The sequence below is a fragment of the Qipengyuania sp. Mu-71 genome, from assembly GCF_036867055.1.
GTDB classification, from domain to species: Bacteria; Pseudomonadota; Alphaproteobacteria; order Sphingomonadales; family Sphingomonadaceae; genus Qipengyuania; species Qipengyuania profunda.
The window spans coordinates 1784082-2245454 of sequence record NZ_JBAJHR010000001.1; the positions used below are offsets into that span (position 1 = coordinate 1784082).

The window sequence follows — 461373 nt, forward strand, 5'->3', positions numbered from 1 at the left end:
AGTCCTGCTTGAGCGCGCACATGGGGGGCGGGCATTTGGAGGGAAGCGGCACGATCGCCGTGCGCATCCGATAGCAGGTTGCGCGGGAAATTGGCGTGCGACGCTCAGGGTTGCGACAGATTGATTGCAAATGTTGCAATCGCGCTACAATCCGTCGCGCATATGCCGCCCTTGCAACCTTCCCCGCTGCGCATGCGCGCGGGCTTGAATGCGCGCGGGTGCTGCGCCATAGGCGCGCCAACACGAAAGGCCTGTCGATGAAGATCCGCGTCCATGTTTCGCTCAAGCCCGGCGTCCTCGATCCGCAGGGCCGCGCCGTCCACCATGCCCTCGAAGGGCTGGGTTTCGACGGCGTTGCCGATGTTCGCGTGGGCCGGCTGATCGAACTCGAAGTGGCCGATGGCACGAGCGACGCGGCGCTGACCGATATGTGCGAGAAGCTGCTCGCCAACACGGTGATCGAAAACTACCGCATCGAGAAGGTCGGCTGATGGCCCTGCGCGCCGCCGTCATCACCTTCCCCGGTTCCAATTGCGACCGCGACATGGCGGTGGCGATCGAGCGGGTTACGGGCACTGCCCCGCTGCGGGTCTGGCATGCCGATGCCGAACTGCCCGAGCGGCTCGATTTTATCGCGCTGCCCGGCGGCTTCTCCTACGGCGATTACCTGCGGTCGGGCGCGATGGCGGCGAACAGCCCGGTCATGCGCGGCGTCAAGCAACAGGCCGAACGCGGTGTGCCCGTGCTGGGCGTGTGCAACGGCTTCCAGGTACTCACCGAAGCCGGCCTCCTGCCCGGTGCGCTGATGCGCAATGCCAGCCAGAACTTCATCTGCCGGACCGTCCCGCTGACGGTCGAGAACAACCAGTCGCTGTTCACCGGCGGCTACGACCAGGGCCAGACGATCCATATCCCGGTCGCGCATCACGATGGCAATTACTTTGCCGACGAGGATACGCTCGACCGGATCGAGGGCGAAGGCCGCGTGGCGTTCCGCTATGTCGAGAATTGCAACGGTTCGCGCCGCGACATCGCCGGCGTGCTCAATGCCGCGGGCAATGTGCTCGGGATGATGCCGCACCCCGAACGCGCGGTCGATCCGGCGCATGGCGGGACCGACGGCCTGGCGCTGTTCGAAAATGCCCTGAAAGCGTTGGCCGAAGCCTGATCAGGCGCTTTTGAGCCGCTGCTCCGCTGCCCGGCGGGTAAAGACGCCCGCAACGTCGTCGCGCGGCATCGGGCGACCGAAGTGGAAGCCCTGGATCTTGGTGCAGCCCATGCTGCGGATCATCTCCGCTTCTTCCTCGTTCTCGACGCCTTCGGCGGTCGTGGTCATGCCGAGACTGTCGGCCATGGCAACGACAGCGCGAATGATGGCAATCGATTCGGGGCTCTGCTGCGCGGCACCCTGCACAAAGGTACGGTCAACCTTGATGGTCGAGAACTTAAGCTTGCGCAGGTAGCCGAGCGAGGAATAGCCGGTCCCGAAATCGTCGAGCGCGACCGAGCATCCCAGTGCCATGCACTCTTCGAGCGCGTTACGCGCCACGCTGGCATCGCGCAGGAAAATGCTTTCGGTAACCTCGATCTCGAGCCGCTTGGGATCGAGCCCGCTGTCCGACAGCGCGCGCACGACCGTGGCGGAGAAATCGGTTTCGAGCAGCTGTTCGGGCGAGACGTTGACGTTGACCTTGATATTGGTCGGCCAGTTCTCGGCTGCCTCCCGGCAGGCCTCTTGCATCACCCAGGTGCCGATCGGCACGATCAGGCGGGTATCTTCCGCCAGCGGGATGAACTTGCCCGGGCTGACGAAGCCGTGATCGGCGCTGTCCCAGCGGATCAGCGCTTCGAAGCTGACGATCTCTTCGGTCGTGGCGTCCACCACCGGCTGGTAGTGCAGCAGCATCTCGTCGCGTTCGAGCGCATTGCGCAGCGAATGTTCGAGCTGGCGTTTCTCTTCGGCATTGGCGTGGAGGGAGGGTTCGTATTCGCGGTGCATGCCGCCACCTTCGCCCTTCGCACGATACAGCGCGAGATCGGCGTTGCGGAGCAATTCCTCGACCGTGCGCCCGTCGCGCGGACCCAGCGCCGATCCGACGCTGGCACCGACATAGAGCACCTGGTTTTCGATGTGATAGGGTTCGGAAAGCCGCTGGATGATGTCACGCGCCAGCGTGTCCATGCGTTCGCGGTTGGCAATGTCGCGGATGACCACTGCGAATTCGTCGCCGCCCAGGCGGCCCACGACCTCGCCTTCGACGACCAGGCTTTTCAGCCGCGCGGCGACTTCGCCAAGCATCCGGTCGCCGACCAGGTGTCCAAGCGAATCGTTGATTGCCTTGAACCGGTCGAGGTCGATCATGAGAAACGCACAGCGCGAGCGCCATTCGGCGGCATATTTGAGCGCCTCGCCCAGTGCCTCGTTGAGCATGCGGCGGTTGGGCAGCTGGGTCAGCGTGTCGTAGCGCGCAAGGTATTCGATCTTCTCCGAGGATTCGCGCTGCTCGGTGACATCGGAGCCGACCCCGCGGAACCCCTGATAGGTTCCCAGTTCGTCGACGATCGGTGTGCCCGACAGCTCCCACCAGCGGTCCTGGCCGTCGATCGAGACCCTGACCACGAGGTTTGAGAAATTCTTCTTTCGCTTCAGCTTATCGGCCAGTTCGTGCAGGCTCGGCGGGAAGCGGCCGGTTTTCCAGCCGTCGCCCGAAATCAGCTGGAGGAAGGATTCCCCCTCGATCTCGCTGGGCTGCTTGCCCAGCGAAAAGGCGAAACGCGGCGAGACCGATTTGAGGCGGCGACGCGGATCGATCTGCCACAACCAATCGGCCTGGCCTTCCTCGAATTCGCGCAGCAGCATCGAGACGACTTCGCTCTTCTCCTGCATCGCCGATTCGGCGAGCCGCGCAGCCACGCGGATACGGGCGCTTTCGATAACGCCGAAGATCGCCAGCAGCGTGGTCATGAGCACGACGACGGCAAGTCCGTACTGGGCGGTGATCAGGCTGGCTGCGAGCCCGCCTACTCCCGCGCCAAGCGTGAAGGTGATCGAACTGAGCGGCGCGCCGAAGCGGCTCGCGCTGCTCGCCACCACGAGCATGGCAACGACGGCCCAGACGAGCACGACCGATGCCGGATTCGCAAGCCAGGCGCAGGCAAGCATGCCCGCCGACCACACCGCACCCTTGGTGCCCGTGGCCATCGCATGGGATTTCATCTCTGCGAGTTCGATAAAGCGATTGTCGGCATCGCCCAGCCCGAGGTCGGAGCGGGAGGCGAAGCCCACCGCAACAAGCAGCGCAAGCCCCCACAACCCGAGCACTACTGTCGGAAGCGAACCATAGAGCGTCACCGCAACGAGCAGGAAGCTTGTCAGATGCAGGCCGATACGGACCTTCACCCGTTCCTGCAGCAAGGCATATTGCTGGCCGTGAACCACGCCCCAATCGGAGCCCTCGGGCGCTTCAAGCCCGATGACCTGCCGAGTCGACAGCGCAGGTGCACTGGTTTGTTGGGGGTTTACCGGCTCGCTCACCCGGGGACGATTAACCGCAAAACCTTATCCTCTGGTAAAAGACGGACCAAACAGTTGAGGCAGGAAAAAACGGTCAAACCGGCCCTAAGTTACTCCACAGTAACGGATTTCGCCAGATTTCGCGGCTGATCGACATCGGTGCCTTTGACGCAAGCCACGTGATAAGCGAGCAATTGCACCGGTATCGCGTAAACCAAAGGTGCGATCAGCGGATGGACGCGCGGCATCTCGATCGTCGCGAGACAGCCCTCGCCCGCAGCTTCCAAACCCTCGGCATCGGAGATGAGCACGATCTGTCCGCCGCGCGCACGCACCTCTTCCATATTCGACACGGTCTTTTCGAACAGCGGACCTGAAGGCGCGAGCACGATCACGGGGACGTCATCGTCGATCAGCGCGATGGGGCCGTGCTTCATCTCCCCGCTGGCATAGCCCTCGGCGTGGATATAGCTGATCTCCTTCAGCTTCAGCGCCCCTTCGAGCGCGAGCGGATAATCAGGTCCCCGGCCCATATAAAGAACGTCGCGCGCCGGGGCGATCAGATGCGCCATGCTGGCGATATCATCATCATGGTCGAGCGCGGCGTTGAGCGCGGCGGGCGCTTCGAGGAGATGCGCGACCACCTCCTGCTCCTCGGCGCGGCTCATCAGCCCTTTCTTCACCGCCATATGCACGGCCAGCGCAGCGAGTACGGCAAGCTGGCAGCTGAAGGCCTTGGTCGAGGCGACGCCGATCTCGGGCCCGGCATGCGTCGGTAGCAGCAGGTCCGCCTCGCGCGCCATCGAGCTGGTCGGCACGTTGACGATCACGCCGATCGTCTGGCCGTTTTGCTTGCAATGACGCAGCGCGGCGAGCGTATCGGCGGTTTCGCCGCTCTGCGAAATGAACAGTGCCAGCCCGCCTTCCTCCAGCACCGGCTCGCGATAGCGAAACTCCGATGCCACATCGATATCGACCGGCACGCGCGCGAAGCGTTCGAACCAGTATTTCGCGACCATGCCGGCATAGAAGGAGGTGCCGCAGGCGACGATGGTGATGCGCCTGACGCTGGAAATGTCGAAATCGAACTGCGGCAATGCGACCGAATTGTCCGACTGGCGCAGATAGGAGCCGAGCGTCTGCGCGACCACGGTCGGCTGCTCGAAAATCTCCTTCTGCATGAAATGGCGATAATTGCCCTTCTCGACCGCCGCGGCCGAGGCACCCGAACTGCGCACCTCGCGCTCGACCGGCTGGTTCTCCGCGTCATAAATAGCGGCGCCATCGCGCGACACGACCACCCAGTCGCCTTCTTCGAGATAGCTGATCTGCTGCGTCAGCGGGGCCAGCGCCAGCGCGTCCGACCCGATATAGGTCTCGCCATCGCCGTAGCCGACGACCAGCGGCGAGCCGCGGCGAGCGCCGATCAGCAGATCGGGATGGTCGCGGAAGGCGATCGCGAGCGCGAAGGCACCGCGCAGGCGCGGCAACACCGTGGCGACGGCTTCCTGCGGGCTGCTGCCCGTTTCGACCAGCCGCGACACCAGATGTGCGACCACTTCGCTATCGGTATCGCTTTCGAGCGTGCGGCCATCGGCGCGCAATTCGGCGCGCAGTTCCTTGTAATTTTCGATGATCCCATTGTGCACCAGCGCCACCTGCCCGGTCGCATGCGGATGCGCATTCTGCGCAGTCGGCGCGCCGTGCGTGGCCCAGCGCGTATGCGCGATGCCGGTGTCACCGGGGGCGGGATTGCTCGCCAGTTCGACCACCAGATTGTTGAGCTTGCCCTCGGCGCGCCGGCGGATCAGTTCGCCCTGGTCGAGCGTGCAGATCCCGGCGCTGTCATAGCCGCGGTATTCCATCCGGCGCAGGCCATCGACCAGCCGTTCCGCAACGGGTTCTGCCCCGACGATACCGATAATTCCGCACATGCGCCGTATTCTCCGATTGGCTGTGTGGCGCGAGACTTAGCGGTTCCTGACGGGCAATCAATCGGTCCGGCAGATTGGGCGCGCGCGGCTCGCCTTCAACATAGTGGATCGCCGTGCGCGCGGGACGTGCTTACGCGTCACCCCCTATTAGGGAATAATCAAGGTTTCCAAATTATTCACCACGCTTCGAGAGGCGGACTTGGGCGCATAAGCGCAAGGTTCCGCTGGGCGAATCAAGAGTTTCTTCGGGGGTTACCGGAATGAGCGCATTCGGACGGAAAAACGGGCCGGCAGGTATGGGCGCCGGTGCCCGTCCGCAATTTGGTGTGGCCAAACCCATGCGGGGCGGCTCGCCAACCCCTTCGCCATCAAAGCCCGACCGGGACGATGGCGGAGACCAGTTCCCCCCGCTGCCTGAAAACGACGTACCTTCCGCCGGGTCCAACAGCACCGGCGACGCGATGTCGCGGCTCGAAGAGCGGATGAATTCGACGCATTCGGGCCAGAGCGAAGTCGGCGGGTTCGAAGCCAGCGTCCACAAGATCAAGGAACAGGTGCTGCCGCGCCTGCTCGAACGCGTCGATCCCGAAGCCGCGGCGACCTTGTCCAAGGATGAACTGTCGGAAGAATTCCGCCCGATCATCATGGAAGTGCTGGCCGAACTGAAGGTCACGCTGAACCGCCGCGAGCAATTCGCGCTCGAAAAGGTCCTTGTCGACGAACTGCTCGGCTTCGGTCCGCTCGAGGAATTGCTCAACGATCCCGACGTCTCGGACATCATGGTCAACGGCCCCGACCAGACCTATATCGAGAAAAAGGGCAAGCTGATCATCGCGCCGATCAAGTTCCGCGACGAGACGCACCTGTTCCAGATTGCCCAGCGCATCGTCAACCAGGTCGGCCGCCGCGTCGATCAGACCACGCCGCTGGCCGACGCCCGTCTCAAGGACGGCAGCCGTGTCAACGTCATCGTCCCGCCGCTGTCGCTGCGCGGGACCGCGATCTCGATTCGTAAATTCTCCGAAAAGCCGATCACGCTCGACATGCTCAAGGACTTCGGTTCGATGAGCGACAAGATGTGTACCGCGCTCAAGATCGCCGGTGCCTGCCGGATGAACGTGGTCATTTCGGGCGGTACCGGTTCGGGCAAGACGACCATGCTCAACGCGCTGTCGAAAATGATCGACCCGGGCGAGCGCGTGCTGACGATCGAGGATGCGGCCGAATTGCGCCTGCAGCAGCCGCACTGGCTGCCGCTCGAAACCCGTCCGCCCAACCTCGAAGGCCAGGGCGCCATCACCATCGGCGACCTCGTCAAGAACGCGCTGCGTATGCGCCCCGACCGGATCATCCTGGGCGAAATCCGCGGCGCGGAATGTTTCGACCTGCTCGCCGCGATGAATACGGGCCATGACGGTTCGATGTGTACGCTTCACGCCAACAGCCCGCGCGAATGCCTTGGCCGTATGGAAAACATGATCCTGATGGGCGACATCAAGATCCCCAAGGAAGCCATCAGCCGCCAGATCGCGGAAAGCGTCGATATCATCGTCCAGGTCAAGCGCCTGCGCGACGGTTCGCGCCGGACGACCAACATCACCGAAGTAATCGGGATGGAAGGCGACGTGATCGTGACGCAGGAACTGTTCAAGTTCGAATATCTCGACGAGGGCGATGACGGCAAGATCATGGGCGAATACCGCTCGTCGGGCCTGCGCCCCTACACGCTCGAAAAAGCGCGCCAGTTCGGCTTCGACCAGGCGTATCTGGAAGCCTGTCTCTGACGCGGCCCCTCTGGTGCAAGCGATCTAAACCCGCGGAATTGTAAGAACACGCCGCACAAAGGCGACTTCTTACAATCACGTACCGTCCGGCCGGCGTATACCCGCTTCAGGGTAGGAACACGCCATGTTGAACAAGCTTCTCTTTCTGGGCCACCGCAAGCCGAAGCGGGACACGCTGCGCGATCTCGCGCGCGAACGGCATTTCGAGGCGCTGTACATGCAGAGCTTCACCGAAATGCGCGCGCGCAGCCCCAAGGCTGAGCACGCTATCCCTGGATAATCGCGGGGATCGACGCTGCCAGCAGGCCGCCGGCAAACACCGCAAAGGTCAGGAACAGCCCCGTCCACGGCATCCAGCCGACGCGGTTGAGCACCGTCCGCTTCATTCTGCGCCGCTCCATCGCAAGACAGAATAGCGCCGCCACCAGGAAGGCCGCGGCCCAATAGGCGGCGAGTTCGGCATCGCTTGCGAACAGCAGGAAATCGGGTTCTTCCATTACGCGGCCATATGGGCAGACCATGCACCGCCTGCAATCTCCCGTTTGCACACCGCCATGGCTGGGCTAACCGCCCCGTGCGATGCAGCCCGAAAGCGATCATCCCCACCATCGGCCCCTGCTCGCGCTGGGACTGCGTCTTGCCGCCGCATTCGTGCTCGCCGCGCTGCTCGCCTGCGTCAAGCTGGCCAGCGACAAGGGCATCCATCTCGCCGAAATCATGTTCTGGCGGCAATTGCCGACGATCCCGATCCTGTTCGCCTGGTTCGCACTGCGCAGCCGACTCGATGTACTCGCCACGCGCCGTACCGGATCGCACCTGCGTCGCTCGGGCTTCGGCCTCGTCGGCATGGCGATGAATTTCGGCGCGGCGACACTGCTGCCGCTCGCGGTCGCGACCACGCTCAATTACAGCTCGGCGATCTTCGCGGTACTGCTGTCCGCGCTGATCCTGCGCGAGCCGACGGGCGTGTGGCGCTGGAGCGCGGTGGCGCTGGGCTTTGCCGGCGTCGTGCTGATCGCGCAGCCCTGGGGCGGCGAACTGCCGCTGCTGGGCGCGGCGATCGCGCTCGGGGCGGCGCTGATGATCGCGCTGATCTCGGTGCAGTTGCGCGATCTTGGGCGAACCGAGCATCCCTTCACCATCGTGTTCTATTTTTCGCTCTTCTCGGTCCCGGTCCTCGCGCTGGCAATGCCCTTCGTCGGCAAGGCGCATGCGCCCGAGGAGTGGCTGCTGCTGCTGGCCTGCGGGGTCATCGGACTGCTGGGGCAGGTGCTGCTGACCGCAGCGCTGCGCTACGGCGCGGTCGCGAATGTCATCGTGATGGATTATTCGGGGCTGATCTGGGCGACGCTGTTCGGCTGGCTGGTCTTCACCAGTCTCCCGCCCGCGTCCTTCTGGTTCGGCGCGCCGCTGGTGGTGGGGGCCGGACTGCTGATCGCCTGGCGTGAACACCGGCTCGGCCTGGCGCGCAGGGCATTGCTGGAACCGAAGGAAGCATGATCCGTTAAATCTTTCGCACCCCGCGATGGGAGCCCTTTGGGAAGGAAACGATGATGATCAAGAAAATCCTGCTCGCCCTCGGCATCACCACGATGACGCTGACCGCCGCCGCCTGCAACACCGTGCGCGGCGCCGGCGACGACCTGCAATCCGCCGCCAACACGGTCGACGACGCGACCTGAGCCGAGCCACAATTTGACAGCGAGACGCCCGCCCCCACCGGCGGGCGTTTTCGTATGCGGGCTATTTCCCCGTCAGGCGTTTCCACACCCAGCGCCAGAAGCGGGCCTCGAGCACCATCAGCCGCGCGATCACCGGCGGGATGCCTTGCCGTTCGAGGGCAGCGGCGCTCGGCGCTGCGCCAAAGACTATCCGCACCATGGCCATGATCGCGGCGGCTTCGAACACTACCAGTACGATGAGCCCGACCCAGCGCAGACCCGCGCCGAACCCCAGCAGACTGTGCGCATCGGGAGGGACGATCTGGCCCGCCAGCCAGATACCACCGCAGAACAGCGCAAGCATGCGCAACGCGAGCGCCCGGCGCGGCATGTCGCGATAACAGATCGCGAACAGCACCGGCATGAAGATGCACCAGTCGAACAGGACGATCGCTTCGCCCAGCCGCGGTTGCTGGTTCCACATAGACGCCCCGCGCAAGGACCATGACGCGGCAAGCCACACGGGCAGCAGCAGATAGAACCAGTGGCGGCTGGCGAGTTCACGAATGGATAGGGCGGTCATGAGGCGTCTCCCTCATGCGACACCCTATCGGCGAGGCGTGGCGGCGCAAGTGTGCTCGCGCTGAGCAGAAGACAATCGCGCCGCCTGCGACAAGCCCGCATCAGACGGTTCGCGGTAATGGGTGGCGGGTGGTTCGGCGCGGACCATGTTTCACGGTTCCCGCAGCGACCTGAACCGGGATCGAATGGCATGAGTTCTGCTTTGGGGTGGAAAGCGAACGTTAGATTGGTAAGTTCATCTTATGACCGTCACTATCGATTTTGTAGCGTTCGATGACGACCTAAATGCCTGTTTGTTGGTCTTGGTCGAGGAAGGGCCGTGGACTGGTCAGATTGATGGTCATCTCCGCGCACTTCAGGATCGGATTTACGGCTGCCTGGAGGCAGCGCTTGATGGGCAAGTGGCAGAAAAATTTCCGAAGGCCAAAGGCAAGAAGGTCATTGTCCGCATCGACTGCTACAACGTCCAACGCGAAGATGTCGACGACTTCGTAGAACGGTTTTCCGAGGGCGTTCAGGAGTTGCCTGAGTTTTCGCCAAGCTCATCTCAATGGGTCCAGTCGTTCGAAATTGAAGTCAAACACGATGCAGTCCACTGATGTCCGCAATCGGGTCGTTAGCCGGCATTTCCGCTCAGCCTCGTCGGTAGACAAGCACCAGATTGTTCGCAGGCATCGCGCGGCGCGCAGTTCGGCGTAGGCCGTGGTCTGCGGCCAATGTGTCGAGATCGGCGGTATTGCGCAGGCCCCATTCGGGATGGCGCTGTTTGAGCGACTGGTCGAACGCCAGGTTCGACGCTGCGGTCTCCTGATCCGGTTCGATGAAGGGGCCGTAGAGCACTAGGGGCGCGCCACTCGCCAATATCCGCCCCGCCCCCGCAAACAGCCCGACCGCCGCGTCCCACGGGCTGAGATGCACCATGTTGACGCACAACACCGCATCCGCCGCCGCGATCGGCCACTCGGCTCGCGCGGCATCGAGTGCGATTGCGGGGCGCAGGTTCGCGCAGCCGCCTTCGGCCGCCCAGGCATCGACAGAGGCCAGCGCCTCCGCATCGTGATCGCTCGGTTGCCAGTCCAGCGCGGGGAAGCGTCGCGCGAGGAACACCGCGTGTTCACCGCTCCCGCTGGCGATTTCGAGCACCAGCCCGCTCGCAGGCAATTCCTCCGCCAACACTTCGGCCAAGGGCTCCGAATTGCGCGCGGTGGCGGGTGCGTGGCGCTTCAATTGACCTGCCTGTCGCGCCCTTCCCAATAAGGGGCGCGCAATTCGCGGCGTAGGATCTTGCCGCTGGCATTGCGCGGCATTTCGGGAATGACATCGACCGTCTTGGGGACCTTGAAGCCCGCCAGTCGTTCGCGCGTGAAGGTGATGATATCCTCGGCATCCACTTCGCTGCCCGGCTTGGCCACGACGCACGCCTTCACCGCTTCGCCCCAAGTATCGTCGGGCACGCCGATCACCGCAACTTCGCCCACCGCCGGGTGGCCGTAGATCGCGCTTTCGACCTGCGCGGGATAGACGTTCTCGCCGCCCGAGATGATCATGTCCTTGATGCGGTCCTGGATATAGACGTAGCCGTCTTCGTCCATATAGGCGGCATCGCCAGTGTACATCCAGCCGTCCTTCAGCGCACCGCGGGTGGCATCGGGCAGGTTCCAATAGCCCTGCATATTCGACGGGCTCTTGCAGATCAATTCACCCACCTCGCCGCGCGGCAGTTCGGCACCGTCTTCGCCGACCACCTTGAGCTCAGCACCGGGTACGGCCTTGCCCGCGCTGCGCATGCGCTGGTTGCCGTCGAGCGCGTGATCCTCGGGCGGAAGCATGGCAATGGTGCCGGTCGTCTCGGTCATGCCGTAGCATTGCAGGAAGCCCGCACCGGGAATGGTCTGGACCGCCTCGCGCAGCAGGTCGAGCGGGATCGGCGCCGCCCCATACATGACGTATTTGACCGCCGACATATCGGTGTCCTTCGCGCGCGGATGCTGCACCACCATCTGCAGCGCGGCGGGCACGATGAACAGCCGCGTGATGCCCTGTTCGAAGCCGTCGAGCACGCCATCGGGCGTAAACTCGGACTGGACGATCCCGCGGATGCCCGCCGCGATCGCCATGATGCCAAGCCCGGTCCCGCCGATATGCGCGCAAGGCATGCAGATCAGGATCGCCTCGTCCTCGTCCCAGTTCGACCATGGCTGGGCCGCCGCTTCGGCGGGCTGGCGCAGCGAGAAGAGGTTGGCATTGGTCAGCACCGCACCCTTGGGATTGCCCGTGGTGCCCGAGGTGTAGAGCTGGAGGACCGGATCGTTCGCTCCCGCGCCGTCGAATGTATCGGCCGGTGCGGCGGCGATTTCGCGCTGGGCGGTCGGCGTGTCGATGATCTCGGGGGGCGTATCCAGTTCGCCGCAGGCCTTGGCGGCAAGTTCACCGAACCCCTCGTCGATAAACACCAGCTTCGCGCCGGTATCGCCGAGGATATAGGCGATTTCGGGCGCCGCTAGACGCCAGCCGATCGGCACCATGACCACGCCGATGCGCGCAGCGGAATAGAACAGTTCGAAATAGTGCCGCGCGTTCTTGCCGAGCCAGGCGATCCGGTCGCCCTTGCCGACCCCGTGCGCGGCGAGCATCGCCACGATCCGGCGCGAGCGGTCCTCCAGTTCGGCGAAGGTCAGCGCCGCGCCATCCTGTTCGAGCGCGACCTGATCGGGCTTTTCCTGCGCCCAATGCGTGATGAGCTCATCGAAAGTGAGCTTTTCGGTATCTGCCATATATCCTCTCCGCTGTTTTCAGCAGTTGGAGGCATCATGGCAGGTCGGTTGCGTTGCGCAACCCGATTCGGGCTGGCGTTACTGCCAGCGTCCCCCGGCCCGCGCGCGGCGTTCGCGAATGGCCAGCCAGAGGAACAGCCCAAGCGGTCCGGCAAAGAAGGTCGCGAGCAGGATCGGTGCCTGCAGCAGCCGCGAAAAGCCCTTGGCATCGGCATCGCGCGCAATCCACAGACCGGCGAAGAGATCGAAGGCAAGGTAATGGATCCAGCCGACGGTCACGCCGCCATCGCTGGCGAAGATCGCGCGAACGCCCTCGATCGTCGAAATGCTGGCGGCTTCACCCGAGCCGAGGGGAACGGGGTCGAAGGCGCTCGTCAGGATGCCGATCAGGCCGACGGTATAGGCGAGGCACAGCAGCCCCACCCCGGCATAGAGCACCGCCGCCAGCAGCGCGGGCCAGCGCGGCAGCAGGATCAATCCGGCCCACATTATCATGGCGAGCGCATTGGCTGTTCCGAAGGCCGTATCCCACATCAAAGCACCTCATGTTCGATTTGCGGCAGCGTATGCGCCGCGCGCTGGATGGCGTCGTTATCATGCACGAAGCGCCCGCGGGCGGCACGCTTTGCAAGCGCCAGCGCCGCGCGTGCAACGACATCGGCCTTGATACCACGATACTGGCGATATTTGCCATGGAGCAGCAGGTTCGCCACCGGCGCTGCGGCGATACCCAACCGCTCGGCAGGTCGGCGATCATTGTCGCGCGTGCCGCGCAGCAGGCCGGGGCGCAGGATATCGAGCCGGTTGAAGCGCAGCTTGGTCAGCTCGCGCTCGACCTCGCCCTTCACGCGCAGGTAGAACGGTTTCACCATCGGATCGGCGCCGACCGAGCTGATATGGACGAAGCGTTCGACCCCCAGTTCGCGCGCGGCGCGCGCGGTGTCGAGCACGAGGTCCTGATCGACCGCGCGAAACGCCGCCTCGTCCGCGCCCGCCTTCTTCCAGGTCGTGCCCAGCGCGCAGATGATCGCCTTGGGCCGGACCGCCTCGATCACCTCGCCCCATTTGGCGGGCTCGGCCACGAACAGCTCCATGCGGATACCGCGCGGCAGCGCCACCTCGCGCCGCGCGATACCGGTCAGGCGCAGGTCCTCGCGCCCGACGCATTGCCCGATCACGCTCGAACCGACGAGCCCGGTGGCGCCGATCAGGGCGATGCGAACCGCGTCAGACATTGCTCAGCCCTTCGGGCGTGCTGCCGTAGATGCGGTTGCACTGGGTGATCGCATAGCGATCGGTCATCCCGGCGATGAAGTCCGCGATATGGCGGCTGCGCTGCGGTTCCTGCGCGGGCAGCGTGGCGAGCCAGTCGTCGGGCATGGTGCGCGGGTCATCGTGATAGGCCGCGAACAGCCGCGCGATCACGTCGCGCGCGCGTTCGGCCGTGGCGAGCTGTTCCTCGTGATAATAGAGCCGGTCGTACATGAAGCGCTTGAGCACGCGTTCGCGTTCACCCATCGCGGGCGAGAACCCGGCCAGCTGGCGGCCCGCGCCGCGCACTTCGTCGACGCTGGCAATGCCCTGCACCTGTTCGCGCGTATGCGTGAGGACGTCGTTGACCATCAGCCCGATCTGCGTGCGGACCAGTTCGCGCAGCTGGCGATCGCGCGGGGCGAAGGGAAAGCGCTTCTCCACCGCGCGCCACTGATCGGCCAGCCAGTCGAGCGCGAGCAGATCGTCGAGTTCGAGGAAGCCGGCGCGCAGGCCGTCGTCGATGTCGTGATTGTCGTAGGCGATGTCGTCCGCGACCGCCGCGACCTGCGCCTCGAGCGAGGGCCAGGTAGCCAGGTCGAGCGGGAACGCGCGGTCGATTTCAGCCAAAGCCCAGCTCGGCGCGGCGACCGGGCCGTTGTGCTTGGCCAGCCCTTCGAGCGTCTCCCATGTGAGGTTGAGCCCGTCGTGGTCACAATAGGGGCTTTCGAGCCGCGCGAGCGTGCGCAGGCCTTGCGCATTGTGGTCATAGCCGCCGGCATGGACCATGGCCTCTTCAAGCGCCTTCTCGCCCGCATGGCCGAAGGGCGGGTGGCCGATGTCGTGACCCAGGCACAGCGCTTCGGTCAGGTCCTCGCCGAGCCCCAGCTCGCGCGCGAGCACGCGGCCGACCTGCGCGACCTCGAGACTGTGCGTCAGGCGGGTGCGGTAATGGTCGCCATCGGGCGAGACGAACACCTGCGTCTTGGAACGCAGGCGGCGGAAGGCGATCGAATGGACAATCCGGTCGCGGTCGCGCTGGAATTCGCTGCGCGGGCCGCGCGACCCCTCGCGTTCCTCGGTGAATTCGCGCCCGCGGCTGGCGGCGGGATCGGAAGCGTAGGGGGCTGTGTGCATGCCCGCCGAGGCTTAGGTCAGCGCCGGGTGGGCGACAACGTGAACGAAAGGCGAACCCGGCGGGTTTTCGGCAGAATGTGCGCGCGGACAGCCGGGTTCGCGGGTTTGCGGATTCAGCCCAGGATCCAGTCCGCCGCGGCGCGGCAGTGGATATCGGTGGAATCGTAGACCGGCAGCACGTTGGCGTCGGTGTCGACGACCAGCTCGAGCTCGGTACAGGCCAGCACGATCGCCTCGGCGCCGTCCTTTTCCTTCATCGTGATGATCGTCTTGAGCGCACGCTCTGCATCGCGGGTCACGCGGCCGAGCATCAGTTCCTTGTAGATGATCCCGTCGACCAGTTCGACATCACCCGGATCGGGCGGGAGCAGATCGACGCCGTGGCCGACCAACCGCTGGCGATAGAAGCTTTCGGTCATCACGAAGCGCGTGCCAAGCAGTGCGGCGCTCTTGCAGTCGGCATCTTCCATCGCCTGGCCGACGCTGTCGGCGATATGCAGTACGGGGATCGAGACCGCTTCGGTCAGCCGGTCATAGACCTTGTGCATGGCATTGGCCGCGATCACCAGGCCTTCGGCCCCGGCGCTTTCGAGCCGCCGCGCGGATTCGACCAGCGTGGCGGCGATCGCGTCCCAGTCGTCGGCATTCTTGGCCGCAGCGATGGGCGCGTAATCGAGGCTTTCGATCAGCAGCGGCGGGCTGGCCAAGGGGGCCGCCCGCTTCTGCACCGATTTGTTGATCCGTTCGTAATAGGCGCGGGTCGAGATCCAGCTCATCCCCCCGATAATGCCAAGCTTGCGCAACCGTTTGTCCCCTATTCCGCCCTGATGTTCGCACGATCGCGGTGTGCCCGCGTATCAGGGCCTTACAACGGGCGGGTCACGAGGCGGTTCCTTCGTCCGCGACATCTTGCGAGGCGAGCACTTCGGCCAGCCAGATCCGCAGGTCCGCAACGCTTTGTTCGGGCGCTTCTTCCATCGGGATATGGCCCACGCCGGGATAATTCGCGAGCGTCGCATTGGGCAGGTGTTCCATGTACCAACCGGCCGCCTCATAGGGGATCAGGCTGTCTTCCTCGCCCCACATCACCAGCGTGGGAACCGTCACCGCCGCGATCTGCGCAGCGTCGAAATTCCGGCGCGGGGTTGCAAAGCGCTGGCGCGTCGCATTGCGGTTGCCGGGATAGCGGGCCAGCTCCCAATAGCGGTCGACCGTGCCGGGGGTCACGACCGCCTGGTTGGAGACGCTTTGCGACAGGCTGCGCTCGACCAGCGAACGCGGCAGCAGCTGGCTCATCACATTGCCCACACCGGGCATGGCGGCCAGCCGGAAGGCGAGATTGCCACCACCGTCGCGCTCGACCGGCGCACCGGCGGCATCGACCAGCACCAGCCCGGCGAGCCGGTCCGGATTGGCGACAGCATAACCCATGGCGATGGCCCCGCCCATCGAATTGCCCGCCAGCGTGAACCGCTCGACATTGAGCGCGTCGGCGACCGCGTCGATATCTTTCACGAAGGCATCGAGCGCGTAATCGCCATCGGCCGCAGGACCGGTCAGCCCATGCCCGCGCTGGTCGAAACGGATCACGCGGTAGTCGCTTTTGAGCGCGTCGGCCCAGGCCTGCCAGGTGTGGAGATCGGCATTCGAGCCATGCAGCAGGATGACAACCGGTGCATCGCGCGGACCTTCGTCGCGGACATGTACGCGGCGGGTCCCGTCGATTCCCAGCATCTGCGATGGCGGGGTGCCGTATTTCGCATACATGGCGCCCGCATCGGTATCGGGTACGCGCAGGACCAGGAACGCGGCCAATAGGACGAGCGCCAGCCCGCCCAGAATCCGCCAGAACCATTTCACGGGGCCATCTCCTCGATCCAGCGGCGCACGATGGTGAGCCCGTCTTCATCGACCGTCGCCTTGCCCAGTTCGGGCATCGCCACACCGGGTTCGGGGCTGGCCATGCGGTAGGTTAGGATCGACGCGTCGGGCGATCCGGGCACGATATCGAACAGATGGCCACCCGCCCCGCGTCCGGCGGCGACGGGGCGCTTGCCGATCCCCAGCGCGTCGGGTGCCTGCTGCTCCCACCTCAGGTCGAGCCCGCTGTTCGAGGCGGTCGCGCCGGGCTGGTGGCAATGCGCGCAGTTCACGTCGAGATAGGCACGCGCGGCGGCGGTCAGCGGCGCGCTTTCACGCTCCTCCCACAGCGGCAACTGGTCGGCATCCTGCGGCATGGTATCGAGATGCCCGTCCGCGACCATCCGGCTCAGCCAGGCATGCGACAAATTGCGCGCCTTCGGGCCGATCGGGACCACCGCCCCGTCGAGCCCGTGACATTCCTTGCACTGGTTCTTGTTGGGAACGCGGTAACTGATCGCCTGCCCCGCCGGGGTGGTCAGGTCGATCCGCGCGCCGACCACCGCCAGCTGCGCATCGGTCTGCGCCTCGTTCCACAGATAGGGCAGCGCCAGCCAGCCGTCCGCGCGGTGCAGCAGCACGCGCGTTTCGATCAGTCGCCGTTCGCTGCCCTCGCCGAAGGCAAAGGTCTTGATCAGCGCCGTACCCACCGGCAGGTCGAGCAGGCCTTCGCCCTGTGCGCCGAACTGCGTCCCCGCTGCGCGGTAGACAAACCGCAGTTTCTCAGCGCCATCGGAATAGAGCGGCGTGTTCAGGCGATATGGATGGACCCCGGCCACGGGCAACTGCGCGCCCGGATCGTCGAAAAATCCGTAGTCCGACAGCAGGCGCGGCATCCCATCGCCCATGATCGCGGCGTCATTGACGTATTCGGGCGGCGGCGGGGTCGCACGCGCGACCATCGCGCCCGAAAGCGCGACAGCAGCACAGGCGAGCCATGCGGCTGACCTCATCCGCCAAGCCGTTGTTCGAGTTCGGCGGGTGCGCCGATCCCGCTACGATCGAATTTGCTGGCGGGGGTCCCGACTGCCAGCGGACCGGGCTGCGCCGCGCCGAGCCCCTTGCCCGCTTCGGTCAGGTTGAGATTCCAGCCTGCGGTCCCCTCGACTGCCGACAGCGACCCGAGGCCATCCCACAGCACCGGCGGCAGTTCGCCGCCGAAGGCTGCCAGCAGCATGTCCGAACCTTCGAGCTGCGGATCGTAGCCGCCGCCGTCATAGCGGTTTTCGCCCACCACCACGTCGCGCGGCAGCGGATTGTACCGCTCGTCCTCGAACTCCTGCGTGTAAGCGATGACCATGATCGGCGCGGTTGGATTGCGCGACAGGATGTTGTCTTCGATCAGCACCTTGTCATTGGCCATCACCATGATCCCGGTGCCGCGCCGCACGCCCGCGACGATATTGCCCGGCGGCGCGAAATTGGGGGTGTCGTTGGCGACCACCAGATTGTTGGCGACGATTACATTGCCCCCGCCCATCACGGGCAAATTGGGCAAGTCGAACACTAGGATCCCGCCGGTGTTGCGCGTGGCGAGGTTGTGTTCGACCAGCGCATTGCGGCTGTTCTCGATCTCGATCCCGGCGACATTGGCCTCGGCAATCGAATTGCGCACGGTAATGTTGTACGACTGGCCGACATAGATGCCCGCGTCCGATGCGCCGGTGACCTTGACGCCATCGACCAGCACCCCGTCGCTCTCGACCGGATAGACGCCATAGGCGCCGTTTTCGGGATGCGGACCGCGGGTCCAGGTCACCCGGATGCGGTAATAGACGATATTGTCCGCGCCCTTGGATTTCACCCCGTCGCCCTTCGGGTTCTCGAGCGCGAAATCGCGCAGCGTCACGCCGTCGCTGGTTACCAGCAACCCTTCGCCCGCGCCCTGCTGGGCGGTGAAGTCGAGCACGGTGCCATCCATGCCCGCGCCGCGCACGGTCACATCGTCGACATCGAGGCTAAGACCGTCGGTCAGCGTATAGCGGCCCGCAGCGAGCACGATCTCGTCACCCGGTTCGGCGAGGATCAGCGCTTCCTGCAAGGCTTCCTGCGCGCCTTCACCCGGCGCGACATTATGCGTGGCGGCAATGGCGGGCGCAGCGCTTGCGAGCAGCGCAGCGGCAATCGACAGTCTGATGATCATGAGTCTCTCCCTTGCAACCTATAGTGCCGCAAGGACGGACGATTGCAAGCGTATCAGACGGATCAACGTCCCGTGAAGGCACAGACGGCGGCGGAGCTGGCCGCGACCTCGAGCACCTCGCGGTCGCCCACGCGGCGAACGCGTTCGAGCAATTCGGCGATGCTCAGCGGAACGTCCGCTTCGCCGTCTTCGGCGCGCAGGTTCTCGAGCTTGCGCAATTGGGTAATCGAAAGCCGCTGCGCCATTCGTCCAGCCATGCATTCAGCCATTGGCTGCGGCAATCCGCGCGCGACGAACTCATCCTCGAGCCGGTCCTCGACCGTGGCCTGTAGCCTGCCGCCCACGGTCGCCCATAGGACCAGCCCGCCGACGACCAGCAGCGCGAGGACGATCAGCACGCGTTTCATCTCAGTCGAGCGCTTTCACGATTTCTTCGACCATCTTCTTCGCATCGGACAGCAGCATCATCGTCTGGTCCATGTAGAAGACGTCGTTATCGACCCCGGCATAGCCGACGCCGCCCATGCTGCGCTTGATGAAGAACACCTGTTTGGCCTTGTCGACGTCGAACACGGGCATGCCGTAGATGGGCGATGACTTGTCGGTCTTGGCCGCGGGATTGACCACGTCGTTGGCACCGATGATGAAGGCGACGTCGGCCTGCGCGAACTCGCTATTGATGTCCTCCAGCTCGAATACCTTGTCGTAATCGACGCTGGCTTCGGCGAGCAGCACGTTCATGTGCCCGGGCATGCGGCCCGCGACCGGGTGAATCGCGAACTTCACCTCGACGCCCTTCTCCTCGAGCAGGTCGGTCATCTCGCGCAGCGCGTGCTGCGCTTGCGCCACCGCCATGCCGTAGCCGGGGATGATGATGACCTTCTCGGCCTGTTCGAGCATGAAAGCCGCATCCGCCGCGCTGCCCTGCTTGTAGGGGCGCTGTTCGCGCGGTTCGCCGCCTGCCGCCCCGCCGTCCTCCGCGCCGAAGCCGCCCGCGATCACGCTGAGGAAGCTGCGGTTCATCGCGCGGCACATGATGTAGCTGAGGATCGCGCCCGAAGAGCCCACCAGCGCGCCGGTGATGATCATCGCGCTGTTGCCGAGCGTGAAGCCCATCGCCGCTGCGGCCCAGCCCGAATAGCTGTTCAGCATCGAGACCACGACCGGCATGTCCGCCCCGCCAATCGGGATGATCAGCAGGAAGCCGATCAGGAAGGCGAGCACGGTCAGCGCGATGATAAGCGGCAGGGTTTCGGTGTGTCCGGTCAGGGCGAAAAGACCGATGAGCACGATGATCGCGGTCAACGTACCGAGGTTGATGATGTGGCGCGCGGGCAGCAGGATCGGCGATCCGCTCATCCGCCCCGAAAGCTTGGCAAAGGCAATGACCGAGCCGGAGAAAGTGATCGCGCCGATGGCGATGCCGAGGCCCATCTCGACCTTCGAGACCGCGCCGATACCGCCGCCCACCAGCAGGCCGAATGCGCTCGGATTGAGATAGGCCGCCCAGCCCACCAGAACCGCTGCGAGGCCGACCAGCGAGTGGAAAGCTGCGACCAGTTCGGGCATCGCGGTCATGGCAATACGGCGGGCGATGACGAGGCCGATCACGCCGCCGACCGCGATAGCGATCAGAATCTCGACGATGTTGGCGATGTCGTGCGTCACCAGCGTCGTCACCACCGCGATCAGCATGCCGATCATGCCGAAGCGGTTGCCCGTCCGGCTCGTCGCGGGCGAGGACAGGCCGCGCAGCGCGAGGATGAAGAAGACGCCCGATACGAGATACGCGAGCGCTACCCATGGGTTCACCGGACCGTGTGCGACTGCCTCTGCAACAGGCGCAGCTGCAAGGAGAGAAAGCATCACTTCTTCTCCTTCTTCTTGTACATGGCGAGCATTCTCGCAGTCACCGCGAAGCCACCGAAGATGTTCACGCTGGCGAGCACGATGCCGAGCAGCCCCAGCCACTTCGCCCCCGGCACATCCGCCGCCGCCGCCGCAATCAGCGCGCCGACGATGATCACAGAAGAGATCGCATTGGTCACCGCCATCAGCGGCGTGTGCAGCGCGGGCGTGACCGACCAGACCACGTAATAGCCGACGAAACACGCCAGCACGAAGATCGACAGGATCGAAATGAAGTCCATGTGCGGCCCCTCCCCGGGCCCGGATTACGCGGTGGTCAGTCTCTCGTTCACGACCTTGCCGCCCCGCGTCAGCCGCACGGCATCGCCGATTTCCTCGTCGAGCACGGGCTTGCCGGCGTCCTTGTCCCAGAAGGCGGACAGGAAATTGTAGAGATTGCGCGCGAACAGCGCCGAGGCGTCCGCCGCCAGATGTCCGGCGGTGTTCGAATAGCCGACGATCTTGACGCCGTGTTTCTCGACCACCTCGTCGGGCTTCGAGCCTTCGACATTGCCGCCTTGCGCAACGGCTAGGTCGAAGATCACGCTGCCCGGCTTCATGCTGGCGATCTGCGCATCCGAGATCAGCCGCGGTGCGGGCCGTCCCGGGATCAGCGCGGTGGTGATGACAATGTCCTGCTTGGCAATGTGGCCCGATACCAGCTCGGCCTGCGCCTTCTGGTATTCTTCGGACATTTCGGTGGCATAACCGCCCGAGCCTTCGCCCTCGATGCCCGCGACATCCTTGACGAAGATCGGCTTGGCGCCGAGCGACTGGATCTGTTCCTTCGTGGCCGACCGGACATCGGTGGCCGAGACCTGCGCGCCAAGCCGCTTGGCCGTAGCGATTGCCTGCAGGCCCGCCACGCCCACGCCCATAACGAAGACCTTGGCTGCCTGGATGGTACCGGCAGCGGTCATCATCATCGGAAAGGCGCGGCCATAGACATTGGCCGCAGTCAGCACCGCCTTGTACCCGGCGAGGTTCGACTGGCTGGAGAGCACATCCATGCTCTGCGCGCGGGTGATGCGCGGCATGAATTCCATCGACAGCGCTTCGAAGCCGCCCTTGGCATAGGCTGCGACCAGATCGCCATTGCGGAACGGGTCGAAGGTCGCCGCGATCCATGCGCCGGGTTTGGCCCCCGCGAGCGCCATGACCTCGGGTGCCTGCACGCCGAGCACGATATCCGCCTCCGCGACCGCCTGCGGCCCGGTGAGCACTTCGGCCCCGGCGTCGCGATAGGCCTGGTCGGTGATGGCGGCGGCCAGACCGGCGCCTTCCTCCACTGCGACTACAGCCCCGAGAGCGGCGAATTTCTTCGCCGTTTCGGGAGTCAGCGCGACCCGGTTCTCGCCCGGTGCGCGCTCTTTCAGCGCCGCGATGCGTAGCGCCATGCGGCTAGTCGGCAATCAGGATGACGACGACCAGCGTGATGATGGCAATCAGCGGGACCGACCATTTGAGCGTGCCGATGAACGAGCCGTAGGTCTGGTTGTGCGCCTTGTGGTCGTTGGCGGATTCCATGTCGATAAGTCCTTGTGTGGCAGTGATGTGTGAACGGGTGTTGCGGCGGGGTCTATCGCGGCGGGGCCGGGTGCTCAAGCCCCGCAATCGCCGCCATCATCGAAACAGGCTTAATCCGGTCTTTACCCGTTTCGGTTAGGGCACTTTGCACAAGGGCGTGGTCAGCATGCCCCGGGTCCGAGGGAGTTTGGCGAGACAGATGGCGACACAGCAATCACGCGTGTTGATGCTGATCGACGACGAGCCGGCACAAAGCCGGCTGGTGTCCGCGCTTGCCGCGCGCGACGGCTGGCGCACGCTGACCGTTGCCGATGGCGAACAGGCGCTGGCGTTGCTCGCTTCGCCCGAGGGCCGTGACATCACGGCGATCCTGCTCGACCAATGGGTGCCGGGCGACCATGCCTGCGACCTGATCCGCGACTTGCGCGCCGCGCGGCCCGATGCGCCGCTGCTGATGCTCACCGCCAGCGCCTCGCCCCGGCTCGCCGTCGAGGCCATGCGCGCGGGCGCTACCGATTACGTCGTCAAGCCGGTCGAACCCGACCGCCTGCTGCAGGCCTTGGCAAGCGCCACGCGCGCCGGGCGGCCCACCGCCGAACTCCAGCCGCTGGCCGAGAAGCTTCCCCACCCGGTGGACTTCGACGGCATGGTCGGCACGGCCGCCCCGTTCCGCACCGCGCTCGCCAAGGCAGCAACCGCCGCGCGCGGGCATGCGCATGTGCTGGTCGAGGGCGAAAGCGGCTCGGGCAAGGACATGCTCACCAATGCGATGCATGCCTCCAGCACGCGCGCCAAGGCCGCGATGCGCAAGGTCCATTGCGCCGGAATGCCGCCCGCTTCGCTCGAATCGCTGTTGTTCGGCCATGAACAGGGCGCCTTCGCCGGGGCATTCGACCGCCAGCGCGGATTGATCGAGCATTGCGACGGCGGCACGCTGATCCTCGACGATGTCGACCGCATACCCGCCGACCAGCAGCAGCGCCTCGCCGAAGTCCTCGCCACCGGGATCGTCCGCCCGACCGGCGCCGCGCACGGCTTCCGCGTCGATTTGCGCATTTTCGCCACCAGCGATTTCGCGCTGGCCGAGCTCGCCGCGACGGGGGGCTTCTCGCAGGCCCTGTACGACCAGCTATCCGCCACCCGCATCCGGATGCCTGCGCTGCGCGAACGGCTGGGCGACATCCCCGGACTAACGCGCTATTTCCTCGCCAAGATCGGCGAACAGCCGGGGCTGCAGCATCATTCGATCGCCGACAGCGGGCTGAGCCTGCTCGAAGCCTATGACTGGCCGGGCAACGTCCGCCAGTTGCAGGCCGTATTGTTCCGCGCCTGCGTGTTCGAACAGCGCGAGGCGCTGACCGCGCACAGCTTCCCGCAGCTGGCCGAACTGCTCGGCGACCAGGCCGATCGCGGCGAGAGCCGCGCGCGCGGCCTGGGCGTGCTGCTCTACACCGATGACGGCAATGTCCGCCCGCTCGAAGAGATCGAGGCCGACATCATCCGCCTCGCCATCGGCCATTACCGCGGGCGGATGACCGAAGTCGCGCGCCGGCTCGGCATCGGCCGCTCGACGCTCTACCGCAAGCTCAGCGAACTCGGCATCGACAACGCCGCCTGAGCGTCCTAGCCCTTGGCCATGGGCAAGCTCGACGACATGCTGTGCGTGATCACCGGCGGCGCCCGCGGGATCGGCAAGGCGATATGTGCCGCATATATGGCCGAAGGCGCGCGCGTCGTGCTCACCGATATCGACGAAGACGAAGGTAGGAAAGCCGCCGCCGAGCTCGGCTGCAGCTTCCACCGCCTCGACGTCGCCAGCGAAGCCGAATGGGACGCGCTGGCTGCCGCCTTCCCCGCGATCGACGTGCTGGTCAACAACGCCGGGATCACCGGGTTCGAGGACGGCCCCGCGCCGCATGACCCCGAGAACGCCAGCCTTGCCGAATGGCACCGCGTGCACAGCGTCAATACCGACGGCTGCTTCCTCGGCTGCCGCTATGCCCTGCGCGCGATGAAGGCCAAGGGCACCGGCTCGATCATCAACATGTCCTCGCGCTCGGGCCTCGTCGGGATACCCGGCGCGGCGGCCTATGCCGCGAGCAAGGCGGCGATGCGCAACCACAGCAAGTCGGTCGCGCTCTACGCCGCGCAGCAAGGCTGGGCGATCCGCTGCAATTCGGTTCACCCCGCCGCGATCCTCACCGACATCTGGGAGCCGATGCTGGGCGACGGGCCCGACCGAGACGCGAAGATGGCCGCGCTGGTCGCCGATACGCCGCTGAAGCGCTTCGGCACGGCCCAAGAGGTCGCCGCGGCCTGCGTCTACCTCGCCAGCGCCGACAGCGCCTATATGACCGGCGCGGAACTCACGCTCGACGGCGGTCTGCTGGCGGGCAGCGCCGCTTCGCCCGGAAGCTAGGCAGGCAGCTAGGCGGGCAGGTCGGCGAAGTCGGTCAGCGCGGCATCGCGCAGGCCGCGCCAGACATTGCGCGCCTGCACCGTCTCCGCGACATCGTGGACCCGCACCATCTGCATGCCCGCGCGCATCCCCTCGAGCGCCAGCGCCACGCTGCCGCCCAGCCGCTGCTCGACCGGCGCTTCCTTCGACAGCGCGCCGATCACCCGCTTGCGGCTGGCCCCCAGCAGCAGCGGATGGCCCAGCGCATGGAACAGCGGCAGCGCGTTCATCAGCGCGAGGTTTTCCGCCAGGCTCTTGCCGAAGCCGATGCCCGGATCGAGCAGGATGTGCTGCGCCGCGATCCCCGCTTCGAGCGCCGCATCGCGCCGCACGCGCAGCGCATCGAACACGTCGAACACCACGCTGGCATAGTCCGCGCCCGCATGCAGGTCCTCGCCCGCCGCGCCGGGCGCATGCATCAGCACCACCGGACAACCGGCGCATGCGACCACTTCGGCGCTGCGCGGATCATGCGCGAGGCCCGAGACGTCGTTGACCAGATGCGCGCCCGCTTCCAGCGCGGCCTCCATCACCGCTGCCTTGCGCGTGTCCACGCTGACCGCCGCGCCCATGCCGGCGCAGGCCTCGATCGCGGGAACGACGCGCTTGATCTCGTCGCCTTCCCACAGCGGCTTGGCCCCCGGGCGCGTGCTTTCGCCGCCCACGTCGATGATCGCTGCCCCCGCTTCGACCATGGCGGCGGCATGGTCCCGCCCTGCCTCGGCATCGTCGAGGAAGCGCCCGCCGTCGCTGAAGCTGTCGGGCGTGACGTTGAGGATGCCCATCACCTGCGGCTGGTCGAGCGGCACGGTCCGCGCCCCCAGTTGTAATGGCGGATGCGCGAGCGTCAGATTGGCCCATTGCGCCTCGCCCTCGGCGCCAAGCTCGTCGGGCAGGCGGCCGAGCGCTTCGGCCATGGTGTCCGGCGCCGCAAGCCAGCGCTCGACCACCTCGCCATCTCGCCGCTGGATCACCGCAAATCGGCTTGCATAGACCATTGTGCCCGCCAGCCGGATGGCATCGCCGTGCTCGGACTGCGGACCGGGGACGAAGCCGATAGGGCGAATGTAGACCTGCCCGCTCATTGTTGGACTTCCCCTGGGCAAACACCGCGACATGGACCGGGTGTTACACGGTCCAATGCGAAAAAACCCGCGGAGGGGTTTTGCGGTGCGAGGCGGAACGGGGCGTGAGCTGTGAGGCGCTGGATCATGCGCGGAGTGTTAGCGCGCGAATGCACTGTAGGACAGTCACCCTATGGCGGTTTGCTACTCCCCTGCCCCGGTACGGAGCGCAGTTCCTGCATGAAGCGGGCGCTTCATTTGCGGGAAAGCAGGCAATATGAGGGTTGGCGCGACGACTTCCGTATCGTTTGTGAAGCCTCCCGAATACCTAAACCGACTTTCCGAACACGGCCAGCCACTGGATGCGCACTCGAACGCTTCCGTTTTCTGGCAGGCGTGTAGCCGTCGCGATCATACGGTAGGGATTGTCCCACCATCGATGACATACTCGGATCCAGTGATCGTCGCCGCTCGATCGGAAGCAAGAAAAGCAACCAGATTTGCGATCTCCCCGGGTTCGGATGGGCGACCGATCGGCACGCCCCCAAGCGAGTCCATGATCAGCTGCGAGGCGTGCTGCGAGAGCGATTGAGCTTTCTGTCGCGATCCAGCCGGGCGAGACGCGAACAACGCGAACGCCCTTGGGCGAAACCTCCTTCGAAAGCGCCTTGCTATAGGTCGATAGAGCGGCTTTGGCTGCAGCGTAGGCGGTTGTAGCCTCGGGCAATGGCAGCTCGTTCTGGATCGACGTGACGTGGATTACGACGCCGGATCCTCGCGTCGTCATCGAAGGAAGCAATGCCCGGTCGAGGCGAACTGCGGGCATCAAGTTGAGGTCGAGTTCTCGGTACCATTCTTCATCGGTGAGCGCTTGATACCCACCGACCGGTGCAGAAGAACCGCCGAGCATGTGCACAACGATATCAACCCCGCCAAGGCGATCGAATACGGCGCGCGCCACGCGAGCGCATCCATCCGGAGACGTGAGGTCGGCCGCCACGAAGTTCGCCGCCTTCATGTCCTCTGGCTTGCTCCTCGCTGTAGTCAGGACGCGGGCGCCGAGTTCGGTTAGAAGTGCGACGGTCGCGGCACCTGCTCCGCGGGTCCCCGACGTAACGAGCGCCCGCTTGCCGCAGAGCGAGAGGAAGTCGCTCATGGCACGATCTCAAGTCGGGCGATCTTGTCGTCTGCGAAGGCGAAAATGTAACGCAGATCGACCGGGCTACCGGGGAAATTGCCCGCCAGATGTCCTGTCACGACAATCCGACCGTGCTCGGGAGCGATGGCGATCGGCTTGACGGTGTAGGTATATTGAGTGGAGGCATTCGCCATCCACTGGCGGATGGCTTCGCGTCCCGTGTAGGTATTCCCTTCGTCGATCACGACCGCGTCTTCAGCGAAGCATTGGGCGATCGCATCGGGATTTGAAGACTTGTCGGCCTCGAAATACTCGCGGACCACGTCAGGCAAATGAATAGGCATTATCATTCTCCAGATTGGTTTGGTGTTCGGCGAAGAGCACCGGCCTGTTCGGCACCATCCGAATAGGCCTTTACCTACATCCCGATAATTGAGATAAATCTGGATGAGCCATCTGGATTTTGAGGACAATGAGCGGCTACAGCTTGAGCGATTTCGAAGCCGTCCTTGCGATTGGTCGCAAAGCATCGTTTCGCGCAGCAGCGGTCGATCTGGGTATCTCGACTAGCGCATTGAGCAGCGCAATCGCCAAGCTGGAGAGCCAGTTGGGTGTTCGCTTGTTCAATCGTACGACCCGTAGCGTTGCTTTGACCGAAGCAGGCCGCCGGTTTGTCGATCAGGTCACCCCCGCCTTACGGGACGTCCATCAAGCGCTCGACACCGTCCGATCGCAGCAGGACACACCTTCCGGGACATTGCGGATCAACACTTTCCCCACTGCCGCTCGCGAGATCATGGCACCACTCGTCTTGGAGTTCCTGAGACGCTTTCCCGAGGTCTATATCGATCTGGTCACGGAGGGCAATCTTACCGACATCGTCGCAGCCGGCTTCGACTTCGGTGTAAGGAGCCGGGACCTGGTTCCGTCAGACATGATCGCCATTCCGATCACTCCAGCCAGGCGGTACGTCGTGGTGGCTTCCCCAGCATATCTGGCTGGGCGAGAACGCCCGCAAGTACCGGCAGACCTACTCTCTCATGCATGTATCCGCATACGCCTTCCGAACGGAGCAATGTACCGCTGGCATTTCGAATCCCAGGGCCAGCCAACGCAAGTCGATGTCCGAGGTCCGATCATCCTCGATGAGGCAAGCGTGGCTCGCATGGCCGTCCTCGAGAATGTTGGCTTCGGGTTCTTTATGGAATCGGATGTCCGGTCCGACATCGATGCGGGGAAGATGGTGCAGGTTTTGGAAAACTGGACCCCCGCGCTTGCGCCCTTGTGCCTCTATTATCCTAGTCGTCGCAACCCACCCGCGGCGGTTAAGGTCTTTGTTGATCTCGCCCGCGAACTCGCACGCGCGGCAAAACAGAACTAAAAGCCAGAAACCCTGCTTCAAGGCCCGGATGCCCCCTCTTGCAGGCTAGCGGCCCCATGGCGTTCGGCCACCGGCATGGGCCTCTGCCGAGCGGGGACATGCAACTCGCGTTGGGCCTGCCATTTCACCACCGCAAGTTGAGCTGGCGCGCGCGGCGCCGATGGGTTTGATTACGACGTCCTGTGCGAAGTGCCAGAAGGCCCAGCCATATCCGTTTCACGCGCTGCTTGGTGCTGTGCATTCGTAATTACTGCGCACGCCGACAATTAGCCGCGGAAACGACACCCGACAGGCGTATCCTGCCCCCTGCGACTCGGGCCGAAAGCGGCCGGTCGCCACCCATGCTTGCCGTATTTCACCCTCCCACACGCAAAGGAGACCGGAAATGCCGTTTGTCACCACTCAGGACGATGTCGAAATCTTCTACAAGGATTGGGGCCCTGCAGAGGCGCAGCCGATCGTGTTCCATCATGGCTGGCCGCTCAGTTCCAACGACTGGGACGCGCAGATGCTGTTCTTCCTGTCGCATGGCTTCCGCGTCGTCGCGCATGACCGCCGCGGGCACGGCCGCTCGGCGCAGGTCGATCACGGTCACGACATGGACCATTATGCCGCGGATGCGGCAGCCGTGGCGGCCGCGCTCGACCTGCGCAATGCGGTGCATATCGGCCATTCGACCGGCGGCGGCGAAGTTGCGCGCTATGTCGCGCGCCATGGCGAGCCCGAGGGGCGCGTGGCGAAGGCGGTGCTCGTCGCCGCGGTCCCGCCGCTGATGCTGAGAACCGACGACAATCCGGAAGGCACGCCGCGCGAGGTGTTCGACGGTTTCCGCGCCGCGCTGGCGGGCAATCGCGCGCAATTCTTCCGCGACGTTCCCGCGGGCCCGTTCTACGGCTTCAACCGCGAGGATGCGGAAGCGATGGAAGGCGTCATCCAGAACTGGTGGCGCCAGGGCATGATGGGCGGCGCCAAGGCGCATTACGACGGGATCGAGGCGTTCTCCGAAACCGACCAGACCGGGGATCTGCAGGCGATCACCGTGCCCACGCTGGTGCTGCACGGCGAAGACGACCAGATCGTGCCGATCGCCGCCTCGGCCCACAAGGCAATCGACCTGCTCGCGAACGGCACGCTCAAGACCTACCCCGGCCTGTCGCACGGCATGCTGACGGTGAATGCCGACCGGCTCAACGCGGACATGCTGGAATTCATCACCGGCTAGAGGCGTCGCGCCCCCCGGCCTGCCAGGCGGCCCGGGGAGATGTGCGCGCTATCCGGCGAGGCCGCGAAAGAAGATCAGTCCTCCACCGCGAGCAAATACAGCTGCCGCGCGGCGTCGATCGACTTGGCTTCTCCTTCGACTTCGTAGTGCCAGAAGGTCCAGCCGTTGCAGCTGGGCGCGCCTTGCAAGTCCTTGCCGAGGCCGTGGATGCTGCCGGTCTGTTTCTCATGCGCGAGCGAGCCGTCGGCGCGGACGGTGGCGGTCCAGCGGCGTTTCTTGTCGAACACCTTGGTGCCGGGCTTGATGAAGCCGTTTTCGACCAGCGCACCGAAGGCCACCTTGGGCGCGCTGCGGCCCGCCTGCATCGTGGTGAGCGCGCTTTCGTCGAGCGGGAGCTCCTTCTCGATCCGCTTGATCGCGGCGTCACGGTAATTGCCTTCGCGTTCGCAGCCGATCCATTCGCGCCCCAGCCGCTTGGCCACCGCGCCGGTGGTACCGGTGCCGAAGAAGGGATCGAGCACCACGTCGCCGCGCTCGGTGGTGGAGAGCAGCACGCGGTAGAGCAGGCTTTCGGGCTTCTGCGTCGGGTGGACCTTGTGGCCGCCTTCCTTCAGCCGCTCCGCGCCGTTGCAGATCGGCAGCACCCAGTCGCTGCGCATCTGCAATTCGTCGTTCAGCGTCTTCATCGCGCGGTAGTTGAAGTGGTACTTGGCCTTCTCGCCCTGGCTGCACCACAGCAGCGTTTCATGCGCATTGGTGAAGCGCGTGCCGCGGAAATTGGGCATCGGGTTCGATTTGCGCCAGACGATGTCGTTGAGGATCCAGAAGCCCAGGTCCTGCAGGATCGCGCCGACGCGGTAGATGTTGTGATAGCTGCCGATCACCCACAGCCCGCCATCGGGCTTGAGCACGCGCTTGGCCTCGGTCAGCCATTCGCGGGTGAAATCGTCGTAGATCTTGAAACTGTCGAACTGGTCCCAGTGATCGGTCACCGCATCGACATGGCTGCCGTCGGGCCGGTTGAGATCGCCGCCGAGCTGGAGATTGTAGGGCGGGTCGGCGAAGACGAGGTCCACGCTCGCATCGGGAAGCCGGCGCATGGCGGCCACGCAATCGCCATCGAGGATCTGCCCCAGCGGGAGCAGTTCCTTCGGCGTTTGCGCCGGTTTTACAGCCGCTTTGACGCGACTCTTCGTGGTCTCGATGACCCCCATGATATGCTTCCCTGTCCTGACTTATCCACAGGGTGAGTCCAAACGGAGTCGCGGTCAAGCACCAATATTCCGCGCGCTAGGAGGTGCGGCGGAATGCGCAGAGAGAACAGAAGGTGTCCGCTACAACATGTTGAGTCCCCGGCGAATCTGCGGACTCAAGATGCTGCGGTGTGGCCGCGAGGACTCTATCGCGCGGCCTTCGCAGCATTCCTTAGGCGATCGGCCTGCGCTGTGGTACAAGCGCTGCTGCTACCGGTCGCGAACGACGGGTCTGGGGGTCCCCTGGCAATGGGCACCCGCCTCCTTTCCGCCTTCTAGCTACAGCCCCCGCCACTCGGGCCGGGTTGTTGTGCTATCCGAAAGGAGCCTGCCCATGAAACTCGCCGACCGCCTGTCGAACCTGTTCCGCGTCTCGCGTCGCAAACAGGACCCCGCCCCCGCCAACGATGCCTTGCCCTGGGTTGGCAGCGATCCGGAAATCGACCGCCAGATTGCCGAATGGCATGCGCTGATCGAACACGGTCAACCGACCGCCGGAGCCACCGGCAGCGACCAGCCGCGCAAATAAGCGTTTGGTATCGGCAGGCGCGCGTGCTAGTGCACAATTGCTGACGTCGAATTATGCGACGGACTTCGGGTTTTGACGACCGCCGCTTGCTTTCAGTAGCCCCGGCGCAAACCAGACGACGACTTCCTTTCATTGGACGATTTTAAGCACGACCGCTCCACATGTTGTGGCGCGGCAACCTCTCGCGTTCTCGAAAGGAACCATCATGAGCAAGACCGGAACCGTAAAATTCTTCAACACCGACAAGGGCTATGGCTTCATCCAGCCCGACGACGGTTCGGACGACAGCTTCGTCCACATCAGCGCAGTGCAGGCCGCCGGCATGCAGTCGCTCGATAAGGAGCAGCGCCTCAATTACGAAGTCGAAACCGGCCGTAATGGCAAGGCAAGCGCCGTGAACCTCTCGGCTGCCGATTGATCTCACGCGGCCGCGCGGCGTCGTCCCAGCGGATGACGCCGCGCAGCCCATTCCTTCTGCAGCAACGGAGATGATCGATGGCGAATCCGACCTACGAATTCTATTCAACCCGTGCTGCCGAATCCGCAGCGGAGGCGAAGGCGGCGACGCTGGATAATGTCCGCGATCGCGCGCTGCGGTCCGAAGCGACCTGGCAGGCGCTTGCCGATCAGGCCCGCGCGGTAGCGCGGCAGCGCAAAAAGATCGAAACCGCCAAGGCCGAAGCGCGCGAGGCCGAAGCCCGCGATCTCGCCGAGCGCGAAGTCGGCGTCCCTACGCCACCCTACTCGTAAACAGATCCGCCTGCGCCACGGGCGCAAAACTGCGTCTGTGCAAGGGCGTGGGCCCATGCACGCGCAGCGCCTCGACATGTTCGGCGGTGCCATAGCCGGCATTGCGTTCCCACCCGTAATGCGGGTGCCGCGCGGCCGCAGCGCGCATCAGCGCGTCGCGATGTTCCTTGGCGAGGATCGAGGCCGCGCCAATACACCTCTCCTTGCCGTCACCGCCGACGATCGGCCGGGCCTGCGCCCAGCGCCACTCGGGATGTCGCCCGTGCGGGGTCATGTTCCCGTCGATCAGCACCGCTTCGGGTTCGCACCCCAGCGCCGCGACCAGCCGCGACACCGCCACGGTCATCGCCAGCATGGTCGCGTGGAAGATATTGAGCCGGTCGATCTCCGCCGGCTCCACCACCGCCAGGCCCCACGCACAGCGCGCCATGATCTGCGGCTCGAGCGCCGCGCGTTTCTTGGGCGAAAGCCGCTTGGAATCGTCGAGCCCGCCGGGGCATGGCTTGCATAGCACCACCGCGGCTGCGACAACCGGACCGGCCAGGGGCCCGCGCCCCGCCTCGTCGACGCCGATCACCAATGGCGCGGCACCAAGCCCTCGTTCGGGAGTTGCACTGAACATGAAAAAGACCTCAATCCTTGCCGCCACTTTATCGCCCCTCCTGCTCGCTTCAAGCTGCGGCTCCACCGGATCGGGGGATAGCCCGCCGACGCAGGCATCGCCTACGGGCGAGACCGGCGGCGCATGGGACGGCGGCTTCGTAACCACCGAACACGGGAGTTTCGCCGAACCATGGGCGGCGGCCTTCGTCCCGGGTACCGCGATGCTGTTCGTCACCGAAAAGGCGGGCACGGCAAAGATCGTCGACACGGCAAACGACCGGGTCATCCCCGTCACCGGCCTGCCCGAGGTCGATTACGGCGGTCAGGGCGGGCTTGGCGATGTCGCCTTCCTGCCGTCGCAAAGCGCCTCCACCATCGGTCGCCGTGCGATCTATCTCAGCTGGGCGGAAGCCGGCGCAGGCGATACGCGCGGCGCGGCCGTGGGCCGCGGCGAACTGGTCTGCGCAGCATCGGACAGCTGCCGCATCGACGGCCTCGAGGTCATCTGGCGGCAGACCCCCAAGGTTTCCGGACGCGGCCATTATTCGCACCGCCTCGTGCTGAGCCCCGACGAACAGCACCTGTTCGTCGCCAGCGGCGAACGCCAGAAACAGACCCCCGCGCAGGACAAGCAGAGCCATCTGGGCAAGATCGTCCGGCTCACCCTCGATGGCAGCCCCGCAGGCGACGGGGCGATCGACGGGGCGCTGCCCGATATCTGGTCGATGGGCCATCGCAACATCCTCGGCATCGACTTCGATGCGCAGGGGCAATTGTGGGAAGTCGAGCACGGCCCCAAGGGCGGCGACGAGCTCAATCTCGTCCGGCGCGGCCAGAACTACGGCTGGCCGGTGCGATCGAACGGGGTGAATTACGACGGCTCGGACATTCCCGACCATTCGGCCGATGACGGCTTTGCCAAGCCCGCAGTAAGCTGGACGCCGGTCATCGCGCCCGGAAACATGATCTTCTACTCCGGCGACCTGTTCGACGGACTGGCGGGCGATCTGCTGATCGCGGGCCTCAAGACCGAAGCGATCGTGCGCGTGGCGACCGATGGCGACACGGCGCGCGAGACCGCCCGTTACGATATGGGCAACCGTATCCGGCAGATCGTCGAAGGACCCGATGGTGCGCTGTGGGTGCTCGAAGACGGCGACGGCGGACGGCTGCTGGAACTTCGCCCCCGATAAGGCGAAATTGATCGACACCGGCCATGGGCAGCCCTAATCGGCGCGGCCCATGGCTAGCCTCGTCCCCCTTTCCGCAATCGATCCGGCGCTGGTCGAGCAATTGCTCGACGCGGCGTTCGGCGAGGAGCGGCATGCGCGCACCGCCTATCGCATCCGCGCGGGGATGGACTGGCTCGAAGGCGCGAGTTTCGCTGCGCTCGACGACGAGGATTACCTCGCCGGCACCATCCAGCTGTGGCCGGTGGCGCTGACCGACCCCAAGGGGCGCGCACATCCGATGATCATGGTCGGCCCGGTCGCGGTCATGCCCGGGCGGCAGGGCGAAGGCTTCGGCAAGGCGCTGATGGCCGCCAGCCTCGGCGCGATCGACGCAGGCTTCGAAGAGGGCGCAGCCCCGCTGCCGCAGGTGATGATCGGCGATCCCGACTATTACGACCGCTGGGGCTTCCTGGCCGATCATACGGGCGGCTGGCACTGCCCCGGCCCCTATGACCGGGACCGGCTGCTGGCGCGCACGGGCAATCCGGCGGTGCTGCCAGCCGAGGGCATGCTGGGGCCGTGGAATTCCTGATGCGTGCGGTCAGGACATCCGTCCTGACCTTGCTGTTCCGTCCCGCTCCCCCTCCCGGCCACCCAATAGAGTACCGTGCCGTGGGTGGCCGGGAGGGGGAGCGGGAGCGAACAGGGCGCAGCGACTGACGCAGTCAGCCGCGAACAGACGCCATTACCGCGTCGTCATCTCTGCGCAGGCAGGGATCCAGATAACCTCGCCTCTGGAGCCTGACGTGGAGTCATCTGGGCCCCGGCCTGCGCAGGAGCGACGGGGTATTGAGTGAGCGGGAGTGTTCTGCCATCGCTCGCGTCGTGCCTTACACTCCGCCCCCCGAACTTGCCGGAATGTCGCTGGCCCAGATCGCGGAGGCGGTTGCCGCGCGCAAGCTGCCCCCGGTCGAGCAATGGTCGCCGGAAAATGTCGACGACAGCCATATGCGCATCGCCGCCGATGGCACCTGGTATCACGAAGGGTCACCGATCAAGCGGGGGGGCATGGTCCGCGCCTTTGCCGGCCTGCTCAATCGCGAGGACGATGGCAGCTACTGGCTGGTCGTGCCCTACCAGAAGCTGTCGATCGCGGTGGACGATGCCTGTTTCATCGCGACCGACGTGTCCGAAACCGAAGGCGACCTCGCCTTCCGGCTCAACACCGACGAACTGGTGGTGGCGGGTCCGGGCCATGCAATCCGCGCGGCAGGCGATCCCGACAGCCCCGCACTCTATCTGCACGTGAGGCGCGGGTGCGAAGCGCGGCTCAACCGTTCGACCTATGAACAGCTCGCGCGCATTGCGCTGGCGCGGGGCGACGACTGGACCGTGGCCAGCGGCGGCGAAACCTACTCGCTCCTGCCCGCATGAGCGCGATCTTCGATCGGCTGACCGCGCTGTTCCAGCAGGGCCATACGCGCGAATTCGATGATCTCTTGTCCGACAGCCGTTTTGCCGATGCCAGCCGCACCGCCGACGCGGCCGTACTGATCGCAGTGACCGAACAGCCCAATCCGACCGTTCTCCTGACCCAGCGCCCACGCACCATGCGCGACCATCCCGGCCAGGTCGCCTTTCCCGGGGGCAAGCTCGACCATGGCGAGGACGCAGTGCAGGCGGCGCTGCGCGAAGCATGGGAAGAACTGTCGATCGAGCCCGAGCACGTGCGCCTGATCGGGACCACCGACCGCTACCAGACCGGGACCGGTTTCGACATCACCCCGGTGCTCGCCACGGTGCCGCATGACCTGCCCATCCGCCCCGATCCGCGCGAGGTCGAAAGCTGGTTCGAATGCCCGCTCGACAAGCTGATGGATGCGTCGCAATGGAGCCGCAATTCGGTATTCTGGAAAGGCGCGATGCGCGAATATCTCGAAATGGACCATGACGGCTACCGGATCTGGGGCGTTACCGCGGCGATCTGCTGGAACCTGTCGCGCCGGGTCGAATGGCTGCGGGCGCAGGATGACTGAGCACCTTCCGCAGGCCGAATGGACACAGCGTGCCAGCCTCGCGCGGCTGGTCGAGGCGCTGGGCGCGGAGGATCTGCGCTGGGTCGGCGGCTGCGTGCGCGACACGCTGCTGGGCTATCCCGCCAACGATATCGATGCCGCCACGCGCCACCTGCCCGCAACCGTGATCGATCGCTGCCGGTCGGCGGGCATCCGCACCGTGCCCACCGGGATCGACCACGGCACGGTGACAGCCATCCTCGAGGATGGCCCGGTCGAGATCACCACTCTGCGCCGCGATGTGGCGACCGATGGCCGGCGCGCGACGATCGCCTTTTCCGAAGAATGGCGCGACGATGCCGCGCGGCGCGATTTCACCATCAATGCGCTCTATGCCCACCCCGAAACGCTGGCGATCGACGACTATTTCGGCGGGCTGGACGATCTGTCCGCGCATCGCGTGCGCTTCATCGGCGATGCAGCAACCCGGATCCGCGAAGATCATCTGCGCATCCTGCGCTATTTCCGCTTCGCCACGCGCTTTGGCGACGATTGGGATGCGGAAGCGAGCCGCGCCTGCAGCGAGCTGGCGCCCACGCTCAAGGGCCTCAGCCGCGAACGCGTGGGCTGGGAGTTGCAGAACCTGCTCGCGCTGCCCGATCCCGCGGCCACGGTGGACCGGATGCGCGAATTGGGCGTGCTGCAGGAAGTGCTCCCCGAAAGCGGTCGGCGCGAGGTCGCGCAGCTCGCCCGGCTCGTCGATGCCGAACGCAGCGCCGCAATCGCCCCCGCTGCCATGCGCCGGATGGCGGCGCTGCTGCCCGCCATCGTTCCGGTCGCGGAAACGGTGGCTGCACGCCTGCGCCTCTCGCGCAGCCAGCGCGGCCGGCTGACCTGTATCGCCCGGCGCGAGCCGCAGGACGCAGCGCATCCGCAGGGGCTTGCCTATATGGTCGGGCGCGAATGCGCGGTGGACCGCCTGCTGATCGGCGGGGCCGATCCGGCCCCGATCATCGACTGGGAGGCCCCCGCCTTCCCGCTCAAGGGCGGCGAGATCGTCGCCCGCGGCGTCGCCAGGGGTCCCGAGGTCGCGCGCATATTGCAGTGCATCGAAAAGCGCTGGGTCGCGGAGCGTTTCCCCTCCCGCGAACGGGTCGAGCAACTGCTCGACGAAGAGCTCGCCGCGCGCTAAACCCCGCCTTCGCACGGCTTCAGCGTGGCTTAAGGTGCAATGCACCATAAATGCCCCGCGGTTGCGAAATGATGCAATCCGTGAAATAGAGAAGCCGTTCTCCCTTGGGGGACTGCGGGGGGCGCAGATCACCATTCTCGTCCGCTCTTTCCAGTTTAGTCGGCTCGATCGCGCGTTTCGCGTGTGGGAGAGCCGCGAGTTCCGAATAACAAGCCTTGGAGTTGCATATGAAAATCGCGAAACTGGCGCTCGCCGCCGTTGCCCTCACCACCACCGCCGCTGTCGCCCCGGGCGTCGCCACCGCGCAGGAAGCTGCCGCCGGTGTGACCGCTGGCGCGACCGTCTATGGCAATGACGGCGTCGAAATCGGCACCGTCGAAAGCGTCGAAGGCGAAACCGCGGTCCTCGTGGTCGACGGCATGAAGGCCCCGGTCCCGGCGGCTGCTTTCGGCACCGGTGAACAGGGCGCTACGCTCAACGCCACCAAGGCGCAGATCGTCGGCATGCTGCAGGCCGCGCATCAGGAAGCGATGGCCAAGCGCGACGCCGCGCTGGTTGTCGGCGCCGAAGCCGTGACCGCCAAGAATGCGCCGCTCGGCACCGTGCTCGAGATCGAAGGCGACAATGTCATCATCGCCCGCGGCGGTGACGAAACCAACAAGATCACGCTGCTGCGCGAACATTTCGCCGCTGCGCCCGACGGCGCGCTGATGGCGCTGATGACCAATGCCCAGATCGATGCCGCGATGGCTGCATCGGCCCCGGCTGCCGAAAGCGCTGGCGAATAATACGACAGCCCTTCAAGGGTCGCATGAAGGCCGGGGACGAGCGATCGTCTCCGGCTTTTTCTTTGGGTGCGTCTCTTCTGCGTGCGCTAGCGGCATCCGCCGCCAGCTTGCAGCAAGGTCAGGACGGATGTCCTGACCGCACCCCACAAACCTCAACCAAACTTGTTATCCCGCGGGAAGCCCTGCGGCGGGAGGCGGCCAGCGCCGCCGCGGGCGACTTTCCATTGCCACATCTCGCCCTCGGTGCGGGTGCGGTCGCCCTTGCCGCCCATCTGCCATGACAGGCCGTCCTCGAGCCGGAAGGTGGTCGCATCGGCCAGCCCGCCATCACGATAGCGTTGCAGCGTCACCCCCTGCCCGCGCGCGAGCTCGGGCAGTTCCTCGAGGTTGAACGCCACCAGTTTGCGATTGTCGCCGACCACCGCGACATGATCGTGCCCCTCGGCGATCGCGCGCGCGACGACCAGCTTCGCCCCGTCCTTGAGATTGACCACCTGGCGTCCCTTGCGCGTTTCGGCGAGCAGATCGTCGGTGGTCGCGCCGAAGCCCTTGCCGGTATCGGCGGCGAGCAGCAACCGCTGGCCCGGCTTGTGCACGATCACCGTCATGATCTGCGCGCTGGCGTCGATATCGAGCGTGTTGCGCACCGGTTCGCCAAAGCCGCGCGCGCCGGGCAGCTTGTCCGCGCCCAGCGTGAAGAACCGGCCCTTGTCGGTCGCCAGCAGCAATTTGTCGGTCGTCTGCGCGTGGAAGACGAAGGCCGGCCCGTCGCCCTCCTTGTATTTGAATTCCTGGTCGAGCGGCAGATGGCCCTTGGCCCCGCGGACCCAGCCCTTCTGCGACAGGATCACCGTCACCGGTTCCTTCTCGATCATCGCATCCATGCTGAATTCGACCGCGGGCGCCGCTTCCTCGATCGCGGTGCGGCGGCGGCCGAGCGCGGTGCCGGGGCCGTATTCCTTGCGCAGCGCACCCAGATCGCGCTTCAGTCGCGTGCGCTGGCGGGCGGGGGAACCGAGCAGCTTCTCGAGTTCGTCCTGCTCCTTGAGCAGATCGTCCTTCTCGCCGCGCAGCTGCATCTCTTCCAGCTTGCGCAACGACCGCAGCCGCATGTTGAGGATCGCCTCGACCTGCCGGTCGGTCAGCTTGAATTCCTCCATCATCACCGTTTTGGGATCGTCCTCGGTGCGGATGATCTCGATCACGCGGTCGAGGTTGAGGAAGGCGATGATATAGCCTTCGACCAGCTCCAGCCGCCGCGCGATCTGGTCGAGCCGGTGCTGGCTGCGCCGCTGGAGGATATCGATCTGGCTGGCGATCCAGTGGTTGAGCAGCTCCTTGAGCCCCATCACCATCGGCGTCCGGCTCGCGTCGAGCACGTTGAGATTGAGCCCGAAGCGCGTTTCCATATCGGTCAGCTTGTAGAGGCTTTCCTTGAGCAGGTCGGGATCGACATTGCGGCTGCGCGGAACCAGCACGATGCGGATCTGCTCGTCGCTTTCATCGCGGACATCCTCGAGGATCGGCAGCTTGCGATCGCCGATCGCAGCGGCGATCTGCTCGATCAGCTTGCCCTTGGCGACCTGGTAGGGGATTTCGCTGATGACCAGCTGCCATTGCCCGCCGCCAAGCCGCTCGATCCCCGCTTCGCGGTCCTCCGCCTTCTCGGCTTCGGCAGCGTGGAAGCTGCCACGCACGCGGAACGACCCGCGCCCGGTTTCATAGGCATTGGCGACTGTCGCCGCGCTTTCGGCGACGATCCCGCCGGTGGCGAAATCGGGACCCTTGAACAGTTCCATCAGCCGCGCATGTTCGACATGCGGATTGTCGATCACCTCGAGCGTCGCATCGACGATCTCGGCGACGTTGTGGCTCGGGATATTGGTTGCCATGCCCACCGCGATGCCACTGGCACCATTCGCCAGCAGGTTGGGGAACAGGCCGGGCATGATCTCCGGCTCTTCTTCCTCGTTATTGTAGGTCGGGATGAAATCGACCGTGCCCGCGTCGAGGCCTTCCATCAGGCGCATCGCGGTCTTCGTCAGGCGGGCTTCGGTATAGCGGTAGGCAGCGGCGTTATCGCCGTCGATATTGCCGAAATTACCCTGCCCTTCGACCAGCGGATACCGCAGCGAGAAATCCTGCGCGAGGCGGACCATCGCGTCATAGGCCGCGGTGTCGCCATGCGGGTGGTACTTGCCGATCACCTCGCCCACCACGCGCGCCGATTTCTTGAAGCCGCTGGAGGGATCAAGCTTGAGCTGGCGCATGGTCCACAGCAGCCGGCGGTGGACCGGCTTGAGCCCGTCGCGCAGGTCGGGCAGCGAGCGCGCGGTAATCGTGCTCAGCGCATAGACGAGATAACGCTCGGACAGCGCCGAATCGAACGGGGCATCGACGATCGCGTCGAACGGGTCTTTTTCACTGTCGAGAGTGGTGTCGTTAGCGGCCATGCGATCCGCCCTATCACCGCCATGCCCTACCTAGAAGAACGGAACGGTGCGCTTTCCCCACGCGTTGCAAGGGCAACATCAAATCAAGGAGTTCCCCTATGACAAAGCGCGTAATGATCCTCGCCACCGATGGCTTCGAACAGTCCGAACTGATGAAGCCCAAGGCCAATCTCGAAAAGGCCGGCATCGAAACCGAAGTCGTCAGCCTCGAGGAAGGCTCGATCCGCGGCTGGGACCAGAAGGACTGGGGCGAGAGCGTCGCGGTCGACAAGACGGTCGATGCGATCGAGAATTGCGATGGCTACGATGCGCTGCTGCTGCCGGGTGGCCAGATGAACCCCGATATCCTGCGCATGAACGAACGCGCGGTCGCCATCGTCCGCGAATTCGCCCTGGCGGACAAGCCGATCGCGGCGATCTGCCATGCCCCGTGGCTGCTGGCCGAAGCCGGCCTGATCGACGCCAAGACCGTCACCAGCTGGCCCTCGATCCGCACCGACCTCAAGAATGCGGGCGCCAATGTGGTCGACCAGGAAGTCGCCACCGACGGCAAGTTCATCACCAGCCGCAACCCCGACGACATCCCCGCCTTCAGCAAGGCGTTGATCGATATGCTGGGCGAAACCGTAGCGGATAGCGAACTCGAAGCCGCCTAAATCACACCATAATCCGAAGCATGACCCCGCTGCGCTCGCGTAGCGGGGTTTTGTTTGTTCGGGACCGATCCCAGCTGCGGTGCATTCGAACCGCATGGGGAATCGTTACACCAGCTTCATCCGCGTGCTCATCGCACTGTTCTACGCGCTGTTCGCCTTCCAAGCGGTTGCCCAGTCCGATCGTACGGTCGCGGAGGATTCGAAGGCCTTCGTCTATGAGGTGGAGCGGCTTGAGAACGGCACGCCCGCGGGCCGGATACCGCTCGATCTCGATACCCCGATGGGGCTCATGGAAAGCTTCATGGCCGCAGGCGAGGAGGGGGACTGGTCGCGCGCCTCCGCGGCGCTCGACCTGGCGAATGTCGATGCGGCGGAGCGCGATCCGGACCGCTTCGCCGCCCGACTCTACGACCTCATGCACCGGTCGGTCGCGTTCGACTGGGCCTTGCTGCCCGACCGCCCCGACGCGGTCGACACCACCACCACCTCGAAGGATCCGATGGCGGGGGTTGCGCGCCGTTCGCTGACCATCGGCCATCTCGAACTGGCCAATCGCACGGTCCCGATCCGGCTTGCCCGCGTGCAGACGCCGGGGGGCGAACCGGTGTGGGTCTTCAGCCGCCAGACGGTCGAGAATGTCCCCGCGCTCTACGATATTTACGGGCCAACCCGGTTCGAGAAGAGCCTGCCCCCCGTACTCCGCCAGCAGGCCTTCTGGACGCTGGCGTGGTGGGAAGCGATTGCGCTGCCGCTGATCCTGTTCGTGGGGGCGCTGGCGGCAGCGCTGACCTATGTGGGCATCGCTCGCTTGCGGCGCAGGCAGGAAGAGGATTCGCGGCTCTATGGCGTGTGGCAGGCGATCCACGTTCCCGCCACGCTGCTGGCCTTTGCAGGCACCTTTGCGCTGGTGCGTCTGACGCTGTTCCGCCTGTCGGGCCCGGTCAAGGATTTGCTCGATCCGCTCCAGCTGGTGCTGATCATCGCGGCCATCGTCGGTATCGCGCTGTCGGTGATCGAGGCGCTGTTCGATTTCGCGACCTCGCAGCGCACCGATGAACTCGAATCCCCCGAGAACAATCCCGACCGCAATTTCTATACCAAGATGAGCGCGATCCGGCGGATCGTGACCGTCATGATCCTGCTGGCCGGCATCGGCTTCCTGCTGGTCGCCAGCAATCTGTCGAGCACGCTGGGGTTCTCGATCATGGCCTCGGCGGGCATCCTCGGCCTCGTGCTGGCCTTTGCCGCGCGCAAGGTGCTGGGCGACATCATGGCGAGTGTGCAGATCGCTTTCGCCCAGACCGCGCGGATCGGCGATGCGATCCGTTATGACGGGCAATGGTGCTATGTCGAAAAGATCGGCTTCACCCATCTGCGGCTGCGCACCTGGGACGAACGCCGCCTGATCGCGCCGGTCAGCGATTTCACCAGCGACAGTTTCGAGAACTGGACCAAGCAGGAATCGCGGCTGATGATGCATGTCGAGCTCGAATTCGACAATCGTGCCGATGTCGAGGCGCTGCGCCGGCCGTTCCGCGAATTCGTCGAGAATGACGAGGATGTCGTCGATCCCGAAGACGCGAAATGCCAGGTCATCGCGCAGAACGCGCAGGCGATGACAGTGCGCTTCATGGCCCGCTCGACCGATCCGAAATGCGGGTGGGACATGCATTGCCGGCTGCGCGAACACATGCTGCGCGCCGCTTCGGAAATGGATGCTGCGGCCGAGCGCGAACCGGTCCCTGCCTATCTTCCCCGCGAACGCGAAGTGCGGATGGATCTGACGGCGGCCGAAGAAGGCTGACCGCCGGCCTAGCGGCTCATGTCGTAGCTTTCGGCAGGAATGCGCACTTTCAACCCGTCGAGTTCGGGGGTGAGGTCGATCTGGCAGGACAGGCGGCTGGTGCGCGCGACGCCGGCGGCGAGATCGAGCATGTCCTCTTCCTCCTCGCTGGCTTCATGGAGCCGGTCGAACCAGTGGGGTTCGACGATCACATGGCAGGTCGAACAGGCCATCTGGCCTTCGCAGGTCCCCTCGAGCGGGAGCCCCGCCGCCTGTGCCACGCGCAGGAGGTTGTCGCCGGGTTCGGCCTCGGCGGTCACCACCTCGTCGGTCGCGGTAACGAATTCGATCTTCACAGCCCTTGCGCCTCCGCTGCAGCGTTGATCTTGCCCGCCGCTTCCTCGATCTCTTCCATGGTGGTGTAGCGCCCGAAGCCGAGCCGGATCGAGCTTTTCGCCCCCCTGTCGGACAGGCCGATGGCCTTCAGCACGTGGCTGGGACGGCCCGAGCCGCTGGCGCAGGCACTACCGGCGGAAAACATCACGTCGCGGACATCGCTCATCAGCCGGTTCACATCGAGCCCCTCGCGGCGGATGTTGAGATTGCCGGGCCAGCGCGCGTCCTCGCTGCCGTTGAGCGTCCAGTCTCCGAACAGGCTGCGCGCGCGCGTCCAGAGCGCATCGATATGGTCGCGGTCCTGCTCCATCCGGTCCTTGGCCTCGGCCGCTGCCGCGCCCATCCCGGCGATCAGCGCGGGGCTGAGCGTGCCCGAACGCAGGCCGAATTCCTGCCCGCCGCCGGTCTGCACCTCGTGCAGATCGACCCCGTCGCGCAGCCACAGCGCACCGACGCCCTTGGGACCGTGGAACTTGTGCGCCGAAATCGCGATCATGTCCGCACCGGTCACTTCGATCCGGCCATAGGCCTGCACGGCGTCACACAGGAACAGCGCATTGTGCTGCTTGGCCTTGCGATGCCATTCGATCGTCGGCTGGATCGTGCCGATCTCGTTATTGACCTGCATCACGCAGACCAGCCGCGTGTCGGCGGGCAGGTCCTGCTTCGTATTGCACTGGCCGTTGCTGGCGACATTGAGCACATGGCTCTTGCCCGCGGCTTGCGCGGTATCGCCGACCGCCGAATGCTCGATCGCGGAATAGGACACGGTGCCGCCCTCGCCCGACCCGCGGATCGCGAGGTTGAGCGCCTCGGTCGCGCCCGAAGTGAAGATCACGCGGCCACCCGCAGGCAACAGCGCGGCGACCTGGTCGCGCGCGAGCTCGATCGCCGCCCTGGCCTGGCGCCCCATCCGGTGCGCGCTGTGCGGATTGCCGAAGCCGGTCCCGCCGGGTCCGTCGAGCCAGCGCAGCATCGCATCGCGCGCTTCGGGCGCGAGCGGGGTGGTGGCCTGGTAGTCGAGATAGATCACGGACTTCTCATACAGTCATTGCGCGCAAAGCGAAGCCACCCGGTCCAGGCGGGACGGGATTGCCGCGGCGCCTGCGGCCACCCGCAAGGGCTGGTCGGCTATGCACCGGCCAGATCAAGCCAGACCTCGCAGAAGCGTTCCACCTCGGCGCGGGTCGTGTTCCAGCCCAACGACACGCGGATGGTATTGGCGGCGATCTCGGGTTCGACCTGCATCGCTTCGAGCACGCGGCTGGTCTTCATCGTCCCGCTGGAGCACGCGCTGCCTTGCGACACCGCGATGCCCGCCATGTCGAAGCGCATGACCTGCGCGGTGGCGCTCATCTTCGGCATGGCGATTGCGCGGATATAGGGGGTCGGGTCGGACAGGCGGTCCGCCAGCCATGTGCCGCCGATCCTGCGGCATTCCCCGGCCAGCGCATCCAGCGGTGCGAGTACCTGCGGATCGACATAGAGATCACCGCACGCCTCGAGCGCTGCCGCCATGCCCATCACGCCGGGCATGTTCTCGGTCCCGCGCCGATAGCCGCGCTCCTGCCCGCCGGAAGGGGCAATCATCGCATAGTCCTTCACCAGCAACGCACCGACGCCGATCGGCCCGCCGAACTTGTGCGCGGAGATGATCGCCATGTCACAGGACGGCAGCGCGAAACGGCCCGCACCTTGCGCGCAATCGGCGAGCAGCAGCCCCCCGGCCTGGTGGACGATACCACCGATGGCGGCGAGATCCTGGCGATTGCCGGTTTCCGAATTGACCTGCTGCACCGCCACGAGTGGGCGTTCGCGCTGGACTGCCTCGGTCAGCACCTCGAGATCGAGCGCGCCGTCGCTGCGCACCGGCAGGCGTTCCGCGGCAGGGACGGCCTGCAGCACGCAGTCATGTTCGACCGAGGCCACCAGGCGCGCACCAGCCTGCGCATGGCCCAGCGCCAGCGCCGCCGCCTCGCTTGCGCCCGAAGTGAAGATCACCTCGCCGTCCCAGCCAAGCGCGGCCTTCACCCGCTCGCGCGCGTCTTCGAGCAGGCTGCGCGCCTTGCGCCCGGCGGCGTGCGGGCTGCTCGGATTGGCCCAGAGCGCAAAGCCATCCTGCATCGCCTGCAGCGCTTCGGGGCGCAGCGGCGTGGTGGCAGCATGGTCGAGATAGATGGGCGTGGAAATGGCGGATGCTCGAAAATATTGCGAAATGGGTGTTAATCACTATATAGCGCGCCACTTCGCGCAAAGCTTCATCCGGTTCAAGCCGGGGGTGCCCGCGCCCCGACATTTTCCGACAGGGTATACCTCTCCATGCCGACCGTGATCTTTCCCGGCCCCGAAGGCCGCCTCGAAGGCCGTTTCTCCCCCGCCCCGCGCCCGCGCGCACCGGTGGCGATGATCCTCCACCCGCACCCGCAAGGCGGCGGGACGATGAACGAGCAGATCACGCAGCGCCTCTACAAGACTTTCGTCAATCGCGGTTTCGCCACGCTGCGGTTCAATTTCCGCGGCGTCGGGCGCAGCCAGGGCAGCTTCGACAATGGTGTCGGCGAATTGTCCGATGCCGCCAGCGCGCTCGACTGGATGCAGCAGGTCCACCCCGAAGCGCAGGTGACCTGGGTAGCCGGCGTCAGCTTCGGCGCGCTGATCGGCATGCAGCTGCTGATGCGCCGCCCCGAGATCCGCGGCTGGATCAGCATCGGTGCGCCCGCGAGCATGTACGACTTCTCTTTCCTTGCCCCCTGCCCCGCCAGCGGGATCTTCATCCACGGCGCGCAGGACACGGTCGTCCAGCCGCAGGCGGTGACCAAGCTGGTCGAGAAACTGCGGACGCAGAAGCACATTACCGTGCATCACGAAGAAATTCCGCGCGCGAACCACTTCTTCGAAAACGAGCAGGAAGAGCTGATGAAGTCGGTCGACAATTATCTCGACTTCCGCCTCGACCCGAGCTGTCCGATCAAGTGATCGGGCGGCCCGCGGCGCGGGCCACACCCGGCGTTCCAAACGGCTAAGGTTGCGGAATGCAACGCGAAATCGCTTCGCTCAAGGATGGTAATGTTGTAACATTCTCCATGTGAGGAGGCATCAAAGCCTTCCGCATGGAAGAGGAGCAACACCATGTCCTATACCGACCAGACCCGCGGGCCCTCGCCCGCCAGCATGGCGGCGGTGATCGGGGTTCACGCCGCCATCGGCGCGATCCTTGTCGCCGGGCTCACCGTAACCGGTACGGTGCCCGATATCATCACGCCGTTCGACGCGACCAATATTCCGATCGACCCGCACCCGCCCAAGCCGCCTGAGCAGACCCAGCCAAACCCCCGCGACACCGTCCAGCCGCGCCCGCAGACGCCGGTCCCCCCAATCGACGTAAAGACGACCGAGACCACCCCGCTCCCGCCGCTGCAATTGCCGACTTTCCCCCCGTTGGATTTCCCCTCCGGCAAGGAAGCCGCCAAACCCGAACCGATCAGCAACTTCACCCCGGTCGGGGCCAAGCCGAGAAACGATCCGGCGGCGTGGCTATCGACCGATGACTATCGCCCGAGCTGGGTCAGGCGCGAACTGACCGGCCTGGCGCGGTTCCGGCTCGAGATTGCGGCAAACGGGCGCGTTACCGATTGCACCGTCACCGGTTCGACCGGGCATGGCGTGCTCGATATTGCGACCTGTAAGCTGGTCACGCAGCGTGCGCGGTTCGAACCCGCGCGCGGCGGGACGGGCGAAGCGGTGGCAAGCAGCTACTCAGGCGCAGTGCTCTGGCAGCTGCCTGAATAGTCGCGCTTTTTACCCGGGGTCCTGCTCGAGCTTGTCGAGCGGGGCCTCGCCCCCTGCGTCGGGCAGCACCCAGATTGCCACATTGGCCAGCGCAACCGCGGCCAGCAGCACCATCAGCAGCACATTTTTTACGTTGCCGGTCCGCCGCCACAGAAAGAAGGCGCCCACCAGCAGGAGGATCGCGGCCAGGACAGTGATCGAAAGCACAGTGTCGAGCATGCCTTTCCCATAGCCCGCTGCCCCGCCGCCGCAAGTCATCAAACCGGAACGCGGCGACGCTCTACCCGTTCGAACAGATGAAGGAGACGGCAGCATGAGCATTTTCGGCAAGATCAAGGACGCGGTTTTCGGCAAGAAGGCCGAAGCGCAGGACACCCCCAAACCCGCGCCCAAGCCGACCGGAAATGCCTGGGCCGATGCCCCGGTGGTCGAACAGAAGGCCAGGCCGGTGGTCGATATCGAGAACAATCTCGACAACATGCCCGGCGCCGACACGCTCAACTGGCGTACCTCCATCGTCGATCTGATGAAGCTGATCGGGGTGGATTCCGATTATGAGAGCCGCAAGGCGCTGGCGGTCGAGATGGGCCGTGAGGATTATGCCGGCAGCGCCGAGGACAATATCTGGCTGCACCGCCGCGTCATGAACGAGCTGGCCGCCAATGGCGGCAAGGTCCCGCCCGAATTCCTCGATTGATTTGACAGGCTTGCACGCGGGACGCACACCCGCGGGCATGACCCAGACCACCACCGCCATCACCCGTCGCCAGGCCCTTGCCGGCCTTGGCGCAACCTCCGCCCTTGCCCTGTCGGGATGCGCCGCCACTGCGCGGCCCGAAGCCATCGCCCGCGCGCAGGCGATCGGTGCGCAGCGCCTGCTCGAAGTGGTCGGTTACAATCTGCTCGCGCACGAACCCGAACGGGCGACCGCGCTGGGGGTGGATACCGGCCGCTATTATTATTTGCGCGGCAAGCTCGAAGACCAGTCGCCCGCGGGCCAGGTCGCCTATGCCGCGACGCTCAGGCAGGATCTCGACCGCGTCCGCGCGCAGCCGCGCGACGGCCTCGACAGCGCGACGGTGACCAGCCTCGATGTCGTCGAGAGCGCTTATGAACTCGCGCTCGACGGCTTTGCCCTGCCCTATGGCGATACGCCGGTCGGCAATTGGCGCACTGCGCCCTATGTCGTGATCCAGAACGTCGGCGAATATCTCGCCCTGCCGCGTTTCATGCAATCGAACCACAAGGTCGAGCATGGCGACGATGCCGACGCCTATATCGAACGCATGGAAGCGATGCCCGCCACGTTCGATGGCGAACTGGCACGGATCCGCCAGGCGCGCGGGATGGGCGTGGTCCCGCCTGCCTTCCTGCTCGACAAGGCGCTGCGCCAGATGGAACAGACCATCGCCAGCGCGGGCAAGGGCGAACTGTTTGCCGACGATCTGCGCAGCAAGCTGCGGGCCGCGGGCATGCCCGAGAGCCACGCCAATCGCGCGCTGGCACTGGAAAGCGGACCGATCGCCGAAGCGCTGACCCGCCAGCTCGAGGAATTGCGCGCCGAACGCGCGGTCGCCAGCGATGCGCCGGGCGTGTCCGCGCGCCCACACGGCGAGGAATTCTATGCCTGGGCGCTGCGTTCGAGCACGACCACGCGGCTGTCCGCCGACGAGGTTCACCAGCAGGGCCTCGAGGAACTCGAAACGCTGCATGCGCGCATGGACCCGGTCCTGCGCGGCATCGGCTATACCAGCGGCTCGGTGGGCGAACGCATGCAGGCGCTGGCTGCCGACCCGCGCTACAAATTCGCCGAGGGCGATCCGGGCCGCGCCGAAATCATGGATTTCATCGCCGAGCGGGTCGAGTGGATCAAGGCGCAGATGCCCCGCGCCTTCAACACGCTGGTCGATCCGAACATGGAAGTGCGCCGCATCCCGCCCGCCGAGGAAGTCGGTGCGCCGGGCGCCTATGGCGGCGCAGGCAGCAAGGACGGCAGCATCCCCGGCCGGTTCTGGATCAACCTGCGCAGCACCGAACTGCACCGCAAATACGATCTTGCCGATCTCACCTATCACGAGACGATCCCGGGCCATGTGTGGGAGGGCGAATATTCAAACCGCCTGCCGCTGATCCGCTCGATCCTCGCCTTCAATCCGTTCAGCGAAGGCTGGGCGCTCTATGGCGAGCAGATCGCCGACGAACTGGGCGCCTATGACGGGTTCGAGGTCGGCCGGCTGGGCTATCTGCAGAGCCTCGCCTTTCGCGCCTGCCGCATGGTGGTGGATACCGGTCTGCACGCCAAGGGCTGGAGCCGCGCGAAGGCGGTCGATTTCTTCGTCACGCGCAATGGCAGCAAGCCTGCCGAGGTCGAAAGCGAGGTCGATCGCTATTGCAGCTGGCCGGGCCAGGCGACCGGCTACAAGCTGGGCCACAGCCGGATCGTCGACCAGCGCGCGCGGGCACAGGCGGCGCTGGGACCAGCCTATGACTTCAAGGCGTTCAACGACGCGGTGGTGCTGGGCGGCAATGTCCCGATGGATGTGCTGGAGAAGAACGTCGGCCGCTATATCGCCGCAGCGATGGAATGACGTTTCTGTCATAGAATTCTAACCTCCCCCCGCTAGGTTCGATGCCCAACACATCGACGGGGGTCGCATCCATGTTCAGGTTCTTAGCTGCCATCGCAGCCCTATCTCTCGCTGTCCCCGCGCAGGCCGACTGGCATCGCGCGGAAAGCGAGCATTTCGTCATCTATGCCGACGATAGCGCCAAGGATATCACGCGCTTCGCCACCATGCTCGAACGATACCATTCGGCGATGGCATTCGTCACCGGGCGCGAAGTCGAAACGCCAAGTCCATCGAACCGGGTAACGGTCTATGCCGTCGGCGGCTCGCGTACGATGCGTAAGCTGTCCGGTTCGCGTAACATCGCCGGATTCTATATTCCCCGCGCTGGCGGATCGATCGCTTTCGTCCAGAATGTCCGCGCCGGGCATGGCGAGCTCGACTGGTCGATGACCGTCCTGCTGCATGAATATGCCCACCATTTCCTGATCGCGAGCTCGCGATTTGCCATGCCGCGCTGGATGGACGAAGGCGGGGCCGAATTTTTCGCGTCGGCGCGTTTCCCGCGCAATGGCGAGGTTCACATCGGGCGACCAGCCTATCACCGTTCGGCCGAGTTGGCCTTCGCCCCCGAGGTCCCGCTGGACGAGTTGTTCGAACGGGGAAAATTCACGGCCGGCGGATCGGTTTCACGTGACGACTTCTACGGGCGTAGCTGGGCGCTGTACCATTATCTGACGTTCGACCCGGACCGCAAAGGCCAGCTGCTCGGCTATGCGCGCCGCATCGCCGCGGGGGAAGCATCGATCGACGCCGCGCACGCCGAATTCGGCGATTTGCGCGCCCTCGGCAAGGATCTCGACCGCTATCTGCTGCAGCGCAAGCTGAGTGGATTTGTGCTCCAGCCCGATATCCTGCCGATCAAACCCATTTCGGTCGAACGGCTGAGCGACGGCATGGATGCGATGCTCCCCGTGATGATCCGTTCGAAGCGCGGTGTGGACGAGGATACGGCCGCCGAAGTGCTCATCGACGCGCGCGAAGTGGCCGCGCTCTACCCGAATGACGCCGGGGTCCAGGCGGCCCTGGCAGAAGCCGAATACGATGCCGGCAACACCGCCGCAGCCATTACCGCCGCCGATGCCGCACTGGCGATCGATCCATCGGTGAAGAACGCCTATGTCCAGAAAGGCTATGCCCTGTTCCGCATGGCGCGCGAGGCGGATGACGAGGCGGCGGCCTATGGTGCAGCCATGCAGCCCTTCTCCGCGCTCAATCGGCTCGAAAACGATCACCCGCTGCCGCTGGTCTATTACTATCGCAGTTTCGCCGAACGCGGCGCGGAGCCGACCGAGACCGCCAGGCATGCGCTCGAACGTGCGTCGCAGCTGGCGCCCTTCGATCGCGATCTGGCAATGAATGTGGCGCTGATGCAGGCACGCGAAGGCAAGATCGAACTTGCGCGCAGCAACCTCGAACCGGTTGCCGCCAATCCGCATGGCGGGTCTGCGGCGGGCGCAGCGCAGCGGTATCTCGAGGCGCTCGAGCAAGTCGAGGAAGGCACGCAATGGCGCCCGGGCCGCGAGATCGATCCGACCGGGCTGCTGCAGGCGCTGGCCAGACAACTCGCCGACGACAGCGAGGACGAGGACGAGTAATCCGCGCTCGCGCAGACCGGCGCCCGCGACTATAGCTGGGCACGCCGGGTCGCTTCGGCACGATGGAGTCGGCGCGATGGAAGCATTGGGCGAAAACCTCGAGACCATGCCGCGCGTGCCGCTGGCCGACCATCATGTCGCCGCGTTGCACCGGCTGGGCCGGATCAGGACCTATGCCGAGGGCGAAGTGGTGGTCGAGGCCGGCGATCCGATGGACAGCTTCGTCTATGTCCTCGAAGGCGAAATCGAGGTGGTCGATCCGCGCTCGCGCAACCGGCTGATGGAAAGCTCGATCGGCCCGACCCAGTTCATGGGCGAGATTGCCTTCCTCAACGCGGGCGCAAACATCCTTCCGATGCGCGCGGCCAAACCGACCCGCACGCTCGAAGTTCCGCGTCAGGCGATGCTCGACCTGATGGCGCGTGTGCCCGAATTGTCGGACCATGTCATCGGCGTGTTTTCCGCCCGGCGGCGGCGGCAGTTCGAGCTGAAGAACAGCGCGGTCAAGCTGATCGGCGCAGACCGCGACGCGGCGGTGCAGAAGGTCGAACAGTTCCTCAGTCGCAATCGTATTCCGTTCGAAAGCCTCGATCTCGACGGAAGCGACAGCGAAACGCTGACTGCCTGCAACCTTACCGGTCACCGCCCCAGCGTCATCCTGGGCCAGGACCGCGTGCTCGACGACCCCACTCCGCGCAAGGTGGCGCAATATCTGCATCTCGATTTGGATGTCTGCCGCGAGACGCTTTACGACTTGCTGATCGTCGGCGGCGGCCCCGCGGGTGTGGCCGCATCGGTCAATGCGGGTAGCGAAGGGCTGTGCGCGCTGACAATCGAAGACACCGCGATCGGCGGGCAGGCGGGTACCAGCAGCCGGATCGAGAATTACATGGGCTTTCCCACCGGGATCAGCGGGGCCGACCTGGTCTATCGCGGGCAGATCCAGGCGATGAAATTCGGCACGCGCTTCGCCATGCCCCGCAGCGTCGAGAGGCTCACCCGGCGCAGCGACGGGACCTTTTGCGCGCAACTGGACGATGGCGACGAGGTTTGCGCCAAAGCGGTGCTGGTCGCCACCGGGGTGCAATACCGCCGCCTGCCGCTCGACCGGCTGGAGGCGTTCGAAGGCGCGGGGATTTTCTATGCCGCAACCGATATGGAGGCCCGTTTCTGCCACAACACCGAAGCGGTGGTGGTTGGCGGCGGCAATTCGGCGGGGCAGGCAGCGATGTATCTCAGCCGCACCGCGACCTGCGTCCATATCGTCGTCCGCGGCGACAGCCTGGCCGCGTCGATGTCGAATTATCTCACGCAGCGGCTGGAAGCCGATCCGGCGATCCAGATCCATTACGACACCGAGATCACCGATCTGCATGGCGAGGGCCATCTCGAAGGCGTGACCTTCACCACCCCCCAGGGCGACCGCGTGATCGACACGCGCGCGCTGTTCGTGATGATCGGTGCCGCGCCCAATACCGGCTGGCTGTCGGGCCTGGTGGAAACCGATGACCGCGGCTTCGTGAAGACCGGCGCGCAGGTAGGCCGCGAAACACCGTACGAAACCGCCACCGACGGCGTCTTCGCGGTCGGCGACGTGCGCTCAGGCTCGGTCAAGCGCGTCGCCAGCGCGGTCGGCGAAGGCTCGGTCGTGGTGAGCCGGATCTGGAGCTATCTCGACCGGCTGGCGGTGCCCGCCAGCACGGTCTGAGCCGCCGCTACTTCTTGCCGAACAGCCCGCTGGCCATACCGGCGATATCGTCGAGCGGATTGCCGTCGCCATCGAGGTCGAGCATGCTGGCAAACTTGGCCAGCGAGCCTTCGCCGCCGATCGCATCGCGGATCTGTTCGAGCATCTGCGTGTCCATCCCGGTCTTGGCCGAGGCGACCTCGATCGTGTCGCCTGGATCCTGATGCGCCTCGCCCAGCGCCGCGACGGCCTTCGCCGCCAGTTCGGGATCGATGCCGAATTTCTCCGCCATATTGGTCACGGTCGGATTGTCACCAACCTGGCTGAGGATGCTGTCGAAAAGGCCCATCGCGCGTATCTCCTGCGGTAAAGTGCGCGCACAATGGCAGGTGGACGGACAATGTTAAAGCCCCCGGTCCGCATTGCTGCGGCCGGGGGCCTCCTCTCCGACTGGTGCGCTCCCGAGCGGAGCGAAACGGGTCAGGCGGCGACCGACTTGCTCGGTGCCGCGTCGCGCACGCCCTGGTCGACATGCGCTGCAAAGGGTTCGAAATTGTCGACGAAAAGCTGCACCAGCTTGCTGGCGGTGCGGTCGTATTCGTCCTTGTCGGCCCAGGTCGAGCGCGGGTCGAGAATACCCGTATCGACGCCCGCAACCGCGACCGGCACTTCGAAACCGAAGTTGGGGTCCTTGCGGAATTCGGCGTGGTTGAGCGACCCGTCGAGCGCGGCGTTGAGCAATGCGCGGGTGGCCTTGATCGGCATCCGGCTGCCCACCCCGTACTTGCCGCCGGTCCAGCCGGTGTTGACCAGCCAGCAATGCACTTCGCCCTTGGCGATGCGCTCCTTGAGCAGATTGCCGTAGACGCTGGGATGGCGCGGCATGAAGGGCGCGCCGAAGCAGGTGCTGAAAGTGGCTTCGGGCTCGGTCACGCCGATTTCGGTGCCCGCGACCTTGGCGGTGTAGCCCGACAGGAAGTGATACATCGCCTGATCGGGCGTCAGCCGCGCGATCGGGGGCAGCACGCCGAAGGCATCGGCGGTCAACATGATGACGTTGGAGGGCGGCGGGCCCATGTTCTTTTCCGACGTGTTCGGGATCGACGACAGCGGATAGGCGCCGCGGGTGTTCTCCGCGAGGCTGTTGTCGTCGAGGTCGATTTCGCCCGCATCGTTCATCACGACGTTTTCGAGCACGGTGCCTTCCATCTTGGTGGTGGCGTAGATTTCCGGCTCGGCCTCGGGATTGAGGCGGATCATCTTGGCGTAGCAGCCGCCTTCGAAGTTGAAGACCGCCGTATCCGACCAGCCATGCTCGTCATCGCCGATCAGCGTGCGGCTGGCATCGGCCGACAGCGTGGTCTTGCCGGTGCCCGACAGGCCGAAGAACACCGCGGTCTTGCCGTCGGGGCCGATGTTGGCGCTGCAGTGCATCGGCATCACCCCCTTGGCGGGCAGCAGGTAGTTGAGAATGCCGAAGACGCTCTTCTTCATCTCGCCAGCATATTTGGTGCCGCCGATCAGGATCAGCTTCTCTTCGAGATTGACCGCGATCACGGTCTCGCTGCGCGTCCCGTGGCGTTCGGGGTCGGCCTGGAAGCTGGGCAGGTCGATGATGGTGTATTCGGGCACGAAACCGTCGAGCTCGGCTTCGGTCGGGCGCACCAGCAGCGTGCGGATGAACTGGTTGTGCCACGCGAGTTCGTTGATGACGCGCACGTTGACCCGGTATTCGGGCTGCGAGCCGCCGAACAGGTCGGCGACGAAAAGCTCGCCCTTGTCCGCCACCGCCCTGAGGAAATCTTCCTTGAGCGCGGCGAAATGCGCCGGCGTCATCGAGGCATTGTTGTCCCACCATACGGTGTCTTCGGTTTCGGCGTTGCGGACGATGAACTTGTCCTTCGCGCTGCGGCCCGTGTGCTTGCCCGTTTCGACCACCAGCGGACCGTCCTTGGCACGGCGCCCCTCGCTGCGCTCCAGCGCGGCGGCGGTCAGCTCTTCCGAAGTCAGGTTGGGATGGATGGTGGCGGAAGTCTCGATGCCCTGGTCGGCAAGCGAATGGGAAAGCGAAAAGGTCACTGAATTCTCCAGCGCGGAATGCGGGTTCGTCCGAAAGTGGCCTGCGCATACGAATGCGCGGCTGTCCTCAAAGCCAATAGTCCGGCTGCCACCCGCCGTCAAACCACTGGTTGCCGATAAGTGAGCGGCATGCGACCGCCCGCGTTGTTTTGCCGCGGCAATGCGGCTAGTCATCGGGGCATGGAGCACATGGGCGCAGAGGCGATGCCGCAGGGCGAGACGAACCGCACGGTCATCGCGCTGGTCGATGACGACCGCAATATCCTCACCACCGTCTCGATCGCTTTGCAGGCCGAAGGATTCGCCACGCGCGTCTATTCGGATGGCGAGGCGGCGCTGGGCGCGCTGCTGTCGAACCCGCCCGACCTGGCCATCTTCGATATCAAGATGCCCAAGATGGACGGGATGGAACTACTGCGCCGGCTGCGCGAACAATCGCCGCTGCCGGTGATCTTCCTGACCAGCAAGGACGATGAAACCGACGAGCAGGCCGGACTCGAAATGGGCGCGGACGATTATATCGCCAAGCCGTTCAGCCTGCGCCTGCTGCTGGCGCGTATCCGCGCGATCCTGCGGCGCAGCGGGGGCGACCATCCGCTGCTGTTGTCCGAGCAGTTCGACGACAAGCCGGGCGAACTGGTCGAACGCGGGCGCCTGTTCATGGACCCGGCGCGTCACCATGTGACCTGGGACGGGCAGGCGGTATCGCTGACCGTAACCGAATTCCTGCTGCTCGAGGCGCTGGCCGCGCGCCCCGGCGTGATCAAAAGCCGCAACCAGCTGATGGATGCCGCCTATCCCGACGACGTCTTCGTCGACGACCGCACGGTCGACAGCCATATCAAGCGCATGCGCCGCAAGTTCCGCAGCGTCGATGACACCTTCTCCGCCATCGAAACCCTGTACGGCGCAGGCTACAGCTTCAACGAAGGCTGAGGCGAGGCGCAATGTCCGAAACCGGCAGTGTCCTCAAAGGCGATCCGCGAATCGAGAAGCAGCGCTGGTCGCGGCGGCTCTCGCTCACCAGCCGCATCCTGTTCGTCAACGTTCTGCCGCTGGTGCTGCTGGGCGGCGGGGTCATCTATGTCGATGCCTATCGCAAGCAATTGCTCGACGAGCGTTTCAAGCTGGCGCTGGTGGAGGCGCAGATCACTGCCGAAGCGCTGGCTGGCGCGACGCCGCAGCGGCAGGAAGCGCTGCTGATCCAGATCGGCAAGGAGCAACGCCTGCGCCTGCGGGTCTACAGCCCCGACGGCACGCTCGAATCGGATAGCTTCAAGCTCGCCCCGCCCAGTTTCGTCCTGCCAAGCGCGAAGGAAGTCGACCAGAGCGCCTTCGCATTGCGGCTCGATCGCTGGTTCGACCGGGTGGTGGGCGCCCCCGCCCTGCCCGACTATGTCGAGCCCGAGACCGACGATGTCGGCGACTGGCCCGAACTGACGCGCGCGCGTGAGGACAGCCTGACGCAGATCGTCCTGCGCGATGCGCCCGACGGCACGCATGTGATCAACGCCGCTGCGCCGGTGGGGCTCGACGGCGATACGCTGCTGCTGACGCGCAATCCGGTCGACATTACCGAAAGCGTCCGCGAAGCCCGTTCGACCGTGGCGCTGGTCGTGCTGCTGGCGCTGGTGATCTCGACGCTGCTGTCGTTCTTCCTTGCGCAGACCATCGTGCGTCCTTTGCGCGAACTGGTCCATGCCGCGGTGCGCGTGCGGCAGGGCCGTGACCGGCAGGTCGAAGTGCCGCGCCTGCCGCAGCGCCGCGACGAGATCGGCATGCTCGCCCGCTCGATCTCGGACATGACCGCCGCGTTGCGGCAGCGGATCGATGCGGTCGAACATTTCGCCGCCGATGTCGCGCATGAGATCAAGAACCCGCTCGCCTCGCTGCGCAGTGCGACCGAATCGCTCAGCAAGGTCGAGGACCCGACCTTGCGCGCGCAATTGCTCGATATCGCCACGCATGACGTGCGCCGGATCGACCGGCTGGTCACCGAAATTTCGGACGCCAGCCGGATCGATGCCGAAATGTCGCGGACCGAATTCGAACCGGTCGACCTGGCGCAATTGCTCTGCACGATCGTCGAAAGCCGCGAGGCGCGCGACGAGAACGACGGTCGCACGCTCGAAATCACGGGCGCGGACCGCCCGGCGCGCGTCATGGGTGTGCCCGTGCGGCTCGAGCGCGTGATTCAGAACCTGCTCGACAATGCCGTGTCCTTTTCGCCGCCTGCGGGCCGTATCTGGGCCGATCTCAGCCGCCGCGACGACTGGATCACGCTGACGATCTGCGACGAGGGTCCCGGCATCCCCGAGGAAAAACGCGAAAAAGTCTTTCGCCGCTTCCATTCGGACCGTCCGGCGGAAGAGGATTTCGGCAATCATTCGGGGCTCGGCCTCGCGATCGCGCGGACCATTGCCGAAGCGCATGACGGGACGCTGGTCGCCACCTCGCGCATGGACGGCGAAAGCGGGGCCTGCCTCCATCTGGGCCTTCCGGCCAAGCGCTGAGCATGGCGGTGCTCGCCAATATCACCGCTGTGGCAGTCGCCGGGCGGGTGCTGCTGGTCGAGGGGCCGCCAGGGTCGGGCAAATCGGCGCTCGCGCTGGCGCTGATCGATCGCGGGGCCACGCTGGTGGGCGACGATGCCGTGTCGGTCGTCCGCATTCGCGACACACTGCATGCCGCGCCGCCGCCCAATACCTGCGGGCTGATCGAGATACGCAATGTCGGTATCGCGGAGCTGTCCGTGACCGAAGGTCCGGTTGCGCTGCTGCTTACGCTCGATCCCGCCGCACCGCGTTTCCCGATGGACATTCCCGTGCGCGATATCGACGGGGTCGCCATCCCGGCGTTGCCTTTCGCCCCCGGTGATGCGGTGCAGGCGCTGCGCGCCGAATATGCGTTGGAACTGCACGGACTTCCCCTCCCCAAAGGCGATGAAAAGGCATAGGCACCCCCGCCATGGCCAATGATTCGCCCCCTTCGCAGCGCATCCTGCTCGTCACCGGACTGTCCGGCGCGGGCAAGTCGACCGCGCTGCAAGTGCTCGAAGATCTCGGCTGGGAAACCATCGACAATTTCCCCATTCGCCTGCTGGGCGGACTGGTCGCGGGAAGCGATGCGAACACCCGCCTTGCGATCGGTTTCGATTCGCGCACCCGCGGCTTCGTGCCGCAGGAGATCATTGCATTGTGCAAGCAATTCGAAGCGCGCGACGATATCGAACTGACCACGCTGTTCATCGATTGCACCAGTGCCGAGCTCGAGCGCCGCTATAACGAGACCCGGCGGCCGCATCCGATGGCCCGCGGGCGCACCGCGCTCGACGGGATCAAGGCCGAGCGCGAATTGCTCGACCCGCTGCGCCGCTGGTCCGATACCGTCATCGACACATCGGATTATGCGGCCAACCAATTGCAGCAGGTGGTGCGCGAACGCTTTGCCGAGAATGCCGAACCGGGGATGAGCGTGACCGTGTCCAGCTTCGGCTTCGCGCGCGGCATGCCCCCACTCGCCGATTTGATGTTCGACATGCGCTTTCTCGACAATCCGCACTGGATCGAGGGCCTGCGCGAACAGACCGGGCTCGATGAAGCAGTCGGCACGCATATCTCCGCCGATCCCGCCTTCGACCCCGCGTTCGAAAAGATCACCGACCTGCTGCTCGAGGTCATGCCGCGCTACGCCGCGCAGGGCCGCAGCTACCTCAACATCGCCTTCGGCTGTACCGGAGGGAGACACCGCTCGGTCTATAGCGCGGAACGTGCCGCCGAGGTCTTGCGTGAGGCCGGATTTTCGCCCACGGTCATTCACCGTAACCTCGGTTCGCGTCCCGCCGATCCGCTCGAGCGCCGCTAGACCCGGGGGCAAGGAATGATTAAGCGCCACGCTGGCATATTCTTCGGGCATCGCAACGGAACTGAAGCTGCATGATCGGCATGATCCTCGTTACCCACGGCAAGCTGGCCGAACACTTCATCGATGCGATGGAGCACGTCGTCGGCAAGCAGGAAGCCGTGGCAACCATCTGCATTGGTCCCAATGACGACATGGAGCAGCGCCGCGCCGACATCGCCGACGCGATCAAGGCGGTCGACGATGGCCAGGGCGCAATCATTCTGACCGACCTGTTCGGCGGGACGCCCTCCAACCTCGCCATCTCGCTGCTCGATACGGGCCACATTGAAGTGATCGCCGGGATCAACCTGCCGATGCTGATCCGCCTCGCGGGCGCGCGCAAGAGCATGAACGTGGTCGATGCGGTCAACGCCGCGCAGACCGCCGGACGCAATTACATCACGGTCGCGAGTGAATTCCTCGGCCAGGATATCGCCGGCGCACGGAAAGCCTCTTGAACGAGCTGCGCAAGAGCCTCGTAGTGGTCAACCAGCGCGGGCTCCACGCCCGGGCGAGCGCGAAGTTCGTCAATGCGGTGGCCGAACTTCCCGAAGGCTGCAGCGTCCGCGTCGCCAAGGGCGATAACGAGGCTGCCGGCGGGTCGATCCTCGGCCTCATGATGCTCGGCGCCGCCAAAGGCGACACGATCGAGATCGTGGTTGCAGGCGAGGATGCGAACGCGGTGATGGCGCAGCTTGCGGCCATGGTCGAGGATGGCTTCGGGGAGCCCTGACGTGAGCCCGACACGCCGCGAAATCACCGGCTTTTCCAACCCCACCGTCAAGGCGCTGCGCGCGCTACGCGAAAAGAAGCACCGCAAGGCCGCGGGCCGCTTCCTGGCCGAGGGGCTGCGGCTGCTGACTGATGCGCGCGAATGCGGCTACCTGCCCGAGGTTCTGGTGCTGTCCGACAGGCGCGAGCCGCACCCGCTGCTGGCCGCGCTCGAAGAGGCGGTCGAAGCCGATGGCGGCGAGATTATCGAAACCACGCCCGACATCCTCTCCAAGATCACCGGCAAGGACAATCCGCAGGCAGTCGCGGGGGTCTTCGCCGAATTCGACACCTCGCTCGCCGCACTCAACCGCAGCAGCGCCGATATCTGGCTGGTCGCGCAGGCGCTGCGCGATCCGGGCAATCTGGGCACCATGCTGCGCACCGGCGATGCGATCGGTGCGGGCGGCGTGATCCTGCTCGACGATTGCGCCGATCCCTTCAGCGTCGAGGCCGTGCGCGCGAGCATGGGCGCAGTGTTCACGCAGCGCCTTGCGCAGGCGCGGTGGGAAGAATTCGAACCCTGGCTGCGCAGCGGCGCAGGGCAACTCGTCGCCGCCAGCCTGCGCGATGCGCAGCCCTATCGCGGCGCACCCTATAGCGCGCCCTGCTTCGTCATGGTCGGCAATGAAAGCCGCGGCCTGCCCGAGGCATACGAGATGGCCTGCGACCTGCGCGTGACCATGCCGATGAAAGGCCGTGCCGATAGTCTCAATGCCGCGGTCGCCGCGGCAGTGCTCGGCTATGAGGTGCTGGCCTCGCTCTGAGGGGCGTGCGGCGGCCCGCGTCCGGGCGAAGGGGATGTTAACCACAGTTCCCTAGTAATGGGCCGACGCCCATGACCTCACCCGATCGCTTTGTCTCCCTCGACGGATTGCGCGGCATTGCGGCGATCGCGGTCATGCTGTTTCATGTTTCGCTGGGGTACATGCCCGGCGGCTATCTGGCGGTCGATTTCTTCTTCTGCCTCAGCGGCTTCGTGATCGCGCTGGCGTTTGGCAAGCGATTCACAGACGGACTGTCATTTCGCGCTTTCGCCAAAGCCCGCTTTGCCCGGCTCTACCCGATGATGTTCATCGGCGGCCTGCTCGGCATTATCCTGCATGGCGGCAATCCCAATATCCTGCTGCTGATACCCGATTTTCTGGGACTGAGCCTGTTTCCGACCAACCCGCCGTTCTGGTCGCTGCTCGCCGAAGTGCTCGCCAATATTGCCTTCGCGCTGGTCCTCGTCGGACTATCGACCCGCAAGCTGGCGCTGGTCGCGCTCGTTTCCGGTTTGCTGCTCGCCTTTGCGATCCTGTCGGGGCCTTGGCCACGCGAGCTCGGCTCGCATTGGGACGGGGCCGGATGGGCGGTCCCGCGTACGCTCTACTCTTTCACTGCGGGCATGCTGATCTATCGCTGGCATGCGCAGGCAGCGCCGGTGCGGCGTATCACCCGGCTTGCGTTGCTGCTGCCTACCGCGCTGCTTGCCCTGACCTATTTCGGCGGCCCCGACCGCACGCTGTGGGACACCGCCGCGATCCTGTTCGGCCTGCCTGCAATCGTCTGGCTCGGCACGCGAATGGAGATGCCGTTCCAGCCGCTTTGGCGGCGGATGGGCGCGCTGTCCTACCCGCTCTATTGCATCCATGTGCCGCTCATCGCGCTGGCCGACGATCCCCTCGTCCGCCTGGGTATCGCGGCGGTGCTGGTACCCGCGGCGCTGGCGCTCGATGCGTGGTACGACAAGCCCGTCCGGACGCTGCTCGCCAGTCGGTTTTCGCAGGCCAAGCCCGCCGCCATGCCCGCCCCTTAGATACGGGGGTGCCCTACTCCGCTGCTTCGCGCCCGTCGGCGATCTGCGCGGCATCTTCGGCATTGTAGCGCGGGGTCGCCTCGACCTGGGGCACTTCGTCGATCTCGCGCTTGCCGATCTCGATGCCCTTGTCGTGCAAGCGGCGACCAGCGGAGAGCACATTGCGCTCGAAACTGCCGACGAACTTGTTGTAATTATTGACCGCGGTTTCGAGCCCACCGCCGACGCGCTTCATATGTTCGGCCGCGACCGCGAGGCGATCGTAAAGCTCCGCCCCGGCCTTGCCGATCTCGACCGCTTCCTGTGCAATCGTGTCCTGGCGCCAGACCTGCGCGACGGTGCGCGCGATCGCAACGAGATTGGTCGGCGTGGCCAGCAGCACCTTGTTGCGGAAGGCGAAGTCCCACAATTCGGGATCGTGTTCGAGCGCGGCGGCGACGAAATGCTCGCCGGGGACGAACATGACGACGTAATCGGGGGTGTCGTCGAACTGGCTCTGGTAGCTTTTCGAACCGAGCGTCTGGACATGCCCGCGCATCGACTTCGCGTGCAGGTCGAGATGCCGGATGCGTTCACCCTCGTCATCGGCCTCGAACGCGGCCTGATAGGCGTTCAGGGAAACCTTGGCGTCGATCACCAGCTTCTTCTGGCCCGGCACATGGACCACTGCGTCGGGACGCAGACGCCCCTCGTCGGTCTCGATCGATTGTTCGAGAATGAAATCGGTGTGTTCGGACAGGCCGCATTGTTCGAGCACGTTCTGCAGCGCGCGCTCGCCCCAGCGGCCGCGCGCCTTGGGCGCATTGGTCAGGCTGTTGCCGAGCCGCTGCGCCTCGCGCCGGACCTCTTCCTGGCCCAGCCGCATCTGTTCGATCTGCGCTGCGAGTGAGGAGAACGCATTGGTGCGCTTTTCCTCCAGCGCGGCGACCTGATCCTCGTATTTCTTGAGCCGGTCGCCCACCGGTTGCAGCAATTCGCGGATCTTGGCTTCGGAGGTCTTTTCCGAATGCCCCAGCCGCTCGGTCGCGCGTTCGAGAAACGCGTCCTGCGCCTTGGTCAGCACCGCCGAACCGGTGTTCTGGAATTCCTTGAGCATTTCCTCGCGCGCTTCGATCAGCAGGCGCTTCTGCTCGTCGAAATTGGCGGTCTTTTCCTTCAGCGTCGCAAGCTCGGCGCTCAGCGCCCCGTTGGTGCGGCGCATTTCCTCGAGCACCGCCTCGTGCTGGCGGCGCGTTTCGCGCAATTCGCCGTCGAGCGCGTCGGCCCGCTCGGCGCGGACCGTGGCATTTTCAAGATCGACGATCGCCTTGCGGAACTTCCCGTCGAGTTCCTTCGCCTCGGCATCGCGCTCGCCATGACGCGCCTGCCAGTCCTTGACCGGCGCGGAGCCGAAGCGGTGACCAAGGAAATATCCCAGCGCGAGGCCGAGGACGATGGTGATAAGGGCGAGAATCGTGGGATCCATCGTTTCATTCCTTAGGATCGCAGGAAGTGGCGGGGTACGCACCCCGCCACGCTGCGTCTGTTTGTCAGTTGGAGTTCCACCACCTGAAATCGGCCTCTGCTTCTTCTTCCGTTAGAAATCCTACAGAAGACTGGTGCGTACATGCCCTGCCATCACGTGACAGCAAGACCCAGTAGCAAAGACCATCAATCCAGCGCAGCACATGTGGCGGACAGAACATGCTGTCGCTCCCTATGTGTGCGTTCGGTTTTAGAGTGGAAGCTTGCAGGGAAGCTTTGGAACGAAGATCTACAATTTCAGACCAGCGAACTCCGCCTTCTATCGGGCGTTCGGCAGGCATGGCCCTACTGTCGTCGGTTCGTCCTCGCGTGTGCGTATTGCTTGCCAACTCTATTGGAAGTTTTCGCTCTTCAGCGTTTCAACGACTCGTAAGGCACCTCCCAATCCGTAGAACGAATTGGGAACGTGCCATAGAATCACCAACAAGCCAATCCGCTCGTATGGAAACGAATGTGGAAAGTGAGGCTTACGCCGCTTCGCGCAGCTTCTTCAGCTTCTTGAGCGCCATGTTGCGCTTGAGGCGGCTGAGGTGGTCAATGAACAGGATGCCTTCGAGATGGTCCATCTCGTGCTGAATGCAGGTGGCCATCAGGCCTTCCATGTCCTCTTCATGCGTTTCGCCTTCGAGGTCCTGGTAGCGCACGCGGCAGGTCGCCGGGCGGTCGACATCGGCGAAGATGTCGGGGACCGAGAGGCAGCCTTCCTGATAGCTGGCGAGGTCTTCCGCGGGATCGAGGATCACCGGGTTCACGAACACCCGCGGTTCCTTGATCGTGGGATAATGCACATGCTCGTGACCGTCGTGATTGCACGGTTCGGGTTCGGCGTCGGTATCCTCGGGCTGGAGGTCGATCACCAGCACGCGTTTGGGCACACCGACCTGGATCGCGGCGAGGCCGATGCCGGGCGCGGCATACATCGTTTCGAACATGTCGGAGACGAGTTCGTTCAGCTCGTCGCCGAATTCGGTGACGGGTTCGGACACGGTCTTGAGCCGGGGATCCGGCACTTCGAGGATTTCACGGATAGCCATGGCCGTGATTTAGTGATTGGCGCCACCGGTAGCAAGCACCGGTTCTAATGTTCGGACCGAAGCTGGCAAGCATGACGAAAATGGGGTATACTCTAGTCCCCGATCGGGGGTTTCTTAAATTTTTCTGCAAGGAAATTGATTGGAAAAACAGCATGCCCGGATTCGAACAATGGAACGATCTCATTCAAATGATCGTGAATTTGTTTATCATCGCGGACTTCGTTCGACGTAACCCGCTTTGACGGACTGCTTGGTTCGAGCAAATCGAACCTATCTTCTTCTTTTCTCTAGCACTTAAGAAACGGCGGAGTGACGAAAGTCGCTCCGCCAAATTATTTCTATCAGCCCAGCGGCCGCCGCGCGCGTAGCGCCTGGGCGAGCGTGCCTTCGTCGAGATAGTCGAGTTCGCCACCGACCGGCAGGCCGTGGGCGAGCTGCGTGATGCGCACCGGATGCTCCTCGAGCCGTTCGGCGAGGTAATGCGCGGTCGTCTGCCCTTCGAGCGTGGCGTTCATCGCCAGCACCACTTCGTCCACCCCGCCTGCCTCCACGCGCGCCAGCAATTGCGCGATATTGAGGTCTTCGGGCCGCACGCCGTCGAGCGCGGACAGCTTGCCGCCGAGCACGTGGTATTTCCCGGTGAACAGCTTCGCGCGGTCGAGCGCCCACAGGTCGGCGACATCCTCGACCACGCAGAGCGATTTCAGATCGCGCCGCGGATCACGGCAGATCCCGCACGGGTTGGTGGTGTCGACATTGCCGCAGGTGTCGCATTCGACCAGAGCTTCGCCCACAGTGGCGAGCGCTTCGAGCAGTGCGGGCAGCGCGCTTTCGCGGCGCTTGACCAGCCACAGCACCGCGCGCCGGGCGCTGCGCGGTCCGAGCCCGGGCAGGCGCGCCAGTGCGGCGGCGAGGGTTTCGATCTCTTGCGATGCCATGGGGCGACAGATAGGGGCCGCAGCCAAACAGAGAAAGGCCAACCGCCCAATCATGCGCATAATCTTCATGGGAACGCCCGATTTCGCAGTGCCGACGCTGCAGGCGCTGGTCGATGCGGCGCATGAGGTCGTCTGCGTCTACACCCAGCCGCCCCGCCCCGGTGGCCGCCGGGGGAAGGAACTGACCCCCACCCCGGTGCACCAGCGCGCCAGCGATCTGGGGATCGAGGTCCGCCATCCCAAATCATTGAAATCGGCCGAAGAGCAAGAGGCCTTCGCCGCACTCGGTGCCGATGTCGCGGTGGTTGCTGCCTATGGGCTGATCCTGCCGCAGCCGGTGCTCGATACGCCGGAACATGGCTGCCTCAACGTGCATGCCTCGATCCTGCCGCGCTGGCGCGGCGCAGCCCCGATCCACCGCGCGGTGATGGCGGGCGACAAGGTGACCGGCGTCACGATCATGCAGATGGAGGCCGGGCTCGATACCGGCCCGATGCTGGCGATGGCGCGCACCCCGATCGAGGACAAGACCACCGGCGAGCTTACCGAGGAACTGGCCGAACTCGGCGCGCAACTGATGGTCGGCACCTTGCGCGACCTCAAGATCCACGTGCCGGTCGCGCAGGACGATGCCGATGCTACCTATGCCGCCAAGATCGACAAGGCCGAGGCGCGGATCGACTGGGACCGTCCGGCGGTGGAGGTGGTTCGGCACGCCCATGGCCTGTCGCCCTTCCCCGGGGCGTGGTTCGAACTCGATGGCCAGCGGGTGAAGCTGCTGCGAGCCGAGGTGGTCGAGGGGGCGGGCGCGCCCGGCGAAGTGCTCGACGAGCGGCTGGCGATCGCATGCAGCGAGGGAGCGATCCGTCCGCTCGAACTGCAACGCGCGGGTAAGCCGAAGATGGATCTCGACACTTTCCTCCGCGGCAATGCGGTGGCCAAGGGAAGCACTCTCGAATGACCGCCGACCTTGTCCGTCACCCCCGCGAAGGCGGGGGTCCAGATACCCTCTCGCCAGTGCGAAAGGTCGGCTGGATTCCCGCCTCCGCGGGAATGACGGATGGGAGCGTAACGCCAGAATGACCCGCTTCGTGCTTACTCTCGAATTCGACGGTCCTGCACGGCAATGCGGTGGCGCCTGGTACGATCCTCGAATGACCGTAACCTCAGCACGTCACCCCCGCGAAGGCGGGGCCCCAGATACCCTCTCGCCAGTCCGCAAGGTCGGCTGGATACCCGCCTGCGCGGGAATGACGGGTGTGGGGAGCGTAAAGTCAGAATGACCCGCTTCGCGCTTACTCTCGAATTCGACGGGACGCCCTTCTTCGGCCTCCAGCGGCAGAAGGACGGGCCCAGCGTCCAGCAGGCGGTCGAGGAAGCGGCCTTTCGCGTGCTGGGCGAGGAGGTGCGGCTGCACAGCGCCGGCCGGACCGATGCGGGCGTGCACGCTATCGCGATGCGCAGCCATCTGGATGCCGAGAAGGACATCAAGCCTTACCGGCTGATGGAGGCGCTCAATGCGCACCTCCGCCCCGATCCCGTCGCGGTGACGCATTGCGCGATCGTTCCCGACGACTGGCACGCGCGCTTTTCCTGCACCGGCCGGTCCTATGTCTATCGCATCGCCAACCGCCGCGCGCCGCTGACGCTGGAACGCGGCCGGCTGTGGCAGGTGCCGCAGGAACTCGATGCGCAGACCATGCACCGCGCGGCACAGGTGCTAGTCGGGCTGCATGATTTCACCACTTTCCGCTCGGTCCATTGCCAGTCCGACAGCCCGGTGAAGACGCTCGACCGGCTCGATGTCGAGCAGGTGGCGACCCCGATGGGCGCGGAAGTCCGCGTTCACGCTGAAGCGCGCAGCTTCCTGCATCACCAGGTTCGTTCGATGGTCGGCTGCCTCGCGCTGGTCGGCATGGGGCGCTGGCCCGAGGAGCGCATGGCCGAAGCGCTGGCCGCGCGCGACCGGCAGGAATTGGGATTGAACGCGCCCCCGCACGGCCTGTATTTCGTATCGGCGAGCTACCCCGCGGATAGTTGACCCAACGTCACCCTAGCCAAGCGCTACGAGCGCGCCTAGCGATAGGCCGGTTAGGTCCAGAATTGAATTGGGAGAATGCAGATGACCACCACCGGAAAGCAGCTTTTCACCACTCTTGAAAGCGACGGTACGCTGACCGTCGAGATCGCGCAGAGCGAATTTCCCGATCCCACCGGCAATCAGGTGCTGGTCAAGATGGAAGCGGCGCCGATCAATCCGTCGGACCTCGCGATCCTGACCGGCGCGGCCGATTTCGAGAATGCCGACTATTCGCCCGGCAAGGTCGTCGCCAAGATGCCCGAGCCGTTCAACTCGGGTCAGAAAGCCCGCCATGGCCAGCGCCTGCCCGCAGGCAATGAAGGCGCAGGCACGGTCATCGCGACCGGCGACAGCGACATGGCCAAGGCGCTGATGGGCCAGCGGGTCGCCTGCGTGCCCGGCACCGCCTACAGCGAATACGCGATTGCCGATGCCGCCATGTGCCTGCCGCTGGGTGATCACAGCGCCGAAGCCGGCGCGTCGAGCTTCGTCAATCCGATGACCGCGCTCGGCTTCGTCGAGAACGCCCGGATGGATGGCCACAAGGCGATCCTGCACACCGTCGGCGCATCCAATCTCGGCCAGATGCTCAACCGCATCTGCCTCGAGGACGGCATGGGCCTGGTCAATATCGTGCGCAAGGACGAGCAGGCCAAGCTGCTCAAGGACCAGGGCGCGACGCATGTCGTGAATTCTTCCGACGACGATTTCCTCGACCAGCTCAAGGCGGCGATCGACGATACCGACGCCTTCTACGGCTTCGATCCGATCGGCGGCGGCAAGATGGTCGACACCTGCTTCAAGGCGATGGAACAGGTCGCGGTCGGCAAGATGACCGAATATTCGCGCTATGGCTCGAACCAGCAGAAGCGGATGTTCATCTATGGCCGCCTCGACTTCGGGCCGACCACGCTGACCCCCAGCTACGGCTTCGGCTGGACGCTCTCGGGCTGGCTACTGACGCCGTTCCTGCAAACCGCGGGAATGGAAACGGTGATGCGCATGCGCAAGCGCGTGCTCGACAACCTCACCACCACCTTCGCCAGCGGTTACAAGACCAAGGTCGATCTCGAGGGCATGCTGACCAAGGATGCGATCCTCGATTATCGCCAGATGAAGACCGGCGAGAAATATCTCGTGATGCCGCACGGCTGATCTAAGAACATGCCCCCTCCTCTTCAGAGGAGGGGGCAACGAGACTTGGCAAGCCGCAGGCGAGCCTAGTCGCAGTGGGGTGGTGATAGCGGCAAGCGCGACGCTGGCGCGTCGCCACCACCCCCAACCCCCTCCTCTCCCAACCCCCTCCTCTTAAGAAGAGGGGGCCTTAACGCCCGTCGAAGGCGCGCTGGATGGCGGCGGGATCGTTTTCGCCGCTGGCGATCAGTAATTGCAGCAGGATGCGCGCCTTTTGCGGGTTGAGCGCGCGCGCGGCAACGAAGCCATTGCCGGTATCCTCGGGCTCGCGGTCGACCAGCCCTTCGTCGGCCCGGCTCGCACGGACGACGCAGATGCCGCGCGCGGCCAGCCGTGCCAGTTCCTGCCGGACGCTGTCGGGCATGTTGCCCTCGCCCACCCCGGCAATCACGATACCGCGCGTGATTTCGGCAAACTGCCGCGATACCGCGGCGGCATCGAGCCCGGCGTGGGCATAGAGGATCACCACCTCGGGCAGGTCATCGGACCACGCGAAAGCCGCCTCGGTCCCGCTGCGCCAGGGCGCGCCGAACCATTCGAGCGAAGCCGGCGTGACCAGCCCGACCGATTCGCGCGGGAAGCCGCGAAACGCCTCGGTCCCGCGGGTGCGGACCTTGTAAACATCGCGCGCGCCGAACACGCGGTCGCCCATCACCACCAGCACCCCGCGCCCCGCGGCGTCGGGATCGCTCGCCACCCGCACCGCATTGGCGAAATTGCGCAGCCCGTCATAGCCGACCGCATCGGCGGGCCGCATCGCGCCGACCACCACCACGGGCTTGGTCCCCGGCAGCGTCAGGTCGAGCAGGAAGGCGGTTTCCTCCAGCGTATCGGTGCCATGGGTGACGATGATGCCGTCGCATTCCGGGTCCGAGAGCGTGGCCATCGCGGCGGCATGCAAGGCCTGCCACACCGCTGGCCCGATATCGGCCGAATCGATATTGGCGATTTGCGTGCCCGACAGTTCGGCCTCGAGCCCCAGCCCGCCGACCTTTTCAAGGTAATCCTCGATCCCGATCTCGCCCGACCGATAATCATGCGCGATGGCGGAACCGGCGATCCCGGCAATCGTGCCGCCGGTGGCGAGGACGGTAAGCTTGGTCATGGCGGGGCGAATAGCGGCCACGCGCCATTCTCGGCAATTGATTTTCAAGGAACAGCCGCTATGTGCGCATCCACCCCGATGGACAGGGGGGCGCTTAGCTCAGTTGGTAGAGCATCTCGTTTACACCGAGAGGGTCGGCGGTTCGAGCCCGTCAGCGCCCACCATCTTCATCCCGGAACTCGCGGCTGCTGGGGAATGGGCGATTATTCCGCGATCGCCGCGTCGATGGCGGCGCGGGCTGCTTCGTCCGACCAGTCGTACTCGCCCTGCACGCGCCAGACTTCCTCCCCCGCTGCATCGTAGAGCACGGTCGTCGGCATCACGCCCCCGCCGATCTCGAAGCCGAGTGCGTTTTTGGGGTCCATCCACGGCTCGAGCCACTCGAATGTATTGGCCGCAAAAAAGGGCTCGACCTTTTCAGCACCCTGCATGTCTTGGCTCACGGTGAGAACCTTCAACCGGCCCTCGTACTCGCCCGCCAGCGCGTCCAGTAGCGGCATTTCCTTCACGCAGGGCGCGCACCAGGTGGCCCACAGGTTGAGGAGGGTCGGCGTATTCAAAGCGCTGCGCTTTAGGACCCTGCCCTCGATATCCTCCAGCCGGAAGTCGGGAATATCGCTACCTGCCTGCGTGTAATCGATCTGGGCGGTTGGCGCGGATGAAGCGCTGCTTTCTTGCACCGCACCGGGTGCGCCCCTATCGCAGCCCGCGACAGCAAGACCGAGGACAAGTGCAAGCGTGAACGACAATCGGGACACGAAAAGCTCCAACAGCATGTGGGGCGGCAGGTTCGCCGAAGGGCCTAGCGCGATCATGCGCGAAATCAACGCCTCGATTCCGTTCGACAAGGCGCTGTGGCGCGAGGATATCGCGGGCAGCCGCGCGCATGTCGCGATGCTGGCCAAGCAGGGCATCGTCTCGCCTGAAGATGCCGCAACGATCGACAGCGGGCTGCAGCAGATCGCCGGGGAATACGAACGCGATGGCGTCCCCGAGGACTGGGATCTCGAAGACATCCACATGACCGTCGAAGCGCGGCTGACCGAGATCGTCGGCGCGGTCGCCGGGCGGCTGCACACCGCGCGCAGCCGCAACGACCAGGTGGCGACCGATTTTCGCATGTGGGTGCGCACCGCCAACCAGCGCGCCATCGCCGGGATCGAAGCGGTGCTGGGCGCACTGATCGCGCGCGCAGAGGAGCATGCCCACACCATCATGCCCGGCTTCACGCATCTGCAGACCGCGCAGCCGGTCACGCTGGGCCACCATTTGCTGGCCTATTTCGAAATGCTGATGCGCGACCGCTCGCGCTTTGCCGACGCGCTAGCGCGGATGGACGAATGCCCGCTGGGCTCGGCTGCACTGGCGGGGACCGGCTTCGATCTCGACCGTGACATGACCGCCGAGGCGCTCGGCTTCGCGCAGCCCACGCGCAACAGCCTCGATGCCGTGTCGGACCGGGATTTCGCGCTCGATTACCTCATGGCCGCGAGCCAGTGCGCGCTCCACCTCAGCCGGCTGGCGGAGGAGTTCATCATCTGGGCCAGCCAGCCCTTCGGCTTCGTCAAGCTGCCCGATACGCTGTCGACCGGCAGTTCGATCATGCCGCAAAAGCGCAATCCCGATGCCGCCGAACTGGTGCGCGGGCATGCCGGCCGCGTGATCGGCTGCGCCACCGCGCTGATGGTGACGATGAAAGGCCTGCCGCTCGCCTATTCGAAGGACATGCAGGACGACAAGCCGCCGGTGTTCGAGGCCGCGGGACTGATCGATCTGAGCCTCGCCGCGATGGCGGGCATGGTCGCCGATAGCGGGTTCGAGACCGCGCGCATGCGCAAGGCCGCCGAAGCCGGCCACGCCACCGCGACCGATCTGGCCGACTGGCTGGTGCGGCAGGCGGATATCCCCTTCCGCGAGGCGCACCATATCACCGGCGCCGCGGTCAAGCTGGCGGACGAGCAGGGCGTCGCGCTCGACGGCTTGTCGATTGGCGATCTGCAGAAAATCGACAGCCGTATCGATGCGCGCGTGTTCGATGCGCTGTCGGTCGATGCCTCGGTCGCTGCGCGCGCATCCTATGGCGGGACCGCGCCGGTTCGCGTAAGGCAGCAGGTAGCCGCGGCGAAACAGCGTCTCGGCATGGAGGTTTGATGCGCAAACGGATCGCCCTTGCCGCTTTCGTGATGCTCGGCGCCTGCGGGCAGAAATCCGCGCTGCAGCCGGTCGAGGGGGCCGCCCTGCCGCCTGCGCCCTATGGCGCGGCGGTGCAGCCGACGGCGGACGAATTGCTCGCGGTCGAACCCACCGCGGCACCCGACCGCAGCGTGGAACTGCGCACGCGTTCGGAAGAGCGCGAGGATGACCCCTTCGAGCTTCCGCCCGAGTAATTTCAACGCCGCAAGCAAGCCTTGCTCGACATGCTGCGGGCCTTTGGGCAGAGGCGGTGCCCATGGATCATTTTGAGCTGAGAGACGGCGTATTGCATGCCGAGGGCGTGCCACTGCCACACATTGCCGAAGAGGTCGGGACGCCGGTCTATATCTATTCGCGTGCCACGCTGGAACGGCATGCGCGCGTGTTCCGCGAGGCGCTGGGCGCGCTCAAGGACCCGCATATCGCCTTCGCAGTGAAATCCAATCCCAACCTCGCGGTGCTCAAGATACTCGCCAATGAAGGCTACGGCGCCGACGTGGTGTCGGGCGGCGAGCTGACCCGCGCGCTGGCCGCGGGGATGAAGCCCGAGGACATCGTCTTCTCGGGCGTGGGCAAGACCCATGCCGAGCTGCTGCAGGGGCTCGAGGCGGGCATCGGCCAGTTCAACATCGAGAGCGAGGAAGAGGGCTATGAGCTGGCGGCCATCGCCGCACGGCACGGCAAGCGCGCCGCCTGCGCGCTGCGCGTCAATCCCGATGTCGATGCGCGCACGCATGAGAAAATCTCGACCGGCAAGCGCGAGAACAAGTTCGGCGTACCGCTCGACCGGGCGGCGGAGATCTATGCCCGGCTGGCCGAGGAAGACGGCCTCGATATGCGCGGCGTGGCGGTGCATATCGGCAGCCAGCTGTCGACGCTCGAGCCGCTCGAGACCGCCTTCGGCAAGGTCGGGGCACTGATCGCCGAATTGCGCGCGCGCGGCTGCACCGTCACCCATGCCGATCTCGGCGGCGGGCTGGGTGTGCCATACAAGGCGGGCGAAGAACTGCCCTCCCCGGCCGAATATGGCGCCATGGTCGCGCGCGTCACGAAGGATTGGGACGTGCGCCTGATGTTCGAGCCGGGCCGCGTGATCGCGGGCAATGCGGGCGTACTGCTGACCCGCGTGATCCGCGCCAAGCGCAGCGGCAACGGCCCGCCCTTCGTGGTCGTCGATGCGGCGATGAACGATCTCGCGCGGCCTGCCATGTATGGCGCCTGGCACGATTTCGACGCGGTCGAGCCGAGCGGCGAGCGGATGACCGCGCATATCGTCGGGCCGATCTGCGAAACCGGCGATACATTTGCGATGGACCGCGATTGCGATGCGCTGGTGGCGGGCGATCTGGCGGTGTTCCGCACGGCCGGGGCCTATGGCGCGACGATGGCCTCGTCCTACAATTCGCGCGGCTTCGTGGCCGAAACGCTGGTCGATGGCGATCGCTATGCCGTGGTGGCCGACCGCATCGCCGCCAGCGCGATCATGGATGCCGAACGCGTGCCCGAATGGCTCGACTGATGCGATACCGCGATGCATAGCCTGCCGTTGTTCCACCGGATCGCCGGGCGGCGGGTCGTTGTGGTCGGCGATGGCGACATGGCGGGCGCCAAGGCGCGGCTGGTCGAACGCGCGGGCGGAATACCCTGCGCCGAAACCGAAGCGCATCACGCCGCGCTGGCTTTCGTGGCGCTGGACAACCCCCGCGCGGCCGAGGCCACAGCAATGCGGCTCAAGCGCGCGGGCCTATTGGTCAATGTCGCCGACCGGCCCGAATTGTGCGATTTCACCCTGCCCAGCCTGCTCGACCGCGATCCGGTGCTGGTGGCGGTGAGCACGGGCGGTGCCTCCGCCGGACTGGCGAAACATCTGCGGCTGCGGCTCGAAGCGATCCTGCCGCAATCGCTGGGTGCGCTGGCCAGCACGCTGAGCGCGGCGCGCGAGCGCATTCGCGGACGGTATCCCGATGGCGACACAAGGCGGCGCGCGATCGACGCGGCGCTGCAGGAAGGCGGCGCGCTCGATCCCTTCGCACCCGGCAGCGCGGACGCAGTCGAGACATGGCTTCAGGGCAAGACAGCCATCGAAGAGACCTGCGTGCTCGACTTCACGCTCACCAGCGACGACCCCGAAGATCTGACCATCCGGCAGGCTCGCGCGCTGGGCCAGGCGGATACGGTGCTGCACGATCCCGCGATTGCCGAAGCGGTACTGGTCCGTGCGCGCGCGGATGCCGTGCGCCAGCCGCTTCCCGCAGAGCCTCCCGCGAGCGGGCTGACAGTCCTGCTGCGGCGCGGCTAGACGACCGCGAGTTCGGTCGCGCCGACTGCCGCGAAATAGCGCGCCAGCGCATCGGCGGTGCTGTCCGCCAGCGCGATATAGGCGCGGCGGCGGTCATGCGGATCGGATACCCGCACCAGCAGATCGGCATCGACCATCTGCCCGATCCAGCGCAGGGCGGTGGTCGCAGGAACGCCCGCGGCGATACATAGCGAGGTGACGCAGACCTGCTGCCGCTCGGCCCGCGCGGCGGCGAGATCGAGCAGGATATCCCACGCCGGATCGGCAAACAGCTGAGCGTCTAGAAAGCGCATGCGCAGCTGGCGCGCCTTGATCAGCTTGCGCAGAACCGCCGCCTCGGGAAGACGCGGGCGATCGCTCCCGTCTCGCACGGCTTCATAGTCCTCCCCTTCACCGCGCCACGCAGGTGCGGGCGATTCGAAGCGGAACGCGCCGCCGCCTTCGCGCTGGCCGGGGGACAATTGCTCGAGCCGTTCGGCAATCTGCCCGACCTGCTCGGTCAGGCGGAGCAGCATCAGCCGGTCTTCCTCGCCCATTTCGCGCAAGCGCAGATTGGGCACCCGCGCGAGCACGCGTCCGATGGCGATGATGCGTTCGGCACGGCCCGGATCGACGAGGATCTGCGGTGCCGACATCGAGAAACAGCCGAACACGCTGTCGAGCGCGCCCATGGTGGTGGAGACCACAAGCTGCGCGCCCGCCTTGCCCCCACGCATGTCCAGCCGCGACAGCAGCGCCAGCACATCCGCGCTCGCTTCCGCGCAATCGACCAGCACGAGATCGCCCAGCGCACCGAGCGGCCCCTGCGCATATTCCTCAAGACTGTAGCATTCGCGTATCCGGAACCCCGCCGCGGCGGCATCCTCGCGCATTTCGGCGCGGATATGCGCGCGGTCGGCGAGCACGGTCACCGCCAGTTGGCACCCGGCGGCATCGCGCACCGGTTCATATTGGAAATCCGACTCCATCGACTCGCCCTCCCTTTGCTCGAATACAGGAACAGGATGAGAACAAAACTGGATCACGTCAAGAAGGCGGGCAAAATTCCCGTTCGCGATTGAACCATTCCCCACCCTGCTGCGACTATCGGGTCATGGCAGTTATCGAAGCCTCATCGCCCGCTGCCGGACGGCTGTATGACGAATTGCTCGTCACGCTGGTGCAGACGGGCGACCGGCGCGCGGGTGAACGGCTGGCGATCCGCTGGCAGCCGCGTCTGGCAAGAACCGCGCGCCGGTTGCTGGGCGATGACGAGGCGGCGCTGGTCGCGGTACAGGAGACATGGCTGTCGATCCTGCGCAATATCGCAGGCCTGCGCGACCCGTCACGCTTCGCGCCCTGGGCCTTTGGCATCCTGCGCCGGCGCTGCGCCGACCGGATCCGACAGGCGCAGGCGGACCGCACGCGACGGGGAGAAAGCGAGGACGAGCCCGCGCTTCCCGCTGCGGCGGGCGACGCGCTGGCCATTCGCCAGGCTTTCGCCGCGCTGCCGGGGGACCAGCGGCTCGCCGCGCAATTGTTCTTCGTCGAGGGGCTGACCCTCGCCGAAATCGCCGAGGTGCAGGAGGTGCCGCCGGGCACCGCCAAGACGCGCCTTTTTCATGCCCGCCGCAAATTGAAGGCGGCCCTGTCCGGAGACGAAACATGACCGATATCGACACCCGTATCCGCGGTGCGCTCGACGCGGATGACGAGGCTTTCCTCGCCACGCTCGATCCCGACCGCGGAATGTTCCAGCAGATCGGCGACAGCATGCGCGGTCCGCTCGGCGGCTGGGCCAAGCTCAGCTTTGCCATTGCGATCGTGATCGGCGTGGCACTCGCCTATTCCTTCTACCGCGCGCTGACCTTCGCCAGCATGGAGGAACTGGTCGGCTGGGGCCTCACCTGTATCGCGCTGCTGGTAATGCAGGGCTTCCTCAAGGAATGGATGTTCGCGCGGATGAACATGCTGACGCTGCTGGCGGAAGTGAAGCGGCTCCAGCTGCAGGTCGCGCTGCTCGCTGACAAGCGCGGCTAGGGGCGGATCTCGATCGGCGTGCCATCGGGGATCAGACTCCACAGCTCGGCGATCTCGGCATTCGACAGCGCGATGCAGCCGTCGGTCCAGTCCCCCGGTATCCGCGTTTCATAGGGCAGGCCGTTGGGCTGGCCGTGGAGGAAGATCAGCCCGCCCGGCGACCGCCCGCGCGATCGCGCATAGGCGCGGTCCTGCGCATTGGGATAATCGATGTGCAGGCTGAGGTAATAGCTCGACTGCTCATTGCCATAGGTGATCGTATACCGCCCCTCGGGCGTGCGTTCGTCGCCCTGGAAGCGTTTGTGGCCCTGCGGCGCATCGCCATATTGCAGGCCCGAATAGGTGCGGATCGCCCGCCCGCCCTGATAGACCCACAGCTTGCGCTCGGACTTGTCGATCAGGACGAAATCGGCCCGCTCACCCGGCCGCGCCTGCTGCGCCTGCACTGTCGGCACCGGCAGCACAGCGGCGCAAAACAGGGCGGCGAGGAAGACGGCGAGAACGCGCATGGTGCCGCCACCATAGCGCGGATTTCTCATCAATCCATAAACGGATCGCGCATCAGGATCGTATCGTCGCGCTCGGGGCTGGTCGATACCAGCGCCACCGGCGTTTCGATCAGCTCCTGCACGCGCTGGATATACTTCACCGCATTGGCGGGCAGATCGGCATAGCTGCGCGCGCCTGCGGTCGATTCGTGCCAGCCTTCCATGCTTTCGTAGATCGGCTCGACCGCGGCCTGGTCGGCGGCATGGCTGGGGAAGTAGTCATAGACATTGTTCCGCAACCGGTAGCCGGTGCAGATCTTCACTTCGTCGAGCCCGTCGAGCACGTCGATTTTGGTCAGCGCGATCCCGGTCACGCCGCTGATCGCGCAGGTCTGGCGCACCAGCACGGCATCGAACCAGCCGACGCGGCGCTGGCGCCCGGTGACGGTACCGAATTCATGGCCGCGCTCGCCAATGCCCTTGCCCACCTCGTCGTCGAGCTCGGTCGGGAACGGGCCGCTGCCGACGCGGGTGGTGTAGGCCTTGACGATGCCGAGCACGAAGCCGGTGGCATTGGGGCCCAGCCCGCTGCCCGCCGCAGCCGTGCCGCTGACCGTGTTCGAGCTGGTGACGAAGGGATAGGTGCCGTGGTCGATGTCGAGCAGGACGCCCTGCGCGCCTTCGAACAAGATCTTGGCGCCGGCCTTGCGAACCTTCTTCAGCCGTTTCCACACCGGCTGCGCATATTTGAGCACGAAGGGCGCGATCTCGCGCAGTTCGGCGAGCAATTGCTCGCGGTCGACCGGCTCCTGCTCGAACCCCGCGCGCAGCGCGTCGTGATGCGCGCACAGGCGGTCGAGCTGGGGTTCGAGATGGTCGAGATGCGCGAGGTCGCACACGCGGATTGCGCGGCGGCCGACCTTGTCCTCGTAAGCCGGACCGATACCGCGCCCGGTGGTGCCGATCTTGCCCGATCCGGCGGCCGCTTCGCGCAGCCCGTCGAGATCGCGGTGGATCGGCAGGATCAGCGGGCAATTGTCCGCCACGGCGAGGTTGTCGTCATTGATGGTAACGCCCTGCGCTTCGAGCTTCTCGATCTCGGCCTTGAGCGCCCAGGGGTCGAGCACCACGCCATTGCCGATCACGCTGAGCGTGCCCGATACGATGCCGCTGGGCAGCAGCGAGAGCTTGTAGGTGGTCCCGTCGATGACCAGCGTGTGGCCGGCATTGTGCCCGCCCTGGAAGCGCACCACGGCATCGGCGCGGCTGGCCAGCCAGTCGACGATCTTGCCCTTGCCCTCATCGCCCCATTGGGCGCCGATCACGGTGACGTTGGCCATTCGATAGTTCTCGCAAATGTAAGGAAATCAAACGCCGCGGGCGTTAGGCTGATCTAAGGCACGGGGCAAGGCGCTTTGCCGGAAACATGGCGGCGCAAATCCGTTGGTACGGCAAAGGAGATCTTATGACCGATTATCCCACTCTCGCGCTCAATGACGGCCGCCAACTCCCGCAACTGGGCTTCGGCACCTACAAGATCGACGAGGACGATGCACCCGAAGCGGTGAAGACCGCTATAGATGTCGGCTACTGGCTGGTCGACACAGCCGCCATCTACCAGAATGAACGCGGGGTCGGCAAAGGCGTCGGCGACTGGTCCGACATCTTCCTGCAGACCAAGATCTGGAACGAAAGCCAGGGCTTCGAGCGGACCAAGAAGGCTGCCGACAAATGCCTCGAACGACTCGGCCGCGACCATGTCGACATGCTGCTGATCCACTGGCCCTGCCCCGAAAAGGACCTGTTCGTGGAGACGTGGAAAGCGTTCATCGAACTGCGCGACGAAGGCAAGGCGAAGTCGATCGGCGTATCGAACTTCCGCGAGCAGGACCTGCGCCGCATCATCGACGAAACCGGCGTCACGCCCGCGCTCAACCAGATCGAACTGCACCCCACCTTCCAGCAGCGCGAACTGCGCAAGCTGCATGACGAACTGGGCATCATCACGCAGTGCTGGTCGCCGCTGGGCCAGGGCGCGGGGATCGAGAACGAGACCATCGCCGCGATCGCCGAGGAAGCCGGCCAGCCCCCCAGCGCCGTGATCCTGCGCTGGCACATGCAGCATGGCCTGTGCCCGATCCCCAAGGCATCGAGCCGCGACCACATCGAAGCCAATTTCGCTGCGCTCAAGTTCACCCTCACGGACGACCAGATGGCGCGCACCGACGCGCTTGACGATCCCGAAGGCCGGATCGGGCCCGATCCGGGCGATTTCGAAGGGTAATATCGGCGGGGTGCGCCATGGCGGCAAGGCTGCTAATGGCGCACCCGTGACCATGACCGACGACCCCATCCGCATTGCCGCGCTGTACCAGTTTGCGCGTTTCGACGATCCGCGCGCACTTCGCGCCCCGCTGCTTGCGGCATGCGAAGCGAATGCCGTGCGCGGAACTTTGCTGCTGGCGAAAGAAGGCATCAACGGTACGATTGCCGGAACCGATAAAGGTGTCGAAGCGGCGCTCGACCACATCCGCGCGCTGCCCGGCTGCGCCGAGATCGAGATCAAGGAATCGCGCGCTGCGATCATGCCCTTCCACCGCACCAAGGTGCGGCTGAAGAAAGAGATCGTGACCATGGGCCAGCCCGATCTCGATCCGCTGGCCGGGGTCGGCACTTATGTCGCGCCCGAGGACTGGAACGCGCTGATTTCGGATCCGGACACGATCGTGATCGACACGCGCAACGATTACGAGGTGCAGATCGGCACCTTTGCAGGCGCGATCGACCCGCAAACCACCAGCTTCGGCGAATTTCCCGAGTGGTTTCGCGCCAAGCGCGCCGAACTGGAGGCGGAGGGGCACAAACCCAGGATCGCGATGTTCTGCACCGGCGGGATCCGCTGCGAGAAATCGACCGCCTTCGCGCGCGCCGAGGGGGTGGACGAGGTCTATCACCTCAAGGGCGGCATCCTCAATTATCTCGAACAGGTGCCCGAGCAGGACAGCCTGTGGCGCGGCGAATGCTTCGTCTTCGACGAACGGGTCAGCGTGGGGCACGGGCTGGCGGCGGGCACCCACGGCCTGTGCCGCGCCTGTCGCAGGCCGCTGAGCGAAGCCGACATGGCGCACGCCCATTTCAGCGAAGGCGTGTCCTGCCCGCGCTGCCATGACGAGCGCAGCGACGAGCAGCGCGCCCGTTATGCCGAGCGCAACCGGCAGGCGCGGCTCGCACGCGAACGCGGCGAGGAACACATCGGGCGGCGCGGCGAAGCAGAGCGCGATGGCTGAACCGGTCCTCTACAGCTTCCGCCGCTGTCCCTATGCGATGCGTGCGCGCATGGCGCTGCGGATCGGCGGTGCGTCCTACGAACACCGCGAGGTCGTCCTGCGCGACAAGCCGGCGGAAATGCTCGAGGTGTCGCCCAAGGGCACGGTGCCGGTGCTGGTTGCCGGACCGGGCGAGGTGATCGAGGAAAGCCGCGACATCATGCGCTGGGCGCTGGGGCGCAGCGATCCCGAAGGCTGGCTCGAGCGCGACGATCCGGAGTTGGTCGAAACCAATGACGGGCCCTTCAAGCACCATCTCGACCGCTACAAATACGCCGCCCGGTACGACGATGTCGATCCGGCGCAGCATCGCGCCGCCGCGCTGGACATCCTGCGCAGGCTGGACGAGCGGCTTTCGCAGTCAGCCTATCTGCGGGGCGAGACGCGCGGCTTCGCCGACGTTGCGATCTTTCCGTTCATCCGCCAGTTCGCCAATGCGGATCGTGAATGGTTCGATGGTCAGGCGCTGCCGCACCTTCAGACCTGGCTCGCAGGCCTGATCGATTCCCACCTCTTCGCCGGGATCATGGCCAAGCACCCGCAATGGGTGGCGGCCTAGAGCGGTTTGGGCTCGGTCCCGTCGAGCACATGCGAGCAGCCGAGCGCGCGCGCATCATCGCTGTCCGACACCGCTGCCACGGTCCGCCAGCCGATCGCCCGCAGGCGTGCGCCGACATCGCGGTCGTGGCCCAGCGGCAGGAACAGGATCTCGCGCTCATCGGCCTCGGGTCCGCCCAAGGCATCGAGCAGCGGATCCATATAGAGCGAGAAACCGGTCGCGGGTTCGTCGCTGCCCTTGATCGTATAGGTCCCCCCACGCCCCAGTGCGCCGCGCGCGCCCTCGCCATAGAGTGTGAAGCCGAACCAGCTCTGGTATTCGAACCCGTGCCGCTCGGTCGGGTCGAGCGTGACCCGCGCACGGTCGCCGATGGTCGCGGCAATTTCGCGCAAGCCCGTGATCCGGCTGCCCAGCGCGCCGTCCACATCTATCTCCGCCAGCGTGTCGATCGCCTGGTCGAACGGGCCGGTGGCATAGAGCAGCGGGAGGTAGGCCTCGCCGCCTGCGTCGCGCAGACCGCCAGCATCCTTGGTATCGAGCTCGCGGCGAACCGCGGCGCGGCGTTCGGCATCGAGCGGCAGCGTGTCTTCGGCCAGCGTATCGACCAGGTCGGGCAGGGTGAAATCGACCGAGATGTTGGCCACCCCTGCCGCCTTGAGCGCCGCGATCGCGACCGAGACCATTTCGCTGGCAGCGGCAACACTGTCGGTGCCGATCAGTTCGGCCCCCACTTGCAGCCGCTGGCGTGCCGGGTCGAGCTGGTCCGCGCTCAGCAGCGCGATATCGCCCGCATAGCACAGGCGCAGCGGACGCGGCGCGGACGCCATGCCGGTGGCGGCAATGCGCCCGACCTGAACGGTCATGTCGCTGCGTAGCGCCAGCGTGCGCAGGCTTTCGGGGTCAGTGAAGCGCACCATGCGGCGCGTCGCGACACCATCCATCCGGCCTGCCAGCGAGTGTTCGAATTCGACCAACGGCGGACGCACGCGGTCGTAGCCATGGCTGTCCATCGCATCGAGCATCGCGCGCTTGGCAGTGGTGATCGCGCGGGCGCGCGCCGGCAGCGCGTCTTCGAGGCCGACGGGCAGGAGGTCGTCTTGGGTAGTCATGATGACGCGCCCCCTGCCCTATCGTTTGTCAGAATGCCAGTGGCATCACGACCTTGACGCCTTCGAGCGCGCAGGCCTGCTCGACCACTTCGGGCGGGATCGGCGCATCGACGCTGAGCAGCACGGTGGCTTCGCCCCCGGCCTGGCGGCGACCAAGGTGGAAGGTGCCGATATTGATACCTGCCTCGCCCAGCAACGAACCGATCCGGCCGATGAAACCGGGCGCGTCTTCGTTGACGATATAGAGCATGTGGCCGTCGAGTTCGGCCTCGATCCGCACGCCGAACAGCTCGACCAGCCGCGGGGCATCGGCCCCGAACAGCGTACCCGCCACCGACCGGTCGCCCTGGTCGGTACCCACCGTCACGCGAATCAGCGTGTTGTAGACGCCTTCCTTCTCGTGTCGGATCGAGCGGATGTCGAGCCCGCGTTCCTTCGCCAGATAGGGCGCGTTGACCATGTTCACCGTGTCCGAATACTGGCGCATCAGCCCGGCCAGCACCGCGCCTTCGATCGGCTTGCCCGACAGTTCGGCCGCCGCGCCTTCGCGCTCGATCGAGATCTTGGTCAGATTGCCATGCGCCAGCTGGCCCAAGAGGCTACCGAGGTCCTCGGCCAGACCCATATAGGGGCGCAGCTTGGGTGCCTCCTCGGCGCTGAGGCTGGGCATGTTGAGCGCATTGGTGACGCCGCCATTGACGAGATAGTCGGCCATCTGTTCGGCCACCTGCAGCGCGACATTGACCTGCGCTTCGGTAGTGCTGGCACCGAGGTGCGGCGTGCACACGAAGTTGGGCTTGCCGAACAGCGGGCTGTCCTTGGCCGGTTCACTCTGGAACACGTCGAGCGCGGCCCCGGCAACCTGCCCGCTGTCGAGCGCATCGGCCAGCGCCGCCTCGTCGATCAGGCCACCGCGCGCACAGTTGACGATCCGCACGCCCTTCTTGGCCTTGGCGAGGTTTTCCGCCGACAGGATATTGCGCGTCTCGTCGGTCAGCGGCGTGTGCAGCGTGATGAAATCGGCCTTGGCCAGCAGCGTGTCGAGATCGGCTTTCTCGACCCCGATTTCGACCGCGCGTTCCTCGGTCAGGAAGGGATCGTAGGCGACGACCTTCATGCGCAGGCCCAGCGCGCGGCTGGCGACGATGCTGCCGATATTGCCCGCGCCGATCAGACCGAGCGTCTTGCCGGTCACCTCGACACCCATGAAGTCGTTCTTGGGCCATTCGCCCGCCTGCGTGCGGACATTGGCGGCGGGGATCTGCCGTGCCAGCGCGAACATCATCGCGATGGCGTGTTCGGCGGTGGTGATCGAATTGCCGAAGGGGGTGTTCATCACCACCACGCCCTTGCCGCTGGCGTAGGGGATATCGACATTGTCGACGCCGATGCCCGCACGGCCGATCACCTTGAGATTGGTCGCAGCATCGAGAATCTCGGGCGTGACCTTGGTCGCGCTGCGGATGGCGAGACCATCGTACTGGCCGATCACCGCCTTGAGTTCATCGGGCGTCATGCCCGGCTTCACGTCGACATCGCAGCCGCGCTCTTCGAAAATGCGCGCGGCGTTCGGGTCCATCTTGTCGGAGATGAGGACTTTGGGTTTGGTCATGATTTTTCTCTCGTCATCCCAGCGAAATCTGGGATCGCTTTCGATTTGATCGGAGCGAGCGGATAGCGGTCCCAGCTTTCGCTGGGACGACGCCAATTATGCCGCTTTCACCTGCTCGTAGGCCCACTCGATCCACGGCAGGAGACGCTTGAGGTCTTCCTGCTCGACCGTGCCGCCGCACCAGATGCGCAGGCTCGGGGGGGCATCGCGATAGCCGTTGAAGTCGTAACCGACATCGCGTTCCTCGAGCAGCTTGACGATCTTCTTCGGCACCGCCGCCTTCTCGTCATCAGGCAGGCTGTCGTACCACTCGCCCTGGAAGACGAAGCACACGCCGGTATTGGTGCGCTTGGCCGGGTCGGCGACCATGTTGCGCAGCCAGGGGGTCGTCTCGATCCAGTCGAGCACGATCTTGGCATTGGCATCGGCGCGTTCGAACATCGCCTTGCGCCCGCCCATCGCCTGCGCCCATTCGAGCGCGTCGATATAGTCCTCGGTCGCCAGCAGCGACGGCGTGTTGATCGTCGCGCCTTCGAAAATGCCGGTGTTGATCTTGCCGCCCTTCTTGAGGCGGAAAAGCTTGGGCAGCGGCCATTCGGGGTCGTATTCCTCGATCCGCTGCACCGCCTTGGGGCTGAGGATGAGCATGCCGTGCTGCGCTTCGCTGCCCATCACCTTCTGCCAGCTGTAGGTCGTGGCATCGAGCTTGGCCCAGTCCATCTCCATCGCGAAGACGGCGCTGGTGGCATCGTTGATCGTCACGCCTTCGCGGCCCGGCGCCAGCCAGTCGGTGTCCGGGATCTTGGCGCCCGAAGTGGTGCCGTTCCAGGTGAAGACGACGTCATTGTCCTGCGGGATGCTCGCAAGATCGGGAATCTCGCCGTAATCGGCGTCCATCACTGTCAGCTGCGGCAGCTTGAGCTGCTTGACCGCATCCTGGATCCAGACATTGCCGAAGCTTTCCCATGCCGCGACGGTCGCCGGGCGATCGGGGCGTAGCATGGTCCACATCGCGCATTCGAGCGCGCCGGTGTCCGATGCCGGCATGATGCCGACGAGGTAATCCTCGGGTACGCCGAGCATTTCCTTCGACAGGTCGATGGCATGTTTCAGCCGCGACTTGCCGAGCGCGCTGCGATGCGAGCGGCCGAGCGATTCGGTTTTGAGATTGGCGGCAGACCAGCCCTTGTGCTTGGCGGTCGGTCCGGACGAAAAGAAGGGGCGCTCGGGTTTGAGCGTAGGTTCGGCAGTCATGTATTCTCTCCTTGCAGAGAGCTCGCGCGGCGTTGGGACCGCGTGGCCCGCCGCCCGCACTAATGTTGCGCCGCAGCAAGTCAATGCGAAATAGCTATGCATCGGTGAAGCGCCTTTGCGACACGACCGGCGCCCTCGCCCGACCGGCTAGCTCGGCGGCGCGTTTTGCGCGTCTTTCCAGTATCGTACGCCCGGCCCATGCGGCGGATGGACGGCATCGGACAACTTCCCTAAAGCCGCGCGCAATGGATGTGACCGATCTCCGCATCGCGCTTTTCAGCGGGAACTACAATTATACCCGCGACGGGGCCAACCAAGCGCTCAACCGGCTGGCGGACTATCTGCTGCGCCAGGGCGCTGCACTGCGGGTCTATGCCCCGGTGGTGGCCGAGCCCGACTTCCCGCCGACGGGCGATCTCGTCGATGTGCCCAATGCCCGCATGCCGGTGAAGGGCCGCGGCGAATATCGCCTGCCCCTGCGGATCGACGCCAAGGTGCGCGCGGACCTGGCGGAATTCGCGCCCAATATGCTGCATCTGTCCTCGCCCGATCCGGTGGCGCATGGCGCGCTCAAATGGGCGCGCGAGCGCGATCTGCCGGTGCTGGCATCGGTCCACACCCGGTTCGAGACCTACCCGCGCTATTATGGGCTCGGCTTCCTCGAGCCCGCGGTCGAGGGTATCCTGCGCCGCTTTTATCGTCGCTGCGATGCGCTGGTCGCGCCCTCGCAGAGCCAGATCACCGAATTGAAGGCGCAGGAGATGCATGACGACATCTCGATCTGGTCACGCGGGGTCGATCGGACAGTGTTCGATCCATCCAAGCGCGATCTCGAATGGCGCCGTGCGCACGGTCTTGCCGATGACGATGTGGCGATCGTCTTCCTCGGCCGGCTGGTGATGGAGAAGGGCCTCGACGTCTTCGCCGAGACCATCGTGCAATTGCGCAAGCGGCAGGTGCCGCACAAGGTGCTGGTCATCGGTGACGGCCCGGCGCGCGGCTGGTTCGAAAAGGCGCTGCCGGGCGGCATCTTCGCCGGGTTCAAGACCGGCAAGGAACTTGGCCGGGCGCTCGCCAGCGGCGACATCTTCTTCAACCCGTCGATCACCGAAACCTTCGGCAATGTCACGCTGGAGGCGATGGCCTGCGGGCTGCCGGTGGTGGCCGCGGGCGCGACCGGCGCCGCGAGCCTGGTCAAGGAAGGCGAGACCGGGCGGCTTGTCGCGCCGGGCCGGCCCGAAGTGTTCGCCCCGGCCTGCGCCGATGCGCTGGCGCCTTATTGTCTGGATGACGCGCTGCGGCTCGCCCACGGCGCTAATGGCGAGCGGGCGGCGCGCGCCTATTCCTGGGATGTCATCAACCAGGCCGTGGTCGATACCTATCTGCGCCTGCTCGAAGCGCGCACGGCCGCGCGCTAGGCCCTCAGCGCAGCACGCCAGCCGCGCCCATCCAGCGCGAATACCACAGCGAGAACAGCGTCGAGATCCAGATCGCCGCCATCAGCCCGGGGTTCTGGAGGCTGTCGGGGATTTGGGACACGACCAGTTCGAAATAGGTGGTGGCGATCAGCCCGATGGTCGCCACGACGAAGGCGGCCAAGGCCAATTTGCGGCGCAGCAGCAACAGGACCGAGCCGGTGAAGGCGCCCCATACTCCCAGCGCCCATGCCGCATCGGCCCAGACCGGGAAGCCATCGAAATAGGCGATCTGGTCGGGGGTCATGCCCAGATCGGCCAGACTTCCCGTTTGCGTCATCGTATAGCTGTAGCAGCCGATCGCATTGAACAGCAGCGTCGCGATGCCGACGACCCACAAATGCCACGGCGTTTTGATTGCCTGTTCCATCGAACTCTCTCCCCAAATGAGACCCGCGAGCGAAGCCTAACGCTTCTCCCGCGGATCACCAAATGGGTCGGGGTCAGAGCCGTTCGATCTTCTTCGCCAGATCGTCGACCAGATCGACGATTTCCTGCACCGTCTCCTCATCGAGCTTGCCCGAGCGGGCGCGGTTCTTGAGCACATTGGCGAGATTGCCGACCGCGCGGAACATTTCCGGCGTGGCATAGGCGCGGCGATGCTCGCCATGGCCCGACAGGCGTTCGAACAGCGCCGCGACCTCATCGGCGCGCTCCTCCAGCTCGGTCCGGCCGGCGGCGGTGGCTTCATAGGCCTTGCGCGTCTCGTCGCCCGCAGCCTGCGCGATCGCGCCTTCATCCTCGAGCAGCGCGAGCGTGGGATAGATCGTCCCGGGGCTCGGCGCATAGGAGCCTTCGGTCAGTTCCTCGATCGCCTTGATCAATTCGTAGCCATGGCGCGGCTCGTCGGCGAGCAGCTTGAGCAGGACGAGCCGCAGCTCGCCCGACCCGAACATACGGCGGCGGCGACGGCCACCCCCGCGTTGGCCGAAATCGAACGTCCAGCCGGGACCGCCGAATTTCGCGGAAGCGCCATAGCCGTCGCGGCAATCGGCGTCCGCCATCATCGCCGCCACGAAGGGCCAACCGCCCATTCGGCGCATCCTGCGCCATTTGTGTGCCTTATGCATAATTATATCCTTGCAGTGTCTTCGATAGCTCTAAGATATATCTTAACGGTAGTTCTGCAAGAGGGCACTGCAAATCCTCGGCGAACACCCTATGTCAGCCGACCAATGGCCGATCTGTTTCCCGACGACCTGCCCCAGGCAGCCGCCCCCGACACCCTGCGCGAAGATGCACCGCTGGCCGACCGCCTACGCCCTGCAACTCTCGACGAGGTGATCGGGCAGGACCATCTGACCGGGCCCGAAGGCGCGATCGGACGCATGGTCGCCGCCGGCCGCCTTTCCAGCATGATCCTGTGGGGACCGCCCGGCACCGGCAAGACCACCATCGCGCGGTTGCTCGCCGACAGCGTGGGCATGCGCTTCGAAAGCGTCAGTGCGGTGTTCAGCGGTGTCGCCGATCTCAAGAAAGCCTTCGCCGCTGCCGACAAGGCCGCGCAGGCGGGCCAGCGGACGCTGTTGTTCGTGGACGAGATCCACCGCTTCAACCGCGCGCAGCAGGATGGCTTCCTGCCCTTTGTCGAGCGCGGCACGGTGACGCTGGTCGGCGCGACGACCGAAAACCCCAGCTTCGCGCTCAATGCGGCATTGCTCAGCCGCGCGCAGGTACTGATCCTCCAGCGGCTCGATCACGAGGCGCTCGGCCAGTTGCTCGACCGCGGCGAGACGCTGGAAGGCCCCCTCCCCCTCACGCCCGAGGCACGCGATGCACTGGTCGCCAGCGCCGATGGCGATGGGCGGTTCCTGCTCAACCAGGCCGAAACGCTCTACAATGCGCAGATCGAAGATCCGCTCGACCCGGCGGCACTGGGCCGGTTTCTCCAGCGGCGCGTCGCGGTCTACGACAAGGACCGGGAAGGCCATTACAACCTCATCTCCGCGCTGCACAAGGCGGTACGCGGGAGCGACGTTCAGGCCAGCCTGTACTACTTCGCGCGCATGCTGACCGCGGGCGAGGAACCGCGCTTCCTCGCGCGGCGCCTAATCAGGATGGCGGTGGAAGACATCGGGATGGCCGACCCGCAGGCGCTGGTGCAATGCATGGCGGCGAAGGACGCGTTCGAATTCCTCGGCTCGCCCGAAGGCGAACTCGCGCTGGTACAGGCCTGCATCTACCTCGCCACCGCTCCCAAATCGAATGCCGTCTACAAGGCGCAGAAGGGCTCGTTCAAGAGCGCGCGCGAGACCGGCAGCCTGATGCCCCCGCAGAACATCCTCAATGCACCGACCAAGCTGATGAAGGACATCGGCTATGGTTCGGGCTACAGCTACGATCACGATGCCGAAGAAGGCTTTTCGGGCGACGATTACTGGCCCGAGGAGATGGAGCCGCAGAGCTATTACCAGCCGGTCGAACGCGGGTTCGAACGCGAGGTAAAGAAGCGGCTCGACTATTGGGACAAGCTGCGGCGCGAGCGTGGGCAGGTTTAACCATTTCCTCGCAATCGACTGGTCCGGCGCCAAGGGGCCGGTCCAGAAAGGCATAGCGCTGGCGCTGGCCGATGCGGCTGGCGGCCCGCCCGTGCTGGTCGAGCGGGGCCGCGGCTGGTCGCGCGCCGATGTGCTCGCGCTGCTGCGCGAAGATTTGCCCGACGATACGCTGGTCGGGATGGATCTGGGGATTGCGCTGCCCTTCGCCGATTGCGGCGCCTATTTTCCCAAGCGCAACGTGCTGCTGCTCGATGCCCCGTCGCTATGGGCGCTGATCGACGATATCTGCGCTGGCGATCCCAATCTGGGCGCGCAGAGCTTTGTCGATCATCCCGAGTTCGCGCCCTATTTTCGCAACGGCAGCGATACGGGCGCGCATTTCGGCTGCGATGGCGCCGCGCATGGACGCGGACGTTTCCGGGTCACCGAACGCGCGCAGGCGGAGATGGGCTGCAAACCCTATTCGAACTTCAACCTCGTCGGCGCGGCACAGGTGGGCAAGTCGAGCCTGACGGGGATGCGGGTGCTGCACCAGCTCCGCGGGCGATTGCCGGTGTGGCCGATCGACCCGCTGCCAGAACGCGGCTCGGCACTGGTCGAAATCTACACCAGCCTCGCCGCGCTGGAGGCGGGACGAAGCGCCTCGAAAGCCAAGATGCGCAGCCAAGAGGAACTCGACGCGGCGCTGGCCCGCCTGGACAGCCCGGGAGTGGGCGGTGAGGGGCCGATCGACGACCACTCCTCCGACGCACTCCTGACCGCGGCATGGCTGCGGCGTGTAGCGGACGAACCGGGTCGCTGGACGCCGTCGGCGCTGACCCCCGAACTTGCACGGACGGAAGGCTGGACCTTCGGCGCGCTCTAGATTTCGGGCAATTGCCCGCTGAAGACCGACCAGCCGGTCCTCCGCGCGATTTCTGCCAATGCCTTGGCACCGAGCAAGCTCGTCCCCGCACGATTGAGCCCGGGCGACCAGACCGCGATTGCAGCACGGCCCGGAACGCTGGCGAGGATTCCCCCGCCCACGCCCGATTTCCCCGGGAAGCCGACTTCGAAGGCGAACTGGCCCGAATTGTCATAGTGACCGCATAGCAGCATGAGTGCATTGATGCGCCGTGCGCGGCTGGCGGAGCACATTTTCTGCCCCGTCACCGGGTCGGTGCCGTCGAACGCCAGGAACAGCGCACTTTCGGCCAGCTGTCGACAGCTCATCGAAAGCGCGCATTGGCGAAAATAGACCGATAGCACCTCTTCTACCGGGTTCAGCAGCCGCCCGAAATCGGCGAGGAACCACGCCAGCGCGCGGTTGCGTTCGCCCGCCTCGCTTTCGCTGCGCGCGACATCCTGATCGAAATCGATCTGCGGATTGCGGCCCATCCGCCGCAGGCGATCGATCAGGTCACGCACCGCCTCGTCCAATCCGCGCCGGCCGATGAAACGATCGGTGGTGACGATGGCGCCCGAATTGATGAAGGGATTGCGGGGTATGCCCTTCTCCTTCTCGAGCTGCACGATCGAGTTGAAGGCATCGCCAGACGGTTCGCGGCCCACCGCGTCCCACAGCGCCGATCCCTCGCGTTCGAGCGCTAGCGCCAGTGCAAACACCTTGGAGATCGACTGGATCGAGAACTTCTCGTCCGCATCGCCGGCGCAGGCGACCTGGCCGTCATCGGTCGCCAGCGCGATCCCGAACTTGCATGGATCGACCGCCGCGAGGGCGGGAATGTAACGCGCGGGCGTGCCCCCGCCGCGCTCATCCGCAAGGGCATTCCACGTATCGGTGACGATTGCCTGCAAATCCATGCGCGCCGCGATAGGCGGGGCCGGTGTACAGGGCAAATGGTGAAAGCAACCTGGTGGAGCCGAGCGGGATCGAACCGCTGACCTCGTCATTGCGAACGACGCGCTCTCCCAACTGAGCTACGGCCCCGTTCCAGGTTTGCGGCGCACCGACAAGCGTGATGCGCGGCGCGCCACCAAGCGAATGGCGGCGCGCCTGAAAAGCACCAATCTGCCTAGTTCTGCGAGTTGTCGTCCCCGTCGCCGCTGTTGGGGATCGGCTGGACGACGGGCACCGAGGCGCGCGTTTCATCGACCGGCACGATCGGGATTTTCGCTCCGGTATCGGGGTCGATGACCTTGGTTTCCTGCAGGGGGGTCGCGCTCAGCGATGCGGGATCGGCACCCGGCTGCGGCGTCTGGAACGGACGTGCGTTCTGGACCGCGACATAGCCCGGCTGCGAATCTCCATAGCGATCGCCATAGCGGGCATCCCATGCGGAGGATTCGCGCTGGTACTGCTCATAGGCGACGAAGAACCGTTCGAACGGCCCTTCGAGAGCGGAGAAATTCGCCAGTGCGAAGCCGGCCGGATCGACTTTTTCGGAAGCCAGATATTGCTGCGAGATGCCCAGCGCGGTGCGGCAGAAGTCCGACCGTGCGGGCGGCAGCGCGAAGTAGTTGTAGACCATCGTCATCTGGCTCTCGCGCGCCATGATGGCGGGCCGGCCCCGGCCGTATTCCTGCCGGTACTCGGCATCGATGCGGTCATTCACCTGCTTCAGCGGACGGGCGTGATCCTTGATGTAGCTGCTGTAGGCATCGAGGATCGGCTGGTATTGCGGGTCGAGGCAATTGAGCGCGGCGACGTTCCAGGCCGAGCGGAAGTGCCAGACCTTCTCGTCGTCCGAAATGCCGAGGTTGACCGTTTCGCGCAGCCCCAGCGAATTCACCGGCGGGATGGCCATGGCATAGGATGCCTGGCCCGGCGGCAGGGGGCGATACGGCACCGCTTCGACCGCCGGGGGCGGCGGTGGCGGTGGCGGTGGTGGCGGCGCGGCGCAGGCCCCCAAGACGGCGAACCCGGCAGCCGCGGCTGCCATGCGAATGGTGATGTTTGAACCGCGACTCATAGCGCGTGGCACTCCTCGATAAATCTGGCATTCATCCTGCGCTGCCGTCCCTTGACGGAGGATGAAGACGCGCTTCCTAGCCCTCGCCGCATACAAAGAAAATGCCCGAGGCGTTGGTTACGCCCCGGGCACGTTCAAACGATTCCTGTGTGCGACGAGTGGTTTACTCGCGGCTGCCCATGAAGCGCAGCAGGAACAGGAACATGTTGATGAAGTCGAGATACAGGCTCAGCGCGCCCATGATCACGGCCTTGCCGGCGAATTCGGTACCGCGCAGGTACTGATATTCGCGCTTGAGCCGCTGCGTATCGTAGGCGGTGAGGCCTGCAAAGATCAGAACGCCGATGAAGCTGACGGCCAGCGCCAGCGTGCTCGACTGCAGGAACATGTTGATGACCATCGCGATCAGCAGGCCGATGACGCCCATCACCAGGAAGGTACCCATACCCGACAGGTCCTTCTTCGTGGTGTAGCCGAACAGGCTGAGACCGGCGAAGGCACCCGCGGTGGCGAAGAACGTCGCGGCGATGCTTTCACCCGTATAGACGAGGAAGATCGTCGAGAGCGACAAGCCCATGACGGTGGCGAATGCCCAGAACATCAGCTGCAGCGTCGCCTGGCTAAACTTGTTCACGCCGAAGCTCATCGCGAAAACGAAGGCGAGCGGCGCGAGCGCGACGATCCACATCAGTGGACCGCTGGCGAAAGTCAGCGCCAGCCCGCTGCGGGCAGTCAGCAGCGCGACCAGGCCGGTCAGCAACACGCCCGAAGCCATGTAGTTGTAAATCTTGAGCATGTGGGCGCGCAGGCCCGCATCGAAGGTTTCCTGCCTGGCAACGGCGTCGCCAGCGCGCGGCACCGAGCCGAAGCCCTGCCTCTGGTCGGTGTCGTTCCAATTGGCCATGTTTATGCAACTCCTTTTGACGGCGCGGTCATACGCGCCGCTCGTGAGGGGAATATCGGCACTTTACCGCTCGATTTCAAGCGAAACCGGAATTTGTAAGGCTAACGTGGTTTAACCCAATGCGGGGGGGTCTCAGGCCTCGCCGACGGCGTCCACCATCGCGGCCTCGAGCGCTTCGCTCGGGGTGCGCCCGCCCCACAGCACGAACTGGAACGCCGGGTAAAAGCGATCGCATTCGTCGACCGCGATTTCGACCAGCGCTTGCGCCTGGCCCAGGCTGAGCATCCCGTCGTCGCCCAGAATGGTGGCATTGCGATAGAGCAGGACGCCGCCATTCGACCAGATCTCGAAATGGCCAAGCCACATCTGTTCGTTGATCATGCTGACAAGCTCATACGCGGGGGGCCGCTTGTCCTTGGCAATACGGGTATCGGGCAGGCACAGGATCTGCAGCACCATGTCTTCCGGACGCCAGATGCCGCGCAACTGGTACTTGGTCCAGCTCCCCTGGATCTCGCCGCTCATTTCCGTAGCGGTCGATTCGCACGGCCAGCCACGCGCTTCGAACAGGGCTACCAGCAGGTCGAGCGGCGCAGCGTCCTCTTCGACCTCGTAGCGATCTTCTGATGGTCTCATCGGAGCTGTTCCATGCGCGTCATGACTTGCTGGATGCAGAAACGCGGGGCCGCTTGGCAATGCATGCACGCCTCGACGCTGGGGAGAACCGTTAAGGGTTGTGCAAAGCTTGTGAACAAAACCGCCGCGCGCGTTAACCTTTGCGCGGGTTTACAGCTTTTCGATCACTTCGCCCTCGGCGCTGGTGAAGGTGAAACAGTCCACGCCCAATTCCTTGAGTTCCTTGACCATTTCGCGCGCCTTGGCGGCGCTGTCATAGGGGCCGGACAGCAGCCGGTTGGCCTCGACCCAGGGGGTGACGAACGGCCCCTTGCCGTCGAGCTTGCCCTCCGCCTTGCGCGAAATCCGGCGCCAGTCGAACTTGAGCGCCGAAACGTCCTTGCCCGTCGCCACCTGCACCCAGTGCCGTGCCGGATGGGCCGGAGGCGGCGGCGGCTTGGGTTCTTCGCGCTCGCGCGGGATGGCGATGCGCGTGATATCCACCGCGCCGCTGGCCGAAGGCGTCGGCGTGCCGGGCGCCAGCGTGAAACCGTCGAAGGCATCCGCGACCGATGCGGGCTGCGGCTCGGGCTCCGGTTGGGTGGTCACGGGCGCCGGTGGCGGTGGCGGTGGCAGGACTGTCGTTCCCATCGGAACCGACGGCGGTGGGTCTGCGCGCGCTATGACCACCGGGGCAATGCCCGGCTGCGGCGCGGGTTCCGGTTCGGTAAGCGTTGTCGTGAGCGAAGGTGCAGGGCTCGGCGCAGAGATCGTTGAAGGGGCCGGAGAAGACGAGGGGACATCACCTGGTGCTGGAGCCGCAACCGATGCGCCGGCGCTCGCCCCTGCGCTCGTAGCCCTGCTGCCCGTCAGATCGGGACGACGCCGAGCCTGGCGAGAGCGCGGATCGGCGGCGGTGGGCGAAGGCGTGGAGGCCTGCCGGACAGGCGGCGGCCCGGCACGCGCGATCTGCACCGCATCGCCCGCATACCCGGCAATCCCGGCATCGTCCGTGCCGATGCTGGCGGTGCGCGGGAAGACGCCCAGATTGCCCGCTGCCGCCTGCTGCGCCTTGGTCAGCCGCGGCATATATTCGAAATAGGCCGCCATGCGCCCGCCGATCCCTGCTGGGAGCATGGTGTTGGCGATGTCCTTCGCCTCGCGCGCGTCACCCAGGATCGCCAGGCCGAAAGCCCGGGTACGGAAGGCGGCGACATCGCGCTGTTGCAGCAAGGGAAGCAAGGCACCTTCGAAGCCCTCCCGATCGCCCGAAATTGCCAGGCTCAAGGCGAGGCGGCGGGTCGCTTCGGGACCGGCCCCATTGGCCAGCGCGAGCCGGTACAATTGCTGCGCGCTGGCGGAATCGCCGACGAGGTCGAAAGCCAGCCCGCGATACTCGGCCATCCGCGCATTGGCGACACCCGCCTGTTCGGCTTCCGCGAACAAGCGCAGCGCCTCGACCGGACGGCGCGAGCGGGTATAGGCCTTGGCGAGCCCCATCTTGCTGCGCGAATTGCCCGGCGACAGCTCATTGGCGCGGCCGAAAAAGCCGATTGCCGCGTCGATATCACCCAGTTCCAGCGCCGCTTCACCCGCATCGAGCAGCGCGGTGACATCGAGCGAATTGCGCGCCAGCCGCGACAGCGCATCACCCAGCCGACGCTCGCCTTCGGCGGGCAATGGCTGCACGATCTCGCGCTGGGCCGAGACACGCTCGGCCTGCGCTGCCAGAGCCAGCAACGCCACGGCAGCAGCAAGTCGCCCGGTCGAAATCATGTCCTGTCCCTCGCCGCGCGGGCGTTAACCCGCGCTGACGCGGCCTTGTCTACTGGTTGTTCTGGCGTCCGAGGAAGCGCGGGATGTTGAGGCCGCCACTGCTGCCGCCATCATCGTCTTCGTCTTCGTCATCCGCGCCTTCGGGATTGCTGGCCCCGCGCGAGAGATTGGCCATCCGTTCGAACAGCGTATTCCCGGGCAGCGAGCCAGAGCCCGCCCCGCCGCCGGAACCCGAACCGCTGCGCGCCGGCTGTTCGTCGGCAGCGCCTTCGCCCGGGAACAGCGGTTGCTTGCGCCCCGGCTTGGTCGCGAGCGGGCTTCCCGCGTCACGCTGGTCGTCGCCGAGTTCGAATTCGTCCTGCGATCCGCCTTCGGTTTCGCGCATTTCGCCCGACAGGTCGAGCGGGGGGCGGTCTTCGTTCCAACCATCCTTCGCCGGCGTGCCGCCGAATTCGCGATCATCGGCAGGCGCGGGTACGCCCTCGTCATCGTCGCCTTCGAAGCGTTCGGTATGTTCGTTGCGCAGGCCTGCGAGCGGATCGACGATGCCGTCGACATCGTTATAGCCTTCCTCGTCATCCTCGTCGAACGATCCGGAAGTTGCCGGCGAGAGGCCGAAGCCCTGGCCGACATCCTCTTCTTCGGCTTCGTCGGCTTCGTCGGTGAGATCGAACGCATCCGCCTCTGCCGCGATCGGCTCCGGTTCGGGAGTGGACTGCGGCTGGTAGGACGGCTGTTCGGGCTCGGGATCGGCCGAAAGGCCTTCGTTGAGTTCGAACGGCTCTTCCTCGGCCACGTTGTCGCTCGGAAGGTCGAGCACCGGACGCCGCGGCGCGCTGCTTTCGCGCATCGAGAACGCCCGCGCGGGCGCTGCTGCGACCGAACCGTCGGGTTCGATCCCGGTGGCGACGACCGACACGCGGATCTTGCCGTCGAGGTCGGGATTGAAGGCCGAACCCCAGATGATGTTCGCGTCTTCGTCGACCAGCTCGCGGATATGGTTCGCCGCTTCGTCGACTTCGAGCAGCTTCATGTCTTCGCCGCCGATGATCGAGATGATGACGCCCTTGGCGCCGGCCATCGACACGCCGTCGAGCAGCGGGTTGGCGATGGCGCGTTCGGCGGCTTCGAGTGCGCGGTTGTCGCCTTCGCCCTCGCCGGTGCCCATCATCGCCTTGCCCATTTCGCTCATCACCGAGCGGACATCGGCAAAGTCGAGGTTGATCAGGCCGGGCATGACCATCAAGTCGGTGATCGAACGCACGCCCTGCTGGAGGACCTCGTCCGCCAGCATGAAGGCTTCCTTGAAGGTCGTTTCCGCCTTGGCGACCAGGAACAGGTTCTGGTTGGGGATGACGATCAGCGTATCGACATGCTTCTGCAGTTCGTCGATGCCCGCTTCGGCAGCGCGCATCCGGCGCGTGCCTTCGAACAGGAACGGCTTGGTGACCACGCCGACGGTCAGCACGCCGCGCTTGCGCGCCGCTTCGGCAATAACCGGGGCCGCACCGGTGCCGGTGCCGCCGCCCATGCCTGCCGCGATGAACACCATGTTCACCCCGTCGAGCGAATCCTCGATTTCCTCGACCGTTTCCTCGGCCGCGGCCTTGCCCACTTCGGGGCGCGCGCCTGCGCCAAGTCCGCCGGTAATGTCGGGGCCGAGCTGGATGCGTTTTTCGGAGGGCGACGTACTCAGCGCCTGGGCATCGGTATTGGCGACGATGAAGTCGACGCCCTCGATCTCTGCCTGCATCATGTTGGCGATGGCGTTGCCGCCCGCACCACCGACACCGACGACCATGATCTTGGGACGAAGATCGTCGTCTGATGCCGGTCCGATATTGATACTCATCAAGAGTCCCCTGGGTATTCGAAAAGTCGCTTGCTGGCTTTATGTCACAACTTTGGCACAAAGCGAATCGCACATCGAAGTCATGATTGCCTTATCCACAAGGCCTAAAGGCGTGTTTGCGCGGCGGTTCAACCCTCAGAAATACTCGCGCACCGCGAGTAAGACACGGTTGATCAGACCCATGCCGCGATAACGCTTGGTGGGCTGGTAGCGCGGACCCACCGAACGGATGTCGACCGGGTCGTCCGACGCATACAGACACAGGCCCGCGAGCGTGGCGAAGCCGGGCGTGGCATGCGCTTCGGGCAGGCCCTGCAACACGGGCGGTTTGCCGATCCGCACCGGGCGGCCGAGCGCGCCCTGCATGAATTCGGCGATCCCGTGCAGTTCCGCCCCGCCGCCGGTGAGCACGACTTGCCCGCCCTGCGCGCCGGAGAAGCCCATCGCCTTGAGCGCCTTGCCCACTTCGGCAGTGGTGATGCCCAGCCGATCGGTAACGATCGAAACGAGTTCGGCACGGGCGATGCGATTGTGCTCGTCCGCGCCGCGGGCCAGCCGTCCGCCGGGTTCTTCGCCGGGGCCATTGACGGGGATCATCTCGCGGTGGTCGGTCGGCGTCGCGATGGCCGACCCCGACACGCATTTGAGCCGTTCGGCCTGGCTGCGGCGAATGCCGAGCGAGGAGGCGATTGCATCGGTAATGTCGTTCGACCCGATCGGGATCGATTTCAGCCCCAGCAGCATACCCGCCGCATGGACCGAGACATTGGTCACCTGCGCGCCGATTTCGACCAGCGCGACACCCAGGTCGCGTTCCTCGGCAGTGAGGCAGGCATAGGCCGCAGCCAGCGGGCTGGCGACCACGCCTTCGACATCGAGATGCGCGGTCTGCACCGCTTCGATCAAATTGCGGACGGGCGGACCTTCGGCCAGCGTCACATGGACATCGACCCCCAGCGCCTCGGCATGGAGACCCTTGGGATTGGCAACGCCATGCGCCCCGTCGAGCGTGTAATGCGCCGGCTGTGCATGCAGCACCATGCGTCCGTCGGGGTGCAGGTGGTCGCGCGCGGCATAGAGCAGGTGCTCGATGTCGTCTTCCTCGATCCGGCGCCCACCAATGGCGATCTCCACACTGGAAATCTTGCTCGACAGCCCCGCCCCCGCGCAGCCGATCCACACGCTCTGGATCGAGGTATTGGCATTCGCCTCGGCCTTTTCGATCGCGGTGCGGATCGCATGGCTGGCCGCGCGCATATCGGTGACATAGCCGCGCTTGATCCCGTCGCTGGCGCGGTGGCTCGAACCGAGCACGACCATCTCGCCGCCTTCGGCCTGGCCCATGATCATGGCCGAGACGCGGAACGACCCGATGTTCACGGCGCCGAAGACACGGGTGATGCGTGGCTGCTCGGAGGCCATTATTCGGCCTTCCCGTTGAGCGCCATCTGCTTGGGACACGGCCCGTCCGCGCAGCGCAGATAGGCGCGGTCGGGCACCCGCATGTCGATTGCAATGGGCTTGCCCCCGATGAGCCGGTGCATCCCGTCGAGCTGGGCAAATTTCACCAGCGCGGGCGCACCCAGATCGCCTTCGGGCAGCGCGAGCAACTGGCCGGTCTTGAAAGTCAGGTTCCAGCGCCGGTTGCCGACCCATTCGGCAGACGCAATCTGCGGCTTGAGCGCAGGGGCGGCATCGAGCAGCCGCCCGAGTTCCTCGACCTGCCGCGCGGCGCCAGGCCCTTCGATCAGCAATTTGCCTTCTGCATTCTTGGAGCTGATCGGTTCGAGTTCGTTGCCCCGCGGGTCGATGAGCACCAGCCGGTCGGGCTTGCGCAGCACCGCATGCGGCACGCGCTCGACGATATCGATCTTGAGCGTATCGGGTAGCTGGCGCGACACCCGCGCATCGGCGACCCACGGCAGGTCGAGCAGGCGCGCGCGGACCGCATCGAGTTCGACCAGCGGCATCGGGCGATCCTGTTCGGCCAGCACCCGCTCGTAAACCTGCTGTTCGTTCATCCGCTCGACGCCCGAGACGCGCACGCGGCTGACCTCGAACCCCGAGCGCGAGGCCGACTTGGCCAGTTCCGCCTTCGCCATTTCGGGCACACCGGCATAGCTCGTGATGGTCCAGGCGATACCCAGCCCCGCCGCGATGATCACGAACAGGAAGAACCTGTGCCACTGCTCCTCGGTGAAGGGCAGCGCGGCCATGGCGCGGTCGAACAGCCCGCTCGTATGCTTGCGTGCGGCATGCGCCTTCTGGCTGCGATTGCGCGCCGCCGCAGACCGGCGCACGCCGGTGGGTGAGCGTTTGACCTTAGCCATCCTTGCCCCCGGAGCGGGCGGCGTGATCGCGCAGCGCCGCCGCCACGATCAGCTCGCACAGCGTCGCATATTCGATCCCGGCGTAACGGGCCTGTTCGGGCACGAGGCTGAGCGGGGTCATCCCCGGCTGGGTGTTGGTTTCGAGCACGAACAGCCCGTCCTCGCCCTGGTCCTCGTCCCAGCGGAAATCGGTCCGGCTGGTCCCGCGGCATCCGAGCACCTTATGCGCGGTCAGCGTATATTCGAGGCACAGTTCGGCGATCCGCGCCGGGATCTCCGCCGGGCAGATATGATCGGTCATGCCATCGGTATATTTGGCGTCGAAATCGTAGAACCCGCTCTTGGGCTTCAGTTCGGTGACCGCCAGCGCGCGCGGGCCCTCGGCGAAATCGACCACTGCCGCGGTCAGCTCGCGGCCCTTGATATAGGGTTCGGCAAGCAGTTCGGCGAAGTCCTGCCACGGCCCCTTGGCATCGGCCGCGATGGGATTGCCGTAATTGCCTTCGTCGGTGACGATGGCCACGCCGACCGAACTGCCTTCATTGACCGGCTTGAGCACATAGGGGCGCGGGATCGGATCGCGCTGGTAAAGGTCCGCGCTCTTGACGATCCGCCCGCCGGGCATGGGGATGCCGCGCGGCACCAGCGCCTGCTTGGTCAGCTGCTTGTCGATCGCGACGACCGAGGTGGCGAGGCCCGAATGCGTATAGGGCACGCCCATCAGGTCGAGCATGCCCTGCACGGTGCCGTCTTCGCCGGGCACGCCATGCAGCGCATTGAACACGACATCGGGCGCGGCCTCAGCGATACGCGCGGCGACCTGGCGGTCCATGTCGATCCGCGTCACGCGGTGCCCGCGCTCTTCCAGCGCGGTGGCAATGCCTTCGCCCGACATCAGCGACACCGGGCGCTCATTGGCCCAGCCGCCCATCAGGACGACGATATGCAATTTGGGGAGATCGGTCATTGTCGGTCCTTAGGGGCGCCCCACACGCTGGATTTCCCATTCGAGTTCGACACCCGAATGTTCGTAGACGCGGCGTTTCACTTCTTCGCCCAGCCCTTCGATATCGGCGCTGGTGGCATTATCGACATTGAGCAGGAAATTGGTGTGCTTCTCGCTCACCTGCGCGCCGCCCATGCGCAGGCCGCGGCAACCTGCGGCATCGACCAGTTCCCACGCCTTCCTGCCCGGCGGGTTCTTGAAGGTCGATCCGCCGGTCTTGGTGCGCAAGGGCTGCGAGTTTTCACGCGCTTCGCCGATGGCATCCATCTTCGCACCGATTGCGGCAGGATCGCCCGGCTTGCCCTGAAAGCGCGCCGAAATCACCACCGCGCCATCGGGCAGTGCCGAATGGCGATAGGTATATTGCAGGTCCGCGACGGGCAGCGTGAGGCACTGGCCACCGGGCATGACCACGGTGCAATCGATGAGTACGTCACTGACTTCGCGGTCGTAGGCGCCGCCGTTCATGCGCACGAAACCGCCGACCGTGCCGGGGATACCGCGCATGAATTCGAGCCCTGCCACGCCGGCATCGCGCGCCGCGCTGGCAACAAGGATGCCATGCGCACCCGCGCCGCAATCGACCACGCATGCGTCTTCGTCGATCGCCACATCGGCGAAGGGCTTGCCCAGCTTGACCACGACGCCCGGCACGCCGCCGTCGCGAACAATCAGGTTCGAGCCAAGTCCCAGCGCCATCACCGGCAGATTGCCCTCGAGCCGCTGGAGGAATTCCTTGAGGTCTTCTGCGTCGGCGGGCTCGAACAGCCAGTCGGCCTTGCCCCCGGCCTTGAACCAGACGAGCTTGGCGAGCGGCGCATCGGGAGTCAGCTTGCCGCGCAGGCCCTGCGTGTCGATCGGCGCTGCCACTCCGCCCTCGACTTCGCAATCGGGGGCCATGCCGCTGTCGCGGTTCCACACATCGTCCGGCTGTTCGCCCGCGCTCATGCGGTACTCGCTTTCGCAATGCCATTGGCGAGGCCCGCCGCCCATTGGGTGATATCGCCCGCGCCGAGACACACGACCAGATCGCCCGGTTGCAGATCGGCCGCCAGCTTTTCGGCCAGGTCTTCCTCGTCTGCGACCGTCTGCGCGGCGCGGTGGCCGCGTGCCTTGAGCCCGGCGACCAGCGCCTCGGCATCGACCCCCTCGATGGGATCCTCGCCCGCGGCATAGACCGGCGTCACATAGACCTCGTCGGCCTCGTTGAAGCAGCTCTGGAAGTCTTCCATCAGATCGCGCAGCCGGGTGTAGCGATGCGGCTGGACAACCGCGACGACCCGGCCCTTGCCCGCGCTTTCGCGCGCGGCGGACAGTACCGCCCTGATTTCGACCGGGTGATGGCCGTAATCGTCAATGATCGTCGCCACACCGTCGCCGCTGGGCACTTCGCCCACTCGTGTAAAGCGCCGCCGGACCCCGCCGAACGCGGAAAAACCGTTGCAGATAACATCGTCGGGGCAGCCCATCTCGATCGCCACCGCAATCGCTGCCAGCGCGTTCTGGACATTGTGGCGGCCCGGCATCGGCAGGCGCACGCCCTCGATCCGGCGATCCTCCTGTCCGCGGCGACGCACAATGACATCGAAGACATTGCCGCCCGCATCCGGCTGGATGTTCACGCCGCAGATGTCCGCCTGCAGGTTGAAGCCATAGGTCACGACATTGCGGTCGCGCACCTTGCCGATCACCGCCTGCACTTCGGGGTGATCGATGCACAGGATAGCCGCGCCATAGAAGGGCACGTTGTGGATGAACTCGACGAAGGCGTCCTTCACCCCGTCGAAATCGCCGTAATGGTCGAGATGCTCGGGATCGATATTGGTGACCACCGCGATGGTCCCGTCGAGCCGCAGGAAGCTACCGTCGCTCTCGTCCGCCTCGACCACCATCCATTCGCTGTCGCCGAGGCGCGCGTTCGAACTGTATTGCTCGATGATCCCGCCATTGATCACGGTGGGGTCGATATTGCCCGCATCCAGCAGCGCGGCGATCATGCTAGTGGTGGTGGTCTTGCCGTGCGTACCGGCCACGGCAACGGTGGATTTCAGCCGCATCAGTTCGGCGAGCATTTCCGCGCGGCGCACAACGGGAATGCGGTTTTCCAGCGCGTAGGCGACTTCGGGATTGGTCCGCTTCACCGCGGTCGAGGTGACGACGACCGCCGCGCTTTCGACATTTTCGGGGGCGTGGCCGATCGCCACTTCGATCCCGCGCTGGCGCAGCCGTTCGACGGTCGCGCTGTCCTTTACGTCGGAACCCTGAACCGCATATCCGAGATTGTTCATCACTTCGGCAATACCGGACATGCCGATGCCGCCGATGCCGACGAAATGCACGGTGCCGATATCGGTGGGGACGCCCCTCATTCCGCAGCCTCCCGCACCGCACCCTGGCCGGCGGGCACACCCTGCGAGGACCCGCGCGCATTGTTGCCGCCAACGCGGATGACATCCATCAGCTCCGCCCCGCCGAAGCTTTCGACGAGATCGGCCAGGTCCTCGACCGCGTTGGGCCGTCCGCAATTCCACGCGGCGTGCGCGGCCTTGGCGAGGCCCTGCGGATTTTCCGCCAGCACCTTGATCTGCTTGGCCAGTTCCTTGCCGGTGAAACGCTCCTGCCGGATCATCCGCGCGCCGCCCGATTTTGCCAGTTCGCGCGCATTGGCGGCCTGGTGGTCGTCGGTCGCGATCGGCAACGGGATCAGGATTGCAGGGCGACCGACCGCAGTCAGCTCGGCAATGGTAGATGCGCCCGCGCGCCCGATGAACAGATGCGCATCGGCAAGACGAGCGGCCATGTCCTCGAAATAGGTCGCCAGTTCGGCGGGAATGCCATGCGTGCGATAGCGTTCGCGGACCGCGTCGAGATCCTCGGGGCGGCACTGCTGCGTCACCTGCAGCTGCTGGCGCAGCGCAGGCGGGAGCATGGAAAGACCGTCGGGCACCACTTCGGACAGTACCCGCGCGCCCTGGCTGCCGCCGGTGACGAGCACCCGCAGCAGGCCGTCTTCGGTAAAGGGAGGGAACGGTTCGTCGCGCAGGCTGAGCACGCCCGCGCGCACCGGATTGCCGACAAGGTGGACCTTCGCGGCGTGTTTCGCATCGAGCCGCTCGACTTCGGGATAGGCGGTGGCGACGGCGTCCACCCGTCCGGCGAACAGGCGATTGACCCGGCCGAGCACGGCGTTCTGCTCGTGTACGACGGTGGGCACGCCGGCGCTGGTGGCAGCGAGGATCGCGGGCAGCGAGGGGTAGCCGCCAAAGCCAACCACCGCGCTGGGCTGGAAACTGTCGAACAGCCGCAGCGCCATGCGCCGCCCTTCCCATACCGCCTTGAGGCCCTTGAACCAGCTGAGCGGGTTCTTGCCGAACCGGCCTGCGGGAATGACATGCGCGGGCAGGAAATCGGGCTTGCCGGGGATTTCGGCACCGCGCTTGTCGGTGATCAGCGCGACATGATGACCGCGCCTGTGGAGCTCGGCCGCGAGCGCGAAGGCGGGCAGCAAATGCCCGCCGGTGCCCCCGGCAGCGAGGACGAAATGGCGGCTGGCGCCGGTCATGGGTGAATCTCCCGGCGTGCGGAACCCGTAGTGTCTTTCATCGGGGCCGTCTGCCCGAAGCCGAGCCTGTCGCCAAGTCCAATGGTCCGGCTTTTCAGGAACGGATTGCGCCGGGTGATCGCCAGCATCAGCCCGACATTGAGGCAAATGGCGATGGTCGAAGAGCCGCCATAGCTGACCAGCGGCAGCGTCATCCCCTTGGACGGAAACAGCTGCAGATTGACCAGGATATTGATGAACGCCTGCCCGCCGAGCAGGGCGATCAGCCCCGCGCCGGCCAGCAATGCGAACAGGTCTTCCTCGTCGATCAGGCGCATCAACACGCGCACGACGATGGCGAGATAGAGCAGCACAATCATGCCGCAGACGATCAGGCCGAATTCCTCGCCGATGACGCTGAAGATATAATCGGTATGCGCCTCGGGCAGGCTCATCTTGCGGATGCCGAGGCCATAGCCCGCGCCCGTCCACCCGCCCGCCAGCAGCGTGCGGCTGGCGAGGTCGACCTGGTCGAAAGCGGTCCCGCCGCCGAGGAAGGCGTCGATCCGGTGGCGCGCATTGTCATAGAGGAAATAGGTCGCGGTCAGGCCGATGATGCAGCCGCCGACCACGCCGCCCAGCCGCTTCACATTGACCCCCGAGAGCACCACCATCACGAACCACACGCCGCCGAACAGGATCGTGCTGCCCAGATTGGGCTGCATCATCATCAGCACCGCAATGAGCGCGAGATAGGCGGTGGCGATGCCTAGCACCGGCAGGTTGGGATCCCGCATACGCCACGAGAGGATCCACGCCATGGCAATGGCGAAACCGGGCTTGAGGAATTCCGACGGCTGGAACTGCATGCCCAGATTGATCCAGCGCCGCGCGCCGTTGATCTCGACCCCGATCAGCGGGACGAGGAACAACAGTCCGGTCATCACCGCCGCCAGCACGATGGCGAGCCGCCGCGCATTCTCGCGCGTGAGCATCGATATGCCGAGCAAAGTCCCAATGGCGAGCACCTGCCAGGCGAGATGGCGGTAGAAGAAATACAGCGGGTCGAGCGTCTCGCTCGCGGTCGACAGGCGATCCGCGCTGGCGGGCGAGGCGGCAGCGACGGCGATGGTGCCGAAGCTCATCAGCAGCAGCACGAGCAGCAGCAGCACGCGGTCGATCTCACGCCACCAGATCTTGATTTCGGACCAGCGCGACAGCTTGCCCTTGGGCATATGCGCAGGCTGGCGCTTGCCTGGGACATAGGGCTGCATCGTGTTCATGCCAGCCGCTCCACCAGCGCGCGGAAATGGTCGCCGCGCTTCTCGAAGTCGGCATATTGGTCGAAGCTGGCGCAGGCGGGCGAGAGGAGGACCGTGTCACCCGGCGCAGCGTTTTTCGCAGCGCTGGCGACCGCATGGTCGAGCGTTTCGCATTGTTCGACCGGCACGCGGCCGTCGAGCAGCGCCGCGAAGTCCGGCCCGGCCTTGCCGATGGTATAGGCGGCTTTCACATGGCCCAACTCGGCCTCGCATTCGCCAAGTCCGGGTTCCTTGGCGAGCCCGCCGACGATCCAATGGATATTCTCGAACGCGGCCAGCGCGGGGGCCGAGGCAGCGGTATTGGTGCCCTTGCTGTCGTTGACATAGGCGACGCCGGAAACCTCGGCGACACGCTCCATACGGTGTGCAAGGCCGGGGTAGCTCTTGAGCCCGGAGCGGACCTGCTCGAGCGCGATCCCCAGGATGTCGCAGACTTCGATGGCCGCTGCCGCGTTCTCGCGATTGTGCGGTCCTTGCAGCGAAGGCCAGTCGGCTTGCTCGCTTGGTGCGATGCCCCGGTTCTGGAGCACATCTTCGAGAATGCTCGCAATCGAGCCTTCGGCAAACTGGCCCAGCACCCGCGCATCGGTAAACCGGGCGATGGAATTGTGGCCCCGCGTCTGCATTCCCAGCAGGCGCGACTTGCTGGCGGCATACTTGCTGAAATCCCCATCATACCGATCCAGATGATCGGGCGTGATGTTCAGCAGCACCGCCACGTCGCAGTCGAGCGAATAGGTCAGGTCGATCTGGTAACTCGACAGTTCGAGCACATAGACCCCGACGCCTTTGTCATTGGGGGCTAGCGGTTCCTGCTCGAGGATCGGCAGGCCGATATTGCCGCCCATGGTGGTCGGCACGCCCGCCTCTTTCAGGATGTGGTGGACCAGCGCCGTCGTGGTCGATTTGCCATTGGTGCCGGTGATGCCGACAACCTTGTGCGGCGGCAGGTCGGCCCGCGCCTGCGCGAAAAGTTCGATATCGCCGATGACCGGCACGCCGAAACTGTCGGCATGCGGCTTGATCGGATGCGTGTTGAGCGGCACGCCGGGGCTGACGACTACGCCCCCATAACCGGTAAGGTCCGCCTCCAGCGGGTCGCCAATAGCGCACCGCCCGGCAAAGGGTTCGCGCGCTTCGGCGCGGTCGTCCCACACCAGCACATCGGCGCCGCTCGCCAGCAGCGCCTCGACCGTCGCCCGGCCGGACCGCGCGAGGCCAAGCACCGCGTATTTTGTGTCCTTCCAGGCAGGTGAAGTGATCATCTTAGCTTGAGCGTCGCGAGCCCCAGGAGTGCCAGCACGATGGCCACGATCCAGAACCGGATCACGACCTTGCTCTCCGACCAGCCCAGCTGTTCGAAATGGTGGTGGATCGGTGCCATGCGGAACACCCGCCGTCCGGTCCGCTTGAACCAGACCACCTGGATGATCACGCTCAGCGCCTCGAACACGAACAGCCCGCCGACGATCGCGAGGACGATCTCGTGATGCGTCGCCACGGCAATTGCGCCCAGCGCGCCGCCCAGCGCAAGGCTGCCGGTATCGCCCATGAAGACCGCCGCGGGCGGGGCGTTGAACCACAGGAAGGCGAGACCCGCGCCCATGATCGCCGCGCAAAAGATCGCCAGTTCGCCTGCGCCCTCGACATGGGGAATGCCGAGATAGGTCGAGAAGTCGACCCGCCCGACGAGATAGGCGATCAGCGCGAAGGTCCCCGCGGCGATGATGACCGGCATGGTCGCTAGCCCGTCGAGCCCATCGGTGAGGTTCACCGCATTGCCCGCACCGACGATGACGATCGCGGCGAAGGCGTAGTAGAAGACCCCCAGCTCAACCCCGAAGTCATTGACGAAGGGGACATAGACGAAGGTGTTGATCTGGCTGACGATGATATAGCTGGCGATACCCGCGACCGTGAATTCCATCAGCAGGCGGATGCGCGCCGAAACGCCCTTGTGGCTGGCCTTGGTGACCTTGTCGTAATCGTCGAGGAAACCGATCAGGCCAAAGCCCAGCGTCACGGCGAGACAGGCCCAGATGAACGGATTGCGCAAATCCATCCAGATCAGCACCGACAGCGTCAGGCTGATCAGGATCATCAGCCCGCCCATGGTCGGCGTGCCCCGCTTGGCGAGGTGGGTCTGCGGCCCGTCCTCGCGGATCGGCTGGCCCTTGCCCTGGCGGATTCGCAGCATGGCGATGAAACGCGGGCCAATGACGAGGCCGATGACCAGCGCGGTCATCAGTGTCGCTCCGGCACGGAACGTCTGGTAGCGCACGAGGTTGAAAAAGCCTTCGAAATTCAACCATTCGGCGAGGATGTATAGCAAATCGGCCTCTCGTCGCGCCTAGCCGGCGCGGGTGAAATGATCCACGAGCCGGCCAAGTCCGACCGAGTTGGAGCCCTTGACCAGCACGGCGTCGCCCGCGACTACGCCGAAGTCCTCGAGCAACCCGATCGCCTCGTCGGCGGTATGGCAATGCGCCCAGGCGATGGGCTTGCCAAGGACGGAGCTTTCCGGTTTCCCCAGTTCGCGCGCCAGGGCGAGCATCTCGTCGCCGACCAGCAACGCATAGTCGACATCGGCGGCGAGGATGGGTTCGGACAGCGCGGCATGGAACTGCGGACCGAAATCGCCCAGCTCCTTCATCGCGCCCAGAACGGCGATGCGGCGACCCGAGGGCGTCTGCCCGAGCTGCGCGAGGGTGGCGCGCATGCTGGCGGGATTGGCATTGTAGCTTTCGTCGATCAGCAGCGCCTTGCCGCCGGGAACGTCGATCCCGTGGCGCGCGCCGCGTCCCTTGAGCCCGCCCATTTCGGCCAGCGCGAGACCGGCAGCGGCCATATCGCCGCCCGCAGCCCGCACCGCTGCCATCACGGCGAGCGAGTTGACCACCCAGTGATCGCCGGGCTCGGCGACGGTGTAGCACAGTCGCCCTTCGGGAAATTCGCAAGTCACGAGGCTGCCGCCGTTGGCGCTGGGGATCGCATCGAGCAAGCGGACATCGGCGAAGCGTGCCCGGCCGAAGCTGACGACGTTCGCCCCTGCCCGCAGCGCGGCCAGCTTGAGCGGTTCGTAATGATCGCTGTCCGCGGGGATCACCGCGGTCCCGCCCGGTTCGAGACCAGCGAAAATTTCGGCCTTGGCGGCGGCGATCGCCGCCATGCTGCCGAGGTTCTCGATATGCGCCGGGGCGATGGTCGTGATGACCGCGACATGTGGGCGGACCTGCGTGGTCAGTTCCGCGATCTCGCCGGCATGGTTCATGCCCATTTCGAACACGCCGAACCGGCTGCGCGCAGGCATCCGCGCCAGGCTGAGCGGGACGCCGACATGGTTGTTGTAACTGCGCGTGGAGCGATGCGCCGCGCCGCGGCTGGCGCGTTCGAGACTGGCAAAGATCGCTTCCTTGACGCCCGTCTTGCCGACCGATCCGGTCACGCCGATGATGGTCGCCTCGACCCGGCTGCGCGCAGCACGCGCCAGCGCCTGCAGCGCCTTGGTGGTGTCGTCGACGAGGATATGCGGCCAGTCGACCGGCCGGTCGACGATCGCCCCCGCTGCGCCATTGGCGAAGGCGGTGCCGAGGAAGCGGTGGCCGTCCATCGCCTCGCCCTTGAGCGCGACGAACAGGTCGCCATTTACGACGTCGCGGCTGTCCATCTCGACGCCCGCGACCTGGAAATCATGACTGGCAGTGCCGCCCACGGCCTCGGCAATGCTGCGCGCGTCCCACAGCGTCAGCGGCAGGCGGTCGCGCGGGTCGGCGGGCCATTCGACATAGGCCGGATGGCGCAGGATTGCCGCGCTCATGCATCACCTCTGGCGATCTGCGCGGCGCATTCGCGCGCGACCTCTACGTCGTCGAAGGGTAACACCCGCATGTTCTCTCCCGATCCGATGATCTGACCCGTTTCATGTCCCTTGCCGGCGATCAGGACGATGTCCTGCGCACCCGCTTCGGCAATGGCTGCGAGAATGGCTTCGCGACGCCCGCCTATTTCGCGCGCCTGCGGCGCACCTGCAAGCACCTGGCGGCGGATTTCCGCAGGATCTTCGCCCCGCGGATTGTCGTCGGTAACCATGACGAGGTCGCTCGCCTTGGCCGCCGCCTCGCCCATCGGCGCACGCTTGCCATGGTCGCGGTCACCGCCCGCGCCGAAAACGGTGATAAGCCGCCCGCTGACATGCGGGCGCAGCGCCGCGATGGCCGCTTCAAGCGCGTCGGGTGTATGCGCATAATCGATGTAAACCGGCGCCCCCGAGGGCGCGATCACCGCCCGCTCGAGCCGCCCGCGGACCGGCTGGAGCCGCGCGACCGCATCCCAGACCAGTCCGGCGTCGCTGCCGGTGGCAAGCGCCAGCCCGGCGGCGGTCAGCGCATTGGAAACCTGGTAGGCGCCGATCAGCGGCAGGTTGATCGTCCGGCTTTGCCCCGCATGCTCGACCGTCAGCGACTGGCCCAGCTGGGTCGGTTCGCGGCGGGTCAGGCGAATGGCATCGCCCTGCTCGCCGACGGTCATCACCGCAAGACCGCGCCGTGCCGCATGGTCGACCACGCGCGCATTCCAGCCGCAATCGCCCGCGCCCATCCAGATCACTGCCGTCGCGCCGTCCGAAACGACTTCGTCGAACAGCCGCATCTTGGCGGCGAAATAGTCTTCCATGTCGGCATGGTAGTCGAGGTGGTCGCGGCTGAAATTGGTGAAGCCCGCAGCCTCGACGGGCACGCCTTCGTTGCGAAATTGCGAGAGGCCGTGGCTCGACGCTTCATAGGCGACATGCGTCACGCCTTCGCGCGCCAGCCCGGCGAGGTTCGACAGGAAGGTGACGATGTCGGGTGTGGTCAGCCCGGTGGAAACGCTTTCGTCGGGCGTGGTGACGCCCAGCGTGCCGATGCTCGCCGCGCGCTCGCCCGCCATGCGCCAGATCTGGCGCGTCATTTCGACGGTGGAGGTTTTCCCATTGGTGCCCGTGACCGCAACGATATGGTCGGGCACAGGGGTAAAGAACCGTGCTGCCAGCGCGGCGAAGGCCCGGCGCGGCGTATCGTCGGCGATGTGAATAGCGCCTTCCACCGTCGCTTCGGGCCGCGCGACCACCGCTACCGCACCGCTCTCGATCGCGGCGGGGATGAAATCCTCGCCATTGACCTGCGCACCCTGGAAAGCGCCGAACACGGTGCCCGGTGCAACCTTGCGATTATCGATGGCAAAGCCGGTCACCATAACGTCGGCATCGCAAGCGATCCCTGCCGCGGTGCAGAGCTTGGCCAGCTTCACTTGTTCGCCTCCGGGATCAGCGGCTTGATATCCGAAATGTCGACGTCGCGCGTATCGTCCGGGCGCACGCCGATCAACGGACCGATGCGCGGGACCAGCCGGCCGACGATCGGCGCCGCGTTCCATGCGGCAGTGCGCTGGTAGGAGCTGGCCAGCGTCCCGCGCGGCTCGTCGAGCATGGCGATCACGACATAGCGCGGGCGGTCCATCGGGAAGGCGGCGGCGAAGGTCGAAACCAGCGCGGTCTTGCGGTAACCGGCGCTGCCGCCCGGCTTTTCGGCCGAACCGGTCTTGCCGCCGACGCGGTAGCCCGGGGCATCGGCATTCTTGCCGGTGCCATAAACGGCGATCGCGCGCAGTAGCTGGCGCATCCGGCTCGAGGTCGACGCCTTGAACACGCGGCGGCCCTTGGGTGCTTCACCCGGGCCGAGCTTCTTGAGCGTCGCGGGGCGCCAGATGCCGCCATTGACCATCGCCGCATAGGCGCTGGCAAGGTGCAGCGGCGTGACCGCGATACCGTGGCCATAGCCGACCGTCATCGAGCGCAGCCGCGGCCATTTCTCGCCCGGCCAGATCGGGAAGCCCTTGGCGGGCAGTTCGATATAGGGCCGCTCGTTCATGCCGAGGTCCATCATCGTGCGGCGCATGCGGTCGGGGCCGAGTTCGTCGACCAGCCGCGCTGTGACCGTGTTGGACGAGTGGATCAGCGCCTCGACCGCGTTGAGATCGGCGCCCAGATCGTGGCTGTCCTTGATGCTGAACCGCCCGACCTTGACCGGGCTGGCGTCCCAGCGCTTGCCCAGATTGCGGACGACGCCGGCATCGATCGCGGCCGCAACCGACAGCGGCTTGAAAGTCGAACCCAGTTCATAGACCTGGTTGGTGACGCGGTTGAACATCAGCTTTTCGCCGCGCGCATCGATCTTGTTGGGATCGAATTCGGGGAGCGATGCCAGCGCCAGCACTTCGCCGGTGTCGACATCGAGTACGATGCCCGCGCCGCCCTGCGCCTGGACCAGCTTCATCCCGCGGCGCAGCTCGTCCTCGAGCGCGCCCTGCACGCGGGAATCGATCGACAGCGCAATCGGTGTGCCACGGGTCGAAGGGTTGGACAGGTGATCGTTGAGCACCTGCTCCATGCCGACCCGGCCATTGCCGTCTGCAGCGACATAGCCGAGCACATGCGCGGCCATCGAACCCTGCGGATAGTGGCGGTCGTTTTCCATCGGCATCTCGAGCGCGAGTTCGCCGATTTCCTGCACCCGGTTGGCTTCCTCGGGCAGCACGCGGCGGCGGATATAGCCCTGCTTGCCCGCGGCGAATTGCGCAGCAACGGCCTTTTCGTCGAGATCGGGGAAGATCGCTTTCAGCTTGCCGATGACCGTCGCGGGATCGCGCACCAGCGGCGCCCCGTCTTCGCCCAATGCTTCCGGGTTGAACCACAGCGCATAGGCGGGAAAGGCGCGCGCCAGCGGCACGCCATTGCGATCGGTAATCTCGCCGCGCGGCGGCAGCAGCGCTTCTTCAAGCGAGGTGCCGCGCAGGCCATCGTCGGACATGCCAAGATAGCCGATCCGGACAAGCGCGAGCAGCGCGACAAAGGCAAAGCTAAGCGCAATCCACAAGACCCGCCAACGGGCAAGCGTCAGCGATTGCTGGCGGATGGTGACGAGCTGGACGCGGCCCGAAGCCACCGCCATGCTCACCGCCCCCTGCCCGCTCCTGCTGCCCGCGGCGATGGCGGGGCCGAAGCCGGAAAAGGCGTTCACTGGCTCACCTCGGCAACCGCGGCCATGCCGACCGCGGGGCTCGCCAGCCGTTCGGCGAGGCCGCTGGCGGCGGCAAGCTCGCGGCGTTCGGGCCGGGCGGCGCTGTCCGTGCCCTCGTCATCCTCGATCCACTCGGCGAACAGGCTTTCGCTTTCGGGCGCGGGCCGGTTGAGCGCCACGCGCACCGGGTCCGGCGCGTCGATCCCGCGCGGCGTCCCGAGCACGGCGAGCTGGCGTTCGCTTTCGAGATATTGGTCGGCGCGCGGCGCGGCATAGCCAAATTCGACGGCATTCCAGTCGGACAGCTGCTGCTGGCTGGCGCGGGTCTCGAATTCGGTGTCGAGCATGAGCTTGGCCTGCTGCGCGGCAATGATCTGGCGTTCGGCGAGGCGCACGTCGCTTTTCACCGCGTTGACCTTAAAGGTCAGCGCGAGCAGCAGCGCAAAGCAGATGCCCAGCACCAGTGCCCAGCCGATCTGGCGGATGCGCGAGCCCCCGACCATCACGCGGCTTCCCGCGCCGGTGTGGCGGTACGCGTGGCATGGCGCAGCACGGACGAGCGCGAGCGCGGATTGCGCGCGATTTCGGCTTCGCCGGGCTTGATCGCCTTGCTGACACTGGAAAAGACCGGATCATCCTGCGCCGCCAAGGGGACATGACGCGAGGCACTCGGGGTTGAGGACGCCTCGCGCAGGAAGCGCTTGACGATCCGGTCTTCGAGGCTGTGGAAGCTGACCACCGCGAGGCGGCCCCCTTCGCGCAGCAAATGCTCGGCCGCCGACAGGCCATGGGCCAGTTCGTCGAGTTCGCCGTTCACATGAATCCTGACCGCCTGGAAGGTCCGCGTGGCGGGGTCCTTCTTGTCATGCGGCTTGTAGCCGAGCGCCTTGCGCACGACCCGCGCCAGCGCGCCGGTCGTTTCCAGCGGACGCGCAGCAACGATTGCCCGCGCGACGCGGCGCGACTGGCGCTCCTCGCCATAGAGATAGAGCACGTCGGCGATCGCTTTTTCGTCCGCCGAATTGAGGAAATCGGCCGCGCTTTCGCCGTCCTGGCTCATGCGCATGTCGAGCGGCCCATCGGCCGAAAAGGCAAAGCCGCGCTCCGCCTGGTCGAGTTGCATCGAGGAGACGCCGATATCCATCACCACCCCATCGACCCGCGCGACGCCTGCCGACGTCATCATGTCAAGCATTTCGGAGAAGCGATGCGGGTGGAGAACAAGGCGCGGCGGGCTCTCGCCCGTTTCGTCCCAGCTGCGACCCGAAGCGATGGCATCGGGATCGCGGTCGAAGGCATGCACGGTGGCGCCGCGCTCGAGCAGCGCGCGCGTATAGCCGCCCGCCCCGAAGGTCGCGTCGACGATCACGTCGCCCGGCTGCGGATCGAGCGCGTCGATCACCTCGTCGAGGAGCACGGGAATATGCGGCGCGGCGCTCATTTGCCCTTCGCCTTCGCATCGGCGAGGAAGCTTTCGCAGGCCGCCTTCGCGCCCGCCCAATCGTCGCCCATCTGGGCGAGTTCACCCGGGTTCCACAGCGTGAAGAACCGGCCACCGCCCTGGAAGTAGAGCCCGTCCTCGATCTTGCCGAGCATCCGCAGATGGTCGGGCATGACGAAGCGACCGCTGTCGTCGAACGGCATTTCCTGGAAGCCGAAAAGCTGGCTGGAGCGCGTATCGCGGTCGAATTCCTTGCCCAGGCGGACGGCGAGTTCTTCCTCGCGGTCGAGCTGGGCTTCGAGTTCGGGTTTGCGCGAGAGGCCGAAGCCGACGAGGCAGTTCCAGCTGGGGTGCTTCATCAGGCACAGCACGCGGCCATCGCTGCTGTCCTTCACCGCCTTGCGAAACAGGGGCGGAAGCACAAAGCGGCCCTTATCGCCTGCTGGCGAATAGGCCTGACCGCTGTACCCTCCGAACGACACTGTCTCCAAACCCCAATACCGGTTTAATTTGCCTCCTCACCGGGCAAAACCTTCCTCCCTCGCCCAAGCATGGGGGCGAGCCGCTTGGCCCACGGGCCGAGCGCGCAGAGACAGTCCTTGTCCGATGTGATTGCGGTTTATCGCGGGTCAGCCGGGGATGGAAGGGAAAATTGCGGGATTTCACGGGATAAGCCCGTAGAGCATTGTTTTACAGCCATATTTTTCCCGCACCCGGCCTCGAATTCGTTACCAGTTCCTTAACGAAGGGACTGGAAACGCGTGGCTTTGTGCGGAGTCGAGCGAGGAATCCCGCGATTTCCCCGGGCCTCACCCGTGAAATCCCCGGTCAGTCGGTATCGGCTGGTTGGTCGAAGATCACCGACCTGAGCACGGCCCACAAGGCGTCCTTGCGCTCCTGCGGAACCGGGCCGCTGCCGTCCCAGTCGAGCAGCGCCGCATCGGCGAACAGGACCGCCACCCCGCTGCCGCGCGCGCAGCGGGCGAGCAGTCCGTCGGCAAGGACCGCGCAAGAACTGCTTTCCTGACGCGCAAAACGGCCGCGCAGCGCCACCGGGACGGCTTGCCCCTGCACTTCGGCCATCCGCTCCCCGCCGGGCTGGCTGTCGTCGAACAGCAGTTCGACCCCCCAATGCGAGAAGATCGGCGATAAGAGGACGACATCCTGCGGCCGGCGCCGATCGCCGATCGGGTAGCGCGAGTGGCGCGTCAGCATGGGATCGGCGAGGATCACCGCCTGTCCGCCCTGGGTCACCCATTGGTCGAAAGAGACATTCTCCGATGGTGCCAGCGCGCGCGGCTGCGCCAGGATCACGCGGTCGAGCCCTGCCAGCGCCTCGGGCTCAAGCGTATCGAGCGGGACCAGTTCGAAACGCGTCTCGAGTTCCTCGCGGACCCAGTCCTTCTCGCCCCCGCCTTCCAGCATCGCGCCGAACTCGCCCTCGCCCCAATAGAGCGGCAGGCTCGAAAACAGCCCGACGCGCGGTTTGGAAACCACTTCATGCCGTGCCTCCCCCGGAGAGCAGGCCGCGGCGAGCAGCGCCATGAGCAAGGAAAGCGTGCTAGTTAGCAGCGGGAGACGGCGCATCGGTCGTGTTCTGCGGCCCGGAGGTCGGCGCGGCATTGGGCGTCGCGCTTGGTTCGGCCGGGAGATCGGGCACCACGCCCGCCTCGACCAGCGGGTCGTTCTGCGGCGCGGCCTGCGTCGGTTCGGTGGTCGGCGCGGCAGCGGGCACGGTCGTCGCATCGGTTTCCGCGGCACGGTTCTGGATGATGCTCGCCAGCCCGACGAGCAGGATCATCATGACGATCCCGGTGATCCCGATCTGCAGGCGCTGCACGGTGCGTTCGCGCCGGGCATCGCTACCCGGCACTTCGGGCAGCTCGCCCACCGGCGGCTTGCGGCTCATGTCGAAAAATTGGTGCACGCGCATAAGCGTAGGGACCCGTGGCGGGCAGTCAATCGCCGCTTTGCAACCAATCGAACACCGGCAGGCCCTTCGCCGCCAGCCATTCGGCGCTGTAGAGCGTGGAGAGGTAGCGGAAGCCGGTGTCGCACAGGATGGTGGCGACACGCGGGTTCTCGCGCCCTTCGGCCACCAATTGCTTGCCCAGCGCAATCGCGCCGGCGACATTGATGCCCGAGGACAGGCCGAGGCACAGACCCTCTTCGCGCAGCAGGCGGGCGACCCAGGTCAGGCCTTCCTCGTCCGAAATGCGGAACTGCGTATCGATCGGCGCGCCTTCGAGATTGCCGGTGATGCGCCCCTGCCCGATCCCTTCGGCAACCGAAGACCCTTCGGCCTTGAGCTCGCCATTGGCGAAGTAGTTATACAGCGCCGCGCCATGCGGGTCGGTCAGCGCGATGGTGACGGTTTCGTCCAGTTCCTTCAGCCCCATGCCGACGCCGGCGATCGTGCCGCCGGTGCCCGCCGCGCAGGTAAAGCCGTCGATCCGGCCCTCGAGCTGGTCCCACAGTTCCTTCGCCGTGGTTTCGATATGTGCCTTGCGATTGGCGGTATTGTCGAACTGGCCCGCCCAGACCGCGCCGTCGAGCTCTTCCGCCATGCGGCGCGAGACGTGCTGGAAATGGTTGCAGTCGGCATATTTGGTCGGCGGAACGGTGACCAGTTCCGCGCCCAGGGCGCGGAGCGTATCCATCTTTTCCTTCGACTGATTGTCGGGCATCACGATAATCGTGCGATACCCCAGCGCATTGGCCACCAGCGCGATGCCGATCCCGGTATTGCCCGCGGTCCCTTCGACCACCGTGCCACCGGGTTTGAGTTCGCCGCGCTCTTCTGCATCACGGATGATGTAGAGCGCCGCGCGATCCTTCACGCTGGCGCCGGGATTGGCGAATTCGCATTTACCAAAGATGTCGCAGCCGGCTTCCTCACTCGGTCCTTCGAGGCGGACCAGCGGAGTGTTGCCGATGAGGTCGAGCGTATGCTCGCGTACGGGAATTGCAGTCATGGGTCGGGAATTAGGCGCGCCGGCCCGAACCTGCAAACAACATCAGTCTTCAGGCGCGATAGTAACCTTCAACCCGTCGAGTTCCGCAGTGAAGGGGATCTGGCACGACAGACGCGAAGTCGGCTGGCGGTGATCGGTAGATTCGAGCAGGTCGTCCTCGTCCTCGCTCAGTTCGGGCAGCTTGTCGGCAAACGCCGGATCGACATGCACATGGCAGGTCGCGCAGGAACAGCAGCCGCCGCACAGCGCCAGCAGCTCGTCGAAGCCATTGTCGCGGATCGCTTCCATCACGGTCAGGCCGTCGGCGACGTCGATCTCGCTGGTTTCGCCTTCGCGGGTGGTCACGGTCAGTTTCGGCATTGCGTGTTTCCTCGGTTGCAAAGGGCTACTGGTCGACCCTATGCGTCGCGCTGCTATTCAATCGCGACGGGGAAGGCAAGCGCACTCGCCATGGGGCTGACCAACGCACAATTGCGCACGCACCTCGATACGGTCGCGGCAGCCGATCCCGTTGTGGCCGGGGCGCTGGAGCGCTGCGGCTATCCCGAAGAACGCATTCGCCCCACCGGTTATCGCACGCTGCTGCGGACGATCGTCGGCCAGCAGGTCAGCGTCGCATCGGCGGATGCTGTATGGACCAAGCTGGAAGCCGAGCTGGGCGAAGCCATGCCCGCGGACGAAGTGCTGGCGCGCGATTTCGACACGCTGCGCGCCTGCGGCCTGTCGCGCCAGAAACAGGGCTATGCGCGCAGCCTGTGCGAACTGGTGGCCAGCGGCGAACTCGACCTCGCGAGCCTTCCCTTGGACGATGAGGAAGCGATTGCCGAGCTGACCCGGATCAAGGGGATCGGGCGCTGGTCGGCGGAAATCTATCTGCTGTTTGCCGAAGGGCGGCCCGACATCTGGCCCGCGGGCGATCTGGCGGTCCAGGAAGCGGTTGGCCGCATGCTCGAACTGGCGGCGCGGCCGAGCGAGAAGGAAACCCGTACCATCGGCGAAGACTGGCGGCCCCATCGCGGCGCAATGGCCATCTTCACCTGGCACGCATACACCAATGCCGCGCTGTAGTGCGCACGAGGGAGAGAGACTGTGAGCGAGCGCAAGGCGATTTTCATCACCGGCGGCGGGTCGGGTATCGGGCGCGCGGTCGCGCTGTATTTCGGCCAGCGCGGCTGGTTCGTCGGCCTGGGCGATATCGACAAGGCGGGCATGCGCGAAACCGAGGACATGATCGGTAACGGCTTCGTCTATGGCCATGTCCTCGACGTGCGCGACCGCGCGGCATGGGACGAAGCGCTGGAAGCGTTCTCAGTGGCAGCGGGCGGCCGGATCGACGTGGTGTTCAACAATGCGGGCATCCCGCTTGGCGGGTCGCTGCTCGAAAACAGCGCCGAAGAAATCGAACGCTGCCTCGATATCAATCTCAAGGGCGTGCTGTTCGGCGCGCAGGCGGCGCATCCGCATCTGGCGAAGACTGCGCCGGGATCCTGCCTGCTCAACACTGCCAGCGCGGCAGGCATTTACGGCACACCGGGCGCGAGCGTCTATTCGGCGACCAAGTTCGGGGTGCGCGCGGTGACCGAGAGCCTCGATGGCGAATGGGCCGAAGACGGCATCAATGTCCGCTCGCTGATGCCCAGCTTCATCGACACGCCGCTGCTCGATCACAATCCCAACGCCCGGTCCAATGAAGGCATCCGCCAGCGCGTGACCGATTCCGGCCTTGAGATCACGCCGGTCGACGACGTGGCGGCGGCTGCTTGGGCCGCTGTGCATGGTGAAAGGCTGCACACCACCGTCGGCAAGACCGCCAAACGCATGGCCTTTGCCGCACGTTGGTTGCCGGGTCGGGTACGCAAGGGTACCCGCGCTGGCGGGCGTCCGATGGGCCGGTAGGTCCTAGCCGAGCAGCGCGTCGATCTTGCGCGCCATCTTGACGTCGCGCAGCGACAGCCCGCTGGCGTCATGCGTGGTCAGGGTGATCTCCACGCGGTTGTAGACATTCGACCACTCGGGATGGTGGTCGCGCGTCTCGGCGATCATCGCGACGCGGGTCATGAAGGCGAAGGCTTCGGAAAAGTCGGCGAATTCGAAGTTCCGCACGATTGCCTTGCCATCACGGGCGAGGCTCCAGCCGGTCAGCCCGCGCAGCCAGCTGCCACGCTCTTCCTCGGTCAGCTGTTCAACGGTCATGGCTGCGATTCTCCTCTACTTGTCGGTGGCGCGCCTTTTGCCTATCGCCACCGCCCATGCAACCTCGCCTCGTCGCAAAGGATATTGCCTGCCGCCGCGGCGAAAGGCTGCTGTTTCGCGGGTTTTCGCTCACCTGCGATGAAGGCGCTGCCGTGCATGTGACGGGCGCGAACGGGATCGGCAAATCGAGCCTGATCCGCATTCTGGCCGGATTGCTGCATCCGTTCACCGGCTCGGTGGACCATGCCGGGGCGATGGGACTGGTCGACGAACGGCTCGCGCTCGATGCCAATATGCCGCTGGGCAAGGCGCTGGCATTCTGGGAAGCGCTCGACGGATGCACCCAGCCGGGCCGCGCGCTCGAACTGCTCCAGCTCGATCCGCTGATGGACGTACCGGTGCGCTATCTCTCGACCGGGCAGAAGAAGCGCGCCGCGCTCGCGCGATTGCTCAACCGCACCTGCCCGATCTGGCTGCTCGACGAACCACTCAACGGTCTCGACAGCCACGCACAGGCGGCTTTCGAGGCACTGATCGCGCAGCATTGCGCAGGCGGCGGGATCGCGGTGGTTGCCTCGCACCAGCCGATCGCCCTGCCCGCGCCGCAAGTCATCCAGCTTGCCGAGTATGCCGCATGATCGGCACGCTGCTCAGGCGCGATCTCGGGCTGCTGCTGCCCGGCGGGCGCGGCGGCGGCGGGGTACTACCGCTGCTGTTCTTCCTCGCGGTGGCGATGCTCTATCCCTTCGCGGTCGGGCCCGACGCGCAATTGCTGGCGCGGACCGGCGGCGGCGTGATCTGGGTGGCGGCGCTGCTTGCCGCGATCCTGCCGCTGGACAAGCTGGTTTCTGCCGATCTCGATGCGGGGATGTTCGACCAGCTGCACTTGCGCGGGGTGAGCGAGGAAGCGGCAATGGCGGTGCGGCTGGTCGCGCACTGGTTGGCCTTCGCGCCGCTGCTGCTGCTCGCCACGCTGCCCGCGGCGGCATTGCTGGGCCTGTCCGGTGAGACGGTGCGCACCGTCCTGCTGGGCCTGCTGGCGGGCACTCCCGGCCTCGCCGCGGTCGGCCTTGCGGTGGCCGCGCTTACCGCGAGCCTGCGCGGCGGAGCGGCGCTGGCCGGGCTGATGGTCATTCCGCTGGCAGTGCCGATCCTGATCTTCGGTGCAGGCGCATTGTCGCGCCCCGATCCGGGCGCGTTGCTGCTTACCGGCGCAATCAGCCTGGGGCTGTGCGCGGTGACACCCTTTGCCGCCGGGGCGGCGATACGCGCCGCGCGCGAAGGCTAGTAAGGCGGCTTGTGCAGCCCCTTGGGGCTTTCGGTGAAGATCTCGACGCCGTCATCGGTAATGCCGATCGAATGTTCGAACTGCGCCGATAGCGACTTGTCGCGCGTTACCGCGGTCCAGCCGTCGCCCAGCACCTTGGCATGCGCGCGCCCGGCATTGATCATCGGTTCGATGGTGAAGAACATGCCCGGCTTCATTTCCGGCCCCGTCCCGGCACGCGCCGCATGGATCACCTCCGGCGCATCGTGGAACAGCCGGCCGAGACCATGGCCGCAAAATTCCTGCACCACGCCATATCGATACTGGCGCGCATGCGCCTCGATCGCCGCGCCAATGTCGCCCAGCCGGGCACCGGGCTTACGCACCGCATCGATACCCAGCATCAGGCATTCATAGGTCACCTCGACCAGTCGTTTGGCCTTGATCGACGGTTCGCCGGCGAAGAACATGCGGCTGGTATCGCCATGCCAGCCGTCGAGCAGCGGGGTCACGTCGATATTGACGATGTCGCCGTCTTTCAGCGCCTTGTCGGACGGAATGCCGTGGCAGATCACATGGTTGATCGAGGTGCAGCAGCTGTGTTCATAGCCGCGGTAGCCCATCGTCGCGGGCACCGATCCGGCATCGAGCATCATGGTGCGGACATAATCGTCGATCGCGCCGGTGGTTACGCCCGGCTGCACGAAAGTGGTCAGCTCGTCGAGGATTTCGGCGGCCAGCCGCCCCGCCTTGCGCATGCCCTCGAAACCTTCGGGGCCATGCAGCTTGATCGTGCCGTCGCGATAGACGGTCTCGTCCGCCTCGATTACCTGATATTCAGTCATGCCGCCCACATAGGCGCTTTGCGCGGCAATTGCGAGATGCCTAGCGGCTCACGCTGAAAGCGCTCGCATGCGCGGGCTTCACTGCATCGACGACCGAGGCGGTGACAGGGAAATCGAGCTCGTAATCGCCCTCGGCATAGGCGCCCGCGACATAGGGACCGAAATACACCGTGATCCGGTCGAAGGTCTTGCCGTTGGACGACCCGACCAGCACGCTGGCCTCGTCGAGCCCGGGGCATTTGTCGAACATGTCGTCGCTGCCCTCCTCGATCTCCATGCCGCGCCGTTCTTCACGCGCGGTGTTGAGCGTGTCGCACAGCCTATTGCCCAGCGCCTGTTCGAGCGCGACGGGCGAGTTGAACAGCTCGATCCCCTTCATCGCCGCGCCCGCTTCGCGGTCCCAGACCAGCGATTGCATGCCATACATGCCATGCGCCCCGCCCGAATAGGTCGCCAGATGCCCCGACAGGCTCAGGTAATCGGGCAGATCCGCCACCACTTGCCATTCCTCGCTGGCGCTGTGCTGGCGCGGCGTCCACTCGCTCCCCTGCGACGAGTTCCAGTCCTCGTCGGCGTCCTGCTCGAGTTCCGCGCGCATCGCGTCGGCCTTCTGCCCGAGGAACGCGGCCAGCGCCGGTTCGGCGGCGACTTGGGCTGGCCAGGAGTAGGCGAACTGGTAACGCTCGGTTTCCTCCTCGACCGCATAGGCTTCTGCCGCCGGCGCGGCGGTGGCCGCGGCACTTGCGGTCGCACGCTCGCTGACTCCCGCCTTGTCGGCATACTCGGCGCTGTCGGAACAGGCCGCACTCGACAGCGCGAGGGAAATCAGGAACAGGGGCGCACGCATCGCGGTTTCCTTTGCGAAAGACGAATTCATTAGAGGCACTTCCGATATGGCCGACAAACAGCCACTGATCCAGCCCGACCGCGGGCAGGATGCGATTTCCATTCACCTCGTCAACCGCGACGGCCTGGGCGACTGGCTCAAGCAGCTTTCGACCAGCCAGCGGGCCGCGCTCGAGGCGCAGAAATTCGACGGCGGCGGCTACCAGACCGCGATCGTGCCCGACGGTGATAGCTGGTTCGCTGTGGGCGGCGTGGCCGATCCCGAAAACCTCTCGAGCTGGTGCATGGCGAAGCTGGCAGAGAGCCTGCCTGCGGGCACCTATCGCCGCGCGAAGGGCGCACCCGGTCCCGCGGTACACGGCTGGCAGACCGCGCAATATGTCTTCGACCGCTACAAGCGGCCCGAACGCCCGGTCGGCCCGCGCGTGCTGCTGACGCAGGATGTCGGCGCGATCGACGGCGCAATCGCCGAGGCGCAGGCCGTGTGCCTCGTCCGCGATCTCGTTAATACGCCCGCCGAGGACATGGGCCCCGCCGCGCTGGAAGAGCAGTGCGAGACGCTCGCCAAGCAGCATTCGGCCACGCTCAAGGTCACCAAGGGCGATACGCTGGAGCAGGAATATCCGATGATCCACGCGGTCGGCCGCGCCGCCGCACGCCATCACGCCCCGCGGCTGCTGCACCTCACCTGGGGCAAGGAAGGCGACCCGGTCCTCGCCATCGTCGGCAAGGGCGTGTGCTTCGACAGCGGCGGGCTCGATGTGAAGAGCTCGACCGGAATGCTGTTGATGAAGAAGGACATGGGCGGCGCGGCGCATGCGATTGCGCTGGCGGGACTGGTCATGGGCAGCGGGCTGCCGGTACGTCTGCACCTGCTCGTCCCTGCGGTCGAGAACGCGATCAGCAGCAACAGCTTCCGCCCCGGCGACGTACTGCGCTCGCGCAAGGGCCTGAGCGTGGAAATCGGCAATACCGATGCCGAGGGCCGGCTCGTCTTGGGCGATGCGCTCCAGCGCGCCAGCGAGGAAGGGCCCGCGCTGATCCTCGACTTCGCCACGCTGACCGGTGCCGCCCGCGTCGCGCTCGGCCCCGATTACCCCGCGCTGATGGCCCGCGAGGATGCGACCGCGGCGGCACTGATCGACGCCGGCCGTGCGCATGACGACGAGCCGTGGCGCCTGCCGCTGCCCGATGCCTATCGCGAATGGCTCAATTCGGACATCGCCGATACCAACAATGCGCATGGCAATGCCTTTGCCGGGGCGAGTGTCGCAGGCCTGTTCCTCGACAAGTTCGTCGGCGACGGCATCGACTGGGCGCATTTCGATACCTTCGCCTGGCGCCCGCAGGCCAAGCCGGGCCGTCCCAAGGGCGGCGATGCCTATGGCCTGCGCGCTGCATGGCACATGTTGAAGGGCCGTTTCGGTGGAGCCTGAGGCCCGCCGTCTTGCGGGAAAGCGCGCGCGGGGTTAAGCGCCCGCAACGTTCACAACCGGATTTTGCACACAGCGTGACTGCTCCTGCCCGTTACTCCCTCCCCGAAGGTATCGTCGGACTGAAGGGCCCGGTCGACAAGCCCGCCCCCGGAACGCTGCCGCTCCGCGGCGATCTGGCGCATGTCGCATTGGCGAATCGGTATCTCGCCGCGCACTATGTGATCCCGCATGTGCGGACCATCGGCAGCGCGCCCGCGACGCTCAAGCTGACCATGCGCGACGATGCCGACGACGGCGCGACCCTCGGTGCCGGTGAGGAGATCGAGCTGCTCGACTGCGCGGGCGATTGGGCATGGATCGCCTGCGGCCCCGAGGGGCCGAGCGGCTATGTCCGGCTTGGCATGCTCGCGCCCGGCCAGTGACGCACACGGTCTTCATCGACGGTGCCGCGGGCACCACCGGGCTCGAAATCGCCGAGCGGCTCGAAGGACGCAGCGAGTTCACCCTCATCCGGCTCGACGATGCGCAGCGCAAGAATGCCGAAGCGCGGCGTGAAGCGCTCAACGAAGCCGATATCGCGATCCTGTGCCTGCCCGACGATGCCGCCCGCGAGGCGGTGGAACTGATGGATGCGGCCAATGGCACGCGCGTCATCGACGCTTCCAGCGCGCATCGCACCACCGAGGGCTGGTGCTATGGTTTTCCCGAACTGGTCGGCAGCGAGCGGGTCGCCGATGCGCGGCGGGTGAGCAATCCGGGGTGCTATCCCACAGGCTTTCTCGCGCTGGTCGCGCCGCTGGTACGCGCAGGTCTCCTCCCCGCGGACTGGCCCTATACCGTCAATGCGGTCAGCGGGTATTCGGGTGGCGGCAAGGCGCTGATCGAACGGTTCGAGAGCGAAGGTGCGCCGGCATTCCGCGCCTATGGCTATGATCTTGCCCATAAACACCTCCCCGAAATGAAAGCGCATGCCGAGCTTGCGCATCCGGTACTGTTCGCGCCCTCGGTCGCCGCGGCCTATCGCGGTATGATAGTGGAAGTCCCGCTACATCTCGGTGCAATGGACGAGGGTCCGCATGCCGACAGCCTGCGTGATGCGCTCGCCAGCTTCTACGAAAATTCGCCAGTGGTGGCGGTGCACGGCAACGTTCCGGTCGGGGAACTCCTGCTCGACAGGGATGCCGCACCTTCGGACGATATGGAGCTGTTCGTGTTCGGTAACGAAGGCGGCTGGAACGCGCGCCTCGTCGCGCGGCTCGACAATCTCGGCAAGGGGGCCAGTGGAGCCGCAGTGCAGAACCTCAATCTGATGTGCGGCCTGCCCGAAACCGCCGGCCTGCGCTTGCCCGTTGCCTAAAAAACAGGCATCGCCTGTCTGCGCTTCGGGCACGATTGCCCGGACGCGATGCTCGAACCTGCGCCCTTACGCCGTGCCGCCCAATTGGCACGGTTCTTGGAACACGGGCGAGCGCGACGCGTAAATTACGTGCATTACGGCTAGCAGAACTCTCGGGGGGACACCGTCAGGTGAAAAAGATCGAAGCGATCATCAAGCCATTCAAGCTCGACGAAGTGAAGGAAGCCCTGCACGAAATCGGCGTGTCGGGGATCACGGTCACCGAAGCCAAGGGCTTCGGGCGGCAGAAAGGCCATACCGAGCTTTATCGCGGCGCCGAATATGTCGTCGATTTCCTGCCCAAGGTGAAACTCGAAGTGGTCGTGCCCGAAGGCATTGCCGATCGCACCGTCGAAGCCATCGCCGCCGCCGCCCAGACCGGGCGCATCGGCGACGGCAAGATTTTCATTTCGTCGATCGAAGGCGCGCTGCGGATCCGCACGGGCGAGCGAGACGACGACGCCATCTGAATAATCGCGGGATCAACCCGCTCCAGCAGTTCCAGTTCAAACGGAGGCAATACCAATGGCAAGTGCAAGCGACGTCCTGAAACAGATCAAGGACGAAGGCATCGAGTGGGTCGACCTGCGGTTCACCGACCCCAAGGGCAAGTGGCAGCACCTGACCATGGTCGCGGGCGTGCTCGGCGAAGACGAACTGGAAGACGGGCTGATGTTCGACGGTTCGTCGATCGCCGGCTGGAAGGTCATCAATGAAAGCGACATGATCCTCAAGCCCGACCTCGAGCGGGTCTATGTCGATCCCTTCAGCGCCGAACCGATGCTGATCGTCTTCTGCGACATCGTCGAGCCCTCGACCGGCGAATGGTATGCGCGCGACCCGCGCTCGACCGCCAAGCGCGCCGAAGCCTATCTCAAGTCGACCGGCGTCGGCGACACGATCTATGTCGGCCCCGAAGCCGAATTCTTCATGTTCGACGATGTCCGTTTCGAAGACGGCTATGCCGGATCGGGCTTTACTCTCGACGATGTCGAACTGCCGACCAACAGCGGCCGCGAATATGAAAGCGGCAACTTGGCCCACCGGCCGCGCGCCAAGGGCGGCTATTTCCCCGTCGCCCCGGTCGACAGCGCCGTCGACATCCGCGGCGAAATGGTCTCGACCATGATCGAAATGGGCCTTCCCTGCGACAAGCACCACCATGAGGTGGCCGCCGCGCAGCACGAGCTCGGCCTGACCTTCGGCACGCTGGTCGAAACCGCCGACAACATGCAGATCTACAAATATGTCGTGCACCAGGTCGCGCATATCTACGGCAAGACCGCGACCTTCATGCCCAAGCCGATCAAGGACGACAACGGCTCGGGCATGCACACGCATATGTCGATCTGGGAAGAAGGCAAGCCGACCTTCGCCGGCAACCAGTATGGCGGGCTGAGCGAGAACTGCCTCTATTACATCGGCGGCGTCATCAAGCACGCCAAGGCACTCAACGCCTTCACCAACCCGACCACCAACAGCTACAAGCGTCTGGTGCCGGGCTTCGAGGCGCCCGTGCTGCTCGCCTATTCGGCGCGCAACCGCTCGGCCTCGTGCCGCATCCCCTACGGTGCGGGCGACAAGGCCAAGCGCGTCGAGTTCCGCTTCCCCGATGCGATGGCCAACCCCTATCTCGCCTATGCCGCGCTGCTGATGGCCGGTCTCGACGGGATCACCAACAAGATCCATCCGGGCGAAGCAATGGACAAGAACCTCTACGATCTGCCGCCCGCCGAACTGGCCGACGTGCCGACCGTCTGCGGCAGCCTGCGCGAAGCGCTCGAGGCGCTGATGGCCGACCACGAGTTCCTGCTCAAGGGCGACGTCTTCACCAAGGACCAGATCGAAGCCTATTGCGAGTTGAAATGGGAAGAAGTCCTGCGTGTCGAAACCACGCCCTGCGCGGCCGAATTCGACATGTACTATAGCTCGTGATCCGATTCCGCCGGTAACGGCAGAATGATTTTGACTGGGCGGCCGGAGCGATCCGGCCGCCCTTGTCTTTGAACTAAATCAAAAAGTGCGTCCCTTAAGCAACAATAAACCATAAAACATGGCGGGATGGGAGCGCAAAGCCCTTCCCTTTTCGTCCCCCCCGGTTCTAGAACATTCGCATTGCGCGGCTTGGGCGCGCCTTAACGAATATTTCCTGGAGGGACACTCGGAATGAAATCCACGTTCAATCGCACCGGAAGCCGCCTTTTGGCCGGCGCCGCAACCATCGCCTTGTCGACAGTCGCGCTGAGCACGCCGGCTCACGCCATCGTCCCCAACGACAATTATACGCCCGACGACATCGTCGATAAGGACGAAGACTTCAGCGGCGTCGGCATGTTCTTCCGCAACGACGGCTTCGTCTGCTCGGGTACGCTGATCAATCCGCGGACGGTGTTGTTCGCCGCGCACTGCGTTAACGATGTGGCCGAAACCGATTTTCGCGACGATGCGCTCCGTTCGGCCTGGTCGTTCAACGTCAATGCGCTGCCGGGCTTCCAGAACTGGATCGGCAACGCATTCACGAGCAATCCCGACCTCGCGGTCTTCGACGTCAACCGCATCTATTACGATCCTCGGTCGGTCGCGCGTCCCGACGGCCAAGGCTTCCTCGAGGGCGATATCGCCCTCGCCAGCCTCGACACGCCAGCGGCCAATCTGCCGACCTGGTCGCTGCTGTTCTCGCCTCTGCCGACACCGGAGGAAATCTCCGAAACAGATGGCACGGGCTATCACGTCAACATCACCGGCTACGGCAGCACCGGCTCAGGGACGGGGGGAGCCAATCTCGGCATCGACTGGCGCCGCAAATCGGCCGAAAACATGCTCGGCTCGCTGACCTCGTTCGACGACCGCAACACTTTCCTGTTCGGCGCGGCCTTCGGCGATCTGCCGCAGGTCCTCTACCGGCTCGACTTCGACGATCCGAACAAGACCAACCCGTTCGATTTCAACCTCTACAAGGATGAACCGCGCGAACGTGAAGGCACGACCGCAGGCGGCGACTCGGGTGGTCCGCTGATCCTCGATGCCGCGAACAACACGCTGAGCGACGAAGACCTCGTCATCGCGGTGCTGTCGGGTGGTTCGCGGTTCTTCGGCGCGCAGGTCTTCTCCAGCTACGGCACCGAAAGCTTCTACCAGCCGCTCTACCTGTTCTGGGATTATATCGTCGCCACCAACCCCTATCGCTATGTCTCGGCGGTTGAAGGGGACGGCAATTGGGAAGATGCCGATCACTGGGTCACCACCCTCGATCCCGTCTACCGTATTATCGACGAGAACGGCGATGTGGTGAACGGCCTGCCGACCACGCCGGGGAACGGCGTCACCGGCGATGCGCCGCAATTCGGCGAAGTCTGCTTCGATCCCGAAGGCGACAACCCGGGCGACGGCTGCGAAGACCTGTCCACCGGCGATCCCACCCCGCCGGCGCGCAACGCCGATGGCACAGTCAATTCGGGGATCGGTGAAGCCGATGGCGACATGTTGGATGCGCTGGGCGGCGGGGAAACCCAGGCCTCGCCCGAAGCTGCGGACGGCCGCGCCGCGCTGGCGCGCAACGGGCTGATCAATGCCAATGAAGCACAGAACGGCGCTCCCGAATTCGCCGAGGAAAACCCGCATGCAAGCGATGGCGGCAGCCCCGAATTCTCGGACGATCCGCTGCCCGATCCTACGCTCGACAACGGCCTGCCCGGGGCGACCGATTTCGTCCCCGACAACATCGATCCGGTCGTAAGCGCGGATGCTGCGGTCAATGTCGACCCGCGCTATTTCGATGTGACGCTGGCCAACGCAGGCACCACCACGCTGAGCAGCGACGTCACCATCGACCGGCTCACCGTACGGAGTACTGCGGGGCTCAACATTACCGCAGACGCCAGCCTGACCTCGCTGATCGACGTCACCCAGTTCGGCGGCACGATCACCGTCGACGGCGGCCTTACCTCGGTTGGCGACTACACCCTCTTCGGCGGCGCGCTGCAGGGCGGCGGGACGATTACCGCGCCCTTCGTGACGGCATTCATGGGCGCAATCTCTCCTGGGAGGATTGGGACCATCGATACGCTAACTATCGATGGATCGCTGATCATGACGACGGCGTCGACGCTGATGATCGACATCGGACCGAATGGCACTTCCGACCTCGTCGCAGTCACAGGAGAGGCGGCGTTTGGCGCCCCGGCTGACCCTGACGCGGAGGAAGACGAAGAACCGACCGGTCCCATCGTGGCTGTAGGTGCAGGGATACTCGGCCAAGTTAACGGTCTTGGCCAGGTCTATACGATCGTAACTGCTGAAGGGGGCGTGAGCGGGGAATTCGTACCCGACGATATTTCGCCGATCCTTCGCCAGTCGTTCACCTACACCGACAACGCCGTGCTGATGGAAATCCTCGCGGCCAGCTATCGTACGGCGGTCACAGCGAATCCGGTGCAGCGCAGCTATGCCCGGCTGTTCGACCAGAACCGTGGCAACGCCGCGCTGGCCGAGCTCTACCAGCTCGATTTCGCAGATGCGGCGACGATCCAGTCGACCTTCGACGGGCTGGCTCCGGTGGCGGAAACCGCGGTCCAGCAATTGGCGACGCAGTCCTTCCACAACCTCCAGTCGTTCAACGCTTCGCGCCTGCGCGAATCGGATCTCGCCAGTTCGGGCGGGACGATCGCCACGCTCGGCAGTCCGATCCAGACCGCCCAGATGTCGGTCTCGCGCGGAAGCCAGCCGATCACGGCGGGTGCGCTCGGGCTCGACCAGAGTGACGAGCCGACGCGGGTACAGGAAGGCGCCATCCGCGAGGATATGGCGATCTACATCGCCGGCGGCCTGCTCCGGGGCAGCGGGGCATCGATGCCCGGCTACACCCAGAGCGATACCGACGTCGATGGCTACTTCTTCGGCGGCGGGATCGAGTACTTCCCCAGCGAACGGTCGATGATCGGCCTGTCGGGCTTCTACTCGGACCTCGAGGCGGATGTGGCGCTCAACCAGCAGGCCGATGCGAAAGCGCTGGCGGTGTCGCTCTATGGCAGCGCCAAGACCGTCGACGGCTTCGTCGTCGATGGCCAGGTCAGCCTGATCGATCTCGATATCGATACTGAGCGGACCGTGTCGTTCCTCGGTGGTTCGCAGACGCTGACCAGCGAAAGCAGCAACAGCGGCTTTGCCGCCGCGCTGGGCCTGGCCTACGATTTCGAAGGCCCGCTGGGCACGATCTCGCCGGGTATCGAACTTCGCTACGTCGACCATTCCTTCGATCCGGTGAGCGAAACCGGTGGTTCGCTGGCCCTGACGATCAACCGCGAGAACGTGGAAAGCCTGCAGGGCCGTATCGGGCTCGATTACCAGAGCGCCGGTGGCCCGATCCAGATCGATGCCAATATCGACTTCGTGCATGAATATGAGGACGGACCCTCGGTCTTTACGGCGCAGTTCGCCAGCGGGACCGGACCGGCCGTTCCATTCCTTCTTGCCGACCAGGCCAAGGACTGGGGCGAAGCAGGCTTCTCGCTGCAATATGTCAGCGGGGGCGCACAGTTCGGCGTCGGCTTCGACACCACGATCGGACGCGACAACGCCGATGCGCAAACCTACCGCGCGATGGCGAGCTTCAAGTTCTAAGCCAAGCCGGACTTTCAGTACCGACAAGAAGGGCCGCCCGGGAAACCGGGCGGCCCTTCTCTTTGGATGAAAGCGTTTTCCTACTTCGTCCGCTTGTGCCTACTCGGTCGGCCTCATTCATCATGGAGGCCGTAGATGAACCGCAAACCGCTATTCGATGCCATCCGCAAGCTTCTGGGACGCGGGTTCCGGCAAGCCGAGGTAGAAGCGCTGGACAAGGCGATCGATACCGTCGCCGGACGCGCGCCAAACGGAGGGGCACGCAGCATTGGCCCCAAGGGGCTCGCGCTTATCCGGCAATTCGAAGGCTGCGCGCGCCTGCGCCGGGACGGGATGGTCGAAGCCTATCCCGATCCGGGCACTGGCGGCGAGCCATGGACCATCGGCTGGGGCGCGACGGGGCCCGGCATCGGTCCGGGCACCGTATGGACACAGCAGCGATGCGATGCGCGGCTCGAGAGCGACGTCGCACGGCATGCACGGGATGTCGCATTTGCGCTGGGCGATGCACCGACCACGCAGGCCCAATTCGATGCCCTGGTCAGCTTCCATTACAACACCGGCGCGATTGCGCGATCGACGCTGCTGCGCCGCCATTTGGCGGGCGATTACAGGGCGGCGGCGGAGGAATTTGCGCGGTGGAACCGGGCCGGCGGACGGGTGCTCAAGGGCCTCGTCCGTCGCCGTGCAGCCGAAGCGCGCCTCTATCGCTCACGCTGAAAGCCGCGGAGTTCTGCCATCCACGCCGAACGATTAGCCGGAACCCGAATGCTCCCGCCGCCGTTAGGCGAGCAAAGGAGTATCCCAAATGCGTATCTTGGTCGCAGGAGCGGCCGCCATCGCACTCGCGGCGGGCGGCGCTTACGCCGCGCCCGGCAAGGGGCAGGGAAACGACAAGCAAAATAACGACCGCGGGGCCGCCCAATTGGAACGGGTCCAGCCAGGCACCGGGCGAGCGAACAGCGTCCGCCAGCGCGCAAAGTCCGATACCGAGCGACGCGAAGACCGCATACCCGACGTGCCCATCGCACGCGATCGCGGCAATGGCGCGCGCGCCTTCCTCGATCGCGACCGCAACCGCACGCTGATCGCCGGATGCCCCCCAGGGCTTACGCGCAGGAACACCGATTGTGTCGCACCGGATCAGGCCGGCACTTCCCCGGTCCGCAACCAGCGGTGGAACGGCTACGCCTACGATCCGGGCCTGTTCGGGCTGAGCCATTACGATGCGGGTCGCTATCACTACGAAAGCGGTTACCTGTTGCGCCGCACCAATGAAGGCCGGGTGGCTGGCTATCTCCCGGTGCTTGGTGGGGCGCTGGCTATCGGTAATGTCTGGCCAGCGAGTTACGAGAGTTATGCGGTCCCCGACTATTTCGTCGACTATTACGACCTCGGCCCGGCATCGTCCTATCGCTATGCCGAGAACGTCCTCTACCGGGTCGATCCGGAGGATTCCGCGATCACTTCGGTGGCGGGGTTGCTGACCGGCGACACATTCGCCGTCGGACAGCCGCTACCGGCAGGCTACGATGTCTACAACGTGCCCTATTCCTACCGCGCGCGTTACGCCGATACGGCGGATGCCTGGTACCGCTATTCGGACGGGCATGTGTACCGGATCGATCCCGCAACACAGCTAGTCGCGGCTGTGATCGACCTGCTGGTCTGAAAGTGCGCCCATGATACCCTTGGTGAGAACAGGTTTTGCAGCGCTGGCGCTGGCGGCGCTGCCGCTCCTGGGCGGTTGCGGAGAGGCCGAGGACAAGCAGTCCGCGCCGCTCACGCAGGATGATGCAACGCTGACGCTGGCCGCGGCACTGGGCGCGAACAAGGCGCTCGGCACCTTGCAGAGCGCGATCGAGCAATCGGAGCTTTCGGGCGTCCTCGACGGGCGGGCGAGCTACACGGTACTTGCCCCCAAGGACCGGGCGTTTGCCGCGCTGGGCGAGGACGGCGCGGCGTTGCTGGAAGACGAGCAGCGCCCGGTACTGATTGCAATATTGCGCGACCACATGCTGCCCGGTCACCTGACACTCGAAGCGATCGGTGCGGCCATCGACCGGCGTGGCGGCCCGGTCACGATGACGACGCTCGGCCAGACCGAGGTCCAGTTCGCCAGATCGGGCGAAACGCTGACGGTTACCATGGACGGCGGCGCCAGCGCGCGGGTGTCCGGCACCGCCATTGCCGCCAATAACGGGGTGCTGATCCCGATCGATACCGTGCTGCTCCCGCCCCGCGGCTGAGCGGCGCCTAATAGTCGCGGCTGATTTCCGCGACCACGCTTTCCCGGCCCACCGTCGAAACCGCCGCCAGCAGCGATAGCCAGCTGGTCACGCGGAATTCCAGCTCGGTCGCGCTATATCCGCGTCCGTCGGTGATGATCTCCGCATAGAAACGCCGGCCGAAGTTCTTGCCCAGCGCCACGCCCGTGCCGCGGCCCAGCGCCGGGTCGGCGCTGACGATCCGCAGGCGATCGAGGCCGATGGCGCTGCGCAGCTGGTTGATCGGATCGAGCCCGCCGCCGCCGCGCAGGCTGGCAACCGCCGCCCCCAATTGCAGCGCATCGGTGGCCGAAAGGCTGGTGACCGATCCGCCGAACAGCAGGCGTGCCAGCAATTCCTCTTCGGGCAGCGAGGGGTTCGAGCTGAAGGCGATCTCGGGCTGGGTCGCGCTGCCCTGCACCGTGGCTTCGACGGTTAATCCGTCGCGTTCGGTCTCCGCCACGATATCGAGCCGCGGATCGACCGGCACATTGGCATCGAATTCGATCTCGCCGCGGGTCAGCTCGAATTGCGTTCCGGCAAAGGTGTAGTCGCCGCGCACCACTTCGGCGCTGCCGCCGATGCGGGGGTCGTCGGTGGTCCCGCGCAGGATGACATCGGCCGACCATTCGCTGTCGAGCCCCATGCCATCGACATTGATCCGGCTCGCCGCCGTGGCATCGATCAGATAGCGCCACGGACGCGACGGGGCGACCTGTGGGGCGCGGTTGGCTGGCGCATTGATCTCGCGCGTGGCAATCTGCGGCAGGCGCAGATCGTCGGACGCGGTGCCCAGCCGCCAGCTCGCCTCGTTGACGCGTACGCGGCCCGCAATGGTCCCGCCGAGCCCGTTGGAAACGATCCGCAGCGGCCCGGTGATGGTGGCGCTGAGCCCGCCGGTATCGAGCAGGCGGGCATTGCGCGCCGAGGCGCGCAGATCGATGATCGGCCCGCGGATTTCGAGCACCCGGCCCTCCACCGCTTCGCCCAGCGTGCGCAAATCGACGATCCCGCTGCCGCTCACGCTCCCACCGTTCACCGCAGTGCCGGCAAAGCGCGCGATTTGCAGGCGCGATCCGCGGAACCGCCCGCGCAGCGTGATGTCGCGAATATCGGTGCCCGACAGCGAACTGCGCAATTGCAGCGTCTCGCCCGAGATCGAGCCGCGCACGGTGGGGTCCTGCAAGGTCCCGCTGGCATCGGCAGCGATCGCGATCGGGCCGGTGATGTCGAAGGTGTCGAGCGCCGCCAGCCGCCACAGGCTTTCTGCCGCGCCGCGATAGCGCAATTGGGCCAGCAGGCTACCGGCACGCAGCCGGTCGATCAGCATCCCCTGCGCGGGCAATCCGGTAATCTGCGCCTGTACACGGCCGCGCTGGATATCCTCATTCTGCAGCAGTGCGCGGGCCTCGAGCTCGCTTTCGGTCAACCGCGCAACCAGCGCCACATTGACCGGACGCGAAGTCAGCACGAGTCCCGAACGGGTGAGCCCGTCGATCTTCACTTTGGCGTCGCTCACCGGGAGCCGATTGGCGCCGATGCGATAGTCCACCGTACCCGAGATCATCCCGCCCAGCCCGGTATCGGGCCGCACGATATCGATCAGCGACAGCGGCATGCGTGCAAGCTTGAAGTCGAAATCGAGATCGCCGCCGCCAAAGCTGCCCGAAGCGATCATCCCGCCATCGCCATAGGACAACTGCGTTGGCGCAAGACGCCAACCGCCATTGTCGAGGCTGGTAAGCACCGCGCGGCGCGGCATGGAAATGCGGCGTCCGGCAAACTCGCCCTGTGCGGCCAGCGCGATCTGGTCGGGGCGGATGCCCGCGTTCACATCGAGGACGAACCGGCCGCTGCGCCGCCCCGAAAGCGATGCATCGACGCTGCCTACGCCGTTCTCGATCTCGCCCTGCGCCGCAAGCCGTCCGATAAACAGCGTGCCATAGGAGAGCCCGACCGCAGTGCCCGTGCCGGAAAAGCTCGTATGGCCTTTACGGATCAGTCCCGAGGCGTCGATATCCGCGCGTGCAATCCGCAGCGGTGTCTCACCGCCAAAGCGCGCGTTGCGGGCCTTGAGCGCGATATCCAGGCCCTGACCACCGCCACGCGGTGCCAGCGCGACAGTGCCGTCGAGCCCGCCCCCATCGAAGGCGAGCGTTCCGTCGGCGCCGCCATCGACCAGCGTCAGCCCGCCGGTGACATTCGTTTCCGATACGCGCATGCTCTCGATCGCGATCCGGGTCGGTCCGCCCTCGGGCGCCAGCAGCGCCAGTTGTCCGGCGAAGGGCCCGAGGAGCGACTCGCCCTCGGTATCGATCGCAAAGCCTTCCTCGCTTGGCGCGATTGTCAGGCGAACATTCTCGAGCCCGGTCGCGGGGCTGGCGAAGACCAGCGCGGCGCTGGGTCCGGCATCGGTCACGCTGGCTTCGACGGTGAAGGGGCCGTAATCGACATGTGTGCCGCTGCCCGCCACCTGGGTGGTACCATCGCGAACGCTGCCGTCGAGCGCGAGGCTCAGCTTGCTGGCATCAACGAGCAAACGGTTGAAGTCGAGCGGCGCATTGCCGCCTACCGCGATACCGCCGCGCACGCGGATCGGTGTTCCGGCGAGATTGGCCAGCGTGGCATTGGTGACCGGCGCGATCCGCGCGTCGAGATCGGCTGCCAGCCGCCAGGGTGCCCCCGACGCCAGCACGAAGTCGATCACGGCGGTTCCGCCCAGCGTACCGACATTGTCGAGCGCAAGCCGCTCCGCGCGGACGGGACCGCGCAGCTCGTAACGGCCGCTCGCCAGATCGCCGCGCAGCGCAAGGTTGGCCGACGTGCCGGGGAAGGCTACGCTCAGATCGTCGGACAGCAGCGTCGAACCGCTGAGCACCAGAGTGCCGCGGCCCACGCCGTCGACCAATCGCGGATCGACCCAGGCGTTGCCGCTGGTGACCTTTGCTACCGCGACATCGAGCGGCAGCGTCCATCGCGTCCCGTCATACCGCGCGGTGCCCTGTTGCCGCAGCCCTGCCAGCACGGTGCCTTCGAGATCGAGTTCGCCGATGCGCAAATCGTGGACCACCGCCAGATCGCTGAATGCGCCGTCGAGTGTGGCGGAAAGCTGCGTGTCGCAGAGCGCCATGCCCTCGCCCAGCACATTCGGATCGCGCACACGGACGACCAGCTCCAGGTCCTCGGCGCGGTTGGCTGCGAGGTCGACCAGTCCATTTGCATCGAGGCTCAGCCCGCGCCCGATCAGGATCGTCCGGCCATCGAAGGCGCGGTCGTCGATAGCCAGATCGGCCTTCAGCGCGACATCATCGCCCAGCGCGCGCGCGGGGATACCGGAAAGGAAATCGGACGGATCGAACTTGCCCAGCAGGCCGAAGCGGCCCGCCTGGTTGGTAACGCGCATGGCCGCCACGCGCTCGTCCTCGCTGCGCACCAGCACCCCGCCGGTCCATTGCGACCAGGTTCCATCGCCGCGCAGCCGCGCGGTATAGGCACGGTCGAGGCCCGCCAATGCTGCCAGCGGGCCATCGGCGGCCGCGGCAAGATCGAAGGAGAGATCGAAATCGTCGCCATCGGGTTCGGCGTCGAGCAGCAGCGCCAGCCGGTCGCGCTCGCCCAGCGCTCCATCCACATCGAGCAGCAGGCGCCGGTCGGTGACCGTCGCGCTCCCGCTCAGATCGACCCGCTGCGCCTGATCCCCGGCAATGCCGGGTGCGAGCGTGAGCTGGTTGATCGTGAAGTCTTCCACCGCGATATCGAAGCCGGGCAGGATCGGCCCTTCTTCCTCGCTCGGCAGGAATTCGGGGATCCGCGCCAGCGTCGCGCGGCGCGCGGCGAAGGTGTCGATCTCCAGCCGGTTCGACAGCCACGCGCCGGGGTTCCAGTCGACCTCCGCGCGCGGGATCGTCAGGAACACGCCCTGCGGGTCCGACAGGCGCACATCGTGCAGCACCGCCGCGCCGTAGAGATTGCCCTCGATCCGCCTGATCTGGACGTTCAGTCCATTGGGGAAGGTCCGCTCGGCGATCCGGTCGGCAAGGAAACGTTCGCCCAGCGGGGTGTTGAGCACAGCCAGCGCGCCGACAATCACCAGCACCAGCGCGCCGACGATGCCCAGCAGCCTTTTGCCACCGCGCGGACGGCGGCGGGCGGCGGGCTCGGTTTCGCTCAACGCGTCCTCGCTCATCAGAAGGCCTGTCCGAGCGAGATATAGACCCCGACCGCCGAGTCTTCGGGTTCGGGATTGAGCGGGATGCCCACGTCGAAGCGGATCGGGCCGAAGCCGGTCGCGTACCGCAAGCCTATGCCCGCGCCCATCTTGATCTCGGCGAAATCGGGCGTGGTCGAGGTCGACACGCTGCCCAGATCGAAGAACGGCACGACCGACACCGCGCCATCGAAGAAGCCGGTCCCGATCCGCGCCTCGAGCGAGGCTTCGACCAGGCTGCGCCCGCCGGTCGGTTCCATGAATTCGTTCTTGGGTCCGATCGCCTGATAGCCATAGCCGCGCACCGAGCCCCCGCCGCCCGCATAGAGCCGCCGCGACGGCGCGATGCCGACCAGGTCGGCACCCTGGATGCTGGCGAAGGCCCCGCGCGCCGCGATCACCGTGCGCGCGCCGACCGACTGGTAGAACGCGCCGTCAACACGGTTACGCAGGTAATAGTACTGCTCGCCCTCGGTGCGCGAGGTTTCGGGGGCGAGGAACCCGGTCACCCGGAACCCGCGCGTCGGGTCGAGCAGCGAGTCGCTGGTATCGATCGTCGCGCGGCCGAACAGCGAGGCGACGAAATAGGTCTGGCGGGGCCGCGCCACGCCGTCGACGATGCGGTTACGTTCGTCGGTCGCAAGCACTTCGGCGCCGATGCCCCAGGCGAGGGGTTTCTGGAACAATAGCGTCGAGGTGCGTTCATACGTCCCGGTTAGCGCCACCGTGCGCGCGTCATAGGCGGTGGTATCGATGCTGGAGGCATAGGCATCGACGGTGAGCACCTTGTCGCGGCCACCGAAATTGTTCTTGCGGAAGGTCACCCCGGCCAGCTGCTCGCGCGTGCCGAGGATGCCGCGCAGCCGCAGCGCGCCTTCGGGCGGGAAGAAATTGCGATGCTCCCAGCTTGCCTGGATACGTACGCCCTCTTCGGAGCCATAGCCGATCGCGCCCGCGATCGTCCGCAGCTTGGCGCGTTCGAGCGTGACGTCCATTGCCACCACGCCGGGTTCGTCGCCCTGCGGCGGCGACACTTCGCGCGTTTCGACGCCGACGGTCGATACCAGCCCCGTGGCGGTCACCGCGCGGCGCAGGTCGAAGGCGAGGCTGCGCTGATAGACATCGCCCGCATCGAACCGTGCGATGCTCGCGAGATGGCGGCTGGAGAGGAACGCCTCGTCGCTGCTCACGACCTCGCCGAAGACATATTTGCCGTTCGGGCGAACCGGCATGGTCAGGTCACCCTCGACCCGCTCGTGATCGATCAGCAGTTCGGGATTGTCGATCTCGGCAAAGGCGTAACCGGTCTCGCCCAAAGCGCGATCGAGATCGAACCGTTCGGCAAGGATATCATCGGACTGGAGATAATCGCCCGGGCGGATTTCGAAAGCGTCGCGCAGAGCGCCGGCATCGGGCGCGGCGGCCAGATCGCCCAGCGCAATCGCGCCGTAGGTGTAGCGCGGCCCCGGGATGACATCGAAGCGTACGCGCGGGCGCTGGTCGGCCGCCTCCTCGCCCGCATCGCGCGTGGCGATGGTGCGGACGATCTCGCCGTCGTAATAGCCATAGACGCGCAGCAGCGTGCGCAGCAGTTCCTCGTCCTTGCGCGCGCGCGCGGCAAGCTGGGCGACATTCTCGTCGCCATCATCGAGCTCCTCGATGGTCGAGAGCGCCTCGAACCGGTCGATGAAATCTCCGCGCTCGCTGAACGGCGGTTCCTTCTGCGGGAAGCCCAGCACCAGCGTATCCGACAGTTCTTCCAGATCAGCCTCGTCGAAAGCGATCTGCGGCACATCGGCCAGCAGGTCGGCAAAGACGATATCGGTTTCGGGTTCGAGCGGCTCGAGCGGCTCGAAAACGACATCTTCAGGCCATGCCACCGACATGCCCGGAATTTCGGAGACCGCGGTCTCGGCCCGGAGGTCGCTCGCGCTGTCGTCCACGGCAATTTCGGTGGGTGCATCGGTGCCTTGCTGCGCCCAGGCCTCGGGATCGCTAACCGCGCTGTCGGGGATCAGGTCTTCGAGCGAAGGCGGAGCATCGGCATCCTGCGCCGCGAGCGGCTGGACGCCCGCGATTGCAATCGCGGCAAGACAGGTAGCCAGCGCGTGACGCGCCAGATCAGTCGGCAATCCGGTACTCGGCCGCGAGCCCGTCCTTGGCCGGCAGCGCTTCGTCGCGGCGGCTGGTGCGCGGGGCGGTAGCAGCGGCGATGAGGCGCTTCTGCTCGTCATCGGACATGCGCTCCCATCCGCCGCGGGTAAGTCGTTCGAGCGGACGATAGCGGACTTTGTATTGCATCCGCTCAGCCCCATCGACCCAATAGCCGAGATAGACATAGGGCAGGCCGCTGGCGGCCGCACGGCGAATGTGGTCGAGGATAATGTAGTTCCCAAGCCCGGCGCGATCCCCATGCTCAGAGTTGTAGAAGCTGTAGATCATCGACAGCCCGTCACCCTGATAATCTGTTAGGCACGCCCCCACGAGGCGGCCCGGTTCGGTGCCGATGCCCGGCTCCCGATATTCAATGACATAGCTGGTGACACTGGTGTGTTCCACCATGTCGGCAAAGTCACTTTCCTCCATCTGCGTCATCCCGCCACCGGGGTGGCGGGCTGCAAGGTAACTCTGCAACAGCTCGAATTGTTCCGCAGTTGCCCATGGACGGCATTCGGTGGCGATCAGATCGTCATTGGCCTTGAGCGTGCGCTTCTGCGACGAGGACGGCTTGAACTCGTCCGCTACCACCCGCACCGAGACGCAGGCCTGGCAATCGAGGCAGGACGGGCGGTAGGCGACAGTCTGGCTGCGGCGGAAGCCGATCCGGCCAAGCGCTTCGTTCAGTTCGTCGGCATTGTCGCCGCGCAGTTCGGTAAAGACCTTACGCTCGCTCTTGCCCGGCAGATACGGACACGGCGCAGGGCTGGTCACGAAGAAGCGGGGGAAGCGAATCGGTGCGGTCACTTTGGGTTGCATCCTCTCAGAGGTTAACAATTCCTTACCTGTCGCAGACATTAATGACAGAGCGGGTCTCTGGTTAAAACCCTCTTAACCATGAAAAGCGCAAACCGCCCGTCGAACGGTCCCTTCGAGACTGGGATATCGGGCCGCGCCGAGCGCTGGCCCGCGACCGGGGTCAGGCCAGTTCGGCCAGTTCCACGGTGTAGCCTTTTTCGCGCAGGTTGCGCACCAGCCGGTCGATCTGCTCGCCATCGCGCGCTTCGCATTCGATCTCGGCGGTCAGCCCCTTGGCCGGCAGCGTGGTGAAGATGCGCTGGTGATAGATTTCGATGATGTTGACGTTATGCGCGTTGAATTCGCGCATCACCTTGAACAGCGCGCCGGGGCGATCCTGCAAGACGACCTGGAGCCGCGCCAGGCGGCCCGACCGCGCGAGATCGCGCAGCAGCACATTGGCCAGCAAGCGGGTGTCGATATTGCCGCCGCACAGCACCAGGCCGATGGTCTTGCCGGCGAATTTCTCGGGGTTGGACAAGACCGCGGCAAGCCCGGCCGCACCTGCCCCTTCGACCACCGTCTTCTCAATCTGCAGCAGCAGCGACACCGAATGTTCGAGCGTGGATTCCTTGACCAGCAGAACCTCGTCGACCAGCTCGGCGATGATCTGGCGGGTGAATGCACCCGGCGCCTTGACCGCAATTCCTTCGGCCAGCGTATCGCCGCCGCAGGGGCGGTCATCGCCGGTGACAGCGGAATACATCGACGGATAAAGCTCGGCCTGCACCCCGACCATCTCGATCTCGGCCTTGAGCGCCTTGGCCACCGTCGCCATCCCACTCATCAACCCGCCGCCGCCGATCGGCACGACGAGGCAATCGAAATCGTCCTTCTCGGCCAGCATTTCGAGCGCCACCGTGCCCTGCCCCGCAGCGACCAGCGGATCGTCGAACGGGTGGACGAAGGTTAGCCCGCGTTCCTGCTCGAGCTCGAGCGCATGGGCATAGGCCTCGTCGAAGGTCTCGCCGAACAGCACCACGTCGCCGCCAACGCTCTGCGTCTGCATCACTTTCACGCTGGGCGTGGTTTCGGGCATCACGATGGTCACCGGCACGCCCAGGCGGCGGCCATGATAGCTCAGCCCCTGCGAGTGATTGCCGGCAGAGGCGGCGATGACGCCGCGTGCACGCTGCTCCTCGTCGAGATGCAGCAGCGCATTGAGCGCGCCGCGTTCCTTGTAGGCCGCGGTGAACTGGTGGTTCTCGAACTTGAGCCAGATGTCGGCCCCGGTAATTTCCGACAAGGTCTGCGAGCGCAGCATCGGGGTGCGTACCACCGCGCCTTCGATCCGCGCCGCGGCAGCGCGGACATCGTCGAGGGTGAGGAGGTCGGTGGCCTTGCTTGCGGCCCGCACGGGAGATGCCTTTGTCATCCTTCGCCCCTACGGCGCGCGGCCACGGGGCGCAATCGCCGAAAGGGTTTGCCTCAACCAAGCTTTGCCTTATCGCGAACCATCGAATTCGAGACGGGACCGCAGTGAAATGACACGCAAATTCCTCGCCGCCATGATCGCCCTGACGCTGGCCGCACCGGCGCAGGCCGATGTGCTGATCGACAATGTCGAAGGCATCACCATCGGCGAAGACGGCACGATCCAGCGCTTCACCGCACTGGTCATCGACGACGACGGCAAAGTCGCGCAGATCCTTTCCGCCAAGGACAAGAAGCCGCAGACCGATTACCGCGAAGACGGCGAAGGCGCGGTGATGATCCCGGGGCTGGTCGATGCGCATGCGCATGTCATGGGGATCGGGATCGGCGCGCTGACGCTCGACCTGTCGGACACCACTTCGCTGGAAGAGGCGCTCGACAAGATCCGCCGGTTCGCCGCCGAAAACGAGGCCCGCCCGTGGATCCTCGGGCGCGGCTGGAATCAGGAGAAATGGGGCCTTGGCCGGTTCCCGACCGCCGCCGAACTCGACCGCGCGGTATCCGACCGTCCGGTCTATCTCCAGCGGGTCGACGGCCATGCCGGCTGGGCCAACAGCCTCGCAATGCAGGCAGCAGGCATCGACGCGAACACCAAGAGCCTGGCGGGCGGGCGGGTCGAACGGCTTCCCGGTTCGCAAGCCCCCGCAGGCGTATTCGTCGATGCCGCCGAAGCACTGATGATGCGCGCGATCCCCGCACCGCGCCCCAACGAGCGCGACCTCGCCTTTGCCGAGGCGCAGAAGGTGCTGCACAGTTTCGGGATCACCGCCGTGGCCGACATGGGCACATCGATCGAGGATTGGCAGGCGTTCCGCCGCGCAGGGGATACGGGCGCGCTGACGCTGCGCATCATGGCCTATGCTGCGGGTCCCGACCAGATGGAGCTGATCGCGGGCGCACGCCCTTCGCCCTGGCTGTATGACGACAAGCTGCGGCTGAACGGGGTCAAGATCTACCTCGACGGCGCATTGGGTAGCCGCGGGGCGTGGCTCAAACGCCCCTATGCCGACGATCTGGGCAATACCGGCCTGCCGCTGACCGGTCCGGCCAAGCTGCGCAATATCCTTGTGCGCGCCGCACAGGGCAATTTCCAGCCCGCGATCCACGCGATCGGCACTGCCGCCAATGAAGATGCGCTCAACGCGATTGCCGAGCTGGCCGAAAGCTTCCCCGGTGATCGCCGCTGGCGGATCGAGCATGCGCAGATCGTCGATCCGGTCGACCTGCCCAAATTCGGGCAGCACGGCATCATCGCCTCGATGCAGCCGGTCCACCAGACCAGCGACCGCATGATGGCCGAAGCCCGGCTGGGCGCCGACCGCCTCGACGGCGCCTATGCCTGGAACACCATCCTCGGGCTGGGCGGACGGCTGGCCTTCGGGTCGGACGCTCCGGTGGAATCGCCCGATCCCTTTGCCGGTCTGGCCGCCGCGGTGACGCGGATGGATGCCGCTGGCGAGCCTTTCGGCGGCTGGCGCGCGCAGGACCGGGTCAATCGCGAACAGGCGCTGGCAGGGTTCACCAGCGAAGCCGCCTATGCCGGTTTCGCCGAAGGCCGCTTCGGGCGGCTTCTGCCCGGCGAACGCGCCGATTTCGTGCTGATCGACCGCGATCCGATGCTCGCTTCACCCGGCGAATTGCGCGCCACCAAGGTGCTCGAGACCTGGGTCGGCGGGCGCAAGGTTTACGACGCCGACTGAGTTTCCTCGGCCTGCTCGTCTTCCGCCTTGCGGCGCTTTTCGGTCAGCCGCATCAGCAGCAACGAACCTTCGAACAGCAGCAGCAGCGGAATGGCCAGCAGCAGCTGCGATCCCGGGTCGGGCGGCGTGATGATCGCCGCCACGGCAACGATCAGCACGATCACATACCGCCGCGCGGATACCAGTTGCGCGCGCGTGACGATCCCTGCGCGGTGCAGCAGCAACAGCAGCACGGGCAGCAGGAAGCTCATCCCGAAGGCGAGGATGAACTGCATCACCAGCCCGAGATATTCATTCGCGGTCGGCAACGCCTGGATCTCGAGCCCGCCAGCCGACCCCTCGAAGCCGAGGAACCACTCGAAAGCGGTTGGCATGACGACGTAATAGGCGAGTGAGGCGCCCATCAGGAACAGTACCGGCGTGGCGAGCAGGAAGGGCAGGAAGGCCTTCTTTTCCTTCGCATAAAGCCCCGGCGCGACGAACGCCCACAGCTGGTTGGCGATGACCGGGAAGCTCAGGCAGAAGCCGGCAAACAGCGCGACCTTCAGTTCGACGAAGAACACCTCGTAGAGCTTGGTGAAGATCAGCTGCCCCTCGCCTGCGGGAAAGGCGTTCTTGAGCGGCTGGATCAGGAAGCCGAGGATCGGATCGGCGAAATAGAGGCACCCGCCAAAGGCCAGCGCCAGCGCCAGCACGCAGCGGACCAGCCGCGCGCGCAGTTCGATCAGATGGTCGAGCAGCGGGGCCTGGCTCTCGTCGATATCCTTAATCACCGCCATCTCAGCCGTCCTTGCCCGGCGGGGGCGGATCGAGTGGCGACGAGCCCGGCGGCGGGGGCGACGCGTCGTCCGCATGTTCGGGTGCCTTCACCGGGGCGGCGCGCTTTATCGCGGCTTCGGCGGCGGCATCCGCATCGGGTACGTCATCGGCCGCGGCAAGTGGTTCCATTTCGCCCGGCAGCAGGTTCTCGGGCGCGCCGCCTTCGGGGGTCGAACCATCGGGATATTCGGCCATGATCTGCTTGTTACGCGCGGCCCACTTCTCTTCCATTTCCTCGATCTCGGCCTGGCGGACGACCTCGTCCAGCCCGGCGCGGAAATGGCTCGACATGCGGCGCAGCTTGCCGATCCAGCGACCGGCATGTTTCAGCGCTTTTGGCATGTCACTGGGACCGATCACGAGGATCGCCACAATGACGATCACCAGCAATTCGCTGGCGCCGATATCGAACATGGCCTGCCTCCGCCTGCTAGCGGATCACTTGGTGTCGGAGGTCTGCTTGACCTGGTCGGGGGTCAGCCCCTCGTCGGCCGGCTTGGCGTCATGTCCAAGCTGCTTCGCAGGGGCTTCTTCCTCGTTCATGCCCTGCTTGAAGCTTTTGATGCCCTTGCCGAAATCGCCCATCATTTCGGAGATGCGACCCCGGCCGAACAGGACAAGGACAACGACGGCGATGATGGCGAGCTGCCAGACACTGAGACCCATGGGACCTTCTCTTTCAGATTGCTTGAGACCGAATATAGGCGTTGCGGCGGGTTAGCGCCAGTCAGGCTTCGTCGGCAGGCTCATCAAGCTCTTCGGCGGCGCTCTGCCCCTCTTCGGGGCCCTCGTCGCCGATCAGCTCTTCATAGGCGTCATCGACCGGGTCGAGCAGTCCCGTAGCGCGCAATTCCGCGATTCCCGGCAAGTCGCGGCGGCTCGAAAGGCCGAAATGGTCGAGGAAATCGGGGGTCGTCGCGTAGATCGTCGGTCGTCCCGGAACTTCGCGCCGCCCGGCGATCTTCACCCATCCCGCTTCCATCAGCACGTCGAGCGTCCCGCCACTCGTCTGCACACCGCGGATCGATTCGATCTCTGCGCGGCTGACCGGCTCGTGATAGGCGATGATCGCGAGCACTTCGGTGGCGGCGCGGCTGAGGCGGCGGACCTGTTCCTTCTCGCGCCGCAGCAGATGCGCCAGATCGGGTGCGGTTTCGAAATGCCAGCGCTTCGCGCGTTCGACCAGATGCACGCCGCGCTTCTCGTAATCGGCCGCCACGCTGCGCAGCGCCTCGCGCACATCGCCCACAGCAGCGCCGCCGAGAAATCCCGCCAGCGCCTCGGCCGTCATCGGCTCCTCCGCCGCGAACAGCGCGGCTTCGACAGCGCGGGCGAGTTCGTCCATCAGGCGGGCACCCGCCGCAGGTGGAGCGGTCCGAAGGTATCCTCCTGCTGCAATTCGGCCCGGCCCAGCCGCGCCAGTTCGAGCGCGGCGACGAAGCTCGAGGCAAGCGCCGAACGCTTGAGCCGCGGCTCGGCATGCGGCGGGAGGAAATCGCGCAATTCCATCCAGTCCAGCGTCACCCCGAGCATGTTGGAGACCCGGTCGAGCGCCGATTCGAGCGTCATCACGGGGCGTTCGCGCACCATGTGGATGGCGGGTGCCGTGCGCGCCTTCACGCGCCCATAGGCCTCGATCAGCGCGAACTGGTCGCAGTGCCACAAGGTCTTGCGCGCAATTTCCAGCCCCTCGGGCGTGCCGCGCAGGAAAACGTCGCGCCCGATCCGGTCGCCGCCCATCAGCCGCGCCGCCGCATCGCGCATCGCGCCGAGCCGCTGGAGCCGCAATTGCAGCTTGAGCGCGAGTTCCTCCGGACTGGGATCTTCCTGCTCTTCCTTGGGCAGGAGCATGGCCGATTTGAGATAGGCCAGCCACGCGGCCATCACGAGATAGTCGGCGGCCAGTTCGAGCTTCAGCGCTTCGGCCTGGTCGATATAGCCGAGATACTGATCGACCAGCGAGAGGATCGAAATCGAGCGCAGGTCGACCTTTTGCCGCCGTGCGAGGTCGAGCAACAGGTCGAGCGGCCCTTCCCACCCGTCGAGTTCGAGATAGAGCGTGTTCTCGTCGACCGACGCCTCGGCGGCGATCCCGTCCCACTCTTCCTGAGCGTCGCCGGCCGGATCGGCGAAGAGCAGCCCGTCGCTGGTCACGCCGCCGCCTCCTCCGCCAGCGCGAGCAGCGCATCGCGCTTGGCCAGCAGTTCGGCAGTCTCGGGCCCGTCCTGCGGTGCCCTCATGGCCGCATGGACACGGTCGAGCCGCGCGGCGGATTTTTCCGCCAGCGTTCCGCCAAGTCCGGCGATGGCTTGCTGGTCGGCCATCTTCGCCCAGCAGTTGAGCACGATATCGCAGCCCGCCGCGAGGGCACGCTCGGCGCGTTCGGGGATCGTCCCGTCGAGCGCTTCCATATCGATATCGTCGGACAACAGCAGGCCATCGAAGCCGATCCTGCCGCGGATCACGTCGTTTATGACCTTGTGCGACAGCGTGGCGGGCGCTTCGGCATCCCACGCTTCGAACACGATATGCGCGCTCATCCCCAGCGGATGCGCGGCGAGCGTGCGGAAGGGTTCAATATCTATCTGGAGCTCTGCGTCGCTCGCGGTGACGAACGGCAATTCCTTATGCGTGTCGCAGGTGGCGCGGCCATGGCCCGGCATGTGCTTGAGGCAGCCGACCACGCCTGCGCGGCCCATCCCGTCGAGCACGGCGCGGCCCAGCGCCGCCACCTGCAAGGGATCGCTGCCCAGGGCGCGGTCGCCGATCACATCGTCGGTTTCGGGGCGGCGCACATCGAACGGGGCGTGATAATCGACCGTGATCCCCATCTCGGCCAATTCGCGCCCCATCGCTTCCGCATTCGCGCGCGCGGCCTCGATCGCCGAGGCGGGCGCGATATCCCACAGCCGCGCGAACGCCTCGCCCGCCGGATAGCGCTGCCATTCGGGCGGTTTCATCCGCGCGACACGCCCGCCTTCCTGGTCGATCGAAACGATCAGATGCTCGCGCCCATGGATCGCGCGCAGATCGTCGGTCAGCCTGCGCAGCTGCGTACGATCGGCGCAATTGCGCGCAAACAGGATGTAACCCGCAGGGTCCGCCTCGGTGAAGAAGGCGCGCTCGTCGGCCGTCAGTTCGAGACCGGAGATGCCGAATATGGCGGGTGTCATCGCCGGAAAGTGGAACCTTGGCCCGAGTCCCGCAAGCTAAGCCCCTGCGGGAGGTGTGGAAATCAGTTTGGAGACGCGCCTATTTGACGAAACAGGCGAGCCCGTCCGCCTTGAGCGCGGCGCATAACCGGCTTGCACTGGCGCGGTCGCCCGTGATCGCCTGCAGGCGATAGACCGTGCCGATATCGACCTGTGCCTCGACCACGCGGTGGCTGACGCCGTTGAGCGCTTCGGTCTGCCGCATCAGGTTCGACCACGCCGCTTCGGCATCGGCGCGGCGCGGATAGGCGCCGACCTGCACCGAAGTACCGGCGACCGGGGTCGCGCGGGTGCCTTCGTTGACCGTCGAGGCGATGGTCGGACCGGACGATGTGCCCGCATCGACCGGCGGTTTGGTGGTGCTTTCGGCCAGCTTGCCTTCGCGCGTCTGCCCCTCGCCCACCGCGAAACTGGTGTCGCCCGTGCCGGCAAACGTCTTGCCGCCCGGGTCCTCCGGCTTGGTCTTGTAGGGTTCTTCGGGGGCCGCGATCACGCTGCCATCGGGTTCGGGTTCGTCCGAAGCCTGGTTGGTGAGGAACCAGATACCGCCGACAACCGCGCCGAGCAGCACCAAAGCGAGCACGCCGAGCAGGATCAGGCGCGAGGTATCGAAACCCGCGGCGTGGTCATCGTCCTCGGCCGCTTCGAGCCAGGGCAGGCTGTCGTCTTCGGCAAGGTCGAGCTGGTCCTCGGCCCCGCGATCCCCGCCCATGTCATACGGTGTCGATCCCACCATGCTCACATCTCCTCGACCGCTTCGACCCCCAGGATGGCGAGGCCGTTGCGGATGACCTGCCCGACCTGCGCCGCCAGGAACAGGCGCACGGCGGTCAGTTCGGCGTCGCCTTCCTGGATGATCCGTTTTGCCGGATCGTCATTACCCGTATTCCAGAAGCTGTGGAAGGCAGCGGCCAGGTCACCGAGGAAAAACGCGATACGGTGCGGCTCGCGCGCCTTGGCTGCAGCTTCGACCACGCGCGGGAATTGCGCCGCTTCGCGCACCAGCGCCAGTTCGTCGTCGCCCAGCCGGTCGAGATGCTCGTCGCTCGGCGTCACTCCCGCCTTGCGCAGCGTCGAATGGATCCGCGCATTGGCATATTGGAGGTAGAAGACCGGATTGTCCTTCGACGCTTCGACCACCTTGGCGAAGTCGAACTCCATCTGCGCGTCGGGCTTGCGCGTGAGCATGGTGAAGCGCACGACATCCTTGCCCACTTCATCGACCACTTCGGCCAGCGTGACGAAGGTGCCCGAGCGCTTGGACATCTTCACCGGTTCGCCATCGCGCAGCAGTTTGACCATCTGCACCAGCTTCACGTCGAACGGCACATCGCGTCCCGCGCCCTTGGTCAGCGCCGCGACGGCCGCGCGGATCCGCTTGACCGTACCGGCATGGTCGGCGCCCCAGATGTCGATCAGCGCATCGGCCTTTTCCGCCTTCTGGAAATGATAGGCGAGATCAGCCCCGAAATAGGTCCAGGCGCCATTCGATTTCTTGATCGGGCGGTCCTGGTCGTCGCCAAACTCGGTCGAGCGGAACAGCGGCAGTTCGACCGGCTCCCAGTCCTCGGGCGGCGCCTTGCCCTTGGGCGCTTCGAGCACGCCGTCATAGACGAGGCCCTTCTCGCGCAGCCACGCCTCTGCCGCTTCGGGCTTCTTCGTCGCCTGCAATTCGGCTTCCGATGAAAACAGGTCGTGATGGATGCCGAGCAAGGCGAGATCGGCGCGGATCATTTCCATCATCGCGGCGACCGAACGCTCGCGGAACAGGCCGAGCCATTCGCTTTCGGCAGCATCCTTGTAGGCGGGGCCGAATTCCTGCGCGAGCCGCTCGCCCACCGGCTTGAGATAGTCGCCGGGATACAGCCCTTCGGGAATGGCACCGATATCGTCGCCCAGCGCCTCGCGGTAGCGCAGGTGCGCCGACCGGGCGAGGACATCGACCTGCCCCCCGGCATCGTTGACGTAATACTCGCGCACGACCCGGTAGCCCGCCCATTCGAGCAGGCCGCACAGCGCGTCCCCGACGACTGCGCCGCGGCAATGGCCCATATGCATCGGGCCGGTCGGATTGGCGGAGACATATTCGACATTGACCGTCCGCCCGTCGCCCAGCGCCGAGCGGCCGTAGTCGTCGCCCTGGGCGGCGATCGCCAGCAGTTCGCGGCGCCACGCATCGGGCGACAGGCGTAGATTGATAAAGCCGGGACCGGCGATTTCGCCGGCGTCGATATCGGGTTCACGCTGCAAATGCTCGACGATCTTCTCGGCCAGCGCGCGCGGATTGGTCTTGGCCTGCTTGGCCAGCACCATCGCGGCATTTGTCGCCAGATCGCCATGCGAGGGATCGCGCGGCGGCTCCACGGTCACATTGGCGCGCGGCGTATCGGCGGGCAGTACGCCCTCCATTTCGAGAGCGTTGAGAACGGCATCGATCCGGGCCGCGAAAGCCGCGTGAAGTGTCTGCATGTCAGCCATGCCGCGCGCCTAGCCTATCGGCGCAAAATGGCAAGACACGAGCGCTGCTAGCGCGTGGCGTTGTAGCGCAGCTGCGCTTCGGTCAGCTGGAAACCAACCAGCAGTTCGAAGGTCGCGCGCTGCACCGCGGCGCGCACCGCCGGATCGGCCAGCGGATCGAGCGCGGCATCGGGATCGCCGGGTTCGCGCTTGCGCGTGATCTGCTCGCGGATTTCGGCGGGCAGCGTGGCATCGGCGCGATTGACATAGGCGCCGGCGGCACCGCGTGCCTGCGCGCGTTCCTGCCCGTCGGCGAATTGCAGCGTTACATTGCCGACGCGCTTGGTGACGACCGATGAACCGCCGCGCAGCACGGTGGAGAAATAGGGCAGCGTGACCGTGCGGCTGCCGCGCGTATCGCTGCGGCGCGCAACGACGTCGAAGCTCGCTTCCGTATAGACCCGGTCGCCCGCTTCTTCATTGCAGGTGGAGCGCAAATTGGTGATTGCCGCGGTCACGTCGAGATCGGCCATGGTCGTCGCCCCGGCAGTCCGGAAAGTGGTGATATCGCCCGTGTAATCGGGGATGCCGACCGCCGGGCAAGTGCTGCGAACCGCGGAAATGCCGACGCCCTGGTCGACAATCAGGTCGCCTTCCCTGGCGCAACCGGCCAACGCCAGGCCAAGGGCAAGCGCGGGAAGAAGACGGTTACGGATGGTCATGCGGCTAAATTCCCTTTTGCGGTCATTCGAAATCGTAGCCCGGCGGGCTGCGGGATGCCCTAGCTTGGCCTGCACGAAAGCGCTAGAGGGCGGGACATGAACGCCCCCTTTCAATCCCCGCCCGGTTCGCCCGGCAGCGACCCGCGCCAGCCGCTCAAGCTCCTCATCGCTGCGCCGCGCGGCTTTTGCGCAGGCGTCGACCGCGCGATCGAGATCGTCGAGCGCGCGCTGCAGAAATACGGCGCGCCGGTCTACGTCCGGCACGAAATCGTGCACAATCGCTATGTGGTCGACAGCCTCAAGGCCAAGGGCGCGATCTTCGTCGAAGAACTGGACGAAGTGCCCGACGATGCGCCGGTTGTCTTCAGCGCCCATGGCGTGCCCAAGACCATCCCGGCAGAAGCCGAGCGGCGCAAGATGCTGTATGTCGATGCGACCTGCCCGCTGGTGAGCAAGGTCCACCGCCAGGCCGAACGCCAGATCGAAAAGGGCCAGCACATCCTGTTCATCGGCCATGCGGGCCATCCCGAGGTGATCGGGACGATGGGCCAGGTGCCGGAAGGCCGGATCACGCTGGTCGAAACGATCGACGACGTGGCGACACTCGATTTCGCGCCGACCGATGATCTTTCCTATCTTTCGCAGACGACATTGTCGGTCGACGACACGCGCGACATCATCAATGCGCTCGAAGCCCGCTTCCCGCAGATCATCGCGCCCAAGGCGGAAGACATCTGCTACGCCACCAGCAATCGCCAGGCCGCGGTCAAACAGATCGCCGCGAAGTGCGATCTGGTGCTGGTGATCGGGGCGCCGAACTCTTCCAACTCGCTGCGGCTCGTCGAGGTTGCCGAACGGCTCGGGACCAATGCCCGGCTGATCCAGCGCGCCGACGAGATCGATCCGGCATGGCTTGAGGGGGTTGGCACCATCGGACTCACGGCAGGCGCCTCGGCACCCGAAAAGCTGGTCCGCGAAGTGGTCGACCGGCTGTGCGACTGGCGGCTGGTCGACGAGGAGGTGATAACCGCCACCGAAGAGAACATGGTCTTCAAACTGCCGCGCCAGCTGACCGACTAGCGTGGCCGTCTATACCCATCTCGGGGCCGAGGAACTTGCGCGACTCATCGCGCATTACGATGTCGGCGAACTCGTCTCGTCCAAGGGCATCGCCGAAGGGGTCTCGAACTCCAACTGGCTGGTCGAAACCACGCGCGGGCGCTTCATCCTGACGATGTACGAACGGCGGATCGAGACCGCCGACCTGCCCTTCTTTCTCGGCCTGCTCGACCATCTTTCCGCGGCGCAATGCGCGGTGCCGCGCACGATCCATGACCGCGACGGCGCCGCCTGGCGCATGGTGGGCGACAAAGCGGTTGCGCTGATCGAATTCCTGCCGGGGGTCTCGCCGAGCAACCCGACACCGGCGCAGGCGCGCGCAGTGGGTGTTGCGCTGGCGCAGGCACACCTCGCCGCGCATGATTTCCCCATGGCGCGCGAAAACACGCTCGCCCCGTCCGATACGCTGGCGATTCTCGCGCAGTGCGGAGCGGCGGCACTCGCGACGATCGACCCGCATCTGCCCGCGATGCTGGACACCGGCGAGGCGATCGTGCGCGACTGGCCGGAAGATCTGCCGCGATCGATTATCCATTCGGACCTCTTCCCGGACAACGTGTTGATGCTGGACGACCGGGTCACCGGGATGATCGACTTCTATTTCGCCTGCACCGGCGCGATGGCCTATGACCTGGCGGTGACGCACGCCGCCTGGTGTTTCGACGATGCGGGCGAGACCTGCGATCACGCGCTGGGACGCGCGCTGATCGAGGGCTACGAAAGCGTGCGGGTGCTGAGCGAGCCGGAGCGCGCCGCGCTGCCGCTGCTGGCGGAGGGCGCCTGCCTGCGCTTCATTGCCAGCCGCGCGCAGGACTGGCTCGATACGCCCGAAGATGCGCTGGTCCGCCGCAAGGATCCGATGGATTTCACGCGGCGGCTGGAATTCTATCGCGCAAACGGCCAGAGGGCGTTCGCATGAAGAAGGTCGAAATGTTCACCGATGGCGCCTGCAAGGGCAACCCCGGCCCCGGAGGCTGGGGCGCGCTGCTGCGGATGGGCCAGCACGAGAAGGAACTGTCGGGCGGCGAACCCGATACGACCAACAACCGCATGGAAATGACGGCGGCGATCAAGGGGTTGAGCGCGTTGATCGAACCCTGCGAGGTCGATCTTCATACCGACAGCAAATACCTGATCGACGGGATCACCAAGTGGGTCCACGGCTGGAAGAAGCGCGGCTGGATCAATGCCAGCAAGAAGCCCGTGCGCAATGCCGAGCTATGGCATGAACTGATCGAACTGACCGCGCACCACCGGGTCCACTGGCACTGGGTTAAGGGCCATTCGGGTCACCCCGAAAACGACCGGGTCGACCAGCTTGCCAGCGATGCAGCGGAACAGTTCGCCCGCGCGGGATGATCAGCTGTTGTCGACGGTTTCCGCGCCGGGGCCGTTCTTCTTGATCGAGTCGATGGCGTTCTGCGCACTGGCCTTCGAGGCATATCCTTCGGTCGAGAACATCACTTCCGAATTGTATTTGAACCGGACGCGAAATTCGCCGGCCTTGTCCTTGTAGATCTCGAAGTGGTGGCTCATCGATTTGTCTCCGTCATAAGCTTGGATTGGGGGCGCACCCTAACAAATGATGCCGGCTTTGCTAGCCAAAGCGGGCCGCTGAATAGAGTTCGGGATCGAGACCCGCAGTCATCGCATCGGGTTTTTCGTCCAGCAACAGCTGGCGCCCGAGCCGCGCGGCGGCGGGCGAAGTCTGGATGCCGAAACCGCCCTGCCCCGCGAACCACGCGAAGCCTTCGACCTTGGGATCGCGGCCGTAGACCGGCCGGCGGTCAGGCGTGAAGCTGCGCAGGCCGGCCCATTTGTGCTCGACCGCTTCGACCCGCCAGTCGACGACTTCTTCAAGCCGCGCGATCGCTTCGGCCACCGCCAGTTCTTCGGGCGCGGCATCGCAGGGCTCGCTCGGTTCCTCGTCATGCGGGCTGACCCACAACCGTCCGGCTTCGGGTTTGAAATAGAACCGCCCGCGGATGTCGAGCACGAGCGGAAGGTCCTCGGGCACCGGCGGATCGACGCGCACCTGCACCACCGTACGGCGATAGGGACTGATTGCCGCTGGCTGCGCACCGGCCAGCCGCGCGATCTCGTCCGCCCAGGCCCCGGCCGCATTGACCAGCACTGCTGCGTGATGGGTCTCGCCGCGCTCGGTCGTCAGCGTCCATTGCCCGTCGGCGCGGGTGGCATTTACGAGCCGCGCGCGGCATTCCAGGCTGGCACCGCCGCCCTGCGCCTGGGCAAGGAAATGCGCATGGAGCCGGGCCACGTCGATATCGGCGCACATCGGCTCCCAGATCGCATCGGACCAGTCATGGCGGATACCGCCGATCCGCCGCTGCAATTCCGGGCGGCCGAGGTGCTGGATCGTCGCCCCGGTCGGGACGAAACGCTGCATGAACTGCGTCACCAGCTCCTCGTCGCCCTCGCGCCCGATATACAGCGCACCGCGCTGGTGGAGGAACCCGCCGTCGCGGAGATAGGCGCCCGATGCGAGCGTCAGCGGCACGATCTCCGGACCGCCGTAGCATTCTTCCCAGAAGGCGGCGGAACGGCCCGTGGCGTGATAGCCGGGCCGGTCCTCGGCCTCGAGCATCAGGACGCGTGCGCCGCCGTCGGTCAATTCGGCGGCGAGACTGGCCCCGGCGATTCCCGCGCCGATGATGGCAAAGTCGTAGCTGGTCACGGGTTCTCCTGCGGAGCCACGCGATCGAGGAAGTCGGTCATGCCCGCAAGGGCGCGCTCACGCACGGGATCGACTTCGCGCAGGATTTCGTGGCGTGCTTCGTCACCGAAGGCGATCAATTCGCCCTTGGGCAGGCGCTGCGCCGCGCGCACGGCGGATGCGTGGCTCACCAATCGATCCGCCGCTGTGCTCACCACCAGCACGGGCACATGCACCTTTTCTATCGCGCCGCGTTCCTCGAGCCGCCGGCTCGAGGCATAGGCGCGTTCCACCCAGCCCCAGCTTCCCGGCCCCATGACCAGTTCGGGGCGTTGCTCGCGCCACCACAGCTCGTCGGCATAGCGCGCGCCGTCATGGGTGAGCAGGTCGCTGCGATCGGCGGGCATTTCGCCGGGCTTCTCGCTCCATTTCCAGGCCGGACGCGTTGGCTTGCCGACCTTCGTCATCAGCCGCGCTGCCGCATGCAGCAGGCCGAGCGGCAATGGCGGACCCGCCATCCCGACCATCGGTGCGCTGAGGATTGCGGCATCGGGCGCGACCACGCCATCGACCAGCGCGCGCAAAACCAGATGCCCGCCCATCGAATGGCCGGCCAGGATATGGGGCCCCGGTGTGGCCGCCTTCCATGCGGTCCAGAAGTGCGCAAGATCCGCGGTCCAGTCGGAAAAATCGTCCACATGGCCGGTCACCGCGTCATTGCCGAGCCGCCCCGACCCCGCCTGTCCGCGCCAGTCGGCAGCGGTGACGCGCCAGCCTGCGCGATGCCATTGCTCCAGCGTCTCGAGATACTTCTCGTAGAAGTCGCCGCGACCGGGAAGGAACAGGATCGACCCGCGCCGGCCGCCGTCTGAGCCGGGCCAGTCGATCCGCCGAATCGCGTGGCCATCGGCCAGCGCGAAGGTGGATTCGCGCGCGGCCGGCGGGATCGCGCGGCGATCGATGGGTTCCTGCGGCGCTGGCATGTCGGCGATCACGACCTCCTCTATGGTTACTTTTTGGTAAGCACGTTCCTGTAGCACCACATCCCGAAGGGTTGCCCGGGGAGCGTCATGCAAAGCCAGATTTTCACCTACGTATTGCTTGCCGGATTGGCAATCGCACTCCTCTGGGTGATCGTGACCGACCTCAAGAGCCGGACGATCAGCAACCGGCTGACCATGACCGTCGCCCTCGGAGCACCGCTCTACTGGCTCTCGATCGGGCTGCCACTATGGCCCGGCGTCGCGTTCCAGATCGGTCTGGCGCTGCTGGTCTTCGCCGTGTGCTGTGTGCTGTTCGCGATCCGCCAGATGGGCGGCGGCGATGTCAAGCTGCTCACGGCGCTCGCGCTGTGGGTCCCGCCATCGCAATTCACGCTGTTGCTGGTCGCCATGGCGATGCTCGGCTGGGTGCTGACTATGGCCATCGGCGCATGGCGGGTGGCGCATTCGAAGACGATCAAGACCAAGCCCGCGCGCGATACCGTGCTGCTCGTCATCGGCACCGTCATTGCCGCGCTGTTCGCCAGCGCAGTGCTGGGCGGGCCCAAGCTGCCGATGCCGCCGGGCCTCGCCGGGATGGGCACGACCAGTCCGGCCGCCGCGATCGCGCTGATGCTCGCCCCCTTTACGATATTGCTCATCGTCACGCTCGGCTCGATCCGCATCATCCGCCGCCACGACCGCGATCTGTGGGTCCCCTACGGGCCGGCCATATCACTCGCCGGCATCTGGATCGTGGTCAGCGGGCAGTTGCTCGCAGGCCACGTAGCCGCGGCGGGCGGTTGAAAACGCGATCTTAACCAATTCGCCCTTAGAGCGTGAAACCATACTTGCCCGCGATAGGATTTGCCGGGCTGAACTAGGGGGCTAGATAGCCATGGATAGGAAGAAGCTGGTTCTGCTGATTGCCGCACTGGTCGTTGCGGTCGGAACGGCGCTTGTCGCGCGGAGCATGTTCGCCGGGGCGAGCGCACCGCAGGCCGAAGCCGCACAGGTCCAGGCGCAGGGACCCAAGGTCCTCGTCGCACAACGCGCGCTGCCGGTCGGCACGATCATCACGGCCGACGCAATCGGCTTCCAGATGTGGCCCGAAGAGCTGGTCCAGGACGCCTACTTCCTCGATGGCGAAGCCGATATGAGCAAGCTGCTCGGCACCGTCGTGCGCCATCCGATCACGGCCGGCGAACCGGTCACCCAGGGCTCGCTCGTCGCCCCCGGCGACCGCGGCTTCCTCGCTGCAGCGCTGGCTCCCGGCATGCGCGCCATCACCGTTCCCGTTAACGCCCAATCGGGCGTGGGCGGCTTTGTCTTCCCGGGCGACCGGGTGGACATGGTCCTGACCCAGCAGGTCGAAGGCAATGAAGGCACCAGCCTGAAAGCCTCGGAAACCATCCTTCGTAACCTTCGCGTGCTTGCCACCGACCAGTCGACCGTTTCGGAAAAGGCCGAAGACGGCTCGACCGTGGTCAAGGAATTCCGCACCGTGACGCTCGAAGTGACGCCGGTGATCGCGGAAAAGGTCGCCGTGGCGCAAACCATCGGCTCGCTGAGCCTGTCGCTGCGCTCGCTCGCCGACAACCAGACCGAGCTTGAACGCGCGATCGCTGCCGGTGACGTCACCATTCCCGACGATGCCACGCCCGAAGAGGAAGAGCGCCTGCTGCGCCAGGCAATGGCCCGCCCCGACGATGGCAAGAGCAGCTATGTGACCGGCGGCGATGTCTCGCGCTTCCAGCGCCGTACCATGCCCTCGCAAGGCACCGTCGCTCCGGCTGCACCGGGAGGTGCGCCTGTGGGCATCGGCGGACAGCCGGTCCGCCAGGGCCCGAGCGTGCGCGTCACCCGCGGTAAGGACACCGAAGAGGTCCCGGTCGGCAAGACCGGTGTGACTGCCTTCGTCGGCCAGCAGGCCGCCGGAACCGCGCAAGCCGCGAGGACGGTACCCGTCGCCCAGGCGGCCATGATCAAATGAGCCCGATACAAAATACGGAACGCCATTCAGGGGGCAATTCCATGAAACGTCGTCTTACTACCAAATTGCTGCTCGCCAGCCTGGCCATTGCGCCGCTGGCAGCCGCGCCGACGACCGTTGCGACGGCCCAGTCGGTCGTCAGCCCCGGTTCGGAGATCGTCCTTTCGATCGGTCGCGGCGAATTGGTCAATGTGCCCGGCACGATGGCCGACATCTTCGTCGCCGACGACAATGTCGCCGACGTGCAGGTCAAATCGCAGCGCCAGCTCTATGTGTTCGGCAAGGCCGGCGGCGAAACCACGATCTATGCCAGCAACCGCGCCGGCGATATCATCTGGTCCGCCAATGTCCGCGTCGGTTCGAATATCGGCAGCATCGACCAGCTGATGGCGCTCGCCATGCCCGATGCCAAGATCTCGGTCGCGACGATGGGCACCAACGTCATCCTCCTGACCGGCACGGTTGCCGCACCCGAGGATGCCGAAGAGGCGCAGCGCCTCGTCGAAGCCTATGTCGGCGAAGACGCGAATGTCATCAGCCGCCTGCGCATGGCGACGCCGTTGCAGGTCAATCTGCAGGTGCGCATCGTCGAGGTTAGCCGCAGCTTCGTTCGGGCAGTCGGTGTCAATCTGACCAGCGTCGACTCGACCGGCGGTTTCCAGTTCGGCGTGGGCCAGGGCCGCGAAGGCGCGGTGACGATCGGATCCGCAGGCGAAGGCAGCAATTTTACTGCCATCAGCCCGGGAACGACTCTCGCCGGGTTTGGCAAGTTCCTCGGTCTCGACCTCGGTGCCGCACTCGATCTGGCTGAAACCGAAGGCTTCGCAACCACGCTGTCGCAGCCCAATCTGACGGCTCTGTCGGGCGAAACCGCAGAATTCCTTGCCGGCGGCGAATTTCCGATCCCGCTCAGCCAGGGACTTGGCGCGACGAGCATCGAATATAAGAACTATGGCGTCAGCCTCGCCTACACCCCGACCGTCCTTGCCAATGGCCGCATCTCGATGCGCGTTCGCCCGGAAGTGTCGGAACTGACCAGTCAGGGCGCAATCACGCTCGAAGGTTTCCAGGTACCGGCGCTGACTACGCGCCGCGCGGAAACCACCGTCGAACTCGGTTCGGGCCAGAGCTTCATGATCGCCGGCCTGCTGTCGAACAATGCGACCAATTCGGTCGACAAGGCCCCGGGTCTCGGCGACGTGCCGATCCTCGGCAATCTGTTCCGCTCGACCACCTACCGCAAGGGCGAAACCGAGCTGGTGATCGTGGTCACGCCGTATCTGGTGAAGCCGGTCGATGCCAATGACATCAAGCTGCCGACCGACGGGTTCCGCAAGCCGACCGAATTCCAGCGCCTGCTGGGTTTTCAGCAGAGCGACGGCGTAACCGGCGGCGACCGCCCCAAGCCGCGCGCGGTCGAGACCGCTCCGGCAGCCCCGGGCATTTCCTACGGAACCCCGGGCGACAGTGATGAGCAGCAGGCGGCTGCCAAGCCCGACGCACGCCGTAACGAACGTACCGCGTCGGCGCAGCCCGGCTTCAGCTTCGAATAAGAGGGACGAGTACCATGGCAAAGGCAATCACTCGCAAGCTTACCGGTTCGCTGGCCGTCTCGCTCAGCCTCGTGCTCGGCGCCTGTGGCGGTTTCCCGACCGAGAACCGCTCGCTCTACAGCGCGCGTCAGCCGGTAGTGGAACGGACCAATTTCACGCTCGATGTGAACACTGTCGGCGATGGCCTGGCGGTTAGCGAGCAGCAGCGCGTGTCGGGCTGGTTCGAGGCCATGGGCCTCGGCTATGGCGACCGCGTCTCGCTCGACGATCCCACCGCCAATCCGGCGTTGAAAGACGACCTTGCGGCGCTTGCTGGTCGGCACGGGCTGCTGGTTACCGAGGGTTCGCCGGTCACCGCCGGCTATGTCGAACCGGGCCAGGCCCGGATCGTCGTGACCCGTTCGACCGCCAGCGTTCCGGGTTGCCCCGACTGGTCGGCCAATAACGAGGCCAACGAGTATAACGCGACCTATCCCGGCTACGGCTGTGCCGTGAACGGCAATCTCGCCGCCATGGTCGCCAATCCCGAAGACCTGATTTCCGGTCAGCAGGGCACCGGCCAGACCGTCGTCACGACTTCGACGAAAGCCATCCGGAGCTATCGCGAGAAGGCGCCGACCGGCGCGGGCGATCTGACTGAAGTCAGCACCAATGAAGGAGGCTAAGCAGCCATGAGCGCTTCACTTAAATCGAGCATGGCGGGCAACCGCGACGCCTTTGCCGCCTATATCTGCGACGAGACCGCCCTCGACGTGCTGCGTCCTGTGGTCATCGAACTCGGCTGGCAGCCCGAAAAATGCAACAAGGGCGGTCTGCGCAATGCGATCCAGTCCCTGTCGGTGGCGGCCAGCCCGAACATCCTCATGGTCGACCTGTCGGAAAGCGGCGACCCGCTGAACGACATCAACGCGCTGGCGGAAGTCTGCGAGCCGGGCACGGTGGTGATCGCCATCGGCCAGGTCAACGACGTCCGCCTTTACCGCGACCTGCTCGCGAGCGGCATCCACGACTACCTGCTCAAGCCGCTGTCGGCCAGCGCAGTGCGCGATTCGCTCAATCAGGCGCAAGCGGTGTTCCTGGCCCCGCGCAGCGGCGAGGACGAGGGCGTCAAGCGTCACATCTCGGCCGCCGTGATCGGTACGCGCGGCGGCGTGGGCGCATCGACTCTGGTGACTTCGCTGGCATGGATCTTCTCGGTCGACCAGCGCATGCCGACCGCCCTGCTCGACCTCGATGTCCATTTCGGAACCGGCGCGCTCGCGCTCGATCTCGAACCGGGCCGCGGCCTGACCGATGCGATCGACAACCCCGGCCGGATCGATGGCCTGTTCATCGAACGCGCCATGATCCGCGCCAACGAAAATCTCGCCATCCTGTCGGCGGAAGCGCCGATCAGCCAGCCGCTGATGACCGATGGCGCGGCCTTCCTGCAGTTGCAGGAGGAATTCAAACACCAGTTCGAAATGACCGTGGTCGACATGCCGCGCAACATGATGATCAATTTCCCGCACCTGCTCAACGACGTGAATGTCGTCGTGCTGGCCACGGAAATGTCGCTCGCTTCGGCGCGTGACACGATCCGCATCCTGTCGTGGCTCAAGACCCATGCGCCGCAAGCGCAGCCGCTGATCGTCGCCAACAAGGTGCAGCCGGGCGTCGCGGAAATCAGCAAGGCCGATTTCGAGGCCTCGATCGAACGCAAGATCGATGTGACGATCCCGTTCGACCAGAAGGCGGCGGCCAATGCCGCCAAGCTGGGCAAGACCTTCGTCGATGCCAATGCCGGTGCCAAGGCCACCTCGGCGATCAAGCAGCTCTCTTCGCGGATCATCGGCATGGGCGACGAGGAAGCCGAAAAGGCCGCGGAAGCAGGGGCCAAAAAGTCGCTGCTCGGCGGGCTCGATTTCAAAAACCTGCTGGCGAAGAAGAAAGACCCGCGGACCGCAGTGCCCGCGGAATAACGGCTTCCGGGGGCGACCCCGGATCCGCGATCGGATAAACGGAGAGTACGCATGAACATCTTCCAGCTGGTGCTGTTGGCCCTCGGGGTCCTGGCTTTGCTGGCGATCGGCTACGCTTTGTTTTCCGGTCCGAACACGGCCAAGGCGAGCCAACGCCGCCTCCAGCAGGTGCGTTTCCGCCATTCGGAAAGCACCGACACCAAGGTTGAATCGCAGCTCAAGAAGGCCATCGCGGCGCGTCGGCCGAAGATGCGCGGCGTTGCCGGATCGTCTTCGCGCGTGGAGGCCCTGGCCATCAGGCTCGACCGGACCGGCAAGGGCTGGACGCTGAGCCAGTATGCCTATGCCTCGCTCGGCCTCGGGGTCGCGGTCGCGCTGCTGATGTATCTGCGCAGCGGATCGCTGGCCTTTTCGCTGGGTCTCGGCGTGCTGGTCGGCGCAGGCCTGCCGCATTTCCTTGTCAGCCGCGCGATCAAGAAGCGCACCAATGCCTTCAACGCCAAGTTTCCCGACGCCATCGAACTGCTCGTTCGCGGCCTGCGTTCGGGTCTGCCGGTAACCGAAACCCTGTCGGTGGTATCGCAGGAAGTCCCCGGCCCTGTCGGGGCGGAATTCAAGGGCATCGTCGAGCGGATCAAGATCGGCCGGACCATGGAGGATTCGCTCCAGGAAGCCGCCAACCGGCTCGAGATTTCGGAATTCAACTTCTTCTGCATCACGCTCGCCATCCAGCGCGAAACCGGCGGCAACCTCGCCGAGACGCTGTCGAACCTGGCGGACGTGTTGCGCAAGCGCGCGCAGATGAAGCTCAAGATCAAGGCGATGAGCTCCGAATCCAAGGCTTCGGCCTATATCGTCGGTGCCCTCCCCTTCATCGTGTTCTTCATGATCTGGTGGATCAATCCCACCTATATCGGCGGTTTCTTCGAAGATGACCGCCTGATCGTCACCGGCCTCGGCGGCCTCGTCTGGATGAGCATCGGCGCCTTTATCATGGCCAAGATGGTCAGCTTCGAAATCTGAGCTGGGGAAGGACTAGCGTAATGGATCCCGCAACCGGCCCCACCCTCTTGGGCTTCGACATATTCGTGATCGGCTCGATCCTGTCCGGGGTCGCAGCACTCGCCGTGCTGTTCGCCATCTACACCGCGGTCACGATCAAGGACCCGATGAGCAAACGCGTGAAGGCCCTCGAAGGGCGCCGCGAAGAGCTCAAGATGGGCCTCGTCACCGCGAGCGCGAAGAAGCGCCAGAGCCTCGTCCGCAACAGCGACACGACCGACAAGATCAAGGACACGCTCGGCAGCATGAAAGTGCTGCAGCAGAGCCAGATCCTGACGGTCCAGCAGAAGCTCGCCCATGCCGGCATCCGCAACAAGGAGCTGGCGATCGTCGTTATCGGCCTGCGCGCCGTGCTGCCGATCCTCCTGGGCGGCTTCGCCTTCGTCATGCTGTATCTGGTCGAGGTCTATCCCGAATGGGAGATGAAGCGTGTGGCGGCGCTCGCCCTGGCCGTGTTCGTCGGCTACAAGGGTCCCGAAATCTACCTCGGCAATCTTGCCAAGAAACGCTCGGATGCGATCCGCAAGGGCCTGCCCGACGCGCTCGACCTGCTGGTGATCTGCGCCGAGGCCGGCCTGACCGTCGATGCCGCGTTCAACCGCGTCGCCAAGGAACTGGGCCGCGCCTATCCCGAGCTGGGCGACGAGTTCACCCTGACCGCGATCGAGCTGTCCTTCCTCAACGAACGGCGCCATGCGTTCAACAACCTCGCCTATCGCGTCAATCTCGACGCGGTAAAGGGCGTGGTCACCACCATGGTCCAGACCGAACGCTATGGTACGCCGCTGGCTTCCGCGCTGCGCGTGCTGTCGGCCGAGTTCCGTAACGAGCGCATGATGCGCGCCGAGGAAAAGGCCGCCCGACTGCCCGCGATCATGACCGTGCCGCTGATCATGTTCATCCTGCCGGTGCTGTTCATCGTCATTCTCGGCCCGGCAGCCTGTTCGATCGCCGACGCTTTCAGCGGCGGTATCGGTTAGCCCACAACTCCTGCGACCTGTCGCAAACCCGGGAGCCTGGCCGACAGCCTAGTCGGCCAGGCTTTCCGCGTCGAACTCCCCCGCCTGGTCGCGCACCCGCGCGAGCATGTCGAGCAGGCTGGCCCGCTCGTCCTCGCTCAGCACGGCGAACAGCTGCCGTTCGATCTTGAGCGCCAGCGGCATGATCCCCGCATGCACCGCCCGCCCTTCCGCCGTCAGTTCGAGCAAGTGCGAACGCCCGTCGCTCGCATTGGGCGAACGCTGCGCCAGCCCGCGCTCCTCCAGCCGCTTGCACGCGCGGTTGACCGGCACCTTGTCCATCAGCGTCTGCTGCGACAATTGCCGCTGGGTCAGCGCGCCGTGATCGCCCAGCACCGCCATGATCCGCCATTCGGTGGTCTTGAGCGCAAACCTTTTGCGATACTGCTCGGCAATCCGGGTCGAGACCGCATTCGAGGCAATCGACAGTTGATAGGGCAGGAATTCTGCAAGGCGTTGGGCGGGCTGGCGTCTGGACATGCGGTTACATTTAGATGACGGCCGCGACTTGGCAAGGCCGTTGCGATTGTAACCTTTTGCCGGGAGTCAGCTGTAGCCCGGTTCGTCCCACCAAGGGTAGAAATCGGGCATGTTGCCGCTCACCGTATCGGGATATTCGGGCGCGCGCTTTTCGAGGAAGCTGGCGATACCTTCCTTCGCATCCTCGCTGCGGCTGAGGCGGTAGATCGCGCGGCTGTCGATCCGGTGCGCGTCCATCGGATGGCCGCCCGCGCCAAGCCGCCAGAGCATTGCGCGGGTCATCGCCACCGATACCGCGGAAGTGTTGTCGGCAATCTCGCGCGCGATGCCGCGGGCCGCGTCCATCAGTTCACCCTGCGGATGGACCGACCGCACCAGCCCGCGATCGAGCGCTTCGCCGGCATCGAAGATCCGCCCCGTCATGCACCATTCGAGCGCGGTCTGCATGCCGACCAGTCGCGGCAGGAACCAGCTCGAGGCGGCTTCGGGCGTGATCCCGCGGCGTGCGAAGACGAAGCCGAAGCGGGCATTGTCGCTCGCCAGCCGGATATCGAACGGCAGCTGCATGGTCGCGCCTACACCCACGGCCACACCGTTGCATGCCCCGATTAGCGGTTTCTTCGAATTGAACAGGCGCAGCGTCAGCCGCCCACCGCCATCGCGCACGCGTTCGTCGGACAGGTCATCGACCGGATTGGGATCGGAGAACACATGTCCCCCGCCCTCGGGCGTGAGGTCGGCACCAGCGCAGAAAGCCCGGTCGCCATGCCCGGTCACGATCACCGCGCGGACGCTGTCATCCGCATCGGTGGTGTCGATCGCGTCGATGACTTCATCCATCATCACGCGGGTGAAGGCGTTCATCTTCTCGGGGCGATGTAGTGTGATGGTGGCAACGCTGTCGGCGATATCGAGCTTGATCTGCGTGTAGGACATTAATTGAGGCTCTCTCCTGTCAGTCTCCCACATGGACCGCATGTTACACGGTCCATGCAAGGAAAAGTTTGGGAGGGGTGGTTGGGCGGGAGGCTGCGCGCAGGTCGGGGTGGGGCGGACCGGGTGCATGTCGGCCCACTTGAACCGAACTTGGGAAGTACAAAAAGCCACGTGCTCAAACGCCAACGGCGGAACCAAGCATGCTCTCTCGACCCCAGGCTCGCTGCGCAAAACCCACAAGTTATCCCCGCCGAATCAGCGGCCTCGGGTTTCGATTCAGGGTTAACATGCCCTAAAAGACAAAGCCCCGCTGATCACGCGGATCAGACGGGACTTTGTTCAACCAAGGGCTGGCGGGCCCTCAGCTGCGGTTTCAACACCTCTTTAGACGATGGAGAGTAGCGGTCAAGAGTCCCCGCCAGCCTGTGCATAAGGCTGTAGATTATGGGTAATGAAGAAGGCGGTGCGCCAGCAATAGATATGGCGAAATTCCTTGCTCGCGTGAAGCGCCAGCGAGAGCAAGCCATTGAACTATGTGACCAAATTGAATTTGACCTGGTTCGGTTTGATGGTGAGAACGCGGCGATCGATTTCAATGTCGATTGGGAGCAGGAGACCGTCTGGGCAACACAGCGTCAGATGGCGGATCTTTTCGGTGTCGAAGTGCCCTCAATCTCCAAGCACATTTCCCGTATTTTCGAGGCGGGCGAGCTCCACGGCGGGGGAAGTGTTTCCAAAATGGAAGTAGTTCGCCTTGAAGGTGGAAGGCAGGTTCGGCGCCAAGTCGACCATTACAACCTCGACGTGATTTTGACGGTCGGGTATCGCGTTAATGGCGATAAAGCGTCCGCGTTCCGCAAGTGGGCCAACGGGATACTCAAGAGCTACCTCATCAAGGGGTATGCACTAAATGAGCCGCAGTTGCGCAATGATCGCAACGCTCTCCGGGACTTGGCCGCTCAGGTGCGTGCTTTACGTGCCGAAGAGATCACGATTTATCAGGCTGTTCGAGACTGCTTCAAAATGGCAGCGATCGACTACGATAGCTCATCCCCGACTGTCAGATCGTTTTATGCGAAGCTCCAAGACAAATTTCTGTTTGCGATAACCGGTAAAACAGCGTCGGAGCTAATCCTCTCCCGGGCAGACTGCGGTAAACCGAACATGGGGGTGACCAACCTGAAAGGCTCGTTTCCAACCCTCGCTGAAGCCAAGGTTGGCAAGAATTACCTCGCTAAGGACGAACTCTACGTCCTGCACATTCTATGCGAACAGTTCCTGCTTTATGCGGAAAGCAAGGCAATGCGTGGCAAGTCGATGACCATGCTGGACCTCGGCAGAAAGCTCGACCAACTTCTTTCAACGAATGATTACGCCATCTTTAAGGGATACGAAGGGCGCGATTACCTGAAAGACAGGGCCATGGAACATGCCCAGCGCGAATGGGCGCGCCTCAAAGAGCTGCTGAAATCCGGAGAGCACCTTCCGATTGTCAAAAAGGCTAGCTGAGGGAGCATACGATGAACGTTAGAGGAAAATGCCCGGGGTGCGGGCTAGCCGCGAGTGTCGCTTACAAGCCGGGAGATGCGAGACAGAAATTTGGCACCGGCCAGCTAATGATAGTCGCCTACGTTTGCTCATCATGTGACACCATACTCGGGGTGGAGACAGACCCGCTAGCAATGATTTCAGATATCAGCGAACGGGTCGCCAAGCGATTGGGCGCGCGCCCTCAACGGTAAAGGCCGCGACTAAAAGAAAACCCCCGCCGCAGCGAGGGTTTTCCGTGATCGCACTGTCGCGGCCGCTTAGCGCGGCGCCATGCGGATCGCACCGTCGAGACGGACGTCCTCGCCGTTGAAATAGCCGGTCTCGATCATGCACATTGCGAGCTTGGCATATTCGCCCGGCAGGCCGAGACGCTTGGGGAACGGCACCGATGCGGCGAGCGCTTCCTTCACCTGCGGCGGCGCGGCGTTCATCAGCGGGGTTTCGAAAATGCCCGGCAGGATGGTGTTCACGCGGATGCCTTCGCGCATCAGGTCGCGTGCGATCGGCAGGGTCATGCCGACAACGCCGCCCTTGGATGCGGAATAGGCGGCCTGGCCCATCTGGCCATCTTCGGCCGCGACCGAAGCGGTGTTGACGATCGCGCCGCGATCCCCGTCTTCGCTCAATGCATCGAGCGTCATCATGCCCGCCGCCGATTTGGCGATGCAGCGGAAGGTGCCGATCAGATTGACCTGGATGACGAAATCGAAGGCCGACAGCGGGAAATGCTTGATGTCGCCGCTCTGCTTGTCGCGGCTGGCGGTCTTGATCGCATTGCCGATGCCTGCGCAATTGACGAGGATGCGTTCCTGGCCATGCGCTTCGCGCGCCTTGGCGAAACCGGCATCGACGTCTTCGTCGCTGGTCACGTTCACCTTGCAGAAGATGCCGCCGATGTCCTTGGCGACCGCTTCGCCCTTTTCCTCGTTCATGTCGAAGATGGCGACCTTGGCGCCCTTGGCGGCCAGCGCGCGGGCAGTGGCTTCGCCGAGACCCGATGCACCGCCGGTGACGACGGCGGGAGTGTTGCTACTTACTTCCATGGATTGTCCTCTCAGATTTCAAGTGAATTAAAGCGCCTCGACGATGGTGACGTTGGCGACGCCGCCGCCTTCGCACATCGTCTGCAGGCCGTATTTCTTGCCGCGCGCCTTGAGCGCGTGGACCAGCGTGGCCATCAGCTTGGTGCCCGAAGCGCCGAGCGGGTGGCCCAGCGCGATCGCGCCGCCGTTGACATTGAGCTTGGCGGGATCGGCATCGAGGTGCTTGAGCCATGCCAGCGGCACCGGGGCGAAAGCCTCGTTCACCTCATACAGGTCGATATCGCCGATGTTCATGCCCGCGCGCTGGAGCGCACGTTCGGTGGCGAACAGCGGTTCTTCGAGCATGATCACCGGATCGCCCGCGGTCACCGTCAGATTGTGGATCCGCGCGAGCGGGGTGAGGCCGTAATCCTTCAGCGCCTGCTCGCTGACCACCAGCACCGCGCTCGACCCGTCGCAGATCTGGCTGCTGCTGGCAGCGGTGATCTTGCCTTCGGGGCTGAGCAGCTTGACGCCCGCGATGCTGTCCAGCGTCGCGTCGAAGCGAATGCCCTCGTCGACCGTGTGGCATTCCTCGCCTTCGGGGGTTTCGATCTCGACGCCGACGATTTCGTTTTCGAAGGCGCCCGACTTGGTCGCCTCGATCGCCTTCTGGTGGCTCGACAGCGCAAAGCGGTCGAGGTCATCCTTCGAGAAGCCGTGCTTCTGCGCGATCATTTCCGCGCCCATGAACTGGCTCCACTGGATGCCGGGATATTTCTCCTCGAGGCCGGGCGATTTGTAGTTACCCAGCCCTTCCTTCATGTGGAACATCGCGGTCGATCCCATCGGCACGCGGCTCATGCTCTCGACACCCGCGGCGATGACAACATCCTGCGTGCCGCTCATCACCGCCTGCGCGGCGAACTGAATCGCCTGCTGGCTGGAGCCGCACTGGCGGTCGATGGTGACGGCGGGAACGCCCTCGCCCAGATGCTTGCTGGCGAGCACCGCGTGGCGCCCGACCTGCATGGCCTGTTCGCCGCCCTGGCTGACGCAGCCCATCACCACATCGTCGACCGCCTTGGCCTCGAGACCGCTGCGCTCCATGATCGCATCGAGCGACCTGGCGGCGAGATCGACCGGGTGCACACCGGCCAGGCGGCCACCGCGCCGTCCACCGGCGGTCCGGACGGCTTCGACTATATAGGCTTCGGGCATCGGCATCCTCTTATCGGTTGTTATAGGTTTTGAAACGGGACCGTTTGCCTAGTCCCGCCTTACGTAAACGTCAAGCAAGCTGGAAATGGGGTCGTTTGCGACTATTGCCGAGTCGCCTGCCCAAGTTGGAATTTTCGCAAACCGCGGTGTGACATCGGCATCACACCCGTTACCCCAAACCCCCGAAGGTGTAACAAAAGCTTTGCATTGAGCGCGTCCCTAAAGGCACATGCCAGCTTCCACTGGAGGGACTGCACATACGTATGCCTATTTGGCCTACACGGATTCTCGGTCCCTCCCAGGGGTTCCTTGGAGATCCGACCTCAGGGGTCGGTCGATCAATAGAGGGATTATCAGAGTGAAACTTCAAACCTACTTCAAAGCCAGCGCGGCACCCGCCGCTCTCGGTCTTGCGCTTCTTGCGCAGCCGGCGATGGCACAGGTCGGCCCGGCCGACGAAAGCACGGTTGGCGACGTCGGTGAAACGGCGACTCCCACCGGCGCGATCGTCGTTACCGGTTCGCGTATCGCACGTCCCGACGTCGACAGCGCCAGCCCGGTTACCGTTATCGGTGCCGGTGAAGTCGCCGACACGGGTACGGTCCGGGTCGAAGACCTGGTCAACTCGCTGCCGCAGGTTGTCGGCGGCCAGAACGCCTTCATCACCAACGGTGCATCGGGTACCGCCACGGTCGACCTTCGCGGTCTCGGCACGGCGCGTACGCTCGTTCTCGTCAATGGCCGTCGCCTGCAGCCGGGTGACCCGGCAGTTCCCGCAGCCGACCTTAACCAGATCCCGGCCTCGCTCATCGAGCGTGTCGAAGTTCTGACCGGCGGTGCTTCGGCTACCTACGGTGCCGACGCTGTCGCCGGTGTTGTCAACTTCGTCATGGACACCGATTTCGAAGGCGTCCGTCTCGATGCGACCTATGGTTTCTACCAGCATGACAACGGCACTGGCCAGATCGTCAAGCAGGACGGTTCGTCGATCGACGACCTGAACGACCAGCGCGGCTTCAGCCCGCCCAAGGGCAATGACGTTGGTGGTTCGCAGTACAATGTCGAGCTCACCGTCGGTGCTTCGTTCGACGACGGCCGCGGCCACGTGACCGGCTATGTCGGCTATCGTGAAGTCGATGCGCTGTTCCTTGGCGACCGCGACTATTCGTTCTGCGCACTGACCACCAGCGCGTCGGGCAACATCTCGTGCGGCGGTTCGTCGACTGCACCGTATGCCACGGTCACCAACCCGGCATTTGCCGAGTTCGGCAGCCTGGTCGCCGACGGTTCGGACGACTTCAGCCGTCCGTACGAAGCGTACAACTACAACCCGATCAACTACTTCCAGCGTCCGGATACGCGTTACACCGCAGGTTTCTTCGGTGATTACGAAATCTCGCCGGCAGTAACGGCCTATGCCGAGTTCATGTTCATGGACGACCGCTCGCAGGCCCAGATCGCACAGTCGGGTACCTTCTTCGCCGACCAGTACAACATCGCATGTGACAGCCCGCTGTTCACCGCGGCACAGGGCAACTTCCTGTGCAGCAACTACGATGGCGTCGAAGCATATGGCGACTTCATCGACACCGACGGTGACGATGTGGCCGACACCGATCCGACCGGCGCAGGCGTTGTTCCGCTTTACCTCGGTAAGCGTAACATCGAAGGCGGTCCGCGTTTCGACGACCTCCGTCACACTGCATACCGCATGGTCGGTGGCCTTCGTGGTCCGATCACGGACACGATTCGCTACGACGCGTCGATCCAGTACGGTACGACCATCTTCAGCCAGGTCTACAACAACGACTTCTCGCGCTCGCGTCTGCGTAACGCCCTTCAGGCGACCGTTGACGGAGACGGCAACGTCGTATGTCAGTCGGTTGTCGACGGTTCGGATCCGACCTGTCAGGTGTACAACCCGTTCCAGGGTCCGGGCATCATTGCAGGCGACGATCCGCGTGACGGCATCACCCAGGCAGGGATCGACTACGTCAACATCCCGCTGCTTTCGAAGGGTGAAGTCGAAGAAGTCGTGGCCAACGCCTACATTTCGGGCGATCTGGTTTCGTTCGGCGATGCTTCGCCCATCGGCTTCGTGCTCGGCGCCGAATATCGTGAAGAGCTGCTCTCGACCCGTAACGACCTCGCGTTCCAGACGCAGGACGGTGCCGGCCAGGGTAGCCCGCAGCTCGATGTCGACGGTCGTTTCGATGTGAAGGAAGTCTTCGGCGAACTTCGCATCCCGATCATCGAAAACGGCTTCGTGGACCTTCTGGCTCTCGAACTCGGCTATCGCTACTCGGACTACAGCACCGGTAACTCCACCGATACGTACAAGATCATCGGTGAATTTGCTCCGGTCGACTGGATGCGTTTCCGCGGTGGTTACAACCGTGCGGTCCGCGCCCCGAACATCCTCAACCTGTTCGCACCGAACCGGGTTGCGCTGTTCCAGGGTAGCGATCCGTGCGCTGGCGCCACGCCGACGTTCACGATGGCTCAGTGTAACAACCTGGGTGTTCCCGATGCCCGCTACGGCTCGATTGCTGCCAGCCCTGCTGCGCAGTACAATCAGTTCATCGGCGGTAACGAAAACCTGACCCCGGAAAAGGCCGATACCTACACCGTCGGTGTGGTTATCGAACCGGATATGGTTATTCCGGGCTTGGTGATGGCTGTTGATTACTACAACATCCAGATCGAGAACGCGATCAGCACGATCGGTGCTCAGACCATCATCAACCAGTGCGGCCAGACCGGTGACGCGACCCTTTGCGGTTTCGTCAATCGTAACCCGGGAAGCCTGACGCTCTGGACGCCGGGTAGCTCGGTTACCAACACCACCCGCAACATCGGTGGCGTTGATACCAGCGGTGTCGATATCTCGGCATCGTACAACCGTACGATCGGCGCTGGTCGTCTGAACCTGTCGTTCAACGGTTCGTGGCTCGACTCGTACTTCTTCGATACGGGCGTTCCGACGCTCGATACCGATGGTGCGTTCGAATGCGCCGGCTATCACGGCAACAGCTGTGGCACGCCGCTGCCTGAATGGCGTCACCAGATGCGTCTGGGTTACACATTCGACTCGGGCTTCGGTGCCTCGATCCGCTGGCGTCACTTCGGCGCGGTTGATTGGGACCAGCGCAGCACGGATACCGACCTCGGTACGGGTGAAGATGCCTCGATCGGCGACATCGGCGATCAGAACTACTTCGATCTGACCTTGTCGTACGACCTCGATCCGGTGATGTTGCGCTTCGGCGTCAACAACATCTTCGACAAGGAACCGCCGATCATCGCTTCCGGCTTCGGTGGCTCGAACGGCAACACCTATGTCGAAACCTACGACCCGGTCGGTCGCCGCATCTTCATGAGCGCCACGCTTCAGTTCTAGAACTTAGCGCTCTGAGAAAACAGGAAAGGCGGGCTTCGGCCCGCCTTTCTTTTTGCCTGATCGCGATGTGTCCGGGCTGCGGGCACGGGCATATGGCTCCGGATCGAGCCGGAAGCGTGTCAGGCCGAATTCGGTATCAGCGCAGCGCGGCGTCGAAGGCGACGGTCAGTCGCTCGCCCGCCGGAAACGGCCGGGTCCCGTGCCATGTCCACGAGGGGAACAGCGCCAGCCGGCCCTTCGCCGGCTCGATCAGCCGCAGGGGTGCCCAGTCGAGCCCGAACTCGCGCGGCGGTTCGCCCAGCGCCAGCCAGCCATCCTGGCCCGCCTCGCCTGCCCCCAGCGTATCGGGCAAGGCGAGATAACACGCCGAACTGATATCCCCGAGATTGTGGAAGTGCGCGACGTGAAAGCCCGCATTCTGCAGCCGGACCGACCAGGCCCCGGTGAACCGGCGGACCTCGCGCGGCAGCGACAACCAGGGATGGGCCGCATCGCGCGGCGGCAGTGCCGCAAGATATTCGCTCACGGCATCGACCACCGCGGCCTTGAGTTCCGCAATTTCGGGCGCGGTCCGCGCAAACAGCATGCCATCGGTCTGCGTTCCGCCGCGCAAGGATTGTTCCAGCGGTTGGCGCTGCGACGTGTGGATGCTGCGCAAGTGATCCGCCAGCGCGTCGACGTCCTTGATCCGCGAAGCGATATCGGCCGTTCCGATCAGCTCGCCATCGCGTTCCAGCCAGTGCCAGCGGTCGGGGTCGCTCCCCCGCCATGCCAGCGAGAGATAGGGCAGCACGTCGCGGGCATAGCCGGCGCGCAGCAGGCGCTTGCCAAGTTTCGCCAATTCGTCCCAGCGATGCATCCGCGCCAGCCAGCGCGCGCGCAGCATGTCTGCGCGGGGATCTTGCCATGACGCCACAGCCGCGAGATCATCCTCGCGTTCGGCAAAATCCTCTGCCTCGCATGCAGCCTGCGCGGCCATGAATGCGACCTCGCGCGTGTCGCCCAGCGCAGTCCGCGCGCGATCGACGATCGCCAGCGCCGCCTGCGCGCCCGAGTGGCGCTCGGCCAGGCGCGCGTATTCCGCCCAGACTTGCGGCGGACAGCCGGGCCGGGCCACCGCCTGTTCGAACCCCTCCATCGGGTCCTCGCCCGTAGCCGCCTCCCAGCGCAGCTGCGCGCGGGTCCGCAGCGCATCGAGCTGGAAGGGCTGCGCGGCGATGACTTCGCCCAGCAGGCGATCCCCCTCCGCGCTGCGGCGTTCGGCATGCAGCGCGGCGGCGTGCTTGATCGCCAGCACGGCATTGCCCGGATCGGCAGCGCTGGCGCGCGCGAAATGCGCCGCGCTCGGCGCGCCCGTATCGAACTGCGCCAGCGCGCGTATCCGCAAGGCGGGAGGATCGCCCGGCGCCGCTGCCAGAACGTGCTCGCTGGCCGCAATCGCGCGGTCGGTTTCGAGCGCGTCGCGCTCGAGCATGGCAAGGTTGCGCCAGCCGCGCAGATGCGCGGGATTGTCGCGGGCAATCTGCCGCAGGTCCTCCAGCGCCGCCGCGCGGTCGAGCTTTTGCGCCTGCAGCACCGCCCGATCGACGGCGGCATCGACCAGCCGCGGTTCGAGCTGCAGCGCGCGATCATAGGCCTTTACCGCCTCGTCGGGGCGCCCCGCATCATCCAGCGTGCTGGCATATTCGGCCCATAGTGGCGCCTCACGCGGGGATAGCCGCAGCGCCTTCTCGAGCAATTTTGCGGCGCCGCGCGCATCGCCTTCGGCGCGTGCCAGCCGCGACGCCAGGTAAAGCACCGCCTTTTCGCGGGGCATCGCCTTGCGCACGGGGGCGAGGAACGCCTTGGCCTCGGCCAGCTGTCCCCGCTGCAGTGCCTGCTGCGCCGCCTGAAGCGCCCGCTGCGCGGCTGCCGCGTCCATCAGTCGATACGCTTGACGCCGCGCCAGCCGCGCTTGCCGGCAATCGACAGCCTGAGCGTGCCCAGAGCGCCCTTCTCGATCGTCACCTTCTCGCCCGGCTGGAAGAAACCGTAGCGCAGCGACCCCGAAGACTTGGCTTCCCACACGCTGCCATTGTCGAGCTGAAAACGCAGGATGTTGTAAGTCTGGTTGAAATCGACATGGGTGATCGTGCCGTCATAGCGGTCGGCCCGGTCCTGTTCGTCCGCAACGGGGTTGCCGAAATTGTCGCGGCGCAATTCTTCACGCTCGGATTCGGCGACCTCGTCGACCCCGAAGATGGTGTTCATCGCATCGTCGAAACAGTCGAGACGCTGCGAGTTCTTCTCCATCGCGCGGCATTCGAGCAGCAAAGCGTCGTTACCCGTTTCCTGCGCGCTGAGACCGACGGGTGTGGCTACGAGAATGGCCGCAAGGCCGAAGAGACGCAGCATCTGGGAGTTTCCTCTCGCGAATATGGTTCGTGACATCGCCCGCGAACCTAACAGATTGCCCTTCGGTCACAAGATGATGCGTAGCCGGGAGCGATCTTTACGCCGAACCCTGGTGTTGCAAAATGGCGACGACGGAAAACCGATGTCTCCAAATTGTCGCTTTTCGACGAACGACCGTTGCGGATGAACAGGAGTGGAGCTTCAATAGGGGCTGCAATAATGCACTGGTCGCAAGTCAGGATACAAAGATGACCGATACCTCCCCCCTTAACCGGGGCCGTCGTCTCGCGCTCTACACGAGCGCAGGGATCGCAGCCCTTGCCATTTCCACCCCCGTTTTCGCTCAGGACGCGGAAGACGACGCCGTCGAAGTGCAGGCTGACGCGCCTGCCCCTGAGGCGGAAAATGCCATCGTCGTTACGGGGTCGCGAATTCGCCGTCCCAACCGCGACACGCTCGAGCCCTCGATCGTCGTGAACGCGGACCAGATCGAAGAACGCGGTCTGACCAATGTCGGCGAAGTGCTCAACGAACAGCCTGCTTTCGGTCCGCCCGCCAGCAGCGCGGTCGGCGGCCAGTCCGGTTCCTTCGGTTCGGGCCAGAGCTTCATCAACTTCTTCGGTCTGGGCTCGCAGCGCACGCTGACGCTGGTCAACAGCCGACGCTACGTCAGCTCGAACACCGCTTCGATCTTCGGCCCCGTAGCTGCCGGTTCGCAGGTTGACCTCAACACGATCCCCACGCTGATGGTCGACCGGCTTGAAACCATCGCCGTCGGCGGCGCGCCGATCTACGGTGCCGACGCCATCGCCGGTACCGTGAACATCATCCTCAGGGACCGTTTCGAAGGCGTCCGTTTCGACGCGCAGATGGGCATTGCCGAAGAAGGCGACGCACAGGAATACCGTCTGGGCGCAATGGTCGGGACCAGCTTCGCAGATGGTCGCGGCAACGTGGTTGCAGCGTTCGAATACAACAAGACCGAAGGCCTGCTCTACACCGATCGTGAACGCACGGCGCAGGGGCTGTTCTACGCCGCTCCCAATGATCCGAACTCGCCGTTCGACAACGTCGTTATCAGCGATCGCCGCATTCCCATCCTGAGCGAATTCGGCGCTCCGACGACGATCGATGTCGTCCCCGGTTTCGGCTTCGACATCACCGACGGCAGCGGCAACACGCTGGTGTTTGATGCCAATGGCAACCTTACCCCGCTGGACTTCGGCGAACGCTACGGTGTGGTGAACTCCGCCGGCGGCAACGGCTTCAGCCTTCTTCCGGTCTCGAACCTGCTCTCACCGGTCGAACGCTATCTCGGCGCGCTTACCGCTACCTACGACGTAACGGATTCGATCACTGCATTCCTCGAAGGACAGTACGCCAATTCGAAGGGTACCGAACTGCGCTCGCAGCCAGTTTACAACACCTGGCTGTTCGATGATGCGGGCACCCCCGACGGCAATCTGATCGTCCCGTTGAGCAACCCGTTCCTCTCGGACGAAGCCCGTGCAACCATCGGCGCGCAGCTTCCCGCAGGGCAGGACTTCTTCTACCTCGGCCGCGCCAATACCGACCTGATCGCCGGTGAAGGTTCGTCGACCGTCGAAGTCTATCGCGTCGTCGCCGGTCTGCGTGGCGATTTCTATCTCGGTTCGCGCAATCTGAACTGGGAAGTCTCGGGCCTCTACGGTCGATCGCGTACCGAGGGTCGCAGCCGCGAACTGGTGCAGCAGAACTTCGAGAACGCACTGGCTGGCTGCCCGGCCGGAGCAGACAATTCGCCGATCGGGACGATCAGCGACATCTGCGCTCCGTTCAACCCGTTCGGCAACCAGAACTCGCAAGCCGTGGCGGACTACGTCACGACGATCGCCAACCCGACCGCGACCAACGAACAGTATGACTTCATCGCCACCGTCGGCGGCGATCTGTTCAACATCTGGAGCGGTCCGGTCGGTTTCTCGATCGGTTACGAACACCGCGACGAATCGGCTGATTTCGATCCGGGCGCTTTCTTCTTCGGCCAGCCCGATCCGGCCGATCCGGATGCACCGCGCACCCAGTTCGGTCGCTCGATCCCGATCGATCCGGTTTCGGGTTCCTACAACACCGACGAAGTGTTCGGCGAGCTTCAGATCCCGCTTGTTTCGCCGTCGATGGACGTTCCGTTCGTCAACCTGCTCGAAGCCAAGGGCGCCATTCGTTATGTCGATAACTCGCTCACCGGTGGGGATATCACTTGGACGGCCGGCGGTCGCTGGAAGCCGGTTGAAGATTTCGCGATCCGCGGCAACTTCACCCGTTCGATCCGCGCACCTGCGATCACCGAACTGTTCAACCCGAACAGCGCGATCTTCACCACTGCAGACGATCCGTGCGATGCCCGCTTCATCAACGCTGGACCGAACCCGGCGCAGCGTGCGGCGAACTGTGCTGCGGACGGACTGCCGGCCAATTTCACCTCGAACATCGTCGACTTCACGACGCGCGGTTCGCTTTCGGGCAATACCGAACTCGAGAATGAAACGGCCGACAGCTGGACCATTGGTGCAGTCTTCACGCCCACCTTCGCTCCGGGTCTCACCCTTTCAGTCGACTGGGTCGATATCGCACTCGAAGGCGCGATCCAGAGCGTCGACGCGGAAGGCACGCTGGAAGCCTGCTACGATGCCAACGACTTCCCCAACTCGGCTTGCGATCGCATCGATCGCGACGGGGCGGGCCAGGTCGAATTCATCCGCACCGGCTACCTCAATGTCGCATCCTACGACTACCAGGGTGTGATTGCGGACCTGCGCTGGACCGAGGCAACGCCGTTCCTCGGTGCCGACAGCCGCATCAGCCTGCGTGGTTCGTACCAGTACATCGACAAGCTCGAGCAGCAGGTCGGGACTGGCGATCTCTCGACGTTCCGTGGAAGCCCGGGCTATTCGAAGCACCAAGCTACCGTCGGCGTGACTTACGAGAACAACGGATTCGGCGCATTCACGCAGATCCAGTACATCGGCGAAAACGTCGTTGATCCGGATGCGGCGCCGACCTCGTACCAGTTCTTCGAGCGTGACGAGATCGTCTACATGGACGCTGGCATTAGCTTCCACACCGAAGACGACTTCACCTTCCGCTTCATCGTCGAGAACCTGTTCGACCGCAGCGCGCCGTATCCGGCGCCGACCGGTGGTGGTCTTACCACCTATTTCGACGGGATCATGGGCCGCTACTTCAAGGTAGCTGCAACCTTCGGCTTCTGATCCAGATCGGAAACCCAAATGAAAGGGCCCCGGGAAACCGGGGCCCTTTTTCGTTTCGGCACTAGGTCGGCGCGATCAGGTGATCGTCATCGCCAGTTCGCCGTCGCCCTCGTCGATCGCGACCTTGGAGCCGTCGGGGACCTTGCCCGACAGGATCATGTCGGCGAGCGGGTCCTGCACGTAGCGCTGCACCGCGCGTTTCAGTGGGCGCGCGCCATAGACGGGGTCGTAGCCCACGCGGCCGAGCCACTTCTTCGCCGCTTCGCTCAGTTCGAGCACGATCTTGCGATCTGCGAGCAGCTTCTGCACCCGCGCAACCTGGATCTCGACGATCGGCGCCATGTGTTCCTGCGCCAGGCGGTGGAACAGGATGATCTCGTCCAGCCGGTTGAGGAACTCGGGGCGGAAATGCCCGCGCACGACGTCCATCACCTGCGGTTCGACATCCGCGACCTTCTGGTCGTCGTCCATATTGGCGAGATACTGGCTGCCGAGATTGCTGGTCAGGATGATCAGCGTATTGCTGAAATCGACCACGCGGCCCTGCCCGTCGGTCAGCCGCCCGTCGTCGAGCACCTGCAGCAGCACGTTGAACACGTCGCTATGCGCCTTCTCGACCTCGTCGAACAGCACCACCTGGTAGGGGCGCCGGCGGACCGCTTCGGTCAGCACGCCGCCTTCCTCGTAGCCGACATAGCCCGGGGGCGCGCCGATCAGCCGGGCGACCGCGTGCTTCTCCATGAACTCGCTCATGTCGATGCGCACCATCGCGCTGTCGTCGTCGAACAGGAAGCCGGCAAGCGCCTTGGTCAATTCGGTCTTGCCCACGCCGGTCGGGCCGAGGAACAGGAAGCTGCCCAGCGGCCGGCCGGGATCCTGCAGGCCTGCGCGCGCACGGCGCACCGCCTTGGACACGGCATCGATCGCCTGGCTCTGGCCGATCACCCGCTTGGCAAGGATGTTCTCCATGTCGAGCAGCTTCTCGCGCTCGCCTTCCATCATCCGGTCGACGGGAATGCCCGTCCAGCGGCTGACCACACCGGCGATATCGTCTTCGGTGACCTCTTCCTTGAGCAGCGCATTGTCGGTGTGGCCCGACGCTTCGGCGAGCTTTTTCTCCAGCTCGGGGATTCGCCCGTATTGCAGCTCGCCCGCCTTCTGCAGGTCGCCGCCGCGCTGCGCCTGTTCGAGTTCGATCCGCGCCTGGTCGAGGTCTTCCTTGATCCGCGCCTCGGCGTGGATCTTGTCGCGCTCGTTCTGCCAGCGCGTGGTCAGTTCGCTCGACTGCTGTTCGAGTTCGGACAGTTCCTTGCGCAGGTTTTCCAGCCGGTCCTTCGACGCGCTGTCGGTTTCCTTCTGCAGCGCCTGTTCCTCGATCCGCAACTGGATGATGCGGCGGTCGAGGCTCTCGATTTCCTCGGGCTTGCTTTCCACTTCCATGCGGATGCGGCTGGCGGCCTCGTCCATCAGGTCGATCGCCTTGTCGGGCAGGAAGCGGTTCTGGATATAGCGGTTGGACAGCTGCGCCGCGGCAACGATCGCGCCATCGGTGATGCGCACACCGTGGTGCAGCTCGTATTTGTCCTTGATCCCGCGCAGGATGCTGATCGTGTCCTCGACGCTGGGCTCGTCGATGAAGACCGGCTGGAAGCGCCGCTGCAGCGCGGGGTCCTTCTCGACATATTTCTGGTATTCGTCGAGCGTGGTTGCGCCGATGCAGTGCAGCTCGCCGCGGCTGAGCGCAGGCTTGAGCAGATTGCTCGCATCCATGCTGCCCTCGCTCGCGCCCGCGCCGATCAGCGTGTGCATTTCGTCGATGAACAGGATGATCTGCCCTTCGGCTCCCTTCACCTCGTCGAGCACCGCCTTGAGCCGTTCCTCGAACTCGCCGCGGTACTTCGCGCCGGCGATGAGCGAGCCCATGTCGAGCGCCATCAGCGTGCGGCCCTTGAGGCTGTCGGGCACATCGCCATTGGCAATGCGCAGCGCGAGGCCTTCGGCAATCGCGGTCTTGCCGGTGCCGGGTTCGCCGATGAGCGCGGGATTGTTCTTGGTCCGGCGCGCGAGGATCTGCACGGTGCGGCGGATTTCCTCGTCGCGGCCAATCACCGGGTCGAGCTTGCCGTCGCGCGCTGCCTGCGTCAGGTCGCGGGCGTATTTCTTCATCGCGTCGTAGCTTTCTTCGGCGCCCGCGCTGTCGGCGGTGCGGCCACCGGTCACTTCCTGGATCGCGGCCTCGAGCGCCTTGGCATCGATCCCCGCGGCGGTCAGCGCCTTGCCTGCCGAATTGTCGGCCAGCGCGAGCGCCTGCAACAGGCGCTGGAGGGGGACGAAGCTGTCGCCCGCCTTCTCGGCGAGCTGTTCGGCCTGGTCGAGCGTGCGCACGGCGTCATTGTCGAGCCCCGGCGTCGCTTGCGCGCCCCCGCCGGAAACCGCCGGCACCTTGGCCAGCGCATTGTCGACTTCGGTGATCGCCACGCCGGGGTTGCCTCCGGCACGCTGGATCAGCTGCGCGGCCATGCCCTGCTCGTCGTCGAGCAGCGCCTTGAGCAGATGCGCGGGCGAAATCCGCTGGTGGTTCAAGCGGATCGCAACGGTCTGTGCAGCCTGCAGGAAGCCCTTGGCGCGGTCGGTGAATTTCTCGAGATTCATGCAAACACCCCAGTTATGAATTGTCGCCGGGATATGGTGTTGCGATTATGCAACACAACCCCTCCCCGCGAATTTTCACGAGGTGTGTTAGCTACATATAGGGGTCGCGGGAGGCTTGTGAAGCCAGCCCGGGCGCAATTTAGGCCAGCCGCGCACCATCCGCGACACCCGGTTCGGGACGGGCCAGCAGGATCTCGCCGTCGCTGTCGGGGAACCCGAGCACGAGGATTTCGGACATGAAGGGGCCGATCTGGCGCGGGGCGAAATTGACCACCGCCATAACGCGCTGCCCGACCAGGGCGTCGGGCGTGTAGTGCCCGGTGATCTGCGCCGAGCTTTTGCGCTCGCCGATCTCGGGTCCGCAATCGACCCACAGCTTGATCGCCGGGCGGCGTGCCTCGGGGAAGGGTTCGGCGCGGGTTACCGTGCCGGCGCGAATGTCGAGAGCGGCGAAATGCGCGAAATCTGCATAATCCATCGCCCCGGTCTATGCCGAGCGCCGGCGTGCATCAACCTTCGGCCAGCGGCTCCAGCCCGGGAACCATCACCGTGCGGTCGCCGCCGAAATCCTCGCGCACCACGACCAGTCCCTGCCGCTCGAGATGGTCGAGCAGCCGCCGGATCCGCCCGGGCGAACTGGTGCCATAGGCGCGTGCGAGCTCGGCCTCGTCGACCTGCGTCTCGCCCGCATGCGCGGCCTTGGCGATCACGAGGAACGGGCCGAGCAGGTCTTCTTCCACCGCACCGGCCAGCTGCATGATGCGCGCCTGCAGCGCTTCGTCGAGCTCTTCCAGACCGGCCCCGGCCACGGCGAACCGGCGGCGGAAGGCGCGCATGTCGGGCATCGGACCGATCAACCGTTCGCGGCGGCAGCGGGTGAGGAAGGTCTGGTATTGCGCGCTGGCGGACTGGAAGGCGATCCCCTCCTCCTGCGCCAGCTCGCTGATGATCTGCGCGATCCGCGTGGCGACCACCGTGGTATCCACCGGCTCCGCGCGGGGCTCGACCTGGCGCTCCTCCGCCCGGGCGATGCTGTCCTCGATCTCGTCGACCGGCGGCGCGGGCGGCGGGGCAGGCGGCGGCGGCGCCTTGGCCACATCGGCTGCGAGGTCGGTGGTGAGCAGCGCCGCCATATCGGCGGGCGCGGTATCGGGTAGCGCCATCAGCCCTTCGCTGCGCGCCTGGTGACCGGTCTTCACCGGGCCGATCTTCACCGCGAGCGGCAGCCGCGTGATTGCCGGGCCGAGCGCAAGGAAATGCCCCCGCTCGAGCTCGCGGATCCGCTCCGCCTGCCGCCGCTCCATCCCCAGCAGGTCAGCCGCGCGGATCATGTCGATATCGAGGAAGGTCCGCCCCATGAGGAAGTTCGACGCTTCGGCCGCAACGTTTTTCGCCAGCTTCGCCAGGCGCTGCGTGGCGACGACCCCCGCCAGCCCGCGCTTGCGCCCGCGGCACATGAGGTTGGTCATCGCCGCCAGAGTCATCCGGCGCGTGTCCTCGGCCATCTCGCCCGCGGCGGCGGGAGCGAACATCTGCGCTTCGTCGACCACCACCAGCGCCGGATACCAATGCTCGCGCGGGGCATCGAACAGCGCGGTCAGGAATTGCGCCGCGCAGCGGATCTGCTGTTCGACCTCGAGCCCGTCGAGATCGAGCACCACGCTGGCGCGGTGTTCGCGGATGCGGCGTGCCAGCGCCTCGATCTCGCCCGGCGAATAGGCGGCGCCGTCGATCACCACATGACCGAACTCGTCCGCCAGCGAGGGAAAATCACCTTCGGGGTCGATGACCACCTGCTGGACCATCCCCGCGCTTTCCTCGAGCAGCCGCCGCAGCAAATGCGACTTGCCGCTGCCCGAATTGCCCTGGACGAGCAGCCGGGTCGCGAGAAGCTCCTCGATATCAAACTCGACCGGCTTTCCGGACGATTCGTGGCCGATGGTGATCTGGGCTGTCACGCAACAGCGATTAGCCAGTCGAATCCACAAGGGGGAACAGCGCCGCGGCGGTTTTGCCCAATCGCATTGCGTCACCCCGCTGCGCTCGCTAATCGGGTTGCAAGAGAGGACGGAAATCTATGAGGAAATCGCTGGGGCGCATTGGTTTTGCGCTGCTTCTGCTCGTGCTGGTTGCATTCATCGCGCTGGCGACGTGGGAACCCTTCTGGGCCAAGCGCGGCGATGTCGCCCTGCCCGACCGGACCTACACCGCCGAAATCAGTCGCGACGAATTCGGTGTGCCGCATATCTACGCCGCCACCGATGCCGATGTCGCCTATGGCGTGGCCATCGCGCATTCGGAGGATGATTTCTCCACCCTGCAGGATGTGATCGCGATGAGCCGCGGGCGCTATGGCGCGATCGCGGGCGAGGAGGGCGCGGCATTCGACTATGCGTATCACCTGCTCGACGCGCGCGGCACGGCAGAGCGCGAATATCCGCTGCTCCCCGCAGACACACGCGCGCTGTTCGATGCCTATGCCGTCGGCCTCAACGATTTCGCCGAATCGCATCCCCGCGAAGTGAAGCTGGGCAACCTCTTCCCCGTCGACGGCGTCGATGTGGCTGCGGGTTTCGCGCTGCGCCAGCCGTTCTTCTTCGGCCTGGGCGGGATTATCGAGCCGCTGGTGTCGGGCGAGCCGCTGCTGCCCGAATACGGCCCCGCGATCCCGCGTGATACCGGCGGGGCAGCCCCGGCCATCGAACCTGCCGAAGTCATCCGCACGGAGGCCGCACCCGGCCCCGACCTGGCCCGCGCCGGGCCGCTCCCCAGGGGAGAAGAGGCCGCGCTGGCCGGGTCCAACGCATTTGCAGTCACGCCCGAGAAATCGGGCGGCCCGACGATCCTGGTGTCGAACAGCCACCAGCCCTGGCGCGGCGGCGTGGCGTGGTACGAACTGGTCGTCGAAAGCGAGGAAGGCTGGCATTATGCGGGGGCGAATTTCCCCGGCAGCCCGTTCCCCTTCCTCGGCCATAACGAACATCTCGGCTGGACCAATACGGTCAACACGCCCGACATGACCGATATCTACCGGCTCGAGATGAACGAGGACGAGACGCAATACCGCATCGGCGACCAGTGGCGCGAGCTCGAAGCGCGAACGGTCACCCTGCCCGTCAAGCTCGGCCCGGTCACCCTGCCGATCCGCCGCACGGTCTATCGCAGCGTCCATGGCCCGGTGATCAAGAACGACGAGGGCTTCTTCGCGGTGCGTTATGGCGGGATCGGCAATCTCGGCCAGCTCGATGCCTATTACCGGCTCAACAAGGCGACCAGCCTTGCGGAATTCGAGCGAATCCTCGCGCGGATGGACATCCCTTCGACCAATTTCATCTATGGCGACGAGGCAGGCAACATCGCCTATGTCTACAACGCCGCCATCCCCGACCGCGCGAAGGGATATGACTGGCGCACGGTGCTGCCGGGCGACGATCCGCGGGCCATCTGGTCCGGTCCGGTCGCCTATCAGGAACTGCCGCGTTATGTGAACCCGGCCAGTGGCTGGCTCTACAACGCCAACAACACGCCCTATACCGCCGCGGGCGCCGGGAGCGATCTTTCGCCTGACGACTTCGCTCCCGAACTCGGCATCGAACTCAAGCAAACCAACCGCTCGCGCCGTGCGTGGAAATTGCTGAGCGAGGCGGGGCAGCTCGACCGCGCCACGCTCGAGGCGATCAAATACGACACGGGCTACGACCGCAGTGGGTATGTCGCGAAGCTGTGGGACGAACTCGAAGCGCTCGACCTGTCGGACGATGGAGAATTGGCGCAGGCACGCGACATGCTGATGGGCTGGGACTTCACCGCCGACAGCATCGGCGAAGCCGATGCGCTGGCGCTGTTGATGATCCGCGAGTTCATGTCGTCCAGCTACCAGAACAAGCCGTGGCCCAATGCCCGGGCCGAGCTGGCCAAGCAGGTCGCGCATCTCAACACCCATTTCGGGCGCATCGACCCGCCGATGGGCGACTTGCTGCGCCTGCGGCAGGGCCAGGTCGATCTGCCGCTCGATGGCGGGTCGGACACGCTGCGCGCCTCGACGCTGTGGGATGTCGATGACGACGGCCGCCTGTCGGTGCGGCACGGTGACAGCTTCATCCAGTGGGTCGAATGGCTGCCCGGCGAGCGTGTTTCCTCGCGTTCGATCCAGCCGTTTGGCGCCGCCACCACGCGGCCCGATTCCCCGCATTACACCGATCAGGCTGCGCTGTTCGTCAAGCATCGCTTGAAGCCGGTGCATTTCTGGCGCGAAGATGTGCTGGCCAATGCGAAATCGCGCAAGACCGTGACCAATCGTCGCTGACGCGTTAGCATCACCCAAACCCGGATTTCGAACACACCATCGAGGTATCATGCGTATCAAGCCCCTCCTGACCGCCAGCGTGCTGGCCCTCACCCTCGGGGCCTGCGCGCCCGCCATGACCGCCAGCGCGCCGGAAACCGCGCCCGTCGTGGCAACGGCCGATGCCGCCCCGGCAGAACTCGCTGCGCTGGTCGAACAGGTCGACATCCCCTTCGAGAAATTCACGCTCGACAACGGGCTCGACGTGATCGTCCATACCGACCGCAAGGCCCCGATCGTCGCGGTGGCAGTGTGGTACAATGTCGGTTCGAAGGACGAGCCCAAGGGCAAGTCGGGCTTTGCGCATCTGTTCGAGCATTTGATGTTCAACGGCAGCGAGAACGCCCCGCAGGACTATTTCCAGTATCTGCAGGAAATGGGCGCGACCGATTACAACGGCACGACCAATTTCGACCGCACCAACTATTTCCAGACCGTGCCGCGCCCCGCGCTCGAACGCGCGCTGTGGCTGGAAAGCGACCGCATGGGCTATCTGCTCGGCGCGGTCACGCAGCAGAAGCTCGATAACCAGCGCGGCGTGGTGCAGAACGAAAAGCGCCAGGGCGACAACCAGCCCGGCGGGCTGGTGTTCTACGAGATCGTCAACACGCTGTTCCCCGCGCCGCATCCGTATGACCACACGCCGATCGGCTCGATGGCCGACCTCGACAGCGCGAGCATGGACGATGTGCGCGACTGGTTTCGCGACAAATATGGTCCCAACAACGCCACCGTGGTGCTGGCCGGCGACATCTCGCCCGCAGAAGCCCGCCCGCTGGTCGAAAAATACTTCGGTCCGATCGCGCGTGGCCCGGTCAACAACCCCGCCGAAGCCGCCGTCCCCGAGCTTGCCGAAGACGTCCGCACGGTAATGCGCGACCAGGTCGCTGCGGTCAGCATCGACAAATACTGGACCGCGCCGGGCATCACCGATCGCGAACTCACGGCACTGACCGTGGGCGCGCGGATCCTCGGCGGGTTGTCGTCGAGCCGCCTCGACAACGCGCTGGTGCGCGACGAGCAGCTGGCGGTGAGCGTTTCGGCCGGAAACTACGCCTGGCAGCGCGTCGGCATCCTGAATGTCGCCGCCACTGCCCGTCCCGGCGTTGACGAGGCCGAGGTCGAGCGCCGTCTCGACGCGCTGATTGCCGAGTTCATCGCCGAAGGCCCGACCGAAGACGAGGTCCGCCGCGCGGCGACCAGCTCGGTCGCCAGTACGATCCGCGGCCTCGAACAGGTCGGCGGGTTCGGCGGCAAGGCCGTGACCCTGGCATCGGGCGAAGTGCTGGCTGGCGATCCGGGTTTCTATGCCCGCGAGTTCGAAATCCTCGCCACGCTGACCCCGGGTGAAGTCCAGGCGGCGATGCAGCGCTGGATGACCCGCCCCTCGATGACATTGATCCTCGAACCCGGTGAACGCGGCGACGCTTATGAAGAAGCGGCCAGTGTCGCTGAAACCGACGCGCAGGCGGACGAGGGTGCGGCCCAAGAGCTGACCGTGACCAAGGACCGTCCCGCCCCGCCGATCGACTCGATCGCGCAGCTCGACTTCCCCGAGGTGCAGCACACCACGCTGGCGAACGGCATGACGCTGCATTACGCGCAGCGCGACGCGATCCCCGCGACCTATGTGACGCTCTCCTTCAACGCGGGCAGCAGTGCCGACCCTGCGGACAAGCGCGGGCTTGAAAGCCTCGCGCTCGGCCTGTTCGAGGAAGGCACCACCAGCATGAGCTCGCGCGAGATCGCCGAGACCAGCGAACGGCTGGGCGCAAATATCTCGCTGGGCGGTGGTGCCGACCGGTCGAGCTTCACGCTGTCCGCGCTATCGGCCAATCTCGTGCCTTCGCTCGAACTCCTGTCCGACATCGTCCGCAACCCGGCCTTCGCGCAGTCCGAGATCGACCGCGTCCGCGCGCAGCGGATCACCAGCGTTGAACAGGAACTGCGCACCCCGGCCTCGATCGCGCAGCGCACCGCCGCCCCGCTGATCTATGGCGCGGACAGCCCCTATGCCGGACCCGAAAGCGGCACGGTGGAATCGCTCTCGGCGATCACCCGCGGCGACATCACCGGCTTCAAGGACCGCTGGATCCGGCCCGACAATGGCGAAATCTTCGTCGTTTCGGACCGTCCGCTGGACGAGATCGTCACCTCGCTCGAGGCCGTACTGGGCGATTGGGAAGCACCCGCGATGGCGAAGGGCGCAAAGAGCTTTGGCTCGGCCCCCGCAGCGCCTTCCGAAAGCCGCATCGTGCTGGTCAACCGGCCCAATTCGCCGCAAAGCTACATCTATGGCGGCCAGCTGACCTCGGTCGATCCGCGCGGCGAGACCTATGTCGACTTCCTCAACGCCAACAATGCGCTGGGCGGCAATTTCCTCGCCCGACTCAACATGAACCTGCGCGAGACCAAGGGCTGGAGCTACGGTGTGCGCGGCGCCCCGCTGACCAATGAGAATGCGGTCGCCTATACCGTGCGTGCGCCCGTCCAGGCCGACCGCACCGGCGATGCGCTGGCCGAACTGATCCGCGAGACCGGCGAATTCCTCGACACGCGCGGCGTGACCGACGAGGAGCTGACCCGGATCGTCACCGCCGAGATCGGCGAACTGCCCGGCCAGTTCGAAACCTCGGGCGCCATCCTCGGCGCGATGCAGAGCAATGCGCTCTATGGACGGCCCGACGATTACTACGAGATCATCGCCGACCATTACCGCAAGCAGACCACCGCCAGCCTCGATGCCGCGGCGCGCGCAGCGATCGATACCGACCGGTTCGTCTGGGTCGTGGTGGGCGATGCGGCGGTGGTCGAACCGCAGCTCGAACAGCTCGGGCTCGCGGTCGAACGCATCGAAATGACGGGAACCGACTAATTGACATTCCTGTCAGCAGGCCCGATTGAAAAGGGACTTTGAACCTTCAAGCGAAGAGAGGAATACCCATGTCCGTAGCAGGTACCTATGACACCGTCGTAAAGAGCCCGATGGGCGACCAGAAGGGCACGCTGACCGTGGTGCCGGGCGACGATGGCAACAGCTTCACCGGCTCGATGGCCGGCGGCATGGGCTCGATGGACATCACCGACGGCACGATCGAAGGCGATACCCTCAAGTGGAAGATGGACATGACCGTCCCGATGCCCATGACCCTCAACTGCACCGCTACGGTGACCGGCGACCAGATGACCGGCACCGTCAATGCGGGCGCTTTCGGCGACATGCCGCTGACCGGCGAACGTCAGGGCTAAGCCTCGTAGCTACCCAACACAAAGGGCCGCCGGAGCGATCCGGCGGCCCTTTTTTATTGTCGCATTGGCCGGGGTTAGTCGGTGATGGAAAAATCGAAGATCCGCGAGGTCTGGGCGCCAACGCTGGCCATGCCTGCCCCGCCACCGGTTTGCGACGAATATAGAAATCCGTACTCACCGGGCTCCAGATCGATGTTCGGCTGCACTCTGAACACGCCCGGAGCCAACCGCTCGTAATCGAAGGGGATTTGATCTTTCGTCATGACCCCGGCTTTGGCCCCGCCGATGTTGAACTTGCCCACCTTCGCTTCGCGGCGGTTCTTCTTCACATCGAATTTGACGAGGCTGAACTCTGCGGGAGAAGTTACCGCACCGGCCATCCAGAAGTTCCCGCCACCGCGGTTGGATAGCGAGCTGTTGGCTTCATCGAAATAGAAGTAAAAGGTCGGTCGCAGCACGCTCGCGGCGGTTCGGGCCGATCTTTGTGGGATCACAGCCTTGAAGCTCATCGAAGCGATTCCGCCGGTCAGCGCATAACCCAGAAACCCCCCGGTTTTGGTTTGGTTGGTAGTCGTCGCATCGATGTACTGCATCTTGGGATCGGGCAGCCAATCCGCCATCAAATAGACGCCCGATGCATGCGGAACCATGGGATCGGGATCGTCCATCGAAACGGTCGCTGAGCTCGAAACGCTCGGAGCATTCGATTTCGCGATCATTGCCGCAATGACCGAAGACGGCACTCCGGCATTCTTCAGCCCGATAAGCTGATTGGTCGTCACGTCGAAGCGGGAGGCTGTCGCATCGATCTTTGCAATGATCGCTTCTTCGCCGAGCCCGATATCTACCAATTGCACGATCGCTTCATTGTCGAGCGTCTCGGCAGACAGCGGCGTTGCAGAAAGTGCGGCCGCAGCCAGAAAGGCGAAAATAGTTTTGGTTTTCATGGAGCCCCCAATTTATCAGCCCCATACTGTATTGGCAGGGACCCACGCGTCAATCTCAATACCACGGGGCAGACGCAGTTACTTTCTACGAAGTCATCGCGATTTCTTGTGTGGCGGGTGCGCCAGATACGAACAAGAAGGGCCGCCGGAGCGATCCGGCGGCCCTTTCTATTTGCGGCGAGGTGGACGGGGTCTAGCGGACCACGTCCATTTCCTCGATCAGGCCGTGGGCGCCGTCGACCTTGTCCATCACCCACAGCATGTAGCGCGTGTCCACATGGATCGTGCGCGTGGTGCGCGGGTCGAAGTCCCAGTCCGAATTGACGCTTTCGAAGGTCCCGTCGAACAGCAGGCCGACCAGTTCGGCGCGCGCGTTGAGCGTGGCCGAGCCGCTGTTGCCGCCGGTGCTGTCGAGGTCCGACAGGAAGTTCACGGGCACCGAACCGATGCTGTCCAGCGCATAGGGGCCGTAATCGCCCGCCCGGATGCTGGCGAGCTGGCCTTCGGGCGCGTTGAACGGCTCTTCGCCGGTATCCTTTTCGAGGATGCCTTCGAGCGTGGTGAACGGCAGATAGGCCATGCCGTCGCGCGGGCTGCCGCCCAGCACCTTGCCATAGGTCACGCGCAGCGTGCTGTTGGCATCAGGATAGGTCGCCGCGCCCTGGCTGCGCTGCCACTGCGTGATCGCGTCCATATAGGCGGGACGCAGCGCCAGCGCGCGGCCTTCGCGCTGCTCGCTCTCGGCCTCGAGCTTGCGCTCGTAATCGTAGAGCGCGACCGCCAGCTGCATGAAGGGATCATCGCTCGCCTCGAGCTCGGCGGCGCTCGCTTCCATCAGCGCAAGCCGTGTCTCGCTCTCGTCCAGCGTGGTGCCCGCGTAATAGCCATCCACGATCGCATCGAGCTGCTTGGCATCATCGACGCCCGTCAGGCCCAGCGCCTCGTCGAACACCGCCACGCGTTCGGCTTCCGGCTGCGCGAGATAGCCGTCGAGGAACAGCAACCATTCGGCCTTGTCGACCGCCGCGTCATAGCGCCGGTCGAGCGCCTGCAGGCCCTGGCGGAAGAACGCCATGTCGCGCTCCTGGTAGCCGCTTTCGCGCTGCGCATCGGGCAGCTCGCGTTCCTTGGCAAGGCGGTAGAGCCGCTGCGCAGCCGATAACAGCTGCGCGCGCGTGGCATTGCCATACCAGAAATTGGTCCGCGCCGCGGTGGCGCTTTCCCCGGTCAGCGTGTCGAGCGAAGCCAGCGCCTCGCCATAAGGGCTGCGCGCAGCATCGGCGGCGATCCACGCATCGAGCGCAGCCTCGCGCTGGCGCCGGCGATCGACGAGGCCCACCCGGCGCGCGCCATCGATCTGCCCGCGCAGGTTCTTCTCGTAATTGTTGAGCCCAGCGAGCCGCGATTCGTATTTCACGCGCGCGTCGGAGCCGACCGGCGCAGCCTCCTCGATCGTGTCGATCCAGTCGTTGAGCAGCGTGACGAAGGTCGGATAGGTCCATTCGAAGGTGTTCTCGACTTCGCCCAACCGCGCATAGCGCTGGGTGGACCCCGGATAGCCCGCGGCCATCACGAAATCGCCGTCATCGAGACCGGCTGCGCTTACCTTCAGATGGTGTTCGGGCCGGTAGGGGACATTGTCCTCGGCATATTCGGCCGACGATCCGTCGGGCGCGACATAGGCACGATAGAAGGCGAAATCGCCGGTATGGCGCGGCCACATCCAGTTATCGATATCGCCGCCATATTTACCGACCGCATCGGCGGGGGCGTAGACCAGCCGCACATCCTTGACCTCGAGCCGCTTGATCAGCGTGTACTCCTTGCCGCCGTAGAAGCCCGCGACGAGGCAGCGATAGCCCGCTTCCTGCTCGCATTCGGCGGTGATGTCCTTCACCCGCTGGTCGACCGTGTCATAGCGCTCGGTCGGCGAAAGCGTGTCGATCCCGTCGCGCACCCGCGCGGTGACATCGCTGATTTCGGTGGTGACATAGACGCGCGATCCGGGCGCGGCGGGCAGTTCGTCGCCCTTCGCCTGCGCGAGGAAGCCGTTCTCGAGATAATTGTTCTCGGCGGTCGAATTGTACTGCACCGATCCGCGCGCGCAGTGATGGTTGGTGACCACCAGCCCCTCGGGCGAAACGAAGCTCGCCGAACAGCCCTGCAACTGGACGATCGCGCCCATCGGGAAACCGGTGAGGTCGGACAGCTTCTCGGGCGAAACCTCGAGCCCCATGGCGCGCAGATCGTCAGCGATTTCGGGTAGCTGGCCGGGGGTGAACATCCCCTCCTTGGCAGCCAGCGGGGCGGATGCGACGCAGGCCATCAGCGCTGCGAACACGGCAGTGTTTCTCATCGGGATACAGTCCTCATTCCAGATGCGCGGGGACGCGCCAATGGCGCAGAGGCTAGGCCCCCCCCGACGGCGGAGCAAGCGCGTGCTCGGCGAGCTTCATCTGGGCTCGACCGGCGCCGCCGAAACGGCCCGGTCAGGCGTTCAGCCTAGCTTGTCCTTGAGGATCTGGTTGACCACCGCGGGATTGGCCTTGCCCTGCATCGCCTTCATCGTCTGGCCGACGAAGAAGCCGAACAGCTTGTCCTTGCCGCCGCGGTACTGTTCGACCTTGTCCTCGTTATTGGCGAGGATTTCGTCGATCGCGGTTTCGATCGCGCCGGTGTCGGAGACCTGCTTGAGGCCCTTCTCATCCGCGATCTTTTCGGGCGCGCCGCCTTCCTTGAGGACGATTTCGTAGATTTCCTTGGCCTGGCCGCCCGAAATCTCGCCCTTGTCCTGCATCGCAAGGATACTGGCCTGCGCTTCGGCGGTGGCATTGGCCATATTGGCCTCGTCGCCAAGCGACTTGACCACGCCTGGGGCGACCGAGAGCGCCCAATTGGCGACCTGCGTCGCGACCTTGGCCTCGCTCTTGCCGATCTTCTCCGCCGCCACCTTGAGCAGCGTTTCGAACCGCGCGAAGGTTTCCACCTCGGCGGTCAGCTCGCGCGCATTGTAGGGCGTCAGGCCCAGCTCGTTTTCGTAGCGCGTGCGCTTGGCGTCGGGCAGCTCGGGCAGCGACGCGCGGCATTCGTCGAGGAAACCGTCTTCGAGCTCGAGCGGGAGCAGGTCGGGATCGGGGAAGTACCGGTAATCATGCGCATCTTCCTTGCTGCGCATCGACCGGGTTTCGTTGCGGTCAGGGTCGTAAAGCCGCGTTTCCTGGACCACCGTACCGCCATCCTCGATCAGATCGACCTGGCGGCGTGCTTCCTGCTCGATCACCGCCATGACGAAGCGGACCGAATTGACGTTCTTGGTCTCGGTGCGGGTGCCGAGCTCGCTGTCACCGACCTTGCGGACCGAGACATTGACGTCGGCGCGCATCGAACCCTGCTCCATATTGCCGTCGCACGATCCGACATAGCGCAGGATGCTGCGCAGCTTGCGGACATAGGCGCCGGCCTCTGCGGGCGAGGTCATATGCGGCATGGACACGATTTCCATCAGTGCGACACCGCAGCGGTTGAGATCGACATAGGACATCGTCGGATGCTGGTCGTGCATCAGCTTGCCCGCATCCTGCTCGACATGGATGCGTTCGATGCCGATGACCTTGTCTTCGGGTATGCCGGCCTTCTCATCCGCTTCGATCAGCAGCTGCCCCTCGCCCACGATGGGGTGGTAAAGCTGGCTGATCTGATAGCCCTGCGGCAGATCGGCGTAGAAGTAGTTCTTGCGGTCGAACCGGCTGTATTTGTTGATCTGCGCCTCGATCGCCATGCCGGTGCGCACCGCCTGACGGATGCATTCGCGATTGGGCACGGGCAGCATGCCCGGCATCGCCGCATCGACAAGGCTGACCTGCGTGTTCGGCTCGGCCCCGAATTCCGTACTCGCGCCGCTGAACAGCTTGGCGTTGGAAGTGACCTGCGCGTGGACCTCGAGGCCGATCACGACCTCCCATTCGCCCGTGGCGCCCTGGATGCGGTAAGTGCTCATATCAACTCTCACGTCATCCCAGCGAAAGCTGGGATCTTTCTCGGTCACGTCCGACCTGGCGGACAGCGATCCCAGCTTTCGCTGGGATGACGAAAATTACCACCACTTCTCCGGCTGCGCGTCGAACCCGGCGCGCTGCTGGATCGCGAGGCCGGTGTTGAGCACGCCCTGCTCGTCGAACGGCTTGCCCACGATCTGCAGCCCGAGCGGCAGGCCGTCGTCATTGACCATGGCGGGTACGCTCATCGCGGGCAGGCCGGCCAGCGATGCCGGCACGGCGAAGACGTCGTTGAGATACATCGTCAGCGGGTCTTCATTGAGCGAGCCGAGCGGGAAGCTGGCCGTCGGCGTGGTCGGCGCGAGGATCGCGTCGCATTGCGCAAACGCCTGCTCGAAGTCCTGGCTCACCAGCGTGCGGATCTTCTGCGCCTGCGTGTAATAGGCGTCGTAGAAGCCGGCGCTCAGCACATAGGTGCCGATCAGGATACGGCGCTTGACCTCGTCGCCGAACCCGGCGGCGCGGGTGGCGGCATACATGTCCTGCAGGCCCGCCCCGTCAGGCAGGTCGCGCAACCCATAGCGCACGCCGTCATAGCGCGCGAGATTGCTCGAGGCCTCGGCGGGCGCGACGATGTAATAGGCGGGCAGCGCGTATTTGGTGTGCGGCAGCGAGATATCGACGATCTCGGCACCCGCATCGCGCAGCCATTCCTTGCCATGTTCCCAGCTCTTGAGAATGGCCTCGTCGGTGCCGTCCATCCGGTATTCCTTCGGGATACCGATCTTCTTGCCCTTGAGGTCTGCCGACAGGCCCGCTTCCCACTGCGGCACGTCCAGCTTGAGGCTGGTCGCGTCCTTGGGATCGAAGCCCGCCATGGCTTCGAGCATGATCGCGCAATCTTCGACGCTGCGTGCCATAGGGCCCGCCTGGTCGAGGCTGGAGGCGAAGGCGACCACGCCCCAGCGGCTGCAACGGCCATAGGTCGGCTTGATCCCGCAGATACCGGTGAAGGCGGCGGGCTGGCGGATCGAACCGCCGGTGTCGGTGCCGGTGGCAGCGGGCGCGATCCGCGCGGCGACCGCGCTGGACGAACCGCCCGACGAACCGCCCGGGCTCATCGCGGCATTGCTGCCTTCCTTGCGCCAGGGCGAATTGACGTTGCCGAAATAGCTGGTCTCGTTCGAGCTACCCATCGCGAACTGGTCGAGATTGAGCTTGCCCAGCATGCCCGCACCCGCATCCCACAGGTTCTGCGAGACAGTGCTCTCGTATTCCGGGGTAAAGCCTTCGAGGATATGGCTCGCGGCGGTGGTCTGCACGCCCTTGGTGGCGAACAAATCCTTCATGCCGATCGGCACGCCGCCCATGGCGCCCAGATCCTCGCCCTTGGCGCGCTTGGCATCGGCCGCATCGGCCGCCGCCAGCGCATGGTCGGGCGTGGTCACGATGAAAGCGTTGAGGTCGGCGGCGTCGGCCACGGCGGCGTTGAAGGCTTCCGCCACTTCGCGCGCGGTGAAACTGCCGCCCGCCACGCCATCGCGGATCTCCTTGACGCCGAGTTTGGTCAGTTCGGTCATGCTTCGTCACCCTGAACTTGTTTCAGGGTCCATTTCGCCACAATCACGGTGTCGTCCTCAAAAGAGCTGCGTTCCTGTTCCTGGATCCTGAAACACGCGCGGCTTCGCCGCTGTTCAGGATGATCGAATGAAAATGCGTGGCTTTTCATTCGATCACCTTGGGCACGCCGAAGAAGCCGTGTTCGGCGGCGGGGGCATTGGCGAGCACATCCTCGCGCCGCCCGCCGCCGGTCTTGGGTTCGGCATCGACCACATCGTCGCGCAGGCGCAGCGTGTTCGGGATGACCGCGGTCATCGGCTCGACGCCGCTGGTATCGACCTCGCCCAGCTGTTCGACCCAGTCGAGGATATTGTTGAGTTCGGGGACCATCGTATCGAGTTCGTCATCGCCCATCTTGATGCGGGCGAGCGAGGCGATCTTGGCCACTTCTTCGCGTGTGACTGACATGCTCGCGCACTAGCCGCGCGGGGGCCGCGCTTCAAGCGTGATGCTGCGGTGCAATGCTATTCGAAAGGATCGCCCGCGGGCTGGCCGTCGATATAGACCCGCCGCCCAGTCCACTCGCGGATTTCGACCTGTGATCCCGCGCGCTGTTCCGGCGCGTCGAACTCCGCCCTGATCGCGGCTTCGCGGACTGCCGTCACCGCTGCCTGATCGGCCGGCTGGGCTAGATCGAACTCTTCCCACGCGATGCGCCCATCCTCGACCAGGGCGACGCGGCGCCGCCCATTGTCGCCGGGCCCGGCATCCAGCGCCACACAGGGGTTGTCGCAGCGCCACGGCGAGGCGCGGACATGGCTTTCGACGTGGCGGCGCAGCGTCTCGTCCTCGAACTGCATCCGCAAATTCGCGAGCCGTTCGTTGCGCTCGGTGCCTCCCTCAACATCCCGATAGGTGCGAGCTTCCTGCGCGAGGGCACTGGCGGCAAGCTCTGCCGCCTTGGCATCGTCACTCTTCGCCAGCCGCTCCAGAGCATCACGCCCCGCATCGCCGAAATCCCAGCGCAGCGCGTCGAAATCGAATTCGTCGACCGAAACCTCTCCGCTTTCGAGCCGCGCGATCTGGTTGCGCGCGGAGATTGCGCCGAAATCGAACAGCGGCAGCGCGAGGATGAAGGCAAGCACGCAGGTCGCCACCGCGAGATGCATGTTCGCGCGGCGTACGCGCTCCATCCACCCTGCCATGCGCCCGCGGATCGGTGCGGCGAAATAGGCGACGCCGTAGGCCACCGCGACAGCCACCGCGACGATGCCCCACAGCCGTTCGGGGCTGAGCCCGTATTCGCCGATCCGCGTGCCGGTCGAGATCGCCGCGAGCAGCGCCAGCGGGAGGATCGCCAGCGCCAGCACCAGCGAAGCCCAGCGCAGCGCGCGGTTGCCGCTGACCTCGTGATCGGCGTTGCGAATCACCGCATTGACCAGCACGAAGGCGACCACCGCCACCGACAGCAGCAGCGGCGTGGGGCTTTCGGTCGCATTCCACAGCACCGCTATGCCGCTCGCCAGCACGGCCAGCAGGAAGATCGCCAGCGCGGCTGCCAGCGGCACCGCGATGATCGAGAACACCAGCATCACCACCGATTGCAGCGTGCCGATGATCTTCAACTGGTTGCGCAGCACGCCCAAGGCGGCGCCAAATGCCGCACCCGAGAAGGTCCAGCCGAACCATGGTTCGTCGACCACGTTCTCGACGATATCGATATCGATGGCCGAGAACAGCGCCGCCAGCAGCACCACCAGCAGCCAAGAAACACCGGTGAAGACAAGCGCCCCGGCGCCGCTGATGGCATCGGTCCAGACATGGAAGTGCGTCTGGTCATAGGCCGTCCGCCAGCGCAGCCGGTGGAACCCCGCCTGGAACAGCGGCAAGGCCAGCGTGATCGCGACCAGCCCCGCGGCAAGCCAGAAAGATTTGTCGGCATAGCGGTCACCCGCGACCGTGACGCGCCAGGCGATCCCCGCCATGACCAGCGCGACCAGTCCGGCAAAGACCAGCGGCTCCTTCCAGCGGAGGCGATCGACGGTGAAGGCAAGCGCCAGCGGACCAAAGGCAAATGCGGCAACCAGCGCGGCGCGCCACGGCGGCATGTTGTCCGCATTCCAGTCGGAGAACAGATGGACACAGAGCCCGGCGATGCCGAGCAGTGCCGCGAGAAGCCACGGGCGCAGCGGCCAGTCGGCATGGGTGACGGGCGCGTGGGCCTGGGTCATCTCACTCATGCGCCTCCCCTTTGTGGCTGGATTACTGGCTTTGTGGCTGGATTACTGGCCCGGTGGCGGCCCCGCCTGGCCTTCGGCGCCCTGTTCGCCCATCATCTGCTGCAGGGCAGCGGCGCGGGCCTGGAAATCGTCGCGGCTCATGAAATCGACCACTTCGACCTCGAACACCAGATCGGCATTGGCCGGGATCGGCGAGCCCGGGGGCGGTTCGGCGCCATAGGCCTGTTCGGCGGGAATCGTCAGCACGTAGCTGCCGCCCTTCTGCATCTGCTGCAGGCCCTCGATAAAGCCGTCGATGATCGCGCCTTCTTCGAGCAGCAGCGGATTGCCTTCGGGGAACAGGCCCGGCGGCACCGGCAGCGGCTGCGAGCGGTCGAATTCGGTCCCGTCGGCGAGCTTGCCGACATAATTGACGAACACCACGTCGCCGACCTGGGGCGAATCGCCCGCACCCGCGGTCACCGTCTCGACATCGAGCCCCTTGGGCATGGCGGCCCAGGCCAGACCGGCGCCGATGAGGACGGCGAGGATCACCCCGAGCCACAGCTTGGTCAACGAGCCCTTGGCGACGGGCTGGAGGGGAACGCGGGTAATCTCGGTCATGGGTAATTCTTCCGGATACGCAAAGGGCGCGGATTGCTCCGCGCCCTCATGGCTTAGCTTCGATATCGCATCAACGGCTTATTTGACGCCGTCACGCTCCATCCGCTTGCGCTCGAGCTTGCGCGCGCGGCGCACGGCAGCGGCCTTTTCGCGGGCGCGCTTCTCGCTCGGCTTCTCGTAGTGGCGGCGCAGCTTCATTTCGCGATACACACCTTCACGCTGCAGCTTCTTCTTGAGCGCGCGGAGGGCCTGGTCGACATTGTTATCGCGAACCATGATCTGCATAAACTTCAATACCTCGACTTTGCGGGCCAGAGCCCGCGCAAAAGCGGGGTATGCCTCCTTGAATAGGGTTTCGCTTGTTCAACGAAAAGCGCGCCGAATCCGTTCCGGACCGGCTCGAACGGAGGCGCACATACGGATTCTCGCGACTGAAAGCAAGTATTACTCGCTCGCTGCAGCATCGGGATGACGAACGCGCAATTGGCGGCTAAGGGCAGCGGCAATGTCCACCTTTACTCCATTTGTCGCCGCACTGCACGTCTTTGTCGGCGGCGGGTTCGGCGCAGTACTGCGCTGGCAGCTCGGCCGCGCGATGACCGGCTGGCTTGGCGTGCCCATCGTCACCGCCTTTCCTTTCGCCACGCTCGCGGTCAATGCCGCAGGTAGCCTCGCCATGGGCCTGCTCGCCGGATGGCTGGCGCGCCACGGCGGCGGGGGCGGCGAACAATTGCGCCTGTTGCTGGGGGTCGGCCTCCTCGGCGGCTTCACCACCTTCAGCGCGTTCAGCCTCGAAATGGTCATGCTGCTCGAACGCGGCAATTATCTCTTCGCCCTGCTCTACGCGATCCTGTCGCTCGCCATGGGCATCACCGGGTTGATGGTCGGGCTTGGCGTGATGAGGATGGCAGGATGAAAACCTCCGACGAAGTACGCAGCTTCACCGTGGACGCCGACGATGACGGGATTCGCGTCGATCGCTGGTTCAAGCGCCACCTGCCGCAGGTCGGCTTCGGCACGGTCAGCAAATGGGCGCGCACCGGGCAGGTCCGGGTCGACGGCAAGCGGGTGAAGCCCGACGACCGGCTGGCCGAAGGACAGCAGATCCGCGTGCCCCCGGGCGGCGATGCGCCGCACAAGCAGGCCAAGACCAAGCGCGAGCTCAAGCCCGCCGAGATCGAACAGGCCGAGGCCATGCTGATCGAGCAGACCAAGAGCGCGCTGGTGATCAACAAACCGCCAGGCCTTGCGACGCAGGGCGGGACCAACACGTTCAACCATGTCGACGGCCTGCTCGACGCCTATGTCGAAGGCGAAGACGATCCGCGCCCGCGGCTGGTCCACCGGCTCGACAAGGATACCAGCGGTGTTCTGCTGGTCGCGCGCACCCCGGGCAGCGCGGCCTATTTCTCGAAACGCTTCTCGGGCCGCAGCGCCAAGAAGATCTACTGGGCGCTGGTGATCGGCGTACCCGATGTGAAAGAGGGCGTGATCGAGGCGCCGCTTGCCAAGCAGCCCGGATCGGGCGGCGAGAAGATGCATGTCGACCACGAGGGCGGCCAGCCGGCCAAGACCAAGTACCGGGTCGTCGATGCAGTGGGCAAGAAAGCCGCCTGGCTCGAACTGCAGCCGCTGACCGGGCGCACGCACCAGCTCCGCGTGCATTGCGCGGCGATGGACCACCCGATCGTCGGCGACGGCAAATATGGCGGCAAGGAAGCCTTCCTGACCGGCTCGATCAGCCGCAAGATGCACCTCCACGCGCGGCGGCTGATCATCGACAGTCCCGATGGCGGCAAACTCGACGTGACTGCGGACCTGCCCGAACATTTCGCCGCTTCGATGGAGCAGCTCGGCTTCGATGTGAACCTGTCCGATGCCACCCCCATGCGCGACGATCCGCCGCCCAGGACACGCGAGGAAAAGAAGCAGCAGGCGCGCCAGCATGCGAAGAACTATCGCAAGTCGCAGCGCTCGCCGCGGCGTGCGCGCGGTGCAGCGCCGACCAAGCCGAAGAAGCCCCGGGGCAAGGCCTGATGCATCCCAACCCGCTCTACCACGGTAACGATCGGCCAGCCATCGAAGCGATGATTGCCCAAATCGGCGTGGGGACCGTGTTCCTGCAGACCCCCGCCGGTCCGCGCGCGGCGCGAACCCCGCTTGTCATGGGCGGGCAAAACCGCATTCACTTCCATCTGGCGAAAGCCAATGCGCTGTTCGATCATCTGGACGGGGCCAGCACGCTGGTCACCGTGGACGGACCCGGCGGCTATGTCTCACCGCGCTGGTACGCGAACCGCGATACGGTCCCGACATGGAACTATGTCGCGGTCGAGGCGGTCGGAACGGTACGCCGCATGGCCGACGACGAACTCGAAACCTTCCTCCATCGCCTGATCGCGTTGCAGGAAGACCGGCTGGGCGCGGACCGCTGGTCCGCCGACGAAGCCAGCGAAACCGTGTGGCAGCGCCTGTTCACCGGGATCGCGGGTTTCGAACTCGCGGTCGAGGAATACCGCCCTACGATCAAGCTGTCGCAGGACAAGCCCGCCCCCGTTCGCGCGGCCATCGCTGCGGGGCTCGAAAGCGCGGGCAATCGCGACCTCGCCGCGGCAATGCGCGAGCTGCCCGCATGAGCCGCTTCGTCGTATTCGATTGCGATGGCACGCTCGTCGACGGGCAGGCGGCGATTTGCGAGACGATGGAGCTCGCTTTCGCCAATGCGGGCCTGGTCGCCCCCGAACGCAACAAGGTGCGCCGGATCGTCGGGCTCAGCCTGCCCTATGCGCTGCGCGAACTGGCGCCCGAAGCCAGCGACGACCAGCGTCACGCGGTGGTCGAGGCCTATAAGCTGGGCTATCGCGACCTGCGCCTGTCGGGTGCGCTGCGCGAGCCCCTGTTCGACGGCATCGCCGCGCTGATCGACGAACTCGACGCCGAAGGGCGGCTGCTGGGCGTCGCCACGGGCAAGAGCGACCGCGGGCTGCACGCCTGTCTCGACACGCATGGCATCAAGCACCGGTTCGTATCCTTGCAGACCGCCGACCGCCATCCGTCCAAGCCGCATCCCGCCATGCTGGAAGCCGCACTGGACGATGCAGGCGTGTCCCCGGCCGATGCGGTAATGATCGGCGATACCAGTTTCGATATGGAAATGGCGGTCGCCGCCGGCGTGCGCGCGATCGGTGTGTCGTGGGGCTATCACGAACCGCAGGAACTGTTCGATACGGGCGCCAGCGCCGTCGCCGAAACCGCACAGCAATTGGGAGATTTGATCCGTGGACCAGCATGATCCGGCCAAGGCGCGCTTCCTGACGATCCAGGCCGTCCGCCTGTCGGGCGTGGCGCTGGCGGTGCTCGGCGCACTGGTGCTGGGGCAGATCCTGCCGCTGCCCGAATTCGTCGGCTACATCTTCCTCGCGCTGGGCGCGGTCGACGTGTTCATCCTGCCGATCTTCCTCGCCAAGCGCTGGAGAAGCGGCGAGTGAAGCGGTTCTACAAGAACGTCAGTGTCGAGCGGAGTGCAGCGGGCTATCACGTCGCGCTCGACGGTCGCCCGGTCAAGACGCAGCGCGGCGGGAGCCAGGTCGTGAGCTCCCAGGCGCTGGCGGAGGAACTGGCCGCCGAATGGGCGGGCCAGGGCGAGACGATCGATCCCGCGCGCTTCGCCTTTCGCGACATGGCGGATTATGCGCTCGATGTCGTGCCCACCGACCGCGCGGGGATAGCCGCCAAGCTGCTACGCTATGCGGAAACCGACACGCTCTGCTATCGCGCCGATCCGGACGAGCCGCTGTGGCACCGCCAGCGCGACGTGTGGGACCCGCTGGTCGATGCGCTGGAAGCGCGCGAGGGTGTGACGCTCGAACGCGTCAGCGGCGTCGTCGCCCGCCCGCATCCGGCGGCAACGATGGAGACCCTCAAGGCGCGCATCGAAACCCACGACGACTTCACACTCGCCGCGCTGGAGCAATTGACCGCGCTCGCCGCATCCTTGTGCATCGGCCTTGCCGCGCTGGATGACGATGCCGACGGAGAAGCGCTGTGGGCCGCCGCCAATCTCGAGGAAGACTGGCAGATCGAGCAATGGGGCGCGGATGAAGAAGCCGCCGCGCGCCGCGCGAAGCGGCTGGAGGCGTTTCTAAAGGCGATGGCCTTCGTACGGCTGGTGCGCGCCTGAACCGGCCTAGCCGACCCAGTCGGCGATTTCTCCGGCGACCTCGTTGGCCGCCCGGTTGAGCGCCGGGCCGACGAAGGCGGTTTCGGGCGCGGTAACGGGGACGCGCGCTTCGAAGCGGCGCGTCATCGGCTCCGCGTCATTGGTGTTGCGCACCGCGTCGAAGGTCACCACGGCTTCGCGTGTGCGCGCGTCATAGCCGAAGGCGCGCAGCGAGCCGTGAAGGCGATCGGTCGCGTTGACCCCCGGATCGGCGCCATCGATGACCACGCGGCCGGTGCGCGAACGGATCGTTTCGGCGACCAATTGCCCGAACAGGCGCGCGGGCCGATCGACCCAGACGGCGTCCTGCAGATAGGCGAGCTGCGTATCGGTAACCTGCACCGGCACGCGGGTGACATCGAGCGCGCGGGTCGCTTCGAATTCGACCATGGCCAACGCGGTGCCCTGCGCGGCTGCATCGCCGGCGCCCGCGGGTGCGGTCGCGGTGGGCGTCAGCGTCAGCAGGCTGTCGGGTGCTTCGCCGCCGAAGCTGAGGCAGCCACCGAGCAGCAGGACCGGGGCCAAGGCGGCAAGTGTGATGGTGCGTGTCATGCTCTGGCCCCTTACGGCTTGTAGTCGGGCAGCGGCTGGCTCGAAAGCAGCGCGCCCGCGCCCTTCTCGTCGATCGTCTCGGTCACATCGCGCAGCGCCTTGCTGGTCGCGCGCAGATCGCGCAGCGTGGCTTCGGCGGCGGGCAGTGTGCTTTCGGTCAGCTGCCGGGTGGCCGGGCGCGCTTCGTTGAGCGTGTCTTCGAGCGCCTTGGCCGCGCCGCTGGCGGATTCAAGCGTCGAGCGCAGGTCGCGCGCGATCGCTTCGCCCTCCTGGTTGAGGATGCGATCGGTCGAGGCGGTGACCTTCTCGAACTGGTCGAGCGCCTCGCTCGCTTCGCGCAAGGTCACCTGCAGTTCGGCCATCGTACGTTCGAGCTGCGGCGCTGCAGCGGCAAAGCCCGCGCTGGCGGCATTCGTGTTGGCGAGGATCTGCGAGATTTCTTCCTGGTTGCGGTCGCTCAGCAGGACGGTCAGCCGCTCGGTCAGCGTGGCCAGCCGCTCGAGCAGCAGCGGCGCGCTGGCGAGCACGGCGCCGAACCCGCCGCCGGTGGTGGGCGGAATGATCGGCACGCCTTCGGTGCAGGCGGTGGTCTCGCACGAAATCGGCGGCGCCCCGCTGCGCGCGCCATCGAGCGTGATGGTCGAAACGCCGGTGAAGCTGCCCTGGATCGTTGCGGTGGTGCCGACGAGGATGGGCACGCTTTCCTTCACCTTGATCCGTACGCGGACGAATTCGGGGTCCTTGTCCCACAGCACGATTTCATTGACCTGCCCCACGGGCACGCCGGCGAAATCGACCGAGCTGCCATTGGCGAGACCGGCGACCGACTGCTTGAAGAAGATGTCGTATTCGTTCTGCGCCCCGCCGCCGAGGCGCGCGAGCCAGACGATGAACAGCGCGAGCGCGCCGAGGATCAGCAGCGTTACCGCACCGACCCAAACGTGATTTGCCCGCGTTTCCATTGGTTTCGCCCTATGCCTTGCCCGCAGGCGGTTTGTCCAACGCTTTGACCGCATGCGCGGCGACCGGTTTGTCCATGTGCTGGCGCAATTCGTCGAGCGCCTGCGCGGTCAGCGCCGCACGTCCGCGGGGCCCGTTGAAATATTGCTGGATCCACGGATGGTCCAGCTCCATCAGATTGGGAACGGTGTCGACCGCGATCACCTGCTTGTCCGCCAGCACCGCCACGCGGTCGCAGATTTCGTGCAGCGTATCGAGGTCGTGGGTGATCAGGAACACGGTCAGCCCGAGCGTTTCCTTCAACTCCAGCGTCAGCCGGTCGAAGGCCGCCGCACCGACCGGGTCGAGCCCCGCGGTCGGCTCGTCGAGGAACAGGAGTTCGGGGTCGAGCGCGAGCGCGCGGGCGAGCCCGGCGCGTTTCTTCATCCCGCCCGACAGTTCGGAGGGAAACTTGGCCACCGCTTCTTCGGCAAGCCCCGACAGCACCACCTTGTAGCGCGCGATCTCGTGGCGCAAGTCGGGTTCGATATCGGGGTAGAACTGCTTGAGCGGGACTTCGACATTCTCGCCCACGGTCAGCGTCGAGAACAGCGCCCCGCCCTGGAACAACACGCCCCAACGGTTGCGGATGCCGATGTTCACATTGGGATCGGTGTCGATGATCGACTTGCCGAACACGCGAATATCGCCCGCAGTCGGCCTTTGCAGCCCGATGATCGAGCGCATCAGCACGCTCTTGCCGGTGCCCGACCCGCCGACCACGCCGAGGATTTCCCCGCGCCTGACCTTGAGATCGAGGTTCTCATGAACGACCTGCGGGCCGAAGGCATTGGTCAGCCCCTCGACCACGATCGGGTAATCGCCGCGATAGCGTTCATGGCGGCCCAGTTCGCGCCCGGTTTCGTCCTGCGCCATCAGCCCCACCCGATTTCGGTAAAGAACACGGCGAAGAAGGCGTCGATCACGATCACCGCGAAAATCCCCGTCACCACCGCCATGGTGGTGCGAAGGCCGACGTCTTCCGAATTCCCCTTGACCTGCATGCCGTGATAGCAGCCCGCCAGCGCGACGATCAGCCCGAACACCGGCGCTTTGACCAGCCCGACCCACAAATCGTAGATCGGGACCACGTCCTGGATCCGCGTGAGGAAGGTCCAGAACGGAATGCCCAGCATGAACTGCCCGACGAACGCGCCGCCGATAATCGCAACCCCGGAGGCATAGAAGCCGAGCAGCGGCATCATCAGCACCGCGGCAAGGATGCGCGGAACGACCAGCGCCTCCATCGGCGAGATACCGATGGTCTGCATCGCGTCGACTTCCTCGGTCAGCCGCATGGTGCCGATCTGCGCGGCAAAGGCGCTGCCCGACCGGCCCGCAACCATGATCGCGGTCATCAGCACGCCCAGTTCGCGCAAGGTTATGCGCCCGACGAGGTTAACCGTCAGCGTCTCGGCGCCGAATTGCTGCAATTGCACCGCGCCCTGCTGCGCGATGACGACGCCGATCAGGAAGCTCATCAAGCCGATGATCGGGAGCGCCGACACCCCCACCAGTTCAAGCTGGCGGACCAGCGCGAGCACGCGGAAGCGGCGCGGATGGCGGATCAGGCTGCCGATGGAGATCAGCAGCGCGCCCAGAAAGCCGATCACACCGTATGCACCGTGGCGGGCGTTGAACAGCTTGTCGCCCACCGCCTGCGGCACGCGCTCCCACACGGGCAGGCGCGGCGCGGTGATGTCTTCCTCGACGCTCATGCCCTCGAGTGCGCCGACCAGCCGCTTGGCGCGATCGCTCGCACCGACGATCTCGGCATCGTGCGTCTTCGACAGGCTGCAGGCCACCCATGCGCCGACCGTATCGATTTCGCTGATGGCAGACAGGTCGATGGTGCCGATGGGGCCATCGAGGACCCGCAAATCCTGGTCGATCGCACCAATGGTCGAGACCAGATAGGGCCCGGAGAGCACGAGGACCGTAGCCCCGTCATCATCCTCGATCAGTTCGTATTCGGCGAAACCACCCATTGCGGCGTCGTATGCGAGCAAATCCTCCACTTGCCAAGCGGCTATCGCGCGAGTTCACCTGCAGCGTTGCATCGCACCAAGGGCGCTGGCAAAGGCCAGTCGCATGAGCACCGAGCTACCCACGACCTTCGACCCCGCCGAAATCGAGCAGCGCTGGTACGCGCATTGGGAAGACCAGGGCCTGTTCCGGCCCGACCGTCCCGATGCGCAGCCCTATACGATCGTCAATCCGCCGCCCAACGTCACCGGCAGCCTGCATATCGGCCATGCGCTCGACAATACGCTGCAGGACATCATGATCCGTTACGAACGGCTGCGCGGCAAGGACGCGCTGTGGGTGGTGGGCACCGACCATGCGGGCATCGCCACGCAGATGGTCGTCGAACGCCAGTTGGAGGCGAAGCAGGACAAGCGCACCAATTACAGCCGCGAGGATTTCGTGGCCAAGGTGTGGGAGTGGAAAGAGGAAAGCGGCGGCACGATCACGCGCCAGCTGCGCCGCCTCGGCTGCTCGATGGACTGGTCACGCGAACAGTTCACCATGGACCCGCATTTCAGCGCGGCGGTGACCAAGACCTTCGTCGATCTTTATAACGACGGGCTGATCTACCGCGACAAGCGGCTGGTCAACTGGGACCCCAAGCTCAAGACCGCGATCAGCGATCTCGAGGTTGAAACGCAGGATGTGAAGGGCAGCTTCTGGCACTTCCGCTATCCGCTTGAAGACGGCGTCACGCTGGCCGACGGACGCGACTATATCGAGGTTGCGACCACGCGCCCCGAAACCATGCTGGCCGACATGGCGCTGGCGGTGCATCCCGATGACGAGCGCTACAAGAGCGTGGTCGGCAAGCATGTCGTCCTGCCGATCACCGGCCGCCGCGTGCCGATCGTGGCCGACGAACATGCCGATCCCGAACTGGGCAGCGGCGCGGTGAAGATCACCCCCGGGCACGATTTCAACGATTTCGAAGTCGGCAAGCGCGCCGGGTTCAAGCCCGCCGAGATGCTCAACATGCTCGATGGGGAAGCCAATGTCTGCCAGACCGCCGACGATCTGGTGCCCGAGGAATTCCTCGGCCTGCACCGGTTCAAGCGTGACGAGGTCGACGGCGCGCGCGAACTGGCCGTGCAGCGACTCAAGGACAGCGGCCACCTGATCCCGCATATCGCCAAGACAAAAAAGGGCGAGGAACAGGAACTCGATGCCGAACCGCGCACCATCGCGACGCCTTTCGGCGACCGCGGCGGCGTGGTGATCGAACCCTGGCTGACCGACCAATGGTATGTCGATGCCGAGAAGCTGGCGGTGAAGCCGATCGAGGCAGTGAAGAACGGCGAGGTCGAGATCGTCCCCAAGAGCTGGGAGAAGACCTTCTTCAACTGGATGGAAAACATCCAGCCATGGTGCGTCAGCCGCCAGCTGTGGTGGGGGCACCGGATCCCGGCGTGGTACGATGCTGAAGGCAAGGCCTATGTCGCACTGACCGAGGAGGAAGCGCAGGCGCAGGCAGGCGAAGGCGCCGCACTGACCCGCGACGAAGACGTGCTCGACACGTGGTTCTCCTCCGCGCTCTGGCCCTTCGCCACGCTTGGCTGGCCGGAGAATCCCTCTCCCCCTGCGGGAGAGGGAGGAGCGCCGACAGGCGCGGAGGGTGAGGGGGCGGCGACCCTGGTCGCCAAGCACTATCCCAACAATTTGCTCATCTCCGGCTTCGACATCCTGTTCTTCTGGGATGCCCGCATGATGATGATGGGGCAGTACTCCACCGGGCAGAACCCGTGGCCCAAGCTGTATCTGCACGGCCTCGTCCGCGCGGCGGATGGGCAGAAGATGTCCAAGTCGAAGGGCAATGTCGTCGACCCGCTGGGGCTGATCGACCAGTACGGCGCCGATGCGCTGCGCTTCTTCATGGCGGCGATGGAAAGCCAGGGCCGCGACATCAAGATGGATGACAAGCGGATCGAGGGATACCGCAACTTCGCCACCAAGCTGTGGAACGCGACGCGCTTCTGCCAGTCGAACGGCATCGGCGCGAGCACCAGCATTGCCGCGCCCGCAGCCACCCATGCGGTCAACCGCTGGATCATCGGCGAAGTCGTCCAGACCAGGCAGGCGCTCGATGCAGCGCTGGCCGATCTGCGTTTCGATGCGGCGGCAAACACGATCTATCACTTCGTGTGGGACCGATTCTGCGACTGGTATATCGAACTGGTCAAAGGCAATTTCGACGAGGAAACCAGGGCGGTCGCCGGCTGGGCGCTCGACCAGATCCTCGTGATGCTGCACCCCTTCATGCCCTTCATCACCGAAGAACTGTGGTCCAAGCAGGGCGACCGCGCCGATTATCCGCTGATCACTGCAAAGTGGGTCGATCCGCAGGCCGAGGTGGATGCCGAGGCCAAGGCCGAGATCGACTGGCTGATTGCGCTGACCAGCGCGATCCGCACCGCCAAGAACGAGCTGGGCATTGCCCCCGGCGCCAAGCTGGAAGCCTTCTGCCCCGCGCCCAGCGCGCTGGCGAAATCGGTGGTCGAGGCCAATGCCGGGGCCATCGAACGGCTCGCGCGCCTGACCGCGATCCACTTCGCCGAAGCGCCCGCTGGCGCGGCGATGCAGATTGCAGCGGGCGAGGATGCGCTTGTCATTCCGCTCGAAGGCGTGATCGACATCGAGGCGGAGAAGACCCGCCTGTCGAAGGCGCTGGAGGCCTCGGCCAAGGAAGCCAAATCGCTCGAAGGCCGGCTGTCGAACGCGAATTTCGTCGAACGCGCCAAGCCCGAAGCGGTCGAAAAGGCGCGCGCCGACCATGCGCACCACACCGCCGAAGTCGCGCGGCTCGAAGCCGCCCTGGCGCGGCTTGGCTGACAAAACACGCCTAACTCTCTCGTCACCCCGGACTTGATCCGGGGTCAGGCTTCTTCGCTCGGCCTCGTGCCCGCAACGAAGAACAGCCCGACCCCGGCTCGGAGGCCGGGGCGACGGATGGGGTGAACGAGGGCGACGATTTCCTACGCGCCCCGATTGTGTCATGAACGCGGCAATGGCCCACGACCCTACCCCCGCTTGCAAAGCGCATGTTCAATCGAGTGCATCGATCAAAACCCGCTTGACTGATCGGTTCGATTTTTGCGCCTGGACCGTGGTCCATGCGGTCCATGTGTTCGCCACGCACGACGAACCGAGTGAGCCTGCCCGATGCCGCTAGTCCTCGCCACGCAGGCTCCGGGTGAGCCGGAGATCTTCGCCAGCGTGCAGGGCGAAGGGCCCAGTGCGGGCATGCCCTGCACCTTCCTGCGGCTGTCGCGCTGCAATCTCGCCTGCGTGTGGTGCGACACCGCCTACACCTGGCACTTCGCGGGCGACGAGCGGCCGCACCGCGACGGGGTGGAGTTCGACCGCACGGCCAACCAGCTCACGCTGGGCGAGGAAGAGGTCGCCGCGCGTATCACCGCGCTGGGCCAGAAGCGCTTGGTCATCACCGGCGGCGAACCCTTGCTGCAGGCGCCCGCGCTGGCGCGGCTGCTGGGCCATTTGCCCGATGTCACGGTGGAGATCGAGACCAACGGCACGACCAGGGCAAGCCCCGCGCTCGACATCCGCATCGACCAGTTCAACGTCAGCCCCAAGCTCGCGCATAGCGGCAATCCTGCGGAACTGGCGCTCATCCCCGAGCGGCTCGACGCCTATGCCACCGACCCGCGCGCCTGGTTCAAATTCGTGATCGCTGCGCCGGCGGACCTCGACGAGGTGCTGGCGCTGCGCGATCGCTACCGGTTCAAGCCCGACCACGTCTTCCTGATGCCCGAAGGCACCGACAGCGAGACGCTGCGCGACCGCGAGCAATGGCTCGCGCCGCTATGCGTCGAGCACGGCTTCCGGATGAGCGACCGGCTGCATATCCATTTGTTCGGCGATACGCGGGGCACTTGAGACGTCAGTCATTGCAAGCGTAGCGAAGCAATCCAGTTCCAAGCGTTCGGGCCAGTGCCGAGTACTCTGGATTGCCGCGGCGCCTGCGGCTCCTCGCAATGACTCATATGGGCGGATTAGCCCTGCGAGCGCCAGCGCTGGACGGTGCGCTGGACCATGTCCTCTTCGCCGCCGGCATTGTTCCACAATTCGACGAAGCTGGGGTCTTCCGACGCGGGCCGTTTCGATTCCTCGAGATTGTCGAAGCTCATGCGGATCGGGACGGCGACACCCTCGCCGCAAATGATGCACTCGCGGTTGCGCAGTGCGGGGATCGCATCGAGGAAACCGCGCGCGCCTTCGGGCATCGCCGCGCGGACGAATTCCTGGTCGCGGTCGTTGTTGAGGCGCATCGAGAGGATCGTGCCGCATTGCGACAGCACGCCTTCGGCAAGGTCGGAGGGACGCTGCGTGATCAGGCCCAGGCTGATGCCGTACTTACGACCTTCCTTGGCGATCCGCGACAGGATGGTGCCAACCGAATTGCCATCGGCGTTCTTCTCGTTGGGGACGTAGCGGTGGGCTTCTTCGCAGACCAGCAGGATCGGCGAGGTCCGCTCGTCGCGGCCCCAGATGGCGAAATCGAACACCAGCCGGCTGAGCACCGCCACCACGGTCGAGGTGATGTCCGACGGGACGCCCGACACATCGATGATCGAAATCGGCTTGCCGTTCGACGGCATGCGGAAGATCTTGGCGATGAAATCGGCCATCGTGTCGGCCACCAGCATGCCCGAGAACATGAACTGGTAGCGCGGGTCGGCCTTGATCTCGTCGAGCTTGTTCTTGATCCGCATATAGGGCGCGGAATTGGTCGATTTGTCGAGCTTGCCCATCGCGTCCTGGATCTCGTTCGAGAGATCCGAGAGCAGGTAGGGGATCGGCGAATCCACGGTGATCTTGCCCATGTGCTCGGCCAGCCGGCTCTTCTGCCGCGCCTTGAGCAGGCATTTGGCGAGGATGTCGGCATCGACCTGATGGTCATTGCCGGTGCTGGTAATCAGCACTTCGCAATGCTCCTCGAAGTTCATGATCCAGTAGGGCATCTGCAGGTTCGAGACGTCGAGGATCACGCCCGTATTGCGAAACGCCGAGGCATATTCGCCATGCGGATCGATCATCACGATGTGGCCCTCGGGCGCGGCCTCGCAGATGCGGTGGAGGATCAGCGCGGCGCTGGTCGATTTACCCGTACCGGTCGACCCGAGCAGCGCGAAGTGCTTGCCGAGCATGGCATCGACATAGATGCCGGCGCGGATGTCCTTGGTCGGATAGACCTTGCCGATGGTGATCGCGCTGCGCCCATCGCTGGCATAGACCTGTTTCAGATCCGCGGTCGTCGCGGGATAGACCATCGCGCCGGGGACCGGATAGCGCGTCACGCCGCGGCGGAAGCGGTGGAGTTTGCCGGTGAGCTTCTCTTCGGTGCCTTCGCCGAGGAAGTCGATATTGGCGAGGATCGACCCCGCCTTGCGGTCCTGGCGCTGGTTGCGCACGCTGGCGAGCAGCCAGCTGTTGCCCACGCGGATCTTGATCTGCGAGCCGACCTGGCCGGCCATGGCAACCGACGGATCGGTATCCTCGGCACATTCGTTCAGCCGCTGGAGGTCGATCGCGATCTGCGAACTGGAGCCCGCGATTTCGAGCACGACGCCGATCGGCTTGCCGGCGTTCTCCCCGACTGCCTCGGGTTCCTTGGCTGGCTCGGGCACCTCGCCGGTGTCGGGCGCGGCGGCAGGTTCGGGCGGGCGCGGCGGTGCTTCACCGAGCGTGGCGGCAGCGGGCGGCGCGGGACGTTCCGCCGGGTCTTCGCTGCGGGGCACCTCGAGCGGCGCGGGCTGCGGCTGTGCCTTCGGTTCCGGCTGGCTGATCTCGGCAACAGGCTGCTGCGGCTGGTGGACATAGCCCGAAGGCGACACCGCCGGAGCGGAGGACTGTTCGGCGCTGCGGCGGATGCGGTCGCGCAGCGAATTGCTACGCGGCTGGGGCGGCTCCGCGCCGTCTTCCTGCGCGGGGTCGAAACTGCGGTAATCCGGATTGCCTGTGTCGTTCATCGATCTGGCTGTGCCCCAACGTCAAACGCGCCCATTGCGCTGGCAGCCTGCCTGACCGAAACTGCTTAAGATGTGGTCAACGATAGTGCCCGGGAAAGGTCAGATCAGCGCGAATAATCGCCCGGCCGCCCAGCCCATTCCGACCGACAGCACAACCGCCAGCAGGCCGTAGACCAGCGCCCATTCCTGCGAGTAAACCGCGACGATCCGTTCGAAGCCGACTTTCTTGACCTCGACCTCTGCCAGCGCCGAGGCAATCACCCGGCCATCGCGCACCGCGAAGGTCTCCGCCGTATAGGTGCCGGTCGAGACATTGGAGGGCAGCGAGATACGCGACTGGTAGAGCACCTGTTCGCTGATCTGGACCCCGCCGAAATCCTGCTTGTAGAGCTGCTGGCGGGTCTTGAGATCGACCAGCCCGGATTTGAACCGCGCCTGTTCCTCGGGGTCGATCACCCCGCTGGGCGACAGCTGGATGTAATCGGTCCCGAATTCGTAGATCGCGGCGGTTTTCTCGTCGACGATCGCGTCGATCGGCTGCGAGGATGCGACCGCGAAATAGGATGGGACCGAGCGGAAGTCGCTGGTCGCGGCATTGACCCACACGCCGACAAAGCGTTCCTTCTCGCGCAGCCGCACGGGTTCGGACGGCCCCTTGAGCACGACCACGATGTCGTAATCGCTGCCAGCTGCGCGGCCCTGCGGATCGAGCACTGCGCCGAACAGCAGCAGTTCGGTGCCGGTGAACCCCTGCCGCACCTGCACCTCGTGCTGGCTGACTTCGGGCACGAGGATCGGATCACGCTGGCCCATCAGCGCAAAGGCGAAGAGGAGGAGCAGCAGCGCCCTCACAGCGGATACAACGTGTAGATTTCCTCGGGCTGGTAGAACAGGCCGAGGAACATGCGGAAGGCGACCGCCAGGACGGTCGCGGCGAGGATCAGGCGCAGCACTTCGGGCTTCGCCTTGACCGCGATCTGCGAACCGATCTGCGCACCCGTGACCGAGCCGACCAGCAGCAGGAAGACCAGCACGATATCGACCGCCTTGGTGGTCAGCGAGTGCATGATCGTGGTCGCCATGGTCACGAACAGGATGTTGTAGAGCGAGGTGCCGACGACCACATTGGCGCTCATCCCGAGGATATAGAGCATCGCGGGCACGAGAATGAACCCGCCGCCCACGCCCATGAGCATGGTCAGCACGCCCACGACGACGCCCACCAACAGCGGGGCGATCGGGGAGATATAGAGACCCGAGCGGTAGAAGCGCCAACGCATCGGCAGGCTGGCGACAAGAGGGTGGTGCCGCCGCCGCGCGGCTTGCGAACCGCCCTTGCCCCAAATCGTCTGGACCGCTTCGCGCGCCATCAGCATCCCGATGGTACCGAGCAGGACGACGTAGAGCGCGCTGATGACCACGTCGATCTGGCCGATCGCGCGGAAGAACCGGAACAAGAGCGCGCCGAAGCCCGAACCGATCACGCCGCCCGCCACCATCACCGCACCCATGCGATAATCGACCCCGCCGCGCCCGCCATGCGCCAGCACGCCGGTCACGCTGGCCCCGGTGACCTGGGTCGACGCCGAAGCCGCGGCCACGGTCGGCGGGATGCCATAGAAGATCAGCAGCGGTGTGGTCAGGAAGCCGCCGCCCACGCCGAACAGACCCGAAAGGATCCCGGTCAGCCCCCCCAGCGCGACGATCCATAGTCCATTGACGGACAGGTTCGCGATGGGGAGGTAAACGTCCATGCCTGCGCCCTATCGCAGCCGGGTGACGGATAAAAGCTGAACTGTGTCAGAAACCGGTCGAAAGCGTCACGACCCCGGCACGGCGATGGGGAACTGCACCGTCGCAGATACCGCGCCATGATCGAAGCGGCAGAGGCGACAGCCTAAACTCCGCCCGCCTTTGATTCCACACGCAGGCTAATGGACTGCGCCTTGGCGAGCACGCTCAACGCGATCGCCAGACCCAACCAGTCTGCCGTGTCCAAATCACCCTGAGAAACCAGCTGCGTCAGCGTGATCGCATACACCACACCCGAGAATGCGCCTAGGGCAAGACGTCTTACCGCTCGCGGCATTTGCTGGTTGATCATTAGCGCGAAGGCTTTGACTGCGAGCAGGCACAGCAGCCCGAACCAGATGAACGAGGCCAGCAGCCCGATCATCCCCGCCGACATGTAATTAAACAGGAATAGATTGTGCGGATAGAGATATCTGATGTCGTGGAATGACAGCGGGATGCCCATGCCGCCGCCCAGCATCCCGAGCTCGCCCAGCTTCACCAGCACGCGGTCGAGGTCGGCAAACCTCGGGTTGTTCGTGACCCGGTAGATGTATTCCTCGAAGGTCCCCTGCGCTGAGGCGCTAACTGCGATATACATGATCGCGCTCAAGCTCACCCAGATACCGGCGAAAGTGAGCCATGCGCCGAGCTTCCAATTCCCGTGCATGAAACCGAAATAGGAAAGGTGCGCAATTATCAGAAGCGCACCGTAGATTTGCACGCGGTCGCTGAAGGCGATCATGATCACGAACACCGCGTTTATAAGGGCAAGCCACACCGCCCAGTCCCGCTTGACACTGCGGTATCTGGTGAGCGCCCGGTCCGCGGCGACGACATGAACGGCCGCAATCGCTGTGGTGACGAAAGCGCTTCCGAATGAATTGGTTGCTTTCGGCGCAACAGTGGAGAAGAAAGTGGAAACTCCCTCGACCCCGAGGCCCTTCATGCCTCCTACGAAATAAAGCAACTTGAAATTGCGCATTTCGCCGCTCAGCGCCACATCGATGAGGATCGCAAGAGCATTCTGTCCACTGAGCGCGTGCCCGACGAATAAGGCGAGGTGAAACGCCACTGCGCCAGCGAAAGCTCCATAGGCCAGAAGATCTGCCAGGCGCGTCAGGCTGAGCCGCGACGCCATCAAGCAGAATGCCAGCGCTATTACGCAGTTCGTGAAGCTGATCATGAGGGAAAGCGCACCCGTCGCGACCAGGGGCGACCACGCCAGCGAAATCAGCAGCACCGCGAGTTGGGTGAAGAACGCGAATGCCACCATCCTCACGATGCTCATGCCCTGGGTCGACCCCGGAAGCATCGTCGGTGTCAGCAACAGCAGCACAGCAGCGAAGATATGGATTGGCTTTAGGAAGGGTGTTCCGAGAAAGGCCAGCGGCAGAAACCCGAGGCCCACGAGCGCGATGCAAAAGAGTAGCACGAACCACAGAAGCTGGTCCTTGCTGCTCGGTTTACGAGCTGCCGTGCGTACCGGTACCGAAGGCGAGTGGGGCATCATGCCGCTGCAGCAAAGCCTGGCGCGATACTATGCGCACGCAACGTTGTAGCAGGAGGTAGGGTCATCGACGTTCAATTCGCTTCGTATATTCGCGGTACGGCAACCTGCTCAGTACCCATCACGGGTTGTGCATCCAAAAAATACAGGAAACGCGGCGCGACGATTGGACCTCAAAGGCACCTCCAACCCGTATCGCACGCATGGTATCTGCACAAGTGCATGTCGCTTCGGACTCAAGCCTCCCCGGGCGCCTGCGACGGAACTCGCGACGGATAATCTGTCAACCTGCCAGCATATGCCGTTCGCTGGCTAGCTAGTCGGTTGGTCTGCGAAGAAAAGGCTAGCGGCGCTTCCTCCAGCTCCTCGGCCGGTTCTTGCGGCGCTGATACGCTACGAATGCGCCGATTGCCGCACACATGAGAAGCGCAATGAGCGCGTATGCAAGGATAATTCGAAGTTCCATGACTAGGTCGTGATAATTGCTCTTCTACGGGATGGTTAATAGCAGAATAGCGCCGCCGAAGGCGAATTTTAAGACTGTGTCAGAAACCGGTCGAAAGCGTCACGACCCCGCCATTGCCGGGCTCGGCATTGCCCGCCACGCGCCAGCGATAATCGGCCTCGATCCGCGCGGGCGCCGCGCCGAGGTGCAGGTCGATGGTGAGGCTGGGGCCGATGTCGAGCCGCGCCGCACCCTGCTGGGCTCCGCTCCACGCACCGCCGCCCAGCGCCACGCGGCCAAGATCGAACCCCGCGACCTCGCGCTCGGCCACGAAAGCGCCATCGGCAAACGCAGTGGCGAATTCGCCGCCGACATAGCCGGCCTGGCCATATCCGCGCGCCACCAGCTGTGCGGGCAGGTCTATACGGTCGAAACCCCCGGCCACGAAGGCTGCGGGACGTATTTCGGGGCTGTCGCCGGGCCGGATGGTCAGACGGGCCTCCGCATGGAGGGCAAGCGGGATGCGTCCGAACGGTTTTGCGCGCAGGCCCAGCGCGCCTTCGGTTTCGCCGCCATCGACCAGCGCGCGGCTGGCGCGAAGATAGGCGGCGGGGGCGTGCGGCGTTCCGGGTGCGAGGCGGTAGGCCAGGACTGCGCCAAGCTGGCTTGCGCCATAGCTGGCTGGACGCGTGCCGCTCTCGGAAAGCTGGAGACCGTCCTCGCGCAGCACGACCCAGCCATCGAAGCGCCACGGGGATGATACCCGGCGCGGGATCGACCGGGTGGCAGGCTGCAGCATGCCCTCCTCGCGGTTGAGCAGGGCGGCAACGCTACGCGGTAGCGGCAGGCTTGCCATACCCGCGGCGAACAACAGATTGTGGCCCGCGGCGCGCCGGTGCGTGTCGAAATGCTCGAGGGGATCGGATCGCTCGAAAGGCGGCCGCTGGACAGTACTTGCCACCGGGCTGCGGAAAACAGGCAGCGGTGCGGAACGCCCTGCGGCTTCATCTGCGAGGCGGTCATTGCTCGCAAGGAGAGCGATGATGCCATCGTTCAGCCCGGCTGTGGTGCCTGGCTGGCGCAAGTCGGCGCTGGCGAAGTGGAGCGGCTCGGGCAGTCCCAGTGCCTGCGGCCACGGGCTTTCCCAGGTGAGCAGGCGCAGCAGGCACCAGCCCGCCAGTATAAGGCCGAGGAACAGCACAGGCTGACCCTGCCGCCGGGCGACCGTATGGGTCATGCAGTACCCCTACCCGGCAGGACGAGCGCCGGGTGATCGCGATGCTCGGTCTTGTCCCAGACGATCGGCGCACCGCGCAAAGTGCCGACATAAGCGGCGAGCGCACGCCGCCCGGCCATGATCGAGACGATGTTCGACACCAGTGTCCGGGGGATCGCGAGCAGGCCCTGTCGCCAGCCATACTCGCGCGCGGTGAAACAGGCCCGCGCCGCGAACCGTCCCGCCAGCCCGACGAAATTGATCCAGAACAGCACGCTTAACAGCGGCGTGGTCGGGGGCGGTTCGACCAGTCCCAACTGTTCTAGGATCAGGCCCACGGCGACGAGGCACACGAGCAAATAGGCCACGACCAGCAGGATCGCTGCCAGCGGGCCGCGCCGATCGCGCAACTGCATCCACAGTTCGACCGGCTCGCTGTCCCAGCCCAGCCGGTCCCACCCCTGCAAGGCAATGCCATGCATCCAGCGCGTCTTCTGCCGGATCGATTGGTCGAGCCGTGAGGGGAAGAAGGCACGGGTCGCGATCAGCCGTCCATCGGCCCCGCGCACACGCAGGAACCGGCCCTGCCCGCCCGCCTGCGCGATCTTCAGGCCAAGCTCGTAATCCTCGGTCAGCGATTCCTCGGCAAAGGGTTTGCCGCCCTGCCGATGCGCGAGTTGGCCGAGCGAGCCGCGCGCGATGGCACAACCCACGCCTGCCCCCGGGATCGCCGCGCCCAGCGCGTCGCGCACCACCAGCGTCTTGCCATGGGCTTCGGCAAATTCGTCCGAATAATGCGACCCGATCCACGGCGAATGACGCTGCGGCAGCGCGAGCACCGGAAGCTGGACGAAATGCGCGTGCCACAGCGCCTGGTCGAGCAGGTCGAGCGCGGCGGGATCGACCATGTCTTCCGCATCGTGCAGCACGACCATCCGTGCTCCCACGCCCGAGCGCTGCTCGTCTTCCGCCAAAGCGGCATAGAGCCGGTTCAGGCAATCGGCCTTGGACGTCGGTCCATCCTTGCCATGCACCACCAGCCGGACGCGCGGATCGCCGCGCACTGCAGCGACGACCGAGGCCATGGTCGAGACATCGTTGCGATAACAGCCGACATAGACCGTGAGTTCATCCTGCGGCCAGGCATCGAGCATGTGCACCAGCGTGGGTCCGATGACATCGGCTTCCTCCCACGCGGGAATGAACACGGCCGCGCGCCCCGCCAAGCCGTCGATTCCGGCCAATCCGGCTTCGTCGAGCCGCGGGGTGCGGATGCGTCCGGTCAACCGGCACCAGAAATAGGTACAGTCGAGCGCAAATTCATCGATTATGCCGAGCGTGAAAAAGGCTGCCGCGAACAGCAGCAGCTCGTGCTGTACGACCAAAAACCATTCAGCGACCGTGAATGCCCCAGATACCAAGCGTACCCCCTGCCTTTCTGGATAACCGCGTGCTTCAAGACTTGCAACGCGGGCCGCTTTGCGAAAGAGAGCGTGCCCAAGATGACCGAACGCCCTTCAGCATTTCGCCTCGTGTTTGCCCCCGTCCGCGCGCTCTTCGTCAGCGACGCCTCGGCGGGCATTCTGCTCATCCTCGTCGCGGCCGCTGCAATGCTCGCGGCCAATTCGCCGCTGGCCGGCGAATACGAGCAATTGTTCTACGGCGAATTGCCCTGGACCCCGATCCCCAAGCTCGACGATCTGCACCTGTGGATCAACGACGGGTTGATGGCGGTGTTCTTCTTCGTCGTCGGGCTCGAGGTGAAGCGCGAATGGATTGAAGGGCAGCTGTCCACCGCGCAATCGCGCCGCCTGCCGATCCTGGCGGCGGCGGCGGGCATGGCGATCCCGGCGCTGGTCTATGTCGGTGTCGTCGGCGGCGATGCCGAACTGCTGCGCGGCTGGGCGATCCCTGCCGCGACCGACATCGCCTTCGCGATGGGCGTGCTCGGCCTGCTGGGCAATCGCTGCCCCGCATCGCTGCGGCTGTTCCTGCTGACCGTGGCGATCGTCGACGATATCGGCGCGGTCATGGTGATCGCGCTGTTCTACACGGCGAATATCAAGCTCGGCTGGCTGGCTGCCTCGGCGGGCGTGGTGGTCGCGATGATGGTGCTCAACCGGATGCGCGTGGCGCGTTACTGGCCCTATATCCTGCTAGCCTTGGCGCTGTGGTACTTCGTGCTCAATTCGGGCATCCACGCGACGATCGCGGGCGTGGTTGCCGCGCTGTGCATCCCGATGGTCGGCCCTGACGACCAGACGATGGTCGAACGTATGGAGCATGGCCTCGCCCCGTGGAGCGCCTATCTGGTGGTGCCCGTTTTCGGTTTCGCCAATGCCGGCGTGCCGTTGGCCGGGATGGGGCTCGAGCACCTGCTCGCTCCCCTGCCGCTGGCGATTGCCGCGGGCCTCGTCATCGGCAAGCAGGTGGGCATCTTCGCCGCCATCGTGGCCGCCGACAAGCTCGGTTTCGCACCCCGCCCCGACCAGGCCACCTGGCCCGAGATCTGGGGCGTCTCGATCCTGTGCGGGATCGGCTTTACCATGTCGCTGTTCATCAGCGGGCTCGCCTTTGCCGGGCAGCAATTGCTGATCAACGAGGCGAAGATCGGCATCCTGCTCGGCTCGCTGATCTCCGCCATCGCTGGCTATGTCATCCTGCGACTGTCGGCGACGCATCCGGATGATGCGCGCTCGCCCTATATCGACTGACCTGGCCGATGAGGCACCGAGAGCTACCAGCTCCCGGTGTTCTCCATGCTGGCCCAGGGTTCCTGCGGGTCGAGATAGCCGTCCTGCAGCAGTTCGACCGAAATCCCGTCGGGCGTCTTGACGAAGGCCATATGCCCGTCGCGCGGCGGGCGGTGGACCGTATGTCCCGCATCGAGGATCGCCTGGCAGGTCTCGTAGATATTCTCGACCCGATAGGCGAGATGGCCGAAATTACGCCCGCCCTTGTATTCTTCGGGCGCGCTGCCGTCTTCGGCTGGCCAGTTATAGGTCAGTTCGACCTCGGCCACGCCTTCCTCCCCCGGCGCGGCGAGAAAGATAAGCGTGAAGCGCCCGGCTTCGACATCGAAGCGGCGCACTTCCTCAAGACCGATCAGCTTGAAGAACGCCACCGTCGCATCGGGGTCGCTCACGCGGATCATTGTGTGCAGATATTTGGTCAAGCAAAACTCCATTCATCGCTATTCAAACACGGTTCATCGCTCGAACCCTATCGCCAGTCTTGGGAGACACAGGTCAGAGAGGAAGGCGAACATGCCCGAAGAAACCGAAAGCGTGCACAATGGTGCCACACCGCGACATGGCGATGCAACGCTGAAGCGCTGGCTGGGAAGCGCGAGCATTGTCGCGCTGGGCCTGATCGTCGGCGGCTTCGTACTTGGCGACGGGTTGGTGCGCATGAAAGCGGCCGAGCGCAGCGTGACCGTGCGCGGCCTCGCGGAGCGCGAGGTTACTGCCGATCTGGCAACATGGACGGTGTCGTTCGCTTCTACCGCGACCAATCTGCAAACCGCACAAGCCAACACCGATCGCGACGCCGAGGCCGTGCGGACCTTCTTCGACGAGCTCGGCTTTCCCGAAGAGGAGCTGACCCCTGCCGGGATCAACGTTTCGAGCTACACCAATGACGGGACCGTGTTCTACACCGTGCGCCAGCGCACCGTCTTGCGCACGCGCGATATCGACCGCGCCCAGCGCGCGGTTCGCCGGCAGGCCGAACTGGTGCGCGATGGCGTGGTGCTCGAAGACGGATCGGGGATCAGCTACACCTTCACCGGGCTCAATGACATCAAGCCCGAAATGGTGGCCGAGGCGACCAAGGACGCGCGCGCTGCGGCGGAGCAGTTCGCGCAGGACAGCGGCGCTGCGGTTGGCGGCATCCACAAGGCGACGCAGGGCTATTTCTCGATCGACGCCCGCGATGGCGAAGCGGGCGGATGGGGTATTGGCGATACCCCGTTCAAGAAAGTCCGTGTGGTGACTACGGTCGATTTTGCGCTCGACTGACGCGAAAAGGGGGGCGCTGGCATGCGCCCCCCCTCCGGGGAATTCCCGCCAGTGAATTCTCAGAAACTGGCGGAAATCGTACCCACGATGGCATCGTCGGTGAAGTCGTTGATCGAAGGACCTTCGACGCCGATATAGGCGACGCCTACTTCGAAATTGCCCTGGGCAACGCTCGCTCCGATCGACCAGTCGAGACCGGTATCGTCGGTGTCACCGGCGAGCAGCGGCGGGGCCAGAGCACCGTCGGTGTAGCCGATGTGACCCGAAATGCTGAACGGGCTGTCGGCAATACCGAAGCCGACATCGGTATAGAGATAGAGGTTGTCGTCCCCGCCAAGCGAATCCTGCTCGGGCGCATAAGCGACCCCGAAGGTGGCTTCGGCCGGTCCGAAACTGGTGCTGATCGAGGCATAGGGTTCGATATAATCGGTATCGAGCCCCAGATCCTCGGTCGGATAGATATAATACAGCACGCCGATATCGACGCTCACCGCATCGCTCAGATTGCCGCCCCAGCCGGCGTAGACATCGAATTCGAGATCGCCATAGGACGGGCCACCCTTGATCGATGACGCCCAGGTGCCGACGTAGAACCCGCTTTCATGTCCGACGTCGAAGCCGCCCTGGATGGCGGGTTCGCCGCCCGAGAGCGAGACGCCGCGGAAGCGGTAGTCGGTGGTCAGGGCCACATTGGCGGAGGTGGTGAACCCGCTATCGTCTTCCGACTGAGCCATGGCGGGAGTTGCGAGAGAAAGGCCCGCGGTAGCGAGCGAAACGGCCATGAGGCCGCGAAAGGACGTGAGCATTACAAACTCCTGTACGAGTGTCGCTTCGTCCCACCTGCGAATCCGTCGGGGCCATTTTGTTAGGCTCCTCGTCCGGATACGGTCATAAACCTGCACACTTTGCCCGGTTGACGCAAGCTTCAGCCGCGAGGTTTTCGCATACGCAACAAAAGCTGTGCTTTTCTCGCAACTGCAACAGTAGCGGTGCAAGCGCATTTGTTGCTCCCGCCGCAGCTTGCGCCTATCTGGTCGGCTTCAAACCAGAACCAGGCTCGAAGTCGCACAATCCTGACATGCTGAAACTCGCAAAACTGTTCAACAAGGGCGCGTCGGCCAAGCCCCTTCCGAGAGTCCCGGAGGGCGAGCGCTTCTACGTCATCGGTGATATTCACGGCCGCTGCGACCTGTTCGACGAACTGATCCTCGCTATCGAAAACGACGATAGGAAGGCCGGCGATGCGCGCAGTACGGTCGTTATGCTGGGCGATCTGATCGATCGCGGTCCGGAAAGCGCGCGCGTGATCGAAACCGCACGCCAATGGCGCGACCACCGCGCGGTCCGCTATATCGCCGGCAATCACGAGGAAATGTTCCTCGAGAGCTTCGAAGACAAGGAAATGCTCCGGCATTTCCTCAAGCATGGCGGGCGCGAGACCGTGCTCAGCTACGGCATCAAGAAAAAGCGCTACAACGAGCTCTCCATGAAGGAACTGCAGGCCGAGCTCCACGAACTCGTGCCCGGGAAACATCGCAAGTTCCTCGCGGAGATGGAAGATATCATTGTGGCGGGCGACTATGTCTTCGTCCATGCCGGGATCAATCCGAAGCACAGCCTCGAAGACCAGAAGCAGTCCGACCTTCGCTGGATCCGCGAACGGTTTCTCAAGCATCGCGAGCCGTTCAGCCATGTCGTGGTGCATGGGCACACGATCTTCGAGGACATCGAGCATACCGATTACCGGATCGGGATCGATACCGGCGCCTTTCGTACCGGCAAGCTGACCGCCCTGGTCCTCGAAGGCGACCAGCGCCGGCTGATCCAGACGCAGGACATCGATGGTACGATCGCAGTCACGCACAAAGAATTCGCCTAGCAATTGGTTTCGACCATTGGCGCGGTGCAGTGCGTGCGCCATCCCCATTCCGAAAGCCGGCATCCTGCCTTGAAGGAGTTCCCCGCGTGCCGATCGATCATCCTGAAGGTCTGGAAAATCCCGTCGCCAAATGGACCGTCGTCGCGACGATGGTCGCGCTGGTCCTGCTGATCGGCATTTCGATCTGGGCGGCGTTCTCGATTCGGCTCGATACCTTTGCCCGCATCGACGAGGGTACCGACCGCATCCATATCCGCGGCACGGAAACCAAGTTCGTCGGCTATGCAACGGCCCGCTATGCCGGACGCGACGTGCTGATCGAAGGCCTGCCGACCATCGAGCAATTGCAGGAGCTCCCGCTCGCATGGCGCGCGCTCTGCGTGGTGCGCGACGATCCGCGGACCGATTGGACCAAGGCCGATCCGATGCTGAAAGTGCATTTGCATTCCGACGAGATGAACGAGGCGTGCCGCCCATTCGAAGGGCTCGAAGTCGATGGGCAGCTGGTCCCCGAAGAGACCCCAACGCCCTCGCTATTACCCGCAGTCGAAGATTTGCCAGGGGGCCTGTAAGCCGGGTTCTGTCCCGCACGCGGTATCCCGAGGGACCGGCCGTGCGGCGGCAGCCATTCGTCTAGGCTTCGGATTGCTCCGAAGCTCAAGCAGCCAACCCGGGCGGTCGATGCGAAACGCACCTGCCCGCTTGCGCGGACGCGCCGCCCCTATTCGGCCTTGCTCCGGGTGGGGTTTGCCGTGCGGGCCGCGTTGCCGAAGCCCCGGTGCGCTCTTACCGCACCCTTTCACCCTTGCCTGAGCCTACAAGCAGGCCATCGGCGGTTTGCTCTCTGTGGCACTTTCCCTCGGCCGATCTCCAAAGAAACCGGCCGGGCGGGCGTTACCCGCCACCCTCGTTTCGTGGAGCCCGGACTTTCCTCGTACCTTGCGGCACGCGGCTGCCCGGCCCCCTGGCACCGTGGCAGATAGGGCAAAGGGGGCATTTCGCCAAGCCCAAGCAGACGCTGGGTATCGAGAGCCCCCGCCCTCCTTCCCTTACGCATTAATGGCGACCATTAGCCTTAAGTCCCCGTCACTTCTAGCAATCGTTAACCTTTGCCGACTAGGCGGCCTTCGGCCTGCAATCCACGCGGGCGGTCGCGTGAGGTTTCATGCTGATAATCAGCTGCATAATTTACGATCACAATCTCTGGTTCGTGCTGATGGCGGCGTTGATGTGCATCGCCGGGGCGATGGTCTCGGCAACGCTGTTCCGCCGGACTTTGTCCGAGAAAGGGATCGCGCGGGTCCACTGGTGCTTCCTGTCCGCCGTGACCGCGGGCGCCGCCACCTGGGCGACGCATTTCATCGCCATGCTCGGCTATCAGCCGAATGCGCCGGTCACACTCGACGGGGTGCTGACCGTCATCTCCGCCCTGATCGCAGTCGGGGGCATCGGAACCGGCCTCGCGCTGGCTTCTGCTAAATTCACCCGCTCCGCAACGATCCTCGGCGGGTCGATCATCGGCCTGGCGATGGGGGCGATGCATTATGTCGGCATGTTCGCCTATCGCGTGGACGGGATCGTGCAGTGGGACTGGCGGTATGTGATCGCTTCGCTGCTTATCGCCATGACGTGCTCATCGCTGGCGATCCGCCGGCTGCGTGCCGAATCCGGAACCCATAGCGTATGGCATGCCGGCGCCCTGCTGGCGCTGGCGATCATCGGGCTCCATTTCGGCGGAATGGCCGCCTTCTCGGTCTCGGCCATGGCAGGCTATTCGCAAGGCGGGGATAGCGAAGCCTTTGCCGCGATGGCCGCCGCGATCGGCATGGTCGCGCTGCTCATCGTCGGGACGGGAATTTCGACCTATCTCGTCGAGCGCAAGACCAGTTCGGAGGGCGAGAGCAGGATTGCGCATATCGCCATGCACGATGCGCTGACCAATCTTGCCAATCGGCACCAGTTTACCGAAGCCCTGCGGCTGGAATGCGAAAAGATCGCACTGTTCGGGCGGCCCTTCGCGCTGATGATGGTCGATCTCGACCGCTTCAAGCCGATCAACGACACGCTTGGCCATCCAATCGGCGACGTGGTTCTCAAGCGTCTGGCACACCGGCTCACCCTGGCGGTGCGCGAGGGTGACATGGTCGCGCGCATCGGCGGCGACGAATTTGCCATCATCTGTTTCGGCATTGGCGAGCATCTCCGCGCCACGGCAATCGCCGAGCGAGTGGTAGAGGTCCTGTCGCGCCCCATGATCATCGACGGCAATGTCGTCGAACTCAGCGGCAGCGTCGGCGTGGCGCTGGCGCCCGACCACGGGATCGCCCCCGACGTGCTGGTCCAGCATGCCGATATCGCACTCTATTCGGCCAAGCATGACGGGAAGCAGACGCACCGGGTGTTCGAACCGACGCTGATGGAGATCATCCAGCGTCGCCGGTCCCTGGAAGCCGCACTGCGCCGGGCCTGCATGCGCGATGAGTTCACGATCGTTTACCAGCCGGTCTTTGCCTCGCGCAGCGGCGCAGTCACGGGCGCCGAAGCGCTGCTGCGGTGGACCTGCCCCGAACACGGCGAGATTTCGCCGGCCGAATTCATCCCGATTGCCGAGGAACTGGGGCTGGTATCGCGCATCGGTGCGGATGTGCTGCACCAGTCGTGCAAGGATGCCGCGTCCTGGCCCGCGCATATCGATCTGGCGGTCAATGTCTCGCCCGTGCAATTGCTCGATCCGCGCCTGCCGCAGACCGTGGCGCAGGCGCTGGCCGATTCCGGCCTTGCGCCGCACCGCCTCGAACTCGAGATTACCGAAACCGCGCTGCTCAACAACGATCAGGCGGCGCTGCGCACGCTCACGCGTATCCGCGACTTGGGGGTCCGTATCTCGCTAGACGATTTCGGGACCGGATATTCGTCGCTGAGCTATCTGCACCGCTTTCCGATCAGCCGGATCAAGATCGACAAGAGCTTCGTCCAGAAACTGCCCGACGATGTGGGCAGCGCATCGATCGTGCGGGCGATCGCGCAATTGGGCGCCAGCCTGAACATGAAGATCACCGCCGAGGGCATCGAAACCGATTCGCAACTGTCGTTCATTCGCGATCACGGCTGCGACGAAGTGCAAGGCTTCCTGACCGGGCGCCCGATACCGCCCGCGGCCTTCCTTGCCTTTGCCGGTACGCAAACCGATCTGGCCGAAGTCTAGGCCCGGGAGACGACCATGCCCATCAGCAGGCTTCTATACACCAGCCGCTCCTGCCTCGTGCCCGCCGAACTGACGGTCGAGCAGCAGGTCAGCAACATGGCCGCGCGTGCGGCCATGCGGAACAAGGAGCTCGGCATCACCGGGGTGCTCGTCTTCGTCGAGGACCAGTTTATCCAGCTGCTCGAAGGCGAAGGCCCGGCGGTCGAGCAGGTGTTCGAGCGGATCTGCTGCGATTTCGATCATGCGCAGGTGCGACTGGTCGATCTGGTGGGCGTCAAGGACCGCATGTTCGGCCGCTGGCACATGGCCGAATTGTCCGGCGGAGAGGATCCCGCCTCCCCGCTCGACGAGGAGCTACGGCACATCCGCTTCCTGATGGGCGTGAATGCGCGGGTCGCGGTCGAAAAGATGCACGAATGCCTGCTCGAATGCGAAGCCAACGGGCTGGTCTCGCCCGCCTGATCGGGCGGCGCGGTCGCCGGATTACCGGGCGTTCCCCCGGTCGCGATCGAGCAGGAGCTGGAACAGGATCGCGCGCACTTCGCCGTCGATTTCCCCGTCGATCTTCTCGGGGCGCCAACGACGCTGGAAGGCTTCGACCGCCTTGTGCCCATCGGTGATATCGTAGCCGAAGCGCTCGAGCGCGAGGTAGAACGAGGCGTCATTGTCGAACGGATCGCCCCGTTCGAGCTTCTTCGGGCGCGGCAGGCACAGCCCGTATTCGGCCAGTCGCTCCCACGGGAACAGCTCGCCCGGATCGATCTTGCGCGCCGGGGCGACATCCGAATGGCCGACCACATTGGTGCGCGGAATATCGTATTGCTTCACGATCCGCGCAACCAGCGGCACCAGCGCTTCGAACTGCGCATCGTTGAACTCGCGGTAGCCATATTTGTGGCCCGGATGGTCGAGCTCGATCCCGATGCTGGCCGAATTCACGTCCTTGTGCCCGCGCCAGTAGGACTGGCCGGCATGCCAGGCGCGCTTTTCCTCGGGGACCAGCCGGACAACCTCACCCCATTCGCCGATCAGGTAATGCGCCGAGACCTTGGCTTCGGGATCGCACAATCGCTCGATGGCGAAGCCCTTGTCCTCCATCTCGGTATAATGGATCACCAACATGTCGATCGGCATGGTGCGTTCGTCGTGGTTGGGCGAGAGCACTTCGCGGTCGACGAGTTCGTCCTTGCTGGCGGGGAGCCCCTGGCCCAGCTTGCCGAAATCGGAGCTCACCCGATCAGCCCTTCACCCGCAGGCAGGACCGCGCCGAGCACCAGCGCATCGGGGCCCTTGTGATATTGCAGCCCGCCCCCGCTTTCGGTGGCCAGCAGATTGATCATGTGCGCGGCCGCCGTACGGCTGGTCAGGTCGGCGCGGTCGAGCGACCCGTCGAGCGCCTTGCCGATGGTGTCGTCGAAAGCGATCTTGGGCCCGATTGCGCGAACCACGATCTCGCACGCGCCATCGCGCATTTCGGCCCCGATATCGAGCGTCCCGCCGCGCACCAGCGCATCGATCGCGATCTGCGCGAAATTGAGCAGCACCTTGACCGCGGGCTTGCCGAGAGTGGGTTCGGCCAGCGCCCATTCGATCGTGATATTGGGCTTGTCGGCGATCAGCGCCTCGATCAGCGCCTTCGGTTCGGCAATCTCGACGCGTTCGCCAAAACCGCCTGCGGCCCCGAAGGCGAGGCGGAAGAATTTGAGCTTGTTGGTGCTGATCAGCGCGCTCTGCTCGAGCAGCTGCATCACATTGGCACGCATTTCGGCATCGGATTCCATCGCCAGCAGCTCGAGCCCGTTGGACAGCGCCCCGACGGGGCTGAGCAGGTCATGGCACAAGCGCGAGCATAGCATCGCGGCAAGATCGATCGATTGGCGGTCGTCCATTGAGATTCCGAGTGGTGAATATTCGATTACGGTCTTAGCGAGGGGCAAGCTCATAGGGAAGCTTCGCGAACCCTGCATCCCCCGAACGCCACAAGGTGATTCGCCCTGCCGCGATTATCGCCCAGATCGCCCCGTCGCCCGCCGCGAGCGAGCGATCGGTGGCCGAGGGCTCGGCCACGCCATTGGGGTGCGAATGGTAATAGCCCAGCACCTGCGGACCGCCCTCGCGGGCCTCGCGATAGGCATCGACCAGAGCCTGGGGGTCGATCTCGAACCGGCGCGCGGGATCGGGGTGGACGTTGCGCGCGGGCCGAATTGCGGTGATCGCGTCGCCGCCGCCCAGCAGGATGCCGCAGCATTCCTGCGGATGCGCCAACCGCGCCTCGGTGACGAGGCGTTCGACGACATCGCTTGAGACTTGGGCCGGCATCGCGCATGGCCCTAGCATGGCCGATGCCGATATCATCACCGGAAAGCTGACCAGCAGCGGCCGCCTCGACAAGGCACTGGCCGAAGCGACCGAACTGTCGCGCGAACGGATCAAGGGCCTGATCGCCGAGGGCGCCGTGACCGTCGGCAAGACGCTGGCGCGCAGCGCATCGGCCAAGGTCCAGGGCGAGGAACGCTTCACCATCGCCATGCCCCCGCCCGAACCGCTGGCAGCCGAGCCGCAGGACATCCCGCTCGATGTGGTGTTCGAGGATGCGCATCTGGTGGTCGTGAACAAACCGGCGGGCATGGTGGTTCACCCGGCAGCGGGCAATCCGGACGGCACGCTGGTCAATGCGCTGCTGCATCATTGCGCGGGTCAGCTGTCGGGCATCAATGGCGTCGCGCGGCCGGGGATCGTCCACCGTATCGACAAGGACACCTCGGGCCTGCTGGTTGTTGCCAAATCGGATGCGGCGCATGAAGGACTGGCGCGCCAGTTCGCCGACCATTCGATCACCCGCCGCTATCTCGCGGTGTGCGCTGGCCACCCGAACCCGCCCGCGGGCACGATTGCCGGGCGGCTCGGCCGCTCGGACCGCGACCGCAAGAAGATGGCGGTGCTGCCCGACGACACGTCCCGCGGCAAGCACGCGGTCACACATTACGAGACCCTCCGGGCGCTGACCCACGCATCGTTGATAGAATGCCGTCTCGAAACCGGGCGCACGCACCAGGTCCGTGTTCACTGTGCGTCAATCGGCCATGCGCTATTGGGGGACCCTGTCTATGGACGCACCCCGAAGGCCCTCAGGCCCCTGCTCGAAGAGCTCGGTTTCGCGCACCAGGCATTGCACGCCGCACGGTTGGGATTCAGACATCCTATCAGCGGCGAAAGCTTGGATTTCTGCGCCGAACCGCCCTCCGATATGCGGGAACTGATCGACCAAACCGCACGTTGAAATCGACGAAAGGCGTGTGCAATCTGGGCTGCGTCCGCTATAGGTAACCTTAGTGGCCCGAAGGTCGGATGCCCATCAGGGGTCCGCCACGCGAGGTCGACGCTAGAAAGGTCAGGGTACAAGTGAGCAATACCAAAACTTTGAGCGTTCCGGCGCTCGGCGGTGAGCAGAGCCTCAACCGCTATCTCTCCGAAATCAAGAAATTCCCCGTGCTGACGCAAGAGCAGGAATACATGCTCGCGAAGCGCTACGAGGAACATGACGATACCGAAGCTGCTGCGCAGCTCGTCACCTCGCACCTGCGTTTGGTGTCCAAGATCGCCATGGGTTACCGCGGCTACGGCCTGCCGGTGTCCGACCTCATTTCCGAAGGCAATGTCGGCTTGATGCAGGGCGTCAAGAAGTTCGAGGCGGATCGCGGCTTCCGCCTGGCAACCTATGCGATGTGGTGGATCAAGGCGAGCATCCAGGAATATATCCTGCGTTCGTGGAGCCTGGTGAAGATGGGCACCACCGCTGCGCAGAAGAAGCTGTTCTTCAACCTGCGCCGGATGAAGAAGAACCTCGACGCTTACGAGGACACCGATCTTCATCCCGACGATGTGGCCAAGATCGCCACCGATCTCGGCGTGCCCGAGCAGGAGGTGGTCAATATGAACCGCCGCATGCTGATGGGCGGCGATGGTTCGCTCAACGTGCCGATGCGCAATGGCGAAGAAGGTTCGGGCGAATGGATGGACTGGCTCAAGGACGATGGTCCGTTGCAGGACGAGCTGGTCGCCGACGCGCAGGAATCCGAAGTGCGCCACGACATGCTGGTCGAGGCGATGGACAGCCTTAACGAGCGCGAAAAGCACATCCTTACCGAACGGCGCCTGACGGAAAACCCGCAGACGCTGGAGGAACTGAGCCAAGTCTACGACGTCAGCCGCGAACGCATCCGCCAGATTGAAGTGCGCGCGTTCGAAAAGGTGCAGAAGGCGATGAAGACCATCGCCGGTGACCGGCTGCTGGCCGGCGTGGCGTAAGCCAGAGGCAAACCGACACTGAAAAGGCCGCCGATACCCGTGGGTGTCGGCGGCCTTTTCGTGTCATGACCCCTAGCTGGCGGGCGCCAAGTCCAGCACCGCGGCGACCATTGCCTCGGTTCCCAGAGTCACGCTCTCGCGCGGGGCGATCTTGAACAGCGGCGAGTGATGCGACGGGACCGGCGGTCCGCCATTTGCTGCCGCGTCGAACGCAGCCTGAGGGGTACCGCCGACCGCGAAGTAATAGCCGGGAACGCCATATTCCTCGGCCACGAAATAGGCGAAATCCTCCGCTCCCATGCCGCGCTGCTGGAACGGGATGAAGACATCCTCGCCAAGATCACGCTGCATCACCGCGTTCAGCCGGCGCGCCAGCGCGGGATCGTTATTGGTGACTGGGGTCCCTTCCGAAACGCGGACCTGCACGGGCATATCGTCGGGCAGGCCATGCGCGGCGCCGATATTGACCGCGATCCGTTCGATCGCGGAAAGCAGCTGCGCCCGCGTGCCCTCGTCATTGGCACGCACGGTCAGTTGCAGATCGGCGCGGTCGGAAATGATGTTGTGCTTGGTGCCCGAGTGAAAGGCGCCGACCGTGATCACGGCGGGTGACAACGGCTCGACCTCGCGGCTGACGACCGATTGCATCGCGGTGACGATCTGCGAGGCGATATAGACCGGATCGCGGCCCATATGCGGGCTGGCCCCGTGCGCGCCCACGCCGGGCACCATGATGTCGACCGAATCCGCGCTCGAATACTGGATGCTTTCCGAGGCCGAAATCTTGCCCGCGGGCAGGATCGAGGCGACATGGAATGCCAAGGCGTAATCGGGCGTGCCGAAGCGGTCGTAAAGCCCGTCCTCCAGCATTGCCGCCGCGCCGCCGACGCGTTCCTCGGCCGGCTGTACGACGAACATCAGTGTGCCCGACCATTGGTCTTTCGTCGCCATCAGCCGCCGCGCGGTGCCGACCATCGAGGTGATATGCACATCGTGGCCGCAGGCATGCATGACCGGGTATTCCTGGCCATCCTGCCCGACCTGCGTCGCCGTGGACGCATAGTCGAGGCCGGTCTTCTCGGGCAGCGGCAGCCCGTCCATATCCGCGCGCAGCAGGATCAGCGGCCCGTCGCCATTGCGCACCATGCCGACCACGCCTGTTCCCCCGACGCCTTCGGTCACCTCGAGACCTGCGGCGCGCAATTCCGCGGCCATCCGCGCGGCGGTTGCAGTTTCGAGGAAGGACAGTTCGGGATTGGCGTGAAAATGGAGGAACAGGTCTTCGAGGTGATTGTCGTAATCCGCAGCCACGGCCTGCTTTACCGCTGCGGGATCTGCCGCTGCGGGCGTCGCGCCCCAGGTCAGTGCCACTGCCGAAGCGGCCAGTCCGAAAATTGCCTTGCGCATGAAAATGTTCCCTCCAGGCCCCCGTGGCCGCGCGGCAAAGTAAGCATGCGTGGCGGCGCGCGGCAAGCAGGCAGATTGCCTTGCCCTGTCCCCGCGGCTAGATGCGCTGGCATGCGCTGGCTGGTCCGTTTCCTGTTCAAGACATTGATCGGCTTCGTGGGCCTCAGCCTCGCGCTCGTCCTATTGTTCAAATTCGTGCCCGTGCCGGTGACCGCCACCATGCTGCTCGACGGCAATGGCATCACCAAGGACTGGACCGCGCTGTCCAATATCGACCGTAACATGGTGCGCGCGACGATCGCGGCGGAGGACGGCAAGTTCTGCACCCATGACGGGTTCGACCGCGAAGCGATCGAGAACGCCATCGCCAGCAATGCGCGCGGCGGACGGATCCGCGGCGGCTCGACGATCAGCCAGCAGACCGCCAAGAACGTCTTCCTGTGGCAGGGCGGTGGCTATGTCCGCAAAGGCTTCGAGGCGTGGTTCACCGTGCTGATCGAGCAGATCTGGGGCAAGCGGCGGATAATGGAAGTCTATCTCAACGTCGCCGAAACCGGCATTCTCACCTATGGCGTGGAGGCTGGCGCACGCCGCTATTTCGGCAAGTCCGCCGCCTCGCTCACCCCGCTCGAAGCCGCGCGGATGGCCGCCGCATTGCCGCTCCCCAAGGAACGCTCGGTCGTCAATCCCCGCGGCTGGCTGGCGCGCCACGGCAACACGATATCCGCACGGATCGGGTCGGTATCCCGTGACGGGCTCGATTCCTGCGTCTATCGGTAGGGTCGATGGGAGCGGGTCACAGCCATTCGCATGATCATGGGCATGGGCACAGCCATGCCCCCGCCGATTTCGGCAATGCCTTCCTGATCGGTATCGTGCTCAACACCGCATTCGTGGCGATCGAGGCGGTGTATGGCTGGATCTCCGGCTCGATGGCGCTGATCGCGGATGCCGGGCATAATCTCTCCGATGTCCTCGCGCTGCTGCTCGCATGGGGCGCCAGCGTCGCTGCCAGACGCCCCGCGTCGGAGCGATTCACTTATGGATACAAGAGCTCGACCATCCTCGCGGCACTGGCCAATGCCGGGCTGCTGCTGGTGGCTATCGGGGCGATCCTGTTCGAGACGCTCAACCGGATTGCCGAACCCGCCCCGGTCGCGGGGGAAACCATGGTGGTGGTCGCCGGGATCGGCATCGTCATCAATGCCGGCACCGCTGCGCTGTTCATGCGCGGGCAGCACGATATCAACATCCGCGGCGCGTTCCTGCATATGGCGGCCGATGCACTGGTCAGCCTCGGCGTGGTCATCGCGGGGGTGGCAATCATCATGACAGGGGAGCGCTGGATCGACCCGGCGGTCAGCCTGGCCATCGTGGCAGTGATCGCCTGGGGGACCTGGGGCTTGCTCAAGGACAGCGTCGCCATGAGCATGCTCGGCGTGCCCAAGGGCATTTCGGAAAACGAGGTGCGCGCCTATCTGTCCGGTCTGCCCGGGGTCGAAGCGGTGCACGATCTGCACATCTGGCCGATGAGCACCACCGAGACCGCGCTGACCGCGCATCTGGTGATGCCCGGCGGCCATCCGGGCGATCCGTTCCTGCTCGAACTGGCGCATGAACTGGAGCATCACCACCGCATCGGCCATCCGACGATCCAGATCGAAACGACCCGCGCCAATTGCGGGGCGGGCTGCTGATGCAACCCGCCAGCCAGGAAGCCCGCGATCGGCTCAAGGCTGCCATGAGCCGACTCGCCAGCGGCGACCGCGCGGCGCTGGAGGACATCTACCGCGCGACCTCGGCGAAACTATTGGGCATCTGCTACCGTATCTTGGGGGACGAAAAGGAAGCCGAGGACGCATTGCAGGACGTCTATCTCACCCTCTGGCGGCGCGCGGATCGTTACGATCCCGACCGCGCCAGCCCGATCGCCTGGCTGGCGACATTCGCGCGCAACCGCGCGATCGATCGCCTGCGCACGGGCAAGGTGCGCCGGGGTTCGGTATCCGAGGACGAGGCGGCACCGCTCGCCGACGAGACACCGCTTGCCGAAACCATGCTGATCGACGCCGAACGCGAAGCCCGCGTGCATGGCTGCCTCGACACGCTGGACGACACCCCGCGCAATGCCATCCGGACCGCATTCTTCGAAGGTCGTACCTATGCCGAGCTGGCAGACCGCATGGACGTGCCGCTGGGGACGATGAAAAGCTGGATCCGCCGCGGCCTCGCCAAGCTCAAGGCCTGTATGGAGGCGGGTGAATGACCGGCGACCAGACCCTCGCCGCCGAATATGCGCTCGGCCTGCTCGAAGGCGAAGAGCTGCTCGCGGCGCGTGCACGCGTTGGCAGTGACGCCAAGTTCGCTGCCGAGGTCGACCAATGGCACGAGCGGCTCGCCCCGCTGGCCGACCACATCCCCCCGCGCCTGCCGCGCGCGGAGGTGTGGCAACGGATCGAAGCCGAACTGTCCCGCGATACCGGCAGCGCCGAAGTGGTTTCGCTGCGCCGCAGCCTGCGCCGCTGGCAATGGGCGGGCGGGCTGAGCGCAGTCGCCGCCGTGGTGCTGGCCTTCCTCGCGCTGCCGCAATTGACCGGCCCCGGCGATACGCTGCCCGATATTGCACAGGGCCCGGTCGCCGCAGGGCCGCCGCTGGCCGCCAACATGCCCATCGCGGGAACGCCGCTGCGGCTCGACTTCACCTATCTCCCCGCAGAGGACAGCCTGCTCGTCGGGGCGATCGGGCTGACGGCAGACGGGGTCCACGATCACGAAATATGGTTCGTCCCGCCGGAGGGCGAGCTGGTGTCGCTGGGTATCGTGACGCCTGGCAAGGTGGTTGCACACGATGTGCCCGATGCGGTCGCGCAGGCCTTGCACGACGGTTCGCAGCTGGTGCTGACCCGCGAACCGCTCGGCGGCAAGCCCGCCGATGCCGGGGCGGGTCCGGTGGTCGCGGAGGCCCGTTTCACCGCGATCTGAAAATAAATAGAGCGGCGGCGTGCATCCGGCGCGCAGCTCCTTGCGTAACTCGGTGCACAGGCTGGACGGGGCCTGGCGCATAAGGAGAGTTACACATGCCGATTTCCAGCAAGCTCAAGGCCGCGGCCTTTGCATCGATCGCCGCCATGGGCGGTTTCGCCCTCATGACCGGTACCCCGGCTTTTGCCGACCACCACGCCAAGGCGGCGGAGACCAACCAGCCGAATATCGTCGAGACCGCGATGGGCACGGGCGTGCACGGCACGCTGGTCGCCGCGGTCAAGGCCGCCGATCTCGTCGAGACGCTGTCTGCCCCCGGCCCCTATACGGTCTTCGCTCCGACCGACGATGCCTTTGCCGCTTTGCCCGCAGGAACGGTGGACACGCTGCTCAAGCCCGAGAACAAGGGCCAGCTGACCTCCATCCTGACCTATCACGTAGTTGCGGGACGGGTTCCCGCCACGGCGCTGACGCAGGCGATCCGCGGCGCAGGCGGAAGCTATGAATTCACGACCGTCGCCGGTGACACGCTTAGCGCGCGCTTCGACGGGCACACCATCGTGGTCACCGACGGCGCGGGCCGCGAAACCAAGGTCGTGCAGGCCGATGTCGATACCGCCAACGGCGTGATCCACGTGACCGACGGCGTTTTCCTGCCCGGCTAAGCCATCCCCACGGGTGCCGATCGGGTCACTTCCATCTCCGCCCGGCACTCCACTGTCCCCGTCCGGCGCTCAGCAGAGGCCGGGCGGGGTTTTTTGTCGCGAGGACAAAACCTGCTCAGCCGGTAAACCGCGTCATCTTGCGCTCGAGCAGGTCGATAAGGTGGGGGTCCATGTACCGATAGCGATCGGGTATCCCGAGGCAGACGATCAGTGTCGAACCCAGCGACGATCTGAACTGCCGCCGGACGGCGGTCCGGTGTCTCTGTTCCATCACGAAAATGCGGTCCGCCCAGCACACCAGCTCGTCATCGAGCGGCGTGTCGGCTTCGGATGCAATTCCGGCAGAAAGGACATCAACGCCCTTCCTGCCGGAGAAATGTGCTCTGCTGTCGGACTTCGCCAGCGGTTCTTGCCGCAGACGAACAGGAAGCGCTGCCTGGTCAGGCCGCCTCTTCCTCGTCCTTCTTGCCGCCATGGACCTGGATCGGCTCTTTCTTGCCTTCGACCACGTCCTTGTCGATCACGATCTCGGTCACCCCGTCCATGTCGGGCAGGTCGAACATCGTGTCGAGCAGGATGCCTTCGACGATCGAACGCAATCCGCGGGCGCCGGTCTTGCGCTTGATCGCGCGTTCGGCGATCGCGCGCAGCGCTTCGTCGGTGAAGGTCAGCTCGACATCCTCGAGCTCGAACAGCTTGTGATACTGCTTGGCGATGGCGTTCTTCGGTTCCTGCAGGATCGTCACCAGCGCATCGACATCGAGATCGTGCAGCGTGGCGATGACCGGCAGGCGGCCGACGAATTCCGGGATCAGGCCAAACTTGAGCAGATCTTCCGGTTCGCTCTTCTCGAGCAGTTCGCCCACCCGCCGCTTGTCCGGGTCGGCGACATGCGCACCGAAGCCGATCGAACGCTTCTGCAGGCGGTCGCCGATGATCTTGTCGAGCCCGGCGAAGGCGCCGCCGCAGATAAACAGGATATTGGTCGTGTCCACCTGCAGGAATTCCTGCTGCGGGTGCTTGCGCCCGCCCTGCGGCGGGACCGAAGCGGTGGTCCCTTCCATCAGCTTGAGCAGCGCCTGCTGGACACCCTCGCCCGATACGTCGCGCGTGATCGAGGGGTTTTCCGCCTTGCGCGTGATCTTGTCGATCTCGTCGATATAGACGATGCCGTGCTGCGCCTTCTCGACATTGTAGTCGGACGACTGGAGCAGTTTGAGGATGATGTTTTCCACGTCCTCGCCCACGTAACCGGCTTCGGTCAGCGTGGTCGCATCGGCCATGGTGAAAGGCACGTCGAAAGTGCGCGCCAGCGTCTGCGCCAGCAACGTCTTGCCCGAACCGGTCGGACCGACGAGCAGGATGTTCGACTTGGCCAGTTCCACATCGCCCGCCTTCGCGCCGTGCTTCAACCGCTTGTAGTGGTTGTGCACCGCGACCGAGAGGACGCGCTTCGCGCGTTCCTGACCGATCACATAATCGGCGAGCGTGGCACAGATTTCGGCCGGCGTGGGAACATCGCCTTCCTTCTTGCCGGTCAGCCCCGCCTTGGTTTCTTCGCGAATGATGTCGTTACACAGTTCGACACATTCGTCGCAGATGAACACGGTCGGGCCCGCGATGAGCTTCCTCACCTCGTGCTGCGACTTGCCGCAAAAGCTGCAATACAGGGTCGATTTACTGTCGGTTCCGCTCAACTTGGTCATATCCTAACGTCTTTCCCGCGTCCCCATCAGAAGGCTCCAGACTGTAGGGGCCATAGGGTATGGGTCAATATCCCAGGTATCACACACCCCTTGCCACAGTCTGAAGCGGCAGGGTTGCCCAATTCCTACGACATTCTTGCAACAGTCCCGCGCGGGCACACTACCCGCGCCGGAACCTGAGTGCCGTCCTATTCGGGCGCGCCGCCCGAACCTTCGGCATCGCCGTTTTCGGATTCGGGACGGGTTTCGAATACCTTGTCGACGATACCGAACTTCATCGCCTCATCGGCTTCGAGGAAGGTATCGCGGTCCATCGCCTTCTCGATATCGTCGAGGCTCTGGCCGGTGTATTTCACATAGAGGTCGTTCATGCGCTTCTTGATGCGCAGGATCTCGCGGGCCTGGATCTCGATATCCGAGGCCATGCCGCGCGCGCCGCCCGAAGGCTGGTGGACCATGATCCGCGCATTGGGCAGCGCGATCCGCATCCCCGGCTCGCCCGCGGCAAGCAGGAACGAACCCATGCTCGCGGCCTGACCCATGCACACCGTCGACACGCGCGGCTTGATGTATTGCATCGTGTCATGGATCGCCATGCCGGCGGTCACCACGCCGCCCGGCGAATTGATGTACATGCTGATCGGCTTCGAAGGGTTCTCGCTTTCGAGGAACAGCAGCTGCGCGGTGATGAGCGAAGCCATGCCGTCTTCGACCTGGCCGGTCACGAACACGATGCGTTCGCGCAGCAGGCGGCTGAAGATGTCGAAGCTGCGTTCGCCGCGGCTGGTCTGTTCGACCACCACGGGCACGAGCGCACCGGTTACGGGATCGGTGGTGAACTGGCCCTGCGCGCCGTGGGCGTTGCTGCCGAACAGGTCGATCATGAATAGTCCTCTTGTCGGGTCAATTGGCCGCCTATGTCGCCATGCATCCCGGGATGTTCAAGGGCCTTAACCCTCGAAAGCCGCGGATATGTCGGATGCGGCCAAGATCGGGGCACTTTCTCGGCCTATATGGAGAGGCATACACTACAGGTGGCTGTCAGGAATCCGTTTGTCGGACGTGGAACGACATCGGTCGAGGCGCCATTGGCCCGCTCGCCTACACTCGTAGACGAACGCTCGACGAGATGGCGGGGAGGCTAATAAACCATGACTTTACATTCGTTGACGCTGGCAGCGTCTACCCTTGCGCTGATTGCCGCTGCGCATGCGCCGGCCCATGCCCAGGGCAGCGACGATGTGGCGGATACCGCCACCCCGGCAACTGCGCCAAGTGCCGGCGCGCAGGTGTTCGAGCCGGCCTATTTCGACCAGTTCGCACCGCGCAATGCGCTCGACATGGTCGATCGCATCCCCGGCTTCTCGATCAGCGGGGGCAATGACCAGGGCCAGCGCGGGCTTGGCCAGGCGACGCAGAACGTGATCGTCAATGGCGAGCGCTTGTCGAGCAAGTCCGAAAGCGTGCACGACCAGCTGCGCCGCATCCCCGCACCCGATGTAATTCGGATCGAGATTCTCGACGGCAACGCCACCAGCATCCCGGGCCTGACCGGGCAGGTCGCCAATGTCGTCTATACCACCACCGGCTCCTCCGGGCAGTTCGAATGGACGACCGGTTTTCGCCCGTACAATACCGCGGCGCAGCTCTTCGGCGGCGAAATCTCGGTGATCGGCAGCAGCGGCGCGCTCGATTACACGGTCTCGCTGTCGAACGAGAACAACCGCTTCGGCGCCGATGGGCCGGTCACCATCACCGATCGCGACGGGGCGCTGATCGAACTGCAGGACACCAAGTTTTCGGGCCGGTTCGACAACCCCAAGCTCTCGACCGCCTTCTCCTACGATTTCGGCGGCGGCGTATTGGCCAATCTCAACCTCAGCTACGGGGTAGACTACTATTCGCGCCAGGAACCCGAAACCGGGACGCGCGCATCGGGCGAAACTCGCACCCGCGAATCGCGGACCGATGAAGACGGTCCGTTCTACGAACTGGGCGGCGACATCCAGTTTCCCTTCGGCCCCGGCTCGCTCAAGCTGATCGGCCTCGAGCGGTTCGAGCGCGATAATTACGCCTCGACACTGATCGACAGGTTCTCCGACGGCAGCCCGTCGCGGGGCTCGCGCTTCCAGCAGACCAACGGCGAGGGCGAGCGTATCGGCCGCTTCGAATATGACTGGCGGTTGTGGAAGGCCGACTGGCAGCTGTCGGGCGAGGCCGCCTTCAACCGGCTCGACCGGCGTTCGAGGCTGTTCGAACTGGACCCCGGCGACGAATTCGTCGAGCGCGCCTTCCCGCAAGGCACCGGCGGGGTGACCGAAGATCGCTACGAAGCCAGCCTCAGCGTCTCGCGGTCCCTGTCACGCACCCTGTCGGTCCAGCTGATCGGAGCAATGGAATTCTCGACCATCGAGCAGACCGGCTTTGCCGCCAATTCGCGCAGCTTCAAGCGGCCCAAGGGATCGTTCGCCGCGACCTGGAAACCGCGCGACGATTTCGACGTCTCGGTTACCCTGGCGAAACGCGTCAGCCAGCTGTCCTTCGGAGATTTCCTCGCCTCGGTATCGCTCAACAACGATAATCAGAACGGCGGCAATAGCGAGCTCGTCCCCTACCAGAGCTACAATGTCGAGATCGAAGCCAACAAGACCTTCGGTCCGTGGGGCTCGATCAAGCTGGAAGCCCGCAAGGCGTGGTTCGAAGATTTCATCGACTGGTTCCCGCTGCCCAATGGCGGCGAGGCGCGCGGCAATATCGGCGATGCGGACCGCCTCCATCTGCAGGCCAATGCGACGCTCAACCTCGACCCCGTCGGGTTTCGCGGCGCACGGCTCGATGTCGAGGTGATCAAGCGGTTCATGAATGTCACCGATCCCTTCACCGGTCTGGAGCGCCCCTTCTCCTACGACCAGGAAGGCGCCTTCGAGATCGATTTCCGCCACGACATTCCCGGCAGCGCCTGGGCGTGGGGCGCAAGCCTCGATCACGATGACCCGGCGCCCTATGCGCGGCGATACGAGGAGGGCCGCGAATGGGAAGGCCCTGTGTGGGGCGGGCTGTTTATCGAGCACAAGGATGTGTTCGGCCTCACGGTTCAGGCCCGAGCGAGCAATCTGCTCGGCGCGCGCAATTACTTCCGCCGCACGGTCTATGACGGCGAGCGCCCCGATGGCGATATCCGCTTCGAGGAGTATCAGGATCGCCGCATCGGCCCGATCTTCCGCCTGACCGTCAGCGGGGATTTCTAGCGCCGCGCGGACCCCTCCCGCGTTCCACGCGTTAGGCGGAACAAGGGAGACCATCTTGGAATTCGATCCGCGTATTGTGATGTTCGTCGTTTTCGGCGCCGGGCTGACGCTGGCCGTCACGCTCGAGCGGTGGCTGGCGCGCTACTGGCTGTCGCTACCGATCCTCTATGTCGCGGTCGGGTTCGCGGTGTGGTCGTTGCCGCTGGGGCTGCCGCATTTCAACCCGACGGTCGACGGGTTCGATGCGATGACGCTGGAATATGCCACCGAGTTCATCGTCATCGCTTCGCTAATGGCCGCCGGGATCGCGATCGACCGGCCCGTCAGTTGGGTCAACTGGCGCCAGATCTGGCCGCTGCTCGTGATCGCCATGCCGCTGACGATCGGCGCGGTGGCGCTGCTCGGCTGGTGGGGCCTGGGACTGGCCCCCGCCAGTGCGATCCTGCTCGGCGCAGCCCTGGCCCCGACCGATCCGGTGTTGGCGCGCAGCGTCCAGGTCGGCCCGCCGGGCGAGGACCAGCGGCACGACGTCCGGTTCAGCCTGACGGTCGAAGCCGGGCTCAACGACGGCTTCGCCTTCCCCTTCACCTATCTGGCGATTGCCGCGGTCGGGATGACCACGCTGGGCGGCTGGACGCTCGAATGGGCCGCGCTCGACCTTGGCTGGCGGATCGTGATGGGCTGCGCGGTCGGCTGGGCCGTCGGCCGCATCGGCTCGTGGTATGTCTTCGAACGCGAAGCCGATTCTCCCATGGAAGAGATCGACGAGGCCAGCGAGAGCGCCGCCCAGCCCAGCTATTCGACCAGCGAGGGATTGATCGTGCTTGGCACGCTGCTGCTCGCCTATGGACTGGCCGAACTGGTTGAAGGCTACGGCTTCCTCGCTGTCTTCGTCGGCGCCGTGACCGCCCGCCAGCGCGAGAACCGCAGCCGCTATCACAAGATCAGCCACCACTTCATCGACCAGATCGAGCAGATCGTGCTGGTCGCGGTGCTGTTCGGCTTTGGAGCGATGCTGGCAAGCGGCGTGCTGTCCGCGCTGACCTGGCCCGCCGCGCTGGTCGGGATTGCGCTGATCTTCATCATCCGCCCGATTGCGGGTCTGCTCGCAGAACTGAACTGCGATCTGCCAATGGTCGGCAAGCTGGCGGTGGCGTTCCTCGGGGTACGCGGCATGGGCTCGATCTATTATCTCGCCTATGGCCAGAACCACGCCGACTTTGCCCAGATCGACCTGCTATGGGCCACGGTAAGCTTCACCATCCTGCTATCGATCGTGGTCCACGGCGTCGTTTCGGGCCCGCTTATCCGCCATGTCGAGAACCGCCGTGCGCATGTCCATGCCGGGCAGGATACCAGCATGGAAGCCCTATCGCCCGAGGCGGTAAAGCCGGAATAACATCGCCCAACGACAAGGGGCGGCGAACCGTAGTCCGCCGCCCCTCGCGTAACCCGTTGGTGCGGGATTATTTCTTTGCGGCGGCCTTCTTGGCAGGCGCTTTCTTGGCGGCCGGCTTCTTGGCAGCGGGCTTCTTCGCCGGAGCCTTGTCCTCGTCCTTGGCGGAAGCAGCCTTCTTCGGCGCGGCCTTCTTGGCGGGCGCCTTCTTGGCGGCGGGCTTGTCGTCCGCGTCCTTGGCAGCATCCTTCTTGGCCGGAGCCTTCTTCGCGGCGGCCTTCTTGGCCGGGGCCTTCTTCTTCGGCTTTTCCTCGGTGGTCTCTTCCGCTTCGATCGCGGCTTCGAGTTCCTCGCGGGTCACTTCCCGGTCGGTGATCTCGGCCTTGTCGAACAGGAAGTCGACGACCTTGTCCTCATAGAGCGGCGCGCGCAGCTGGGCGGCGGCCATCGGCTCGGACTGGACGTACTGGACGAACCGCTCGCGGTCTTCGGCGCGATATTGCTGCGCTGCCTGCTGGATGAGCATGTTCATCTCGTTGGCATTGACCTCGACGCCGTTCTTCTGGCCGATTTCCGACAGCAGCAGGCCAAGGCGGACACGGCGTTCGGCGATCTTGCGATAGTCGTCCTTCTCGTCTTCCATTTCCTTGAGCATGGCTTCGGCATCGTCCGACTGCGCGGCTTCCTGCTGGAGCTGGGCCCAGATCTGTTCGAATTCGGCTTCGACCATGCCCTGCGGCACGGCGAAATCGTGACCGGCGGCGAGCGTGTCGAGCAGCTGGCGCTTCATCTGCGTGCGGGTGAGGCCGGCAGTTTCCTGCTCGAGCTGGCCGCGCAGCAGTTCCTTGAGCTTGGCGAGATCCTCGAGGCCGAGGTTCTTGGCGAACTCGTCGTCGATCGCAGTGTCGGTCGGGACCTTGACCTGCTGGACGGTGATGTCGAATTCGGCATCCTTGCCCTTGAGGTTTTCCGCCGGGTAATCGTCGGGGAAGGTGACCGTGATGGTCTTGGTGTCGCCGGTCTTCACGCCCGTGAGCTGTTCTTCGAAGCCGGGGATGAACTGGCCCGAGCCGATCACCAGCGGGGTGTTCTCGGCCTTGCCGCCTTCGAATTCGGTGCCGTCGACACGGCCGACGAAATCGATGATCAGCTGGTCGCCATCGCCGGCCTTCTTGGTCTTGGCGGCGTCCTTATAGCTCTTGTTGTTCGACGCGATCCGCTCGACTGCTTCCATGACCTGCTCGTCGGTCACCGGAACGGTCAGGCGTTCGAGTTCGAGGCCATCCACTTCGGGAGCGTCGATTTCGGGAAGGATTTCGACTTCGACGCTGAGCGAGGCATCCTTGCCTTCTTCATAGCCCTCGTCGATTTCCACCTTCGGCTGCATCGCAGGGCGCAGCTTGTTGTCGGCCATCACCTTGTCGACCGATTCGCGGATCATGTCGTTGACCATCTGCGCGTGCAGCTGTTCGCCGTGCATCTTGCGGACCAGGTTCGCCGGCACCTTGCCCGGGCGGAAGCCGGGCATCTTCACCTGCGGGGCGATCTTCTTGACTTCGCTGTTGACGCGCTCGTCGATTTCCTTGGCAGGAATGGTGACGGTGTAGGCGCGCTTGAGGCCCTCGTTGGCGGTCTCTTTGATCTGCATGGGTTGAAACTCGTGACTTTCCAAAAGCGACTATGTGCAAGGGGATTCGCGCGGCGGCGGCACTGGTGCGGGCGAAGGGACTCGAACCCCCACATCTTTCGATACTGGTACCTAAAACCAGCGCGTCTACCAGTTCCGCCACGCCCGCTAACCCGAACGAAGCTGCGCGTTGGCGACATGCGCTACGCGTGTAGGCGCGTGCCTCTAGTAGGATGCGACCAAATGCGCAAGCGCGGCGACGGGTGAGGGAACGGCTTTGCGCGCGCACGCGTTTTGTAATCATGAACGACTACGATAAACCCAAGCCGCCGGCCAATACTCCGCCGGTCATCGATCCCGGGGCAAAGCAGGAAAGTCCGGCCAGAACGAAGGCCGATGGCGAGCTAGCTGCAGAAGACACCGAAGACGAAAAGATCGAAGTCGAGAAAGCGCTCGGCAACGCGCAAGAAGGCGGGCGCGACGGTGCGGGTGAAGCCGCGCTCGACAGTCCGCCACCCGATTGAGGATACCATCTATGGCGACGCAACCCGACCCCGATCCCGACACCATCAATCCCGGCGCACCCGACGAGATGCCGCCAGCGAGTCCGCCCGACGAGGCACCTATGCATGAACCGCCCGGTTTCGAGCCGCCGCAACCCGACTTCGACGAGCCCGACCGCGGTCCCGATGAAACACCCCCGCCGCCCGATTGATCTTGCCCGCGCGCGCGCGTCGCAGTATCGGCGCGCGCCATGAGCGAAGAAACCAAAAGCCAGACCCCGCCCGATCACCTTTCGGTCAATCCGGATAGCGAGCATTTCCAGATGAAAGCGCTCGAGCGCGGCGTCGGCATCCGCTTCAAGGGCAAGCAGCGCACCGATATCGAGGAATATTCGATTTCCGAAGGCTGGGTGCGCGTTCAGGCAGGCAAGACCGTGGATCGCCGCGGCAAGCCGCTGACGATCAAGCTGACGGGTCCGGTCGAAGCCTGGTTTGAAGATATGGGCGACGAACCGCCGGTGGCCAAGGCCGACTGATCAGTCTGCGAAATCGGCAAAGGCGCTGAGGAACCTCTTCGAGGTTTGCTTGCGCGCCGGGGCCATTGCGATCTGGCGGCGCGGCTGCGGCTGCCGATCGCTATAGATGAAGCCATCTACCGGCCATGCCGTCGTACCGACCTTGCCCAGCGGGGCGTACCAGACGCGCACCTCGCTCCAGTCATTGTTGGGCGAAACGTCGACCGCGAGCACATCCTTTTCGATCTGACCGCGGCGGCCGTTGATCGGCGACCAATTGGCGTGATCGAGCAGCACCCGCCGCGAATCGAGCACCCGGCTGACCGCGGCCACATGACCCAACTGCATATTGCGATGCGCACTGAAGGCCATCACCGCGCCGGGACGCGGCGTCGAGCCGGTGGCGTAGCGGCCTCGCGCCTGGTCCCACCAGGTATGCGCATCGCCGTAGATCTGGATACCTGAGACATCGCGCGCATAGGGTACGCACTGGAGGTACGCGTCCAGCTCTGCGCCTTGGGCGGCGAAGTTGTCGAAGTCCTCGGCAAGCGCAGGTGTAGCGCAGGCAAGTAAGGCGATCACGGCAAGATTCTTCCTCATACCGGCAGGATTATGCCGGTTAAGCTTATCGCGATCTTTCCACTTACGGTTAACGCGATTTAACCATGATCCCTGCTGCCGCTTGCAAAGCGGCGCGCAAAGCGCCACTTGCCGTGCCATCATGGTGCCCTCCTCCTCCAAGCCAACGGTGATCATCATCGGCCGGCCCAATGTCGGCAAATCGACGCTGTTCAATCGGCTCGTGGGCAAGCGCCTGGCGCTGGTCGACGACCAGCCCGGCGTCACGCGCGACCGGCGCTTCGGCGATGCGGAAATCGCCGGGCTCGAGTTTCGGGTGGTCGACACTGCCGGATGGGAGGACGAAGACCCCGCCAGCCTGCCCGGCCGGATGCGCATGCAGACCGAAGTCAGCCTCGAGGGCGCGGATGCCGCGATGTTCGTGTTCGACGCGCGCGTCGGCCTGACCCCGCTTGACGAGGAAATCGCCCGCTGGCTGCGCGGACAGTCGGTCCCCGTAGTGCTCGTCGCCAATAAGGCGGAAGGCACGCAGGGCGACGCCGGCATCTATGAAAGCTTCTCGCTCGGCTTTGGCGAACCGGCGGGCATCAGCGCCGAACATGGCGAAGGTATCGGCGACCTGTTCGAACGGCTCTGGCCGATCATCGGTGACAAGGCCGAGGCGGCTGCCGAAACGCTCGAATTGAGCGAAGAAGACGAAGAGGCGCTGCTTGCCGGACCGCTCAAGCTGGCCATCGTCGGCCGCCCCAATGCGGGCAAGTCGACGCTAATCAACCGCATGCTGGGCGAAGACCGCCTGCTGACCGGCCCCGAAGCCGGGATCACGCGCGATTCGATTGCGGTCGATTGGGAATGGCATGACCCGCGTAGCGGCGAAGACCGCGAAATCCGGCTGATCGACACCGCGGGCATGCGCAAGAAGGCGCAGGTCATCGACAAGCTGGAACGGCTTTCGGTCGCCGATGCCCGCCGCGCGGTCGACTTCGCCGAGGTCGTCGTGCTGCTGCTCGATGCCACCCGCGGTCTCGAATCGCAGGATCTCAAGATTGCCAGCATGGTGCTCGAGGAAGGGCGCGCGCTGATGATCGCGATCAACAAGTGGGATGTCGCCGAAGGCGCCAGCGCGCTGTTCAACGGCATCCGCGAAGCGCTCAACGAAGGTCTGGCGCAGGTTCGCGGAGTGCCGCTGTTCGCCGTGAGCGCGAAGACCGGCAAGGGCATCGACCAGATGCTCGGCGCGGCGTTCGACCTGCGCGAAGCATGGAGCCGCCGTGTACCGACCGCCGCGCTCAACCGGTGGTTCGACGATGCACTGGAAGCTAATCCGCCGCCCGCACCCAAGGGCAAGCGGATCAAGCTGCGCTATATCACGCAGGCCAGCATCCGCCCGCCACGCTTCGTGGTGTTCGGTACGCGGCTCGACATGCTCCCCAAAAGCTACGAGCGGTATCTGGTCAACGGCATCCGCGACAAGCTGGGCTTCGATGCCGTGCCGGTACGCGTGGTGCTCAAGAGCCCAAAGAACCCCTTCCAGAAGGATTGAGTTTGCCGCCGCTCGACATCCTGTCTGGCGTCGGCGCCTTCGAGCTGATCGAGCGCACCAGTTCGACCTTGCGCGTCCAGCAGGTCGTCCAGCTCAGCCTCGCGCCGGCCTTCCTGCTCGCTGGGATCGGCGCGGTGATGAACGTCATGACCAACCGGCTGATCTGGGTCGCCAACAAGATCGAGCGCATTCTCAACGCCAGCGAGGACGGCGATGTCGACGCGATGCGCGCCGAACTGCCCGCGCTGGAAATGCGCCGCAATTACGCCCAGCGCGCGGTCATGTTCAGCACCGCTTCCGCGCTGGCGATCAGCGTGGTCATCGTCTTATTGTTCGTGAGCGCCTTCGTCACCACACCGCTCGGCACGCTGGTCGCCGCGACGTGGGTGATGTGCATGGGACTGCTTGTTGCTGGGCTCGCGTCGTTCCTGATGGAAACCCGCACCGCAGCCCGCCGCAACCGTGAACGGATTCGCGAACGCCGGGCCGCCGCCAAGTCCTGACGCGGTTTGGGTCCCGCGCGCGACCGACCGAAGTCATTTGCGCGACGATTGGCGTAGAAACGTCGGCCACGGTTCATCTCCACCTGTCATAAAGCGCGGCGGGGCAAGGAGGTGAGATATGAGCAAACTCCGCGTTTCGATCCACGGGCATGCCAATCGCGTGGACGACCAGTTCGCGCTCGAAGCACTCGACATCGCCACCGCATTGACGATAGCCGATATCAACGTCGGCACAGGCGATGCGGAAATCTGGGATGGCGAGCAGCGGCTGGCCCGTCTGTCCAAGCACGGCGGCGTCCACGCGACCTTCTGGCGCGTCACCTGACCGGCGTTATCTCGGGACCGAACACAGGGGGACGAGGCGTGGCAAGGAGGGTGAGATAGCCTGGCTCCGAATGAGCCGGCTCTTGTTCAGCCCGCTTCGCCCTCGCCCACCGGCTTGCTGTTGAGCTGGACGTAGTTTTCCAGCCCCATCCGTGCGATCATGTCGAATTGCGTTTCGAGGAAGTCGACATGCTCTTCCTCGCTGGCGAGGATGTCTTCGAAAATCTGGCCCGTGGTAAAGTCGCGCACGTCCTGACAATAATCCGCCGCTTCCTTGAGCAGCGGGATCGCTTCCATTTCCATTGCCAGATCGGCCCTGAGGATTTCCTCGACCGTCTCGCCTACCTTGAGCTTGTGGATCGCCTGGAAGTTGGGGAGCCCGTTGAGGAACAGGATCCGCTCGGCGAGGATGTCGGCATGCTTCATCTCGTCGATCGATTCGTGGCGCTCGTATTCGGCGAGCTTGGTCACGCCCCAATCGGCCAGCACGCGGTAATGCAGCCAGTACTGATTGATCGCGGTCAATTCGTTGGTGAGCGCCTTGTTGAGGAACTCGATAACCTTGGAATCGCCTTTCATGGCCCTGTCTCCTGGCTGCTGGATGCGGCGCAGCTATGCGCTTCTCCACCAGCGCTTGGCAAGGTCGAAGGTCGAAAAATCGGCGTAATTCCGCCAGTTGCGAGCAATTCTTGTTAGCGGAAAGTCACGCCGCGGCAGAGACGAGACCGAACTCGCGTTCTTCCTGCAGGATGTCGTCGGCATCGTCGAGACAGGTTCCGCAGCACGGTGCCTTGCCCAGCGCAGCATAGCACGCTTCGGCATCACCCGAGACATGGCGCGCAGCACGGCGCAGTTCGCTTTCCCGGATCGCGTTACAGATGCAGACGTACACTCGACAACTCCTGCGATTGACTCGCATGAGCAGTTCTAGTGAGAGTCGTTCTCATTATCAAGCATCGTTTTCCACGGCGCGCTCAGCGCCGCAGCGGAAAAGCCTGCCAATAGGTCAGGCAGCGCCACAACCATTCGAGCGGGCCGAAACGGAAACGCCCCAGCCACGGTTTCGACCACAGCAGCATGAGCGCCCAGGTGGCGAGCATGACGAGATAGAGCTCGCTGCGCCCCAGCTCGCCATAAAGCCCGCCTGCCCAGCCGTGGAACACCAGCAGCATGACCAGCGACGTGCCGATGTAATTGGTGAACGCCGCACGTCCTGCCGCCGAAATCCGCTCCGCCAGCCAGCCCGATGTGCGCGTACCGACCACCGCGAGCACTGCGGCGAGGCCGAGAACGACGGGCAGGCGCGGGAGCATCGAAAAGCTCATGAAAGCGGCGAGCGTGCTCCAGTAGGAGAACCCGATCCCCTTGACCCACAGCGCGATCAGCAGGGTCACCGCGCTTCCGATCGCGATACCGGCCAGTCCCCAGCGCAATTGCCTGCCCGGGTTCATGCCGACGCTGAACAGGCCGAAGCGGTAAAGCGCCATGCCGATCAGCATCAGCGGTACGGATTCGAACGCGAAGAGGAACAGTCCGAACAGCGGGTCGCCGCCATGATCCGTGATGTTGTGGCGCACGTAGTCCGGGTAGGAGCCTTCGGCGATGACCTGCCGCTCGGCCAGTCCCTCTTCGAGCGTGGTTTGCTTGTCCGCGGCCAGTTGCTCGCGCAATTCGGCATAGGCGGGCTGTTCGCCGAGCCCCGTCTCGGCGATGAAATAGGGGGAAGCGGTGAAGCTGGCGACCATGGCGATCCCCGCAGCATATCCGAGCAAGCCGACGATCAACTGGGTCTTGGCTGCCCAGCGTATGCCGATCATCGTGACAAGGCCGAACACGGCATAATAGATCAGAATGTCGCCACGCCAGATCAGGTAGAAATGCACCAGCCCGAACAGCAGCAGCCAGAACAGGCGGCGGACCTGAAGCTCGCGTCCCTCGCCCTTGGCCCAGGCCTTCTCCATGAACAGATAGAGCCCCGCGCCGAACAGCAGCGTGAACAGGCCGCGCATCTTGCCGTCGATCAGGACGAATTGCGCCACCCACATCCAGTCTTCCGCGTCGCTGTGCGGGACGAGGAAGCCGTCGGGGTACATATAGGCGGAAAACGGCTGACCGAAGGCAACGATATTCGCCGCCAGGATACCCATGACGGCGATGCCGCGGATGAAATCGAGACTGACGATGCGGTTGCCCGCGAGCGCGCTCGGCAGCGGATCGTCCCCTGCAGTATCGGCGATCGCCGCCCGATCGTTCGCTTGGCTCACCTGATGCCCCCTTCGCCTGCGGGCCTTAGCCCCGACAAGCGGAAGAGCAACCCATGTGCTTGCGCGCTAGCGGGTAACGAGGCAGCCCTGTCCGCTACGCTTGAGCGAAGCACAGGCCGCCGCCGCCTGATCGCGCGTGGCATAGCCGCCTGCCAGCAGCTTGGTCAGGCGCCCTGATTTCTCGAGCAGGCGGGTGCGCCCGGCAATTTCGCTGCGACCGGCCAGCTGGCTCCATAGCCGTTCGGCATTGCCCGGCACGCCAAACGCGCCAAGCTGGACCTTCCACGGACCAGTGGCTGCTGCCACGCGTGTGACTGCGGCGGGGGCCGGCGCGGGAGATGAGGGAACCGGGCTGGACGCCACGACCACCGCTTCGCGCGAAAGAGCTTCCTCGTCCTGCCGCGCGACGACTGTCGGGCGCGAGGCGGGAAGCGTGTAATCCGCCCCCGCGGTTGCCGGTGCAGATGCCGCGGTACTGCCCGCGACACGCGGGGTCCCGGCGGGACGCGTCGTCGGCGCGGGAGCGGGAGCGGTGACCACCGGCCCGGTCGGCGCATCGGTGCCCAGTGCGAGGTCGACCGCGGCCAGTTCGCGCGCGCGCGCCGCTTCGGCCTCTGCCTTGAGCGATGCGGCGAGCGGCTGTGCGGCCTGTCGATCCTCGAGCGAGATATATTCGTCCATCTGCGCCAGCGCGCCGCGTGCCTGCGGCAAGCCCGCCGAATTGGCCAGCGTCAGCAGCGCATAGGCGCGGCGCCAGTCCTTCGCGACGAGATCGCCGTTGAAATGCGCGATGCCGAGAAGATATTGCGCGCGAGGATCGCCGCGTGAGGCAGCGGCCGAAACATAGGGCAGCGCTTCCTCGCGCGCGCCGCGCTGGAACAGCAGCAGCCCGTAATTGTCCGCCGCCTTCACATGTCCCTGCGCCGCGGCCAAAGCATAGAGCGCCTCGGCCTGCTGCGGATCGGCGTCGAGCCCGCGGCCTAGCCGATAGGCCTGCGCCATGTTGAACTGCGCATCGGGGTCGCCCTGCGCAGCGGGCCCGGCCCATTCGCGCACTGCGGTGGCGAAATCGCCCCGCGTCCAGGCATCGACACCGGTTTTGACGTCGGCCAGCGCCGGAACCGAAACCATCGTTGCCGCGGCCATTGCGCCGGCCAGCCATGCTGCTTTCGCCACTCGTAGCATCGTACCCTTCCCATGCAACGACGCGCGGGAACGCGCCGGTTCAGCGGCATCCTATAGTAAATCACTCGTTAGCAAAGTGTTGCGAGGCGTTTTGCTGCGTTCGGCCCTGACCAAAGTCGCATCCGGTTAACCCAAAATTAGGGGTAGTCTGCGATTTCCATGACAAGAGCGCTGCAAAGCAAAGCAGCACGAGTGAATTGAATACTGGCGCAAACCAGGGGGACCAAGTCTTGCGTGTACTGGCATTGGCATCGCAGAAGGGCGGATCGGGCAAGACCACGCTCTCGGGACATATGGCCGTTCAGGCCCAGCGCGCCGGCGCCGGTCCCGTCGTCCTGATCGATATCGATCCGCAGGGGTCGCTCGCCGATTGGTGGAACGAGCGCGAGGATGAATATCCCGCATTCGCCCAGACCACCGTCGCCCGCCTGGCAACCGATCTGGCCATTCTGCGCCAGCAAGGTTTCAAGCTGGCGGTGATCGACACCCCGCCGGCCATCACCATGGCCATCCAATCGGTTATCTCGGTCGCCGAACTGATCGTCGTCCCGACCCGTCCCAGCCCGCACGATCTGCGCGCCGTGGGCGCCACGGTCGATCTGTGCGAACGCGCCGGCAAGCCGCTGGTATTCGTGGTCAATGCCGCGACGCCCAAGGCCAAGATCACCTCGGAAGCCGCCGTCGCGCTGTCGCAGCACGGCACGGTCGCGCCGATTACCCTGCACCACCGCACCGATTTCGCCGCCTCGATGATCGATGGCCGCACGGTGATGGAGGTCGACCCCGAAAGCCGTTCGGCCGCCGAGGTCACTGCGCTGTGGAAATATATCGCCGACCGTCTGGAAAAGAACTTCCGCCGCACGGTCTTCGCCGCGCCCAATTCGCAATCCGCGATGCCCGGCGTCCATCGTCCTGCCGGTGGCTTTGGCCGCCGCGTAGCCCAGTAACAGGAAGGGCGGAGACTCCCGGATGTCTGACGCCAATTTCGCCTCTCTTTCCTCGACCCTGCTGGCACGCAAGGGCGGCGCGAAGCCTGCCATGCGCCCCCAATCGGGGATCCTCGGCCCGGTCGACGGCAAGGAAGCCGCCGCCAGCCTCGAGGATCTCGGCTGGAACGACATGGGCGAGAGCGAGCAGGCCCCGGCCGATCCTGCCGAGGAAAAGGTGGTCGCGATTACCTCGCGGGCCGCGAATGAAGCGGGCGCACCCAATCAGGTGCGGGAATCGCTGACCAAGATCCAGGCGCAGCTCGAACGCCCCGCCCAGCCCCGCCCGATGGTCCGCAAGGCCGCCGCCGCGCAGGGCAAGCGCGCAGCCTTCACGCTGCGACTCGACCAGGAACGCCATCTTATGCTGCGTCTCGCCTGCACCGTCCGCGGTCGCAGCGCACAGCAGCTGGTGACCGACGCGCTTGACGCGTTGCTCGCCGAAATGCCCGAAATCGCAAGCCTCGCTGCCCAGGTCCAGCGCGGCGAATAAGCACTTTAACGACGTGGGATCGCCTTCAAGGGGGTAATTATGAGCATCGAGACGAAAGCCAGGAACAAGCGGTTCGTCCAGCTCGCCGTCACCACGGCGCTGGCGACGACCGCGCTTACGGCGTGCACCGGCAAGGCTGCACCCAGCCATTCCTATTCGGCTGCGCATGCCGAACAGGCACTGAGCAAGGGCCGCACCTCCAAGGCCGTCCAGCACGCCGAAGCGGCGGTGCTCGCCAGTCCGCGCGACGCCTATTCGCGCACGCTGCTGGGCAATGCCTATCTCGAAGACGGGCGCTTCGCATCGGCCGCGACGACTTTCGCCGAGGCCGTCGAGCTGGGCGACACCGCCCCGCGCACCATTATCAGCTATACGCTGGCGCAGATCGCCATTGGTGATCAGGTCGGCGCGCTGGCCACGCTCGATCAGTTCGAAACCGCGCTCGACCCGGCCGATTTCGGCCTGGCCATCGCGCTCGCCGGTCGTCCCGACCACGGCGTTCATGTGCTGAGCAATGCGCTGCGCGCGGGCCAGAACACACCGAAGGTTCGCCAGAACCTCGCCTATGCCTATGCGCTGCAGGGCAATTGGCGCTCCGCGCGCATCATGGCGGCGGAAGACGTGCCCGCGGGCGAAGTGGGCGATCGGATGGCCCAGTGGGCCGCTGTCGTCCGCCCTGAAGCCTTTACCACCCGCGTTGCCAATCTGCTCGGCGTAGAGCCGCAGGCCGATCCGGGGCAGCCGCAGATGCTCGCCCTTGCCAATCATCCCAGCGTCAACATGCTGGCCGCGCAGGAAGTGGGCGAGCTGGAGGCCGTGGCCGAGCCGCAGGGCGATTTCGCCTTTGCCGAGGAACTTCCCGCAGTGGGCGCCGCGCCGTCCATCGACGATCGTGCCGACGCAGCGCTCGCCGACGGCGGCCTTGCGCCGAGCATCGGCGGTGTTCGCTATGTCTCGCGCGAAGTGGTCCAGCAAACGCCGGTCCAGTCGCGCAAACCCGTTGCCCCGCGCGTCGCGGGTGCCGCAGCGCCCGCCAGCACTACCCGCAGCGGCGACTACAACGTCCAGCTCGGCTCGTTCTTCTCGATGTCGGACGCCAATGAAGCCTGGAAGCAGTTCCAGAAGCGCTATCCCGAACTCGGCGATGCCGAGCGCGTGATCACCAAGGCGCGCGTCAATGGCAAGATCTACTACCGCGTCGCGGCTGCCGGTTTCGCCAAGGCATCGGCCGATTCGATGTGCCGCACGGTCAAGGGCAAGGGCGGCGGCTGCATCGCCTATGCCTCGAGCCGGCCGCTGCCCGGCGCAATCGACGTCGTTGCCGGTGACATGCGGGTCGCCGCACGCTAGTCGGCCCACCAAACCAGACCACCGAGCGACCCCGTCCGGAGCAATCCGGGCGGGGTTTTTCGTGGCGCCTAGTGGTGGATCCGGACGCCGCCCTTGAACAGTGTCTTCACGCGCCCCTGCGTCGGCTGGCCGTCGAACGGCGTATTGCCGGCGGTGGCTTCCATCCGGGCGCTCTGGATTACCCAGGGCTGGTCGGGATCGACGATTGCGATATCGGCTTCGAGCCCCACTGCGATCGCACCGGCATCGACCCCGAGGATATGCGCGGGCGCCGTCGCCACCAGCGCGAAGGCCCGCGTCATATCGATGACCTCGTCGCGCACCAGCGACAGCGTCATCGCCAGCAGCGTCTCGGCCCCTGCCATGCCCGGCTCGGCATCGGCAAACGGCAGCCGCTTGTCTTCCGGGCCGCGCGGATCGTGACCGCTGGCAATGACGTCGATCGTCCCGTCGACGATTGCCTCGCGCACCGCATGGCGGTCGTCCTCGCTGCGAAGCGGCGGCGAAAGCCGGGCGAAGGTCCGGAAATCGACCGTCGCCAGATCGGAGAGCATGAAATGCGCCGGGGTAACGCCGCAGGTGACGGGTAGTCCGCGCGCTTTCGCCTGGCGGACGATATCCAGCCCTGCCCGCGTGGTGACCTGGCGGAAATGGATCCGCGCGCGCGCCATCTCGGCCAGCGCAATATCGCGGGTGAGCGCGATGGCCTCGGCTTCGGCAAGTGCGCTTGGCAGGCCGCGCCGCGTGGCGATTTCGCCCGCCGTAGCGACCGCGCTGCCGACCAGCGCGGCATCCTCGGCATGGGCGACCACTACAAGGTCGAGCATGGCGGCATATTGCAGCAGTCGCAGCATCGCCCCCGAATCCGCGATCCACTGGCGTCCGGTGGCCACGCCGCGCGCACCGGCAGCGCGCATCAGGCCCAGTTCGGCAATCTCGCGCCCCTCGAGCCCGCGGGTCGCGGCGGCGAGCGGGTGGACCCAGAAATCGGGCTTGCCGCTCTTGGCAATGTAGGAGACCCGGCTGGGCAGATCCAAGGGTGGGGACTGGTCGGGCATCAGCGCCGCGCGGGTGATCCCGCCGAAATGAAAAGCCGGCTTGTCGATCGCGAACACGCCGAGATCGACCAGACCGGGGGCAACCAGACGGCCGCTGGCATCGACGATCTCATCGCCATCCTGCGCTTCGCTGCCGATCGCCTCGATGCGGCCGTCGACCAGCCGCAGCGCGCCTTCGCGCACGCCGTCGGGTGTCACCAGCCGGCCGCCGGTGATCGTCAGCGGAGTTTGCTGCTTCATGCCGCGTCTCCCCAGCCGGTCACGCCGCGGGCGCGGCGGGTGAGCACGTCGAGCGCGGCCATGCGGATCGCGACGCCCATCTCGACCTGCCGGGTGATGATCGACCGGTCGATCATATCCGCCACCTCGCTGTCGATCTCGACCCCGCGGTTCATCGGACCCGGATGCATCACCAGCGCGTCCTTCGAGGCTTTCTCAAGCCGCTTTGCAGTCAGTCCGTAGAGGTGATGATATTCGCGCGCCGAGGGGATGAACTGGCCGCTCATCCGTTCGGTCTGGAGGCGCAGCATCATTGCGACATCCGCGCCGTCGAGCGCGGCGTCGAAATCGTGAAACACTTCCGCCCCCATCGCCTCGATCCCTACCGGCATCAGCGCCGGCGGCGCACAAAGCCGCACAGTGGCACCGAGCGCCTGCAGGCAGAGCAGGTTGGAACGGGCAACGCGGCTGTGCAGGATATCGCCGCAGATGACGATCCTGAGCCCGGTGAAATCGTCCGCCGTCTCGCCGCGGTCGCGCAGAGCATGACGCAGCGCGAGCGCATCGAGCAAGGCCTGCGTCGGGTGTTCGTGCTGTCCGTCGCCCGCATTGAGCACCGGGCAGTCGACCTTGTCGGCAATCAGCTGCGTCGCCCCGCTCGACCCGTGGCGGATGACGATCGCATCGGCGCGCATGGCATTGAGCGTGATCGCGGTATCGATCAGCGTCTCGCCCTTCTTCACGCTCGATTGCGCAGCATGCATATTGACCACATCGGCGCCGAGCCGCTTGCCCGCGATTTCGAAGCTCAGCAGCGTACGGGTCGAGTTTTCGAAGAAGGCGTTGATGACCGTCAGGCCCGACAGCACGTTCTCGTGCTTGGTCGGCTGCCGGTTGAGCGCGACCCATTGTTCCGCCTCGTCGAGCAGGAAGAGGATTTCGTGCCGTTCGAGCTGGCCGATCCCAATCAGGTCGCGGTGCGGGAAAGCGAGCGCGCCCGCCGGATAGCGGGCCGCATGGGGCGAAGTTTCCGTCGATGTCATTGAGACCACGCCCTTAGTCGAGGGGTATCATGTGCTCAAGCGCTTTCCGGTGGCAAAGCGCCACGCCCTCCCCTAACTCTTCCGCAACAGGAGATTTTACGCATGCAGTTCGCCGGAAAAGTGTGGCGCCTTTTGGTCGGTATCAAGGACGGGCTCGTCCTTTTGTTCATGCTATTGTTCTTCTCCGCCCTGTTCGCGGTGCTGACCGCGCGCCCCAGCCCCGCTGCGGTGCGCGACGGGGCGCTGCTGCTCGATCTCAACGGCGTGGTGGTCGAGGAACGGACCCGCATAGATCCGCTCGAGGCGCTGCTGTCGGGCCAGACCCCGATGGGCGAATACCAGGCCCGCGACCTCGTCCATGCGCTCGACGAGGCGGCGGGGGACGAACGGATTTCGGCAGTAGTGCTCGATCTCGACCGCTTCATGGGCGGCGGGCAGGTCCATCTGCAGGAAATCGGCGAAGCGCTCGACCGGGTGCGCGCGGCGGAAAAGCCCGTGCTCGCCTACGCCACCGCCTATGGTGACGATGGCATGCTGCTCGCAGCGCATGCGAGCGAGGTGTGGGTCAACCCGCTGGGCGGCGCGATCGTCGCCGGGCCCGGGGGCGAACGGCTCTATTACGCAGGCCTGCTCGACCGGCTGAAGGTCAATGCGCGGGTCTATAAGGTCGGCGACTACAAGAGCGCGGTCGAACCCTACAGCCGTGCCGACATGTCCGATCCCGCGCGCGAAAACGCCCGCGCGCTCTACGAGACATTGTGGGAAGAATATCGCGCCAACCTCAAGAAGGCACGTCCGGCGGCGGATATCGAACGCATCACGACGCAGCCGGTCGCGTGGATCGACGCCGCCAATGGCGACCTCGCCACAGCCGCATTGCAGGCCGGGCTGGTCGACGAGATCGGCACCCGCGCCGACTTCGAGCAGCGCGTCGTGGAGCTGGTCGGCGAAGACGAATGGGGCGACGGCGCGAATTCCTATCCGCACACCAGGCTCGCGGTGTGGCTCGAGGACAATCCGCTGCCGACCCCCGGCCGCCCGATCGGTGTGATCACGGTGGCGGGCGAGATCGTCGATGGCGAGGCCGGACCCGGCGTGGCCGGCGGCGACCGGATCGCCGAACTCCTCGACGAAGCGCTCGAGGACGAGCTTGCCGGGCTGGTCGTCAGGGTCGATTCCCCCGGCGGATCGGTGCTCGCCAGCGAATTGATCCGCGACGCGGTCCTGCGCCACAAGGCGCAGGACATCCCGATCGCGGTCTCGATGGCCAATGTCGCGGCGAGCGGCGGCTATTGGGTCTCCACCCCCGCCGACCGCATCTTTGCCGAGCCCGAGACGATCACCGGTTCGATCGGCATCTTCGCGGTCATCCCGACCTTCGAGGAAACCGCAGCCGCCGCCGGGGTCACCAGCGACGGCGTGCGCACCACGCCGCTGTCGGGCCAGCCCGATCTGATCGGCGGCTTCACGCCCGAAACCGATGCGATCCTGCAGGCCTTTATCGAAAACGGATATGAGGACTTCCTCGACCGGGTCGGCGAAGCGCGCGGCATGACGCGCGACCAGGCCGACGCAATCGGCCAGGGCCGCGTCTGGGATGGCGGAACCGCGCGCCAGTTGCGGCTGGTCGATGAATATGGCGGCATGGAAGAGGCGCTGGCGTGGACCGCCGCGCAGGCCGACCTCGGCAGCGACTGGCATGTCGTCTACCTTGGCACCAACCCCTCGACCTATGACACGCTGCTGCGCCAATGGCTGATCGGCGACGGCGAGGAAGCCGGATCGGGCGGCGATGTCTTTGCCCGCATGGCGAGCGGGCAGGCGAGCGTGGTGACGCAGATTGCCGCCGATGCCGACCGCCTGCTGGGTGCCAAGGGCGCGCAGGCCTATTGCCTCGCCTGCCCTGCGTCGCAGGCCGGACAGTCGCAGGCCAAGGCGCCCGACGGCTGGCTCGCCCGGATCGTTGCGCTGCTGTTCGGCTAGGATGCTTGCCATGCGCCGATTCGCACAGTAAAGGCGCGCCCCTGCCCTGCCGCGGCCCCGCCCGCGCGAAGCATCGGGCGGGCGCGTAGCTCAGTGGTAGAGCACACCCTTCACACGGGTGGGGTCGCAAGTTCAATCCTTGCCGCGCCCACCATCTTTTCAGTGACTTGGAAGTGACGGCGCGCGTTTCCATGAAAAGAACATGAGAAACGTGGGTGGTCATCGGCGAACGTCGGCGGTTATCTCCCCGCACAACCCGTCAGCTGCTCTTGGTGGAAACTGCCGGTCAGCTAAGTGCCCCCCATGCCGGACGTTCACGGCTACTTTTCGATGCCCGTTTAGCTATCGCGCGCGACGAATTCGAAAAGCAGGCGCAGAGCCGCAAACTACCGGCGGTCCGCGGGCTGCTCGGCTAAAAGTGCCCTTCAGCAGTCAAGATCAGAACGCGGCTCTCCAACCAGCCACACGCCTGTTGCCGCCACCAGTTCCATCGAACAGATCGGCGCGCCATCTTTGTAGAGATCGGCTTGGCCGGCTTTGACCATGGCCTTGGCCTTATCCAGAGCGCCGGCAATCGAAAGACATTCGAAATCGATTTCTTCAATCACTGAATCGTGATCGTCGCGAGCGCGCAGCTTGTAACTGTGCATCACTTGCTTTCCGCCCCGTCTTCACTGGAACTCTTTTTGTCGCCTTGGCCGCCCCGGCCGGAGCCGGACTTGTTGCCGCCGCCGCTTTCCTTGTTGACGCTCGCCCAGGCGCGGCGTTCGGCCTCTTCCTGCGAGACGCCGCGGTCCTCGTAGCTCTCTTCGATGTGCTCGGCCTTGCGCTTCTGCTTGTCGGTGTATTTGTCCTTGTCTCCCTTCGCCATCACGTTTCTCCTCGTGTCGTGTCGAGAACCCGTCCGCGCTAAGAAAATATATGAGCAACCCCGTTTGGGGCAAGGGCCCCACGAAGAGATTGTCTCACCTTTGCAACGGGTTATCGTAGGGGCGCTGCCCGGCTGCCGAGATGAGAGAGCATGCCAGCCGACGATTGCAGCATTCGGGTCGGTTGTCCTATCAGCTTGCAACGAGCGCGAAGACCCCATCCCGGGACCCGGGCAGAAAGCGGAATAGCCAACCATGGAACTCAACCCTGTCACATCCCTCGAATGGCTCGATTGGGATATCATCAGCCGGCTTGGCGTGGCTGCGATTCTCGGTCTGGTGCTGGGGCTTGATCGCGAATGGCGCGGCCATGCCGCTGGCATGCGAACGCATGGCCTGATCTGTGTCTCGGCTGCGGCCATGGTCGTGTCGATCATGGCCCTGTACCATCAGCTCGACGGTCCGCGGATGGACCCTTTGCGACTGTTCGAGGCAGCCGGCGCGTTCATCGGGATAATCGGAGCCGGTCTGATCGTCTTCAGCAAGGGCCAGCTCCACAATCTGACGACGGCGGCCCATCTGTGGCTAGCGACCATGGTGGGCATCGCCTGCGGTGCTGCGCAATGGCCCCTGGTGGCAATTCTGACCGTAGTCAGCCTGATCATGATCACGGTCTTGCGGGTTGCCGAAGACAAGTTCGGCAAGGAGGATCGCAACATCGCGCGCTCGATCGGAAGGTCGCCAGACGAATAGGCGTCCGCGTCATATCCGCGTATTCGTCGGAGCAGCCCAAACTGGTCAGCAGCGCTGTGTCGTCCCCTTGCTCGGGCAAGCCGGGAGGTCACATCATCGGTTTTCCGCCGGTAACGGCGATTGTGGCTCCCGAGATATAGCTCGCTTCATCGCTCGCCAGCATGACGTATGGCGGCGCGAGTTCGGCGGGCTGCGCGGGGCGGCCAAGCGGATAATCCTTCCCGAATTCGGCGACGTCCTCTTCGGGCATCGTAGAGGGGATAAGCGGTGTCCAAACCGGACCGGGCGCGACGCAGTTCACCCGGATTTTCCGGTCTGCCAGCAGTTGCGCGAGGCCTGCCGTGTAATTCTGGATCGCCCCCTTCGTGGTCGCATAGGGCAGCAGGGTAGGATTGGGCTGGTCGGAATTGATCGATGCCGAATTGATGATCGAACTGCCCTCACCCATGTGGGGCAAGGCGGCTTTGGCGAGATAGAACATCGCGTGGATGTTGGTGGCGAAGGTCCGCTCCCACTCCTCGTCGGGAATGTCCTCCAATGTCTCGAAAGTCATCTGGTGGGCAGCGTTGTTCACCAGCACATCGATACCGCCGAAGGTGCGGACAGCCTGGTCGATTATCGCCCGGCAATGCGCCGCATCGCTGATATCGCCGCGCATCAGGACGCATTTTCGCCCCGCTTTTTCGACCCATTCCTTCGTTTCCTGCGCGTCGTGATCCTCGCACAAATAGGCTATCAGCACATCCGCGCCTTCGCGCGCGAAGGCGATTGCGACCGCGCGACCGATCCCGCTGTCACCGCCGGTGATGACGACCCTCTTCCCTTCGAGACGGCCGGAGCCCTCGTAGCTGTCTTCGCCGTGATCGGGCTTGGGGTGCATTGCCTCGGTCGCGCCCGGAACACGCTGTTGCTGCTCAGGCAGGGGCGGCTCGATCCGGTTGGTGGTTCCTTGTCCCATGATGGTCTCCCAAGAGATTACGGAATGTGAGCGTTCCGGGCCGTCAGGCCTTCGTCCCGGGGTAGGTGTCGCCTGCGAGAAGTCTGGCGAGATGCGCGGCATTGATCGCGCACATCTGCGCAGTCTCGGTCACCGCATCGGGGGTTTCGGCCAGCTCCTTGAAGTCGGTGCTGCCCATCGCCTCGCCGACCCAATAGCAGGCCGCGCCCGCCGGGATCGTCCAGCCGGTGTCGTTGAGCGACTGGAACAGCTGTGCCGAGCTCCAGTGCGCGCCATCTTCATTGCCGACGATCGCGGCAATCGCCACCTTGCCGAAGCTCGGCATCCGGCCCTGGTCATCGGTTTCGCTGGTGAAGGCATCCATGCGTTCGAGCACGCGTTTGGCGACCGACCCGATCTGGCCCATCCAGATCGGCCCGCCGAAAACGAGGATGTCGTGGTTCAGGATCTTTTCGCGGATACCCGGCCAGTCGTCACCCTCACCCTCGTCCGACGTTACGCCCGGGGGGACATTGTAATCGGCGATACGGATGGTTTCGGCCAGTTCGACATCCTGCTCGGCAAGATGCTCTTTCAGCACGGCGATCATGGCGTCGGTCGAGCTTGCTTCGCCCGAAGATTTCTTGAGCGAGCAGTTCAGGGCGATGGCGGTGAGAGGCATAGGTGTTCTCCTCGGTTTCTTGCAGATTGGCGAAGGCGCGCGGGCCTAGCGATCGTCGGGTTCGGCCATGCGCCGGTGCATCTGTGCCAGCACCGTGTCGGGGATCACGCCGGCGAACATATCCTGGATCTTGTTCATGAAGCCGCTGACGGTGTGCGCGTCGCCTTCGAGAAGGGCCTTGTAGCCCGCCTCGGCGACCATGGCGGGATCGTCCTTGCTGTCCGATTTGCCGACATCGGTGTTCTCGAGCCCGGCGCGGTCGAAGAACTGGGTATCCGTCGGACCCGGCATCAGGCACGAGACGACGACGTCGGTATCCTTGAGCTCGTTGCGCAGCCCGAAGCAGAAGTAATCGATGTAGCTCTTGGTGCTGTTGTAGACGAGCTGGAACGCGCCGGGGATGTGCCCCGCGATCGAACCGGTCACGAGGATGCGGCCGGCGTTTTTCGCCCGCATCTTCTGCCCGACATGGTGCAGCAGCCAGGTCGTGCCGGTGACATTGGTGTGGATCACATGGGCGATGTCCTTCCACTCCTGATCGAGGAACGCTTCGCCCAGCCCGTGGCCGGCATTGGCCAGCAGGACATCGGGCGTACGGTCGCCGAGCGCCGTCACGAGGGCCTGGAGGCCCTCGCGAGTGGCGAGATCGGCTTCGACCGTCTCGACACCTGCGGCACCGCACTGCCGCGCGGCGGCTTCGGCCGCGCCAAGATCGCGGTCGGCGGCGAGGATCAGGTCGCAGCCATCGCGGGCGGCCAGCTTCGTGAGCTCAAGTCCAATGCCGCTCGAAGCACCGGTGATCACGCACAGCCCGGACAGCTTGTCGATTTTCCCGGCCATGATCAGTTCTCCATCCCGGGTTTCAAAATGACCTTGGTCCACTCATTCTGCTGTTCCTTGAAATTCTTGTAGCCCTCGGCTGCCTGTTCGAGCGGCAAGCGGTGGCTGATCAGGAACGTGGTATCGAGCGTGCCATCCTCGATCTTCTCGAGCAGCTGCTTGGTATATTTCTGGACATGGGTCTGGCCGCCGCGGACCTGCAGGCCCTTCTCCATCATCGCCCCGAGCGGCCACTTGTCGGTCATCCCGCCATAGACGCCCGGGATCGAGACCTTGCCGCCGAACCGGACCGCGAGAATCGCCTGCTTCAGCGCGCTCGCGCGGTCGGCGCCCATGCCGACCTTCTGCTTCACGACGTCGAACATGTTGTCGATGGCGAAGCCGTGCGATTCCATGCCGACCGCGTCGATCACCGCATCCACGCCGATTCCGCCGGACATTTCCATCAGGGCCTCGCGCACATCGGTCTCGCGGAAGTCGATGATCTCCGCGCCCAGCTGCTTCGCCAGTGCGAGACGGTTCGGATAGTGGTCGATCGCGATTACCTTGGAGGCGCCCATCACGATGGCCGATTGGATCGCGAACAATCCGACCGGGCCGCAGCCCCACACCGCAACCGTATCGTCGGGCTGAATGTCGGCATTTTCCGCCGCCATCCAGCCGGTCGGGAGGATGTCCGAAAGGAACAGCACCTTGTCGTCTTCCAGATGGTCGGGAACGACGATCGGGCCAATATCGGAAAAGGGCACGCGGGCGTATTCGGCCTGTCCGCCCGAGTAGCCGCCGGTCAGGTGCGAATAGCCGAACAGCGCGGCCATCGGCTGGCCGTAGAGCGTCGCCGACATATCCTGCTTTTCAGCCGGGTTGGAATTGTCGCAGGCGGAATATTGCTGCTGCTTGCAATGGAAACAGCCGCCGCAGCTGATCGTGAACGGCACGACGACGCGCTGCCCTTTCTTCAGATCGCTCGCAGACCCCGTCTCGACGACTTCGCCCATGAATTCATGGCCCAGCACATCGCCCGGCGCTACGCCGGGAATGACGCCATCATACAGGTGAAGGTCGGACCCGCAGATGGCCGTGCTGGTGATCTTGATGATCGCATCGCGGGGATTGATGATTTCCGGATCGCTGACCGTGTCCACGCGAACGTCGTTGGTTCCATGCCAGGTAAGTGCTCGCATCATCCGTTCTCCTGCTTGGCTGCACGGGTTTCGTCCCGCGTTCGCGCCGAAGTCGCTATTTCCCCGGTTTCCATGAGCATCTTGAAACGCTTCAGATCATGCCGGGCCTGAACCTGCGGCTCGCGCAGGAACAGCTTCGCCACCGCTCGGCCGAGCGCGCCTGCGGGCGGGTCGTAGGCCATCACCAGACTGACCCTTGTTCCGCGCTCGCCCGGTGCATCCTCGAAGCGAACTTCGCCGCTGGTCTCGATCTCGGAATCCTCGACCGAGCGCCAGGCGATCGACTCGTCCTGCTTCTTGCTGGCGATTTCGGTTTTCACCGCGACCGTCTGGCCCGCGGGGGCCTTGATCCGCCAGGTCGATGCTCCGTCTGCGCCGGCTTCGATCGCTTCCACATTCTCCATGAATTGCGGCAGGTTGGAGAAGTCCGACCAGAATGCGAACAGTTCGGCTCGCGGCTTGCGGATGGTTACCGATCGGCCGACCTGCGCGTTGTCGCCTTCAGGCTGGCGTTTGGTATGGTTGGCGGCATCGTCATATCCGCGATTTTGGTGCCTGTTGGACAGGAACGCTCCGAATGCGATCGCTCCGGCAGTTAGAACGACGCCGCCCAATCCGGCGCCGATTTTGGAATTTTGAGACATAGATTTTCTCCGCGACATGATGACGCAGCGAATTCCCGCTCAAACAGTTCCGGACATTTTCGGCGAGGCGTTGGTGGGTTGGGGTCAATCCTACCGAGGCACTGTTCGGCGCCGCTGCGGGCCGCGTGCAGGCCTCAGCCGTGCTCGCCCAGCGCCTCGCGCAAGGGGGCGAGCCATGGTGCGTAGGGTTTCCACGCATCCTGTCCGCTACGGTTGATCGGCTGGCGGACCTGCTCGCTGCTCGCGGTGCGCACCGCGCGGCGGGTGGTGTGGAAGGCGAGGCATTGGTCGTCGAACGGCAGGCCGAGATAGTCGAGCATGCGGCGCGTCTGCCCTTCGAGATCATCGAGCACGTCTTCGTGCTGCACGCGCAGGATCTTGCCCGGCAGCACCGCGTCCCAATGGTCCATCAGCGCGACATAATCGGCATAGTAACGGCCGATCTCGGGCAGGCCGTAGGTGAACTCCTGCCCCTCGGCGAACAGCTGCTTGAAGCCCGAGAAACAGCAATCCATCGGTGCGCGGCGCGCGTCGATGATCTTCGCATTCGGCAGGATCAGGTGGATCAGGCCGATGTGGCGGAAGTTGTTGGGCATCTTGTCGATTAAAAATGGCGCGCCCTGCCGGTGCACGCGGGTATCCTCGATGAATTTCGCGCCGAAGGCGGAAAGCTGTTCGGCGGTCAGGTCGTGCAGCACTTCGGGATAGCGCGACTGGCCTGCCCGGCGCCCGCGCAGGCGGTGGGCCAGCGCGAGGATATTGGGCAGTTCCAGCGTCCCGTCGATCTGGCTGTGGCTGGCGAGCACCTGCTCGAGCAGCGTCGAACCCGCGCGCGGCAGGCCGAGAATGAAGATCGGATCGGGTGCCGGATCGCCCGCGCCGTCATGTCTGGCGAACAACTCGGGCGTGCAGATGTCGCGCTGCCGGGCCAGTTCGGCGCTCATCGCGTCGGCGCTGTAGCGGGTCTGCGCGCGCTTGAGCGTATTGCCGCGCTCGTAATGCACGAAGCTGTCCGCGTAGTCGCCGCGGTCCTCCAGCGCCTTGCCCAGCGCAAAGGACAGGTGGACCCGGTCCATGAAGGCGAGATCGGGACGCGCCGCCTGCTCGCGCATCCGCTCGATCTCGTCGTCGGTGAAGCGATAGGTCTTGAGATTGGCGAGCGCATACCAGGCATCGCCATGGTCGGGTTTGGCCGCAAGCGCCGACTGGTAGCTGGCGACCGCATCCTCCTGCGCGCCGGTGGTCTTGAGCGCATGGCCCTTGCTGGTCAGCGTCGCGGGATCGCGCGGCAGCGTGACAAGCACGGCATCGAACAGTTCGAAGGCGCGTTCGTAATCGCCGGTCTGCATGCTCTCGATCGCCAAATGCGACTGGAACAGCGGGTTATCGGGATCGCGTGCATGGAGCGCCTCGGCCTGTTCGCGCGCCTGCGCGAATTTCTGCCGCCGCCGCAGCGCATCGATATAGTCGAGCCGGATCTGGATGTTGTCGGGTTCGAATGCCTGCGCGCTGTCGAGCAGGAACTCAGCATCGTCGAGAATGCCCAGCTTGATGCCGATCTGAGCCAGCAGCCGCATGCCTTCGACATTGCGCGGATTGGCGCGCAGGAAATGGCGGCAGATTTCCTCTGCCCGCAACAGCCGGCCTTCGTGGAGATGGTGCGTGACCGCGACCAGTTCGCGCGGGAGCGCGGCGATACGTTCGGCCTGCGCGCGGGCCGCTTGCGCCTCGGCGGAGCGCCCCCGGCCCTGTTCGAGCTCGGCCAGCGCGCGCCAGCTCGCATCGAGCGCGGGATTGAACCGTGTGGCGCGGCCGAAAGCGGCGATGGCGGCGGGGATATCGCCCGTCGCGCGCGCAAGATGCCCGGCTTCCTGCCATGCGCGGCCGTATTCGGGCATGGCGGCATGGAGCGCCGCCAGATGCCGGTCGGCCTCGTCGAAATGTTCGAGATAACGCGCCGCGACCGCGGCCAGATACAGCGCTTCGCCATCCGCAGGATCATCGATGAGCAAAGGTTCGACCAGCGCCGACCCCTTGGCGAAATCGCCCGCCTGCAGCGCCTGCTGCGCCTGCGCCAGCCTGTCATCGCGTGTCGTCATTGCCTGTGACCCTTACAAAGGGAAACGGCGGAGGCGAACCCGTGTTCGCCTCCGCCGCCCGTTTTCCAAAGGCAGGGATCAGTAGTCGTAGCCGACCCTGATACCGACCGTCAGCGGACGGTTGGTGCTGATCCGTGCGCGATCATTGACGTAATTGCCCGAAATCTGCGCGCGTTCGTCGAACAGATTGTCGCCGAACAGCTCGAACTTCCAATTGTCCGAGGTGATCCCGGCGGCGAAATCGACCACGGTGTAGCTGTCGAGCTCGAGCTTGTTGATCTCGATCACATCGGTGAACTTCGACGCCGAATAGCTGACCTGCGGCTGGACATAGGCGCCCAGCGTCGCGGACAGGTCCCATTCGTAACGGACGCGCAGATTGCCCTGGAACGACGGCGCGAACGCGAGGTCCGAACCCTCGACGACATCGGACGTCGGGATCAGCACTTCGGTGATCTCGGTATCGAGCACCGAGACGGCACCCGCGACCGTCAGCCCCGGCGCCGAATAGGGCGCGAAGGTGAAGTCCGCCTCGACGCCCTTGATCCGCGCATCCGCGGCATTGGCCGAGAAGAACAGATTGGTGATCGAGGGATCGAAGATTGTCGTCTGCAGACGGCTGATGTCGACATAGAAGGCGCTACCGTTGAAGCGGAACTGGCCATCGGCAAGATCGAGCTTCCAGCCCAGTTCGTAGTTCTTGACTTCATCGGTTTCGAGTTCGAACGGCACGGTGAAGCCCGCGCCATTGGTCGCGCCGCCGGGCCGGTTGAGCAGGCCGGGACGGAACCCTTCCGAATAGGTCAGGTAGAACAGCAGGTCTTCGGTCGGGGTGACCGTTGCCGTCGCCTTGTAGATGAACCCGTCGGTCTTGGCCGTGTCGGGCGCGCGGACGGCGTTGAACACCTGCTGCGCCTGCGTTGCCGAAAGACCTGCTGCCTGGATATCGGCAAGGCTGTCATCGAGATCGAAGGTCTGCCGCAGCGAGGCATCGCACGAGCCGATGAAAGTGTATTCGCCGTCGCCATCGTACAGATCGTTCAGATCAGTGCCGAAGGCGTTGGCATCGCTCGCGGCGCCGCTGTTGCAGAAGCTGCCATTGGCGCTGCCTTCGAAATCGACTTCGATATCGTAATAGCGCGCGCCCAGCGTGACGGTGAGCAGGTCGGGTACGATGTCGAAGCTGGCTTCACCGAAGATGCCCCACTGCTCGTCCGTCCGGCGGATGTCGTTGCGGAAGATCGTTTCGGCGGGGAACGGGCCGGGATCGGTGGTGAACCCTTCCTGCGGGAAGTTCGGGGCAAACGGGCCGAAGGGCTGCGCAAGGACATTGCCCGGATAGGCGAAGTCATTGCGTTCCTTCAGCTCGAGGTCCGAATAGAACCCGCCGGCGGTCACGCGCCAGCGGTTTTCCGCCGGCGTGCTGAAACGCAGTTCCTGCGTGAACACGGTCGTCTTGCTGGCCGAGGTCACATAGAGATTGGGTGCCTGGCAGGTCCCGCTCGGATCGGCCGCGCCGGGATAGCTGACGCTGCCGTCGCAGATGTAATACGGCAGGTACTGGCCGACGAAGAGATAGTCGGAATAATCGACGCGCTGCTCGGTTTCGCGGTCGGTATAGGCGCCGGTATAGACGACATCGAGCATCGCCAGGCGGCCTTCGACCGTCCAGCTGGTGTTCGAGAAATCGTCTTCGAGCCGGTCTTCCTCGTAGCGCTGGATCTCGAGGTCATCGAGGCCGCCGAGCTCGGGATCGGCGAAGAATACGCCGTCGCTTTCGACGCTCTGGCGCGAATGCGCGACGGTCACGGTCCAGTCGGGGGTGATTTCCCACAACGCGGTCGCCCGGAAGCCGGCGTATTGCGTGTCGTTGAAATCGTCTTCGACCATGCCGGCGTTGTCGGCATCGATGAAGTTCACGTTCGACAGATCGGCATCGGCCTGGAAGCCGCCGCGCAGCGCGCTGACGGGCACGCCGTTCGAACGCACCGTTCCCGCGGGGCGGAAGCGCGCGCTTTCGCTGGCGTTGCGGGTGCCGGCAACATTGTCGATGTAACCGCCCTGGTCGTCGAGATAGACCACGCCGCGCAAAGCGAAGGTGTCGGTGACGGGCACATTGACCATCGCATCGACCTTGTAGCTCGACTCGCCGCCCTTGGTGAAGGACACGCCGGTGTTGAACCCGGCATCGAAGCCGCCAAGGTCGGGCTTGTTGGTGATCAGGCGAACGACGCCGGCCTGCGAACTGGCACCGAACAGCGTGCCCTGCGGACCCGAGAGCACTTCGATCCGCGCAAGGTCAGCGGCATAGACATCGAGGTTGCGACCCGGCTGCGCGAGCGGCTGCTCGTCGAGATACATGGCGACATTGGGCGCGAGGCCCGCAACGCCCGCGGTGGTGAGGTTGGGCGTGGTCGAGGCGAGGCCGCGAATATAGATCGTGCTCTGGCCCGGGCCGCTACCGCCCGCAGTGACGGTCGGCAGCTGCTCGAGGTAATCCTCGAAGGTGTCGATGGCGAGCTCTTCGAGCCCTTCTTCGCCGATCGCGGAAACCGAGACGGGCACGTCCTGCAAATCTTCGCTGCGCTTCTGCGCGGTCACGATGATGACGTTGACGCCGCCCTGGCGTTCCTGCGTGGCAGGAGTGGTGTCTTGCGCCGCAACAGGCGCGGCGGATGCAATAGCCAGCGCGCCCAACGACGCACCGCTTACAAGATATTTCATTTCGGGAAGCCCTCGCTCTCGATTATGTCTCAATTGCCTCGCGGACAGACCCCGGTCCGACCGGCAAAAACAGGGCGCGAATTCAGATTGAACTCTTCGCCCTCGAAAGCAGTAACAAGCTAAATCGAACGCGGCCACCGGAGACACCGGATAGGCGGGGGATTATGGTCACGCCTGTGACATCGAAACAACATTTAATTCAGCCAGACAGATTACTTTTTCAATTTGCCATGAAGATCGCAAATATTCAATTTGGTGACTTATAATTTGAAATTGCGCCTGTTATTTACTTATACAATGCGCAAATATCCACCAAGTGGCCGCAGATATCCATTTCGATCCGCCACCAATTGCCCAAAACTCTAGGAAAGCGGTTACTTGCCGGCAGCGATTTCGTTGCAGGCCTGCGCAGTAGTAGGCACCCCGTGATGCTTGCGCCGCAGGTCGTAGGCCACCGCCTTGAGGATCGCGACGCCCATGATCGCCACCACAAAGCTGAACGGCAGAGCGCCGATGATCATGGTGATACGGATCGCATCGATCCCGCCGAGGATCAGCATGCTGCCGACCACGAAGGCCAGTGCCGCACCCCAGAACAGGATGTGGTGACGCCGCTCGCCTTCGCTTTCCCAGCCCCGTTGATCGTGTTGACGATCAGGATGGCGCTGTCGGCGGAGGTGATGAGGTAGGTCATCAGCAGGAGCACCACGAGGCCCGAAACGACCGAGGCCATCGCGGGGTCGAGAAGCACCGCCAGCGTGGCGAACAATTGGTCCGAGATCCCCGCCTCGAGAATGCTGCCCTGCGCCGCGCCGCTCAGTTCGAGATCGATCGCGGTCCCGCCGACGATGGTCATCCACGCGAAGCACATCAGCGAGGGCACGAGGATCACGCCGAGAACATATTCGCGGATCGTCCGTCCGCGCGAGATGCGGGCGATGAACATGCCCACGAACGGCGCGAAGGCGATCCACCACGCCCAGTAGAACACCGACCAGTCGAGTTGCCATTGCACCAGTGCATCGCCGAATTCGCCGCCGCCCTGAAACAGCGTCAGCGAATTCGGAACGAGCGTACGGAAGTAATCCCACACGCCCACACCCAGCAGTTTCAGGCCGTAGAGGCCCGACCCGGCCACGAGGAAGAGCGCCAGCAGCGCGAAAGACAGACCCATGTTGAGATTGGAAAGCCATTTGATCCCCCGGCCCACGCCGGAGAGCGCGCTCAGCGTGGAGGCCCCGACCAACACGAAAAGCGCGACGATCACCGCGAGGGCGGAGGACGACCCGTCGGGATCGAGCAACCAGTCACCCATACCCAGGCGGGCGAGTCCGGCGACGAACTGCTCCACGCCAAGGCCCATTGTCACCGCCACGCCGAGGATCGTCGCAACGACCGCGACGATATCGACCACATGTCCCCACCCGCCCGAGAGACGCAGGCCGAACAGCGGTGCGAGCGCCGAGCGGATGGTCAGCGGCAGATCGCGGCGATAGGCGACATAGCCGATCGCCAGCCCGACCAGCGCATAGGTGCCCCAGGCGGCGAAGCCCCAATGGAGGAAGGTGTAGACATAGGCGGGACGGATCGCTTCGGCGGTCTGCGCCTCGATCGCGCCGCGGATAATGTCGGGATTGTTCGCGAAATGCGCCATCGGCTCGCCGGTCGAATAGGTCAGCATGCCGATCCCGATGCCCGCGCCGAACAGCATGGCGAACCACGAGAAGCGCCCGAATTCGGGCTTTTCGCCGGGGTTGCCGATGCGCAGGCTGCCCGACTGCGGGACGATCGCGAGCACGAAACACACCAGCATCAGGAACGCCACAAGATAGACGTACCAGCCGGAGAACGTGGCGATGATGCTCGAATTGGCAGCGGTGAGCGTTTCGCTCGCGCTGACCGGAAAGAAGATCGCCCACATGATCAGCAGCGAGACGATGATCTTCGAGGGGATCGTCACTTCACGGCTGAAGCCATCGTAAAATCCGCGGGAGGCGGTCTTGATCGGTAAATCTATCAGCGGAGGCTCGACTGGATAATCGGTCTCGGCTGTCATGCTATCTCCTGCCCTTGCACACCCTGGCGGGTGCGAAGTGGTCGTATGTTTCGGGGGGACCGTGTGGGGGAAGCATAGAAAGCGGGGCGCAAGATGCAAACGTCTTGTCCCCGGAACGCAGAAGGGCCGCCCATCGGGGCGGCCCTTCGCTAGTCCAAAACGGACGAGACGGTGTCAGGCAGCCTTGGCCTTGGCCGTGCCCGCGGGCGCCGTCGAAGTGTGCGGCGGGGTGGTGGTGTCGTCGCCCGCCTGCTTCTTGTCGATGACCTTCTTGACGACGTAGCCGCCAACGCCGAGCGCAACCATTGCAGGCAGGCTCATCCGGCGCAGGACGCTGGTTGCGACCACGCCGAGCGCGGCACCGCTGGCGCCGCCGATACTTCCGGTTTGCTTGGCGAGCCTGTCGCCGACAAATGCCCCGATTACCTTGCCGATCATATCGATTTCTCCTTTGGAAAACCAACGGCCCCGCCGCCCTCTGGTTCCGGAGAAGCGAGGCTAGCGCCCGATCCCCTGCGTCAGCAAGATATTGGCACGGCGCGCGATTTCCGCGAAATCGGGGTCGCCCTCGCGTCCCCAGATGACATAGCGCAGGCCGAGGAACACATTCATCCCCATCAGCGCCCAGGCTTCGGGCGTGCCCAGCCCTGGGGCGAATTCGCCGCTATCGCCACCCAGTCTGAGCCGCTCCTCGATGCGGGCGCCGATGGTCTCGTAATGCGTGCGGTAGCTGTCAGGATCGACGAATTCGGCTTCGTCGATAATGCGGTAGATTTCCTTGTGCTCGGCGGCGAATTCGAGAAACGCGCGCAGCGCGGCGCGTTCGATCTCGAGCGCACCCATCGACGGGTCGAGCGCCTCGCGCGCCGCCTTGCCGACGCCCGCGCTCATATCGGAAACCAGCGCGCGAAAGACCGCATCCTTGCTATCAAAATAGGTATAGAACGTGCCCAGCGCGACGCCCGCGCTGCGGGTGATCCCGCTGATCGAGGCTTCGTGAAACCCTTTGTCGGCAAATTCGGTCGCCGCTGCGTCGAGCAGTTTGCGCAGCGTCTTGCGCCCGCGCTCGGTGCGCGGCGTCTTGTCGCTTGGGCGGTGCGTTGCGGCCAATGTCGATCCCTTCGAATGCACGGCCAGCCTATCAAATCGCACCCCCTGCGCAACAACAAACTTGAAAGGTGGTTCAGGTTTCAGTATTGTGCCTCCAACAAGATAATCGGGAGGGAGATACCGAAATGCGTCCGACACAGATTCTAACCGCCAGCCTGCTTTGTGGTGCAGCGACTGCCGCGCTTGCCGCAGCCCCTGCACAGGCCCAATCCGCCAGTGACGAAATCGCCGAGGCCGCACCCGCTGCCGACGACAATGTCATCATCGTCACCGCGCGCCGGCGCGAGGAGCGGCTGATCGACGTGCCGGTGGCCGTTACCGCAATCAGCGGCGAAGAGCTTTCGCGGCGCGGTGCGCTGGACATTACGGATGTCGGCCAGAGCGTGCCCAACGTCACTCTCGAAGCCAGCCGTGCGACCAATTCGACGCTGTCGGCCTTTATCCGCGGGATCGGCCAGCAGGACCCCGTTTCGGGATTCGAACAGGGCGTCGGCATCTATCTCGACGATGTCTATCTCAACCGCCCGCAAGCCGCGGTGCTGGATATCTATGATGTCGAGCGCATCGAAGTCCTGCGCGGTCCGCAGGGCACGCTCTATGGTCGCAACACGATCGGCGGCGCGGTCAAATACGTCACGCGGCGCCTGCCGCTCGATCCCTCGATCGAAGTGCGCGCGACTTACGGCACCGACGACCAGGCCGAAGGCGTAATTACCGCCTCGGCGCCGATCAGTGATCTGGTTCGCGTCGGCGGATCGGTCGCGCGGCTGTCGCGCGGTGGGTTCGGCGACAACCTCACCACCGGCCTGGAAAACTACAATAAGGATATTTGGGGCGGCCGGATGAGCCTCGAGGTCGGCGGCTACGGCGAGCCCGGCTTCATCCGCATCCAGGGCGATTACACCAAGGATACGAGCGATCCGCGCGGCGGCCACCGGCTCATCCCCGGGCTGGTGTCGGGCGCGCCCGTGCTCGACAATGTCTTCGACACGCGCGGGGCGCTCAACGATCCCGAGCAAGAGGTCGAATCCTACGGTCTGGCGATGCATACCGAAATCGAGTTGGGCGACGCGCTGACACTGCGGTCGATTTCCGCTTGGCGCAAGGACGACAGCTATTCGCCGATCGATTTCGATGCGCTCCCCGCGGTCGATCTCGACGTGCCCGGCGCCTATCTCAACGAACAGATCAGCCAGGAATTCCAGCTTCTGTGGGATAATGACGGACCGTTCGCCGGGCTGCTCGGCTTCTACTACCTCGATGCCAAGGCGGATACGCTGTTCGATGTGCGCATCTTCACCACCTTCGCCGGCCTGACCGCTTTCACCCAGGCGAATGTCGACACCGAAACCTTCGCCATCTTCGGCGACTTCACCTATGATCTGACTGACCAGTTCAGCCTGTCGGTCGGCGGACGCTATACCTGGGACGAACGCAGCGCGGAAATCCTGCGGCAGAACTATCTCGGCGGCGGGTCGCCCGAGTTTGGCGGGGCGGGCGTACCCTTCGGGGCCGCAAGCACCGATTTCAACGGCAGCCGCGAGTTCAAGAAGTTCACGCCGCGTGCCTCGCTCAGCTTCATGCCGACGCCCGATCACAATATCTACGCCAGCTATTCGAAGGGCTTCAAGGGCGGCGGCTTCGACCCGCGCGGGGTCGGCACCAACGCGCCGGCAGCCACGCCGGGGGCGCCGACCGATTCCGAAGTGGCCGCGTTCCTCAGCTTCGCACCCGAAGAGGTCGACAGCTACGAAATCGGCTACAAGGGCAATATCGGCATCCTCAACATCGCCGCCGCAGCCTTCTATGCGGACTACACCGATGTGCAGATACCGGGTTCGGTCGCCTGTGAAGTGGGCGGATTGCCCAGCTTCTGCGGCGTGGTATCGAATGCCGGCAAGGCGACCTTCAAGGGAGTCGAACTGGAAGCCAATGCCCGCTTCGGCGGTGGTTTCGGCCTTGCTGGGTCGCTCGGCTATATCGACGCGCAATACGATGAATACATCACCAATATCGGCAACACGCCGACCGATGTGGCAGCGTTTCGCGTGGTCCAGAACACACCCGAGCTGACCGGCAGCATCACTGCCAGTTACGATACGCCGGTTGGCGCAGGCGATCTCTATCTGGGAACGACGCTGTCCTATCGCAGCAAGACCAGCCAGTTCGAGATACCCAACCCCTATCTCGACCAGGGCGGCTATGCGCTGCTCGACGCGAGCGTGGTCTATAGCGCGCCCGACGATCGCTGGAGCGTGGGGCTGTACGGGAAGAACCTGCTCGACAAGGAATACAAGACCAGCGGCTACACCTTCGTTGCCACCGATCCGGTCACCGGCGACATCGTCAATGGTGCCAATGGGTTCCCCGTCCCGACGCTCGGGCCCGAGGGTACGCTTACGGCGTTCTACGGCAACCCGCGGCAGGTCTTCGCCACGGTTACCTTCAGCTACTGATCGACTAAGACTGGCAAAGGGGCGGGAAGTTCGCTTCCCGCCCCTTTTGCATGCCTATTCGGCCAATCGCATGCGGGGTAACGCCGGAGCGTCGCCCACCGGAATGCCGTATGTTTCGGTATAGTCCGCAAACAGTGCATCCACCTCGCTCTCGCCCAATCCGAATTCCCCGAGGCTGTAGCGATGCGGGTGCCGCTTGAGCCGGGCCGAACGGTCGAGATAGTCTTCCATCCCCGCGACCGCAGGTTCCATCTCGAGATCGAGGAAGCGGTAGAGGCGCTCCATCGTGCCGCGCCAGTCGGTTTCCATGTCCTCGTACTGTACATCGATCATCCGTTCGCGCGGGATCGCGTCACGCGCGGCGCGCATCCGGGCGACCATGGTCGCGGTTTTTCCCAGCCAGTCGCGGCCGGTCTGCGCGGGATCGTTGTGATCCGAATAGATAATGGTCTGGTTCCAGGCGAGCGAGGCAGCGCTGCCGACCACCTGCTTGGGATCGCGGTGGGTGAAGATCAGCCGCGCGTCAGGGAAGACTTCGAGCAGCGCGGGCAGGTCGAGCATGTGCTGCGGCGTCTTGAGGATCCACGGGCGCAGCGAACTTTCCTGCTGCGACCAGCCGATCAGGCGCAGCAGGTTGGCCATGTGCCGGTAAGCGGGAATGGCGCTCTCCTCGTGGCACCATTCGGCATAGGACGGCACATTCCACTGCGCTTCCCACTTCATGCCATACATCGACGCGGCAACGAGGCCGAGTTCCTCCTCCGGCTCGTAGGCGCCGGTCGGATGGATCGACAGCGTGCGCGGGTTGGCGAGCCGCGCGACCTTCAGAATGCGCGCGGCCAGCTTGGGCCGGAAGTCCTCCGCCTCGCCGGCCAGCACCTGCTCGAACTCGGGCCGGGGCACCGGGCTGATGGTTTCGAAACTGCGCAGATGGGCAAAGCGCTGGTCGGCCGCGAGCAGGCGGTGGAGCCGCGTGGTACCCGATCGCATCGGGCCGACGATAACCACCGGGTTCTTGAGCGGGCGCGCGAGGATTTCCGGGTGCCGCTTGAACCACATCTGCGTGTAGAGCCGGTCGCGCAGCACGTGGTGAAACATCTTCATGGCGGAAAATTCGCCCGCCGCGTTGAGCTGGGCTTCGCGTCTCACGCTGTCGAGCAGGACTTCCAGGGGGCGTTCGAACCAGCCATCGCCGAAATCGTCGAGCCCGGTGGCCTGTACGGCCTCTTCCATAAGGAAGTCCTTTTCCAGCCGCGCCGGGCCCATAAGCCCGAGTTTGCGTCCGCCCCGGATCACCCCGTCCGCAATATCGATAAAGCGCGTGCGGCGCGGCGGCTGGATCGGCTGGTCGTTCAAGCTGGCAGCCCTTTCAAGCTTTTCGATGTCCCCCTGAACGTCCGGGGCCTAATGCGGTGCCCGCAAAAGGACAAGGTCGCCCGGCTCGAAGTGGCTGGCCAAGCGGGAAGCGAAACGGCATAGGCCGCGCCATGCACGACATCGCTTACATCCGCAGCAATCCGAAGGAATTCGACGCCGCCCTCGCCCGCCGCGGGGCCGAACCGGTGGCCGACCGCATCATCGCGCTCGACGCGCAGAAGCGCGAGGCGACGACCAGGGTCCAGCAGGCGCAGAGCCGCCGCAACGAGGCCTCGAAAGCAATCGGCCAGGCGATGGGCCAGGGCGATAAGGACAAGGCCGAAGCGCTCAAGGCCGAAGTCGCCGAGATCAAGGCCTCGATGCCCGAATGGGAAGAAGCCGAACGCGCTGCGGCGGCAGAGCTCGACCATCTGCTGGCCACCTTGCCCAACCTCCCCGCGGCCGATGTGCCCGACGGCGTGGACGAAAGCGACAATGTCGAAATGGCGCAATGGGGCGAGAAGCGCAGTTTCGATTTCGAACCCCGCGAACACGCCGATATCGGCCCCGCGCTGGGAATGGACTTCGAAACCGGCACCAAGCTGTCGGGCGCGCGCTTCACTTTCCTGCGCGGCGACATCGCGCGGCTGCATCGCGCGCTGGCGCAGTTCATGCTCGACAAGCAGACCCGCGAGAACGGCTATACCGAATGCAACCCGCCGGTGCTGGTGGGCGATGACGCGATGTACGGCACCGACAAGCTGCCCAAGTTCGCCGAGGATAGTTTCCAGACCGAACTAGCATTCGACGAAAAGCGGACAAAAGCTCAGTATCTAGAACAGTTTAAAGCATCGCCAGGAGTGCATGATGCCGAGAATCTGGCTGACGTCGCGGTCCAATTCCGCAAGCTTGATCGACAACAGTACAACTCAGACCGACGCTGGCTCGTCCCGACCTCCGAAGTCCCGCTGACCTATTCGGTCGCAGGCGATATCCTTTCCGACCTCGCGCAGCCGATCCGGCTGACCGCGCACACGCTGTGCTTTCGTTCCGAAGCCGGTTCGGCAGGCCGCGACACGCGCGGCTTTATTCGCCAGCACCAGTTCGAGAAGGTCGAGATGGTCAGCATCTGCCGTCCCGAGGACAGCGAGGCGGAGCACGAACGCATGACCAGATGCGCGGAAAGCATCCTCGAAGCGCTCGAGCTGCCCTATCGCCGCATGCTGCTGTGTACGGGCGACATGGGCTTCGGCGCGCACAAGACCTACGACCTCGAAGTCTGGCTGCCCGGGCAAGGCGCCTATCGCGAGATTTCCTCCTGCTCGAACACGGGCGATTTCCAGGCGCGCCGGATGAATGCGCGCTATCGCCCCGAAGGCGAGAAGAAGACCGCTTTCGTCTATACGCTCAACGGTTCGGGCCTCGCGGTGGGCCGGACGCTGGTGGCGGTGATGGAAAACTACCAGCAGGCCGACGGCAGCGTCGCCGTACCCGAAGCGCTGGCCGCCTATATGGGCGGTGTCACCAAACTGGAGCCTGCAGCCTGATGCGTATCCTTCTGACCAATGACGACGGCATCCACGCCCCGGGTCTCGCGGTGCTCGAGAAAATCGCGCGGCAGTTCTCCGACGACATCTGGATCTGCGCTCCCGACGAGGAGCAGTCGGGCATGGGCCATGCGCTTACCCTCACCCGGCCCGTGCGCCTGCGCAAGCATGGCGAACGCCGCTTCTCGGTGACCGGCACGCCCACCGACGCAGTAACCATGGGCCTGCGCAAGGTGATCGAGGCGCAGCCCGACGTAATCCTTTCAGGCGTCAACCGCGGCGCGAACCTCGCCGACGACATCACCTATTCGGGCACGGTCTCGGCGGCGATCGAAGGCGCGCTGGCGGGCGTGCGTTCGATTGCGATGAGCCAGGTCTATACCAAGGAGACCCGCAACAGCGATTCCGCCTTCGCCGCTGCGACCGAATGGGGCGCGCGGGTGCTCGGCCCGCTGCTCGACACGCCGCTGCCCAAGCGCACGCTGGTCAATGTGAACTTCCCCCCGATCGCGCCCGACGCGGTGAAGGGCGTTCGCGCGGTGCGGCAGGGCTTTCACGATTATTCGCGCGGCACGGTCGTCGAAGGCCGCGACCCGCGCGGCTTCCAGTATTACTGGTTCGGGCTCGAGGCGATCGAACACACGCTCGACCACGGCACCGATCTCGAAGCGATCGACGAGGGCTATATCTCGGTCACCCCGCTCCAGCTCGACCTGACGCACCATTCGTCGCTCGGCGCGCTGGCGGCACGCTACGAGGGTTGAGCGGACGCTATGCTATTGACCCTGCGGTCTTCCGCGCGCACCTAGGCGGCGCATGAGCAGCGAGAAAAAGGTCGACCGGATCGCCGCAAGCACGCGGGTGCGGACCTATCGAGGGCCCAGTTTCCAGCCCCTGCGCCGTGCGGTGAAATTGCCCGTCTGGGGCGATCTGGGCATCCGGCTTGGCGCGGCGCTGTTCCTGATTTTCGTCGTGGTGCTGGTCCATTGGTGGGACCGCGAGGGACTGGTCGACAATCTCGACGGCGAGGTCAGCTTCCTCGACGTCGTCTATTTCACCATGATCTCGATCACCACCACCGGATTCGGCGACATCGCACCGATTTCGGACCGTGCCAGGCTGGTCGAGGCAGTCATCGTTACCCCGATCCGCTTTGCGGTGTTCTTCATCTTCGTGGGCACCGCCTACAATTTCCTTATCAAGCGCAGCTGGGAGAAATGGCGCATGGCCCGCATCCAGGAACAGCTCTCGAACCATATCGTGGTGCTCGGCTACGGCATCTCCGGCTCCGAGGCGGTCGGTGAACTGATCGAACGCGGCACCGATCCCAGCTGCATCGTGGTCATCGACCCGAGCGAGGATCGGCTGCATGAGGCCGAAGCGCTCGGCTGCAATGTGATGGCGGCCGACGCCACGCGCGACCAGACGTTGAAGGCAGTGCGCATCGCCGAAGCGCAGAACGTGCTGGTTTCGGCCGGGCGCGACGACACGACCATCCTGATCACGCTGACCGTGCGCGCGTTGGCGCCGCACGTACCGATCAGCGCAGTGGTTCGCGCCGACGATAACGAATCGCTCGCGCGGCAGGCGGGCGCGAACAATGTCATCAACCCGGTTCGCTTCACCGGCCTGCTGCTGGCCGGCAGCGCCAAGGGCGAACATATTGCCGACTACCTTGCCGATCTCGCGAGCGTTTCAGGCCGGGTCCAGCTGGTCGAACGCGAAGTCACCGAAGAGGAATGCGGCAAGACCATCGGCGAGCTGACTACCGGCGGGCGCGGGCTGCGCGTCTATCGCAACGGCCAGGCGCTCGGCTTCTGGGAAGAAGAATGCCAGAGCCTGCTCGCGGGCGATATCGTGGTGGAAATCATCCCGACCCCCAATGGCGAAACCCGCGGCGACGGGCACGACCGCGACGATCTGGATAATAGCTAAGCGCTAGCGGAAGAGCAGGAAGACCCCGCCCATCGCCGCCATCCCGACGATGAAATGACCCGCATCGATCAGGAAATGCGCGAAAGTCTTGCGCAGGTAGAGATAATTGATCCCGATCGCGGGCACCATAATCGTGGCGCCGAAGCCGACCGCCATCATCATCACCGCCCGATCGCTTGCGCCGCTGCGCGCGATCCCGTGCCACAGCGTCAGCGAAATCACGAGTTCGGCCAGAAACGTCAGCCCGAAAATCAGCGCCATATTGCCGCTCTGGATTTTCTCGTCGCTCATTCCCGCAGCCTTCTGCCAGGCCTTCGAAAACAGCACGCCATACCAGATCGCGCCCACCAGAAAGAACGCCAGCGCGCCCAGCAACACCGCCAACCAGTTGATTTCGGCCATATCCCATCCTCCCCATGTCTCTCGATGCGCAGGAAGCTAGCCTAATTGGGCGCACGGGTGTAGGGGCGCGCGCAATCATGAGCACGACCACCACCGCAATCCCCGACCAGAAGAAGGTCGGCATGGTATCCCTCGGCTGTCCCAAGGCACTTGTCGACAGCGAGCGCATCCTCACGCGGCTGCGCGCCGATGGCTATGCGATGAGCCCCGATTACGCCGGGGCAGATGTGGTGCTGGTCAACACCTGCGGCTTCCTCGATTCCGCCAAGGAAGAGAGCCTGCAGGCGATCGGCGAGGCGATCGCGGAGAACGGGCGCGTCATCGTGACCGGCTGCATGGGCGAAGAAGCCGACGCCATCCGCGCCGCGCATCCGCAGGTGCTGGCGGTGACCGGCGCGCATCAGTACGAACAGGTCGTCGATGCAGTGCATACGCACGCCCCGCCCAGCCAGGGGCCCTATGTCGACCTGATCCCGCAGCCCGACATCAAGCTGACCCCGCGCCACTACAGCTATCTGAAGATATCGGAGGGCTGCAACCATTCCTGTGCCTTCTGCATCATTCCCGACCTGCGCGGGAAGCTAGCCAGCCGCCGGATCGACGCAGTGCTGCGCGAGGCGGAAAAGCTGGTTGCGGCGGGCACGAAGGAACTGCTGGTCATCAGCCAGGATACCAGCGCCTACGGTGTCGATACGCGGCACGAGGAACGGCTGTGGAAGGGCCATCCCGTCCGCGCGCATATGACCGACCTTGCGCGCGAACTGGGCCAGCTCGACATCGGCGGGGGTACACCGCCCTGGGTGCGGCTGCACTATGTCTATCCCTATCCGCATGTCGACGCGGTCATCCCGTTGATGGCCGAGGGTCTGCTGACGCCCTATCTCGACATTCCCTTCCAGCATGCGAGCCCCAAGGTGCTGCGCGCGATGCGGCGCCCCGCAAACGAAGCCAAGGTGCTCGAACGGCTCAAGGGCTGGCGCGAAATCTGCCCCGACATCGCGATCCGCTCCAGCTTCGTGGTCGGCTTCCCCGGCGAGACCGAGGACGATTTCAAATATCTGCTCGACTGGCTCGAAGAAGCCCAGCTCGATCGCGTGGGCGCGTTCCGCTTCGAACCGGTCGAAGGCGCGCGGGCCAACACCCTGCCCGATCCGGTACCCGAAGAGATCAAGGAAGAACGCTACGCCCGCGTGATGGAAGTCACCGAGCGGATCAGCGCCGCCAAGCTGGCGGCCAAGGTCGGCAGGAACATCCCGGTCATCATCGACGAAGTGGGCGAACCCGACGAGGATGGGGATGTCGGCGCGACCGGTCGCAGCGAGGCCGATGCCCCCGAAATCGACGGCGCGGTGTACCTGCGGAACGTGCCGCAAGGCCTAGCCCAGGGCGATATCGTAACTGTCTCAATTGAGGACAGTGATGCCCACGATCTGTTCGGGGTGGTAACCGAGTAAGCCCTCAATGGGCCGTTAACCTAGTGAAGTCACGCAGTAGGTATGGGCATAACACATTGTTATCCAACATTTAATCCGATGTGCGCGACAACGAGATCCGCGGCAAGCGTGAATTCTCTTCACCCCAGTTCCTAAACCGGAATTTACCTTCGCAACCCGCGGCCCGGTTGGGTTACGAGGGATTCGCGCCCGCACCATCAAAACTTTCTTAAACTTAAGAGCGCCATAAGGGCGTTCGATGGGTGACCAACGCATCTCGAACCTTGCCGGGCCAATTGTGACCCATGGCCGTCTGCTGTTCCGCGGAGGGCTGATCGAGCGCTTGCGCCACGTATTGTGGGCAGGGCTGATCAGTCTGGCGATGTATGCGGTTTTCCTGTTCCAACCGATCGATCAGTTCCTCTGGCTGGTACAATCGCGCGCCGCTGATCGCAGCCCGACGGGCGATGTGGTCTTCGTCGCCTCCGACGAGGCGCTGAACGATCCCGAGGCTCCCGAGAAGCGCTATGAAGTTGCCGCCGCATTGGACGAGCTCGACCGCCGGGGCGTGGGGAAAGTCTTCCTCGACGTTTCATTCGCGGAATCTGGGGATTCGGATGCCGATAAACGCCTCGCGCGCGCCATCGCCGACCTCGGGCCGCGTATCACACTGGTCAACCGGATCGTCGAAGGAACCGGCGTAGACGAGTTTCTCCGCACGACCTCACCGGCTATTGGTGGTACCGCACCCCATGTCGTGTCCGACCAGACCGACCGCAACTGGCTGGGTTTTGCGTGGGAGCTTCACTACGCCTACGAGGTCAATGGCAAACAGGTCCGGTCCTTCGGTGCAGCGATTGCCGGTGTAGAAGCCAAACCCAAAGCCACTTTCTCGGTCGATTATGGCTTCGCTCTCGATCGCATTCCCGTCTTGCCCCTCGCCACTTTGTCGAAGAGCAGCTCCGAAGGTGCCACCATTCCGGTCGAAATTACCGGGAAGACCATCGTGGTCGGCCACACCGGCCGGGTGCCCGGAAGCCAACAAGCCATGCCGCGCAAGATCGACGCAGCGGCGAGCTATGTCGATATCTATGCCGGGGAGTCGCTGAAAGCGGGCTACACCGGCAATCTTCGCGGACCTATGGTTCTATCGCTGTTCGCATCCTTGTTACTGATCGCCTTGTTGGTATGTCGCCCGAGGAAGCATCGCTGGATTGCGTATTCGGGGATTGCCCTCCTCGCGCCCGTCCTCCTGTTTGCCTCTGCAAAGATCGGCGTCCGGGTCGAGCTCTCCTATGCACTCGGGTTTCTGGTGGTTTATGCAGCCTTCCGCTCGCGCATGCGCTGGAAGCGTCGCGTCGAAATGGTCAATCCGGACACCGGACTGCCGAAATTGCGCGCGCTCGAGGCGCGGCTGGTGCGCGATTCGATTGGCAATGGTCACATTGTCATCGCCAAGATCCAGAATTACGAACGCGTTTTGAAAACGCTACGGGCGGACGACAAGGGCAGCTATGTTCTCAAGCTCGTCGACCGGCTGCGCGCCGCCGATCCAAACCTCGCGGTTTACAGCGAAGGCCATAGCCTCGGCTGGCATGTGGCGAGCGACGAAACCGATGCAGTCGTAGAGCATCTTGAAGGACTGCGCGCGATCTTTGCCGCCCCGGTCCAGGTCGGCGGATTCTCGGTCGATGTAGGCATTACCTTCGGGGTCGCATCGATCGAGGGCGATCCGCCCGCGCGCCTGGCTGCTGCCGTCGCGGCGGCAGAGGAAACGTCCGAAGCCCATAATCCGATCGCAATTGCCGAAACGGGGTCCGAGACCGACCTTCTGTGGGACATATCGCTCCGCGCGCGGATCGACGAGGCGATGGAAGCCGGTGAGATTTACTGCGTCTACCAGCCCAAGATCGACCTCGAGTCGAAATCCATGGTCGGGGTCGAAGCGTTGGTGCGCTGGCATGATCCGGCCCGCGGCTTCATTTCGCCGCTGCACTTTATCCAGCAGTGCGAAAAGGCCGGACGGATGGAGCACCTGACCCGCTACGTCCTGCAAAGCGCCTGCTCAGCTGGCCAGCTCCTGCATTTCCGCGGCCGGACCATCTCCATGTCGGTCAACATCTCGGCCACCCTACTGGGCGACATGCGCGTGGTTGGACTGGTGCGCAACGTGTTGCAGGCGACGCGGTTCGATCCCCAGTATCTGACGCTCGAGATCACCGAGACGGCGCGCATCTCCGATCACAACGTGGCTTCGAGCATCCTTCAGGAGCTGCGTTCGATCGGCGTGCGCATTGCCATGGACGATTTCGGCGTCGGTGCGGCCAGCTACGAAGCGTTCTACGAATTGCCGTTCGACGAGATCAAGATCGACCGGCTTTTCATTACCAATATCGCCAAGGATCCGAAGGCCCGAGCCATCGTGTCGAGCATCGCGGCAATGGGCCGCGAAGCGCGAATCACCGTGGTCGCAGAGGGCCTCGAGAACCCGCAGGACATCGCCTTGCTTGAGCATGTCGGGTGCCAGCAGGTGCAGGGTTTTGCGTTTTCTCGCCCTCTCTCATTATCCAATCTCTTGGAATATCAGGACTTTACGTCAGACAGGGCCATCGCAAACATGGTTTAGACTTTACAAACAGACATGGTTAATGAAATATAACTCTTGAGCAATCAGGAGGTACGACCATGTGGAATATTTGGGAATGGCTGTTCGACGGCTGAATTTCATAACTTAAGTGATTCAAAGGGCCCCGTTTACGGGGCCCTTTTTCGTTTCGCAGGTGCGAAACGAACCTGCGGCTGCGGCGTTGACCCCTTATATGCCGATCTCCATCGAAACCCGCTTCGCCTTCCACCTGCCCGCACCCACCGATGTGCTGCTGCAGTTCGAGGTGGCTGCCATCCCCGAACAGACGATCCTGTCGAGCGAGACACGGCTGGGGGACAGCGAACATTGTGCCCGCGTCCCCGCGCGCGACCATATAGGCGAACGGATCTGGATCCGTGCCGAGGGCGATTTCGAAGTCGACTATCGCGCACGCGTCGAACTCAACCGGCAACTCGATACGCTGGAGGATATGGCCGCCCTCGCCCCGCACGAGCTGCCCGGCGAAGCGGTCGAATACCTCTTCGACAGCCGCTATTGCCCGGCCGACGATTTCCAGTCCTTTGTCGAAGCGCAGTTTGCCGGCACCACCGGCGGTGCGCGGGTGGCCGCGATCCGCGACTGGATCGCCGAACATTTCACTTACACGCCCGGCAGTTCGACCACCGAAACCGGGGCCGCGGAAACCTTCATCTCGCGCAAGGGCATCTGCCGCGACTATGCGCATGTTCTGGTGACGCTCGCGCGCGCCAGCACGATCCCTGCGCGCTATGTCGCCTGCTATGCCCCCGGCGTGCAGCCCCCCGATTTCCATGCGATAGCAGAGGTCTTCCTGGCCGATCCGAACCGTGCCGACGGGGGGACCTGGCAGCTGGTCGATGCGACCGACATGGCCGACCCGGCCGAAACCGTGAAAATCGGCGTCGGCCGCGACGCCGCCGATGTCAGCTTTCTCACCAGTTTCGGCCCCAACGACTTCCGCTCCAGCTCGGTCAGCGTGAAGAAAGAATAGGAATGCAGGCGGCTGGTGTGCATGAGTTGGCGCTGGTAACCGCATCGACCAGGAGTGACCGACCGATGATTGCCTTCCCCCGCGCATGAGTGTGAACGCCGACCGCCTGCTGCTCTTCGGCGCGACCGGAGACCTGGCGCAGCGCATGCTGCTGCCCTCGCTCTGCGCGCTGGATGCCGACGGCCTGCTCGAGCCGGACCTCAAAATCGTCGGCACCGCCCGCTCGGAAATGACCACGCGCGAATATCGCGACTGGGCGCGCGCCGCGCTGGAGAAAAATCTCCCCGACCACCGCCGCAGCGGTGTCGCCACCTTCCTCAACCGCCTCAGCTACGTACCCGTCGATGCCACGACGCTCGACGGCTATGACGAGCTCGCCAAGGAAGTCGGCACCTATGACAAAGGTCTGGCGATCTTTCTGTCGACCGCGCCCAGCCTGTTCGAACCGACCATCGACGGGCTCGTCCATGCCGGGCTGACCGAAGGCAATGTCCGTATCGGGCTGGAAAAACCGCTCGGCACCGATCTCGCGAGCAGCGAAGAAATCAACAATGCGGTCGCCAAGGCGTTCACTGAGGACCGCATTTTCCGCATCGACCACTACCTCGGCAAGGAGACGGTGCAGAACCTGCTCGCGCTGCGCTTTGCCAATCTGCTGTTCGAGCCGGTGTGGAACGCGACCTATATCGACCACGTCCAGATCACCGTCGCCGAAACGATCGGGCTGGAATCGCGGGTCGCCTATTATGACGACAGCGGCGCCTTGCGCGACATGGTGCAGAACCACATGCTGCAATTGCTCGCGCTGGTAGCGATGGAGCCGCCGACGAGCTTCGATTCCACCGCCGTGCGCGACGAGAAGGTCAAGGTTCTGCGCGCTCTGCGACCGATCGCGAAGGGCGAAACCGTGACCGGCCAGTACCGCGCGGGCGCGGTCGATGGGGCCGCCGTCCCCGGCTATGACGAGGAACTGGGTAAGCCCAGCGACACCGAGACTTTCGTCGCATTGAAGGCGCATGTCGACAATTGGCGCTGGAAGGGCGTACCCTTCTACCTGCGCACCGGCAAACGCCTGCCCGAACGCGTGACCGAAATCGTGATCCAGTTCCGCTGCATCCCGCATTCGATCTTCGAAGGCCGCGGTGCGAGTACCAAGCCCAACCGCTTGGTCATTGGCATCCAGCCCGAGGAAAACGTCCAGCTGTCGATGATGGCCAAGGTGCCGGGGCTCGACCGCGAGGGCATCCGCCTGCGGCAGGTCCCGCTCGATATCGCCATGCCCGATGCCTTTTCCGGCACGGTCCGCCGGATCGCCTACGAGCGTCTGTTGCTCGACCTGATCGAAGGGGACCAGACGCTGTTCGTCCGCCGTGACGAGGTCGAGGCGCAATGGGAGTGGATCGATGCGATCCGCGCATTGTGGGAGCATGAGGAAATCACGCCCAAGCCCTATGGCGCGGGCAGCTGGGGGCCCAGCGCGGCCATCGCGCTGGCCGAACGCGACGGAGTGACCTGGCATGACGAATAAACCGCTCAACGACACGATCCACCGCGTCACCCAGCGGGTGATCGACAATTCGCGCGAGAGCCGTAGCGACTATCTCGACCTGATGGACCGCGAAGGCGACCGGCAGGTCAACCGCGGTTCGTTGTCCTGCTCGAACCTGGCGCACGCCTTTGCCGGGGCGGAGGAAGACCAGGCCGCGATCATGGCTGCGCGGGGGCCGAACCTCGGCATCGTCACCGCCTATAACGACATGCTTTCCGCGCATCAGCCTTACCACCGCTACCCCGAGCGGATGAAGATCTGGGCGCGCGAGGTGGGCGCTACCGTTCAGGTCGCGGGCGGCACCCCCGCCATGTGCGACGGGGTGACGCAGGGCGAAGCGGGAATGGAACTGTCGCTGTTCAGCCGCGACACGATCGCGCTGTCGACCGTCGTCGCGCTGAGCCATGCGATGTACGATGGCGTCGCCCTGCTGGGCATTTGCGACAAGATCGTGCCGGGCCTGCTGATGGGAGCGCTGCGCTTTGGCCATCTCCCCGCGATCTTCGTGCCCTCCGGCCCGATGGGGACCGGCATTTCCAACAAGGAAAAGCAGCGCGTCCGCCAGCTCTATGCCGAGGGCAAGGCGACCCGCGAGGAATTGCTGGCGAGCGAGATGGGCAGCTACCATTCCGCGGGCACCTGCACCTTTTACGGCACTGCCAATTCCAACCAGATGATGATGGAGATGATGGGCCTGCACGTGCCCGGTGCGGCCTTCGTTCAGCCGGGCGCCAAGCTGCGGCAGGAACTGAGCCGCGCGGCCACGCATCGGCTCGCGGCGATCGGCAAGTCGGGCGACGATTACCGCCCCCTCGCCCGCGTGGTCGACGAAAAGTCGATAGTCAATGCGGCGATCGGCCTGCTGGCCACGGGCGGATCGACCAACCACGCAATCCATATCCCCGCGATGGCGCGCTCGGCGGGCATCCGCTTCGACTGGGCCGATCTGGCGGAATTGTCCTCTGTCGTTCCGCTCGTCGCACGCGTCTATCCCAATGGCTCGGGCGATGTGAACCATTTCCACGAGGCGGGCGGGATCGGCTATGTGATCGGCACGCTGCTGGATGAGGGCCTCGCCCATTCCGATATCATGACCATCTGGGATGGCGGGTTCGAAAGCTATTCGCGCGAACCCGGCATGGACGGCGATGCGCTGACCTGGCGCGACCCGGGCCCCTCGGGCGACAGCGAGATGCTGCGCCCGGCCTCCGCGCCGTTCGAACCCGACGGCGGCATGCGTCTGGTCGAGGGCAATCTTGGCCGGGCCTGTTTCAAATCCTCCGCCGTCGAACGCGAGCGCTGGACCGTCGAGGCACCATGCCGCGTGTTCGAGACCCAGCATGAGGTGAACGAGGCGTTCAAGCTGGGCGAGCTCGACCGCGACGTTGTCGTCGTGGTCCGTTTCCAGGGGCCGCGGGCCAATGGCATGCCCGAACTGCACAAGCTCACTCCCGCGCTCGGTGTGCTGCAGGATCGCGGATACCGCGTCGCGCTGGTCACCGATGGCCGCATGTCGGGCGCATCGGGCAAGGTCCCCGCGGCGATCCACTGCACACCCGAAGCGCGCGGCGGCGGCCCGCTGTCGCGGCTGCGCGATGGCGATATCGTGCGGGTCTGCGCCGCCACGGGGACGCTATCCACCGAGGCCGATCTCGACAATCGCGATCCCGCCACGGCGCCCCCGCCCGAGACCGGCATGGGCCGCGAGTTTTTCGCGATGTTCCGCGCAAATGCCGATGGCGCCGAACAGGGTGCCTCCTCGATGCTGGCGCTGGCCGGGCTGTGAGCGTGGACCTCGTCAGCGTCGATATCGGGGGCACCCATGCGCGGTTCGCACTGGCCACCGTGCATGACGACGGGACGATCGTCCTCGGCGAACCCGAAACGTTGCACACCGACGAATATGCCAGCTTCCAGACTGCATGGGAGGATTTCCGCAAGCGGATGGGCGGCACCCTGCCCCCGCGCGTGGCGATGGCGATCGCGGGGCCGGTGGGCAGCGATGTCATCCGCTTTACCAACAATCCGTGGATCATTCGCCCCGCGCTGATCAAGCAGAAGCTGGGCGTCGAGAACTACTTCCTGGTCAACGACTTCGAGGCGGTTGCACATGCAGTGGCGCGCGCGCCGGAGGAGCAGTTCCTGCACCTTGCCGGGCCCGACGAACCGCTTACTGCCGATGGCACGATCAGCGTGCTTGGTCCTGGCACCGGTCTGGGCGTCGCCCACCTGTGGCGCTCGGGCAGCGATTACCGCGTGCAGGCGACCGAGGGCGGCCATATCGATTTCGCCCCGCTCGACAGTATCGAGGATGCGATCCTTGCCCGGCTGCGCAAGCGCCATACGCGGGTATCGGTTGAGCGGGTCGTCTCCGGACCGGCGATCGTCGACATTTACGAAACGCTGGCCGCAATGGAAAAGCGCAAGACACGCGACGAGGAAGATATCGCGATCTGGACCCGCGCCATGAGCGACGAAGAAAGCCTCGCCGCCGCCGCGCTCGACCGCTTCTGCCTGTCGCTGGGTAGCGTCGCGGGCGATATCGCGCTGGCGCAGGGCGGCTTTGGCGGTGTCGTGATCGCCGGCGGGCTCGGCTATCGCCTGCGCGACCATCTGCCCAAGTCGGGTTTTGCCCAGCGTTTTCGCGCCAAGGGGCGCTTTGCTCAATTGATGGCGACCATTCCGGTCAAGCTCATCACCCATCCCCAACCGGGCCTGTTCGGCGCGGCCGCAGCCTTTGCCAGGAGACACGCTTGACCATTGCCGACATCATGCAGACCGCACCGGTTATTCCGGTGATCGTGATCGATGAGTTGGAGCAAGCCGTACCGCTCGCGCGCGCGCTGGTGGCGGGCGGGCTGCCGGTGCTGGAAGTGACGCTGCGCACGCCTGCCGCGCTCGATGCGATCCGCGCGATGCGCCAGGTCGAAGGCGCCGTGGTCGGCGCGGGGACGGTCACCAACCAATCCGAGCTTGCAGCTGCAGTCGATGCCGGCAGCCAGTTCATCGTTTCGCCCGGGCTGACCGAACCGCTGGGCAAGGCCGCCATCCGCGCCGATATTCCCTTCCTGCCGGGGATCGCCAATGCGGGCGACATCATGCGCGGGCTGGATCTGGGACTCACCCATTTCAAGTTCTTCCCCGCGATGGCCGCCGGCGGCCTGCCCGCGCTCAAGGCCCTGGCTGCGCCCTTCAATCAGTGCCGCTTCTGCCCGACCGGGGGCGTTTCGCTGGCCAATGCGCCCGAATGGCTCGGCTTCGATCCGGTCCTGTGCGTCGGCGGCAGCTGGGTCGCCCCGCGCGGCGCTGTCGACGAGGCGGAAGTCGAGCGTCTGGCCCGCGAAGCCGCCGCGCTGGCTGCTTAGTACCACCGCCAATCCGTCCCTGTGCGGGGCGTTCTTTCCAGCCTAGGTGGAAAATTCACCCATTCGTGCGCATAATGGGTGGATGGACGTGATTCTGAAATGGATCGGCGGGGGAACCGTCGTCGCAGCGCTGGTACTGGCGGGCGTCGCTATGGGCGGCCGCGCAACCGCCGAAGCGGAAACGCCCGAAGTGGTGGCCGCCGCCCCCGAGCCGGATCTGGTGGAACAACCCATCGAAGTCCATGGCGCGCTTGCAGCCAAGGCGGTTGCCGATGCCAAGCGTCTTTACACCGTCCGCAGGATCCTGCCGATCGACGGACCGATCAAATATGGCGAGTGGCATTGGGATGACGAAGGCGTCCCCGATGGCCCGCTGCTGGTGACCGTCGACCTCGAAGCGCGGGTGATCTCGATCTTCCGCAGCGGGTATGAAATTGGCGCCGCGGCGGTCATGCTGGGCACAGACGAGCATCCGACCCCGACCGGTGTCTTCCCGATCCTGTGGAAGCAGCGGCACAATGTGTCCGAGAAATACGGCAATGCGCCGATGCCCTGGAGCATGTTCCTGACCACCGATGGGGTCGCCATCCATGGCGGCAGTACCGTCGAAAACGGCTATTCCAGCCATGGCTGCATCGGCGTGCCCGACGATATCGCCAAACGCCTGTTCGCGATCGCCAAGAAGGGCGACAAGATCGTGATTACCAGGGGCGAGCAGATGACCGTCGGCGACAGCATCATCTGATGTGAATCAGCCGCTGCGACGCGGCGGTTCGGGCGTGCAGATAAACCTATCGCCGTGCCGTTCGACCAGCACACCCGCGATATTGCCGCGCCGATCCGCCGCTTTCAGGAATGCGGCGACCTCACCATGCGAAATCTCGCCGCCAAGAATGGCAATGGCACGTGCGACCAGCCGCGCGGACGTATCGCGCGTGGGGCCGACCGGCACTCCAACGCGTGCGTCGCCGATCACAGCCGCATCTTCCCACAATTGGTCCGCGACTAACTGTAGCGCCTGCTCCGCCTCTTCCAGATGCGACGCGGAACGAGCCAGCGCCACGGGGTCGATCCAGTCGGCTGCCTCCAGCGCCCGCCGGATACGCACCCGGTCGTAGCTTTCGTCGCGGTTGCTCGGGTCCTCGGCACATGGAATTCCCAGACGCTCGACGAGATCGCGTAGCTCCTGCTTGCGGAAACCGAGTAGCGGGCGAAGCACGGGTACCGCGCAATCCGCGATCATCGTCGACGAGCGGATGCCTGCCAGCCCCGCCAACCCGCTTCCGCGGTTGAGGCGCATCAGCAGCGTTTCGGCCTGGTCGTCGGCATGGTGCGCCGTGGCGATCGTGGCCAGTTCGCGCGCCTGCGTCCATTTGCCCAATGCCGCATAGCGCGCCGCGCGCGCGCGGTCCTGGCCGTTGCCATCACCCACGCTGACATTGAGCACGCGGCACGGGATGCCCCGGTCCGAGCAGACCCGCGCGACCAGCGCGCATTCCTCGGCTGCCTCGGCGCGCAGGCCATGATCGACTGTCGCGACCTCGATTCGATCGCCCATCAGGTCATGCGCCAATGCCAACAGCGCCATGCTGTCGGGCCCGCCCGATACTGCGAGGCCCAGCTTTCCGTTCAGCTGGAAGCGGTCAAAAGCCGCTTCGAAGCGCGCTAGCAGCGCGGGAGCGATATCCCCGTCAATTGCACGTCACCTTGCCGCGATTGGCCTCGTACTGGCTCTGCAAGCGGCCTGCGGCAAGCGCGGGATAGGTTTCGGAGAATTCGGCCAGCGCGATGCAGGCACGCCGCGTGTCATCGAGCGCGATCATGGTCTCGGCAAGATACAACAGGCTGTCACCCGCGCGCGCGCCGGTCTTGTCTTCCTGGTAGTTCTTGAGGAACCACGGCGCCGCTTCCTTGGCCTTGCCGTCATCGAGATAGGCACGGCCGAGCAGGTTGCGGCCATAGGTCGTGCGCCAGTGATCGGGATTCTGTTCGACGAACAGCGTCAATTGCTGCTGCGCTTCAGGGAAGAAGCCCGCATCCCACAGGCGGAAGCCATAGGAATATTCGTCGTCCGCTGCATCGTCGGTCTGCGGCTTGGCAATCGCCTGCACTGCGGCGACACGTTCCTCGCTCGGCCCCACGGCAGTCGCCGTCGCGGCAACATTGCGCGTTGCGCCCGTACTCGCAGCAGGCGTGGCAGTGGGCGTCGTCGCCGCGACCGAGGTCGATCCCCTGCCACCTTCGAGCGTATCCATCCGTTCGGTCAGCAGGCGGATCGCATTGGCGTTTTCCTCGTTCAGCGCAGTCTGGCGCTGGAGCTGCGCTTCGAGCGCGTCGAGCCGGGTCAAGATGTCGGTCACCGCCGTGGTCGACGTACTCGGCGCGGTCGAGGAAACAGTCGGCTGCGCCGAGATCTGGGGTTCGAAAAAGCGCCCGTCGCCGCCGGGGAAGACCTTGCGCTGCAGCGCCCGCACCTCGGCCTCGAGCCGGCGCATGCGCGCTTCGTCATTGCCGTCCTGCGGCAGCGCCGGCGTGGCAGTCGCCAGCAAGGCAAAACCCGCCCCGAAAAACGACAGGTTGCGGGTAATCGATCCGAAAGTCATCGGGAGGCTCCTGGTGGGATGTCCGTAGGCGGCGGAAATTGCCCTAGCCCCGCGAATCTGTCGAGGCCATGAAACGCGCTTATCCCCCTTTCGGAAGGGGAAAATTAACCGCCGTCGGCGGCAGGAGAGGCGGGGGTTGCCGGTCGTTCGGCGCGCGCCAGCAGCGCTTCGGCGGTGATCGGCGCGTCCTTGATGACCTCGTCCACTTCGGACAGCTTGGGGACCGAACGGCCGCCCACGGTGATCGCCAGCGCATAGGGCCGACCGGTCCAGACCTGCGGCCCTTCGGCATCGGCGGGCACGGTAAAGCTGTCACCCTCTGCCATCTGCGCCTCGTACAGGCGCTCGCCATTGGCATCGTAGAACTTGACCCAGGTGCCATCCATCTCGCTGGTGAAGACCACCGGACCCGTAGCCGCGGTGGCCGCTGCCTGCGCGGGTGCATCGCCATCCGCGGCCTTGTCCGCAACCTCGGCCTTCGGGTCCTGCAGCGGCGCAGGCCCCATGCCGGGGGCAAAATAGCTGCTGTAGAAGGCGTAGATCCCGCCCAGCAGCAGCACGGCTGCGAACAGCGCGAACCACGCCAGTCCGCGCCCCGGAACGCGCGCCGGATCACCGGGCTCGAACTTGGCGGGCGCATCACCGGCATCTTCGCCATCGGCCAGCTCCAGGCGGGCCTGTTCGACGATCTCGCGTTCATCGAGCCCGACCAGCCGGGCATAGGTGCGCGAGAAACCCACCGCATAGGTTCGTGCGGGGAGATCGGCGAGCCGGCCGTTCTCGATTGTCAGCAAATGGCGCTGCGGTATGCGAGTCTCTGCCGCGACCTGCGTCAGCTCCATCCCCGCGTCCTCGCGCGCCTGCTTGAGCCGTGCGCCGACGGTGCCGGCTGGTACAACCGGTTCTTGTTCAAGAATTTCTTCGTCGCTCATGCGATCCCCGATAATGCGATCCCGCGGTTTTCCCGCATGTGGTCTTGACGCAGGAAAAGCGAACCCGCGGTACGCCTGTCAAGCATGCATCATAACACAGTTGGTATCTATGGACGAGAAGAGGCGGTTTCGCGACGAAATCAGTCGAGATCGATATCGCGTTCGCTGGCCCATTTGTGCAACTCGGCGCGCATGTCTTCGGGCGGCGAGGCAAGCAGGCGCTTCATATGCTCGGTCAGCTCGGCCAGATCGACCTTGCGCACCAGTTCCTTGATCGGGCCCACCGCGGCGGGCGTGATCGACAGCCGCCGATAGCCGATCCCGAGCAGCGCCAGCGCTTCGAGCCGCCGCCCGCCCATTTCGCCGCAGATGCCAAGCCGGACATTCTGCCCGACCAGCGTCTGCGAAACGCGTGCAAGGAAGCGCAGGATAGCCGGGCTGAGCCAGTCGTAGCGCTCCGCCAGCTTGGGGTTGGCGCGATCGGCTGCAAACAGGAACTGCGTAAGATCGTTGGTGCCGACCGAGATGAAAGACAGCTTGGGCGCCAATACGTCGAGCATGTCGGCCAAGGCCGGCACTTCGAGCATGCAGCCATATTCGATCGTTTCGGGCACCAGCTTGCGCCGGTCGCGCAGGAAAGCGAGCTGTTCGTCGAACACTTTCTTCCCGGCATCGAACTCCCATGGCTCGCTGACCATCGGGAACATGACCGAAAGGGTGCGGCCCGCCGCGGCTTCGAGCAGCGCCCGCGCCTGGGCCTTGAGCAGCCCTTCGCGTTCGAGCGAGAGCCGCAGCGCGCGCCAGCCCATCGCCGGATTCTCTTCCCGCTCGGCCACGGCGTTGGCGAGATAGGGGACGACCTTGTCGCCGCCGATATCGACCGTGCGGAAGATGACCGGCTTGTCGCCCGCCGCATCGAGCACATCGCGATAGAGCCGCATCTGGCGGTCGCGCTGCGGGAGGGTGGAGGACACCAGGAACTGGAATTCGGTGCGAAACAGCCCGACGCCGTCCGCGCCGCTCATCGCCAGCGCGCTCATGTCGTCGCGCAGGCCCGCATTCATCATCACGGTGATGCGCGTCCCATCGCGGGTAAAGGGCTCGACATCGCGCAGTTCGGCGTAGGCAGCCTGTTTTTCGCGCGTCCTGGCGAAGCGGGTCTCGAATGCCTCGAGCACCTGCTGGTTGGGGCGCAGAGTGACCCGCGCCCTGTCGGCATCGAGGATCACCTCGTCGCCTTCGGCAACCCGCGTCCGGATACCTGTGACGCGGCCCAGTACCGGAACGCCCATGGCGCGGGCCACGATCACGACATGGGCGGTGAGCGAGCCTTCCTCCAGCACCACACCCTTGAGCCGGCGCCGGTCGTATTCGAGCAGTTCGGCCGGACCGAGATTGCGCGCGAACAGGATCGTGTCACGCCGCAGTCCCTGCGTCGCCGCCGTGCCAAGCTGGCCCGAGACGATCCGCAGCAGGCGATTGGAGAGGTCCTCCAGATCGTGCATCCGGTCCTGCAGCAGTGCATCGTCGATCTCGCGCATGCGCATGCGGGTGCGCTGCTGGACGCGTTCGATCGCCGCCTCGGCGGTCAGCCCGCTATCGATCGCCTCGTTGATCCGGCGGCTCCAGCCTTCGTCATAGGCGAACATCTTGTAGGTCTCGAGCACTTCGACATGCTCGCCACCCTTGCCGAATTCCGCTTCCTTGCCGAGCGCGTCGATCTGGTCGCGCATCTTGTCGAAGGCGCGATAGACGCGCTGGCGCTCGGCTTCGATATCCTCGGCCACGACCTGATCGATCTCGATCCGCGGCTGGTGGAAGACCGCGTGGCCTGCCGCAAGGCCTTTCACCAGTGCCAGTCCCTCGAGCACATCGTTCTCGACATGCGTAACCTCGAGGTCGATCGGCCCTTCGCCATCGACCAGTTCCTTGTGCGCGATCAGTTCCGACAGGACCATGGCGGTGGTCTGCAGCGCCTCGATCTCGATTTCCTCGTAGCGGCGCGGATCGACATGCTGGACGCACAATACGCCCACAGCGCGTTCGCGGTAGACAATCGGTACACCGGCGAAGGAATGGAATTTTTCCTCCCCCGTCTCGGGGCGATAGGCGAAATCGGGGTGGGCCTTGGCCTCGGCCAGGTTGAGCGTTTCGATATTGTTGGCGATGGTCCCGGTCAGGCCCTCGCCCACGGCCAGCCGCGTGACGTGGACCGCTTCGGCATTGAGGCCCTGCGTCGCATACAGCTCCAGCGCGCCTTCGCGCAGCAAGTAGATCGAGCAGACCTCGCTCGACAGGCTCTCGGCGATGATCTCGACCACGCGGTCGAGTTTGTGCTGTGCATGGGTACGCCCGGCCATGACCTCGTGCAGGCGCGTAAGTATCTGGCGGGCGGAAGCAACTGCGGACATGCCTCAGCCTATAGCAAATAACTGGTCGGGCGGAAGCGGGGCACGTGGCCCCGCCCCCCGTTTGCCATTGTCAGCAGGAAGCGATCTCTTCCTTGATCCGGAGTTTCTGCTTCTTGATCTGCTGGATCATCGCGATGTCGGGTGCCGGTCGGATCTGTTCCTCGTGCAGGCGGACCTCGAGACCGGCGTGCTTGGCTTTGAGCGCATCGACATGGGATGATTGCATCGGGTTGTCTCCTTGACGGTTGTTTGACCCCAGGAGCGACTCGTACGCTTGCGCGGAACGAGCCGCAGACCAGGTAACAAACCACAGGATTGCCAATTTACAAAGAGCCTTGTTGTGGGCATGCGACAAAGCGGTCGCGAGGGGCGATTGTCCGGAAAGGTCGGCGTGAACGAACAGGAACTGCGCAAGAGGCTCGCGCTGCTCCGCAGCGAGCATCGCGATCTCGATGTCGCGATCGCGGCACTGACTCACGCGGGCGAGCAGCGGGGCTTTACCGACCAGTTGCAGATGGCCCGGCTGAAAAAGCGCAAGCTCGTGCTGAAGGATCGGATCGCCGCGATCGAGGATGTGCTCCTGCCAGATATTATCGCCTGATTCCTGCAGCTTGCGTCGCACCCGCTGTCATGCGAGCGGCGCCGTGGTTAATCCGCTGGAAGGAATGACGCGAAATGCGTAATAAACACGCATGTCGGCCCGCGATATCAACGAAGAGATCATCGAAGATCTCTACAGCGCAGCGCTTATGCTCGCCGATGATGCGCGCGCGGCTTTCGACCTGCGCTGCGAAGACACCAGCGCCGATCCCGACGACCTGACGCGCGTGGCGCTGTCGATCGAGGGACTGCGCGCGACCACCCGGTTGATGCATGTGCTCGCATGGTTGCTCAACCAGCGTGCCTATATGGCAGGCGAGCTGTCCGAGCAGCAGCTTGAGCGGTGCGGCACCCTGCCCGAGGAACGCGAAGCCGACGCGGACAATCTCGCGCGGCTCGAACCGAGCACCCGCGCGCTGATCGAGGACAGCGAGCGGCTGCATGCGCGCGTGGCACGGCTCGATCGCCACCGGCGCTCGCAAGCCGTGGCAGCCACGCCGGTTGCCTCGCTGCAAGGGCGGATCGCGCAGGCCTTTGCCACCGGCTGATCAGGCGGCGGTCAGTGCCCGCGCGTAACGCGCAAGGCGGGCTTCGCGTACATCCCCGGTCATCTGCGGATTGAACGTTTTTCCGCCGCCGCGCATCGCCTGCGCGGCCTTTTCGAGACTATCCTGCATCCCGCATCCCACAGCAGCGAGGATGGCGGCGCCGAGCGCGGTCGTCTCGACGAAATCGGGCCGTTCGACTTCGAGATCGAGAATATCGGCAAGGTCCTGCGCCATCCAGTCGTTGGCGCTCATCCCGCCGTCGATATGCAGGCGGCACCAGGGCGCCCCGTCCGCCGCGAAAGCGCTTGCCAGATCATGCGTCTGGTGCGCCATCGCTTCGAGCGCCGCGCGCGCGATCTGTGCGCGCCCGCTGGCGAAGCTGAGGCCCGAAATGACCCCGCGCGCATCGGGGTTCCAATGCGGCGCACCCAGCCCGGCAAGTGCGGGCACGATCACCACCTCGCCGCTATCCTCGATCGAGCGCGCCAGATCTTCGGTCTCGGCAGCGCTGCCGATCAGGCCAAGCTGGTCGCGCAAATACTGGATAAGGCTGCCCGCGACGAAGCATGAACCCTCGATCGCGTAGGTTCGCACACCGTCCTGTTGATAGAGCACCGTGCCGAGCAACCGATTCTCCGAGCGCGGAATTTCCTGCCCCATATTGGTCAGCACGAAAGCGCCGGTGCCATAGGTCGCCTTGGTTTCGCCGAAACCAAGGCACCCCTGCCCGATCGTCGCCGACTGCTGATCGCCCGCCAGCCCGCAGATCGGGACCGCCGCGCCCAGCCACTGCGCATCGCAGGTCGCCAGCCGCCCATGCGTGTCGACCACTTCGGGCAAGGCGGCGCGCGGCACGCCGAACAGTTCGCACAGATCCTCGTCGAACTGCGCCCCGTCGAGCGGGAGCAGCAGCGTGCGGCTGGCATTGCTTGCATCGCTCAGATGCGCGCCGCCCGACAGCTTGTAGACCAGCCAGCTCTCGACCGTGCCGAGGGCCAAAGTACCGGTCTGCGCGGCCGACCGGACACCCTCGTCGTGATCGAGCATCCAGCGCATTTTCGTGCCCGAGAAATAGGGATCGAGCAGCAGGCCTGTGCGCCGCTGCACTTCCGGTTCATGGCCATATTGCTTCATGCCCGCGCAGAAGCCCGCGGTCCGCCGGTCCTGCCACACGATCGCACGTGCCAGCGGCTCGCCGGTCTCGCGATCCCAGGCAACCACCGTCTCGCGCTGGTTGGTAATGCCGATGGCGGCGATCCGGCCGACATCGTGCCCGGTCACTTCGCGTGCGCAGGCGAGCGTCTTGTCCCAGATCTCGGCGGCATCGTGCTCGACCCAGCCGGGCTTGGGATAATGCTGTGTCAGCGCCTGCTGCGCGACCGCCTCCATCGTGCCGTCGGCGGCGAACATCATGGCCCGTGTCGAGGTGGTCCCGGCGTCGAGGACGAGGATGCAATCGGCCATGCTGTCTCCCATGCAAGCGGCGAGACGTGACATGGCGCAGCATAGTCCCCATATGCAAGAGCATGGCTGGACCTCCCAAACCGTGGCCGACCGGCAAGGCGATGCAACTCGAGCCGCTGGTGCGGCGCGTGCTGGCGCCGAACCCCTCGCCCTATACCTACACCGGGACGCAATCTTACATCGTCGGTATCGGCGATGGCTGCGCGGTGATCGATCCCGGCCCGGACGAGACCGAGCATCTGCTCGCGCTCGACGCGGCGATCGGCGAGGAACACGTCTGCGCGATCATGTGCACGCATACGCACCGCGACCATTCGCCCGCAGCCAAGACGCTGGCCGCGCGCACGGGTGCGCCGATCGTCGGCTGTGCGCCGCTGGTGCTCGACGACAGCGGCCCGCGCGCCGATGCCTCGTTCGACCGCACCTATGAACCCGACAGGGTCATGGAAGATGGCGAACAGATGACCGGCCCCGGCTGGACGCTGACCGCGGTTGCCACGCCCGGACACGTGTCGAACCACCTCTGCTTCGCGCTGGAGGAAAGCGGCGCGCTGTTCACCGGCGACCATATCATGGGCTGGTCGACCAGCGTCGTGATCCCTCCCGATGGCGATATGGGCGACTATATGAAGAGCCTCGAGCGGCTTTATGGGCGCGAGGATCGGGTGTTCTACCCCGCGCATGGCGAAGCGGTCGACAAGCCGCGCCAGCTGGTGCGCGGGATGATCGGCCACCGCCGCCAGCGCGAAAACCAGATCGTTCGCCTGTTGGGTGAAGGCCCGCATGAAGCCCCCGATTTCGTCGGCAAGATGTACAAGGGCCTCGACCCCAAGCTGCACAAGGCCGCCGAAATGTCGGTAACCGCGCATCTGATCGATCTGGAACAGCGCGGCCTCGTCGCCCGTTCGGGCAATACATGGCAGACGATCTGAAACCCGCCGCACAAACCATCGCACCTGAACTGCGCGAGGAGCGCCCGCTGGCGCGCGTCCAGGCGGTGCCGTGGCTGATCGTCATCGTTCTGCTTGCCGCAGTCGCCTGGCTCGGCTGGCGTACCTTCTTCTACCAGGAAGAAGGCGACCCTGTGGGCAGCGCGATGCTGGCGTTCGAGAAGCAGAATTCGCTGACCGTCTTTTCCAGCCGCTTCGAGGTCGTTGCCGAGAGCGTCGATCGGCGCGGCGTGCTCAACATCGACCTACTCGAAAGCCGGCAGGCGGCGATCATTCCCGCCACGGTCGAATACCGCCTCGACCTGTCGACCATGGACCGCGACCGGTTCGCCTGGGACGCGGGAAGCGAAACCCTTTCGGTGGTGCTGCCGGCGCTGCGCATCTCGCGGCCCAATCTCGACGAGGCGGCGCAGAAAACCTTTACCGAAGGCACCTATGTCAGCCGCGATGCGAGCGCCGACCTTGCACGCAACAATTCGCAGCAGGCAGAACGCAAGGCCGCCGCCTTCGCCAAGAACCCCGAAGTCCTCGCGCTGGCACGGCAGGCCGCAAAGGATGCGGTGCGGCAGAATCTCGCCATTCCGTTACAGATTGCCGGCTATGGCGATGTGACGGTCGCAGTGCGGTTCGACGGGGAAGCCACTCCCGGAAATTGACGCTCCGCGAACCGCCGGGTAGCTTCCTCCAAAAATAGCCAGGTCGCGTTTTTGGAGGAGATACGGGATCATGGCGACCATTCATCCGCCGCAGGTTGCAGCGCCGCGCGAACAGACGCGGTTTTTCTTTGTCATGGCTTTGGTCATGGCGCTGGTGATCGTGGGCGGCTTCACCCTCCAGCTGGCGATGGGCCGGTCCAGCTTCGCAGTCCCTGCCGCCTATCACCTGCATGCCGCGGTCTTCATGGGCTGGATCGGGATCTATCTGATGCAGCACGTCACCGCGCTACGCGGGCAATGGGCATGGCATGCCGGTTTCGGCCGGATCGCCTATCTCTGGATCCCGCTGATGCTGGTCTTCGGCAGCGTGCTGATGGTGGTGGTCGCGCGGCGCACCGGCGGGCCGTTCTTTTTCCACGTGAGCGAGTTCCTGTGGAGCAATATGATGCTGCTATGGTGCTTCGGCGGGCTCGCCTTCTGGGCGCTGCGCCGGCGGCGGTACACCGGTTGGCACCGGCGCTTGATGCTGTGCGCCATGGCGATCCTGACCGGACCCGGTCTCGGCCGGATCCTGCCCCTGCCGCTGATGATCCCGCATGCCTGGACGATCACCACGCTGGCTACGATGGTGTTTCCCGTAATCGGCATGATCGCCGACAAGCGCGCGACGGGACGCGTGCATCCCGCCTATCTGTGGGGCCTCGGTATCTACGCCGCCGTGTTCGTCCTGTCGTTGCTGCTGGCCCATTCCGAACCAGGGATGGCGATTACCCGCAGCGTCATCGCGGACACGCCGGGCGAACTGCGTCCGATGGAGGCGTTTCTGCCGCCCGGCTTCACAATGTAGGAACGCCCTCGCCTTCCGGGCCGTTCAGTCTATAAGCGCCCCAAACGCAGCAGACGGGACCCCACATGACCGCACAGACCGACCTGCCGACCGGCCAGGACCTGCTCGCCGAGATCAATCGCCTCCGCAAGGAGAAGAACGCGATCATTCTCGCGCATTACTACCAGACCGCCGATATCCAGGACCTCGCCGATTTTGTCGGCGACAGTCTGGAACTGAGCAAGAAAGCCGCCGAAACCGATGCCGATGTCATCGCCTTCTGCGGCGTGAAGTTCATGGCCGATACGGCCAAGATCCTGAGCCCCGAAAAGATCGTGGTACTGCCCGACATGGATGCGGGCTGCAGCCTCGAGGACAGCTGCCCGCCGGACAAGTTCAGGGCGTTCCGCGAAGCACATCCCGACCATATCGCGCTGACCTACATCAATTGCTCGACCGAGGTGAAGGCGCTCAGCGACGTGATCGTCACCAGCTCAAGCGCGGAAACGATCATCAGCCAGATCCCCGAGGACCAGAAGATCATCTTCGGCCCCGACCGGCATCTGGGCGGCTATATGAGCCGCAAGTTCAACCGCGAGATGCTGCTCTGGCCGGGCGTGTGCATCGTCCACGAGGCCTTCAGCGAGACCGAGCTTCTGAAGCTCAAGGCGCAGCATCCCGACGCCCCGGTCGCCGCGCACCCCGAATGCCCGCCGACCATCGTCGATCATGCCGATTATGTCGGTTCGACCAGCGGCATATTGCAGTTCGCGGAAACCTTCGAGGGCGACACGCTGATCGTGGCGACCGAGCCGCACATCATGCATCAGATGGAAAAAGCGCTGCCCAACAAGACCTTCATCGGCGCGCCCGGTGCCGATGGCAATTGCAGCTGCAACATCTGCCCGTACATGGCGCTTAACACGATGGAAAAGCTCTACGCCTGCCTGCGCGATCTCGAACCGCGGATCGAGATCGAGGAAGGCCTGCGCCTCAAGGCCAAGCAGAGCCTCGACCGCATGCTCGAAATGGCCAGCGGCACGATCGGCAAGGGCGATCTGGGCCGCGTCTAGGATACTAATTCAGGGAGAGAATTGATGGTCGCACGTCTGGCGCTGGCCGCCGCGCTCGTTTTTACCGCCGCACCGATCGCGGCGCAGGAGAGCGAGGCGGAGGATCCGTATGTCTGGCTCGAGGAAATCCAGGGCGAGCGCGCGCTGGCCAAGGTCGACCAGTGGAATGCCGATACCGAGGCGGTGCTGACCGCGCAGGCCGAATATCCGCTGGCCAAGGCATGGGCCAAGCAGATCCTCGACGATACGCGTCAAATCGCGATGCCCGATGCGATCATGGGCGATCAGGTCACGAACCTGTGGCGCGATGCGGACAATCCGCGCGGGCTGTGGCGCACCGCGACGCTGGAGAGCTATCTGGCGGGCGCCCCCGAATGGCGCACACTCATCGATGTCGACCAGCTGGGCGAGGACGAGGGCGAAAGCTGGGTATGGCACGGCGCCAATTGTCTCGCGCCCGAATACACCCGCTGCCTGGTCTCGCTTAGCCCGGGCGGAACCGATGCCGACGTGGTCCGCGAGTTCGACATCGCGACCGGCGCTTTTGTCGAAGGCGGGTTCACGCTTCCGGAAGCCAAGTCGAACGTCGCCTGGTATGACGAGAATACGCTGTTCGTTGGCACCGACGAAGGCGCCGGATCATTAACCGATTCGGGCTATCCGCGCCTTGTGAAGCTGTGGGAGCGCGGAACCGATTTTGCGCAAGCCCGGCTGATTGCCGAGGGCGAACAGGCCGATATCAGCATGAACGGCTTTTCGGTGCTCGACGGTGAGACCCGCTATCGCTTCGTGCGCCGCGGTCCCAGCTTTTGGACCAGCGAATATGCGCTGGTGACCGACAGCGGCGACACCGTCGCGCTGCCACTGCCCGAGGATGCCGAGTTCGAAGCGGTGCTTGGCGGCTTTGTGATCGGCAAGCTCAATTCCCCGATGGAAACATCTGCGGGCACCGAACAGCCCGGCGCGCTGCTCGCCTGGTCACTCAACGACGTGCTGGATGGGGCCGATCCGCAGCCCTTCGCGGTCTTCCGCCCCAGCGAAACGCAGGCGGTCGAACAGGTCGCGGCGTCGGAAAACAAGCTGTGGGTCAAGGTGCTCGACGATGTGTCGGGCAAGCTCATCGAACTGACGCCGGGTTCGGATGGATGGTCCGCGCGCACGATGGACCTTCCGGGCAACAGCACGATCCAGATCGCCGAAACCAGCGGCACCGGCGATACCGCCTTTGTCACCGTGGAAAGCATGCTGACGCCGCCGACACTCTATGCGGTGCCCAGCGAGGGCGCGCCGCGGACGATCGCCAGCGAACCCGCCCAGTTCGACGCCAGCAAGTTCACCGTCGAGCAGAAGTTCGCCACCTCAAAGGATGGCACCAAGGTGCCCTATTACCTCGTTCGTCCGAAAGATGCCGAAGGTCCGCTACCCACGCTGATCCATGCCTATGGCGGATTCCGCGCGGCGCAGACGCCCAAATACCTTACCGCCGAACCCTATCGCAGCGGCCCGCTGGGCCTCTTCTGGGTCGAAAGCGGCAATGCCTATGTCCTCGCCAATATCCGCGGCGGCGGCGAATACGGGCCGCGCTGGCACGAAGACGCGCTGCGCGACAAACGCCAGAACAGCTTCGACGATTTCCATGCGGTGGCCGACGATCTCGTCGCCAACCGGTTGGCCAGTCCGGGCCGCATCGCCGCTTCGGGCCGCTCGAACGGCGGCGTGCTGGTCGGCGCGGTGGCAAACCAGCGCCCCGATCTTTACGGCGCAATCATTTCGGGCAGCCCGCTGATCGACATGAAGCGCTACAACAAGCTGCTCGCGGGCGCATCGTGGATGGCCGAATACGGCAATCCCGACGTACCGGCGGACTGGGCCTTCATGCGCGAATGGTCGCCCTACCAGAACATGCGCGATACGCCGGACGTGCCCGCGGCGTTCTACTACCTGTCGACGCTCGATGACCGCGTGCACCCCGGCCATGCGCGCAAGGCGGCGGCGAAGCACGAAGCCTGGGGCCAGACCTTCTATTATCACGAGTACCGCGAGGGCGGACATTCGGTCGGATCGGACCATGAAGAAGACGCCAAGCGTGCCGCATTGCTGCTCGCCTATCTCAATCGCGAGATCGGTAGCGGAGCGGACTAGGCACGGAGATGGGCTTCGCGCGTTCATCCCCTGACCGCAACTGGCAGGGGATGGGCGCTTGACCGCCGACATACGCTTTTTCTGGGCACGACTGAACGCGAATTACTGGTTTTATCCGGCGCTGTTCTCGATCATGGCGGGCGCGCTGGCCTTCATCATGGTCTGGCTCGACCGTGCGGGGCTGGCCGAATTCCTCAACGAGGTCGACTGGATCGTGCCCGCGCGCCCCAAGGGGGCGGCGGACATGCTCACCGTGATGGCAGGCAGCATGATCGGTGTCGCCTCGACCGTGTTTTCGATCACCATCGCCGCGGTCGCCTATGCCAGCGGCAATTACGGCCCGCGGCTGCTGACCAATTTCATGGAGGATCGCGGCAACCAGTTGAGCCTGGCGACCTTCATCGGCAGCTTCGTCTATGCGCTGATCGTGCTGCGCGCGGTGCGGGCCGAAGACGAAACTCCCGCCGCGCTGGCCGATGCCACCGCCACCGCCCTGCCCGGCTTTACCCCGCAATTGTCGCTGCTGGTCGCCTATGTCCTGATGGGCCTGTGCGTCGCGGTGCTGGTGTTCTTCCTCAACCATATCCCGTCGAGCATTCGCATCAACAAGGTGCTCAAGGGTATCGGCGAACGGCTGCTCGAGGCGGTCCGCGAGACCTATCCGGTCGAAGACGAGTTCTACGAGGCAGTCGAACCCAAGGGCGGCAAACCCTTGACCGCACGCGGCACGGGCTATGTCCAGCTGGTGGACTTCGACGAATTGGTGAAGATCGCGCGCGATTGCGGCTGCACCATCTCGCTACGCGTGCGCACGGGCGACTTCGTCCATCGCGACATGCCCTTCCTGGATGTCGATGGCTGCGATCCCGCGACCATCGATGAACGCATCCGCGGCTGTTTCACGCTCGGCTCCACCCGGACACCCGAACAGGATCCCCAATTCCTGATCGACGAACTGGTCGAAATCGGGCTGCGCGCGCTGTCACCCGGGATCAACGATCCCTTCACCGCGATCACTGCGCTCCATTGGCTGGGTGCCGCGACCGCAGAGATCGGGCGGCGCGACCTACGCAAGGATATCTGCGGCGAGGATTGTGACGATTGTCCGGTGATCCCGCTGCCCGACGATTTCGCCCACTACGTAAGCCGCGGATTCGGCGCGATCCGCAGCGGGGTAGCGAGTTCGCCCACCGCAGCAGAAGTCATGCTCGATACGCTTGCCAATGCCGCAGTGCCGATCCGCGACGAGCGACGCCAGACGCTGCTCAAGGACCAGGCCGACAAGCTCGCCCGGCAAACGCGGCTGGTACTTGTCGGCCCGGACCTCGATCGGTTCGAGCGTCACGTCGCGCGGTTCAACAAGGTCTTCTGGTAGGGCTAGCGAACCCGGCCCGGCCGCCCCGCGCGCGCCAGCACCAGCGCGGTACCGACCAGCACCATGCCGACGACATCGAGCGGTGCCAGCAATTCGCCGAAAGCCAGCCAGCCAACCGTAGCGGCGATAGCGGGCTGGGTCAGCAGCGCCATCCCGATGATCAGCGGCGGGAAATGGCGCAGCGAGAAGACCAGCAAGCCCTGCCCGACAAGCTGGCTGCTGAGCGCGAGCACCAGCACCGGCGTCCACCCCGCCTCGCCCGGCCACACCGGTTCGCCCGCAGCCAGCGCGATGGCGAGCAGCAGCGGCGCGGCGATCAGGCTGACCAGCAGCAGCACTGCCCACGGCCCCAGCGCGGCGCGTGCCCGCTGCGCAGGAAGCAGGTAGAAGGCATAGAAGATGCCCGCCGCGAGGCAGAACAGGTCGCCCACGAAGGTGGTCGCGGAAATCTCGAGACTGCGGCCCAGCAATATGCCCGCGCCGACCAGCGCCGCGAGCACGCCCACCCCTTCCTGCCCCGACGGCGCACGCCGCGCCGCGATGATGCCCCAGGCCATCAGGATCACGCTGCCCGAATTGCCGAACAGCGTGGCGTTGGCGAGCCGGGTCCGCTCGATCCCGACATGCCAGCTGGCGAGATCGACAGCGAAAAACGCGCCGGCGAGCAGGCACAGCAGCACCAGCCGCCCGTCGATCGGTCCCGGCGAACGGCCCCGCCAGGCGAGCAGCGCCAGCACCGGGAGCGGCAGCAGAAGCCGCCAGAAACCGGCGGAGACGGGGCCGGTGTCGGACAGCCGGACCAGCCATGGACCCAGCGCCAGCGCGATGTTTCCGGCGACCAGCGCGGCGAAGTGCCATGCACTCGCCTGAAAGCCATTCTTGTCCGGTGTGGCGGTTGCGCTGCCCATGACCCGCCCCTAGCTCAATGGCCAACACGCGCTAGCAAAAAGGATTTGCCCGCATGCACGAAAGCCTGTTCCAGCCGCTCACCATGGGTGCCCTCGAAGCGAAGAACCGTATCTTCATGGCGCCGCTGACCCGCGGCCGCTCGACCCAGCCCGGCTCGGTCCCCAACGAGATGATGGAAACGTACTATCGCCAGCGGGCGAGTGCCGGCCTGACCATTTCCGAAGCCACCGGGATCAGCGTCGAAGGCCTCGGCTGGCCCGCCGCGCCGGGGATATGGAGCGACGAACAGGTCGAAGGCTGGAAGCCGATCACCGACGCCGTCCATGCAGAAGGCGGGCTGATCGTTCTCCAGCTGTGGCACATGGGCCGCCTGGTCCACCCCGATTTCCTCGGCGGCAATCCGCCGGTGTCCGCCAGCGCGACCACCGCGCCGGGCCATGCGCATACCTTCGAAGGGCGCAAGGATCACCAAGCCGCGAGGGCCCTGTCGGTCGATGAAATCGCGCGCGTGGTCGAAGATTATCGCCATGCCGCCGAGAATGCGAAGAAGGCCGGCTTCGATGGCGTCCAACTGCACGCGGCGAATGGCTATCTGGTCGACCAGTTCCTGCGCGACAGCACCAATCTGCGCGATGACGATTATGGCGGCAGCCCCGAGAACCGCAGCCGCTTCCTGCGCGAAGTTCTGACCGCACTGGTCGATGTCTGGGGTGCGGACCGCGTCGGCGTCCGCCTCTCGCCCAATGGCGAGACACAGGGCTGCGACGATAGCGACCCGGCAGCTACCTTCGGCGCCGCCGCCCGGGTGATCGAGGAACTTGGCGTGGCTTTCCTCGAACTGCGCGAGCCGGGTCCCGACGGCACCTTCGGCAGCACCGATGTCCCCAAGCAAAGCCCGCTGATCCGCGAACTCTATACTGGGACCCTGGTGCTCAACAGCGATTACACGCCCGAGGGTGCGGTGGCCGATCTCGAGGCCGACCGGGCCGACGCGATCAGCTGGGGCCGCGACTTCATTTCCAATCCCGACCTTCCGGCACGCTTCCGGACGGGCGCGGAGATTGCGCCGAATGTGAATGTGCCGCATAGCTGGTATGGTCAGGGACCTGCCGGATACATCGATTACCCGATGCTAACTAAGCAGGAGCAAGCTGCGGCCGAGTGAGTCGCCGTGCGGCGACACTTCGGAGGCTGAATGCGGTCGTGGATACTCATCCCGGCAGATAACGAGAAGGCGATCGGCTCGGCAGCGGGCACGGGGGCCGAGGCAGTGGTCATCGACCTCGCCCGGCCCCTTCGTGCTGCCCAGCAGGCCACCGCCCGGATCGCCGCGACGACCTGGCTGCGGCTGCATCGCGAACAGCTGGTGGCGCAGCGCAAGTTCGAACGCTGGGTGCGCATCCCCGCGCTCGGCACCCCGCACTGGCGCGATGATCTGGATGCCGCGATGGATGGCTCGCCGCACGGGATCGTGCTGTCGCACTGCCGCGGCGCGGACGATATCCGGCAATTGGCTTCGGTACTTTACGAATTCGAGGACCGGCTCGGGCTGGCGGCAAACATCACGCGGATCATGCCCGAACTGGGTTCGACCCCGGCCGGCGCGCTGACGATCCGCCGGCTCGCCGACGAGCTGCACCCGCGCGTGTCGGCTCTGACCTGGGACGCGGTCGGGCTGGCCCATGCCATCGGCGCGCGCCGCCTGCGCGGGCCCGGCGGGCGGTGGGGAGACGCGCTGGCGCAGGTCCGCGCGCAAATCCTGCTGATCGCCCATGCCCGCGGGATCGGTGCGATCGAACACCCGTTCCGCGATGTCCGCGACAGTGAAGCGGGGGCTCGTATCGCCGATGCGGCACGGGCGGACGGGTTCACCGGCATGTTTGCCATTCATCCGGGGCAAGTCGAGGGCATCAACGCCGCCTTCGCCCCGCTCGAGAGCGAAATTTCCGACGCGCACAAGATCATTTCAGCCTTTGCGACCAATCCCGGGGCGATCTCGCTGTCGGTGGGCGAGCGCCGCGTCGGCCAGGCAGATCTGGAGCGCGCCAGGCGGCTGCTTGGCGAGGACTGACTAGTCCCCGGCGGGGTCGTCGCCCGCTTCTTGCGCGGCTACCGGAGCAGGCGCAGGTTCGCTGGCTTCCTCGGGTTCGGCCGGCGCTTCGCTGGCTGGGCCCGCAGCGGACGGTTGGCTCGGCGCTTCGCGTACCGGAGGCGACTGCGAGCGTAGCCGATCGAGCGGGATCATCGCATCGCTGATCGTTCCGCCGATTACTTCACCCTTGGCGTCGCGTTCGGCCTCGACCTCGGTCTCCGCCGGGGGCGCGTCGTCCCCGCAGCTGGACAGGATCGCCGTGGCAGCGACAAGCAAGAGAGCCGAACGTATCATCATGGCAGCGCGTTGGCCTTTCCTTCGAGCGCCGCGAGGAAATCCCCGAAGCGCGCCCGCAATGCCTCATCGAAGGCCGCAGGTGCAAGATCGATTCCCAACCGTTCGAGGCTGGTCACGCCGAACTCATCGATCCCGCAGGGGACGATGCCGGTAAAGTGCGACAGATCGGGCGCAAGATTGACCGAGAAGCCGTGCATGGTCACCCAGCGCCGCACCCGCACGCCGATCGCACCGATCTTGGCCTCGCGCCCGTCGACATCCTTCGTCCAGATGCCGACCCGGCCCGCGCTGCGCCAGCTGGTTACGCCGATATCGGCCAGCGTGGCGATCACCCAGCCTTCGAGCGCATGGACAAAACCGCGCACGTCGCGTCCGCGCTCGCGCAAGTCGATCATGGCATAGCCGACCCGCTGGCCCGGCCCGTGATAGGTATAGCGCCCGCCGCGCCCGGCCTCGACCACTTCGAAGCGCGGGTCGAGCAATTCGGCCCCATCGGCGCTGGTCCCCGCGGTATAGACCGGCGGGTGTTCGAGCAGCCACACCATCTCGCGCGCCTCGCCCTCGGCGATCGCGCGATTGCGCGCGGTCATCGCGTCGAGCGCATCGCGATAGCCGATGCGGCCCGGCTCGGCGCGCCATTCGACGGTTTCGGGGGGTGCAGACGACATGCGCGATTGCGTGGCGACTGGCGAAGCGCTTATCAAGGGGCAAACGGGAGAGCCGCTGCATGAAATTCGATCTCGACACCGCGTGGAAAGACACCATGGGGCTGCTGTCACGCAATATTGGCCTGCTGGCGGTGCTGGCGGGCGTGTTTTTCTTCCTGCCCTATGCCGGGTTCATGATCGCCGTGCCTGAAATGGGCGCTATGCAAAGCGCGCAGGCAGGCGGTGACTTCGACGTCGTGATGGCGGCGGTGACCGAGCTGTATCTCGACTATTGGTGGGTGTTCCTGCTGCTCGCGCTGATCCAGGGTGTCGGACTGCTCGGGATGCTGGCGCTGGTCCGGCGACGCGCCAACCCCACCGTGGGCGAAGCGCTGGCGACCGGCGCGCGCTCGGTCCCCAGCTATATCGCGGCGCAATTGCTGCAGACCGCGCTGATCGTGATCGTCGCGACGCTGCTTCTGACCGTCGGCGCGCTAACCGGCTTGAACGCGCTTGCGGTGCTTGGCGGGATCATCGCTTTCGTCATCACCTGCTATATCGTGACCAAGCTGTCGCTTGCCGCCCCGGTCATTGCGATCGAGGGGCAGCTCAACCCGGTCAAGGCGCTGCAACGCTCGTGGTCGCTGACCCGCGGCAACAGCATGCGCCTGTTCCTGTTCTACCTGCTGCTGACGGTCGCTTTCATCGTGGTTTCGGCGGTCGTTTCGCTGGTTCTCGGCCTCGTGTTCGCCCTTGCCGGGGAACAGGGCGCGCTGCTGGGCGAGGCGATCGTATCGGGGCTGCTCAACGCGGTGATGATCGTGCTGATGGTGTGTGTAATGGCAGCGGTGCACACGCAGTTCAGCCGCCTGAACACCGCACCGGTGCCGGACGCCGAAGACTAGCTTTCGCGATCCTTCCAGCCCCAGAAGAGCTGGCAGGGAAGCACGTTGAGCAGTTCGAACCCGCGATCGATACGGCGGAAATGGCGGGCCATGAAGTCGCGCGCCTTGGCCGAGAACTGGTAGACAAGAAAGGCCCCGCCCGGGCGGATCACGTCATAGGTCGCCTGCGCGATCGCGGGGCCGACCCCATCGGGCAGGGTCGAGAAGGGCAGGCCCGACAGCACGTAATCGGCGCCGTCATGGCCATGCGCCTTGACGATCTCGACCACATCGGCGGCCGATCCGTGGACCGCATGGAAGCGGCTGTCGCGGAAATGCTTGCGCAGATAATCGACATAGAGCGGGTTGGTGTCGATCACGATCAGCGTGCCATCGCGCCGCAAGCGGTCGAGCACCGGCTGGCAGAAAGTGCCGACCCCGGGGCCGTATTCGACGAACACCTCGCACTGGTCCCAGTCGACCGGGGCGAGCATCTTGCGGATGGTGAAGCGCGAAGACGGGATGATCGAGCCGACCATCCGCGGTTCTTCGACAAAGCCACGGAAGAACACTCCCCACTGGCCGAAGAAACGCGCCGCGCGTGTACGCAGCCGGGGCCGCGAAATGGTGCCAACGCCCTGATGTCCGGTCAAAATCGCGTACCCTGTGATTGTTTCACTAAGGCGCCGGTTTGCCAGTCCCGCTGCACCATTGCAAGGAGCCGAGCGCGCGCGTACCGCCTTGGCGATGGCCGATGTCGAACCCACCGCCCCGCTGGCACCGCCGCCGCCGGCGCCCCCTGCGCGCACCATTCCGCGCGGGCGGATGGCGCTGCTGTTCGCGGTCATGCTGACCACCGCGGCGGGCAATACCGCGATGCAGTCGGTAATGCCCTCGATCGGTACTTCGCTGGGCGTGAACGATGTGTGGATCAGCCTCGCCTATAGCTGGTCGGCGCTCCTGTGGGTGATCTGCGCGCCGATCTGGGCGCAGAAATCGGACCAACGCGGGCGCAAGGCGATGATGGCGCTGGGCATGCTCGGCTTCATCGCCAGCTTCCTGCTGTGCGGGCTCATGCTGTGGCTGGGACTGGCGGGTATCCTCCCGGCATTCTGGGCTTTGATGCTGTTTGCCGCGGCGCGCAGCCTCTATGGCGGGTTCGGCAGCGCCGCGCCGCCCGCGGTCCAGGCCTATGTTGCCAGCCGCACACCGCGTTCTGAACGCACGCAGGCCTTGTCGCTGATTGCGTCGAGCTTCGGGCTCGGCACGGTGATCGGCCCCGCGCTTGCGCCGCTGATGGTGATGCCCGTGCTGGGCCTTGCCGGGCCGTTTCTGGTCTTCGCGCTGATCGGGCTGGTTACGCTGATCGCGCTGCGTTTGCGGCTGCCCGATGACGAACCTCAGTTCGCCGCGCGCGGCAGTGCCTATGACGCGCCCTATTCGGGCGGTCCGACTGCCGAGGTTTCGAAGGACGAGGATGAGGGCGACGAGCCTGCACCGGGTAAGCTGCGCTGGTTCGAACCGCGTCTGCGCCCCTGGGTCATCTCGGGCCTGCTGGGCGGGCATGCGCAGGCCATGATCCTGGGGATAGCAGGCTTTCTCGTGCTCGACCGTCTTGGGCTGCGCGGCGACCCCGCGGCGGGGGCCGGACCTGTCGGGCTCGTGCTCATGGCGGGCGCGATTGCCACGCTGCTGGCGCAGTGGGGGCTCATCCCGCGGCTCGACCTCGGGCCGCGCGCGGCTTCGTTATGGGGCATCGCCATCGCCGCAGCGGGTACGGTGGTCCTCGGTCTGGGACAGACCATTCATACCATCGCCCTGGGATATTCGATCGCCTCGCTTGGCTTCGGCCTGTTCCGGCCGGGAAATACGTCAGGCACATCGCTGGCGGTGACCCGCGCCGAGCAGGGCCAGGCGGGCGGGGTCACCGCCTCGGTTGCGGGCGCCAGCTTCATCTATGCGCCCGCGCTTGGCGTCTGGCTCTACAGCCATTCCGACTGGCTTGGCTTCGGGCTAATCGTGGCGCTATGCGCGATCGTCTTCGTCTATGGCTCTCGCGCGCTGCAGGCCGACAGCGCACTGACGCAGGACCGCCGCTAAAGAATTTCGAGCACGGTGTCCTGCGGCCGGCACAGGCGGACACCCTTGTCGGTTTCGACCAGCGGACGCTCGATCAGGATCGGATCGGCCGCCATCGCCGCCAGCACATCCTCCGCCGCAGCCTCGGGCAGGCCGCGCTCCGCAGCATCGGTTCCGCGCAGGCGCAGGCCCGCGTTCGGAGTGATGCCCGCATCCTTGTAGAGCTGCGCCAGCTTCTCCGCGCTCGGCGGATCCTTCAGATATTCGATCACCTCGACCTCGACCCGCGACAGGTTCTCGAGGATGGCCAGCGTCTTGCGCGAAGTGCCGCATTTCGGATTGTGCCAGATAGTCGCTTTCATCGGTCCGCTCTCCTTTTCCGGCTCGCTACGCCAGCCAAACCCCGACGAAAAGAGGGCAGTGTCGAAAATCCCAGAGACTTCTTGCAAATGCGACTGACTCGCAATATCAGCGCGGCGGACGCAAAACAGCATCAACAGGGAAAATCATGGGATCGACATTCGAACGCACTGCGCGCGCCTCCGGCATGGCTGCACGCCAGCGGCTGGCCACACTCAAGCTGGGATCGGCACTCGCCGCGCTTGCCGCAGCGAGCCTTCCGGCGCTGGCTATCGCTGCCGAAGAGGATTTGCCGGGAGACGACCAGATCGTGGTGACGGCCACGCGCACCCCGCTCCAGATCGAGGACGCACCGGCCACGATCACCGTGATCGACGACGAGCAGATCGCCGATGAACTGGCCACCGACATCAAGGACCTCGTGCGCTACGAACCCGGCGTATCGGTGCGCCGCGCGCCCGCCCGCTTCGGTGCCGCGCTGGGTGCGACTGGCCGCGCGCGCAACGAAGACTTCATCATCCGTGGCATCGGCGGCAATCGCGTGCTCATCCAGGTCGACGGCATCCGCAGCCCGCAGGGCTTTTCCTTTGGCGCGCAGGATGCTGGTCGCGGCGGCTACACCGATGTAAGCCTCGTCAAATCGGTCGAGATCCTGCGCGGCCCGGCTTCCGCCCTATACGGCAGCGACGGGCTGGCCGGTGCAATCAGCTTCACCACCAGCGACCCGGTCGATCTCGTCGAAGCGGGACAGCGGTTCGGCGGATTTGTCCGCGCCTCCTATTCGAGCGCCGACGAGGAGTTCACCGAAACCGCGGCGATCGCAGGCCTGTTCGGCGATCTTTCGGCCATGCTGTCCTACACCCGCCGCGACTTCCACGAGCTGGAAAACGCAGGCGAGGTTGACGGTCTGGGTAGCGGGCGCACGCTGCCGAACCCGCAGGACGGGACCTCCGACGCATTCCTTGGCAAGCTGGTGTGGGATACCGGCGCGCACCGGGTGCGTCTGTCGGGCGAATATCTCGAGACCGAAGTCGCCACCGATGTCCTCTCCGGGCAGGGGCCGGCCTTCCTCTTCGGCCCCTCCCCCAGCTGGATCGTCGACGATCTGACCGCACTCGACACCACCGAACGCGGCCGCGTGTCGCTTGACTGGACCTATGTCGGCGAAGGCGCGATCGATTACGCGCATGCTGCGGCCTATTACCAGACCGGCGAGGACGTGCAGTTCACCGACGAGGACCGCTCGCCCGTCAGCGCCACGCCGCGCCCCGATCGCGAGCGGCTGAACACCTTCGAGAACAAGGTCTACGGCCTGTCTGCCGAAGCGCGCAGTGTGTTTGGCGGCGATGCCTTCCGCACCACGCTCGCCTTTGGCGGCGATGTCAGCTGGACGCGGCAGGAGGGCCTGCGCGACGGCACCGAACCGCCGTTTGGCGAGGTGTTCCCGACGCGCGCCTTTCCCGCCACCGACTTCATGCTCGGCGGCATTTTCCTCGCTACCGAATTCACTTTCCTCGACGGGGCGGTAACGCTGTTTCCCGCGCTGCGGTACGATTTCTACGATCTCGATCCGACCGACGATCCGCTGCTGCCCGATTTCGCGGGATCGGCGCAGAGCGATGATCGCCTGTCGCCCAAGCTGGGCGTGACGGTGAAGCTGGCGGACGATGTCCTGCTCTACGGCAATTACGCCCAGGGCTTCCGCGCGCCGACACCGTACCAGGTGAACAACTTCTTCGAGAACCTCGCCTATGGCTACACCTCGCTGCCCAATCCCGATCTGGGCCCCGAAACCAGCGAGAGCTGGGAAGCCGGGATCAAGTTCTCGACCGAGGCGGTGTCGCTGCAAATCGCCGCCTTCACTGCCGACTATGACGATTTCATAAGCCAGCAGGTCGTCGGCGGGTCGTTCACCCCGATGGACCCGGCGCAGTACCAGTTCGTCAATTTCGACGCGGTCGAGATCGAGGGCGTCGAGGCCAAGGCGAGTTTCCGCATGGAGAACGGCTTCTACAGTCGCTTTGCGATCGCCTATGCCGATGGTGACATCCTGTCCCCGGGCGCGGCATCCCGCCCGCTCGACACGATCGACCCGCTCAATCTGGTGGTTGGCATCGGCTATCGCGAGCCGCAAGGCCGCTTCGGCGGCGAGCTGATCGCAACGCATCACGCACGCAAACCGCTCGACGAGACCGACGGCGGCTATCGCCCCGACGCCTTCACCATCCTCGACGCAACGGCTTTCTTCGCCGTGACCGACGCGCTCAAACTGCGCGCGGGCATCTTCAACATCTTCGACGAGAAATACGCCTACTGGCAGGACGTCAGGGGTCTCTCGGCCACATCCACCACGACCGACGCCTATACCCGGCCCGGTCGCAATGCGAGCGTTTCGCTCAGCTTCCAGTTCTGAGGGAGGACACCATGACCAACGTACGAACTTTCTTTCGCACCGCCCTTCTCGCCACCGCGCTCGTCGCCGCGCCCGCACTGGCCGACGGCCCGATCGCGGACCGCGGCGAAGCAGTCGAAACCGCGCAATTCGAGCGCGACCGCGCCACCATCCTGAGCATGGCAGGCGACTACAAGGTCCGCTTCGACATGCAGGAATCGACCCCGTGGATGGCGGGCTACGAACCGCTCGACCGCAAGATTTCGGGCGGGCACGAATCGGTCCGCGTGATCGAGGATACCGGCACCAAGATCATCCTCCAGCACCTGCTGGTGGTCGGCGCCGAGGGCGAGGAATTCGTCATCAAGCACTGGCGCCAGGACTGGGAATACGAGCCCGAGAAAATCCTCGCCTATACCGGCCCCAACAGTTGGGAATGGATGGAAATGCCCGAACGGCTGCGCAATGGTCGCTGGTCGCAGACGGTCTACCAGGTCGATGACAGCCCGCGCTATGCCGGGTGGGGCGAATGGCAGGACAGCCAGGGCATCCGCCGCTGGCGTTCGAACTGGACGTGGCGCCCGCTCGCCCGCCGCGATGCGGTGCGCGACCCGGTCTACGATCGCTATGCGTCGATCAACCGCCACCAGCTGACCCCCACCGGCTGGATCCACTGGCAGGACAACACCAAGATGATGCCCGACAGTGCGGGTGAGGACGGACTTGCGCCGGTGGTGCAGGAATATGTCCTCAACACCTATGACCGGTTTGACGATTACAATGTGGCAGCGGCCGACGAATACTGGGCGGCGACCGCGGATTACTGGGCAGCCGTGCGCACGCAATGGGACGCGGTGGCCGAGGCCAATGGCGGGATCGCGATTGCCGAGGAAGCGCAGACCGGCACGGTCATCTCCGGGCGCCTGCTGACCATCGCCAACGAGATCAAGGATGGCGCGCTGAGCGAAGCCGATGCCATCGCCGAGGCGCGGCAGCTTATCACCCAGGCAACTGCCGAAGGCGCCGCAGCGGCGGCTGAAGTGGCGGAGGCCAACGGCGAATATTGATCCAATGGCCGGGTGCGCGGCTTTGCGCGCCCGGCTATTCGCGCGGTTCAGGGGCGCTGATTGCGGGGACTTCCTGCGCGGCGTCCCCCGCGCTGATTCCGGGCGCGGGTGCGGCGCTGATCGTCTCGGTCCGCCGCGTCACCCGCCCCGCACGCTGGATCGAACGGACCAGCCGCGGATAGACCCCGCAGCGGCACAGATTGGGGATCGCCGCCTTGATCTCCGCTTCGGACGGCGCGGGGTTCTTGGCGAGCAGCGCGCTCGCCGCCATGACGATGCCTGGCGTGCAATAGCCGCACTGGATCGCCTGTTCGGCGACCATCGCCTGCTGCACCGGGTGCGAGCGGTCACGGCTCAGCCCCTCGATCGTGGTGATGAAGCGCCCTTCGGCTTCGGCAATGGTGATCAGGCAGCTGCGCAGGGCCTCGCCATCGACATGGACCATGCACGCGCCGCAATCACCCTCGCCGCAGCCGAACTTGGTGCCGGTAAGGTTGGCCGCATCGCGCAGCGCCCACAGCAGCGGGGTGTCGGGATCCATCAGGAAGCGGAGCGGCTTCCCGTTGACGGTCATGCCGGTCATGCGCGCTGTGCCTTACGTCCTGCGCCTGTGGCCGGATTCAGGATTTCCAGCTGTCGTCGATCTTCGACACGCGGCGCTTCCACGCTTCGAAATCGAACACGCCCGCGCCGCCCTGCGATTGCATCACCGACAGGTCGCGCTGGTGCACGTCGACGACCTCCTGCGAGATCACATTGGCTTCGCCCTGGCTGAGCGTGGCGACCTGGATTTCGCACGCCCGCTGGAGCGCCCACATCTTCACGAACATTCCCTGGATGGTCTTGTCCATCACCACCGGGCCGTGATTGCGCAGCATCAGGATCGAATGATCGCCAAGGTTCTGCACCAGCCGTTCGCCCTCTTCACTGCGGACGGTAACGCCTTCGAAATCGTGATAGCCGATCTGCCCCTGGAAATTGCAGGCGTAGAAATTGGTCGGCACCAGCCCGTCCTTGTGGCTGCACACCGCCATCGTGGCAGTCGTGTGGACGTGGCAGATCGCATTGGCGCGGGTGCCCAGCTTTTCATGGAAATAGGCATGCTGCGTGAAGCCTGCCTTGTTGACCATATATTGCGATGGGCCGACATTGTTGCCCTCGACGTCGATCTTGACCAGGTTCGACGCGGTGACCTCGTCGTAGAGCAGCCCGAAAGGGTTGATCAGGAAGACGTTTTCCTCGCCCGGAACGGCCACCGAGATGTGATTGTAGATGCTTTCGCCCCAACCGAGATGGTCGAAGATGCGATAGCATGCCGCAAGATCCTGCCGCGCCTGCCATTCGGCATCGCTGCATTCGAAATCGCGGGTCTTCATTTGCGTCGCCATGGCAAGCTCTCTCCGTAAGGGGTTTTGTTTGAGGACCTGTATCGCACGGCCGGGCGCGAGTCGGCAAGACGGCAGGACTTGGCGCTATGCAAGCCAGCCCCGCCCCGCTAACGCCGCCCGCGATGAGCGAGATGGCCAAACTCACCCGCGGGAGCATTCGCGGCCATCTTGTCAGCCAGACGATGCCGATGATCTTCGGCGTCGCGGCGATCATGTCGGTCGGGCTGATCGATGCCTATTTCATCGGCCAGCTGGGCGCGCAGGAACTGGCGGCGGTCAGCTTCATCTTCCCCATCACCATCGCGCTTTCGAGCCTTGGCGTCGGCGTCATGGTGGGCATCAATTCGGTCATCGCCCGCGCGCTGGGCGAAGGCGATGTGCCGCGCGCGGAGCGGCGGGCGAATTTCGGCGCGGTGTTCGCGCTGGGCGCCGGGCTCGTCCTCGGGCTGGGGCTTTATCTGCTGCTCGATCCACTGTTCCGGCTGATGCAGGCATCCGAAAACCTGCTCCCGCTGATCGGCCAGTATATGCGCCCCTATGCGCTGGGGCTGCCCATCATGCTGCTGCAGATGGGCCTCAACGGCGTGCTGCGCGGACAGGGCGAGGCGCGCAAGACCAGCTATGTCTCGCTGACCTATTCGGTGGCCAACTGGATCCTCGATCCGATCCTGATCACCGGCGCGTTTGGCATTGCCGGTTTCGGTATCGCCGGGGCCGCCTATGCCACGATTGCCGGGTTCTTCATCGCGATCCTCGTCGCGCTGTGGCTGATCCGCGGCGCGAAACTTCACATCCACCCCGCTGCAATCCGCGATTGCGATGTCGGCGCTTCGAGCAAGGCGATCCTCTCGGTCGCCGCGCCCGCCGCCTTTTCGAACGCGATCAATCCGATTGGCCTGTCGGTCCTCACCGCCCTGCTTGCAAACCAGGGCGAAGCGGCGGTAGCGGGCTTCGGTGCGGCCGGACGGCTGCAGAGTTTCGCGGTCGTGCCCTTGCTCGCCCTGTCGGGATCAATCGGCGCGATCGTGGGACAGAACTGGGGCGCGCGCCGCCCCGATCGGGCACGCCGGGCGATGTGGTGGTCGGGGCTGTTCTGCATCGGCTATGGCCTGGCGATCGCGCTGGTCCTGTTCTTCACCGGCGACTGGTTTGCCGACATCTTCACCGACGATCCCGCAGTGATCGAGGAATTCTCCCGCTATCTCGCGATTTCGGTCTGGGGCTATGCCGGTTTCGGCCTGCTGATCGTGGCCAATGGCGCGCTCAATGCCGTCGACAAGGCGGGCTTCGCCCTGGCGCAGAGCGCCGCGCGCGTGTTCCTGGTGATGCTGCCGTTCGGCTGGCTGCTGCGCGCATATTGGGGCTCGCCCGCGATTTATGCTGCCGAACTGGTCGCCAATCTCGCCGGCGGGGCGCTGGCCGCGTTTATCGTCTGGCGCGTGCTGCGCGCACCGTCCGAAAAGGGCGGCTCCGCCCAAACCAATAGTTAACCATCCTCGTCCATAGCCGTTCGCATCGTACGAGGGGCTTACAATGATGGATGACCTGCTGGCGGATTTCGTGGCCGAAACCCGCGAAATGCTGGAAGCGAGCGGCGGCGAGATCGTCGCCTGGGAAGCCGATCCTTCGGACAAGGCGCGGCTCGATACCATTTTCCGCTTCGTCCACACGGTGAAGGGCAATTGCGGCTTCTTCGATTTTCCTCGGCTGGAAAAGCTCAGCCACGCGGCCGAAGACACGCTGGCCGAATGCCGTTCCGGACGCCGCGAACCCGACCGCGCGCTGGTATCCGCCGTCCTCGCAATCATCGACCGCATCAGCGAGATGACCGATTCGATCGAAGCGGGCGAGGAATATCCCGAAGGCGGTGACGACCAGCTGATCGCCGCATTGCAGGCAGGCGCAACCATCGAAGTCACCGGCGGCGCATCGTCGCAGCCCCCTAGCGAAACACCGGCCGCAGCAAGCGAGGAAGATGCCGCGCCGAAAGCCGCGCCCAATGCGGGTGTCCAGCGCTCCATCCGCCTACCGACCGAATTGCTCGACGAAGTGATGAAGGGCGTGTCGGACATGGTCCTTGCGCGCAACGACCTTGCGCGCCGCCTGCGCGAAGCGGGCGAACAGCCGACCATCGATGGTCCGTTCGATCGTCTCAGCGCGATCCTTGCCGATGTCCGCACCTCGATCACCCGCATGCGCATGCAGCGGCTCGAACATCTGTTCACCTCGCTGCCGCGGCTCGTGCGCGACCTGTCGAACGAACTCGGCAAGCAGGTCATGGTAGATTTCGAAGGCGGCGAAGTCGAACTCGACCGCGAAATGGTCGAGATGGTCCGCGACCCACTCACCCATATCATCCGCAATGCCATTGATCACGGGCTCGAAGGCCCGGGCGAACGCCTCAAATCGAACAAGCGCGAAATCGGCCTGCTCAAGTTTGCCGCGCGTCAGGCGGGCAACCAGATCACCCTGACCATCACCGACGACGGACGCGGGATCAACACCGATCGGCTCGCGGCCAAGGCCGTCGCGGCAGGCATCTACAGCCAGTCCGAAGTCGACAAGATGTCCGAACGGCGGCGGCATTACCTGATCTTCGAACCCGGCCTCTCGACCGCCGACCAGGTCAGCTCGGTATCGGGCCGCGGCGTGGGGATGGACGTGGTGCGCGCCAATATCGAACGCGTCGGCGGCTCGATCGACGTCGCCACCAAGCCGGGCGAAGGCACCAGCTTCTATCTCAAGCTGCCGCTCACGCTGAGCATCATCGCCGCGCTGACCGTGGGAAGCAGTGGCCAGCGCTACGCGATCCCGCGCAGCTATGTCGAAGAAATCGTCTTCGGTTCGAGCGACCATGTCGACTTTGCCGAAGCGGGCGAACGCCAGCTCATGACCTTCCGCGGCAAACGTGTGCCGTGCCTCTCGCTCGGCGAGATCCTCGGCACCGAATCCAACCAGGACACCGACTGGCAGGACAAGACGCTCGTGCTTATCCGCCTTGCCAGCGAGGATGTCTTCGCGCTCGCGGTCGACCGGGTCTACGACCACGAAGACGTCGTGGTGAAGCCGATCGCACCCGCGATCATGGAGACCCGGCTCTATGCCGGGACCACGCTGCTCGACGATGGCCGCCCGATGATGCTGCTCGACCTGCCGAGCATCGCCGAGCAGCGCCAGCTGGTGAATGAAATGCGCAGTTCGACCCGCGTGGACGAAGAAGAACAGGTCGAACGCCGCAAGACCCATCCGGTCATGCTGTTCACCGGCCTCGACGGGCGCCGCCGCGCGGTCCGTCTCGAACTGGTCCGCCGCATCGATACGATCGCGCGCGAAGCGATCGATATCGAGGGCGCCCGCGCCCAGGCGGTCATCGACGGAGCGATCTTCTCGCTCGTCGGCCAGGAATATGGCGACTTGCCCGAAGACAAGTGCCGCCTGCTGCGCCTGTCCGATGGCGAATGCGAAGTGGTCTATGCGGTGCGCGAGGTGCTCGACGCTGCCGATATGGATGGCGACATCATCCCCTCGCATGGCGATACTTCGGTCGAGGGCGTCACGCTGATCGGCGACCAGCCGGTCCCGGTGATCGACGGCCATGCGCTGTTCGCCAAGCACCACGCTCCGCGTCGCACCGAGCAACCGATGTCCTGCCGCCTGCCCGCCGATAGCGATTGGGCCCGGACCATTCTCGAACCGCTGGTCGAAGCTGCCGGTTACCGCGTTTCCACCGACGAAACCGAGGAAGCCGACGTCGCGATCGAACTCGCCGAAAACGCGCCCATGGCAAGCGGGCCGGCGCGCCGCGTGATCCGCCTGCGTCCCGAACCCGAATTACCCGAGACTGCGGACGACACCATTTACCGCTACGACCGCGACGCGCTGCTCGACGCGCTCAAGCAAGCTCGCATGGGGAAGACAGCATGAACGAACTCCTGCTCATGTGCCTGATCGCCGGGCGCCGTGCGGCGATCCCCGCGATTCGCGTCCAGTCGGTGATCGAGATCGACGACATCACGCCCATCCCGGGCGTACCGTCCTTCATCCGCGGGCTGACCGCCTTGCGCAGCCAGGCGCTCACCGTGATCGATTGCCCGGTCGCGCTCGGTTTTACCGGCCGGCAGGATACCTCGGGACAGCGCGCCGCCGTGGTCGATGTCGAAGGGCATCTCTACGCGCTGCTGGTCGATGAAGCCTATGATGTGGGCGAGGCACGGAGCGATCCGGTCGGGGTCCCCGGCGGTTTTGGCGAAGGCTGGCAGGCCGCCGCGCGCGGCATGGTCGAAACCGATGGCGGCCCGACCCTGCTGATCGATGTCGAAGCGCTGGTTTCAGGACCGATCGCGCAGGCGGCTTAAGCTAATAGTTACCTACTGACTCTACGAATTGCTGGGAAACACCAGAGGGTATTAGAATGAAATCTTGCCTTATCGTCGACGATTCGCGCGTCATCCGGAAGGTTTCGAGGCATATCCTCGAGACGCTGGGCTTCCATGTCGAGGAGGCCGAGAACGGCCAGGAAGGCCTCGACAAATGTGCCGAGGGGATGCCCGATGTGGTCCTGCTCGATTGGAACATGCCGGTGATGACCGGTATCGAATTCATCACCCAGCTGCGCCAGCGTGATGGCGGCGACAAGCCCAAGGTCGTGTTCTGCACGACCGAGAACGATGTCGCGCATATTCGCGAAGCGATCAGCGCGGGCGCCGACGAATATGTGATGAAGCCGTTCGACCACGAAACATTGCAGATCAAGCTCCAGCTTGTCGGCATGGCCTGAGGAGGCGTGACATGGGCGCGCTTCTCCGTTCCGAACCCGTAGCTTCCGACCCCTCCAACCCCACTTGCGCCGATCCGGTGCGGGTGATGATCGTCGACGATTCGCTGACCGTGCGCACGGTATTCACGCGCATGATCGGGCTTGAAACCGACATGGAAATCGTCGCGACCTCCAACACGGCGGAAAGCGGGCTTAGTGAACTGGCCTCCGTGACTGCCGACGTCATGCTGCTCGACCTCGAGATGCCCGGCATGGGCGGGCTCGAGGCGCTTCCCAAGATCATGGAAGTCGCACCCGAGACCAAGGTGCTTGTCATCTCTTCGCTCACCGCCGACGGCGCGGAAGCGACGGTCAAGGCGCTATCCCTGGGTGCCGCCGACACGATGCTCAAGCCGCGTCCGGGCGGTTTCAACGACGATTACAAGTCGACCCTGCTGGGCAAGATCCGCGCGCTCAAGGGCATTGCGCCCGACGCGAACTCCGCCTCCCCCGCTATCAAGGGATTCGGCAAGCCGCCCCAGATCGTCGCCATCGGCGCCTCGACCGGCGGGATCCATGCGCTCAACCTGTTCCTCGCCCAGGTACCGAAGAATTTCGACCTGCCGATCCTGGTGACGCAGCATCTTCCGCCCAGCTTCATCCCCGTGTTCGCCCAGCAGATGGAAATGGCCGCCAAACGGCCTGCGATCCTTGCCGACGAAGGCGTGCGGATCGAACGCGGCAAGATATATATCGCGCCCGGCCATGGCCATATGGTGGTGCGCAAATCGGGTGGCTTTCACACCCTCGGGCTCGCCTATCATCCGGTGAAGAGCGGCTGCATGCCCTCGGTCGATCCAATGTTCGACACGCTGGCCGAAGCCTATGACGGGCATGTCGCCGGCGTCCTGCTGTCGGGCATGGGCCGCGACGGTAGCGATGGCGCCCAGTCGATCGTGTCGGCGGGTGGAACGATCTTCGCCCAAAACGCCGAAACCTGTGCTGTCTGGGGCATGCCCCGCGCCGTGACCGAACTGGGACAGGCGGCTGCCGTTCTGCCCCCGGCCGAACTCGCCGACGAGTTGCTCGCGAGCGCGGGAGCCGACGCATGGCGGTAGACGACGCTTCGCATCGCATCATCGGTGAACTGCTTGCACAGCGTACAGGACAGCAATTGACGGAAGGGCGCCGCTGGCGTGTCTCGAGTGCGCTGTCCGGCCTGTTCCGCGAATTCGAGATCGAGAATGTCGACCAGCTTGCCTGCATGCTGGAACGCCCCAGCGAGCAGCAGTTGGCGACCAGGGTGGTCGAGGCCCTGCTCAACAATGAAACCTATTTCTTTCGCGACAACGCCTATTTCTCGGTGCTCGCCAACCAGGTCCTGCCCGACCTTGCGCGCAAGCGCGAGGCACGCAAGCGGCTGACGATCTGGTCGGCCGGCTGCTCGACCGGGCAGGAAGCGCTGAGCCTGGCGATGATCTTCGCCGAACAGCCCGCCCGCTGGGCCGACTGGACGATCGAGATCCTCGGCACCGATGTGTCGAGCAAGGCGATCGATACCGCGCGCGACGGGCTTTATACCCAGTTCGAAATCCAGCGCGGGATCAGTGTCGCGCAGATGCTGAACTTCTTCGTCGAGGACAAGGGGCACTGGCAGGCGACCGACAGGATCCGCGCAATGACGCGCTTCCAGCAGCACAACATTCTCGACTTTCCGCCCTCGCCGGGTCGGTTCGACCTCGTGATGTGCCGCAATGTCCTGCTCTATTTCGATCCGCAGACCCGTGCGACCGCTTTCGACCGGCTCGCCAGTGGGATTGCGGCCGATGGCTGGCTGATGCTCGGCGCGGGTGAAACGGTGGTCGGGCAGACCGAAAGGTTCAAGCCAGCCGAATTCGGATCGTCGCTTTATGCGCCAATTCACGAGGACACGTCCTTGGCCGCCGCACCGCGCCAGCGGGCCGCCGGGTTCTGACTTCACCCGGCGAAGCTTCGCCAAGGTAAACCGCTGATTTACCCTTATTTAGCGAATGAACTCTAAGTCACTGCAAGGATCGTAATAAGAGGCGCGTGTTGAGGGATGACGGTGGGCTCGTACCAGTCTGACGAATGCGGCGGCACGCGGACGATCATCTTCGGTCCGATGGCTGCGCTCGTGGGCATTTTCATCCTGACCTGGCTGGTCGCGCTGGCCAATCGTCACCTCGACTTCAGCTCGCCGTCGGTCATTCTCGGCTTCGGTGCACTGGCGTCCAGCGTCGCAACCGCCATCTGCGCCTATCTCGGTGTGCGCTACCTGCGCCGCGTCGATCAGCTCTCACGTAGTGACAGCCTTACCCTGCTGCCCAATCGCCGCGCGCTGCATTTCGATATCCAGCAGGAATACCGGCAGGGCCATGAAGTCGCGCTGGCGATGATCGATCTCGATGGCTTCAAGCAGATCAACGACCATTACGGGCATTTCGTCGGGGACGCCGCGATCCGCGAATGCGCCGAAATCTTCTTACAGGTCAGCGATGGCGAGGCGACAATCTATCGCCTTGGCGGTGATGAATATGCAATGATGATCGGCGGACCGGTCGCCGGAACGCTGCTCGAAGGATTGTGCCGCCGGATCATCGACCGGCTGACCAAGCCCATCCATGTCGAGGACCGCCGGCTGACACTGGGGGCCAGTATCGGTCTCGCTCGCCGGACCATGCAGGACGACGTGCCCTCCTCCGAATTGCTCCGCCGCGCGGACATTGCGATGTATGCCGCCAAACAGGGCGGCAAGATGCGTTGCACCTGGTTCAACACCAGCTTCGACCGCAGCCGCGAACAGCTCAAGGAAATGGATGACGAGCTGCGCCATGCGCTCGCCAATGACGAGTTCCGCGTACACTACCAGCCACTGGTCGACAGCAATACGCGCGAAATCGTGGCGGTCGAATGCCTGCTGCGCTGGGCGCGTCCCGACGGCAAGGAACTGGGACCCAACGTATTCATCCCCGTCGCCGAACAGAGCGGGCTGATCAATGCGATCGGCTTGTGGGTGATGCGCCAGGCCTGCTGCGATGCGCTCGCGTGGGACGACATCACCTTGTCGGTCAACATTTCCGCGGCGCAATTGCGCAATCCCGAATTTCCGATCCAGCTGGGGCATATCCTCGAGGAAACCGGCTTCGATGCCCACCGCCTCGAGCTCGAGATTACCGAGACCTGCCTCGTGCTCGATCCGGTAGTTGCCGAGCGCAGCCTGGCGGTCATTCGCAGCTTCGGGGTCAAGATCTCGCTCGACGATTTCGGCACCGGTTATGCCTCGATCGGCTTCCTGCGCCAGTTCCGCTTCGAAAAGCTCAAGCTCGACCGCAGCCTCGTGGTCCAGGCGAGCGAGGACGACGGCAGCCGCGCGATGATGCTCTCCAGTATCACCGTGGCGCGCGCCATGAAAATGGCGGTCACCGCTGAAGGCGTCGAAACCGAAGAACAGGCCGCGATGGTCCGCGCCGCAGGGTGCGACCAGATCCAGGGCTGGCTCTATTTCAAAGCCATGCCGCCCGAGGAAATCGGGCAGCATCTGGGCAAGCCGATCGCGCTCGCCCGCAAATCCAAGAACAAGGAAACCAAGGTCGCATGAGCGCGCTTGATGACATGGTCAACGGCATGGTTGCCGAACACGAAATTTCTTCGCCCGGTACTGTACCCGAAGGCCCGGCCTATCGCAGCGCGCCGGACGAGGAAGTCGCGAGCGGCTGGAAAGGCTGGCTGTCCAACCGCTCGGTCGGCGAGAAGCTGCAGAGCATTTCGCACGCCAATATCGCCGTGGTGCTGCTGTGCCTGACCGCCACCTGCCTTGGCGGATATTTCGCGCTGGAAGCGCGCACCGAACGCATGGCTATCACCGCCGCGGCCGTGTCCGCCGAACGGATGGTGGCAGATACCAATGAAGGCCGGCTGTTCGTGCAGCGCTATGCCGTCTCGGGCGAGCGCAGCGATCTGGTCGCCGCGCAGGATGCATTCAACGACACCGACCGGGCACTGAGCGCGCTCGAGGGCCAGGTGACCGACGTCGCCCCCTCGGTGCTGCCGCAGATCGACCAGCTCGACGCAATGCTCGCCCGGATGCGCCTGCGCATCGATGCTGCGCAAAGTTCGCGCGGCACGCAGGAGCAGTGGCAGGAATTCTCCGACAGCGTGTATTTCGAAGGACAGGATTTCGTCGATCTCGCCATCACCTCGCGTGAGGAAATCGAGCGGATCGGCGAAGAGTCGGACGCCGAGTCACAGGGAATGGTGATGTGGATGTTCGCCGCCTTCTTCATGGTCGCCGCGATCGGCATTGCAATCGCGATGCTGAGCGCGCGTTACCTCGGCCGCGATGTGTCGACCACGCTGCACCGCATGACCCATGTCGCCACGCGCCTCGCCAATGGCGAGAAGGACATGCATATCCCCGCGACCGGCCGCTATGACGAGATCGGCGATCTGGCCCGTGCACTGGAGGTTTTCCTCCAGCGCGCCTGGCAGCTGGAAAAGCTGTCGCAGGAACGCGAGGCCGAACGCCGCGAGCGTGGGCAGGACATGGTCCGCTTCGCCGAACGTTTCGAAACCACTGTCGGCGAAGTCGTCAACGGCGTAGCCTCGGCCTCGGCCCAGCTTCGCGTCACTGCCGGATCGATGGCCACCGCCGCCGAGCAGGCTTCGACCAAGACCTCGAACGTCACCGTCTCGATGGAGCAGGCCTCCAACGGGGTTACCGCAGCCGCGGCAGCGTCGGACGAATTCGCCATGTCGATCAACGAGATCAGCCGCCAAGCGTCGCATTCCGCCAACCTTGCGCGCAAGGCCACCGATGCCGCGAGCGGAGCCGATGAAACGATTTCCGCACTGGCCAGCTCGGCCGAGCAGGTCGGCCAGATCGTCGAACTGATCCAGTCGATCGCGCAGCGCACCAATCTGCTCGCGCTCAATGCCTCGATCGAGGCCGCGCGTGGCGGCGAAGCCGGACGCGGGTTTGCCGTCGTCGCCAGCGAAGTGAAGGAACTGGCCGCGCAGACCAGCCGTGCGACCGAAGAGATCGCCGACCAGATCCGCGCGATGCAGGATTCGACCGGCGCCAGCGTCGGCGCGCTGCGCTCGATCGCGGGCCAGATCAAGGAACTCGAGACCACCGCCACGTCGATCGCCAGCGCGGTCGACCAGCAATCGGTCGCCGGACAGGATCTGGCGCGCAGCATCGACCTCGCCGCGCGCTCGACCGATGAAGTGTCGACCAATATCGGGCAGGTCCGCGAAACCAGCCTCGCGACCGGTGCGGCGGCGAGCCAGGTGCTCAATTCCTCGACCGAATTGGAAGCGCAGGCCGGCACGCTCAAATCGCAGGTCGCGCAGTTCCTCCAGCTCATCCGGGCAGCTTAACGCGATCTCAAGCATTCCCCCTTAGGGTTGATGCAGCCTTAAGAGGGGGATGCTTGGGGATGAACGCGCATAGTTCGATTATAGCGGACGACTTGGCCAGCGAAATCGCGGAAGTCGAAATCGCCGATGCCATGGATGGTGAAGAGCTGACCGGCGTGAGTGGCTGGTTCATGCGGCGAACGCTGGCAGCTAAGGTCAGGATCGCTTCGGTGTTCTCGCTCGGCGGGTTGGCCGCGATCACCACCTTCGCCCAACTGGGCTTCTTCTTTCCATCTTTCGCCCCGACCGCGCAGGTGCTGACGCTGGTCGTCGCCGGGATATCGCTGCTCGTCGGGTTCGCCAGCATGCACTTCGTGCTGCGGCACATCGTCGAGCCCTTCATCACGCTCAAGGACGGCATGGCGCGCCTCGCGCAGGGCGAACGCGACATCGAAGTGCCCGACACGCACCGACAGGACGAGATCGGCGATCTTGCGCGCTCGCTCTCGGTGTTCCTGCGCTCGGGCCACAAGCTCGACGAACTCTTTGCCGGGCGCAAGAAAGCCTCTGCCGAGCGCAAGGCCGAACTGATCCGGATGGCCAACGATTTCGAGGGCGGCGTGAGCGATGTCGTCAGCGGCGTGGCCACGGCGGCCAGCCAGCTCAATTCGACCGCTTCGGGAATGGCCGCGATTGCCGACCAGGCAGCCGACCAGTCCAACCAGGTCACCGCCTCGATGGAGCAGGCCAGCGGCGGGGTTACCGCAGCGGCTGCCGCATCGGATGAATTTGCCATGTCGATCGGCGAGATCAGCCGTCAGGCCTCGCATTCCGCCGAACTCGCACGCAAGGCGACCGATGCCGCCAATGGCGCCGATGTCACCATTTCCGCACTGGCCAGCTCGGCCGAGCAGGTCGGCCAGATCGTCGAGCTGATCCAGTCGATCGCGCAGCGCACCAATCTACTCGCGCTCAACGCCTCGATCGAGGCCGCGCGCGGCGGCGAAGCGGGGCGCGGTTTTGCCGTCGTCGCCAGCGAAGTGAAGGAACTGGCCGCGCAGACCAGCCGCGCGACGCAGGAAGTCGCCGAGCAGATCCGCGCGATGCAGGATTCCACCGGAGCCAGCGTCGGCGCGCTGCGTTCGATTGCCGGACAGGTGAAGGAGCTGGAATCGACCGCCATCTCGATCGCCAGCGCGGTCGACCAGCAATCGGTTGCCGGCCAGGACCTGGCGCGCAGCATCGATGTCGCCGCACGCTCGACCGAAGAGGTTTCGGCCAATATCGGTCAGGTTCGCGAGACCAGCCTCGCGGCGGGCGCCGCTGCCAGCCAGGTGCTCAATTCAGCTTCCGAACTCGAAGGCCAGGCGGGCGCGCTCAAGAGCCGCGTCGATGCCTTCCTGAACCATATTCGCGCCGCCTGACCGCGGCTGGACAGGCGCCGAAACAGGCGGCGCGGGGTCGTTTCCCGCGCCGCCATTTTTTTGGGTTATTCCCACCAATAGGGCAGGCGCCGGGCAGAACCGGTCTCGACCTCGTTCATGGTGCGCGCATCGTACAGCCGCCCTCCCAGCATGACGCGATCGATCTTGTCCGAATTGCGGATGTTCTCGCTCGGATCGGCCGACAGGACCAGCAGGTCGGCGAGCTTGCCCACTTCGAGGCTGCCGATATCGCGGTCCATGCCCAGCGAACGGGCGGATTCGATCGTCCCGGCACGCAGCGCCTCGACCGTGGTCATTCCGCCGCGGGCAAAGCTCCACAGTTCCCAATGCGCGGCGACCCCGGCCTGCTGGCCATGCGCGCCAATGCTGACCTTGACCCCGCGTTCGGCGAGCTTCTTCGCTTCGCGCGCGGCTTCATCGTCGACGAAGGCCCAGTCGGGGGCGGTCACGCGGCGTGCGGTCTGCGCAATCAGCTGGCGCGGCGGCGTGTGGACCATCAGCGGGTTGTCGAACACGTCGGTCGCCTGCCGCCAATAGGGATCGCCGGCGAGACCGCCATAGGTCACCACCAGCGTCGGCGTGTAATTGGACTGCGATCCCTGCCAGAACTGCAGCACGTCCTCGTAGAAAACCTCGCCCGGGACATTGTGCTCGATGGTCGAATTGCCATCGGCGATCAGGTTCATGTCCATGCCGAACAGCGAACCGCCCTCTGCCACCACGAGCATGTTTTCCGCCCGCGCCGCGGCCACCACCTGCTGGCGCTGGTCGCGCCGGGGCTGGTTGTAGTTCTTGATCGAAATCCCGCCCTGCGCCTTGATCCGCTGGATATGCGCCAAGGCGTCGTCATAGCTGTCGATCCGCGCATAGACGCTGGGCGCCTTGGCGCCGTAGACGATCTCCGCAGTCGAGAAGATGCGCGGGGCGAGCAATTGCCCCGCCTGCTGCCGTTCCGAAGCCGAGAAGATCATGCTCGCGCTCGACGAGGGATCATGCAGCGTCGTCGTGCCCATCGCGAGGTTCTGCACCAGCGACCAGTTCTGCTGCGGCACCAGATCGCCGACGCCTTGCGGGCCATGCGCATGCGCATCGACCAGGCCCGGCATGATCGTCTTGCCGCCGGCATCGATCACCGTCGCGCCCTGCGGGACCGTTACACTCGACGCGGGACCGATCGCCGCGATCCGGTTACCCGTGATGACGATGGTGCCATTGGCGATTTCGCCTGCGCCCTCGCCTGCCATGGTGAGGATTTTCGCGCCGGTGATGGCAACCGTGCCGCGCGGCTTGTCGGCCGCGATGACACGCTCGAGCGAGGTACCGCTGATCGGCGGGACGAACTTGGGCGCGTCCTTGTCCTTGGGCGCGTTGGCGAACATCGACGCCACGCTGGCACGATAGAGCACCGGCCCCATCGTCCAGGTCAGCATATCGCCATCCTGCGTCCAGCCGATGTAATCCGCCCCGCCCTTCGACGCGCGCACGACCGGCAGCGAACTCGCCTTTTCGCCCACGGTTACCGCCTGCCCGCCGGGCATCAGCGGTGTGGCAAAGACTTCGTAATTCTCGCGGAAAGCGACAAAATCGCCGCGCGGGCTGACGTGGTATTCGGTCGCCAGCTCACCCTCGGCATGGACCTGCCGCGCCTCGCCATCGAGATCGGCGCTGAGCAGCTGGAGCTTGCCGTCCTTGCGCCCGAGCATGAACACGCGGTCGCTATCCGCGCCGAATTGCGGTTTCGACGTGTCGCGGGCAACTAGTTGCGCCGCCCCGCCACTCGCGCTGACGCGGTAGATGCCCTCGTTCTCCGAATATTCGGGTGCGGTCAGATACCCGCCCGAGCGCTTTTCGAAGACGACAGTGGTGCCATCGGGCGAGAAGCGCGGCTGTGCGTAATGCCCGGGCATGCGGGTGACCGCGCGGGCACCGGAGCCATTGGCATTGGCGCTCATCACCTGGCCGAGCCCGTCATCGGTCCAGCGGATATAGGTGATCCGGCGTCCGTCGCGCGACCAGGACGGCCAGAGTTCGAGCGCCGCGTCGCTGCCCGAGGTCAGCCGCCGCGCGGTGCCCCCTGCAACCGGCTTTGCGTACAGCTTGCCGAGGCTTTCGAACACGACCGTGCGCCCGTCGGGCGAAACGCTGGCGAAACGCGGGATCCTGGCAGTGAAGCTGTCGGGCGCGACCGGGATGACCGGATGCGGCGCATCGGCCACGCCGCGCGTATCGTTGACGGTGAAGGGAATCACGCTGTCGCCGTTGCCATCGGCAGCCACGCGGCGCAGCTTGCCCCCGGCCCACAGCACCAGCGCATTGCCGTCAGGCGTCCAGTCGATCAGCGGGTAGAACCCGTGGACCGCCCAGGTTTCCTGCATGTCCATATCGAGATCGCCATAGATCATGCGCTGCTCGCCGCTGGCGAGGTCCTTGATCCATAGCTCGGTCTGGTCCTTGTCGCGGCGGATGAACGCCAGGCTCTTGCCATCGGGTGAGGGCTGCGGGCGGACCGCCCCGCCAAAGCCGCTGACCGCCGTGGTGACTTCGCCCGTCGCCAAATCATAGCGTTCGATGGCGAAGGTGCCCTGCGTCGAATCCTGCGCATATTCGAAGATCGGACCCGAGGTGACGTTGCGCGAATAATAGACCGCGCCGCCATCGGGCGAATAGACCGGCTCGCCCAATTCCTTCTGCAGCGATTCACTGGCGCGCGCGACCAGCTTGACGCCGCCGCCGCCCGAGATGTGGTAAAGCCATATCTCACCAGTGCCGAGCGAACGCTGAGTGGTGAAATGCTTCTTGGCGACGATGTAATTGCCATCGGGCGACCAGCTCGCCTGGTTGAGCAGGCGGAAGTCTTCCTTGGTCAGCTGGCGCTTGTCCGACCCGTCGGCATTCATGATCCAGATATTGTCGCCGCCGCCGCGGTCGCTGGTGAAGGCAATCCGCTGCCCGTCGGGCGAGAAACGCGGCTGCACTTCCCATGCCAGCCCTTCGGCGATCCGCGTGGGCGTGCCGCCCGTGATCGGCATGGTGTAGACATCGCCCAGCAGCGAGAAGGCGAGCATCCGGCCGTCGGGCGAGACATCGACATCCATCCATGTGCCTTCATCGGTGCGGATCGGCACCTGCCGGATCGTTGCCCCGCGCGGCGCGGTGACATCCCATTTCTCGGCTTCGCCGTCGTCGGCGCCCGGATTGGCAGTCGCCGGGGCGGCATCGACCGTCATGCCGCTGCCTTCGGCGGGGCCACTTTCTGCCGAGGCGTCAACCTCCTGCTCCTCGACCGGATTGGGGCTCGGCTCGGAATCCTGCGCATAGGCCGCCTGGCTGGCGAAGAGGACGGCAAGGACGGAGGCAATACTGGTTTTCATGGCTATCTCTCTCAAACGAACAGGCAAGGTCAGCGCACGCTGGCGCGCTCGACAAGATGGACCGCGACGCGCCGCTCGGGACGCTCCGCTTCGGAGGCAAGCGCGGTTTCGACCAGCAATCTGCCGGCCAGCGCAAAATCGGGTTCGACAGTGGTCAGCGGCGGCGCGCTGAAGGCGCCCGAACCCAGCCCGTCGAAGCCGATCACGGCAACATCGTCGGGGACCGAAATCCCGCGCGCGGCGAGTTCTTCGAGCGCGCCCAGCGCCATGGCATCGCAGGCGAAGAACAGTCCGTCGAAGCGCGCCCCGCTATCGACCATCTGCGCAGTGGCATTGCGGCCCTGCGATACGCGGTCCTCGCCCGCGCTCACTACCGCTTCGCCCGGTGTCAGCCCGGCGGCTTCCATGGCGCTGCGATAGCCCTCGTACCGCTCGCGGAACTGGCGCTGGGAAGAGGTTGGATCGCCGACGAAGACGATGTGCTTCGCCCCGCCCTGCACCAGCCGTTCGACCGCCAGCTGTCCGCCCGCGCGATTGTCCGAGCGAACCCAGACGCTGTCGTCGAAGGGCGAGCCCCAGAAGGCCATGCGCGGCGCTTCTTCGGCGCAAGTGCGGAAATAGTCCCACGCCGCTTCATTGGTCGCGGTGCCGATGACCACCACGCCATCGGCATGGCGCCGTGCGACATAATGGCCGAAGAATTGTTCGGGCTTGGCCTGGAACGACACCAGCGCTTCATAGCCGGCCTCGGCGGCGGCGGCGCAGGTGCTGCCCAGCAGGCTGTAATAGAACGGGTTGATCGCGGTTGGCCCCTCCCCGTCGCGGCCGATGACGACGATCGCGATGGTCCCGGTCTCGCCCCGGCGCAGCCCCGCGGCGCGGGCATTGACCTGATAGCCGAGTTCCGCGGCAGCGCGCTCGACGCGGCTGCGGGTCGCTTCGGTAATAGTCTCCGATCCCGCCAGCGCGCGGCTCACGGTTGACTGGCTTACTCCCGCCCGCTCGGCCACGTCGATCGATGTAACCCGCCGCGGTTCGGGCTTGTCGCTACTGGACATGCTCTGACGGCTCTCCCTTTGCGGCTGCCCTACCGCAGGCTTTTGCCGAAAGCGAGAGCGAAGCGCCATGCTGCGGGCCCCGCGCGTGGGCGTGGTTAGGTTGCGTGCTGCAACTGAGGCTGGCGCTACGCCGCAGTCTGGGTTAGGTTCTCGTCTCTTGGGAGAGAACAATGAAGAATACGGCGACCGATTTCGACGTGATGATCGTAGGTGCGGGGATTTCCGGCATCGGCATGGCGGCGCATATGAAGGAAAAGACGCCGGACCATGGCTTCGTCATCGTCGAACGCCGCGAGAATCTGGGCGGGACCTGGGATCTGTTCCGCTATCCCGGCATCCGCTCGGACAGCGACATGCATACGCTGGGCTTCGATTTCGAACCGTGGAAGCACGAAAAATCGATCGCCGATGGCCCCGCCATCCTCGATTATCTCGACGACATCGTCGACGAGCGCGACATCCGCAAGCACATCCGCTTCGGGCACAAGGTGCTCGCCGCCGACTGGCGCGAGAGCGAGGCGCGCTGGCATGTCACGCTGGAAACGAACGAAGGCGAGCGCAAGCACCTGACCGCCAATTGGCTCTATCTCGGATCGGGCTATTACGATTACGACGAGGCCTATGATCCGGGCTTCGATTTCGGCGACTTCGAAGGCACGGTGATCCACCCGCAGTTCTGGCCGCGGGACCTCGATTATACCGGCAAGAATGTCGTCGTGATCGGTTCGGGCGCGACCGCCGTCACCATCGTCCCGTCGATGAGCGACAAGGCGGCCAAGGTGACGATGCTGCAGCGCACGCCGACCTGGATGTTCAGCCGTCCGGCCAAGGACGCCATGGCCAATTTCCTGCGCAAGATCCTGCCCGAGAAGCTGGCCTACCGGATCACCCGGTGGAAGAATATCACGCTGCAGGACATCGGCTTCAAGCGCGCGCGCACCAAGCCGCAGAAGATGGGCGAGGCGCTGCACAAGCGTATCCGCAAATCGCTCGGCGAGGACTGCGATCTGGCGCCCTTCACCCCGCCCTACAATCCGTGGGACCAGCGGCTCTGCCTCGTCCCCGACGACGACCTGTTCAAAGCGCTGAAGAGCGGCAAGGCCGATATCGTCACCGGGCATATCAAGGCCTTCGAAAAGGGCGGCGTGCGGCTGACCGACGACCAGTTCATCCCCGCCGATATCGTGGTCACCGCGACCGGTCTCAAGCTGGCGGTTGCGGGCAAGATCGCGCTGTCGAAGGAAGGCCAGCCGATCGATCTGTCCAAGCACTTCTATTACAAGGGCTGCATGTTCTCGAACGTGCCGAACCTGGCAGTGGTGTTCGGCTATCTGAACGCCAGCTGGACGCTGCGTGCGGATATCAATTCGGATTATGTCTGCCGCGTACTCAACACCAGCAGGAAGCGCGGCGTCGACGTGACCGAGCCGATCCTGACCGCGCAGGCCGAGGCCGCGATCGAGGAGGACGACATCTTCGATTTCTCCTCCGGCTATATCCAGCGCGGCAAGGCGATCATGCCGCGCAATGCGGTGGCCTATCCCTGGCGGCTCAACCAGGAATATGTCAGCGATCGCAAGCGCATGAAAGACGGCCCGGTCGATGACGGCGTGCTCGAATTTCGCCGTCACGGGGCCAATGCCCGCGGCGCCGACGAGCAGCTCGAAGCAGCGGAGTAGCTTTCGCCTGCCAACCGCGTTACGCCAGCCGTCATGACCGAACGCATCTACACTGCCGGCCTCGTCGTGATCGGCGACGAGATCCTCTCCGGCCGCACGCATGACAAGAACATCGCGCAGATCGCCAGCTGGCTGCAGGTACAGGGCATCCGCCTGTCGGAAGTCCGCGTAGTGCCCGATGTCATCGAGCGGATCGTCCAGGCGGTGAATGCGCTGCGCGAGAGCTACGACTATCTCTTCACCACCGGCGGGATCGGCCCGACGCATGACGACATCACCGTCGATGCAGTGGCCGCGGCGCTGGGCGTCCCCGTAGTCGTCCATCCCGAGGCGAAGGCGATGCTCGAACGCTATTACGCCAGCATCGACAAGGAACTGACCGAAGCGCGGCTGCGCATGGCCCGTGTCCCTGAAGGGGGCGAGCTGATCCCCAACCGCATGTCGGGCGCGCCCGGGATCAAGCTGGGCAATATCCACCTGATGGCCGGGGTGCCGCATATCACCGCGGGCATGCTCGATGCGCTGACCGGCACGCTGGAAGGCGGCGCTCCGCTCCTGTCCGAAACGGTCGGCTGCTGGACCCCCGAGAGCGAGGTCGCCGATATCCTGCGGCAGGTCGAAAAGGCCCACCAGGACTGCCAGATCGGCAGCTATCCGTTTTTCCGCGAAGGCCGCGTCGGCGCCAATTTCGTCGTCCGCTCTACCAGTGCGGAAAACCTCGAGAGCTGCGTCGACAGCCTGTGCGACGGGCTTGCCACCGCCGGGTTCGACTTCACCCCCGGCGGCATCTGACCGGATCGAACGGTCATCGAGCTGCTGCCGGGTGCATGCTAGGGTATCGCCGATGACCGCGGTCTACATCACCATCGATACCGAGTATTCGGCGGGGCTGACCATCCGGCTGGGACTGCATGCGCGCGAGGCGGTCTATGCCCGGTCGATCGCCGGCCACACCGCCGATGGCGCGGTGGGGATCGAGCACCAGATGGAAGTGATGGATGCGCATGGGATCAAAGGCGTGTTCTTCGTCGACCCGATGCCCGCGCTGGTTTGGGGCACCAGGGCGATCGCCGAAGTGGTCGAGCCGATCCTGGCGCGGGGTCACGAGGTGCAATTGCATCTTCATCCGGAATGGATGGAAATCGCCGGGGACGCCAATCCTCTGGGGGGCCGTACCGGGCGCAATCTGCACGATTTCACCGAGGACGAGCAGGTCGAACTGCTCGAACTGGCACGCGAATATCTGATGCAGGCAGGGGCGCCCGCGCCCACCGCCTTCCGCGCGGGGAATTACGGTGCCGACGATGCAACGCTGCGCGCGCTGCACCGGGTCGGCATCCGCTACGACAGCAGCCATGTGCCGGGGATTGCCGGGTCGGACTGCCGTATCGGCCTGACCTCCGCCGACCGCGAGGTGGTGCACCGCGAGGGAACGATCGAGGTGCCGGCCGGGTAGATCCGCAGCTTCCGCGGCCAGCGCCATGCGCAGATCACTGCGCTGTCGCATTGGGAAATGGCCGCCGCGCTGCGCTTCTGCGTGCGCGAGGGTGTGGCGATGTTCAATATCGTCAGCCACAGTTTCGAGCTGATGAGCCGCGACCGCCGCCGCGCCAATGCGATCGTCCGCGGCCGGTTCGCCAGGTTCTGCGAGACCGTTGCCACGACCCCCGGTGCGCATGGTGCCACTTTCACCAGCCGCCCGCCGCAGATCGGCGATGGCACCGGGGCGGCAGGCATGCCGCATAGCGAAATCCGCAGCGCGGCACGGGTCGCCGAACAATTGGCCTCCAACGCATTGTACGGGGCATCGTGAGCGACGGTTCGATGCACTCCTACCGGATACCCTTCTTCATTGGGTCGCGCCGCCTGCTGACGGTGGAACGCGATGTCGCCACGCTGGCCTTCTCGCTCAGGGATATCCTCTCCGAGCGGACCCCGGCGGTGCCGTCGCTTAACAATGTCGAGGGCTTGCGTGTACTGTCCGCCCCGCAAGCAGGCGAAGCGCGGCTGCGCGAGGCGATGCCGGGCTTTCTGATCGGCGGGCGCGAGGAATATGCGCGCAGCTATATCGATATGGCGCGCGGCTATGACCACTATTTCGCGCGGTTCTCGGGCAAGACCCGGAACACGCTGCGGCGCAAGCGGCGCAAGTTCGAAGAAGCTTCGGGCGGCGTGCTCGATCTGCGCACTTATCACTCGCCCGATGAAATGGACGCGTTCGTCCGGCTGGCGCTGCCGCTATCGCGGCGGACCTACCAGGCGCGGCTGCTCGATGCGGGCCTGCCCGAAAGCGAAACCGCCCGCGCCGAAATGCGCGAGCTCGCCTGGCAGGATCGGGTGCGCGCCTTCCTGCTGTTCCTCGATGGAAAGCCGGTCGCCTATCTCTATCTGCCGATCGAACGCGACACGCTGATCTATGCGCATCTGGGCCACGATCCCGATCATGCCGGCCTGTCACCCGGTACCGTGCTCCAGCTCGCGGCGCTCGAAACTCTGTTTGCGGAGAACCGCTTTCGCTACTTCGATTTCACTGAGGGCGAAGGCGCGCACAAGGCACAGTTCCGTACCGACAGCGTCCGCTGCGCCAGTTTCCTGATGCTGCGCCCCACCTGGATCAACCGGACGCTACTCACCGGTCTCGAAGCGTTCGACCGGACGGTTGCGACGGGCAAACGGGTCGCGCAGCAGACCGGCGCGGAGACCGCGCTGCGGCGGTTCCTGCGTTAAAGGTCGATGTCCTTCTGCGGACGTTCGGACACTTCCTCGCGCAGTTCGCGCGCACCGCGTTCCGCAGCACGGTCGACCGATTTCGGCGCCTTGCGATTGCGCAGCCAGGCGTAGACCAGCGCTGCGAGAAGTAGGATCGGGCCAAGGACGGTGGCGATGGGAAGGATGGCTTCCATGGAAATTCTCCTGCGTATCTTGCCCCATCAACGCCCCAGCACGGCGATCTTTCCGATCGCCCATGCAAAAGGGCCGGCAGGTCTGCACCCGCCGGCCCTTTCAGAAATGTATTCGTAGGAAGGCGCAGCGTTCCCGCGCCATCGCTACGGGCGTAAAAGCGTCAGGCGCCTTCGACTTCGGCGAGGTCGACCTTGAGGCCGGGACCCATCGACGACGTCAGCGTGATCTTCTGGACATACTTGCCCTTGGATCCCGACGGCTTCGCCTTGACGATCGCATCGGTCATCGCCTTGAAGTTCGCCTTCAGGTCGTCGTCCTTGAACGACAGCTTGCCGATGCCCGAGTGGATGATGCCCTGCTTCTCGACGCGGAATTCGACCTGGCCGCCCTTGGCGTCCTTCACGGCCTGTTCCACGTTCGGGGTCACGGTGCCCAGCTTCGGGTTCGGCATCAGGCCCTTGGGGCCCAGCAGCTTACCGAGGCGGCCGACGACACCCATCATGTCCGGCGTGGCGATCACGCGGTCATAATCGAGATTGCCGTTCTGCATGTCTTCCATGAGGTCTTCGGCACCGACCTTGTCCGCACCGGCAGCAAGAGCCTTGTCGACATTGTCGCCCTTGGCGAAGACGGCAACCTTGACGTCCTTGCCGGTACCGCTCGGAAGCGAAACCATGCCGCGGACCATCTGGTCGGCGTGGCGCGGGTCGACGCCGAGGTTCATCGCGACTTCGACGGTCTCGTCGAACTTCGCCTTGTGTTCGCGCAGCGTGGCGATGGCCTCGTCCACGCTGTAGAGCTTCTCGCTGTCGAGCTTGGCGACAGTCTGCTGCTTCTTGGTCTGCTTTGCCATGGTCTTAGCCCTCCACCACGTCGAGGCCCATCGAACGCGCGCTGCCTTCGATGATCTTGGTGGCCTGTTCGATGTCGTTCGCGTTCAGATCCTTCATCTTCTGCTCGGCGATTTCGGTCAGCGCCGAACGCTTGATCGATCCGGCAGAAACCTTGCCCGGCTCCTTCGAGCCCGACTTGAGCTTGGCGGCCTTCTTGATCAGGAAGCTGGCCGGCGGGCTCTTGGTGGTGAAGCTGAACGAACGGTCGGCATAGACCGTGATCGTGGTCGGGATCGGCATGCCTTTTTCCAAGCCGTCGGTCGCGGCATTGAAGGCTTTGCAGAATTCCATGATGTTCACGCCGCGCTGACCCAGCGCAGGGCCGATGGGCGGCGAGGGATTGGCGGTGCCGGCAGGCACCTGCAGCTTGATATAGCCGTCGATCTTCTTGGCCATGAATGGCCTCCTTTCTCACTGTTGCCGCGGCACTTTCGAACCGCGGCTCATGGTAAGCGGTCCAGCGGTCCGCCTTGGCGAACCTCCCGCACGGGTTTCCCGAGGATGACTTGGGAAGGCGCGCACATAGCGATCTGGCCCCCGAATGCAAGCGGTTCGCCGCCTCGGGGGGCGTTCAAGAGCGGGTATAAGGGAGGTGCCCAACTATCGCGCCGCGCCCACCATGCTACCACAAGTTCCCGCTAGTGGAGCACACATGCAGAACTTCATCGAAATCTGGCAATACATGCCGCATGGCATGTGCCTGCTGTGGCAACCCTGGCTGGTGGCATTGTGGGCCGGCAGCGACCTGCTGATTTTCCTGTCCTATACCGCCATTCCCTTCGCGCTGCTGACGGTGTTGCGCAAGCGCAAGGACATTCCCTTTTCCGGCCTCGTGGTGCTGTTCGCGAGCTTTATCCTGCTGTGCGGCCTCACGCATCTGATGGGTATCGTCACCCTGTGGTATCCGATCTATCCCTGGGTCGGAATGCTGAAGCTGGCGACCGGCCTTGTGTCGGCGGCCACTGCAGTGGTCCTGTTCCGGCTGATCCCGACACTGACTGCGCTCCCCTCGCCCGCGCAGCTGGCCGAAGCCAACCAGCAGCTCGAGGCGGAAGCCGCCGCCCATGACGCGACGCTGGCCAAGCTGGAAGAACTCGTCAGCGAGCGAACCGAGGAATTGCGCGTGGCCAACGCCAATCTCGCCGTCCAGGCGCGCGAAGCAGTGCACCGCAGCGCCAATCTGCTCTCGGTCGTCACCTCGCTCACCCGGCAGACGGCGCGCGGGCACGAGCGGACCGATGAATTCGTCGACACGCTGCTGGGCCGCATCCATTCGCTGGCCCGCGCCACCTCGACCGTCATCCGCGGGGATGACAACTATTCGGGCGACCTTGCGACGATCGTCAAGCTGCAGCTCGAACCCGTCCTGCTGACCTATGGCGAGCGGATCGACATCCAGGGTCCGCCCACGCAGATCATCAGCGAAGCGGCGCAGCAGATTTCGCTCGCGATCCACGAACTGGCGACCAATGCGCAGAAATACAGCTTCGCGCGCGATCCCGGTGCACGGGTGGCAATCGCCTGGACGGTCGAGGATCGCGACGGAAGCCAGTTGTTCACGCTGACCTGGCGCGAGGACCTGCCCGGCGGCGGCACAGCCGAAGAACCGTCTGCGGAACAGGCCGGGTTCGGCACCACGCTGCTGACGCGGATCGTCCCGCGGGTGCTGCGCGGGACCGCCGTGCGCACGCTGGCCGACGGCAAACTCGAATACCGTCTCGAAGCGCCTGCGTCCGCCGTGCTGGCCGACCCTGCCGATACCGCAGCGGCCGCGCTCGCCGCGCGGCTCGTCGACGAGAATTTCGACGACGACTAGGCCGCAATTCCGGCGCAGCACGCGGCGCGCCGGTCGGGCGGGGTGCGCCCCTGATCGACCTGCGTTCGCGCGGCGCGCCATAATCGTCTATGGCTATGGATCATGAGCAAAGCTCTGACCTCGATCGCTGTTGCCGCGCTGCTGAGCATGGCTTCCGCCTCTTCCGCCCAGGACCCGTCAGCGGCGACCGTGCGCATGCCCGAACTGCCGTCTGCCGAGTTCGACGAGACACTGGCGATCGGCGGCGAGGAAATCGGGGCGCGCAAGCTGCGCAGCCGGATGACCGTCGATGTCATGGTCAACGGCACGGGCCCGCACAAATTCGTCGTCGACAGCGGGGCGGACAGCTCGGTGGTGGGCGAAAGGCTGGCCGGCCGGCTCGCCATGCCCGCCGGTTCCCCGGCGATGCTGCACGGCGTGACCGAGAGCAAGCTGGTCGACCGCGTATGGGTCGACGAGATCGTGCTCGGCCCGACGGCGACGACCGATCTCGAACTGCCGGTACTGGACGAACGCGACCTCGGCGGAGACGGAATGATCGGGCTCGACGCGCTGGTCGAACAACGCCTGCTGCTCGATTTCGAGAAACGCCATATCAGCGTGGACGACGGCTTCACCCCCGAACCGGTCATGGACGGCGTGATCGTGGTGCGCGGCCGCCTGCAGCGGGGCCAATTGATCCTGACCGAAGTCAAGGTCGGCCGGCAGACGGTCGAGGCCGTGGTCGATACCGGGTCGGAAATCACCATCGGGAACCGGGCGCTGCGGAACCGGCTGGCGCTGAAGCGCGCAGGCAATTTCAGCAAGATCAAGGTCTATGGCGTCACCGGCAAGGAGATGGAGCTCGACTTCATACTGGTGAAGGAGATGAAGCTCGGCCCGATCATGCTGCGCAATGTGCCGATCGCCTTTGCGGATATTCCGCCGTTCGCGGTCTTCGGACTGGAGGACAAGCCCGCGCTGCTGCTGGGCACCGATCTGATGGAGAACTTCCGCCGGGTGTCGCTCGATTTCAAGGACCGCAAGGTGCGTTTCCAGTTGAAGAAGTGCAAAGCCACTTCGCTGGTCCTGCGCACTACCACGATCGCGTCGCGCCTGCGCGCGGACCGGTCGACCGCATGCAGCTGACCCGCGCAACCGATATTGCACCGCCGCCGCAGCGCGCTTAAAGGCGCGGCCCATGGTAGGCGTGCGCTCAACCAAGGCGATCTGGCTGTTGCTGGCGGCAACGCTGTTCCTGCGCGCGCTGGTCCCCGCCGGGTGGATGCCCGATACGGGCAGCGGCAGCGACGTGATCGTGGCCAAGATGTGCAATTCATCGATGGTGGTCACCATCCCGCTCGGCCGCGACCCCGCGCCCGGTGACAGCACTGCGCATCAAAGCGAAACCTGCCTGTTCGCGGGGTTCGCGGGCGATGCGCCGCTGGCAACCGCCGGTCTCGCGCTGGTGGCTGCGCCGCCGGTGGAGCAGCAACCCGTCGCCGTCCTCGCGGCGCTGCTGCTTCAGCGCACTGCCTTCCTGCTGCCGCCCGGTCGCGGACCTCCTGTCGCCGTCTGACCGGCGTTTCCCGTCGTCTTGGGGAGCGCCGCATCTCGGCAAACCCCATTTCACGACAGGAATATACAATGAAACACGCTTTTGCGCGCGCCGTCCTGGCGTCGCTGCCGCTGCTCGCCGCCTATCCCGCCTATGCCCAGCAGGCCCCAGAGGGTCCGCCCGCAGCGGAAGAACCGATCGTCGTCACGCCTGTGGCGGTCTATCCCGCCGCCGGGCTGATGAACGGACATACCCATGACGGGGGCGAGTTCATGATCGGGCTGCGCTACACCCGCAACAGCTATTCGGGCGCCAACCAGTCGGGCACCGATCCCGTGTCCGATGCCGAAGTGCTTGCTGCAGGCTACACCGTTGCAGCGAGCGATATGACCATGGACATGGTCATGCTCGACCTGATGTATGCGCCCAACGACACGCTTACCTTCATGGTCATGCCGCACTGGATGCGCCACGAAATGACCATGGTCGGGATCGATCCGAGCAACACCGGCATGCCAATGGACGGTATGGACATGGGCGATATGGACCATGGCCACCACGGGCTCACCTTCGGCCAGAGCATGACCCATTCGACCCAGGGCTTCGGCGATACGCTGGTTTCGGTGAGCTATCGCCTCGCCAACACGCCGGGGCTCAAGGCGCATGCGACGCTGGGCGTCTGGGCCCCGACGGGCAAGGTCGACCGCAAGAACGCCGACGGCACTTTCGCGCACTACATGATGCAGTCGGGCAGCGGGACGTGGGACATCGAGCCCGTAGTGACCGCAACCGGGCAGTCGGGAATGATCGGCTATGGCGCACAGGCGAGCTATCGCTGGCGCACCAAGGATGCGAATGAAAGCGGCTTTGCCTTCGGCGACCAGGCGCAGGCGAGCGGCTGGGTCAGCTATCTGGTCGATAGCGGGTTCAGCCTGACGAGCCGCCTGACGTGGGAGCACGAGGGGCAGATCCTCGGCCATTACAACGGTCCGCACAACCATCGCACCCCGTCCGACATCCAGGCCAACTACGGCGGCGACACGGTGCTGGCCGGCTTCGGGGCGAATATCGCGCTGCCCGTGGGTGGGCGTCATCGTCCGCATGTCGGGATGGAAATCGGCGTGCCGCTCTACCAGGACCTCAACGGCATCCAATTGCCCGAGGATTGGCGCGCTTCACTCTCGCTGAGCCAGACTTTCTAAAACGAAAAAGCCCCGCCCGGTCGATCCGGGCGGGGCTTTTTAAATCGTTGCAGCAGGCGCTTACTTGACCAGTTCGACCTGTTCGAAATCGAGTTCGACCGGCGTCGCACGACCGAAGATCGAGACCGAGACCTTGACCTTCTGCTTGTCGAAATCGAGTTCCTCGACAAGGCCGTTGAAGCTGGCGAAGGGGCCGTCGAGCACCTTGACCTGATCGCCGATTTCGTAATCGACGCTGATTTCCTTCTTCGGTGCCGAACGCGCTTCCTCGACTCCGCCGAAATAGCGCGCCGCTTCCTTTTCGGAGATCGGCTGCGGCTTGTTGTTGTTGCCGAGGAAGCCGGTCACCTTGGGCGTGTTCTTGACCAGGTGATAGACGTCGTCGGTCATGTTCAGCTTGGCCAGCACGTAGCCGGGCATGAACTTGCGTTCGATCTGCACCTTCTTGCCGCGCTTGATCTCGGTGACGGTCTCGGTCGGAACCTCGACCTCCTCGACGCCCTCGGACAGGCCAAGGCGTTCGGCCTCGGCGATGATCGCGTCGCGGACCTTGTTCTCGAAGCCGGAATAGGCGTGGATGATGTACCAGCGTGCCATGTGTTCTCGTTACCCTGTCGAAATGCGGATCAGGCGAGCGTCAGCAGCCAGCGCACCACGGCACTGAACAGCGAATCGACGCCGAGGAAGAAAAGCGAGAGAATGACCATCATGATGAACACGAAGATAGCGGTGCGCACCGTTTCCTCGCGCGTCGGCCATACGACCTTGCGCCCTTCGGCCTGCACCTGCCGGAGGAATTCCGCCGGACTGGTCTTCTTCTCGTCTGCCATGCTCACGTCTCTCGCGTAAAAATCGTGCCGCCTTCCGTCACGTCCCTTTCAGGTAGGGTCTTTCGCCGCCCCGGTTCAAGACCGGGAGGGGCTTTTATCGATCCCAATGTCGGAAGACGGCGCTGCATCTAGTCCCGCGCGGCGCAAAAGGCAAGCCGGGGACGCTCCCCATTCTCCCCCTTTGCAAGCGACCGCAGCGCGACTAGCTTGCGCGCTTTCCAATTCCGGGACGCATGAGGGGAATTATCGACATGGCAACAGGCCAGGCGCCGAGTCTGGGCGAGCGGTTGATCCAGCCGGTCACCAACATATCCGATTTCATCTGGGGCGGGACGTGGAACGGCGAAGCGGTAATCCCCTTCCCGCCGCTGGCGATCATCCTGTTGGGGGTCGGCCTGTGGTTCATGGTCGGGCTGCGCTTTTATCCGATCGTCCGGCTGGGCAGCGCGATCAAGGGCCTGTTCGCTGGACGCAAGGGCACCGGCGCAGGCGAAATTTCCCCTTTTGCCGCGCTCTCGACCGCGCTGTCGGGCCAGGTCGGCACCGGTAACCTCGCGGGCGTCGCCACCGCGATCGCATTGGGCGGACCGGGCGCGATCTTCTGGATGTGGGTCACTGCCCTGTTCGGCATGGCGCTGGCCTTCGCCGAAGGTTCGCTGGCGATCCGCTACCGCGAGAAGACCAGCGACGGCGTCTATCGCGGCGGCCCGATGAGCTACATCATGATGGGTCTCGGCCCCCGGTTCACCTGGCTGGCGGTAGTCTTCTGCCTCGGCACGCTGTTCAGCGCGCTGGTGACCGGCAATTCGATCCAGGCCAATGCAATGGCCGACGGGATGAACGAATTGTTCGGCCTGCCCGAATGGCTGGGCGGCCTGGTAACGGCGGGACTGGTCTTCATCGTTATCATCGGCGGCATCAAGTCGATCGGCAAGGTCGCCGAAAGCGTGGTCCCCTTCATGGCGGCGACCTATATCGTCATGGCGGTAGTCGCGCTGATCCTCAATTTCAGCGATCTGGGCGAGACCTTCGGCCTGATCTTCAACGGTGCCTTCAACCCGCAGAGCGCGGTTGGCGGGTTCACCGGGGCCGCGATCATCATGGCAATCCGCGCGGGCGTTGCGCGCGGCCTGTTCTCGAACGAGGCGGGTCAGGGTTCGACCCCGATCGCGCATGCGGTGGCGCAGACCAACGATCCCGAACAGCAGGGCCGCATGGCCATGCTCGGCACCTTCATCGACACGGTGGTGATCTGCACCATGACCGCGCTGGTGATCCTGACCGTGCGCGGCGATTTTACCGCGGGCGGCGAAGCGGTGGCGCATGCCTGGCAATCGGACCGGGTCGGCTTCGAGATGACGAGCGGTGCCTTCGCGGCAGCGTTCCCGATCGAGATTGCCGCGATCCCGATCGGTACGCTGATCGCCTCGATCGCCTTGATCCTGTTCGTCTTCACCACGCTGCTGACGTGGAGCTATTACGGCGAGCGGGCGATCACCTTCCTCTACGACCGGGTGAAGGGATCGACGCGCGAAGGCGAACGGAAGCTACACATGGCCTGGCGCGTGCTGTGGTGCGTGGTGATCTTCATCGGTGCCGCGCAACCGAGCGAACTGGTCTGGCGCCTCGGCGACATCTCCAATGCGGCGATGGCCCTGCCCAACCTGTTGGCATTGGCGCTGCTCAGCGGCGTGGTGTTCAAGCTGGCCCGCGGCCAGCGCGATGCCGGGCCGACGCACACCGCCAAGACGCCGGAAGAGCCCGAAGAATACTAAGCGGCGCTCCAGCGGCACAGAACAGGGGCCGGGGGTCGATAAGACCTCCGGCCCCTTTCCTTTGGCGAAACCCGCACGGGCAGGTGAGGAGTGGACTAGCTGACCGGCCGGTCCGACTTGCCGCCGCGGCTCCAGACCAGCGCCAGCAGCGCCAGCGCGGCCAGCGGCATCAGATTGACCCCGAGCGGGAAAGCCAGCGCGCGCGTGGCATAGGGCGCAAGATAGAGCAGTATGAGCACGAGCTTCTCATAAGGGCGGAAGCCGCGCTCCAGTCCCTGCACGACCAGCCACAGCGTCGGGAAGATCAGGAAGGGCAGGTCGTAATTGAACAGATAGGGCGATGCGAGCGCGGTCGCCGCCAGAACCGCCGCGCCCGTTGCCCGCGCGTCGCCGCCAAAGCGCCGCCATGCGCCAAGCGCGACCGCAATGCCGAGCAGGCCGGACACCGCGCCCGCCGCTAGTCCCGCGCCATCGCCCCACAGCAATCGCCCCTGCGAGTAGAATGTCGTCATCCGCAGCAGGAAATCGGGATTGATCCCCTCCATCAGCAAGCCGCTTGCGCGCCAGCTGGTGGTGTAGCCGGCAATGGTCTCACTGCCGAAGACGAACCACGAGGCCGCGCCCAGCATCAGCGCGGTGACGCCAGCCGCGCAGAAGGCGCGCCATTTGCCCGCCGCGGCAAACCAGAACGGCGCGAGCAGCGCGAGGTGAGGCTTGATCACCAGCGCGCCGATGGCTGCGCCGGAGAGGATCGGCCGCCGCGCCAGGTGCTGCGCCGCCAGCACCAGCATCGCCCCGGTCAGCAGACCGGTCTGCGCATGGCCTGCGGCGAGCAGCGCACCGGGGTAGGCGATCACCAGCGGCCAGAGCCGCGGAAAGGCACGGATGCTCGCCCAGGCCCACAGGCCCCAGGTGACCGCTACCCACGCGATCCAGGCGAGCGCGAACGGCAGCATGCCGAACGGCGCGGCGATAAAGAGAAACGGCGGCGGATTGACGAAAGCGAACCAGCCTTCGCTGCCGGTGCCGGTCTGTACCCGCTCCTGCTCGGCAAGGTCGTAGGCCCCCGCGGGCGCGCCTTCGGCGGTCAGCTGGCCCGCACCCCAGAAGGCAAGGAAATCGGTCCCGGCGGGGCCCATCGCCTTGAGATAGGAATTGGCCAGCAGCGCCAGGCTGGCGAGCGCCAGCAGCAGCGCATAGTCGCGCACCCGCTCGCGGGTCAGCCAGTCCGCCCGGCGCAGCCAGTCCATCGCCGCTTACCCCTCCATCGCGTCAGTTCGCAGCCGAGGTAGCGCGCCGAGCGAGAGGGAGCCAGTTCGGGCGGGAGCCAATCCCCCGCCCGAACCGTGGTTCAGCTTGCCTTCGATGCGATCCAGCGGTCGATCTTGGCTTCGAGCACCGGCATCGGCAGGCTGCCCGTATCGAGGACTTCGGCGTGGAATTCGCGAATGTCGAAGTTCTCGCCCAGCTGCTCTTCGGCCTTCTCGCGCAGTTCCTGGATCTTGAGCGCGCCGACCTTGTAGGCGAGCGCCTGCGTCGGGATGGCGATGTAGCGCTCGACCTCTGCGACCACTTCGGTGCGGGTCATGCCCGAATTGGCGAGCATGAAATCGATCGCCTGCTCGCGGCTCCAGCCCTTGGCGTGGAGGCCCGTATCGACCACCAGCCGCATCGCGCGCAGCTGCTCGTCCTGCAGCGTGCCATAGCGGTTCCACGGATCGTCGAAGAAGCCCATTTCGTAGCCCAGCGTCTCCGAATAGAGCGCCCAGCCTTCGACATAGGCGGTGTTGCCGCCAAAGCGCATGAAGGCGGGCAGCGCCTCGTTTTCGCGCGCGAGGCTGATCTGGAAATGATGCCCCGGCGCACCTTCATGCAGGTACAGCGTGACATTGCCCGTCGTCAGTCGGCTGGGCAGGTCGTAGGCGTTGAAATAGAAGGTGCCGGGGCGCGAACCGTCGGGCGCACCCGACTGGTAGGAACCGCCCGCCTGGAACTGCTCGATCGAGGGGTCGTAAGGCTTGATCTCGAGCGGGGTCTTGGGAACCAGCGAGAAATACTCGCCGATCTTCGCATCGACTTCCTTGCCGATATCGTAATAGCTCTGCGTCAGCGCCTCGCGGCTTTCCGGCTTGAACTGTTCGTCGGTGCGGACGTAGTCGAAGAACTCGCCGAGCGTGCCGGTGAAGCCGACCTCCTGCTTGATCTCTTCCAGACCCTGCTTGATCCGGGCGACTTCGCTGAGGCCGAGATCGTGGAGGTAGTCGGCGGTGAGCGGCAGCGTGGTCGTGTTCTCGATCATCTGCGCATAGAGCTTGTCCCCGCCCTTCATCTGGCTGAGGCCCACGCTGTCGCGCGCTACCGCCAGATATTCGTCACGCAGGAAATCGCGCATGGCGGCATCGGCCGCGTAGAGCTCGGCGGTCTTTTCGGCATAGGCTTCGGTCAGCCGGGCCTTGTCCGCGTCGGAGAAGTCTTCGGGGAAATTCTTCACCGGCTTCATGTACTGCGATTCCTCGATCGGGATCGCCAGCAGCGTGTCGAGCTGCTTGATCACGAGGCCGATGGTGAGCTTGGTCTCGACCACGCCGCTTTCCATGCCCTCGCGGAACTTGCCGATCGCGCGCTCGGAGATCTCGATATAGTCGTCGTGGCGCGAGAGGTTGTCCTCGTAATTCGCCAGCGTCTTGAACTGCGCTGCGGAATCGCCGCTCGCGAAATTGGGATAGAAGGTGTGGAAGCCGGTGAAATGGTTGACCGGGCGCACTTCGGTCAGCGCGCGGATTTCGTCGGTCTGCCCGCGCAGCGCCGATTCCTGGTTATATTTGAACACATCGTAAGCGAGCTGGTCGGTGTCGCTCAGCTTGCTGCGATCGATCAGCGCCAGCTTGGCAAGATTGAGCTGCGTGTCGAGCCGGTTGGCATAGAAGGACGAATCGGTCAGGAAATCGCCCAGCCGGTCGGCATTGCGATCGTCGCCGCGGAACAGCCGGCCAAGCGGATTGAGCTCGAGGCTGCGCGCGTCGGATTCGGCGAACAAAGCGACCAGCTTGTCGTGCTCGGTCGCTTCGGCGGCGGTTTCGGTCTCGGCATGGTGATCGCGCGCGAAGGCTGGATTTGCGGCCAGCGCGAGCGAAAGAGCGGCACCCGAAGCGAGTGCGTGGCGGACGAGTTTCATGGTAATTCCCCTGCTACCTGTATTACTTTGTTAAAACACGCTTCCGCGCCCGCACGCAAGCGCGCGGTGCGACGAACGCGTGACACTGTTCGACCAGCGCCATGCGGAGCGGTGCCGCGCGCAGTGCCGCGTTCGATCAGTCGATGATCCGCCCGCGAACCATCACCCAGCCGACATTTTCAAGCGTGGCGGTATCATCGAGCGGGTTGCCGTCGACTGCGATGAGGTCCGCCGAATAGCCCGGCGCGAGCCGGCCGATCTGGCCTTCCATGCCCAGCACCCTGGCGGCATTGGTCGTCGCGGCGGCAAAGGCATCGCGGTGGCTCATGCCCTGTTCGACCATCAGCGCGAATTCGCCCGCATTGCGGCCATGACCGAACACGCCCGCATCGGTGCCGAAGGCGATCGGCACACCCCAGCGCAGTGCCTTGCCCATGAACACGCGCGCAGTATCGGCGACGTCGCGGATCTTGGCTTCGACCACCGGCGTGTAGATGCCCTGACCGAGGCGTTCGGTGACCCCCTTGAACGCCATCAGCGTGGGCACCAGCACGGTGCCATTCGCCTTCATGGCGCGCGCGGCGGCTTCATCGAGGTAGGTGCCGTGTTCGATCGAATCGATCCCAGCGCGGCTGGCCGCCTCGATCCCGCGCGCGCCATGCGCATGCGCCATGACCTTGAGACCGAGCGAATGCGCGGTATCGGCGATGCTCTTCATCTCGGGATCGGTAAAATGCGCTTCGAGCCCGCGGCCCTGCTGGCTGAGCACGCCGCCCGTGGCGGTGATCTTGATGATATCCGCACCGTTCTGGCTGGCGAGGCGGACCTTCTCGGCGCATTCGACCGCGCCGGTGCAGGTGAACCCGCTGTCGAGCAGTTCGTTGACCTCGGGGCGGAAGCCGCTGACATCGCCGTGCCCGCCCACGATCGCGAGCGAGGGGCCCGCGGCGATAATGCGCGGTCCGTCGATGAAGCCTTCTGCAGTTCCGCGCCGGAGCGAGAAGGCGCTGGCGGGGCCGCTGCCCGCTTCGCGTACCGTGGTGAACCCGGCAAGCGCGGTCAGCCGCGCATTCTTGGCGCCGACAACGACATCCCATTCATCGGGTTCGACCGCGCCCTTCCAGAAATCGCCGCCCGGATCGCCGGTCAGATGGACATGCAGGTCGATCATGCCGGGGGCGATCGTCTTGGTCTTGAGATCGACCGTCTTCGCATCGGCGGGACCGGGGGTGAAACCATCGGCGATCGAGACGATCCGCCCGTCGGTCACGGTAATGGTGGACGCCCCGCGCGGCGCGCTGTCGGCATCGACGATCACCGCGCCCGCATGGATCACGGTGGTATCGGCCAGAGCGGGTGTGGCGACCAGCGCTCCGGCGAGCGCGAGCAGTGCGGCAGTTCTCATTCTCTATCCCCTTGGTTTCGCAAGGGGATGCCTGCACGGCCCGCGCGTATCAAGCCATATCAGAAAGTATAGCCGATCCCGAGAGCGCCCATCCACTGATCGGCACTGCCGCGGATCGCGGTGAACGGCGTGCGCTTGGAATCGCCCAGCTGGCGCGAATAGCCCCCCAGCGCGATGAGCGCGAGACCGCCATTGGTCAGGTCGCCATCGAGATCGATGCCGGTCAGCAGGTTCACGCCGACGCTGTTCCAGCCGCCATCGGCCTGGAAGGCAGGCAGCGCGCCGCCCGCCGGGACCGAATAGTAATAGTCGGCATAATCGTCATCGACATAGGTGCCGCTGACCGAAAGCGAAACCGCCGCGCCGCGGCTGACCGGGGTAAAGTAGGTGACGCTGGGATTGACGGTCATGCCGTCATGCGCCCCGGCAACATCCCACAGCGTATCGATGTTGAAGCTGAGGCTGTCGTAGGGGTTGAGCACGCCCGGCAGGCTGACGCCGATCGTAGGGCCGACTTCGAAGGCAGTGTCGAGTTCGCCATAGGACAGCACGACCTCGTCCTCGATCTGGGAGGCCCGGTTGCGGTTCAGCTTGGCCGCCACGCCTGCGGAAATCTTGGCGCCGTCGCTATCGTCATTGACGAAATCGAGCGCTGCGCCGCCGGGACGCGGACTGATGCGGACGCCGCCGATCTTGCCCTGGATAATCGGGATTGCCGACACGACGTAATCGTCCGACCCGTCGTAGCTGGGCGAATAGACCGCTCCGGCGCCGATCGAGATCCAGGTGTCGTCGTAAACGACGTCTTCGCCGCCCTCGGGCAGTGCCTCGACATTCTGGGCCAGCGCAGGTGTGGCGCAGATGAGCGCAAGCGAACCGGTTGCGGCGAACAGTGACTTCATGATGGATCCCTCGATAAATCTATTTGTCGTCCAACTATCGTCACAATGCCACGTTCCCGTCGCATGTACCAAACCGTTTGCCGCATGTGCGCTTCACCCCTAAGTCCTGCGTCAATGAGCGGGCGCATGATCGATCTGGCTATCGTCGGCGGCGGGCTGGCTGGCGGGCTGGCCGCGCTGGCGGTCCACCGCGCGCATCCGCACATGCGCATCACCCTGTTCGAGGCGAAAGACTCGCTTGGCGGCAACCATCGCTGGAGCTGGTTCACCAGCGATCTCGATGCCGGCGGTACCGCGCTGCTCGCTGCGTTTCGCAAGACCGAATGGGATGCGGGCTATACGGTCCGCTTCCCCGGCCATGAGCGCCGCCTGTCATCAACCTATCGCTCGCTTGCCAGCCACGATTTCGACGCTGCGCTGCGCCGCGAACTGCCGCAGGACGCGGTCCGCACGCAGGCCAGCGTCACCCGACTTGCGCCCGATGGCGTCACGCTGGAGGATGGCGAGCACATTCCCGCGCGGGTGGTGGTCGATTGCCGCGACTTCGAACCTTCGCCGCATCTGCGCGGCGGCTGGCAGGTTTTCATGGGTCGCCACCTGCGTACCGCCATGCCGCATGATGTCGCCCGGCCCATCGTGATGGATGCCCGCGTCCGGCAGCACGGCGCCTACCGCTTCGTCTATACCCTCCCGCTGGGGGCAGAAGAGCTGTTCGTCGAGGATACCTATTACGCCGACGATCCCGTGCTTGACCGCAATGCGCTGTCGGGCCGGATCGACCGCTATTGCGAAGCCGCGGGCTGGCACGGCGATATCCTCGGCGGCGAAACCGGCGTGCTTCCGGTCATCACCGGGGGCAATTTTTCAGGCTATCGTCGCGATCTCGGCCCGCCCGGCGTAGTACGCGCGGGCGCACGCGGCGGCTTCGTCCATCCGCTGACCAGTTACACCCTGCCCTTCGCGGTCGCCAATGCGCTGGCGCTGGCGCGCGAGGCGCGGCTGCCCGGCGAGCAGCTTGCCGCATTGTTCGACAAGCGCGCGCGCGATCACTGGCGCGCGATGCGCTTTTACCGCATCCTCGGCCGGATGCTGTTCGATGCTGCGCAGCCCGAGGAACGCTATCGCGTATTCGAACGCTTCTATCGCCTGCGCGAACCGCTGGTCGAACGCTTCTACGCAGGACGCACGACCCGCCTCGACAAGCTGCGCATCCTCTCGGGCAAACCGCCCGTATCTGTCTTTCCTGCCATCCGGGCGCTGCTTGGCAAGGGCAGGCCGCTCGTTCATGAAAGAATGCCATGACCCCCGACACCGCCACCCCCGCTTCCATCAACGATCCCGCCGAACCGCGCGAGCCTGTCGCCGCCGGCCGCACCGCCTGCGTCATCGGCGCGGGCTTCGGCGGGCTGGCGCTGGCGATCCGGCTGCAATCCGCCGGCATCCGGACCACCGTGGTCGAAGCGCGCGACCAGCCCGGCGGGCGCGCTTATTATTGGGAACGCGAGGGCTTCACCTTCGACGCGGGACCGACGGTCATCACCGATCCCGACTGCCTCAAGGAATTATGGGCGCTGTCGGGCCACGACATTGCCGAGGATGTCGAGCTGATGCCGGTGACGCCGTTCTACCGGCTGACCTGGCCCGACGGAACGCAGTTCGACTATTCGAACGATGAAGAACAGCTGTTCCGCGAAATCGCGCAGCTCAACCCGTCCGATGTCGCAGGCTACCAGCGCTTCCTCGAATATTCCGCCGCAGTTTACGAAGAAGGCTACGTCAAGCTGGGCCATGTGCCCTTCCTCGATTTCAAATCGATGCTCAAGGCGGCGCCCGCGCTGGCCAAGCAGCAGGCCTGGCGCAGCGTCTATTCGATGGTTTCGAGCTTCGTCGACAATGAAAAACTGCGCGAGGCGCTGAGCTTCCACACGCTGCTGGTGGGCGGCAATCCGATGAAGACCAGCAGCATCTATGCGCTGATCCACAAGCTCGAAATGGATGGCGGCGTATGGTGGGCGAAAGGCGGCACCAACCGCCTGATTGCGGGCATGGTGCGCCATTTCGAACGGCTCGGCGGGACCGTGCGGATGCATGATCCGGTGGTCCACATCCACACGCTGGGCAAGCAGGTGAGCGAAGTCGAAACGCACTCGGGCTGGCGCGAACGCTTCGATGCCGTGGCCAGCAATGCCGATATCATGCACAGCTACAAGGACCTGCTCGCCGGGTCCAAGCGCGGCGCGGATTACGCCCGCAGCCTGTCGCGCAAGAGCTACAGCCCGAGCCTGTTCGTGGTCCATTTCGGGATCGAGGGAAGCTGGCCCGGCATCCCGCACCACATGATCCTGTTCGGACCGCGCTATAAGGGCCTGCTCGAGGATATTTACGACCACGGCGTGCTGCCGCAGGACTTCTCGATCTACCTGCACCACCCGACAGTGACCGATCCGACCATGGCGCCCGAGGGGATGAGCACGTTCTACGCGCTGGTCCCGGTCGCGCATATGGGCAAGCTGGCGGTCGACTGGGAGGAAATGGGCCCGCTGCTCGAGAAACGCATTCTCGATGAACTCGAATGCCGCCTGATTCCCGATCTCCAGGCGCGGATCGTCACCAAGTTCCATTATGCGCCGCGCGATTTCGCGATGGATCTCAACGCGCATATGGGCAGCGCCTTCAGCCTCGAGCCGGTGCTGACGCAGAGCGCCTATTTCCGCGGGCACAATCGCGACGATGTGCTGGACAATTTCTACCTCGTCGGGGCAGGGACTCATCCCGGCGCCGGGATTCCCGGCGTGGTGGGCAGCGCCAAGGCGACTGCCGAACTGATGCTGGAGGACCTCGCGGAATGAGCCGCAAACTGAACCGTATTGCCGTCTATTGCGGCTCCGCCTCGCCCGACGACCCGCGCTATATCCAGCTGGCCTACGACGTGGGCCGCGGACTGGCCGAACGCGGCATCGGTGTGGTCTATGGCGGCGGGCGCCTCGGCCTGATGGGCGCGACCGCGCGCGGCGCGCTGGAAGCGGGCGGCGAAGTAATCGGCGTGATCCCCGATGCGCTGGCCAATAGCGAAGTCGCCAATCACGATTGCACCGAGCTTTACACCGTCGGCGGCATGCACGAGCGCAAGCAGCGGTTCACCGACCTCAGCGACGGCTTCGTCACCATCCCCGGCGGGGTCGGCACGATGGACGAATTGTGGGAGGCGATGAGCTGGGCGCAATTGGGCTATCACGACAATCCGGTCGGCCTGCTCAATGCCTTCGGGTTTTACGACGAACTGATCGCCTTCAACAGCAAGATGGCGCAGGTCGGTTTCGTGCGGCCGGTGCATCAGAATATCCTGGTGCACGATACCGCGCTGGCGGGGCTGATCGACAAGATGGCGTCATACGAACCGCATACCCCGATCTTCCAGATGAAGGCCGACAACCTCTGAGCAAGCCGCGCACCCTCGTCCAGTCGCGCTATCTGCGTGCCACTCCGGCCCGCGCCGGGGGTGGCCGCGATCGCGCGGTGCTGGTCGACAAATCGCTCGAGTCGATCGAGCAGGGCTCGCACAGCTTCGCCGCTGCCTCGAAGCTGTTCGACCGGGCCACGCGCGAGCGCAGCTGGCTGCTCTATGCCTGGTGCCGCCGCTGCGACGATATTGCCGACAATCAGGACAAGGGCGGCCCGCTGGGCGACCAGGGCAATCTGAAAGATGCCGAGGACCGGGTACAGGCGCTGCGCATCCTCACCAAGCGCGCCTTCGAGGAACAGCCGACCGCCGATGCCGCTTTCGACGCCTTCGGCCTCGTCGCCGACGAATGCGGGCTGACGCTGGCCGAGGCCAACGACGTGATCGCCGGTTTTGCGCTCGACGCCGCGCGCTGGAGCCCGACGACCGAAGCCGACATGCTGCGCTATTGCTATCACGTCGCGGGTGCGGTGGGGATCATGATGGCGCGGATCATGGGTGTGCACCCGGACGATGGCGAAACGCTCGACCGCGCCTGCGACCTCGGCCTGGCGTTCCAGATGGCCAATATCGCGCGCGATATCGTCGAGGATGCCGAAGCCGGACGCTGTTACCTGCCGCGCACCTGGCTCGACACGATGGGCTGGCAAGCGGGCGAACACGCGCTGCCTGAAAACCGCTTCAAGCTCGCCAGCCTGATGCCGCGCCTGATCGCGCTGATGGAAAAGCACGAGGCGGCGGCCAAGCTGGGTGCGAAGCGCCTGCGGTTCCGCCAGCGCTGGGCGGTGCTGGCCGCAGCACGGATCTATGGCGCGATCGGCCGCAAGGTTCTCGATCGCGGGCAGTTGGCCTGGGACACGCGAACCCGGGTGACCGGGCTGGAGAAGGTGTGGCATATGTTCGCCGCCTTCTTCGAGGCGATCTGGAACCGCCCGGCCCAGCCGCAGGAGCCGATCATCTGGTCGCGCCACGATTTCAAGCCGGTGGCCGGCTGGTAGCCGCCCGCGGTTTGAATTCGGTGCAGCCCGAGAGGAGGGCTCCATGAATTCAGCCGACACTCGGCGCGGCAGATCGCTACGCCAAGCCCTCGCAATGACCCGGGAAATGGGTTAGCGGCAGCGCCATGATCCAAAAGCTCCTTATCGCCAATCGCGGCGAGATTGCCTGCCGCATCATCCGCACTGCGCGCGCCATGGGCGTGGCCACGGTCGCGGTCTATTCGGACGCCGACGCCAGGGCGCTGCATGTGCGGCAAGCCGATGAGGCGGTGCATATCGGCCCCTCGCCTGCGGCGGAAAGCTATCTCGTCGGCGACAAGATCATCGCTGCGGCGAAGCAGACCGGCGCAGACGCGATCCACCCGGGCTACGGCTTCCTGTCCGAAAACGCAGGTTTTGCGCACGCCGTGATCGACGCGGGGCTGATCTGGGTGGGTCCCAAGCCGTCGAGCATTGAGGCGATGGGGCTCAAGGATGCTGCCAAGACACTGATGATGGAAGCGGGCGTCCCGGTAACGCCCGGTTATCTCGGCGCAGACCAGTCGGCCGAACGGCTAAAGAAGGAAGCCGACGCCATTGGCTATCCCGTGCTGATCAAGGCGGTCGCGGGCGGCGGCGGCAAGGGTATGCGCAAGGTCGACAAGGCCGACGACTTCGAAGCGGACCTGCAAAGTTGCCGCCGCGAGGCCAAGGCCAGCTTCTCCAATGACGAAGTGCTGCTGGAGAAATGGATCACCTCCCCGCGCCATATCGAAGTGCAGGTGTTCGGCGACAGTCACGGCAATGTCGTCCACCTGTTCGAGCGCGATTGCTCGCTGCAACGCCGCCACCAGAAGGTGATCGAAGAGGCCCCTGCACCGGGCATGGACGAGGCGACGCGAGAGGAAATCTGCGCCGCTGCCGTGCGCGCCGCCAAGGCAGTCGATTACGAGGGCGCGGGCACGATCGAATTCATCGCCGACGCCAGCGAAGGCCTGCGCGCCGATCGCATTTTCTTCATGGAAATGAACACCCGCCTGCAGGTCGAACATCCGGTGACCGAGGAAATCACCGGGGTCGATCTGGTCGAATGGCAGCTGCGCGTCGCAAGCGGCGAGCCGATCCCGCTGCAGCAGGATAAACTGCGCATCGATGGCCACGCCATCGAAGCGCGGCTCTATGCCGAGGACCCGGCCAGCGGCTTTCTTCCTTCGACCGGCCCGCTCGACCATTTCGACCTCGGCACCACGGGACGGATCGAAACGGGTGTCGCCGAAGGCGATATGATTTCCCCGCATTACGATCCGATGGTCGCCAAGCTGGTGGTGTGGGAAGAGACGCGCAACAGGGCGATCGAGACATTGGCCGATATTGCCGAGAGCGTCGAAGTGTGGCCGGTCAAGACCAACGCCGCCTTCCTTGCCAACGCGCTGCTCGAAGACGATTTCGGCGAGGCCGAACTCGACACCGGCTTTATCGAACGCAAGCTCGACCGGCTGGTCGGCGACGACGCACCCGATGATGCGATCTGGCAGGCCGCAGCCGATTTCACCCTGCTCGATGCGCTGGAAGAAACCGCCCCGGCGGCGATCGGTTTTCGCCTCAATGCCGCGCCGCGCGTTGCCACCACGCTGTTCTACAAGGGCGAGAGCCGGACAATTGCAGTGACCGGCGAGCGCGATGCCGCGCATGCGACCGGCTTCGTCGAGGATGCGCGGACCGTGGTCTTTGCGGACGGCCAGAGTTTCGAATTCGCGCTCGAAAGCCGCGGCAGCGGGGCCGCTGCAGCTGGTGACGGGGCGATCCTCGCGCCCATGCCGGGCAAGGTCATCGCGGTCGATGTGGCCGAGGGTGACACAGTCACCGCCGGCCAGCGCCTAATGGTGCTCGAGGCAATGAAGATGGAACACGCGCTCACCGCGCCGTTCGACGGGACCGTGACCGAACTCGCCGCCACCGAAGGCGGGCAGGTGCAGGTCGAGGCGGTGCTGTGCGTGGTGGAGCCTAGCGACCAATAGCCGTCATCCCAGCGAAAGCTGGGATCGCTATCGAAGTCGTGCCCGGTGGAATGCGATCCCAGCTTTCGCTGGGATGACGGTTCGCTTATGGGGTGGGGATGAGCTGGGAAGCTGAACTCGAAGAACTGCGCCGGCGCGAGGCGCTGGCCGAGCAGATGGGCGGCGAGGAAAAGGTCGCCCGCCAGCATGGCCGGGGAAAGATGGATGCCCGCGCCCGGCTCGCCGCGCTCTGTGATGACGGCACCTTCCGCGAAATCGGCAAGATCGCGGGCAAGGGCAGCTACGACGAGGACGGCAATCTCCAATCCGTCCTTCCTGCCCCCTTCCTGTTCGGCAAGGCCCAGATCAACGGCCGCCCGGTGGTTGCCACTGCCGACGATTTCACCATTCGCGGCGGCGCGGCGGATGCCGGGATCAGCCGCAAGATGGTCCAGGCCGAGAAGATGGCGCACGAGCTCAAGCTGCCGATCATCCGCATGATCGACGGCACGGGGGGCGGCGGTAGCGTCAAGACGCTCGAACAGATCGGCGCGACCTATATCCCTGCGGTCCCCGGCTGGGGCGATGTGGTGACCAATCTCGACACCGTGCCCGTGGTCGCGCTCGCGCTTGGCCCCACCGCGGGTCTGGGCGCCGCGCGCGTGGTGGCGAGCCATTATTCGGTCATGGTCAAGGGCCTGAGCCAGATCTTTGCCGCGGGTCCCGCGGTGGTCGACGGGCTTGGCGAAAGCTACAAGGGTTCGGCCGACCACCAGCAAGCCAAGGAAGACCTCGGAGGCAGCGCCATCCATACGCGCAACGGCGTGGTCGACGACGAGGTTGCCAGCGAGGCGGAAGCCTTTGCGCGCGCGCGGCATTTCCTTGCCTTCATGCCCGAACATGTCGGCCAGCTTGCCCGGCGTTCCAACTGCACCGATCCGGTCCACCGGCGCGAAGAGGCGCTGCTGGACCTCGTCCCGCGCGATCCCAAGGCGGTCTATTCGATGCGCCGCTGCATGGAGATGGTGTTCGACCAGGGCACCGTGTTCGAAATCGGCCGCATGTGGGGCCGCGCCTGCATCACCGCGCTCGCCCGGCTCGACGGCTGGCCGGTGGCGGTGCTTGCCAGCGACCCGTCCTATCTCGGCGGGTCATGGGATGCGAAATCGAGCGAGAAGGTCGAGCGCTTCGTCAAGCTGGCCGACCAGTTTCGCCTGCCGATCGTCCATCTGGTCGACAATCCCGGCTTCATGATCGGCCGCGAAGCGGAGATGGCAGGGACGATCCGCTACGGGGTGCAGGCGATGAACGCGGTCTACAAGGCCAGCGTCCCGCTCGCCTCGGTCGTCCTGCGCCGCGCCTACGGGATCGCGGGCAGCGCCATGTCGAATGCCGAAACCTACCAGTACCGGTTCTGCTGGCCGTCGGGCGACTGGGGCAGCCTGCCGATCGCGGGCGGTCTGGAAGTGGCCTACAAGTCCGAGCTCGAAGCCGCCGCCGACCCGGAAGCCGAACTCGGCGCAATTCGGGCGCGGCTCGACCAGGTGACCTCCCCCTTCCGCAGCGCCGAACGCTTCAATGTCGAGGACATCATCGACCCGCGCGACACCCGTCCGTTGCTGTGTGAATATGCCGAGCTTGCGTGGCGCAGGCTGGCCAGCGAAGCCTAGGTTTCCTCGACATCCGGATCGGGCGGCCCGAACAGCGCACCGCGTTCTGAAAAGAGCACCAGCAGCAGGCTGACGGTGGCCGTTACCAGCAGCGCCAGCGCCAGCGGACGCGCGGTGCCGTCATAGGCATAGCCGATACCTGCGCCCAACAGCGCCCCGGTGGTCATGCGCAGGAAGCTCTGCGCGCTGGAGGCCGCACCCGCGATATGGGGGAACGGCTGCATCGCGATCGAGCCGAAATTGGCCCCGATAAAGCCGAGCAGGCTCATGTTCGCCGCCATCAGCGGGATAAAGGTCCACAGGCTCTCGTTCGGCTGATAAGCGAACCACAATTGCAGCCCGGCGACGAAGATGAACACGAACAGCGCGGTATGGCTGACGCGCCGTGCGCCAAGCCGTTCGACGATGCGGCTGTTCGACCAGTTCGCCAGCGCCATGCACCCCGCGCACAGCGCGAACAGCAGCGGGAACATGTCGCCCGCCCCGAAGGCCTCGCCGATCAACTGCTGCGAGGAATTGATGAAGCCGAACAGGCCGCCGAACACCAGCGCGCTCGCCAGCGTATATCCAACCGTCGACCGCAGCGTGACCGCACTGCGCATGTTGCGCGCGATGACGGCAAGATCGATGCGCTGCCTGTCGTCCTCGTGCAGCGTTTCGGGCAGGCGGACATAGACCCAGACGGACATCAGCGACCCGAAGACCGCCATCGTCACGAAGATCCAGCGCCAGTCGCCCAGCAGCAGCAGCACGCCCTGCCCGATGCTCGGCGCGACGGCGGGAACCAGCAGGAAGATGACAAAGATCAGGCTCATCATCCGCGCCATCTTGTCGCCGCCCACGCGGTCGCGGATGATGGCCGGCGGCAGCGCGATGATGCCTGCTGCAAAGAAACCCTGCAGCGCACGCAGCACGATCATGGAGGTGAAATCGGTGACCAGCGCGCAGCCGAGCGACAGCACGATGTAGAAGCCCAACGCGGTGAACAGCACCGGCCGGCGGCCGAAGCGGTCGGCGAAGGCCCCCGGAATCAGCGTCCCGATCCCGGCGGCGAGCAAATAGACACCGACGATGAACTGCCGATCATTGCCCGGCGCACCCAGCGACAGGGCGAGATCGTCCAATGCCGGGAGGATCGCATCGATGCCGAAGGCATTGCACGCCATCAGCAGCGCCATCATCGTGATCAGCTCGCGCTCGCCAATGTACTTGCCTTTGGCAGCGTCGGCTATCGGACGTTCGCCGCCGGCAAGAGGTTCGCTTCGCATCTGCACAAAATGTCAGGTGGCGGACAAGGTTCCGCTTTGCAACCCGTAGGGCTATCTATTCGCGCATGAGCGAAGGCCAGGGCAATCCCGATGACACCGATGGCGAGGCCGACGGCCTGCGCAAGATCATCCATGTCGACATGGATGCCTTCTTCGCGAGCGTCGAGCAGCGCGACAATCCCGAGCTGCGCGGGAAACCCGTTGCCGTGGGGGGATCCAGCGGGCGCGGCGTGGTCGCTGCCGCCAGTTACGAAGCGCGCCGGTTCGGCGTGCGCAGCGCCATGCCCAGCGTCACCGCCAAGCGGCTGTGTCCCGACTTGATCTTCTGCAAGAGCCGCTTCGACGTCTATCGCGAAGTCAGCCAGCAGATCCGCGCGATCTTCCGCCACCATACCGACCTGGTCGAACCGCTCAGTCTCGACGAAGCCTATCTCGACGTCACCGAGGACAAGCTGGGCATCGGCAGCGCCACGCGCATCGCCGAGCTGATCCGGCAGGAGATCCGCGCCAAGACCCGGCTCACCGCAAGCGCTGGGGTGAGCTACAACAAATTCCTCGCCAAGATCGCCAGCGACCAGAACAAGCCCGACGGACTCTGCGTGATCCGGCCCGGACAAGGCGCGGCCTTCGTCGCCGAACTGCCGATCCGCCGGTTCCACGGCGTGGGCCCAAAGGGCGCCGAGAAAATGGCCCGGCTGGGGATCGAGACCGGCGGCGATATCGCGGCCAAGGAGATCGAGTGGCTGCGCGCGCATTTCGGGAGCTTTGCCGATTATCTCTATCGCGCCGCGCGCGGGATCGACCTGCGTCCGGTCCGCTCGAGCCGGATCCGCAAGTCGGTCGGCGGCGAGCGAACCTTCAGCCGCGACCTGTCCGCGGGCGCCGAACTGCGCGAGACGATGGAAGACATCATCGATATCGTCTGGGGCTATATCGAGCGTGCCGAAGCCCGCGGCCGCACCGTCACGCTCAAGATGAAATACAGCGATTTCCAGATTTTCAGCCGCGCGAAAACGCTCGACCAGCCGATCGCCAGCAAGGCCGAATTCGCTGCAGTCGGGCGCGCGCTGCTTGAAGAGGTGCTGCCGCTGCCGATGCCGATCCGGCTGATGGGGCTGACGCTCTCGAAGCTCGAACGCGGCGGCAGCGAGGAGGACAAGCGCCCCGACGCGCAGCTATCGCTGCTCTAGGTCCCGCGCCGACGCCTGCAGGTCAGTTCTTGCGGTTCTGCCACAGGGCAAGCCGCGCGGTGGTGCGCGCGCTAAGCGGTTCGGGAAGCGAATGGATCGGGAAGAACCGCGCTTCCACCACTTCGCGCCCGTCCACCCGCGGCATCGCATCGACCACGCCGGCAAAGATATGCGCGCTGTGCGGGGCGCCCGAGAGTTCTTCCTCGATTACCCCCAGCGGTTTCAGCCCTTCGATGGTGCAGCTGATTTCCTCGCGAATTTCGCGATGCGCGGCCTGTTCGGGAGTCTCGCGGCGCCCGATCCCGCCGCCGGGCAGGAACCAGCCCGCCGGGCCGTAGCTGTGGCGGACGAGCAGGATCTGGCCGCCGAGGTCGCGCGCGATCACGCTCACCCCCGCACCCGTCCTGCCACTGGCCTTGCGCCAGTGATGGCGCAGCCGGTGGGCCAGACGGAGTGCCAACCGGTGCAGCGGCTTGGGTATCAGGTGAAGCATGTGACCGGCTGTTTAGCTGCGCCCAGCAGACGCGCAACCGGGAAATCATGTTTGCCCACAAGGGCTTGTTCGAAAATGGCACGCTTCTCTTCGCCGCGAATGACGAACAGCAATGCATCGCTCGCGAGCAGCGCGGGCATGGTCAGGCTGATCCGGTCGAAGGGCGCCTCGGGCGGCAGCGGATCGGGGGTCAGGCGGACGATGCGGCGCGGGTCGTCGATCCGGGGATCGGTATTGGGAAAGAGCGAGGCGATATGGCCATCGGTGCCCATACCAAGCCAGGCGAGCGCGAAGGGCGGCACCGCTTCCATTTCGGTCAGCGTGACCACTTCGGCCCCCGCAGGTTCGAACAGATCGCGCAAGCGGCCGGTGTTCGACGCGGCATGGTCTTCGGGCACCACGCGGTCGTCGCCCGGCCAGACGACCAGCCGGGTCCAGTCGAGATCGTGCGCCAGCAGCGCTTCGATGATCGGGAACGGGGTCGAACCGCCGGGCACGGTGATGGTCACCGGCCCCGCGCTCGCGCTCAGCGCTTCGCCCAGCCGCGCCGCCAGCCAGTCGGCTATGGCGGCATCATTGCAGTTCTCGACGATGGTCACATTATCCATGCGCCCCTGATACACCAAGGCCGCCCTTCCCCAAGGGGAAAGGCGGCCGGTGTGCCTGTATGAGGCGGATCGCTTACTTGCTGGTCTGGTTGAGGAACCAGATGCGTTCCTCGCATTCGTCGATCCAGTCGTCGACCACCCCGCTGGTGGCGTTGTCGCCCGCTTCTTCGGCCGCTTCCTTCACTTCGCCGAGGCGCTTGTGGAGCGTCTTGTTGTCGTCGCGCAGTTCCTTGACCATCGCGTCGGCCGAGAGCGTGACGTCGTCCTGATCCTTGATCCGGGTGTTCTTCGTCACACTGCCGATCGAGGTGAGCGTGTATTCGTCATTCTTGCGCACGCGCTCGCCAAGATCGTCAACCGTGCCGACCAGCTGGGCAGCCTGTTCGTCGAACAGGACGTGAAGGTCGCGAAAACGCGGCCCTGCCACATGCCAGTGGAAATTCTTCGTTTTGAAATAGAGTGCTACGGTATCGGCCAGCGCGCCATTGAGCGCGCTCACCAGGCCAGCTTTCGAGTTATCGCCAACGTCTGCCATTTGATTTGCCCCTTCATGTTTGTGGAATTCACTACACTAACGCCGAACGTCGATTTGGGTTTCTCGATTATCGGTGGTGGCTGTGATCGATTTATCCGATAGTACCCCGAGCGCTCAGCCCCGTGACCGCGGCAAGGATGAACAAGATCAGCGCCAGAGCGATCCTGATCGCGCGCAGGGGCAGCTTGTCTTCCAGTGCCAATCCGAGCGACCAGCCCACCGCCACCGCACCGCCGCCGCCCAACGCCCCGCCCAGCCCGGCGAGCGGCCAATAGGCGAAGACCACCGCGAACGCCGCGACGAGGAAGCGCGAGGCATCGGTCAATTGCCGCGCGAACAGCACGATCGCGAGCGCGCCGAGCGAGCGGGTCGGTTCTCTCGGCGTCTTCTCGCGATTGGGCCAGGCGCATTCGACCGCCGCGAGCAGCAGGGCGATGGCGACGAACATGGTCGCCGCATCCTCCGACATGGTCCGGGCCAGCCAGGCACCCGCCCATGCCGCAATGCCCGCTGTGACGGCCGAACTTGCCAGCGCCACGACCAGCAACGGGGTGGACGCGCCCAGTACGCCTGCCAGCCGCGCGACAAGCAATTGGTCGCGCGCGCCCGTGGCGGTCAGGAAGCTGGCGACCATGGCAAACAGCAGCGATGTCATGGCGGTCTCGGCTCCCCTTCCTCTACCCGTCAGCTTGCGATAGCACGGGCGCAAGGGAAACATAGAGGGGAGAGCAAGAGTGAAATTGGAACAGGGCATGGCAGCCGTCGTCACCGGCGGGGCATCGGGCTTGGGCAAAGCGAGCGCGCAGGCGCTGGCCGATGCCGGGCTCAAGGTGACGATCTTCGACGTCAATGACGAAGCCGGCGAAGCGCATGCCAAGGCCATCGGCGGCACCTTCGCGCATGTCGATATCACCGACGAACAAGCGGTGGTCGACGGTTTCGCCACGGCGCGCAGCGCACATGGCCAGGAACGCGTGACAGTCCATTGCGCAATGACCAGCCGCCGCGGCAAGACGCTCGGCTGGGACAAGGCAAGCGGCGGCTACAAACGGCTGTCGACCGAGGATTACGCGTTCGGGGCCGAAGGCATCCTCGTCTCGTCCTACCGGGTCGCCAGCCTGTCGGCGCTGGGCATGGCCAATGCCGAACCGCTCAACGAGGATGGCGAACGCGGCTGCATCACGCTGACCGCCAGCGTCGCCGCGCAGGATGGCCAGATCGGCCAGGTCATCTACGGTAGCTGCAAAGCCGGAGTAAACGGCCTCGTCCTGCCCATGGCGCGCGACCTGATGGATCTGGGCATCCGCGTAAACTCGGTCATGCCCGGCATTTTCGCGACGCCGCTGATGCTGGGCATGAAGGACCGCAACCCGCAGATGTGGGACCAGCTCAACGCCAGCGTGCCCTTCCCCAAGCGGCTTGGCCATCCGGAGGAATTCGCTTCGCTCATCTGCGAGATTGCGCGCAACAGCTACATCAACGCGCACCAGTTCCGGCTCGACGGCGCGATCCGCATGCCGCCCAGATAGCCAGGGCCGCGCGGGGCCTAGATGCACCAGTCCTTCTGCTGACCCTGCGGGGCCTTGCCGTCGAATTTCTCGCGGCCATGGATCATGTCGGCGGCCAGCCGGTGCACCGCCCGGCTGCCCGTGCTCTTGCACCAGAACGGGAATATCCCGTGTGCGATACACGCCAGCCCGGCGACCACCAGCCGTCCCCCGAAGCGCGATGCGCTGACGAGGTGCTCGCCATAGCTCTCGCCGATCGCATGGGGGTGGTCGGTGAAGATCGACATCGGGGTTGCTCCGCTGGCTAGATGAAATGCGCGAACGACAGCGCGAGGATGAAAGCGACGAGGGTCGATCCTACCACCGGCACGAACGAGCGCCAGCCATGCGCGAGGATTCCCGACAGATTGGCCTTGATCGCGGCAGAGGTTACCGCGAGCAGCAGGAAGAAGCTGGCCGCGCTGGCCCCCCATTCGCCGGCCATGGGCGGGAGTGCAACGGTGCTGTTGAGCGTCACCAATGCGGCGAACCCCGCGATGAACCAAGGGATACCCCGGCGTAGCGAAAGCACGGGTCCGGTGCCCGCATCGCGCGGCCCGCCGCGCTGCAGTAGCAGCCCGACCACGATCAGCAACGGTACCAGCATGGCCACCCGCGACAGCTTGACCACCGTCGCGACTGCCCCCGCCTCGTCCGAAAAGGCAAAGCCGCCCCCGATCGCCTGCGCGACATCGTGAATGGCCGCGCCGATCAGGAACCCCGCCTGCCGGTCGTCCAGCCCCAGCGCTCCGGCGAGCGCGGGATAGGCCACCAATGCCAGCGCGCTTGCCAGCGTGGTGCCAAGCACCACGATCGCAAAGCCTTCCTGCCCCACGCGCTTGCTGCCGATGATGCTCCATAGCGCCAGCGCCGCGGAAATCCCGCAGATCGCAGTCGCACCGCCGGCCAGCAGGCCGAACTGCCAGTCGAGCCGGACCAGCCGCGCGGCAAGGATGCCCGTGCCGATCACGCACGCCATGATCGCGAGCAGCGCCAGGAACGGTCCCGCCCCGAGGCTGGCGATTTCGGCAAAGGTCACGCGCAGGCCAAGCAGGACGATGCCGACCCGCAGCAATGTCTGCGAAGCGAGGTCGAGCCCCGCCAGGAGCCGCGCATCCTCGCTTGCGAAATTCAGCGCAAAGCCCAGCAACAGCCCGATCAGGATCGCGGGCGCGCCGTAATGCTCGCTCAGCCACAGCGCCGCGCAGGCGGCGATTGTGACCAGCAACAGCCCCGGCACCACCGCCAGCCACGAACGTTTCGCTCCGGGCGGCTCAAGCTGGAGCTCGCCGTAGAGATCGGCCATCCAGTAGTTGTCGGTCTTGTCGCGCATGGCCCCCATTCGCATGCATCGCGCCCGGCGGCGATACCGCCGACGCCGCCGATCCCCCGCAAACCGGACCTGGTGAGTGGAGCGGGTGAAGGGAATCGAACCCTCGTCGTCAGCTTGGGAAGCTGCTGCTCTACCATTGAGCTACACCCGCAAGGCATTGGCAGTCGCGGAGAAATCGAGCTGGCAACCGCGAGGGTCGTCAGTCGGCTCGCTCACGCTGCCTGCCATGCGCGGGCCGCTTGCCACGATCCCCGGCATTTGGTCAATACGGGACTGAACGGCACCCGCGCTCCGCGGGGATGAGGAGCCACCCGCGCCGCTTCCCACGCGCGGTTAGGAACGCATACGCGCCCGGAGCGCTGTTTCGCCTGAAGGGAAGGCACATGGCAGCACGCGCATATTGGCAGGGGCAGATCAGGCTGGCGCTGGTTTCGATCCCGGTCGAAATCTACTCGGCGACCAAATCGGGGGCGAAGATCCGGTTCAACCAGATCCACGAACCCAGCGGCAAGCGCATCTCCTACGAGAAGGTCGTGCCCGGGATCGGACCCGTCGATCGCGACGAGATCATCAAGGGCTACGAGGTTTCGAAGGGCAATTACGTCCTGCTCGACGAGGACGAGATCGACGCGGTCAGGATCGAGAGCAAGCGGACGCTGGAACTGGTGCAGTTCGTCGATGCCTGCGAAATCGACCCGCTCTATTTCGAAAAGCCCTATTACGTCGCGCCGCAGGACGAACTTGCCGAAGAAGCGTTCATCGTGCTGCGCGAGGCGCTGCGCAAGGCGAAGAAGGTCGCGCTGGGCCAGCTTTCGGTGCGCGGCAGCGAGAAGCTGGTCGCGGTGAAGCCCTGCGGCAAGGGACTGCTGCTCGAAACGCTGCGCTATGCCGATGAAGTGCGCGCAGGGCAGGCGTTTTTCGACGATATCGACGATGCCAAGCCGAAGAAGGAACTGCTCGAGCTGGCCAACACGCTGATCGAGCAGAAGAGCGCGCCCTTCGACGCGAGCGAGTTTCAGGATCGCTATGGTCAGGCGCTGCGCAAGCTGATCGACAAGAAGGCGAAGTCGAAGAGCAAGACCGCGGTGATCGAGGATGTCGACGATCCAGATTCCGGTGGCGGCTCCAACGTCATCGACCTGATGGCGGCGCTGAAGAAGTCGGTCGGGGAGGAGAAGCCGAAGAAGACCTCGCGGCGCAAGAAGTCCGCCTAGGCTATGGCTGCGCGCAAGGACCCCCTCGCCGAATACAACGCCAAGCGGGATTTCTCGCTGACCCCCGAACCGGCGGGCAAGCCGCTCGCCAGCGAGACCGGCAACCGCTTCATCGTCCAGAAACATGATGCGACCCGCCTGCACTGGGACTTGCGGCTCGAGGTCGATGGCGTGCTCAAGAGCTGGGCGGTGACCAAGGGGCCGTCGCCCGATCCCGATATCAAGCGGCTGGCGGTGCGGACCGAAGACCACCCGATGTCCTATGCCGATTTCGAAGGGGTAATCCCCAAGGGCGAATATGGCGGCGGCACGGTGATGCTGTGGGACCGCGGGACGTGGCAGCCGATCGAGGGCAAGAGCGCCAGCGACCTCGAGGAAGGGCATTTGCACTTCTGTCTCGAAAGCGAGCGGATGAAAGGCGAATGGCTGCTGATCCGGCTCAAGCAGAAACCCGGCGAGAAACGCGAGAACTGGCTGCTGCGCAAACTGCAGGACGACAATGCCGAAGCGGGCGACGGGCTGGTCCAGCGCGAATTGACCAGCGTGCTGACCGGGCGTTCGATGGCCGAGATCGCTGCCGACAAGCAGGGCGAATACCCGCTGGCGGGAAAGAAGGACGATGCCTTCCTTGCGCAGATGCAGAAAGCCTCTGCGCGCAATGCCGGCAAATCCAAACCCAAGCGCCGCAAGGCCGCCCCGCTGCCCGATTACCGCAAGCCGCAGCTCGCGACGCTGGTCGACGACGTGCCTGCCGGCAATCGCTGGATGCACGAGATCAAATTCGACGGCTATCGAACGTTGGTGGCGGTCAAGGGCGATACCGTCCGCGTGTTCACCCGCAACGGCAAGGACTGGACCGACAAGTTCGGTCCGCTGGTCGAAGCGATTGCCGCGCTCGACCTGCCCTCGTGCCTGATCGACGGCGAAGTCGTCGCTTACGACGGCAAGGGCAATCCCGATTTCTCCACCCTGCAACAGGTGCTCAAGCGCGGGCACGGATCGCAGGGCAAGAAGGACAAGCTCGCCTTGCATGCCTTCGACCTGCTCGAACTCGACGGCGAGGATCTGGCCAGCCTGCCCAATATCGAACGCAAGGAACGGCTCGAAGCGCTGCTCGATTCCGCCGATCCGCCGATCCATGTCGCCGAACACGTGCTGGGCGCGGGCGAACATCTCTACCGCGCAATGTGCGATGCGGGGCAGGAGGGGATTATCTCCAAGACCGTCGATGGCAAATATGCCGGGCGCCGCAGCAAGGCCTGGGTGAAGGTCAAATGCACGCGGCGACAGGAATTCGTGATCATCGGGTGGAAGAAGTCGAGCGCGAAGGGACGCCCGTTCGCTTCGCTGCTGGTCGCGCAGCACGAGGGCGACGACATCGTCTACAAAGGCAATGTCGGCACCGGATTTTCCGCCGACGATCTCGACGAACTCGCGGGCAAGATGAAGCGGCTGGCGCGCAAGACCCCGCCGGCGGAAGTCGACAGGGCCTCGTCGCGCGGGGTCACCTGGGTCACGCCGAAGCTGGTCGCGGAAATCGCCTTTGCCGAGTTCACTGCGGACGGGAATGTCCGACACGGCAGCTATCTGGGTCTGCGCGGCGACAAGGATGCGAGCAGCGTGCAGCCGGAAACGCCTGCCAAACCGGCCGAAACCAGCGACGCGGTCAGGATTTCCAGCCGCGACCGGGTGATCTTTCCCGACAGCGGCCAGACGAAGGGCGCGCTGGCGGATTATTACGAAGCGGTGGCGGCGATCATGCTGCCCTTCGCCGCGCGGCGCCCGATCAGCCTGGTGCGCTGCCCTTCGGGCCGGGCGAAGAAGTGTTTCTTCCAGAAGCACGATAGCGGCAGCTTTGGCGATGCAGTGCACCCCGTGCCGATCCGCGAGAAGGATGGCGGGCACGAGGATTACCTGTTCGTCGACGATGCGCGCGGGCTGCTGCAATGCGTGCAGATGGGGACGATCGAATTTCACGGCTGGTGCGCGCGTTCCGATGCGGTCGAACGGCCCGACCGGATGATCTTCGATCTAGATCCCGACGAGGGGCTGGGGTTCGACGAGGTCAAACAGGCGGCGCGCGACATCCGCGCCCAGCTGGCCGATCTCGGCCTGACCAGCTTTGCCATGCTGACTGGCGGCAAGGGCGTGCATGTGGTGGTGCCGCTGACGCCCGGCCATGACTGGGAGGCGCACAAGGATTTCTCGCGCCGGTTCGCCGAGGCGCTGAGCATGGCCGAGCCCGACCGCTTCACCGCCACCATGAGCAAGGCCAAGCGCAAGGGGCGGATCTTCATCGACTGGCTGCGCAACCAGCGCGGGGCGACGGCAGTGGTGCTCTATTCGGCGCGAGCGCGCTCGGGTGCGCCGGTGGCCATTCCGCTGGCCTGGAACGAGCTCAAGACGATGGAGAACGCACATCCCTATTCGATCGACGATGCCAAGACCCTGCTCGATCGCGCGCAATCGAAATCGCTCCACGGCTGGGGCTTCGCCGACCAGCGGTTGCCCGACCTGTAGGCCGCGCCTCGGCGAATCCATAAATTTGCGCAAATGCGGACACCTTTCGCGCGGAAAGGGTTAATCGGGTAAAGGAGGCGTCCTTGGCCGAGACAATATCCGTAAATGGAACCCAGCACCCGATCCCCGAAGACCCGCGGGTCTCTCTTCTCGATTTCCTGCGCCGCGATGTCGGCCTGACCGGCACCAAGAAGGGCTGCGATCATGGCCAGTGCGGGGCCTGCACGGTCATCGTCAACGGCATCCGCATCAACAGCTGCCTGACGCTCGCCGCGATGCACGATGGCGACAGCGTGACAACCATCGAGGGACTCGGCACGCCCGACGCGCCCTCGCCCTTGCAGCGCGCATTCCTTGAGCATGACGGCTTCCAGTGCGGCTATTGCACGCCGGGGCAGATCTGTTCGGCCACCGCGATGATCGAGGAGTTGGCGAATGAATGGCCGAGCGATGCGAGCGGCGATCTCGGCGCCATCAAACTGAGCGACGACGAAATCCGCGAGCGGATGAGCGGCAATCTGTGTCGCTGCGGCGCTTATGCCAATATCGTTGCCGCGATTCGCGAAGTGGCCGAGGAGGAGGTTACGTGAGGCCCTTCCAGTACAGCCGCGCACGGACGCTGGCGGATGCGGCGCAAATGCTCGCCGAACCCGAAACCACCGCAATCGCCGGCGGGACCAATCTGCTCGACCTGATGAAGCTGCAGGTCGAGACCCCCGGGCAACTGGCGGACGTCAACCGGGTGGGCTTTGCGGAGATCGAGGACACCGACGATGGGGGGCTGCGCATCGGCGCGCTGGCCACCAATACGGCGACCGCGGTGCACCCGCGGGTCCGCGCGGACTATCCCGTGCTCGCGCGGGCGATCCTGGCCGGGGCGACGCAGCAATTGCGCAACAAGGCCACCACCGGCGGCAATTTGTGCCAGCGCACGCGCTGCTTCTATTTCATGAATATCGACCAGCCGTGCAACAAGCGCGAACCCGGTAGCGGCTGCGGCGCGATCGACGGGATTGCCAAGCTGCATGCGATCCTCGGCACCAGCGAAGAGTGTATCGCCACCTATCCCGGGGACATGGCGGTGGCGCTGAGCGCGCTCGATGCGACGGTCCATATTGCCGACGGCGATACCGAGCGGAGCGTCCCGGTGCGCGATTTCCATTGCCTGCCGGGCGATACGCCGTGGATCGAGAATGTCCTCGAACCCGGCGAAGTGATCACAGCGGTTACGCTGCCGCGCCCGGTGGGCGGAACGCAGCTTTACCGCAAGGTGCGCGAACGCTCGTCCTATGCCTTCGCCTTGGTGTCGATCGCGGCGGTGGTCGAAATGGAAGGCGGCAAGATTGCACGCGCCGATCTCGCCTTTGGCGGCCTTGCCCACAAGCCGTGGCACGATCCGCGGATTGCCGAGACGCTGGTCGGGCAGGTCCCGTCTGCCGAACTGTTCGATGCCGCGGCCGACGTGCTGCTCGAAGGCGCACGCGGCTACGGCGAGAACGACTTCAAGATCCCCCTGGCACGGCGCACCCTGCATGCGGTGCTGTCGCAAGCGACGGAGGACGCCGCATGAGCGCGCATCTCAAGCAGGACGAGCCCGATACCGCCAACCGGCTGGATTCGATGAAACAGGGCGTGATCGGGAAACCGCTTACCCGCGTCGAAGGGCTGGCCAAGGTCACGGGGACCGCCCCCTACGCTGCCGAATACCCGGTGGATGGTTGCGCCGAAGGTGTGCTGGTCACGGCGACGATTACACGCGGCGAGATTGTCCGGATCGACAAGGACAGCGTGCTGGACCGGCCCGGTGTCATTGCGGTGATCGACGATGAACGGCTGACCACGCGCGCCGCCCAGGGCACTGCGAATGAGGCGCCCCAGCAATCGCCGCAAACCGTCTGCTATTGGGGCCAGCCCATTGCACTGGTGGTGGCGGAGACTTTCGAACAGGCACGCGATGCGGCGAAGCATCTCGTCGTCGAATATCGCGAAGAGCCGGGCGCGCCGCTGTTCCCCGCCGAGGTCGAGGCGGAGGAACAGGAGGACGAGACCGTCCGGCAGGGCGATCTGGCGCAGGCCATGTCTGCCGCCGCGCATAGCGTCGAGGTCACCTACACCACCAAGGGGCATGCTTCCGCGGCGATGGAACCGCATGCCGCCATTGCCGAGTGGGATGGCGAGAAATTGACCGTCCACGCATCGCTGCAGATGCTGAACTACAATATCACCGAGCTGGCGGATTCGCTGGGCCTCGAGGAAGACAAGGTCAGGCTGGTCTCGCGCTTCGTCGGCGGCGGGTTCGGCTCGAAACTGGGAATCAGCGAGGAAACCGTCGCCGCATCGCTTGCGGCCATCGAACTCCAGCGCCCGGTGCGCGTCGTCATGTCCCGGCAACAGGTTTTCCAATGCATCATGCGCCGGTCCGAAACGACCCAGCGCCTCCGGCTGGCAGCGGATGGGGATGGCAGACTGGTCGGCTTCGGCCATGAAGCACTGGTCTCGAACCTGCCGGGCGAAACCTTCGCCGAACCCGTGCTGCAATCCTCGCACTTCCTCTATGGCGCCGACAATCGCGAGCTGATGCTCAACGTCGCGCGGATCCACCTTATGACCGCTGGCTCGGTGCGCGCACCGGGCGAAGCGGTCGGGATGCCCGCGCTCGAAGGCGCGATGGACGTGCTTGCCGAGGAGGTGGGTATCGATCCGGTCGAACTGCGGCTGCGCAATATCCCCGAAGACGATCCTGAAGAGGGCCTGCCGTTCTCGTCGCACAAGCTGGCCGAATGCCTCAGGCAGGGCGCCGAGGCCTTTGGCTGGGACGCGGGGCCGCGCAAGCCGCGGATGACGCGCGAGGGCGAATGGTGGGTCGGGACCGGGATGGCGAGCGCCGCCCGCGTTCACAATGTCGGCGAAGCCAAGGCGCGCGTCACGCTCAAGCCCGACGGCACCGCGCTGGTCGAAACCGACATGACCGATATCGGCACCGGGACCTATACGATCCTCGCCCAGATCGCAGGCGAAATGCTCGGTCTCGATACCGCCGACGTGCTGGTCGACCTTGGCGACACCCGCCATCCGCGCGGTCCGGGTTCGGGCGGCAGCTGGGGCGCGTCTTCAAGCGGTTCGGCGGTCTATGTGGCGTGCAAGGCGCTGCGCGAGGAACTGGCGTCGCGTGTCGGCGTGGCCGAGACCGAGCTCGATCTCGCCAATGGCCAGGTCGTCGGCGGCCAGACGCTGGTACAATTGCTGGGTGGTGAGGACCTCGCGCAGGAAGGCCATTACGAACCCGGCGCGATCGACGACGACTTTACCGCGGCGGGATTTGGCGCCTTCTTCGCACAGGTGCGGGTCAACCATTATACCGGCGAAACCCGCGTCGATCGCATGCTGGGCGCGTTCGGTTTCGGCCGCGTGCTCAACCGCAAGACCGCGCGTTCGCAATGCCTTGGCGGGATCACCTGGAGCATCGGAGCGGCGCTGACCGAAGCGCTCGAATTCGATCCGCGCGATGGCCATCTGGTGAATTGTGATCTGGCCGAATACCATGTCCCGGTGCACCGCGACGTGCCCGATCTCGAGGTCATCATGGTCGAGGAACGCGATCCCGCGGCCAGCCCGATCCAGGCCAAGGGCATTGGCGAGCTGGGCATGTGCGGCGGCGCCGCGGCGATTGCCAATGCGATCTACCACGCCAGCGGCGCACGGCTGTTCGACTATCCCATGACCCCCGACCGCGTGCTGGCGTGCATGCCCGATTGATGCTGGCCGACCCGGCTCTCCATCTTTCCGCCGACGAGGACCATGCCGCGCTGGTCGCAGCCTGCGAGCCGGGCGTCGGGCTGTGTACGATTGTCGGGATCGAGGGCAGCTTCTCGCGGCGGCTGGGCGCGCAACTGGCGGTGCGTCCCGATGGGACGACAATAGGCAGCCTGTCCGATGGCTGTCTGGAGGCGCAACTCGCAACCGATCTGCGCGCGCGAGCGGGCCCGCGCGTGATCCGCTATGGAAGCGGTTCGGCGATGGTGGATTTTCGCCTGCCCTGCGGCGGCGGGCTGGATATCCTGCTCGATCCTGCACCCGACCGCCTCGCATGTCGCGAGACCGTACAAGCACTCGACAGCCGCCGCCCGGCCATACTCCCGCTGCCATCCCCGTCCCCGCTGGCTGAGCGTCGCTATCACCCGCGCCTGAAAATCGCGGTTATCGGCGAGGGGCCCGAACTCGACGCCTTTGCTCGGCTCGGGGACGCGATGGGACTGCATGTCGCGCTACATCGCAAGGACGACCTCACGCTCGGCTCGCCCGCCCCGCATGTCACGCTCGACCGCTGGACCGCCGCGCTGCTGCTATTCCACGATCACGAATGGGAAGCCGCACTGCTCGAACAATTGACCTCGGGCCAGGCATTCTACATCGGCGCGCAGGGCGGCGAGAATGCGCGGATCGAACGCGCGCTGACGCTCGCCGCGCGCGGCGTCGACGAGCAGGCCATCGCGTCCATCCGCAGCCCGATTGGCCTGATCCCTTCCTGCAAGTCGCCCACCACGCTGGCGCTGTCCGCGCTGGCGGAGATCGTTGCCGAATATGAGCGATTGCGTGCCGCCGATTGACCCCGAGGTGGGCTTCATCCTGCTTGCCGCGGGCCGGGGAAAACGGTTCGGCCGCGACAAGCTCACTCAGGACTTCCGCGGCCAGCCGCTATGGTCGTGGGTTGCGCTGGCTGCGGAAGAAGCGGGATTTGCGCAGCGCTACATCGTGAGCGGCCCGCATTCGGCCATCCCGGAGCGGAGCGGCTGGCATACGGTAACGAATAACCATGCCGCCGAGGGCATGGGCACCTCGATTGCTGCGGGTGTGCGCGCCGCGCAGGATTGCTCGCGCGTGGTCATTGCGCTGGCCGACATGCCGCTGGTCGAGCCTGCCCATCTCCGCCTGCTGGCTGAACCCGCTGGCCCGGTATTCACCCGCTATGCCAGCGGCGTCGAAGGATCCCCCGCAGGCTTTCCGCGCAGCGTCTTCGATCGCCTATGCGCCTTGCAGGGCGAGGCTGGTGCGCGGAGCCTCGGTCTGCCGGACGCAACAACGATCGCCCCGGCCAGCGCCGCGGCGCTGGCGGACATCGATACGCCCGAAGACCTGCTCACGCTCTCGTCGCGGCACACTGCCGGGCGCCGCTAACCCCTTCGGCCATCCCGTGTTCCCAGCTTACGCAATGATGGTTGGGAGGCAGCGATGCCGCCTCGCCCGTTAGCCGGGGGAAGCCAATCAAGGGGACCAGTTTTGCATATCGTATCGCTCGCACTCGGCGGCTGCCTGAAAGGCGAGCCGGTCCGGTACGGGATCACCGAAGATACGGGGGGGCACATCACCTACATCCTGGGCGAGATGGAAGCGCTTGCCCGGCGCGGCGATGTGGAAATGGCGGAAGTCATTACACGGCGGTTCGACGATCCGCGGCTCGGCGCGATCCATGCCGAGGCCGAAGAATGGCTTGGTCCCAAGCTGGTCATACGGCGGATCGACAGCGGCAACCGGCGCTATCTGGCGAAGGAAGCGCTGAGCGCCGACCGCGCCGCCTTTACCGAAGCGCTGATTGCGGAGCTGGGGCAGCGCGAGCGCTTGCCCGACCTCATCCACGCGCATTTCGCCGATGCAGCGGATGTGGCGCGCAAGGTCGAAGACGCGCTGGGCATTCCTTTCATCTACACCGCGCATTCTCTCGGCATGGACAAGCGCATGGCAATGCCTGCGCCCAGCGCCGCGCTCGAGGCGCGGATCGCGGAAGAGGACCGGGCGATCGCGGGTGCGCGGGCAATCATCGGTTCGTCGCGCGACGAATGCGAACGGCAGCTTGCGGCTTATCCTTCGGCCCGGATCGGCAAGATCCATCGCCTGATCCCGGGGATCGACCGCAGCGCCGCGGGCGGGGAAATCTCGTCGGCGATCGAACTCGTTTCCCCGTTCCTGCGCGAACCGATGAAGCCCGTGGTGCTGGCGATCGCCCGCCCCGTCCACAAGAAGAACCTCGTCCGGCTGGTCGAAGCCTTTGGCAAGTCGCCTACGCTGCGCGAACAGTGCAATCTGGTGGTTCTCGCCGGGCTGCGCGACGATCTGCAATCGGGCGAAGCGGAGCAGCAGGATGTGCTGCGCGGTCTCGTCGATGCCATCGACCGCCATGATCTCTATGGCAAGGTCGCCTATCCCAAGTCGCACACGCGCCGGCAGGTCAAGCAACTCTATACTCTCGCCGCCCGGACGCGCGGCGTATTCGTCAATCCGGCACTGATGGAGCCCTATGGCCTGACATTGGTCGAGGCTGCGGCGCATGGCGTTCCCGTCGTCGCCAGCAAAATCGGCGGCCCGCAGGACATCGTCGGGGAGCTCGAGCATGGCTTGCTGGTCGACCCGGCGAACGAGCGCGAAATCAGCCAGGCGATCGAGCGATTGGCAACCGATCGCCAACTGTGGGAAACCTGCTCGCACAATGGACAGGCCAACAGCCGGGAGGTCAACTGGGATGCCTATGCGGGCGGCTTCATGGCAATCGCCAGGCAGGTCACCGCGCCCGCCACCTCGCTGCGCCCGCGGCCTGCCCATTTGCTGGTCAGCGATCTCGACAACACGCTGACCGGGTGCGACCGCGGTGCAACGCGCATCGGGCGGTTCTTCCAGCGGCAGGCGCAGTTCGGCTTCGTCATCGCCACCGGTCGCTCGATCGTCGAAGCGCGGCGGTTGGTGCGCGACTGGAAGCTGCCCGACCCGCGCGCCTGGATAACTTCGGTGGGGACCGAGATCTATGTCGAACGTGGCGGCGATCTGGTGCTCGACACCGACTATGCCGACGGCATCGGCTATGAATGGCATCCGACTGCCATCGACGATGCGCTGGACGACCTGCCGGTTTTGATCCCGCAGGCGAGCTACGAGCAACGCCCCTTCAAGCGCAGCTACTTTGCCAACTCGCCCGAGATGGCGGGGCAAGTCGAGGACCGGCTGCGCAGCCACGGTATTCCGGCGCGCGTCGTGTTCAGCCACGACCGCTTGCTCGACGTCCTGCCCCCCATGGCAGGCAAGGCAGCGGCGATGGGGCATGTTGCCCGCATGTTCGACGTGCCGGTCGAGCAAGTCTTTGCGGCCGGCGACAGCGGCAATGACGAGGATATGCTGACTGCCTGCCAGAATGCGATCATGGTAGGCAATCACGCGGCGGAGATCGCCGCCTTGGCGAGGCGCCCCAATGTCTATCTGGCGCGGCGCAGCCACGCAGCCGGCACGCTTGAGGGCATTCTTGCACAGCACCGCGCGCAGCGACTTCGCGAGCGCCGGGATACGAGGATTTCAGCATGAGCATGACCGGACCCATCGGCTATTTCGTCCATCACCAGGGGCGCGGCCATGCCGAGCGCGCGGCGGCGATCGCCAATGAATTGATCGGGTCGCGCGGCGTGACGCTGTTCTGCGCGCGGGACGACATCTTCCCCGTTCTCGACGAGCGGATCGAAATTCGGAAAATCCCCTCGCTGTTCGAACCCACCGGGCAGGAAGCGCCCGCCATGGCAGCGCTCCCGATGCCCGCGACGGTTCACTGCGCCCCGCTCGGCTGGCCGACGATTACCGATGCCATTGCCACGCTTTCGGGGTGGTTTGCGCAGGCCCGCCCCGCCCTCTTCGTGACCGATGTCTCCGCCGAACTGGGCCAGTTGGCGCGGCTGTGTTCGGTGCCGCATGTCGCGGTGCTCCAGCATGGCGAGCGCGGCGATGCGGGGCATTTGGCGGCCTATGATAGCGCGGTCGGCCTGCTGGCTCCCTATTCGGAACGGATCGAACAGCACGACCGCCCTGCCTATCTGCGCCGCAAGACGCAGTACGCCTCGGGCGTGGGGATCGACTGTTCGCCGTTCCCCGCCAAGCGCGAGGCGCGGCGCAAGCTCGGACTGGGCGAGGAGGACGAGATCGTGCTGGTCATCGCCGGCGGCGGCGGGGAAGGCACCCCGTCAACACCGCTGACGCTGGGCGCGCGCGCCGAGCCCGAGGCTCGCTGGATTACCATCGGCAAGGTCCGCAGCGAATGGCACGAGACCCCGCCGGGCAATCTCGACCATCGCGGCTGGGTCGAAAACCCGCGCGACTGGATCGCCGCGGCGGACCGCGTTGTCTCGTCCTGCGGGAATACCACCGTCCATATGGTGCTGGCCGCGGGCAAGCCCTGGGTGGTGATCCCCGAATGGCGCTATTTCGACGAACAGTTCTGCAAGGCCGAAGTGCTCGATCGCGAAGGGCTTGCAGCGGTCTCGCGCCACTGGCCTTCGCACCCCGCCGCGTGGGAGCGGCTGTGGTCGGCCGCGGCGCTGATCGATGTCGAGCAGCAGCGGGCGATCATCGAACCGCGCCCCGCGCAAGCCGCAGCGACCTGGCTCGACACGCTCGCGACCGAGCTGTGGCAGGGGACGGAAGGCAAGCCCGCGCTGGAGATCGTGGCATGAAGATATCGGTTTGCACACTCGCGCATGGCCGCGAAGACCATCTGCGCAACCTGGTCAGCGGATTGAACCATTCGCGCCGCCCGCCGTGCGAACTGGTGGTCGCGGTCATGCAGGACAATCGCTACGATCTTCCGAGCACGAGCTTCCCGGTCCGGCAGGTATTGCTGGGCAGCCAGGGCATCTGCCTCGCGGAGGCGAGGAACACCGCCGCCGAACAGGCGCGCGGCGAATTGCTGATCTTCCTCGATGTCGACTGCATCCCATCGCCGGGATTGATCGAGGACTATGCCGCCGCCTGTGCCTTCAACGAAGGCGTGCTGATGGGCGAGGTCGGCTATCTCCCGCAGGGCGCGACCGAGCAGGGCATCGACTATGCGCGGTTCGAACGGCTCGCGGTCACGCATCGCGACCGCGCCGGTCCGCCGCGCGGAATGGTCGGGCACTGCGGCGACTACCGCTGCTTCTGGTCGCTCAATTTTGCGCTGCCCGCCGCAACCTTCCGCGACCTCGGCGGGTTCGATCCGCGCTATGTCGGCTATGGCGGCGAGGATACCGATTTCGGTCGCACGATTGTTGCGCATGACGTGCCGCTGTGGTGGGCGCGCGGGGCGAAGGCCTATCACCAATATCACAAGCATCACATGCCGCCGGTCCACCATCTCGACAGCGTGGTCGCCAATGCGCAGATCTTTGCCGAGAAATGGGGCGAGCCGACGATGCAGCACTGGCTTCGCGCTTTCCGCCTCATGGGGCTGATCGAGCCCGATGGAAACGGCGGCTGGATCAAGCTGCGCGAACCGGGCGAAGCGCATTTTGCACTCACCCGGCAACAGGAACACCAGCCCTATGCGAGCAGTTCGGTCGTGCTCGAAGAGCTCGAGGCCCAGGCGAGCCGCGGCAAGGAAGCGAGCCGCGCACCGGCGATGACCTTGGCGTAGCAACGCTCGTAGCCTGCGATCATCGCCCCGATCGAGAGCGTGCTGGTAGCCCGTTCGCGGCACGCCGCGCGATCGATCGAACCAAGCCGCCGGATGGCGTGCGCCAGCGCGCCGACATCGCCGCCTTTGACCAGGATCCCGCAGTCTCCCACGACTTCGGACAGCGCCCCGCGATCGAACCCTGCGACGGGCGTGCCGCAGGACAGCGCTTCTGCCGCCACCAGGCCGAACGGTTCGTCCCACAAGGGCGTGACCAGCGCGCCCCGGGCCTGCGCGACTTCCTGTCGCAAGTGTTCGGCGCTGCGGTGTCCGTGAAATTCGATTCCCCCGTCAAGGAAGGGTTCTACCTTGGCGGCGAAATAGGCAGCATCTTCGACCGGTCCGAAAATCTTCAGCCGTGCCCGCGCCTTGCGCGCCGCCTGGATCGCTTCGGCCAGCCCCTTGTCGGGGACGATACGGCCCACCCATGTCAGATAGTCGCCCGGCTCACCCGCGGGCACCCAGCGATCGGTATCGATACCGTTGGGGATCACCTCGAGACCGGGACACCCGCGATCGGCCCATAGGGATTGCTGGTCATGCGAGGTCACGGTGAAGCCGATATTCGGCTGCACGCGCGCCGCTTCCACGGCATCGAACATCGTCCCGAAAGACGGGACATGCTGCGAGGTTACGCAGGGAATCCCCGCTTGCGCGCACCAGGCGATGATTTCGGGAAACAGCGAGTTGTTGTGGACCACATCATACCCGCCCCCGCCGATTTTCAGCAGCACGCGCTCGAAGGCGGCGCGCTGGTAGGCGGCGAGTTCGCTGGTGCCGCGATAGACGCGCCAGGGCAGCACCTCGTCATAGGGCGCCGCGCAGATCGGCACCAGGTTCTCGTCATGCGACCCTTCGGCGGCGAAGAGATCGACCTCGTGCCCGGCTGCGCGCAGCCCGCGGCACAGCATGTCGCAATGCGCCTCCATCCCGCCCCCGAAGGGTTCGGCGATAGCATGGCGGATATGGGCGAGGACCGCGATTTTCATAGGCGGATCGGGCTGGTGAAAGACATGTCAGGCAAACGCGCCATGAGCCGCGCTTCGGCAAAGCTAACATTTATACAATGTGCTACCGGAACGGCCGACACCGCATTGCATTTTGTCGACAGGAGGACATGATGGCGCTCACCGACGAGCTGGACCGCTATCCCAAGACTGGACGGTTCCTGACCGGGCGCTTGCGGCACGACATGAGCGATGCCGAGAAGTCCGAACTCGAAGGTCTGGTCGCGCGGACGCTGACGCTGCAAGACGGCGAGCGGCTGATCGCGCGCGGCGAGGAATGCGATTGCTCCACGCTGCTGATCGACGGCTTCGTCCTGCGCACGCTGGAAAGCGAGGACCGGCGCTATGCGGTGAGCTTTCACGTGCCGGGGGATTTCGTCGACCTGCACTGCTTCGCGCTCAAGCGGCTCGATCACAATATCGATTGCGTGGGGTCGGTGACGCTCGGTCAGGTGCCGCATGCAGCGATCGCGGACGTGATGGGGAACCGCCCGCATCTGGCGCGCCTGTTCTGGTTCTCGACCCTGCTCGACGCGGCGATGCACCGCGAATGGATCATGAAGCTCGAACAGCTCACCGCACCTAAGCGCATTGCGCATATCTTCGCCGAAATCTGGCGTCGGCTCGAAATGGTCGGCATCGGCTATGCCGATGGCTTCGAGACCCCGCTGCGGCAAAGCGACATTGCCGATATGTGCGGTGCGACCTCGATCCACACCAACCGCGCGCTGGCCGACCTCAGGAAGAACGGGCTGGCCGATTTCCAGCGCGGCAAGGTACGGATTGCGGACCGCACGAGGCTGGAGGCCTATGCCGGCTTCAACCCCGATTACCTGTATGGCGACGGCGCCTTGTCGCTGCGCGAATTCGCGTGAGCCACCGCCCCAATCGCTTCGTGTTCGTCGCCGGGCTGCATCGGACCGGAACGAGCCTGCTGGCGCGTATTCTCGGCGCGCATCCGGCGGTCGGCGGCATCGAAGGCGCGCCGGTGCCCGAGAACGAGGGATGCTATCTGCAGGGCGGTATCCCGCATACCGCATGCGACGGCCGACCGGGGCATTATGCGACCGACCCGCGCCAGCATCATACCGAAGGGTCGCGCTGGAATACGCTGGAAACGCAGCAACGGATGCTGTCGGACTGGTCGCCATGGCTGGACCGGGGCAAGCCCTGGTGGCTCGAGAAATCGCCGGTAAACCTGACCCGGATGCGATTGTACCAGCAGCTGTTTCCCACCTCGCAATTCATCGTGATCCTGCGCCATCCCGAAATGATGGCGGCAGCGCTGGAGAAATGGGTCGATCACGAGCCGCATGCGCTCATCCGCTACGCGCTCGATGCCTATGATCTCGTGGCCGGGGACCTGCCTGTCCTGCATGCCGCGCTGGTCATTCGCTACGAGGATCTCGTCGCCCGCCCCGATGTTACGCGGCAGGCGCTGTTCGCCTTTCTCGACCTCGCCGATCACGACCCCGGCATTGCACTGCGCGATGGCAATGCCGACTATGCAGCCGCACACCGCGCGACCGGCGACCTTGCCGGGCGCCTCACAAACTGGGGCTATGGCGTCGGCGGAAAGGTCGCGGACTTCACCCCGCTCTGCGCGCATCCCCTGCGGCGGGTCCAAGAAGCAACCGCGCGGGTCTTGACCGCGCAAGCGGGCGAAAAATGATGCCGGGGCGCAAAAAGAACAGAAAGCTAACATGCGTTAATAGACGGTGTTTGCGCGACTTGCTTTACCGCGCGCGATGAACGGGACCACCGAACTCCTGGGAACGGCAAGCTTCCCCCTGACCGGCAATTTCCTCGCCGGACGCCTGCGTCACAACCTCAGCCTCGACGATCTGCAATATATCGAGGGGCTGGTGGAAAGCGTCGAGGAGCATGACGACGGTGCGCGTCTGCTGTCCCGCGGCATCAAGACCGATCGCAGCACGATCCTGATCGAGGGATACATCTTCCGCACCATCGAGAGCGGCAACAAGCGGTTCATCACCGGTGTCCATGTCCCGGGGGACTTCGTCGACCTGCACGGCTTTGCGCTCAAGCGGCTCGATCACAATATCGACGCCGCAGGTAAGGTGAAGGTGGGTTCGGTCAGCCATGAGACGCTGCGCACGGTGATGCGCGACCGGCCGGGCGTGGCGCGGGCGATGTGGTTCGCCACGCTGCTCGATGCGGCGATCCATCGCAAATGGATCCAGACGCTCGAACAGCTCGATGCGCCGCAGCGGATCGCGCATCTCTATGCCGAATTGCACACGCGCCTGGAATTGGTCGGGCGCGGCGTGACGCGCGCGCTGCGGACGCCCTTCACCCAGTTCGACATGGCCGACATGTGCGGGGTGAGCGCGATCCACGCGAACCGCGCCGTGGGCAAGTTACGCGAACTGGGCATTGCAGAAATCCGGCGCGGCGATTTGTACACCAGCGACTGGGCCGCGCTGAAACGCTATGCGCAGTTCGACCCCGATTACCTTTATGGCGACGGACCGCTGAAGGTGAAGGAAGACTGGGACTAGTCTTTCAGGTCATCCGGGCAGTGAACGTCGGACAATGCCTCGGCATCGCCCCAGCGCACATCCTGGCGCGGGATCACCGACAACTCGCCATTGGTTTCGAGCACCACCCAATTGGCATCGGCGTTGGCGGTGATACCGTTCTGCCGCAATGCGGACCGGATCTCTTCCTCCGAAATCCGCGTACGCTCCATCGCGTCGCGCAGATAGTCGCCCTTGTGCGTCAGCAGCGTCGGCTCGGCCTTGACGACGTCGGCGACGGTCTCGCTTTGCTGGACCATCCGGGTGGTCAGATACTGGCAGGCTGCCAGCACGATGATCGCGGTCACCGCATCGAGCGTCGCAACATTGCGCAGCAGGATGCCGCTCGCCGCCAGGCTGCCAACTGCGACGTTGATGATCCAGTCGAAATTGTTGAGCTCGCTGGTCGTGCGCTTGCCGACCAGGCGCACCATGATGATGATCAGGACGTAGAAGAGAAAGGCATTGCCGGCGATTTCGAGCATCCGGGGCCAGCCGGACCAGAAATTGATGGCCTCAGCCACTCGCGCTCACCTCATAGTCGATCGGCCTGAACGATCCGCCGTTGGAATCGTAGGCCGAACAGGCGGTAAGACCGATGATCAAATCCATCTCCGCGCGCATGACGATCGTGTCGCCCGGCTCGCTCAGCGGCGGCTTGACCGTCAGCACACCGCTATCGCCATCGACCGGGACATTCATGAACAGGTTGAACGCGGTCGGAATGTCGTCCGGGCCGATGCCATAGGGCTCCAGCGCCTCGGCCAGATTGCCGAAGCAGCCCCGGTGGAGCGGCTTGTCGGGATAGAAATGCTTGAACGTGTCTTCCGAACACGGGGTCAGCAGGAAATCATGCCGTTTGACCGTATCCGACGTGATCGTCAGCATCGGGTTCGACCGGTTCGACCACAGGCGGTGCCCCCGCCCAAGCCGGATGGTTTCTTCATAATCGAAGGTGCGCCCGTTGGAGATAACTTCGCGGACGTCCTGCGCGTTGTAGGCCAGCAGGTCGGACACTTGGCTGCCTTCGGGATCGCAGACGGTGAGCTGCGCGCCTTTCGGCAGTTCGAACGCCACGCCGCTGCGCGGTTCTATGCGGTTCATTGCTTCTCCATTCGGGGATCGCGGAACGGGCAGGACCAGTCGTCATCGACGGCCCGGCCGCTATATTGGCGCGCTTCGCTGCTCTCGCCGTGGCGGGCGAGCATTGGGTTGATATCGCCTGCCAGAGTGCGGTCGCGCTCGAGGATTGCCTCGCGCATGCGCTCGTACCGCCCGTCCTCGCGCAGCGCTTCGAACTGGTTGTGCAGGTTGAAGACCATCGTCGGATAGGCAAAGCGCCGCGCCGGGCGCGAGGCATGCGGGTGCAGGCCGACGACGAAATAGGCTTCGCCGCCAAAGCTGAGCGAGAAATGCGGATCGGTCGGATCGGGGCTGACGCTGGGATCGTAGCTCTGGCCGAGCCATTTGTCCTTTTCGGCAAAGGACTGGAGCCGTTCCCACAACAGGCTTTCATATTCGCTCTCGTCGAGCGAGCCGGGTTGCTCGAACACCACCGCCATGCTGCGCAGGCCTTCGGGATCATTGCGATACCGCTCGGCCCATTCGATCAGCCGGTCGTGGATCCGCAGATCATCCCAGCCGCTGCGCATGTCGTGCGCGACGAGCACGTCGAGCAGGTCGCGCGCCTGGGCCGATTTTGCACCGACGCAGGGGAACGCGGTATCGGCGATATGCGCACGGAACTGCGCTTCGATGTCGCGGGCAACGCTATCGTCGACCGCCATGACGCCGGGCTTCATTGCGACGACACCCCCTCGGGCACGAATTGCAGATTTGTGTCCTTCGTGCGGCCCATCGACCAATTGGCCTGTAGGCGAACCTTGGGATTGGGCGCGCACCAGATCTCGCCCGACCCGTCGAGCGCGGTGACCCAGATCAGATTGTGTTCGACCCCATAGTCGATCACGGCAAAGGCCAGCCCCGCACCCTTGTCGGTCACCAGCACCGGAAGCGGTGGATTGAGTTGCGTGAACACCGGAAACCTCGCGTTAAGCCCATCATACGGCCGCAGGGCCCGCGCGCCGCGCCAGCCCCACGTATGCAACCACGCGCCCGGTCGGACGCGCGTATCACTACCGACCAAACGCGCTTGCGCGCTCGTTGATCCGAGACTGACATGCGTTAGCTTGCGTTAAAGAGGGGCGAGCGTTCGGGAATGCGGCGCAGTCGGGCACGATCCCTGCGCCCCGATTGGCTTTCCCCCGCCGCCGCGCTAGGCCGCGCGCAAACGTATATCTGAAGGACGGGCCGCGATACCATGATCAGCGACGACAGGATTATCTTCGGGCTTCTGGCCCTGGTTCTGGGCTTCGTATTTGCGACGCGCGACCGGCCCGGCTGGCAGCGCTTCTACGTTTTCGTGCCGATCATCCTGGTCTGCTATCTCGTCCCCAGCCTGATGACGACCTTCGGGCTGATCGACGTATCCGAAAGCAATCTGTGGCCGGTGGCGAAGGATTATTTCCTGCCTGCCGCGCTGTTCCTGATGACGCTGTCGATCGATATCAAGGGGATCCTCGGCCTCGGCAACAAGGCGATCGTCATGTTCCTGACCGCCACGGTGGGCATCGTCCTCGGCGGACCGCTGGCATTGTGGATCGTGGCGCAGTTCGAACCGTCGATCATCGGTTCGGGCGATACGGCCGCGTGGCGCGGGTTGGCGACGCTGGCGGGAAGCTGGATCGGCGGCGGCGCCAACCAGACCGCGATGCTCGAGGTCTATGGCTACCCGCTCGAGGGCTTTGCCGCGTTGCTGGCGGTCGACATCATCGTCGCCGAAATCTGGATGGTGTTCCTGCTCTATGGCGCGGGCGCGCATGAGCGCGTCGACAAATGGCTGGGCGCGGACAGTTCGTCGATTGCCCGGCTGCGCGACACGATGGCCGATTACACCGCCAGCATCGAACGCGTCGCCAAGGCCAATGACTATGTCCTGCTGTTCGGCGCGACCTTCGCCATCGTCGGGCTCGCGCATCTGCTCGGCGGCTGGCTGGGCGGCTGGTTCGCTGCAATGCAGGGCGAAGACGCGACGCTGGCGAGCGAATTCTTCTGGGTCGTGGTCATCGCCACCACCGCGGGGCTGGCCGCCAGCTTCACCCGCGCACGCGAGCTGGAAGGTATCGGCGCCAGCAAGTTCGGCGTGTTGTTCATCTTCCTGCTGGTGGCGGTGATCGGCACGCGGATGGACGTGACCAAGATCGCCGATGCGCCCGCTTTCATGGCCATCGGCTTCATCTGGATGCTGTTCCACGTCATCCTGCTGCTGGGCGTGGCCAAGATCATCAAGGCGCCGTTCTTCTTCGTCGCGGTGGGCAGTAAGGCGAATATCGGCGGCGCGGCGTCGGCGCCGGTGGTGGCGGCGGCGTTCCACCCCGCACTTGCCCCGGTCGGCGTGCTGCTGGCCGTGCTGGGCTATGCGCTGGGGACCTATGGCGCGATCCTGTGCGCGCAGATGATGGCCGGCGTCGGCTAGCCGCGCGCGGCAAAGGTTTCACCAGATACCGGTTGCTTTCGGACCTTGCGCGCGTATGGGCCGTTGCAAAGAAAAGAGAGGAACTTTCATGCGTCAGCTTGACCATTTCATCGTCGGCGGAGCGAGCGCTCCCGCGGCCCGCACTCACAAGATCTGGAACCCCTCGACGGGCGAAGTCCAGGCCGAGGTTCCGCTGGGCGACGCCGTCTTGCTCGACCGCGCGGTCGCTACCGCCAAGAAGGTCCAGCCCGAATGGGCGGCCACCAACCCGCAGCGCCGCGCGCGGGTGATGTTCGAATTCAAACGGCTGGTCGAAGCCAACAAGCAGGAACTGGCCGAACTGCTTGCCAGCGAACACGGCAAGGTCGTAGACGATGCGCATGGCGATGTGCAGCGCGGGCTCGAGGTCATCGAATATGCCTGCGGCATCCCGCAGGCGCTGAAGGGCGAATACTCGCAAGGCGCGGGCCCCGGCATCGATGTCTATTCGATGCGCCAGCCGTTGGGCATCGGCGCAGGGATCACCCCGTTCAACTTCCCCGCCATGATCCCGATGTGGATGTTCGGCATGGCGATCGCGGTGGGCAATGCCTTCATCCTCAAGCCGTCCGAACGCGATCCCAGCGTGCCGATCCGGCTGGCCGAACTGTTCGTCGAGGCCGGCGCGCCCGAGGGGCTGCTGCAGGTGGTCCACGGCGACAAGGAAATGGTCGATGCCATCCTCGACCATGAAGACATCGCCGCGGTCAGCTTCGTCGGGTCGAGCGATATCGCGCATTACGTCTACAAGCGCGGCGTCGCTGCGGGCAAGCGTGTCCAGGCGATGGGCGGCGCGAAGAACCACGGGATCGTCATGCCCGATGCCGATCTCGACCAGGTGGTGGGCGATCTCGCTGGGGCCGCCTTCGGCTCTGCCGGGGAACGCTGCATGGCGCTGCCGGTGGTCGTGCCCGTGGGCGAGGACACCGCCGAGAGGCTGCGCGAAAAGCTGATCCCCGCGATCAATGCGCTGCGCATCGGCGTGTCGACCGATCCCGACGCGCATTACGGCCCCGTCGTCACGCCCGAGCACAAGGCGCGGGTAGAACAGTGGATCGACACTGCCGAACAGGAAGGTGCCGAGGTGGTCATCGACGGCCGCGGTTTCACCCTGCAGGGCCACGAGAAAGGCTTCTTCGTCGGCCCCACCCTGCTCGACCGCGTCACCACCGACATGGAAAGCTACAAGGAAGAGATCTTCGGACCCGTCCTGCAGATCGTGCGCGCCGACGATTTCGAGCATGCGCTGCGGCTGCCGAGCGAGCACCAGTATGGCAATGGCGTCGCGATCTTCACGCGCAACGGCCATGCGGCGCGCGAATTCGCGCACCGCGTCAATGTCGGCATGGTGGGGATCAACGTTCCGATTCCCGTCCCCGTCAGCTATCACAGCTTCGGCGGATGGAAACGTTCGGGCTTCGGCGACACCGACCAGTATGGCCAGGAAGGCCTGAAGTTCTGGACCAAGGCCAAGAAGGTCACCCAGCGCTGGCCCGATGGCGGCGGCGACGGATCGAACGCCTTCGTCATCCCGACGATGGGCTAAACGCCGCGCCAGGCGAACTTGGGAGAGAAACGATGAAACGCATACTGTTCCCCGCCGCCTTGCCGCTCGCGGTACTGCTCGCGGCCTGTTCGGGCGGCGCGGACGAGGCGGCCGCGCCCGACCCTGCCGAAACGATGATGCCGGTCGAACCCGATGGCGGGATCGGCGACGGCGCCGGACCTCCCGGACCCGTCGTTGCAGAAACCATCCCCGCCGCTTTCCGCGGCGTGTGGGACTATGTCGAGGGAAGCTGCGATCCGGCGTCCGACATGCGGGTCGAGATCGGGCCGAAGACCATGCAGTTCTACGAATCGCATGGCGATGTGACCGGGGTCGAAGTCGGCAGCCCGCAGGACATCGTCGTGTCGCTGGCGATGGAAGGCGAAGGCGAAACATGGGACATGGCGCGCCGCTTCACGCTGTCCGACGACGGGCGCACGCTGACCCCCGCGGCTGTCGGTGAAGAGCAATTCGAACCGATGCCGCTCAAGAAATGCGAATAGGAGTGTTGCCATGCGTATCCTGATCTTCACCGCGCTTGCCCTGCCACTGGCCGCCTGCGCCGGTTATTCCGAACCCGCACCCGCACCGTCCCCCCCGTCTCGCGACGCCATGTTCGGGGCCTGCGACGCAGCTCCGGCGCAGGCGCATGTCGGCCGTGAAGCGACCGAGGAAGCGGGCGCCGCGATCCTGGCGGAAAGCGGCGCCGAAGTGCTGCGCTGGGGCCCGCCCAATTCGGCATGGACGATGGATTACCGCACCAATCGCGTTAACGTGCGGTATGACGAAGCGCGGCTGATCACCGAGATCACCTGCGGATGACGCGCCGCCGCGCCTTCACCGGCTCCCCGTTCGAAGCGCGGTTCGGCTTCGCCCGCGCGCTGCGTGACGGCAACCGCATCCTTGTCGCCGGGACGGGACCGATCGAAGATGACGGCAGTTCCACCCAGGGCGGCGCCGCGGCCGAGGCCGAACGCTGTTTCGTGCTCATCCTGCGCGCGATCGAGGAACTGGGCGGCAGCGCGAAGGATGTCGTGCGCACGCGGATGCTGTTGACCGATCCGGCCGACCAGGAAGCGGTCGGCGAAGTCCACGCACGGTTCTTTGGCGAGGCCCCGCCCACCGCAACGATGGCAGGTGTGGCATGGCTCTGCCGACCGGAATGGAAAGTCGAAATCGAGGCCGAAGCAATCATCGAAGGCTAACCGCCGCAGCCCTTTTCACCTCCCCCCACCACCGCTAGGTCACCCGCCATGACAGGACAATTCCAGCTTACCGAAGAGCAGCTCGCGATCCAGGAAGTGGCGCAGCGCTTTACCGCCGACAACATCACTCCGCATGCCGGCGAATGGGACCAGACGTCGCATTTCCCGGTCGATGTGATCAAGCAGAGCGCGGAGCTCGGCTTCGGCGCAATCTATGTGTCCGAGGAAGCCGGCGGTATCGGCCTGGGGCGTCTCGAAGCGGCGCTGATCATGGAAGCCATGGCCTATGGCTGCCCTGCGACCAGCTCGTTCATCTCGATCCACAATATGGCCGCCTGGATGATCGACCGGTTCGGGGGTGAAGATCTGAAGGGCCGCTATCTGCCCGAGCTCGTCACCATGGAGAAGATCGCCAGCTATGCGCTGACCGAACCCGGCAGCGGATCCGACGCGGCGGGGCTCAAGACCAATGCCAGGCTCGATGGCGATCACTACGTGCTCAACGGCACCAAGCAGTTCATCTCGGGTGCGGGCTTCAACGACGTCTATGTCACCATGGTTCGCACGGGCGAGCACAAGACCAAGGGTATCACCTGCCTGGTGATCGACAAGGACACCCCCGGCGTGTCCTTCGGCAAGCCGGAGAAGAAGCTCGGCTGGAATGCCAGCCCGACCGCGCAGCTGATCTTCGAGGATGCACGGGTGCCCGTCGCCAACCGCGTCGGCCCCGAAGGCGACGGCTTCCGCTATGCCATGATGGGGCTCGACGGCGGCCGCCTGAACATCGGCGCCTGCTCGCTCGGCGGGGCGCAGCGCTGTCTCGACGAGGCGGTGAATTACACCAAGGAACGCCAGCAGTTCGGCCAGGCGATTGCCGATTTCCAGAACACGCAGTTCATGCTCGCCGACATGGCGACCGAATTGGAAGCGGCGCGCGCGCTGCTCTATCTCGCGGCTGCGAAGGTCACCGACAATGCGCCCGACAAGAGCAAATTTTCCGCCATGGCCAAGCGGCTGGCGACCGACAGCGGCAGCAATGTCGTCAACAATGCGCTGCAGCTGTTCGGCGGCTATGGCTATCTGAAAGAATACCCCATCGAACGCTTCTGGCGCGACCTGCGCGTCCATTCGATCCTCGAAGGCACCAACCAGGTCATGCGCATGATCGTGGGCCGGGAGATGCTACGCCAATGACCGAAACCGTCGACATTCATACCCACACCCATGGCCGCACCGGCCATCTCTCGCTCAACCGACCCAAGGCGCTGCATGCGCTGACGCTCGACATGTGCCACGCGATGAGCGCGGCGCTCGCCGGTTGGGCGGGCGACGACGGTGTCGAGGCCGTCATCCTCGACCATGCCGAGGGGCGCGGTTTCTGCGCGGGGGGCGACATCAATCTGCTGCGCCATTCCGCGCTCAACGATGGCGGGAAGAGCGGCCGCGAATTCTTCCACGACGAATACCGGCTCAACCACCAGATGTTCGAATACGGCAAGCCGATCGTGGCCTTCATGGACGGCATCACCATGGGCGGCGGCGTCGGTATCGCGCTGCCGTGCAAATATCGTGTCGCGACCGAGAACACGCGCTTCGCCATGCCCGAAAGCGGCATTGGCCTGTTCCCCGACGTGGGTGGCGGCTGGCACCTGTCGCGGCTGGGCGGGCGGCTCGGCCAGTTCCTCGCGTTGACCGGTGCGCGGCTCGACGGTGCGGAATGCGTCTGGGCGGGTATCGCCACGCATTACCTGCCGGCCGAGAAACTCGCCGAAGCCAAGGCCCGGATTATCGAGCATCCCGACCGGATCGGCGGTATCCTGTCCGAACTTTCCACCACCCCGCCGCCAGCGCGGCTGGAAGAGAATGCCGCGCTGATCAAGAAACACTTCGCCTCGGATCGCTACGAGGACATCCTCGCCAGTCTCGAGGCTGACGACAGCGAATGGGCGGCGAAGGAGCTCGCCACGCTACGCGGCAAGAGCCCGCAGACCTGCAAGGTCGCGCTGCGCCAGCTGAGCGAGAGCGAACAGCTCGGCAGCTTCGCCGACAATATGCGCATGGAATATCGCATCGCCAGCCGCGTCCTGACCCGCCCCGACTTCGCCGAGGGCGTGCGCGCGGTGATCGTCGACAAGACGAACGACCCGCAATGGAACCCGGCAACGCCCGAGGACGTGAGCGAAGAACTGATCGACAGCATCTTCGCCCCGCTGCCCCAAGGCGAGGAATGGACGCCGCTCGAACGGTGATATCCGTCGCCCCTGCGCAGGCAGGGGCCCATACGCCGTTGCGGTTCCGCGCGGCCGACAAGTCATCTAGGCTCCTGCCCTCGCAGGAGAGACGTGGAGAGAACATTGGCTTACGAAACCATCACCGTCGAACAGCGGGACGCGGTCACGCTGATCACGCTCAACCGTCCCAAGGCGCTCAATGCGCTCAACAGCACGATTCTTGCGGAACTGACCGAGGCTTTTGCCGCTTACGAGGCGGACAAGAGCCAGCTTTGTGCAGTCCTGACCGGTTCGGGCGACAAGGCTTTCGCCGCGGGCGCGGACATCAAGGAAATGAGCGAGAAGGCCGCGGCCGATTTCTACCTCGAGGATTTCTTCAGCCCCTGGACCAGCGAGATCGTCAAGAAAACGCGCAAGCCATGGATCGCGGCGGTCAACGGCTTCGCACTGGGCGGCGGCTGTGAGCTCGCCATGATGGCCGATTTCATCATCGCGAGCGAAAACGCCAAGTTCGGCCAGCCCGAGATCAAGCTGGGCGTCGCGCCGGGCATGGGCGGATCGCAGCGCCTGACCAGGGCGGTGGGCAAGTCCAAGGCGATGGAAATGTGCCTCACCGGCCGGATGATGGATGCCGCGGAAGCCGAGCGCAGCAATCTGGTCGCGCGCGTCGTGCCGCATGACACGCTGCTCGACGAAGCGCTGAAAACCGCCGCGCAGATCGCCAGCATGCCGCCGATGGCCGCGATCGCGAACAAGGAAATGGTCAATGCGGCCTTCGAAACCAGCCTCGACCAGGGCCTGATCATCGAACGCCGTATCTTCCAGATCCTCGCCGCGAGCGAGGACAAGCAGGAGGGCATGGCCGCCTTCGTCGAGAAGCGCGAAGGCAAGTGGAAGGGGCGGTAAGCCACTGGTGCGAAAGCACCGCTTTCCTACGTCCCCGCGAAACTGTTAAGCCCGTTTCCGGCGGGGCGGTCGCCACCTGGACCGGGGGGGGGGCGTCATATTGGCAAAGCTGTCGCCTCCGCCCCAAAAATATATCATAATTCAGCACCTTGCGATGTTGGATTGGGGCGACACACTGTCGCCCTTGTCGCCCGAATGTCGCCAGGGCACAGCAATTTGCGAGAGGATAGATCATGAAAATCGCCTTTATCGGCCTCGGCAATATGGGTGGCGGGATGGCCGCCAACCTCGTCAAGGCCGGGCATGCCGTGAATGCCTTCGACCTTTCGGAAGGAGCACTCGCGACAGCTAAGGACAACGGCTGCACGCCCTTCACCGACGCTTCCGAGGCCGTACAAGGCGTCGATGCGGTGGTTTCAATGCTGCCCAATGGCGGGATCGTGAAGTCGGTTTACGAAAGCAGCGTGATCGGCAAGGCGCCCGCAGGCGCGGTGCTGCTCGACTGCTCGACCATCGATGTCGCCACCGCGAAAGAGGTCATCGCCAAGGCCGAAGCCGCCGGTTACGACATGGTCGATGCGCCGGTTTCGGGCGGCATCGCTGCGGCGAATGGCGGCACGCTGACCTTCATGGTCGGCGGCACCGAAAAGGCCTTCGCCCGCGCCGAGGAAGTGCTTCAGGCCATGGGCAAGGCCGTAATCCACGCGGGCGATGCCGGCGCGGGCCAGACCGCCAAGATCTGCAACAACATGCTGCTCGCCATCTCGATGATCGGCACTGCCGAGGCGATGAAAATGGCCGAGAAGCTCGGCCTCGATCCGCAGAAATTCTACGAGATCAGTTCGCAGTCCTCGGGCTATTGCTGGTCGCTCAATGCCTACACCCCCTTGCCCGGCGTCGGCGTCGAAAGCCCGGCGGACAAGGACTACCAGGGCGGCTTCGCCACCGGGCTGATGCTCAAGGATCTCAAGCTGGCAATGGAAGCGGCCGAGACCGCCGATGCCTCGACCCCGCTGGGTCGCCACGCGAAGGAGCTTTACGAGCAATTCGCCGAGGACAATGCGGGGCTCGATTTCAGCGCGATCATCAAAACGCTCTGATCTCCTCAAGCACCCGCGCGAGCCATTCGCGCGGGGCCTTGCGGCGGCCGATATCGGCGACGAATTCCTGCCCGCGCGCCACGCTCTTGAGCCGTCCGCCGCGCAGCCAGCGGTCGGCGCGGTCGTGATAGCTCAGCCCGCCGTGTTTGAGCCAAGCGGGGCGCCGCCATAGCGAGGGCGGTCCCTCGGGCACGGTGAGGCGCAGCGCATCGCTCGCTTGCCGGGCTTCCACGCCGGGGCCTGCATAGATCACGTCGTTGCGCGCATGGAGCGCCAGCGCGTGCGGATGCCCGCGCGCGACCAGATAGTCGGGTGCCCCCTGCGCTAGATGGGTAATCTCGGCCACTTCGAGATAGCCGAAGATGCGGTGGTGGAGGTCGCCGCCTTCCTCGCGGAACAGCCCGAAGAACAGGAACACATCCCCCGGCCCCACACTCCGGTTCGCCAGATGTGTCTGCGCCGCACCGCATTGGCCGAACAGGCAGGTCCCATCGGCGAGGAACATCGGGTCGTGGTGGCACAGCGTCCCCGCATCGACCCGCCCGCGGCTGGCACGTGCGGCATGTTCGCCCAGCCCGAGATCGCCATAGGTGGTGCGCGAGGCGGTGCCTGCGGGGATCGGCAGGCTGACCGGCCGACTCTCGACAATCGGCGATGGGCCGCCGCCCGAGGCGCTGTCGAACCCTTTGCGGGAGAAGATAATTCGCACGCCATCCCCGTGCCTTAAGCGCGCGACAGTGACAACCGCACCATTCGGCCCTATTTGCGCGGCCATGACACAAGACAACAATGGCAAGGTCACCGCGCTGATCATGGCGGGCAAGCGTTCGGGCGTGCTCGATCCACTCGCCGAGCGTGCCAATGTGGCCCAGAAATGCGTCGTTCCCGTCGGCGGCATGCCGATGATCGAACGCGTGGTGATGAATGTCGCCGCGAGCCCGCGCATCGGCGAAATCCGCGTGGTGGCGCATGAGGCGGACGAGATCGCCGCCATTCCCTCGATCGCCAAGCTGCAGGCCGAGGGGCGGCTGGTGTTCAAGCCCGGCGCGTTCAATCTCGTCGACAGCGTCTTTGCCGGGGCCGAGGGTGCGGACTACCCGATCCTCATCACCACTGCCGACAATTGCCTGTGGCTGCCCGAGGATTTCAACGAATTCGCCGACAAGGCGATTGCCAGCGGTGCGGGCGCTGCGGCTGCGCTGGCGCACAAAGAAGACGTGCAGGCCGCAGACCCCGAAGGGCAGAAGAAGTTCTACGAATTTTCCGATGGCGGCTATTCCAACTGCAATGCCTATTGGATCGGCAGTCCGCAGGCGCTCGCTGCCGCTGAAATCATGCGCGGCGGCGGGCAGTTCGTGAAATTCCCGAAGCGCATCGCCAAGGCTTTCGGCGTGATCAATCTGATCCGCTTCTTCCTCGGCTGGGGCACCAAGGAAAAGCTCTTCGCGCAGGTTTCGCGCCGGTTCGGCTTCGCCATGGTGCCGATCGAAATGAGCCACGGGCACTGCGCCATCGATGTCGATAACGAGCGGACGTTCCAGGTCACCGAAAAGCTGCTGACCAAGCGGCTCGCCACTATCTGACGCCGCCGGTCGGACGATGCATCGCCTGCTCCGCAATATCGGTTGGTTGCTGACCGGGCGCGGCCTCAACGCCGTTTTGAGCATCATCTACCTGGCGCTCGCCACGCGGACGCTGGGGCTCGACCATTTCGGCTATTTCGCGATCATCCTCGCGCTGGGACAGACCGTCACCGGGCTGGCCAATTTCCAGACCTGGCAATTCGTCGTGCGCTGGGGCGCGGACGAGGACGGGCCCGCCGATGCGACCGGCTTCGCGATTGCGCTCGACCTGCTGTCGGTTGCGCTGGGACTCGTGCTGGCAGCCCTGCTGGTGGGGAGCGCGCCGCTCTGGCTGCCGCTGCCCGACGAGCTGTTACCGGTCGCCTTCGGCTATTGCGTGATCTCGCTGCTGGCGATCCGCACCACCCCCACCGGCCTGCTGCGGCTGCGCTTCGCCTATGCGCGCACCACCGCGGCCGAAGCGGTGCAGCCGGTGGTGCGCGCGGCGGGCGCGGCAGCTGCCGCAATCGCTATGCCGACCGTGACCGGCTTTATCCTCGCCTGGGCCGCCGCAGAAATCGCGGTGGCCATATCCTTGTGGATCGCGGCCGGCCGGCTCGACCGGATCAACCTCTCGCGCATCAGCCTGCGCCATATTCCGCGCGCACATCCGGGTGCCTGGCGGTTCGTCTGGTCGACCAACATGTCGGGCAGCCTCAATGTCGGCGCCAAGCAAGTGCTGATCCTGCTGGTCGGCGCAATCGGCGGCGAAACCGCGGCAGGCGGGTACCGCGTTGCCAGCCAGCTGGGACAGGCGCTCGTCAGCCTCGCACAGACGGTCTCCAAGGCGATCTATCCCGAGCTGGTCCATGCCCGGGAAACGGCGCATGACATGGCCCGGCGGATGGCCAATATCGCGCTGATCGCCGGGGTGCTGGCGGTGCTGGTAACGCTGTTCTTCGGGCGGACCGCGCTGGTCCTGATCGCGGGGCCCGAATTTCGCGTGTTCTGGACCATGGTGATCCTTGCGATCGCCGGCGCGATCGAACTCGTCGGCGCCAGTCTCGAATCGCTGCTGGTCAGCGCCGGCCGGGCAGGCACCGCATTCCTGATCCGTGCGATTCCCACGATCATCGGCCTGGCGCTGCTCGAAGTGGCGATGGGCTGGAACGGGCTGAAGGGCGCCGCCTTCACCGTCATGGGCGCATCCGCCCTGTCGGTGCTCGGTTTCTGGGTGGCGATCATCTCGCTGGCGCAGATCACGATCACCGTGAAGCCCGCACCCGAGCTGCCGCCCAAGGGCTAGCGAATTCCGAGCGCTTCCGCTTCGGCGCGCAGCCGAGCGGCGGCGGAGGGATTGGCCGCGACCGCATCGCTCAGCGCCTTGCGCGCGCGATCGGGTTGACCCAGCGTGGTGCGCGACCGCATCAGCATCACCCAGCCGTCGAGGTTCGACGGATCGGCGACCAGCTTCTGTTCGAGGCTGGCCACCATGCCCTCGGCCATCTGGCGCTGCTCGCCCGGGGGCATTTGCGAAGCGGCGGCGAGCTGTGCGGCGTTCGGCCCGGGAATCGCGCCGGTCGCGGTCAGCCCCGCGCCCGTCGCTGCCGGGACTGACCGCGCAGCCTGCGCGCGTTCGAGCCGCGGAGCGACCTCGAGCTTGTTGATCGTCGCCACCTGCTCGATCGTCCGCGCCAGATCGGCTTCCCACGGCGCGCCGGGCGGCGTGTCTTCGAGCAGTTCCAGCCACGCGATAATCGCGCCTTCGTGGTCGCCATCGAGATCCCGCCTCACGGCAAGGAAATAGCGCGCCCGCGGGTCTGCCGGATCGAGCGCGATTGCGCGGCGGAAAGCGGCGAGCGCTTCGGGCGGCAGCGGATCGCGCTTGCTGTCCATCACCAGCGCTTCACCGTATGCCGACCACAGTACTGCAGTGTCGGGTTCGAGCGCAGTGGCTTCGCGGTAGGCGGTGGCCGCCGCGCCGAATTCACCGCGTCCATAGCGGGTGAAGCCCAATTCCTGCCATGCCGCGGCATCGCCGGGTTCCTCGGCAACGCGCGCTTCGAGGGCCTCGAGCGGTGTGGCCGCGGGCGATTCGTCCGTATCGGCATCAGTCCCGTCGAGCGCGCGGTAGCCGACCGCTGCAAGGATGGCTGCCAGCGCCAGCCCGAACAGCAGCACGCCCCCGGTCACGCGGTTACCGGTCTGTTTCTCGCCCATCACATCCCCCTTGTCCGCTGGCTATCGCGGCTGGGCCCGACAAGCAATTGCCACCGCTTGAGTTTTGCCTATGATGCCGCCTCATAACAAAATACGGGTTCGCAAGCCTCCGGGGGGGATTGCGGTTTGGGCGATAGAGTTCGTGTAGCGATTGTAGGCTCCGGCCCCGCCGGGCTGAGCGCGGCTGCGCATGCGGCAGAGCGCGGCATGAGCCACGTGCTGCTCGAAAAGACCGACCATCTGTCGGACACCATCTACAAATACCAGAAGGGCAAGCACGTCATGGCGACGCCCAGCAATCTGGTGCTGCGCAGCGATCTGGATTTCGATGCCGGCAAGCGCGAGGTGATCCTCGACACCTGGGACCGGCAAGTGGCGGAGGGCCAGGTCGCAGTGCGCACCAATGCCGATGTCACCGGCATTGCGGGACAGGCGGGCGCGTTCACGCTGACCTTGCAGGACGGCTCGACAGTCGAGGCCGAAGCGGTGGTGCTGGCGATCGGGACGCAGGGCAATCCCAACTTGCTCCGGCTGCCGGGCGGCGACCTGCCGCACGTCCAGTATCAGCTCGACGATCCCACCGAATATGTCGACGAGCACATCACCGTGATCGGTTCGGGCGATGCGGGGATCGAGAACGCGCTCGGCCTCGCCGCCGACGAGGCGCAGGGCAATGTCGTCACGATCCTCAACCGCCGCGCCGATTTCGCGCGCGCCAAGGGCGCCAACGTCAAGCTGCTCGAAGAAGGCGAGGCCGACGGACGCATCTCGGTACGCCGCGAAACCAGCCCGCTGGAGGTCCGCGCGGGCGAAATCGTGCTCGAAACGCGCGACGGGCAGGAAACCATACGCTGCGACCGGATCATCGCGCGCACCGGCTCGCAGCCACCGCGCGCCTTCGTCGAAGGATGCGGCGTCGAGTTTGCGAGCGAGGACCGCACCGCTTTCCCCAAGCTGACCCCCAGCTTCGAGACCACGCAGCCGGGCATCCATGTGATCGGCGCGCTGGCAGGCTATCCGCTGATCAAGCACTGTATGAACCAGGGCTATGACGTCATCGAGTTTCTCGATGGCAACACCGATCTCAAACCGGCCGACGAACCGATCCTGGCGGAGAAATTCGCCGCGCTTCCGGGCGGCCGTTCGGTCGACGACTGGCTCGAGGCGTTCCGGTCGCAGGTCGTCATCCTGCAGGAGCTGAGTCCGCTGCAGATGCGCGAGCTGATGCTCGACAGCCGGGTCCATGCCTATGACCGCGGCGAAGTGATCTTCACCCGCAACGAGCCGGGTTCGTCGATGTTCGCGATTGCCGAGGGATCGGTGCTGGTCGAGGTCGATTCCGAAGACAGTTCGGTCACCGTGCCGATCGAGACGGGCTCGATCTTTGGCGAGGTCGGGCTGATTTCGGGCCGCAAGCGCGGGTCCACCATCCGCGCTGCCGAACCCACGGTGGTGGTCGAATTCTCGCGCCTCGCCGCGCTCAAGCTGCTCGCCACCGCGACCTCGGCCAACCGCGCGGTCAATCGCATTTCGATCGAGCGGCAGGTGCTGCAGATCTTCGGTGCGGGCCTGACCCCGGCCGATATCGCCGAACTGGTCGAGGCCGCCGAAGTGGTCTCGGTCCCCGCGGGCGAAGTGGTGGTGGAAGAAGGCGCCGACGACAAGGACATCTATATCGTCCGCGTCGGGTCGATGGTGGTGGAGAAGGACCTCGGCGGCAAGCCGGTGTTCCTCTCCTACCTTCCGGCCGGTTCCTATTTCGGCGAAATGGCCGTGATCGACGGGTCGAAACGCGCCGCCAGCGTCCGCGCTGCAATCAAGAGCGAGGTGATCCGCTTTCCGGGCGAAATGTTCAACGCATTGCTCGACGCCAAGCCCGATATCCGCACCCGCGCGCTCAAGGACATGGCGGCGCGGCGCGAGATCAACGACTTCGTCGAAAGCCGCAAGGCGAGCTTCGGCGGCGCGGTCGACATGTATTCGCAGACCGCGCAATTCCTCGTCGAGAACGGGCTTGGCGAAGCGACCGACGTGCTGCTGATCGACGAGAAGCTGTGCGTCGGCTGCGACAATTGCGAGAAGGCCTGCGCCGACAGCCATGACGGCCTCAGCCGGCTCGATCGCGAGGCGGGGCGGACCTATGCGCATCTGCACGTGCCGACCTCGTGCCGCCATTGCGAGCATCCGCATTGCATGGCCGACTGCCCGCCCAACGCGATCAAGCGCGGTCCCGATGGCGAAGTGGTGATCGACGAGACCTGCATCGGCTGCGGCAATTGCCAGCGCAACTGCCCCTATGGCGTGATCCGGATGGATGCCAAGCCGCCGCCCAAGCCGGGGCTGCTCAGCTGGTTGCTGTTCGGCGCGGGACCCGGCCCCGGCGAAGCCAGCTACGCCTGGCGCACGCGCAAGGCCGCCGAAGTGGGCGAGACCGCCAAGCTGGCGATCAAATGCGACATGTGCAGCGGGATCGAGGGCGGTCCCGCCTGCGTGCGCGCCTGCCCGACGGGCGCGGCGATCCGCGTGAGCCCCGAACGCTTCCTCACCGTCGCGCGGCTCGAAGAAGGGGCCGACTGATGGCAACCGTCTCCTCCAGCGACGATGCCACGGGCCATGCCGCAATCGAGCAGCGCCGCTCGGCCAATCACGAAAGCTTCCTCGCCCACCGCGCCTATTACTGGGCCCGGGTGGCGGCCTTCCTCGGGCTTTTCGTGGTTCTCACCTATGTGCTGATCGACGTCGATCCGCGGCACAATGGCGGGAGCTGGTACGGCTATACGCTGGGCACACTGGGCGCGGGGCTGATCGTCTGGCTGGCGTGGCTGGGCATTCGCAAGCGCCGTCCGACGCCGGGCAGCTGGAGCCTCAAGGCGTGGACCAGCGCGCATGTCTATCTCGGCCTGTCGCTGGTGATCATCGGGACGCTGCACACCGGCTTCCAGCTCGGCTGGAACGTCCATACGCTGGCCTGGGTGCTGATGATGCTGGTAATCATCTCGGGCGCCTATGGCATCGCGGTCTATGCCTCGCTGCCGCAGGCCCTGTCCGAAAACCGCCGCGAGATGACGCGCGAGCAGATGATCGAAAGCCTCGCTGCGATCGACAAGCAGCTCGAGGCCGCTGCTCAGCCGCTGTCGCGCGACGATGCCGACCGGGTGATCGCCGCACTCGAACAGGATGTCTTCTCTTCCGGGATCGCCGCACGGTTCCGCGGATCCAGCCGCCGCGATGCGACACGCGCGGCGCTGCAGCATATCTCGACCGGGCGCGCCTATGACGACGACACGCATGACCTCGCGCAGCAGAAGGTCCGCTCGCTGCTGGGCAAGCGCGCCGCACAGATTGACCAGATCCGCCGCCAGATGCAGACCAAGGCGCTGCTCCAGATCTGGCTTTATGTGCACGTGCCGCTGACCATCGCGCTGCTCGCGGCACTGACGGCGCATGTCGTCAGTGTGTTCTATTATTGGTGACGGACGGATCATGACATTCCTCATCCGCACCATCGACCTCACCGCCACCGGGCGTGAAATCGTGCGCGACCGCGTTGTCGAAGGCGACACGCTGGCAATCGGCCGCGCGACGACCAACGATGTGGTGGTTGCCGACCTTGCGGTCGAGCAGCACCATGTCTCTGTCACCCGCACCGACCGCGGCCATTTGGCGATCGAGGCCGCGGGCAGCCGCGATTTCACTTTCGACGGGCACAAGCGCAAATCGGTGAGCATCGACCCGGCAGCGGGCGGTGCGTTGACGCTCGGGCTCTATACGCTGACCTTCGGGCTAGAGGCGGACGGGCGCACGCTGGTCACGGTGACGCAGGAAGAGCGCGAATTCGGCAATCGCGATGCGGTGCGCGGCTTCGATCTCGCCAGCGTCATGCCGAGCAAGCGCGCGGCCGCGTGGATCGGCGTGCTGGTGATCCTCATCGCCTTCCTCGCCGTGCCGATCTGGACCAATCTCGCACGCGCGGACAAGCAGCCCGGCGCGCATGGCGTGGACCAGGTGGCATGGGATGACAGCTGGAGCACGGGCAAGCTGAGCCTCGCGCATCATTCGCTCGAGAACAATTGCGAGGCCTGCCACGTCGAGCCCTTCGTCTCGGTCCGCGACGAGACCTGCCGGTCGTGCCACGAGAATATCGGCGACCATGCCGCGATGGACCGGCTCGCCGCCTCGCGCGGGCCGATGGGTACGGGCGAAGCGCTGCTGTGGGACGTCGCCGGGGTTTTCGGCAAGGAAGGCCCCGAAGCCTGCACCACTTGCCATACCGAGCATGAAGGCGCCGGGCGGATGGAGCCTGCGGCGCAGCAATTCTGCTCGAGCTGCCACGAGGCGATGGACACGCGGCTGGGCGATACCGCGCTCGGCAATGCGCATGATTTCGGCACCGACCACCCCGAACTGCAGGCGCTGGTGTTCACCGAGGCAGGCAGCGATCGCACCGCGCGCGTCACGCTCGACGGCAAGGCGCGCGAAAACAGCGCGCTGCGCTTCCCGCATGACATGCATCTCTCGCAGACCAATGGCGTCGCGCGGATGGCAGGGACGCTGCCCGATTATGGCGAAGCGCTGGTCTGTGCCGATTGCCACCGCCCGACCGCCGACCGCATCGGCTTCCTGCCGGTGGAAATGGAAAGCGATTGCGAGAGCTGCCACAGCCTCGTCTACGACAAGGTCGGCACGACCTTCCGGTCCTTGCGCCATGGCGATGTCGCGCAGATGCGCGCCGACCTGGTCGCGATGGACCGGGCGCCGCGTGAACCGATCACCAGCGGGCTGAGGCGCCCGGGCGAATTCAAGCGCGGCGGCCGCTATTTTCAGGATTTCGGCGCGCCTGCCCGCAACTATCTCGGCGTCGCACGGGCGCTGTCCGAGGATGGCGTCTGCGGCGAATGCCATATCCCCACCACGGTCGACGGGCAGCCAAGCGTCGTGCCGGTGTTCCAGCGCAGCCACTATTTCCTCAATGGCCGGTTCGATCACAAGGCGCATGAGCAGGAGGAATGCAGCAGCTGCCACGCCGCCGACACCTCCGCCAGCGCCGCCGACCTGCTGCTGCCGACGCTGACCAGCTGCCGCGAATGCCACCAGGGGGCCGACGCAGTTGCGGCGGATGTGCCGTCGACCTGTGCCATGTGCCACAGCTATCACCCGCCGACCTTCCAGCGCCGCGAGGACGGCCCGCAAAGCCCGGTGCCCGATCGGGTGGCCCGCCTGTCGCGGCAGCGCGAGGGCAGCGAATGAGGGTCGGCGTGGCATCAGGGGGAGAGACGCTTTGCTGATCGCTCAGATGACCGATGTCCATATCGGTTTCGATCCGGACGCGCGTCCGGAAGAACTCAACCGCATCCGCTTCGGCGCGGTGCTCGAACGGTTGGCAAAGACCCCGCACACGCTCGATTTCCTCGTGCTGTCGGGCGATCTCACCGACCATGGCGACCGCGACAGCTTTTCCAAGATCGCCGCGGTGCTGGCCGATATTCCCTGCCCCATGCTCCCACTGGTGGGCAATCACGACGACCGCGAAGAGCTGCTCCGCGCATTTCCCGACACGCCCTGCGAAGGCGAGTTCCTGCAGTATGTGGTCGAGCAGGACGGGTTGCGGATCATCTGTCTCGATACATTCGAGCCGGGCCGTCATGGCGGCGCCTTCTGCGAAAAACGGCGCGACTGGCTGCGCGCGGCGCTGGCGAGCGGCGACGGCAAGCCCTGCGTCATCTTCATGCACCACCCGCCGATCGTCGCCGGGATCGACTGGATGGACCCCGCGCCGGACGAGCCGTGGATTGCCAACTTCGCCGCCGCCGTGGACGGGCACCAGGATACGATCCAGGCAATTCATTGCGGGCATCTGCATCGCCGCGTCGCCGCGCGGTTCAGGGGCATCCCGCTCGGCATCACGCCTTCGGTCGCGCCGCTGGTGGCGCTCGACCTGCGCCCGATCGACGAGCATGCGGCGGACAATCGCGCGCTGATCACCACCGAGCCGGCCAGCTACGCGCTGCATTACTGGGACGGCACGGACCTGGTGACGCATTACGAAAGCTGCGGTGAATGGGAAGTGCTCGCGCATTATGGCGAGCATCTCAAACCCATGGTGCGCGAGATGAAGGCCGAGCGCCGGTAGTCTGGCCAAGCCCCCTGATGGGGCGACGCACAGCAATGTGACTTCCTGATCCGGGGAATATTCCGGGGCGCTCAGTCGCCCAGCGCGGCCCGGTCCGGGTCCAGCCACGGTCCGCGCCCGCCGACCCATGCGCCCATATCGGGCTCGTCCGAAACCTTCCACGGCACGCCGGCGCGGGTGAGGAACAGCTTTTCCATCTCCTCGCGGTTGAACGGGCGCGATCCGAGCCGCCCGAAGACCGCCATCTGACCGCCGGTCTCATCGACCCCGCGGTCGCGGTCGATCCCCTTGCTGAGCGCGCGCGCGGCCCCCTTGGTCCGCGCCCAGGCGATTAGTTCGGGCTTGGGCGCGGGGCTGAAGCCATAGAAGTTCGGCTGGCTGTCGGGCGTCGTCAGCTGCAGCACCTTCAACCCGTTGCGCCCGTCGGCGACATAGGCGAACAGCGTGGCATTGGTCGAACCGACGATGACGTCCTCGGCATCATTGAGCGTCCCGCCCAGCGTGACCTTCTGGTAGATGCGGGGCGATAGCGGTCGTGTCACATCGAGGATCACCAGCCCGTCCTGCTTGGCCGCGACATAGGCATAGGTGCGCGCGACATAGACCCGCTGCGCATCGGCCAGCGGCACGCTCGCCTGCCGCATGGCGACCGGATTGCGCATGTCGGTGACGTCGAACAGCTTCACCCCCTCGGCATCGGTCACCCAGAGATAGCGGAACTGGATGGTGGAGGCGCGGGCATCGGCAAGCGCGCGCACGGCCATCAACTGCGGGTCGGTCGGGGTTGCCAGATCGACCACCACCAGCCCGGCGTCGGCGGTGATGAAGGCGATGTCCCCGGCGAGCGTCACATGCCGCGCGCCCGCGAGCACGCCATCGGGGTTCCACGCCGTGCTACCATCGGCAAACCGCGTGCGCTCGAGCTGGTTGTTGCGAAATTCGCCATCGGCCATCGTCACGATATCGACCAGCACCAGCCCTTCGACCGCGTCGGTGACCACCGCATAGTCGTAGATCGGCTTCATCGGCTGTTCTTCATTGACCTGCAGCAGCGTCATCGGCGTACCGTCGGCATTGAGCACCGGATTGCCCGCGGCATCGTTGACGGGGGTCGCGGCCATCGCCCGGTTGCGGTCGGGCCGGACCGGCTGGGTGGTCGCCAGCGCCATGCAGGTGGCATTCTTCGTCTTCACATGCGTGTCGTGTCCCATAGCGCTGAACGGCGCGGTGAGGATGCGTTCGGAGACGCCCTTATTGGCGATCGAGGCGACATCGTAGACGCGGAAGCCGCCCTTCCCTTCGGCGACGAACATGTATTCGCCGCGCAGCTGCAGACAGCCGACGCCATCGCGCGTGCCCTCGTGGACATTGGCGAATTGCTCGAATGGCTTGGTTTCACCGCTGGCATCGCCATCGAAGGTCTGGCCGCGGATCCAGTCCTTCAGTTCGCGATCATTGTCCTCGACATGCATGCGCCAGTAATCGGGATAGGCGTATTTGTGCAGATAGCTGCCCAGCACGGTCTGCGGTTCGTCCCATTCGGTCACGCGCACCGCCTCGAAGCCGGTATCGAGCCCGACCCAGGCGTTGAGCCCGACGAAATTGACGAAATTGGTGCCGAGCAGCAGCAGCTGGCTCATGATCGCATTGTTGTCGTCCGCCGCCGACAGATGGCAGTCGGTGCAGGTCTTGGTTTCGGTCAGCCGCACCGTATGCGGGAAATGCGGCGCGAAGGCCTGGCTCGAATAGCCCGAGGCCGCGACCGGGGGCTGCTGCACATAGATCCGCTCGCGGTTGATATTGGTCGAGGACAGCACCAGCGCGCTGGTCGAACGGATCGGTGCGACCTGGTTGCCCTTGGTGGTCTGGTGGCGGCCGAGCTGGAACATCTCGTCGCGCGCCACCTGCGGATTGTAGGTCGCGAAATTGCGCGTTTCCTCGGTCCCGTAATGGTGCGACTTGGTTTTCCAGTTCGCCTCGATCGGCAGGTGGCACCCGCCGCAACTTGTCGTCCATGACAAATGGCAGGTGAAACAGGCCATTTCCTCGGTGCCATGCGCGCGGTCTTCGGGCGCGATGCCGGTGCCGAATTCGAACAATCCGGTTTCCGCGCCTTGCTTGCTCATCAGCTTGGCGCGCGCGGCCTTGGCATTGAATTCGTGCGAGACCGGATCGACGCTGTCGCGCACCAGACTGACTTTCCATTCAAGCTCGGGATCGACGATCGAACGCTGGACGAGCACCCGCCGGCCATCGTCGCCATAGGTCCATTCGAATCGCCGCTTGCCATCCGGATTGCGCAGCAGCGAGAGATCGTTGCCCTTGGGCGGCGCGGCGGGGCCGCTGGTCAGCAGCGTGGGATAGGCATCGGGTGTGCCGTGGCAATCCTTGCAGCCGATCTCCACCGCATTGGCCACCTCGGCATAAATCAGCCCGTTGCCGTGGCTGTCCTGCGCGAAATGGCAATCGGCGCATTGCAGGCCCTTTTCGGCATGGATGTCCATCATGTGGACGGTCTTGCCCGGATTGATGCCGGGTTCGACGAACTTGCCCTCGCCCTCGCGCCGCCATTTTTCCGGATCGTCGGGCGGGACGATATTATCGTCCTTGTCGAGCAGATTGCCTTCGCGGTCGCGTTTCAGGATCGCGCGGAAATTCCACCCGTGTCCGTGATAATCGGCGAACTGGGTGTCCTTGAGCTCGGGATTGAGGTCGTAAACATTGCGCAGGAAATCGAGATCGGCCCACTTGCCCTTCGGCGCGGCGGCTTCGGGGTTGCGATCGAGCACCGCGTGCACTTCTTCGGCGGTGGGATACTTCTGCTCCTTCGGCCACATATGCGGCGCATCGCTCTCGTAATCCCACATCGTGTAGCCGAGATAGGAATTCAGGAAGATGTTCGGCTGGTGCATGTGGCAATTCATGCATTGCGCGGTCGGGATCGACCGGGTGAAGGTATGCCGGATCGGATGGCCGCGTTCCTTCTCCGGGCCATCGGCTGGCCGATCCACCGCATGATCGTCATGCCCGGGCTGCTTGACCGCGCCATGGCCCGCGTCGTCGCCTGCGCCGTGACCCCCGCCATGCGCGTCCCCGCGCGCGCCTTCATAGAGCCCGGCGATGGTCGGATCGACAGTCGCGCTCTGCCCGTCGCGGCCATATTGCGCATAGGTCAGCGAATGGCGCGGCTCGCGGTCATTGGCATAGACCACATGGCAGCTCGCGCAGCCCGAATGGCGATAATCGCCCGGCTGGTCGTTGGTCCCCATGAACCACATGAAGGGATCGTTGAGGCGCGTCTTGTGGATGTTGAGCACGGGAATCGCCACGCGCAGGCCGGTGCCCGCACCGCGGTTGGACTGCTTGAGATCGGGCCGCCCGGGTTCCTCGAGCCGCTGGATCAGCCCGGTGGGATTGGGAATGCCGACCTCGGGAAACTGGCTGGCGACATTGCGCCCGCCGCGTTCGAACACGCGGAACACGTCGCCCGGCGGGATCACATGCCAGGTCGGCAGCGGATAGAGCGCCGCCAGCGCACCGCGCGCCTCCTGATTGTCGGTCACACTGGCTACCGGCGCGCCGGGGCTTTCGATCTTCGCGGGCTCACCGTCGCGCGTGTAAGCCTCGCCGAGGATGTAGCGTTTGAAGGGCAGGATGCCGTTGTTATAGGACGCACCGCCCCACAGCATCGCGCCGGTGGCCATGATCGAGCGTTCGGAGGCCTCGATCGTCTCGATATGGCAAGCGCCGCAGGCTTCGCGCACCACGCGATAGTCGCTCGGGTTGACGAAGCGAACGAAGACCGGGTCTTCCTTGTTGAGCAGGCCATAGCTGCGCTTGGGATTGGCGGACGAGGGCCAGTGCCAGCTTTCGGGATATTTGGGCAGCACATGCGCCGCATCGCGCGCGGCAGTATAGGCGGGGTCGTTATGCGGCAGGTCGCTGTCGCCGAAGACCTCTGCATTGCCACCATGGCAATCGATGCAGCCCAGCCGCACGGCAGGCGTTTCGTGCATCGTCGATTGGTCGGTGCGGACATGGCAGGAAACGCAGCCCGCCGATTTCGCCGTCATCTGCGCCTCGGTCTGGACCCGCGGCGCAGGCGCGGCGGTGACGAGGCTGTAGTCGCGCTTGACCGGGTTTTCCTTCTCCGCCGCGCGCAGGCCCACGGCCCCGGCGAGAAGCATGACGGCGATGGCCAGCAGGAGGCGGGAAAGGCTGCGCATCAGTAGGTCAGCACCGCGTTGGCGAGCACCGAATAATAGGCGCGCGGATTGCCGAGCGAGGTGAACAGGTCGTCGAAACCGTCACCGGAAATCAGCGTCGCTGCGGAGAGGCGGAAAACGATGTTCTGCGTCGCCTTGGGCCGCCAGATCGCGGCGGCGGACAGGTCCCAGCCGATCGCCTTCGGGATCGAACCTTCGTTGCGCAGGGCCTGCAGCGTGGCCGTGTTCTCGAACCACAGGTGGTTGGCATTGGCGGAAAGGCGAAACTCGGGCGTGATATCGAAATCGGCGCCCACGCCCAGCAGCATCAGCCCGGGATTGTTGAAATTGGACTGCCCCTGCTCTTTCGAACTGCGCAGCGAATTGAGGATGCCATTGCGCCCGTTGACGCTGATCGCGCGGCCGCCGCCGGCAAAGGGAATCGTCTGGCGGATCCAGTAGGACGTATCGGCCCCGGCAAAGACGGGATTTTCGAAGATCGCGTCATAGCCGGTCTCGACATCGTCATAGGGATCGCCGTCGCCGCTGCCATAAGCGGCAGAAAGGCGGAAGCGGATCCAGTCGCGGTCGTAGCTCGCCTCCAGCGCGGCGAAATAGGCGCTGATGTCGGCGGGCCGGTCGGTGAAGAAGGAATTGCGATCCTCGCCGAAGGCATAATAGGCGCTGCCCGTCAGATTGATCCGTCCGATCCGACCGTCGGCATTGTAGCCGAGGTAGAAGACATCGTAATCGCGCCCGCGCAGCGACCCCAGCAAGGCGGGCCGCACCGGGAAGCCATTGTCGTCGATCTGGACGTCTTGGGCCTCGCGATTGGCATTCCACACGAAGGTCAGCTGGCTTGTCAGCGCGGGGATCAGGAAATCCTGGCGGTAGGCATTGACGTAGAAGACGTAATCATCGCGCGGCGTTTGCAGGACCGCGTTGAGACCGCTGTTGGTGTCTTTCTCGAGCCGCCAGAACCCGCCGAAATTATACTGGAAGCGGTTGTTGTCGCGCGTTCCGAAAAACCGCACGCCAAGCTGGTTGTCGTTGAACAGAAACCCGCGAAAATCGGCCTGGAACGGCTGGATGCCGATCCGCACGCTATCGAAATCGTAGCGGTCGGAGACATTGCGGAAGTGATAGTCGAAGAAGGCTTCCTGCACGCCGACGAAGTGGTCGAAACGATGCGAGGGCTTGCTCGGCTCGACGAACAGCACGCGCCGCTCGGGCACATCGACATAATTGAGATTGGCCGCCAGCGTGACGCGGTATTCGACATCGGGCGGCTTGTAGGCGGTGCTGCCCTTGAGCAGCGCGGCGCCGACGATAAAGCTCTGCGACAGGACATAGCTGGTGTCCTTGCCGAAGACGTCGATGCTGTCGGGCCTCTCGGTCGTCTGCACTCCCATGGGTATGGGGAAGGTGCGCGGTTCGAACACCGTGTCGCTTATCGCATTGACGATAAAGAACCAGTCGTCGCCGGTGATCGGCAGCCACGGCACCTTGTCCGGATTAATCGGCCGGTCGCCCTTGTAGGTGTTCTGGTTATAGGGGTCCCACCAGCGTTCGGTCACGAGGCCGAGGCTTTCGACCAGCCGCCAGCGGTCGGGGATCGGGACCTGGTCGACCGGGAACGCCTCGGGCGGCGGCGCGCGCACCGCGCCCTCGTTGGTCTGCGACACCGCATCGGGCAGCGGTTCGGTATAATCGGGACGGCGGCGACCATCGATGATCGCCGGGTCGACCGCGGCGGGTTCGCCCGGTTCGGGATTGACCGCCGGCGGCGCTTCGGCAGGCGCGGGCTCGGGCGGCAGTTCCGCTTGGGCAGCGAGCAACAAAGCCAGCGGAGTAAGCGCGGCCGCCGCCATCACAGCCCCTCGCAGACATTCTGGCGGGGATCGTCGAGAAACGGCGCGAAGGGGCAATTGACGTAGCGCAGCCGCACATTGCGCCCGTTGACGTTGACCACGATCCGGTCGGCGCGGATTTCGAAGCGCGCATTGCCGATACCGCCCGTGCGCTGCCCGCCATTATGCAGGCCAAGGAAGCTGACCATGTCGTCCTGGTCGATCCCGTCACCCGAAACCCCGATACCGCCGACGAGCTGGTCCCCGCGATAGATCGGTACCGAACCGGGGAAGATCTGGATGCCATTGGCCAGCCGCTTCCCGCCGCCCGGCGCATCGGGTACTTGCGTGCAGGCGCGCGGCGTATCGGGACTGGCCCCGCCCGAAATCACGAAGCCGAGATGCTGGACGAGATTGGGGACGATCAGCTCGGTCTGCAGCCCGGTCATGAACGGGCTGAACTGGCCCGGCCGTTCGACCGAGAGCGGGCCGGCCACATCGCCCACCTCGCCATCGGGGAAATAGGGCCGCGACAAATTGCCGCCCGACCGATCGGCAAAGGCAAAGGTCCCGGTCAACGCATTCGCGTCGCCGAGGAAGCTGCGCACCCGCTGGACATAGTCCGCCACCGCGGGTCCGGCAGCCTGCATTTGCGCCGCCGCGACACGGTTCGAGAAGAACGCCGCGGTGCGCGCCTTCTGCAGCGATACGTCGGTGCCGAAGATCGGCCCGTCGGGCGAACGCACGATCCCGAGCACCGCGCCATGCGTATCGACCACGCTGATGGACGCCTGCATCCGGCTGTCGAGCGGACGGCGGATCTGCGCGCGCGCGCGGCTGAGGACGGTGAATGCCTCCTCCATCGTCGCGCGCACTTCGGCCGCGCTCAGCGGATTGGCAATGCTTGCGCTGTCGGTCCCCGCGCGGATCGGGAAGCGCGGTGTTCCTGCCGCGTCGACCAGCACATAGGCATCGCGATTGGCAAACTCGCCCGCAGTGCTGCGGCGGATGCCCGAAGCATTGGTGCCATAGGCGGTCCCCGCGCGGATCGTGCCGTTATTGTAGCCGAACACCGGCACCAGCGTACCGAAGGGGCCGTTGACCGCACCGAAACTGCGCTGCAGCGGCCCCAGGTCGCTGGCCGCGATATCGCTATAACGCAGGCTGGTCCCGTCGACCGGGATCCGGTCCGCCTCGATTTCTCGCGGCGGGGTGAATCCCTGAGTCCCCGCAAGTGCGGCGAATTCCTCGGCGGCGCGGTCCACATCGATCGTATCGGGATCGAAGCCGTAATTGCCGTCGCCGGCAACGCCGATGCCGCCGACCACCACGCCGTCCTTGTACAGCGGGAAACCGCCCGGGTCCGCTGCCAGTCCGAGCGGCGAGCGCTGCGGGCCGATCATCCCGTCGCTCATCCGCGTGGACAGGTCCGAACAGGGCAGCTGGCTGAACTGCACGCCGAACAGCGGCCCGCTTTCTAGCCCCACGGTCGAGGCGGCGGGCGGGAAATGCTCCTGCACGATCTGGCTGGCGGTGCGGGTCGAAAAGGCGTTGCCCCCGCTCGAGAGATAGGCGCCGGTGATCGCCTTGGCGATGGCGGCGGCGGCGGTGGGCACCTGGACGCCCTGTAACCCGACCTCGTCACCCGGCGCGGCGCGCCCCGCGATCGTGCGCCGGCTGATGCGGGTGTTGCCCGGCGTGCCGGTCATGGCGAAGACGCCGAGGACATTGCCCACCCGGTCGACCACCGCGACGGTGGCGGGCAGGCCGCGCGCCTGTGCCTCGCCCACGGCTTGCGCGATGATCTGCTGGACATCTCCGACCGACAGCGCGCGCTGCGCCGGATCGGTGAACAGCCGGCCCCCGGTGGTCGGCGTGGGGCTGGGTGTCGGAGACGCCGTGCCGCCTCCACCGCCGCCCGTCGATCCGCCATCGCCGCCGCAGGATGCCAGGACCAGAGCGAGGGCCCCCGTCAGGCAGCCAAGCGCGCGCCGGCGCATTATCGCAGGCTCCCGATCGCGGATGTCGCGCTGGCCAGCGCGCTGCGGAATGCGGCGGGACGATAGGTCTCCGGCGCGGCCACTGCGGCATAAGCGCGATTGATATTGGCACGGATCGCAGCCGCCGCGCCGACCGTCACGCGGCCTTCGCGGACCAGCGCATTGAGCAGCGTATCGACCGCCATCACCGCCTGGACCGACCCGGCGTAATCGGTAAAGCGCGGCGCGGTCGCCTGCGAGGCGATCGCCGCGATCACCTGATAGGCATCATTGCTGCCGAACGAGCGCGCGGCCAGCGCATTGGACAGCGCTTGCGCCCGCTCGCGCAAGGCAATCGCGGCTTGCTGCGCGCTGCCCCGGTCGCGGCCCATCGCGCGGTGGAATTCCACGCTCGCGGTGCCGAATGCCTCGCCAGCGCCGGGGGCCAGCGCCCGGCCGACTGCGGACAGCATGATGATGTTTTCATCGTTGAACGGCGCATTGCCGAAGGGAATCGGCCGACCGGGATTGGTCTCGAACGTCAGCCGCCGGGCGGGCCCGTCAGTGATCGCGCGGTGGCAGCTGTGGCAGTCGTAGAAATAGAATTCGGGGAACATGCCGCGCATGCCGAAGCCGGGCCGCGCGAACAGATCGGTCGCCCGCGCGACCGCTTCCGCCTGGCCCACCGCCCACAGCCGGACGCTGTCGCTGCGCCCCTTGCGGCGGGCATAGTCGGCATCTTCGGTGTGATGCTGCTGCAGCGAGGAGAAAAGATCGAGTTCGAACGAAATCCGCGGGTGACCAGCGGCCATCATCGAATGGGTGACGAACTGGCCGGTATCGGTGCTGCCGTAATGGCAATCGAGACAGATTTTCGCGCGCACCTGCGGGTCTTCGAGCGGCACCAGTCCCGCGCGCACATTGGAAGCATGGCTGGCTGCCTTCTCGTAATGGACCTGCAGCCAGCCCTCTGCCGCGCCGTGGCAGCTTTCGCAGCCCACCCCGTCGCTGATGTGGAAGCGCGCGCCGCGGCGCGATTGTGGGACATAGGTTGCATGGCAGCCGAGGCAGGCTGGCGCGGAGGTCGCTGCCCCCAGCCCCAAGGTCTGCGCGATCTGGCGGCCGCGGCGGCTGGCGAGCACCGAATAGGCACGGCTGTGCGCCCCGCTGGCCGAAGACGGGGCCTGCCAGGTCGCGATCTCGTCCTGCCGGACGACCGCACCATTGCCTTCGGAGCGGCCATGGCAGGTCGAGCCGGCACAGGTCGCCACGCCTTCGAAGTTTGCAGTCGAGGACTGGGCGTTGGCGGCAGAGGAATCGGGGCTCGCGGGCGCAACAGCGGCCAGCGCAAGCAGCAGCGCGAGCGCAAACGCCCGCACGGCTCCGCCCCGTCCCCCTTGCCAGCGTGCTGCCCGGCGTTTCATCGGCCCTCCCCGATTGCCCTAATCTGCTGCTGCCGCCCCCCGCGGCAGCCGCCATGCCCCGTGCCGCGGGGCCACCGGTAGATACTTAGCTCGCCAGTTTCTCGCTCAGGAGGTCAAGCTGGCCCATGCAGCCGAGATTGGCCAGCGCGACGGCCAGATCTTCGGGATCTTGCGGCGTTTCGTCCAGCGCGATGAACTCGAGGCGCTGCTTCGCCCCGCCCGCCGGACCCGAAAGGTCGTAGAGCCGGTTCTGCGCCAGCGGCAGTTCGTCGGCGCTGAGCGAAGCGGTGGCGGAGCCGTCCTCGAAGGTGAAATGGAGGTGGAAATCCGAAATCGCCGAACCCAGCACCCAGGTTTCCCCGCCTTCGATCGAGGGACGCCAGAAGGTGATGGCATCGCCTGCCGGGAGGCAGACCTTGCCCGGGCGGCTGATGTCGATGTTCCACAGATTCGAATTGGTGGACGATCCGGTAGCCCCGCCGCGCACCGCCCCCGTCCGGACGCGGGCGCCCGACTGCTGGCGGGTGAGCATGGCAAAGGCGGTCCGCTTGCTCGCGCCGCGTGCCCCCACCCGGTGCGTGCCCGGACCCGAGATGACGCGTGTCCCGCTGCCGGTCAGCACGGTGATGCTGTCGCCGGTGCGGAGCGTAACACTTGCCGCATCGTCGAGCTTCTTGCCCACCGGATAGGTTTCGGCAGACGGCCCGCTGGACTTGACCACCACCCCGGCCTGCGCGGGTGCCGATCCGAGAAAACCGAGCGCTGCAAACGAGAGCGCGGCCCCTGCGAGTATGTTCCTAACCGAGGACATAAGCCCCTCCATCATCCAGGTTCTGAATTCGATATAACAGGTTTTCCAGCGCCGTGTCAGCCGGATGACGGCTGACGACATCGGCGATGATTTCCGCTGCCCTAGCATCGTCCGTCCCGACCAGCTTGTATGCATCCGCCAGCATTGCGCGATCGGCAGCGGGGAAATCGGGTACCGGCTCCATCAGCTCGACGGCGCGCGCGCGTCCGCGCAGGACCACGCGGCCCATCGGACGCCACCAGTCGAGCCCCGCCCGGTCGGCGAATTCGCGGCTGGCCATGACGCTGGATGCCAGCGCCTTGTTGGCCGCCTCGAGCCGGGCGGCAGTGTTCATGCTGTCCCCCAGCGCGGTATACTGGATGCGGTTCTCGCCGCCGAAATTGCCGACCACCGCCTCGCCAAAATGCAGCCCCACGCGGGTCTTGCCGATCTTGGGTAGCCCGGCGTCCATTGCCGCGACTTCTTCGCGAAACGCCTCGCCCGCCTGCCACAGGGCATAACCGGCGCGGGCGGCGCGCTCGCCATCGTCGGGCCGCGCGATCGGTGCGCCCCAGAAGGCGACCACCGCATCGCCGACGAATTTGTCGATCACGCCGCCATGATCGAGCACCACGTCCGACAGCATGTCGAGATAGCGGTTGAGCAGCTTGGCGACCATTTCCGGTTCGATCGCATGGCTCATCTTGGTGAAGCCCTCGAGGTCCGAGAACAGCACGAAGAGTTCCTTATTCTCGCCATGGAGCGAGAGCAGCTGCGGGTTTTCGAGGATTTCCTGCGCCATTTCGCGCGGGAGGTATTTGCCCAGCGCGCCTTGCGCGAAATTCCGCTGCACCGCGCCACTCGCGCGCGCGGCGGACACCACTGCGGTAAAGGCGATGATCCAGCCGAGCAGCCAGCCGGCAGCGGGCACGCCGAGCGTATCGACCCCCTGCCATTCCATCACGAAAGGCACGCCGATAAAGGTGCCGAACTGCGCCGCGAGCAGCAGGTAGATGCGCCAGCTACCCCATTCGAGCAGACCGGTGAGCACGGCAGTCGCGACCACCAGTATCGCCATCAACCACAGGGTGAGCCCCCCCACCTGCCCGCGCCGGTCGCCGTCGAGCATTTGCGCGATCATATCCGCATGGACGCGCAGCCCGGCGGGATTTTCGCCGATGACGCTGGAGAGGGTGGTCTGGACGCGGTCGTAATCGATGATGTCGCCGCCGACGAGGATATAGCGCCCCTCGATCTGTTCGCGCAGCATGGCGCGCACCTCGGGAATTTCCATCAGCACCGGATCGAGGAAATTGTCGATCTGGAGACGCCCGTACATCGGCTCGTTCTCGAACGCGGGATGGCGATAGCGCAACGCCCCTTCGTAGCCCGGCAGTGCCAGCTCGCCCTCGCCCGCGGCGCGGAGCATGGCGCGGCCCAGCACCGGCGGTAGGTCGGGTTCGATGCTCGGCCATTTGCGCGTCACGCCATTGGTGTTGTCGAGCCGGATGCTGGCAGGGGTCGCATTCGACCCTTCGAGCTGGGCGAGGAACTCCTCGAGATAGACCTGCTGGTCGTAGACGATATCGGCTTCGTTAGTCGCGAAATTGGCATAGCCGACAAGCGTCGGGGTCTGCATGCCGCGCAAGGTGGCGAGCAGTTCGGCATCCTCGTCCTGCGGCTGGTCGAACAGGATATCGAGCCCGATCGCCTTGGGCTCCATCCCGTCGATGATCTGCAGCGCGCGCGACAGCATCCCGCGATCGAGCGGCGAGCGTTTGCGCGCGGCGATCAGCGTCTGGTCGTCATAGACCACCATCGTGATGCGATCGTCCTGCTCGATCTTGTCCGCCAGGATCGAACTGCGCCAGTCATAGAGCGCGCGTTCGGCGTCGCCCGTACCCGGCGTGGTGATGTCGACATTCTCGGCGCCTTCGATACGCCATTCGTCGGGCACCACCTCATGCGGGATGTTCCAGCTGTAGCGCGCGATCAGCAGCGCCATGAGCACCAGCACCGCGGTCAACACCAGACGACGCGGGCCGGCCTCGCGCACATTGCGCCAGCCGCGGATCAGCAGATTGTCGTCCCTGTCCTCGCTCAACCCCCGCCTCCCCGCGGTCCATCGAACGACCCATTTTTATTGTGTTATCCGGCGGTTGTAGAGCAGTAACGCAATGCCGCAACCCCCGTTAGCGTCACGCCATATCGGGATCGTTCCACGCCAGCACCGGCTTGCGCGCGGCCTGCGTTTCGTCGAGCCGGCGGCGCGGCGCGTAATGCGGCGCGGTCTTGAGCGTTTCGTCACCCGCCTTGGCGCGCCCGGCTACGCTGCGCAGCGCCATGATGAACTGGTCGAGCGCCGCCTTGCTTTCGGTCTCGGTCGGTTCGACCAGCATCGCGCCGTGCACCACCAGCGGGAAGTACATGGTCATCGGGTGATAGCCCTCGTCGATCAGGGCCTTGGCCAAATCGAGCGTCGAGACGTCGTCGGCGAAGCCTTTGTCGCTGAACAGCGCTTCATGCATGCACGGCCCGCTGTGGCCGAAGGGTGCATCGAGCACGTCTTCGAGGCTGCGCAGGATGTAATTGGCATTGAGCACGGCGTCTTCGGACACTTGCTTGAGACCATCGGCACCGTGGCTGAGGATATAGGCCAGCGCGCGGGTGAACATGCCCATCTGGCCGTGGAACGCGGTCATCCGGCCGAAGGCCTTGGTGTGGTCGAATTCGCCAGCGTTCTCTTCCTCGACCAGGTGGACCGTGCCATCCTTGGTCCGCGCGGTGAACGGCAGCGGGCCATAGGGGCAGAGCGCTTCGGACAGCACGACCGGGCCCGAACCCGGGCCGCCGCCGCCATGCGGGGTGGAGAAGGTCTTGTGCAGGTTGATATGCATCGCGTCGACGCCGAGGTCGCCAGGGCGCACCTTCCCGACGATGGCGTTGAAATTCGCTCCGTCGCAATAGACGAAGCCGCCGGCCTCGTGGACCGCGTCGGAAATCGCCTTCATGTCGCGTTCGAACAGGCCGCAGGTGTTGGGATTGGTGATCATCACCCCCGCGACATCGGGGCCGAGACGCGCCTTCAGCGCTTCGAGATCGACCCTTCCGTCCGAATTGGCGGGGATATCCTCGACCCGGTAGCCGGCGAAAGCCGCGGTGGCGGGGTTGGTGCCATGCGCGCTTTCGGGGACGAGGATGACCTCGCGCGCATCGCCGCGGGCTTCGAGCGCGGCGCGGATGCACAGGATGCCGCACAATTCGCCATGCGCTCCGGCCTTGGGGCTCATAGCGACGCCGTGCATGCCGGTCAGATCGATCAGCCAATGCGCCAATTCGTTGATCACTTCGAGTGCGCCGCGCACCGTATCGACCGGCTGCAGCGGATGAACATCGGCGAAGCCAGGCATGCGGGCGATCTTCTCGTTGAGCCGCGGATTGTGCTTCATCGTGCACGAGCCGAGCGGGAACAGCCCGAGGTCGATCGCATAATTCTGGCGGCTCAGGCGCGTGTAGTGGCGCACGGTTTCGGGTTCGGACAGGCCCGGCAGGCCGATCGGATCCTTGCGATCGAACCCACCGAGGCGATTGGCGCCCGCTTGCGGTTCGGGCAGGTCCACCCCGGTGGTTTCGACATGGCCGATCTCGAACAGCAGCGGTTCCTCGAGCATCAGCGCGCGGTTGCCGGTGGCGGTGTCGGGGCCGCTCATCGCATTGTGTCCTTCGACGGGGGTGCCGGGCTTCCAGCCCGATGCGTTGCGCGCGTTCATGCCAGCACCTCCTCAAGGGCGGAGGCGAGCGTTTCCACGTCCTCCTCGGTCGTGGTTTCGGTCACCGCGACGAGCAGCCCGTTGGACAGCGCATCATGGCCCGGGAACAGCCGCGCGAGCGAGACGCCCGCGAGGATATCCTGCTGCGTCAGCTCGCGCACGATGCTGCGCGCATCGCCGTCGAGCAGCAGCGTGAATTCGTTGAAGAACGCGTCGTTGAGCAGCTTCACGCCGGGCACCTTGGTCAGCCGGTCGGCGGCAAAGCAGGCAAGGCGGTGGTTCTCCATCGCCAGCCGACGCAGCCCCTTCTCGCCGAGCAGTGTCATATGGACATTGAATGCCAGCGCGCAGAGCCCCGAATTGGTGCAGATGTTCGAGGTCGCCTTCTCGCGGCGGATATGCTGTTCGCGCGTCGACAGCGTCAGCACGAAACCGCGCTTGCCCTCGGCATCGGCGGTCTCGCCGCACAGGCGGCCCGGCATCTGCCGGACGTGCTTTTCATCGCGCACGGCGAACAGGCCGAGATAGGGGCCGCCGAACTGCAGGCCGACGCCGATCGACTGGCCTTCGCCCACCACGATGTCCGCACCCAGTTCACCGGGTGATGCAATCGCGCCGAGCGCCACGGGTTCGGTGTTGACCGCGATCAGCAGCGCGCCCTGGTCATGCGCGGCCTCGGCGATTTTCGCGAGGTCGGGCAGGCGGCCAAGGATATCGGGATATTGCACCACGACGCAGCTGGTGTCCCCGTCGATCCGCGCAATCAGCCCGTCGTCGTCGGGCCTGGCGGTCAGGCTGGGCGGCGCACCGGCGATCTCGTCATCGGTGAACTTGGCCATCGTCCGCACCACTTCGGCATAATGCGGGTGCAGCGCGCCCGAGAGCACGACCTTGCGCTTCTTGCCTCGCGCCACACGGCCCGCCATCGCCACCGCTTCCCAGCACGCGGTCGAGCCGTCGTACATCGAGGCATTGGCCACCGCGCAGCCATAGAGCCGCGCGACCTGCGTCTGGAATTCGAACAGCATCTGCAGCGTGCCCTGCGCGATTTCAGGCTGGTAGGGCGTATAGGCGGTCAGGAACTCGCCGCGCTGGATGATGTGGTCGACGCTGGCCGGGATATGGTGCTTGTACGCCCCTGCCCCGAGGAAGAACGCCGCATCGGCTGCGGCGAGGTTCTTCTTGCTCAGCCGCCGCATATGCTTTTCGACCGCCATTTCGCTGGCGTGTATCGACAGGCCTTCGATCGGGCCGGAAAGCCGCGCTGCCTCGGGCACATCGGCAAACAGCGCATCGATATCGGGCGCGCCGATTGTCTCGAGCATGGCCGAACGGTCGGTATCGGTCAGGGGTAGGTAGCGCATCGTGGTTCCTTCACGCCCCGCGGGGCATCAGCGGATCAAAGCCCGTCGCAGAAGCTCTTGTAGGCGGCCAGGTCCATCAGACCGTCGAACTCCGACTTGTCGCCGATGGTCATCTTGAAGAACCAGCCGTCTTCTTCCGGGGCGGTGTTGACCAGCGCGGGGTCGTCTTCGAGCGCGTCGTTGGTTTCCATGATCTCGCCGCTGATCGGCGCGTAGACATCGCTCGCCGCCTTGACGCTTTCGACCACGGCGGCATCCTTGCCCTTCTCGATCACGCTGCCGACATCGGGCAGTTCGACAAAGACGATGTCGCCCAGCTGGCCTTGCGCGTAATCGGTGATCCCGACGGTGGCGGTGTCGCCCTCGACGTCGATCCATTCATGTTCATCGGTAAAATAGCGGGCCATTTCGATCATTTCCCTCTGTGGTAGCGATGGGGGACGAAGGGGAGCGAGGCGACCGTGGCAGGCAGCCTTTTCTTCCGCACCTCGACTTCGAGTTCGGTGCCTTCGGCGGCAAGCGCGGTATCGACATAGCCCATGGCGATGGGCCGTTCGAGCGTGGGCGAAAAGCCGCCGCTGGTGATGCGGCCGACCTGCGTGTCACCCGAATAGACGAGCGCGCCTTCGCGGGCGGGCATCCGGCCGTCGATGGCGAGGCCGACGCGCTTTTGGGCGGGTCCCTCGGTAAACGCCTTCATCACGGGTTCGTGACCCATCCAGCCGCCTTCCTCGCGGCGGCGCTTGGTCAGCGCAAAGCCGAGATCGGCGGAGACGGGATCGGTTTCGGTGGTGATGTCGTGGCCGTAGAGCGGCAGGCCCGCTTCGAGCCGCAAGCTGTCGCGTGCGCCCAGACCGATCGGGCGCACTTCGATTTCGGCGCACAGGCGGTCGGCAAGGCTTTCGGCGAATTCGGCCGGGACCGAGATTTCGAACCCGTCCTCGCCGGTATAGCCCGAACGCGTGATCCGCAGCGGCCATTCGCCGAAGTCGTGGACCACGCTTTCCATGAACACCATGTCGTCGATGACGTTGCGCATCACGCGGTTGAGCGCGGTCGCGGCATTGGGCCCCTGCAGCGCGATCAGCGCGTGTTCGTCCATGTGGGTGAGCGTGACATCGTCATCGAGATGTTCGCGCAGATGGGCGATGTCGTCCCATTTCATCGCGCCGTTGACCACGAGGTAATAGGCCGGTTCGCCCCAGCGTCCCTCGGTGCCCGCTTCCTCGTCGCCTTCGATCCACGGCGTGGCATTGGTCACCATGAGATCGTCGAGGATGCCGCCGTCTTCGCCGATCAACAGCGAATAGCGCACCTTGCCCGGCTCGAGCGATGCGATCGCCCCAGGGAGCAGCTTTTCGAGTTCCGCGGCGGCCTTGTCGCCGGTGACCATGAGCTGGCCCATATGGCTGACATCGAACAGGCCTGCCTGGGTGCGGGTCCAGCCATGCTCGATCACGATGCCTTCGTACTGGATCGGCATATGGTAACCCGCAAAGGGTACCATCCGCGCGCCCTTGCGGCGATGCCACGCATCGAGCGGCAGCGTTTCGGTTTCGGCGATCATGTCTTCGGTGTCGTCGCTCAAGTCCCGTCCCTCACAAGCATGGGGCGCGCCCTCGCGGTGCGCCGAAAACCATGCCCCCTCTGTCGGGAAACCTGAGAGACTGGCGCACATATGGGTGCGCTTACCCCTTCGGTGGCCACGCGCAGGCGCATGGCGCTTTCCAGAGTGCCGATGGAGCGCACGGTCCGTTTAGCCTGAGAGTTTCCGGGGCGGTTGCTCCTTCGGCGCCAGATGGACGTCGCCATCCGGGCTCTCCCGTGCGCGCCTGCTGCAGAATCGCTTCTGCCGCCGACCTGTGCTGCACTGCGATATTACCGCAGCGCGGTCAATCCAGGTTTGGCCGCAACCAGCGTTCCGCCGTGGCGATATCCACATTGCGGCGGGCGGCATAGTCTTCCAGCTGGTCGCGCCCGACGCGGGCCACGCCGAAATATTGCGCTTCGGGGTGGCCGAAATAGAACCCGCTGACCGCGGCGGTGGGATACATGGCGAAGTTCTCGGTCAGGCTGATGCCGGTATTCGCCTCGGCATCGAGCAGTTCGAACAGGATCGGCTTGAGGCTGTGATCGGGACAGGCGGGATAGCCCGGCGCGGGACGGATACCGCGATATTGCTCCTTGATCAGCGCTTCATTGGTCAGCTGTTCCTGCGGGGCATAGCCCCACAGATCGGTGCGCGCATGCTGGTGCAGCCGCTCGGCAAAAGCCTCGGCGAACCGGTCCGCCAGCGCCTTGAGCAGGATGTCGGAATAATCGTCCTTGTCGGCGAGGAAGCGTTTCGAATGCTCCTCGATCCCGTGGATGCCGACCGCGAAGCCGCCCAGCCAGTCCCCCGCCGGATCGATGAAATCGGCGAGGCACATATTGGCGCGGTCGCGCGATTTCTTCACCTGCTGGCGCAGGAAGGGCAGCGTCACATGCCGCTCTTCCTCGGCCAGGTGCAGCGTGACATCGTCGCCATCGCGCGCGCAGGGCCAGAAACCCGCGACCCCACGCGGGGTGAACCATTTCTCGGTCACGATCCGGTCGAGCATCGCCTCGGCATCGGCCTTGAGGCTGCGCGCGCTTTCGCCGACCACCGGATCATCGAGAATCTTGGGATAGGTGCCGTGCAATTCCCACGCGCGGAAGAACGGCGTCCAGTCGATATAGCTGCGCAGTTCGGCAAGGTCCCAATCATCGAACACATGCACGCCCGGGTGCAGCGGAGGGGCGGCCTTGTCGGACAGGAACGCGTCGTAGAAATTCGCCCGCGCATCGGCGAGGCTGAGCAATTCGCTTTGCCCCTTGCCCGCACGCGTATCGCGGACATGGGTATAGTCGGCGGCGGTCGTATCGACGAATTCATCGCGCTGCGTGTCGGACAGCAGCCGGCTGACCACGCCGACCGCGCGGCTGGCGTCGAGCACGTGGATGACCGGCCCGGGATAGGCGGGATCGATGCGCAGCGCGGTGTGCACCTTGCTGGTGGTCGCCCCGCCGATCAGCAGCGGCATGGTCATCTCGGCGGTCTTCATTTCCTCGGCGACGGTGACCATTTCGTCGAGCGAAGGGGTGATGAGACCCGACAGGCCGATCATGTCGGCATCGTGTTCCTTCGCCGCGGCAAGAATCTGCGACCAGGGCACCATCACGCCCAGATCGATCACTTCATAGCCATTACACTGCAACACCACGCCGACGATGTTCTTGCCGATGTCGTGCACATCGCCCTTCACCGTCGCCATGATGATGATGCCCTTGGCGCGCGCGCCTTCTTCCTTCCCCGCTTCGATGAAGGGGATCAGATGCGCGACCGCCTTTTTCATGACGCGCGCCGATTTGACCACTTGCGGCAGGAACATCTTGCCGCTGCCGAACAGGTCGCCGACGACATTCATGCCGTCCATCAGCGGGCCTTCGATCACTTCGATCGGACGGTCGAACCGCTGGCGCGCCTCTTCGGTGTCGGCCACCACATGCGCGTCGATGCCTTTGACCAGCGCGTGTTCGAGCCGGCGTTCGACCGGCCAGCCGCGCCATTCCTCGGCGGCCTTTTCCTCGGCCGCGGTCTTGCCCTTGTAGCTTTCGGCAAGGTCGATCAGCCGCTCGGTCGCATCCGGGCGGCGCATGAGGATCACATCCTCGCACGCCTCGCGCAGGACAGGGTCGATCTGGTCGTAGACGTCGAGCTGGCCCGCATTGACGATCGCCATGTCGAGCCCGGCGGGGATCGCATGGTAGAGGAAGACCGAATGCATGGCGCGGCGCACGGTCTCGTTACCGCGGAAGCTGAAGCTCAGATTGGACAGCCCGCCGCTGGTGCGCACATGCGGGAGCTGCGCCTTGATCTCGGCCAGCGCCTCGATAACGTCGAGCCCGTAGCGGTCATGCTCCTCGATGCCCGTTGCGACCGCAAAGATGTTGGGATCGAAGATGATGTCCTCGGGCGGGAAGCCAATCCCGGTGAGCAGGTCGTAGGCGCGCGCGCAGATGGCGACCTTGCGCTCCTTGGTGTCCGCCTGCCCGGTCTCGTCGAACGCCATGACGACCACCGCCGCACCATAGTCCATGCATTTGCGGGCCTGGTCGAGGAACTGCGCCTCGCCCTCTTTCATGCTGATCGAATTGACGATCGGCTTGCCCGAAACGCATTTGAGCCCGGCCTCGATCACGTCCCATTTGGAACTGTCGATCATCACCGGCACGCGCGCGATGTCGGGTTCGGCGGCGATCAGCTTGAGGAAGGTGGTCATCGCATGCTCGGCATCGAGCAGGCCCTCGTCCATATTGACGTCGATCACCTGCGCACCGTTTTCGACCTGCTGGCGCGCGACTTCGACCGCGGTATCGTAATCGTCCGCCATGATCAGTTTCTTGAACCGCGCAGATCCGGTCACATTGGTGCGTTCGCCGATATTGACGAAGCGTGCGGTGGATTGGTCGGTCATTGCTCAGTCCCGGTCGAGTTCGCGTGCGAGCACGACATCATCGTAAAGTGTGCCGCCGACGTCGAAGCGGCGCGTCGCGATCTTCCTGAAACCCTGTTTGGTATAGAAGGCGATGGCGCGGCGATTGTCGTCCTTTACGCCGAGCAGCAGACGCTGATGCCCCCGCGCACCGGCCTTGGCCGCATCGAACAGGTCGCGCGCGATGCCGCTGCCGTGGAACCGCGACAGCAGGTAGATTTTCTTGAGCTCGATATCGCCATCGCGCGAGGCATCGAGTTCGGGCCGGTTGAGCAGGGCGTAGCCGACAGGGGCATCGTCGACTTCCGCCAGCCAGGCCCGCGCGCCTGCGTCCAGGAGCCGGGCGAGATAGGCGGGTGCATGCTGCGTCTCGCAATGCGCCACCAGCGCGTCGCCCGCGATCATTCCGGCGAAGGTTTCGAGGAAGGTGGCGTTGGCGATCAACGACAGCCGCCCGGCGTCAGCGACGCCTGCGGTGCGGATGACCGCGCGGTTCGCAAGCGAATCGCTCATGCCGCCACCGTAAACGGCTCGAGCCCCGCGAGGCGCATGTCGGGCTTCGTGCTCGGCGGGATACGCGGTGCCAGCCCTTCGACCGCTGCGGCCATCGCGGCGATATGCGCCGGGGTCGAGCCACAGCAGCCGCCCAGCGCATTGATGCGGCCGTTCTCCGCCCAGACCCGGGTCAGCGCCGCGGTGGTTTCGGGCAGCTCGTCATATTCGCCCAGATCATTGGGCAGGCCGGCATTGGGATAGGCCATCAGATAGGTATCGGCGATATCGGACAGCAGCTGGACATGCGGGCGCAGCTGTTCGGCGCCGAAGCTGCAATTGAGTCCGATGGTCAGCGGCTTGGCATGCCGCACCGTGTACCAGAACGCCTCGACCGTATGGCCCGACAGATTGCGCCCCGACAAGTCGGTCAGCGTCAGCGAGATCATCAACGGGAGATCGCGGCCAAGCTCGCGCTCGAGCTGTTTCACCGCCATGATTGCGGCCTTGCAATTGAGCGTGTCGAACACGGTTTCGATAAGGATGAAATCGGCCCCGCCCTCGACCAGCGCGCGGCACTGGTCGACATAGACCGCGACGATTTCGTCGAAGGTAACCTCGCGAAAGCCCGGGTCCTCGACATCGGGCGACAGCGACAGCGTCTTGTTGGTCGGCCCCACCGCCCCCGCAACAAAGCGCGGTACGCCATCGGTGCGCGCGTCGATCGCCTCGCGGATGATGCGCGCTGCGGCGACGTTGATCTCATGGACCAGGTCCTCCGCCCCATAATCCGCCTGGCTGATCCGGTTGGCGTTGAAGGTGTTGGTGGCGAGGATATGCGCGCCTGCATCGATATAGCTGTCGCAGATCGCCCGGATCACCTGCGGCTGGGTCAGGTTGACGAGGTCGTTATTGCCCTTCTGGTCCTGCTCCAGTGCGGTGCCCGCAGCATAGTCTTCAGGCCTTAGCCCGGCCTGCTGGATCGCGGTGCCATAGGGGCCGTCCTTGATCAGGATCCGCTGCGCCGCGGCAGCCTCGAATTGCTCGCGCTTGGTCATGGCTTCGCTTTCGGACGCAGGCCGAGCATGTGACAGATCGCATAACTCAGCTCGGCGCGGTTGAGAGTGTAGAAATGGAACTGGCGCACCCCGCCCGCATAGAGGCGGCGGCACATTTCGGCGGCGATGGTCGCGCTGACCAGCTGGCGTGCGGCGGGCTGGTCGTCGAGCCCTTCGAACAGCCCTTCCATCCAGTGCGGGATCGCGGTGCCGCAAAGCCCGGACATCCGCTGGACCGCGGCGAAGCTCATCACCGGCATGATCCCGGGCACGATCTCGCCCTCGATCCCGGCGGCGGCGGCCTTGTCGCGGAACTCGAAGAAGCATTGCGGATCGAAGAAGAACTGCGTGATCGCGCGGGTCGCGCCGGCATCGAACTTGGCCTTGAGATTGGCGATGTCGGCCTGCGCATCGGGGGAATCGGGATGAACCTCGGGATAGGCGGCGACCGAAATCTCGAAATCGGCGATCTGCTTCAGTCCGGCGATCAGCTCGACCGCATTGGCATAGCCGCCCGGATGCGGCGTGTAGCGCGATTGGCCGTCGGGCGCGTCGCCGCGCAGCGCGACGATATGGCGGATGCCTTCCTCCCAATAGTGCCGCGCGACCGCATCGACCTGTTCGCGCGTTGCATCGACGCAGGTCAGATGCGCAGCGGCAGGGATATGGGCTTCGTTCTGGATCCGCACGACCTGCTCATGCGTGCGTTCGCGCGTCGAGCCGCCTGCCCCATAAGTGACGCTGGCGAAGCGCGGCCCGAGCGGGGCGAGCGTTTCGACGCTGTGCCACAGCGTTTCATTCATCTTGTCGTTCTTGGGCGGGAAGAATTCGAAGCTCACCTCGACATCGCCGGGCAGGCCGGAGAACAGCGGGGCGTCGAGCGCGCGCTGGGCTTCGCGCATCTGGTCCATCGTCGGGCTCATGATGCAGCCTTCCTGTTTGCGGCGCGCCGCTGCGCAATCCAGATCTTCACCACCAGTTCTCCATCCTCCAGCGCCATCGGGGCCGCTGGCTCGAACCCTGCTTCGTCGAGCAGGCTGGCCATCTGGCCATCTTCGAAGCCCAGCCGGGCATGCGCATGGCGATCGCGCAATTCCTCGCGCTGATGCGCGGCGAAATCGACGATCGCGATCCGTCCTTCGGGGCGCGCCACACGCGCCGCCTCGGCCAGCGCCGCGCCGGGGTTCTGCGCGAAATGCAGGACCTGATGGAACAGCACCGTGTCGAAACTTTCCGCGGCAAACGAAAGCGAAGCGAAATCGCCCTGCACCAGTTCGACCCGTTCGGTCGGCAGATGCTGCAATTTGGCGCGCGCCACCCGCAGCATCGCAAGGCTCTTGTCGAGCGCCACGATCCGCTCGGCGCGTTCGGCGAAAAGTTCGGCCATACGCCCTGTGCCGGTCCCGATATCGAGCAAGCGTCCGAGCGACCTCGTGCCCAGAGCTTTGCCCAGCGCTGCCTCCACCGCCTCGTCAGAGGAATGCAGGCGGCGCAGTTCGTCCCAATCGTGCGCGTGGTCGGAGAAATACACCTGCGCTTCGCTTTCGCGATGCTGGCGGATCGCTGCAAGCTTGCGGCGGTCCTGCTCGCATTGCTCGGCAAATGGCGCGTCGGTCGCTTCGGCTTCGACCAGCAGATCGGCGACTGCCGCGCATAGCGGCGGCGCCTCGCTGGCATTCGCGCAAGCGCGCAGGAAGACCCAGCTGCCTTCGCGGCGGCGCTCGGCCAGGCCCGCATCGCACAGGATGCCGATATGCCGCGATACGCGCGGCTGGCTCTGCCCCAGCACCTGCGCCACTTCGCCCACGGCCAGTTCCATCGAACCCAGCAGGCGCATGATCCTGAGACGGGTAGGGTCGGCCAAGGCCCGGAAGAGAGTATCGGTGCGCATTGCAGGATGGATATAAAGATATTTTTATATCTGTAAATCACCTCCCTCCACAAGCGGCTGACGGCGTGACCCGCAAGGCGAAGAACCTACCAAAACAAGATGTTTACCTATTTGTGGGACACGGACCTGCCATGGCACGCCGCCCCACCGATTACGCCGCCGAACGCGAGCGTTTCGTCGAAGACCTGCTCGCCATCATGTCGGTGGAGGAGAAGGTCGGGCAATTGGCGCTCGAACGCGCGCCCGATCCAGCCGATACCGATGCAATCGATCGCGTGCGCGACCAGCTCCGCCAGGGCCAGTTGAGCGGTCTCGTGGGTCCCGGCTCGCCCGCCGAGTTTGCTACTCTCCAGAGTATGGCCATCGAAGAAACCCGCTTGGGCATTCCCCTGCTCTACGCCGCCACCCCCGGTCGCGGCGAAGCGGTCATCATGCCCAGCCCCTTCGCGCTGGCCGCAAGCTGGGCACCCGAGGTGGTCGAGCGCGCCGCGCGCATCGTCGCCGCCGAGGCGCGGGATAGAGGCAAGAACTGGCTGCTCGGGCCCTCCGTCGCACTGAGCACATCGCATACCGACAAGGATCTTTCCGCGAGCTGGGGCGCATCGGGGCTGCTGGCCCGGTGCCTGGCATCGGCCACCGTGCGCGGGCTGCAGTTTGAGGATCAGGACGGCGGCAGCATGCTCGCCTGCCTGCGCGTGGATAACCCCTCGTGGACGGGTCGCCGCGGCGCGCACTTGCCCGCAGACCAGCTGCGCCTGGTTGCAGGTGTGCTGCGCGAATCGCCCCCGGCCAGTATCGCGCTTGGCCGGATTGCCTCTTCGCTCGACAACGGCGACCAGTCGACCAGTGCGACCTTTGCCATTGGTGGGCCTGGCGGTTTCGAAGGGATCGACCTCGCCGAATGGACGGAAATCGCCAAGGCGGCGGGACAGTATCTGACCGGCGCACCCTATGCGGACATCTCTGTCGCCGCAGTGGTGGCAGCGGTTGCAGACGGGCGCGTGACGCCGCTCCAGCTCGACGATGCCGTGCGCAAGGTGCTGGGCGCGAAATACGACCTTGGCCTGTTCCGCAGCGCGGGACCGGAAGAAACCGAAACGCCGAAGCGGTCGGCGGCGGGAGCGCGAACCGTTGCGCTCGATGCCGCGCGCCACGCGATCATCCTGCTTCGCAACGACCCTGCGCTGCTTCCGCTGAGCATCGATTCGGGCGAAATCCTCGTCGTCGGCCAAGCTGCCGGCGACCGGTCGCTGCCCACCGGCGGATTGCCGCAGGAAGGGGCGAGCCTGATCGACGGGTTCGACACCCGTGAACTGGCGCACAATTTCGTACCCGGGCTGGCCTTGCGCCGGGATCAGGCAGGATCGTCATCGGGTGATCTGATCGATGCGGACCATATGGCGATCGGCATGGCCAGCGAAGCCGCCCGCCGCGCGGGGACGGTCATTGTCACGCTCGGCGAAACCAGCACACTGACCGCAGCGCAGCAGACGCTGCTCGAGGCGCTCTATGCGGTCAACCGGAGCATCGTGCTGATCACGCTCGGAGCGCGTCCGCTCGATCCCGATATCAGCGGCGCGAAACTGCCCTGCATTATCCACGCGGGTCAGCTGGGCAGTATGTCGGGCCATGCCATCACCGATGTCCTCACCGGCGAATTCGCGCCCTGCGGCCGCCTGCCGATACCGCTGGTCGACCGCGGGCGGGTGGGCCTGACCTTCGGGCACGGGCTCAATTATTCCGAATTCGGGCTCGGCCAGACCACGACCGAACTGGGGCACGACCGGCTCATTGTGAGTACCGTTCTGCACAATGTCGGGGGCCATGAGGGCACTGAAACCGTCCAGCTTTACCTGCGCCGCCCCGGCGGACGCGGGCAGGAGCGGACCGAACTGGCCGATTTCCAGCGGGTCTCGCTCGGAGGCGGGGAAACCCGCCAGATACTGTTCGAAGTCGGCGGCAACCAGCTTGGCCGGTTCGAACGCGACGGACGCTTCGTGATCGATCCGGGCACTTATGAAGTCTCGGTCGGGCTGAGCGAAGACCGCGCCCACGCGATCGAGATCGCAGTTCCGCAAGCGGTCGCCGACGCGATGGGCAAGGCGCGCGCCTCCGAACCGCTGCCGGCCCTGTTCGGCAAACTGCGCAGCGTCGGTTAGCAGCCTTCCCCAAAGCGCCAAGAATTCCGTTTCGGCTTCGTCCGCCAGCGTGTAGGGCACCGCCATGCGCGACGCTTTCGGCCGCCAGATCGACTATATTCGCCTGTCGGTGACCGACCGCTGCAATCTGCGCTGCACCTATTGCATGGCGGAAGACATGCAGTTCCTCCCCCGCCGCGACCTGCTGACATTCGAGGAAATCGAGGCGCTCGCGCGGCATCTGGTCGCGCGCGGCGTCCGCCGGATCAGGCTGACCGGCGGCGAACCCCTGGTGCGCAAGGGCATCATGGATCTGGTCGGCAGGCTGGCGCGGCTGCGCGGGGACGGCCTCGAGGAACTCACTCTCACCACCAATGGCTCCCGCCTGCCCGAAATGGCGCAGGATTTGTATGATGCGGGCGTGCGGCGGATCAATGTCAGCCTGGACACGCTCGACCGTGAACGCTTCGCCCAGCTGACGCGGCGTGATGAGTTCGACCGGGTTATCAGCGGGATCGAGGCGGCCCGCGCGGCAGGCCTCGCGATCCGCATCAATGCCGTGGCGATGCGCGGCCTCAACGATGACGAACTGCCCGCGCTGCTCGGCTGGTGCAGCGAGCGCGGGTTGGACCTTGGCCTGATCGAGGCGATGCCGCTGGGCGAAGTGTCGCTCGACCGGCAATCGACGCATTTGCGGCTCGACGACGTCCGCGCCGAGATCGAACGCAGCTTCACGCTCGTCCCCTCGCTCCACCGCACGGGCGGACCGGCACGTTATTTCGATGTCGCGGAGACCGGCACCCGGCTCGGCCTCATTACGCCGCTGAGCGACAATTTCTGCGCGGGCTGCAATCGCATCAGGATCGGCGCGACGGGGACGGTCTATGGCTGCCTCGGGCACGACCAGAAGGTCGAACTGCGCGATATCATCCGCGCCGGCGGCGAACAGGCGCTCGACGCGGCGCTCGACCGGCTGCTCGCGGGCAAGCCGCTGCGCCATGCCTTCGACGTCGAGCAGCGCGAACCCGCGCTCGCCCGCCATATGAGCGTGACCGGCGGCTAGGTGAGGCCCGCGGTCCGGGCCCCAGCGAATCCCGCGTAGGCAAGATCGCTTCGCCGCGTTAGGAACCCTGCATGACACGATCGCCCTGGTATAGCCGCCTCGCCCTTGCCCTAGCGCTTCTGCTGCCGGTCTATTTCGCGGTTGCCGCGCTGGGCACCAAGTTCGGGCTGTGGAGCTGGCAGACGGGGCTGCTGACGATGACGATCAAGGCGGGGCCCATCCTGCTGGGCATCGTCGCACTGGTGGCGTTGGTGGCACTGGTCGCCACGCTGCTGCGCAAACCGCGCCGCGGCTGGCTGCTTGCGTTGATCGCGCTGCTTGTGCCGCTCGGGATTTTTGCTGCGCTGGGCTATGTTCGCGGTCAGGCCGCGGATATTCCGCCGATCCACGACATCGCCACCGATGTCGCCAATCCTCCGGCCTTCTCGCAAGCGGCAGTCGATCGCCGCAATGCGAGCGGTGCCAATCCGCTCAACGACTACACCACCCCGCTCGGCGAACTGGATATGTGGGCGCAAACCGAAGCGCCGCTCGCGAACCAGTCACATGCACAGGTCATCACGCAAGCCTATCCCGATCTCGTATCGCTGCCCATCGGCACGGCCGACCGCGCGGCAGCTGTCGCGGCCGTGGCGGAGGCAATGGAGGAGCTGGGCTTCGTGGATGTCACGGCCGATGCTGCAGCCGGGCGCGTCGAAGGTGTCGCGGAGACTTTTTGGTTCGGCTTCAAGGACGACATGGTGGTGCGCATTGCCGATGGCGAGATCGATTTCCGTTCGGTCTCGCGCGTCGGGATGAGCGACCTGGGCGCCAATGCGGCGCGGATCGCGAAATTGCGCGACGCGGTCGCCGCGCGCCTCAATCCCTGAAGTGCATCACCGCCAGCGCGCTACGCTGGAACACGGTCAACACGCAGAGTGCGGCATAGCCATAGGCAATCGGCACGAACCATGCCGGGAACAGCGCGAAGGCGATGAACACCGCGATCGTTTCCGCGCCTTCGGCAAGTCCGGTGGAATAAAAGAAGCTCTTGCGGCCATGCGCGCGGGTTTCTTCGCCGCGCTCAGCCGCGACAACCGCAAAGGCCAGGAAGCTCACCCCGGTCAGCACGAACGCAGCGACCAGCACCAAGGCGGCTTGCGTGTTGGCGGGATCGAGAAACCCAAAGGCCAGCGGGACCGACACGTAGAAGGCGAAATCTGCCACGATATCGAAATAGCCGCCCAGCGCAGTGGGGCCATTGGCGCGCGCGACGGCGCCGTCGAGCCCATCGAGCAACCGGTTGGCGATGATCAGCGCCAATCCGATTGCAAGCTGGCCAAAAGCGATCGCACCTGCGCCCGCCAGCCCGAGAACGAGACCGGTAAAGGTTAGCATGTTTGCCGTCACGCCGCCCGTTGCCAGCGCACGTCCGATGCGATTCAGCGGCGGGTCGATCAGCGGGCGCAGCCTGGCGTCGAACATCGGTCGGCCTCCTTCCAGCTCATGCCCAGGTGATCAGCCCGATCCAGGCACCGGTCATCGCCGTCGCCATATTCCCCGCGATCCAGCTGCGGACGCCCAGTCCCGCCACTTCGCCGCGCCGCTCGGGGCATAACGTGCCGATCGTCGAAACCAGCAGCCCGATGCTGGCGAGATTGGCGACGCCGCACAGCGCATAGGTCACGATGAGCAGGCTGCGCGGAGCGAAGGTGCCGCCCGGCAAAGCGGCGAGTTCGAGATAAGCGACATATTCGTTGAGGATCGCCTTGGTGCCCATCAGGCTACCCGCGGCCTGTGCCTCGCCCCACGGCACGCCGATCAGCCACATCAGCGGGGCGAACAGCCACCCGAACCCGCGCTTGAGCGTCAGCGGATCGCCGTCGACCAGCGGCAAGAGCGCGAGCACTTGGTCGGCCAGCGAAACCAGCGCGAAAACCACGATGATCACCGCGATCACCGCCAGGAACAGCTGCATCCCGTCCATCGTCCCCTTGATGATCGCATCGATGCTGGATTCGTAGCGCAACCCGGGCGCCTTGAGCGCGGCCTCACCCTCGTTCTCACCGTCGACCGCAGCCTCACCCGGCACCATCAGCTTCGCGATCAGCAGTGCTGCTGGAAGCGAGATGAGCGAGGCCGAGATCATATGCCCCACCGCATCGGGCACGGTGCGCGAGAGCGTGGTGGCATAAAGGATCAGGATCGCCCCGCTGATCGTCGCCATCGCGAGCACCATCACCTGGAACAGGTCTGCGCGGCTCATCCGGGCGAAATAGGCGCGCACTACCAGCGGGCTTTCGACCACGCCGAGAAACATGTTCGCACCGCCCGATAGACCGACGACGCCGCTGACCCGAAGCGTTCGACGCAGGAGGAAGGACAGGCCATTCACCAGCCAGCGCAAGACGCCCCAGTGCCACAGCAAGGCGGCAAGCGCGGAGAAGACGATCACCAGCGGCAGGATCTGAAAGGCGATCACCACCGGGGCGGCTACGCCTTCCTTGAGCGCGAAAGGCAGCGGGGCACCGCCGAGATAACCGAACATGTAGGACGAGCCGTCGAGCGTCGCGCGCTCGATCGCAGCCACGACCTCATTGGCGAGCGTGACCACATCCCAGACGATCGGCACACGCACGATCAGCAGCGCGAGGAACGCCTGCAAGGCAACCGCGCCTGCGATCCACCCCCATGACGGGCGGCCGCGGCGGTCTTCGGACAGACCCCAGGCAAGCAGGATCAGCAAGGCGATGCCGATCAGGCCGCGAAACTGGTCGAAAATCTCCACTGCCGCCCCTCGCTGGCCGTTCAGCCCTTTCGCTTGACCAGGCTGTCCAGCGCCAGCGTGTCATGTTCGCGAAACGCGATCAGCGCAAGCGCGGCGCCCGCCACGGTGATCGACGGGAAGAACAGCAGGTTTGCGTCCTCGGGGCTGGCGAACAAATACCGTCCGAAGGGATCGAGAAAGTGGCGCCAGATCGGGAAGGCGCCGCCAACGAGGATAATGGCAGCGCCGACCAGCGCCACGCGCCGGAACAGGCCGAGGACGACCAGTGCGCCTATCACCACCTCTGCGCTGGCGAAGGCGAGCTGAATATTGCTCGCCGCGCCGACCCCGCCGTAATACTTCTCTGCAAGCTTGGTGCCCATGCCGTCGCCGAACAGCCTGACGCTGCCCCACAGGACCAGCAGCATGCCGGTTCCGACACGCATGATGAGCAGGGATATCTTGCCGAGCATGGTATTCTCCAGTCCGCTTGGACGCGCTCAACCGCGGCGCCAATTGTGATATTTCTCGACCAGCGCGAGCAGCGTCTCGGGCTTGTGCGCCTTCTTCCATTCGCCCGCAGCGAATTTGTTCGCCTCCGCCATGGTCGGATAGGAATGGATCGTGCCGAGGATCTTGTTGAGCCCCAGTCCGTGCTTCATTGCGAGCACATATTCGGCCAGCAACTCGCCCGCATGCGCGCCGACGATGGTCGCACCGAGGATGGTGTCCTTGCCGGGCGGGGTGAGCACTTTGACGAAACCGCGCGTTTCGCTTTCTGCAATGGCGCGGTCGAGATCGTCGAGATCGTAGCGGGTGACTTCATAAGCGATGCCCTGCTTTTCCGCCTCGGTCTCGTTGATGCCGACCCGCGCGATCTCCGGATCGAGGAAGGTGACCGCGGGGATGACGCGGTAGTCCACCTTGAACCGCTTGAACTGACCGAACAGCGCGTTGACGCTGGCAAACCAAGCCTGATGGCTGGCCGTATGCGTGAACTGGAACGGACCCGCCACATCGCCAGCGGCGTAGATATTGGGAAACTTGGTTGCGAGGAATTCGTCGGTGACCACCGTTTTGGCCGTGTCGATGCCAATGTCTTCAAGACCGTAGCCGGTAAGCCGGGCGGCGCGCCCCACGGCAACGATCAGGCAGTCGAAATCGATACCGACTTGCGCCCCCTTGTGGTCGGCAAAAAGGGTCCCGTCCGCGACCCTGATCGCCCGGTGATCGGTCAGTACAGACACGCCCGACGCCTCCAGCGAGATCTTCGCGGCGGCGGACACCTCGGGATCTTCGCGGCCCAGCACCCGGTCCGCCATTTCGACCTGTGTCACGCTTGATCCCAGCCGGGACAGCGCCTGTGACAGCTCGCAGCCGATCGGCCCACCGCCCAGCACTGCGATGCGGGCAGGCACGCGGTCCATCTGCGCGAAGGCATCCCACATGGTGTCGCTGGTCAGATACCCGCTTCCCTCCAGCCCCGCGATCTGGGGGACGAAGGGTTCTGCGCCCGCGGCAATCACGATGGCGCGCGTGGTCAGGCGCTGCGTCGCGCCATCCTTGCGCGCGATCTCGACCGTCCAGGGATCAACCACCTTGGCGTAGCCTTCGACCACATCGACCCCGAGACCGGTATAACGTTCGACACTGTCATGCGGCTCGATCGTCTTGATCGCACCCATCACCCTGGCGATGGTTTGCCGGAACGGAACCTCGGGTTCGGACGGCTCGAGGCCATACCGATCCGCATGGCGCATCTGTTCGGCGACCTTGGCGCTCTTGATTAGAGCCTTGGAGGGCACGCAGCCGGTGTTGAGACAGTCGCCCCCCATCCTGTTCGCTTCGACCAGCGTCACCTTGGCCTTGACTGTCGCGGCGATCAACGAGGACACAAGGCCGGCCGACCCGGCGCCGATCACCACCAGATTGCGATCGAAGCTCTTCGGCCTGGCAAAGCCGGCATAGACCTTGCGGCGCTTGATCCAGCCGATGATCGCCTTGGCAATCCAGGGGGCGATACCGAGCAGGGCGAAGGAGGCCAGCACTGCAGGCGAAGCGATGCCTGCAAGGCTGTCGATCTGTGCCAGCTGCGTGCCGGCATTTACATAAACGATCGTGCCCAGCAGCATGCCTACCTGGCTCACCCAGGCGTAAGTGCGAGCTCTGATCCGCGTCAGCCCCATAACCAGATTGACGACGAAGAACGGAAACAGCGGGATCATGCGGATGGTGAAGAGATAGAATGCGCCGTCGCGTTCGAGCCCCTGGTTCACCGTCTTGAGCCGCGCGCCGAAACGCTGTTCGATCGTATCGCGCAGGACATAGCGCGAAGCGAGAAAGGCCAGCACCGCGCCCAATGTCGAGGCGAAGGAGACCACGATAGTGCCGATCACGACCCCGAACAGCGCGCCTGCCGCCAGCGTCATCACCGCTGCACCGGGCAAGGAGGCCGCGGTCACTGCGACATAGGTCAGGAAGAACAGCGCAATGACCTGCAGCGGATTGCGCTCGTAATAGGTGCCGATCTCGCCAGCGACCTGCTTGATGCCGTCGACGGTAAGATAGTCGCCTAGCCCGAAGAAGAAGTAGGCCGCGACCAACACGGCAAGGGCCAGAATGATGAGAATCTTTTTCATGTGTTCTTTCTGTCGCTCGCCTGTTCGTCGCGTGGGCGAGCGGGTTACACCGGATCGGTCGATTTGGCGAAAGATGTCACCCAGCGCCGGTCGATCCAGCGCTTCAACGCGGCTGCCCAGCGCCCCTGCACAGCAACCGGGCCATAGCTTGCAATCGCTTTTCCCGATCCGGTCGAGAGAAGATAAAGGCTGGCGGGCCGGGGGCGGTAGCTGCGCAGTCGCCCCGTACCGGCGACGAGGCAGCGCAAATTGGCAGCGAGGACCGGGCCCGTATGGACGGCATGGACGCCCGAATGCGGCACCCGGCGGTCCTGTCTCGCCGCGACATCGCCCGCCGCAAGGATATGGGGATGCGACAGCGAGCGCTGATAGCGGTCGACTGCGATAAACCCGTCGTCGTCGACTGCGAGCCCGCCCTCTTTCGGCCATCGCGGGGCCGCCGCGCCCAGCGAGGCGACAATGAGGTCGACCGGCTCAATGCTGCGCCCCCCCGCGGTGAGCGCACCGGCCTCGATCCGCGCATCCTCTTCGATCGAAAGGATATCCTGCCGCGCCAGTTCACGCCGCACCAGTACGGTGGTCCGGCGTCCGAGATTATCAAGCAGGCCAGCCCGCCCGGCTACCAGCGTGATACGCGCGTTCCCACTGGCGAAACGCCGGCGCAGGGCGAAGGCCAGTTCCACCCCGCCCGCACCGCCGCCAGCCACCACTATGTGCTTGGGTATATCGCGCGCGGTGCTCTGCCACTCGGTCAACCGCGCAAGGAAGCTGCCGATCGGCCGGACCTCGACGATCCGCGGATCCATGCCGAGAACAGTCTTGGCTCGCCCCACGCCGCCGACATCGATCGAACAGATGTCAAAACCGACCGATTGGCCATTGCCCGTGGTGATCGTCCGCTGCTCCGGATCGATCGCGGCGCAGCGGTCGAGGATCAGTTCGGCCCCCGCCTGCCTGGTAAGCGCCACGAGATCGATGCGTCCGTGCTCGCCATCATATTCGCCTGCAACCGTTCCCGGGATCATACCCGAATAGCGCGTGTAGCGATGCGGCGAAATCAATGTTGTGCGCGCCTCGGGAGCGCAGCGGCGCACCCAATCGGCCAACACCCCGAGATGCGCATGCCCGCCACCGATGAGCATGAGTTTGGGTCCGGCCGTCCGCATCCTCTCCGTGGGTGTGGCTCACGGCTATAGAAGTCAATCGGATTGGGAACCAGCGAGCGGAACTCCCGGCGGGCCCGTCAGGTTCTGCGCGCGGCGGAGGCGCGTCACCGACCGGAAGAAGTGGTTTTCTGGGGTTTGACTACAAGACACCGCCGGAGCCCGCCGTTGACAACGCAAGACAATCGGGCCACGGAATTGCCGATGGCCCGCGGAGCAAAGCGATCGACGATCGTCGATGTCGCCAAATTGGCGGAAGTGTCGCCGAAAAGCGTATCGCGCGTTTTCAACGACGAACCGCATATCACGCCCGCGCTGCGCAAGAAGGTGCTGCGCGCGGCCAAGGAACTCAACTACCACCCCAATGTGATGGCGCAGGGCCTCGTGCGCCAGCAATCCTATCTGATCGGACTCGTCTATGAAAAGCCGAGCCCCAGCTATGTCGTCGAATTGCAGCGCGGCGCGCTCGAGCGGCTGCATGGGGAGCGGTATCGGCTGATCGTGCTGCCGGTCGAATCCGTCGCCGACCATCCGCAGGACGTTGTCCGCACCATCCGCTCCGCCGCGCTGGACGGCGTCATCCTCGCGCCGCCCGCGTCCGACCATGCCGAGGTTCTCGACGGGCTCACGCAGGCGCGCATTCCGTTCGCCCGAATCACCCCGCAGTCGCATGAAGGCGTGGGGCTCGCGACGACGATGGACGATATTGCCGCGGCCCGCGAGATTGCGGATCATGTGCTGGGCTACGGCCATCGCCGGATCGCGATCATCAAGGGCGATCCCGACCACCCGGTAAGCGCACAGCGGCTGATCGCCTATCGCGCGGCCTTCGATGCAGCGGGCGTGGACTACCTGCCCGAGCTCATCGAAACGGGCGACTGGAGTTTTGAATCGGGCTACGAGGCGACCAAGCGGATCCTCTCGCGCAAGCTGCGCCCAACCGCCATTCTGGCCGAGAATGACGATATGGCGGTCGGCGCGATGTCGGCCGCGCGCGAGCTGGGGTTCGATGTCCCCGCCGATCTCAGCGTGGTCGGCTTCGATGATTCCGAGATTGCCCGCGTCGTGTGGCCGCGGCTGACGACGGTGCGGCAGCCGGTCGTCGAAATGGCGCATACCGCTGCGGACATGCTGCTGCGCCTGCTGGCGGGCGAGGACCCGGGCCCCACCGTCATCCATACCCACCGGCTGATCGAACGGCTGACCGTCGGTCCGCCGCCGGCTTAGACGCGATCACAGTGCCCGTTGTAGGCCCGTCAGCCTCTAACGGTTGGCCCAGCCTGCTCCGGCACCGAAATTGGGGCGCCGCGTCTCTTTTGGATCGAGCAGTCGGTCGAGGATCGCATCATGCGACGGCGCCGCCGCGCGAAAGGCGCCCATCGCGTCGCGCAATTGCACGATTACCTTTCGCACCTCCTCGAACGGTGCGACATCGACCAGCGGGTCGATCGCCGCCGGGCGCAGCCCCATACCGGCGGCGACATAGAACCAGCTGATATCGGAGAAGAGTTCGCGGTGCTTCGACATGATCCGCCCGGTGCGCTCGAACAGCGCCATCTTCTCTACCAGCGTATCGGGCAGCTCGATGTTGCGGACATGGTCCCAGAACGGCTCGCCCTCGCGCTGGTTGGGATAGTAATGCAGCAGCAGGAAATCGCGGATGTGCACATATTCGCGTTCGACGTTGCGATTGTAGCTGTCGATCAGCACCGGGTCGAAGCTGCGGTCGGGAAACAGGTCGAGCAGGCGATTGAGCCCGGTGTGAATGAGATGGATGCTGGTCGATTCGAGCGGTTCGAGAAATCCCGCCGACAGGCCGAGCGCGAGGCAATTGCCGATCCACACGCGTTTGCGCAGCCCCGGGGTAAAACGCAGCACGCGCGGATTGGCAATCGGCGGACCGTCCAGACCCTCGCGCAGTTCTTCGGCCGCGTCGTCATCCCTGATGAAGTCGCTGCAATAGACGAGGCCATTGCCCGTCCGGTGCTGGAGCGGGATGCGCCACTGCCACCCCGCCGATCGCGCAGTGGCCACCGTATAGGGCGTGCGAACCGATTGCGCAGCGGTCGGTGCGGCGACCGCACGATCGCAGGGTAGCCAGCGGCGCCAGTCATCGAAGCCCGCCTCCAGCGCCTCTTCGATCAGCAGCCCGCGAAAGCCCGAACAATCGATGTAGAAATCGGCCGAGAGCGATTCCCCATTGTCGAAATGGACCGCGGCAATCTGCTCGCCCTCGCCGCGTTCGGCACGCAGGATGCGGCGGTCGAGCCGCTCGACTCCCGCCGCCTCGGCATGTTCGCGCAGGAAGGCGGCCACCAGACCGGCATCGAAATGCAGCGCATAGGCGACCGCGCCGCCCGGCCAGTTGCCGTCGGGCGAAGGGAAGGCGAACTTGTCGTCTTCCGCCAGCGCGACCGATGGACACAAATCGGCCAGTCCCTCGTCATGCCCCTCGGCGAGGTTCTTCCAATAGTAGTGATGGAACGGCCGCTGGTTGATGGTGACACCCAGATTGCCAAACGGATGCCAGTAGCTGTGCCCGCGGTGCAGCCAGTCGCGAAACTGGATACCCAGCTTGAAAGTCGCCTGGCAGCGGCGGATGAAGGCAACCTCGTCCGCGCCGATATTGCGCAGGAAATCGAAGATCGGCGGGATGGTCGCCTCGCCCACCCCCACGGTCGGGATATCGGACGATTCAACCAGCGTGATGCGGCAGCCGCTGCCCTGCAATACGCGCGAGAGCAATGCAGCGGCAGACCAGCCCGCGGTGCCGCCGCCGACGATGCAGATCGATCGCAGGGCTTGCGGCGAGGCCTCGCCCGTATGTGTGTGATTGATCACCCGGTCTCCCACATGCGTCGTCGGAAAATCGATGGCGGCCCGTACCGATCGGGGCCGCCATCAGTTCCGGGAGGGACCGAAATCAGAAGTTGAATTTCACCCCGCCATAGATCCGCCTTGAACCGGATTCGAAGCGGAAGGGCAATTCGGGAAATTGCAGGTACACGCTGGTATCCGCCTTGGTGATATTGATCGCCTCGGCAAAGACCTCGAAATTGTCGGTCAGCTGGTAGCTGATCTGCCCATCGAGCTGGCCGAAGGATTTCTGGTAGATCCCCAGCGTCCGAGTAACCGACCCGTCGGCGAAACCGAAATTGCCAAGGTACTGCTTCGAACGCCAGCTATAGGATGCGCGCGCGGCGAACCCGTAACGTTCGAAATAGACCTGCCCGTTCGCCGAATGCTTCGACACGCCCGGCAGCGGGAGGTTGTCGGTGAAATCGGTGCTGAAATCGGTCTCGGTGTCCGAGAAGGTGTAGTTCGCGGTGAAGCCCAGGCCGAAGTCGAAGGCATATTGCGCCGCCAGTTCGAAGCCCTTCACGCGGCCGCCCGAGCCATTGGCTGGCTGCGACACGGGTCCGAGCCGTCCGCCGGCCTGGTCGTTGACGAAAACGGCGACCGTTTCGTTGACGATGAAGCTGTCGACCTCCTTCCAGAACAGGCCTGCCGAGAGCAGTCCCTGACTACCGAAATAGTGCTCGAAGCCGAGGTCGAACTGATACGCCCGGAACGGATCGAGTTCGGCATTGCCGCGCGCGCCATTGGTGAACTTGAACAGATCGTCGGCGGGATCGCGGGTGAAGTCGGTCGAGAAGCCCTGACCCAGCGAAACCAGCGGCTGGCGTGCGACCACGCGCGCTGCGGAGAAGCGAACCTTGCTGTTCTCGCTCACGTCGAACACCGCGTTCGCGCTCGGCAGGAAGTCGGTGTAGCTGCGCATCACCGTATTGGTGGTGAAATCGCGCAGCACGCCGTTCCAGCTATCGGTGCCCCAATAGCTCGGATCGGCATTGGCCGGCTGGTTCTGGTCGATGGTCAGGTCGGTGTTGACGATGCGCAGGCCCACATTGACGTGGTACGGATCGTCGACCCCGCCCAGATCGGCCATGATGTAACCCGACTTGGTTTCTTCCTTCACCCGATAGGTCTGCAGCGGATCTTCGAAGAAGCTGAACGGCGTGTCGGGATAGAGCGCCTGGATCCACTCGAGCGCATTGGTCATCCGCGACCGGTCGGCGACGAGCACCGTATCGCCTTCGATCCTACCACCACCGGCAAAATTCGTGATCGCCTCGACGCGTTCGGGATTGCTCAGGAAGGTTTCATAGGGCGTGAACACTGCGGGCGAATCCCCGAAGCGGCTGCATCCGGCAAACGCCGCAGGCTTGTTGACCTCGGGCAGATCGCAGATCTTGAAGCCGATCGCCCCGTCCTGGAAGTAGCTATAGGGCGTCCAGTTGTAGGAGAAGCCGTCGACCCGTTCGGATTCGGGGATCGCGGTGGCGTCGAGTTCGCCCTTGCCGCTCAGATCGGCGAGATAGCGCCCCGATGCGAAGTCGACCGTGCGCTGGCCATAACGGAAGCCCGCGCTGATCGTGACGGTATTGGTATAATCGTTGTCGACATCATAGGCGAAGTCGGCGCGAAGCGAGTGACCTTCGATGTCGGAGCGGTCGCCAAACGCCCAGTGCGACTTGAAGAAGCCGAAATCGGGATTGTTGAACAGGTCCTGCGGGCTTCCCGGCGCGATGCCGAAACTGGGAAACTCGCCATTGCGATAGGTGAAGTCGAAAGTCGGCGGCGCAGCCGAATTGGGTGTGAATCCAGGCTGCGGTCCCGAAGTGCCCGGCCCGCGCACGCCATAGGCGGTGTAGCGCACGTCGTTATTGGCGACCTCACGCTTCATGCTCGACGAGGAGTAATTCGCCATCATCGAGACGCGGAAATTGGTATCGTTGTCCCAGTCGAGGCCGAATTGCACATTGTCCGACTTGATGTTCGACACATCGACGAAGGAAATTGCCTCGGCCGATTGCGCGCGGACCGTACCTTCGGTCAGCACGCCGTTGCCATCGATCGAATAGTCTCCGACGAGACCCTGCGATTCGCCCTGTCCGAAGGGGAATTTGACCGAGGCTTCGCGCGTGTCGATCTTCAGGTCCGAGTGGAAATATTGCGCGCTGACCTCGAGCTCGTCGGTCGCGCGGTAATTGATGCCGATCGAAGCACCCCACCGGCGGCGATACTGGTCGCGGTCGGTGACGTAGCGATATTCGGGCGCATAATAATTGGTCGGCACGGTCGCGGTGTCGCGGCGTCCCTCGTCGAAGGCCCAGTTGCCGCGATTGTCGCCGCCCAGCACATTGACGTGATTGTTCGTCTTTTCGTAGCTGAAAGTGGCAATGACCCCGAGGCGGTCGTTGAAATTGTAGCCGAGAACTGCGGCGCCCGCCGGCTCCCAACCCGAAATCTCGCTGCCCTTGCTGCCCTTGACGTTGCCAGCCAGCGTGAAGCCTTGCTTGAGGTCGAGCGGATTGCGCGTCTTGAGGTTGACGATCCCGCCAAGCCCGCCTTCGAGCAGCGATGCATTGGGCGATTTGAAGACCTCGATCCCCCCGATCAGTTCCGACGGCACGCCTTCGAGACTGTCGTTGCGGTTATAATTGCCTTCGCCGACCTTGTAGACCTCGAGGCCGCTGACGAAGAGCTCGCCGTTCAGCAGCGTGACGTTCTGGTCGAGCCCGCGGATGCGGACTTTCGAACCCTGCCCGTTTTCACGGTCGATCTGGATACCCGGCAGGCGCTGGAGCGATTCCGCGACATTCTGGTCGGGGAATTTGCCGATGTCTTCCGCCGTCACCGATTCGATGATGAGGTTCGAATCGCGCTTGGCATTCAGCGCGTTTTCAAGCGATGCGCGAAAGCCGGTGACGATGATGACGTTGTCCGTCTCGTCGGCGGCCTCGGGCCCAGTGTCGGTTGCATCCTGCGCCAAGGCTGGCGCTGCGGTTGCTCCCATTGCAAATATCGACGCGGCGGCCATCAAGGCCGCACGGTTGCGCAAAATCCCGCTGTTCATCTCTCTCTATCCCTCCCAAGCCGCATCTTCGCGTGCGGACTTTCGTACGTATCGGCAGCTTGACCCACGACTCGCGGGGCAGCTTTCCGTTCGCGACTTACTGGTTGCATATTTCTGTCAACGTTGTCAAACATCGCCTCACATTTGGACTGAAGCCGGGCGTTTGTGTGACTTTTCTGTCAAGGTTGTCAGAGGCGACCCGGCCTCGAGTGTACCGGCCAGAGCCGGATGATGGGACGGGGTTTATGCTTTCGAAAACAATCTTTTCTGGCGCCGCCACGGCGGCGTTCGCAGTGTCGGCACTGTCGGCCCAACCGGCGACGGACCAATCGATAACGGCTCCGGCACCGGAAGCCATCGTCCACCCGGAGCAATGGCCCGAAGTCGCCTTTCCCACGGTCCTGACCGAAGAAGGCGAAGCGCATGTCCAGGCGCTGCTCGCTCAGATGACGCTGGAGCAGAAGGTCGGTCAGATCATCCAGGCCGATATCGCCAGCGTGACTCCTGAAGAGGTTCGCGAATACCGGCTCGGTTCGGTGCTCAACGGCGGCAATTCGGGGCCCGGCGGCGATGACCTCGCCCCCGCGGAAGAATGGCTGGCGCTGGCGGACGCTTTCTATGCCGCTTCGATGGATACCGCACCGGGCGAACCCGCGATCCCGATCGTCTGGGGCACCGATGCAGTGCACGGCCATAGCAATATCGTCGGCGCGACGATCTTTCCGCACAATGTCGGGCTCGGCGCGGCGCGCGATCCCGATCTGATCGAGCGGATCGGGCAGGTTACTGCGGTCGAGATCCGCGTCACCGGGCAGGAATGGACCTTTGCCCCGACCGTCGCGGTGCCGCAGGATTACCGCTGGGGCCGCGCCTATGAAGGCTATTCCTCGGACCCCGCGCTGGTTGCCTCCTATGTCGGCAGCATGATCCGCGGCCTGCAGGGACCGCCATCGACCAAGCCGATCCTTTCGGGCCCGCACGTCGCGGCCAGCACCAAGCACTTCCTTGCCGATGGCGCCACCACCGACGGCAAGGACCAGGGCGATGCCGCCATTTCCGAACTAGAGCTGCGGCTGATCCATGGCGCGCCCTATCTGCCGGCAATGGAAAACGGGGTTGCCACCGTGATGACCAGCTTCTCGAGCTGGAACGGCGTCAAGCTTTCGGGGCACCGCGGACTGGTGACCGACGTTCTCAAGGGGCGCATGAATTTCGACGGTCTGGTGGTCACCGACTGGAATGCGCATGGTCAGGTGGCAGGCTGCAGCAACGCCAGTTGCCCCAAGGCAGTCGATGCCGGGATCGACATGTTCATGGCGCCCGACAGCTGGCGCAGCCTCTACAACAGTACGCTGGCCGAGGCGCGCGACGGCACGATCTCGATGGCGCGGCTCGACGACGCGGTTGCCCGCGTTCTCCGCGTCAAACAGCGCCTCGGACTGTTCGAGGCGGGCAAGCCTTCCGCGCGTGCGCTGTCGGGAGAGTACGAGCTGCTCGGTGCCGACGAACACCGCGCGGTGGCCCGCGAGGCGGTCCGCAAATCACTGGTGATGCTCAAGAACAACGGTGTGCTGCCGGCCAAGCCGGACGGGCACATCCTCGTTGCAGGTGATGGGGCCGACGATATCGCGCGCCAATCGGGCGGCTGGACGCTGAGCTGGCAGGGAACCGGCATGGACAACAGCCAGTTCCCCGGCGCGACTTCGCTGTGGCGCGGGATCGAACAGGCGGTGGAGGCCAGCGGCGGCAGCGCCGAACTGGCGCCCAATGGCGAGTACGAGCAGCGACCCGATGTCGCGATCGTCGTGTTCGGTGAAACGCCCTATGCCGAATTCCAGGGCGACATCGCCTCGCTCCAGCTGCGCCCCGAGCTGCGCCGTCCGATCGAGACCATGCGCAGGCTGAAGGCGGAAGGCATTCCGACCGTGGCGGTGATGATCACTGGTCGCCCGCTCTATGTGAACGAAGCGCTGAACAGTGCCGACGCCTTCGTGGTCGCCTGGCTTCCGGGGTCGGAGGGCGCCGGGGTTGCCGATATGCTGTTCGCCGGGGTGGACGGCGAACCCGCTTTCGAATTCCAGGGACGGCTGCCGACCGCCTGGCCCGCGACCGCGCAGCACGGCGGGCCCACGCTGTTCCCCTTCGGCTACGGCCTCCGCTATGCCGAAGGCGCGCGGGCATGGACGACGCTGGCGGAAGACAATGGTGTCGATGACGATGGTAGCGGCGGCGGGGTCTTCTTCGACAAGGGCGTACCGGCTTCGTCGTGGTCGCTCACCGTTGCGCGCGCCGATGGCAGCGATTCGCTTCGCGTGACGACCGTCCCCGCGACCGCGCTGTCGGGGCGCGCGCGCATATCGGCCACCGACCATGACGTGCAGGAAGGCGCGCGCAGCTTCGCCATCGATGCGCATCCGGCAGGAGCCGCCGTCGAACTCGGGACTCATGACGCGGTCGACCTGTCGCGCGAAACCAATGGCGATGTGCTGCTGCTGACGGCGGTCCGGCTCGACGCACCGCTTGCCGCGCCGCTGCGCATGTCGGTCCTCTGCGAAGGAGCATCGTGCGGGGCGGATGTCTCGATTGCCGAATTCGGTGCGCTGCCCGTGGGTCAGTGGCAGACCGTCGGCGTACTGCTCAAATGCTTCCGGGCGGCGGGCGCGGATATGACGCGGATCACCGCGCCGTTCCGTCTGACGACCAGCGACGCGGCGCAGTTCAGCCTCGCGCGGATTGCGCTCGGCAGCCTGTCCGAGGCCGATGTGATCGCGCAATGCCCGACCGAGTAAGGACGGCGGCAAGGCGCGCGCCTTGCTGCGCGGGGCACCGGCGCGATTAGGCGGCCAGGCTTGCGGGGCGCTCACGCACCGCCAGGATCATCACTGCCCCGGCAAACGTCAGCACGGCAAAGGCGAGCATCACGAGCGTGAAGTCCTCGGGCGTGGCCAGCTGCCACACGATCAGCGTTCCGATCATCGAGGGCAGCGTGTTGGCCAGATTGACCAGCCCCAGATCGCGGCCCCGGCGATCGGGTTTGGGCAGCAATTGCATCGCAAAGGTCGCATGCAGGCTCAGGAAGACTGCCGTCCCCGCAGCAAAGACGCAGAAGGCGATCGCTCCCTGCCAGGCATCTGTCGCCGCGGCCATCCCGAGCAGGCCCATCGCCCCGACCGCTGCCGAGACAAACAGGAACGGGCGGCGCACACCCGAACGGTCGGACCACCGCCCGGCGATCACTGCTACCGGCAGGGGAATGATGTAGGAGACCATCAGCAGCGTCCCCACCCCCGCGGCGACATCGAGATCGTCCGTCACGATCGTCTGGAAGTAATAGAGCAGATATAGTCCCAGCGTGGCGCAGGCCAGCTGGACCAGCAGGCGCGAGCCCGAGGCGATGAGGAGATCGCGCCGGTCCCAGCTTTGCACCGGTTCCGGCATAGGGTCGAAGCGGCACGTGCGCAGCGCCAGCAGCGGAAGCAGCAGCACCACCGCAGCGACCGGAACCAACGCGAAGCGCGCCATATCGGACAGTGCGGGCACCGCCAGCAGCATGACCGCGAAGGTTGCCGCGACCGGATTGCCGAGCGAGAGTAGCCCGCCCGCCAAGCCCTTCTGGCTGCTCGGAACTTCCTCCGCGATGATCGCGAACAGCGGGGCGAGCACCGCATTGATCGCCGCCTGCGCCAGCGCCACGGCGATCAGCAATTGCGCCGGTGTTCGGGCCAGCGCCAATGCCGGATAGGAAAGCGCCAGCGCGCACAGGCCGATCACGACCCAGCGCCGCCGCCCGCCGCCCGCCTCGACCGATCGATCGCTCAGCCAGCCGAAGAGGATATTGGCCACGCTCGCGGCGACACCACCGATCAGTACCGCAGCGGTGAGCAAGTCGATCTTCGCCGATTTGTCCAGCGCCTCGACCTGGAGCGGCAGCAGCAGCGTTACCAGCGGCATATAGGCCACCACACCGCCGGCATGCGCCAGCGCGACCGCGGCCAGCAGGGGATTGGTCCGTATCTTGGGCAAGGGCCGCTCCATCTCGCGGCAACCTGCCCCCCGCACCGGCGGAAGGCAATGCGCCTAGCGTTGCGCGGGTTAAGCGGTCGCAGGCCGCCGTGCGTAGAAGCCGAACACCGCGATTATCGCATAGCAGGATGCGGGCAGTATCAGCGACAGCGCAAGGCTGCCCGTCAGGTCGGCGAGCGCGCCCGTGGCCAGCGGGACCACCGCACCGCCGAAGATCGCCACATTGATGATCCCCGAACCGTCCGCCGCGCGGCTGCCCAAGCGCTCGCAGGCGAGCGAGAAGATGGTCGGGAACATGATCGAATTCATCAACCCGATCGCCAGCAAGCTGTAGGCGGCCAGCGTGCCGCTGCTGTTGGTCGAGATCGCGATCAGCGTGATTGCGCCGATCGCCACTGCGGTCAGGATCAGGCCGGGGCTCACCATGCGCAACAGCGCGGAGCCGATGAAGCGCCCGACCATCGCGCCGCCCCAGTACAGGCTGACCATCCAGCCGACGATGTTTTCGGGTTGGCCGAGCACGTCGTCGAGCATCAGGTAATTGATGACGATCGAGCCGATCGCCACTTCGGCGCCAACATAGAGGAAGATCGACAGCGCGCCAAAGCCGAACCGCGGCCGCTTGAGCAGGTCGAAGCCCGCGAGCCCGCTCGAGGGTTCGTGCTTTTCGCCCTCCAGCCGGTTGCGGAACAGCCACACCGCGCCCGCCACCACGGTGATCGCGATCGCGATGCCGAGATAGGTCTTCACGATCATCGCCGATTCCGCTGTGCGATAGGCCGCCAGCGCGGCGCCTTCGAAATCTTCTGCGGAAACATCGGCCAGCGTACCGAGGATCAGCCCCGCACCGACCAGAGGGAAGAGGAAGGTGCCGAAGGAATTGAATGCCTGCGCGAAAGTGAGCCGGCTGTGCGCGGTCTTCTGCGGGCCGAGCAGGCTGATCAGCGGATTGGCCACCACCTGCACGATCACCACCCCGCTCGCGAGAATGAACAGCGCCAGCAGGAACAACGGATAGGTCGCAGTGGTGCTGGCGGGGATGAACAGCAGACAGCCCAGTGTCATCGTCAGCAGGCCCGCCACCGCGCCGCGCATATAGCCGATCCGCTTGACCAGCTTCGCGCCCGGAATGCCGATCACCAGATAGGCGGCGAAGAAGCAGAACTGGACCAGCATCGCCTGCGTGTAATTGAGCGTGAACAGCTCTTTCAGCTTGGGGATCAGCACATCGTTGAGGCTGGTGATCCCGCCGAAGATGAAGAACAGCGCGAAGACGAAGGGCGGCAGGCTTGGCGCATGCACATGGCCCTCTGCCTCTTCATCCACGGGATCGCTTGAAGAATAATGCTGCGCGGCTTCCGCCGCGGCCCCCGTTGCCGTCACCACGTATCGTTCTCCCAATTCGCCGCCCGCATCCACTGTAAGGTGCGGGCTGGCGCGGGCGGAAATTAGGAGCGCAGCGCATTCCTGTCAACGTTGACAAAAAATGGGCCCGAGTTGGTGGCGAGACGATTTGCGCAAGGGCCTGCCCCTGCGCAGCAAGGGTTGAAAACCGATTGGGACAGGCCCCGCGAAGCAGGCAAGTCCCCTCCGCGTATCGAAACCTGTCCGAAGAACGATGGCCGAATAGATGGGCTGCGTGGTGAACGTCCCGAATGGCGGCGATACTCAGCGCCGCAGCCGCGCCCGTTTCTTAACGGCGTTGTGCCGCGTGGAAGAATAGGCGAGAACCTGAGCGATGTCGCTCTCGCTCAGAGGCCTGTTCATCGCGCTGCCGATCGTCGCGCTGGTCATCGGTGCCATGGCCTGGAGCATCTATGCCGGCAGCATCGACGACGATCGCGCCAATGCACTGCGCGAACTCGACATCGCCAATGCCGCCGCCGCCGATACGCTCCGCCGCGAGATCTCGCTGATCGCCGAGACCGAGGAAAAGGCGGTCGCCACCATGGCGCGCAAGCTGGAGCAGCGCAGCCCGACTACGCTCGGCGATATCTTCGTCCCTGCGGCAGACGGGGCCTTCCATAGCCGTGACGATTTGTGGGGCGGCCGCGCATCCGCAGGAGCGATCCAGCTGCGCGGCATCGGCGGCTTCCTCGCCCCGCCCGAACCGGACGACGACCGCCGCGCGGCCATCCTTGCCGCCTTCGATACGCTGCGGCAGATGAGCAATGGCCTGCCGAGCGATGTCGAAAGCCTCTATTTCTTCTCGCCCGCCAACGACCTGCTGATCTACGCGCCGCAGCGGCCCGACGAATTGTCCTTCTATCGCACAGCCCCGGCCGATTTCGATTTCCAGGACGCCGAATTCAGCCGGATTACCTCGCCGGCAGAAAATCTCGCCGGGGTGCTGCGCTGCACCAGCCTGCAACGCCCGCTGTATGACGAGACGGGCGACAATTGGACCACCGGGTGCATGCTGCCCATCCGTGTCGATGATCGGCATGTCGGCGCTTGGGGTATCAGCATCCCGCTGGACCAGTTTACCCGGCGGCTGACACCCCCGCCCGAGGACGCCTTCACCATCATCGTCAGTCGGGACGGCAAGCTGATCCATCACTCGGGCGTGGCCGGGGACGACAGTCGGCGGCTCGAGGCGAATGTCGACCTCGCTACTTCGAATGAGCCGCTGCTGCGCGCCATTTGGGATTATGTAAACGCGGGGATCGACGACCAGACGGTCTTCGCGCAGCCGCTCGATGCCTATGTTTCGGCGCGCGAGTTGCAGGCCCCCGACTGGTATGTGCTGACCGTGCTGCCCGAACAGGCGCTGAGCGCGCGCGCATGGTCGCTGGCGCAGCGGGTCATCCTTATCGCGTTGACCGGGGCGCTTGCACTCGGCCTGGTACTGTCGGCGATCTTCCACCGCACTGTCGCCTCGCGGATTGCCCGGCTCGCGACGCGGATCGACCGAGTCTCGGCCACCGAAGGCGTGGCGCTGGATGCGGGGACCAGGGACGAGATCCGCCAGCTCGAGCATGCCTTCGAAAAGATGGAAGACCGGCTGGCCACGGCGCGCTCGCGCGAGCAGCATTCGTTCGACGTGCTGGTCAATGCGGCGGAACGCTATGCGATGGTGCTGTTCGACGACCAGGGACAGCTGATCCGGGCGAGCAAGGGCGCGCTCGACCTGTTCGGCGAAAAGGAACTGGTCAAGCTGCTGAGCGAATGGGGCCTGTCGGCCGAGTCCGCGCCAGCGACGGGTCATCCGGCGGGGCCCGGACCGCAGCCGCGGATCATCGCGCGCAAGCTGGCCGACGGGCGCGAAGTCTGGCTCGAGGAAATCCTGATCTCGCTCGAGGATCACCTCGGCGCGCCGTTCGGGACGGCATATATCGGCCATGACATTACCGAAAAGCACACCGCACAACGCGCGATCGAGGAAAACCTGCTCTATCTCGAACTGGCGCAGTCGAGCGCGCAGGCCGGGCATTTCGCACTTGATCCGCACACGATGGAACTGTCGCTTTCGGGCTGGCTGCGGGAAAAGCTGGGCGTTGAGACGCCAACCATCCCACTCGCGGAGCTTGCCGCGCTGATCGATGAGAGCAAGCGCGAAGAAACCATGGCGGAAATCGCCGCGGCGATCGAAGCGCGCACCGAATTTTCCTTCGAAACGCTGGCGATCGGTGCCGAGGGAGACCGCCTGCCCATCATCGTGCGCGGGACGGCGGTGTTCCAGGATGCCGACAATATGGAAGAGCTGGCTGGCTTCTACGGTATCGCGCAGGATATCACCGAGCAGAAGAAAGCCGCCGAGGCGCTGTTGCGCGCGCGCGACGAGGCCCGCGCCGAAGCGCGATCCAAAACCGACATCCTCGCGGTCATCTCGCACGAAATCCGCACGCCGATTTCGGGTATTCTCGGCCTGATCGACCAGATCCGCCGCGAGCGGTCCGAAAGCGAGCGCAGCCGCGCACTCACGCTGGTGGAGGATTCTTCCGAAGCGCTGCTCAAGACGCTCGATGCGACGCTCCAGCGGACCCGCTCCGAGCGCGAACAGTCGGTGTCGCAAAACGAGGAGTTCGATCCCGCCGCGCTGGTCGAGCGGGTAGCCGAGCTGTTTCGCCCGCTGGCCCGCCGCAAGGGCCTCGCCATCGATGTGCTGGCGGGTTCCGTTGGCCGGGCGTGCGGCCAGCCGGCGCGTATCCAGCAGGTGCTCGCCAATTTCGTTTCCAATGCGATCAAGTTCACCCCGCTCGGCAAGGTGACCCTCTCGTTCAGCGCGCCCGAACCCGGTTCCGACCTCTGGACATTCTGCGTCGAGGATACCGGGGGCGGGATCGATCCCGAACGGATGAAGACGATCTTCGAGCCATTCTCCGGCAGCGCACCCGATACGCTCGGGCGGTCCTCGGGCAGCGGGCTGGGCCTGTCGATCACGCGCGATCTCGCCCAGCAGATGGGCGGCACGGTTGCGGCCGAAAGTTCGGCAAGCGGCGGGACGCGGATGACGCTGACGCTGCCCCTGCAGACGGCCGAGCCTGACAAGGAACAAGCCCCCGCCCGCGGCACTATCGCGATCAGACTGGCGCGCGCTTCGCTCGCCGTGCGCGTCGAAGTCATCGCGCATGCGGAGGGGTTCACGGTTATCGACACTGCTTCGGATGATGCCGGGGCTACCGTCAATATCGTGGTGAGCGACGATGCAGAATTCATCGCCCAAAGCGGTGCCGAATGGAGCATCCAGCTCGCCGAAGCGGCAGACAGCGCGCGCGACGGCAAACACATCGTGGCCAGCGAAGCGGATTTGCTCGACATGCTCCCCCGCATCCTCGACGAGATCGCCGATGGATAAGATGGACGACATCCCCGCCGAGCGCCGCGCCGAGATCCTTGCCACGCGGCTGGAGCGTAGCGAACGTGCGCTAAGAGATGCCGAAGCCGCGCTCGAAAAGCGGATGAAGCAGCTCTTCCGCGCCAATCAGGACCTCAGCCTGCGCCAGAGCGAACTGGCGCGAAAGCTCGAGATCGAAAGCGCGCTCCTGCTCGGCGCCCTGTCGACCATTCGGATGGCCACGCTGTATGGCGAACGCGAGCGCGGGTTCACCATGTCCGAAAGTGCCGGACCGATCCTGGGCCTGGCCGATGGCGAGGAACCCACGATCGAGAAGCTCGCCGCGACGCTCCATCCGCTCGATCGCGACCGGATCATGCGTGTGGGGCTGGCGTTCTTCAGCGAGGCCGAGCCGGGGGTGGCGCATGCCTATGAACATCGCATCGTCCGGCAGGACACGGGGGCGACCCGCTGGCTCAGATGGTCGATCACGCGCGAGACCGGCACCGAGGATCGTCCCGGCCATCTGATGGCGACGATGCGCGACATCACCGAGGAGCGCCAGAACGAGCGCGGTGTGCGGGCGCTGCAATTGCGAGCCGAGCGAAGGGTGCGCGAGCTTGCGCACCTCCAGCTGGAGCTAGCCGGTGCGAAGGATCGGGTGGAAGAGGCACTCAGCGCGCGCAACCGGTTCATTTCCGAAATGGCGCATGCCATCCGCACGCCGCTTGCGGCGTTGAGCGGCGGGCTCGAACTGCTGCGCTCGAAGGTCCGCGAGGACGGCGAGAAGGATCTGTCGGTCGCGCGCGAGGCGGCGGAGCAGCTCGGCGAACTGGCCTCCCGGCTGATCGAGGAAGCGGCCTCGGATGGCGCGGCGGAACCGGTCGCCTATGCCAGAGGGGTCGGCACGCCCACACCGGAAACCGCATCGGCGCTGCCCGACCAGCCGCGCATCCTGCTGGCCGAAGATACCGAGAGCAATCGCTATGTCGCAGAGCGCATGCTCGTCGATCTGGGTTGCCTCGTCACCTCGGTTGAAAACGGCGCCGCCGCGGTCGAGGCGATCAGGCGCCAGAGTTTCGATCTCGTCCTGATGGATGTGATGATGCCGATCATGAATGGCGAGCAGGCCACGCAGGCGATCCGCGGGCTCAGCGGGCCGGCCGCACGCACGCCGATCATTGGGGTGACCGCGCATAGCCTGCAGTCGGAGCGCGAACGGTTGCTGTCGGCGGGGATGACCGCCTGCATGGCCAAGCCGGTCAAGAAGGAAGCGCTCGAAACCGCCATCCGCACCGCGCTGATCTCGGGCCGCGACGTTCGCCAGAACCAGGCGCGGTTCGATCACGACCTCTTCCGCCGGACCTTCACCGATCTGCCCGACGCCTATCGCGACCGGATGCGCGATGCCGCAAAGAAGGACATCACCAAATATGCGGGCGAAGTGCTGACCGCGGTCGAGGCCGACGATGAGGAAGACCTGTCCCGCGCGGCGCATGCGCTGACCGGGGTATCGCTCAATATCGGGGCGGTCGGAATCGTCGAAGAGCTAGCGCATTACCGCGAGGCGCGCGCGCAGGGCGAGGCATCGATCGAGGCCTTCCGCGAGGCGGTCGCCGCCTGCCTGCTGGCAGTCGACGACCTCTACGAAGCGCTGATCGCGAGGGATCAGTAGGCGCCGCGCCCGCCGAACACTGCGAGCATGGAGAGTCCGTGGAATTGGTTGTCCCCGCAGCGGCGAACACCATGCAAAGACGCTCCGTCCATCTGGATTGAAGATGTTTTTCTGTCCCGCAAGACGATGACGCTTATCAGCTAGGGCATTTCGCAATTTGCGGCATTCAGTCACGCAATTTGCAAGTTGTATCCTCGCAAATTGCGAAACTGTTCTTGAGCGACGCTCCAGAACCGCGGAATTGCGTGATTTTTAGGTTTGGCACGGACCTTGAATAATTCTCGGTAACCATACGCCGAGGCCCCCATCCCTTCTTTTTGCCCTCCCTTTCACCCACTCGCCGCCTCGCAGACCCACCAAGGCGTCTCCGCGCACAATCCGGGCCGTAGCGAAGGCACGCGGCCATCCGCCGCGCGGCATACACGAAACGCTCGCCGGTTACCCGCTGAGCGCAGCCGACGCCGCGCTGGCGAGCAGTGCCGTCCGGGCCCGCACCCGCGGCGGCGCAATTGTCGCCTGCTCCAGTTTCAAGGAGACCAGCCATGACCGCCCCCCGCATGTCTGTCGTCATGCCCGTCTACAATGTCGAGGCCTATATCGCAGAAGCCATTGAGTCGGTCCTCGACCAGACCTTCGAGGACTTCGAACTGATCGTCGTTGACGACGGTGGGCAGGACGGGTCGATGGATCTGGCGCGCAGTTTCGACGATCCGCGTATCCGCATCGTTTCGCAGGAAAATCGCGGCCTCGCCGGCGCGCGCAATACCGGCATCGCCGAAGCGCAGGCGCCCTATATCGCACTGCTCGATCCCGATAACCGCTGGCACGAGGACAAGCTGAAGCTGCACTTCGTCCATCTGCAGGCGAACCCGCATATCGGGGTGAGCTTTGCCGGCTCGCGGATGATCGACGAGCACGGCACGGTCATCTCGGCCGCGATGCGGCCCAAGCTGACCGATGTCGCCGCTGGCGACATTCTGTGCCGCAATCCGATCGGCAATTGCAGCGCGCCGGTTCTGCGCCGGACAGCACTCGACCGCGCGGCATTTCCGCACCCGCAGGAGCGGACCCGGACCTGCTGGTTCGAAGAAAGCTTCCGCCAGTCGGAAGATATCGAGTTATGGGTGCGCCTTGCCTCGCTGCATGAGGTCAGCTTCGAAGGCATCGAAGGGTTGCTGACCGATTGCCGGATCATTGGCGGCGCGCTTTCCGCCAATGTCGTCAAGCAGTACCTTAGCTGGTCGCGCATGCTCGACATCGCGCGTGACAATGCGCCCGAACTGGTGGCGGAACACGGTGACGCGGCCCGCGCTTACCAGCTGCGCTACCTTGCCCGCCGGTCGGTCCAGCTCGGCAATGCGGATCTGGCGAACGATCTGATCAGCCGCGCCGCCAGCCTCGCCCCGCGGATCTTTCTCGAGGAACCGGTCAAATCGACGGTGACCTGGGGCGCCATCAAGCTCGCCCGGCTGACCGGCCCCGAACGTTTCCGCCGCCTCGCGCGCCCGTATCCCAAGGCGACGGCATGATCCGGATCACCCATCTCCTCGACGATGTCGACATCGGCGTGGTCACCCACGCGCTATCGCTGTTCGACGACCCGCGCATGACGCGCGAGGCCGAGTCGCGGGCCATCCGCATGGGCCGCGGACCGGCCGGCGCCGTGCGGCTCGATAGCGATCTCATCGTCATCCATGTGCCGCCCTCATGGGGCCGGCTGCCCTATCTGGCGGCGCTCAGGCTCAAGAACCCGCATGCCCGGATTATTCAGGTCGAATATTCCTACACTCGCGCTTTCGAAGCGGAGGCGGTGTCCTCCCCGGGGCGGTTCCGCACGCTGCTGCAGACTGCCGCACGGCCGGTCGATGAAGTGATCGCCATGTCGGGCGCGCAGCGCCGGTGGCTTGCCGAGGCAGGCGTTCCTTCTAGAAAGCTGCACACGATCCATCCGTGGAGCGGCCGCGACGATCTGTACAAGGTTCCCGATCTCGAGCCGCGCGGCGGCCCTCTTCGCCTGCTCGCCTATGGGCGGCTGGCCCCGGAGAAGAACTTCGCCGCACTGATCGAAGCCATGCGTTCGTTCCGTGCCGACGAGGTCACGCTGACGCTGGCCGGTTCGGGCCCCGAAGTGAAACGGCTGGTGGAACTCGCCAGCGAGCGTGACAACGTTCGGCTGCTGCCTGCCACCAATGCGATCGACGCTCGGCTTGCGGCCTGTTCCGCGGTGGTCGTTCCGTCGCGCTACGAAGCCTCTGGCCTGGTCGCAACCGAAGCCCGCATGGCGGGCCGCCCGGTGCTGGTCACCGATATCGACGGCCTGCCCGAACAGGTTCGCAGCGGCGGCGGGGTTGCCGCACCCATGCGCAATGCCGCCGAGATCGCCTGCGCGATCATCCGGCTGAAAGGTGCGGACTTGCCGACGATGGGCCGGGCCGCACGCGCCGGGGTCATGCAGCAGCACGATGAAATCATCACGGGTTGGCAGGCGGTTTTACGCCGTGCCGAACCCCTCCGAAAGAAAGCCGGTGTGCAACCGGCCATGGCTGCCGGCGCCTGAATTGCGACCCCAGGCGCCGCAGGGCCGCCTCGTTCCCTCCGCTATGCGGATGGGGGCGGGGCGGTTTTCCTTTGGGGGCGACGCAAAAGGCCAAGCGCGGCGCGCACCCGGCTGAGATCGGCGCGGAGCTCATCGAACAAGGGTGGCCTGGAACCGGCACCCCGCGCCGGTCACGGCAAGATACTGATAATCTGACAGCTTCTCCGACGGGCTACAGTTTCGGCGGTTGGCACGATGCGCGTTTCGCAATCTGCAGTGCGTGCCTGCCGCATTTTGCAAAGCTGGAGGTGCGGAATGCAGTCGGCCGCCGGGGCACTGCCATTAAACCGTTGTTTCTAAATCTTTTTAGATTTTGGCACGGGTCGTGAAAAGCAAAGTCCCGAACACTTCGAATGGGGACAACACATGCTACTTCTAGTTCTCGCAAACGCAGCAGCTCTGGCAGGCGCGCAGGCATCCGACACCGGCCGCCCGCAGAGCGCTCCGATGTCCTTCGAGCGCGATGCCAACCACAACCGCGTCATCATCTCGGGCTCCGCCTCGCAGGGCAGTAGGCTGATGGCCAATCCCGCTCGGCGGCACCGCCAGGATAGCCGTGCGATTGCGATCGCCAACATGATCAACGTCACGATTCACGGCAGCAACAACACGGTTGTCGTGAACGCGCGTCAAGCCAGCTCGGGCAATCAGAAGGCCGTCGTCGCGGCCAGCCCTTCCTCGCTCGGACAGGGAGGGTAAGGTTATGATCGGGGGAAAGAAACTCGTTCATCGGGCTATCGCTCTGGCAGCGACTGGCCTGACCCTGGGGGGATGCGCAAGCTTTGCCGACACGCCGCCCCAGCGGATCACGCCCCTCAGCGGCGCGCGCGTTACCGATGGTGACACCGCCTATTCGGGCATTCTGCGCTGCATGGCTTCGCACACAAGCGCCATCGCACAGCCGCGGATCGCAGTGGGGGAAGTTGCCGATTACACCGGTCGGCTTGACGGGCTGAACGGCTCGGTCGCTCCCCAGGGGGCTGCGCTCATGGTGATTTCCGCGCTGGCCAAGGCAGGCTTCCCGCTTGCCGAGAGACTGGACCTGCGGATTGCCTTGCAGGAACTCGATTACGCCAACAGCAAGCTGCTCGGCCCTGACGGCCAGCCGACCGACGACTATCGCCGGATCTATTCGGGGTCGATTGCGGAAGCCGATCTGATTGTCCTGGGCGGCATCACCGAACTGGATTTCAACATCCGCAGCGACGTGGCCGAAGCCTCGATCGGGCCGGTGGGCGGCGGAGCCCGTTCCTATGTCATGTCGGTCGGTGTGGACCTGCGCCTGATCGATGCGCGCAGCCTTCGCGTCGTCAATGTCGCCAGCCTGCAGAAACAGATCCGCGGCCGCGAAATCCGCGCCGGCATCTTCGAATTCATCGGCAACACCACCCTGGATCTCGGCGTCGGACGCCGCCGCCAGGAGCCGGTGCATGGAGCGATCAGGGCGATCATCGAAAAGGCGGTGATTGACCTGATGCGCGAACAAAGGGGCGCCGACGCGCCCCGCTGTCCAACCAACGTTCAATCGGTGAGCTACGCCGTAGAACAAGCGGCGAGCCCGCAAACTCAATTTGAAGGAGACTGAAAATGACGAAGTTTTACCTGATGACTACGGCGGGCCTGCTCGCCATGGCCGCAGCCCCTGCAACCGCACAGGTCTCGCTGCCGGCCGAACCCGACCCGCTGGTTGCAGTCGATGTCGATCTTTCGACGGGCGCGCTCCTCGGTGACCAGTCGGTGCTCGATGCCGTCGTCGAAGTTGGCGGCGGCGAGCTGCTCGACGTCTATCTCGGCCTGCTCGAAGGCTCGACCGGCGGGACCAACTTCCAGCTGCTCGACGGATCGATCCTGACGGCCCTCGAGACGCTTGGCGGCCCGGAACTGGTCAGCGCGTTCGAAAGTCTCGTCGGCACCACGGCCCGTACCGCCGATTATGTCACGGACCAGTCCAATTCCGCCACTCAGGATTCAATCCTCAGCGCTACGGCAAACTCGGTTGCCAGCGTGAATGCAACCGCGGCGAGCATCGGCAACAGCTATGCGCTCGATGCGGCTGCGAATGTCGTGGCGGATCTGGCCCAGATCAACCAAGGCTACGGCACCAGTTCGGTTGCGACCGTCTACAACGCCGTCAGCGAAGTGACCGAAACCGCCGCTTCGATCGGGAACACCGGATCGTTCAACGCCGACGGCGCGCTCCTCGACCTGTCGATCGATCAGAACAATCTTGGCGGTCAGACTTCGAATCTGGTTACCATCCAGAACATGGTCGCCGAGGCCACGAGCACGGCAGCATCGATCGGCAATTCCCTGGCCGTGGAAATGCCCGGCGGCAGCAAGCTGACCGCAGCACAGAGCAATTCCGGTACGATGATCGCCGATCTGACGGGCATGATCGCATCCACCGTCGATTACACCGCGACCGCGGCGTCGATCGGCAATAGCTACGCCCTGACCAGCCTCGACAGCGGTATTGCCGGCAATGTTTCCAGCTCGCTGAACCAGTGGAACGGTGCCGGTCAGATCGCCAAGGTCACTGCCAACATTGCGGCCAGCACGAACGCCGCCGCGACCGCGGCCGCTATCGGCAACAGTGTCAGCATCAACGTCGAATAGCTTCCCCCCGGGTGGCCCGCACTGCAAGCGCAGTGCGGGCCACCAAATCTTTCGGATTACCCGGTCAGCCAAGAGGCTCTCATGTCCTCGGCGACCGCCACAGCGCAAAGCGCCGCGAGCATTAAGCGATGTGCTGCATCGCGAACCCTCCAGAACAGCCAGATCGCCAAAGCATCGTTGCAATATGCAAGAGTGACTTTTGCAAATTGCAAGGGAATGCTGCATATTACGGCAATCATGACGCCGTTATCGCCCGATACGCCTGTCCTCATTCCGGCACGGCCTTTGCATCGATGCACTCACATCGCAGCACAGCATTCGGAGATTACGGTGAAAGGCATTATCTTTTCGGAACTGGTCGGTTTTCTCGACCGCGCCGGCGGGCCCGAACTCGCCGAGAAGGTGTTGGCCGATGCCGGCCTGCCGCATGGCGGTGCCTACACGCGCGTTGGCCAATATCCGTGGCAGGAAGCCGTCCGCGTGGTCGAAGCCGCCTCGCGCGAGACGGGGGCCGAATTTGCCGATCTGTGCCACCAGTTCGGCGCCTATCTTTTCGAGCGTTTCACCGTGCTCTATGGCGATATCGTCGGCCGCTATGCCAGCGCAGAGGAACTGCTCTCGCATGTCGGGGATCACATCCACGAAGAGGTCAGGATCCTCTATCCCGATGCGCAGCCGCCGCAGGTTACCGTCCATGACGAAGGCGACGTATTGCGCGTGGAATATGCCTCGCACCGCCCCTTCGCCCATATCGCCCATGGGCTGGTGGCCGGCGCGATGACCCATTTCGGCGACCACCGCGCGCTCAACTGGGTGGGCGCAAATGACGATGGCTCGCGCGCCGAATTCGCACTGACGGGATAAGTATGTCGAAACCCGCCATTCTGATCATCGAGGACAGCGCCTCGCTCGCCCTCGGCTTTGCCGCCCAATTGGAAGAGGCGGGTTACGAAGTGGCGCTTGCCGCCACGCTTGCCGAAGCGCGCGATGCGCTGGCGAACACGCGGTTTTCGGCTGCGCTGCTCGACCTGCAACTGCCCGACGGGGACGGTCTTTCGCTGCTCGAGCAACGCGACGAGACGTCCCCCGCCTTTGTCGTCATCACCGCGGACGGTTCGCTGTCGCGCGCGATCGCGGCGATGCGGCTCGGGGCCTTTGACTTCCTCGTCAAGCCGATTGCGGGAACGCGCCTGCTGGCGACGATCCGGGCCGCAGTCGAACAATCGAAAACCGCGCCGGCCAAGGCCGTCATCAAGCCGGTCGAGGACGGCACACGCTTCCATGGGTTTATCGGCCAGTCGCCCGTCATGCGCGCCGTGTTCCGCACGATCGAGCAGGTCGCCGATTCGCGCGCGAGCGTCTTTGTCACCGGCGAGAGCGGGACGGGCAAGGAAGTGACTGCCGAGGCGCTGCATGCTGAATCGCGCCGCCGGAACAAGGCTTTCGTCGCGATCAATTGCGGCGCCATTCCCGAAAACCTGCTCGAGAGCGAGCTGTTCGGCCATGTCAAAGGCGCCTTCACCGGAGCGATCGAGAACCGCATCGGCGCGGCCAAGGCCGCCGATGGCGGAACGCTGTTCCTCGACGAGATTTGCGAAATGGAGCTCAAGCTCCAGGTCAAGCTCCTGCGGTTCATCCAGACCGGGATGATCCAGCGGGTCGGATCGGCACAGGCCGAACCCGTCGATGTCCGCATCGTCTGCGCCACCAATCGCGATCCCTTGCGCGAAGTCGCCGAGGGGCGCTTTCGCGAAGACCTGCTCTATCGCCTCAACGTCATCCCCATCCACCTGCCTCCGCTCCGAGATCGGGGCGACGACATCGTCCTGCTGGCCGACCGGCTGACCGAATCGATCGCCCAGGAAGAACGCCGCCCCGGGCTTCAGCTGAGTGCAGCGAGCCGGGCGAAAATCCGCGCCCATTCCTGGCCTGGCAATGTGCGCGAGCTCCAGAACGCGCTGCGGCGGTCGGTGGTGATCGGCGAAGGCGACGAGATCGACATCTCGGTGCCGACGGGTCACGCCGCAATTCCGGAGGCTTTGCCCCCTGCCTCGTTCGAGCCGGCCTTTGCCGAGCCTTCGGGCACGCCCGCGCCGCCACCCGTCATCCCGCAGAGCGAACTGGCCTTCGAGGGCATGACCTTGGCCCAGATCGAGCACCTCGCAATCGAGGCGGCACTGAAGCGCCACGGCGGCAATGTAACCCGCGCCGCCAAGGAGTTGGCCGTGAACCCGTCGACGATCTACCGGAAACTGGAAAAGCAGCGCGTCCAATCCGGTTAGGCGCGTCGCCTGATCCCCGCGTCAGGGCGGTGAGGCGTTGGCGATCATATCCATGATATTGCGCGCCGCCTCGCGCTCGGCCGGATCCTCGAACGCGACATCCAGATCGGGAGCGGCGTCGAGCATATAGAGCAGCGTCCACAGCGCAAAGCGGCGACCGCTGTCGCGCTCGAGCCCGAAATCGACGCGCATGCGATCGATCCCGGCGGGCAATGCGACCGGGTCGACCTTGGCCAGATCGGGCGTCCCGAAATAGCGCTGCAACAGATCTTGCATCTCCATTTCCCCGCGCTAGCGCACCGGGCGCGGGCTGCATACTCCCCGCCCCCTATTTCCTTTGGGCACAGCGCAATTGGCTGTTAAGGGGCCGCGCATGCTTACCATCGACGGTGTCACAGTGCGGCTTGGCGGCCGGACCATTCTCGAACGCGCCAGTGCGACGGTGCCGGTGGGCGCGCGCGTCGGGCTGATCGGCCGCAACGGCGCGGGCAAGTCGACGCTGATGAAGGCGCTGATCGGCGAGATCGAACCCGATGACGGCGACATCACCAAACCGTCGCGCGCGCGGATCGGCTATATCGCGCAGGAAGCGCCCAGCGGCACGATGACGCCCGAGGAAGTCGTGCTGGCGTCGGCCACCGAACGCGCCGAACTGCTGGCCGAGCTGGAAACCTGCACTGACATGGACCGGATGGGCGATGTGCATGACCGCCTGCTGGCAATCGATGCCTACAGCGCGCCTGCCCGCGCGGCCAAGATCCTCAACGGTCTGGGCTTCGACGAAGAGATGCAGCAGCGCCCGGTCGAGAGCTTTTCCGGCGGGTGGAAGATGCGCATCGCGCTGGGCGCGCTGCTGTTTTCCGAGCCCGAGATCCTGCTGCTGGACGAACCGTCGAACCACCTCGATCTGGAAGCGACGCTGTGGCTCGAGAATTTCCTCCGCTCCTATCCCGCGACGCTGGTGGTCATCAGCCATGAACGCGACCTGCTCAACAAGGTGGTCGATCACATCTTGCACCTGCAGGGCGGCCAGCTGACGCTGTACTCGGGCGGCTACGATGCGTTCGAGAAGCAGCGCGCCGAACGCGCCGCGCAACTGGCGGCGGCAAAGGCCTCGCAGGATGCGCAGCGCGCCCGGCTGCAGGATTACGTCGCGCGCAACAGCGCGCGTGCCTCCACCGCCAAGCAGGCGCAATCGCGCGCCAAGATGCTGGCGCGGATGCAGCCGATCGCAGCGTTGATGGAAGACCCTACGCTGAGCTTCGACTTTCCCGATCCCGAAGAGCTGCGTTCGCCGATGATCACGCTCGAGCAGGCGGCAGTGGGCTATGGCGAAGCGCCGCCCATCCTGCGACGGCTCAATTTCCGCATCGAGGCGGACGACCGCATCGCGCTGCTTGGCCGCAACGGCAATGGCAAGACCACGCTGGCGCGGCTTCTCGCATCGCAGCTTGCGCCCGCAGAGGGCGAGGTCAATGCGCCCGGGCGCCTGAAAGTGGGCTATTTCACGCAGTATCAGGTCGAGGAACTGGCCGGCGAAGACACGCCGCTCGACCTCATGAACCGGGCGATGGAAGGCGCGGCGCAGGGCGCAGTACGCGCGCAGTTGGGCCGTTTCGGCTTTTCGGGTTCGCGCGCGCAGACGCGCGTGGACAGATTGTCCGGCGGGGAACGGGCGCGGCTGGCGCTGGCGCTGATCACGCGCGATGCGCCGCACCTCCTGATCCTCGACGAACCGACCAACCATCTCGATGTCGATGCCCGCGAGGCGCTGATCCAGGCGCTCAACGACTATTCCGGCGCAGTCATCCTGATCAGCCATGATCGTCATATGGTCGAACTGACCGCCGACCGGCTGGTGCTGGTCGATGAAGGCACGGCGCGCGAATATGCCGGCAGCATGCAGGATTACATCGACTTCGTCCTGGGCCGCAAACCGAAGGAAAACCGGCGCGGCGGGGCGGGCAAGAAACGCGGGTCCAATGGCGCGGACACAGCGGCGCAGGCCCGCTCGGCCAAGGCGGATCTGACCAAGGCGGAAGAGGCGATGGCGCGGCTCACCGCCGAGCTGGAAAAGCTCGACCGGCTGATCCTCGACCATACGCAGGACGGCGCGAAGATGCAGGACCTGCTCACCGCTCGCGCCGAGGCCGCCGATACGCTGGCCGCGACCGAGGAGAAATGGCTGGCCGCCGGTGCCGCGCTAGAGGCTGCGGAACACGGCTAGGTTGCCGTTTCTGGTACAGGCAACAGTCTCTCAGCCCTCTTCGCTACCACTGGGCAGCCCGCTCACACTGCCCAGGGGCCCGTGATCGCCAGCGTGCGGGTGGGCGAATAGGCGTTGACGAAGAACCATTTGCCGTCGGGCGAGAAACACCCGCCTGCCAGTTCGGTCTGCATCCGCAGGCGGCCGAACGTATAGGCCCGGCCATCGGGCGTGATCCCGCGCAAATGGTTGTCCACGACATCGGTATATTGATCTTCGCAGACGATCAGGTGGCCGTTGGGGCCGACGGTGAGGTTGTCGCCGTAATTGAACTGGTCCTCGCTCTCGCTCTCGAAGAACAGTTCGATCGTGTCATGGCTCCCGCCCCGCCCCGGGACGAGCTTGAATATCTGGCCGAGCTTGCGCTGCCCGCCGTTGGTCGAGCAGATGAACAGTTCATCCATGCCCATGTGGATACCTTCGCCCCGGGCGATCAGCGCGGCGCCGCGCGCGGCCGAGCGGTGGCGCAAATCATCCGCGGGCGCTTCGACATTATCGCAATCGATCCAGCGGACCGGATAGCTCGTACCGACGGGCATATCGGGCGCCGACCAATTGCGCGTATCCGCAAGGCCATCGACGACCATGGCCTGCAGCTGTCCGCCGTCGTGCAGCCGTCCGGGCGTCTTGGGAATAAACCGATAAAGCACGCTGTCGCCGCGATCCTCGGTCAGATAGATGACGCCCGTTGCCGGATCGACGCAGGCAGCTTCGTGGTTGAACCGGCCCATCGCCTTCAGCGGCACCGCGTCGACCAGCCCCGTCGCAGCTGCCGGGACTTCGAACACCCAGCCATGATCGAGCGCGAGCCCGTCGCCATAGCGCTGTCCAGGGCCGGTCGGCGCTTCCTCGCAGGTCAGCCAGCTGCCCCATGGGGTAATGCCCCCCGAACAATTGCGGATCGTGCCCGCCAGCGTGCGGAATTCGCGTTTCACTTCGAGCGTGCGCGCATCGAGAACCACATTGGTCGTGCCGCCGGGGACGATCGATCCGTTGTGTGTGCCATAGCCATGGGCGAGCGGGCCGCCCGCGTCGTCGCCCGGGACCATTTCATGGTTGCGGACAAGGACGATCTCATCGCCGCCAAGCGGCAGGCAGCCCATGCCATCCGCCTTGTCGGGTACCGTCCCGCCATCGGCCATGGCATCGCCCAGGCTCGATAGCAGCCGGTAGGTAAACCCGCGGGGCAGGTCGAGCATTCCCGCCGGATCGGTCACCAGCGGTCCGTAATCTGCAAAAGCGGTGGGCGCCGTCATCGCCGAGCCGGTCCGGCCCGCGCACCCGTTCAGCAGCAATCCGCTGAAGGCCGCGCCGGTCGCGCCCATGAATCCTCGACGATTGATCTGCACTTCGCTTCTCCTCGCAAGCCCCGGGCAACACGCTGCGCTGGTACCAAGCCCGTGC

General features: G+C 65.0%; 421 protein-coding genes, 5 tRNA genes, 1 other RNA gene, 1 pseudogene and 1 riboswitch. Of the genes and pseudogenes, 212 read left to right on the plus strand and 216 right to left on the minus strand.

What is annotated here, in order from left to right:
• Positions 1-257: 257 nt before the first annotated feature.
• On the plus strand, positions 258-491 hold the full coding sequence (gene purS / locus V6B15_RS08835) for a phosphoribosylformylglycinamidine synthase subunit PurS (RefSeq protein ID WP_320180622.1): 234 nt from the start codon (positions 258-260) through the stop codon (positions 489-491).
• 5 nt (positions 492-496) lie between these two features.
• Positions 497-1168 (plus strand): phosphoribosylformylglycinamidine synthase subunit PurQ, encoded by a 672-nt coding sequence (gene purQ, locus V6B15_RS08840; RefSeq protein WP_253522954.1) that lies wholly within the window; start codon positions 497-499, stop codon positions 1166-1168.
• Here purQ and V6B15_RS08845 read toward each other — a convergent pair whose 3' ends face one another.
• Complete coding sequence (locus V6B15_RS08845; protein WP_334200848.1) at positions 1169-3535, minus strand: putative bifunctional diguanylate cyclase/phosphodiesterase; 2367 nt, start codon at positions 3533-3535, stop codon at positions 1169-1171. It abuts the gene before it with no gap.
• 89 nt (positions 3536-3624) lie between these two features.
• Entirely contained in the window at positions 3625-5448 is a 1824-nt protein-coding gene (gene glmS / locus V6B15_RS08850; protein WP_334200849.1) for a glutamine--fructose-6-phosphate transaminase (isomerizing), read from the minus strand.
• A 260-nt stretch (positions 5449-5708) separates the two neighbouring features.
• Here glmS and V6B15_RS08855 point away from each other — a divergent pair, with 260 nt between their 5' ends.
• Both V6B15_RS08855 and V6B15_RS08860 read left to right on the plus strand, forming a co-directional pair.
• Positions 5709-7232 carry a CpaF family protein gene (locus tag V6B15_RS08855; RefSeq protein ID WP_334200850.1) on the plus strand — a complete coding sequence of 508 codons (1524 nt, stop codon included), beginning with the start codon at positions 5709-5711 and terminating at the stop codon, positions 7230-7232.
• A 124-nt stretch (positions 7233-7356) separates the two neighbouring features.
• A complete protein-coding gene (locus tag V6B15_RS08860; RefSeq protein WP_253517602.1) occupies positions 7357-7512 on the plus strand; it encodes a hypothetical protein in 156 nt (51 codons plus the stop codon).
• Here the strand turns inward: V6B15_RS08860 and V6B15_RS08865 are convergent.
• Positions 7499-7729, minus strand: coding sequence for a hypothetical protein (locus V6B15_RS08865; protein WP_253517605.1), 231 nt, complete (start codon positions 7727-7729; stop codon positions 7499-7501). The genes V6B15_RS08860 and V6B15_RS08865 overlap by 14 nt on opposite strands.
• An 82-nt stretch (positions 7730-7811) precedes the next feature.
• On the opposite strand from V6B15_RS08865, the gene V6B15_RS08870 reads away from it, so the two are divergent.
• Both V6B15_RS08870 and V6B15_RS08875 read left to right on the plus strand, forming a co-directional pair.
• On the plus strand, positions 7812-8732 hold the full coding sequence (locus tag V6B15_RS08870; protein ID WP_334200851.1) for a DMT family transporter: 921 nt from the start codon (positions 7812-7814) through the stop codon (positions 8730-8732).
• A gap of 53 nt (positions 8733-8785) precedes the next feature.
• Positions 8786-8914, plus strand: a complete 129-nt coding sequence (locus V6B15_RS08875) for a hypothetical protein (RefSeq protein ID WP_263606348.1) — start codon at positions 8786-8788, stop codon at positions 8912-8914.
• A gap of 61 nt (positions 8915-8975) precedes the next feature.
• Here the strand turns inward: V6B15_RS08875 and V6B15_RS08880 are convergent, their stop codons facing one another.
• Positions 8976-9476, minus strand: coding sequence for a hypothetical protein (locus tag V6B15_RS08880; RefSeq protein WP_334200852.1), 501 nt, complete (start codon positions 9474-9476; stop codon positions 8976-8978).
• 241 nt (positions 9477-9717) lie between these two features.
• On the opposite strand from V6B15_RS08880, the gene V6B15_RS08885 reads away from it, so the two are divergent.
• A complete protein-coding gene (locus tag V6B15_RS08885; protein WP_334200853.1) occupies positions 9718-10074 on the plus strand; it encodes a DUF6572 domain-containing protein in 357 nt (118 codons plus the stop codon).
• Positions 10075-10108: 34 nt separating this feature from the next.
• Here the strand turns inward: V6B15_RS08885 and V6B15_RS08890 are convergent, their stop codons facing one another.
• From V6B15_RS08890 to V6B15_RS08955, 14 genes are all read right to left on the minus strand, one after another.
• Entirely contained in the window at positions 10109-10702 is a 594-nt protein-coding gene (locus tag V6B15_RS08890) for a DUF938 domain-containing protein (RefSeq protein ID WP_334200854.1), read from the minus strand.
• On the minus strand, positions 10699-12249 hold the full coding sequence (locus V6B15_RS08895) for a fatty acid--CoA ligase (RefSeq protein WP_334200855.1): 1551 nt from the start codon (positions 12247-12249) through the stop codon (positions 10699-10701). The genes V6B15_RS08890 and V6B15_RS08895 overlap by 4 nt, the downstream gene beginning before the upstream one ends.
• Positions 12250-12327: 78 nt before the next feature.
• Entirely contained in the window at positions 12328-12783 is a 456-nt protein-coding gene (locus tag V6B15_RS08900; protein WP_334200856.1) for an ABA4-like family protein, read from the minus strand.
• Positions 12783-13484 (minus strand): NAD(P)H-binding protein, encoded by a 702-nt coding sequence (locus tag V6B15_RS08905; RefSeq protein WP_334200857.1) that lies wholly within the window; start codon positions 13482-13484, stop codon positions 12783-12785. The genes V6B15_RS08900 and V6B15_RS08905 overlap by 1 nt, the downstream gene beginning before the upstream one ends.
• Positions 13477-14637, minus strand: coding sequence for a deoxyguanosinetriphosphate triphosphohydrolase (locus V6B15_RS08910; protein ID WP_334200858.1), 1161 nt, complete (start codon positions 14635-14637; stop codon positions 13477-13479). Before V6B15_RS08910 ends, V6B15_RS08905 begins: the two co-directional genes overlap by 8 nt.
• A gap of 113 nt (positions 14638-14750) precedes the next feature.
• A complete protein-coding gene (locus tag V6B15_RS08915) occupies positions 14751-15440 on the minus strand; it encodes an aspartate/glutamate racemase family protein (protein ID WP_334200859.1) in 690 nt (229 codons plus the stop codon).
• Positions 15441-15516: 76 nt separating this feature from the next.
• Positions 15517-16497 (minus strand): alpha/beta fold hydrolase, encoded by a 981-nt coding sequence (locus V6B15_RS08920; protein WP_334200860.1) that lies wholly within the window; start codon positions 16495-16497, stop codon positions 15517-15519.
• The gene (locus tag V6B15_RS08925) at positions 16494-17510 is read right to left on the minus strand and encodes an SO2930 family diheme c-type cytochrome (RefSeq protein WP_334200861.1); all 1017 of its coding nucleotides are present in this window, start codon (positions 17508-17510) and stop codon (positions 16494-16496) included. The genes V6B15_RS08920 and V6B15_RS08925 overlap by 4 nt, the downstream gene beginning before the upstream one ends.
• The gene (locus V6B15_RS08930) at positions 17507-18700 is read right to left on the minus strand and encodes a parallel beta-helix domain-containing protein (RefSeq protein WP_442969013.1); all 1194 of its coding nucleotides are present in this window, start codon (positions 18698-18700) and stop codon (positions 17507-17509) included. Before V6B15_RS08930 ends, V6B15_RS08925 begins: the two co-directional genes overlap by 4 nt.
• A gap of 62 nt (positions 18701-18762) precedes the next feature.
• Complete coding sequence (locus V6B15_RS08935; protein WP_334200862.1) at positions 18763-19107, minus strand: hypothetical protein; 345 nt, start codon at positions 19105-19107, stop codon at positions 18763-18765.
• Position 19108: 1 nt separating this feature from the next.
• Complete coding sequence (locus V6B15_RS08940) at positions 19109-20566, minus strand: NAD(P)(+) transhydrogenase (Re/Si-specific) subunit beta (RefSeq protein WP_334200863.1); 1458 nt, start codon at positions 20564-20566, stop codon at positions 19109-19111.
• Positions 20566-20850 (minus strand): NAD(P) transhydrogenase subunit alpha, encoded by a 285-nt coding sequence (locus V6B15_RS08945; protein ID WP_006833497.1) that lies wholly within the window; start codon positions 20848-20850, stop codon positions 20566-20568. The genes V6B15_RS08940 and V6B15_RS08945 overlap by 1 nt, the downstream gene beginning before the upstream one ends.
• Before the next feature lie 24 nt (positions 20851-20874).
• The gene (locus V6B15_RS08950; RefSeq protein WP_334200864.1) at positions 20875-22005 is read right to left on the minus strand and encodes an NAD(P) transhydrogenase subunit alpha; all 1131 of its coding nucleotides are present in this window, start codon (positions 22003-22005) and stop codon (positions 20875-20877) included.
• Between the two features lie 4 nt (positions 22006-22009).
• Positions 22010-22135: an aa3-type cytochrome c oxidase subunit IV gene (locus tag V6B15_RS08955; RefSeq protein WP_320180641.1), complete on the minus strand. Its 126-nt coding sequence runs from the start codon at positions 22133-22135 to the stop codon at positions 22010-22012.
• Positions 22136-22334: 199 nt separating this feature from the next.
• Between V6B15_RS08955 and V6B15_RS08960 the strand changes: the two genes are divergently transcribed.
• The gene (locus V6B15_RS08960; RefSeq protein WP_334200865.1) at positions 22335-23753 is read left to right on the plus strand and encodes a sigma-54-dependent transcriptional regulator; all 1419 of its coding nucleotides are present in this window, start codon (positions 22335-22337) and stop codon (positions 23751-23753) included.
• A gap of 18 nt (positions 23754-23771) precedes the next feature.
• The gene (locus V6B15_RS08965; RefSeq protein WP_334200866.1) at positions 23772-24554 is read left to right on the plus strand and encodes an SDR family oxidoreductase; all 783 of its coding nucleotides are present in this window, start codon (positions 23772-23774) and stop codon (positions 24552-24554) included.
• A gap of 8 nt (positions 24555-24562) precedes the next feature.
• On the opposite strand, the gene folP is transcribed toward V6B15_RS08965, so the two are convergent.
• The 3 genes from folP to V6B15_RS08985 all read right to left on the minus strand — a co-directional run bounded on the left by folP (position 24563) and on the right by V6B15_RS08985 (position 27139).
• Positions 24563-25678, minus strand: a complete 1116-nt coding sequence (gene folP, locus V6B15_RS08970; protein WP_334200867.1) for a dihydropteroate synthase — start codon at positions 25676-25678, stop codon at positions 24563-24565.
• 307 nt (positions 25679-25985) lie between these two features.
• Positions 25986-26813, minus strand: coding sequence for an SDR family oxidoreductase (locus tag V6B15_RS08980; protein WP_442969015.1), 828 nt, complete (start codon positions 26811-26813; stop codon positions 25986-25988).
• Entirely contained in the window at positions 26810-27139 is a 330-nt protein-coding gene (locus V6B15_RS08985) for a nuclear transport factor 2 family protein (protein ID WP_253517763.1), read from the minus strand. The genes V6B15_RS08980 and V6B15_RS08985 overlap by 4 nt, the downstream gene beginning before the upstream one ends.
• A gap of 128 nt (positions 27140-27267) precedes the next feature.
• On the opposite strand from V6B15_RS08985, the gene V6B15_RS08990 reads away from it, so the two are divergent.
• Positions 27268-28176, plus strand: a complete 909-nt coding sequence (locus V6B15_RS08990; RefSeq protein ID WP_334200868.1) for a LysR family transcriptional regulator — start codon at positions 27268-27270, stop codon at positions 28174-28176.
• Positions 28177-28561: 385 nt separating this feature from the next.
• Complete coding sequence (locus tag V6B15_RS08995) at positions 28562-29398, plus strand: alpha/beta fold hydrolase (RefSeq protein WP_334200869.1); 837 nt, start codon at positions 28562-28564, stop codon at positions 29396-29398.
• Between the two features lie 74 nt (positions 29399-29472).
• Here V6B15_RS08995 and V6B15_RS09000 read toward each other — a convergent pair whose 3' ends face one another.
• Positions 29473-30612 (minus strand): site-specific DNA-methyltransferase, encoded by a 1140-nt coding sequence (locus V6B15_RS09000; protein WP_334200870.1) that lies wholly within the window; start codon positions 30610-30612, stop codon positions 29473-29475.
• Between the two features lie 373 nt (positions 30613-30985).
• On the opposite strand from V6B15_RS09000, the gene V6B15_RS09005 reads away from it, so the two are divergent.
• From V6B15_RS09005 to V6B15_RS09015, 3 genes are all read left to right on the plus strand, one after another.
• Positions 30986-31180, plus strand: a complete 195-nt coding sequence (locus V6B15_RS09005) for a hypothetical protein (RefSeq protein ID WP_334200871.1) — start codon at positions 30986-30988, stop codon at positions 31178-31180.
• A 205-nt stretch (positions 31181-31385) separates the two neighbouring features.
• Positions 31386-31598, plus strand: coding sequence for a cold-shock protein (locus V6B15_RS09010; protein WP_253517780.1), 213 nt, complete (start codon positions 31386-31388; stop codon positions 31596-31598).
• Between the two features lie 77 nt (positions 31599-31675).
• A complete protein-coding gene (locus V6B15_RS09015) occupies positions 31676-31930 on the plus strand; it encodes a hypothetical protein (protein ID WP_253517784.1) in 255 nt (84 codons plus the stop codon).
• Here V6B15_RS09015 and V6B15_RS09020 read toward each other — a convergent pair.
• On the minus strand, positions 31911-32552 hold the full coding sequence (locus tag V6B15_RS09020) for a ribonuclease HII (RefSeq protein WP_320180649.1): 642 nt from the start codon (positions 32550-32552) through the stop codon (positions 31911-31913). The genes V6B15_RS09015 and V6B15_RS09020 overlap by 20 nt on opposite strands.
• On the opposite strand from V6B15_RS09020, the gene V6B15_RS09025 reads away from it, so the two are divergent.
• From V6B15_RS09025 to V6B15_RS09050, 6 genes are all read left to right on the plus strand, one after another.
• Complete coding sequence (locus V6B15_RS09025; protein ID WP_334200872.1) at positions 32551-33726, plus strand: PQQ-dependent sugar dehydrogenase; 1176 nt, start codon at positions 32551-32553, stop codon at positions 33724-33726. The genes V6B15_RS09020 and V6B15_RS09025 overlap by 2 nt on opposite strands.
• A 49-nt stretch (positions 33727-33775) precedes the next feature.
• Positions 33776-34297 (plus strand): GNAT family N-acetyltransferase, encoded by a 522-nt coding sequence (locus V6B15_RS09030; RefSeq protein WP_253517826.1) that lies wholly within the window; start codon positions 33776-33778, stop codon positions 34295-34297.
• Positions 34298-34590: 293 nt separating this feature from the next.
• The gene (locus V6B15_RS09035; protein WP_334200873.1) at positions 34591-35139 is read left to right on the plus strand and encodes a DUF1285 domain-containing protein; all 549 of its coding nucleotides are present in this window, start codon (positions 34591-34593) and stop codon (positions 35137-35139) included.
• Positions 35136-35741, plus strand: a complete 606-nt coding sequence (locus V6B15_RS09040) for a CoA pyrophosphatase (protein ID WP_334200874.1) — start codon at positions 35136-35138, stop codon at positions 35739-35741. The genes V6B15_RS09035 and V6B15_RS09040 overlap by 4 nt, the downstream gene beginning before the upstream one ends.
• Positions 35734-36912 (plus strand): CCA tRNA nucleotidyltransferase, encoded by a 1179-nt coding sequence (locus V6B15_RS09045; RefSeq protein WP_334200875.1) that lies wholly within the window; start codon positions 35734-35736, stop codon positions 36910-36912. The genes V6B15_RS09040 and V6B15_RS09045 overlap by 8 nt, the downstream gene beginning before the upstream one ends.
• A 227-nt stretch (positions 36913-37139) precedes the next feature.
• Positions 37140-37700 carry a hypothetical protein gene (locus V6B15_RS09050; RefSeq protein ID WP_334200876.1) on the plus strand — a complete coding sequence of 187 codons (561 nt, stop codon included), beginning with the start codon at positions 37140-37142 and terminating at the stop codon, positions 37698-37700.
• 152 nt (positions 37701-37852) lie between these two features.
• Here V6B15_RS09050 and parC read toward each other — a convergent pair whose 3' ends face one another.
• Positions 37853-40153, minus strand: a complete 2301-nt coding sequence (gene parC, locus V6B15_RS09055) for a DNA topoisomerase IV subunit A (protein ID WP_334200877.1) — start codon at positions 40151-40153, stop codon at positions 37853-37855.
• A gap of 98 nt (positions 40154-40251) precedes the next feature.
• Here parC and V6B15_RS09060 point away from each other — a divergent pair, with 98 nt between their 5' ends.
• Together V6B15_RS09060 and V6B15_RS09065 are read left to right on the plus strand one after the other, a co-directional pair.
• The gene (locus V6B15_RS09060; protein WP_334200878.1) at positions 40252-40809 is read left to right on the plus strand and encodes a type 1 glutamine amidotransferase domain-containing protein; all 558 of its coding nucleotides are present in this window, start codon (positions 40252-40254) and stop codon (positions 40807-40809) included.
• A gap of 94 nt (positions 40810-40903) precedes the next feature.
• Positions 40904-42613, plus strand: coding sequence for a mechanosensitive ion channel family protein (locus tag V6B15_RS09065; RefSeq protein WP_334200879.1), 1710 nt, complete (start codon positions 40904-40906; stop codon positions 42611-42613).
• A gap of 8 nt (positions 42614-42621) precedes the next feature.
• Here the strand turns inward: V6B15_RS09065 and V6B15_RS09070 are convergent, their stop codons facing one another.
• The 3 genes from V6B15_RS09070 to V6B15_RS09080 all read right to left on the minus strand — a co-directional run bounded on the left by V6B15_RS09070 (position 42622) and on the right by V6B15_RS09080 (position 45112).
• A complete protein-coding gene (locus V6B15_RS09070) occupies positions 42622-42948 on the minus strand; it encodes a 2Fe-2S iron-sulfur cluster-binding protein (RefSeq protein WP_334200880.1) in 327 nt (108 codons plus the stop codon).
• Positions 42945-44021: a cysteine desulfurase family protein gene (locus tag V6B15_RS09075; RefSeq protein ID WP_334200881.1), complete on the minus strand. Its 1077-nt coding sequence runs from the start codon at positions 44019-44021 to the stop codon at positions 42945-42947. Before V6B15_RS09075 ends, V6B15_RS09070 begins: the two co-directional genes overlap by 4 nt.
• A 98-nt stretch (positions 44022-44119) precedes the next feature.
• Entirely contained in the window at positions 44120-45112 is a 993-nt protein-coding gene (locus tag V6B15_RS09080; protein WP_442969016.1) for a cysteine desulfurase family protein, read from the minus strand.
• Positions 45113-45307: 195 nt separating this feature from the next.
• Here V6B15_RS09080 and V6B15_RS09085 point away from each other — a divergent pair, with 195 nt between their 5' ends.
• Together V6B15_RS09085 and V6B15_RS09090 are read left to right on the plus strand one after the other, a co-directional pair.
• A complete protein-coding gene (locus tag V6B15_RS09085; RefSeq protein ID WP_253517895.1) occupies positions 45308-45964 on the plus strand; it encodes an alpha/beta hydrolase in 657 nt (218 codons plus the stop codon).
• Positions 45965-46117: 153 nt separating this feature from the next.
• Positions 46118-46777 carry an energy transducer TonB gene (locus tag V6B15_RS09090; protein WP_334200882.1) on the plus strand — a complete coding sequence of 220 codons (660 nt, stop codon included), beginning with the start codon at positions 46118-46120 and terminating at the stop codon, positions 46775-46777.
• A gap of 9 nt (positions 46778-46786) precedes the next feature.
• On the opposite strand, the gene V6B15_RS09095 is transcribed toward V6B15_RS09090, so the two are convergent.
• Positions 46787-46996: a hypothetical protein gene (locus tag V6B15_RS09095; protein WP_334200883.1), complete on the minus strand. Its 210-nt coding sequence runs from the start codon at positions 46994-46996 to the stop codon at positions 46787-46789.
• 94 nt (positions 46997-47090) lie between these two features.
• Between V6B15_RS09095 and V6B15_RS09100 the strand changes: the two genes are divergently transcribed.
• From V6B15_RS09100 to V6B15_RS09115, 4 genes are all read left to right on the plus strand, one after another.
• Positions 47091-47474 carry a DUF3597 domain-containing protein gene (locus tag V6B15_RS09100; protein WP_253517903.1) on the plus strand — a complete coding sequence of 128 codons (384 nt, stop codon included), beginning with the start codon at positions 47091-47093 and terminating at the stop codon, positions 47472-47474.
• Positions 47475-47511: 37 nt separating this feature from the next.
• Complete coding sequence (locus tag V6B15_RS09105) at positions 47512-49365, plus strand: DUF885 domain-containing protein (RefSeq protein ID WP_334200884.1); 1854 nt, start codon at positions 47512-47514, stop codon at positions 49363-49365.
• A gap of 71 nt (positions 49366-49436) precedes the next feature.
• On the plus strand, positions 49437-51002 hold the full coding sequence (locus V6B15_RS09110; protein ID WP_334200885.1) for a hypothetical protein: 1566 nt from the start codon (positions 49437-49439) through the stop codon (positions 51000-51002).
• Between the two features lie 76 nt (positions 51003-51078).
• Positions 51079-52710 (plus strand): FAD-dependent oxidoreductase, encoded by a 1632-nt coding sequence (locus tag V6B15_RS09115; RefSeq protein ID WP_334200886.1) that lies wholly within the window; start codon positions 51079-51081, stop codon positions 52708-52710.
• Positions 52711-52717: 7 nt separating this feature from the next.
• Here the strand turns inward: V6B15_RS09115 and V6B15_RS09120 are convergent, their stop codons facing one another.
• Both V6B15_RS09120 and V6B15_RS09125 read right to left on the minus strand, forming a co-directional pair.
• Positions 52718-53038 carry a hypothetical protein gene (locus tag V6B15_RS09120; protein ID WP_263606310.1) on the minus strand — a complete coding sequence of 107 codons (321 nt, stop codon included), beginning with the start codon at positions 53036-53038 and terminating at the stop codon, positions 52718-52720.
• A gap of 131 nt (positions 53039-53169) precedes the next feature.
• The gene (locus V6B15_RS09125; protein WP_334200887.1) at positions 53170-54768 is read right to left on the minus strand and encodes a phosphoenolpyruvate carboxykinase; all 1599 of its coding nucleotides are present in this window, start codon (positions 54766-54768) and stop codon (positions 53170-53172) included.
• Between the two features lie 180 nt (positions 54769-54948).
• Between V6B15_RS09125 and V6B15_RS09130 the strand changes: the two genes are divergently transcribed.
• The 8 genes from V6B15_RS09130 to V6B15_RS09165 all read left to right on the plus strand — a co-directional run bounded on the left by V6B15_RS09130 (position 54949) and on the right by V6B15_RS09165 (position 61243).
• Positions 54949-55704, plus strand: a complete 756-nt coding sequence (locus V6B15_RS09130; RefSeq protein ID WP_334200888.1) for a response regulator transcription factor — start codon at positions 54949-54951, stop codon at positions 55702-55704.
• 11 nt (positions 55705-55715) lie between these two features.
• Positions 55716-57281, plus strand: a complete 1566-nt coding sequence (locus V6B15_RS09135) for an ATP-binding protein (protein WP_334200889.1) — start codon at positions 55716-55718, stop codon at positions 57279-57281.
• A 2-nt stretch (positions 57282-57283) separates the two neighbouring features.
• Positions 57284-57724: an HPr kinase/phosphorylase gene (locus V6B15_RS09140; RefSeq protein ID WP_334200890.1), complete on the plus strand. Its 441-nt coding sequence runs from the start codon at positions 57284-57286 to the stop codon at positions 57722-57724.
• 11 nt (positions 57725-57735) lie between these two features.
• A complete protein-coding gene (rapZ, locus tag V6B15_RS09145) occupies positions 57736-58632 on the plus strand; it encodes an RNase adapter RapZ (RefSeq protein ID WP_334200891.1) in 897 nt (298 codons plus the stop codon).
• Positions 58633-58703: 71 nt separating this feature from the next.
• Positions 58704-59129 carry a PTS sugar transporter subunit IIA gene (locus V6B15_RS09150; protein ID WP_253517932.1) on the plus strand — a complete coding sequence of 142 codons (426 nt, stop codon included), beginning with the start codon at positions 58704-58706 and terminating at the stop codon, positions 59127-59129.
• Positions 59126-59404, plus strand: coding sequence for an HPr family phosphocarrier protein (locus tag V6B15_RS09155; protein ID WP_334200892.1), 279 nt, complete (start codon positions 59126-59128; stop codon positions 59402-59404). The genes V6B15_RS09150 and V6B15_RS09155 overlap by 4 nt, the downstream gene beginning before the upstream one ends.
• Before the next feature lies 1 nt (position 59405).
• The gene (locus V6B15_RS09160) at positions 59406-60209 is read left to right on the plus strand and encodes a TrmH family RNA methyltransferase (protein WP_334200893.1); all 804 of its coding nucleotides are present in this window, start codon (positions 59406-59408) and stop codon (positions 60207-60209) included.
• Positions 60210-60280: 71 nt separating this feature from the next.
• Positions 60281-61243: an acyltransferase family protein gene (locus V6B15_RS09165; RefSeq protein WP_334200894.1), complete on the plus strand. Its 963-nt coding sequence runs from the start codon at positions 60281-60283 to the stop codon at positions 61241-61243.
• A gap of 13 nt (positions 61244-61256) precedes the next feature.
• Here the strand turns inward: V6B15_RS09165 and V6B15_RS09170 are convergent, their stop codons facing one another.
• The 3 genes from V6B15_RS09170 to recR form a co-directional block, all read right to left on the minus strand.
• A complete protein-coding gene (locus V6B15_RS09170; protein WP_334200895.1) occupies positions 61257-62708 on the minus strand; it encodes a DNA recombination protein RmuC in 1452 nt (483 codons plus the stop codon).
• Between the two features lie 526 nt (positions 62709-63234).
• Positions 63235-63801, minus strand: coding sequence for a peptide deformylase (locus tag V6B15_RS09175; protein ID WP_334200896.1), 567 nt, complete (start codon positions 63799-63801; stop codon positions 63235-63237).
• Between the two features lie 341 nt (positions 63802-64142).
• Positions 64143-64739, minus strand: a complete 597-nt coding sequence (gene recR, locus V6B15_RS09180) for a recombination mediator RecR (RefSeq protein WP_063506123.1) — start codon at positions 64737-64739, stop codon at positions 64143-64145.
• Positions 64740-64791: 52 nt separating this feature from the next.
• On the opposite strand from recR, the gene fmt reads away from it, so the two are divergent.
• The 3 genes from fmt to V6B15_RS09195 all read left to right on the plus strand — a co-directional run bounded on the left by fmt (position 64792) and on the right by V6B15_RS09195 (position 67974).
• Positions 64792-65700, plus strand: coding sequence for a methionyl-tRNA formyltransferase (gene fmt, locus V6B15_RS09185; protein WP_334200897.1), 909 nt, complete (start codon positions 64792-64794; stop codon positions 65698-65700).
• Between the two features lie 318 nt (positions 65701-66018).
• Complete coding sequence (gene truA / locus V6B15_RS09190) at positions 66019-66780, plus strand: tRNA pseudouridine(38-40) synthase TruA (protein ID WP_334200898.1); 762 nt, start codon at positions 66019-66021, stop codon at positions 66778-66780.
• Between the two features lie 81 nt (positions 66781-66861).
• Positions 66862-67974, plus strand: a complete 1113-nt coding sequence (locus V6B15_RS09195; protein WP_230833848.1) for a zinc-binding dehydrogenase — start codon at positions 66862-66864, stop codon at positions 67972-67974.
• A 169-nt stretch (positions 67975-68143) separates the two neighbouring features.
• Here V6B15_RS09195 and V6B15_RS09200 read toward each other — a convergent pair whose 3' ends face one another.
• Positions 68144-69118 (minus strand): asparaginase, encoded by a 975-nt coding sequence (locus tag V6B15_RS09200; RefSeq protein ID WP_334200899.1) that lies wholly within the window; start codon positions 69116-69118, stop codon positions 68144-68146.
• Between the two features lie 88 nt (positions 69119-69206).
• On the opposite strand from V6B15_RS09200, the gene V6B15_RS09205 reads away from it, so the two are divergent.
• A tRNA-Val gene (locus tag V6B15_RS09205) sits at positions 69207-69282 on the plus strand.
• 39 nt (positions 69283-69321) lie between these two features.
• Here V6B15_RS09205 and V6B15_RS09210 read toward each other — a convergent pair.
• Positions 69322-69966, minus strand: coding sequence for a TlpA family protein disulfide reductase (locus tag V6B15_RS09210; protein WP_334200900.1), 645 nt, complete (start codon positions 69964-69966; stop codon positions 69322-69324).
• Between V6B15_RS09210 and argH the strand changes: the two genes are divergently transcribed.
• The 4 genes from argH (at position 69932) to V6B15_RS09230 (ending at position 73610) form a co-directional block, all read left to right on the plus strand.
• A complete protein-coding gene (argH, locus tag V6B15_RS09215; protein WP_334200901.1) occupies positions 69932-71269 on the plus strand; it encodes an argininosuccinate lyase in 1338 nt (445 codons plus the stop codon). The genes V6B15_RS09210 and argH overlap by 35 nt on opposite strands.
• Entirely contained in the window at positions 71269-71505 is a 237-nt protein-coding gene (locus V6B15_RS09220) for a hypothetical protein (RefSeq protein ID WP_320180678.1), read from the plus strand. Before argH ends, V6B15_RS09220 begins: the two co-directional genes overlap by 1 nt.
• 62 nt (positions 71506-71567) lie before the next feature.
• Complete coding sequence (gene lysA, locus V6B15_RS09225; protein ID WP_334200902.1) at positions 71568-72830, plus strand: diaminopimelate decarboxylase; 1263 nt, start codon at positions 71568-71570, stop codon at positions 72828-72830.
• Positions 72831-72842: 12 nt separating this feature from the next.
• Positions 72843-73610 (plus strand): precorrin-2 dehydrogenase/sirohydrochlorin ferrochelatase family protein, encoded by a 768-nt coding sequence (locus V6B15_RS09230; protein ID WP_334200903.1) that lies wholly within the window; start codon positions 72843-72845, stop codon positions 73608-73610.
• Here V6B15_RS09230 and V6B15_RS09235 read toward each other — a convergent pair.
• Positions 73607-74578 (minus strand): MarR family winged helix-turn-helix transcriptional regulator, encoded by a 972-nt coding sequence (locus V6B15_RS09235; protein WP_334200904.1) that lies wholly within the window; start codon positions 74576-74578, stop codon positions 73607-73609. The genes V6B15_RS09230 and V6B15_RS09235 overlap by 4 nt on opposite strands.
• Positions 74579-74703: 125 nt before the next feature.
• On the opposite strand from V6B15_RS09235, the gene V6B15_RS09240 reads away from it, so the two are divergent.
• The gene (locus V6B15_RS09240; RefSeq protein WP_334200905.1) at positions 74704-75258 is read left to right on the plus strand and encodes an RNA polymerase sigma factor; all 555 of its coding nucleotides are present in this window, start codon (positions 74704-74706) and stop codon (positions 75256-75258) included.
• A complete protein-coding gene (locus V6B15_RS09245; protein WP_334200906.1) occupies positions 75255-75629 on the plus strand; it encodes a DUF6768 family protein in 375 nt (124 codons plus the stop codon). The genes V6B15_RS09240 and V6B15_RS09245 overlap by 4 nt, the downstream gene beginning before the upstream one ends.
• Here the strand turns inward: V6B15_RS09245 and V6B15_RS09250 are convergent.
• On the minus strand, positions 75626-76138 hold the full coding sequence (locus tag V6B15_RS09250) for a L,D-transpeptidase family protein (RefSeq protein ID WP_334200907.1): 513 nt from the start codon (positions 76136-76138) through the stop codon (positions 75626-75628). The two genes, V6B15_RS09245 and V6B15_RS09250, sit on opposite strands and share 4 nt — an antisense overlap.
• Positions 76139-76167: 29 nt before the next feature.
• Positions 76168-77457 carry an adenylosuccinate synthase gene (locus V6B15_RS09255; protein ID WP_334200908.1) on the minus strand — a complete coding sequence of 430 codons (1290 nt, stop codon included), beginning with the start codon at positions 77455-77457 and terminating at the stop codon, positions 76168-76170.
• Between the two features lie 125 nt (positions 77458-77582).
• On the opposite strand from V6B15_RS09255, the gene V6B15_RS09260 reads away from it, so the two are divergent.
• From V6B15_RS09260 to V6B15_RS09270, 3 genes are read left to right on the plus strand one after another with little or no spacing between them, the layout of a single operon-like run.
• Positions 77583-78401 (plus strand): aldo/keto reductase, encoded by an 819-nt coding sequence (locus V6B15_RS09260; protein WP_334200909.1) that lies wholly within the window; start codon positions 77583-77585, stop codon positions 78399-78401.
• A gap of 52 nt (positions 78402-78453) precedes the next feature.
• On the plus strand, positions 78454-79404 hold the full coding sequence (gene trhO / locus V6B15_RS09265) for an oxygen-dependent tRNA uridine(34) hydroxylase TrhO (RefSeq protein WP_334200910.1): 951 nt from the start codon (positions 78454-78456) through the stop codon (positions 79402-79404).
• Positions 79397-80002, plus strand: a complete 606-nt coding sequence (locus tag V6B15_RS09270) for a glutathione S-transferase (protein WP_334200911.1) — start codon at positions 79397-79399, stop codon at positions 80000-80002. Before trhO ends, V6B15_RS09270 begins: the two co-directional genes overlap by 8 nt.
• On the opposite strand, the gene V6B15_RS09275 is transcribed toward V6B15_RS09270, so the two are convergent.
• The 3 genes from V6B15_RS09275 to V6B15_RS09285 form a co-directional block, all read right to left on the minus strand.
• Positions 79999-81111, minus strand: a complete 1113-nt coding sequence (locus V6B15_RS09275; protein ID WP_334200912.1) for an ATP phosphoribosyltransferase regulatory subunit — start codon at positions 81109-81111, stop codon at positions 79999-80001. The two genes, V6B15_RS09270 and V6B15_RS09275, sit on opposite strands and share 4 nt — an antisense overlap.
• A gap of 28 nt (positions 81112-81139) precedes the next feature.
• Positions 81140-82723, minus strand: a complete 1584-nt coding sequence (gene serA / locus V6B15_RS09280) for a phosphoglycerate dehydrogenase (RefSeq protein ID WP_334200913.1) — start codon at positions 82721-82723, stop codon at positions 81140-81142.
• A 96-nt stretch (positions 82724-82819) separates the two neighbouring features.
• Positions 82820-83977 (minus strand): phosphoserine transaminase, encoded by a 1158-nt coding sequence (locus V6B15_RS09285; RefSeq protein WP_334200914.1) that lies wholly within the window; start codon positions 83975-83977, stop codon positions 82820-82822.
• A gap of 245 nt (positions 83978-84222) precedes the next feature.
• On the opposite strand from V6B15_RS09285, the gene V6B15_RS09290 reads away from it, so the two are divergent.
• Positions 84223-85395, plus strand: coding sequence for a glycosyltransferase family 4 protein (locus V6B15_RS09290; RefSeq protein WP_334200915.1), 1173 nt, complete (start codon positions 84223-84225; stop codon positions 85393-85395).
• A 4-nt stretch (positions 85396-85399) separates the two neighbouring features.
• On the opposite strand, the gene V6B15_RS09295 is transcribed toward V6B15_RS09290, so the two are convergent.
• Positions 85400-85822 (minus strand): hypothetical protein, encoded by a 423-nt coding sequence (locus tag V6B15_RS09295; protein ID WP_334200916.1) that lies wholly within the window; start codon positions 85820-85822, stop codon positions 85400-85402.
• A gap of 73 nt (positions 85823-85895) precedes the next feature.
• A complete protein-coding gene (locus tag V6B15_RS09300) occupies positions 85896-86486 on the minus strand; it encodes a PadR family transcriptional regulator (protein ID WP_334200917.1) in 591 nt (196 codons plus the stop codon).
• 141 nt (positions 86487-86627) lie between these two features.
• Between V6B15_RS09300 and V6B15_RS09305 the strand changes: the two genes are divergently transcribed.
• The gene (locus tag V6B15_RS09305; protein WP_334200918.1) at positions 86628-87950 is read left to right on the plus strand and encodes a replication-associated recombination protein A; all 1323 of its coding nucleotides are present in this window, start codon (positions 86628-86630) and stop codon (positions 87948-87950) included.
• Positions 87937-88815 (plus strand): hypothetical protein, encoded by an 879-nt coding sequence (locus tag V6B15_RS09310; RefSeq protein WP_334200919.1) that lies wholly within the window; start codon positions 87937-87939, stop codon positions 88813-88815. Before V6B15_RS09305 ends, V6B15_RS09310 begins: the two co-directional genes overlap by 14 nt.
• Here the strand turns inward: V6B15_RS09310 and V6B15_RS09315 are convergent.
• The 26 genes from V6B15_RS09315 to V6B15_RS09440 form a co-directional block, all read right to left on the minus strand.
• Positions 88812-89753, minus strand: coding sequence for a glutaminase (locus tag V6B15_RS09315; protein WP_334200920.1), 942 nt, complete (start codon positions 89751-89753; stop codon positions 88812-88814). The two genes, V6B15_RS09310 and V6B15_RS09315, sit on opposite strands and share 4 nt — an antisense overlap.
• A 51-nt stretch (positions 89754-89804) precedes the next feature.
• Positions 89805-89880, minus strand: a tRNA-Ala gene (locus V6B15_RS09320).
• 85 nt (positions 89881-89965) lie between these two features.
• On the minus strand, positions 89966-90862 hold the full coding sequence (locus V6B15_RS09325) for a hypothetical protein (protein ID WP_334200921.1): 897 nt from the start codon (positions 90860-90862) through the stop codon (positions 89966-89968).
• 163 nt (positions 90863-91025) lie between these two features.
• The gene (locus V6B15_RS09330; protein ID WP_253518110.1) at positions 91026-91766 is read right to left on the minus strand and encodes a Bax inhibitor-1/YccA family protein; all 741 of its coding nucleotides are present in this window, start codon (positions 91764-91766) and stop codon (positions 91026-91028) included.
• Positions 91767-91898: 132 nt separating this feature from the next.
• Positions 91899-92402: a YbjN domain-containing protein gene (locus V6B15_RS09335; RefSeq protein WP_334200922.1), complete on the minus strand. Its 504-nt coding sequence runs from the start codon at positions 92400-92402 to the stop codon at positions 91899-91901.
• A gap of 150 nt (positions 92403-92552) precedes the next feature.
• Positions 92553-94157, minus strand: coding sequence for a tetratricopeptide repeat protein (locus V6B15_RS09340; protein WP_334200923.1), 1605 nt, complete (start codon positions 94155-94157; stop codon positions 92553-92555).
• Between the two features lie 49 nt (positions 94158-94206).
• Positions 94207-96009, minus strand: coding sequence for a cell division protein FtsZ (gene ftsZ / locus V6B15_RS09345; protein ID WP_334200924.1), 1803 nt, complete (start codon positions 96007-96009; stop codon positions 94207-94209).
• Positions 96010-96144: 135 nt separating this feature from the next.
• Entirely contained in the window at positions 96145-97431 is a 1287-nt protein-coding gene (gene ftsA, locus V6B15_RS09350) for a cell division protein FtsA (RefSeq protein WP_334200925.1), read from the minus strand.
• Complete coding sequence (locus tag V6B15_RS09355; protein WP_334200926.1) at positions 97431-98339, minus strand: cell division protein FtsQ/DivIB; 909 nt, start codon at positions 98337-98339, stop codon at positions 97431-97433. Before V6B15_RS09355 ends, ftsA begins: the two co-directional genes overlap by 1 nt.
• A complete protein-coding gene (locus V6B15_RS09360; RefSeq protein ID WP_334200927.1) occupies positions 98332-99306 on the minus strand; it encodes a D-alanine--D-alanine ligase in 975 nt (324 codons plus the stop codon). Before V6B15_RS09360 ends, V6B15_RS09355 begins: the two co-directional genes overlap by 8 nt.
• Before the next feature lie 9 nt (positions 99307-99315).
• On the minus strand, positions 99316-100245 hold the full coding sequence (murB, locus tag V6B15_RS09365) for a UDP-N-acetylmuramate dehydrogenase (protein ID WP_334201352.1): 930 nt from the start codon (positions 100243-100245) through the stop codon (positions 99316-99318).
• 44 nt (positions 100246-100289) lie between these two features.
• Positions 100290-101714 carry a UDP-N-acetylmuramate--L-alanine ligase gene (murC, locus tag V6B15_RS09370; protein ID WP_334200928.1) on the minus strand — a complete coding sequence of 475 codons (1425 nt, stop codon included), beginning with the start codon at positions 101712-101714 and terminating at the stop codon, positions 100290-100292.
• Entirely contained in the window at positions 101711-102907 is a 1197-nt protein-coding gene (gene murG / locus V6B15_RS09375; RefSeq protein ID WP_334200929.1) for an undecaprenyldiphospho-muramoylpentapeptide beta-N-acetylglucosaminyltransferase, read from the minus strand. Before murG ends, murC begins: the two co-directional genes overlap by 4 nt.
• Positions 102904-104160 carry an FtsW/RodA/SpoVE family cell cycle protein gene (locus V6B15_RS09380; RefSeq protein ID WP_442969022.1) on the minus strand — a complete coding sequence of 419 codons (1257 nt, stop codon included), beginning with the start codon at positions 104158-104160 and terminating at the stop codon, positions 102904-102906. The genes murG and V6B15_RS09380 overlap by 4 nt, the downstream gene beginning before the upstream one ends.
• A gap of 5 nt (positions 104161-104165) precedes the next feature.
• Positions 104166-105473, minus strand: a complete 1308-nt coding sequence (gene murD / locus V6B15_RS09385) for a UDP-N-acetylmuramoyl-L-alanine--D-glutamate ligase (protein ID WP_334200931.1) — start codon at positions 105471-105473, stop codon at positions 104166-104168.
• A complete protein-coding gene (gene mraY, locus V6B15_RS09390; RefSeq protein ID WP_253518155.1) occupies positions 105470-106540 on the minus strand; it encodes a phospho-N-acetylmuramoyl-pentapeptide-transferase in 1071 nt (356 codons plus the stop codon). The genes murD and mraY overlap by 4 nt, the downstream gene beginning before the upstream one ends.
• An 18-nt stretch (positions 106541-106558) precedes the next feature.
• Entirely contained in the window at positions 106559-108025 is a 1467-nt protein-coding gene (locus tag V6B15_RS09395; protein WP_334200932.1) for a UDP-N-acetylmuramoyl-tripeptide--D-alanyl-D-alanine ligase, read from the minus strand.
• Positions 108022-109494 carry a UDP-N-acetylmuramoyl-L-alanyl-D-glutamate--2,6-diaminopimelate ligase gene (locus V6B15_RS09400; RefSeq protein ID WP_334200933.1) on the minus strand — a complete coding sequence of 491 codons (1473 nt, stop codon included), beginning with the start codon at positions 109492-109494 and terminating at the stop codon, positions 108022-108024. Before V6B15_RS09400 ends, V6B15_RS09395 begins: the two co-directional genes overlap by 4 nt.
• A complete protein-coding gene (locus tag V6B15_RS09405) occupies positions 109491-111194 on the minus strand; it encodes a peptidoglycan D,D-transpeptidase FtsI family protein (protein WP_320182134.1) in 1704 nt (567 codons plus the stop codon). Before V6B15_RS09405 ends, V6B15_RS09400 begins: the two co-directional genes overlap by 4 nt.
• A 65-nt stretch (positions 111195-111259) precedes the next feature.
• Positions 111260-111766, minus strand: a complete 507-nt coding sequence (locus tag V6B15_RS09410) for a hypothetical protein (protein WP_334200934.1) — start codon at positions 111764-111766, stop codon at positions 111260-111262.
• Positions 111766-112704, minus strand: a complete 939-nt coding sequence (gene rsmH, locus V6B15_RS09415; protein ID WP_334200935.1) for a 16S rRNA (cytosine(1402)-N(4))-methyltransferase RsmH — start codon at positions 112702-112704, stop codon at positions 111766-111768. Before rsmH ends, V6B15_RS09410 begins: the two co-directional genes overlap by 1 nt.
• Entirely contained in the window at positions 112701-113126 is a 426-nt protein-coding gene (locus V6B15_RS09420) for a division/cell wall cluster transcriptional repressor MraZ (protein ID WP_334200936.1), read from the minus strand. The genes rsmH and V6B15_RS09420 overlap by 4 nt, the downstream gene beginning before the upstream one ends.
• A gap of 406 nt (positions 113127-113532) precedes the next feature.
• On the minus strand, positions 113533-114291 hold the full coding sequence (locus V6B15_RS09425) for an ABC transporter (protein WP_334200937.1): 759 nt from the start codon (positions 114289-114291) through the stop codon (positions 113533-113535).
• On the minus strand, positions 114266-114631 hold the full coding sequence (locus V6B15_RS09430; protein ID WP_334200938.1) for a hypothetical protein: 366 nt from the start codon (positions 114629-114631) through the stop codon (positions 114266-114268). The genes V6B15_RS09425 and V6B15_RS09430 overlap by 26 nt, the downstream gene beginning before the upstream one ends.
• A 31-nt stretch (positions 114632-114662) precedes the next feature.
• Positions 114663-115679 (minus strand): cysteine synthase A, encoded by a 1017-nt coding sequence (locus V6B15_RS09435; protein WP_334200939.1) that lies wholly within the window; start codon positions 115677-115679, stop codon positions 114663-114665.
• Positions 115680-115721: 42 nt separating this feature from the next.
• A complete protein-coding gene (locus V6B15_RS09440) occupies positions 115722-116039 on the minus strand; it encodes a 2Fe-2S iron-sulfur cluster-binding protein (RefSeq protein ID WP_253518186.1) in 318 nt (105 codons plus the stop codon).
• Between the two features lie 90 nt (positions 116040-116129).
• Here V6B15_RS09440 and V6B15_RS09445 point away from each other — a divergent pair, with 90 nt between their 5' ends.
• Entirely contained in the window at positions 116130-116747 is a 618-nt protein-coding gene (locus V6B15_RS09445; protein WP_334200940.1) for a DNA-3-methyladenine glycosylase family protein, read from the plus strand.
• 21 nt (positions 116748-116768) lie between these two features.
• Positions 116769-117575, plus strand: coding sequence for an SDR family oxidoreductase (locus V6B15_RS09450; RefSeq protein WP_334200941.1), 807 nt, complete (start codon positions 116769-116771; stop codon positions 117573-117575).
• 3 nt (positions 117576-117578) lie between these two features.
• Here V6B15_RS09450 and V6B15_RS09455 read toward each other — a convergent pair whose 3' ends face one another.
• On the minus strand, positions 117579-117872 hold the full coding sequence (locus tag V6B15_RS09455; RefSeq protein ID WP_253518197.1) for a 4a-hydroxytetrahydrobiopterin dehydratase: 294 nt from the start codon (positions 117870-117872) through the stop codon (positions 117579-117581).
• A gap of 56 nt (positions 117873-117928) precedes the next feature.
• Here V6B15_RS09455 and ccmA point away from each other — a divergent pair, with 56 nt between their 5' ends.
• The gene (gene ccmA, locus V6B15_RS09460; RefSeq protein WP_334200942.1) at positions 117929-118510 is read left to right on the plus strand and encodes a heme ABC exporter ATP-binding protein CcmA; all 582 of its coding nucleotides are present in this window, start codon (positions 117929-117931) and stop codon (positions 118508-118510) included.
• Positions 118507-119160 carry a heme exporter protein CcmB gene (locus V6B15_RS09465; protein ID WP_334200943.1) on the plus strand — a complete coding sequence of 218 codons (654 nt, stop codon included), beginning with the start codon at positions 118507-118509 and terminating at the stop codon, positions 119158-119160. Before ccmA ends, V6B15_RS09465 begins: the two co-directional genes overlap by 4 nt.
• On the opposite strand, the gene map is transcribed toward V6B15_RS09465, so the two are convergent.
• Together map and V6B15_RS09475 are read right to left on the minus strand one after the other, a co-directional pair.
• On the minus strand, positions 119157-119984 hold the full coding sequence (gene map / locus V6B15_RS09470) for a type I methionyl aminopeptidase (protein ID WP_334200944.1): 828 nt from the start codon (positions 119982-119984) through the stop codon (positions 119157-119159). The genes V6B15_RS09465 and map overlap by 4 nt on opposite strands.
• Before the next feature lie 40 nt (positions 119985-120024).
• On the minus strand, positions 120025-120831 hold the full coding sequence (locus V6B15_RS09475; RefSeq protein ID WP_334200945.1) for a DUF3298 and DUF4163 domain-containing protein: 807 nt from the start codon (positions 120829-120831) through the stop codon (positions 120025-120027).
• 46 nt (positions 120832-120877) lie between these two features.
• On the opposite strand from V6B15_RS09475, the gene V6B15_RS09480 reads away from it, so the two are divergent.
• The 9 genes from V6B15_RS09480 (at position 120878) to V6B15_RS09520 (ending at position 131530) form a co-directional block, all read left to right on the plus strand.
• On the plus strand, positions 120878-122266 hold the full coding sequence (locus tag V6B15_RS09480) for a leucyl aminopeptidase family protein (protein ID WP_334200946.1): 1389 nt from the start codon (positions 120878-120880) through the stop codon (positions 122264-122266).
• Positions 122267-122340: 74 nt separating this feature from the next.
• Positions 122341-122688: a hypothetical protein gene (locus V6B15_RS09485; RefSeq protein ID WP_334200947.1), complete on the plus strand. Its 348-nt coding sequence runs from the start codon at positions 122341-122343 to the stop codon at positions 122686-122688.
• A complete protein-coding gene (gene argC / locus V6B15_RS09490; RefSeq protein ID WP_334200948.1) occupies positions 122685-123623 on the plus strand; it encodes an N-acetyl-gamma-glutamyl-phosphate reductase in 939 nt (312 codons plus the stop codon). Before V6B15_RS09485 ends, argC begins: the two co-directional genes overlap by 4 nt.
• Positions 123624-123793: 170 nt before the next feature.
• Positions 123794-124132, plus strand: coding sequence for a P-II family nitrogen regulator (locus V6B15_RS09495; protein ID WP_067462894.1), 339 nt, complete (start codon positions 123794-123796; stop codon positions 124130-124132).
• 55 nt (positions 124133-124187) lie between these two features.
• Positions 124188-125597, plus strand: coding sequence for a type I glutamate--ammonia ligase (gene glnA, locus V6B15_RS09500; RefSeq protein ID WP_253518226.1), 1410 nt, complete (start codon positions 124188-124190; stop codon positions 125595-125597).
• Between the two features lie 231 nt (positions 125598-125828).
• On the plus strand, positions 125829-129281 hold the full coding sequence (locus tag V6B15_RS09505; protein WP_334200949.1) for an autotransporter domain-containing protein: 3453 nt from the start codon (positions 125829-125831) through the stop codon (positions 129279-129281).
• A gap of 135 nt (positions 129282-129416) precedes the next feature.
• A complete protein-coding gene (locus V6B15_RS09510) occupies positions 129417-130001 on the plus strand; it encodes a lysozyme (RefSeq protein WP_334200950.1) in 585 nt (194 codons plus the stop codon).
• Positions 130002-130089: 88 nt separating this feature from the next.
• A complete protein-coding gene (locus V6B15_RS09515; protein WP_334200951.1) occupies positions 130090-130953 on the plus strand; it encodes a hypothetical protein in 864 nt (287 codons plus the stop codon).
• A gap of 22 nt (positions 130954-130975) precedes the next feature.
• On the plus strand, positions 130976-131530 hold the full coding sequence (locus tag V6B15_RS09520) for a fasciclin domain-containing protein (protein WP_334200952.1): 555 nt from the start codon (positions 130976-130978) through the stop codon (positions 131528-131530).
• A 7-nt stretch (positions 131531-131537) separates the two neighbouring features.
• Here the strand turns inward: V6B15_RS09520 and V6B15_RS09525 are convergent, their stop codons facing one another.
• The 4 genes from V6B15_RS09525 to V6B15_RS09540 all read right to left on the minus strand — a co-directional run bounded on the left by V6B15_RS09525 (position 131538) and on the right by V6B15_RS09540 (position 140145).
• Positions 131538-135734, minus strand: coding sequence for a translocation/assembly module TamB domain-containing protein (locus V6B15_RS09525; RefSeq protein WP_334200953.1), 4197 nt, complete (start codon positions 135732-135734; stop codon positions 131538-131540).
• Positions 135734-137887, minus strand: coding sequence for an autotransporter assembly complex protein TamA (locus V6B15_RS09530; protein ID WP_334200954.1), 2154 nt, complete (start codon positions 137885-137887; stop codon positions 135734-135736). The genes V6B15_RS09525 and V6B15_RS09530 overlap by 1 nt, the downstream gene beginning before the upstream one ends.
• Positions 137877-138719 (minus strand): arginyltransferase, encoded by an 843-nt coding sequence (locus tag V6B15_RS09535; RefSeq protein ID WP_253518262.1) that lies wholly within the window; start codon positions 138717-138719, stop codon positions 137877-137879. The genes V6B15_RS09530 and V6B15_RS09535 overlap by 11 nt, the downstream gene beginning before the upstream one ends.
• A 172-nt stretch (positions 138720-138891) precedes the next feature.
• Positions 138892-140145, minus strand: a complete 1254-nt coding sequence (locus tag V6B15_RS09540) for a threonine ammonia-lyase (RefSeq protein ID WP_334200955.1) — start codon at positions 140143-140145, stop codon at positions 138892-138894.
• A gap of 109 nt (positions 140146-140254) precedes the next feature.
• Here V6B15_RS09540 and V6B15_RS09545 point away from each other — a divergent pair, with 109 nt between their 5' ends.
• Positions 140255-141904, plus strand: coding sequence for an amidohydrolase (locus tag V6B15_RS09545; protein ID WP_334200956.1), 1650 nt, complete (start codon positions 140255-140257; stop codon positions 141902-141904).
• On the opposite strand, the gene tatC is transcribed toward V6B15_RS09545, so the two are convergent.
• From tatC to V6B15_RS09590, 9 genes are all read right to left on the minus strand, one after another.
• Positions 141889-142683, minus strand: a complete 795-nt coding sequence (tatC, locus tag V6B15_RS09550) for a twin-arginine translocase subunit TatC (RefSeq protein WP_263606232.1) — start codon at positions 142681-142683, stop codon at positions 141889-141891. The two genes, V6B15_RS09545 and tatC, sit on opposite strands and share 16 nt — an antisense overlap.
• Before the next feature lies 1 nt (position 142684).
• A complete protein-coding gene (tatB, locus tag V6B15_RS09555) occupies positions 142685-143137 on the minus strand; it encodes a Sec-independent protein translocase protein TatB (protein ID WP_334200957.1) in 453 nt (150 codons plus the stop codon).
• Positions 143138-143161: 24 nt separating this feature from the next.
• Entirely contained in the window at positions 143162-143389 is a 228-nt protein-coding gene (locus tag V6B15_RS09560) for a twin-arginine translocase TatA/TatE family subunit (protein ID WP_253518294.1), read from the minus strand.
• A 61-nt stretch (positions 143390-143450) separates the two neighbouring features.
• Complete coding sequence (scpB, locus tag V6B15_RS09565) at positions 143451-144068, minus strand: SMC-Scp complex subunit ScpB (RefSeq protein WP_334200958.1); 618 nt, start codon at positions 144066-144068, stop codon at positions 143451-143453.
• Complete coding sequence (locus V6B15_RS09570) at positions 144068-144877, minus strand: segregation and condensation protein A (RefSeq protein ID WP_334200959.1); 810 nt, start codon at positions 144875-144877, stop codon at positions 144068-144070. The genes scpB and V6B15_RS09570 overlap by 1 nt, the downstream gene beginning before the upstream one ends.
• The gene (gene nagZ / locus V6B15_RS09575) at positions 144874-145896 is read right to left on the minus strand and encodes a beta-N-acetylhexosaminidase (RefSeq protein WP_334200960.1); all 1023 of its coding nucleotides are present in this window, start codon (positions 145894-145896) and stop codon (positions 144874-144876) included. The genes V6B15_RS09570 and nagZ overlap by 4 nt, the downstream gene beginning before the upstream one ends.
• A gap of 79 nt (positions 145897-145975) precedes the next feature.
• The gene (locus tag V6B15_RS09580; protein WP_334200961.1) at positions 145976-146671 is read right to left on the minus strand and encodes an SPOR domain-containing protein; all 696 of its coding nucleotides are present in this window, start codon (positions 146669-146671) and stop codon (positions 145976-145978) included.
• A 2-nt stretch (positions 146672-146673) separates the two neighbouring features.
• Complete coding sequence (gene argS / locus V6B15_RS09585) at positions 146674-148413, minus strand: arginine--tRNA ligase (protein ID WP_334200962.1); 1740 nt, start codon at positions 148411-148413, stop codon at positions 146674-146676.
• 47 nt (positions 148414-148460) lie between these two features.
• Positions 148461-149114: a hypothetical protein gene (locus tag V6B15_RS09590; protein WP_334200963.1), complete on the minus strand. Its 654-nt coding sequence runs from the start codon at positions 149112-149114 to the stop codon at positions 148461-148463.
• A gap of 96 nt (positions 149115-149210) precedes the next feature.
• Between V6B15_RS09590 and ispH the strand changes: the two genes are divergently transcribed.
• From ispH to rnhA, 3 genes are read left to right on the plus strand one after another with little or no spacing between them, the layout of a single operon-like run.
• Complete coding sequence (ispH, locus tag V6B15_RS09595) at positions 149211-150194, plus strand: 4-hydroxy-3-methylbut-2-enyl diphosphate reductase (RefSeq protein WP_334200964.1); 984 nt, start codon at positions 149211-149213, stop codon at positions 150192-150194.
• 1 nt (position 150195) lies between these two features.
• Positions 150196-151152: a homoserine kinase gene (gene thrB / locus V6B15_RS09600; protein ID WP_334200965.1), complete on the plus strand. Its 957-nt coding sequence runs from the start codon at positions 150196-150198 to the stop codon at positions 151150-151152.
• The gene (rnhA, locus tag V6B15_RS09605; protein WP_334200966.1) at positions 151149-151592 is read left to right on the plus strand and encodes a ribonuclease HI; all 444 of its coding nucleotides are present in this window, start codon (positions 151149-151151) and stop codon (positions 151590-151592) included. The genes thrB and rnhA overlap by 4 nt, the downstream gene beginning before the upstream one ends.
• On the opposite strand, the gene V6B15_RS09610 is transcribed toward rnhA, so the two are convergent.
• From V6B15_RS09610 to V6B15_RS09620, 3 genes are all read right to left on the minus strand, one after another.
• Positions 151593-151769: a YegP family protein gene (locus V6B15_RS09610; protein WP_263606220.1), complete on the minus strand. Its 177-nt coding sequence runs from the start codon at positions 151767-151769 to the stop codon at positions 151593-151595.
• A gap of 61 nt (positions 151770-151830) precedes the next feature.
• Entirely contained in the window at positions 151831-152928 is a 1098-nt protein-coding gene (locus tag V6B15_RS09615) for an NAD(P)/FAD-dependent oxidoreductase (protein ID WP_334200967.1), read from the minus strand.
• Complete coding sequence (locus V6B15_RS09620; protein ID WP_334201353.1) at positions 152925-153890, minus strand: alpha/beta hydrolase; 966 nt, start codon at positions 153888-153890, stop codon at positions 152925-152927. Before V6B15_RS09620 ends, V6B15_RS09615 begins: the two co-directional genes overlap by 4 nt.
• 87 nt (positions 153891-153977) lie before the next feature.
• Between V6B15_RS09620 and V6B15_RS09625 the strand changes: the two genes are divergently transcribed.
• From V6B15_RS09625 to V6B15_RS09655, 7 genes are all read left to right on the plus strand, one after another.
• A complete protein-coding gene (locus V6B15_RS09625) occupies positions 153978-154694 on the plus strand; it encodes an A24 family peptidase (RefSeq protein ID WP_334200968.1) in 717 nt (238 codons plus the stop codon).
• A gap of 91 nt (positions 154695-154785) precedes the next feature.
• Positions 154786-155880 (plus strand): Flp pilus assembly protein CpaB, encoded by a 1095-nt coding sequence (cpaB, locus tag V6B15_RS09630; protein WP_334200969.1) that lies wholly within the window; start codon positions 154786-154788, stop codon positions 155878-155880.
• A gap of 41 nt (positions 155881-155921) precedes the next feature.
• A complete protein-coding gene (locus tag V6B15_RS09635; protein WP_334200970.1) occupies positions 155922-157433 on the plus strand; it encodes a type II and III secretion system protein family protein in 1512 nt (503 codons plus the stop codon).
• A 14-nt stretch (positions 157434-157447) separates the two neighbouring features.
• Entirely contained in the window at positions 157448-158098 is a 651-nt protein-coding gene (locus V6B15_RS09640; protein WP_253518370.1) for a CpaD family pilus assembly protein, read from the plus strand.
• 6 nt (positions 158099-158104) lie between these two features.
• Positions 158105-159394: an AAA family ATPase gene (locus V6B15_RS09645; protein WP_253518373.1), complete on the plus strand. Its 1290-nt coding sequence runs from the start codon at positions 158105-158107 to the stop codon at positions 159392-159394.
• Positions 159395-159445: 51 nt separating this feature from the next.
• Positions 159446-160417, plus strand: a complete 972-nt coding sequence (locus V6B15_RS09650) for a type II secretion system F family protein (RefSeq protein ID WP_334200971.1) — start codon at positions 159446-159448, stop codon at positions 160415-160417.
• Between the two features lie 20 nt (positions 160418-160437).
• Positions 160438-161436: a type II secretion system F family protein gene (locus V6B15_RS09655; protein ID WP_334200972.1), complete on the plus strand. Its 999-nt coding sequence runs from the start codon at positions 160438-160440 to the stop codon at positions 161434-161436.
• A 48-nt stretch (positions 161437-161484) separates the two neighbouring features.
• Here V6B15_RS09655 and V6B15_RS09660 read toward each other — a convergent pair whose 3' ends face one another.
• A complete protein-coding gene (locus tag V6B15_RS09660) occupies positions 161485-161955 on the minus strand; it encodes a MarR family winged helix-turn-helix transcriptional regulator (RefSeq protein WP_334200973.1) in 471 nt (156 codons plus the stop codon).
• Positions 161956-162021: 66 nt separating this feature from the next.
• Entirely contained in the window at positions 162022-162891 is an 870-nt protein-coding gene (locus V6B15_RS09665) for a crotonase/enoyl-CoA hydratase family protein (protein WP_334200974.1), read from the minus strand.
• A gap of 444 nt (positions 162892-163335) precedes the next feature.
• Here V6B15_RS09665 and rhuM point away from each other — a divergent pair, with 444 nt between their 5' ends.
• A complete protein-coding gene (gene rhuM, locus V6B15_RS09670) occupies positions 163336-164400 on the plus strand; it encodes a RhuM family protein (RefSeq protein ID WP_334200975.1) in 1065 nt (354 codons plus the stop codon).
• 299 nt (positions 164401-164699) lie between these two features.
• On the opposite strand, the gene V6B15_RS09675 is transcribed toward rhuM, so the two are convergent.
• Positions 164700-165485: an SDR family NAD(P)-dependent oxidoreductase gene (locus V6B15_RS09675; RefSeq protein WP_334200976.1), complete on the minus strand. Its 786-nt coding sequence runs from the start codon at positions 165483-165485 to the stop codon at positions 164700-164702.
• A gap of 27 nt (positions 165486-165512) precedes the next feature.
• Positions 165513-166685, minus strand: coding sequence for an acetyl-CoA C-acetyltransferase (locus V6B15_RS09680; protein WP_253522978.1), 1173 nt, complete (start codon positions 166683-166685; stop codon positions 165513-165515).
• 358 nt (positions 166686-167043) lie between these two features.
• On the opposite strand from V6B15_RS09680, the gene V6B15_RS09685 reads away from it, so the two are divergent.
• Positions 167044-170085, plus strand: a complete 3042-nt coding sequence (locus tag V6B15_RS09685; RefSeq protein ID WP_334200977.1) for a TonB-dependent receptor domain-containing protein — start codon at positions 167044-167046, stop codon at positions 170083-170085.
• Positions 170086-170221: 136 nt separating this feature from the next.
• Here the strand turns inward: V6B15_RS09685 and V6B15_RS09690 are convergent, their stop codons facing one another.
• Both V6B15_RS09690 and V6B15_RS09695 read right to left on the minus strand, forming a co-directional pair.
• On the minus strand, positions 170222-172006 hold the full coding sequence (locus tag V6B15_RS09690) for a putative 2OG-Fe(II) oxygenase (RefSeq protein WP_334200978.1): 1785 nt from the start codon (positions 172004-172006) through the stop codon (positions 170222-170224).
• On the minus strand, positions 172006-172479 hold the full coding sequence (locus V6B15_RS09695) for a hypothetical protein (RefSeq protein ID WP_334200979.1): 474 nt from the start codon (positions 172477-172479) through the stop codon (positions 172006-172008). Before V6B15_RS09695 ends, V6B15_RS09690 begins: the two co-directional genes overlap by 1 nt.
• Before the next feature lie 248 nt (positions 172480-172727).
• Here V6B15_RS09695 and V6B15_RS09700 point away from each other — a divergent pair, with 248 nt between their 5' ends.
• A complete protein-coding gene (locus V6B15_RS09700; protein ID WP_334200980.1) occupies positions 172728-175730 on the plus strand; it encodes a TonB-dependent receptor domain-containing protein in 3003 nt (1000 codons plus the stop codon).
• Between the two features lie 75 nt (positions 175731-175805).
• Here V6B15_RS09700 and clpB read toward each other — a convergent pair whose 3' ends face one another.
• The 3 genes from clpB to V6B15_RS09715 form a co-directional block, all read right to left on the minus strand.
• A complete protein-coding gene (clpB, locus tag V6B15_RS09705; protein ID WP_334200981.1) occupies positions 175806-178382 on the minus strand; it encodes an ATP-dependent chaperone ClpB in 2577 nt (858 codons plus the stop codon).
• A 139-nt stretch (positions 178383-178521) separates the two neighbouring features.
• A complete protein-coding gene (locus V6B15_RS09710) occupies positions 178522-178860 on the minus strand; it encodes a tRNA-binding protein (RefSeq protein WP_334200982.1) in 339 nt (112 codons plus the stop codon).
• 31 nt (positions 178861-178891) lie between these two features.
• Positions 178892-180340, minus strand: a complete 1449-nt coding sequence (locus tag V6B15_RS09715; protein WP_334200983.1) for an ATP-binding protein — start codon at positions 180338-180340, stop codon at positions 178892-178894.
• Positions 180341-180459: 119 nt separating this feature from the next.
• On the opposite strand from V6B15_RS09715, the gene V6B15_RS09720 reads away from it, so the two are divergent.
• The 3 genes from V6B15_RS09720 (at position 180460) to V6B15_RS09730 (ending at position 185976) form a co-directional block, all read left to right on the plus strand.
• Positions 180460-182688 carry an acylase gene (locus tag V6B15_RS09720; RefSeq protein WP_334200984.1) on the plus strand — a complete coding sequence of 743 codons (2229 nt, stop codon included), beginning with the start codon at positions 180460-180462 and terminating at the stop codon, positions 182686-182688.
• Between the two features lie 49 nt (positions 182689-182737).
• Complete coding sequence (locus V6B15_RS09725; protein WP_334200985.1) at positions 182738-185602, plus strand: M16 family metallopeptidase; 2865 nt, start codon at positions 182738-182740, stop codon at positions 185600-185602.
• Positions 185603-185670: 68 nt separating this feature from the next.
• Positions 185671-185976 carry a hypothetical protein gene (locus tag V6B15_RS09730; RefSeq protein ID WP_320180755.1) on the plus strand — a complete coding sequence of 102 codons (306 nt, stop codon included), beginning with the start codon at positions 185671-185673 and terminating at the stop codon, positions 185974-185976.
• Between the two features lie 74 nt (positions 185977-186050).
• Here V6B15_RS09730 and V6B15_RS09735 read toward each other — a convergent pair whose 3' ends face one another.
• From V6B15_RS09735 to rpsU, 9 genes are all read right to left on the minus strand, one after another.
• Positions 186051-186923, minus strand: coding sequence for a hypothetical protein (locus tag V6B15_RS09735; protein WP_334200986.1), 873 nt, complete (start codon positions 186921-186923; stop codon positions 186051-186053).
• A gap of 193 nt (positions 186924-187116) precedes the next feature.
• The gene (locus tag V6B15_RS09740) at positions 187117-189279 is read right to left on the minus strand and encodes a S46 family peptidase (RefSeq protein ID WP_334200987.1); all 2163 of its coding nucleotides are present in this window, start codon (positions 189277-189279) and stop codon (positions 187117-187119) included.
• A 141-nt stretch (positions 189280-189420) separates the two neighbouring features.
• A complete protein-coding gene (gene gatB / locus V6B15_RS09745; RefSeq protein WP_334200988.1) occupies positions 189421-190920 on the minus strand; it encodes an Asp-tRNA(Asn)/Glu-tRNA(Gln) amidotransferase subunit GatB in 1500 nt (499 codons plus the stop codon).
• Between the two features lie 96 nt (positions 190921-191016).
• Positions 191017-192498 carry an Asp-tRNA(Asn)/Glu-tRNA(Gln) amidotransferase subunit GatA gene (gene gatA / locus V6B15_RS09750; RefSeq protein WP_334200989.1) on the minus strand — a complete coding sequence of 494 codons (1482 nt, stop codon included), beginning with the start codon at positions 192496-192498 and terminating at the stop codon, positions 191017-191019.
• A complete protein-coding gene (locus tag V6B15_RS09755) occupies positions 192495-192647 on the minus strand; it encodes a hypothetical protein (RefSeq protein ID WP_334200990.1) in 153 nt (50 codons plus the stop codon). Before V6B15_RS09755 ends, gatA begins: the two co-directional genes overlap by 4 nt.
• Positions 192644-192946, minus strand: a complete 303-nt coding sequence (gene gatC / locus V6B15_RS09760) for an Asp-tRNA(Asn)/Glu-tRNA(Gln) amidotransferase subunit GatC (protein WP_334200991.1) — start codon at positions 192944-192946, stop codon at positions 192644-192646. The genes V6B15_RS09755 and gatC overlap by 4 nt, the downstream gene beginning before the upstream one ends.
• A 56-nt stretch (positions 192947-193002) precedes the next feature.
• Positions 193003-194718, minus strand: a complete 1716-nt coding sequence (locus tag V6B15_RS09765) for a DUF4153 domain-containing protein (protein ID WP_334200992.1) — start codon at positions 194716-194718, stop codon at positions 193003-193005.
• A gap of 42 nt (positions 194719-194760) precedes the next feature.
• Positions 194761-195321, minus strand: a complete 561-nt coding sequence (locus tag V6B15_RS09770) for an FKBP-type peptidyl-prolyl cis-trans isomerase (RefSeq protein ID WP_334200993.1) — start codon at positions 195319-195321, stop codon at positions 194761-194763.
• 78 nt (positions 195322-195399) lie between these two features.
• The gene (gene rpsU / locus V6B15_RS09775) at positions 195400-195606 is read right to left on the minus strand and encodes a 30S ribosomal protein S21 (RefSeq protein WP_007011585.1); all 207 of its coding nucleotides are present in this window, start codon (positions 195604-195606) and stop codon (positions 195400-195402) included.
• A 220-nt stretch (positions 195607-195826) separates the two neighbouring features.
• Between rpsU and crcB the strand changes: the two genes are divergently transcribed.
• Genes crcB through V6B15_RS09805 form a run of 6 tightly spaced genes read left to right on the plus strand, consistent with a single transcriptional unit; the run spans position 195827 to position 199501 of the window.
• Entirely contained in the window at positions 195827-196237 is a 411-nt protein-coding gene (gene crcB / locus V6B15_RS09780) for a fluoride efflux transporter CrcB (RefSeq protein ID WP_334200994.1), read from the plus strand.
• A complete protein-coding gene (locus tag V6B15_RS09785; RefSeq protein ID WP_320180763.1) occupies positions 196234-197358 on the plus strand; it encodes an RluA family pseudouridine synthase in 1125 nt (374 codons plus the stop codon). The genes crcB and V6B15_RS09785 overlap by 4 nt, the downstream gene beginning before the upstream one ends.
• Entirely contained in the window at positions 197358-197957 is a 600-nt protein-coding gene (locus tag V6B15_RS09790) for an FMN-binding negative transcriptional regulator (protein WP_334200995.1), read from the plus strand. The genes V6B15_RS09785 and V6B15_RS09790 overlap by 1 nt, the downstream gene beginning before the upstream one ends.
• Positions 197954-198613: an HAD-IA family hydrolase gene (locus V6B15_RS09795; RefSeq protein WP_334200996.1), complete on the plus strand. Its 660-nt coding sequence runs from the start codon at positions 197954-197956 to the stop codon at positions 198611-198613. The genes V6B15_RS09790 and V6B15_RS09795 overlap by 4 nt, the downstream gene beginning before the upstream one ends.
• Positions 198600-198809 carry a hypothetical protein gene (locus V6B15_RS09800; RefSeq protein ID WP_320180766.1) on the plus strand — a complete coding sequence of 70 codons (210 nt, stop codon included), beginning with the start codon at positions 198600-198602 and terminating at the stop codon, positions 198807-198809. The genes V6B15_RS09795 and V6B15_RS09800 overlap by 14 nt, the downstream gene beginning before the upstream one ends.
• Positions 198806-199501 (plus strand): ATP12 family chaperone protein, encoded by a 696-nt coding sequence (locus V6B15_RS09805; protein WP_334200997.1) that lies wholly within the window; start codon positions 198806-198808, stop codon positions 199499-199501. The genes V6B15_RS09800 and V6B15_RS09805 overlap by 4 nt, the downstream gene beginning before the upstream one ends.
• A gap of 6 nt (positions 199502-199507) precedes the next feature.
• Here V6B15_RS09805 and V6B15_RS09810 read toward each other — a convergent pair whose 3' ends face one another.
• From V6B15_RS09810 to V6B15_RS09825, 4 genes are read right to left on the minus strand one after another with little or no spacing between them, the layout of a single operon-like run.
• Complete coding sequence (locus tag V6B15_RS09810; protein ID WP_334200998.1) at positions 199508-200092, minus strand: ABC-type transport auxiliary lipoprotein family protein; 585 nt, start codon at positions 200090-200092, stop codon at positions 199508-199510.
• Between the two features lie 11 nt (positions 200093-200103).
• A complete protein-coding gene (locus tag V6B15_RS09815; protein ID WP_253518579.1) occupies positions 200104-201054 on the minus strand; it encodes an MlaD family protein in 951 nt (316 codons plus the stop codon).
• 10 nt (positions 201055-201064) lie between these two features.
• Positions 201065-201967, minus strand: coding sequence for an ABC transporter ATP-binding protein (locus V6B15_RS09820; RefSeq protein WP_334200999.1), 903 nt, complete (start codon positions 201965-201967; stop codon positions 201065-201067).
• Positions 201967-203079, minus strand: a complete 1113-nt coding sequence (locus tag V6B15_RS09825; protein ID WP_253518585.1) for an MlaE family ABC transporter permease — start codon at positions 203077-203079, stop codon at positions 201967-201969. The genes V6B15_RS09820 and V6B15_RS09825 overlap by 1 nt, the downstream gene beginning before the upstream one ends.
• Positions 203080-203182: 103 nt before the next feature.
• Here V6B15_RS09825 and V6B15_RS09830 point away from each other — a divergent pair, with 103 nt between their 5' ends.
• Together V6B15_RS09830 and V6B15_RS09835 are read left to right on the plus strand one after the other, a co-directional pair.
• Positions 203183-205948: a valine--tRNA ligase gene (locus tag V6B15_RS09830; RefSeq protein ID WP_334201000.1), complete on the plus strand. Its 2766-nt coding sequence runs from the start codon at positions 203183-203185 to the stop codon at positions 205946-205948.
• Between the two features lie 330 nt (positions 205949-206278).
• A complete protein-coding gene (locus tag V6B15_RS09835) occupies positions 206279-207013 on the plus strand; it encodes a 7-carboxy-7-deazaguanine synthase QueE (RefSeq protein WP_334201001.1) in 735 nt (244 codons plus the stop codon).
• 116 nt (positions 207014-207129) lie between these two features.
• Here the strand turns inward: V6B15_RS09835 and V6B15_RS09840 are convergent, their stop codons facing one another.
• The 6 genes from V6B15_RS09840 to V6B15_RS09865 all read right to left on the minus strand — a co-directional run bounded on the left by V6B15_RS09840 (position 207130) and on the right by V6B15_RS09865 (position 215453).
• Entirely contained in the window at positions 207130-209106 is a 1977-nt protein-coding gene (locus V6B15_RS09840; protein WP_334201002.1) for an ATP-binding protein, read from the minus strand.
• 99 nt (positions 209107-209205) lie between these two features.
• Entirely contained in the window at positions 209206-209958 is a 753-nt protein-coding gene (locus V6B15_RS09845) for a TIGR02186 family protein (protein ID WP_442969017.1), read from the minus strand.
• Positions 209955-210860, minus strand: a complete 906-nt coding sequence (locus tag V6B15_RS09850; protein ID WP_253518607.1) for a sulfite exporter TauE/SafE family protein — start codon at positions 210858-210860, stop codon at positions 209955-209957. Before V6B15_RS09850 ends, V6B15_RS09845 begins: the two co-directional genes overlap by 4 nt.
• A 143-nt stretch (positions 210861-211003) precedes the next feature.
• Positions 211004-212410: a hypothetical protein gene (locus V6B15_RS09855; protein WP_334201003.1), complete on the minus strand. Its 1407-nt coding sequence runs from the start codon at positions 212408-212410 to the stop codon at positions 211004-211006.
• A gap of 542 nt (positions 212411-212952) precedes the next feature.
• Positions 212953-214089: a hypothetical protein gene (locus V6B15_RS09860; protein ID WP_334201004.1), complete on the minus strand. Its 1137-nt coding sequence runs from the start codon at positions 214087-214089 to the stop codon at positions 212953-212955.
• Positions 214086-215453, minus strand: a complete 1368-nt coding sequence (locus V6B15_RS09865) for a glycosyl transferase family protein (protein WP_334201005.1) — start codon at positions 215451-215453, stop codon at positions 214086-214088. Before V6B15_RS09865 ends, V6B15_RS09860 begins: the two co-directional genes overlap by 4 nt.
• Positions 215454-215570: 117 nt before the next feature.
• Between V6B15_RS09865 and nhaA the strand changes: the two genes are divergently transcribed.
• Positions 215571-216782 (plus strand): Na+/H+ antiporter NhaA, encoded by a 1212-nt coding sequence (nhaA, locus tag V6B15_RS09870; RefSeq protein WP_253518619.1) that lies wholly within the window; start codon positions 215571-215573, stop codon positions 216780-216782.
• Between the two features lie 23 nt (positions 216783-216805).
• Here the strand turns inward: nhaA and V6B15_RS09875 are convergent, their stop codons facing one another.
• The gene (locus V6B15_RS09875) at positions 216806-217243 is read right to left on the minus strand and encodes a VOC family protein (RefSeq protein ID WP_334201006.1); all 438 of its coding nucleotides are present in this window, start codon (positions 217241-217243) and stop codon (positions 216806-216808) included.
• A 91-nt stretch (positions 217244-217334) separates the two neighbouring features.
• Between V6B15_RS09875 and V6B15_RS09880 the strand changes: the two genes are divergently transcribed.
• Positions 217335-218087, plus strand: coding sequence for an SIMPL domain-containing protein (locus V6B15_RS09880; RefSeq protein ID WP_334201007.1), 753 nt, complete (start codon positions 217335-217337; stop codon positions 218085-218087).
• A 59-nt stretch (positions 218088-218146) separates the two neighbouring features.
• On the opposite strand, the gene V6B15_RS09885 is transcribed toward V6B15_RS09880, so the two are convergent.
• On the minus strand, positions 218147-218821 hold the full coding sequence (locus V6B15_RS09885) for a TorF family putative porin (RefSeq protein ID WP_330768074.1): 675 nt from the start codon (positions 218819-218821) through the stop codon (positions 218147-218149).
• Positions 218822-219165: 344 nt separating this feature from the next.
• Here V6B15_RS09885 and V6B15_RS09890 point away from each other — a divergent pair, with 344 nt between their 5' ends.
• Positions 219166-219966, plus strand: a complete 801-nt coding sequence (locus tag V6B15_RS09890; RefSeq protein ID WP_334201008.1) for a metallophosphoesterase — start codon at positions 219166-219168, stop codon at positions 219964-219966.
• Here V6B15_RS09890 and V6B15_RS09895 read toward each other — a convergent pair.
• Positions 219963-220406, minus strand: coding sequence for a hypothetical protein (locus V6B15_RS09895; RefSeq protein ID WP_334201009.1), 444 nt, complete (start codon positions 220404-220406; stop codon positions 219963-219965). The genes V6B15_RS09890 and V6B15_RS09895 overlap by 4 nt on opposite strands.
• Positions 220407-220519: 113 nt before the next feature.
• Positions 220520-220934: RNase P RNA component class A (gene rnpB / locus V6B15_RS09900), an RNA gene on the minus strand.
• A 197-nt stretch (positions 220935-221131) separates the two neighbouring features.
• Here rnpB and V6B15_RS09905 point away from each other — a divergent pair.
• Both V6B15_RS09905 and V6B15_RS09910 read left to right on the plus strand, forming a co-directional pair.
• Positions 221132-223171, plus strand: a complete 2040-nt coding sequence (locus tag V6B15_RS09905; protein ID WP_334201010.1) for a putative bifunctional diguanylate cyclase/phosphodiesterase — start codon at positions 221132-221134, stop codon at positions 223169-223171.
• Between the two features lie 15 nt (positions 223172-223186).
• Positions 223187-223633: a BLUF domain-containing protein gene (locus V6B15_RS09910; RefSeq protein WP_334201011.1), complete on the plus strand. Its 447-nt coding sequence runs from the start codon at positions 223187-223189 to the stop codon at positions 223631-223633.
• A 21-nt stretch (positions 223634-223654) separates the two neighbouring features.
• Here V6B15_RS09910 and V6B15_RS09915 read toward each other — a convergent pair whose 3' ends face one another.
• From V6B15_RS09915 to V6B15_RS09925, 3 genes are all read right to left on the minus strand, one after another.
• Positions 223655-224305 (minus strand): N-acetylmuramoyl-L-alanine amidase, encoded by a 651-nt coding sequence (locus tag V6B15_RS09915; RefSeq protein WP_253522984.1) that lies wholly within the window; start codon positions 224303-224305, stop codon positions 223655-223657.
• A 95-nt stretch (positions 224306-224400) separates the two neighbouring features.
• Positions 224401-225060: a histidine phosphotransferase family protein gene (locus tag V6B15_RS09920; protein ID WP_334201012.1), complete on the minus strand. Its 660-nt coding sequence runs from the start codon at positions 225058-225060 to the stop codon at positions 224401-224403.
• Between the two features lie 34 nt (positions 225061-225094).
• A complete protein-coding gene (locus tag V6B15_RS09925) occupies positions 225095-225490 on the minus strand; it encodes a M67 family metallopeptidase (RefSeq protein WP_334201013.1) in 396 nt (131 codons plus the stop codon).
• A 16-nt stretch (positions 225491-225506) separates the two neighbouring features.
• Between V6B15_RS09925 and V6B15_RS09930 the strand changes: the two genes are divergently transcribed.
• Both V6B15_RS09930 and rpoH read left to right on the plus strand, forming a co-directional pair.
• A complete protein-coding gene (locus V6B15_RS09930; RefSeq protein WP_334201014.1) occupies positions 225507-226451 on the plus strand; it encodes an RluA family pseudouridine synthase in 945 nt (314 codons plus the stop codon).
• Positions 226452-226573: 122 nt separating this feature from the next.
• Positions 226574-227479, plus strand: coding sequence for an RNA polymerase sigma factor RpoH (gene rpoH, locus V6B15_RS09935; protein WP_334201015.1), 906 nt, complete (start codon positions 226574-226576; stop codon positions 227477-227479).
• A gap of 72 nt (positions 227480-227551) precedes the next feature.
• On the opposite strand, the gene V6B15_RS09940 is transcribed toward rpoH, so the two are convergent.
• Positions 227552-228886 (minus strand): amidohydrolase, encoded by a 1335-nt coding sequence (locus V6B15_RS09940; RefSeq protein WP_334201016.1) that lies wholly within the window; start codon positions 228884-228886, stop codon positions 227552-227554.
• 111 nt (positions 228887-228997) lie between these two features.
• Here V6B15_RS09940 and mtgA point away from each other — a divergent pair, with 111 nt between their 5' ends.
• From mtgA to V6B15_RS09965, 5 genes are all read left to right on the plus strand, one after another.
• Positions 228998-229666 (plus strand): monofunctional biosynthetic peptidoglycan transglycosylase, encoded by a 669-nt coding sequence (mtgA, locus tag V6B15_RS09945; RefSeq protein ID WP_334201017.1) that lies wholly within the window; start codon positions 228998-229000, stop codon positions 229664-229666.
• A 5-nt stretch (positions 229667-229671) separates the two neighbouring features.
• Positions 229672-230583 carry a cation diffusion facilitator family transporter gene (locus V6B15_RS09950; protein WP_334201018.1) on the plus strand — a complete coding sequence of 304 codons (912 nt, stop codon included), beginning with the start codon at positions 229672-229674 and terminating at the stop codon, positions 230581-230583.
• Positions 230583-231152, plus strand: a complete 570-nt coding sequence (locus V6B15_RS09955; RefSeq protein WP_334201019.1) for a sigma-70 family RNA polymerase sigma factor — start codon at positions 230583-230585, stop codon at positions 231150-231152. The genes V6B15_RS09950 and V6B15_RS09955 overlap by 1 nt, the downstream gene beginning before the upstream one ends.
• Entirely contained in the window at positions 231149-231868 is a 720-nt protein-coding gene (locus V6B15_RS09960; RefSeq protein ID WP_334201020.1) for an anti-sigma factor, read from the plus strand. Before V6B15_RS09955 ends, V6B15_RS09960 begins: the two co-directional genes overlap by 4 nt.
• Before the next feature lie 95 nt (positions 231869-231963).
• Positions 231964-232533 (plus strand): fasciclin domain-containing protein, encoded by a 570-nt coding sequence (locus tag V6B15_RS09965; RefSeq protein WP_334201021.1) that lies wholly within the window; start codon positions 231964-231966, stop codon positions 232531-232533.
• 115 nt (positions 232534-232648) lie between these two features.
• Here the strand turns inward: V6B15_RS09965 and V6B15_RS09970 are convergent, their stop codons facing one another.
• The 3 genes from V6B15_RS09970 to V6B15_RS09980 form a co-directional block, all read right to left on the minus strand.
• The gene (locus V6B15_RS09970) at positions 232649-232807 is read right to left on the minus strand and encodes a hypothetical protein (protein ID WP_334201022.1); all 159 of its coding nucleotides are present in this window, start codon (positions 232805-232807) and stop codon (positions 232649-232651) included.
• A 166-nt stretch (positions 232808-232973) separates the two neighbouring features.
• Entirely contained in the window at positions 232974-234239 is a 1266-nt protein-coding gene (gene clpX, locus V6B15_RS09975; protein WP_253518729.1) for an ATP-dependent Clp protease ATP-binding subunit ClpX, read from the minus strand.
• Positions 234240-234427: 188 nt separating this feature from the next.
• A complete protein-coding gene (locus V6B15_RS09980; protein WP_253518732.1) occupies positions 234428-235123 on the minus strand; it encodes an ATP-dependent Clp protease proteolytic subunit in 696 nt (231 codons plus the stop codon).
• A gap of 267 nt (positions 235124-235390) precedes the next feature.
• On the opposite strand from V6B15_RS09980, the gene V6B15_RS09985 reads away from it, so the two are divergent.
• Together V6B15_RS09985 and V6B15_RS09990 are read left to right on the plus strand one after the other, a co-directional pair.
• A complete protein-coding gene (locus V6B15_RS09985; RefSeq protein ID WP_334201023.1) occupies positions 235391-237487 on the plus strand; it encodes a TonB-dependent receptor plug domain-containing protein in 2097 nt (698 codons plus the stop codon).
• A 55-nt stretch (positions 237488-237542) separates the two neighbouring features.
• Entirely contained in the window at positions 237543-238886 is a 1344-nt protein-coding gene (locus V6B15_RS09990; protein ID WP_334201024.1) for a cation:proton antiporter, read from the plus strand.
• Between the two features lie 67 nt (positions 238887-238953).
• On the opposite strand, the gene tig is transcribed toward V6B15_RS09990, so the two are convergent.
• Together tig and V6B15_RS10000 are read right to left on the minus strand one after the other, a co-directional pair.
• Positions 238954-240531 carry a trigger factor gene (tig, locus tag V6B15_RS09995; protein ID WP_334201025.1) on the minus strand — a complete coding sequence of 526 codons (1578 nt, stop codon included), beginning with the start codon at positions 240529-240531 and terminating at the stop codon, positions 238954-238956.
• Between the two features lie 63 nt (positions 240532-240594).
• Positions 240595-240679, minus strand: a tRNA-Leu gene (locus tag V6B15_RS10000).
• A 133-nt stretch (positions 240680-240812) separates the two neighbouring features.
• Here V6B15_RS10000 and V6B15_RS10005 point away from each other — a divergent pair.
• The 3 genes from V6B15_RS10005 to V6B15_RS10015 are packed head-to-tail and all read left to right on the plus strand — an operon-like array spanning position 240813 to position 241549.
• A complete protein-coding gene (locus tag V6B15_RS10005; protein ID WP_334201026.1) occupies positions 240813-241034 on the plus strand; it encodes a hypothetical protein in 222 nt (73 codons plus the stop codon).
• Positions 241035-241045: 11 nt separating this feature from the next.
• Positions 241046-241225: a hypothetical protein gene (locus V6B15_RS10010; protein WP_253518763.1), complete on the plus strand. Its 180-nt coding sequence runs from the start codon at positions 241046-241048 to the stop codon at positions 241223-241225.
• A 39-nt stretch (positions 241226-241264) separates the two neighbouring features.
• The gene (locus tag V6B15_RS10015) at positions 241265-241549 is read left to right on the plus strand and encodes a DUF3297 family protein (protein WP_334201027.1); all 285 of its coding nucleotides are present in this window, start codon (positions 241265-241267) and stop codon (positions 241547-241549) included.
• On the opposite strand, the gene V6B15_RS10020 is transcribed toward V6B15_RS10015, so the two are convergent.
• Positions 241550-242287 (minus strand): CHAP domain-containing protein, encoded by a 738-nt coding sequence (locus V6B15_RS10020; protein WP_442969018.1) that lies wholly within the window; start codon positions 242285-242287, stop codon positions 241550-241552. It lies immediately after the preceding gene.
• Here V6B15_RS10020 and der point away from each other — a divergent pair.
• The 3 genes from der to V6B15_RS10035 all read left to right on the plus strand — a co-directional run bounded on the left by der (position 242250) and on the right by V6B15_RS10035 (position 244478).
• A complete protein-coding gene (gene der / locus V6B15_RS10025; protein WP_334201028.1) occupies positions 242250-243650 on the plus strand; it encodes a ribosome biogenesis GTPase Der in 1401 nt (466 codons plus the stop codon). The genes V6B15_RS10020 and der overlap by 38 nt on opposite strands.
• A gap of 2 nt (positions 243651-243652) precedes the next feature.
• Positions 243653-244153, plus strand: coding sequence for a DUF2721 domain-containing protein (locus tag V6B15_RS10030; protein WP_334201029.1), 501 nt, complete (start codon positions 243653-243655; stop codon positions 244151-244153).
• Positions 244154-244271: 118 nt separating this feature from the next.
• Positions 244272-244478, plus strand: a complete 207-nt coding sequence (locus V6B15_RS10035; RefSeq protein ID WP_320180799.1) for a hypothetical protein — start codon at positions 244272-244274, stop codon at positions 244476-244478.
• A gap of 86 nt (positions 244479-244564) precedes the next feature.
• Here the strand turns inward: V6B15_RS10035 and bfr are convergent, their stop codons facing one another.
• The 4 genes from bfr to V6B15_RS10055 form a co-directional block, all read right to left on the minus strand.
• Positions 244565-245056 carry a bacterioferritin gene (gene bfr, locus V6B15_RS10040; RefSeq protein WP_320180800.1) on the minus strand — a complete coding sequence of 164 codons (492 nt, stop codon included), beginning with the start codon at positions 245054-245056 and terminating at the stop codon, positions 244565-244567.
• Positions 245057-245180: 124 nt separating this feature from the next.
• A complete protein-coding gene (locus V6B15_RS10045; protein ID WP_253518781.1) occupies positions 245181-245369 on the minus strand; it encodes a (2Fe-2S)-binding protein in 189 nt (62 codons plus the stop codon).
• A gap of 82 nt (positions 245370-245451) precedes the next feature.
• Positions 245452-246741 (minus strand): DUF418 domain-containing protein, encoded by a 1290-nt coding sequence (locus V6B15_RS10050; protein WP_334201030.1) that lies wholly within the window; start codon positions 246739-246741, stop codon positions 245452-245454.
• A 66-nt stretch (positions 246742-246807) separates the two neighbouring features.
• Positions 246808-247926, minus strand: coding sequence for an SPOR domain-containing protein (locus V6B15_RS10055; RefSeq protein WP_334201031.1), 1119 nt, complete (start codon positions 247924-247926; stop codon positions 246808-246810).
• Between the two features lie 230 nt (positions 247927-248156).
• On the opposite strand from V6B15_RS10055, the gene V6B15_RS10060 reads away from it, so the two are divergent.
• The 3 genes from V6B15_RS10060 to V6B15_RS10070 are packed head-to-tail and all read left to right on the plus strand — an operon-like array spanning position 248157 to position 250755.
• A complete protein-coding gene (locus V6B15_RS10060; RefSeq protein WP_253518805.1) occupies positions 248157-248873 on the plus strand; it encodes a ParA family protein in 717 nt (238 codons plus the stop codon).
• A 22-nt stretch (positions 248874-248895) separates the two neighbouring features.
• Complete coding sequence (locus V6B15_RS10065) at positions 248896-249405, plus strand: hypothetical protein (protein ID WP_253518808.1); 510 nt, start codon at positions 248896-248898, stop codon at positions 249403-249405.
• A gap of 39 nt (positions 249406-249444) precedes the next feature.
• A complete protein-coding gene (locus V6B15_RS10070) occupies positions 249445-250755 on the plus strand; it encodes an SPOR domain-containing protein (RefSeq protein WP_334201032.1) in 1311 nt (436 codons plus the stop codon).
• Positions 250756-250823: 68 nt separating this feature from the next.
• Here the strand turns inward: V6B15_RS10070 and V6B15_RS10075 are convergent, their stop codons facing one another.
• Positions 250824-252053 carry a dihydroorotase gene (locus V6B15_RS10075; RefSeq protein ID WP_334201033.1) on the minus strand — a complete coding sequence of 410 codons (1230 nt, stop codon included), beginning with the start codon at positions 252051-252053 and terminating at the stop codon, positions 250824-250826.
• Positions 252050-253075, minus strand: a complete 1026-nt coding sequence (locus V6B15_RS10080) for an aspartate carbamoyltransferase catalytic subunit (protein ID WP_334201034.1) — start codon at positions 253073-253075, stop codon at positions 252050-252052. Before V6B15_RS10080 ends, V6B15_RS10075 begins: the two co-directional genes overlap by 4 nt.
• 102 nt (positions 253076-253177) lie before the next feature.
• Here V6B15_RS10080 and sppA point away from each other — a divergent pair, with 102 nt between their 5' ends.
• Entirely contained in the window at positions 253178-255058 is a 1881-nt protein-coding gene (gene sppA, locus V6B15_RS10085; protein WP_334201035.1) for a signal peptide peptidase SppA, read from the plus strand.
• Positions 255059-255137: 79 nt separating this feature from the next.
• Positions 255138-255212: transfer RNA gene (locus tag V6B15_RS10090), tRNA-Val, on the plus strand.
• 271 nt (positions 255213-255483) lie between these two features.
• On the opposite strand, the gene V6B15_RS10095 is transcribed toward V6B15_RS10090, so the two are convergent.
• The gene (locus tag V6B15_RS10095; protein WP_334201361.1) at positions 255484-255708 is read right to left on the minus strand and encodes a hypothetical protein; all 225 of its coding nucleotides are present in this window, start codon (positions 255706-255708) and stop codon (positions 255484-255486) included.
• Positions 255709-255722: 14 nt separating this feature from the next.
• A pseudogene (locus V6B15_RS10100) lies at positions 255723-255929 on the minus strand (plasmid stabilization protein); the annotation flags it as partial.
• Positions 255930-256182: 253 nt separating this feature from the next.
• Here V6B15_RS10100 and V6B15_RS10105 point away from each other — a divergent pair.
• The gene (locus V6B15_RS10105; RefSeq protein WP_050599070.1) at positions 256183-256680 is read left to right on the plus strand and encodes an MgtC/SapB family protein; all 498 of its coding nucleotides are present in this window, start codon (positions 256183-256185) and stop codon (positions 256678-256680) included.
• 88 nt (positions 256681-256768) lie between these two features.
• On the opposite strand, the gene V6B15_RS10110 is transcribed toward V6B15_RS10105, so the two are convergent.
• The 11 genes from V6B15_RS10110 to V6B15_RS10160 form a co-directional block, all read right to left on the minus strand.
• Positions 256769-257638, minus strand: coding sequence for an SDR family oxidoreductase (locus V6B15_RS10110; RefSeq protein ID WP_334201036.1), 870 nt, complete (start codon positions 257636-257638; stop codon positions 256769-256771).
• 43 nt (positions 257639-257681) lie between these two features.
• Entirely contained in the window at positions 257682-258299 is a 618-nt protein-coding gene (locus V6B15_RS10115) for a flavodoxin family protein (protein WP_334201037.1), read from the minus strand.
• A 45-nt stretch (positions 258300-258344) separates the two neighbouring features.
• Positions 258345-259139, minus strand: coding sequence for an SDR family NAD(P)-dependent oxidoreductase (locus V6B15_RS10120; RefSeq protein ID WP_334201038.1), 795 nt, complete (start codon positions 259137-259139; stop codon positions 258345-258347).
• A gap of 2 nt (positions 259140-259141) precedes the next feature.
• Positions 259142-260323 (minus strand): zinc-dependent alcohol dehydrogenase, encoded by a 1182-nt coding sequence (locus V6B15_RS10125; protein WP_334201039.1) that lies wholly within the window; start codon positions 260321-260323, stop codon positions 259142-259144.
• On the minus strand, positions 260323-260967 hold the full coding sequence (locus V6B15_RS10130; protein WP_334201040.1) for an SRPBCC family protein: 645 nt from the start codon (positions 260965-260967) through the stop codon (positions 260323-260325). The genes V6B15_RS10125 and V6B15_RS10130 overlap by 1 nt, the downstream gene beginning before the upstream one ends.
• A gap of 134 nt (positions 260968-261101) precedes the next feature.
• Entirely contained in the window at positions 261102-263066 is a 1965-nt protein-coding gene (locus V6B15_RS10135; RefSeq protein WP_334201041.1) for a sulfotransferase, read from the minus strand.
• Between the two features lie 78 nt (positions 263067-263144).
• Complete coding sequence (locus V6B15_RS10140; protein ID WP_334201042.1) at positions 263145-265790, minus strand: TonB-dependent receptor; 2646 nt, start codon at positions 265788-265790, stop codon at positions 263145-263147.
• Positions 265791-266164: 374 nt separating this feature from the next.
• Positions 266165-266362 (minus strand): hypothetical protein, encoded by a 198-nt coding sequence (locus tag V6B15_RS10145; RefSeq protein ID WP_334201043.1) that lies wholly within the window; start codon positions 266360-266362, stop codon positions 266165-266167.
• Positions 266344-267846, minus strand: a complete 1503-nt coding sequence (locus V6B15_RS10150; RefSeq protein ID WP_334201044.1) for a BCCT family transporter — start codon at positions 267844-267846, stop codon at positions 266344-266346. Before V6B15_RS10150 ends, V6B15_RS10145 begins: the two co-directional genes overlap by 19 nt.
• Before the next feature lie 174 nt (positions 267847-268020).
• Positions 268021-268284 (minus strand): hypothetical protein, encoded by a 264-nt coding sequence (locus V6B15_RS10155; protein ID WP_253518903.1) that lies wholly within the window; start codon positions 268282-268284, stop codon positions 268021-268023.
• A 60-nt stretch (positions 268285-268344) separates the two neighbouring features.
• Positions 268345-268956 carry a TetR/AcrR family transcriptional regulator gene (locus tag V6B15_RS10160; protein ID WP_334201045.1) on the minus strand — a complete coding sequence of 204 codons (612 nt, stop codon included), beginning with the start codon at positions 268954-268956 and terminating at the stop codon, positions 268345-268347.
• A 125-nt stretch (positions 268957-269081) separates the two neighbouring features.
• On the opposite strand from V6B15_RS10160, the gene V6B15_RS10165 reads away from it, so the two are divergent.
• A complete protein-coding gene (locus V6B15_RS10165; RefSeq protein WP_334201046.1) occupies positions 269082-271412 on the plus strand; it encodes a TonB-dependent receptor in 2331 nt (776 codons plus the stop codon).
• A 54-nt stretch (positions 271413-271466) separates the two neighbouring features.
• On the opposite strand, the gene V6B15_RS10170 is transcribed toward V6B15_RS10165, so the two are convergent.
• Positions 271467-272768 (minus strand): sulfotransferase family protein, encoded by a 1302-nt coding sequence (locus tag V6B15_RS10170; protein ID WP_334201047.1) that lies wholly within the window; start codon positions 272766-272768, stop codon positions 271467-271469.
• 131 nt (positions 272769-272899) lie between these two features.
• Here V6B15_RS10170 and serS point away from each other — a divergent pair, with 131 nt between their 5' ends.
• Genes serS through V6B15_RS10185 form a run of 3 tightly spaced genes read left to right on the plus strand, consistent with a single transcriptional unit; the run spans position 272900 to position 276250 of the window.
• Positions 272900-274315 (plus strand): serine--tRNA ligase, encoded by a 1416-nt coding sequence (gene serS / locus V6B15_RS10175; protein ID WP_334201048.1) that lies wholly within the window; start codon positions 272900-272902, stop codon positions 274313-274315.
• Complete coding sequence (gene surE / locus V6B15_RS10180) at positions 274315-275079, plus strand: 5'/3'-nucleotidase SurE (RefSeq protein ID WP_253518948.1); 765 nt, start codon at positions 274315-274317, stop codon at positions 275077-275079. The genes serS and surE overlap by 1 nt, the downstream gene beginning before the upstream one ends.
• A 52-nt stretch (positions 275080-275131) precedes the next feature.
• Positions 275132-276250, plus strand: a complete 1119-nt coding sequence (locus V6B15_RS10185) for a potassium channel family protein (RefSeq protein WP_320180818.1) — start codon at positions 275132-275134, stop codon at positions 276248-276250.
• A gap of 3 nt (positions 276251-276253) precedes the next feature.
• Here the strand turns inward: V6B15_RS10185 and V6B15_RS10190 are convergent, their stop codons facing one another.
• On the minus strand, positions 276254-276652 hold the full coding sequence (locus V6B15_RS10190; protein WP_334201049.1) for a DUF1761 domain-containing protein: 399 nt from the start codon (positions 276650-276652) through the stop codon (positions 276254-276256).
• Between the two features lie 77 nt (positions 276653-276729).
• Here V6B15_RS10190 and rimO point away from each other — a divergent pair, with 77 nt between their 5' ends.
• From rimO to V6B15_RS10230, 8 genes are all read left to right on the plus strand, one after another.
• The gene (rimO, locus tag V6B15_RS10195; RefSeq protein WP_334201050.1) at positions 276730-278106 is read left to right on the plus strand and encodes a 30S ribosomal protein S12 methylthiotransferase RimO; all 1377 of its coding nucleotides are present in this window, start codon (positions 276730-276732) and stop codon (positions 278104-278106) included.
• A 238-nt stretch (positions 278107-278344) separates the two neighbouring features.
• Positions 278345-280711 (plus strand): EAL domain-containing protein, encoded by a 2367-nt coding sequence (locus tag V6B15_RS10200; protein ID WP_334201051.1) that lies wholly within the window; start codon positions 278345-278347, stop codon positions 280709-280711.
• 193 nt (positions 280712-280904) lie between these two features.
• Positions 280905-281702, plus strand: a complete 798-nt coding sequence (locus V6B15_RS10205; RefSeq protein WP_334201052.1) for a transglutaminase-like domain-containing protein — start codon at positions 280905-280907, stop codon at positions 281700-281702.
• Positions 281703-281787: 85 nt separating this feature from the next.
• Positions 281788-283230 (plus strand): glucose-6-phosphate dehydrogenase, encoded by a 1443-nt coding sequence (gene zwf / locus V6B15_RS10210; RefSeq protein WP_334201053.1) that lies wholly within the window; start codon positions 281788-281790, stop codon positions 283228-283230.
• On the plus strand, positions 283220-285037 hold the full coding sequence (gene edd / locus V6B15_RS10215) for a phosphogluconate dehydratase (protein ID WP_334201054.1): 1818 nt from the start codon (positions 283220-283222) through the stop codon (positions 285035-285037). The genes zwf and edd overlap by 11 nt, the downstream gene beginning before the upstream one ends.
• Before the next feature lie 2 nt (positions 285038-285039).
• Complete coding sequence (gene glk / locus V6B15_RS10220; protein ID WP_420493538.1) at positions 285040-286008, plus strand: glucokinase; 969 nt, start codon at positions 285040-285042, stop codon at positions 286006-286008.
• 14 nt (positions 286009-286022) lie between these two features.
• On the plus strand, positions 286023-286616 hold the full coding sequence (gene eda / locus V6B15_RS10225) for a bifunctional 4-hydroxy-2-oxoglutarate aldolase/2-dehydro-3-deoxy-phosphogluconate aldolase (RefSeq protein ID WP_334201356.1): 594 nt from the start codon (positions 286023-286025) through the stop codon (positions 286614-286616).
• 82 nt (positions 286617-286698) lie between these two features.
• Positions 286699-287361, plus strand: a complete 663-nt coding sequence (locus V6B15_RS10230) for a L,D-transpeptidase family protein (RefSeq protein WP_334201055.1) — start codon at positions 286699-286701, stop codon at positions 287359-287361.
• 6 nt (positions 287362-287367) lie between these two features.
• Here V6B15_RS10230 and tilS read toward each other — a convergent pair whose 3' ends face one another.
• The 5 genes from tilS to V6B15_RS10255 all read right to left on the minus strand — a co-directional run bounded on the left by tilS (position 287368) and on the right by V6B15_RS10255 (position 292788).
• Positions 287368-288312 (minus strand): tRNA lysidine(34) synthetase TilS, encoded by a 945-nt coding sequence (tilS, locus tag V6B15_RS10235; protein ID WP_334201357.1) that lies wholly within the window; start codon positions 288310-288312, stop codon positions 287368-287370.
• The gene (locus tag V6B15_RS10240) at positions 288308-289219 is read right to left on the minus strand and encodes a tetratricopeptide repeat protein (RefSeq protein WP_334201056.1); all 912 of its coding nucleotides are present in this window, start codon (positions 289217-289219) and stop codon (positions 288308-288310) included. The genes tilS and V6B15_RS10240 overlap by 5 nt, the downstream gene beginning before the upstream one ends.
• Before the next feature lie 104 nt (positions 289220-289323).
• Positions 289324-290151 carry a helix-turn-helix domain-containing protein gene (locus V6B15_RS10245; RefSeq protein ID WP_334201057.1) on the minus strand — a complete coding sequence of 276 codons (828 nt, stop codon included), beginning with the start codon at positions 290149-290151 and terminating at the stop codon, positions 289324-289326.
• A 140-nt stretch (positions 290152-290291) separates the two neighbouring features.
• On the minus strand, positions 290292-292562 hold the full coding sequence (gene ptsP / locus V6B15_RS10250) for a phosphoenolpyruvate--protein phosphotransferase (RefSeq protein WP_334201058.1): 2271 nt from the start codon (positions 292560-292562) through the stop codon (positions 290292-290294).
• A 70-nt stretch (positions 292563-292632) separates the two neighbouring features.
• Positions 292633-292788, minus strand: a complete 156-nt coding sequence (locus V6B15_RS10255) for a YdcH family protein (RefSeq protein WP_253519010.1) — start codon at positions 292786-292788, stop codon at positions 292633-292635.
• Between the two features lie 165 nt (positions 292789-292953).
• Here V6B15_RS10255 and V6B15_RS10260 point away from each other — a divergent pair, with 165 nt between their 5' ends.
• Both V6B15_RS10260 and V6B15_RS10265 read left to right on the plus strand, forming a co-directional pair.
• Positions 292954-293163, plus strand: a complete 210-nt coding sequence (locus tag V6B15_RS10260; RefSeq protein WP_253523001.1) for a YdcH family protein — start codon at positions 292954-292956, stop codon at positions 293161-293163.
• Between the two features lie 91 nt (positions 293164-293254).
• Entirely contained in the window at positions 293255-293710 is a 456-nt protein-coding gene (locus V6B15_RS10265; protein ID WP_334201059.1) for a DUF1465 family protein, read from the plus strand.
• On the opposite strand, the gene V6B15_RS10270 is transcribed toward V6B15_RS10265, so the two are convergent.
• Positions 293711-295174 (minus strand): glycerol kinase, encoded by a 1464-nt coding sequence (locus V6B15_RS10270; RefSeq protein WP_334201358.1) that lies wholly within the window; start codon positions 295172-295174, stop codon positions 293711-293713.
• A gap of 62 nt (positions 295175-295236) precedes the next feature.
• On the opposite strand from V6B15_RS10270, the gene V6B15_RS10275 reads away from it, so the two are divergent.
• The 6 genes from V6B15_RS10275 to V6B15_RS10300 all read left to right on the plus strand — a co-directional run bounded on the left by V6B15_RS10275 (position 295237) and on the right by V6B15_RS10300 (position 302196).
• Positions 295237-296106 (plus strand): MBL fold metallo-hydrolase, encoded by an 870-nt coding sequence (locus tag V6B15_RS10275; RefSeq protein WP_334201060.1) that lies wholly within the window; start codon positions 295237-295239, stop codon positions 296104-296106.
• Positions 296091-296780 (plus strand): DUF4230 domain-containing protein, encoded by a 690-nt coding sequence (locus V6B15_RS10280; protein WP_334201061.1) that lies wholly within the window; start codon positions 296091-296093, stop codon positions 296778-296780. Before V6B15_RS10275 ends, V6B15_RS10280 begins: the two co-directional genes overlap by 16 nt.
• Before the next feature lie 70 nt (positions 296781-296850).
• Complete coding sequence (locus tag V6B15_RS10285) at positions 296851-297627, plus strand: hypothetical protein (RefSeq protein WP_334201062.1); 777 nt, start codon at positions 296851-296853, stop codon at positions 297625-297627.
• A 65-nt stretch (positions 297628-297692) separates the two neighbouring features.
• On the plus strand, positions 297693-298679 hold the full coding sequence (gene nadA, locus V6B15_RS10290; protein ID WP_253519027.1) for a quinolinate synthase NadA: 987 nt from the start codon (positions 297693-297695) through the stop codon (positions 298677-298679).
• Positions 298680-298703: 24 nt separating this feature from the next.
• Positions 298704-300821: a prolyl oligopeptidase family serine peptidase gene (locus tag V6B15_RS10295; protein WP_334201063.1), complete on the plus strand. Its 2118-nt coding sequence runs from the start codon at positions 298704-298706 to the stop codon at positions 300819-300821.
• A 58-nt stretch (positions 300822-300879) separates the two neighbouring features.
• Entirely contained in the window at positions 300880-302196 is a 1317-nt protein-coding gene (locus tag V6B15_RS10300; RefSeq protein ID WP_253519035.1) for a DUF2254 domain-containing protein, read from the plus strand.
• A 2-nt stretch (positions 302197-302198) separates the two neighbouring features.
• Here V6B15_RS10300 and V6B15_RS10305 read toward each other — a convergent pair whose 3' ends face one another.
• On the minus strand, positions 302199-303104 hold the full coding sequence (locus V6B15_RS10305; RefSeq protein ID WP_320180835.1) for a DMT family transporter: 906 nt from the start codon (positions 303102-303104) through the stop codon (positions 302199-302201).
• Positions 303105-303157: 53 nt separating this feature from the next.
• On the opposite strand from V6B15_RS10305, the gene V6B15_RS10310 reads away from it, so the two are divergent.
• Positions 303158-304270 carry an alkene reductase gene (locus tag V6B15_RS10310; RefSeq protein ID WP_334201064.1) on the plus strand — a complete coding sequence of 371 codons (1113 nt, stop codon included), beginning with the start codon at positions 303158-303160 and terminating at the stop codon, positions 304268-304270.
• A 30-nt stretch (positions 304271-304300) separates the two neighbouring features.
• Positions 304301-305176 (plus strand): HpcH/HpaI aldolase/citrate lyase family protein, encoded by an 876-nt coding sequence (locus V6B15_RS10315; RefSeq protein ID WP_334201065.1) that lies wholly within the window; start codon positions 304301-304303, stop codon positions 305174-305176.
• Here the strand turns inward: V6B15_RS10315 and V6B15_RS10320 are convergent, their stop codons facing one another.
• The gene (locus V6B15_RS10320) at positions 305177-305494 is read right to left on the minus strand and encodes a hypothetical protein (RefSeq protein WP_334201066.1); all 318 of its coding nucleotides are present in this window, start codon (positions 305492-305494) and stop codon (positions 305177-305179) included. It abuts the gene before it with no gap.
• Complete coding sequence (gene lipB, locus V6B15_RS10325; RefSeq protein ID WP_334201067.1) at positions 305491-306162, minus strand: lipoyl(octanoyl) transferase LipB; 672 nt, start codon at positions 306160-306162, stop codon at positions 305491-305493. Before lipB ends, V6B15_RS10320 begins: the two co-directional genes overlap by 4 nt.
• 59 nt (positions 306163-306221) lie before the next feature.
• On the opposite strand from lipB, the gene V6B15_RS10330 reads away from it, so the two are divergent.
• A complete protein-coding gene (locus tag V6B15_RS10330; protein ID WP_334201068.1) occupies positions 306222-307046 on the plus strand; it encodes a glycerophosphoryl diester phosphodiesterase membrane domain-containing protein in 825 nt (274 codons plus the stop codon).
• Here V6B15_RS10330 and V6B15_RS10335 read toward each other — a convergent pair.
• On the minus strand, positions 307043-307651 hold the full coding sequence (locus tag V6B15_RS10335) for a class I SAM-dependent methyltransferase (protein WP_420493539.1): 609 nt from the start codon (positions 307649-307651) through the stop codon (positions 307043-307045). The two genes, V6B15_RS10330 and V6B15_RS10335, sit on opposite strands and share 4 nt — an antisense overlap.
• Positions 307652-307772: 121 nt before the next feature.
• On the opposite strand from V6B15_RS10335, the gene V6B15_RS10340 reads away from it, so the two are divergent.
• Complete coding sequence (locus V6B15_RS10340; protein ID WP_334201069.1) at positions 307773-309125, plus strand: MFS transporter; 1353 nt, start codon at positions 307773-307775, stop codon at positions 309123-309125.
• On the opposite strand, the gene V6B15_RS10345 is transcribed toward V6B15_RS10340, so the two are convergent.
• The gene (locus V6B15_RS10345; protein ID WP_253519064.1) at positions 309122-309466 is read right to left on the minus strand and encodes an arsenate reductase family protein; all 345 of its coding nucleotides are present in this window, start codon (positions 309464-309466) and stop codon (positions 309122-309124) included. The two genes, V6B15_RS10340 and V6B15_RS10345, sit on opposite strands and share 4 nt — an antisense overlap.
• A 146-nt stretch (positions 309467-309612) precedes the next feature.
• Between V6B15_RS10345 and V6B15_RS10350 the strand changes: the two genes are divergently transcribed.
• Positions 309613-311877 carry a TonB-dependent hemoglobin/transferrin/lactoferrin family receptor gene (locus V6B15_RS10350; protein WP_334201070.1) on the plus strand — a complete coding sequence of 755 codons (2265 nt, stop codon included), beginning with the start codon at positions 309613-309615 and terminating at the stop codon, positions 311875-311877.
• 11 nt (positions 311878-311888) lie between these two features.
• Positions 311889-312923 carry a DUF6607 family protein gene (locus V6B15_RS10355; protein ID WP_334201071.1) on the plus strand — a complete coding sequence of 345 codons (1035 nt, stop codon included), beginning with the start codon at positions 311889-311891 and terminating at the stop codon, positions 312921-312923.
• A gap of 34 nt (positions 312924-312957) precedes the next feature.
• On the opposite strand, the gene V6B15_RS10360 is transcribed toward V6B15_RS10355, so the two are convergent.
• Positions 312958-313506 (minus strand): (2Fe-2S)-binding protein, encoded by a 549-nt coding sequence (locus tag V6B15_RS10360; protein ID WP_334201072.1) that lies wholly within the window; start codon positions 313504-313506, stop codon positions 312958-312960.
• Between the two features lie 37 nt (positions 313507-313543).
• Complete coding sequence (locus V6B15_RS10365; protein WP_253519087.1) at positions 313544-314311, minus strand: class II aldolase/adducin family protein; 768 nt, start codon at positions 314309-314311, stop codon at positions 313544-313546.
• A gap of 86 nt (positions 314312-314397) precedes the next feature.
• On the opposite strand from V6B15_RS10365, the gene V6B15_RS10370 reads away from it, so the two are divergent.
• The 9 genes from V6B15_RS10370 (at position 314398) to V6B15_RS10410 (ending at position 325870) form a co-directional block, all read left to right on the plus strand.
• Complete coding sequence (locus V6B15_RS10370) at positions 314398-315801, plus strand: MATE family efflux transporter (protein WP_334201073.1); 1404 nt, start codon at positions 314398-314400, stop codon at positions 315799-315801.
• Between the two features lie 43 nt (positions 315802-315844).
• Positions 315845-318235, plus strand: coding sequence for a chemotaxis protein CheA (locus tag V6B15_RS10375; protein ID WP_334201074.1), 2391 nt, complete (start codon positions 315845-315847; stop codon positions 318233-318235).
• A complete protein-coding gene (locus V6B15_RS10380) occupies positions 318232-318666 on the plus strand; it encodes a chemotaxis protein CheW (protein ID WP_253519095.1) in 435 nt (144 codons plus the stop codon). The genes V6B15_RS10375 and V6B15_RS10380 overlap by 4 nt, the downstream gene beginning before the upstream one ends.
• Before the next feature lie 56 nt (positions 318667-318722).
• On the plus strand, positions 318723-319088 hold the full coding sequence (locus tag V6B15_RS10385; RefSeq protein ID WP_263606091.1) for a response regulator: 366 nt from the start codon (positions 318723-318725) through the stop codon (positions 319086-319088).
• Between the two features lie 11 nt (positions 319089-319099).
• Positions 319100-320185, plus strand: coding sequence for a chemotaxis-specific protein-glutamate methyltransferase CheB (gene cheB, locus V6B15_RS10390; protein WP_253519103.1), 1086 nt, complete (start codon positions 319100-319102; stop codon positions 320183-320185).
• Positions 320176-321042: a CheR family methyltransferase gene (locus V6B15_RS10395; RefSeq protein WP_253519106.1), complete on the plus strand. Its 867-nt coding sequence runs from the start codon at positions 320176-320178 to the stop codon at positions 321040-321042. The genes cheB and V6B15_RS10395 overlap by 10 nt, the downstream gene beginning before the upstream one ends.
• 105 nt (positions 321043-321147) lie before the next feature.
• Positions 321148-322686 carry a putative bifunctional diguanylate cyclase/phosphodiesterase gene (locus V6B15_RS10400; RefSeq protein ID WP_253519109.1) on the plus strand — a complete coding sequence of 513 codons (1539 nt, stop codon included), beginning with the start codon at positions 321148-321150 and terminating at the stop codon, positions 322684-322686.
• Positions 322683-324467 (plus strand): methyl-accepting chemotaxis protein, encoded by a 1785-nt coding sequence (locus tag V6B15_RS10405; RefSeq protein ID WP_334201075.1) that lies wholly within the window; start codon positions 322683-322685, stop codon positions 324465-324467. The genes V6B15_RS10400 and V6B15_RS10405 overlap by 4 nt, the downstream gene beginning before the upstream one ends.
• A gap of 92 nt (positions 324468-324559) precedes the next feature.
• Complete coding sequence (locus V6B15_RS10410; protein ID WP_320180850.1) at positions 324560-325870, plus strand: methyl-accepting chemotaxis protein; 1311 nt, start codon at positions 324560-324562, stop codon at positions 325868-325870.
• A 65-nt stretch (positions 325871-325935) separates the two neighbouring features.
• Here the strand turns inward: V6B15_RS10410 and V6B15_RS10415 are convergent, their stop codons facing one another.
• Positions 325936-329262 carry an amidohydrolase family protein gene (locus V6B15_RS10415; RefSeq protein WP_334201076.1) on the minus strand — a complete coding sequence of 1109 codons (3327 nt, stop codon included), beginning with the start codon at positions 329260-329262 and terminating at the stop codon, positions 325936-325938.
• Between the two features lie 29 nt (positions 329263-329291).
• A complete protein-coding gene (locus V6B15_RS10420) occupies positions 329292-330320 on the minus strand; it encodes a LacI family DNA-binding transcriptional regulator (RefSeq protein WP_320180852.1) in 1029 nt (342 codons plus the stop codon).
• 170 nt (positions 330321-330490) lie between these two features.
• Between V6B15_RS10420 and V6B15_RS10425 the strand changes: the two genes are divergently transcribed.
• The 5 genes from V6B15_RS10425 to V6B15_RS10445 are packed head-to-tail and all read left to right on the plus strand — an operon-like array spanning position 330491 to position 334726.
• Positions 330491-331999 carry a flavin-containing monooxygenase gene (locus V6B15_RS10425; RefSeq protein WP_334201077.1) on the plus strand — a complete coding sequence of 503 codons (1509 nt, stop codon included), beginning with the start codon at positions 330491-330493 and terminating at the stop codon, positions 331997-331999.
• Between the two features lie 33 nt (positions 332000-332032).
• Positions 332033-332791 (plus strand): competence/damage-inducible protein A, encoded by a 759-nt coding sequence (locus V6B15_RS10430; RefSeq protein ID WP_334201078.1) that lies wholly within the window; start codon positions 332033-332035, stop codon positions 332789-332791.
• A 52-nt stretch (positions 332792-332843) separates the two neighbouring features.
• A complete protein-coding gene (locus V6B15_RS10435) occupies positions 332844-333455 on the plus strand; it encodes a hypothetical protein (RefSeq protein ID WP_334201079.1) in 612 nt (203 codons plus the stop codon).
• Between the two features lie 57 nt (positions 333456-333512).
• Complete coding sequence (locus V6B15_RS10440) at positions 333513-333812, plus strand: hypothetical protein (protein ID WP_334201080.1); 300 nt, start codon at positions 333513-333515, stop codon at positions 333810-333812.
• A complete protein-coding gene (locus V6B15_RS10445) occupies positions 333809-334726 on the plus strand; it encodes a GNAT family N-acetyltransferase (RefSeq protein WP_334201081.1) in 918 nt (305 codons plus the stop codon). The genes V6B15_RS10440 and V6B15_RS10445 overlap by 4 nt, the downstream gene beginning before the upstream one ends.
• Here V6B15_RS10445 and V6B15_RS10450 read toward each other — a convergent pair.
• The 3 genes from V6B15_RS10450 to rplK form a co-directional block, all read right to left on the minus strand.
• Positions 334723-334902 carry a hypothetical protein gene (locus V6B15_RS10450; RefSeq protein WP_334201082.1) on the minus strand — a complete coding sequence of 60 codons (180 nt, stop codon included), beginning with the start codon at positions 334900-334902 and terminating at the stop codon, positions 334723-334725. The two genes, V6B15_RS10445 and V6B15_RS10450, sit on opposite strands and share 4 nt — an antisense overlap.
• A 161-nt stretch (positions 334903-335063) precedes the next feature.
• Positions 335064-335756 carry a 50S ribosomal protein L1 gene (gene rplA, locus V6B15_RS10455; RefSeq protein WP_334201083.1) on the minus strand — a complete coding sequence of 231 codons (693 nt, stop codon included), beginning with the start codon at positions 335754-335756 and terminating at the stop codon, positions 335064-335066.
• Positions 335757-335760: 4 nt separating this feature from the next.
• On the minus strand, positions 335761-336192 hold the full coding sequence (rplK, locus tag V6B15_RS10460) for a 50S ribosomal protein L11 (RefSeq protein WP_067462399.1): 432 nt from the start codon (positions 336190-336192) through the stop codon (positions 335761-335763).
• 256 nt (positions 336193-336448) lie between these two features.
• Here rplK and V6B15_RS10465 point away from each other — a divergent pair, with 256 nt between their 5' ends.
• The 4 genes from V6B15_RS10465 to V6B15_RS10480 all read left to right on the plus strand — a co-directional run bounded on the left by V6B15_RS10465 (position 336449) and on the right by V6B15_RS10480 (position 340351).
• A complete protein-coding gene (locus V6B15_RS10465; RefSeq protein WP_253519210.1) occupies positions 336449-337612 on the plus strand; it encodes a sensor histidine kinase in 1164 nt (387 codons plus the stop codon).
• A gap of 102 nt (positions 337613-337714) precedes the next feature.
• A complete protein-coding gene (locus tag V6B15_RS10470) occupies positions 337715-338740 on the plus strand; it encodes a retroviral-like aspartic protease family protein (protein ID WP_334201084.1) in 1026 nt (341 codons plus the stop codon).
• A gap of 52 nt (positions 338741-338792) precedes the next feature.
• Entirely contained in the window at positions 338793-339170 is a 378-nt protein-coding gene (locus V6B15_RS10475; RefSeq protein WP_334201085.1) for a hypothetical protein, read from the plus strand.
• A gap of 68 nt (positions 339171-339238) precedes the next feature.
• A complete protein-coding gene (locus V6B15_RS10480; protein WP_334201086.1) occupies positions 339239-340351 on the plus strand; it encodes a hypothetical protein in 1113 nt (370 codons plus the stop codon).
• A 60-nt stretch (positions 340352-340411) separates the two neighbouring features.
• Here V6B15_RS10480 and nusG read toward each other — a convergent pair whose 3' ends face one another.
• Complete coding sequence (gene nusG / locus V6B15_RS10485) at positions 340412-340948, minus strand: transcription termination/antitermination protein NusG (RefSeq protein ID WP_253519255.1); 537 nt, start codon at positions 340946-340948, stop codon at positions 340412-340414.
• Positions 340949-340977: 29 nt separating this feature from the next.
• Positions 340978-341181, minus strand: coding sequence for a preprotein translocase subunit SecE (gene secE, locus V6B15_RS10490; protein WP_253523008.1), 204 nt, complete (start codon positions 341179-341181; stop codon positions 340978-340980).
• Positions 341182-341432: 251 nt separating this feature from the next.
• On the opposite strand from secE, the gene V6B15_RS10495 reads away from it, so the two are divergent.
• Positions 341433-342956 carry an alanine/glycine:cation symporter family protein gene (locus V6B15_RS10495; RefSeq protein WP_253519259.1) on the plus strand — a complete coding sequence of 508 codons (1524 nt, stop codon included), beginning with the start codon at positions 341433-341435 and terminating at the stop codon, positions 342954-342956.
• A gap of 95 nt (positions 342957-343051) precedes the next feature.
• Here the strand turns inward: V6B15_RS10495 and V6B15_RS10500 are convergent, their stop codons facing one another.
• From V6B15_RS10500 to V6B15_RS10515, 4 genes are all read right to left on the minus strand, one after another.
• Positions 343052-344206 carry a glycosyltransferase family 87 protein gene (locus V6B15_RS10500; RefSeq protein WP_334201087.1) on the minus strand — a complete coding sequence of 385 codons (1155 nt, stop codon included), beginning with the start codon at positions 344204-344206 and terminating at the stop codon, positions 343052-343054.
• Between the two features lie 101 nt (positions 344207-344307).
• Positions 344308-346131, minus strand: a complete 1824-nt coding sequence (locus tag V6B15_RS10505; protein WP_334201088.1) for a DUF885 domain-containing protein — start codon at positions 346129-346131, stop codon at positions 344308-344310.
• Positions 346132-346267: 136 nt separating this feature from the next.
• Positions 346268-347536 (minus strand): metal-dependent hydrolase family protein, encoded by a 1269-nt coding sequence (locus V6B15_RS10510; protein ID WP_334201089.1) that lies wholly within the window; start codon positions 347534-347536, stop codon positions 346268-346270.
• A 59-nt stretch (positions 347537-347595) separates the two neighbouring features.
• On the minus strand, positions 347596-348438 hold the full coding sequence (locus V6B15_RS10515) for a MipA/OmpV family protein (RefSeq protein WP_253519272.1): 843 nt from the start codon (positions 348436-348438) through the stop codon (positions 347596-347598).
• A gap of 126 nt (positions 348439-348564) precedes the next feature.
• Here V6B15_RS10515 and crtY point away from each other — a divergent pair, with 126 nt between their 5' ends.
• The 6 genes from crtY to V6B15_RS10545 all read left to right on the plus strand — a co-directional run bounded on the left by crtY (position 348565) and on the right by V6B15_RS10545 (position 356542).
• Positions 348565-349740: a lycopene beta-cyclase CrtY gene (crtY, locus tag V6B15_RS10520; protein WP_334201090.1), complete on the plus strand. Its 1176-nt coding sequence runs from the start codon at positions 348565-348567 to the stop codon at positions 349738-349740.
• A complete protein-coding gene (locus V6B15_RS10525; protein WP_334201091.1) occupies positions 349737-351287 on the plus strand; it encodes a phytoene desaturase in 1551 nt (516 codons plus the stop codon). Before crtY ends, V6B15_RS10525 begins: the two co-directional genes overlap by 4 nt.
• Positions 351288-351295: 8 nt before the next feature.
• Entirely contained in the window at positions 351296-351877 is a 582-nt protein-coding gene (locus V6B15_RS10530; RefSeq protein ID WP_334201359.1) for a TIGR00730 family Rossman fold protein, read from the plus strand.
• 77 nt (positions 351878-351954) lie between these two features.
• Positions 351955-352896, plus strand: a complete 942-nt coding sequence (locus V6B15_RS10535) for a phytoene/squalene synthase family protein (RefSeq protein ID WP_334201092.1) — start codon at positions 351955-351957, stop codon at positions 352894-352896.
• Between the two features lie 125 nt (positions 352897-353021).
• Positions 353022-354893 (plus strand): acetyl/propionyl/methylcrotonyl-CoA carboxylase subunit alpha, encoded by a 1872-nt coding sequence (locus V6B15_RS10540; RefSeq protein ID WP_334201093.1) that lies wholly within the window; start codon positions 353022-353024, stop codon positions 354891-354893.
• Between the two features lie 98 nt (positions 354894-354991).
• Positions 354992-356542 (plus strand): acyl-CoA carboxylase subunit beta, encoded by a 1551-nt coding sequence (locus tag V6B15_RS10545; protein ID WP_334201094.1) that lies wholly within the window; start codon positions 354992-354994, stop codon positions 356540-356542.
• Here the strand turns inward: V6B15_RS10545 and V6B15_RS10550 are convergent.
• The gene (locus tag V6B15_RS10550; protein WP_320180871.1) at positions 356539-357810 is read right to left on the minus strand and encodes a multidrug effflux MFS transporter; all 1272 of its coding nucleotides are present in this window, start codon (positions 357808-357810) and stop codon (positions 356539-356541) included. The two genes, V6B15_RS10545 and V6B15_RS10550, sit on opposite strands and share 4 nt — an antisense overlap.
• Positions 357811-357875: 65 nt before the next feature.
• Between V6B15_RS10550 and dinB the strand changes: the two genes are divergently transcribed.
• Complete coding sequence (dinB, locus tag V6B15_RS10555) at positions 357876-359000, plus strand: DNA polymerase IV (protein WP_334201095.1); 1125 nt, start codon at positions 357876-357878, stop codon at positions 358998-359000.
• Positions 359001-359022: 22 nt separating this feature from the next.
• On the opposite strand, the gene V6B15_RS10560 is transcribed toward dinB, so the two are convergent.
• From V6B15_RS10560 to V6B15_RS10575, 4 genes are all read right to left on the minus strand, one after another.
• Positions 359023-359493: an NUDIX domain-containing protein gene (locus V6B15_RS10560; protein ID WP_320180873.1), complete on the minus strand. Its 471-nt coding sequence runs from the start codon at positions 359491-359493 to the stop codon at positions 359023-359025.
• Entirely contained in the window at positions 359481-360101 is a 621-nt protein-coding gene (locus tag V6B15_RS10565; protein WP_334201096.1) for a 6-phosphogluconolactonase, read from the minus strand. Before V6B15_RS10565 ends, V6B15_RS10560 begins: the two co-directional genes overlap by 13 nt.
• A gap of 73 nt (positions 360102-360174) precedes the next feature.
• Positions 360175-360636 carry a Dps family protein gene (locus tag V6B15_RS10570; RefSeq protein ID WP_334201097.1) on the minus strand — a complete coding sequence of 154 codons (462 nt, stop codon included), beginning with the start codon at positions 360634-360636 and terminating at the stop codon, positions 360175-360177.
• A 91-nt stretch (positions 360637-360727) separates the two neighbouring features.
• Positions 360728-361291, minus strand: coding sequence for a hypothetical protein (locus V6B15_RS10575; protein WP_334201098.1), 564 nt, complete (start codon positions 361289-361291; stop codon positions 360728-360730).
• A 79-nt stretch (positions 361292-361370) separates the two neighbouring features.
• Here V6B15_RS10575 and V6B15_RS10580 point away from each other — a divergent pair, with 79 nt between their 5' ends.
• Positions 361371-362165, plus strand: a complete 795-nt coding sequence (locus tag V6B15_RS10580; RefSeq protein WP_334201099.1) for an SDR family oxidoreductase — start codon at positions 361371-361373, stop codon at positions 362163-362165.
• Positions 362166-362182: 17 nt separating this feature from the next.
• Here V6B15_RS10580 and V6B15_RS10585 read toward each other — a convergent pair whose 3' ends face one another.
• The 3 genes from V6B15_RS10585 to V6B15_RS10595 form a co-directional block, all read right to left on the minus strand.
• Positions 362183-362431, minus strand: coding sequence for a DUF6356 family protein (locus tag V6B15_RS10585; RefSeq protein WP_334201100.1), 249 nt, complete (start codon positions 362429-362431; stop codon positions 362183-362185).
• A 17-nt stretch (positions 362432-362448) separates the two neighbouring features.
• Positions 362449-363516: a YeiH family protein gene (locus V6B15_RS10590; RefSeq protein ID WP_334201101.1), complete on the minus strand. Its 1068-nt coding sequence runs from the start codon at positions 363514-363516 to the stop codon at positions 362449-362451.
• 77 nt (positions 363517-363593) lie between these two features.
• Positions 363594-363667, minus strand: a tRNA-Gly gene (locus V6B15_RS10595).
• 232 nt (positions 363668-363899) lie between these two features.
• Here V6B15_RS10595 and ku point away from each other — a divergent pair.
• The 10 genes from ku (at position 363900) to V6B15_RS10645 (ending at position 376668) form a co-directional block, all read left to right on the plus strand.
• Complete coding sequence (gene ku, locus V6B15_RS10600; RefSeq protein WP_334201102.1) at positions 363900-364730, plus strand: non-homologous end joining protein Ku; 831 nt, start codon at positions 363900-363902, stop codon at positions 364728-364730.
• 3 nt (positions 364731-364733) lie between these two features.
• The gene (gene ligD, locus V6B15_RS10605) at positions 364734-367250 is read left to right on the plus strand and encodes a DNA ligase D (RefSeq protein ID WP_334201103.1); all 2517 of its coding nucleotides are present in this window, start codon (positions 364734-364736) and stop codon (positions 367248-367250) included.
• An 83-nt stretch (positions 367251-367333) separates the two neighbouring features.
• Positions 367334-367840, plus strand: a complete 507-nt coding sequence (locus V6B15_RS10610) for a 2Fe-2S iron-sulfur cluster-binding protein (protein ID WP_334201104.1) — start codon at positions 367334-367336, stop codon at positions 367838-367840.
• The gene (locus V6B15_RS10615) at positions 367837-368820 is read left to right on the plus strand and encodes an FAD binding domain-containing protein (RefSeq protein WP_334201105.1); all 984 of its coding nucleotides are present in this window, start codon (positions 367837-367839) and stop codon (positions 368818-368820) included. The genes V6B15_RS10610 and V6B15_RS10615 overlap by 4 nt, the downstream gene beginning before the upstream one ends.
• Positions 368817-371006 (plus strand): xanthine dehydrogenase family protein molybdopterin-binding subunit, encoded by a 2190-nt coding sequence (locus V6B15_RS10620; RefSeq protein ID WP_334201106.1) that lies wholly within the window; start codon positions 368817-368819, stop codon positions 371004-371006. The genes V6B15_RS10615 and V6B15_RS10620 overlap by 4 nt, the downstream gene beginning before the upstream one ends.
• Positions 371006-371857, plus strand: coding sequence for an XdhC family protein (locus tag V6B15_RS10625; RefSeq protein WP_334201107.1), 852 nt, complete (start codon positions 371006-371008; stop codon positions 371855-371857). Before V6B15_RS10620 ends, V6B15_RS10625 begins: the two co-directional genes overlap by 1 nt.
• Positions 371844-372425 (plus strand): nucleotidyltransferase family protein, encoded by a 582-nt coding sequence (locus V6B15_RS10630; protein WP_334201108.1) that lies wholly within the window; start codon positions 371844-371846, stop codon positions 372423-372425. Before V6B15_RS10625 ends, V6B15_RS10630 begins: the two co-directional genes overlap by 14 nt.
• A 102-nt stretch (positions 372426-372527) precedes the next feature.
• Entirely contained in the window at positions 372528-374594 is a 2067-nt protein-coding gene (locus V6B15_RS10635; protein ID WP_334201109.1) for an HAD-IIB family hydrolase, read from the plus strand.
• 2 nt (positions 374595-374596) lie between these two features.
• A complete protein-coding gene (locus V6B15_RS10640; protein ID WP_334201110.1) occupies positions 374597-375730 on the plus strand; it encodes a hypothetical protein in 1134 nt (377 codons plus the stop codon).
• Entirely contained in the window at positions 375727-376668 is a 942-nt protein-coding gene (locus tag V6B15_RS10645; RefSeq protein WP_334201111.1) for a glycosyltransferase family 2 protein, read from the plus strand. The genes V6B15_RS10640 and V6B15_RS10645 overlap by 4 nt, the downstream gene beginning before the upstream one ends.
• Here the strand turns inward: V6B15_RS10645 and V6B15_RS10650 are convergent.
• The gene (locus V6B15_RS10650) at positions 376575-377696 is read right to left on the minus strand and encodes a glycosyltransferase family 4 protein (protein ID WP_334201112.1); all 1122 of its coding nucleotides are present in this window, start codon (positions 377694-377696) and stop codon (positions 376575-376577) included. The genes V6B15_RS10645 and V6B15_RS10650 overlap by 94 nt on opposite strands.
• A 128-nt stretch (positions 377697-377824) precedes the next feature.
• Here V6B15_RS10650 and V6B15_RS10655 point away from each other — a divergent pair, with 128 nt between their 5' ends.
• From V6B15_RS10655 to V6B15_RS10665, 3 genes are all read left to right on the plus strand, one after another.
• Entirely contained in the window at positions 377825-378589 is a 765-nt protein-coding gene (locus tag V6B15_RS10655) for a Crp/Fnr family transcriptional regulator (protein WP_334201113.1), read from the plus strand.
• The gene (locus V6B15_RS10660) at positions 378586-379386 is read left to right on the plus strand and encodes a sulfotransferase family protein (protein ID WP_334201114.1); all 801 of its coding nucleotides are present in this window, start codon (positions 378586-378588) and stop codon (positions 379384-379386) included. Before V6B15_RS10655 ends, V6B15_RS10660 begins: the two co-directional genes overlap by 4 nt.
• Before the next feature lie 76 nt (positions 379387-379462).
• A complete protein-coding gene (locus V6B15_RS10665) occupies positions 379463-380236 on the plus strand; it encodes a Crp/Fnr family transcriptional regulator (protein ID WP_334201115.1) in 774 nt (257 codons plus the stop codon).
• Here V6B15_RS10665 and V6B15_RS10670 read toward each other — a convergent pair.
• Genes V6B15_RS10670 through V6B15_RS10685 form a run of 4 tightly spaced genes read right to left on the minus strand, consistent with a single transcriptional unit; the run spans position 380233 to position 382292 of the window.
• Positions 380233-380778, minus strand: coding sequence for a DUF421 domain-containing protein (locus tag V6B15_RS10670; RefSeq protein ID WP_334201116.1), 546 nt, complete (start codon positions 380776-380778; stop codon positions 380233-380235). The genes V6B15_RS10665 and V6B15_RS10670 overlap by 4 nt on opposite strands.
• A complete protein-coding gene (locus tag V6B15_RS10675) occupies positions 380771-381358 on the minus strand; it encodes an urea carboxylase-associated family protein (protein ID WP_334201117.1) in 588 nt (195 codons plus the stop codon). The genes V6B15_RS10670 and V6B15_RS10675 overlap by 8 nt, the downstream gene beginning before the upstream one ends.
• Positions 381355-382056 (minus strand): guanitoxin biosynthesis heme-dependent pre-guanitoxin N-hydroxylase GntA, encoded by a 702-nt coding sequence (gntA, locus tag V6B15_RS10680; protein WP_334201118.1) that lies wholly within the window; start codon positions 382054-382056, stop codon positions 381355-381357. The genes V6B15_RS10675 and gntA overlap by 4 nt, the downstream gene beginning before the upstream one ends.
• A complete protein-coding gene (locus V6B15_RS10685) occupies positions 382053-382292 on the minus strand; it encodes a hypothetical protein (RefSeq protein WP_334201119.1) in 240 nt (79 codons plus the stop codon). Before V6B15_RS10685 ends, gntA begins: the two co-directional genes overlap by 4 nt.
• 282 nt (positions 382293-382574) lie before the next feature.
• On the opposite strand from V6B15_RS10685, the gene V6B15_RS10690 reads away from it, so the two are divergent.
• From V6B15_RS10690 to mmsB, 9 genes are all read left to right on the plus strand, one after another.
• On the plus strand, positions 382575-383789 hold the full coding sequence (locus tag V6B15_RS10690) for a DUF819 family protein (RefSeq protein WP_334201120.1): 1215 nt from the start codon (positions 382575-382577) through the stop codon (positions 383787-383789).
• An 88-nt stretch (positions 383790-383877) separates the two neighbouring features.
• Entirely contained in the window at positions 383878-385374 is a 1497-nt protein-coding gene (locus tag V6B15_RS10695; RefSeq protein WP_334201121.1) for a CoA-acylating methylmalonate-semialdehyde dehydrogenase, read from the plus strand.
• Positions 385375-385406: 32 nt separating this feature from the next.
• Positions 385407-385877 (plus strand): hypothetical protein, encoded by a 471-nt coding sequence (locus V6B15_RS10700; RefSeq protein WP_334201122.1) that lies wholly within the window; start codon positions 385407-385409, stop codon positions 385875-385877.
• A 10-nt stretch (positions 385878-385887) separates the two neighbouring features.
• Entirely contained in the window at positions 385888-386196 is a 309-nt protein-coding gene (locus tag V6B15_RS10705; RefSeq protein WP_334201123.1) for an I78 family peptidase inhibitor, read from the plus strand.
• Positions 386193-386579, plus strand: coding sequence for a RidA family protein (locus V6B15_RS10710; RefSeq protein ID WP_334201124.1), 387 nt, complete (start codon positions 386193-386195; stop codon positions 386577-386579). The genes V6B15_RS10705 and V6B15_RS10710 overlap by 4 nt, the downstream gene beginning before the upstream one ends.
• Before the next feature lie 48 nt (positions 386580-386627).
• Complete coding sequence (locus V6B15_RS10715; protein ID WP_334201125.1) at positions 386628-387773, plus strand: acyl-CoA dehydrogenase family protein; 1146 nt, start codon at positions 386628-386630, stop codon at positions 387771-387773.
• On the plus strand, positions 387770-388828 hold the full coding sequence (locus V6B15_RS10720) for an enoyl-CoA hydratase/isomerase family protein (protein WP_334201126.1): 1059 nt from the start codon (positions 387770-387772) through the stop codon (positions 388826-388828). Before V6B15_RS10715 ends, V6B15_RS10720 begins: the two co-directional genes overlap by 4 nt.
• Positions 388829-388933: 105 nt before the next feature.
• On the plus strand, positions 388934-389716 hold the full coding sequence (locus V6B15_RS10725) for an enoyl-CoA hydratase-related protein (RefSeq protein ID WP_334201127.1): 783 nt from the start codon (positions 388934-388936) through the stop codon (positions 389714-389716).
• A gap of 233 nt (positions 389717-389949) precedes the next feature.
• On the plus strand, positions 389950-390816 hold the full coding sequence (gene mmsB / locus V6B15_RS10730) for a 3-hydroxyisobutyrate dehydrogenase (protein ID WP_334201128.1): 867 nt from the start codon (positions 389950-389952) through the stop codon (positions 390814-390816).
• Here mmsB and V6B15_RS10735 read toward each other — a convergent pair.
• Complete coding sequence (locus V6B15_RS10735; protein WP_334201129.1) at positions 390803-391525, minus strand: hypothetical protein; 723 nt, start codon at positions 391523-391525, stop codon at positions 390803-390805. The genes mmsB and V6B15_RS10735 overlap by 14 nt on opposite strands.
• Before the next feature lie 64 nt (positions 391526-391589).
• Here V6B15_RS10735 and V6B15_RS10740 point away from each other — a divergent pair, with 64 nt between their 5' ends.
• Entirely contained in the window at positions 391590-392399 is an 810-nt protein-coding gene (locus V6B15_RS10740; RefSeq protein ID WP_334201130.1) for a hypothetical protein, read from the plus strand.
• Positions 392400-392415: 16 nt separating this feature from the next.
• Positions 392416-393684 (plus strand): lipopolysaccharide biosynthesis protein, encoded by a 1269-nt coding sequence (locus tag V6B15_RS10745; RefSeq protein WP_334201131.1) that lies wholly within the window; start codon positions 392416-392418, stop codon positions 393682-393684.
• On the opposite strand, the gene V6B15_RS10750 is transcribed toward V6B15_RS10745, so the two are convergent.
• Complete coding sequence (locus tag V6B15_RS10750) at positions 393681-394598, minus strand: tetratricopeptide repeat protein (protein WP_334201132.1); 918 nt, start codon at positions 394596-394598, stop codon at positions 393681-393683. The two genes, V6B15_RS10745 and V6B15_RS10750, sit on opposite strands and share 4 nt — an antisense overlap.
• 126 nt (positions 394599-394724) lie before the next feature.
• Between V6B15_RS10750 and V6B15_RS10755 the strand changes: the two genes are divergently transcribed.
• From V6B15_RS10755 to V6B15_RS10770, 4 genes are read left to right on the plus strand one after another with little or no spacing between them, the layout of a single operon-like run.
• Positions 394725-397175 (plus strand): cyclic nucleotide-binding domain-containing protein, encoded by a 2451-nt coding sequence (locus tag V6B15_RS10755; RefSeq protein WP_334201133.1) that lies wholly within the window; start codon positions 394725-394727, stop codon positions 397173-397175.
• The gene (locus V6B15_RS10760) at positions 397175-398071 is read left to right on the plus strand and encodes a hypothetical protein (protein WP_334201134.1); all 897 of its coding nucleotides are present in this window, start codon (positions 397175-397177) and stop codon (positions 398069-398071) included. Before V6B15_RS10755 ends, V6B15_RS10760 begins: the two co-directional genes overlap by 1 nt.
• A gap of 10 nt (positions 398072-398081) precedes the next feature.
• Complete coding sequence (locus tag V6B15_RS10765; protein WP_334201135.1) at positions 398082-399845, plus strand: cytochrome c3 family protein; 1764 nt, start codon at positions 398082-398084, stop codon at positions 399843-399845.
• Between the two features lie 31 nt (positions 399846-399876).
• A complete protein-coding gene (locus V6B15_RS10770; protein WP_320180911.1) occupies positions 399877-400728 on the plus strand; it encodes a metallophosphoesterase in 852 nt (283 codons plus the stop codon).
• A 71-nt stretch (positions 400729-400799) separates the two neighbouring features.
• Here the strand turns inward: V6B15_RS10770 and V6B15_RS10775 are convergent, their stop codons facing one another.
• From V6B15_RS10775 to V6B15_RS10845, 15 genes are all read right to left on the minus strand, one after another.
• Entirely contained in the window at positions 400800-404954 is a 4155-nt protein-coding gene (locus V6B15_RS10775) for a multiheme c-type cytochrome (RefSeq protein ID WP_334201136.1), read from the minus strand.
• Positions 404954-406804, minus strand: a complete 1851-nt coding sequence (locus V6B15_RS10780; RefSeq protein ID WP_334201137.1) for a hypothetical protein — start codon at positions 406802-406804, stop codon at positions 404954-404956. The genes V6B15_RS10775 and V6B15_RS10780 overlap by 1 nt, the downstream gene beginning before the upstream one ends.
• Positions 406804-408783, minus strand: a complete 1980-nt coding sequence (locus V6B15_RS10785) for a heme-binding protein (RefSeq protein WP_334201138.1) — start codon at positions 408781-408783, stop codon at positions 406804-406806. The genes V6B15_RS10780 and V6B15_RS10785 overlap by 1 nt, the downstream gene beginning before the upstream one ends.
• Positions 408783-410186 (minus strand): multiheme c-type cytochrome, encoded by a 1404-nt coding sequence (locus V6B15_RS10790; protein ID WP_334201139.1) that lies wholly within the window; start codon positions 410184-410186, stop codon positions 408783-408785. The genes V6B15_RS10785 and V6B15_RS10790 overlap by 1 nt, the downstream gene beginning before the upstream one ends.
• Before the next feature lie 85 nt (positions 410187-410271).
• Positions 410272-410997, minus strand: coding sequence for a hypothetical protein (locus V6B15_RS10795; RefSeq protein ID WP_334201140.1), 726 nt, complete (start codon positions 410995-410997; stop codon positions 410272-410274).
• On the minus strand, positions 410984-413080 hold the full coding sequence (locus tag V6B15_RS10800; RefSeq protein WP_334201141.1) for an adenylate/guanylate cyclase domain-containing protein: 2097 nt from the start codon (positions 413078-413080) through the stop codon (positions 410984-410986). Before V6B15_RS10800 ends, V6B15_RS10795 begins: the two co-directional genes overlap by 14 nt.
• Positions 413081-413174: 94 nt before the next feature.
• The gene (gcvPB, locus tag V6B15_RS10805; RefSeq protein ID WP_334201142.1) at positions 413175-414746 is read right to left on the minus strand and encodes an aminomethyl-transferring glycine dehydrogenase subunit GcvPB; all 1572 of its coding nucleotides are present in this window, start codon (positions 414744-414746) and stop codon (positions 413175-413177) included.
• Complete coding sequence (gcvPA, locus tag V6B15_RS10810; protein WP_334201143.1) at positions 414743-416110, minus strand: aminomethyl-transferring glycine dehydrogenase subunit GcvPA; 1368 nt, start codon at positions 416108-416110, stop codon at positions 414743-414745. Before gcvPA ends, gcvPB begins: the two co-directional genes overlap by 4 nt.
• A 35-nt stretch (positions 416111-416145) precedes the next feature.
• Positions 416146-416517 carry a glycine cleavage system protein GcvH gene (gene gcvH, locus V6B15_RS10815; protein WP_320180919.1) on the minus strand — a complete coding sequence of 124 codons (372 nt, stop codon included), beginning with the start codon at positions 416515-416517 and terminating at the stop codon, positions 416146-416148.
• A 5-nt stretch (positions 416518-416522) separates the two neighbouring features.
• Entirely contained in the window at positions 416523-417677 is a 1155-nt protein-coding gene (gene gcvT, locus V6B15_RS10820) for a glycine cleavage system aminomethyltransferase GcvT (RefSeq protein WP_442969023.1), read from the minus strand.
• A gap of 171 nt (positions 417678-417848) precedes the next feature.
• Positions 417849-417945: riboswitch (glycine riboswitch) on the minus strand.
• Between the two features lie 57 nt (positions 417946-418002).
• Positions 418003-420606 (minus strand): methionine synthase, encoded by a 2604-nt coding sequence (gene metH / locus V6B15_RS10825; RefSeq protein ID WP_334201145.1) that lies wholly within the window; start codon positions 420604-420606, stop codon positions 418003-418005.
• 3 nt (positions 420607-420609) lie between these two features.
• Positions 420610-421137 carry a GNAT family N-acetyltransferase gene (locus tag V6B15_RS10830; RefSeq protein ID WP_334201146.1) on the minus strand — a complete coding sequence of 176 codons (528 nt, stop codon included), beginning with the start codon at positions 421135-421137 and terminating at the stop codon, positions 420610-420612.
• The gene (locus V6B15_RS10835) at positions 421134-422174 is read right to left on the minus strand and encodes a homocysteine S-methyltransferase family protein (RefSeq protein ID WP_334201147.1); all 1041 of its coding nucleotides are present in this window, start codon (positions 422172-422174) and stop codon (positions 421134-421136) included. The genes V6B15_RS10830 and V6B15_RS10835 overlap by 4 nt, the downstream gene beginning before the upstream one ends.
• Positions 422171-423097 carry a methylenetetrahydrofolate reductase gene (metF, locus tag V6B15_RS10840; RefSeq protein ID WP_334201148.1) on the minus strand — a complete coding sequence of 309 codons (927 nt, stop codon included), beginning with the start codon at positions 423095-423097 and terminating at the stop codon, positions 422171-422173. Before metF ends, V6B15_RS10835 begins: the two co-directional genes overlap by 4 nt.
• The gene (locus V6B15_RS10845; RefSeq protein ID WP_334201149.1) at positions 423094-424065 is read right to left on the minus strand and encodes an ArsR/SmtB family transcription factor; all 972 of its coding nucleotides are present in this window, start codon (positions 424063-424065) and stop codon (positions 423094-423096) included. Before V6B15_RS10845 ends, metF begins: the two co-directional genes overlap by 4 nt.
• A gap of 131 nt (positions 424066-424196) precedes the next feature.
• On the opposite strand from V6B15_RS10845, the gene V6B15_RS10850 reads away from it, so the two are divergent.
• The 3 genes from V6B15_RS10850 to V6B15_RS10860 all read left to right on the plus strand — a co-directional run bounded on the left by V6B15_RS10850 (position 424197) and on the right by V6B15_RS10860 (position 428135).
• Entirely contained in the window at positions 424197-426224 is a 2028-nt protein-coding gene (locus V6B15_RS10850) for a glycoside hydrolase family 3 C-terminal domain-containing protein (RefSeq protein WP_334201150.1), read from the plus strand.
• Positions 426225-426288: 64 nt separating this feature from the next.
• Positions 426289-427266, plus strand: a complete 978-nt coding sequence (gene moaA, locus V6B15_RS10855) for a GTP 3',8-cyclase MoaA (protein WP_334201151.1) — start codon at positions 426289-426291, stop codon at positions 427264-427266.
• A gap of 71 nt (positions 427267-427337) precedes the next feature.
• A complete protein-coding gene (locus V6B15_RS10860) occupies positions 427338-428135 on the plus strand; it encodes a DUF1499 domain-containing protein (protein WP_334201152.1) in 798 nt (265 codons plus the stop codon).
• On the opposite strand, the gene V6B15_RS10865 is transcribed toward V6B15_RS10860, so the two are convergent.
• Genes V6B15_RS10865 through V6B15_RS10885 form a run of 5 tightly spaced genes read right to left on the minus strand, consistent with a single transcriptional unit; the run spans position 428125 to position 433793 of the window.
• Positions 428125-428730 (minus strand): CDP-alcohol phosphatidyltransferase family protein, encoded by a 606-nt coding sequence (locus V6B15_RS10865; protein ID WP_334201153.1) that lies wholly within the window; start codon positions 428728-428730, stop codon positions 428125-428127. The genes V6B15_RS10860 and V6B15_RS10865 overlap by 11 nt on opposite strands.
• A 19-nt stretch (positions 428731-428749) precedes the next feature.
• Positions 428750-430033, minus strand: coding sequence for a NupC/NupG family nucleoside CNT transporter (locus V6B15_RS10870; protein ID WP_334201154.1), 1284 nt, complete (start codon positions 430031-430033; stop codon positions 428750-428752).
• A gap of 20 nt (positions 430034-430053) precedes the next feature.
• Positions 430054-430458 (minus strand): hypothetical protein, encoded by a 405-nt coding sequence (locus tag V6B15_RS10875; RefSeq protein WP_334201155.1) that lies wholly within the window; start codon positions 430456-430458, stop codon positions 430054-430056.
• A gap of 54 nt (positions 430459-430512) precedes the next feature.
• Entirely contained in the window at positions 430513-432651 is a 2139-nt protein-coding gene (locus V6B15_RS10880) for an FAD-dependent oxidoreductase (protein ID WP_334201156.1), read from the minus strand.
• Between the two features lie 44 nt (positions 432652-432695).
• A complete protein-coding gene (locus V6B15_RS10885) occupies positions 432696-433793 on the minus strand; it encodes an FAD-dependent oxidoreductase (protein WP_334201157.1) in 1098 nt (365 codons plus the stop codon).
• 225 nt (positions 433794-434018) lie between these two features.
• On the opposite strand from V6B15_RS10885, the gene V6B15_RS10890 reads away from it, so the two are divergent.
• Complete coding sequence (locus tag V6B15_RS10890; RefSeq protein WP_334201158.1) at positions 434019-435041, plus strand: LacI family DNA-binding transcriptional regulator; 1023 nt, start codon at positions 434019-434021, stop codon at positions 435039-435041.
• 36 nt (positions 435042-435077) lie between these two features.
• On the opposite strand, the gene V6B15_RS10895 is transcribed toward V6B15_RS10890, so the two are convergent.
• Both V6B15_RS10895 and V6B15_RS10900 read right to left on the minus strand, forming a co-directional pair.
• Positions 435078-436655 (minus strand): tryptophan halogenase family protein, encoded by a 1578-nt coding sequence (locus tag V6B15_RS10895; protein ID WP_334201159.1) that lies wholly within the window; start codon positions 436653-436655, stop codon positions 435078-435080.
• Between the two features lie 82 nt (positions 436656-436737).
• A complete protein-coding gene (locus tag V6B15_RS10900) occupies positions 436738-439674 on the minus strand; it encodes a TonB-dependent receptor (protein ID WP_334201160.1) in 2937 nt (978 codons plus the stop codon).
• A gap of 305 nt (positions 439675-439979) precedes the next feature.
• On the opposite strand from V6B15_RS10900, the gene V6B15_RS10905 reads away from it, so the two are divergent.
• A complete protein-coding gene (locus V6B15_RS10905; RefSeq protein WP_334201161.1) occupies positions 439980-442523 on the plus strand; it encodes a glycoside hydrolase family 3 protein in 2544 nt (847 codons plus the stop codon).
• Positions 442524-442569: 46 nt separating this feature from the next.
• Here V6B15_RS10905 and V6B15_RS10910 read toward each other — a convergent pair whose 3' ends face one another.
• Both V6B15_RS10910 and V6B15_RS10915 read right to left on the minus strand, forming a co-directional pair.
• Complete coding sequence (locus V6B15_RS10910; protein ID WP_334201162.1) at positions 442570-443757, minus strand: MFS transporter; 1188 nt, start codon at positions 443755-443757, stop codon at positions 442570-442572.
• A gap of 69 nt (positions 443758-443826) precedes the next feature.
• Positions 443827-445140 (minus strand): sugar MFS transporter, encoded by a 1314-nt coding sequence (locus V6B15_RS10915; RefSeq protein WP_442969024.1) that lies wholly within the window; start codon positions 445138-445140, stop codon positions 443827-443829.
• 355 nt (positions 445141-445495) lie between these two features.
• Here V6B15_RS10915 and V6B15_RS10920 point away from each other — a divergent pair, with 355 nt between their 5' ends.
• The 9 genes from V6B15_RS10920 to V6B15_RS10960 all read left to right on the plus strand — a co-directional run bounded on the left by V6B15_RS10920 (position 445496) and on the right by V6B15_RS10960 (position 457703).
• Positions 445496-448555 carry an ATP-binding protein gene (locus V6B15_RS10920; protein ID WP_334201163.1) on the plus strand — a complete coding sequence of 1020 codons (3060 nt, stop codon included), beginning with the start codon at positions 445496-445498 and terminating at the stop codon, positions 448553-448555.
• Positions 448548-450209, plus strand: coding sequence for a response regulator (locus V6B15_RS10925; protein ID WP_334201164.1), 1662 nt, complete (start codon positions 448548-448550; stop codon positions 450207-450209). Before V6B15_RS10920 ends, V6B15_RS10925 begins: the two co-directional genes overlap by 8 nt.
• 542 nt (positions 450210-450751) lie before the next feature.
• The gene (locus tag V6B15_RS10930) at positions 450752-451738 is read left to right on the plus strand and encodes a glycosyltransferase family 2 protein (protein ID WP_334201165.1); all 987 of its coding nucleotides are present in this window, start codon (positions 450752-450754) and stop codon (positions 451736-451738) included.
• On the plus strand, positions 451735-452766 hold the full coding sequence (locus tag V6B15_RS10935) for a glycosyltransferase family 4 protein (protein WP_334201166.1): 1032 nt from the start codon (positions 451735-451737) through the stop codon (positions 452764-452766). The genes V6B15_RS10930 and V6B15_RS10935 overlap by 4 nt, the downstream gene beginning before the upstream one ends.
• Before the next feature lie 405 nt (positions 452767-453171).
• Positions 453172-453504 (plus strand): hypothetical protein, encoded by a 333-nt coding sequence (locus V6B15_RS10940; protein ID WP_334201167.1) that lies wholly within the window; start codon positions 453172-453174, stop codon positions 453502-453504.
• A gap of 4 nt (positions 453505-453508) precedes the next feature.
• Entirely contained in the window at positions 453509-454390 is an 882-nt protein-coding gene (locus V6B15_RS10945; protein ID WP_320180942.1) for a CsgG/HfaB family protein, read from the plus strand.
• Positions 454391-454392: 2 nt separating this feature from the next.
• Positions 454393-455421, plus strand: a complete 1029-nt coding sequence (locus V6B15_RS10950) for a hypothetical protein (RefSeq protein ID WP_334201168.1) — start codon at positions 454393-454395, stop codon at positions 455419-455421.
• Between the two features lie 330 nt (positions 455422-455751).
• Positions 455752-456285: a heme NO-binding domain-containing protein gene (locus tag V6B15_RS10955; protein WP_334201169.1), complete on the plus strand. Its 534-nt coding sequence runs from the start codon at positions 455752-455754 to the stop codon at positions 456283-456285.
• Positions 456286-456287: 2 nt separating this feature from the next.
• Positions 456288-457703, plus strand: coding sequence for a sigma-54-dependent transcriptional regulator (locus tag V6B15_RS10960; protein ID WP_334201170.1), 1416 nt, complete (start codon positions 456288-456290; stop codon positions 457701-457703).
• A 21-nt stretch (positions 457704-457724) separates the two neighbouring features.
• Here V6B15_RS10960 and V6B15_RS10965 read toward each other — a convergent pair whose 3' ends face one another.
• Positions 457725-457985, minus strand: coding sequence for a hypothetical protein (locus tag V6B15_RS10965; RefSeq protein WP_334201171.1), 261 nt, complete (start codon positions 457983-457985; stop codon positions 457725-457727).
• A 91-nt stretch (positions 457986-458076) separates the two neighbouring features.
• Here V6B15_RS10965 and V6B15_RS10970 point away from each other — a divergent pair, with 91 nt between their 5' ends.
• Positions 458077-459930, plus strand: a complete 1854-nt coding sequence (locus V6B15_RS10970) for an ABC-F family ATP-binding cassette domain-containing protein (RefSeq protein WP_334201172.1) — start codon at positions 458077-458079, stop codon at positions 459928-459930.
• Positions 459931-459992: 62 nt separating this feature from the next.
• On the opposite strand, the gene V6B15_RS10975 is transcribed toward V6B15_RS10970, so the two are convergent.
• On the minus strand, positions 459993-461318 hold the full coding sequence (locus V6B15_RS10975; RefSeq protein ID WP_334201173.1) for an alkaline phosphatase PhoX: 1326 nt from the start codon (positions 461316-461318) through the stop codon (positions 459993-459995).
• Positions 461319-461373 lie beyond the last annotated feature (55 nt).

Excerpts from the sequence above, each read along its gene's own strand:
- V6B15_RS09880 (WP_334201007.1), top strand. The coding sequence starts at position 217,335 with ATGCCCGAAGAAACCGAAAGCGTGCACAATGGTGCCACACCGCGACAT.
- V6B15_RS10365 (WP_253519087.1), bottom strand. The coding sequence starts at position 314,311 with ATGGCGACGCAAATGAAGACCCGCGATTTCGAATGCAGCGATGCCGAA.
- V6B15_RS09840 (WP_334201002.1), bottom strand. The coding sequence starts at position 209,106 with ATGAACGACACAGGCAATCCGGATTACCGCAGTTTCGACCCCGCGCAG.
- V6B15_RS10500 (WP_334201087.1), bottom strand. The coding sequence starts at position 344,206 with ATGGACTGGCTGCGCCGGGCGGACTGGCTGACCCGCGAGCGGGTGCGC.
- V6B15_RS09920 (WP_334201012.1), bottom strand. The coding sequence starts at position 225,060 with ATGGACGACCGCCAATCGATCGATCTTGCCGCGATGCTATGCTCGCGC.
- V6B15_RS10015 (WP_334201027.1), top strand. The coding sequence starts at position 241,265 with ATGAGCGAAGAAACCAAAAGCCAGACCCCGCCCGATCACCTTTCGGTC.
- V6B15_RS08895 (WP_334200855.1), bottom strand. The coding sequence starts at position 12,249 with ATGGCAGATACCGAAAAGCTCACTTTCGATGAGCTCATCACGCATTGG.
- bfr (WP_320180800.1), bottom strand. The coding sequence starts at position 245,056 with ATGAAAGGCGATTCCAAGGTTATCGAGTTCCTCAACAAGGCGCTCACC.
- V6B15_RS09200 (WP_334200899.1), bottom strand. The coding sequence starts at position 69,118 with ATGACCAAGCTTACCGTCCTCGCCACCGGCGGCACGATTGCCGGGATC.
- V6B15_RS08985 (WP_253517763.1), bottom strand. The coding sequence starts at position 27,139 with ATGCCTATTCATTTGCCTGACGTGGTCCGCGAGTATTTCGAGGCCGAC.
- serS (WP_334201048.1), top strand. The coding sequence starts at position 272,900 with ATGCACGACATCGCTTACATCCGCAGCAATCCGAAGGAATTCGACGCC.
- V6B15_RS09270 (WP_334200911.1), top strand. The coding sequence starts at position 79,397 with ATGGCTGAACCGGTCCTCTACAGCTTCCGCCGCTGTCCCTATGCGATG.
- V6B15_RS10075 (WP_334201033.1), bottom strand. The coding sequence starts at position 252,053 with ATGAAGCAGCAAACTCCGCTGACGATCACCGGCGGCCGGCTGGTGACA.
- dinB (WP_334201095.1), top strand. The coding sequence starts at position 357,876 with ATGAGCGAAGGCCAGGGCAATCCCGATGACACCGATGGCGAGGCCGAC.
- V6B15_RS09590 (WP_334200963.1), bottom strand. The coding sequence starts at position 149,114 with ATGACCATCCGTAACCGTCTTCTTCCCGCGCTTGCCCTTGGCCTGGCG.
- ligD (WP_334201103.1), top strand. The coding sequence starts at position 364,734 with ATGGCTGCGCGCAAGGACCCCCTCGCCGAATACAACGCCAAGCGGGAT.
- V6B15_RS10945 (WP_320180942.1), top strand. The coding sequence starts at position 453,509 with ATGATCGGGGGAAAGAAACTCGTTCATCGGGCTATCGCTCTGGCAGCG.
- V6B15_RS08950 (WP_334200864.1), bottom strand. The coding sequence starts at position 22,005 with ATGGCGCTACGCATCGCGGCGCTGAAAGAGCGCGCACCGGGCGAGAAC.
- V6B15_RS09195 (WP_230833848.1), top strand. The coding sequence starts at position 66,862 with ATGACCACCACCGGAAAGCAGCTTTTCACCACTCTTGAAAGCGACGGT.
- V6B15_RS10865 (WP_334201153.1), bottom strand. The coding sequence starts at position 428,730 with ATGTTCGACGCCAGGCTGCGCCCGCTGATCGACCCGCCGCTGAATCGC.
- V6B15_RS10640 (WP_334201110.1), top strand. The coding sequence starts at position 374,597 with ATGACCGGACCCATCGGCTATTTCGTCCATCACCAGGGGCGCGGCCAT.
- ptsP (WP_334201058.1), bottom strand. The coding sequence starts at position 292,562 with ATGTCCGCAGTTGCTTCCGCCCGCCAGATACTTACGCGCCTGCACGAG.
- V6B15_RS10740 (WP_334201130.1), top strand. The coding sequence starts at position 391,590 with ATGACACAAGACAACAATGGCAAGGTCACCGCGCTGATCATGGCGGGC.
- V6B15_RS10675 (WP_334201117.1), bottom strand. The coding sequence starts at position 381,358 with ATGAACCGCATAGAACCGCGCAGCGGCGTGGCGTTCGAACTGCCGAAA.
- der (WP_334201028.1), top strand. The coding sequence starts at position 242,250 with ATGGTGCCCTCCTCCTCCAAGCCAACGGTGATCATCATCGGCCGGCCC.
- V6B15_RS09905 (WP_334201010.1), top strand. The coding sequence starts at position 221,132 with ATGCTGATAATCAGCTGCATAATTTACGATCACAATCTCTGGTTCGTG.
- V6B15_RS09090 (WP_334200882.1), top strand. The coding sequence starts at position 46,118 with ATGTCCTATACCGACCAGACCCGCGGGCCCTCGCCCGCCAGCATGGCG.
- V6B15_RS09360 (WP_334200927.1), bottom strand. The coding sequence starts at position 99,306 with ATGACCGATCTCCCCAAATTGCATATCGTCGTCCTGATGGGCGGCTGG.
- V6B15_RS09275 (WP_334200912.1), bottom strand. The coding sequence starts at position 81,111 with ATGACTACCCAAGACGACCTCCTGCCCGTCGGCCTCGAAGACGCGCTG.
- V6B15_RS10650 (WP_334201112.1), bottom strand. The coding sequence starts at position 377,696 with ATGAAAATCGCGGTCCTCGCCCATATCCGCCATGCTATCGCCGAACCC.
- nagZ (WP_334200960.1), bottom strand. The coding sequence starts at position 145,896 with ATGACACCCGCCATATTCGGCATCTCCGGTCTCGAACTGACGGCCGAC.
- V6B15_RS09100 (WP_253517903.1), top strand. The coding sequence starts at position 47,091 with ATGAGCATTTTCGGCAAGATCAAGGACGCGGTTTTCGGCAAGAAGGCC.
- V6B15_RS09940 (WP_334201016.1), bottom strand. The coding sequence starts at position 228,886 with ATGCGCAAGGCAATTTTCGGACTGGCCGCTTCGGCAGTGGCACTGACC.
- V6B15_RS09525 (WP_334200953.1), bottom strand. The coding sequence starts at position 135,734 with ATGAGCGAGGACGCGTTGAGCGAAACCGAGCCCGCCGCCCGCCGCCGT.
- murC (WP_334200928.1), bottom strand. The coding sequence starts at position 101,714 with ATGAGGGGCGTCCCCACCGATATCGGCACCGTGCATTTCGTCGGCATC.
- V6B15_RS09010 (WP_253517780.1), top strand. The coding sequence starts at position 31,386 with ATGAGCAAGACCGGAACCGTAAAATTCTTCAACACCGACAAGGGCTAT.
- V6B15_RS08990 (WP_334200868.1), top strand. The coding sequence starts at position 27,268 with ATGAGCGGCTACAGCTTGAGCGATTTCGAAGCCGTCCTTGCGATTGGT.
- V6B15_RS09425 (WP_334200937.1), bottom strand. The coding sequence starts at position 114,291 with ATGCGCCGTCTCCCGCTGCTAACTAGCACGCTTTCCTTGCTCATGGCG.
- V6B15_RS10935 (WP_334201166.1), top strand. The coding sequence starts at position 451,735 with ATGATCCGGATCACCCATCTCCTCGACGATGTCGACATCGGCGTGGTC.
- V6B15_RS09315 (WP_334200920.1), bottom strand. The coding sequence starts at position 89,753 with ATGGATTTGCAGGCAATCGTCACCGATACGTGGAATGCCCTTGCGGAT.
- V6B15_RS09720 (WP_334200984.1), top strand. The coding sequence starts at position 180,460 with ATGAGGAAATCGCTGGGGCGCATTGGTTTTGCGCTGCTTCTGCTCGTG.
- V6B15_RS10165 (WP_334201046.1), top strand. The coding sequence starts at position 269,082 with ATGCGTCCGACACAGATTCTAACCGCCAGCCTGCTTTGTGGTGCAGCG.
- V6B15_RS10275 (WP_334201060.1), top strand. The coding sequence starts at position 295,237 with ATGGCTGGACCTCCCAAACCGTGGCCGACCGGCAAGGCGATGCAACTC.
- V6B15_RS10965 (WP_334201171.1), bottom strand. The coding sequence starts at position 457,985 with ATGGAGATGCAAGATCTGTTGCAGCGCTATTTCGGGACGCCCGATCTG.
- V6B15_RS10710 (WP_334201124.1), top strand. The coding sequence starts at position 386,193 with ATGACGCGCCGCCGCGCCTTCACCGGCTCCCCGTTCGAAGCGCGGTTC.
- rpsU (WP_007011585.1), bottom strand. The coding sequence starts at position 195,606 with ATGCAGATCATGGTTCGCGATAACAATGTCGACCAGGCCCTCCGCGCG.
- gntA (WP_334201118.1), bottom strand. The coding sequence starts at position 382,056 with ATGAAGCCCGGCGTCATGGCGGTCGACGATAGCGTTGCCCGCGACATC.
- V6B15_RS08875 (WP_263606348.1), top strand. The coding sequence starts at position 8,786 with ATGATCAAGAAAATCCTGCTCGCCCTCGGCATCACCACGATGACGCTG.
- V6B15_RS10155 (WP_253518903.1), bottom strand. The coding sequence starts at position 268,284 with ATGATCGGCAAGGTAATCGGGGCATTTGTCGGCGACAGGCTCGCCAAG.
- V6B15_RS10505 (WP_334201088.1), bottom strand. The coding sequence starts at position 346,131 with ATGAAACTCGTCCGCCACGCACTCGCTTCGGGTGCCGCTCTTTCGCTC.
- gcvPB (WP_334201142.1), bottom strand. The coding sequence starts at position 414,746 with ATGAACGCGCGCAACGCATCGGGCTGGAAGCCCGGCACCCCCGTCGAA.
- tig (WP_334201025.1), bottom strand. The coding sequence starts at position 240,531 with ATGCAGATCAAAGAGACCGCCAACGAGGGCCTCAAGCGCGCCTACACC.
- V6B15_RS09045 (WP_334200875.1), top strand. The coding sequence starts at position 35,734 with ATGACTGAGCACCTTCCGCAGGCCGAATGGACACAGCGTGCCAGCCTC.
- V6B15_RS10560 (WP_320180873.1), bottom strand. The coding sequence starts at position 359,493 with ATGCTTCACCTGATACCCAAGCCGCTGCACCGGTTGGCACTCCGTCTG.
- V6B15_RS10920 (WP_334201163.1), top strand. The coding sequence starts at position 445,496 with ATGTCGCTCTCGCTCAGAGGCCTGTTCATCGCGCTGCCGATCGTCGCG.
- V6B15_RS09290 (WP_334200915.1), top strand. The coding sequence starts at position 84,223 with ATGGATGTGACCGATCTCCGCATCGCGCTTTTCAGCGGGAACTACAAT.
- V6B15_RS10405 (WP_334201075.1), top strand. The coding sequence starts at position 322,683 with ATGAGCGCGCTTGATGACATGGTCAACGGCATGGTTGCCGAACACGAA.
- V6B15_RS10125 (WP_334201039.1), bottom strand. The coding sequence starts at position 260,323 with ATGCGAGCACTTACCTGGCATGGAACCAACGACGTTCGCGTGGACACG.
- V6B15_RS09440 (WP_253518186.1), bottom strand. The coding sequence starts at position 116,039 with ATGCCGAAACTGACCGTGACCACCCGCGAAGGCGAAACCAGCGAGATC.
- V6B15_RS10105 (WP_050599070.1), top strand. The coding sequence starts at position 256,183 with ATGGAACTCAACCCTGTCACATCCCTCGAATGGCTCGATTGGGATATC.
- V6B15_RS08945 (WP_006833497.1), bottom strand. The coding sequence starts at position 20,850 with ATGGACTTCATTTCGATCCTGTCGATCTTCGTGCTGGCGTGTTTCGTC.
- V6B15_RS09395 (WP_334200932.1), bottom strand. The coding sequence starts at position 108,025 with ATGAGCGCGGCAATCCTGCGCCATCCGGCCTATGTCGAATGGCCCGCC.
- secE (WP_253523008.1), bottom strand. The coding sequence starts at position 341,181 with ATGGCAGACGAGAAGAAGACCAGTCCGGCGGAATTCCTCCGGCAGGTG.
- V6B15_RS09115 (WP_334200886.1), top strand. The coding sequence starts at position 51,079 with ATGGAAGCATTGGGCGAAAACCTCGAGACCATGCCGCGCGTGCCGCTG.
- V6B15_RS10285 (WP_334201062.1), top strand. The coding sequence starts at position 296,851 with ATGGCGACCATTCATCCGCCGCAGGTTGCAGCGCCGCGCGAACAGACG.
- rplA (WP_334201083.1), bottom strand. The coding sequence starts at position 335,756 with ATGGCAAAGCAGACCAAGAAGCAGCAGACTGTCGCCAAGCTCGACAGC.
- V6B15_RS09830 (WP_334201000.1), top strand. The coding sequence starts at position 203,183 with ATGAGCACCGAGCTACCCACGACCTTCGACCCCGCCGAAATCGAGCAG.
- V6B15_RS09170 (WP_334200895.1), bottom strand. The coding sequence starts at position 62,708 with ATGGATCCCACGATTCTCGCCCTTATCACCATCGTCCTCGGCCTCGCG.
- clpB (WP_334200981.1), bottom strand. The coding sequence starts at position 178,382 with ATGAATCTCGAGAAATTCACCGACCGCGCCAAGGGCTTCCTGCAGGCT.
- cheB (WP_253519103.1), top strand. The coding sequence starts at position 319,100 with ATGGGCGCGCTTCTCCGTTCCGAACCCGTAGCTTCCGACCCCTCCAAC.
- V6B15_RS09240 (WP_334200905.1), top strand. The coding sequence starts at position 74,704 with ATGGCAGTTATCGAAGCCTCATCGCCCGCTGCCGGACGGCTGTATGAC.
- V6B15_RS09255 (WP_334200908.1), bottom strand. The coding sequence starts at position 77,457 with ATGGCCAACGTCACCGTGATCGGCGCCCAATGGGGCGATGAGGGCAAG.
- V6B15_RS09000 (WP_334200870.1), bottom strand. The coding sequence starts at position 30,612 with ATGGGGGTCATCGAGACCACGAAGAGTCGCGTCAAAGCGGCTGTAAAA.
- V6B15_RS09890 (WP_334201008.1), top strand. The coding sequence starts at position 219,166 with ATGCTGAAACTCGCAAAACTGTTCAACAAGGGCGCGTCGGCCAAGCCC.
- V6B15_RS09765 (WP_334200992.1), bottom strand. The coding sequence starts at position 194,718 with ATGAGTGAGATGACCCAGGCCCACGCGCCCGTCACCCATGCCGACTGG.
- V6B15_RS10940 (WP_334201167.1), top strand. The coding sequence starts at position 453,172 with ATGCTACTTCTAGTTCTCGCAAACGCAGCAGCTCTGGCAGGCGCGCAG.
- V6B15_RS09175 (WP_334200896.1), bottom strand. The coding sequence starts at position 63,801 with ATGGCTATCCGTGAAATCCTCGAAGTGCCGGATCCCCGGCTCAAGACC.
- ccmA (WP_334200942.1), top strand. The coding sequence starts at position 117,929 with ATGCAACCTCGCCTCGTCGCAAAGGATATTGCCTGCCGCCGCGGCGAA.
- V6B15_RS10255 (WP_253519010.1), bottom strand. The coding sequence starts at position 292,788 with ATGCAATCATCCCATGTCGATGCGCTCAAAGCCAAGCACGCCGGTCTC.
- V6B15_RS09060 (WP_334200878.1), top strand. The coding sequence starts at position 40,252 with ATGACAAAGCGCGTAATGATCCTCGCCACCGATGGCTTCGAACAGTCC.
- gatC (WP_334200991.1), bottom strand. The coding sequence starts at position 192,946 with ATGTCAGTCACACGCGAAGAAGTGGCCAAGATCGCCTCGCTCGCCCGC.
- V6B15_RS10475 (WP_334201085.1), top strand. The coding sequence starts at position 338,793 with ATGGTAGGCGTGCGCTCAACCAAGGCGATCTGGCTGTTGCTGGCGGCA.
- V6B15_RS08925 (WP_334200861.1), bottom strand. The coding sequence starts at position 17,510 with ATGAGGTCAGCCGCATGGCTCGCCTGTGCTGCTGTCGCGCTTTCGGGC.
- V6B15_RS09735 (WP_334200986.1), bottom strand. The coding sequence starts at position 186,923 with ATGAAAACCAAAACTATTTTCGCCTTTCTGGCTGCGGCCGCACTTTCT.
- V6B15_RS10330 (WP_334201068.1), top strand. The coding sequence starts at position 306,222 with ATGAAATTCGATCTCGACACCGCGTGGAAAGACACCATGGGGCTGCTG.
- V6B15_RS10305 (WP_320180835.1), bottom strand. The coding sequence starts at position 303,104 with ATGGGCAGCGCAACCGCCACACCGGACAAGAATGGCTTTCAGGCGAGT.
- V6B15_RS09690 (WP_334200978.1), bottom strand. The coding sequence starts at position 172,006 with ATGGACGCGGCAGCCGCGCAGCGGGCGCTTCAGGCGGCGCAGCAGGCA.
- tatC (WP_263606232.1), bottom strand. The coding sequence starts at position 142,683 with ATGGCGGTGATTAAGGATATCGACGAGAGCCAGGCCCCGCTGCTCGAC.
- V6B15_RS10120 (WP_334201038.1), bottom strand. The coding sequence starts at position 259,139 with ATGGCCGGGAAAATCGACAAGCTGTCCGGGCTGTGCGTGATCACCGGT.
- V6B15_RS10795 (WP_334201140.1), bottom strand. The coding sequence starts at position 410,997 with ATGTCCTCGGTTAGGAACATACTCGCAGGGGCCGCGCTCTCGTTTGCA.
- argS (WP_334200962.1), bottom strand. The coding sequence starts at position 148,413 with ATGGCTGACATGCAGACACTTCACGCGGCTTTCGCGGCCCGGATCGAT.
- V6B15_RS10780 (WP_334201137.1), bottom strand. The coding sequence starts at position 406,804 with ATGGCGGCGGCCGCGCTTACTCCGCTGGCTTTGTTGCTCGCTGCCCAA.
- V6B15_RS10480 (WP_334201086.1), top strand. The coding sequence starts at position 339,239 with ATGAAACACGCTTTTGCGCGCGCCGTCCTGGCGTCGCTGCCGCTGCTC.
- V6B15_RS08980 (WP_442969015.1), bottom strand. The coding sequence starts at position 26,813 with ATGAGCGACTTCCTCTCGCTCTGCGGCAAGCGGGCGCTCGTTACGTCG.
- V6B15_RS10360 (WP_334201072.1), bottom strand. The coding sequence starts at position 313,506 with ATGACCGGCATGACCGTCAACGGGAAGCCGCTCCGCTTCCTGATGGAT.
- V6B15_RS10950 (WP_334201168.1), top strand. The coding sequence starts at position 454,393 with ATGACGAAGTTTTACCTGATGACTACGGCGGGCCTGCTCGCCATGGCC.
- V6B15_RS10375 (WP_334201074.1), top strand. The coding sequence starts at position 315,845 with ATGATGGATGACCTGCTGGCGGATTTCGTGGCCGAAACCCGCGAAATG.
- argH (WP_334200901.1), top strand. The coding sequence starts at position 69,932 with ATGCGCGAAATCAACGCCTCGATTCCGTTCGACAAGGCGCTGTGGCGC.
- serA (WP_334200913.1), bottom strand. The coding sequence starts at position 82,723 with ATGACCAAACCCAAAGTCCTCATCTCCGACAAGATGGACCCGAACGCC.
- V6B15_RS10750 (WP_334201132.1), bottom strand. The coding sequence starts at position 394,598 with ATGGGCGAGAAACAGACCGGTAACCGCGTGACCGGGGGCGTGCTGCTG.
- V6B15_RS10720 (WP_334201126.1), top strand. The coding sequence starts at position 387,770 with ATGACCGAAACCGTCGACATTCATACCCACACCCATGGCCGCACCGGC.
- V6B15_RS10890 (WP_334201158.1), top strand. The coding sequence starts at position 434,019 with ATGGCCCGCGGAGCAAAGCGATCGACGATCGTCGATGTCGCCAAATTG.
- V6B15_RS09150 (WP_253517932.1), top strand. The coding sequence starts at position 58,704 with ATGATCGGCATGATCCTCGTTACCCACGGCAAGCTGGCCGAACACTTC.
- V6B15_RS09985 (WP_334201023.1), top strand. The coding sequence starts at position 235,391 with ATGACTTTACATTCGTTGACGCTGGCAGCGTCTACCCTTGCGCTGATT.
- V6B15_RS10065 (WP_253518808.1), top strand. The coding sequence starts at position 248,896 with ATGTCTGACGCCAATTTCGCCTCTCTTTCCTCGACCCTGCTGGCACGC.
- V6B15_RS10465 (WP_253519210.1), top strand. The coding sequence starts at position 336,449 with ATGCAGAACTTCATCGAAATCTGGCAATACATGCCGCATGGCATGTGC.
- V6B15_RS10205 (WP_334201052.1), top strand. The coding sequence starts at position 280,905 with ATGCCGATCTCCATCGAAACCCGCTTCGCCTTCCACCTGCCCGCACCC.
- V6B15_RS09695 (WP_334200979.1), bottom strand. The coding sequence starts at position 172,479 with ATGCTGCGTCTCTTCGGCCTTGCGGCCATTCTCGTAGCCACACCCGTC.
- V6B15_RS09580 (WP_334200961.1), bottom strand. The coding sequence starts at position 146,671 with ATGGTGGGATCGACACCGTATGACATGGGCGGGGATCGCGGGGCCGAG.
- V6B15_RS10110 (WP_334201036.1), bottom strand. The coding sequence starts at position 257,638 with ATGGGACAAGGAACCACCAACCGGATCGAGCCGCCCCTGCCTGAGCAG.
- V6B15_RS10695 (WP_334201121.1), top strand. The coding sequence starts at position 383,878 with ATGCGTCAGCTTGACCATTTCATCGTCGGCGGAGCGAGCGCTCCCGCG.
- V6B15_RS10970 (WP_334201172.1), top strand. The coding sequence starts at position 458,077 with ATGCTTACCATCGACGGTGTCACAGTGCGGCTTGGCGGCCGGACCATT.
- V6B15_RS10565 (WP_334201096.1), bottom strand. The coding sequence starts at position 360,101 with ATGGATAATGTGACCATCGTCGAGAACTGCAATGATGCCGCCATAGCC.
- V6B15_RS09895 (WP_334201009.1), bottom strand. The coding sequence starts at position 220,406 with ATGCACTTTCAGCATCGGATCGGCCTTGGTCCAATCGGTCCGCGGATC.
- metH (WP_334201145.1), bottom strand. The coding sequence starts at position 420,606 with ATGACCGACCAATCCACCGCACGCTTCGTCAATATCGGCGAACGCACC.
- V6B15_RS10835 (WP_334201147.1), bottom strand. The coding sequence starts at position 422,174 with ATGACCAAGCGCGAGCAATTCGAGGCTGCCGCGGCGCAGCGGATCCTG.
- V6B15_RS09220 (WP_320180678.1), top strand. The coding sequence starts at position 71,269 with ATGCGCAAACGGATCGCCCTTGCCGCTTTCGTGATGCTCGGCGCCTGC.
- V6B15_RS10495 (WP_253519259.1), top strand. The coding sequence starts at position 341,433 with ATGGCAACAGGCCAGGCGCCGAGTCTGGGCGAGCGGTTGATCCAGCCG.
- V6B15_RS09285 (WP_334200914.1), bottom strand. The coding sequence starts at position 83,977 with ATGACTGCCGAACCTACGCTCAAACCCGAGCGCCCCTTCTTTTCGTCC.
- V6B15_RS10370 (WP_334201073.1), top strand. The coding sequence starts at position 314,398 with ATGCAAGCCAGCCCCGCCCCGCTAACGCCGCCCGCGATGAGCGAGATG.
- V6B15_RS09625 (WP_334200968.1), top strand. The coding sequence starts at position 153,978 with ATGCAAAGCCAGATTTTCACCTACGTATTGCTTGCCGGATTGGCAATC.
- V6B15_RS10765 (WP_334201135.1), top strand. The coding sequence starts at position 398,082 with ATGACATTCCTCATCCGCACCATCGACCTCACCGCCACCGGGCGTGAA.
- V6B15_RS09505 (WP_334200949.1), top strand. The coding sequence starts at position 125,829 with ATGAAATCCACGTTCAATCGCACCGGAAGCCGCCTTTTGGCCGGCGCC.
- V6B15_RS10900 (WP_334201160.1), bottom strand. The coding sequence starts at position 439,674 with ATGGGAGCAACCGCAGCGCCAGCCTTGGCGCAGGATGCAACCGACACT.
- eda (WP_334201356.1), top strand. The coding sequence starts at position 286,023 with ATGCAGACCGCACCGGTTATTCCGGTGATCGTGATCGATGAGTTGGAG.
- V6B15_RS10435 (WP_334201079.1), top strand. The coding sequence starts at position 332,844 with ATGACCGCGGTCTACATCACCATCGATACCGAGTATTCGGCGGGGCTG.
- V6B15_RS09930 (WP_334201014.1), top strand. The coding sequence starts at position 225,507 with ATGGCCGATGCCGATATCATCACCGGAAAGCTGACCAGCAGCGGCCGC.
- V6B15_RS08885 (WP_334200853.1), top strand. The coding sequence starts at position 9,718 with ATGACCGTCACTATCGATTTTGTAGCGTTCGATGACGACCTAAATGCC.
- V6B15_RS09095 (WP_334200883.1), bottom strand. The coding sequence starts at position 46,996 with ATGCTCGACACTGTGCTTTCGATCACTGTCCTGGCCGCGATCCTCCTG.
- V6B15_RS10055 (WP_334201031.1), bottom strand. The coding sequence starts at position 247,926 with ATGCTACGAGTGGCGAAAGCAGCATGGCTGGCCGGCGCAATGGCCGCG.
- scpB (WP_334200958.1), bottom strand. The coding sequence starts at position 144,068 with ATGGACGAACTCGCCCGCGCTGTCGAAGCCGCGCTGTTCGCGGCGGAG.
- V6B15_RS08910 (WP_334200858.1), bottom strand. The coding sequence starts at position 14,637 with ATGCACACAGCCCCCTACGCTTCCGATCCCGCCGCCAGCCGCGGGCGC.
- rimO (WP_334201050.1), top strand. The coding sequence starts at position 276,730 with ATGAGCACGACCACCACCGCAATCCCCGACCAGAAGAAGGTCGGCATG.
- ftsZ (WP_334200924.1), bottom strand. The coding sequence starts at position 96,009 with ATGAGTATCAATATCGGACCGGCATCAGACGACGATCTTCGTCCCAAG.
- V6B15_RS09515 (WP_334200951.1), top strand. The coding sequence starts at position 130,090 with ATGCGTATCTTGGTCGCAGGAGCGGCCGCCATCGCACTCGCGGCGGGC.
- V6B15_RS10880 (WP_334201156.1), bottom strand. The coding sequence starts at position 432,651 with ATGAAAAAGATTCTCATCATTCTGGCCCTTGCCGTGTTGGTCGCGGCC.
- rnhA (WP_334200966.1), top strand. The coding sequence starts at position 151,149 with ATGAAGAAGGTCGAAATGTTCACCGATGGCGCCTGCAAGGGCAACCCC.
- V6B15_RS10185 (WP_320180818.1), top strand. The coding sequence starts at position 275,132 with ATGAGCAGCGAGAAAAAGGTCGACCGGATCGCCGCAAGCACGCGGGTG.
- nhaA (WP_253518619.1), top strand. The coding sequence starts at position 215,571 with ATGACCGAACGCCCTTCAGCATTTCGCCTCGTGTTTGCCCCCGTCCGC.
- V6B15_RS10130 (WP_334201040.1), bottom strand. The coding sequence starts at position 260,967 with ATGTCTCAAAATTCCAAAATCGGCGCCGGATTGGGCGGCGTCGTTCTA.
- V6B15_RS09815 (WP_253518579.1), bottom strand. The coding sequence starts at position 201,054 with ATGGAAACGCGGGCAAATCACGTTTGGGTCGGTGCGGTAACGCTGCTG.
- murB (WP_334201352.1), bottom strand. The coding sequence starts at position 100,245 with ATGGCCCCCGATTGCGAAGTCGAGGGCGGAGTGGCAGCGCCGATCGAC.
- V6B15_RS09030 (WP_253517826.1), top strand. The coding sequence starts at position 33,776 with ATGGCTAGCCTCGTCCCCCTTTCCGCAATCGATCCGGCGCTGGTCGAG.
- V6B15_RS08900 (WP_334200856.1), bottom strand. The coding sequence starts at position 12,783 with ATGTGGGATACGGCCTTCGGAACAGCCAATGCGCTCGCCATGATAATG.
- V6B15_RS09885 (WP_330768074.1), bottom strand. The coding sequence starts at position 218,821 with ATGGCTCAGTCGGAAGACGATAGCGGGTTCACCACCTCCGCCAATGTG.
- V6B15_RS10320 (WP_334201066.1), bottom strand. The coding sequence starts at position 305,494 with ATGATGATACGTTCGGCTCTCTTGCTTGTCGCTGCCACGGCGATCCTG.
- V6B15_RS09955 (WP_334201019.1), top strand. The coding sequence starts at position 230,583 with ATGCAACCCGCCAGCCAGGAAGCCCGCGATCGGCTCAAGGCTGCCATG.
- clpX (WP_253518729.1), bottom strand. The coding sequence starts at position 234,239 with ATGACCAAGTTGAGCGGAACCGACAGTAAATCGACCCTGTATTGCAGC.
- map (WP_334200944.1), bottom strand. The coding sequence starts at position 119,984 with ATGACTGAATATCAGGTAATCGAGGCGGACGAGACCGTCTATCGCGAC.
- V6B15_RS10875 (WP_334201155.1), bottom strand. The coding sequence starts at position 430,458 with ATGCGTGTCGGAACCGGCATGCTGCTGGTCCTGTGGGGCAGCGTCAGG.
- V6B15_RS09545 (WP_334200956.1), top strand. The coding sequence starts at position 140,255 with ATGACACGCAAATTCCTCGCCGCCATGATCGCCCTGACGCTGGCCGCA.
- metF (WP_334201148.1), bottom strand. The coding sequence starts at position 423,097 with ATGAGCCCGACGATGGACCAGATGCGCGAAGCCCAGCGCGCGCTCGAC.
- V6B15_RS10270 (WP_334201358.1), bottom strand. The coding sequence starts at position 295,174 with ATGGCCGATTGCATCCTCGTCCTCGACGCCGGGACCACCTCGACACGG.
- V6B15_RS09110 (WP_334200885.1), top strand. The coding sequence starts at position 49,437 with ATGTTCAGGTTCTTAGCTGCCATCGCAGCCCTATCTCTCGCTGTCCCC.
- V6B15_RS10645 (WP_334201111.1), top strand. The coding sequence starts at position 375,727 with ATGAAGATATCGGTTTGCACACTCGCGCATGGCCGCGAAGACCATCTG.
- V6B15_RS08880 (WP_334200852.1), bottom strand. The coding sequence starts at position 9,476 with ATGACCGCCCTATCCATTCGTGAACTCGCCAGCCGCCACTGGTTCTAT.
- V6B15_RS09645 (WP_253518373.1), top strand. The coding sequence starts at position 158,105 with ATGAGCGCTTCACTTAAATCGAGCATGGCGGGCAACCGCGACGCCTTT.
- V6B15_RS09165 (WP_334200894.1), top strand. The coding sequence starts at position 60,281 with ATGACCTCACCCGATCGCTTTGTCTCCCTCGACGGATTGCGCGGCATT.
- V6B15_RS09790 (WP_334200995.1), top strand. The coding sequence starts at position 197,358 with ATGCATCCCAACCCGCTCTACCACGGTAACGATCGGCCAGCCATCGAA.
- V6B15_RS10570 (WP_334201097.1), bottom strand. The coding sequence starts at position 360,636 with ATGGCAGACGTTGGCGATAACTCGAAAGCTGGCCTGGTGAGCGCGCTC.
- V6B15_RS09335 (WP_334200922.1), bottom strand. The coding sequence starts at position 92,402 with ATGAGACCATCAGAAGATCGCTACGAGGTCGAAGAGGACGCTGCGCCG.
- V6B15_RS09005 (WP_334200871.1), top strand. The coding sequence starts at position 30,986 with ATGAAACTCGCCGACCGCCTGTCGAACCTGTTCCGCGTCTCGCGTCGC.
- V6B15_RS10885 (WP_334201157.1), bottom strand. The coding sequence starts at position 433,793 with ATGCTCATCGGTGGCGGGCATGCGCATCTCGGGGTGTTGGCCGATTGG.
- murD (WP_334200931.1), bottom strand. The coding sequence starts at position 105,473 with ATGATCACTTCACCTGCCTGGAAGGACACAAAATACGCGGTGCTTGGC.
- V6B15_RS09700 (WP_334200980.1), top strand. The coding sequence starts at position 172,728 with ATGACCGATACCTCCCCCCTTAACCGGGGCCGTCGTCTCGCGCTCTAC.
- V6B15_RS09660 (WP_334200973.1), bottom strand. The coding sequence starts at position 161,955 with ATGTCCAGACGCCAGCCCGCCCAACGCCTTGCAGAATTCCTGCCCTAT.
- V6B15_RS10790 (WP_334201139.1), bottom strand. The coding sequence starts at position 410,186 with ATGAAACGCCGGGCAGCACGCTGGCAAGGGGGACGGGGCGGAGCCGTG.
- V6B15_RS09260 (WP_334200909.1), top strand. The coding sequence starts at position 77,583 with ATGACCGATTATCCCACTCTCGCGCTCAATGACGGCCGCCAACTCCCG.
- V6B15_RS08860 (WP_253517602.1), top strand. The coding sequence starts at position 7,357 with ATGTTGAACAAGCTTCTCTTTCTGGGCCACCGCAAGCCGAAGCGGGAC.
- V6B15_RS10540 (WP_334201093.1), top strand. The coding sequence starts at position 353,022 with ATGATCCAAAAGCTCCTTATCGCCAATCGCGGCGAGATTGCCTGCCGC.
- V6B15_RS10860 (WP_334201152.1), top strand. The coding sequence starts at position 427,338 with ATGACACGATCGCCCTGGTATAGCCGCCTCGCCCTTGCCCTAGCGCTT.
- V6B15_RS09860 (WP_334201004.1), bottom strand. The coding sequence starts at position 214,089 with ATGACCCATACGGTCGCCCGGCGGCAGGGTCAGCCTGTGCTGTTCCTC.
- glmS (WP_334200849.1), bottom strand. The coding sequence starts at position 5,448 with ATGTGCGGAATTATCGGTATCGTCGGGGCAGAACCCGTTGCGGAACGG.
- V6B15_RS10115 (WP_334201037.1), bottom strand. The coding sequence starts at position 258,299 with ATGCCTCTCACCGCCATCGCCCTGAACTGCTCGCTCAAGAAATCTTCG.
- V6B15_RS09960 (WP_334201020.1), top strand. The coding sequence starts at position 231,149 with ATGACCGGCGACCAGACCCTCGCCGCCGAATATGCGCTCGGCCTGCTC.
- V6B15_RS10355 (WP_334201071.1), top strand. The coding sequence starts at position 311,889 with ATGACCAACGTACGAACTTTCTTTCGCACCGCCCTTCTCGCCACCGCG.
- V6B15_RS10510 (WP_334201089.1), bottom strand. The coding sequence starts at position 347,536 with ATGAGAACTGCCGCACTGCTCGCGCTCGCCGGAGCGCTGGTCGCCACA.
- V6B15_RS08965 (WP_334200866.1), top strand. The coding sequence starts at position 23,772 with ATGGGCAAGCTCGACGACATGCTGTGCGTGATCACCGGCGGCGCCCGC.
- sppA (WP_334201035.1), top strand. The coding sequence starts at position 253,178 with ATGCAGTTCGCCGGAAAAGTGTGGCGCCTTTTGGTCGGTATCAAGGAC.
- moaA (WP_334201151.1), top strand. The coding sequence starts at position 426,289 with ATGCGCGACGCTTTCGGCCGCCAGATCGACTATATTCGCCTGTCGGTG.
- V6B15_RS10385 (WP_263606091.1), top strand. The coding sequence starts at position 318,723 with ATGAAATCTTGCCTTATCGTCGACGATTCGCGCGTCATCCGGAAGGTT.
- V6B15_RS08905 (WP_334200857.1), bottom strand. The coding sequence starts at position 13,484 with ATGTCTGACGCGGTTCGCATCGCCCTGATCGGCGCCACCGGGCTCGTC.
- V6B15_RS09910 (WP_334201011.1), top strand. The coding sequence starts at position 223,187 with ATGCCCATCAGCAGGCTTCTATACACCAGCCGCTCCTGCCTCGTGCCC.
- V6B15_RS10545 (WP_334201094.1), top strand. The coding sequence starts at position 354,992 with ATGAGCTGGGAAGCTGAACTCGAAGAACTGCGCCGGCGCGAGGCGCTG.
- V6B15_RS09065 (WP_334200879.1), top strand. The coding sequence starts at position 40,904 with ATGGGGAATCGTTACACCAGCTTCATCCGCGTGCTCATCGCACTGTTC.
- V6B15_RS10705 (WP_334201123.1), top strand. The coding sequence starts at position 385,888 with ATGCGTATCCTGATCTTCACCGCGCTTGCCCTGCCACTGGCCGCCTGC.
- ftsA (WP_334200925.1), bottom strand. The coding sequence starts at position 97,431 with ATGGCCTCCGAGCAGCCACGCATCACCCGTGTCTTCGGCGCCGTGAAC.
- recR (WP_063506123.1), bottom strand. The coding sequence starts at position 64,739 with ATGGCATCGCAAGAGATCGAAACCCTCGCCGCCGCACTGGCGCGCCTG.
- V6B15_RS09230 (WP_334200903.1), top strand. The coding sequence starts at position 72,843 with ATGCATAGCCTGCCGTTGTTCCACCGGATCGCCGGGCGGCGGGTCGTT.
- V6B15_RS09245 (WP_334200906.1), top strand. The coding sequence starts at position 75,255 with ATGACCGATATCGACACCCGTATCCGCGGTGCGCTCGACGCGGATGAC.
- V6B15_RS09130 (WP_334200888.1), top strand. The coding sequence starts at position 54,949 with ATGGAGCACATGGGCGCAGAGGCGATGCCGCAGGGCGAGACGAACCGC.
- V6B15_RS10850 (WP_334201150.1), top strand. The coding sequence starts at position 424,197 with ATGGCACGCCGCCCCACCGATTACGCCGCCGAACGCGAGCGTTTCGTC.
- V6B15_RS09120 (WP_263606310.1), bottom strand. The coding sequence starts at position 53,038 with ATGGGCCTTTTCGACAGCATCCTCAGCCAGGTTGGTGACAATCCGACC.
- V6B15_RS10470 (WP_334201084.1), top strand. The coding sequence starts at position 337,715 with ATGAGCAAAGCTCTGACCTCGATCGCTGTTGCCGCGCTGCTGAGCATG.
- V6B15_RS09330 (WP_253518110.1), bottom strand. The coding sequence starts at position 91,766 with ATGGCCAATTGGAACGACACCGACCAGAGGCAGGGCTTCGGCTCGGTG.
- V6B15_RS10295 (WP_334201063.1), top strand. The coding sequence starts at position 298,704 with ATGGTCGCACGTCTGGCGCTGGCCGCCGCGCTCGTTTTTACCGCCGCA.
- V6B15_RS08940 (WP_334200863.1), bottom strand. The coding sequence starts at position 20,566 with ATGCTTTCTCTCCTTGCAGCTGCGCCTGTTGCAGAGGCAGTCGCACAC.
- V6B15_RS10590 (WP_334201101.1), bottom strand. The coding sequence starts at position 363,516 with ATGCGCGACAAGACCGACAACTACTGGATGGCCGATCTCTACGGCGAG.
- V6B15_RS10280 (WP_334201061.1), top strand. The coding sequence starts at position 296,091 with ATGGCAGACGATCTGAAACCCGCCGCACAAACCATCGCACCTGAACTG.
- V6B15_RS09710 (WP_334200982.1), bottom strand. The coding sequence starts at position 178,860 with ATGGATTATGCAGATTTCGCGCATTTCGCCGCTCTCGACATTCGCGCC.
- V6B15_RS10715 (WP_334201125.1), top strand. The coding sequence starts at position 386,628 with ATGACAGGACAATTCCAGCTTACCGAAGAGCAGCTCGCGATCCAGGAA.
- V6B15_RS10625 (WP_334201107.1), top strand. The coding sequence starts at position 371,006 with ATGCTGGCCGACCCGGCTCTCCATCTTTCCGCCGACGAGGACCATGCC.
- V6B15_RS09465 (WP_334200943.1), top strand. The coding sequence starts at position 118,507 with ATGATCGGCACGCTGCTCAGGCGCGATCTCGGGCTGCTGCTGCCCGGC.
- V6B15_RS10585 (WP_334201100.1), bottom strand. The coding sequence starts at position 362,431 with ATGTCGATCTTCACCGACCACCCCCATGCGATCGGCGAGAGCTATGGC.
- V6B15_RS10450 (WP_334201082.1), bottom strand. The coding sequence starts at position 334,902 with ATGGAAGCCATCCTTCCCATCGCCACCGTCCTTGGCCCGATCCTACTT.
- V6B15_RS09410 (WP_334200934.1), bottom strand. The coding sequence starts at position 111,766 with ATGGTCGGGGGCTCGCGCATCCGCCAGATCGGCTGGGCACTGGTGCTG.
- V6B15_RS10095 (WP_334201361.1), bottom strand. The coding sequence starts at position 255,708 with ATGCACAGTTACAAGCTGCGCGCTCGCGACGATCACGATTCAGTGATT.
- V6B15_RS10930 (WP_334201165.1), top strand. The coding sequence starts at position 450,752 with ATGACCGCCCCCCGCATGTCTGTCGTCATGCCCGTCTACAATGTCGAG.
- rapZ (WP_334200891.1), top strand. The coding sequence starts at position 57,736 with ATGGCCAATGATTCGCCCCCTTCGCAGCGCATCCTGCTCGTCACCGGA.
- V6B15_RS10140 (WP_334201042.1), bottom strand. The coding sequence starts at position 265,790 with ATGAAATATCTTGTAAGCGGTGCGTCGTTGGGCGCGCTGGCTATTGCA.
- V6B15_RS10020 (WP_442969018.1), bottom strand. The coding sequence starts at position 242,287 with ATGATGATCACCGTTGGCTTGGAGGAGGAGGGCACCATGATGGCACGG.
- V6B15_RS09950 (WP_334201018.1), top strand. The coding sequence starts at position 229,672 with ATGGGAGCGGGTCACAGCCATTCGCATGATCATGGGCATGGGCACAGC.
- V6B15_RS09020 (WP_320180649.1), bottom strand. The coding sequence starts at position 32,552 with ATGTTCAGTGCAACTCCCGAACGAGGGCTTGGTGCCGCGCCATTGGTG.
- rplK (WP_067462399.1), bottom strand. The coding sequence starts at position 336,192 with ATGGCCAAGAAGATCGACGGCTATATCAAGCTGCAGGTGCCTGCCGGC.
- glnA (WP_253518226.1), top strand. The coding sequence starts at position 124,188 with ATGGCAAGTGCAAGCGACGTCCTGAAACAGATCAAGGACGAAGGCATC.
- V6B15_RS09135 (WP_334200889.1), top strand. The coding sequence starts at position 55,716 with ATGTCCGAAACCGGCAGTGTCCTCAAAGGCGATCCGCGAATCGAGAAG.
- V6B15_RS09105 (WP_334200884.1), top strand. The coding sequence starts at position 47,512 with ATGACCCAGACCACCACCGCCATCACCCGTCGCCAGGCCCTTGCCGGC.
- V6B15_RS08865 (WP_253517605.1), bottom strand. The coding sequence starts at position 7,729 with ATGGAAGAACCCGATTTCCTGCTGTTCGCAAGCGATGCCGAACTCGCC.
- V6B15_RS08960 (WP_334200865.1), top strand. The coding sequence starts at position 22,335 with ATGGCGACACAGCAATCACGCGTGTTGATGCTGATCGACGACGAGCCG.
- crtY (WP_334201090.1), top strand. The coding sequence starts at position 348,565 with ATGATCGATCTGGCTATCGTCGGCGGCGGGCTGGCTGGCGGGCTGGCC.
- V6B15_RS09795 (WP_334200996.1), top strand. The coding sequence starts at position 197,954 with ATGAGCCGCTTCGTCGTATTCGATTGCGATGGCACGCTCGTCGACGGG.
- V6B15_RS10010 (WP_253518763.1), top strand. The coding sequence starts at position 241,046 with ATGGCGACGCAACCCGACCCCGATCCCGACACCATCAATCCCGGCGCA.
- V6B15_RS10960 (WP_334201170.1), top strand. The coding sequence starts at position 456,288 with ATGTCGAAACCCGCCATTCTGATCATCGAGGACAGCGCCTCGCTCGCC.
- V6B15_RS10310 (WP_334201064.1), top strand. The coding sequence starts at position 303,158 with ATGCACGAAAGCCTGTTCCAGCCGCTCACCATGGGTGCCCTCGAAGCG.
- crcB (WP_334200994.1), top strand. The coding sequence starts at position 195,827 with ATGTCCACCTTTACTCCATTTGTCGCCGCACTGCACGTCTTTGTCGGC.
- parC (WP_334200877.1), bottom strand. The coding sequence starts at position 40,153 with ATGGCCGCTAACGACACCACTCTCGACAGTGAAAAAGACCCGTTCGAC.
- V6B15_RS10700 (WP_334201122.1), top strand. The coding sequence starts at position 385,407 with ATGAAACGCATACTGTTCCCCGCCGCCTTGCCGCTCGCGGTACTGCTC.
- purS (WP_320180622.1), top strand. The coding sequence starts at position 258 with ATGAAGATCCGCGTCCATGTTTCGCTCAAGCCCGGCGTCCTCGATCCG.
- V6B15_RS09355 (WP_334200926.1), bottom strand. The coding sequence starts at position 98,339 with ATGGCTAAGGTCAAACGCTCACCCACCGGCGTGCGCCGGTCTGCGGCG.
- V6B15_RS09560 (WP_253518294.1), bottom strand. The coding sequence starts at position 143,389 with ATGGGTCTCAGTGTCTGGCAGCTCGCCATCATCGCCGTCGTTGTCCTT.
- V6B15_RS08935 (WP_334200862.1), bottom strand. The coding sequence starts at position 19,107 with ATGAAACGCGTGCTGATCGTCCTCGCGCTGCTGGTCGTCGGCGGGCTG.
- surE (WP_253518948.1), top strand. The coding sequence starts at position 274,315 with ATGCGTATCCTTCTGACCAATGACGACGGCATCCACGCCCCGGGTCTC.
- gcvT (WP_442969023.1), bottom strand. The coding sequence starts at position 417,677 with ATGATCGCCGAAACCGAAACGCTGCCGCTCGATGCGTGGCATCGCCGC.
- V6B15_RS10265 (WP_334201059.1), top strand. The coding sequence starts at position 293,255 with ATGTCGGCCCGCGATATCAACGAAGAGATCATCGAAGATCTCTACAGC.
- V6B15_RS08855 (WP_334200850.1), top strand. The coding sequence starts at position 5,709 with ATGAGCGCATTCGGACGGAAAAACGGGCCGGCAGGTATGGGCGCCGGT.
- V6B15_RS09340 (WP_334200923.1), bottom strand. The coding sequence starts at position 94,157 with ATGATTTCGACCGGGCGACTTGCTGCTGCCGTGGCGTTGCTGGCTCTG.
- nadA (WP_253519027.1), top strand. The coding sequence starts at position 297,693 with ATGACCGCACAGACCGACCTGCCGACCGGCCAGGACCTGCTCGCCGAG.
- V6B15_RS10425 (WP_334201077.1), top strand. The coding sequence starts at position 330,491 with ATGAAGAATACGGCGACCGATTTCGACGTGATGATCGTAGGTGCGGGG.
- V6B15_RS10005 (WP_334201026.1), top strand. The coding sequence starts at position 240,813 with ATGAACGACTACGATAAACCCAAGCCGCCGGCCAATACTCCGCCGGTC.
- V6B15_RS10400 (WP_253519109.1), top strand. The coding sequence starts at position 321,148 with ATGACGGTGGGCTCGTACCAGTCTGACGAATGCGGCGGCACGCGGACG.
- V6B15_RS09835 (WP_334201001.1), top strand. The coding sequence starts at position 206,279 with ATGCCGCTAGTCCTCGCCACGCAGGCTCCGGGTGAGCCGGAGATCTTC.
- V6B15_RS09730 (WP_320180755.1), top strand. The coding sequence starts at position 185,671 with ATGTCCGTAGCAGGTACCTATGACACCGTCGTAAAGAGCCCGATGGGC.
- V6B15_RS09405 (WP_320182134.1), bottom strand. The coding sequence starts at position 111,194 with ATGGCGGTGGCTTCGGGCCGCGTCCAGCTCGTCACCATCCGCCAGCAA.
- rhuM (WP_334200975.1), top strand. The coding sequence starts at position 163,336 with ATGGGTAATGAAGAAGGCGGTGCGCCAGCAATAGATATGGCGAAATTC.
- V6B15_RS09445 (WP_334200940.1), top strand. The coding sequence starts at position 116,130 with ATGGGGCTGACCAACGCACAATTGCGCACGCACCTCGATACGGTCGCG.
- V6B15_RS10760 (WP_334201134.1), top strand. The coding sequence starts at position 397,175 with ATGGCAACCGTCTCCTCCAGCGACGATGCCACGGGCCATGCCGCAATC.
- gcvH (WP_320180919.1), bottom strand. The coding sequence starts at position 416,517 with ATGGCCCGCTATTTTACCGATGAACATGAATGGATCGACGTCGAGGGC.
- folP (WP_334200867.1), bottom strand. The coding sequence starts at position 25,678 with ATGAGCGGGCAGGTCTACATTCGCCCTATCGGCTTCGTCCCCGGTCCG.
- ku (WP_334201102.1), top strand. The coding sequence starts at position 363,900 with ATGGCAGCACGCGCATATTGGCAGGGGCAGATCAGGCTGGCGCTGGTT.
- murG (WP_334200929.1), bottom strand. The coding sequence starts at position 102,907 with ATGACCGGCGCCAGCCGCCATTTCGTCCTCGCTGCCGGGGGCACCGGC.
- V6B15_RS10775 (WP_334201136.1), bottom strand. The coding sequence starts at position 404,954 with ATGCGCAGCCTTTCCCGCCTCCTGCTGGCCATCGCCGTCATGCTTCTC.
- V6B15_RS09085 (WP_253517895.1), top strand. The coding sequence starts at position 45,308 with ATGCCGACCGTGATCTTTCCCGGCCCCGAAGGCCGCCTCGAAGGCCGT.
- V6B15_RS09305 (WP_334200918.1), top strand. The coding sequence starts at position 86,628 with ATGGCCGATCTGTTTCCCGACGACCTGCCCCAGGCAGCCGCCCCCGAC.
- mmsB (WP_334201128.1), top strand. The coding sequence starts at position 389,950 with ATGAAAATCGCCTTTATCGGCCTCGGCAATATGGGTGGCGGGATGGCC.
- V6B15_RS09725 (WP_334200985.1), top strand. The coding sequence starts at position 182,738 with ATGCGTATCAAGCCCCTCCTGACCGCCAGCGTGCTGGCCCTCACCCTC.
- lysA (WP_334200902.1), top strand. The coding sequence starts at position 71,568 with ATGGATCATTTTGAGCTGAGAGACGGCGTATTGCATGCCGAGGGCGTG.
- V6B15_RS10245 (WP_334201057.1), bottom strand. The coding sequence starts at position 290,151 with ATGAGCGACGAAGAAATTCTTGAACAAGAACCGGTTGTACCAGCCGGC.
- nusG (WP_253519255.1), bottom strand. The coding sequence starts at position 340,948 with ATGGCACGCTGGTACATCATCCACGCCTATTCCGGCTTCGAGAACAAG.
- V6B15_RS10785 (WP_334201138.1), bottom strand. The coding sequence starts at position 408,783 with ATGCGCCGGCGCGCGCTTGGCTGCCTGACGGGGGCCCTCGCTCTGGTC.
- V6B15_RS08955 (WP_320180641.1), bottom strand. The coding sequence starts at position 22,135 with ATGGAATCCGCCAACGACCACAAGGCGCACAACCAGACCTACGGCTCG.
- V6B15_RS09380 (WP_442969022.1), bottom strand. The coding sequence starts at position 104,160 with ATGCAGCCCTATGTCCCAGGCAAGCGCCAGCCTGCGCATATGCCCAAG.
- V6B15_RS09915 (WP_253522984.1), bottom strand. The coding sequence starts at position 224,305 with ATGCCGATCGACATGTTGGTGATCCATTATACCGAGATGGAGGACAAG.
- tatB (WP_334200957.1), bottom strand. The coding sequence starts at position 143,137 with ATGTTCGATATCGGCGCCAGCGAATTGCTGGTGATCGTCATTGTGGCG.
- V6B15_RS10240 (WP_334201056.1), bottom strand. The coding sequence starts at position 289,219 with ATGACTTTCGGATCGATTACCCGCAACCTGTCGTTTTTCGGGGCGGGT.
- V6B15_RS09250 (WP_334200907.1), bottom strand. The coding sequence starts at position 76,138 with ATGCGCGTTCTCGCCGTCTTCCTCGCCGCCCTGTTTTGCGCCGCTGTG.
- V6B15_RS09665 (WP_334200974.1), bottom strand. The coding sequence starts at position 162,891 with ATGTCCTACACGCAGATCAAGCTCGATATCGCCGACAGCGTTGCCACC.
- V6B15_RS09620 (WP_334201353.1), bottom strand. The coding sequence starts at position 153,890 with ATGCCAGCGCCGCAGGAACCCATCGATCGCCGCGCGATCCCGCCGGCC.
- V6B15_RS09325 (WP_334200921.1), bottom strand. The coding sequence starts at position 90,862 with ATGAGTCGCGGTTCAAACATCACCATTCGCATGGCAGCCGCGGCTGCC.
- V6B15_RS10845 (WP_334201149.1), bottom strand. The coding sequence starts at position 424,065 with ATGCGCACCGATACTCTCTTCCGGGCCTTGGCCGACCCTACCCGTCTC.
- V6B15_RS08930 (WP_442969013.1), bottom strand. The coding sequence starts at position 18,700 with ATGATCATCAGACTGTCGATTGCCGCTGCGCTGCTCGCAAGCGCTGCG.
- V6B15_RS09295 (WP_334200916.1), bottom strand. The coding sequence starts at position 85,822 with ATGGAACAGGCAATCAAAACGCCGTGGCATTTGTGGGTCGTCGGCATC.
- V6B15_RS10905 (WP_334201161.1), top strand. The coding sequence starts at position 439,980 with ATGCTTTCGAAAACAATCTTTTCTGGCGCCGCCACGGCGGCGTTCGCA.
- V6B15_RS10345 (WP_253519064.1), bottom strand. The coding sequence starts at position 309,466 with ATGAAAGCGACTATCTGGCACAATCCGAAATGCGGCACTTCGCGCAAG.
- V6B15_RS08870 (WP_334200851.1), top strand. The coding sequence starts at position 7,812 with ATGCAGCCCGAAAGCGATCATCCCCACCATCGGCCCCTGCTCGCGCTG.
- V6B15_RS10745 (WP_334201131.1), top strand. The coding sequence starts at position 392,416 with ATGCATCGCCTGCTCCGCAATATCGGTTGGTTGCTGACCGGGCGCGGC.
- V6B15_RS10575 (WP_334201098.1), bottom strand. The coding sequence starts at position 361,291 with ATGACATCGCTGCTGTTTGCCATGGTCGCCAGCTTCCTGACCGCCACG.
- V6B15_RS10690 (WP_334201120.1), top strand. The coding sequence starts at position 382,575 with ATGATCAGCGACGACAGGATTATCTTCGGGCTTCTGGCCCTGGTTCTG.
- V6B15_RS09825 (WP_253518585.1), bottom strand. The coding sequence starts at position 203,079 with ATGGGTGGTTTCGCCGAATACGAACTGATCGAGGATGATGACGGGGCT.
- V6B15_RS10135 (WP_334201041.1), bottom strand. The coding sequence starts at position 263,066 with ATGACGACACGCGATGACAGGCTGGCGCAGGCGCAGCAGGCGCTGCAG.
- V6B15_RS09675 (WP_334200976.1), bottom strand. The coding sequence starts at position 165,485 with ATGGAAGTAAGTAGCAACACTCCCGCCGTCGTCACCGGCGGTGCATCG.
- V6B15_RS09235 (WP_334200904.1), bottom strand. The coding sequence starts at position 74,578 with ATGGAGTCGGATTTCCAATATGAACCGGTGCGCGATGCCGCCGGGTGC.
- V6B15_RS10070 (WP_334201032.1), top strand. The coding sequence starts at position 249,445 with ATGAGCATCGAGACGAAAGCCAGGAACAAGCGGTTCGTCCAGCTCGCC.
- V6B15_RS09435 (WP_334200939.1), bottom strand. The coding sequence starts at position 115,679 with ATGACTGCAATTCCCGTACGCGAGCATACGCTCGACCTCATCGGCAAC.
- V6B15_RS09455 (WP_253518197.1), bottom strand. The coding sequence starts at position 117,872 with ATGACCGTTGAACAGCTGACCGAGGAAGAGCGTGGCAGCTGGCTGCGC.
- rsmH (WP_334200935.1), bottom strand. The coding sequence starts at position 112,704 with ATGAGCGCCGCGCCGCATATTCCCGTGCTCCTCGACGAGGTGATCGAC.
- V6B15_RS09610 (WP_263606220.1), bottom strand. The coding sequence starts at position 151,769 with ATGAGCCACCACTTCGAGATCTACAAGGACAAGGCCGGCGAATTTCGC.
- V6B15_RS09300 (WP_334200917.1), bottom strand. The coding sequence starts at position 86,486 with ATGGGCGGTTGGCCCTTCGTGGCGGCGATGATGGCGGACGCCGATTGC.
- V6B15_RS10035 (WP_320180799.1), top strand. The coding sequence starts at position 244,272 with ATGAGCAAACTCCGCGTTTCGATCCACGGGCATGCCAATCGCGTGGAC.
- truA (WP_334200898.1), top strand. The coding sequence starts at position 66,019 with ATGACCCGCTTCGCGCTTACTCTCGAATTCGACGGGACGCCCTTCTTC.
- V6B15_RS09080 (WP_442969016.1), bottom strand. The coding sequence starts at position 45,112 with ATGCAGGATGGCTTTGCGCTCTGGGCCAATCCGAGCAGCCCGCACGCC.
- V6B15_RS09755 (WP_334200990.1), bottom strand. The coding sequence starts at position 192,647 with ATGAAAAGCCACGCATTTTCATTCGATCATCCTGAACAGCGGCGAAGC.
- V6B15_RS09475 (WP_334200945.1), bottom strand. The coding sequence starts at position 120,831 with ATGCGTGCGCCCCTGTTCCTGATTTCCCTCGCGCTGTCGAGTGCGGCC.
- edd (WP_334201054.1), top strand. The coding sequence starts at position 283,220 with ATGACGAATAAACCGCTCAACGACACGATCCACCGCGTCACCCAGCGG.
- V6B15_RS09785 (WP_320180763.1), top strand. The coding sequence starts at position 196,234 with ATGAAAACCTCCGACGAAGTACGCAGCTTCACCGTGGACGCCGACGAT.
- fmt (WP_334200897.1), top strand. The coding sequence starts at position 64,792 with ATGCGCATAATCTTCATGGGAACGCCCGATTTCGCAGTGCCGACGCTG.
- V6B15_RS10525 (WP_334201091.1), top strand. The coding sequence starts at position 349,737 with ATGACCCCCGACACCGCCACCCCCGCTTCCATCAACGATCCCGCCGAA.
- V6B15_RS09850 (WP_253518607.1), bottom strand. The coding sequence starts at position 210,860 with ATGGACGTTTACCTCCCCATCGCGAACCTGTCCGTCAATGGACTATGG.
- V6B15_RS09820 (WP_334200999.1), bottom strand. The coding sequence starts at position 201,967 with ATGGCGCAGGACGAAACCGGGCGCGAACTGGGCCGCCATGAACGCTAT.
- V6B15_RS10665 (WP_334201115.1), top strand. The coding sequence starts at position 379,463 with ATGAACGGGACCACCGAACTCCTGGGAACGGCAAGCTTCCCCCTGACC.
- V6B15_RS10315 (WP_334201065.1), top strand. The coding sequence starts at position 304,301 with ATGCGGTCGTGGATACTCATCCCGGCAGATAACGAGAAGGCGATCGGC.
- V6B15_RS09540 (WP_334200955.1), bottom strand. The coding sequence starts at position 140,145 with ATGACAAAGGCATCTCCCGTGCGGGCCGCAAGCAAGGCCACCGACCTC.
- V6B15_RS09640 (WP_253518370.1), top strand. The coding sequence starts at position 157,448 with ATGGCAAAGGCAATCACTCGCAAGCTTACCGGTTCGCTGGCCGTCTCG.
- V6B15_RS10620 (WP_334201106.1), top strand. The coding sequence starts at position 368,817 with ATGAGCGCGCATCTCAAGCAGGACGAGCCCGATACCGCCAACCGGCTG.
- V6B15_RS10340 (WP_334201069.1), top strand. The coding sequence starts at position 307,773 with ATGGCCGATGTCGAACCCACCGCCCCGCTGGCACCGCCGCCGCCGGCG.
- V6B15_RS10925 (WP_334201164.1), top strand. The coding sequence starts at position 448,548 with ATGGATAAGATGGACGACATCCCCGCCGAGCGCCGCGCCGAGATCCTT.
- V6B15_RS09655 (WP_334200972.1), top strand. The coding sequence starts at position 160,438 with ATGGATCCCGCAACCGGCCCCACCCTCTTGGGCTTCGACATATTCGTG.
- V6B15_RS09740 (WP_334200987.1), bottom strand. The coding sequence starts at position 189,279 with ATGAGAAACACTGCCGTGTTCGCAGCGCTGATGGCCTGCGTCGCATCC.
- V6B15_RS09925 (WP_334201013.1), bottom strand. The coding sequence starts at position 225,490 with ATGCCGGCCCAAGTCTCAAGCGATGTCGTCGAACGCCTCGTCACCGAG.
- V6B15_RS10200 (WP_334201051.1), top strand. The coding sequence starts at position 278,345 with ATGGGTGACCAACGCATCTCGAACCTTGCCGGGCCAATTGTGACCCAT.
- V6B15_RS10395 (WP_253519106.1), top strand. The coding sequence starts at position 320,176 with ATGGCGGTAGACGACGCTTCGCATCGCATCATCGGTGAACTGCTTGCA.
- V6B15_RS10550 (WP_320180871.1), bottom strand. The coding sequence starts at position 357,810 with ATGCGAAGCGAACCTCTTGCCGGCGGCGAACGTCCGATAGCCGACGCT.
- cpaB (WP_334200969.1), top strand. The coding sequence starts at position 154,786 with ATGGATAGGAAGAAGCTGGTTCTGCTGATTGCCGCACTGGTCGTTGCG.
- V6B15_RS09050 (WP_334200876.1), top strand. The coding sequence starts at position 37,140 with ATGAAAATCGCGAAACTGGCGCTCGCCGCCGTTGCCCTCACCACCACC.
- gcvPA (WP_334201143.1), bottom strand. The coding sequence starts at position 416,110 with ATGCGCTACCTACCCCTGACCGATACCGACCGTTCGGCCATGCTCGAG.
- V6B15_RS09810 (WP_334200998.1), bottom strand. The coding sequence starts at position 200,092 with ATGACACGCACCATCACACTTGCCGCCTTGGCCCCGGTCCTGCTGCTC.
- gatA (WP_334200989.1), bottom strand. The coding sequence starts at position 192,498 with ATGACCGAACTGACCAAACTCGGCGTCAAGGAGATCCGCGATGGCGTG.
- V6B15_RS10415 (WP_334201076.1), bottom strand. The coding sequence starts at position 329,262 with ATGAAAACCAGTATTGCCTCCGTCCTTGCCGTCCTCTTCGCCAGCCAG.
- V6B15_RS10150 (WP_334201044.1), bottom strand. The coding sequence starts at position 267,846 with ATGACAGCCGAGACCGATTATCCAGTCGAGCCTCCGCTGATAGATTTA.
- V6B15_RS09025 (WP_334200872.1), top strand. The coding sequence starts at position 32,551 with ATGAAAAAGACCTCAATCCTTGCCGCCACTTTATCGCCCCTCCTGCTC.
- V6B15_RS09635 (WP_334200970.1), top strand. The coding sequence starts at position 155,922 with ATGAAACGTCGTCTTACTACCAAATTGCTGCTCGCCAGCCTGGCCATT.
- V6B15_RS10350 (WP_334201070.1), top strand. The coding sequence starts at position 309,613 with ATGGGATCGACATTCGAACGCACTGCGCGCGCCTCCGGCATGGCTGCA.
- V6B15_RS10230 (WP_334201055.1), top strand. The coding sequence starts at position 286,699 with ATGGACGTGATTCTGAAATGGATCGGCGGGGGAACCGTCGTCGCAGCG.
- V6B15_RS09480 (WP_334200946.1), top strand. The coding sequence starts at position 120,878 with ATGGCCGACAAACAGCCACTGATCCAGCCCGACCGCGGGCAGGATGCG.
- V6B15_RS10420 (WP_320180852.1), bottom strand. The coding sequence starts at position 330,320 with ATGTCCAGTAGCGACAAGCCCGAACCGCGGCGGGTTACATCGATCGAC.
- V6B15_RS09040 (WP_334200874.1), top strand. The coding sequence starts at position 35,136 with ATGAGCGCGATCTTCGATCGGCTGACCGCGCTGTTCCAGCAGGGCCAT.
- V6B15_RS10380 (WP_253519095.1), top strand. The coding sequence starts at position 318,232 with ATGAACGAACTCCTGCTCATGTGCCTGATCGCCGGGCGCCGTGCGGCG.
- V6B15_RS10515 (WP_253519272.1), bottom strand. The coding sequence starts at position 348,438 with ATGAAGTCACTGTTCGCCGCAACCGGTTCGCTTGCGCTCATCTGCGCC.
- V6B15_RS09015 (WP_253517784.1), top strand. The coding sequence starts at position 31,676 with ATGGCGAATCCGACCTACGAATTCTATTCAACCCGTGCTGCCGAATCC.
- lipB (WP_334201067.1), bottom strand. The coding sequence starts at position 306,162 with ATGTCGTCTGCACCCCCCGAAACCGTCGAATGGCGCGCCGAGCCGGGC.
- V6B15_RS10440 (WP_334201080.1), top strand. The coding sequence starts at position 333,513 with ATGGCCGCCGCGCTGCGCTTCTGCGTGCGCGAGGGTGTGGCGATGTTC.
- zwf (WP_334201053.1), top strand. The coding sequence starts at position 281,788 with ATGAGTGTGAACGCCGACCGCCTGCTGCTCTTCGGCGCGACCGGAGAC.
- V6B15_RS09855 (WP_334201003.1), bottom strand. The coding sequence starts at position 212,410 with ATGATGCCCCACTCGCCTTCGGTACCGGTACGCACGGCAGCTCGTAAA.
- mtgA (WP_334201017.1), top strand. The coding sequence starts at position 228,998 with ATGCGCTGGCTGGTCCGTTTCCTGTTCAAGACATTGATCGGCTTCGTG.
- V6B15_RS09980 (WP_253518732.1), bottom strand. The coding sequence starts at position 235,123 with ATGATCGACCTGTTCGGCAGCAACGCCCACGGCGCGCAGGGCCAGTTC.
- ispH (WP_334200964.1), top strand. The coding sequence starts at position 149,211 with ATGAACGCCCCCTTTCAATCCCCGCCCGGTTCGCCCGGCAGCGACCCG.
- V6B15_RS09140 (WP_334200890.1), top strand. The coding sequence starts at position 57,284 with ATGGCGGTGCTCGCCAATATCACCGCTGTGGCAGTCGCCGGGCGGGTG.
- V6B15_RS10430 (WP_334201078.1), top strand. The coding sequence starts at position 332,033 with ATGACCGAACGCATCTACACTGCCGGCCTCGTCGTGATCGGCGACGAG.
- V6B15_RS10080 (WP_334201034.1), bottom strand. The coding sequence starts at position 253,075 with ATGACATCGACGGAAACTTCGCCCCATGCGGCCCGCTATCCGGCGGGC.
- V6B15_RS10655 (WP_334201113.1), top strand. The coding sequence starts at position 377,825 with ATGATGGCGCTCACCGACGAGCTGGACCGCTATCCCAAGACTGGACGG.
- V6B15_RS08995 (WP_334200869.1), top strand. The coding sequence starts at position 28,562 with ATGCCGTTTGTCACCACTCAGGACGATGTCGAAATCTTCTACAAGGAT.
- V6B15_RS09510 (WP_334200950.1), top strand. The coding sequence starts at position 129,417 with ATGAACCGCAAACCGCTATTCGATGCCATCCGCAAGCTTCTGGGACGC.
- V6B15_RS10190 (WP_334201049.1), bottom strand. The coding sequence starts at position 276,652 with ATGGCCGAAATCAACTGGTTGGCGGTGTTGCTGGGCGCGCTGGCGTTC.
- V6B15_RS09770 (WP_334200993.1), bottom strand. The coding sequence starts at position 195,321 with ATGACCGAGATTACCCGCGTTCCCCTCCAGCCCGTCGCCAAGGGCTCG.
- trhO (WP_334200910.1), top strand. The coding sequence starts at position 78,454 with ATGACCGACGACCCCATCCGCATTGCCGCGCTGTACCAGTTTGCGCGT.
- gatB (WP_334200988.1), bottom strand. The coding sequence starts at position 190,920 with ATGAGCACTTACCGCATCCAGGGCGCCACGGGCGAATGGGAGGTCGTG.
- V6B15_RS09680 (WP_253522978.1), bottom strand. The coding sequence starts at position 166,685 with ATGCCCGAAGCCTATATAGTCGAAGCCGTCCGGACCGCCGGTGGACGG.
- V6B15_RS09965 (WP_334201021.1), top strand. The coding sequence starts at position 231,964 with ATGCCGATTTCCAGCAAGCTCAAGGCCGCGGCCTTTGCATCGATCGCC.
- V6B15_RS10830 (WP_334201146.1), bottom strand. The coding sequence starts at position 421,137 with ATGAGCGATTCGCTTGCGAACCGCGCGGTCATCCGCACCGCAGGCGTC.
- V6B15_RS09650 (WP_334200971.1), top strand. The coding sequence starts at position 159,446 with ATGAACATCTTCCAGCTGGTGCTGTTGGCCCTCGGGGTCCTGGCTTTG.